Genomic DNA, 461,373 nt, shown 5'->3' with positions numbered 1-461,373 from the left:
TTAGGCAGTTTATTACAAAGGAGAGATAATATGAAAGTTGTAATATCAGGTTATTATGGATATAATAATGTAGGGGATGAAGCTATATTAAAATCTATTATAACAGCTCTAAGAAATGAAAATTCTAATATAGATATAGTTGTATTATCTAATGATGTAGATTATACAGAGAAAACATATAATGTAAAAGCTATCAACAGATGGAAAATGGTTGATATTTATAAGGAACTTAGAAAAAGTGATGGATTGATAAGCGGGGGTGGTAGCTTACTTCAAGACGTTACAAGTAATAGACCAGTTAAGTACTATACAGGGATAATTGCTCTTGCTAAATTAGCTAAAAAGCCTGTATTTATTTATGCTCAAGGTGTAGGCCCTATAAATAATTCTACTAATAAAAAAATAACTAAGTACTTTATGCAAAAGTCTAATTATATAGCACTTAGAGATGAAGACTCTAAAAATTTAGTAAAATCAATAGGTGTTACTAAACAAATAGAAATAGTTCCAGATCCTGTTATGGGATTTGAAATTGAAAATTTTGATTCAGATTTATGTAATGATTATGGAGATTCATTTGTAAGCATCAGTGTACGTGAGTGGACTAAAGCTACTACAGACTTTTTAGGTAAAGTGGCTAAAACTTGTGATGAATTAGTAGACAAGGGATATGAAGTAGTGTTTTTACCAATGCACGGAGAGCATGATGATAAAATATCTAAACAAGTTGTACAAATGATGAAAAACAATGCACATGTTTTTCCGTATGACACAAGTATAGAGGAAAAAATACTGTGTATAAAAAAATCTAAGCTAATGATAGGTATGAGATTACATGCGCTTATATTTGCTGCGTCTGTAAATACTCCTATGATAGGTATATCATATGATCCTAAAATAGATTCATTTTTAAAATTAGTTAATCAGCCATGTATAGGAAGTGTAGATAATAATTGGAGTAGTGAAGAGTTACTTAAAAAAACAATATCAATTATCAACAACTATGATAATGAAAAACAAAAGTTATCAGTTGAAAGTAAGTTGCTAAAAAAATCTGCACAAAAAACAGCTAAAATAGCAATAGAAATATTTAAAGATAAATAAAAAATATTAAAGGGGGAGCTTATTGCTACTCCTTTAATATTAAAAATAAGCTAGCATATAGGGAGGTCATAGTGTGAAGTTAAGAAAAGGAAGAATTATACTAATAATAGGTCTATTAATTGTTATATTAATAGGTGGATACTTTTTATTAACAAAAGGGAAAAAACACGAAGATAATTATATGAAAGATACTAATACAACAAAGCACGAAAAAACTAATATAGTTGTTTTAGGGAGTGAGCCAGAGGCTATAACAGCAGCTGTTACAGCTGCAAGACTAGGTTATAAAGTAGATCTTATAACACAAGATAAAAAATTAGGCGGTTTATTTACACAAGGGATGCTAACAGCACTTGACTTAAACTATATTACTGGTGAAAAAACAATTCTTCATGAAGGATTTTTCACAGAATTTTATGATCATGCAAGCAATGGATATAATTTAGATTTAGCAAAAACTCAAAAATTCTTTGATGAAGTAATTAAACATAAAAATATAAAAGTAGTTAAAGAAGCTAAGGATATAACACCAATAGTTGATAAAAATAATCCTAAAAAAGCAGTAGGGGTTTTATATAAAAAAGGAGAAGAGACAGTTAGTGTAGCAGCAGATTTTATATTTGATGATTCTTATGAAGCTGAATTTACTAGAAAAATGGGAGCTATGTATAGAACAGGTAGATCTGAATTTGGACAACCTGATGAATATGCAGCAGCAGGTATAATGTTTTCTCTAAAAGATGTAAACTGGGATGAATTAAAGGATAGTATAAAAAAAGATAAGGCTCATGACACTGGGGTAAATGGAAATGCTGCTTGGGGATTCAAACAAATGTATGATTATGTTCCACAAAATGATATTTTCAAAATGAGAGGATTAAATATATCTAGACAAGATGATGGAAGTATTGTTTTAAATGCTTTATTAGTTCTTGGAGTAAATCCATTAGATGAAAAGTCTTATAAACATGCTATTGAATTATCGAAAGATGAAATACCACATATAGTTAAATATATGAAAGAAACTCTTCCGGGATTTGAGAATGCATCATTAGATAAAATTGCAGAGGATTTATATATAAGAGAAGGTGTAAGAATCGTTGGCGACAAAACTTTAAATGGATATGATATAATTGCTCATACAAAATTTGATGATGTAGTTGGTTTTGGAAGCTATCCATCAGACCTTCAAACTACTCATAAAAAAGGATATGGAAATGCACAAAATGGAAATAGTATGTACGAAGTTCCTTTATCATCTATGTTGCCTAAGTTTATTGATAATGTAGTGGTTTTAGGTAGACATGCTAGTTTAGATATAGTTGCTCATGGAAGTGCTAGAACAGTTCCAGTTCTTATGTCTATGTCACAAGGAGCAGTACATGCAGTTGATTATGCTTTGACTAACAACCTAGATATAAGAGAAGTAAGAGATAATCATATGGATGAAGTTCATAAGGAAATGAAAGAAAATGGAAAAATGAAACTAGTAGAAATGCCAGGAAATCCATATGAGGGTCATTGGGCAGAAAAATATATAAAACATCTTAGAATAAGAGGTCTTTTAAGTTCTAAATATACAGGTGTTATAAATCTTGATGAACAAGCTAAATTAGATGATGCAAGAATGGTAATAAATTTAGCGATAGATCATTCAACTTTAACTTTTACATCTCAACAAATGGAATCACTTAAATATCTTAATCAAAATATGACAGAAACAGATTTAGTAAAATTTGTATCTATAATTTTAGATAAGCCACTAGCAGATTTAGATGCTGTTAAAAATGAAGGGGTAATAAGTGAAGAATTGTATAACAAAATAAAAAATTCTGAGATAATAACGAATGCAGATATGTATGGTTTATTAAACGAGTATATTAACTTTATGCAACCAAATTTTAAAGAGGATATAAGAGAAGATAAAGTAAATGTAGAGATATCTAATGTATAAATAAAAAAGAGAAGCCTTTATAGGGTTTCTCTTTTTGTTTTATAATATAAATATTTACAAAAATTAACTAAAAAAGTTAGTTTATGTTGAGTAAAGTAAGGATTTTATATATAATCAATAGTGAATTCAGTTATATAATTAAAAAGGGGGATAACGTATGCACAAGCGAATGAAAAAGAAAATATTACCTATGATGGTAACAATGAGTATGTTTATATCAGCTTCACCGATGATTGGATTTGCGGATGATGGTATAACTGATATAAAAATTTATCACACTAATGATACTCATTCAAGAGTAGAAGCTATTAAGGATAAGGAAGGAAATCTTACCAATATAGGTTTTGCTAAGTTTAAAGAGTATATAGATATTACTAGCAAAGGTGTAGATGGTAAATTAATACTTGATGCAGGTGATACTTTGCATGGACAATCTTTTGCAACATTAGAAGAGGGAAAAAGTGTAGCGAAAGTTTTAAAATCTGTAGGGTATGATGCAATATCACCAGGAAATCACGATTTTAACTATGGTCAAGATGTATTAAAAGAGTTAGGAAAAATATCTAATGCTAAATTATTAGCAGCTAATGTCAAAGATTCTAACGGAAACTTAAAGTATGATAGTACTTTAGTTAAAGATATAAATGGTGTGAAAGTTGGGGTGTTTGGATTAGCAACTAATGAAACAGCATTTAAAACAAATCCTAACAATGTTAAGGGATTAAATTTTGGAACAGATAAAGAAGTGATAAAAGATGCACAAGATATGGTTACAAGCTTAGAAAAACAAGGGTGTGATGTTATAGTTGGTGTAACTCACTTAGGTATAGATAATGATAGTAGTTTAAAATCAACAGATGTAGCTAAAGGGGTTAAAGGTATAGACTTAATAATAGATGGACATAGTCACTCAGAAAAAGATTCATATAAAAAAATTAATGATACTATGATAACTAGTACAGGCGAATATTTTGAAAATGCGGGTGTAGTAGATATTAAGTATGATGTGAAAAATGATAAGTTATTAGAAATAAAACCTCAAGAAGTGAAACCTAGTGAATTTAAAAATATAGAAGAAGACAAAGAAGTGTCAGAATTAATAAACTCTATAAAAAAAGGTCAAGAATCTATATTAAATCAAGTTATAGGTAAAACGCCAGTAACATTAGATGGTGAAAGAACTTCAGTTAGATATGGTCACACAAATTTAGGAAGACTATTGGGAAATGCTATGTTAACTGAAACAAATGCTAACTTAGCTATAACAAATGGTGGAGGAATAAGAGCATCTATAAATGAAGGTGATATAACAAAAGGAGAAATCTTAACTGTTTTACCATTTGGAAATTACATAGTGACTATAGAGGCAACGGGTCAAACTATAATAGATGCTTTAAATCATGGATTTGAAGTAGGGGCAGGTAAATTTCCTCATTTTACAGGTATGGATGTGAGTGTTAAAGAAGTGAAAGGCAAAGGAAGTACTAAGTATGAGGTTAGTTCAGTTAAAATAAATGGAAAAGAAATAGACAAAAAAGCTAAATATACAGTAGCTACAAATGATTTTATGGCAGTTGGTGGAGATGAGTACACAATGTTTAAAGACTGTAAAAAATTAAATGAATTTGCTGCTTTAGATGAAGCACTAATAAGACATATACAAAAAACAGGAGACAAGGGGATAAAAGAAGCTAATGAATCTAAGTATTTAACAATAGCTAAGTTTACTGATACAGTGAATCATTGGGCTGATAATCCAATAAATGAATTTTCAGACAAAGGTTATATAGGCGGATATGGTGATTCTACATTCAGACCAAATAACACTATAAGTAGAGCGGAATTTGTGAAAGTTGTAAACAAAGTCTTTGGATTAACAAAAACTACAGATGTTAAATTTAAAGATATAAATTCAAAAGAATGGTACTACAATGATATATCTATAGGTGTAGAAGCTGGATATATAGGTGGGTATGAAGACAATACATTTAGACCAAATGATAAGATAACTAGAGAAGAGGCTGCTAAAATAATAGCTACAATCACTAAAGTAAAAGGTGATGGAAAGCTGACTTTTAAAGATAATGATAAGATATCTAACTGGGCCAAAGAATATATAGATGCTTTGAGTGATAATAAAATAATAGGTGGATATGAAGATAATACATTTAGACCTAAAAATAATATGACTAGAGCGGAAGCTGTTTCAACTCTAAGTAGGATTGCTAATTAAGCAAAAATAAAGATATTTTAAGAGAGTAAAAAAGGCAAATAATTCATTTGCCTTTTTTATATTTTACATATAATAGCTTTCATATATAATAGCTTTCATATATAATAGTTAATGTAATAAATCTAACATATTGGGGGTCATGAAATGAAAAGTAAGAAAATTAAAATTACATTTATTTTCCTATGTGTATTTACTTTAGTATTTAGCATAGGTTTTAATAAAAAAATATCTCATGCAAGTAAGTTACAGACTATACCTGTGCTTATGTATCATCATTTTGCAGATGAAAGTGAAGGAAATGCTACAGTAACAAAATCAGAATTTAAAAAGCAAGTAAAGTATTTGAGAGACAACAATTACACAACAATAACTGTTAAAGACTTAATAGCTTTTAAGGAAGGGAAAAAAACACTACCTAAAAAATCGGTGCTTATAACAGCTGATGATGGATATTTAAGCAATTATGAGTTTATGTATCATATTTTAAAACAAAATAACATGAAAGCAACAATATCTGTTATTGGGAAAGAAATTGACAATGCTGAAAGAAATATAAAGTTAGGAATAGGTTTTTCAAAGTATTTTGATTGGAAGCAAGCAAAAGAAATGTATAATAGTGGTGTTATAGATATTCAAAGTCATACATATGACTCTCACTATAAAGCCGACACAACAAATGGAGTAAGAGGTGTATTTTCAAAGCCTTTAAAATATGAGTCGAGAGAAGCTTATATAAAAAGAATAGACCAAGATATAAAGAAAAGTATACAGTCTATACAAAAGAATTTAGGCTATAAGCCAGAAGCGTTTGTATATCCTTATGGAGAATTTTGTCAAACATCAGAACAAGTTTTAAAACAAAATGGAATAAAAGCTACTTTTGTAATCAACAACAGAGTAGTATCTAATAAAAATAAAAATACTTACTTGTTAGATAGAATAACAGTAGGTGGTAAAGATGATTTAAACACATTTATAAAAAAATTAAATTCACAAAAATAATATATCATTAAAAATCGTATAAACAGTTTGAATTTAACCTAGGGGGGGGAAAATGAAAAAAAAATTTATATTCATTTTAATATTTATATTTGGGGTAGTATTTAGTTTGGGATTTAGTAAAAAACTATCAGATGATAAAAATGCAAAGGGAATACCAGTACTTATGTATCATCACTTTGCAGATACAAGCGAGGTTAATGCAACAGTAACAAAATCAGAATTTAAAAAGCAAATCAAATATTTAAAAGAGAATAATTACACAACTATAACCGTTAGAGATTTAATAGATTTTAAGGAAGGGAAAAAAACACTACCTAAAAAATCAGTATTAATAACGGCGGATGATGGATATTTAAGTAATTATGAATTTATGTATCCTGTTTTGAAAGAAAATAAAATGAAAGCAACAATAAATGTTATAGGAGATAAAATAAATAACGCAGATGAAAATATTAAACTAGGTATAGGGGTACCTAAGTTTAATTGGAAGCAAGCAAAAGAAATGTATGATAGTGGAGTTATAGATATTCAAAGTCATACGTATGATTCTCACTATAAAGATGAAACAACTAATGGATTAAAATGTGTATTTTCGAAGCCATTAAATAAGGAATCAAGACAAACTTATATAAAAAGAATAGATGGAGATATAAAGAAAAGTATAGATTCAATACAAAAAAATCTAGGATATAAACCTATAGCCCTTTTCTATCCTTTTGGAGAATTTAGTGAAACATCAGAGAAAGTATTAAAACAAAATGGAATAAAAGCTACTTTTGTAATTAACAATGGACAAACAAAAATTAGCAAAAGTACTTATTTATTAAACCGAATAATAGTAGGTGGTAATGATAATTTAGATACATTTATAAAGAATTTAAATGCACAAAATCAGAAGTAGACATTAAAAATTAAAACAAAATATATGGGGGGATTTAATTGAGCAACTATGTAAAAAAAGCATTATCTATTTTAGTTTCATTAGCATTAGTAGTAGTTTTTTCTAATACAGGATATTCCTATGCATTAGAAAAATCTTCACCTAATGACTATAATATTTTAATAAATTGTAAAACTAATAAATTAGGATATTTTAAAGATGGAAAATTAGTAAAAGAATTTAGGGTAGCAACAGGTAAATCAAGTACACCAACACCAAAAGGTAAATTCAAGATAGTAAATAAGATAGTAAATAGGCCATATTATACGGGTGGAATACCAGGTGGTGCACCTAATAATCCGTTAGGAGACAGATGGTTAGGTCTACAAGTAGGGTCTGATTATGGAAATACCTATGCAATACATGGAAATAATAATGAAAGCTCGATAGGAAAGTATGTTAGCGGTGGATGTATAAGAATGCATAACAAAGAAGTTAGATGGTTGTTTGATCAAGTACCTAAAGGAACAACAGTTATTATTTATAACTCTAATGATAGTTATGTAGAGGCTGCTAAAAAGAATGGCATAACTTTAATCGATAAACAAGAGCTTACAGCAAATCAAAAAGATGTAAAAACTAAGTTTAAAGATTTTGTAATATATGGTCCTACTGATAATCCTATCATTGATTTAAACGATAAAAATAGTATGATAACTAATTTTAATCAAGCAGATGACATATTAAGAACATATTCAGCAGATGGAAAAGCTACAGATAGACAAATATTTTTAAATTCATGGAATAGATTAACAAATGAAGAAAAAAAACATGCAGAAATGAAAAAAATATGGAGTGACTATGAAAAGTCAATAGCTATAGTAGAAGCAGCACAAGCTAGCAATAAATTTTATGAAGATGTAAAAAATAATGCAAATAATTTAATATTTGATTATGATACTTCAAAAAAATTAAATAGTTTAAATAATTTAGACTTAGGTGCTAGAGGGAAAGCCAAAAAAGAGTATGATGAGGCAACTAAATATGGAGAAGTAAATATAAATTCTAATAGAATGAATGATATATATACAAAATATTTAAATGCTAGTAATTTCTTAGATACATCAAATTATTTATCAAATCGTGATTACGACAAGGCGTTAGAAAATGCAGGTAAGATAAATGATGAAAGCTTAAGAAATACTGTACTTGAAAGTTTAAAAAATTACTCAGATATAAGTGGTCATTGGGCACAAGATAATATAAGTATGGCTATGGAAAAAGGATGGGTTGGTAAGAATAATATTTTTAGACCAAATAAAAGTATTACAAGAGCTGAATTTGTTACAATAATAAATAATGCATTTGGATTTACTCAAAAAGGAGATGTTACATTTAAAGATGTAAAATCAACTGATTGGTTTTACGGTCAAGTTAGTGTAGCTTTAAAGGAAGGTTATATAGGTGGATACGAAGATAATACATTTAGACCTAATGAGCCAATAACAAGAGAAGAAGCTGCAGCTATCATGACTAGTATAAAGCAAAATAAAGATGATAATATAGATAAATTGATTAAATACAAAGACTTTAATGAAGTTAGTGAATGGGCGAAATCTTCTGTAGAAGGTTGTATAGAAGCTGGTTATATGGGCGCTGGTGGAGAAAAGTTTAATCCGAAATCTAATATAACGAGGGCTGAAACTATAGTAACAATTGAGAGAGTCTTAAAATAAGTTAATAAGTTATAATAAAAATAAGCATAAAGGTAGAGAATAATTATAAATATCTATCTATATGCTTATTTTATATTCTCAAATTTTATGAAATATATACATATAGTGACTATAATTTACAAATATATTTATATATGGTATATTTAAAATTGATACATAAAATCGGAGGTAATTTATGGACCAAAAGAATAAAAAAGATTCATTTTTAAAAGGAGCTTTAATATTAGGAATAGCGGGAGTTGCTGTAAAAATATTAGGGGCTTTCTTTAGAATACCGTTAGGTAATTTTATAGGATCAGAGGGAATGGGATATTATCAAGCGGCATATCCTATATATACTTTGTTTCTAACATTAGCAACAGCAGGCTTTCCTACAGCCTTAGCAAAATTAGTAGCTGAAAAAATAGCAATAGATGACCATCGTGGAGCGAATAAGATATTTAAAGTATCTTATACTATATTATTTATAACTGGTTTTGTGTCGTTTTGCATATTTCTATTTGGATCAAAGTTCATAGTAAATGATATAATGCATAATTCAAATGCATATTATGCAATGGTTGCAATAGCGCCATCATTACTATTTGTACCTGTAATGGCTGCTTATAGGGGCTACTTCCAAGGTCGAAGAGAAATGAAATATATTGCAGGATCTCAACTTTTAGAACAATTTTTTAGAGTAATTGTAGGATTAATATTAGCATATGTTTTAATGAAAAAATTAGGACCTAAGTTTGGAGCGGCAGGAGCTATTGCAGGTGCGACTATAGGTGCGCTTGTATCTATAGCATTCTTAGCAATACAATATTTAAAGAATAAAAAAAGATTATTAAATGAAAATAGTAAACAATATAGAGAAGAAAGTATAAAAGAAATCTTAAAAAAATTGTTAGTAGTTGCAATACCTATAACTATAGGTGCGTCGGTTATGCCTTTAGTTAATATGGTAGATAATGTTGTGGTAATAAGACAATTAGAGGTAGCAGGCTTTACAAATGCAGATGCTAATAAATTATTTGGACAACTTACAGGAATGGCGTTATCTATAGTAAACATGCCAACTATTATAACTTTATCTATGGAGATGAGTTTGGTGCCTGCCATATCTGAATTAAAAGCTTTAAATCAAATGGAGAAGGTAAAAACTGAAATTTTAACTGCAATTAAAGTAACTTTATATATACTGTTACCAGCAGCAGTAGGTTTGGCAGTTTTATCAACTCCTATAATGAATTTATTATATCCAGCAGAACCTGCATCTTTAGGTAAAATAATGTTAGCATTAACTCCTTGTGTGCTATTTTTAGGTTTAATGCAAACTCTAAATGGAACACTACAAGGTATAGGTAAGCCTATGGTTCCGGTTACAGCCCTTTTAATAGGCATGATTTTTAAAATTGGGTTAACGTATACATTAACGGCAATGCCAGAGATAAATATATATGGTGCAGCAATTGGTACTATGTGTGCTTATTTTGTAGCTGTAACATTTGAATTATGGTATATAAGAAAATATGTTGGAGTAAGATTCCCATTAAAAGAATTACTTTTAAAACCATTATCAATGGTAGTTATAATGGGAGTTGTAGTTAAAGTAAGTTATATGTTCTTAGTTGGTATAATTGGTGGTAAAATATCTACAATTGTATCTATCGGTATCGGTGCATTTGTTTATTTAATATCTGTATTTGCATTAGGTGGAATAACTAAAGAAGAAATTATTAAACTTCCTAAAGGTGAAAAGATATATAATTTATTAAATAAAATAAAAATAATGAAATAATCATCTTAAATAGAAAAGGAGAGTAAAATATGAATAAAATTAAAGTTATGACTATATTTGGGACTAGACCAGAAGCTATAAAGATGGCACCATTAGTGAAAGAGCTAGAGACAAGAGAAGAAATAGAAAGTATAGTATGTGTTACGGCGCAACATCGTCAAATGTTAGACCAAGTATTAGAAACATTTAAAATAACTCCAGATTACGATTTAAATATAATGAAACAAGGGCAAACTTTAGTTGATGTAACAACAAGGGCATTACAAAGTTTAAGTGAGACAATAGCTAAAGTGAAGCCTAATATTGTTTTAGTTCATGGAGATACAACAACTACGTTATCAGGTAGTCTAGCTGCATTTTATAATCAAGTTGCAGTAGGTCATGTAGAAGCTGGACTTAGAACATATGACAAATATTCACCATTTCCAGAAGAGGTAAATAGACAGGTTACAGGTGTTATAGCTGACATGCATTTTGCTCCAACTGAAATCTCTAAGCAAAATTTATTAAATGAAGGTAAAAAAGAAGATACTATATATGTTACTGGAAATACAGCTATAGATGCTCTTAATACAACTGTTACAAATGAGTACTGTCATAAAATATTTAATCAAATAGGAAATGATAAGATGATACTTTTAACAGCTCATAGGCGTGAAAATTTAGGCGAACCTATGAAAAATATGTTTAGAGCGATAAAAAGGATTGTAGAGGAATTTAATGATGTTCAAGTTATTTACCCTGTACATTTGAATCCATTAGTAAGGCAAGCTGCTGATGAGGTATTAGGAGATAACAAGAAGGTACATTTAATAGAACCGTTAGAAGTATTAGATTTTCATAATTTCTTAAATAAATCTTATATAATTATGACTGATAGTGGAGGTATACAAGAAGAAGCTCCATCTTTAGGAAAGCCAGTATTAGTATTAAGAGATACAACAGAAAGGCCAGAAGGTGTAGGTGCAGGTACTCTTAAGTTAGCAGGTACAGATGAAGACACTATATATAACTTAACTAAAAAATTGCTAACAGATGTTAGCGAATATGAAAAAATGAGCAAGGCATCAAATCCTTATGGCGATGGTAAAGCAAGTAAATATATTGTAGATGCCATTATAACAAAATTTAGACAATAACATTCAAAATAGTAAGAAAAACTACTAATAAATATATTTTGAGTATAAAAATATTATAAAATAACAAAATATGGAATAAAACTATTCCCAAAAGTTACAAATTTGTAATATAATATATAGTATGAAGGGGGAATTTACTTATGCAATTTAATAATAGATGTACAAATATGCTAATAGCATCAGCGGTTACGGCTACATCAATAATTTTAAGCCCACAAGTTGTAAATGCAGATGACAGTGTACCAACTGAACAAATGAGAACTAGTAATATAGGTGTTGTAAAATCGTGTGACTTTTTGAATGTTAGAACTATGCCGAATATAAAAGGAAATATTATTGAAAAGCTATATACAAACAGTACAGTATCTATAATAGAGACAAACAGTAATGGTTGGTTAAAAGTTCAAACTAACTCAGGTACTCAAGGATGGGTCAGTGGTAATTATATAGATGTTCAAAATAGTAATAACAATGATGATAATAACAACAATAATAACAATAATGATAATAATAATAATAATTCATCTAACGATGGATATGTTAATAGTGACAGAGATCAAAAAATAAACAATATAATATCAGCAGCTAATAGACAACTTGGAAAGCCGTATGTATGGGGAGCTGAAGGTCCAAACTCATTTGATTGCTCAGGGTTTACATCGTATGTATATAGAAATGGTGGTAATATAAGTATTCCTAGGACATCAAGACAACAGGCAACAGCTGGAATAAGGATAGAAAGACAAAATTTACAAGCGGGAGATTTAATATTCTTTAACACATCAGGTAGCGGTATAAGTCATGTGGGAATGTATATAGGTGATTCTAAGTTTATACATGCATCAACTAACGAAAGAAAGGTTAGAGTTGATAAACTTACATCATCATACTATAGTGGAAAGTATGTTACAGCAAGAAGAATAATTAATTAGTTAAGAATAGCAGAATACCTCTAAGTTGAATAATAATTAGAGGTATTTTTTTACATTAAATTAATATATAATAAGAATCTAGCTAGTGAATATAAATAAAAAAAGTAAATAATTTTATAGGATAATTAGGTTAATTAACAATAAAATTAAAATATATTTTAGAGGAGATAATAATGAGGAAAAAATCAACTTTGGCTATAGCCAGTTTAATAATCGGATTAAATACGCTGCCAGTATTAGCAAATGAAAATGTATCAATTGAAGAAAAAATGTATAGTTCAATATCAAAATCAGATATATTAACTACTGGAACTTGGGTAGATAAAGAGCCGAAAGTAAGAGTAGTAGGGGAAACAACACCAGGGGATGGAGCACCATTTTGTAAAAATACAAGATATACAATAAAAGCAGAAACAAAAGGTATACAATTTGATGTAAAACTTCCAGAAAAACCAAAATTTAATAATAATCAGGAAGAAACTTCATGGGATAATCACTGTATATATATAGGATATGAAGGTTTAGAAATAGGATTGTCTGTAACTCCTGCTAGAGATGGATCTAAAGGCTATACATGGTTTTATAACTATAGTTCATCAACACCTGGAGTAACATCAGATAATAAATATGGAAGAGGGGCTGAAAATCAAGAAGGTACATATTATCCATATGGGTCAACTGTAACAATGCAATTATATTTAGATCCACAAGGAAGATTACACTTTAATGTTGGACCAAAAGGAAATGTAGAAAAAGATGTTTGGGTAAGCCCAGAAGGAATAAAACATTCATGGTCAAACTACAAATATGTTGCAAAGGATAATATAATCCAACCAGGGACTAGAATAATAAACTCTATTGAGCAAAATGCAAGATATGATGTTTGGAATGTATCGCACGAAGCGTTAACAGTGAGTAATATAAAATTAAGTTTAGGTAATGGATGGGTAGCTCCAAAACCTGATGATGTAAAATGGGGAATGTATGAAATGACAGATAGATATGGCAAAAGATATGGAGGCACGGAATATACAATACCACATCCAGATTCATTCCCATCAAATTGGCCAAATTATAAGTTATTCTTTAAGGGTATTGAAGATTTAGGATCGTTACCAATTTTATCATATGGAGATGTATTAACAGATCATTTTACAGTTGCAACGCCTAAATAAATTAAAAAATGAGCTAGTCTTTCGATTAGCTCATTTTTATATAATAATTTAGTAGATTTTATTTTGTGATAATTTAATTTAAGTTAAATTAAATTTTTATTTTTTAAACATTATATCTTTAAATATAAAGTCATGTAATATATCTAAAGAATCAGGTGTAAACTCAAGTACCCAACCAGTTTGATGGCTTATAATATGACCAGTACTATGAATTTCATCATCTATAGGGAACTCCATTTGTTTTAATTCAAGATTTCCTAGACCTAATACTTTTCCACCTAATGCTAAAATTTCTGTAGGTTTCATATTAGTTCTTACATACGGTAATACAGTATCTATAAGTTTTGGATACTTAGTTATAGATAAATCTTTAACTCCGTTTATTAAACCTTGTATTACGTTTCTTTGTCTTCTATCTCTTTCAAAAGCAGAGTCATTTTTTCTTATACGAGAATAAGATAATAATTGATATCCATTAAGTTTTTGAACTCCAGAATCTTCTATAAGTTTCATAGGTCCTTTATTAGGATTGTTATTCCAATTATAAGTTTCTTTTTCTATAAATTTATTCATTTCAGCTATTTCACCTTGTTCGACATCAACATCTACTCCACCTATTGCATCAACTATATCCATAAATGAATAGAAATCAACTGTAGCGTAGTTTTGTATATCTAACTCAAAGTTTTTCTCAATAGTTTCAATCAATAAACTTTCTTGACCATATACATAAGCGTGAGTAAGCTTTTGCTTACCGTGGCCTGGTATATCAACATAAGTATCACGAGCTAGTGAAGTAAGCTTAAGACTTTTATTCTTGCCGTCTATAGTAAGTATCATCATAGCATCTGATCTTGAAGATTTTTCGCCAGGTCTTCCATCAGTACCAATTAGTAAAACATTAGTTATACCATTTTCAGATTTATAGTTATCTTTACCTAATATACCACTGTCTACACTAGAATCATGTATACTATTTAACTTCATATATACATAACCAAAAGCCGCCGCTGGGAAGGCTATAACAAGCACAGCTAGAACTATTACTAGCTTTTTCAACTTCGACAAAATAATCCCTTCTTTCTTTTATTTTTAGAATAATATACTTATTATATTAAAGTATTACAATATATTCAATACTAAACTTTTATAAAAGTAGAATAACTTAAAAGTAGTTAATATTTATAACAAATTGTATATAAGATACATATTAAATAATAGAGACAAATATGATAAGGGGGATCTATATGTTATCCATTGACAAAAATGTTATAGATGAAAGTACAAGTTTAGTAAAATGCAATTTATCTTATCCAATTATAAATGAAGAAAGTATATATAGCAATATAATAAATTTAATAAACAACGTTATATATGAAGATATAATAACATTTAAAGATGTAGTTAATGATGGCCTAAAGGTAGAGTTATTTAAATTAGATAAAAATATATTGCACGTAATAACAGAATATAGAGTAACTTTTAATAAAAGTAATATCATCAGTATACCTATAGAGTTCTCACAACTTACAGGATTATACGAGGTTACTTATGTTAATTGTTATAATTATGATTTATATAAATCTAAGAATTTAAAACTAAATGATTTGTTTAATACTGATACAGATTATATTAAATTAATAAATGATAAACTATATGAAAAATTTGAACATATAGTAAAACAATATAGTTATAAAACTACAGATAATAGGTTTGATGGAATATGTAATGAACAAAATTTTTATATAGAAAAAGATGGAATAGTACTTTGCTTTTCTAGTTATGAAATAAGTAAATATATTTCTCATGTAGTAGAATTTAAATTATTATTTTCTGAATATGAAGAAGTTTTGAGTGAATATACTATTAATAATATATGGATATAGGTAGTGTAAGGTTACTGTACAGGAGGGAGATAAGATGAAAAAATTAAATGAATATGACAGAGATAAAGCTGTTTATTATGCACGTAAATGGGCATTATCTTATAATCCAATGTATGCAAATTATGATAAGTATGGTGGTGATTGTACTAACTATATCTCTCAATGTTTAAAAGCAAGTAATATACCGTTTGATAATATAGGTGCAAATGTAATAAAAAAATGGTATTGGTATAGTGAGGAATTAAGAACACCTACATGGACAGCAGCAGAACCTTTTTATAAATATATAATAGGAAATAATATAGAAACTAGTGATAATTTTGGAATTTATTCAAAAATTGTAAATTATAATGAGCTTGAGCTAGGTGATATAGTTCAATTAGTATTTGAGGGGAAAGCATATCACACGATGATAATTACAGACATAATATTAGATGGAAAATACTTACTAGACTACCATATATGTCAGCATACTTATAATTTAAAAGATTATCCTTTAAGTTTGAAGGAAGGTGAAAAAAGATATATAAAAATAATTGGATATTACTATTAATAAATATAATAAATACGTCTATAAATTAATAATAGACGTATTTAATTTTTTTTTATTAAATTGTAAAGTTCACTAGAATTAAATGTTTGAATATTACTAATTAGTAAAGCTTCCTTAATATTAGTATTTTCAGAGAGATATTTTTTTACATCAATATGATAATATCTAGGATCTACAACATGTATTTTTTTGTAATTAGAAGTCAAAAAAGGAATAAAGCTATGAGCAAAAGAATCCTTAAAAACTAAAAGCTCTATGCTTTTACTAGGATTTCCGTCTATAACAGCAAAAGCAGGATCTCCATGTAAGAAATATTGATATTTATTTTTTCCTTTTAATCTGTCGTTATCGTAAAGTGTATTAAAATTTTTAGTCAAATCAATTGATACCTTAAAGTTATTAAATTGATTATATGCATATAAATCATCACTTTTTATATTTGGAAGCATAGCTTTAGAGTAATATGTTCCATAAAAATTATTAGAGACTTTACTATAACCATTATAAATTGAATTTGTAGTAACTTCATTATTGTATAGATACTCATAAGCTATTCTAGCTCCTAGCTGAGTCCAGTGATGATCTGTATTAAAATATATAGGTAAATCAGCATACTTTTTTAAGATAGTATAAGGCGAATAAAATTTGAAAAAATTGTCATATTCGTTATCTGAACTATTAGTAGAGAGTTTTTCTATCTTTAAATTTATATAATCAATAGTATGTTTTTGATTATCGCTTATAGCCCAAGAAGGAAGAGTATCTTTATAAAAAGCAATGGATGTAGGTATAATCATAAGTGTCGACTTTATCTTATAATTATCATAAAAATATTTAGATAAATTTGTTGCCTGGGAAATATTTTTGTCTATTACCTTGTTATTTGATACAAATTTCTCCATATATCTATTATCATTGTTTATATATATACATCTAAATTCTCTAGATCCTATAGTATAACTGAAAGAATTTTTATATTTTATAAAATTTTCTCTCCAAGGAAATTGGTCAGAGCTATATTTATTGAAATTATTCATAAAGCTCTTATCCTGTATATTTTTTAAGCTCAAATTCGGTAATGGTGTAAGTATTTTATTTTCAATTTCACTAATCTTCTTATTTGGCGTAAGTAAAGTGATAATAGGCACGGTAAAAATAAATCCAAAGAATAATATAATAGTTATGTATTTTAAAATATTGTTATTCATCTTTTCCTCCTATCAAAATCTAAAATATAAAAATGGGTTAAAAGATGAATCTACTAAAAATGCAGTTGATAATATCAGCCCGGATAGTAATGTAATAAATCTTAAGAGTTTAAATCTATCTAATATGTTTTTAATAAAAGGAGTAGATGCTATAATAGCAAAAACTAATAATAGTATATTCGGTATTAAGTAATAGTAGAAAGTTTTATCAATTAAAATATTACTAAAATTAAACATAGCTTTAAAGAAGTTAAACATATCAATTAAATTAGTAATATCAAAAATAACAAAACTTATTATAACTAAAAACATAACATAAATATGATTGATAACATTTGGAGTTTTATTTAGCAGGTTTAATATGAATAGCTTCTCTAAAATTAAAATAAATCCAAAATAAAGCCCCCATAGAATAAAATTGAAGCTAGCACCATGCCATAAACCGGTTAGGAACCATACAACGAATATATTGAAAAACCATCTTAACTTTGAACATTTGTTACCACCTAAAGGAATATAAATATAATCTCTAAACCAAATGCCTAAAGATATATGCCATCTTCTCCAAAATTCAGTGATAGATTTTGATATATAAGGAAAGTTGAAATTTTCTAAAAAATCAAATCCAAAAATCTTACCTAATCCAATAGCCATATCAGAGTAGCCAGAAAAATCGAAGTAAATTTGAAGTGTAAAACAAATAATACCAAGCCAAGCTGTAAATGTTGATAGAGACGATAAAGGTAGGTATTTTACATTAGTCCAAATTAATCCTAAGTTATTAGCTAAAATAACTTTTTTAGAAAGTCCTAAAATAAATCTAGATACCCCCTCGTATATTTTATCTATACTGTGATTTCTCTGATTTAACTGTAAAGCTATATCAGAATATCTTACAATTGGTCCAGCCACTAATTGAGGAAATAGTGTAACAAAGGTACCTAAAGAAATAATGTTTTTTTGAAGTGGAGCTTCATTTCTATAAACATCGATAGTATAAGACATAGTTTGAAATGTATAAAAGCTAATACCAATAGGCAATGTTATATTTAGTAAATTATAGTTAGTATGAAGCAAATCATTAAATATACATATAGTAAAGTCACTATATTTAAAGAAAGCTAATAGACTTATGTTAACGGAAATAGAGCAAATTAATGCTAATTTTGATTTTAAAGTACCTCTATATTTATCTATTAATATTGCATTTATATAGTCGACAATGCAAGAAAATAACATTACTAAAATATAAATAGGTTCACCCCATGCATAGAAAATTAAACTGAAAATTAATAAAATAAAATTTTTAAATTTATTTGGAGAGAAGAAGTAACAAAATAAAACTAAAGGTAGAAAATAGAATAAAAATGTAATACTGCTAAAAGTCAAAATATCACCAGCCTCTCAAAAATAAATTTATATATGTTAATTGATATCGTAAATTTAAATTTATCTTATAACACTCTATCTTAATTATATAAAATTTAATTACATGAAAAGATGTTTTAAAATAGTAACATATTTGCATTTTAAAACATCTTTAGAATCTACTCTATAACTTCTAAAATTTTAGACTCAATATCTTTAGCATTTTTAGTAGCTATAAAATAAACATAATTTCCTTTACTTTCTAAAATGGAGTTGTTTACAGCATCTACATTATCTTCTCCACCATACCCATCAGCAAACATTTTCAAAGAATTGTCTTTATATTCTTCAATTGATTTTTTTATAGAATCTACATCATCAGTTTTAACTACAAATACATCTTGTAATTTTACATTCATCATAGCTTGTATTACAAAACCTTCTTTAATTTTATCTTTTACTTTTTCAAATGCATAAAATTCTTTAGCATCAACATCTGCAACAGGCTGTATAGGTAAAAGTGACTCTGTATTTATTGCAGACTTAATGTCATTAATAGGAACATCTTTTACTTCGTTTTTTTGAGAACATCCTACCAAACCTAAAGTTAATATTAAGGAAAATAATGTTAATAAATTTTTCATAATAACCTCCTAGTAATTACCACATATACAAATCCATAAAATTATGATTACAGATATATAACTTGCATAAATGATATAAAAAATGTAAAATTTATAAAATTATGGAAACTATTAATTATTAGTCTACTATATTTTTTTTATTAAAGCAATGAATACAATAAACTATATTATTAATTATTATTTGAGAAATATAGAGTAATATTCCTAAAAAATGTAAATAATCACCAATATAGAGAGGTGAAAATATATGAGAATACCAAAACATGTAGGTATAATACCAGATGGAAATAGAAGATGGGCTCAAAATCAAGGAATGACAAAAGAAAAAGGATATGAAAGTGGATTAGATCCTGGGTTAGATGCATATAGACAGTGCAGAGATTTAGGAGTAGAAGAGGTAACTTTTTATGGATTTACTACTGACAATACCAAGAGACCATCTTATCAAACAGAAGCATTTACGAAAGCATGTGTAGATGCAGCTAATTTATTGATAAACGAAGGGGCAGCTCTTTTAGTAATGGGAAATACTAAGTCTCCAATGTTTCCAAAGGAATTATTACCATATACAAAAAGATGCGAACCGAAGAAAGGTCAAATAAAGGCAAATTTATTAGTGAATTATGGATGGCACTGGGATTTAAATACTTTAACTGATGCTCAACAAGTAAATAAAAATAATATACATGAAAATATACAATCATTTGATATCTCAAGATTAGATTTAATAATAAGATGGGGAGGAAGAAGACGTTTAAGTGGATTCTTACCAGTTCAATCTATTTATGCTGATTTTTATGTTATTGACGATTATTGGCCTTCATTTAATGAAAATCATATACCAGATGCTTTTAATTGGTATAATAAGCAAGATGTAACTTTAGGAGGCTAAATTTATAATTTCCATAAAAAGTTATAGATAATAATATATGACATATGTTGAAATATCCCATTTTAGGTGATAAAATACACTTATTGTAAATAATTTAGGGAAAGGTACAACAATGTCAACTAAAAAAAGAGTTAATAGTAAAACACAAGTAAAAAACACTTCACGGAAAAAAAATATAAAGAAGAAAAAAAAGGTTAATAAAAAAAAGTTAATACTATTGTTTAGCATAATAGGTATATTTATGTTTGGTATGGTTAAAGCGACTACAGGTATATCTACTGTGGTAAAAAATATGGAATCTAAAAAACAAGCTGAAGTAGAAAAGAAAAAAGCATTAGAGGCCAAAAAACAGTTTAATATAGAGGAAGAACAAACGGATGGACTTCAAAAAAAATATACTGTAGTTATTGACCCTGGACATGGAGGAAAAGATCCTGGAAATAAAGGATATAGTACTAGAAATAAACAGTCAGATAAAAAAGTATATGAAAAAGATTTAGCTCTTGAAATTAGTAAAAAAGTCGCAGGTATATTATCTAGACAAAATGATGTACAGGTTGTGCTTACTAGAACAGAAGATAAATTTGTAGAGCTGTCAGAAAGAGTAAAAACATCAGAAACTCAGAATGCAGATGTGTTAGTTTCTATACATATGAATGCAGAGGCTGGAGGAGATAGTGCGTACGGAATTGAAACTTATTATAGAGCCAATGCTCCTTCTAATGATAAATCTTCGCATCTAGCTGAAACTATACAACATACGATTGGATCGTATATAAAAATTAGAGATAGAGGTATTAAAGAAGATATATTTCAAGTTTTAAGGGATACAACTGCGCCGGCTGCATTAGTTGAATGCGGATTTATCAGCAACTATAAAGAAGAACAAAAACTTTTAGATGAAAAATATCAAAATCAATTATCAGAAGGTATAGCTCAAGGAATTTTAACATTTTTAGATGAAAATAGTAAATAAAAATAATGCATAGCATAAAAAATGCTATGCATTATTTTTATGTTAATTTTTAAATGTTAAATAATGGGAAATATAAAAAAATTATAAAAAAAAATTAAAATAATAGACGGTTGCAATTTTTAGCGAAATTATTGATTTAGCTAATTTAGTAACTTATAATACATTATATGTTTAAAATATCCAATAAATAACAAAAAATAAAATATCTTATAGGGGAAATATTATGGAAAAATTTAATAATATGTTGAAAAATAATACTTTGTGCATTACAACGTTCTTAGTTATGACTATAGTATTGTTAGGAAATTTATTTTTTTTAATACATACTAAAGGTATTATAAAAAATGCAAAGTATAAAGACTCTATAGATATAAAATCAATAAATGTAGAGTTAAATAAAAATATAGGAAAATTACCTAAAGAATCTAAAAAATATATAGGAATAATTAAAATGCAAAATGAAACTGAAAATATCTGTGATTTAAGCTTTATATTTTTAGATAAAGAAGATATAAATAGAGTTGTAATTTGTATAATAGTAATACTTATATCAATGATATTGTTAATATATTTAATTATAAAAAAAATAAAAAAATATAATTGCAAGCAAATTAAATCAGCCATATCAAAAGATGCATTAACTGAACTTATAAATTATGATAAATTTATTGTAGAGGCAAAATATTATTTACAAAATAGAAAATCTAGTAATTGTATAATGGTAAGTTTTGATATAGACAAATTTAAATTAATAAATGATGTGTATGGATATAAAACAGGAGATGAAATTTTAAAGTGTATATCAAAAAATTTAAAGTTATATTTTGGAGATAGAATAGTTTATGGAAGATTAACAGGAGATGTTTTTGGAATTCTAATGGAACTATATAATAAAGAAAAAAAAGTTCCATATATAGCGCAAGCTATAACCAATAAAATAGGAAATATTTCAAGTTCAGATTTAGATATAAATATAGATCTATCTATAGGAATTTATGATATACAGAAAGAATTCAATATAAAAAAAATAATAGATAACGCAGATATGGCTAGATTAAAATCAAAGGAGTATAGATATCAAAATTATGCTATATTTGATGAAAAGTTAAGCCAAGAGAAGAAAAAACTTATGCAGTTAGAACAAGATCTATTTTACTCTATAAAAAATAATGAATTAATATTACATTATCAACCAAAATTTAATATAAATGATGAAAAAATTGTTGGATCAGAAGCTTTGATAAGATGGCAACATCCAACTATAGGAATGATAAGCCCTATGACATTTATACCTATAGCTGAAAAAACAAGATTTATCAATAATATAGGGAAGTGGGTTTTTGAAGAAGTTTGTTCTAAAATAAAGGACTGGACAGAAGAAGGAATAAATGTTGTACCTGTCGCAATAAATCTATCGAGAGTTGAATTATATCAGCAGGATTTAGTAGAAAACTTAAAATTAATTCTTGCTAAGTATAAAGTAAATCCAAAGTTGATAGAAATAGAAATAACTGAAACAACAGCATTAAATGATATTGAATTTATAAATAAAAAATTAACTGAAATAAAGTCGTTAGGAATAAAAGTTGCAATGGATGACTTTGGAACTGGGAATTCGAATCTAAGTAATTTAAAGGATATACCTATAGATGTATTAAAATTAGATAGATCATTGCTATTAGATATAGAAAATAATGAAAAAACAGAGGTTATGGTTAAGTCAATCCTTAGTTTGTCAAAAAATTTAAGTCTAAGTACAGTATGTGAAGGTGTTGAAAATAGAAACCAAGTAGAAGTACTAAAGTCTACTGGATGTGAAGTTGTGCAAGGATATGTATTTTCAAAGCCAGTAGAAATACATGAATATAAAGAACTTTTAAAATAACTAAATATATGAAGTATATAAATAGGATGGAAACATCCTATTTTTTTATGCATAGATATACACTAAAGTTTATTTTTATTATGGAGGTAAAATAATGGAAAACTCTACTTTTAATATAGTTTCTTTTGATGGAGGAGGGCTGAGGGGTGCTCTAAGTATATGTATATTTGAGAATATACAAAAAAAAATGCCTGATATAATAAGAAAAACTAATATGTTAGGAGGAACATCAACGGGTAGCTTAATAGCATTAGGTTTAGCGTATGGATTAAGCTGTAGTGAAGTGAGACAGTTATATTCTAAAGAAAATGTTGATTATATATTTGATAAATCATATTCAGAGATGCTAAGACCTAAGTATAATAATACAAATTTAAAAGAGCTTCTACTTAGTGTTTTTCCTGAAAAGCTAAAGTTAAAAGATTTAGGAAAATTGGTAGTTATACCTAGTTTTTATATTGGGAGTGAAACAAGTGAATGGAAACCTGTATTTTACAATAATATACCGAATTCTGCGACAGAAAATGAAAGAGTTATAGACGTGGCAATGTCAAGTAGCGCTGCACCTGTATTTTTTCCAACATATCAAAACCATATAGATGGAGGAATAATAGCTACAGATCCAGGGGTATCATGTGTCATTCATTCAATTTCTAAAGAAATAGGTAAATATAAGGAAGATCTAAGATTATTATCATTTGGAACAGGTTATAACTTTAATAGTATAAAGCAAGACACAACATCTTGGGGAGCGCTAGACTGGATTATAAGCAAAAACCCAGATTTCCCAATTATATCTATGACATTAGAAGGAAATGCTCAGATGAGCCAAATATTTTCTAAAATGCTCTTAGAAGATAATTATGAGAGAATCAATCCTAGAATAGATAGAGATATAGGTATGGATGATTGTGAGTCTCTACAATACTTAATTGATTTAGGAACCAATTATGATATATCAAAGCACCTTAAATGGATACAAGAAAAATGGGTTAAATAATTGTGCTATAATTTATACAATAGAGAAAATTTAAATGAAGTTCTTAATAAACAAATGATAAGTTGCTTTACTTGGAGGGGAATATGGGGTTAGAGGTAGAGATTGCAAGAGATGATAATTTTAAGATGTCAAAAGCTTATGAAAATAATTTGAGCACTGATATTAAACAAAGTAAGGGCATATATTATACACCTAAATTTATTGTAAAATATATTTTAGAAAATACGTTAAAATATCATGACATATTAAAAAATCCATCTCCTAAAGTACTTGATATATCATGTGGATGTGGAAATTTTTTGTTAGAAGCATATGATATTTTATATGAAATTATTGAAAAAAACTTATTTGAGTTAAGTAATTTGTACGGGAGCGATTATTGGAACATCAATAATATTCATAATCATATAGTAACAAATTGTATCTATGGTGCTGATATAGACTCAAGTGCTATTGAAATATTAAAAATAAGCTTGAAAAATAAGCGAGGAGATTATAATATCCAAAAATTTAATTTATATTGTTGTGATAGTTTACGTTATGAATGGAATGAGAAATTTGATTATATAATAGGGAATCCACCCTATGTAGGTCAAAAAAAATTAAATAATGATTATAAAAAAGAAATAATGAAAAGTTATAGTGAGGTTTATAAGGATAAATCAGATATTTATTATTGCTTTTATAAAAAAATAATACAAATGTTAGATGAAGATGGTATTGGAAGTATAATAACACCTAGATATTTCCTAGAGAGTCCTTCGGGCAAATATTTAAGATCATATATAAGTAAAAATATCAATATAAAAGAAATAATAGATTTTTTAGGATGTTCTATATTTAAAAATATAGGAATTTGCAGTTGTATATCAACGTTCAAAAAAGAAAGTATAGATGAAAACATAGAATTTTTTAAGATTAAAAATGAAAATTTTGAATTAAATAATGATATGAATTTAAATAAATTAGTAAGAAGTGATTTATTTGAAAAAATTATAATAAACCAACAAGATTTAAATGAAGAATGGTTAATAGTTAATGAGCAAGATAAACAATTTTTAAAAAAAATACATAAAAAATGTAACTACAGGTTAGATGATATAGCCATTAGTTTTCAAGGTATTATATCTGGTTGTGATAAGGCATTTATAATTGATAATCAAAATGAATTGGTTGATAAAATAGATAAAAGCATTCTAAAATCTTGGATAAAAAATAAACATATATCAAAATACATAATTGAAGATAGCAATAAAAACTTAATATACTCTAATGATATTAAGGATGAGGAAGAATATATTTTTGAGATTACAGAAATAATTGGAAAATATAAAGATAAGCTAGCAAATAGAAGAGAGTGCAAAAAAAATATTAGAAAATGGTATGAGCTTCAATGGGGGAGGGAAAAATCATTATTTGAGCAAGTAAAAATAATGTATCCTTATAAATGCAAGGAAAATAGATTTGCTATAGACTATAATTATAATTATTGTAGTGCAGATATATATTCTTTTTATATTAAAGATGAATATAAAAATGATTTTTCTTATGAGTATTTGGTAGGAATACTTAACTCTTGTATATATGAAAAATATTTTAAATTAATTGGAAAAAAAATAAGTAAAAATATATATGATTATTATCCTAATAAAGTAATGAAAATAAAAATATTCAAAGATGAAAATTATGAAAAAATAGAATTTTTATCTAGAAAAATGATAAAAGTTTTGCAAGGAAATGAAAAAAATAATGAGGTAATAAATAGCTTACAATATGAAATTGATAAATTAGTAAAACTGTCATTGTCTATTTAATCACTAATGCCGCCTAATACTCATATAATTAAATTAATTAAAGAGTATTGTAGGGAGGATTAAAAATGATAAATATGAGAGTATCAAATACAGATAAGGCTGTTTATATTGATGTAAGTGGATATATAAGTAGCAATGATGCAAAAAAATTTATAAATGAGTATAAGCAGAATGTAAAAGGTATAAAATTTAATCAATATAAATTAATAGTAACACCTTCGATATTTGAATGTGAAAATATCGAAGATTTAAGAAGTGTATGTATGACATTTTTTAAAAATGGATATAAAAGAATGTACTTAATTGACCCAGAAAATTATATAATGGGAAATATGAATTTAGGTAAAATAGAACAAAAATTGTTTAATAAGGCGGTTAAGGTAGTTCCATCAATAAATCAAATCAAGTAATTAATTTATAAAACTATTATAAAAAAAATGAAAGGTATATACTTTTTTAGTAACTTTATGATAAAATATACTTAAATTTAATTATATAATTTTGGCATAAAATATCAAAATATTAAATTAAATTTGAATAAAACTTATATTTCGACTTGAAAAATCATAAAAGTTGTAATATATTTTAATTAAAGGAATTTGTATCCTAAAAGGTACTAAAAAATATCATAGATTATTCTAGATTGTTTTAAGCTTATCTTTAAAATTTATAGCTTAGGAAATCGAATGTCTAATGTTGAAAATGTATATATCTTTCTAAAACAAAACAGGTGATATGTATGAAAGGTTTAGTATTAGAAGGTGGAGGGACAAAAGGTGCTTACCAGATAGGTGCTTACAAAGCCTTAAGAGACCTAGGTATAGAGTTCCAAGGAGTAGCTGGAACGTCAATAGGAGCGCTAAATGGTGCTTATATAATACAAAATGATATAGAAGTTATGGAAGATATTTGGTTAACTTATGATTATACTCATTTTATGAATATTGATGAGGAAAGTTATGAAAAATATAAAAACATAGACTTTACAGCTAAAAACTTCAATGCAGTAATTGGGTTGATAAATAAAGCTAGAAAAAATGAAGGTATAGATATAACTCCTTTAAGACAGTTATTAGAAAAAACCTTAAATGAGGAATCTATAAGGAATTCTAACAAAGATTTTGGATTGGTGACTGTTCACTGGGATAAAAAAATTAATCCTCATCCTTTATATTTGGGAGAGATACCAAACGGTAGATTAATAGATTATCTCATAGCAAGTTCGAGTTTACCGATATTTAAATTGGATAGAATGGATGATAAGCTTTATTTAGACGGTATGTTTTTTGATAATATGCCAATAAGTCTACTTGAAAATAAAGGATATAATGATATTGTAGTTATAAGACTTATAGACGACTTTTTGGGAAAAATAAATTTAAATAAGCACCAAGATATTAATGTAAAAACTATAATTCCATCAGAATATTTAGGTGGATCTTTAAATAAAGATAAAGATAGTGTAGAAAAAAATATAAAACTAGGTTATTTCGATGCTATGAAATCATATAACAGATATGAAGGAGTTAATTATTACTTTAATGTTGATTATAAGTTTGATGAAGAATATTGTTTTGAAAAATTTAGAAGACTAGATAAACAAACAATAGAAGATATTTCTAACTTATTAGGTGTAAAAAAAGATACATCATTAAGAACTTTAATGGAAGTTATAATTCCTAAGGTAGGAGAGTTTTTAAATCTAGATAAGGATTTTTCATATAAAGATTTGTTTTACTGTATGTATGAGAAAAAGCTTGAAGAAAATAATATAAATAGAATAAAATTATATGATTTTAATAAAGTTATAGATACAGTAAATAAAAACATCAATACTAGTAAAAACTTAACGTTGAATACTGAAATTAGGACAATTATATCGTTGAAAAAGAACAAAATGTCAAAACTTTTGACAAATTACTTCTTGAAAGATTTCAAAAATCAAGGTTAGCTTAATTATTCCTAAAGTGGGACAAAAAATGCACCATTGGACAAAAATGGAACAACTCACCATAAAAGGAATTTTAAGGATATAGATAAAAGGTTAATAAAGTAAATAAATACTTTAAGAATAAATTTATTGGAGGTTTCACAAATGGAAAAATTAGTAGTTATAAAGAATGCAAGTGGATTACATGCTAGACCAGCAGGAATGTTCGTAAAGAAGGCTGCTGAGTTTAAATCTGTAGTAGAAGTTAAGGCTAAAGGAAAAACTGTAAATGCTAAATCAATAATGGGAATAATGAGCTTAGGATTAGCTCAAGGTGACGAATTAATAGTTGTTGCTAATGGAGAAGATCAAGAAGCTGCAGTAGCTGCATTAGTTGAATTAGTTGAAGGTGGATTCGGAGAATAGTCCATAATTATATATAAATAAACCTCGGTTTATCCCGGGGTTTTATTTGGTATAAACTTAACAATAAATTAACAAAAAATAAATCGACAATTTAGTAAAGAAACATTGAATATATATTTTAGACTAAAAAAAGTTAAACATTAGGAGGGAGTACCTATGTACAAAGGAACAGGAGCATCTCCGGGAATAGCTCTAGGAAAAGCATTAGTAGTTGAGCATAACGAATTAGTTATAGAAAGAAAAAATATCGAAAATGTTGAAGAAGAAGTAACTTTATTACAAAAGGCTGTTGAAGTCTCAAGACAAGAATTAACTAGAGTTAAGGAAAAAGCTTGCCAAGAATTAGGGGAACATGAAGCTGAGATATTTGAAGCTCACTTACTAGTTTTAGCAGACCCAGAACTAATAGATTCTACAATAACTAAAATTAGAGATGAAAAAGTAAATGCAGCTTTTGCATTAAATGAAATAAAAGAAATGTTTGTATCTATGTTTGAATCTATGGACAATGAGTACATGAGAGAAAGAGCCGCAGATATAAAAGATGTTACAAATAGAGTACTTAGACATATACTAGGTGTAAAAGTAGTTGATTTAGCAGGTCTTGATGAAGAAGTTGTGTTAATAGCACATGATTTAACTCCTTCTGATACTGCAACAATGAATAAAAAAATGGTATTAGGATTCTTAACTGATATAGGTGGAAGAACATCTCATACAGCTATAATGGCTAGAACATTAGAAATAGCTGCAGTAGTTGGTCTTACTGATATAACTTCTAAAGTTAAGGATGGCGATTTCATAGTATTTAACGGTGATACAGGTGAGGTTATAGTAAATCCAGATGAAGAAACTAAAGCTAAATACCAAGAACTTAAAACTAAATTTGAGGAAGAAAGAAAAGCCTTAGAATTATTAAAAGGAAAAGCTTCTATAACTTTAGATGGTAGACATGTTGAGCTTGCAGGTAATATCGGAAGTCCTAATGATGTAGAAGGATTAATAAAGAATGATGCAGAAGGTGTTGGTCTTTATAGAACAGAATTCTTATATATGGACAAAGAAGATAACTTCCCAAGTGAAGAAGAACAATATGAAGCTTATAAGGCTGTACTTGAAGGTATGAATGGAAAACCTATAGTTATAAGAACTCTAGATATAGGTGGAGATAAAGAACTTCCTTATTTCCAAATGGATCATGAAATGAACCCATTCTTAGGATATAGAGCTATAAGACTTTGTTTAGATAGAACAGATATATTCAAAACTCAATTAAGAGCTTTATATAGAGCAAGTGTACATGGAAAATTAAGAATTATGTTCCCGATGATATCATCTTTAGAAGAATTATTAGCTGCTAAAGAAGTTATAAAAGAAGTTTTAGCTGAAATGGATGCTGAAGGAATAGCATATGCTGACGATGTAGAAGTTGGTATGATGATAGAAATACCATCATCAGCTATAATAACAGATATATTAGCTAAGCATGTTGATTTCTTTTCAATAGGAACAAATGACCTAATTCAATATACTTGTGCAGTTGATAGAATGAATCAAAAAATAAGCCATCTTTATAACCAATTTAATCCAGCAGTGCTTAGACTTATAAAAATGACTATAGATAATGCTCATAAAGAAGGTAAATGGGTAGGGATGTGTGGAGAATCAGCAGGAGATAAGAGAATGATACCTATATTATTAGGATTTGGTCTTGATGAATTTTCTATGAGTCCTATATCTATCCTTCCAGCTAGAAAATTCATAACGTCTGTAAATTATCAAGATATGAAGACTTTTGCAAATGAAGTATTAGCTATGGGAACTGCGGAAGAAATAAAAAATCATGTAGATAAAACTTTCAATATGTAATATATATAGACTACCTCATAGAGGTAGTCTTTTTTGTGTTCAAGTGAATTAAAATTTACTCTAGATTAGAAGCGGATATATACTAATTAAAATAATAAAGTTAATATACATTGAAAATATTTTTTATAAAAAATTTAGGAAAAATAACAAAATAAATTTATAAAAAAGTAAGAAAAGTATTGTATTATCAAAATGATAATGGTAATATACTATTATCATTTTGATAATAACTAGGAGGGAATATCATGGATAGTACATTTTTATCGCAATTTATAATGATAACGGATATAAAAACCGTAATATTTTTAGTGACATTAGTAGGAGTATTCTTTTTAATAAATAAGTTAAAAGGAAAATTTAAATTCACTCAATTAATGATTGTTTCAATATTTTTAGGAGTAGGGCTTGGATTTTTAATTCAAGTAGTAGCTCAGTTTCCTAAAAATCCGTCTAAGCTTGTTTGGATTAATGAAGTAAGTAAATGGTATGGATTAGTAGGTTATGGATTTATGGATTTATTAAAAATGTTAATAGTACCATTAGTATTAGTATCAATTATAAAAGTTATAATGAATATGAGTCAAGGTGAAAATCTAGGTAAATTGACATCTAGGACAGTTATTACTTTATTATGTACAACAGCAGTAGCAACAGTAATAGGAATAATAGTAGGGAATTTATTTAAACTAGGTCTTGGAGACAATATAGTTAAATCTACTGAACAAATGAGAGAGATAACTTCTGTAGTAGACACATTAAGAGGTCTTTTACCTTCAAATCCTGCTCAATCGATGGCGGACGCTAATGTAGTAGCTATAGTTATATTTGCAACTTTTATAGGATTAGCAATACAAAGACTTAGAAAAAAACATCTAGAAACTGTAATGCCATTTATAAATTTAGTAGAAGCATTTTATAAAATAATAGTTAGTGTTTCTATAACTATTATAAAACTTATGCCTTATGCAGTAGTACCTTTAATGGCTAATACAATAGCCGAAAATGGATTAAACGCAATTGTAGGTGTAACTAAATTTATAGTAGCTTTATATGTTAGTGTATTTATAATGTTTTTAATTCACTTATTAATAATATCTTTAAATGGAATAAACCCAATAGCTTATTTAAATAAAGTATCAAAACCTTTAATGCTAGCTTTTACATCTAGATCAAGTTTAGGGACTCTTCCAGTTACTATAGAGGCACTAAATGATGAACTTAAAATAGAACTAGGAACAGCGAGTTTTGTAGCGAGTTTAGGTGCTAATATGGGTATGAATGGATGTGCAGGAATATATCCAGCATTAATGGCAGTTACTATAGCTAATATGGCTGGAATTGATATGAACTTTAGTTTTTATGTGATGTTGGTTGTAGTTGTAACAATAGGATCTTTAGGAATAGCAGGGCTTCCAGGAACAGCTACAATGGCAGTATCTGTAGTTATATCTGGTATGGGAATGGGCGCATATTTCCCACTAGCAGGTGGAATTTTAGCTATAGATCCGATATTAGATATGGGTCGTACAATGTTAAATGTTAATGGCGCTATGACATCAGCTGTTGTAGTTTCAAATTCATTAGGAAAAATTGACAAAAAAGGTTTAAATGAAAAAAATGCATAAATTTACAGCACAAAAATTAAATAGATTTAGATAAAAGAGAATAAGTAATTAAATAGTGTAAAAACTAATATAAACATAAATAGACATTTTAGGAGGCTGAAATTTTATGGTACAAATATTAATGGGTACAGGATTACTGCTAGTTGTTCTGGCTCTATTTACACTATTTAGTTACAAAGCTCCTCATGGTATGAAGGCTATGGGAGCTTTAGCAAGTGCAGCATGTGCAAGTTTCTTGGTTGAGGCTTTTCACTTTTCTTTCTTTGGAGAAGTGTTAGGAATTAAATTCTTAGAAAGTGTAGGATCAGCGAATGGTTCCTTAGGTGGCGTAGCTGCAGGTATATTAGTGCCATTAGCTTTAGGTGTTTCACCTGTTTATGCAGTCTTAGTTGGACTTTCTGTATCAGGATTTGGGATACTTCCAGGATTTATAGCTGGTTATATAACTTCATTCTTAGTTAGATTCTTTGAAGAGAAGGTTCCAGCAGGTCTTGACTTAATAGTAATAATAATAGTTGGAGCACCTGTAGCAAGAGCAATAGCAATGGGAATGGATCCTATAGTAAATAATACTTTACTTCAAATTGGGCAAGTTTTAATACAAGCAGCTGATGCTAGCCCAATAGTTATGGGTATAATACTTGGAGGACTTATAACAGTTGTAGCGACAGCACCACTTAGTTCAATGGCACTTACATCTATAATAGGACTGACAGGTTTACCCATGGCAATAGGAGCTTTATCTGTATTTGGTTCTTCGTTTATGAACTATGTATTTTTCTCAAAAATGAAGTTTGGTTCAAAAAAAGATACTATATCTGTTGCAATTGAACCATTAACACAATCAGATATTATATCAGCTAACCCAATACCTGTATATATTACCAACTTTATAGGCGGAGCAATGTCGGGTATTATAGTATCTCTTATGAGATTAGTTAATGATACACCGGGTACTGCAACACCGATAGCAGGTCTTGCAATAATGTTTGCATATAACCCGGCAGGTAAGGTTGCAATAGCAGCTCTTGGATGTATGGCAGTGAGTATATTAGCTGGATTTATAGGATATGCAATATTTAAAAACTATAAGATTGTAACTGCTGATCAAATAAGAGGTAATGTTATAAGAACTGATGACCATGATGAAGGAAATGTTGTATAATTAAAAAATATAAAAATTAAAATTAATAATGTAACGAATTATAAAGCAGTTCATATAAATAATTATTAAGATAGTAGTAAACTTAATATTTAAAAAAATAAAAAATTTTAGAAAATATAGTTAAATAATACTTTTATTTAAAAATAATAAAATAATAGTAGTTTTACTTAATTTAAATTAACTTAAATCAATAAAATAATAATTAAAAAAAATAAGTTTTATTTAAAAATATCAAAAATAATTTGACATATGAATTTAAGTAGATTATTATTATATAAAATCACAAAGAAGTTTTAAAGACTGTGAAAGGAAGAGTAGATATAGTAGTGTAGTCCCAGCGAGTTGGTGGTAGTGAGAGTCCAATACGAAGTCTATATTGAAGAACATCCTGGAGTTACTAACCGAAATTTATAAAAGTAGGCTTAGTCGGAACCAAACCGTTATCAAATTGGAATGCACTGAGAGTAAATCTTGCTGCATTAAGAGTGGAGCTTATTTTAAGCTAACCAGGGTGGTACCGCGGAAGTTAAACCTTTCGTCCCTATATATTTATATAGAGACGAAAGGTTTTTTTATTTATAAAAAAAGACTAAGGCCAAGTCTAAAATTAGTAAATGTATGACGTCATACTCAAATTATAAAAATATAAGGAGAGTATAAAATATGTGCTTAATAATACCAGAAAAATATAAATCAAGTTTAGGAGTTATACAAACTCAAGAAGCAATAAAGGACTTAAAAGATTTCTTTGAAAATAAATTAGGAGAGTCATTAAAATTAACAAGAATATCATCACCGTTATTTGTATTACCAGAGACGGGAACTAACGATGATTTAAATGGAATAGAGAAAGCTGTTAGCTTCGAAGTTCCAGATATGGGCAAAAAAGCTGAAATAGTACAATCTTTAGCTAAATGGAAAAGAATGGCGCTTAAAAAATATGGATTCCCAGTTGGTAAAGGTATATATACTGATATGAATGCTATAAGAAAAGATGAAGAATTAGACAATATACATTCTATATATGTAGATCAATGGGATTGGGAACTTATAATAAATAAAGACGAACGAAACATGCAGACTTTAAAGGAAGTTGTTGAAAATATTTATGATGTATTTAAAGCAACGGAAAACCATGTATGTAACATATATCCAGAAATAAAAAAGGTGTTGCCTGAAAAAATAACTTTTGTAACATCGCAAGAATTATTAGATATGTACCCAGGATTAACTCCAAAAGAAAGAGAAAATAAAATAGTAAAAGAAAAAGGTGCAGTATTCTTAATGCAAATAGGAAAAGTATTAACTACTGGAGAGAAGCATGATGGAAGAAGCCCTGATTATGATGATTGGGAATTAAATGGAGATATACTTTTCTATAACCCAGTTTTAGATAATGCATTAGAATTATCTTCTATGGGAATAAGAGTAGATGAAAAAAGTTTAGATAAGCAATTAAAGATATCGGGATGTGATGAAAGAAGAGAACTAGATTATCACAGAGCTTTATTAGAAGGTAAGCTTCCTTATACTATCGGTGGAGGTATAGGACAATCAAGAATATGTATGTACTTCTTAAATAAAGCTCATATTGGTGAAGTTCAAGTTGGAATTTGGCCTAGTGATATGGTTAAAGAATGTAAAGAAGCTGGAATACATTTATTATAATATATTTATTGAATGCCTCATATAGGTTATAATAAGGATTAAATCAAACTTTTATGAGGTGAAATATGAATAGGTTTATAAAAGTAATAGATATATTATTAGATCAATTAAAAAAAGTTTTAGTAAGGTTTAAAAAATCTAAATTCGGATTACTTTTTATCGTAAATATATTTAAAATACCTGACTTTATGACAGACAGAAGAGTTAGTATAATATCTAAATTTAAAGTTATATTTGCTTTTGGTGTGGCTCTTTTATATATGGTCTCAGGGGTAGATTTTATACCTGAAATGATAACAGGAGTATTTGGGTTAGTAGATGATTTATTTATATTTATATGGTGCTTAGGAATAATAAATGAGGAACTTGAAAAATATAAAAGAATAATAAAAGAAGAAAATGACCCTAATATCATAAAAGATGTTAAATTTAGTGTAAAAGATGAAAAAGAGCAGTGATAAAATAAAACTGCTCTTTTTCACCTTTAAAATAAATATAAAGTGAGGAAATATAACAAACTTAGATAAAAAAAATATAAAAAAATTCTGAATATTAAAATTGATTAAGATTATGTTAAAAAAAATTAATTAAAATGACAAAAAATTAACTTGGAATGAGGAAAATATAGGGAAAACGTTGACGGATAGCGAAAAATACTTTAATATAGATTATGAAAAACAAATAACAACATAGGGGGGAAGTTTCATGAAGAAAATAGGATTAGTTCCTAAATTAATTATGGGTATCATAGTCGGTATTTTAATTGGTAGTTATGCACCAGAAGCTATAACGAAAGTTCTGGTAACTGCAAGTACTTTATTCTCAGCCTTCTTAAAATTCGTTATACCATTTATAATAATAGGATTTGTTACAGCTGGTATAGCTGATTTAGCTACAGGGGCTGGAAAATTATTAGGAATAACAACAGGAATCGCTTATGGTTCAACAATCATAGCAGGTACTATGGCATTCTTAGTAGCATCAATAATATTCCCATCTTTTATAGATGCAGGGGTTGCAGCACAAATAGGGGATCCTGAAGCAGGAATGTTATCACCATACTTTACAATACCACTAGCACCAATGGTAGATGTAACAGCAGCAATAGTATTCGCGTTTACAATGGGTCTAGGAATATCTGCTCTTAGAAATAATGGAAAAGGGCAAACTTTACATAATATATTCCAAGAATTCCAAGAAATAGTTACAAAAGTATTAGCAACTGTAATTATACCATTATTACCATTATACATAGCAGGGACATTTGCAAATATTACGGCAGCTGGGCAAGTTTGGAATATATTAGGAGTATTCTGGAAAGTTTATTTAGTTGTAATACCATTACATTTAATCTATCTTGTAATACAATTTACAGCAGCTGGTGCTTTTACTGGAAAAAATCCTTTTGCAATGTTAAAAAATCAAGTACCTGGTTATTTAACAGCTGTAGGTACTCAATCTTCAGCAGCAACTATACCAGTTAACGTAGAGTGTGCTAAAAACAATGGAGTAAGCAAAGAAATAAGAGAATTCTGTGTACCTTTATGTGCAACTATTCACTTATCAGGAAGTATAATATCTGTTACATCATTTGCTGTTGCAGTACTTATGATGAACAATATGGATCATAGTTTTGGAGCAGTATTCCCATTCATACTAATGTTAGGGATCGCAATGGTTGCTGCGCCAGGAGCTCCAGGTGGAGCAATAATGAGTGCACTACCATTCTTACCAATGATAGGTATACCTTCAGATGGTGGTTTAGCAAGTTTAATGATAGCATTATACTTAACTCAAGATAGTTTTGGAACTGCTGCTAACGTATCAGGAGATAACGCTATAGCTGCAGTTGTAGATCATATAAACAATAAGATGAATAAGAAAGCTTCAAAAGCTGCTTAGCTAGTCGAGTTATATTGAAACCCAAAAGACTAATCTCTAAATTGAGATTAGTCTTTTTTGTGCATAAGCTAAAGAAAAATTGCTTTTTTACGTATATATAGATAGATGTACAGTATTTTAAAATTTAATTTATTAAGAAAATTTAAAAATCTAGTCTATTAGAATATAGGGGCTATTTATACAAAATTTATGTATAAGGGTGCATTTATATTATAAATTAAATTAACAGGAGGAGATATATGAAAAACTTAAAAATTGGAAGGAAGCTAAGGTTATCTTTTATATTAGTACTATTAGTTTCAATACTTACTATTTCTTATACTGTATCAAAATTGATACATTTAGGAAGTTTAACTGATGAAATATTTACTGGGCCTTATGAAGTAACAAGTGAAGCTATGGGAGTACGTAGAGAAGTAAACTCAATTGGTAGGTGTCTTGTAAGTGAGGTACTTTCAGAAGGGGGTATAGAATATAAAGATGAAGTTTTAGAAAATTTAGATAGCGCATATAAAAGACTTGATATAGTTCGTAAAAATTATTTAGGAGATAAAAGTCATGTAGATGCAATGGAGAATGCAGTAAATAAATTAAAGGATCAGGCAAATGTGACTTACTCATTTTTAGAGAGTGGAGACTTAGAAGGAGCTAAATCTAACCTAAATTCCCCATCTTATAAGGCTATTTTTGCTGAAAGTTCAAAAGCATCTATAACTCTTTATGATAACTCTAGAATGGATGGAGATAATTTTCATAAAGGTATAAAGGATACTGTAAGAAATGTCGTTTTTATAGCGATAATTTTAGGAATTATAACTGTATTAATTGGATTATTTATAGCAGTATATATAACTAAACTTTTAAAAAATCCAATTGAGGAAATAGAAGTAGCTGCTAATAAAATGGCAGATGGAGACTTTGATATTGAAGTAAGTTATGAATCGGAAGATGAATTAGGTGCATTATCAGACAGTATTCGTCAAATGAGTGATAGAATTAATTTAGTTATAAAAGATGCAGTTCGTGTTTTAGATGAGGTTTCAGCAGGAAACTTTAATGTAGAAACAGAAGTAGAGTATGTCGGTGTTTTTGAAAATATTAGAAATTCTATAGATAAGATAACTTCGGATTTAAGCGAAACTATGTCTCAAATAAATTCAGCATCAGAAGAAGTTGAAGCTGCATCTGAACAAGTAGCAAGCGGATCACAAATGTTATCTCAAGGAGCTACGGAACAAGCTAGTTCTGTAGAAGAGCTGTCTGCAACAATAGCTGATATATCTGAAAAAATAAAAAATACAGCAAGTAATGCTAGAGAAGCTAATGAGTTAACTTTAAGTTCAGGTCAAGAAGTCGAAGATGGAAATAATCAAATGAAACAGATGATTAGTGCTATGAATGAAATCGCATTTACATCAAATGAAATAGGTAGAATAATAAAAACTATAGATGATATCGCATTCCAAACGAATATATTAGCACTAAATGCTGCAGTAGAAGCAGCAAGAGCTGGTTCTGCTGGTAAGGGGTTCGCAGTTGTTGCTGATGAGGTAAGAAATTTAGCTGCTAAGTCAGCTGAAGCTGCAAAAAATACAGCAGTGCTTATTGAAAACTCAATAACAGCAGTAGATAATGGAACTGAAATAGTAGCGAATACAGCGAAATCATTAGGAAGAATAATTGAAAAAACAAATCAAACTATAACTTTAGTTGATAAAATAGCTACTGCTTCTGAAGAACAAGCTAATGCAATATCTCAAGTTACATTAGGTGTAGATCAAATATCAGCGGTAGTACAAACTAACTCTGCTACATCTGAAGAAAGTGCAGCTGCTAGTGAAGAATTAAGTGGACAAGCACAAATGTTAAAGTCACTTATAGATAGTTTTACATTGAAATAAATTAATTTAAATTTTTTTTATTTAAAAAATATAGCATACATGTCTTAGAAAAGATATGTATGCTGTTTATTTTATTATAATGGTCACATTTAATTTAAAATTTCCTTAAGTTTACTTAAAAGAAGTAAGTTATCTTTTGGATTTAGAACACATACTCTAAAGAAATACTCATCTAATCCATCAAAAGAAGCACAATCTCTAATTATTATTCTATTAGGTATTAATTTTTCCCTAAGTTTATTAGCTGTTATGTTTTTAGTTTTTATTTGGCATAAAATAAAATTGCCCTGGCTATCATAAACATTTAAATCATTAAATTTATTAAGTTCATTTATTAATAAATTTCTTTGATTAGTCATCACATCAATTGTATTATTTATAAAGTCTAAGTCCTTAAACATTACTTCTCCCATTAAAGAAGCAAAAATATTTACATTCCATAAGTCTAAATGAGCGTTAATTATATCTCTTACTTTAGAATTAGAGATAAGACCATAACCTAGTCTTATTCCTGGAGTAGAAAAGAACTTAGAAGTTCCTCTTATTACAAATAAGTTATTGAAAGTGTCAACTAAGCTAGTAGATGAAAATTCTTTAGTATTAGTAAATTCTATGTAAGTTTCATCAATCATTACAAATGAAGAAATGGATTTTAATAATAAGGCAATTTCATTGCGATTAAAAGCAAACCCTGTTGGGTTATTTGGATTACATATTATTACTAAATCGTATTTATTATTATTTATAGTTTTAATTAATTCATTGATATCTATTTTGAAATTGTTTTCATACTTAGAATAATATTTTTCTATTACACAACCAACCTTCTTTAACTCTTTTTCATATTCAGAATAAGCAGGTGAAAGTAGTAACGCTTTCTTTGGGTCTATAGTTTCTATAAATGAAGAAATTAGCTCAGTAGCACCGCTACCTAGAACTATATTTTCTGTAGAGCAATTACAATATCCTGAAATAGAATCTTTTAAATTTACGTAGCTAGGATCTGGATATATAGATACCTGGTTTATATTATTTATTATATTTTCCTTTGCAAGTTGGGATGCTCCAAAAGGATTTATATTAGAACTAAAATCTAAAAAATCATCTTTTGAAAATCCATATTTTTTAGATAAGTCATATAAATTAGCACCATGATTTACACTCATAAAATACCTCCTAATTAGTTTATACATCTCCATTATAATATAAATATAATATAATAGGGGCAGAATGATTAAACTTAGTCTAATAAACTTATAACTTTTAGATTAAATATAGTATCTATAACTTATAGCTTTGATGATGTTTTAAGCAATGGACGGAGTTGTTAGTGCCATGAAGTGTAGTACCCATGTAGTAGATTAAGCGAAGGGAATTTTTTATAGAAATTAGGATAAAATATAAGTGTATATATATAATTTAAATACATATTACGAATTATTATTAAAAATTAAATAAAAACATTCTAATGTTCATAGATATATGTTATACTAGGGGTATAATAATATACGTAAATTTAGGAGGAATAATATGTTCAAAGTTACAGAAGTAATGATATCTGAAGAACAATTAGCCGAGAAAGTAAGTGAATTAGCTAAGCAAATAGAGAATGACTTCAAGGGAGAAGAGCTTTTAGTAGTAGGAATATTAAAAGGAGCAAGTGTGTTTGTTTCTGATTTAATAAGAAAAATAAATTTAGATGTTAATATAGATTTTATGAGTGTTTCTAGTTATGGAAATTCAACTGAGAGTTCTGGAGTTGTAAAAATACTAAAGGATTTAGATGTTAATATAGAAGGTAAAAATGTATTAATAGTAGAAGATATAATAGATTCAGGATTAACATTAAGTAATTTAGTTGCAGCACTAGAAACAAGAAATCCAAAATCATTAAAATTATGTACTTTATTAGATAAATCGCAAAGAAGAAAAGCTGATATACCAGTTGATTATGTAGGATTTGTTATAGAAGACAAATTTATAGTAGGATATGGAATTGATTATGCTGAAAAATATAGAAACTTACCTTACATAGGTGTAGTTTCAGAAGTATAGATGAGAAGTCTCTAATTCATTATTTATGATTTAGAGACTTTTTTATGTATATTATTTGAAACTTATTGTATTATAAGGATAATTATAGAAAAATAGTAAAACATAATAATGATTGGAAAATTATATAGTTAAGTATATATAAATATGGAATAATTATGTATAATGACTAAAGGAATAACTAATCAGGAGGGTATTAAAATGGATATTCAATTAAGTATATTACAATTTTTTCAACAAATCAGGTCTCCACTATTAAATACAATATTTTTAATTTTTACAATAAGTACAGAGGTACCAGTAATTATAGCAATTACAGCTTATATGTATTGGTGTTTAAATAAAAAATACGGACAAAAAATGTTATTTTCATTAGTAGGTAATATTACTTTAAATACAGGAATTAAAGAATTTTTTAGAGCACCAAGACCGATAGGTATAAAAGGCCTTAATTCTATGAGGGTATCTACAGCGACAGGATACTCTTTTCCGAGTGGTCATACTCAAACAGCAACAACATTTTGGACTAGTTTGGCTGTAATATTTAGGAGTTCAGGATTAACTATACTAGCTATAATAATGATTTTAGGTGTTGGTATCTCTAGGTTATATTTAGCAGTTCATTGGCCTATAGATGTTATTTTTGGGTGGATATTAGGCGTAATATTTACAGTATTATTATGTAAGATATTTGATTATGTAGATAGTACTAAGAAATATTGGATACTAATATTAGTATTAATTCCATTTATAGTAAGTATGTTTATAGTAAATAGTAATGAATACATAAAGATATTTGGCCTTTTAACAGGGTATGTTTTAGGATATATAGTAGAAGATATGTTTATAAATTTTAAGACAGAGTATAGATTTAAAGGAAAAATACAATTTAGTAAAAATAGTAGATTGAATATAGATAAATCAGATAAAATAAAGAGAGATATGATTAGATTTTTAATAGGTTTAGTAACATTAGCAGCTGTATATTTCGGATTAAAGTACATTTTACCTAATAATGTAATATTTGACTATATAAGATATACAGTAGTAGTATTTTATGCAATAGCAGGAGTCCCATTTATATTCCAGTTATTAAATTTAGATTAATAAATATAAAAATAAAGAGGTGTAAGTTTGAAAAAGGTAGTTATAATAGGAGCTGGTGCAGCAGGCATGATGGCAGCATCTGTAGCAGCAGACAGAGGATTAGATGTAGTACTAATTGAAAAAAATCATAAAGTAGGACGAAAAATATTAATTACTGGAAAAGGTAGATGTAATATAACTAATGATTGTGAAATAGAAGAATTAATAGAAAATGTACCTAAAAATGGGAAATTTTTATATAGTGCTTTTTATACTTTCACAAATACCGATGTTATAGAAATGTTTAATAATTTGGGAGTTAAAACAAAAACTGAAAGAGGAAAAAGAGTATTTCCAGAAAGTGATAAAGCTCATGATATAGCAAATGCTCTAGAAAAGCAAATTAATAATAAAAAAGTAAAGCTACTTTTAAATACTAAAGTAGATAAAATAATATCTAAAGATAACAAGATTGAAAAAGTTATACTTAATAATAAAAAAGAAATAAAGTGTGATTCTGTAATAATAGCTACCGGAGGATTAAGCTATCCTCTTACGGGTTCAACAGGTGATGGATATAAGTTTGCTAAAACTTTAGGGCATACTATTACAGATATAAAACCTTCGTTAATAGGAATGGAAGTACAGGAAAATTACGTATCAGATTTAGAAAAATTAGCTCTTAGAAATATATCAATTTCGGTATATAATAGCAAAAATAAAAAGGTTTACGATGATTTTGGGGAGTTAGAATTTACAAAGTATGGATTAGATGGTCCAGTTATTAAATCTGCTAGTTGCAGAATGAAAGATACTACTAAGGAAAACTATAAGATAGTAATAGACTTGAAACCTGCGTTAGATGAGGAAAAGTTAGATAAAAGAATTCAAAAAGACTTTCAAAAGTATACTAATAAAAAATTTGAAAAGGCATTGGATGATTTGCTACCAAAAAAACTAATACCTATAATAATAAAACTAAGTGATATAGATCATGATACAGTAGTACATCAAATATCTAGAGAGCAAAGAAAGAATTTAGTTAAATTATTTAAAAACTTAACTTTTACATTAAAAAGATATAGACCTATAGAAGAGGCTATTATAACTTCTGGAGGGATAAAAGTAAGTGAAATAAATGCAAGTACAATGGAATCGAAGCTAGTTGAAGGATTATTTTTCGCGGGAGAAGTTATAGATGTGGATGCATACACAGGTGGATTTAATCTTCAAATTGCGTTTTCAACAGGATATTTAGCAGGATATTATTGTTAGTTGGTATTTAGTAAGTAAGGTAAAAGTTACCTCGGATTAAAAAATGATAAATTCATATAATACTATCAAGAAACAAAATAAATTAGAAAAGAGGTAATCAGCAATGTCAAACAACAACAATAATAATCAAAAAGCAGTACCACAAGCTAAACAAGCATTAAATCAAATGAAATTAGAAATAGCTAATGAATTAGGTATGTCTAACTACCAACAAATGGACAAAGGTAATTTAACAGCTAGAGAAAATGGATATGTTGGTGGATATATGACTAAAAAATTAGTTGAGATGGCTGAACAACAAATGGCTGGAAAACAACAATAATAAATAAAATACTTATATATTTGAATATAATAAAAGAAGCTAACTAATAGTTAGCTTCTTTTATTATATTTAAAAAGAGGTTAAATAGCAAAAATATTAACTTTAAAATCTAATTAATTGAATTAAAATATTTATCGTTGGATAAAATCTGTGTATATGGATAAAATAAATGAGAAATATATTACATAAGGAGTGGTACATATGTCTACTGTAAACTTTGAAGAAATAAAAACCAAATTTATAAATGCGGATTTAGATGAAAAAATTCATATTTATACAACTACAGAGGGATTAACTGTAAATCAGTTTAAAGAGCTACTAAGATATTATCCTATACAACATTTATCAAAATTAGAAAAAGCGTTAGGATAATAAATATATATAAAAAGGAGTATTTCTAAATATATTTTAAGAAATACTCTTTTTTATGCTTATTAAATTTTAATTTAATTAAGATAGAGTTAAATATGTTTAACTCCTAAGATATAATATGTTTAAATAATTCTTGAAACACTTTTATATTTTAGTTAAGTTTAGATTTATTTACATAGTTAAAAATTCTCTCATTTCCTAAGTCTATAAAACCTGTTCCTAAATACTTCATAATATTGTCAACATCAGCTTCAGTTAGGTATTCAAATGGAATTGATAAAGAATATCCAGTAGATTCTAATAATTTTTTTAGTTGAATTTTTTGAGTGATAGTTGGCTTATTAGGCATAGTTTTATTTTTTCTTTTTTTACTATTTGATAAATTTTCATTTTGTATGTGTATTAAGGTTTGAATATAATCTATGTAAGATGTTTTAAAGTCTTCTCCTGATAAAGTTCTCTCATCTAAAATATCGTTAATAGATCCGTTTGATAATATATTATCTGCAAACTTATCAGCTGTAAGTTTTCCTGTTATAATTCCTTTTTGATATTTTCTAAGAACTTTCTTTGTATAACTATAAATCTTACTACGTGTTTCAAGATCAAGTTGTTCAATCTGCATGTAAAACACTCCTTTTGTTTATGAACTTAAAATACTTAATATTTTTATTATTGACAAGTATAAAAAATATTATAATTGTAAAAATTACAAATATATGTAAAAGGAGTGATTTCTAATGATAAATGGTATAATTAAGCTATTTTATTCGGAAATAGTAAAAACAAAGATGAAAGGAATGCCATCTAATGACTATAGATTAAGAGATGAATGTAAAGAAATTAGAAATATAACATTAAAGATAGATAGTTTATTTTTTAAATGTATAAAATTAATGTTTGCAATTATATTACTTATTTTAGCATTTAATATTAATTTAGTATTTGGAATAGGAATGTGTTTTATTGAGATAGTGTATTTAATTTATAAGATAAAACTGGAAAGACAAATAAAAGAAAGTATAGAAAATGTGAAAAATAATATTGAATTACCCAAAATAAATATAGACAGTCAAAAAAGTAGAGCAGGCATAAATGTATTAATAACACTACTTTTAATTGGTTTAATAACAGGTTTTAATATAGCTATAATACTTAGTTTTATGGTAGTTTTTGTATTTACTATAAATGATATATATAGTAATATAAAATAGACTAATAAAACTAGGGGGTGTAGCTGATATGAGTAATTCTAATAATGATGTTAGCAAGATGAAAAATTTAGTAGATATATCCGCTATGGTAACTCAATCGACAGATTTTTTTAACATAAAAGATAGGATTGTAGAAAAGATGCTTGAAGTAGTACATCCAGCTAAGGCATGTGTTAACTTATTTTATAAAAATAATTACCAACATGCTTACTTAGTGTGTTCGGAAACTTTAGAATATATACCACAAGTATTCCCAATGAATAGCCCAAGAGGGGTTAAAATAAACTTTAATGAATATCCAAAATATGTTCATGAAGCTGTTAAGACAAAGAAGATAATTTATATAAAAAATATATTTGAAGATGACAGAGCGAAAGAAGAAAGAGAATTAGCTAAGGCAGAAGGATATGTAGGTCGTATTGTATTTCCTTTTATAATAAATGATGCAGTTGTAGGATTTATGACATGTTTTTTAACAATTACTGATTATATTACAGACCAAGATATAGACTTTATATCATCAGTAGCATCTTTAATAAGTTTATCTATAGAAATAACTACTAAGAATAACAATACTCAATTACTTGTACATAAACTTAGAGGTGCAATATCTTCTATAAATGAAGCAACTAGAAAATTATATTTAAATAAAAATATACATGGATTCTTAGAACATTTAAGTAAGCAGGCATGTAATATAACAAATAGTAAAGAAGCTATAATAATAATAAATGAACAAGAATATAGAAATAAGGTATTTAACTGTTATAATACGGAAGATAAAAATAAGATAAATGTATATCCTATAGTCGAAAGTATTTTAGAACAAGAAGCAATGGGAGCGTATAGCAATAACGTTGGAGTTAACTGTAAAGATGGTAGCAAGATAGAAAGTTACATTTATTATAAATTAAAAGATAAAAATGAAATAATTGGATGTATAGTATGTGCAAATAGCCAAAATTACACTAATGATGATTTAAATATATTAAGTATATTAGCGAAACAGGTTGCTGTTGGGATGAAGCTATATGAGTATAATGCCGAAGAAGTAAAACATAGGGTATTAGCTAATGAGCTTAACATATTAAACCAACAGCAAAAACTTATAATGGATAAAAGTCAACTAGATTGTAATGAACAAAAAGAATTAACTTATTACCATAGGCCAGCAAGAGTAGTTGGTGGGGACTTCTACTATGCTATGAGGGTTGATGAAGAAAATATATTTTATATAGTAGCGGATGTTATGGGACATGGTATGATATCAAACTATGTGGTTGCAATGATAAAAGGAGCTTTTAAAGTACTTTGTAATCAATACCAAACACCAGGAGAAATAATGACAAATTTAAATAGTATGCTTTACGATGAATTTGATAAAATGGGTGTATTTACAACTTGTTTAATAAGTAAGGTTAATACTGCTAAAAACATTATGAGTGTTTCTAATGCCGGTCATTATAGTCCTATAATAATAAAAGAAGATGGGACAGTATGTAGAGCTATTGAATGTAAAAAGGGAATTCCAATAGGTATAATGGATGATGCAGAGTATGACAATAACACTTTTGAAATAAATAAATATCCTATGATATGTATGTATACAGATGGGGTATTAGAAATAAAGAATGCAACAAAAGAGGAGTATGGAACATCTAGATTAGAATGTTTCTTGAAAGAAAACTTTAAGTTTAAACCGGATTATGTAATAGATAATTTGAAAGTTGAACTAAAAGAATTTGCGGGTAAAGATAGTTACGATGACGACATACTAGTAGTTATGCTAAAAGATAAATAAGGGGGGCACATATGCATCCAGAGATTTTAATAATAAATGCAAGTCCTAGAAAAAATAAAAACTGTTTTAAAATTACAAATGAGGTAAATAATGTACTAATAGAAAGTGATATAACAAGTCACATATTTAATATATATGATATGGATATAGATTATTGTACTGCTTGTGGATTTTGTGATAAAACAGGATACTGTAGAATAAAAGATGATATGACACCTATGTATGAAATGTTTGATAAAGCAAAAGGTGTTATAGTTATCAGTCCAGTACATTTTGATTGTATTTCTGCAAAATTAAAGACCGTAGTTGATAGAACACAAGCTATATATGCCAGTAAATATGTATTAAATAAATCATCTATAGATAGAAATAAAAGGCGTATAGGAATGTATATTGCCGTAGGAGGATCTCAAGATTATGAGACTCAATTTATGGGTGGACAAACAGTAATGGATTTCTTTTTTAAAAGTGTAAATAATAAGTTACTTTATAATCTGCATTTAAATAATACTGATAAAGTAGAATATGAAGAAAATATAGAATTTAGAAAAAAACTAAGACAAAACTTAAAACATTATATAAAAGATATAAATAGTACTGTTTCAGAATAGTTTTATATTTAATCAATTTTATTTAAGCTGAATATAATTTCTTCCTATTGTAATCCTAAACTGCTGTACATTTAATTATGGATAGCTAAAAACTTAGAATTAGTAGTATGGGGAAAGTTATAATTCAGCTTTTTTAAGCTTAAGGACATTGTAATACATAAAAAACTATGGATAAGCTATGAATTATAGCTATATAAATATTGTTGTAAAAGCAAAACATTACATTTTGAGTAATGAGCGAAGTAGCTAGCGACAGGAGTCAAGTGACTTTTTATATCATAAAATCAAAAAAGTAGGAGGTAATATGCTAAGATATCTGACTAGTGGAGAATCACATGGACAAAGTTTAATATCAATATTAGATGGGGTTCCAGCTAATATTGAACTTAATATAGATGAAATAAACAATGAGCTTAAAAAAAGACAAGGTGGATATGGCCGAGGGGCTAGAATGAAAATAGAACAAGATAAAATAAATATATTAGGAGGAGTAAGAGGAAAGAAAACATTAGGTGGTCCAATATCTATAGAAGTAAAAAATAAAGATTATGAAAATTGGTCTAAATATATGAATCCAATGGAAGATATAGATTTAGATAGCAAAAAAGTAAGCAATGTAAGACCGGGTCATGCAGACTTAGTTGGGTGCTTGAAGTACGATTTTGAAGATGCTAGAAATGTTTTAGAGCGATCTAGTGCAAGAGAGACAGCAAGTAGAGTAGCAGTTGGAGCTATTTGCAAACAAGTCCTTAAAAATTTTGATATAGAATTTATATCTCATGTTATACAAATAGGAAATGTAAGTGATAAAAATATATATGATTTTGAATATATAAAAAAACATGTAGATAGTAGTGAAGTTAGATGCGTAAATAAAAGTTTAGAAGAGAAAATTATAAAAGAAATTGATAATGTAAAAAAAGATGGAGATACTTTAGGTGGAATTATAGAAATAAGAGTAAAAAATGTTATTCCAGGTTTAGGATCATATACCCAATTTGATAAAAAAATTGATGGAGAATTAGCAATGCATCTTATGGGTACGCAGGCTATTAAGGGAGTAGAAATAGGTATTGGATTTGATGTATCTAAAAGTGTAGGATCAAAAGTTATGGATGAAATTTATTACAATGAAAATACGGGAATAAAAAGAGCTACAAATAGACTCGGTGGAATAGAAGGTGGAATGACAACTGGAGAGGAAATAGTAATTAGATGCGCTATGAAACCAATACCAACACTATATAAACCGTTAAATTCTATAAGTATAAATACATTGAAAGGTTATACTGCAAGTATAGAAAGATCTGATAATTGTGCGGTTCCAGCATGCAGTATTGTTTGTGAAAATGTAGTTGCATTTGTTATATGTAAGTACTTTTTAGATAAAATTGGGGGAGATAATTTAGTAGATTTAAAAGCTAATTATAACTCATATATAAAAAGGTTAGGTGAAAGAGGATGGAAAAAATAATAAATTCAGTTTGTAATATTGTGATAGATAATGACTTTGCATCTTTTAAAGAAGCAATTTGTTATTTTAACGAAGGTGTAAAATTAAATGACTTAGATATATGCAAAGTATATGATAAAGTGTTAATAATAACTGATTCAAATTTATATATTAAGCAAGCTGATAAACTTGTAAAATCTATAAACACAAAGTACATTCATGAATATGTTGTAAAACCAGGTGAAGAATCTAAATCTTTAAAAGTATATGAAGATATAATGAATTATTGTATAAAAATAGGCTTAACTAGAAAATCATTAATTATAGCTCTTGGTGGCGGGGTAGTTGGAGATTTAGCAGGATTTATTGCATCAACTTACATGAGAGGTATAGATGTTGTACAGGCTCCTACAAGTTTATTAGCGCAAGTTGATTCATCTATAGGTGGCAAAACAGGAATTAATTTAGGCAATGTAAAAAATATAATAGGATCATTTTATCAACCTAAGTTTACATATATAAATATATCTTCGCTAAAAACTTTACCACAGCCTGAATTTATAAGTGGAATGGCTGAAGTAATAAAATATGCTTTAATTTATGATTATGACTTTTTAGATTATTTAATTGATAATCATAAATTTATAATAAGTAGAGATGAAAGATGTTTATACAATATAGTAAAAAAATGTGCAAGAATAAAAGCTGAGGTAGTAGAAAAAGATGAAAAAGAAGGTGGCCTTAGAAGAATACTAAATTTCGGTCACACTTTCGGTCATGGAGTAGAAAAACTTTGCAAAATAAGTCATGGAGAAGCTGTCAATATTGGAATGAACATGGCATTTAAATTAGCTATTAATGATGGATTAATAAATGAAAACTATTATAAAAAATTCATAGAAGTATCAAAGATATATCACCTTCCGTTAGGGTTTATAGTACCTGAAAATGAAAGCTTTTTAGCAAAAGATGTACTAGAACTAATGAAGAGCGATAAAAAAAATAGTTTTGGAAAAATTAATTTAATACTTCCTACGGATTTAGGTAAAGTAGAAGTAGTTAATGATATAGATGAAGTTAAAATACTAAACGTAATAAGGGAGTGTCATAATGCTTAGAGGGAGTTTTGAACTGATAGGAGATAAATCTATATCTCATAGAGCTATAATGTTCTCATCAATTTCAAAAGGAAAAAATAAAATTAGTAATTTTTTAATGGGACAAGATTGTTTAAGTACTATAGATTGTTTTAGAAAAATGGGCGTAGAAATAGAAATAAACGATAAAGATGTATTTGTAAAAGGAAATGGTCTTTATGGATTAAAGAAGCCAAGCGATATATTAGATGTAGGAAATTCCGGGACTACTATAAGGTTAATAAGTGGAATATTAGCAGGTAATAATTTTGAAGCTACTTTAGTAGGAGATGAATCTATAGCTAAAAGACCTATGAAAAGAGTAACAGATCCACTTAGGCTCATGGGGTGTAATATTGAAGGAAATAATGATGCAAACTATACACCTATAACAATATATGGAGGGAATTTAAAAGCCATAGATTATAAAATGCAAGTAGCTTCAGCTCAAGTTAAATCAGCATTAATACTTGCAAGTCTTTATGCTGATGGTAAAAGTGTTATTCATGAAAAAGTAAAAAGTAGAAATCATACAGAAATAATGCTTAGGTCTTTTGGAGCTGATATATCAGTAGAAGATTTAAGTATAACTATAAATCCGGTTAGTGAATTATTTAGCCAAGATATAAATGTAGCAGGTGATATATCTTCAGCCGCATTTATAATAGTAGGGGCTTTAATAAGTGAAGGATCAGAGGTTATTATAAAAAATGTAGGGCTAAATAAAACAAGAACTGGGATACTCGACGTAGTAAAAAATATGAATGGAGATATAGAAATACTAAATGAGCGATTTGTTAGTGGAGAGCTAGTAGGAGATTTATTGATAAGATATAGTCCAAATTTAACCTCAACTACAATTGATAAAGATATAATTCCAAGACTTATTGATGAAATTCCAGTAATATCGATTTTAGCTACACAAGCTGAAGGAACTACAATTATTAAAGATGCTAAGGAATTAAAAGTTAAAGAAAGTAACAGAATAAAAGTAATGGTAGATAATTTGAAGCTAATGGGTGCAGATATAGAAGAACTAGAAGACGGAATGATTATAAAAGGAAAAACTAAATTAAAAGGAACGAATATAGAAACATTTAAAGATCATAGAATAGCTATGTCATTTTCTATTGCTGGATTAATCAGTGATGGATGTGTGAGCTTAGATGATGAAGAATGTATAAATGTATCATTCCCAGGATATTTTGATTTATTAAATAAATTATCAAAATAAAGATAAAGGTTAGCCATATTTTAATATTTAATTAAAGTATGGCTAAATTTTTAATTAAAATTACTGAATATATTGTTTATATAAAATATCAATAAAAATATTTATTTATTGATAAACAATAAAAAAATATTGCTAAACGAAAAAATAAATGATATTATATAGGTATAGAGTTAATATTATATTTAAAAAATGATATAAAATAATGTTAATTATTAAAAAAATTATAAATTTTATATTTAAAATTAGAAAAAGAGGTAGTTAAAATGAATAAAAAGTATGCTGAAAATATTTTAGACAAAATTGTTTTAATTGGAATTGCGCTAACTGTTATATTGCTTTTATTTACTCCATTAGGAATAACAGCTATATTTAAAAGTTCATTTGGGATAGTTGGGAGTAAAATGCCAATTAACATATCCATAGGTATATATATATGCGCTATACCATATCTAATAGCTTTAGTGTATTTAAAGAAGTTATGTAGTTTGATAGCTAAAAAAGATCCATTTTCAGCTAGTATACCTGTATATTTAAAAAGAATATCAATATGTGCTTTTAGTGAAGTTTTAATATTTAATATAGTTCAATTTGGATTATATTACTTATTTGATATGTATTTTTATGCATTAACTATAGCACCATCTGTTATAATATCTTTTGTAGCATTAGCTATAGGATTTTTAAGTATAGTTCTAAGCAAGTTATTTGAAATGGCAATAGAAATAAAAGATGAGAATGATAAAACAATATAAAGGAGAAAAAAATGGCTATTATAGTAAATTTAGATGTCATGATGGCAAAAAGAAAGATGAGCTCAACTGAATTATCTCAAAAACTAGGAATTACAATGGCAAATCTTTCTATATTAAAAAATAATAAAGCCAAAGCTATTAGATTTTCTACTTTAAATCAAATATGTAACATATTACAATGTCAACCTGGAGATATATTAGAATATGTAGATGATGAAAATGAGGATAATTAGCATACCTAAAAATACCTTTTATATAAAGAATAAATTTAAATGATAATTAACAAAATAGTATAAAAGGATTTTTAAATATTAAGTAGAAATATGATACAGGTGAGAAAAAGGTCATTAAATTAAATTTTTATCAAAATAATTTGATTTAATGAGGAATATTATGTATAATTGTATGTTGTATACAAAAAAAGAATTTAGGAGGGATTTTTTCCATGAAATTACCAATAGCATTATCAAATAAACACGTTCATTTAAGTCAAGCTGATATAGAAACATTATTCGGAGCTGGACATGAGTTAACTCATTTCAAGCCATTATCTCAACCAGGTCAATACGCTTGTGAAGAAAAAGTTGATTTAGTAGGGCCAAAAGGAACTATAAAAGGTGTTAGAGTTTTAGGACCAGCTAGACCAAGTACACAAGTAGAAATATCTTTAGCAGATGGATTTACTTTAGGTGTTAAAGCTCCAATAAAAGAATCTGGAGATATAGCGGGTACTCCTGGTGTTAAATTAGTAGGGCCAGCTGGAGAAGTTGAGTTATCAGAAGGTGTAATAGTTGCATCTAGACATATACATATGAGCCTTGATGATGCAGCTAAGTTCGGTGTAGCTGATAAGCAAATAGTAAAAGTGAGAACTTTCGGACCAAGAGCTGTAGTATTTGAAAATGTATTAGTTAGAGCTAATGCAAACTTTGCTTTAGAAATGCACGTTGACGTTGAAGAAGGAAACGCTGCAGGTGTTAGAAATGGTGAAGAAGTAGAATTAATAGCTGAATAATTTTATATATATAAAAAGCTATCTCGATAAGAGATAGCTTTTTTTATTTTAATAAAATATATTTTAATTGAATTAAGAAAAATAATATTAGTAAATAAAATAAAATTTTAATAAAAATATAAAATTAGTGAAACTTTTTATATCAAAATATACCCATATGTATAGGAAGGTGATGAAATGAAAAATGAATCGGTAGAAGATGTTTTCAATAAAATTTATGATGAAACTTATCATAAATGTGTAGTTTATGTGACCTGCAAATGCAAAAACACAGAAGACATCCCGGATATATTACAGGATATATATACAGAGTTATATAATATATTATTGAAAAAAGGAACTGATTATATAAAAAATATTCAAGCTTATGTATTAAAAATAGCTAGGTCTAAGGTCTATGATCATTATTCTTTATATGATAAATTTAAAGATATTATACCTTTGTTTAGTAAAAATAAAGAAGAAGAAGAGTATATAACTATAGATGTAAATATTGATACATTTAATAATAAATTAGAATCGAATACAATTTATAAAGATAGCTTAAATGAAATATGGAATTATCTCCAAACCAGATCACAAGGTGTTCAAAAGGCATTTTATTTATTTTATTATTCTGATATGAAAATTTGTGATATAGCAAAAGAGCTTGGAGAGAATGAATCAACTATAAAAAATAGAATTTATAGAACAACCAATGAAATTAGAGAAAAATTTGGAAAGGATGTGGATGTTACATGAATGAAAAAGAAACTCTTAAAAAGGTTATAGATGAAAATTTAATGAAAAAAGAAGCAATAAGACAAAGAGTTTTATACTCATGTCAAAATCAAAGTATTAAAGAAAATAAGAAAAGTAAATTTTTAAATATAAATAAAAAACTAATATTAATACCTGCATCATTATGCGTTTTATTTACTATTGCAGTTAATACTAATAGTGTTTTTGCTCAAGCTATGTTAGAAATACCTATAATCAAACAGTTTGCTAAAGTTGTAACGTTTTCTGAATATACAAGTAATAATGATTCTAATATTATACATGTTAAAGTACCTAATATAGAAGAAACCGGAAATACTAAGGTTGAAAATAGAATAAATACATTACTAAATGAGAGAATCGATAAATTAGCAGAGGAAGCTAAGGCAGATGCAGCAAACTTTATGAAAAATTATACAGGTGGAAAAATTGATAAAATAAAAATTGACTTTGATTATGAAGTGAAATCATCAAATAAAGATATATTATCATTTATTGTTAAGAAAAAAGTAGAAAATCCAACTTTAAAATACGAAGGTTCATCTGATGTAACTTTTTATAATTATAATATTGATATAAAAACAGGAGAAGAAATAACTTTAGAATCTATGTTAGGGCAAGATTATAAAAATATTATTAATAAACAGGTAAAAGGACAAATAGAAGAAAGATGTAAAACTGATGAAATTCTAGCATCATATTATGAAAAATTTTACAAATCTAAAAATAATATAGATTTTATATATGAAGGTCAGCCGTTTTATATAAATGAAAATGGAAATGTAGTTATGGTATTTTATGAATACTTTGTAGCCCCTTTTTCATATGGAATACAAGAATTTGAAATACAAGAATAAACTATACTAAGTATATTAAAGTAGATATTATAAATAAAATATAATATCTACTTTAATATTATAATTATAAACTAAAATAAATAAGTATGTTTTAAAATTAGATTAAATAAAACTATTTAGATTGTTTAAGTGATTCTCCATATTCGATACCAAAATTGTACATTTGTTCCAGTAAAGGGATCATTTTTTGACCCATCTCAGTTAAGCTGTATTCAACTTTTGGAGGTATTACAGGAAAAACTTCTCTATGAACTAATCCATCTTCCTCAAGACTTCTGAGTTGATTAGTCAACATTTTCTGAGTTACATCAGGTAACTTCCTTTTTATTTCGCTAAACCTAAGGCACCCACTACTTAAATACCAAAGGATTAAAATTTTCCACTTACCTGAAACTAATTTATGAAATAAAATCATTGGACAAGTATTGTATTTAGCACAACGATTATTCATATGACATTTATGATGATAAGTCAAAGCTTTTTCCATAATATGCACCTCTCTTAATAGATAACTACCTTTATAATTAATACTAAATTTATTAAAAATATAAATTATAAAGTAAAATTTATCGGAAAAATTCTAAAATATGTAAATTTAATTTTAATAATTATAACATAAAACTCATAATATATAAAATCCATTTTGAATCTTGATATACCTTATTAATTATATAAATATAGTTTAAATGATTGAAATAGCTGAAATGTAACAATAGATAAGTTAAACGTATATAAAAAAACATATAGTATACTTTTAGATACTATATATAAAAAAATATCCTACATATAAATAAAGTGCCTACTTGTTATAATGATATGCAAGGTCTATCATAAGAATATAAATATTACCCAAGTACAAAATCTAATAAAAAAATCATGAATGTGAAATGTTCTCTCGGAAAAAATAAGTTTATATAGCTTTCGTAATATGATAACATATTATGGAATAATATAAATTTTAGTGTAAAAAAAGGAGAATATACAAAATGAATAATAAAATAGCAAACATGATAGATCACACTATATTAAAAGCAACAGCTACTAAAGAAGAAGTTGTAAAAATATGTAGTGAAGCAAAAGAATATGGATTTTTCTCAGTATGTGTAAATCCTACTCAAATAGAACTTGTAAAAAAAGAATTACAAGGTAGTGAAGTTAAGGTTTGTACAGTAATAGGTTTCCCTTTAGGAGCAAATACTCCAGAAGTTAAAGCATTCGAAACGAAAGATGCTATAGCTAAAGGGGCAGACGAAGTAGATATGGTTATAAATATAGGAGCTTTAAAAGATAAAAACTACGAAGTTGTAGAAAGAGATATAAAAGCAGTAGTAGATGCTGCAAATAAAGCTGCTTTAGTAAAAGTTATAATAGAGACTTGTTATTTAACAGACGAAGAAAAGAAAATAGCATGTGAGTTAGCTGTTAAGGCAGGAACTGATTATGTTAAAACTTCAACTGGATTTGGTACAGGTGGATCTACTCCTGAAGATATAAAGTTAATGAGAGAAACCGTAGGAGAAAACATAGGAGTTAAGGCTTCTGGTGGAGTTAGATGTGAAAAGGATGCAATAGCTGTTATAGAAGCAGGAGCTAGTAGAATAGGAGCTAGTGCATCAATAGCAATAGTAAGTGGTCAAATAAGTAAAAGTGATTATTAAGAACAAATAATGACATATTTTTTAGCTTAGGTGATTAAACTTATTATTTGTTGGGTATATAACTAATGCAATAATAAAAAATTTATTTATAAAAAAAATAAAAAATTAAATATATTATTTATATAAACAAAAAAGAAGGATTATTTTAGTAATATATAGAATATTTTGTTTATTATGTAATATTTTATAATTATGTAATACTTGTGTATTGGGGGAATACAATGTATTTGTATGTACATTGAATTAACGATACACATTGCTTATGTTAAAACATTTGAGTACATAAGAGTAATAAATAAGGAGGATACACATTATGGCTAAATTTATGAAAACACTTGACGGAAATACAGCTGCAGCACATGTTGCTTATGCATTTACAGATGTAGCTGCTATATACCCAATAACACCATCTTCAAACATGGCTGAAGTGGTTGACGAATGGGCTGCTCAAGGGAGAAAAAATATATTCGGACAAAAGGTTAGCGTTGTAGAAATGCAATCAGAAGCAGGGGCTGCTGGAGCATTCCATGGTTCATTACAAGCTGGTGCTTTAACTACAACATTCACTGCATCACAAGGATTATTATTAATGATACCTAACATGTATAAGGTTGCAGGGGAGTTACTTCCAGGAGTATTCCACGTAAGTGCTCGTGCTCTTGCATCTCAAGCATTATCTATATTTGGTGACCATCAAGACGTTATGAGTGCTCGTCAAACTGGATGCGTATTATTAGCTTCTGGATCAGTTCAGGAAGTTGCTGATATAGCACCTGTTGCACACTTAGCTGCTATAGAAGGTAAATTACCATTTATACATTTCTTCGATGGATTTAGAACATCACATGAAATTCAAAAGGTTGAATTATTAGAGACAGAAGATTATGCAAAACTATTAAACATGGAAGCAGTTGAAGCATTTAGAAACAAAGCTTTATCGCCAAATCATCCTGTTACTCGTGGTACTGCTCAAAACCCAGATATATACTTCCAAACTAGAGAAGCTTCAAACAAGTACTACAATGATATAGTGGGAATAGTTGAAAAGTACATGGATCAAATGAGCGAATTAACTGGAAGAAAACATGGATTATTCGATTACTATGGACCAGAAAATGCAGAAAATATAGTTATAGCTATGGGATCTGTTACAGAAGCAATAGAAGAAACTATAGATTATGTAAATGCTAAAGGTGGAAACTTCGGTTTAGTTAAAGTTCATTTATTTAGACCATTCTCAACTAAGCATTTATTAGAAGCTATACCTTCTTCTGCGAAGAGAATATGTGTACTTGATAGAACTAAGGAACCTGGTTCAATAGGAGAGCCATTATACTTAGATGTTCGTGCTGCATATTATGAAATGGAAAATGCTCCTATGATAATAGGTGGAAGATATGGATTAGGATCAAAAGATGTTACTCCATCTGAAATAAAAACAGTATTTGACAACTTAGTTGCAGATAAGCCTAGAAATAACTTTACATTAGGTATAGTTGATGATGTAACAAATACTTCATTAGCTCCATCTGAAACAATAAAAGTTGTTACTCCAGGAACAATAAGATGTAAATTCTGGGGATTAGGTTCTGATGGTACTGTTGGGGCTAATAAGCAAGCTATAAAAATAATAGGAGACCACACTGACAAGTATGCTCAAGCTTACTTTGCATATGATTCTAAGAAGTCTGGTGGTATAACTATGTCTCACTTAAGATTTGGAGATGAACCAATAAGATCAACATATTTAATAGATGAGGCAGACTATATAGCTTGTCATAATCAATCATATGTTAATCAATATGATTTATTAAAAGGACTTAAAAAAGGTGGTACATTTGTACTTAACACTATATGGAGTCCTGAAGAGTTAGAAGCTAACTTACCAGCAAAAATGAAAAAATTCATAGCTGAAAAAGAAATCAACTTCTACACTGTGAATGCTACTAAGATAGCTCAAGAAATAGGGCTTGGAACAAGAATAAATATGATAATGCAATCTGCATTCTTCAAATTAGCTGAGATAATACCTATAGAGCAAGCTGTAGAACACTTAAAAGATTCTATAAACAAAGCTTACGGTAAAAAAGGTGAAAAAATTGTTAAAATGAACTTTGATGCTGTTGAAGCAGGTATGAATGCATTAGTTAAAATAGATGCTCCATCTAACTGGGCAAATGCTAAAGAGTTAGAAATGGCAGTAGATTCTGATGAGCCAGAATTTATCAAAAACATATTAAGACCAATGAACGCACAAGAAGGAGATTCTTTACCAGTAAGTGCATTCAATGGAATAGAAGATGGTACATTCCCATGTGGTACAGCTGCATACGAAAAGAGAGGTATAGCAGTAAATGTTCCTGAATGGGTAGTAGACAACTGTATACAATGTAACCAATGTGCTTATGTATGTCCACATGCATGTATAAGACCAGTATTAGTAAATGAAGAAGAGGCAAATAATGCTCCTGAAAACTTCAATACTAAGAAAGCAATAGGTAAAGGATTAGAAGGATTACAATATAGAATGCAAGTAAGTCCAATGGACTGTACAGGATGCGGAAACTGTGCAGATATCTGTCCAGCTAAGCAAAAAGCTTTAGTTATGAAACCTCTTGATACTCAAGAAGTTGAAGTAGAAAACTGGGCATTTGCAGTTGACACTGAAAAAGTATCTCCAAAGGTAGATGTAATGGCTCCAAATACAGTTAAAGGAAGTCAATTTAGACAGCCATTAATGGAATTCTCAGGAGCTTGTGCTGGATGTGGAGAAACTCCATACATTAAGTTAGTTACTCAATTATTTGGAGATAGAATGATGATAGCAAATGCTACTGGATGTTCTTCAATCTGGGGAGGATCTGCTCCATCAACTCCATACACTGTTAATCATGAAGGTAAAGGTCCATCTTGGGCAAACTCATTATTTGAAGATAATGCTGAATATGGATACGGAATGATGTTAGCAGTTAAGCAAATGAGAAATAAAATAGCTGATAACATGGAAACTTTATTAACTATGGATATATGTGATTGCGCAAGAGAAGCATTCACTGCATGGTTAGAAGGTAAAGATGATTCTGAAGCTTCAAAATTAGCAGCTGATAAAGTATTAAAAGTATTAGCTGATGATTGTGGATGTGCAAGTGAAGAAATAAAACCATTATTAAAAGAAATAGATGAAAGAAAAGATTATCTAGTTAAGAGATCTCAATGGATCCTTGGAGGAGATGGATGGGCTTATGACATCGGATACGGTGGATTAGATCATGTTCTTGCTTCAGGAGAAAATGTAAATGTACTTGTGTTTGATACAGAAATTTATTCAAATACAGGAGGTCAAGCTTCTAAGTCAACTCCAGTTGCTGCAATGGCTAAGTTCGCTGCTGCTGGTAAGAGATCTAAGAAAAAAGACTTAGGTATGATGGCAATGAGTTACGGAAACGTATATGTTGCACAAGTAGGTATGGGTGCAGATAAGAATCAATTAATGAAGGCAGTACTTGAAGCTGAGGCTTATGATGGCCCATCATTAATAATAGCTTATTCTCCATGTATATCTCATGGTATAAAAGAAGGTATGGGTAGAGCTCAAGCTAACATAGAAAAAGCTGTTAAGGCTGGATACTGGCACTTATACAGATACAACCCAACTCTAAAAGTTCAAGGTAAGAATCCATTTACATTAGATTCTAAAGAACCAACAGAAAGCTTCAGAGACTTCTTATTAGGTCAAGTAAGATATGCTGCAATAGCTAAGCAATTCCCAGAAATAGCTGACAAGTTATTTACATCAGCTGAGGAAAATGCTAATGAAAGATATAACAACTATAAGAGATTAGCTGAAAATTGCTAATAAAAATTATAATAAGTACAAAAAAGGATGAACTTTTAGTTCATCCTTTTTTATTTTTAGAAAGATATATTAATCAAATTAATTAATTTAAATGATTATACATTTAGAGTAAAGCGTGGTAGAATATTGTCGTATTTATAAAATAAAGGAATTTTAGTTTTTATGACTAATATACAATAGTATAAGCTCTAAATATATTTTTAAATAAAATAAAATTTATAAAGATATATTATGATGTGAAGGTTAATAACATCAAAAATCTAAAAGAAAGGTAGTTTAATATGAAAAATAAAAAAATAATATCTTTTGTAGTTATAGGAATTTTTTTATTAGGTTTTGCTGCAATTATAAATAATAAACAGAAAGAAGACACTAAAATAGAAAATAATATCTATAGTGAATCAAATTATAAAGATAAAGTTAACCCTCTTTCTAAGGAATATGCAATAAAAATTCTAGAAGCTGAATATGGTGATTACATATCTGTATCAAAAGAAGATATAAAGAAAGTTGGAGAAGAATATATAGTAGATGTAGTATTAAAAGATGAATCAGAAGACGTTGGAGAACATGACCATAGTTTAGGTGTTCATAAAATAAATATTTATACAGGAGAACTAATGCTTCCTAACTAAAAAATAAAAAGTGTACACTAAAAACTTGATTAGTGTACACTTTTTATTAATGTGATATAATATAATTGTAAGTTGGATAAGTTGGAGGTAAAAAATGAAAACTGTTGAGAATGAGTTAAAGTACTTGAAGTTGTTAGCTAAACAGTATCCTAGCATATCAAAAGCAAGTACAGAAATAATAAATTTAGAAGCAATACTTAATTTACCAAAGGGAACAGAGCATTTTATAACAGATATACATGGAGAATATGAACCTTTTGTACATGTATTAAAAAATGGATCAGGGGTTATAAAAAGAAAAATAGAAGAATTATTTTCTAGTACTATGAGAGACAGTGAAAAAAAGGCTCTAGCAACTCTAGTATATTATCCAGAGCAAAAACTAGATTTAATAATCAAGGAAGAAGAAAATATAGATGATTTTTATAGAATAAATATATATAGATTAATTGAACTATGTAAATATGCTTCAAGTAAGTATACCAGATCAAAGGTAAGAAAATTATTACCAGAAGATTTTAGATATATAATAGAAGAATTGTTGCATGAAAACATAGATAGTCATCATAAACAAAATTATTATAAAAGTATAGTAGAAAGTATAATAGAAACAGATAGATCAAAAGAGTTTATAATAGCAATATCTAAAGTAATACAAAAATTGGTAGTAGATAGACTTCATATATTAGGAGACATATATGATAGAGGTCCAAGACCTGACATAGTTATGGATACATTAATGGACTATCATTCAGTCGATATACAATGGGGAAATCATGATATATTATGGATGGGTGCAGCAGCAGGAGAAAAAACTTGTATAGCTAATGCTCTAAGGATATCAGCTAGATATGCAAATCTAGATATAATTGAAGATATTTATGGTATTAATTTGCTTCCATTAGCGACATTTGCTATGGATGTTTACAAGGATGATTCTTGTGACTCATTTATACCTAAGATAAGTGACCAGGAAGTATCAACTAAAGAAAAATCTTTAATTGCAAAAATGCATAAAGCTATAAGTATAATTCAGTTTAAACTTGAGGGTGAAATTATAAGTAGACGATCTGAGTTTGAGATGAAGCATAGATTATTATTAAATAAAATAAATTATGACGAAGGAACTATAAATATAAAAGGAAAGAGCTATAAGCTAAAAGATTCATACTTCCCAACGATAGATAAAGCTAATCCATATAAATTTACTAAAGAAGAAGAATCTGTAATAGATAAATTAGTATCTTCTTTTAAAAACAGTGAAAAATTACAAAAGCACGTTTCATTTTTATTTTCAAAGGGAAGCATTTATTTAACTGCAAATTCGAATTTACTAATTCATGGATGTGTACCTTTAAATGAAGACTCGAGTTTTATGAAGATGAAAATACAGGGTAGAGAATACAAAGGTAAAGAATTAATGGATAAAATGGAGTCAGTGGCTAGGGAGGGATATTTCTTTAAAGAAAATACTAGTCAAAAACAATATGGAATGGATATGATGTGGTATTTATGGACAGGAAAATGTTCTTCATTATTTGGGAAAGATGATATGACAACATTTGAAAGGTATTTTATTGTAGATAAAGAAGCTCATAAAGAAAACAAAAACCCTTATTTTAAATTAAGAGAAGACGAGAAAATGTGTGAAAAGATATTTGAAGAATTTAATTTAGATACTAAAGATGCACATATAATAAATGGTCATGTTCCAGTTGAAAGTAAAAATGGGGAGAGTCCAATAAAAGCAAATGGTAAAATTTTAGTTATTGATGGAGGATTTTCTAAAGCTTATCAAAAGAAAACAGGTATTGCAGGATATACATTAATATATAATTCATATAGCTTGCAGTTAGTCTCACATAATCCATTTACAAGTGCAGAAGAAGCCATAGTAAATGAAAGTGATATATTATCTACAACGGAAATCGTGGAACATAAAGATAAAAGAAAAACAGTAAGAGATACTGATGCAGGTAAAAAATTACAGGAAGAAGTTAATGATTTAAAAATGTTATTGTTAGCTTATAAGAAAGGCCTAATAAAAGAAATATAAAAGGAAAAAAGAGTAATGCATTAAGTTAAAAACTTAGGTAATCCTAATATTATATTTAATTATATTAGGAGGTCAAAATGAACTTATTAAAAGATAGCAAAACTAAAGTGAATTTAATGAGAGCTTTTGCAGGAGAAAGTCAAGCAAGAAATAGATATACTTTTGGTGCAGAGCAAGCTAAAACACAAAAATTATACGTAATTGAGAAGGCTTTTACATATACAGCAAATCAAGAGCTTGCTCATGCTAAAATATTTTATGACCATTTAAAAGAATTATCAGGTGAAACTATTCAAATTGATGGAGGATATCCTGTAGATGTATATGATAGCTTAGCTCAAACGTTAAAAGCATCTCAACATGGAGAATATGAAGAATACCAAGATGTATATAAAAATTTTGCTAATATAGCTAGAGAAGAAGGTTTTATGCCTGTAGCTAAAAGTTTTGAACAAATTTCAGAAATTGAAAAATCGCATGGTGATAGATTTGGATACTTTGGAGATAAATTAGAAAGTGGGACATTATTTAAAAGTGATAAAGAAGAAGAATGGTTATGTTTAAATTGTGGTCATATACATAAAGGTACTGAGGCTCCAAAATTATGCCCAGTATGTCAACATGAACAAGGGTATTTTATACTATATTCTAAGTCTCCATTTGTAAACTAAAATGCTTTTAAATTCAGAAAATATACAAACTAACAAATATTAAAAATATATAGGGAAACAGTTTTCAAAAAGCTTGACAGAATTATGCAATTATTATAAAATTGTTTTAGAAAGAAGGTAATACAAATATCTACTTTAAAATAAATTGATAAAATTGGATTGTTACTGATTGAGCAGGCAATACCTAAGTTAAGGCAAGTGTTATTTTGTATGCCTTAGTTTAGGTATTTTATAGTTTATAAGATAATTATTATAAAGTCAGAATATAAATAATTAGATTAAACTATTAAATCCTAGTAATAAATAATTTTAACTAAAGGGGTGAGTAAGTAGACGAATGATTATAGAAAAAATTTATAACAACAATGTAGTATTGGTTATAGATAAAGAAAGCAATAAAGAACTAGTACTCACTGGATGCGGAATTGGATTCCAAAAAAAGGTAGGTCAGACAGTAGATCAATCTAAAATAGAAAAAAAGTTTATTACTGAAGATGAAAGCCTTACTCAAAAGATAACTAAAGTAGTAACAGAGGTCCACGAAGAAGTATTTGAAGCTAGTTCTAAAATAATAGAATATGCAAAACAATATTTAAATTCAGAATTAGATGATTATATATATGCATCTTTAACAGACCATTTATCTTTTGCTTTTAAAAGGTATGAAGAAAAAATTCAAATCAAAAATGATTTATTATATGAAATCAAAAGAATTCACAAAAAGGAATTTGAGGTTGGAAAATGGGCAATTGAATATATAAATGATAGATTTAATGTTGAGTTTCCAATTGATGAAGCTGGATTCATAGCAATGCATATAGTAAATGCAAATTATAAAGAAAGTACTAATGAATCATTTTTAATGACTAAAATAGTTAAAGAAATTTTAAATATAATAAGATATTACTATTCTGTAGAGTTTGAGCAAGATGATTTTAATTATGACAGACTAGTTACTCATTTAAAATTCTTTGCAAAACGATTAATAAAAAAAGAGCAGGTTGAAGATAAAGATAATGAACTTATAAATATAATAAAGATACAATATGAAAAAGCGTATAACTGTGCGTGTAAAGTAAAACAATATATAGAAGATAGTCATGAATATATAGTAACAGAAGATGAACTTTTATATTTAACTTTACACATAAATAGGGTTATATCAGCTATAAAAAATTAATAGATATTATAAACTGTAAAAGGTTGTTACTGATAGAGCAGGCAAGACTTAAGTTTATAAAAATAGGGCTAAATTTTATTAGTGTAAAATTTATATAGTGCTTAATTTAAGTGATATATATAAATATTATTTACCAATAAGACAGAAACTATTTTTATAGGGTTAAGTCTTTTTTTATACAAATTTAAAAAATAAACACATATATAATAAAATTTATGATGAAAATAGTTATGTTGACAAGGAAAATGAATTCCTAAAATAAATTAAAAAACAATAAGGAGAGAGAATAATGAAAAAACTATTTGGTGTTTTACAAAAAGTAGGAAAAGCATTAATGTTACCAGTTGCATTACTTCCAGCAGCAGGTATACTTCTAGGTGTTAGTAACGCGCTTGCTAACCCAACATTAACAGCTAAAATACCTTTTCTTGCAAATGAAACTTTCCAATTTATTATTAAAATAATGGAAAATTCAGGTGGAATAATATTTGGTAATTTAGCATTATTATTTGCAGTAGGTGTAGCAGTAGGTTTAACTGAAGGCGAAGGTGTAGCAGGTTTAGCCGCAATAGTTGGATTCTTAGTAATGAACACATCTATGGGTATAATGGCTGGGGTAACTCCAGAGATGGCAGGTATGGTTCCAGGAATAAAAGGAAATCCAATGTATGCAGGAGTTATGGGTATACCAACTCTTCAAACAGGAGTGTTTGGTGGTATTATTATAGGTATAATCGCAGCAGGTCTTTATAAAAAGTACTACAAATTAGAATTACCTCAATATTTAGGATTCTTTGCAGGTAAAAGATTTGTTCCAATAGTAACAGCAGCTACTGCTATTGCTGTAGGTATAGCGATGTCAATTATATGGCCTCCTATACAAAATGGATTATTAAACTTCTCAAGTAGTGTAATAGATACAAATTTAACATTAGCAGCATTTATATTTGGAGTAGTCGAAAGAGCATTAATACCATTTGGATTACATCATGTGTTCTACAATCCATTCTGGTTCCAATTTGGTGAGTATGTAGATAAAGCTGGTAAACTAGTAACGGGTGACCAACTAATATTCTTTGCACAACTTAAAGATGGAGTTCCATTTACAGCAGGTACTTTTATGACTGGGAAATTCCCATTCATGATGTTTGGTCTTCCAGCAGCAGCACTTGCTATGGTTCATACATCTAAGCCAGAAAAGAGACAATATGTTGCGGGTATAATGGCGTCAGCAGCACTTACTTCATTCTTAACAGGTATAACTGAACCTATAGAATTTGCATTTTTATTTGTTGCTCCAGTATTATTTGCAGTACATTGTATATTTGCAGGGTTATCATTTATGTTAATGCATATACTTGGTGTTAAGATAGGTATGACATTCTCAGGTGGATTATTTGACTTCTTATTACTAGGGGTTTTACCAAATAGAACACCGTGGTATTTAGTATTAGTTGTAGGTGCAGTATTTGCAGTAGTTTACTACTTCGGATTTAAATTCTTAATAACTAAGTTTAATTTTAAGACTCCAGGTAGAGAAGATGAAACAGAAGGTATTTCAAATGTTACATTAAGCAACAGTGAATTAGCATTTGGAATATTAGAAGCTTTAGGAAATAAAGAAAACATAAAATCTTTAGATGCATGTATAACAAGACTTAGAATTGCAGTTGAAGATATAAATAAAGTAGACCAAGATAAACTTAAATCTCTTGGAGCGGCAGGAGTTATGGTAGTTGGTAATAACTTACAAGCTATATATGGACCTAAATCAGATACATTAAAATCTGAAATAAATGAAATAATAGCAGGTAAAGTAAAGGTAGCTAAGCCTAAGGCTGAAGAAGCACCTAAAAAGCAAGAAGTAAAAGAAGAAATAGCAGCAACAAAATCAGCAACAAATGAAGAAATAATATCATTAGTAAACGGAGAACTAATGGATATATCAGAAGTTCCAGATGAAGTTTTCTCAACAAAATTAATGGGAGATGGATTTGCAATAAAATCAAATGATGGAGATATATATTCTCCTGTAAGTGGTACAGTAGGAGTTATATTCCCTACAAAGCATGCCATAATAATAGAAACAGAAACTGGTAGAGAAGTCCTTATACATTTAGGTATAGAAACAGTTAAGTTAGAAGGTAAAGGCTTTGATGTATTTGTTGAAGTTGGGCAAAAAGTTAAAGCTGGAGATAAGTTAGTTAAAATGGATTTAGATTACATTGAAAAAAATGCTACATCAACAATAAGTCCAGTTGTATTTACTAACTTAGAAGGTAGTGAAAAAATCAGCATAAAAGCTGGACCTATAAAAGCAAAAGAAAAAAATAGAGTTAGTATAGTAAAATAATTAAGTTAAAAACTAGTTACGTGTATTTACACATGTAGCTAGTTTTTTTACATCTAAAGCCATTAATAAGAAGAATTTATATGTAATTATTTTAGCTTTATAAAAATTTTTATATTTAAGTAAATAAGACATCTGAAACGAAATGTCAGATATTATAAAAGGCTATCGAAATAAAGATTAGAGTTAATCTATTTAAAATATAATTTATTTAATATTAATATTATAAAACTGTTGAAATTTAGGCTATTTACTAACTTTAATTAAGTTAAAAAGTGAATATTTAAAAAAAACTAAAATCTTAACAAAAAACACTAAATATAATCATAATCGAATAAGTTAGAATTTTGACATAATAGGTTAAATACAGTATAATTAGTAGGTGAATTTAATCATAGATGATGATTTAAAAGAGGTGGAAAGCGTGGATAATATAGTAATACAACCTGTACTGGTTGGTGGAGATATAAACTGCTACTCAGTAGCAAGAGCATACCACGAAGCTTATGGAGTTAAGTCAATAGCTTTCGGTAGATATGCATTAGGAGCGACTAAAGATAGTAACATAATAGATTTTAGAATAGACCCAAGAATAACAGAAGAAAAAGAATTTATAGAAGTTCTGTTAAAAACTGCAGATGAACTATCAGCACCTAATAAGAAACTAATAATAATGGGATGTACTGATGAGTATGCAGAATTAATAATAGATCACAAAGATGTATTAAAAGAAAAGTATATAGTTCCATATATAGACAGTGAACTAAAGGACAAGTTAATAGAAAAAGAATTATTCTATGAAATGTGTGAAGAAAAAGGATTAGATTACCCTAAAACTTTTATATATTCAAAAGGTGATAAAATAGAAAATTTTGGATTTAATTATCCTGTTATAATTAAACCTTCAGATAGTGTATTATATTGGCAATTCCCATTCGAAGGAATGAAAAAAGCATATGTAGCACAAGATGAAAAGGAATTTATAAAAATAACTACTGAAATATACAATGGTAAGTATGATAAAAACTTAATAATACAAGATTTTATACCAGGTGATGACTCACATATGAGAGTTTTAACTTGTTATTCAGATCAACATGGAAAAGTTAAAATGATGTGTCTAGGACATGTGTTATTAGAAGAGCATACTCCAAAAGGTATAGGTAACCATGCTGCTATAATAACAGAGTATGATGAAGAACTTATGAAAAAGTTTAAGGCTTTCTTAGAGGATATAAATTACACTGGATTCTCAAACTTTGATATAAAGTATGATAGTAGAGATAATACGTATAAAGTATTTGAAATTAACTTAAGACAAGGAAGAAGTAACTACTACGTTACTAGTTCTGGAAATAATATAGCTAAATATGTTGTTGAAGATAGAGTATACAATAAAGAATTAGACTTAAAGGTACAAAAGGATCCTTTCTTCTGGCATGTTATACCGAATAATGTTGTTTATAAATACGTTAAAGATCAAGCTTTAGTAAATAAGGCAAAATCATTAGTTAGTCAAGGTAAGAGTGCGACATCATTTGGATACAATAAAGATTTACAAGGAAACTTCAAGAGAAGATGGTATATATTCTTATATAATATAAACCAAATGAGAAAGTTTAAAAAATACTGCAAATAGATGGGTGGTATGACTATGAAAAATAATAAGACAGTTGGAGTTATGGGTGGATTAGGCCCTATGGCTACAGTTTATTTCTTTGATATGGTTGTTAGATTGACTGATGCAACAATAGATCAAGATCATATTGATATGATAATAGCTAATAGAGCAACAACACCAGACAGAACTGGTTATATAATAGGTAATTCCTCAGAAAATCCAGTAGATATACTTATTAAAGACGCTAAAAAGTTAGAACAATATGGTACAGATTTTTTAGTTATAACGTGCAATACGGCACATTATTTCTATGAAAAAATATCAAATAGTGTAAATATACCGGTTATAAATATAGTGGAAGAAACTGTTAAATATTCAAAAAGAAAAGGGCATAAAAAATTAGGTATATTAGCGACAACTGGAAATGTACAAACAAAGTTATACCAAAATATGTGTGAAAAATATGATATGGACTATGAAGTTTTAGATGAATTAAAACAAAAAATAGTGATGGATATTATATATAAAGATATAAAAAGTGGTAAAAGTGCAGACATGAATAAATTTAATGTTGTTATAGATTATTTAAAAGAAAGCAACTGTGATGGAGCAATACTTGGATGCACAGAACTTTCTATATTAAAAAATGATAATAACTTAGACGATGAATTTTATATAGATTCATTAGAAGTGTTAGCTAGAAAAACTATTAGTGCATGTGAAAAGAAAAGTAAGAAAAAAGAAGCTATGTAATTATATAAAAAATGCACAAAGACATAATCAATAAAGACTAAGAACAGATCAATAGAGTAGTTGAAACTACTCTATTTTTCTAGAATTTATTAAAGTAGAGTAGAATTAGCAATAACATACATTTAAATTTTATGATTTATTGTGGTATACTACATACGATATAATTTATTAGGAGGGCTAAAAAATGAGATTATTAGATATAATGAATGAAGTTGAATTCAATTCAAACAAGCCTTGGGATGAAATACAAAATACAGAAATAAAAGATATAGCATATAATTCTTCAAAATGTGAAGATGGATATATATTTGTTGCAATAAAAGGGGAGACTGTTGATGGTCATAAGTATGCCAAAAATGCATATGAAAGAGGTACAAGAGTATTTATATTACAAGATGATTTAGAACTTAATGAAGATGCTATAAAATTATTTGTAAATGATAGTAGAATAGCACTATCTAAAATGTCTGCTAACTATTTTGGTAATCCATCGAAGGAATTAAAGGTAATAGGAGTAACGGGTACTAAGGGAAAAACTACTATAACTAATTATATAAGCTCAGTTTTAAATAAAGCAGGTTTAAATACAGGTGTTATAGGGACAAATGGAACTTTCTATAATGGGAAAAAAGAAAAGACATTAAACACAACACCTGAAAGTTATGAACTTCATAGAATATTTAGAAATATGATAGATAGTGGTGTTAAGTGTGTATCTATGGAAGTATCTTCTGGAGGAATAATGATGGAAAGAGTTAAAGATGTAGACTTTGATATAGCTATATTCTCTAATTTATCTCCAGATCATATAGGACCAAAAGAACATCCAACATTTGAGCACTATTTAGGATGTAAGGCTAAACTATTTACATTAGCTAAGCATGGAATAATTAACATAGATGATAAATATGCTCACCAAATAATAGAAAAAGCTACTTGTGATATAGAAACTTTTGGAATAGACAATAAGGCTGATTTAAATGCTCAAAATATAGAATATTCAAGAGCTATAGATTCATTAGGTGTAAGTTTTGATGTTAAAACAATAGATGAGACATTTAATGCATATATATGTGCACCAGGTACATTTAGTATATACAATGCATTAGCTGTTATGTCTGTTTGTAAGTATTTAAAGATAGAGAAAAATATAATGATAGAGGCATTAAAAAGTGCTAAAGTAAAAGGTAGAGTGGAGGTATTACCAGTTTTAGACTATGCAACTATAATAATAGATTATGCGCATAATGGCGTTAGCTTAGAAAGTATATTACAAACGCTAAAACAGTATGACCATAACAGATTAATATGTTTATTTGGTTCAGTTGGAGGAAGAACTGAGCTAAGAAGAAAAGAACTTGGTGATGTAGCATCAAGAGAGTGTGATTTATGTATACTAACAAGTGACAATCCTGATTTTGAGGATCCAATGAATGTAATAAAAGATATAGCAGATTCATTTAAAGGATCAGATTGTGAATATATAGTAGAACCAGATAGAAAAGTAGCTATAGAAAAAGCTATAGAATTAGCTCAAGAAGGTGATATGATAGTATTTGCGGGGAAAGGTCATGAAGAATCACAGCTTATAAAAGGTGAATGGATACCTTTCAGTGAAACTGAAATAGCAAAAGAAGCTGCTAGAAATATCATAGAAAAAAAGATGGAAAAACAATTATCATAAAATAGACTAATACAAATCACTGAAAAGGAGAAGTTTATAACTTCTCTTTTTTAGGTATTAATAAATAGTTATTTTGTTTTCGATTTTAATATAATTTAAAACTTATTCTAATTATGAGAAAAGAGGTGGAATAGTGGATAAAGGAGATATATTTTTAAATTTATTAGAAAAATCTAGTTTAATAATAGTACTATTTATAATCATAAGTAAGATTAAAGGATTTAAATACATATTTCAAAAAGAAATATATAGAAAGAGAGATTTAGTAGTTATATCAATAATATTTAGTTTATTAGCAATATTAGGGACTTATAATGGAATAAAAGTGAATGGATCATTAGCAAATACAAGGATAATTTCTGTAGTTTCTGGAGGTATATTATTTGGACCTGTAGTTGGGATAACATCAGGAATTGTATCTGGAACTCATAGGCTTTTAATAGATTTAAATGGAATAACTTCTATACCATGTTTTATATCTAGCATATTTGCAGGTATATTATCAGGGTATGCATCAAAAAGAGGGAAAGAAGAATATAAATGGTTAGTTGGTATTATATGTGGAATGGTATCTGAAAGTATAACTATGATATTAATATTTTTTATATCTAAACCTCATGATGTAGCTGTTTCTATAATAACTAAAATATATATACCTATGATAGTAGGTCAAATAGGTATAGGATTTTTAGTTACAATAGTACAAGCTATTAAAAAGGAAAAAGAGGAAATCGCGGCTTTGCAATCAAAGTTAGCACTAGATATTGCAAATAAGACTCTACCATATTTTAGATCTATAAATGAAGAGTCATTAAAAATTATATGCAATATAATTAAAGAAGAAATAAACTCAGATGCAGTTGCTATAACAGATTTAGATAAAGTATTAGCATATGTAGGAGTAGGTGAAGACATATACTCAGATTGCACAAAGGAATTAAGTTATACAACTAAAAAGGCTATGAATCAAAATAAAATCTTAAATATAAAAGTAAATAAAGATGAACATTCCTTAAGCAAAATAGTTAATTTAAAAACGGCTATGATAATTCCTTTAACAGATTCTAGCGGTGTAATAGGTACTTTAAAAATATACTATACAGAAAAATACGAAATGAGTCACTCTAAGCAATCGTTAGCTATAGGTTTATCACAAATAATTTCAACATTAATGGAAGTTTCCAAAATAGAAAAAATAAAAGAAGCTAAAAATAAAGCTGAAATAAAAGCATTGCAAACCCAAATAAATCCTCATTTTTTATTTAATGCATTAAATACAATTACATCATTTATTAGAATAAACCCAGATAAGGCAAGGCAACTTATAATAAATTTATCTACTTATATGAGATATAATTTAGAGGTAAGTGATAACCTAATCGATATAAGTAAAGAACTAGAACAAGTAAAAGCTTATATAGAAATTGAAAAGGCACGATTTGGAGATAAACTAAATGTAATTTATAAAATTGATGAAGATATAAAATTTCAAATGCCTAGTCTTATAATACAGCCATTAGTAGAAAATGCAATTATACATGGAATAAGAAAAAATGGTGGAAATGGAACTGTAGTAATCGGTATAAAAAAGAAGGATAAAAATGTAAAAATATGGGTAGAAAATGATGGTGTAACTATAGATGAAGAAATAATTGAAAAAGTTTATAAAGATAATATGCCAGAAAATAAAATAGGGTTATATAATGTTCATTTGAGGTTGAAATTACTTTATGATAAAGGCCTAAATATTTATAGATTAAATCCAGGAACTAAAATAGAATTCGAAATTTAAATTGGAGGACATTATGAAGTGTATAATCGTTGAAGATGAATTCCCAGCAAGAGAAGAGCTTAAATATTTTATAAATAATTTTAGTAATATAAAAATAATAAATGAATTTGATAATGGAGTGGATGTATTAAAATTCATACAAGAAAACATGATAGATGTAATATTTCTAGATATAAACATACCTATGTTAGACGGAATGTTATTGGCTAAGACAATAAAACAATTTAAAATTAGCCCTAAAATAGTTTTTATAACTGCCTATAAAGAACATGCGGTAGATGCATTTGAGCTTGAAGCATTTGATTATGTGTTAAAGCCATACTCAGAGGAAAGAATAGTTTCTATGTTAAAAAAGCTTGAGAGTAGTGAAAAATCAAAAACTATAGAAAAGAAAAAAAATGATAAGGGCTTATTAGATGAAAGCAGCTTAGATAAGGTTAGTCTTTGGAAAAATGATAAATTGATAGTAGTAAAAATAAATGATATATATTATTGTGAAGCAAATGAAAGAGAAACAATTGTATTCACAAAAGAGGATAAATATATTGTTAAAAGTTCTATAACTGAATTTGAAAAAAATCTACCGAGTTCTAAATTTTTTAAAACTCATAGATCTTATATAGTAAACACTTCTAAGATAAAAGAAATTATACCGTGGTTTAACAATACCTATAAGTTGAAATTAAAAGATATAAATTCAGAAGCACCGGTAAGTCGAAGTAAAATAAAAGAGTTTAGAAAAGTTATGCATATATAGACGTATTTAATGTATCAAATTATGCATTTCATGTAAATTTAAATCTCCTAAATTAAAAGAAACGTTATTCTAATATTGTAATAATAAATTTAACAAGAAATTAACATTTTTAACAAAGGAGAAAACGGTATGATAACATTTTTAGTATGCTTAACAATTCTTATCGGTGGATATTTTACTTATGGTAAGATAGTAGAAAGATCAGTAAAATTAAGTGATTCAACTCAAACACCAGCTGTAAGACTAGAGGATGGAATAGACTATATGCCAATGCCTTGGCACAAAGTTTTCTTAATACAATTTTTAAATATAGCAGGGACAGGCCCTATATTTGGAGCAATAATGGGTGCTTTATTTGGACCAGTTGCATTCTTATGGATAACATTTGGTACAATATTTGCAGGAGGAGTACATGACTTCTTCTCAGGGGTTATATCTATGAAACATGAAGGTACTTCAGTTTCTGAAATAGTAGGTATTTATTTAGGTGATGGTATGAAATCTGTTATGAGAGTGTTCTCTGTAATACTTCTTATATTAGTTGGGACAGTATTTGTAACATCTCCAGCAGGATTATTAACATCAATGACTGGGATAGATAAAACTGTATGGGTTGTTGTAATAATAATTTACTATATGGCTGCGACAGTTTTACCAGTTGATAAGGTAATAGGTAAAATATATCCTGTATTTGGAGCAGCACTATTATTTATGGCTATAGGATTATGTGGAGCTATGATAGTAGGACACGTTAATGGATCTATGGTAATGCCTGAGATGTCATTACAAAATTTACATCCAGATGGATTAAATTTATTCCCATTCTTATTTACAACAATAGCATGTGGTGCTATATCAGGTTTCCATGCTACTCAGTCACCTATGATGGCTAGATGTATACACCATGAATCTGAAAGTAAAAAAGTATTTTATGGAGCAATGGTTGTAGAAGGGATAGTTGCTTTAATATGGTGTGCTGTTACAATAGCATTCTTTGGAGATAGTTTATCTATACAAAATGCTCTAAACCAATTTGGAGGGCAATCAGGGGTTGTAAGTTTATTATCTAAAGAATTATTAGGACCAATGGGTGCAATACTTGCAGTGCTTGGAGTTGTTGCTTGTCCTATAACTAGTGGAGATACAGCATTTAGAAGTGCAAGACTTACTATAGCTGATGCATTTAACATAAAACAAGAAGGGTTTAAGAATAGATTTATGCTAGCAATACCATTATTCTTAGTATGTATATTCTTAACTACAATAGATTTTAATATAATATGGAGATATTTTGCTTGGTCTAATCAAACATTAGCAATGATAGTACTTTGGGCTTCAACAGTATACTTATTAAAGAACAAATCTGGATACTTTATGACTTTAATACCAGCAACATTTATGTCTGCTGTGTGTGTGGCTTATATATTACAAGCTCCAGAAGGATTTAAATTAAATCCTACATTCTCTAATGCAGTAGGTGTAGGAGCAGCTGTAATATTATTTGTAGCATTTATGATAAGCAAAGATAAATTAGTAAAAAATGTAGAAGATAAAAATATAGCTTAATATAAAAATGGCCTATCTCAAATAGAGATTAGGCCATTTTTATTTATATTTAGTTTGAATAAATAAGCATATTAACAAAAAAGCTTACAGTTAACTGTAAGCTTTTTTTATTAAACGTTAAATCTAAATAGTATAACGTCTCCATCTTTAACTATATATTCTTTTCCTTCAAGTCTAACAAGACCTTTTTCTTTAGCAGCACTCATAGTACCAACTTGAGCTAAATCCTCAAATGATATAGTTTCTGCTCTTATGAATCCTCTTTCTATATCAGAGTGTATCTTTCCTCCAGCAGCAGGAGCTTTAGTACCAACTTTTATAGTCCAAGCTCTAACCTCTTGAGGTCCAGCTGTTAGGTAAGAAACAAGTCCAAGTAAAGCATAAGATGATTTTATTAATTTATCTAATCCCGATTGCTCTAAGCCTAATGTTTCTAAGAATTCTTTCTTTTCTTCTTCTGTATCAAGTTCAGATATTTCTGCTTCTATTTGAGCACAAACAACAACAACTTCTGCAGCTTCTGTAGCAGCGAATTCTCTAACAGTATTAACGTATTGATTGTTTTCAGCTTCATCAGCTAAATCATCTTCACTTACATTAGTAGCATATATTACTGGCTTAGAAGTAAGTAAGTTTAATGAATCAACAAATGCTTTTTGATCATCATTAAAATCCATAGTTCTAACACATTTACCGTCTTCTAAAGTAACCATTATTTCTTTTAAGAATTCAAGCTCAGCAGCGATTGATTTGTCAGCTTTAGCAGCTTTAGTATTTTTTTGTATTCTTCTTTGTAATATTTCGATATCAGAGAATATTAATTCTAAGTTTATAGTTTCTATATCTCTTAATGGATCAACCGAACCATCAACGTGAACAACGTTAGGGTCTTCGAAACATCTAACAACATGTACTATAGCGTCAACTTCTCTTATATGAGATAAGAATTTATTTCCTAAACCTTCACCTTTAGAAGCTCCTCTAACAAGACCTGCTATATCACAGAATTCTATAGCAGTAGGAACAATTTTTTTAGAATCATATAATTCTTTTAATTTATCTAATCTTTCATCTGGAACAGAAACAACTCCAACGTTTGGTTCTATTGTACAGAAAGGGTAGTTTGCAGATTCAGCACCTGCTTGAGTTATTGCATTGAATAGGGTACTTTTACCTACGTTTGGTAAACCAACTATACCTAATTTCATAGTCATCGTCCTCTCTTTAGTCATATTTATATATAAATTTAAACAACCTATTATAGGCTTTAAATTAGCTCAATAGGTTAATTTGAACAAATTCAAAAAATCCCATTATAGACATACATACTGATTATACATCATATATATAATAGATGTAAACTATACATTTACATCAAAAAAATTATTGGGGTTGATTTTATGCTTATTTGGATAATTTTTTTTATATCTTTAGCTTTAAGTTTAATTTTGAATGGGTATATGGAAAATATATTTATAGTTTTAGCAACAGTAATGATTTATAAGCAAATAACTTCTAAGAAAGATTATAAATATATGGTTTATGCTCTAATTATTTCATTTATTGGGGTAAATTGCATGATACTATTTGGGTTTAGAAATTACATAAGTTTTAAAGACGTTCAGCCAGGGATAGAAAAAGAAGATACATTAGTTTTATTAGTATCAGAAGGAGAATCAAAAAAATACAATCTAAAAGAGCGTTCAACTCAAATTTATTATGAAAAGGGCTATAAATCTTTATTTACAGGAATTAAAGATTTATATACTTATAAAAATTATTATAACCAGCTAGGAGAAAGTGATTTTAAAGAAAAGGCTGAAGAAGTAACTAAAAAATTAAGTTATCAATTAGGCGATGGATACAAGGTAGTAAATTCTTACATGTACACTAAGCCTTATTTCGAAGATAGCTTGGAAGATATAGTATCTAAAGGATATAAAAAAATAATTATATGCCCTTTATTTATGACAGATGGAAAAGACTATGAAATTTTCAAACAAAGATATGAAAAATTAAACCTAGTTTCTTATAATTTAGCTGGAATAGAAATACTAGATCCTTTTTATAAATCTAATAATTTAGCTATGGTATATAAAAATGAAATTTTAAAAAATATTAGAGCTTTAGATAAAGATTCAGGGTTACTTTTAATTGGATTACATAATAAGAATAATTTAGAAGAGGACATATTATTTAGGGAAAAAATAAAAGAATATATAAATCATGAAGAAAAAAACTTAGACGTTCAAATAAAATTACCTCTTTTAGAAAATAATAAAAAAGATATAATAAAATCAGGTGAGGAATTGTTAGAATATGGAATTGATACTTTGTATGTTGTATTACCTACATGTACAATAGATACGATGTATACAAAACATTTAGTAGAAAGTATACTTGAAGATCTAGATATGGGAAATACTAAGTTTTACTACATAAATCCAGAAAAAAAGATGGATGCGATAGTAGATGAACTTTTTACAAGAATATCATTAATGAATCAAATAGGAGGATAAAATGAAAAAGGATATAAAAAAAATAAACTTAGGCAAAGATATTAATTTAACATTAATATCAGCTGAAAAGTTCAAGTCTAACCTTGTTAGTATATATATACAAAGAAATTTAGACAGAAAAGAAGCTACTAAGAATGCATTATTGCCTACAATAATTACTAGTGGATGCAGAAAATATCCAAGTTTAAGAGAAATATCAAATAAGTTAGATGACTTATATGGATCTTCGATGTATGGAGATGTATCAAAAAGAGGAGAAAAGCAGGTAATTACATTTAAAATAATAAGCACAAATGAACGATATTTAGATGAGAAAATATTTACAGATGTAATTGAATTTTTCAATGATGTATTAAATGATACTTTAGTAGTAGACGGAGGATTTAACAACGAGTATTTAGATATAGAAAAGACAAATTTAAAAGATAGAATACAAGCCAAGATAAATGATAAAAGCAGATATGCACTTGAAAGATCTTTTGAAGAGATGTGTAAAGGTGAGAGATTTAGCATAAGTGAAATAGGATATGAAGAAGATTTAGAAAAAATAGATGCTAAAGATTTATATAAACATTATAAAAATATAATAAAAACATCTCCTATAGATATAGTAATAGAAGGTGATTTTAATGAAGAAGAAGTTGTAAATGTAATAAGTAAAAATTTCTCATTTGAAAGGGATGAAATTATAGATATACCAAGGGAAACTTTTACAAAACGAATAAAAGATATTAATATAGTTGAAGAAAATATGGATATAACTCAAGGTAAGTTAGTTATGGGTTATAGAACTAATATTGATTATAAAGATGAATCATTATATTATCCATTAGTTGTAGGTAGTAATGTTTTGGGTGGAGGACCTCACTCTAAAATGTTTATAAATATAAGAGAAAAAGAGAGCTTATGTTATTATATATATTCTTCAGTTGAAAAATATAAAGCGATATTATATATATCATCAGGAATAGAAGCTCAAAACTATGAAAAAACAGTTGATTTAGTTAAGAAGCAAATAGAAGCAATAAAACAAGGCGAAATATCATCAGATGAGATCGAAAATAGCAAAAGTGCTTTAATAAATTCCATGAAATCATTGGCTGATAGCATAGGAGGAATGTCTGATTTCTACTTTGCTCAGACTATGGGTGGTACAAATACTACTATAGATAAGATGATAGAAAATATAAATAAAGTAGAAGTTAAAGATATAGTTAAATCTTTTGAAAAAATAGAATTAGACACTATTTACTTCTTAAGAAATTAAGTGAGGTGACGTAGAGATGAAAAAAATAGTTAATGAAATATTAAAAGAAGAAATTTTTTATGAAAAATTAGAAAATGGATTAGATGTGTATTTTATGCCAAAGCCTGGCTTTACTAAAAAGTATGCAATACTAGCTACTAACTATGGATCAAATGAATTAGAATTTATCCCGATAGGTGAAGATAAAAAAATAAGAGTCAATGAAGGTATAGCTCATTTCTTAGAACATAAAATGTTTGAGCAGCCTGATGGAGGAAATGCATTTGATAAATTCTCTAAATGGGGAGCAAGCGCCAATGCATTTACAAACTTTACAATGACAGCTTATTTATTTTCTGCTACAGAGAATTTTTATGAAAGCCTAGAACATTTAATAGATTATGTACAAACTCCTTATTTTACAGATGAAAATGTTGAAAAAGAAAAAGGTATAATAGAACAAGAAATTAAAATGTACAACGACGACCCAGATTGGAATGTATACTTTAATTGCTTAAAAGCATTGTATGTTAATTATCCAGTAAGAGTCGATATAGCAGGAACTGTAGAAAGTATCTACAAAATAACAAAAGAAGAATTATATAAATGCTATAATACATTCTATAACCCGGGAAATATGGCGTTATTTGTAGTAGGTGATTTAGATTCTGATAAGGTTCTAAATTCTGTTAAAAAAGTAAATAATGATGACGTTGAGAAACTATCTCATGAAATACAAAGATTTTACCCTAACGAGCCTAAAGAAGTAAACAAAAAAGAAATAGTAGCTCAATTTCCAATATCAATGCCTGCGTTTAATATAGCATTTAAAGATGATAATGTAGGAATAAAAGGTAAAGAACTTTTAAGAAAAGAAATAGTAACTGAAATATTAGTGGATATGATTTTTAAAAGAGGTAGCAAATTATTTGAGGACTTATATATGAAAGGCCTTATAAATGACAACTTTGGAGGAGGATTCTCATCTCAGGTAGATTATGCATTTACCATAATAGGAGGAGAATCTAGGAACCCACGAGAAGTTAAAAAAATTATATTAGATTATATAGAAACATATAAAGAAGAAGGATTAAATAAGGATGATTTTGAACGAGTTAAAAAGAAAAAGATTGGAAATTTCTTAAAGTACTTTGATTCTGTTAATTTTATAGCTAATAATTTCTTATCATATAATTTTAAAGATATAAATTTATTAGATTATTTAGATGAACTTAAATCAATAAAGTTTGAAGAGGTTGATGCAAGATTAAAATCACACTTAAAAGAAGAATATTGTGTTATATCTATAGTAGAGCCAACAACAAAATAAATAAAAAAACACCTTTTTAAATATTTAAAAAGGTGTTTTTTTATTTATTAATTTAAACATTTCAAAAATAAAATTTAATAAATAAAATCTTTGCAATATCAATATGTTCAGTAATACTAGTTATAAAAATGGCAATGCAGATTAGTTGACATAAGTAACAACTTATACATATAATTAAGTTGTATCAAGTAAAAACTTAAATTAAAAAATAAGTTGTTAGTTTGAAATAGAAAGGGGAATTAAGATATGAATAATACACAAAAAATTAATCCCGTGTTTATAATATCAATAGTATTGACTAGTTTAGTGGTAGTAACAGGTGTTGCTTTTCCGAATATATTTGAGAATGTATCTCATAAAATGTTTGATATAATAATCAAAAACTTTAGTTGGGTATATATAGTAGGTATGCTTATCCTTGTGGGATTTGCTTTGTTTTTAGTTTTTAGTAAATACGGAAGTATAAGATTAGGTAAAGATACTGATAGACCTGAATTTAGTAATCTTTCATGGTTTTCTATGTTATTTGGAGCTGGTATGGGAATAGGATTAGTTTTCTTTGGATCTGTAGAGCCAATGAAACATTTTATAAGTCCAATTGGAGCTCAACCTGGATCTAGTGAAGCGGTAACTTTCGCAATGCAACAATCATTCATACATTGGGGAATACATCCTTGGGCTGCATACTCTGTCATGGGATTGGCACTTGCATATTTTCAATTTAGAAAAGATGCACCAGGTCTTATAAGTAGTGTTTTTTTACCGATACTAGGAGAAGATGGGGTTAGAGGTCCTATTGGAAAGTCTATAGACATACTAGCTGTATTTACAACAGTAACGGGTGTTGCAACATCTCTAGGTATGGGAACGATGCAAATTGCTGGAGGACTAGAGTATGTATTTAATATAAAAAACACCTTTACAGTGCAACTTATAATAATAGCTATTACATCTGTATTGTATATGTATAGTGCAACAAGTGGGTTGGATAAAGGAATAAAAAATCTTTCTAATGCAAATTTAATTTTAGCTACAGCATTATTATTAGGAGGAATATTAATAGGTCCTAAAGTGAGCATGATGAATAACTTTTTTTCAGGAGGAACTGCTTATTTAAGCGAATTTATATCTCAGAGTTTATATATGGATGCTACTAAAGAATGGGTTAGCCAATGGAGGGTATTTTACTGGGCTTTATGGATAGCATGGATACCTTTCGTAGGAATATTTATAGCAAGAATATCTAAAGGGAGAACAATAAGAGAATTTATAATAGGAGTAACAATAGTTCCAGCTATAGTGTGTATAATATGGTTTGTTGTATTTGGAACGTTAGGAATAAATTTAGGTATCGAATTTTCAACAACAGCTGCATCGGTTACAGAAACAGCATTATTTAAAGTATTTTCAAATTATCAATTTGGAAAGATATTATCAGTTATAGCTATGATATTATTATGTACATTTTTTATTTCGTCGGCAGATTCAGCAACATACGTATTAGGAATGTTTACATCTAATGGAGATTTAAATCCAAGTAATCCTAAAAAGATACTTTGGGGAGTTATTCAAGCTTGTTTAGCTATTGCCCTTTTACTATCAGGAGGGCTTGACACTTTGCAAACTGTATCAATCGTATCTGCATTTCCATTTACCATAATAGTAATTGTAAGTATAATATCAATTATTAAGGCTCTTAGAGAAGAAGTGAAAATATCACAAGATCAATATGAAAAACTTTATACTAAAAAAGATAGTAAAGTTATAAATAAGGCAAACATAAATCTGGATTAAATAAATATATAAATAAAAAAGAATGACTATGTAGTCATTCTTTTTTATTTATGACTTAAATTTACTATATTAATCTTGGTGTGTATCTAAATTTTTATATAAAAATACAGGAACAGAATGGTGAATACTGCTGTCTCCAACGACTAAAAGAATATCATTTTCTTTGAATTCTATGTAAGGTCCTGGAGATACTATTAAATTACCATCACGTTTAACTCCAACGATAGTAGCAGAAGTATGTTGCCAAAATTTTATCTCACCAGCAGTTTTACCTATAAATTTACATTCATTTGTTATCTTAAATTCAAATGGAACGAGAGGATTTATATTAGATAATCTACTTGAATAATCTATTATTTTATTTATATTATCAACAATTTCATTCTCTAGTTTAGCCTTTGACGCTAGCAATTGTTGTAAATTTGATCTATATGAAGATATATTAGTCATATTTTGATTTTTATTTAAAAATGACAATGCTTTTTCAGATGATAAAACTAATATACCTTTTCCTTTAACACTACAGACAACTTCTAAATCTTCTAGCACCTTCATAGCTCTACGTATTGTTTCTGGCGAAACATTATATGTTCCAGCTAAAGAAGACCTTCCACGAAGCAAGCTGCCCTCCTGAATATCGCCTATATGTATTTTATTAGCAATATCTAAAGCAATCTTATGATATATAGGCAATGAGCTATTTCTTTCCATATTTCCTCCTAAAGTATATATTTTAATCATATATTATTCTATACCTCATACATGAGTATGTCTATAAAATAAAATATAAGTAGAATATATTAAATATTAGTAAAATTTTAGATATCTAATTATTTATAATATATGTTATTATTAACTTTAAACTGTTATAATATTACAATAAACTCTATATCTATTTATGATGCGCATAAGTATTATATATAGGTATAAAATAAATTTGATTTTAAAATATGAAATAAGAGGTGAGATTATGGATAGAGTGGCATTTAGTGTATTTGGAATAGACGTAATGTGGTATGGAATTTTAATGGCTACAGGTATGATAGTTGGTACTTTATTAGCTTTAAAAGAAGCTAAAAGAGTGGGTATAAAAGAAGATGAGGTACTAGATTTAGCAATAATTGCCATACCTATAGGATTATTAAGTGCTAGACTGTATTATGTAATATTTAATTGGGAATATTATTCTCAAAACATATCTCAGATTTTAAACTTTAGGGGCGGAGGAATGGCTATACATGGAGCTCTTATTGGTGGAATATTAACAGGATATATTTTTACTAAGATAAAAAAGATAGATTTTCTAAAAATGGCAGATGCAGTTATGATAGGTATGCCTTTAGCGCAAGCTATTGGGCGATGGGGTAATTTTATAAATGGAGAAGCTCATGGCGGTCCAACTGATTTACCATGGGGTATAATGGTAGATGGATTAAAGGTTCATCCAACATTCTTATATGAATCTATATGGGATTTTGGAATATTTATATTTTTATGGTTATTTAGAAAGAAAAAACAATATGAAGGACAATTGATAGTATTTTATATTACATTGTATTCATTAGGTAGATTCTTTATAGAAGGACTACGAACTGATAGTCTTATGATAGGTCCTCTTAGAATGGCTCAAGTGATAAGTTTGGCAGGAGTAGTAGGCGGTATTATAGCTCATATATATTTGTCAAAAAAAAGTAAACAAAGTACAATAGAATAAAAATAGTAAGTAATTAAGGAGAATAGTCAAAATGGAATTTCATCACGTATCAGTACTCTTAAATGAGTGTATAGATAATTTAAATATAAAGCCAGATGGTGTATATGTAGACTGTACAATGGGTGGAGCTGGTCACTCAAAAGAAATAGTAAAGAGATTATCAGATAAAGGATTATTTATCGGATTTGATCAAGATAAAAATGCAATCGCAACAGCTAAAGAAAGATTAAGTGAATACAGTGATAGAGTAAAATTTGTTCATAGTAATTTTGAAAATATAAAAGAAGAACTAGCTAAAATAGGTGTAAATAAAATAGATGGTGTACTTGCTGATTTAGGTGTGTCATCTCATCAATTGGATGAGGCTGATAGAGGTTTTTCTTATATGCAAGATGCACCTCTTGATATGAGAATGGATGTTAGATGTGATTTTTCGGCATATGATGTAGTAAATACCTATAGTGAAGATGAACTTGCAAAAATAATAAAAGATTATGGAGAAGATAACTGGGCAAAGCGAATAGCTAAATTTATAGTAGAAGAAAGAAAAGAAAAGCCTATAGAGACAACTGGGGAGCTTGTAGACGTGATTAAGAAAGCTATACCTAAGAAAGCTAGAATAGATGGACCACATCCAGCTAAAAGAACGTTCCAAGCGATTAGAATAGAAGTTAATAATGAATTAGGTGTAATAACTAATATGATAGATGATGCTGTATCTATAATGAATGAAGGTGGAAGGGTTTGTATAATTACATTCCATTCTTTAGAAGATAGAATAGTAAAAAATGAATTTAGAGATTTAGCTCTTGATTGTGTATGCCCATCGCATTTACCTATATGTCAATGTGATAAAGAATCTCTTGTAAAAGTAATAACAAGAAAGCCAATACTTCCTACTAATGAAGAAGTAGAAGTAAATCCAAGGAGTAGAAGTGCTAAATTAAGGGTTGCAGAAAGAATATAAATAAAATTAAAGCTATAACTTAAGTAATTACTTAAGTTATAGCTTTTTTGTTTGAAAATTTAAGTTTTGATATATTGTATCTGAAATTTTAATAAAAAAGTTCTAAATAAAGTTAATTTAATATTTTATGAATTAATATACTTAAATTTGTGTTTTTATGTATTAATTTTACGAGAAAAGTTTAAAGGAAGCTTGTTTCCAAGCAACAAATATAATATAGATGGTTAATTTAAGTATGAGTTTAGATTAAATAATATAGAGATTCAATTTAAACTATGAGGGTGGTATGTATGAAAAAAAATAATAAAATTAAGGACATGAATGAATATAAAAAAGAAAAAAAGAATAAACATAAAAATAAAAGAAAGAAAAAATTAAAAAAAAGAGTGTCTGTAGTTTTTATATCGGTGATTACTTTAGGTGTTGTAATAGGTAATATTTGTGGATATACAGTTGTTTCAGATTTGAAATATGATATTCACTACTTAAAAAAAGATTTAAGACAAGAAGAGATAAGGTTAGAAGAACTAAAAGCCAAAGTTGATACAAGTACATCTATACAAGAGATTGAAAATAAAGCTAAAGAAGAGCTAAATATGGACTATCCTAATAAAAATCAAATAAGATACGTTGATGTTGAAAAGTAAGGGGGAAAGCACTTGAGTAAAAAGATAAAAAGAGTAAGTAAAAAAAGACTAGTACTTGTTCTTATATTGGCATGTGCTCTATTTTTGGGTTTAACTATGAGGACTGGGTATCTACAATTAGTAAAAGGTGAATGGCTAAGTACAAAAGCAACAGATCAACAGACCAGAGAAATTCCAATAGAACCAAAAAGAGGTACAATATATGATAAAAATATGAAAGAATTAGCTGTAAGTGTAACTAAATATACCGTATGGTGTAAGCCTGTAGAAGTTAAGGATAAAAAAGAAGCTGCTAAAACAGTATCTACAATTTTAGGCAAGGAATATGAAGATGTTTTTAAACTTGTAAGTAAAAAAAATATGGCTTTAGTTAAAATCGAAAGATGGATAGATGATGACAAGGCAACAAAAATAAGAGAAGCGAAAATACCAGGTATATGGGTCGCAGAAGATAATCAAAGATATTATCCATATGGAAACTTTGCTCCTTATGTATTAGGTCATACATCGTCAGATTCACAAGGTATAGCTGGTATAGAAATGAATTATGATAAACATTTAAAAGGAAAGTCAGGAAAATTAATTGTTAGTACAGATGCTTCTGGTAGGGAGATACCAAGAGGTATGGAAAAATACTATGAACCTACTCAGGGTGATGGATTAGTTCTTACTATAGATGAGGTAATTCAGCATTATTCAGAAAAAGCAGCTCAAAAAGCATATGAATTAAATAATGCAAAAAGAGTGACTGTTGTAGCTATGGATCCAAGAACTGGTGATATACTATCTCTTGCATCTAAACCAGATTATAACCCTAACGATCCAAGAACACCAATATATCCTTATTATGAAGAAGAGTTAGATAAATATGATGATAAAAATAAGATTAAAGGATACTATCAAATGTGGAGAAATCCAGTTGTAAGTGATACATACGAACCGGGATCTACATTTAAAATAATTACATCTTCTGCAGGGTTAGAAGAAAATGTAATCAAAGATGGGGAAAAATTCACTTGTACAGGTGGTGTAACAATTGCAGGTCAGAGACTTAAATGCTGGAGACATTATAGACCTCATGGGGAACAAACATTTGAACAAGGTGTTCAAAACTCATGTAACCCTGTATTTATGGAAGTTGGAAAAAGATTAGGTGTCAAAAAGATGTATGATTATATAGAAGCTTTTGGTTTTATGGATAAAACAGGAATAGATTTACCTGGAGAAGGTAAAGGTATATTACATAATGAAAAAAATGTAGGACCAGTAGAATTGGCTACTATATCTTTTGGTCAAGCCAATTCATTAACACCTATACAGTTAATAACAGCGATATCATCTGTTGCTAATGATGGAAATCTAATGAAGCCAAGAGTTGTAAAAGGTTATACTGATAATAAAGGCAATATGACAGAAGAGATACCTCCAAAGGTAGTTAGACAGGTTATATCTAAACAAACATCTGAAAAGATGATGTCAATATTAGAGTCAGTTGTAAGTGTAGGTTCAGGAAATAAAGCTTATATACCAGGATATAGAATAGGTGGTAAAACTGGTACGGCTCAAAAAGTTATAGATGGAAGATATGCTTCTGGAAAATATATATGTTCATTTATAGGAATAGCTCCTACTGATAATCCTCAAATTGTAGTTCTAGCAATTGTTGATGAGCCAACAGGAGTAATGGCATTTGGTAGTAGTACAGCAGGTCCAATAGTAAAAGAAGTTATGAATGATTCTTTAAAATATTTAGGTGTAGAACCGAAATATAGTGAAAAAGAAAAGAAAGAGTTTGAAAAAACACAGGTAGAAGTTCCTGATGTAAGAAATTTACCAATAGAAGATGCAGTAAAAGAATTAGAAGAAGTAAAATTAAATCCTAATTTAGATACAGATATAAATATAGAAAAAGGCACAAAAGTTGTTGATATGTTCCCAAAACCTGGTGTAAAAGTGGCTGAAGGTTCTGGTATAATGTTATACTTTAAATAATTAAAAGTAAAAGATTCTTAACATATAGTTAGAAATACCTTCAAAAAAATAAAAATATAGTATATAATTATTAAGTTAAGATTAGTTTGGGGCAATGTATATTTGGGTATACATTGCCCTTTATTAGGAAATTTAGCTAACAATAGCCTAAAAGACTTAAAGGAGGATTAAAAATGAAAAGTCTAACAATAAAAGAGTTAGTACTTGCAACGAAAGGTAACTTAGTAATTGGTAATGAAAATGACCTTGTAAATGACGTTGTTATAGATAGTAGACTTGCAAATAAAGATAATGTATTTGTAGCTATAGTAGGAGAAAACTTAGATGGACATCAATTTATAAAGTCTGCTTATGAAAATGGATGCAAAACTTTTATAAAAAATGAAAGTAGTGGCATAAATTTAGATAGTTCGGACATAAATTTAATAGAAGTCAAAGATAGCGAGATTGCTGTTGGAGATATAGGTAAATATTACAAATCTAAATTTGATATACCATATATAGGGATAACAGGAAGTGTAGGAAAAACTACGACAAGAGATATGGTTTTTGCAACTGTAAGTTCTAAACTTAATACTTTAAAAAATGAAGGAAATTTAAATAATCAATTAGGTGTTCCTTTAACATTATTTAACTTAAATGAATATCATGAGTGTGCAGTAATAGAAATGGGCATGTCAGGATTTAATGAAATTGAATATTTAGCAAATATAGTTAATCCTAAAATTGGTGTAATATCAAATATAGGTTTATCTCATATTGAAAATTTAGGTTCTCAAGAAGGAATTTTAAAAGCCAAAATGGAGATAACAACTAATTTTGATTCTTCAAGTACACTAGTAGTAAATGGGGATGATAAATTTCTATCGACATTAAAAGATCAAAATCATTTATTTAAATTACAAACATTTGGATTTAGTAAAGAAAATGATATATATTGTGATAGATATGAAATGACAGAAGATAGCATTACATTTATATGTATAATGGATGGTAAAGAAGAAGAAATATTTATACCAACAGTAGGAGAACACAATGTATATAATGCTATGGCTGCTATATTAGTTGGAAGAAGTCTTGGACTTTCTCTTGATGAAATAAAATCAGGTTTAAGAAACTTCAAAGCTACAAAAATGAGACTAGATATACTTAAAACTGATAAGTTTACAATAATAAATGATGCATACAATGCTAGCCCTGACTCGATGAAGGCAGCGTTAAAAATTCTTGGAAGATACAAAAGCAGAAGAGTTGCTGTACTTGGAGATATGTTTGAAATGGGTGAGCATGCAGAGTATGGTCATAGATTAGTAGGAGAATCGATTATAAATAATACAGATGTATTGTTAACTATAGGTAATGATTCTAATTTTATAGGAAAAGAATCAGAAAAATTAGGATTTAATAAAGAAAACATACATCATTTTAGTACAAAAGAAGATGCTATTAATGAAATTGATAATTTACTAAAAGATGAAGATGTAATATTAGTAAAGGCATCTAGAGGTATGAAATTAGAAAAAATAGTAGAATATCTAAATAAGTAATAAAACGAAAGAAATAGCCAACAAGGGAGAGGAGATATATTATGTTAGGAATAACAGAACTTACTTATACATCAATGATTTCATTTCTAATAGTAGTTATATTAGGCCCAATATTTATACCTATGTTAACTAAATTTAAATTCGGTCAAACCGTTAGAGACGATGGACCCAAAACACATTTAGCTAAAAATGGAACACCTACTATGGGTGGAATATTAATGATAGTAGCTATATTAGTTACAGGACTTACTAGAAGCAAAGTTGGTCCAGATATGATGGTAGGATTAATATCAATTGTAGGATTTGGTTTAGTAGGGTTTATAGATGACTTTATAATAATAAAGAAAAGAAGATCATTGGGATTAAAGCCATGGCAAAAAATAGTGCTTCAATTTGCTTTAGCTTTATATATATCATATTATCAATATACATCGTCACCAAGTGCATCACAACTTGTGATACCATTTACTGACGCTGTTATAAATTTAGGAACATTATATGTTCCAATAATGACATTCATAATAGTGGGAATAGTTAATGCAGTAAACTTAACAGATGGATTAGATGGTTTAGCATCAGGAGTAACATTAATAGTATCAACATTCTTTATGCTACTTGCATCATCTGTAACAGTAAATCCGGATGTTGCAGTATTAGCAGCAGCTACTGTAGGAGCTTGTCTAGGATTTTTAGGATTTAATTCTTATCCAGCTAAGATATTTATGGGTGATACGGGTTCTATGGCACTAGGTGGTGCTGTTGTTGCATTCTCTGTATTAACGAACTCAATATTATTAATACCTTTAGTTGGAGGTATATATTTTGCAGAAGCTATCTCAGTAATACTTCAAGTAGGTTCTTTCAAATTAAGAAAGAAAAGAATATTTAAAATGGCACCAATACATCACCATTTTGAACAATGTGGATGGCCAGAAACAAGAGTTGTTTTCATATTCTGGATAACTACTGTAATATTAGCATGGATAGGTATAATAGCAATATTCTAAAGTTGGGGGTATAAAAATGAACCTAAAAAATAAGAAAGTCTTATTAGTAGGACTTGCAAAAACAGGTATATCTACAATCAAGCATTTAGATAAATTAGGTGCAAATATAATAGTTAATGATATAAAAGATAAAGAGAAACTAAGTGAAATACTTAAAGAACTAGAACATTTAAGTAGTGTAGAATATATTTTAGGATATCATCCAGAAAATGTTGATGATATAGATTTAGTAGTAGTATCACCAGGAGTTCCTCTAGATTTACATTTTATATTAAAATTAAAAGATAATAATATAAAAATAATTGGTGAAGTTGAATTAGCATATACACTTTCGAATAATCCTACATTTATAGGTATAACAGGTACAAATGGAAAAACAACAACAACTAGCTTAGTGGGTGAGATATTTAAAAAATCACAGACTGATACATATATTGTTGGAAATATTGGTAATCCAGTTATAGATACAGTGGGAGTTGCTGACGAAAAATCTGTTTTAGTAACAGAATTAAGCAGTTTTCAATTAGAGAGTATAGATACTTTCAAACCAAAAGTTAGTGCAATATTAAACTTTACAGAAGATCATTTAAATAGACATCACACTATGGAAAATTATATAGAAGCTAAGGCTAGAATATTTATGAATCAGAATAGTGATGATTTTTGTATATTAAATTATGACGATGAAAAAGTTAGATTGTTATCTGAAAAAGTTAAAGCTAAAAAAATATTCTTCTCAAGAAAAAAACAATTAGAAGAAGGAATATATTTAGATAAAGACAATAATATAGTTATAGACATAGATGAAAAAATAGTTCTTTTAAACAAAGAAGAGCTAAGCTTACCAGGTAATCATAACCTAGAAAACTGCATGGCTGCTATAGGCATAACTTATGCATGTAATGTTAATATAGAGGTTATAAAGGATGTATTAAAGACATTTGCTGCAGTAGAGCATAGACAAGAGTTTGTAAAAAGTTTAAATGGAGTTATGTTTGTTAATGACTCAAAAGGAACAAATCCTGATTCAACTATTAAAGCCATACAGTCTTATAAAAATAATATAATACTAATAGCTGGAGGAATGGATAAGCAAAGTAGCTTTGATGAATTACTAGAAGTTGCTGAAAATAATGTAAGAGCACTTGTTTTGTTAGGAGAAACAGCGCCCAAGATAGAAAAGTGTGCAAAAGAAAAAGGATTTAAAGAAATATATATAGTAAAAGATATGAAAGAAGCAGTAAATACTTCTTATAAACTTGCAAATAAAAATGAAGTAGTACTTCTTTCGCCAGCTTGTGCAAGTTGGGATATGTATAAAAGTTTTGAAGTAAGGGGTAATGACTTCAAAGAGAATGTACACAATTTAAAATAACCTCTTGCCTCGGGAATGGAGGTAAGTCTGTCAAAATGCCTAAGGAAGCTCTTAAAAAACGAATTGACAAGGGAATTAAAACTGAATTTGATAGTGTAATATTTTATACAACAATGCTTTTAGTATTTATAGGAATCATCATGGTGTTTAGCGCAAGTTTTGTTCAATCTTCGTTTAAGCACCATGATGCTTATTTTTTTCTAAAAAGAAACACTATCTATGCAATACTAGGTTTTATTAGTATGATAATAATGTCTAATATTGATTATAGATTTTGGGAGAAGAATGCCAAAACTATAGGTATTGTAGCTATAGTATTACTGTTATTAGTATTAACTCCGTTAGGAATAAAGGCTAACGGTGCAAGAAGATGGTTAGGAGTAGGTGCATTTACAATTCAGCCTGCAGAGATTGCCAAATTTGCTACAATAATAATAACTGCAAAATTAATAGAAAAAAGATATGATAAAATTAAATCATTGACAAAAGGTGTTTTACCACTAATATTAATACCATGCTTATTTTTTGGATTAATAATGCTACAACCTAATATGTCAACTGCAGGAACAATAATACTAGTAACATTTGTTATGATATTTGTTGCTGGAATGGACATGAAATTTGTAGGTGCCATGTTTGGGTGTGGGGTTGCATTATTCTTAGCACTTGGATTGACATCAGAGTACAGACTAAAGCGTATATTATCATTCTTAGATCCATTTCAAGATCCATTAGGTAATGGATATCAAGTCATACAAGGTCTTTATGCTCTTGGATCAGGTGGACTATTTGGAATGGGACTAGGAAAGAGTCAACAGAAATGGTTCTATATACCAGAACCACAAAATGATTTTATATTTGCTATAATAGGTGAGGAGTTAGGACTTATAGGATGTGCAATAGTTATAATGCTATTTGTAATATTAGTATATAGATGTGTAAGAATTGCTTTAAAATGCTCTAATGTATTTGCATGTATGGTTGTTATGGGTATAGGTGCTCAAATAGGAATACAAGCAGCGCTAAATATAGCTGTAGCAACTTCATCAATGCCTGTTACAGGAGTTGCCCTGCCATTTGTAAGTTATGGAGGTACATCCCTTGTAATATTTATGAGCGCTATAGGTATAGTGTTAAACATCTCAAAAAATGTCAAAATTAACTAACAGGAGATGATTAAATGAAAGTTTTATTATCAGGTGGAGGTACTGGGGGTCATGTTTATCCAGCTATAGCCATCGCAAATAGAATAAAAGAAGAACATCCTGAAGCTGAAATAGTGTTTGTAGGAACTGCTAAAGGAATTGAGTCAGAAATAGTTCCTAAGTATGGATATGAACTAAAGACGGTTACAGTTCAAGGATTTAAAAGAAAAATAGACTTTGATAATGTAAAAAGAGTTTTTAAATTATTTAAAGGATTAGAACAATCAAGAAAAGTTGTTAAAAAATTTAAGCCGGATTTAGTTATAGGTACAGGTGGATATGTAAGTGGTCCTGTACTATTTAATGCATCTATGAACAAAGTTCCAACTGTTATACATGAACAAAATTCTTTTCCTGGTGTCACAAATAAAATACTTGCTAAAATGGTAACTAAAGTTTTAACAAGTTTTGAAGATTCACATCAAAGATTCCCTGAAGGAACAAGGGATAAATTAGTTCTTACAGGAAATCCAGTAAGAAAAGAGATATTAATGGCAAGAAAGAATTCTGCAAGAAGAAATTTAGGAATAACAGAAGATAAAAAGATGGTACTTTGCTATGGTGGTAGTGGAGGATCAGAAGATATAAACAATGCAATGAGATTAGTTATTGAAAATATGGTTAAAGATGATATTGCGTTTATATTTGCAACCGGAAAATATTATTATGAAGAGTTTTCAAATAGTATTTCAGATATACAGTTGAAGCCATACCAAAGAGTAGTACCATATTTAGAAGATATGGCTAATGCTTTAGCTGCAAGTGATTTAGTTATAGGTAGTGCAGGAGCTATATCTTTAGCAGAAATAACAGCACTTGGAAAACCATCAATAATAATACCAAAGGCATATACAGCAGAGAACCATCAAGAGTATAATGCTAAAAGTATAGAAAAACAAGGTGCTGGGATAGCTATATTAGAAAAAGATTTAACACCTCAAAATTTAAATGAAACTGTATTTAAACTTTTAGGTGATAAAGAAAAGTTAATTGACATGGCTAATGCTAGTATGGAAATAGGAAAGCCAGAAGCTATAGATCTTATATATAATGAAATAATGAATATATATAAAGCTAATAATAAGCAAAAAGTTTCAAATAAAAAAGAAAATAAAAAAGAACCAATTGAAGCATCTAAAGATTCAGAAACTGATGAGAGTCAACCTAAGGTAATAGGAATAAAGAAAAAGTAACATATAACCCCTCTAGTTCATAATATTTAAATTATAGGCATTATGATTTAATATACAACGCTAGGGGGGTTAACTTTGTCTAAGTATACAATTAGGGGTGGAAACAAAATAGAAGGAAGGTTGGCAATAAGGGGAGCTAAAAACTCTATATTACCAATTATAGCAGCAACTATACTTAATGAAAGTGTAAGCACAATTCATAATGTGCCTGATATATCTGATGTATATGTTATGATAAAAATTTTAGAAAGTATTGGTTGTAAAGTTAAATATGAATCTGGAACATTAGTAGTAGATAGCTCTAATATAAGTTCTATGGAAATAGATGAACATTATGTTAGAAAAATGAGATCATCTATAATAGTGATGGGAGCTATGATAGGAAGATTAGACTATACTAAAATAAGCCATCCAGGGGGCTGTGCTATTGGTTCTAGACCTATTGACTTGCACCTAAAGGCATTAAAGGAATTAGGTGTTAGAATAGAAGAAGATGATGGATTTATAAAATGCTTCAAGGATAAATTAGTTGGAAGCACAATAAATTTTGAATTTCCAAGTGTAGGAGCAACAGAAAATACAATGTTGGCAGCTGTAAAAGCAAAAGGTACTACTAAAATATATAATGCGGCTAGGGAGCCTGAAATCGAAGACTTGCAAGAATTTTTGAATTCTATGGGAGCAAAAGTAAGAGGCGCAGGAACTAATTATATAGAAATCGAAGGCGTTGAAACTTTGCATGAAGTTGAACATACTGTAATACCCGATAGAATAGCTATTGGAACCTATATGGTGGCCTCAGCGATGACAGGAGGATGTTTAGAAGTTGATAGGGTTATAATACCTCATATGGAACCGATAAGTGATAAATTAAGAGCAGCAGGTTGTAATATAGAATATAAAGAGAATGGATTGGTGATGACACCCCCTAAAATTATACAAGCGATAGACTTAGTAAGGACTTCTCCACATCCTGGATTTCCTACAGATATGCAAGCTCAATTAATGTCATTAATGGCACTATCAAATGGCACTAGCGTATTCCATGAAACAATTTTTGAAAATAGATTTATGCATTGCGCAGAGCTAACTAGATTAGGAGCTAATATAAAATATATAACAGAAAATATCTGTATGATAAAAGGAGTAGCCAATCTTCACAATGCAAAAGTTAAATCTCCAGATCTTAGAGGTGGAGCTGCATTAATATTAGCAGCACTTACTATAAATGGAGAAACTGAGGTTTCTAATATTTATCATGTTGAAAGAGGTTATGAAAATATAGAACAAACTTTAAGAAGCTTGGGAGCTGACATTTTAAAAATAGAAAATCTAGAAAAAGTAAAAGGCTGTTAAGCCTTTTACTTTTTTTGAAGGAAAAGAATAGATTTAGTTGTATTTATTATTTATACATAAAAGGAGGCGTATTATGAAAAGGAAAAGATTAAATACATCTAAATTAATAACTTTATTAAGCCTTGTATTAATGATAATAATATTTGCTTATATACTACTAAATAGTAGTATATTTAGTAGTAGTAATGTAAAAATAGAGGGAAATAATAGAGTATCTAAAGAAGCAATAATTAAAAACTTAGACATAAGAGATGATAAAAACATATTTAAATATAATAAGAAGCAGATGGAAGAAAAATTAAAAGAAAATAATTATATAGAAAGTGGACAAGTTAAAATAGGAATGCCAAATAAATTACATATAATAATTATAGAAAAGGAAATTGCAGCAATATTAGATAATGATTTTCGTTATACCTATATAGATAAAGACGGCAAATTTATACAAAGTATTGATAAATCTGATAAGGTAGAAAAGGGCGTTATAGTAAAAATTAATTATGAATTACAAGATGATAAAAGTATTAAATTTGATAATGAAGAACATAAAAAAGTATTATTGAACTTATTAGAATGCTTGAAAAAAGAAAATCTTAATAAAAAGATAAAAACAATAATTTTTAAGAATGAAACAATAGAGATGACAACAAAAGAAAATATAAAAATAATTTTACTTAAAGATAGTAAATTAGATTATAACATATCTATGCTAGGATCAATTTTATCCGATCTTCAAGGTAAATATATAAAAAATGGAAGCGTGGATTTTACTTTAGGAAATAATCCAATTTATAAGCCTTAATTGATTAAAAAATAAGGAGTGATATCATTGCGGAAGATTATAAAATATAAAAGCATAATAATTTGCAGTATAATACTTGGTTTCTTGATAAGTTTACAATTGAAAACAATAAGTTTAGAGAATAATGGGTTATCAACTACAAAAAGAGGAGAACAGCTAATTGTTGAACTAAAGAACCTTAAAATGGAAGAAAAAAATTTAAATATAGAAATTGAGAATATAAAATCTAAAATAAATGAATATAGAAAAAATCAAGAGGATACAGATTTGAAATCTGAAATTAAAAAATATGAAACTCTTTCAGGATATACGGATATAGAAGGAAGTGGAATAGAAATTAAAATAAATGAAAATAAACCTGAATCGAGTGAGAGTATAATTTACAATTATGATCTATTATTATCAATGATAAATAAGTTAAATTCAGCGCAAGCAAATGCAATATCTATAAATGGTGAAAGAGTTATTTTTAAAACCTACTTTAATTTAAAAGGAAATGAGTTGTATATAAATGAAACCAAAATAAATGAACCAATAACAATTAACGCAATTGGCAATCCTGATACATTAGCATCTACTTTACAAATAAAATATGGAATAGTTTGGGAAATTGAAGAATATTATAATGCTAATGTTGAAATTAAAAAAAAGGATACTTTAAAAATTAAAGGATATGATAAAGCATTAAACATAGAAGATTATTAGATGAATAAGAGGTAATATATGTATAAAAATATAAAATTAAAGATGGTTGTATTAGGATCATTTATATTAGGAATTTTGATATCTGTTTATATAAAATCATTGAATACTACAAATACATATGTGACACTTAATGAAAAAAAGAAAATTGAAAGTAAAATACAAAAAACAAAAGATGAAATAATAAAATTAAACGAAGTTAAAGTAGAGTATAAAAGTAAGCTTGATTATTATAATAAAGTTATCAATGACAGATATAAATCTATAACAGATTTAATAACTATAGAATTAAATAATCTAAAAAGAGAAAGTGGATTATCAGTGGAAAATGGGGAGGGTATAAAAATAATTATAAAGGATAGTGAAAAAGAACTAAAGAGTGAGCAAAATCCAAATGATTTGATGGTTCATGATATAGATATATTAAGAATAGTAAATGATTTGAAAAAAGCTGGGGCTATATCAATAGCAATAAATGGAGAAAGATTGTTACCTTTAAGTAAAATAAAATGTTCTGGAGCTACCATAACTATAAATGACACAACATACGGACAACCATTTAAAATAGAAGCTATAGGGAATGAAGAAACACTTGCGGCATCAGTAATTTCACCAGAGTCATATGCTAATTTATTAAAGGAAGGATATGGTATTTACATAAAAGTTGAAGTAAAAGACTATATGACAATAAATTCCTATAAAAAATCTTAATAAAAAACATTAAAAAACTTGAAAAAGGTATAGGTTTCAAAGTAAAATAAAGAAGGTGAGCATTTATGATATGGATATTAGCGGGGTTAGCACTTGGGGTAGTTGTTGGATACTACCTTCCATTCACATATCCTATAGATTACTCATTATATATGTCTGTGGCAATACTTGCAACAATGGATTCTATATTTGGAGCAATTAAGTCAGGATTTGAAGGTAAATACGATAATATAATATTTTTGACTGGTTTTATAGGTAATGCTGTGCTGGCTATAATATTGACATATATAGGAGATAGATTAGGTCTACCACTTTATTATGTCGCTATATTAGTCTTTGGGTCGAGATTGTTTGATAATTTATCAATAATTAGGAGACATGTTGTTATAAATATGAGGAATAAAAAAAAAGGAAAATAAATATTTTTGTGGAATAACTTAGTTAAATATTAACAAAATTTAAAGATTAAATGATATAATTAATACATACATTTACTTACAATCATAAAATGAGGAGGTTTATAGATGCTAAACTTTGACGTAGAAACAGATGGTCTTGCGCAAATCAAGGTAATCGGCGCAGGTGGCGGAGGAAACAATGCTGTAAATAGAATGGTTGAAGCACAACTTCAAGGTGTTGAGTTTATAGCCGTTAACACAGATAAGCAAGCTTTACTTACATCAAAAGCTGAATATAAGATTCAAATAGGAGAAAAATTAACAAGAGGACTTGGAGCAGGGGCTAATCCAGAAGTTGGAAAAAGAGCTGCTGAAGAAAGTAAGGACGAAATAATAAAAGTACTTCAAGGTGCTGATATGGTGTTTGTTACTGCAGGTATGGGAGGTGGAACTGGAACAGGTGCAGCTCCAGTAATAGCTCAACTTGCAAAAGAAATGGGTATGCTTACTGTAGGGGTAGTTACTAAGCCTTTCTTATTCGAAGGTAAAGTAAGAATGAAAAATGCAGAGAGTGGTATATCTGAATTAAAATCAAAGGTTGATACTTTAATAACAATACCTAATGATAGACTTTTACAATTAGTTCAAAAGAACACATCTATGTTAGATGCATTTTCTATGGCTGACGATGTATTAAAACAAGGTATACAGTCTATATCAGACTTAATAGCAGTTCCAGGTCTTATAAACTTAGACTTTGCTGACGTTACTTCTGTTATGAAAGAACAAGGACTAGCTCATATGGGTATAGGTAGTGCTAGTGGAGAGAATAGAGCGCTTGAGGCAGCTAGACAAGCTATCCAATCTCCATTGTTAGAAACTTCAATAAGAGGAGCTAGAGGAGTATTACTTAATATAACAGGTGGAAATGATTTAGGGTTATTAGAAATAAATGAAGCATCAACATTAGTTAATGAATCATGTGACCCAGAAGCAAATATAATATTCGGAGCTTCTATAAGAGAAGACCTAGGAGATGAAATAAAAATAACTGTAATAGCTACAGGTTTTGATGATAATAAGGACATGGGTTTTGATATAATTGAAAAGCCAAAGGTTACTCCAAGACCTACTTTAAATCCACAACCGGTACAAAAACCAGTTGCTCCAATTGAGCCAAAAGAGGAAATAGTAGTTCCTAAAGAAGAGCCTAAAAAAGTGAATGTAATGGAAGATGACGATATGGAAATCCCTACATTCTTAAGAAGAAGAAGATAATTTAAAGAAGTCTATACGGCTTCTTTTTTATTTTTAAAATTATTATAACTAAATATTGTGTACTGTAAATAAAAAATGATTTTTAGAAAATGAATAAAAGCTAATAAATATGAATATAAATAGCTTAAAAATATTTCTAAATTCTTACTTCTAAATAAATTATTCTACAAATTAGTTCAAATAAAAATAAATAAAAAATAAGCATAAAACTTTAAAAAATGGAATAAATATTAATAAGAAACAAAGTAAATCTAACGGGTTTAAGAAAAAAAAATAAAATAAGTTATAAATTAATAAATAAAAAGAAAGCAGAATGCTTTCTTTTTTTGTGATTTTTTATAGTAAAATAAATTCGTTTCGACCGTTAAAAATGACATAAAATTGAGATATAGCTAACTTATAATATATTACAAAGGCAAAGGGGGACTATTTAATGTATATTGAGTACTACATTATAGAAAACCTATTAATAAATTATATTATTATAAGTTGTACTTCTATTCTAACAAAAACAATCAATAGCAAAAAAAATAAATGGACAGGAGCATCCTTTGGAGCTATGTATTCAGTAGCATATTTATATCCTCAATTTGATATATTGTTTACATTACCATTTAAAATAGTGATTATGACTTTTATAACCCTTATCTCTTTTACATATAAAAATAAAAAAGAATATTTTCGCATAATGATTGCTTTTTACGCAGTAAATATTTTTATATCAGGGGTTACTTTTTTTATAATTTATTTTACAGGTATAAGTCACATGAAGATATCTTTTTTAATAGTATGCGCTTATATAAGCGCTGAATTGCTTAAGTACATATACAATGATATAAAGACATTAAAACAACTAAATGACTTAACTAAGACAATAAACATTAGCTTATTGAACAATAATTGTACATGTAAGGCTTTGTTAGATAGTGGAAATTTGTTAAAAGACCCTATAAGTAAAAATGACGTTGTTATAGTTAAATCAAATGCATTAAAAGAAATATTACCTGACTCATTTTTTAAGTATAAATATGACAATATAGATGTTATTAAAGCAGAAGAAATAATAAATTTTTTAGATGATGATATTTCATCTAGAGTAAGATTAATACCGTATAAACATGCAGGTAGTAGTTCAGGAAACATAATATTAGGACTGAAAGCAGACTATATAGAAATAGATGATAATAAAATAGGAAATATAATAATAGGCATATCAGATTTTGATGATTCAGATTATAATGCAATATTAAATCCTAGTATATTGCCGTATGTTTAAATATAAAAAATAAAGGGGGAGATAAAATGAAAGCTTTAATATCAAAATTATTCAACAAGTTTTTAGGTGTATTAATTAAATTAGGAATTATAAAACCAAAAGGTATTTATTATATGGGGGGAGTTAACATATTACCACCTCCACTTAATGCAGAAGAAGAAAATGAATTATTACAAAATTTAGAAAATGATGAAAGTGTTAAAACTGTTTTAATAGAAAGAAATTTAAGACTAGTAGTTTACATATCAAGAAAATTTGAAAATACAGGAATAGATGTAGAAGACTTAATATCTATAGGAACAATAGGTTTAATTAAAGCTGTTAATACATTTAAACTTAACAAAAATATAAAATTGGCAACATATGCATCAAGATGTATAGAAAATGAAATATTAATGTATTTAAGAAAAAATAATAAAAAGAAAATAGAAGTATCATTTGACGAACCTTTAAATGTAGATTTAGATGGGAATGAATTATTATTATCAGATGTATTAGGAACAGAAAATGATGAAATTTATAAAATTATTGAAGAGGAAATTGATAAAGACTTGTTAGTTATGGCCTTAGATAGATTATCAGATAGGGAAAAGCAAATTATGGAATTAAGATTTGGTTTAACTAATAGAGGTAGAGAGAGGACTCAAAAGGAAGTAGCTAATATCCTTGGAATATCTCAATCATACATTTCTAGGTTAGAAAAAAAAATAATTTCAAGATTAAAAAAAGAAATGAAAAAATTTGTATAAATAAATAATTCCCTCTTAAAAGTATAAAAATATATGATGTGTAAATAATTTCATATAGATAAAACTTTTAAGAGAGGACTGAAATGTATGCAAATTAATAAAGTTGAAATCTGTGGTGTAAATACATCTGAGCTTCCAGTTCTTAAAAACAACCAAATGATGGAGCTTCTTCTAAAGATAAAAGGTGGCGATGAAGAAGCAAGACAACAATTCGTAAGAGGGAACTTAAGGCTAGTATTAAGTGTAATACAAAAATTTAATAACAGAGGGGAAAACATCGACGATTTATTTCAAATAGGATGTATAGGACTAATAAAAGCAATAGACAATTTTGACTTAAGCCAAAATGTAAGATTCTCAACTTATGCAGTTCCTATGATTATAGGTGAAATAAGACGTTACTTGAGAGACAATAACCCTATAAGAGTTAGTAGATCGTTAAAGGACATAGCATATAAGGCATTACAAGTTAGAGAGCGATTAGTAAGATCAAATGCAAAAGAGCCGACAGTATCTGAAATTGCAAAAGAATTAGAACTTCCAGTAGAAGATGTTGTTATGGCATTAGATGCAATCCAAGATCCTATATCTTTATTTGACCCGGTATATCAAGATAATGGTGATGCGATATTTGTCATGGACCAAGTTCAAGACAAAAAAGACACTGATGAAAATTGGTTGCAAGAAATAGCCTTAAAAGAAGCCATAAAAAAACTAAACAATAGGGAAAAGTTAGTATTAAATTTAAGATTTTACAAAGGAAGAACACAAATTGAAGTGGCTGATGAGATAGGTATATCTCAGGCACAAGTATCAAGAATTGAAAAAAATGCTTTGAAAAATATGAAAAAATATATATAACAAATAAAATAATAAAAAACATCGGTTCCAATAACCGATGTTTTTTATTATTTTTCGTTATTTAATTTGAAAAGAATGGAATAAAATGTTATAATTACTTTGCAACAGAGATATATAAGAGGTGAAATATGTTAAGATTACCACTGAGTTATATCTTAATAAGAACATTTCCAGAAAGTATTGTTATAATACTTGCAGGAATGATTTTATTAGGAATTAAGATAGATATAAAAGATTTAATTAAAAAAGGTATATTTCTAGGAGCAGTGATAACTGCTATAAGAATGTTACCAATTAATTTTGGTGTTCATACAATATTAGCTATGATAGCAGTAGCATTTATTTTATATAAAAGTTGTGGAAAGCAACTAGTGAAATCGATAGTAGCTACATGTTGTATATGGATATCATTAGCTTTGAGTGAAGGAATATATATTCTTATAGCAACTAAAATTTTAAATATACCTTTTAAGTATTTAACTAATACTCGAGCATACGGTGCAATAATAACATTGCCGTCATTACTAATTTTGGTAGGGGTAGCTATTTTAATTAAGTTAGTAATGAACAAGTTAAATATTTTATTGGCGAGGGATTAAAGATATGGGGATAGAAAAAATTTCGAAAATTATTTCATCTAAGATGGGAGAAAGATTAAATAAAAATGAAGAAGAAGTAGCTGTATTAAATTATGGATTATTTATACTTATTCATACGAGTATTGCTATAATGTTAACTTTTATTATAGGTGTATTAACAAATACACTTATTGAAATTATGATTATATCTGTAGTGGCAGCTTTATTGAAAAGGTATTCAGGAGGAGTTCACTCTAGTTCGCCTTTAAGATGTTTAATTACAGGTGTAATATTTTCATTATTTTTAGCTATGATGTGTAAATTTGGATTTTCTAAAATAAGTAACACGATTTTAGGACTAGTTCTAGTACTAAGTATTGTCGTATCTTATTTTATTTTATATAAAAAGTGTCCTGTACCATGTGCAAATAAACTACTAAAAAAAGAAAGTACAAGAAAAAAATTAAGAAAAAATGCATTTAAATTAATCAATATATATACAAGTATTATGATTATTTTTTATTTATTAAATATATATACAGGAATTGTTTTGTTTAAGATAGTTACAATATCAATTTTACTAGGTATTTTATTACAAATATTTTCATTAACTAAAGTAGCAGAATTAACTATAGATAGTTTTGAGTTACTTTATAATATTTTAAAAATTTAGCCATAAAATAATAAATTATTTACTAATAATCTATTATTTTAAATAAATTAATGTTTTTACAAGGGGGTAAAAAAATGGATTTTTTATTTAACTCATTTTCAGAATTATTAACAAAGGTAAGTGACGGGGCGTCTACTTTCTGTGCGTTTGTATTTTATGAGCCAGAAGTACCAAAATCATTAAGAGAAGAGTAAGTATAACTCAAAGGACCAAAAGAGAGATTATCTCTTTTGGTTTTTAATTATTATTAAAAATAAATTTAGGTGGAATAAATGAGCAATTTTGATCAGGTCAGAAATAAAAAAGTATTTGAAATAATAGTTGTATTAAAGGTTATTTATATAATTTTAAGCTTAATAGCCATACTTAGCTATTTAAGCCCTAAAATGGATGAAAAAAATATAATTATAATATCTTTAGTTGGAAGTTCTGTTTTAATTTTTATGATGTTATATTTTGTATTAATGACCAAGCGATATGATGATAAAAAATCCATTAATTCTGGTGTTAGCGAGCCTCATGGGGTTAAGCCTGAAGCTATAGACTATATAGAGACTATTGTAATGTTATTAATCTTTTATGGAGTTTTAGTTATTACAGGGGTTGAAGAAAGTGATTATAAATTAATAGGTATTTTTATAGTTTTAATAAGCGCAATACAGTTTGGTAAAAATTATAGCATTGCTGTATCAGTTTTATGTTTTATTTTTATAATGATTATAGATTTTTCGAATACAACATTAATGCCAGAAGATATAAGTACTTATTTTGAAAAAGACTTAATACTATCAACGGCAATATTTATAGTTGCATTTATAACTGGTATGTATGTAGATATAGAAAGAGAACATTGTGAAGAACTTAAAAATCTAGCAAATAAAGATGAACTTACAGGACTGTATAATCATAGATTTTTCCAAGAATATCTTGAAAATGCGATAACTAATGCACAAAATAATGGGAAAGAAGTTTCTTTACTGTTTATGGACATAGATTATTTTAAAAATTATAATGATATAAATGGGCATCAAGCAGGAGACTTATTATTAAAACAAATAGGTAAAATTTTAAAAAATAGTGTAAGAAAAAATGATATAGTAGCGAGATATGGTGGAGAAGAATTTGCAGCTGTGCTTCCTAACACCAATGAAGAAGATGCAATAAAAATAGGTGAAAGAATAAGAACAGCGATACAAAATACTACATTTAGAGGTCAAGAAAATCAGCCAGATAAAAATATAACTATATCTATAGGTGTATCTTCTTATCCTACAAGGGCAATAAGTAAGTCGCAACTTATAAATACTGCAGATGATGCATTATATAGAGCAAAATCATTTAATAAAAATAGAGTGGAATCATATCATAGCATATTAGATGACCTATGTAAGCAAATGAATATACAAGAAGATACAATAAAGTCATTAAAGACTTTTATAAGTATGATAAACTTAAAAGACAGATATACTTATGGACATACAGAAAGAGTTGTAATTTATGTGAAATGGTTCGCTCAAATACTAAATCTAAAAGAAGAAGAGCAAATACAAATACAAATAGCTGCATATTTACATGATATAGGTAAATTAGAAATACCAGAAAATGTGTTAAATAAAAGAGGTAAATTGACAGATGAAGAATTTCAAATGTTTAGAAATCATCCTCAAGTAGGGGTAGATTTAATAAATCATATAAACCCATTTAAGGCGTTTGTACCAATAATAAAGCATCATCATGAAAGATATGATGGATACGGATATCCTGATAGGCTTAAAGGTGATAAAATACCATATTTAGCTAGAATGATTACTATAGCAGATAGTTTTGATGCCATGACATCAAATAGACCTTATAATATAAGAAAAACACATGAAGAAGGTATAGAAGAATTAAGAAAAAATGCAGGAATGCAATTTGATCCAGATTTAGTAGAAAAATTTATAGAAATGTTAGAAAAATATAAAGATAATTTTTAAAGCATAAAATGGCCTATAAAGGTCATTTTTTTTTGTCCAAGCACATATTAATTTTTAAAGGGAGGGGATTATAATGATAAGAGTATCTGATATAATGGAAAAGGAAATAATAAATGTAAAAAATGGAAAGAGAATGGGATTTATAACTGATATAGATATGGACACAAATGAAGGTAAAATAATGTCGTTTACTATAACAGGTGATTTAGGTAGAGGTATATTTTCTAGAAATGGTGAAGGACAAGTTATATTCTGGAATGATATAATAAAAATAGGATGTGATACGATAATAGTAAATATAGGTTCAGAACTTAATATAGACGAATTTAATATATAGCGAACTAAGGAGGAATAAAAAGTGCAATGCCCTTATTGTAAGTACAAAGAATCAAAAGTAATAGATTCAAGACATACAGATAGTAAATCTATTAGAAGAAGAAGAGAGTGTGAATCTTGCAAAAAAAGATTTACTACTTATGAGAAAATAGAAACAACGCCGGTAATGGTTATAAAAAAAGATAATAGCAGAGAATATTTTGATGGACAAAAGATACAAAATGGAATATTAAAATCTTGTGAAAAAAGACCTGTTTCTTTAGATCAGATAGAGGGTATTGTTTCATATATTGAAAATGAAATAAATAAATGCTACATATCTGAGATTGAAGCACAAAAAATAGGTGAAATGGTTATGGATAGGTTAAAAGATGTAGATGAAGTTGCTTATGTAAGATTTGCATCTGTATATAGACAGTTTAAAGATATAAATACATTTGTAACAGAATTAAAGAACATATTAATGGAAAAAGGAGACTAACAATGGATAAATTTATAAATGTTAAAGACGTAAAAGATAATATAGACTTTGTTAACTTGGCCATAACACTTAAATGTGTCAATGCTAAATCAAAAGACGATATGTTAAAAATATGCGATGAAGGTAAGTTTACTTTTGAAAATTTAACAAGTAATATACAAATTCACTCAGATATAGTTAACTCTATAGATGAAAATAATATAGGGCAAAAGCTAGAAGGTGATGCTTTAATAACTAATATTAAAAATGTACCATTATTGATATTTACAGCAGATTGTGTACCTATAGCATTTATAGATAAAAAAAATAAAGCTATTGGTTTAGCGCATGCCGGTTGGAGAGGTACATATGATGAAATTGGAAGAAAAACAATAAATAATATGATTTCTAAATATGAATCTAATGTAGAGGATATTATATGTGTTATAGGCCCATCAATAGGTCCTTGTTGCTATGAAGTTTCAAAGGAATTAATTGAAAAATTTAACACAATTCTTACAAACAAAGATGAAAATTTCTATATAATAAAAGAAAGTAAATATTATTTAGACTTGTGGAAAATTAATGAGATTATTTTAAAGGATGCTGGAGTAAAAAGTGAAAATATAATTAATCTAAATATATGCACTAGTTGTAAATGTGACAGCTTCCATTCTTATAGAAAACATGATAAAACAAATGAAAGAGTAGGGATGATACTAGAGATAAAATAGAGAGGAGATTAACTAAATATGAAAGTTAAAGTACTTGTAATAGATGATGAAATACATATAGTAGAGCTTTTAAAATTTAACTTAGAAATGTCTAACTATGAAGTAGAGTATGCGTATGATGGAGTAGATGGATATATAAAAGCCAAAGAAATAAAACCAGATTTAATTCTTTTAGATTGGATGTTACCAAATATAAGTGGTATTGATGTATTGAAAAAAATTAGAGCTGATAAAGATTTAAATCAAACACCAGTAATAATGTTAACAGCTAAAAATATGGAGAATGACAAAGTAGAAGGTCTAGAAATAGGAGCCGATGATTATATAACTAAGCCATTTAGTATAAAAGAATTATTTGCAAGAATAAATACAATATTAAGAAGATGTAATACTAAAACTCAGCCCGGAGATATTATACTTACAACAGGTAGTTTAAAAGTTGATCTGTATAAACATGAAGTATATAAAGGTAATCAAAAAATAGACTTAACACTTAAAGAATTTGAATTATTAAAGCTACTTTTAGAAAATAAAGGTAAAGTTCTTTCTAGAAATCATTTATTAGATAAAATTTGGGGATATGAATATTATGGAGAAACTAGAACTGTAGATGTGCATATTAGATATCTTAGAAAAAAAATAGAAGATGACAGTGCATCTGAAAAATATATTCAAACAATACGTGGAGTTGGATATAAAATTGATTAGAATAAATATATTTAGGAGAACTATTTTATGGAAGAATTAATGACTATAATCTTCTTTATTATATTAGTTTCGGTGATAGTTGCAATATTATCTATTAGATATACATTGAGATTGAGAAGGTATCTAGAAGAGTTTATTTATGTTTCTAAAAAAATTAGTAATAAAGAATTTCACTCAAGATTAAATATTTCTGCAAAAGGAGAATTAGGCGAATTAGCTAAAAACTTTAATGAAATGATAGAAATAATGGACAGTACAATTAGTGAGGTTGAATATAGTCATCTTCAAATGACATCAATATTAAAAAGTATATCTCATGGTATATTAGCGATAGATATTGATGGCAATATAATGTTAATAAATGAAGAGGCTAAAAGAATGTTAAAGTGTAACTCTGAAAAACAGATAGAAGGTCTTAATGTTAATGTACTAATAAATGAAGAAAAGCTACTTAAAGAAATAGTTTCTTTTAAAGGTTCTAAGCAAAATAAAAGTAAAGAACTAAAGATAAATGATGATTTAGTATATAAAATTAGTTTGGATCCAATATACCTTCAAGATGTTAAAAACATAATTATAGGTTCTATAATTAATATAGAAGATATAACAGAAAAAGTTAGACTAGAAAATATGAGAAGTGATTTTGTAGCTAATGTAAGTCATGAACTTAAGACTCCTTTAACATCGATTAGTGGATTTGTAGAAACCTTGAAGTTAAACGAAGATATTGATCCACAAACTAGAAATAGATTTTTAGGCATTATAGAAAGTGAGTCAAATAGATTGAAAAGACTTATAGAAGATATACTATTACTATCCTTTATAGAAAATCAGGAAAACTCATTGGTAGACAGTGTTAATATATATGAAGTTTTTATAGAAATTTATGATATGACTAGCTATATAGCTAAATCAAAAAATATAAAATTAACATATGAATTTAGTGATAAATCTATAAAAGTCTGCTCTAATAGAGATTATATAAAACAGGTATTTTTGAATTTAATAGACAATGCGATAAAATATACTCCCGAAAATAAAGAAGTTCACGTAAATGTTAGTGCATCAAAAGGTAATATATGTATTAGCATAAAAGATACAGGTGTAGGAATACCAGAAGAAGATATAGAAAGAATATTTGAAAGATTTTATCGAGTTGATAAAGCTAGAAGCAGAGATGTAGGTGGAACGGGTCTAGGATTAGCTATAATAAAACATATAGTTAAATCTCTAGGTGGAAATATAAGTGTAAAAAGTGAATTAGGTAAAGGTAGTGAATTTATTGTTATAATACCTCAAAAAAATTTCCTTTAATAAAGGAAATTTTTTTTTGTTTTTGCACAAACTAATCTAAGTTAAATATAAAATTTCTAAGAGAGATAAGTTTATTAAAAGGAGTGATAAGATGAAGGAGAGTTTTCTAAATGAAGAATTGTTTAGGAGATCATTTATAGTAGCTATAGTAATAGGAATATTATGTAGAGGATTAGTTTTGAGAGTTACTGATAAACAGTATCCATCAAGACCTCAAGATTATTTAGAACAAATAATAATCTCAGCGCTATCAGCATCTCTAGGAGCTATTGCACTACCAGCTCTTATGGACAAAGAGTTCTCTGCATTAACATTCTTTGCAGTAGCCATACAACAATTCCAAGGGCTAGCACAGCAGGAAAGAATAACATTAGAAAATATAGACAAGTCAGAAATGGTTCCTAAAGGATCATCATACGTAGAGGAAATAGCATCTACATATGAAGCAAGAAGCTATATAAGTTTGTTTTCATCGTTAGCAGCATCGCTAATATTTATATTTATGTCTAAAAAATACAACTTTAAATTTTTTGCATGTACAATAGGCGCTATTATAGGAGGAGCGATAGTAGGATTAATATTCAAAAGATATTTAAGACGTGATAGCATAGGAGACGTAGCTAAAATAATACCGGCTAAAATAAATTTTGATGGTCCAATATTAAAAGTTAATAATGTAGTGATAACTAATATTGGATTAGAAGATACTAGAAAAAAATATATTGAAGAAGGCCTAGCAGTAGAAATAATACCAAATAATCTTGGAGACTTTGGTATTGTAAATGATGAAGGTCAAAGGGAAGCTATATTACATAATATATTTTTACATCTAGGTATAAATAAAGATGTTGATGAAAAAGATATATTAGCTATCTCAAGAACAGATTTAGATAAAAATACAGTCGTATTACCTTTTATACCTATATTAAAAGATATGAATTCTATGATAGAAGTAATTAAAAGTACACCTATTATAGAAACAGCAAAAGGTCATCAGAGTGATTACAAGATAAAAATCAATAAATAATAAACAATAAAGAGGTGATTAAATGGATACAGTGTTCTTTGTAGGATTAGTTATTGGTATTTCATCTAGAGTGATAATGTTAAACTTAGATAAGAGACAATATCCTACTCAACCTAATATCTTAATGACACAAATTGTTTTAGCAGCAGTTGCATCAGCATTAGGTGCACTATTAGTACCAGCATTAAAAGACCGTTCGTATACATCAATAACATTTTTATCATTAGCAGCAGAACAATTTAGACAAGTTAGAGAAAACAGAAGAAATACATTACAAAATTTAGAAGATGTTCAATTAGTTCAAAGAGGAGAAGCATTTATAGAGGAAATAGCTAGAACATATGAAGTAAGAAATTATATGTGTATAATAACATCTTTTTCAACTGTAGGACTACACTATCTTATAATATCTGAATTAAAGTTAAGTTATAACGTAGCTTTAACTATAAGTGCGGTGGCTGGTATTATGCTAGCTTTAATTCTTAAAAAGATGCTTCAAAGAGAAAGTATAGGAGACGTAGCAGACGTAGTTCCAGTAGAAATAACTTTTGTAGATGGATTTATAATGAAGGTTGGAGATGTAAAAGGAATAACTAATGTAGGTTTAAAATCAGATAGAGAAAGATATCTTTCTAAAGGATTGGGTATAGAAATAATACCTAAAGATAAAAGTTATAGTAATGCAGGAATATTAATGGATCCAGGTCAAAGACAAGCTATATTGTATAATATTTACTCTAGAATGGGAATACTTAGAGAGCACAATGAACCAGCATTTTATCCATTACCAAGAAGAAATGCTCAACATGAAAGTTTAGTTTTAGCATATATGCCTGTGGAAAAGGACATGGACAAACTTATAGAGGCAGTTAAATCATGCCCAATACTTTCAAGTGCAAAAGGTAAAAACTTATCATTAAAAAATACTCCGATAGGTAAGAAAGGAAGTGCATAAAAATGGCAATGAATGTAGGTTTGAATGAATATGCATTAGCTATAATTACAATGGATAAAAATCTTAAAAGTGGTGGAGGTTGTCCAATATTTTATGCAGAGGATAATGATGACTTACAGCATAAAGCTATGTTGATGGCGAAAAGTGTAGGTGGTATGGTTCATGATATGACAAATGGAACTTTGATTATAGTCAAACATTAAAAGGTACCTTTAGGTACCTTTTGAATTATAGGGAATATTGACTATATTTATCAAAACATGGTATTATAATATGATGTATTTACTAAAGAAAAGTGGTGATAATATATGGAAGTAAATGTTAAAAATATAAATAATGTAATTAGTAAAGTATATAAAAATAGTATTGCTGATGAATTAGGCATTGAAGTTGGAGATTTACTTATGTCTATAAATGGGCAAACTATAAATGATATAATAGAGTATAGATTTTTACTGAGTGATGAGTATTTAGAAGTTGAAATAAAAAAAATCAACGGAGAAATATATATATATGAAATAGAAAAGGATTATGATGATGATTTAGGAATTGAATTTACAAATCCTATAATAGACCAAGCAAAAAGTTGTAGAAATAAATGTGTATTTTGTTTTATAGATCAACTTCCTAAAGGGATGAGAGAAACTCTTTATTTTAAAGATGATGATTCAAGACTATCATTTTTACAAGGAAACTTTGTAACACTTACTAATATGAGTGAAGAAGATATAGATAATATAATTAAGTATAGAATAAGCCCTATAAATATATCTGTACATACGACTAATCCTGAGTTAAGACAGAAAATGATAAATAATAGATTTGCAGGGAAATTATATAGTATAATGCAAAGACTTGCAGATGCACAGATTCAAATGAATTGTCAAATTGTATTATGTCCCGGATATAATGACAAAGAAGAATTAACAAGAACTATAAGTGATTTAGAAAAATTATATCCATATGTAAATAGTGCGGCAATTGTTCCGGTTGGAATTACTAAACACAGAAGCCATTTACCTAATTTAGATATATTTAATGAAAAGACAGCAAATGAAACTATCGACCAAATACAAAATATTCAAAAGATATATCTAGATAAAATAGGTACAAGATTTGCCTTTTTATCAGATGAATTTTATATTATAGCTAATAGAAAATTATTAGAATATGATAAATATGAAGGATTTATACAATTTGAAAATGGTGTAGGTATGATAAGTAAGCTTGAAAGAGAAATACAAGAACATTTAATAACAATTTCTCAAGCACAGAGAATGAGAAAAAAGAAAATATCTATAGCAACAGGTCATTCAGCATTTGAATTTATAAAACAAATGGCAGATGAAATTATGAATACATGTAAAGATGTAGAAATCAATGTGTTTAAAATTGTGAATGATTTTTTTGGAGAGACAATAACAGTTTCAGGACTAATAACAGCTACAGATATTATAGAACAATTGAAAGATAAAGACTTAGGCGAAACTTTATATATACCAAGAAGTATGCTTAAAGCAGACGAGGAAATATTCCTAGATAATATAACTTTAGATGAGTTACAAAAGACAATGAACATAGAAGTTGTACCATGCTTAAATGAAGGGTGTGACTTTATAGATAAAATATTAAAATAAATTTTTAAAGGTGAAAGGAGAATATTATGAGCGATAACAGACCGATTGTTGCAGTAGTAGGAAGACCGAATGTTGGAAAATCAACATTATTTAATAAATTAGCAGGAAAAAGAATATCTATAGTAGAAGATACTCCTGGCGTTACTAGAGATAGAATATTTACAGAGGTGGAATGGTTAAACAGATATTTCACATTAATAGATACTGGAGGTATTGAGCCAGAAAATGGAGATATAATATTATCTCATATGAGAAATCAAGCTATGCTTGCTATGGATATGGCTCACATCGTACTTTTTGTAGTTGACGGAAAGTCAGGATTAACACCAGCAGATAGAGAAGTAGCACAAATACTTAGAAAGACTAACAAACCTGTAATATTAGTAGTTAATAAAATAGATAGCCAAAGTCAATTCGATAATGTTTATGATTTCTATGAGTTAGGACTTGGAGTGCCATATGCAATATCAAGTGCAAATAGTATGGGACTTGGAGATTTACTAGATGAAGTTATTCAGAATTTTCCAGAAGGATTAAACACTGAGTATGACGAAGATATAATAAGAGTTGCTATAACTGGAAAGCCTAATGCAGGAAAAAGTTCAATACTTAATAATATATTAGGAGAAGAAAGAGTTATAGTAAGTCCTATAGCGGGTACAACAAGAGATGCAGTAGATACTTATGTAGAAAAGAATGGACAAAAATTCCTTCTTATAGATACTGCTGGATTAAGAAGAAAAAGCAAAATATACGAATCTGTAGAGAAATACAGTGTAATAAGATCTATGGCAGCTGTTGACAGAGCAGACGTTGTTTTAATAGTAATAGATGCTGCAGAAGGAATTACAGAACAAGATACAAAAGTTGCAGGTATAGCACACGATGAAGGTAAGGCTTGTGTATTCGTAGTAAATAAGTGGGACTTAATAGAAAAAGATAATAAAACTTTAGGTAATTATACTAAGGATATAAAAGAAAAGTTCCCATTCATGATGTATGCACCAGTGGTATTTGTATCAGCTAAAACTAATCAAAGAATGAGTAAAGTATTAGAAGTAGCAGAATATGTAGCAAGTGAACATGCTAAAAGAGTATCTACTTCAGCATTAAATGATGTAATTGGTGAAGCTGTAATGTTAAATCAACCACCATCAGATAAAGGAAAGAGATTAAAGATTTATTATGGATCTCAAACTGGAGTTAAGCCACCTAAATTTACATTATTTATAAACGATAAAAAGTTAACTCACTTCTCATATCAAAGATATCTTGAAAATAAGATAAGAGAAAACTTTGGATTTGAAGGTACACCAGTACAATTTGAGTACAGAGAAAAAAATAGAGGTTAATAAAACTACCTAAGGGGGATTAATATGCTTAGCTATATATTAATTATTATAATTGCCTATCTTTTAGGAAATATATCAACGTCTTATTTAGTAGCTAAAAAAATGATTGGTGTTGATATAAGAACTCAAGGTTCTGGTAATGCAGGATCAACAAATGTGCTAAGAACTCTTGGTAAAAAGGCAGGAGCAATTACATTTTTAGGAGATTTATTGAAGGGTATGATTGCTGTATTTATAGCACAAATTGTAGCAAGATTTACAGGAATTGATGTGGTTACATCTGGATATATAGCTGTTATAGGTGTTGTATGTGGTCATAATTGGCCTGCATTCTTAGGTTTTAGAGGGGGCAAAGGCGTGGCTACATCTTTAGGAGCTATGATTGCTGTAAATCCTATAATAGCATTAACTTGCTTTGGTATATTCTTAATAATTGTAGCTGTAACTAAATATGTATCGTTAGGTTCAGTATTAGGTATATCAATGTCTCCTATATTTATGATGTTTTTAAATAATAAAAAAGGTCTATTGGTTACATTATTTTTAACTATATCAGTTATATATACTCACAGAGAAAATATAAAAAGATTATTAAAAGGAACTGAGAGAAAGATAGGTCAAAAAAAAGAATAATTTAGCATGGTTAGGTGGTGTTTTAAATGGAAAAATTATGTATACTAGGAGCTGGAAGCTGGGGAAGTGCATTAGGACTTGTACTAGCTAAAAAAGGCTATCAAGTAAATATGTGGACTTTAAGTGAAGAACAAGCTGAAAAGATAAATAGAACAAGAGAAAATATAGACTATTTGCCTGGAGTATTGTTTCCAAATAACATAACATTAACTACAGACATAGAAGAGGCAATAAAAGATAGTAAGATAATAGTATTAGCAGTGCCATCACAAGCAATAAGAAGTGTTTGTAAACAAATAAAAACATTTGTTAAAGATGACCAGATAATTGTTGATGTTGCAAAAGGACTTGAAAAAGGAACTGGGCTTAGACTATCGGAAGTATGTGAGCAAGAGTTACCAAATAATCCATATGTAACATTATCTGGTCCATCACATGCAGAGGAAGTAGCTAAGGATATACCTACAACAGTTGTAGTAGCATCTAAGGATTTAGAAATAGCTCAAAGTGTTCAGGACATATTTATGAGCCCTAAGTTTAGAGTATATACAAATCCTGATATAGTAGGTGTTGAATTAGGTGGAGCTTTAAAGAATATAATAGCCTTTGGAGCTGGTATATGTGATGGATTAGGATATGGTGATAATGCTAAGGCAGCTTTGATGACTAGAGGAATTAGAGAAATCGGAAGGCTAGGTCAAGCAATGGGTGCTAATTCATCTACTTTTGCAGGACTTTCAGGTATAGGTGATCTAATAGTTACTTGTACGAGTATGCACAGTAGAAATAGAAGAGCCGGTATACTAATAGGTCAAGGTAAAACTTTAGATGAAACATTAAAAGAAGTAAAAATGGTAGTCGAGGGAATTACAGCTACAGAGGTAGCACATGAAGTGGCTAAAGATTTTAAAATAGATATGCCGATAACTAATGCAATATATTCAGTATTACATAATGGGTTAAATCCAAATGAAGTAGTGATAGAATTGATGATGCGAAACAAAACTCATGAAATGGAAGAAGTAGTTGAAGATAAGCTAGGATTTTAATCCTAGCTTTTTTTCATATGATTAAAGTAAATTTTTTATAAATAAAATAATTAAGTTTTTTATGTAATAATCTATTTTAAATTTTATATAATTAAATTTTCTTTATAAAATTAAGATAAAATTTACTTTAATATTTAAAATAAAATAAAATTATTAGTAATAATAGTCCTAAATCCTAAATATAATTTATTAAGAAACTATATGCAGGAGGGGAATTTAATGAACAACATATATGAAGACATAGCAAAAAGAACACAGGGAGATATATATATTGGTGTAGTAGGACCTGTGAGAACAGGAAAATCTACATTTATAAGAAAGTTTATGGAAAAATTAGTATTACCAAACATAGAGAATGATTTCAAAAGAGAAAGAACTCAGGATGAAATACCACAAAGTGGATCAGGGAAAACTATTATGACAGTTGAGCCAAAATTTGTTCCAGCAGATGGAGTGGAAATAAAAATAAGAGACACAGTATCTTTAAAAGTTAGAATGGTTGATTGTGTAGGATACATAGTAGATGGGGCTTTAGGCCATGAAGAAGATGGAAAACAAAGATTAGTTTCGACACCATGGTCACAAGAAGCTATGACATTTGAACAAGCAGCAGAAATAGGAACTAAAAAAGTTATAAGAGATCATTCTACTTTAGGTATAGTAGTACTTACAGATGGATCAGTAACTGGAATAGATAGAGGCAATTATCTTTCAGCTGAAGAGAGAGTTATATCTGAATTAAAATCACTTAACAAGCCATTTGCAATTGTATTAAATACATTAGACCCTGATAGTGAAGAAACTGAACTATTGAGAGCAGAATTAGAAGAAAAGTATGATGCACCTATAGTTCCATTAAATGTTTTAGCTATGGACGAAGAAGATATAGAAAATGTTATGGAAACAGTACTTTATGATTTTCCATTAAATGAAATAAGAATAAACTTACCAGAATGGATAGAAGGCCTAGAAACAAACCATTGGGTAAAAAATAATATAATATTCGCATTAAAAGAAAGTATAGCAGAGATAGGCAAAATAAGAGATATAAATGCGATTGTGGAAGGATTTTCTGAGTTGGAGTTTTTAGAGGATACTTCGGTAGACAATGTTGAGCTTGGTGAAGGTGTAATAACTATAGATTTAGCAGCTAAACAAGGATTATTCTATAATGTTTTAGAAGAAAAAAGTGGATTTAAGATAGAAGGAGATCATCAATTATTAAGTCTTGTAACTAAATTATCAAGAGTTAAAAATGAGTATGATAAAATAGAGTCTGCTTTAATAGATGCTAAGACTAAGGGATATGGTGTTGTAGCACCATCATTAGAAGAACTTAGCTTAGAAGAACCAGAAATAATAAAACAAGGAAAACAATATGGTGTTAAATTAAGAGCTAATGCTCCTTCTCTTCATATTATAAAAGCAGACATATCAACTGAAATATCTCCTATAGTTGGAAGCCAAAATCAAGGAGAAGAGATGGTTAAGTACTTACAAGATGAGTTTGAGCAAAATCCAAGTGAAATATGGTCATCAAATATGTTTGGAAAATCATTACATGATTTAGTTAAAGAACAACTACAAAGTAAGTTATATACTATGCCAGAAGAAATAAGAATAAAAATACAAAAAACATTACAAAAAATCATAAATGAAGGTAGTATGAATATAATAACTATTTTGTTATAGTAAGGAAAAAAGGTTAATTTTTTATAATATAAAATTAACCTTTTTTTATTACCTAATACAATATTGATTTAATAGATAATCATTAGATATATAAATAAATTTTTTATTATAATGGAGCTTAAATTTGTATAATATTATAGTATATTAATATATATTTTATTTATATACTTTGATATAATTTTAATTTTCAGAATATATTTACGATTTTAAAATTCAGAAAATTGAAAAAATAAAAAGGTGTAATTAAATTTTTATTGAATTATTATTTTGAAGAGATTAAGTTTTAAACGTACTTATAAAGAAATATATATTTAATCTCAATTTTATTATTTTATCTAGGAGGGTATCTTATGGAAGGAATTGTTAATGCTATCAATAATGTCATTTGGAGTAATTGGCTTGTATATTTATGTTTAGGTGCAGGAATTTATTTTTCTTTTAGAACCAGATTTTCACAAGTTAGAAACATTAAAGAAATGGTAACATTGTTATTTAAAGGAGAAAAATCAGCAGAGGGAATATCTTCATTTCAAGCACTATGTACTGCTTTAGCAGGGCGTATAGGAACAGGTAATATAGCCGGAGTTGCAACGGCTATAGCAATGGGAGGTCCAGGAGCATTATTTTGGATGTGGGCAATAGCATTTTTAGGAGCAGGGTCAGCATTTGCAGAATCTGCATTAGCTCAAATATATAAAGAAGAACATGATGGACAATATAGAGGAGGGCCAGCATATTATATTGAAAAAGGATTTGGAAATACAACTTTTTCTAAGTGGTATGGCATATTATTTGCAATAGCAACAGTATTAGCAACAGGACTATTTTTACCAGGAGTTCAATCTAATTCAATAGCTGTAGCAGTAAAAAATGCATTTAATATAAATCCTCAAATAATAGCTATAGTTTTAGTAATTTTATTAGCACTTATAATATTTGGTGGAATAAAAAGAATTGGATCTGCTGCAGAATTAATAGTACCTTTTATGGGTGGGTTATATATATTAATGTCTTTGGTGATAATAGCTGTTAATATAGGACAATTGCCAGATGTAATAGCATTAATATTTAAATCTGCATTTGGAGCAGAACAAGCATTTGCAGGAATAATAGGATCAACAATAGCATGGGGAGTAAAACGTGGAGTTTACTCAAATGAGGCTGGTCAAGGAACAGGACCTCAAGCGGCAGCAGCAGCTGAAGTAACACATCCAGCTAAGCAAGGTTTAGTTCAAGCATTTTCAGTATATGTAGATACATTATTTGTATGTTCAGCAACAGGATTTATGATATTAATGACAGGAAGCTACAATGTAATAGGTGAAGGTGGAGCTATGATAGTAGAAAATCTTCCGGGAGCAGAGATAGGACCTATATATACTCAAACTGCTGTAAGTAGCTTGATTCCAGGATTTGGGGAAGCTTTTGTAGCAATAGCATTATTCTTCTTTGCATTTACAACGTTAATGGCATATTATTATATAGCTGAAGTTAACGTAACATATATATGTAAGAAAATAACAGGCGGAAGTAGCAGTAAATTAGGAATAAATTTATTAAGAATTGTGTTACTAGGAGCAGTAGCATTTGGTTGTGTAAAAACAGCAGCACTAGCATGGACATTAGGGGATATAGGAGTTGGAAGTATGGCATGGCTTAATATAGTAGCTATACTTGGCTTATCAAATATAGCTATGAAGTGCTTTAAAGATTATGAAAGTCAATTAAAATCTGGAGTACCTAGAGAGGAGATATATTTTGATCCTAAGAAATTAGGAATAGAAAATGCTGATTTCTGGGTGGAAAGAAATAAACAAAGAGTAAAAAATATTAAATAAATCAAAAGGGCTTTTTAGTGTATTTTTATACTAAAGGGCCTTTTGATATTTATGTATAATATGTTTTTATAAATTTTACAGGCAATTAATATACTTAACGAAAAAATAAATAAAAGATTAAGGTTTATTTAAATATATGATGCTAATTAATGAAATATTAACATATTTAACCATTGCTTAACACACTAAAAATATAGGAGATGAGTATAATTTATTAAGGAAATTAAATCCAGGAATCATAAAAATTATTTTGAGTTGGGATGAATTCCTAAAAATTATATAGGGGGATAGTTTATGGAATCTGTGATTAATGCGATTAATAGTGTGATTTGGAGTAATTGGTTGATAGGGCTTTGTTTAGGGGCAGGAGTTTATTTTTCTCTTAGAACTAGATTTTTACAAGTTAGACACATTAAAGAAATGGTAATCTTACTTGTGAAAGGCGAAAAATCAGCAGAAGGAATATCTTCATTTCAAGCTTTATGTACAGCATTAGCAGGTCGTATAGGAACTGGAAATATAGCTGGAGTTGCAACGGCTATAGCGATGGGAGGACCTGGAGCACTATTTTGGATGTGGGCAATAGCATTTTTGGGAGCAGGCTCAGCATTTGTTGAATCTACTCTGGCACAAATTTATAAAGAAGTAGACGATGGGCAATATAGAGGTGGTCCAGCTTATTATATAGAAAAATGTATGGGATTAAAATGGTACTCTATACTATTTGCAGTAGCGACAGTATTAGCAACAGGATTTTTCTTACCGGGTGTTCAAGCAAATTCAATAGTAGTAGGAGTGCAAAATGCTTTTGGAATGCAAACTTGGATAGCTGGAATATTTGTGGTAGCATTATTGGCACTTATAATATTTGGTGGTATAAAAAGAATTAGTTCAGCAGCAGAGTTAATAGTACCATTTATGGGAGCTGCATATATACTAATGGCTTTAGTAATAATATTTGTAAATATAGAGAAATTACCAGATGTATTATCATTAATATTTAAATCTGCGTTTGGATCAGAACAAGCATTTGCAGGAATAATAGGGTCAACAATAGCATGGGGAGTAAAACGTGGAGTTTATTCAAATGAGGCAGGTCAAGGAACAGGACCTCAAGCAGCTGCAGCTGCAGAAGTTAGTCATCCAGCTAAGCAAGGTTTTGTTCAAGCATTTTCAGTATATGTAGATACATTATTTGTATGTTCAGCAACAGGATTTATGATATTAATGACAGGAAGTTATAATGTATTGAATGCTAAAGGTCAAATGATAGTAGAAAATTTACCAGGAGTAGATTTTGGCCCTGCATTTACACAGATAGCAGTAGATAAATTAATACCAGGATTTGGAGCAGCTTTCGTAGCAATAGCATTATTCTTCTTTGCATTTACAACATTAATGGCTTATTACTATATAGCAGAGGTTAATTTAGCTTATTTATATAAAAAGATATTTAAAGGCAATGACAACTCGAAAAAATATGTAATGGTAGGTTTAAAAATAGTGTTATTATGTGCAACTTATTATGGATGCATAAAAACAGCAACATTGGCTTGGGCAATGGGGGATATAGGTGTAGGTATGATGGCATGGTTAAATATAATAGCTATATTGATAATAGCCAAACCTGCATTAGTAGCTCTCAAAGATTATGAAGAGCAAAAGAAAGCTAATATACCTAGAGAAAATATAAACTTTGATCCTATCAAACTAGGAATTGAAAATGCAGATTTTTGGGTAGAAAAATTAAAAAATAAATAATTGAAATTATAAAATAGGCTAATTTATTAAATTAGTCTATTTTCATGTTGAAAGCATTTACTTACATAATTAAAATTAGCTACTTATGTTACACATTAGCGTTAAATATGTATTTTAGTAGAAATTATAAAAAGTATGTAATCCTTTTGTAAATTACAATAAGAGGATATATGGTGGTTATTGGAGAAATAATTAAGTAAATTATTTGCATTGAAAGGAGAAAAATATTGAGAAAAATAAGACGCTCTAAGGTTTTAATACTAGGAGTATTTATATATTTAATATTTCAAATATCACTAGTATTTTTAAGTAAAAATACAAAAACACTAGCATTAGAAGTAGAGGAGTTTAAAGCCACTATGAAAACTAAGGGTATAATAGTTAGAGAAGAGTATTTAATAACTTCACAGGATAATGGGATTTTAGATTTAAAATTTAAAGATGGAGATAAAGTAAGGAAAAATGAAACAATAGCATATATAAAGAAAGATAAAAAAGTCGATAAAATAGATAAAAAAATAAATAAAGCTAATGAAGACATTAAAAATATTACAAAATCAGTAAGTGAGTCAAGTAATGAAATAGCTAAAGAAATAGAAGAAAATAAATTAAAAAATAAAAAAGAGGAGAAAAAAATTCTTCAAAGTGAAAAAGAAAAAAGTACATCTTATGTTAGTACAGAAGTGTCAGGAGTTATATCATATAAGTTTGATAATATGGAAAATAAATATACACTGGATGAATTGAAAAAAATAACTAGTAACGATATAGAAAAAGAAGAAAATAACTATACACAAGTAAAAGATAATTCGACAATAAAAAAAGGAGAACCTATAGCTAGAATTATAAATAATTATGAATCTTATATAGTAACATGCATATCAAAAGATGAATCAAAAAATTTTGTAAAAGGTGAAACTTTAAAAATAGTATTAAATAAAGAAGAAATAGATGCGAAAGTAGATCAAATAGAAAAAAATGGATCAAATGTTACTATTATATTTAAAATAACTAATCAAAATGTAGGAATTTACGATACAAGAGTAGAAGAATTTGATATAATATATAAACAAATAGAAGGTTTAAAAATACCTAAAAGTTCTGTAAAAGTTGTCAATGGAAAAAAAGGCGTATATGTAGTAAATGAACAAACTCAAGATATTGAATTTATAGAATTAGAAGGAATAGAACATGAAGATAAGGAGTTTGTATATCTAGATTATTATAAAAACAATATAGATGGATCCAAGACGGTTAATTTATACGATGAGATTATTTTAAGGCCAAATGCTATAAATAAAAATATTAAAATGAAGTAGGTGAAAAAATGAGTGACATAAAGGAAAACTTAAATTACATAAGAAATAATATAAAAAAATCAACAGAAAAATCGAATAGAAAAGAAAATGATGTTATGTTGTTAGCTGTGACTAAAACCGTAGATGTAGATGATGTACAAGAAGCCATAAACAATGGAGTAACAGATGTAGGTGAAAATAAACCACAAGAGCTTGCTAGGAAGTATGAAGTATTAGGTGATAAGGTTAATTGGCATTTAATAGGAAGTTTACAAACTAATAAAGTAAAGTATATAATAGACAAGGTCTACATGATACATTCATTAGATAGAGAAGTTTTATGTGAAGAAATTCAAAAAAGAGCCGAAAAAATAAATAGAACAATAAATTGTTTAGTTCAAGTAAATATATCAAAAGAAGAAAGTAAGCATGGATTAGAAGAAGGCAATGTTTTAGAATTTATTGAAAATGTATCTAACAAATACAAAAATATAAGAATAAGAGGTCTTATGACTATGGCACCTTTTACTGAAGATGAAGAAGCTGTAAGAAAAGTATTTAAGGGGCTTAAAGATTTATCTATAAGTATTGAACAAAAAAATATTCCGAATGTATCTATGGAATACTTATCTATGGGTATGAGTAATGATTATGAAATAGCCATAGAAGAAGGATCAACGATTGTAAGAGTAGGGACGTCAATATTTGGAGCAAGAAACTATAATAAATAGCAAACTAATGAATAAATATTAAGGAGGAAGTTAACAATGGGAGATGGATTATTTTCGAAATTCAAAAACTGGGTGGTTGATGAAGATGATGATTATGAGTACATGGAAGAAGAAGAAGAGATAGTTGTAGAAGAAGAAGAAATAGGTGAAGGAATTGGTAATGCAATAAAAAGTACAAATAATATTGTTAAATTACATACTACTACACAAATGAAAGTAGTAATAGTAGAGCCTAAAAAGTATGATGAAGTAACTACTATAGCGGATCATTTAAAAAGTAAGAGAGCTGTTATAGTTAACTTAGAAAACTTAAATGATGCTACAGCTAGAAAATCTATATTTGATTTTATGAATGGAGCAGTATATGTATTAGATGGAACAATACAAAAGGTATCTAAAGCAATATTTATATTAGCACCTAATAATGTAGACATAGATGCTAGTATAAAAAAAGAGCTTGAAAATAGTAAAACATTATTCCCTTGGCAAAATACAAAATAATAAAAAAATAAATAAAAAGTAGAGGGGTTTTTAGATGAGTACAAGTTTAATAGGGTATGCACTATATAAGCTATTTGATATATTGATATGGATCATAGTTATTAGAAGTTTTATGACTTGGATACCTAATTTAATGAATAGTGATATAGGAAGTAGTATATATAATTTTTTAAACAGTGTTACATATCCAATAGAAGCACCTATAAGAAATGTAATGTATAAATACAGTAGTGGACCAGTAGATTTTTCTCCTATGATAGCTATATTAGTTTTAATGCTATTAAAGAGGGTTGCGCTATTAATATTCTAGTAAGGCGATATAATGGAAAAATTAAAATTAACTAACCATATTAAAGATATAGATTTAAAAAATAAAATGTTTAAAATTATAGATAAAGCTAACAGCTGTCTAAAAAATTATGATGTGAAACAAACAGATTTTTTTAATCCTTATGAAATAAAAAATGCTATTTCCATACTTAATTCAAATAGCGACTTAAAATATGCAGTTGATGGTGGATATGATAATGCAGAAAGATGCGCTATATTTATATATCCATTTTATATGGAATATGAAGATATAAATCAAGGTTTAAGATTCCTACAAATAGAAGGTAATTTTAAATTTAGAAATGTATCTCATAAAGACTATTTAGGTGCTATATTAAGCTTAGGTATAAAAAGAGAAAAGGTTGGAGATATTATTATACATGATAATTTTTGTCAATTAATAGTTAGCGAAGATATTTGTGATTTTATATTAATTAATTTGAATAAAGTAGCTAGAAACAATGTAAAAGTTTTTGAAATAAATAAAAGCGACATAATCGAGAGTAGACCAAGCTATAAAGAATTATCTTTTACTGTATCTTCTCAGCGTATAGATTGTATAATTAGCGGTCTATACAATATATCTAGACAGGAAAGTATTAAATGTATAAATAGTGAAAGAGTTCAAGTTGATTATGAAAAAATAACAACTCCATCTAAAGAAATAAAAGATGAATCACTAATTTCTGTTAGAGGTAAAGGAAGATCTAAAATAGTAAAAATTGGTGAAATCACTAAAAAAGGAAGAATAAAAATTGAAGCTAAGTTAATAATATAGGAGGAAATATATGCTAACTCCAATAGAGATAGAAAACAAAGAGTTTAAAAAGGCAATAAGAGGATTCAAAGAAGAGGAAGTAGATGAATTTCTAGATATAGTTAAAGAAGACTTTGAAGTTTTATATAGAGAAAATGTAGAGCTTAAAGAAAAAGTAAGACTATATCAAGATCAAATAAATAAATATGAAAATATAGAGGAAACTTTAAAGGCGACTCTTATAAGAGCAGAAAGTGTTGCTGAAGATACTTGTAGTGCAGCTAATAAAAAAGCTAAAATAATGATTGAAGAAGCTGACTTAAAATCTAGACAAATAATAGAACAAGCAAATAACAGGGTCGTAGATATAAGAAAAGAATATGATGAAATGGTAAAAGAATTTAAAATATTTAGAAATAAATTCAAGTCATTATTAGAAGATGAAATAAGAAGTATAGACGAAATATTTTATAATGTAGATGATAATAATGGACGTGGTTTTGAAACAACAACACTGTTTGATTTAGAAAAAGGAACAGAAGTTGCTGTAACAATGGAACAACCTTAATTAAAAAAATATTGACTATTACAAAAACTTGTTATAAAATTTCATATTATATAACAAAATATAATTATATAAAAGCTATGATGGAGACAGTAAGCTTTAAATAATTTCACAGAGAGTTGGGTAAGCTGAGAACCAATAAATTTATAAAGTCGAAGATCACTCCTAAGCTGCAGGCTGAACGATTATAATCAATTAAGCTGAGCCGGTTAGTGCCGTTAAACTATACTATAGAGTGCTATAAAATATTTTATTAATAATATTTTATAGAATTAGGGTGGTAACGCGATTAATACTCGTCCCTTTTATTAGGGGGCGGGTTTTTTTATGTAAAAATAAACTCCACTATATTAACACCTGGGTATATACAAGGTTATAAATAAAATAAATTTAAAGAAAGGGTGATATTATGGCAAACTTTAAGCCATTAGTAGACAGTTCTGTAAAACAAGCAGAAGCAGAGGTTTCAAAATATTGGAATGATATCAATATGCTTGAAAAAACTTTAGAAAAAGGTAAAAATGATCCAAGTTTTGTATTCTATGAAGGACCACCAACAGCAAATGGAAATCCTGGAATACATCACGTTATAGCTAGAACATTAAAAGATTCAGTTTGTAGATACAAGACTATGAACGGATATCAAGTAAAGAGAAAAGCTGGATGGGATACTCATGGATTACCTGTAGAAATACAAGTAGAAAAAGAATTAGGATTATCTGATAAGCAACAAATAGAAGCTTATGGACTAGATAAATTTAATGCTAAATGTAGAGACTCTGTATTTTCTTTTGAAAAACAATGGAGAGAAATGACAGAAAGAATGGCATATGAAATAGACCTAGATAATCCATATATAACATTAGATAATAACTATATAGAATCTGTATGGTGGATATTAGATAAATTTAATAAAGAAGGGTATGTATATGAAGGGCATAAGATACTTCCATATTGCCCAAGATGTGGGACAGGACTTGCATCACATGAAGTTGCTCAAGGGTACAAAGAAGTTAAAAATAACACAGTAATAGCTAAGTTTAAAAGAGCTGATGCTAATGAATATTTCTTAGCTTGGACAACTACTCCATGGACATTACCTTCAAATGTTGCTTTAACAGTAGGACCAGAGGTTGACTATATAAAAGTTAAACAAAATGATGAAGTATATTATGTTGCAAAAGCTTTAGCTAATAAAGTATTAGGTGAAGATTATGAAGTATTAGAAGAAATGAAAGGTAAAGATTTAGAGCATATACAATATGAACAATTAATGCCTTTTGTTGAAACTGATGAAAAAGCATTCTTCGTAACTTGTGGTGATTATGTAACAACTGAAGATGGTACAGGTATAGTACATACTGCTCCAGCATTTGGTGAAGATGACTACAATTTAGGTAGAAAATACGGTTTACCAGTATTACAACCAGTAGATGAAAGCGGTAAGTTTACAACTACTCCATGGGAAGGAAAATTTGTCATGGAAGAAGGAGTAGACGTTGAAATAATAAAATGGTTACACGGAGAAAATAAATTATTCAGCAAAGAAAAGGTAGCTCATAACTATCCTCACTGTTGGAGATGCCAAACTCCACTTGTATACTATGCTAAGCCAAGCTGGTATATAGAAATGACAAAATTAAAAGATAAATTAATCGAAAATAATAATACAGTTGAATGGTATCCATCTTTCGTAGGAGAAGGAAGATTCGGTAACTGGTTAGAAAACTTAAATGACTGGGCAATATCTAGAAGTAGATATTGGGGAACTCCTTTAAATATATGGAAGTGTGAATGTGGACATAAAGACTCAGTTGGTTCAAGAGAAGAATTAGCTAAAAAGGCTATAGAGGATGTAAATCCAGAAACAGTAGAGTTACACAGACCATATGTTGATGATATACATTTAAAATGTGAGTGCTGTGGAAAGCCAATGACAAGAGTAACAGAAGTTATAGACTGTTGGTTTGACAGTGGATCAATGCCATTTGCACAACATCATTATCCATTTGAAAACAAGGAAAACTTTGAAGAATTATTCCCTGCTGACTTTATATGTGAAGGGATAGATCAAACAAGAGGATGGTTCTATTCGTTACTTGCAATATCTACATTTGTTATGGGGAAAGCTCCATACAAGAGAGTTTTAGTTAATGATCTTGTACTTGACAAAGAAGGTAAAAAGATGAGTAAGTCTAGAGGAAATACTGTAAATCCATTTGAATTATTTGATCAACACGGAGCAGATGCTTTAAGATGGTACTTATTATACGTATCTCCACCATGGACTCCAACAAGATTTGATGTTGATGGTTTAAAAGAAGTTCAAAGTAAGTTCTTAGGAACTATGAAAAATGTATATAACTTCTTCACATTATATGCAAATATGGATGAAGTAAATCCAACTGAATTCTTTGTAGAATACAAAGATAGACCAGAATTAGATAGATGGATATTATCTAAGTTTAACAACTTAAAGAAAGAAGTAGAAGAAAACTTAGCTATATTTGAATTAAATAAAACAGTAAGAATGATACAAGATTTCATAAATGAAGATTTATCTAACTGGTATATAAGACGTTCAAGAAGAAGATTCTGGGCAACTGAATTAACAGAAGATAAAAAATCAGTGTATAACACAACTTATGAGATATTAACAGAGCTTTGTGGTTTAATAGCTCCATTTGCTCCATATATATCTGAAGAAATATATAGAAACTTAACTAATGAAGTTTCAGTTCACTTAAGTTCATATCCAAAAGCTAATTTAGAGTTAATAAACAATGAATTAGAAATTAAAATGGACTTAGTTAAGAATCTAGTTACTTTAGGTAGAGCATCAAGAGAAGCTACAAGAATAAAAGTACGTCAACCAATACAAAAAGTATTAGTAGATGGAAAATATGAAGAAACTATAAGTGATGTAGTAGAATTAATAAAAGAAGAGCTTAATGTAAAGGAAGTTGTATTTGCTAAAGACCTAGGCGAATATATGAACTTTACATTAAAGCCAAACTTTAAAGTATTAGGACCTGTATTAGGTGCAAAAATGAAATTCTTTGCTGGAGCTTTAAATAAGTTAAATCCTAGTGAAGTAGTACCTAAATTAGAAAATGGAGAAAGTTTAACTGTAGATATAGATGGAGAAAACTTTGAATTTAACAAAGAGCATGTATTAGTTAATATATCTGCTAAAGAAGGATTTAATGTATCTATGGAAAATAACTTATTCGTTATATTAGATACTACATTAACTACAGAGTTAATAGAAGAAGGATATGCAAGAGAATTTATATCTAAAATACAACAATTAAGAAAAGCAAGTAATTTTGATGTATTAGACAACATAGATATAGAATTCTGTTCTGATGATGAGATAGCAAATGCAGTTGAAAATTACAAAGATTATATAAAATCAGAAACTTTAGCTTTAGAAATAACTAGAGTAAGTGATGAAAGCTTAGAAAAACATAACTTAAATGACCATATGACAGGTATAAAAGTTACAAGAAAATAATATGAAAAACTCCTCATAGTAGTAATTCTACGAGGAGTTTTTTTGTAAAATATGGAAATTATAATAGATAAAAAAATAACCTTATAAAACTTAATTAAAATAAAAAGTCAGAAGTATTAATTTTAAGGATATAAAATTAAAAATAAAATATAATGTTAAAAAAATATCAATAAGATTAGAATTAAAATTAAAAAAATAAGTCTAAAACTAAAAAAAGATAAAAAAATAAAGTATAAATATTTAAAGGTTTTGAAAATTTAAAAATTTTCAAATGGAAAATAATTTAAAAAAACTTTAAAAAAGTATATAAAAAAACAATATAAAATATAAAAATACCTTTTAAAAATGTTTTTATAAGCTGAAAAACTTAATAAAATAAAGTTAAAACTAAAAAAATACACTTAAAATAAAAAGAAAGTGATGAATTTTATAAAAAAATTAGAAATTGCATGAAAACAATGAAAACGGTGTCGAAATGTGATAGAATTAACTTGGGTATTATATAAAAAGTTAGAAAATTGAGGGAGGAAAAAAATTTAATGGATGTAAGTGCAAAAACACAAGAAAAGAAAAAGATGGGGTTTATGGACAAGATAGAAAAGCTTGGAAATAAATTACCTCATCCAGTTCTGATGTTTATATACATTGGAATGTTTGTATTAGTTCTTTCAGCAGTACTAGGAAGTCTAGGAGTGGTAGCTCATACAGAGCTAGGAGATTTCCCAATAAACAACTTGTTAGGTCAAAAGCCTATAGAAGTATTAAAAGTAGGTCCTACAGGGACACAAGTCGCAGAGGTATACTCTAATGGTTTATCATATGTAGTTGGAACTGCAATAGCTAACTTTATGAATATGTATGCAATAGGTACTATATTAATAATAATGTTAGCAATAGGTCTTATGGAACAAAGTGGATATTTATCAATGGCAATGAAAAGTATAGTTCAAGCTACTCCAATGAAGCTTGTTACTCCAGTTGTTATATTCTTAGGGGTTATGTCTAATATGGCTTCAGATGCAGGTTATGTTGTATTAATACCTTTAGCAGCATTAATGTATTATACATTAGGTAGACACCCTTTAGCAGGTCTTGCAGCAGGTTTCGCTGGTGTTTCGGGAGGATTCAGCGCAAACTTATTCGTAAGTTCTACAGATGCATTATTATTACCATTTACTCAAGCAGCAGCTGAGACTGGTGATGCAATGGCTAAAACTCAATTAGCAGGAACTTTATCAGTTACAAGTAACTGGTTCTTTATGATAGCATCAACATTTGTAATAATAATACTTGGTACTATAGTTGTAGACAAGTTTGTTGAGCCAAGATTAGGTTCATACAATAAAAAAGATGCAGAAATAGAAGTAGATCATGAAATAACTCAACAAGAAAAAAATGCATATAAATTTACAAATAAAATAATGTTAATAGTAGTAGCTTTAATAGTATTAGCTGCTTTACCAATAGATAAAAATAATGTTATACCAGTAGTTGGCGATTTATCAACAACTGTACCATTAGTTAGTTTAGTTGATGGAGCTATGGTTTCAAGTGCAGCAGATGGTTTCCTAAACTCTATATTCTTTAAGGGTGACATGGTTATAATGTTAATGTTTGTTATATTTGCAGCATCAGGATTACTTTATGGATTTAAATCAGGTAAATTCAAAAAGGCAGCAGATATAGTTCCAGCAATGTGCAAAGCAATGGCAGATATGGCTCCAATAATAGTTATACTATTCTTCGTTGCTCAATTTATAAACTACTTCAATGATTCACACTTAGGAGTATTAGTTGCATCATTAGGAGCTAGTTTAGTTAAATTAATACCAGAAGGAAGTATGTTTATGTCTATGGTATTAATGGTTGCATTTATATTCTTAACAGCATTTGTTAACTTATTTATGGGTGGAGCTTCTTCTAAATGGGGATTACTTGCACCAATATTTGTACCAATGTTAATGGTTGCAGGATTCTCTCCAGCAGGTGTACAATTAATGTATCGTATAGGAGATTCAGCTACTAATGTAATATCACCATTAATGAATTATCTTGGTGTTATAGTAGTGTTTGGGCAAAAATATAAAAAAGACTTCGGTGTTGGAAACTTAATGAGTATGATGATGCCAATATCTATAGCATTCCTAATAGGATGGACAATAATCGCGGTATTATGGGCTTTAGCTGGAATACCAATAGGACCATCAACATCATTCTTTATATAATATAAAAGTATATGTTAACTTCATAAGTTAGCATATACTTTTTTTATAAATTAATTTTAAAGTAGTAAAAATGTAGAAAAATTGATAAGACTAAATTTTCTGTAAAATTAAGAAAACATTTACATAAATTTTGTAAAGGTATATAATCAAAGAGTAAAAAGGGGATAAGATTTATATATAAAAGAGATTTTTAGATATTAGGTTATAGTCCACACAAATATATATAGTGGATTCGGGGGAATATTTGATACGGAAATTTTGAATTTGTATACTAATGATTATTAGTGTATTTTTATAAGATAAAAAGGCTGGTTATAATAAAGTCTTTTTATTTTTTTATGTATAGATATTATAGTTTTATTGTTAATTAAATTAAAGTATTTTTAATTGAAAAAAGTTTATAATAATTATATAAAAGTAAGGTTGACAAATTTTAATGTAAAGCATATTATATTTTTATAAAATAATATATAAATCCAGTGAAAAGGATTAGTAACTAAAATAATTTTAGTACAGAGAGTTAAAGTAGGTGAGAGTTTAACGTAGAGATTTTAGTGAATGGACCTTTGAGGAATTAGGTGAAATGCAATTATAGCAAAATAGCCTTAATCGTGTATGCACGTTATAGCAGAATAAAGAGGTATGTATTAATTTATATACAATTTAGGTGGTACCGCGGAAAAATTTATCCGTCCTATGTTTTAGTAGGACGGATTTTTTAATATCAAAATATATAGGAGGTAATTATGAACAGAATAGGTATAATAGGAGCAATGGATGAAGAGGTAGATATATTAGTAGAGCTAATGAATATCGAAGAAACTATAGAAAAGGCAAGTTTAAAATTTTATAAAGGTACATTAGAAGGTAAAGAAATAGTACTGGTAAGATGCGGTATAGGTAAAGTAAATTCAGCTTTATGTGCTCAAATATTAATAAGTGAATTTGATGTAGATGCAGTAGTAAATACAGGTGTTGCAGGAGCTCTACATTCAGATTTAGGTGTATATGATATAGTAATATCTACAGATGCTATACAACACGACTTTGATGCTACAGTATTTGGGTATAAAAAAGGTATAGTTCCTAGAATGGAAAATTCAACATTTGTAGCTGATGAAAGATTAGTAGATGCTGCATATAAATCATCAGTGGAAGAAACAAAAACTCATAAGGTTGTTAAAGGAAGAGTTGTTTCAGGTGATATATTTATAAGTTCTAAAGAGTTAAAAGATGAATTAGTAAAAGAATTTGATGCTTATTGTGGAGAAATGGAAGGGGCTGCTATTGCACATGTTTGTTCTTTAAATAATACTCCTTTTGTAATAATAAGAGCAATGTCAGATAAAGCTGATGGAACAGCTGATGTAGTATACGAAGAGTTTGTACAAGATGCAGCTCATAACTCTAAAGACATAGTAGTTAATATGTTAAAATCATTATAGGAGCGTGAAGATAATGAGTGAAAAGAAAATTATATTTAGTGGAGCGCAACCTTCAGGAAAAATGACATTAGGTAATTATTTAGGAGCTATTCAAAACTGGACTAAGCTTCAAGATGAGTACGATTGTTTTTATAGTGTAGTTGATTTACATGCTATAACAGTTCCACAAGAAGCTAAGGATTTAAGAGCTAATACAATGCAATTACTTGCGCAATATTTAGCCTGTGGTTTAGATCCAGAAAAAAATACTATATTTATACAGTCTCATGTAAGTGCTCATACTGAACTTATGTGGATATTAAACACAATGACTTATATGGGTGAGTTAAGTAGAATGACTCAATTTAAAGATAAATCACAAAAAAGTGAAGCTAATTTAAATGCAGGTTTATTTACTTATCCAGTACTTATGGCTGCTGATATACTTTTATATCAAACAGATTTAGTACCAGTAGGAGAAGACCAAAAGCAACATTTAGAATTAGCTCGTGATTTAGCAAGTAGATTTAATAATAGATACTCACCTACATTTAAAGTTCCAGAGCCATTCATACCAAAAGAAGTTGGTAGAGTAATGAGTTTACAAGAACCTACTAAAAAAATGAGTAAATCAGATGAAAATGAAAATGCATTTATTTTATTAGCAGATGATGCGGATGCTATAAGAAGAAAAATAAAAAGAAGTGTAACAGATTCATTAGGGATTATAAATTATACTGATGAGCAACCTGGTATAAAAAATTTATTAGAAATATATTCTCAACTTGGAAATAAAAGCATAGAAGAATTAGTTTCTATGTATGAAGGTAAAGGATATGGTGTATTTAAAGAAGATGTTGCAGAAGTTATAGTAGAATCGCTAAGACCAATAAGAGAAAAATATAATGATTTATTAAATAATAAGGATTATTTAGAGCAAGTATATGCAATTGGCGCAGATAAAGCTGAAAGGCAAGCAAGAAAGACTTTAAGAAAAGTATATAAAAAAGTTGGATTAATAGAAAGAAAATATTTACCTAGATAGTAAACGTACAGGTTGAATTTAAATAAAAAAGTTAATATTTATAATTAAAAGGATTATACCAAAATTAAGGTTTTTAATTTAGGTATAATCCTTTTGTATTTTTATAAGTAAAACTTCACATAATATTTATATGAAAAGTGCCTTATAAAAGGATGTGATACATATTAAGCATAGAGAGGACAATAATCTAGATCAACAAAATCCAATAAGCATGAAAGATCTTGATAAAGCTATGAATGAATTTAATCTATGTGATAGAACTGCAGAAGATTTGGGGTTGATAAGGCGTTATTTAGAAAGATTAATGCTTATTATAGAAAGAAGCCGTATTAGAGAATATATGATGTTAACTGATAGTAAGAGAAGGCTCTTTTTAATAAATTTTGTAGCTGGATTGGGAAAAGGATTTGGGCAAGCAATAGGTTTTTCTTTTTTAGCAGGTGTAGTGTTTTATTTATTAGGTAGTTGGATTGATTTACCTGTAATAGGAGAATATATAGCAAAATTACTAAATATTGTAGATCAATATAGAAAATAATGAGGAGGAAATATATATGAATATAAATAAATATAAAAATGAATTATTAAATGAGAAGAAAAAGTTAACTAGCTTAATAGAGGAAATGCAAGATAATACTTTATTTGGAGATACAACACAACATACTAGTGAAAAATATACTACTTCTGAACTATCAAGTTATGACAATCATTTAGCTGATATGGGAACTGAAACTTTTATGCAAGATATGCAAAATAGTTTGACGATACACGAGCAGGGAAAATTAAATGATATAGAAAATGCTTTATACAAAATAGAAAATGGAACTTATGGAATATGTGAAGAGTGCCATAAAAATATAGATGAAGATAGGCTAGATATACTTCCAGAAACTAATCTATGCAGTTGCTGCGCGAAAAACCAACCAGATAGACACCTTACAAGTAGAAATGAAAATCAAAATCTTATAAATAGAGGTTCTAGTTTCTATGATGATGTTTTATTAGAGTTAAATGAAATGAATAAAATACCTAATGATGAATCTGATAGAGACTGATAAATAAGGGAAGAGGTAGTTTTAGATGAAAAAAATATTATATGTAGTATCGGTGTTATCGCTATTGGTAATAGGTCTATACTCGTATAGCAAAGAAGATAACCAAGTTAAAGAGGCTTTAAATTTAAAAGAAGATATAGTAAATGATTATGAGGATATTATTATAAAAAAGGGTAACGATGATGAGAAAGTAATAGCTTTAACTTTTGATGATGGACCAGATGAAGATTTTACCCCTCAAATATTAGATATATTAAAGAAATATGATGTAAAAGCTACTTTTTTTGTTGTAGGAGAAAAGGTAGGCTGGAATCCTGAAATTTTAAAAAGAGAATATGAAGAAGGTCATGAAATAGGCAATCATACTTTTACACATATTAATGTTTCAAAAAGAGGTTATGCAGAAATTGACAAAGAAATAAATGATACACAAAAATCTATTAAAAATGTTATAGGAAAAGAACCAAAGCTATTTAGACCACCATATAGGGCTATTAGCAAAGACATGTGCAGTATTGTAAAAGCAAAAGACATGAATATTATTCTATGGTCTAATTTAGACCCAAGAGATTGGTCAAATCCTGGTGTTTATTATATCGTTAATACTATAACTTCTAAAGTTGAAAATGGTAATATAGTTTTATTACATGATTATAATAACTTAAGAAATTCTAAATCACAAACTATACAAGCGTTAGATGTTGTGATACCTAAACTAAAAGAAATGGGATATAAGTTTGTAACTGTATCACAATTAATTGATCATATGGATAAAGATCATCCTGCACAAAATAAGAAATAACAGCTTCCAATTAGGAAGCTTTTTTTTGTATAATAGTAATATATAAATAGTTGGGAGGAAAATATATTGTTATATGAGTTAATAATAATTTTACTAATAGGAATAGATCAGTTATCCAAAGTGTGGGCATTAAAATCTTTAAAAGAGATTGAAAGCATACCCGTAGTACAAAATGTATTTCATCTTACATATGTAGAAAATAGAGGTGCTGCATTTGGTATGTTGCAAAATAATCAAACTATATTTATAATAGTTGCATTAGCTGCATCAATTTTTGGTTTGTATTACTTACATACTAAGAAGGTTAATATATTAGGAAAAACAGGTATTATACTTATAATATCGGGTGCTATAGGTAACTTGATAGATAGAGTTAGACTAGGTTTTGTAGTAGATTATTTTGATTTTAGATTTATATGGGAGTATGTATTTAATATAGCTGATGTTTTTGTAGTGGTAGGAACTATAATGCTATGTATATATATAATATTTTTTGATGAAGAAAAGCAGGTGAAGTAATGGACGAAATAAGAGAATTTTTAGTTCTTGAGGATGAAGAGGGAGATAGATTAGATGTTTATCTGTCATCACAACTTGGAGATATGTCAAGAAGTTATATTCAAAAAATCATTAAAGACAAAAAAGTAAAAGTTAATGGAAAAGAAGAAAAAGCAAAATATTTGGTAAAAGAAGATGATAAGGTGATAATAGAAATACCAGCACCAAAGTTATTAGAAGTTTTACCACAAGATATACCTATAGATATAGTCTATGAAGATAATGATGTATTAATTATAAATAAGCCTCAGGATATGGTGGTACATCCTGCGCCTGGGAACTATGAAAATACCTTAGTAAATGCAATTATATACCATTGTAAAGATAAATTATCTTCTATAAATGGTGTTATTAGGCCGGGCATAGTTCATAGGATTGATAAAGATACATCAGGTTTACTTATGATAGCGAAAAATAATAATTCTCATAATAGCTTGGCAGAACAATTAAAAGACCATTCTATAACAAGAGAATATGAATTTATATGTCATGGTGTAGTTAAAGAGGATAAAATAACAGTAAATAAGCCTATAGGAAGAAATCCTAAAGATAGATTAAAAATGGCAGTAGTACCTGGAGGCAAAAATGCAGTAACTCATTTTGAAGTAGTTCAAAGGTTTGAAAATTTTACTCATATGAGAGCTAGACTAGAAACAGGTAGAACACATCAAATAAGAGTTCATGCACTATCTATAAACCATCCTTTATTAGGAGACCCAGTGTATGGACCTAAAAATAATAAATTTAAAACAAACGGGCAAACATTACATGCTAAGAAATTAGGATTTATACATCCATCTACAAATGAATATGTAGAATTTGATTCGGAATTACCTAATTATTTTAAGCATATTATCAATAAGTTAAAATAAGTATTGCAAAAAATAAAATATAAATATATAATATAAACAATATAAAATAATAGTACCTTTAATTGATACAGAGATATCATAAGGCAAAAGCATTAGGAAAGCTAAAACATAAACTAATTTGTTTAAGGCTGCCCTAAATAAAGTAAGTATATTATAGCTTCTTGTCTTATGATAAGAAGCTTTTCATATTACCATGTAAAAATTAAAATAATTTTAAATACACTAGGAGGTCAAGCATGAGAGAAAAGGCCCAATTAATGGATGAAAAAGCAATAGCGAGAGCTATAACAAGGGTAAGTCATGAAATAATAGAAAAAAACAAAGGTATAGAAGATATAGTACTAGTAGGAATAAAGACTAGAGGAGTTCCTATAGCCAATAGAATATCTAATAAAATAGAACAAATAGAAGGTAGCAATGTAAATACAGGCGAAGTTGATATAACTTTATATAGAGATGATTTAAAACAAATAAATATAGATCCAGTATTAAATGGATCAAACATTGATTTTGATATAAATGATAAAATAGTAATACTAGTAGATGATGTTTTATACACAGGAAGAACTGTAAGAGGAGCACTAGATGCTATAATGGATATAGGAAGACCAAAGGCCATACAACTTGCAGTATTAGTTGATAGAGGTCATAGAGAATTACCTATAAGAGCAGATTACGTAGGTAAAAATGTTCCAACATCTAAACATGAGATAATATCAGTTAAGTTATCAGAAACTGATGAAGAAGATTCAGTAACAATAAACGAATAAACACATATACTATAAAGAATTTATAGTACCTTTTAATTCAGTACAGAGAGACTGAAAAAGGGAGAATTATTTCTCCCTAAATAAAAATTTGGGAGGTTTTTTATGAAAAAAACAGTAATGTCTTTACAACACTTATTAGCTATGTTTGGAGCTACAGTTTTAGTTCCGATATTAACAGGATTTAACCCATCAGTAGCAATATTTTGCGCTGGGTTAGGAACACTAATATTCCACTTCTGTACAGAAGGAAAAGTCCCAGTATTCTTAGGATCAAGTTTCGCATTTATTCCAGTAATATTAGCAGCCAAAGAAGCTTTTAATGGAGATTTAGCATATGCACAAGGTGGCATAATGGTAGCAGGTATTTTATATGTACTTATGTCATTTATTGTAAAAATAGTAGGTGTAGATAAAATTAAAAAATATTTCCCAGCTCAGGTAACAGGAGCAATGATAGGCGTTATAGGATTAAACCTATTACCAACTGCATTTGATATGGCATCTGGAAATATAGTGGTTGCTTTAATAACATTATCGATAGCACTTTGCATAAACAAATTTGGTAGAGGATTTATAAAGCAAATAGGAATTTTAGTAGCAGTAATAGTAGGGTATTTAATATCATTATCGTTAGGATTGGTCGATATAAATACAATAGCTCAAGCAAGTTTATTTGAAATTCCGAAATTTACATTACCAAAGTTTAATTTACAAGCAATCGTAATAGTAGCACCAGTAGTTATAGCTGTATTTATGGAACATATAGGTGATATGACTACAAATGGAGCTGTCGTAGGTAAAAATTTCATAGAAAACCCAGGATTAAATAGAACATTATTAGGCGATGGATTAGCAACAATAGTAGCTGGTTTCTTAGGTGGTCCAGCGAATACTACGTATGGAGAAAATACAGCAGTACTTGCTATAACTAAAAATTATGATCCATCACTACTTAGACGCACAGCAGTGCTTGCAATATGTCTTGCATGTATAGGTAAATTTGGAGGTTTCTTACAAAGTATACCAGGAGCAGTTATGGGTGGAATAAGTATATTATTATTCTCTATGATAACTTTTGTAGGGTTTAAAACAGTCAAAGATAGTAATTGTATTGAACATAAAAATAATATAATTATAATAGCTATAATAATGATAATAGGGTTAGGAACGACGTATTTAAGTAATAAAGGAATTGTTATAGGTATACCTATAACAAAAACAGTTACTATAACAGGATTAAGCCTAGCTGCTATAGTTGGGATTGTATTAAATAGAGTACTTAATAATCAAGATTTCAAAGAAGAGGAAAAATCTAATCAAGCTATAAAAGCTCAAACAAGAACAGTATAAAAAAGACTTATATTTATAAGTCTTTTTTTATTCAATAAATCAATTAATTCCTATTATGGTATATTTTTTAATTTATATAAAGTATAAATTAAAAAATATTAATAAATTTAACTAGAATAGAAACTTAGCTGAAAAAAATATAGTAAAATTTTTCTAGAGTATTTTCGAATAAATATTGAATATAAGGGGAAAATTTAATAAGATAAATTTTTAAATAAAAAACTGTAGACATATTTAAAAATTTCTTGTAAAATAAGAATTTGTCACGAACGAAAAAAAATAAACTGAAATTAAAGTTCATAAATGACATAATAGGAGGAAAATTATGAAGTTTAAAAAATTAATGGCAGTAACTGCATCAGTAGTATTATCGGCATCATTATTAACAGGATGCTCATCAAAAAAAGAAGAAAGTGCAGATAAGCTTTCTGTAGGTATTGTACTAGGTGAGGGTAGTATAAATGACCAGTCTTTCAATCAATCTACATGGGAAGGATTAAAAAAAGCTGAGAAAGATTTTGGAATACATGTAAAGTATTTAGAATCTAAACAAGAATCAGATTACATACAAAATATAGAAACATTAGTAGATGAAGATATGGATTTAATAATAGGTGTTGGATATCAATTAAAAGATTCTATAAAGGATGCTGCTGGAAGTTATCCAGACCAAAAATTTGCCTTAATGGATGAAACATACGATAAAATACCAGAAAATGTAGTACCAGTAACTTTTAAAGAGCAAGAAGCTGCATATTTAGCAGGTATAATAGCAGCAAATATGACTCAAACTAAAAATGTTGGATTCATAGGCGGATTACCAGCTCCAGGTGTTGTTAAATATCAATATGGATTTAAATACGGAGTAGAATCTGCAAATAAAGATGTAAAAGTAAGTGAGCAATACGCTAACTCATTTAGTGATCAAGCTAAAGGTAAATCAATTGCTAAGCAAATGTATGCAGGAAATGTGGACCTAATATTATCTGCTGCTGGAGATGCTGGAACAGGAGCTATAGAAGCAGCAAAAGAAAATAATAAATTAGCGATAGGTGCTGATAGAGACCAAAGTGATTTAGCACCAGAGAATGTAATAACATCAGCTATAAAAAAATTAAATGTAGCATCTTATGATTTAGCTAAAGAGTTAGTTGAAGGTAAATATAAAGGTGGGGTTGAAAAAGTATATGGATTAAAAGAAGGTGCAGTTGGAATGGCTGATAATTCAGATAAACATATACCAGAAAATGTAATGAAAATCGTAGAAAAAGAATCTGAAAAAATAAAAAATGGAGAAATAAAAGTTCCAAAAAATGAAGTTGAATATAAAAAATTAACTAAATAGATGATAAAAAACTCTTAATTAATTTAATTAAGAGTTTTTTTATGGGTTTAGTTTATCTTCATCTTTAATTTAGCAACTAACTCCTCTGTAGGTGTTACATAAATAGTATTATTAGTTTCATATATTACCATGCCTGGTTTTGCACCATTAGGCTTTTTAATATTTTTTTTCTTTGTATAATCAACAGGCACTTGAGCTGACATTTTTGATTTGCTGAAATAAGCAGCAAGCATAGCTCCTTCAAATAAAGTTTCATCAGATACTTCTTTTCCTTCACACTTTATTATAACGTGAGATCCAGGTATATTTTTTGTATGAAGCCATATATCGTTGTTGTCAGCTACTTTTAATGTTAAGTGATCATTTTGCTTATTGTTTTTACCAACAAATATTTTAAAGCCATCAGAGCTTATAAATTCATGAGGCTTAGTAGTAAGTTTAGTTTCTTTTTTTGACTTATTTTGAGATTTTAAATATCCAACTTTACCTAATTCCTCTCTAATATCTAGCAATTCAGCTAAATTTTCACAGTTTTCGATACTTAAAAGAATATTTTCTAAGTAATGAATTTCTTCTTCGCTAATTTTTATTTGATTATTTATTTCTACTTTTGCAGTTTTCATTTTAGTATATTTTTTGAAATATTTTTGAGCGTTTTCAGAAGGAGTAAGATTTTTATTTAATTTAATTTTTACACTCTTGTACTCAGGGTCATAAAAATTATCAACTTCTATACTTTCCATTTCTTTTTCTATCATGTATATATAAGATGTAATAAGCTCGCCATAAACTTTATATGAGTCAGCATTTTCAGATTCAAGTAATTCTTCATTTTGTTTTTTTAATTTATTATAAAGTCTATCTAGCTTAATAGAAATACTTTTTCTTAAATCAGAAGAGCGTTGGTGAATTCTATCCTTAATATCTTTTGTTTTATAATAATCTTCTAATATTTTAGACATGCTATCATCTTTCACAGATGATAATGCGCTAAAAAGATTTATATTAACACAGCTAAAGTCAATTACTCTATCAATGCTTTCATCGATAAACATACAAGGTGTATAATTATTTGATTTAACATCTTTGAATAAATTTAAAAATTCCCTATATATTAAACTAAATATTTCATCAGAACAATTTATAGTATCAGTTTTTTCATCGACTTTAGCTCTAAAACAAATTTCCTTGGCAATAATTGGGCTAATTCCTAAAAATTTAGAATAAATCGACTTAAAAATATTTCCTTGAAAATCTTTTAACGTATTTGTAAAGTCTTGTAAAGAAATATCATTAAGGGGGCTTAATTTGTTTTGCTCTGGAGGTAAAGTATAGGTTAAACCTGGCAATAATTGACGAACTCTACTTATACTAGGTGGAATTCTTTTAGCTGAATCTATGATTTTATTGTCTAAAGAATGCGTAAGTATAATATTACTATGTCGTCCCATAATTTCTACTATAATATCCTTTGTAGTTTTTTCCTTTAGCTCATCAAAAGATTCTACACTTATTTTTATAATTCTTTCAAAACCTACTTGAGATATATTTACTATATTTCCGCCTTGAATATGTTTTCTAAATAACATACAAAACATAGGTGCATTAATTGGATTTTCTTTCTTATAATCATTAGCTATATAAACTCTAGGGTTAGAGGCACTAGCACTTAGTACTAATTTAAAATTTTGTTTATTATTTCTTATATGTAAAACTACTTCATCATTTTCAGGCTGATAAACTTTATCTATTTTACCACCTAATAATTTTGAATGTAGTTCATTTACAATAGAATGTATAACTAAACCATCTAAAGCCATAATAATCGCTCCTTTCTTAGATGAAATCATTTTAAGTTAATTATTACACATAATATCTGTGTTGTGAATAGGATTAAGTACTAATACATATATAAAAATATTTTAAATTATATATTATATGATTTCCTTTTCTAAGTAATATATTGTATAATATTAAGTTAGAGATTTAAAATTTAAAAGGGGCGATATTATGAAGTTTTGGAAGTTACATGGAATAGGTAATGATTTTATTGCAATTGACCAAAGATTTAATAATAATGACTTAAAATATTATTCTGACCTAGCAAGAAAGGTATGTCATAGAAGATTTTCAGTCGGAGCAGATGGCCTTTTAATAGTAAAAAAATCAGACAAAGCAGATATAAAAATGTTATATTATAATTCTGATGGGTCTATAGCATCAATGTGTGGAAATGGTTTAAGATGTTTTGTTAAATTTGTTTATGACAATAATATAGTTAGTAAAGATAATTTTGATGTAGAAACACTAGATGGAATTAAAAATATTAAAATTAATTTGAAAAATAACGAAATTGAAACAATAAGAGTAAACATGGGAAATGGAAGTTTTTCATGTAAGGACATTCCTGTAATTTCAGATAAACCAATATTTATAAAACAAATATTAAAATTTAATGAAAAAAATTTCGAAATAAGTTCAATGTTAATGGGAGTACCACATACGGTAGTTTTTGTAGATGATATAAATTTATGCGAAGTAAATAAATACGGTAGATTAATAGAAAATCATGAAATTTTTCCTGAAGGAACAAATGTGAATTTTGTAAAAATAAAAGATAAAAATAATATATTTGTTGATACTTGGGAGAGAGGTTGTGGATATACTTTAGGATGTGGTACGGGTATGACAGCTTCAGCTATAATATCTAACTATCTAGGAAAAACTAATAAAAACGTAAACGTAACATCACAAGGTGGATGTGTGAAAATAGATATAGAAGATGAATTTGTCTATATGACAGGGCCTTCTATAAAAATATGCGAAGGACTTTTGGAGGTATAATAAATATGGCTATAAGTATGACTGGCTTTGGTAGAGGCGAATATAAAAATGATAATTATAATTTTTTAGTTGAGTGTAAAACTATAAATCATAAGTATGCAGATATAAATATTCGTTTACCTAGAAAGATATCTTTTTTAGAAGATAAAGCAAGAAACTTAATAAAAGACTATGTAAAAAGAGGAAGAGTAGACTTATACATAAAGTTAGAAGTATTAGGAAATGAAGATGCAAACCTAAAGCTTGATGAAGTATTAGCTAGTCAATATGTAGGAATACTAAAACAAATAAAAGATAAATTTGATTTAGTAGATGATATAAGTGTAATGAATGTTGCAAAGTTCCCTGATGTAGTAAGAAGTGAGGAAAAAGAAGAAGATGAAGACCTTTTATGGTCTATGCTAAAGAGTGCTTTAGAAGAAGCTTTAATAAAATTAAAAGAAATGAGAAGCGAAGAAGGTAAAAAATTAGCAGAAGATGTTATAATGAGATGTGATCTTCTTAAAAATTATATTGAAGAAATTGAAAAATACTCATATAATGTTGTTATTGACTATAAAGAAAAATTAAATGTAAGAATAAGCGAAATACTAGAAAATCCAAGTTTAGTAGATGAAAATAGATTAGCACAAGAAGTTGCTATATATGCAGATAAGAGTAGTATAACAGAGGAAATAGTAAGGTTTAAGAGTCATATAGAACAACTTAAAAATACTGTAGTTAAAAATGAATCAATAGGTAGAAAAATAGATTTTTTAATTCAAGAAATGAATAGAGAAACAAATACAATCGGTTCAAAATCATCGGATTTAAATATAACGAATTTAGTAGTTGAAGTTAAGTCTGAACTAGAAAAAATAAGAGAACAAATCCAAAACATAGAATAATATGGAATATCAAAAACTATATAAATAGATTTCATTGATAAACACTTGTATATTGAGAAAGGAAGATAGTAATGCTTAAAAGAAAAGGGCTATTATTAGTTGTATCAGGACCGTCAGGAGCTGGGAAAGGTACAATATGTAAAGAACTATTAAAACAAAATGATCAAATAAAATTATCTGTATCGGCAACTACTAGAAAACCAAGAAATGGTGAAGTTGATGGAGTTAATTATTTCTTCTTAGAAAAAGAAAAATTCCAAAGTATGATAAAAAATGGAGAATTCTTAGAGTATGCACAAATATATGATAACTTTTATGGAACTCCAAAAGCTGCTATAATAGAATGCCTAGAAAATGGGCAAGATGTAATATTAGAGATAGAAATGCAAGGAGCTAGACAAATAAAAGAAGTTTACCCAGAGGGTGTATTTATATTTGTATTGCCGCCATCTTTAAATGAATTAAAAAACAGGATCGTTGGAAGAGGAACAGAAACAGAAGAAGAAATAACTAAAAGATTTAGTTGTGCATTTGAAGAAATAAATCAAATTGTTAACTATGATTATTTTATAGTAAATGAGGATGTAGCTAAATCAGCTAAAGAAGTTGAGAGTATAATACTATCTGAAAAAAACAAAGTTAGCAGATATAAAAATAATATAATAGCAAAATTCAAGGAGGAATTATAATATGTTAAAACCATCAATCAATGAAGTATTAGACAGAATAGACAACAGATACTATTTAGTTGGGACTGTTGCAAAGAGAGCAAGAGAAATAATAGACGGTTCAGAACTTTATATCTACAATAAAAAGCAAGAGACTAAGCCAGTTAGTTTAGCTACTCAAGAAGTTGCTGATGGAAAAATAACTTATAGACTATTAACTCAAGAAGAAATAGATGTAGAGGAAGCTAGACATCACGAAGAACAACAAAAAACTATAGAACAGGAGTAATTCTCATGTTTAAGGATAAAACTGTTGTAATAGGTGTAAGTGGTGGAATAGCTGTATACAAATGTTTAGATGTAATAAGTAGATTAAGAAAACTAGGTGTAAATGTTAATGTGATAATGACAAAGTCTGCAACAGAATTTGTAGCACCTTTATCATTTCAATCATTAAGTCAAAACTATGTAGTTTGTGATATGTTTGAAGATTCTAAAACTTGGGATGTAGAACATATATCTTTAGCTAAAAAGGCAGATGTATTCTTAATTGCACCAGCAACTGCAAATGTAATAGGAAAAATAGCTAATGGTATAGCCGATGATATGCTTACAACAACAGTTATGGCTACTAAAGGAAAGGTATTGATAGCTCCTGCTATGAATACTAACATGTATGAAAATCCTATTCTTCAAAGAAATATAAGTACATTAAAAGAATTAGGATATAATTTTGTTGATCCTGAAAGTGGAAGACTAGCTTGTGGAGATACTGGAAAAGGAAAGTTAGCAACTCCAGAAACTATAGTTAATGAAGTTGTAAATTTACTAACTCAAAATCAGGATTTAAAAGGTAAAAATATAATAATAACAGCAGGACCAACTATGGAAAGCATAGATCCAATGAGATTTATAAGTAATAGATCAACTGGAAAAATGGGCTATTCAATAGCAGCTCAAGCTATAAAAAGAGGAGCTGAAGTTACTTTAATATCAGGACCTACGAACTTAACACCACCACAAAATCTAAAAAAACTTATCAGAATTGAAAGTGCTCAAGATATGTATAATGCAGTGCTTAATAATATGGATGAAAATCAAGTCATAATAAAAAGTGCAGCTGTAGCAGATTATAAGCCTAAAAATTATTCTGATAAAAAAATAAAAAAGACAGATGATGATTTATCTATTGAATTAGACAGAAATAAAGATATTGCATATGAAATAGGTAAGATAAAAAAAGATAAGATATTAGTTGGATTTGCAGCTGAGACTAATGACCTTATAGAAAATGCTAAAGGTAAAGTCAAAAGGAAAAATTTAGATTTTATAGTAGCAAATGATTTAACTAAAGAAGGTGCAGGATTTGGAGTAGACACTAATATAGTTAAAATTATAGATAAAGAAGGTCATATAACAGAATATCCAAAAATGACTAAAGATGAAGTAGCAAATGTAATTTTAGATAAAGTCAATGAACTAATTAAAAAGTAAGCATCTATTAAAATAGATGCTTACTTTTTATTAAATCAAATAGTTAAAATCTTAATCAAATTTATTTTAGAGTAATTCATAGTCAAATAGGAAATACTTCAAAATAAAGAATAAATCAGCTTTAAAAATCGAGGTTACAATAATGGATAGATATGCAAAAGTAATAGTTAGAAGCAATACAGTGCATACAGATAACTTATTTACATATAAAGTTCCTGAATTTTTAATTGAAGAATTAAAAGAAGGACATAGAGTTTTAGTTCCATTTGGAAGAGGAAATAAGCCAGTTGAAGCATTTGTATTTGAAATAATAAATTATTTAGAAGAGGACATAAAAACAAAAGAAATTGTTGATGTATTAGATGAGGAACCTATTTTTAGGAATGAAGAGCTAGATTTAGTAAAGTGGATGAAAAATAGATATTTGTGTACCTATATAGATTGTATAAACTTAATATATCCCAAAGGATATAAATTAAATAATTATAAAGTAGCAACAATAAGTGATAATTTAAAAAAATTAAATAATAGTCAATTAAATGAATTTATTATTAATTTAGATGAAAAGTATCAACAAGTTATTGAACTTATTGAAAAAAATAAAGGCAAAGTAAAAGTTGAAAAACTTAAGTTTATTCCTAATATAAACAACATACTAGATAGAATGAATAAGAATAATATAATAAGCTTACATTGGGAGTATAAAGATCACAAAAATGAAAAAAAAGTTTGTTACTTGGCCTTAACTATGGAAGATGAAGAGGTTGATGAATACGTAAAATCAAATAAAATAAATCTAGGTAGCAAGCAAAAAGAAATTGTTAATTTTTTAAAATATAATAAAGATGTAGAAATAAATGATGCAATGGAAATTTTAAATGTATCTAAAAAAAGTATAACATCACTTCATGATAAAAAACTTGTCACATTAAGGCTAGAAGATTATTATAGGAATCCTGAAAGTATATATACATCAAACTATAAAGAAATAAATTTAAATGAAGAACAACGATATGCTATAAATAAAATAACTTCTGAAATGTTTGATGAAAACAAAAAACCATATATGATACATGGTGTGACAGGTAGTGGAAAAACAGAAGTTTATATGGAAGTTATAGATTATGCATTAAATCAAGGTCTAGATAGTATTGTTCTAGTTCCAGAGATAGCACTTACACCTCAAACTATAGATAGATTTAAAAGTAGGTTTGGTGATGTTGTTGGAGTATTTCATAGTCAGCTTTCAGAAGGCCAAAAGCATGATGTTTATAAAGCTATAAAGGTCGGAAAAGTAAGGATTTTAATAGGGGCTAGATCAGCCTTATTTGCACCATTTAATAGTTTGGGTGTAATTATAATAGATGAGTTTCATGAAACGTCATATAAGTCAGAAAAAAATCCTAAATTTAGTGCGATAGAAGTTGCAAAATATATGGCTTTAAAAAATGATGTTTCATTAGTTTTAGGTTCTGCAACACCATCTATAGACGAATATTATAAAGCGAAACAAGATGAATATAAATTAATTGAAATTAAATCAAGAGCAAATAAAAAACCACTTCCAAAAATTGAAGTTATAGATATGAAAAATGAACTAAATGTTGGAAATAAAAGTATATTTAGTTTTAGATTACAGCAGGAGATAAAAGAAGCGATTAAAAATAAAAATCAGGTAATACTATTTTTAAATAGAAGAGGATATGCGAGTTTCGTCTCTTGTAGAAAGTGTGGATATGTATTCCAGTGTGATAATTGCGATATTTCATTAACTTATCACAAACGAAATAATGTAGGTAGATGTCACTATTGCGGATCTGAAAAAGAAATACCTAAGGAATGCCCTGATTGTGGTAGTACCTATGTTAAGCCTTTTGGGGTAGGTACTCAAAAAATAGAAGAAGAGCTAAAATATATTTTTGAAGATATAAAAGTACTTAGGATGGATAAGGATACAACATCTAAAAAAGGTAGTCTAGAAGAAATTTTAAATAAGTTTAAAAACCAAGAAGCTCAAGTATTAATAGGAACACAGATGCTGAGTAAGGGATTGGACTTTGAAAATGTAACTTTAGTAGGTATATTATCTGCAGATATGATATTAAATTTTCCTGATTTTAAAAGCTTTGAAACCACATTCCAATTAGTAACTCAAGTATCAGGAAGAGCTGGAAGGTCTGATAAAGAAGGAATTGTAATATTACAGACATATGATACGGATCATTATGCTATAAGAAGAGCTATTAATTATGACTATGAAGGCTTTTTTGATGATGAAATAAAGATAAGAAAGGTATTTGGATATGCTCCTTTTAATAACATGATAAGTGTAGTTATAAGTGGAATAAATGAAAATTTAGTAAAACAAAATGCTCAAAATATGTATGATTCAATTATTTATCTTTTACAAAATAGGGGGATAAATAACTTTGAATTTATATTAGGACCAAATCCTTGTTCTATATCAAAAATTAATCAAAATTATAGATGGCAGATATTATTTAAAGATGATAATATTGAAATAAATTTATTAAAAGGTATAATAAAGTATATATGTATAACAAAAAGAGATGTTGTATTTAATAAGGATGTTAATGTATCAATAGATATTAACCCGAATAATGTATTATAAAATGTAGGAGGAGAACAAAATGGCATTAAGAGAAATAGTTCAAATAGGAGAACCAGTATTAAGAAAGAAATCTAAAGTAGTAGAAAAAATAGATGATAAGTTAATACAATTATTAGATGATATGGCAGAAACAATGTATCAAGCAGATGGTGTAGGTCTTGCTGCACCTCAAGTTGGAGTTTTAAAAAGGGTTGTAGTTATAGATATAGGAGATGGGATAATAGAACTTATAAACCCTGAAATAATAGAAACATCAGGAGAACAAATAGGAGATGAAGGATGTCTAAGTGTTTTAGGTGAATCTGGAGAAGTAAGAAGACCATATGTAGTTAAGGTTAGAGCTTTTAACAGAAAAGGACAATTATTTGAGATAGAGGGAGAAGAATTATTAGCTAGAGCTTTCTGTCATGAAATAGATCACTTAGAAGGTGTATTATTCGTAGATAAAATAGAAAAGTAATAGGAGCTGATTAAATGAAAATAGTATTCATGGGAACACCTGAAATAGCAACAGGGTGTTTACAAAAAATAATAGATGAAAAACATGAAATTTTAGGTGTTGTAACTCAGCCTGATAAACCACAAAACAGAGGTAAAAAATTAGGAATGCCTCCTGTAAAAGAGTTAGCATTAAAATATGATATACCAGTGTATCAACCTGTTAAGGCTAGAGACGAAAGTTTTGTGAATATATTAAAAGAGATAAATCCAGATGTTATAGTAGTTGTAGCTTTTGGACAAATACTTCCTAAAGAAATACTGGAGATACCTAAACTTGGATGTATAAATGTTCATGTTTCATTATTACCTAAATACAGAGGTGCAGCTCCTATAAATTGGGTAATAATAAATGGAGAAACAAAAACAGGTGTAACAACTATGTACATGGATGAAGGTTTAGATACTGGAGATATGATATTAAAAACAGAATTTGAACTTAATGATGAAATTACAGCTGGAGAGTTACATGACAAAATGATGGTAATAGGAGCTCAAACTCTAAAAGAAACATTAGATTTAATAGAAAAAGGATGTGCTCCTAGAGAAAAGCAAAATCATGATGAATTTTCTTATGCACCTATGATGAGTAAGTCACTGGGTAACATTGATTGGAGCAAAAATGCTAGTGAAATACATAATTTGGTAAGAGGTGTAAATCCATGGCCAAGTGCTTACACAATATATGATGATAAGACTATGAAGGTATGGAAAACTAAGGTATTAAAAGAAATAACTGATAAATTACCAGGAACTATACTTAATGTAGATAAAGATGGTATAAGAGTAAGTACAAGCGATGGTATAATATTAATAGAAGAAATACAAATGCCAGGTAAAAAAAGAGTAGCAGTATCAGAATATATAAAAGGAAATAATATAGAAGCTAATATAGTTTTAGGTTAGGTGAAAATATGATAGATTCAAAAAAGTATATGACAGCTATAAGTATACTTTTAGGGATACTTATAATTGGTGGTGCAGCTATTAATCTTTTCATATCTAATTTAACGCATTTATTTGCAGTGATTATTGACATTATAATAATTTTTATAGCTTTAGCTATAATATTTTCAATAATAGTTACAAATAAAGTAATTAAGGATAAAAAAGTGAGTTCATGGGCAATGAAAATTAATTTTAACATAGTAAATGTTTTATTCCCAGTGATAACTTTAGTAGCTAACTTAATAGGAATATCTAAGAATGAAATTAGAAAGGTATATGTTAAGTTAAATAACCAATATATTTATAGTAATAAATATAATATAAAACCTGAAGATATACTTATACTTATTCCTCATTGCGTACAAAAAAACAGCTGTAAATTAAAGGTTACAAATGATATTAATAATTGTGCCAAATGTGGACTATGTAATATTGGAGAATTAGTTCAACTACAACATAAAACAAATATAAAAGTTTTTGTTGCAACAGGTGGAACTTTAGCTAGAAAGATTATAATAGATAATAGACCTAAAGCTGTTATAGCAGTAGCCTGTGAAAGAGATTTAACTGCAGGTGTACAGGATGTAAAAAAAATACCTGTTTTAGGTGTATTTAATAAAAGACCAAATGGACCTTGTGTAGATACAAGTATAGATATAAAAGAAGTAGAAGAAGCAATAAATTTTTTTGTAGGAAATAAGAATAATTAATATTGCTTTATATTATATATAACTATATTAATAATACAAAAATTATATTATAATAAACTTTATATTATAATATAAAGTTTATTTGGATAGGAGGGTGTTTATGTATTCACCATACTATGGATTTGGATTTGATCCAACACTTATAATATTATTACCTGCTATATTATTTACAATGTATGCTCAATTTAAGGTTACATCTACTACTAGTAGATACTTCAGAGTGAATTCAAGTAGAGGACATACAGGTGAGCAAGTAGCTAGAAAAATACTAGATTCAAATGGATTATATAAAGTTTCAATAGAGATGGTAAGAGGTAGATTAAGTGACCATTATAATCCTAGAAGTAATGTAGTAAGATTATCTCAAGATGTGTATTACGGAACTTCAATAACTTCTATAGCTGTTGCAGCTCATGAATGTGGTCATGCTATTCAACATGCAAAAGGATATGCACCTCTTAATTTTAGAAGTGCACTAGTACCTGTTGTAAATTTTGCATCTAACATGTCTTGGTTTTTAATTTTTTTAGGATTTATGTTTAGAGGGCCACTTTTACAGATTGGTATATTATTATTTGCTGTATCAGTATTATTCCAATTAGTAACATTACCAGTTGAATTTAATGCGTCAAACAGAGCAATAGTTCAAATGACTAATTTAGGTATTGTAGAGGGGAAAGAAGCTGGTCAAAGTAGACAAGTGCTTACAGCAGCAGCATTAACATATGTGGCAGCGGCACTTACTTCAGTGCTTCAATTACTAAGATTATTAGCTATAGCTAATAGAGATAATGATTAGAGGAGATTGTCCTAGGGGTTTCTAGGACTTTTTCTGTGTAAAAAGATAAGGAGAAAAAGAATGAAAGCAAGAGAAATAGCATTTAAGGTATTATGTGATATAGAAGATAATAACAACTATTCTAACATAGCAATCAATAAACATTTTAAAAATTTAGATATAGCTAATCAAGATAGAGGTCTTGCTACAGAATTAATATATGGAGTAATAGAAAATCAGTATTATTTAGATTATATTATAAATAAACTTTCAAAGATAAAGACGCAAAAATTATCAACTTATGTTAAAATATTGCTGAGGATGGGAATTTACCAAATTGCATTTTTAGATAGTATATCAGAATATGCAGCAGTTAATGAAACTGTAAATTTAGTGAAAAAATATGATAAAAGATCATCAGGATTCGTTAACGCGATTCTAAGAAACGTAATTAGAAATAAAGGCGAAGTGCTAGATATAGATACAGGAAATGAAATAATGGATATAGCGACGAAGTATTCTTATAGCCCTTGGATGATAAAAGATTGGACTAAAAATTTTGGTGAAGACTTTACACAAGATTTACTTGAAGCAAATAGCGAAAAGCCAAATCTTTATTTAAGAGTTAATACAATTAAAATAAGTAGAGATGAACTTATAAATAAACTTCAAGAACAAGGAATAAAAGCGTCAAAGGTAAATATAATAGAAGAAGCCATAAAGGTTGAAAATCTTAAAAATATAGAAAATAATGAATTATTTAGACAAGGTTTATTTACTATTCAAGATATAAGCTCTATGATAGTTGGAAAAGTGATGAACCCAAAAGAAAATTCTATGGTTCTAGATGTTTGTAGTGCTCCAGGAGGAAAAACTACTCACATGGCATCTTTAATGAATAATACTGGAAAAGTTGTAGCTAGAGATGTATTTGAACATAAGTTAAAACTTATAAATGATACAGTGAACAGACTTGGATTAACTAATGTTGAGGTTGAAAATTTTGATGCCTCTCAGATTGATGTAGATAGTTTAGATAAATTTGACTATGTACTTACAGATGTTCCATGTTCTGGTTTAGGTATTATAAGAAGAAAACCAGAGATAAAGTACAAATCAAAAGTTGACTTAAAAGATTTACCTAAAATACAATATACTATATTAGAAAATGCTTCAAAATATGTTAAAATAGGTGGGACACTAATTTATAGTACATGCACAATTCAAGATAAAGAAAATATAGAAGTGATAGAAAAGTTTATAAGTGAATATGACAATTTTGAATTAGTACCAATAAATGAAATAAATATTGATTTAGATAATCAAGATAAAGGTTATTTAAAGATTTATCCTAATATCCATGGTATGGATGGATTCTTTATATCAAAATTAAGAAGAGTAAGGTAGTGATAAGATGAATCAAAACAAGGTAGCATTAAAAAACTTTACAGAAGCACAACTTAAAGAATTTATGAAGACTATTGGTGAAAAATCATTTAGAGGTAGTCAAGTTTATTCATGGATTTATAGAGGTGCTAAAACTTTTGATGATATGAATAATATACCGAAAAATTTAAGACAAAAGTTGGATGAAGTATCTTATATTGGGAACATAGAAATAGAATTAAAACTAGAATCAAAAGTAGATAAAACTAAAAAATATTTATTTTTATTAAATGATGGTAATATAATAGAAACAGTAATGATGGATTATGAAGATAGAGTTACAGTTTGTATATCTAATCAAGTTGGATGTAGAATGGGATGTAAGTTTTGTGCATCAACATTAGATGGTTTAATAAGAAACTTAGAGCCATGGGAAATTTTAGATCAAATATTAAAAATACAAGAAGATACAGGTAAAAGAGTATCAAACCTTGTTTTGATGGGAAGTGGAGAGCCTTTAGATAACTTTGAAAATACTAAGCAATTTTTAGAGATTGTTAATGATAAAAATGGACTAAATATTGGATATAGACATATAACTTTATCTACATGTGGAATAGCAACTAAAATGAGAGAGCTAGCTGACTTAGAAATACCAATAAACTTAGCATTATCTCTGCATTCACCATATGATGATAAAAGAAAAGAAATTATGCCTATAGCTAATGCATATCCAATAGAAGATATACTAGATGCATGTAAGTATTATATTAGAAAAACTAACAGAAGAGTAACATTTGAATATTCTTTAATAAGAGGAGTTAATGATTCAGAGAAAGAAGCTATGAGACTAGTAAGTTTATTAAAAGGAATGCTATGTCACGTAAATTTAATTCCTATAAATAATGTAGAAGAAAGAGATTTTGAAAGACCAGATAAATCTCATATTTACAAGTTTAGAGATGTACTAGAAAAAAATAATATACCAGCTACAGTTAGAATATCCATGGGATCTGATATAGGTGGAGCTTGTGGACAGCTAAGAAGAAAACATAAGTAGCTTAGGGGGGAAGTCGTATGATTTATAGTTGTGCCTCCGATATAGGAAAAGTTAGAAAAAATAACGAAGACTACTGTAAAGGGGAAATTGTACAAACTGATTTTGGTTCTATCGGAATATTTGCTCTAGCTGATGGAATGGGTGGTCATAAAAAAGGTGAAGTAGCAAGTAATCTAGCCGTAGAAAATATAATATGTTTTTTAAAAGAGAATTTATTGCAACATAATAACATAAAAATAGATTATGTAGATGATATAATAAAACAAGCTTACAACAATGTTAATTCTATTATTTATGAAAAATCTAAAAGTAGTGAAGAATTTGAAGGAATGGGAACTACTTTAACAACTGCGATATTATATAAAAATAATTTATATGTAGCGAATGTGGGAGATAGTAGATGCTATTTATTAAGCAGATATGAGTTTTCTAAAGTGACAATAGACCATTCTGTAGTAGAAGAACTTGTACGAGCTCATATTATAACTGAAGAAGAAGCAAAGAACCATCCAAGGAGAAATCATATAACGAGAGCTATGGGAACAGATGAGATGGTAATTGTTGATATATTTAAGTATAAAATAGATAAAGGTGATAAAATTCTTTTAGCTAGTGATGGATTAACAGGATTCGTAGATGATAAGACTATAAAAGAAATAGTGGAGAAAAGAGAATCTATAGAATTATTAGCTCAAGAATTAATAGATCATGCAAATGATATAGCAGGAAAAGATAATATTTCGGTTATTTTAGTAGAAGATAAGTAGGATGGTGATAAAGTGGGAGAGACTGTTTTAGGAAATAGATATGAAATCATCAGAAAAATTGGTGATGGAGGTATGGCTTTTGTATATGAAGCTAAGGATAGGTTATTAAACAGAACTGTAGCAGTTAAAGTTTTAAGGCCTGAATTTGTAGATGACGAAGAATTTTTAAGCAAATTTAAAAGGGAAGCAGAAGCTGTTGCCAGCCTCTCGCACCCTAATATTGTTAATGTATATGATGTGGGTGAAGATGGAAGAGTACATTATATTGTCATGGAATTTATAGATGGACAAAATCTAAAAGAAATAATACAAAATGAAGGAACTTTAGATGAGTATACTGCTTTAGATATAACAAAACAAATAGCTATGGCTCTTAGTGCAGCTCATAAGAAAGGAATTGTTCATAGAGATATAAAGCCTCATAATATTCTTATATCAAATGAAGGAAGAATAGTTAAGGTTGCAGACTTTGGTATAGCAAAAGCTGTCTCAAATTCTACTATGACTAATATAGGAAGTATAATAGGCTCAGTACATTATTTTTCTCCTGAACAAGCAAAAGGAAAGTATGTAACTAGCAATGCAGACCTTTATTCTTTAGGTATCGTGTTATATGAAATGTTAATTGGGAAAGTACCGTTTAGAGGTGATAGTCCTATATCAATAGCACTTCAGCATATAAATGATGAAATTGAATTTACTCAGGATGAAAAAATAAATATACCACAAAGTGTAAGAACTATAATTAAAAAATTAACTGAGAAGTCTACAGTTAACAGATATCAAAGTGCGGAAGAGTTAATAGAAGATATTGAGTATATTGAAAAAAATATAGATTTAGATTTTATAAAAGAATATGATAATTATGCTACTCAAAAAATAGATGAAAAAGATTTAAATAAATCTATGAAAATAATTCCTCCAGCACAAGAATTTGATGAAGAGGAGTACTATAATGATGAATATGAAGATGATGAATATTTTGAAGAAGTAGAAGAAAGACCTAAATTAAAAAGAGATAAAAAGAAAAGTAAGAAAAGAAAGCAAGGTAAAGAAGACAGCCCTTTAGCTAAAAAACTTCTTATAGTAGCTGCAGTTGTTTTAGCACTTATATTAGGAACACAAGTTTATTTAGCAACTAAATTTGCTGGACAATATTTATTTGGTTCTAGTTCTGATGAACCTAAAAAAATAACAGTACCAGATGTTTCAGGTGAGTCTATGGATAGTGCTCAGGAAAAATTATCTAACTTAAATCTGAAAGTTGAAATAAAAGAAGAATATAATGCAGATGTGAAAGAAAATTGCGTAATCTATCAAACTCCTAAAGCAGGTACAGAGTTACAAGAAGGAGATACTGTAACTATATACCTGAGTAAAGGTGCAAAAGAAGGTGTAATACCAAATATAGTGGGGATGATTCTTGGAGAAGCTGAAAATATTCTTAAAGAAAATAAGCTAAAGCTTGGTAACATAAAACAAGAGTATAGTGATACTTTTAAACAGGGTGTAGTTATAAGCCAAAGTCCGAAATCAGGTTCTGGAAGTGTTGAAGAAGGTGATAAGATCGATGTAGTTATAAGTAAAGGTCCAAAGCCAGTTGAAACTCCAAAACAAGAAGAAGATAAGAAAGAAGAGGAAACTCCTACTCCAGAGACTCCAACAACACCTGTAAATCCAGGTGGAAATGATAATGGATCAAACAATAATGGTTCAGGAAGTAACAATGGAGGATCACATAATAATGGAGGATCAGGAAGTAACAATGGTGGATCACATAATAATGGAGGATCAGGAAATAATAATGGATCAAGTAATGGAGGTTCTTCAGGTGGAAGTACTGAAGATGGTGGAAGTGAAAATACAGGTGGCGGAAGTACAGTAACTCCTCATCCGCCTGCAACTGATGGTTCAGAAACAGATTAAATAAAATTAAACATAAAAAAGCCTAGCTATTTAGTTAGGCTTTTTTATGTTTAATAATAAATTTATTATAATTATAATTAATTACAAACTTATTATGATATTATAGTAAAATAGGATACAATAGATATATGAGTAAAAAATAGAGGAGGCAATAAATGTTAAATGGACAAATAATAAAAGGAATAGGGGGATTTTATTACGTAGATACACACGTTGGACTTTATGAATGCAGAGCGAGAGGTATATTTAGGAAACAAAAAGTAACACCTTTAGTTGGAGATAGAGTAGCTATAAGTGTAGTTGACGAAGAAAATAAAAAAGGGGTTATTGAAGAGATAAACAAAAGGGATACAGAGCTTGTAAGGCCGCCTATAGCAAATGTTGATAAAGCTTTAATAGTATTTGCTATAAAAAATCCTAAGCCGAATTTATCCCTATTAGATAGATTTATAGTATTAGCCGAAAAAGAAGGATTAGAAATTGTTATAATACTTACTAAGGCTGATTTAGATTATGAGAATATGTTAGATGAAGTAAAATCAACATATGAGCTTAGTGGATATAAAGTTATACCTGTAAGTAATAAGACTAAATTAAATATAGATAAGGTTAAAGAAGAATTAGTTGGCAATGTAGTTGTATTTGCTGGACCATCAGGAGTAGGTAAATCAAGTTTGTTAAATGAGATAGATAAAAATTTTAAGCTACAAACTGGAGAAGTTAGTGATAAAATAAAAAGAGGGAAACATACAACTAGACACGCAGAACTTTTAAAGTTAGAATGTGGGGGTATGGTAGCAGATACACCAGGATTTAGTTCATTGACACTTGATGATATTTCGGAAACTGAGCTTAAAGAATTCTTTATAGAGTTTGATGAGTTTGATGATTGTAGATTTGGGTCGAGATGTATACATGAAAAAGAACCTAGTTGTGCTGTAAAAGAAGCTGTAGAAGTAGGAAAAATATCTAAAAAAAGATATGATAGTTATATACAGCTACTAAATGAAATTAGACAAGGGAAAAGGAGATATTAAAATGATTAAGTTAGCACCATCGATATTATCAGCTGATTTTGCGAGATTGTTAGAAGATGTAAAGAAAGTAGAACATGCAGGATGTGAATATTTGCATATAGATGTAATGGATGGACACTTTGTGCCAAATATAACATTAGGTCCTTCATTAGTTAAATCTTTAAGAAAAGATGTTAATATGGTATTTGATGCGCATCTTATGATAGAAAATCCAGATAAATATATTAAAGACTTTGTAGATGCGGGATGTGACTTAATAGTAGTCCATCAGGAAGCTTGTAGACATTTACATAGAACAATACAAAATATAAAATCATATGGAATAAAAGCAGGAGTTGCACTAAATCCAGCTACACCTATTGAAACTATAAAACATGTACTAAATGATGTAGATATGGTACTTATAATGACTGTTAACCCAGGGTTTGGTGGTCAATCATTTATAGAGGGAATGATACCTAAAATACAAGAACTAAAGAGCATTATAGATTCTCAAAATTTAAATATAGATATACAAGTTGATGGTGGTATAAAGCCTGAAAATGTAAATAAGGTAGTTGAAGCTGGCGCAAATATTATAGTTGCAGGATCAGCGATCTTTAATAGCAATAATATAAATGAAACTGTACAGTTATTTAGAAAAAATGCAAATATATAGGTATAATTATGAAAGTATGTATTGTATTAAATGGAGAAATAAATAATTACAATAAATTAAAAGATCATTTTTTTAAAGAAAATTATGATTATATAATATGTGCTGATGGTGGGGCAAATCATACTTATAATATGAAAATAAAACCTAATTTTATAATAGGAGATTTGGACTCTGTTAAAGAAGAGGTTAGGATTTATTACAAAAATTCAGATGTTAAGTTTGTAAAATTCCCTGCCAAAAAAAATGAAACAGATACAGAATTATGTATATATTTAGCCCAAAATTTAAATGCAACTAACATAGATTTCTTAGGGGCATTAGGTGGAAGAACTGATCATATGATTGCTAATATAAATTTATTATATTATGTAAAAATTCAAGGTATAATACCTAGAATTATTTCTGATAATGAAGAAATTCACATAGTTGATAATGAAGAAATATCGATTATTGGTAAAAAGGGTGATATTATCTCAGTAATACCTATTAATGGAGATGCAAAGTCTGTTACCCTTAGTAATTTAGAGTATCCGCTTGATAATTACAACATGAAGTTTTATTTACCACTGGGTATTTCAAATGTAATGCTAGATAATGAATGTAAAATAAAAGTAGATAAAGGTAGTTTACTTGTAATAAAGAATAAATAAAAGATAGCGTAAGCTATCTTTTATTTATTTTAAAATATGATAAATAATAAAGGAGAAATAAATGAAAAAAAGTATATGTATTATTATAGATATATAAAATATATATATAATGAACAATAAAGGGGGATATTATGAAAAATAAAATTGCGGTAATTTATAAGTCTAAATATGGAAGTTCCAAACGATATGCAGGATGGATAGCGTTGAAATTAGGTGCAGATTTGTATGAAATAAATGATATTAGAGGGAAAGATTTAGAAAAATATAATACTATAATATATGGTGGTGGAATATATGTTGGGAAAATTAATGGTATAAAATTTATAAATAAAAATTATGAACGTATAAAGGATAAAAAACTTATAGTATTTACAGTAGGGTTAGATTCAAAAGAAAATAATTTAAAAAAAGTAATAGAAAATAATTTTGATAAAGAACAATTAGAAAATATTAAGACATTTAATTTTAAAGGTGCATTTGATTATTCAAAATTAAACCTAATCGATAAATTTCTTATGAAAGGTTTAAAATCTAGTATTGATAAAAAGAGTATTAGAGATTTAACTGATGATGATAAAATAGTATTGAATGGATTTGAAAGAGAAGTAGATTTATGTGATAAAAAGTCAATTATATCGTTAATAGAAAACATATAAAAGGTGCAGTTAATGCATCTTTTTTTATGCTTAAGGAAAATATAATACTTGAAAAAATATGGATAACTGATGTAAGTTAGTTATATCAATAAATTGATTTTGAGCATAAAAAATATTTTGAGCAACAGACAGAGTCGTTGGCGACTTAGCCAAGCGAACTTTTTATATATTAAAAAGTTATATTAGATTAATAGATACGTGACTTAAGAATTGAAATTATAAATTTTTATTAAAAAAAAGTAGGACAGGTCTAAATATATACTATTTTGCATAAATTTAAAATATAGAATTTAAACAATAGATTAATAAAAGCACACTAGGAGGTGTTTTTAATGAGGAATAATTCTAAAGGCCTATTAGGTATTTTATGTTTAGCAACTGGTAGTGCAGTTATTTTGTCTATGATATTGCCTAATTGGATATGGACAGCACTTACTGCTTTTGTTCTTATTGGATGTGGGGTATTATTTTTCTTATATTAAGTCATAATTATAAATTTATAAAATAGTAATAATTTTTTTATATCTAGAAAAATATACTTTGTAAGTAGAGTTAAAATAAAAATAATCATGGGGGGATAATTTATGAAAATGGTAACAATAAAATTACCTAAGTGGATATCAAATATAGTATTACGTTTTATGAGACCTAATAAAAAATAAATAAAGAATTAAACAAAAATAAAAGCCTACTTTCTAAGTAGGCTTTAAAAAAGCAATTAAGCTCTTTCTATTTTACCAGAACGTAAACATCTAGTACAAACTTTAACTCTCTTAGGAGCACCATCTATTATTGCTCTAACACTTCTTAAGTTTGCTGACCACGTTCTTCTGCTGTGTCTATTTGAGTGTGATACTTGGTTTCCAGAAACCTTTCCCTTACCACATACGCTACATACCTTTGCCATTTAGTACACCTCCTTAAAATGATAACTATTTAAAGACTAAAAACATATTTATATTAACATAAATATTGAAAACGTGCAATAGAAATATATATTTGCTTTACACATATTGAGAAATATCTTGTTATCATATAGAATTATATATATAATTTTGTATAAAGTAAATATTAAAAAAAGAAATACTAATAATTTCTTTTTCTAATAACCCAAAATACAATAATATTTGTTAAAACAATTTTGGGTAGGTTTAAATTATATCATATTTATAGTATTATAGTATATATAAATTTCTATAATATAAAAAAAGTAATATGAAAATTTTTATTTTCATACTATAGAAAATTTTGGATAATATATTTAAAATTATATACAATTATATTATAAATACTTATATAATATCTTATATATCATAAAAAATAGAAAGTTTTAAGCTTTTCTGAGCAAAATAAAAATAATAAAAAAGAACTTAAGGGGGTCAACCATGAGTGCAAAAATAAACAATCAATATGGAAGTATAGAAATAGATAAACAAGTTATATCTCAAATAGCATATAGAGCGGCTATGGAAAGTTATGGATTAGTAGGTTTAGCATACAAATCTAAGGGTATAGTAGAATTATTAAAAGGTGAGAATGGCTTTAAAGGAGTTTTAGTAGAAGAACTAGAAGATAACACTATAGCAATAGAATTATATGTAATATTACAGTACGGAACAAATATATCAACAGTTGCAAATAATATCATTGATAGGGTAAAATATACAGTTGAGAATATGACGGCTATAAAAGTTAGTAAAATAGATATCAATGTGCAAGGAATTAGAGTTAAGTAATTAGGAGGAAAAAAATGATTCAGTATATAGACGGAAAACAGTTAAGGGATATGTTTGTGTCAGGTGCAAACAATCTTCAAAATAATAAGGATTTAGTGGATAAGTTGAATGTATTCCCAGTACCAGATGGAGATACGGGAACAAATATGTCTCTTACTATATCTTATGCTATGAAAGAATTGTCTAAAGTAGAGGGAGACGATATAACAAATATAGGTAAAGCACTTTCTAAAGGATCTTTAATGGGTGCAAGAGGAAACTCCGGTGTTATATTATCACAAATAATTAGAGGATTTGCAAAAGCAATAGAAGGTAAAGAAAATTTATCAACAGAAGAATTAGCTAAAGCGTTAAAAAATGGTTCGGATACTGCATATAAAGCAGTTATAAAACCGATAGAAGGAACTATATTAACCGTTGTAAGAGAAAGTGGAGAATATGCAGTACAAGCTTGTAAAAAAGAAAAAGATTTAATAAAATTCTTAGAGCTTGTTATAAAAGAAGCAAATGAATCTTTAAATAGAACACCAAATCTTCTAAAGGCATTAAAAGAAGCTGGAGTTGTAGATTCAGGAGGAAAAGGTCTAGTTTTAATATATGAAGGAATGTTAAGTTCGTTAAAAGGAAATTCTATACAAATACAAGATTTATCATCAACAAATGTATCTACAATAGAAATATCAAATAACAAAATAAATTCAGAAGATATTAAATTTGGATACTGTACAGAGTTCATACTAGAGAGTAACTCTATAAGTGATACTGAAATAAGAGATATGATGATGAAATATGGAGATAGTTTAGCTGTAGTTGGAGATGAAGGTGTAATAAAAGTACATGTACATACTAATGATCCAGGATTAGTGTTACAAGATGCACTAAAACATGGTCAATTAGTAACTATAAAGATAGAAAATATGAGAGTTCAACATGAAAACTTAGTTCTTGAAGCTCAAGATGAAACAGCATCTTCAGTAGAGGAAAAAGAATTTGGATTTATAGCTACATCTATGGGTGAAGGTCTTGCTAAAATATTTAAAGACTTTGGAGTTGACCATATAATAGAAGGTGGACAAACAATGAACCCAAGTACAGAAGATTTTATGAAAGCTATAGAACATATTCACGCTAAAAATATATTTATATTCCCTAACAACAGCAATATAATAATGGCTGCTAATCAAGCTAAAGAATTAAGTGAAAAGAATATAATAGTTATACCTACAAAAAATACACCTCAAGGATTTACAGCTTTAGTAAACTTTAATGGTGATGCCACAGTACAAGAAAATGAAGAAGCAATGATGGAATCATTAGGATTAGTAAAATCAGGTCAAGTAACATATGCTGTTAGAGATACAGTTATGAATGATATAGAAGTTAAAGAAGGAAATATAATAGGAATAGCAGAAGGTAATTTATTAGGAGCAGGAGACTCAGTAGATAAAGTAACTTCACAACTTATTGAAAAATTAGTTGATGAAGATAGTGCTATAATAACTTTATTCTATGGAGAAGATGTAAGTGAAGAAGAAGCAAACAATCTTCGTGATGAGTTAGAAGAGAAATTTGAAGATATAGATGTAGAGTTATACTATGGAGGTCAACCTCTTTATTATTACTTAATATCAGTAGAATAATATCAATAAAATTTATACAACTGTTTGTTATATAATATAACTTAAAGGTCCTGTATAATCGCACTATTTTTAGGGGGTTATACAGGATTTTTATGTAATAGGTGATAAAAATGTTCGATTTAAATAAAGATATACAATATGTAAAAGGAATAGGTCCTAAAAGAGCTGAGAAGCTTAATAAATTAAATATATTTACATTAAAAGATTTATTGTATTATTTTCCTAGACAGTTTGAAGATAGAAATAACTTAAAAAAAATAATGCAATTAGAAAATGAAGAAAAAGCTACAATAAAAGTTGTTATAGTTGGAGTAAGTACATCAAGTCCAAGAAAAGGATTAAGTATAACTAAAGTTGATGTTAGAGATGAAACTGGATATGTAAAATTAGTATTTTTTAATCAGCAATATGTAAAAAATGCATTTAAACCAGGTGATACTATTTTAGTTTTTGGAAAAGTTAAAAAAGAATTTAAGAAGATAGAGATAAGTTCTTGTGAGGTAGAGTATTTAACGAATAGTCCTAAAAACACTTGTAAAATAATGCCCATATATCCTTTGACATATGGCGTAAGCAATAAAGATATTATAGGTATAATAAAAAATGTTTTAAGTGATGAAAATTTAGTAATTAAAGAATATATGCCTAAACATATAATTGATAAATATAAATTGTGTAGTATAGATTATGCAATAAGAAACTTGCATAATCCGATTAGCAAGGAATCTCTAAAAATAGCTTTATATAGAATAGTATTTGAAGAATTTCTAATACTTCAATTAGGGTTATTTTTATTTAAAAATGGAGTTGAGGAGTCAGATGGTATAAAGTTTGAAGAAAATAAAAAACTAGATGATGTATTAACTTCATTACCATTTAAATTGACAAAAGCTCAAAATAGAGCCTTAGATGAGATAATTGAAGACATGCAGTGTAATAAAGCTATGAATAGATTAGTACAGGGTGATGTTGGTTCAGGAAAGACAGTAGTAGCATTACTATCCTTAGCGTATTGTGTGTTTAATGGCTTCCAAGGTGCTTTAATGGCACCAACTGAAATATTAGCAGAGCAACATTATATATCATTGACGGAAACATTAAAGCCTTTTGGAATGAACATTGAGTTATTGGTAGGTAGCTTAACTAAAAAACAAAAGGAAGCTGTATTAGAAAAGACTAAAAATAAAGAAGTTGATATTTTAATAGGAACACATGCTTTGATAGAAGATAAAGTTGAATTTAATAATTTGGGATTAGTAATTACTGATGAACAACATAGATTTGGAGTTAGACAAAGAAGTAAATTATCTGAAAAGGGAGAAAATCCAGATATACTAGTAATGACAGCAACACCAATACCAAGAACGCTAGCTCTTATATTATATGGAGACTTAGATATATCTATAATTGATGAACTACCTCCAGGCAGACAGCCTATAGAAACAATTGCTGTCGATAAGTCAAAAAGAGATAGAGCATACAGTTCTTTAGTAAGAAAAGAAGTAGAAAAAGGAAGACAAGTGTATATAGTATGTCCATTAGTAGAAGAAAGTGAAGCAATAGAAGCTAAAGCTGCGGTAGATTTAGTAGAGGAATTGAAGTTAGAATATTTTAGTGACTTAAAAGTAGGTTTACTTCATGGAAAAATGAAGCCAAGTGAAAAAGATTTAATTATGAAGAGTTTTAAAAATAGAGAAATAGATATACTAGTATCAACAACAGTAATAGAAGTTGGAGTAAATGTTCCTAATGCTACTCTTATGATAATTGAAAATGCAGAAAGATTTGGACTGGCTCAATTACATCAATTAAGAGGTCGTGTAGGTAGAGGTAGTCACAAATCATATTGTATACTGATATATGCTTCAAAATCCGAAGTCTGCAAGCAAAGAATGTCAATTATGGAAGAAACTAATGATGGTTTTAAAATATCTGAAAAAGACTTAGAAATAAGAGGTCCAGGCGAGTTTTTTGGAACAAGACAACATGGATTGCCAGAACTTAAGGTAGCTAATATATTTAAACACATGAAAATATTAAAATTAGCTCAACAAGAAGCCAGATATATAGTAAGTGAAGACAGGAAATTACAAAATTATGAGAATCAATTAATTAAAAAAGAAATAATGAATAAATTTGAACATTCTATAAAAGAAATTTCGTTAAATTAATTTAAAATTATGTTAAAATATACAATGAGGTGAAATAACATTGAGAGTAATATCAGGAAAAGTTAGAGGATTAAAATTAAATACTCCTAAAAATGATGATGTAAGGCCTACAACTGATAGAGTTAAGGAGTCTTTATTTAATGTAATAAATCAGTACATAATGGAAAGCACTGTATTAGATCTTTTTGCAGGAACAGGATCTTTAGGGATAGAATGTTTATCAAGAGGAGCTAAAAAATGCGTTTTTGTAGATGTAAGCAAAGAAAGCATAGCATTAGTAAAATCAAATATAAAAAAGGCTAGAGTGGAAAATGAAAGTGTAGTTTTAAACTTAGACTTCAAAGATGCTATCAGTAGATTAGATACTCAAAATAGTAAGTTTGATGTTATATTCATGGATCCTCCATATTATAAAGATATGTTTATCAACGCATTAGAAAAAATAGATAATGCAGATTTATTAGATGAAGATGGGATAATAGTAATCGAGCATGATAGTAAAGATGATTTTCCAGAAAATATAGGAAGATTGGAAAAATCTAAGTCTAAAAAATATGGAAATACAACTCTTACATTTTATAAACTATAAATTGGAGGCTTAAGCTGTAGTATGGAAAAAAAGATAAGAAAAGCTATATTTGCAGGTAGCTTTGACCCAATAACAAATGGTCACTTAGACATAATTTGCAGATCAGCACGTATATTTGATGAGTTGCAAATAGGAGTACTTTACAACCCGAATAAAAAAGGGATGTTTACATTTGAGGAAAGAGTAGATTTAATAAAAAAGTGCACAAGTCACTTAGATAATATTAAAGTGGTTAGTTTTAATGGACTTTTAGTAAATTACTGTCAAGAAAATGGAATAGATACACTAGTTAGAGGTATTAGAAGTGGAGCAGATATAGAGTATGAACTACAGATGGCTCATATGAATAAAGAGTTAAATCCTAATATAGAAACAATAATATTGCCTACGGCAACAAAATATTCATTTATAAGTTCGTCATTAATTAAAGAAGTTTTAAATTTTGATGCAGATATAAAAAATTTAGTGCCAAAAGTGGTTTTAGATGAGTTAAAAAGAAAAGCAAATAGGGGGAAATAAGCAATGTATGCAAACTTAGAAATGATAGAGTTATTTGAAGAGTTAGAAAGTATTATAAATAATGCTTCTTCAATACCTTTTTCTCATAAGTCTGGGATTGATAAAAATGAAGTTTTAGGAATAATAAGTGAAATAAAGGCTTTAATACCAGAAGAGGTAAAGCAAGCTACTTGGATAAATAAAGAAAGACATAAAATTATAAGTGATGCAAAACAAGAGGCAGCAGAAATAATAGCACAAGCTAATAAAGAGTCTGAGAAAGTAAGAGAAGAATATAATAGTAATATAGAAGAGTTAAAAAAGAATTCTGAAGAAGTTGTGAAAGCTTATGTAGAAGCAAGTGAACCTGTAGCAAAAGCAGAAGAACAAGCTAGTGCAATAATTTCAAGGGCAGAAAGAGTTGCAAATGAAATTAGATTAGGATCAATAGATTATGCTGATAATGTATTGGTTAACTTAGAATATAACTTAAAGAATATGTTAGAAGATATATCTAGAGATAGAAAAGAATTACAACCAGATAGATAGCAACTTATAAAAAATAACCTCTAAAATAATTTAGAGGTTATTTTTATACTGTTTAAGAAGCATTTTTTATTTTATTACTTGTTTTTTCTAGTATGATTAGAGAAGCTAATATGTAAATTATTATAAAAATTGGAAGTATTAACTTATAGTTACTTAGATAAAAATTCCAAATAGAGTTATTATAAAATACATTATATACAGTATTAAAATTAGACACAATAGAAGTTGATTTAAATACTGGATATAATAAGAAAGTAAATAATCCAGCTAATGTACCATGCAATAGTTTACTAAAGATATATAACTTTATATCTATATCAGTTTTTGCTAAAAAATTACAACACTGAGCCAGTATAGATAAACCACTAAAACCTATTAAAAAACTAGCTAAAACAGCTCTTAAAACCTCTGGTGTTGAAATTACAGCAGCTACTTTGTTACATCCTATAGTCATTTCAAATAAGCCACTTATAAAAGCAAAACAGAGCTCTTTTGTAACTCCAAAGAAAGATAAAGGTATATAAATTATATATGAAATTAGAGAAACTATATTAAATAAAGATAAAATTCTAAATACTACAGAAAAAACAATAACAAATCCACCTACCATCAGTAATGTATTAACTCCATTAAATACTGCATTGCCAAATAAAACAAAAAAACCTTGACCATTTGAATATCTAGTATTTATTACGTTTTGAATATTAGATCTTAATGAATGAGGTGACTTAGGTATTTTTTCATTTCCATAATTTCTAAAAAATAACCCAACTGATATTGCTCCTAGATAATGACATGAAATCATTAAATAACCCAAATCAGAATTTTGAAACATACCAGTAGCAACTGCACCTATTATAAACAAAGGCCCAGAGGTAGAACAAAATGATACTAATCTTTGAGCTTCTGATCTTGAAATTTGGGAGTTAGTCCTTAATTCGGACGCAAGTTTAGCACCTACAGGGTATCCTGATACAGTAGAAATTACAAATACTAAAGCGCTTTTACCAGATACATTAAAAATAAGTTTAGTAATAGGGTTTATTATAAAACCTATTATATCGACTATTTTTAGATCAACTATTAAATTAGCTCCTATAACGAATGGAAGTAAAGACGGTATTAAAACTGTAGTCCAAATAGATAATCCTTCTTTAGCTGATTGTATAGACTCATTTGGAAAAATTATAATTCCTAATATTAAAACAATAACAATCAATACTGGCATAAAAAACATAAATAGTGTACTTTTTTTCATATTTACCACCTAACAAAAATAGATTATAGAATAATTATATTAAGTTTTTAAAATAGATATGAATAAAAGCATTTAAGATATATAATATAGATAGACAACAATGTATGATTTAAGGGGGGATGTTTTTATGTTTAATAGTATTTCTAGTAAAAAAGTATATGAACAAGTTATAGAACAGATACAAGAAAGTATCTTAAGTGGTGAACTTAAAAAAGGAGACAAGTTGCCATCAGAGAGAGAACTATCTGATCGTATGAGGGTAAGTAGAACATCTATAAGAGAAGCATTAAGGGTATTAGAAACTATGGGAGTTGTAGAAAGCAGACAGGGCGAAGGTAATTTTATATGTACAAATATAGAAAAGTCTTTAATAGAGCCTCTTTCTATGATATTTAAATTAAATGATGGGACATGGCAAAATGTATTAGAGCTTAGAGAGATGTTAGAACTTCAGACAGTCAAAATTGCAGCGATAAGATCTACAAAAGAGGATTGTATAGAGCTTAAAGCTATTGTTGATGGTATGAAAAAAGAAACACAACAAAGCAGCAACAAAAAAGAAATTGTAAGATTAGATCAAAAATTTCACAAAAAATTAGTATCAATGAGTAAAAATTATTTAATTGAAAGTTTATTTGTTACATCATCAAAACTATTTGAAGGATTTATAAAAGATGCAAGAGAAAAAATAATAGCAACTTCTTGGACTAAAGAAGTATTAGTTGATAAGCATGATGCAATATATGAAGCGATAAGTAGTAAAAATCCAGATGAAGCGTATAATAAAATGAAAGAGCATATGGACATAATAAGAAAGAGTTATGAGGAAATGAACAATACAGAAAATTGTTAATTTTCAAACAATAGTTGAAAAAATAACACATATTAACTACTATTAAGATATAAGTGGTAATACCACATACCATCATTCAAGTTACCATAATAAAAATTAAAAAGGGGATGAAACTTGATGAATGAATATATCTTATTTTTTATAGCCATAGTACCTATAATATGGTTAATTGTATCTTTAGGAGCTTTAAAGTTACCAGCTCATAAGACTTGTTTTTTTACAGCTATTTTAACGTTCTTTATAGCTATTGTATTTTGGAGAATGCCTTTTATGGATGCTATAACAGCATCTATTGAAGGTGTAGCAATTGCTATTTGGCCAATACTTTTAGTAATAGTAGCTGCACTATTTACTTATAATCTAGCTGTTGAAACAAAAAGTATGGACACTATGAAAAATATGCTTTCAAGTATAACTACAGATGAAAGAATACAAGTATTGATATTAGCATGGGGATTTGGAGGATTTTTAGAAGCTGTAGCAGGATATGGAACAGCAGTAGCAATCCCTGCTAGTATATTAGCATCAATAGGATTTAATCCTGTATTTGCAGCTATAATTTGTCTTATAGCAAATACAGTTCCGACAGCTTTTGGAGCGATTGGAATACCAGTAACCACATTAGCAACAGTGACGGGATTAGATGTTATGAATTTAAGTTATCTCATATCAATTCAATTAGCACCATTCATAATCATAATACCATTTGCATTAGTAATATTAACTAAAAAGAGTTTTAAAGCTATAAAAGGAGTATTTTGGATAACATTAGCGTCAGGAGTTGCATTTGCAATACCTCAGATATTTATAGCTAAATATTTAGGAGCTGAACTACCAGCACTAGTAGGTAGTTTATGTAGCATGTTGACAACAATATTAATAGCTAAACTTATGAACAAGAAAAATAAAAGTGAAAGTATCCAACATGACTCAGATGGTGAAGTAATTGCTCAATCAAAAATTTCACTTAAACAAGGTGTACTAGCTTGGCTTCCATACATATTATTATGTGTGTTAATTTTAATTGCAAGTCCTTTATTTCCGTTTGTTAATGAGTTTTTGGCTAAGTTTAGTAGCAATATTCAAATATACAGTGGAGAAGGCGCAAAACCAATACATTTTGCTTGGATAAATACTCCAGGTATGATGATAATTATAGCCACATTTATAGCTGGATTAGTTCAAAAAATTAAAATATCAACTATGGTAGATGTATTCATAAAAACATTAAAACAATTAACTAAATCATTTGTAACTATAACATCAATAGTTGCAATATCAAAAATAATGTCATATAGCACTATGACAAGCTCAATATCTTTTGGGTTATGTGCCATAACAGGAACTTTATATCCTATAATAGCGCCACTTTTAGGAGCTATTGGAACTTTTGTGACAGGAAGTGATACTTCAGCAAATATACTATTTGGAGGGTTACAATCAGAAGCAGCAAAATCACTGGGAATAAATCCGTATTGGATAGCAGCGGCTAATACAGCTGGTGCAACTGCAGGAAAAATGATTTCTCCTCAAAGTATAGCAATAGCAACATCTGCTACAGGTTTAATAGGTAAAGAAGGTAAAATATTTAGCTCTACAATTAAGTTTTGTTTAGTGTATGTAATCATACTAGGGATAGTAGTATATCTAGGTGGAAATTTTATAGGAATATAATTAAAATAATGGGGGTGACAAAATGCCTAAATTTAAAGTTCCTTATTCTAAAAATGGTATGAATATTGATATACCGGATAAGAATTTTTTAGACATATTACAATCAAAAGCACATCAATATAAGGCAAGTTTAGATCAAAATACAATAGTAGAAAAATCAATGGATAATCCTATAGGTTCAAAAAAACTAGAAGAACTAGCAAAAGATAAAAATAATGTTGTAATAATAACTAGTGACCATACAAGACCTGTGCCTAGTAGAGTAACATTACCGATAATATTAAGAAGATTAAGAGACGCAAATCCAAATATAAAAATAAAGATATTAATAGCAACAGGTTTCCACAGACCAAGTACAAGAGAAGAATTAATTTACAAAATGGGTGAAGATATAGTAGAAAATGAAGAAATAATAATGCATATATCTACAGATGATAGTCAAATGATAAAAGCAGGCGTATTACCGTCTGGGGGAGATTTTTATTTAAATAAACTTGCTTATGATGCAGACTTGTTAATTGCTGAAGGTTTTATAGAACCTCATTTCTTTGCTGGTTTTTCAGGAGGAAGAAAAAGTATATTACCTGGAATCGCCTCAGCTAAAACAATAATGTACAATCACTGCAGTGATTTTATAGATAGTAAAAATGCAAGAACTGGATTATTAAACAAAAACCCTATTCATGAAGATATGGTTTATGCAGCTAAAACTGCTAAATTAGCATTTATAGTAAATGTAGTAATAGATCAAGATAAAAATATTATAGAATGTTTTTCTGGAGATGTTGAAAAAGCTCATAGTAAAGGTTGTGAATTTGTAACAAGCTTATCCAAGATAGATTCTAATAAAGCAGATATTGTTGTAAGTACAAATGGAGGTTATCCATTAGATCAAAATGTATATCAATCAGTTAAAGGAATGACAGCAGCAGAAGCTACATGTAAAGATAATGGAGTAATAATAATGATTGCTGCATGTAATGATGGACATGGAGGCCAATCATTTTACGACAACATAGCAAATTCTAAATCTCCTAAAGATGTATTAGATAAGGTAAGAAAGGTTCCAAGAAGTGAAACGGTACCAGATCAATGGGAATTTCAGATATTAGCTAGAATATTAGCAAAACATACTGTAATAATGGTTACAGATCAAGGTGATCCTAATATGATAAAGAACATGCATATGAAGCATGCATACAATTTTAAAGAAGCTTTAGATATGGCATTTAAGATAAAAGGTGAAGAAGCAAAAGTAGTAGTTATTCCAGATGGAGTGTCTGTAATCGTAAAGTAGATAAGGGGGAAATGTAATGGAGATTTTAACATGTATAAAGCAAGTTCCAGGAACTAGCGAAGTAGAAGTGGATGAAGTAACAGGAGTTCTAAAAAGAGATGGTATAGATTCTAAAATGAATCCATATGATTTGTATGCACTAGAAACTGCTCTTAGAATAAAACAAGAAAAAGGGGCAACTTTAAAAGTTATAACTATGGGTCCTCCACAAGCAAAACAAATTATAGAAGAAAGTTTTATGATGGGTGTTGATGAAGGAGCTATATTAAGTGATAGAAAATTTGCAGGCGCAGATGTTTTAGCTACATCATATACAATATCTCAAGGGATAAAAAAGACTGGGAATCCAGATTTAATAATTTGTGGAAAACAAACAACTGATGGAGATACTGCTCAAGTTGGTCCTGAAATAGCTGAATTTTTAAATATTCCACATGTTACAAATGTAACTAAAATAGTAGAGGTAAAAGAAAAAAGTATAGTAGTAGAAGTGGATATGCCAAATACACTAGAAGTTTGTGAAATCGAGTTTCCATGTTTAATGACTGTAGAAAAAGGAATATTCCAACCTAGACTTCCTTCGTTTAAACTAGGATTAAAAACTAAAAATAAAGAAATACCAATGTATAGTTTAAATGATTTTGAAGATAAAGATGAAAAAAATTATGGATTAAATGGGTCACCAACTCAAGTTTTAAGAATCTTCCCTCCTACATCAAACAATGAAAAAGAGGTTTTAAAAGGTAGCGCAGAAGAGGTTGCAGATATTTTAGTTGAAAAAATGAAAGAATTAAAGTTAATTTAAGGGGGGATAAATATGGCTAAAATAGTTATAAATCATGAAAAAGTAAAAAATATTGAAGAAATAGTAAAAATATGTCCGTTTAATGCTTTAGAAATAGTTGATAATAAACTAGAAATAAATTCTGGATGTAAGATGTGTAAGTTGTGTGTAAAGAAAGGCCCAGAAGGGGTATTTGAATTTGAAGAAGATCAAAGGATAGAAATAAACAAAGATGAATGGAGAGGTATAACTGTTTATGTAGACCATCATGAGGGAGACATACATCCTGTAACTTATGAACTAATAGGTAAAGCACGTGAAATGGCAGCTAAAATAAATCATCCTGTATACTGTGTATTTATAGGAAGTAATATAAAAGATAAATGTGATAAATTATTATCTTATGGAGTTGATGAGGTATTTGTTTATGACAGTGAAGAATTTAAAAACTTTAGAATTGAGCCATATACTAAAGCGGTAGAAAACTTTATAAATAATATAAAACCAACAATAATGTTAGTTGGAGGAACAACTCTAGGAAGATCTTTAGCTCCTAGACTTGCTGCTAGATTTAAAACAGGACTTACAGCAGATTGTACTATATTAGATATACAAGAAAATACTGATCTAGATCAAATAAGACCGGCATTTGGCGGGAATATAATGGCTCATATACATACACCAAACAATAGACCTCAATTTGCAACAGTAAGATATAAAATATTCTCAGCACCTCAAGAAGTTGAAAATCCAAAAGGTAAAATTACTTTATGCAATGTTGATAAAAAAGAGCTAATATCAAATATAAATGTTTTAAGTACTAAACCTAAGACACGAGAAGTAGGGCTTGAAGATGCAGAAGTTATAATAGTAGCTAGTAGAGCAATAAAAAAACAAGAAGATATGGATATGATATACAAACTAGCGGATGTTTTAAATGCTCAAGTGGCAGGAACAAGACCATTAATAGAGTCTGGATGGATAGATGCCAAAAAACAAATAGGTCTTAGTGGAAGAACAGTAAAACCTAAATTAATTATAACTTGTGGTGTATCTGGTGCAGTTCAGTTTGTAGCTGGTATGCAAGGGTCTGATTATATAGTAGCAATAAACCAAGATGAAAAAGCTCCTATATTTGATGTTGCGCATGTATCTTTAGTAGGTGATGTTTATGAAATAGTTCCAAAAATTATTGAAAAAATAGAACAAAATCAATTAGAGATGGCATTTACAGTAGAAGAATAGGGGGAGAATATATATGTATAAAAAAATTGATAAAAATGATATAGATTTTTTAATAAAAGTTTGTGGAAAAGAGGAAGTTATCGTTGGGGAAGATATAAGTGAAGATTTTTCTCATGATGAATTAGGAGGAGTAGAAAAATATCCTGAAGTTTTAGTTTATGCAAATAGTACAGAACAAGTATCTGAGATAATGAAATATTCATATGAAAAAAATATACCAGTAACACCAAGAGGACAAGGGACTGGATTAGTTGGAGCTGCTGTAGCTATTAATGGCGGTATAATGCTTAATTTAAGCAAAATGAATAAAATATTAGAATTAGATGAAGAAAACTTAACTCTTACAGTTGAGCCGGGTGTATTGTTAATGACTATAGGTCAATATGTACAAGAAAAAGATTTATTTTATCCACCAGATCCAGGTGAAAAAAGTGCTACAATAGCTGGAAATATAAATACAAATGCTGGTGGTATGAGAGCTGTAAAATATGGAGTTACAAGAGACTATGTAAGAGGTTTAGAGGTAGTACTTCCTACCGGTGAAATAATAAATGTAGGTGGAAAAGTAGTTAAAAATAGTTCTGGATATAGCATAAAAGATTTAATAGTAGGATCAGAGGGAACATTAGGAATAGTTACAAAAGCAATACTTAAATTACTACCTTTACCTAAAAAAGATATTAGTTTATTAGTTCCATTTCCTGATTTAACACAAGCTATAGAAACTGTACCTAAAATAATAAAATCAAAATCAATACCAACAGCTATAGAGTTTATGGAAAGAGATGTAATACTTGCATCAGAAGAATTTTTAGGTAAAAAATTCCCTGATAATACATCAGATGCATATCTTTTATTAAAATTTGATGGAAACAGTAAAGAAGAAATAGAAAAAGAGTATGAAAATGTAGCACATCTTTGTTTAGATAATGGTGCATATGACGTATTTATATCAGATACACAAGAAAGAAATGAATCTATATGGTCAGCTAGGGGAGCATTCTTAGAGGCTATAAAAGCATCAACAACAGAGATAGATGAGTGTGATGTTGTAGTTCCTAGAGATAAAGTAGCAGAATTTATAAGATATACTCATGACCTTCAAAAAGAACTAAACGTTAGAATAAAAAGTTTTGGCCATGCAGGCGATGGAAATCTTCATGTTTATACACTAAGAGATGAAATGGATGCTGAAACTTGGGAATTAAAATTAAAACAGAGTTTTGATTGTATGTATAAAAAATCTAGAGAACTTAGAGGTCAAGTTTCAGGTGAACATGGAATCGGATATGCAAAGAAAGAATATTTACATGAATCTCAAAATGAACCATATATGAATTTAATAAAAAATATAAAAGTGGCATTTGACCCTAAAAATATATTAAATCCAGGAAAAATATATTAATATAAATTAAAAAATAGAGTGCAATTAAATCATGCACTCTATTTTGGAGTTCTTATATAAGTTGGCGATTTATAATAGTCCATAGGACCTTTTAATAACTCTTTGTTATTTTTATAATATATTAAATTATACATATTACTTGCTTTAATATCATAATCAATTAAGGTTTTAAATACTGTATCATCCATTGAAAATGATGTTTTAGAAAATTTATTAATAATATTTATATCAGAATTGTTTTTTATAGTTTTTATTATTTCTCTTCCTTTATCATTAAAAGCTAATATTCTTACATAAGGCATTTGAGATATGTTTTTTACTGAACTCATATCATTTTTTGTTATCCCTAGTAAGATATTGTTAAAAGTCCTTTTAATTTTAGTAAGAGTATATCTTTTTGATTTTACAGAACTGTGTAAATCATTAAGGCACGATGATGTAAAAACATTTTGATAAATTTTGTTTTCGATACCTTCGTTTACATCAAAATAAGTATTTAAAATATTACTATCTCTAAGTATTATAGATTTTAAAATTTCAAAATACTTATCATCAAACATAGGTGAAAAATTATTATCTAATTTACTATTTAAAGTCTCGTAGGTATTATAAGGAACCACATTTTTTAAAAGTGATAAATTATTATTTTCTTTTAGTGATTTTCTAATAGCAGTAGCAGAGCATATATCATTTTTTATTTCTTCAGAATTATATGAAGCTGAAACTCTAGATATAGTAAAAGGTTTTATATTACTTTTTAATTTAAGTAGACATTTTATATACTCTAGTCCTAAAATATTATTAGAGGAATTTAAAATTGACAAAAGTTTTTCTTTTGAAATATTTAATGAGTTATAGTTATTAATATAGTCAAATAATGCTAAACTACGAGCTGTAGGGAAAAGCATACCCTCATCTAAGTGAATTTTTAAAATTTCTTTAAAAGCATCTGGTTCATTTACTAGTATTTTAGAAATAGAGTAAAGTATTTCGACATCGCCTTCTTCACTACCAAAGCATATAGAATTTATACAATTTAATGAGTTAAGAGTAGTTATAGCACCCTGAGCAAAAAGTTCTGCACTTTGACATGCAAACATAGTTGGGAGTTCTACAACTAAGTCAACACCATTTTTTACAGCCATCTCAGCTCGTGTGTACTTGTCGAATAAAGCAGGTTCACCCCTTTGTAAAAAATTACCGCTCATTATAGCTATGGTATGAGTTGCACCTGTTATTTCTTTAGACTTAGTTAAATGATATAGATGACCATTATGAAAAGGATTATATTCAACTATTAAGCCAAGTATATTCATAAATTTTCTCCTTTAGTTTTATTTAAAATAGAGGGTTTCTTAAAAATAAATAGAAATCTAATTGTAAGTAAAAATACGTTCTATTATTATTTTAAGAAAATATAAATATAAATTTAAATAATTATATTATAATATTATAACAAAAAGATAAAAATAATCTATGTTAAGCAAAATATATTGTATTTAAGTAAGTATTTTTCTCTAATTGAATATAATTGAACAATAAATTCAAATAAATGTATTAAATACTGTACTTTTGGAGAAAAAAGTGGTATATTATTTTATGTCGAAAGATGTTTACTGTATACAATATAAAAATAATATACATTGTAAAGATTAGCCATTTAGGCTTTTTACATATTATTCATAAAATTTTAAGGAGGTATACTAATGAAAATATTAGTATTAAACTGTGGTAGTTCTTCATTAAAATATCAATTAATAGATATGTCAAATGAAGAAGTTTTATGTATAGGATTAGTTGAAAGAATAGGTATAGAAGGTTCTATACTTAAGCAAGAAAAAGATGGTGTTGAAGGTAAATTAGTTGTAGAACAACCAATGAAAAACCATCAAGATGCTATAAAGTTAGTATTAGACGCTGTTGTTGATGCTAAGTTTGGTGGAGTTAAAGAAATAAGTGAAGTTGAAGCTGTAGGACACAGAGTAGTTCACGGTGGAGAAAAGTTCGCAGGTTCAGTTTTAATAACTGATGAAGTTAAAGCTGCATTACAAGAATGTGTTGAATTAGCACCACTTCATAACCCAGCTAATATAATGGGAATAGAAGCTTGTGAAGCTATACTTCCAGGTGTACCAATGGTAGGAGTATTCGATACTGCTTTCCATCAAACAATGCCTAAGAAATCATACTTATATGGTTTACCTCATGAATTATACACTAAATACGGTGTAAGAAGATACGGATTCCACGGAACTTCTCATAAGTATGTATCTCAAAGAGCTGCTGCTATGTTAGGAAAGAATGTAGAAGACGTTAAGGTTGTAACTTGTCACTTAGGAAACGGAGCTTCTATAGCTGCAGTTGATGGTGGTAAGTGTGTAGATACATCTATGGGATTCACTCCATTAGAAGGATTAATAATGGGTACTAGATGTGGAGATATAGATGCTGCTATATTACCATTCTTAATGGAAAAAGAAGGATTAGATGCTAAAGCATTATCTGACTTAATGAACAAGAAGTCTGGTGTATACGGAATGACTGGAATATCAAGTGACTTCAGAGATATAGAAGGAGCTGCTGAAAAAGGTGACGAGAAAGCTCAAGTTGCTTTAGATGCATACGTTCAAAAGGTTAAGAAATATATAGGATCTTATATAGCAGAAATGAATGGAGCAGATGCGATAGTATTTACTGCTGGTGTTGGTGAAAATGGTATAGAAATAAGAGAAGCTATATGTGAAAACATGAACTTCTTAGGAATGACTATGGACAAAGAAGCTAATAAAGTTAGAGGAAAAGAAAGAGTAATATCTACTGAAAATTCTAAAGTTAAGATATTATTAATACCAACTAATGAAGAATTAATGATAGCTAGAGATACTTTATCTTTAGTAAAATAATTATAAATGGTTATAATAGATTTAAGGTAGGGTAAAACCTACCTTAAACTTTGTTTAAATTTTATATAAATAATTGATTTTATGCCAAAAATATCTATCAAGTAAAAATACTTGACAAACAGTAGCCAAATTTGTATAATAAATTGGTAATGTATTGAGGTGAATTTAATGAAAATCAGTTTAGATAAGTTAATTAGAAGAGAAACTGACAAAATAGACTTGAATTTTTGTCAAAAAGTTGATACTATTAATTATTGTGATACAAGTTATGAATTAGCTTCTCCAATAAGTATAAACGGTAAAATCTCAACTACTAAAAGTGGTTTCTACTTAGACGCAGATGTAGAATTTACAGTTCTTGATAATTGTTCAAGATGCTTAGAAGAGGTAGAAGTACCAATAGAATACTCGATACAAGGTTTTTTAGTTAAAGAAGACTTTGACGAAGACAGTTTCGAAGATGATGATGCATTTATATATGATGGACAAGATATAGATCTTATTCAAATAATAGAGCAAACATTAGACTTCAAATTACCAGCAAGAGCACTTTGTGATGAAGATTGTAAAGGTCTTTGTCCAGGATGTGGAGCAAACTTAAATAAGGAAGCTTGTTCTTGCAATGAAATCGCGAACGACGAGGAGATTATAGATCCCCGTTTTGCTAAATTAAAAGATATATTTAAAAACGACTAAGGAGGTGGCGTAAATGGCAGTACCAAAGCGTAAAACATCTAAATCAAAAACTAAAATGAGAAGAGCAGCTAACTCAAAGATGGTAGCAACTGGATTCGTAAGTTGCCCACAATGTCATGAGCCAAAATTACCACATAGAGTATGTCCAGATTGTGGATATTATAAAGGTAAAGAAGTTGCTTCTAACTAGTAACTTCTAAAAACATGTAGATTACTCTACATGTTTTTTTTGTTTAAAATAAAATATAATGGTTAATTAAAATAAATATAATAAATTATTAAAATATGCGTAAGTAAATGCTAAGTTACTATTATAGTTAGTATTATTTAAAAAGGTACTGAATACAGTGTTGAAAATATATAAGCGTAGATTATTTAGGGATTAATTAGGTAAAGCTAAGTTTAGTTAAATCTAAGGTATAGTTTTAGAAAACGTTGCAATACTAATATATTTAAAAAAATTAGTACCTGGTAATAAAAAATAATCATAAAAGTATTGCTAAATTTATTAGGATATTATATACTACTATTAGTAGCTGGTACTAACTACAGCTATAAAAACTTGGAGGTAATATGAAAAAGAAAAGTAAAGCCCAAAGACAAAAAGAATTAGTAGAGATGCTACAGGCTGATCCTTTCTATACAGATGAAGAACTAGCTAGTTTATTTGAAGTAAGTATTCAAACAATTAGACTAGATAGAATGAGTTTAAATATACCTGAATTAAGAGAAAGAGTTAAGTCAATAGCAGAAACAGAAAGTTCTAAAGTTAAAACATTAGGAATTAAGGAAATTACAGGAGAAATAATTGACTTATCGGTGGGGCAGTTAGGAATATCTATGTTAGAAATTACAGAGGATATGCTTTACTCTAAGACTAATACTTTAAAGGATACTTATATATTTTCTCTAGCAGACTCATTAGCTATGGCGATAATAGATGCACCAAAGGTAATTATGAGATTTGCAAATGTAAAATGCTTGAAATTAATAGAACAAAGAGATAGGCTTATAGCGAAGGCTGAAATTTATAAAAAAGCTGATAAAAAGCACTATGTAAAAGTTGTAGTTAATAATAAAGCACAAGAACAAATTTTTAGAGGAAAATTTATCTTTGAAGAATTAGATTAGGAGGAAAAGTTATGAAGATAGTAATTGATGGTATGGGTGGCGATAATGCACCAAAGTCTAATGTAGAGGGTGCAGTAAAAGCAATAAAAGAATATAATGTTGATTTAATAATCACAGGAGATAAAGATATATTAGAAAAAGAATTTGCAAATTATGAGTTTGATAAAAGCAAATTAGAAATAGTTCATACTACCGAAATTATAGAAAATGAAGACAAACCGGTAAAAGCTATTAGATCTAAAAAAGATTCATCTATGGTAGTTGCATTAAGACTTGTTAAAGAAGGCAAGGCAGATGCTGTTATATCAGCAGGAAATACAGGTGCATTGTTAGCTGGAGGATTATTTGTAGTAGGAAGAATAAAGGGAATAGATAGACCTTGCTTATGTCCTGTAATACCAAATGCTAAAAAAGGAATGACGCTTATAGCTGATGGAGGAGCAAATGCAGATTGCAAACCTAAAAATCTAGTAGAATTTGCTGGTATGAGTAATATATATGCAAAAAAAGTTTTAGGACTAAATAGTCCAAAGATAGCTTTAGCTAATGTTGGAATAGAAGAAGGTAAAGGTAACGACTTGGTAAAAAAATCTTATGAAGAATTAAAAAATATCGATGTAAACTTTATAGGAAATGTAGAAGCAAGAGATGTTATAAATGCATATACAGACATTATTGTATGTGATGGCTTTACTGGAAATATATTATTAAAGTCAGCTGAAGGTGTAGCTATGTCTGTTATGGGTCTATTAAAAGAAACTTTCTTATCAAGCACTAAAGGCAAGATAGGAGCAATGCTTTTAAAAGATGATTTAAAAAAATTAAAAAGCTTTATGGATTATGCTGAATATGGAGGAGCACCACTTTTAGGAGTTAATGGTGGGGTTATAAAAGCTCATGGAAGCTCTGATTCAAGAGCTATAAAAAATGCTATAAATCAAGGTATTAAATTTGCACAAGGAAATGTTGTAGAAGATATAAAAGAATTTATAAAGACTATGGAAAGTAGTGAAGAGAAAGAGTAGGAAAGACTCATTTTGGAGGTTTAAAATACATGAACAATAAAGCTGGTATATTAGGGGTAGGAAGTTTTGTACCCGAGCAAGTTATAGATAATTTTTACTTTGAAAAAATAATGGACACAAGCGACGAGTGGATAAAAACTAGAACCGGAATAAGTGAAAGAAGAATGGTTAATAAAGATGAAACAACATCTGACTTATCTACAAAAGCAGCATTGAATGCTATTAAGTGTGCAAATTTAAAACCTCAAGACATAGATTTAATAATTGTAGCAACAGCAACTCCAGATATGGTATTTCCATCAACAGCATGTTTAGTACAAGAAAATATAGGTGCAATAAATGCAGCAGCATTTGATATATCTGTAGCATGTTCAGGGTTTATATATGCTATGACTATAGCTAAGCAATTTGTTGAGAATAAAACGTATAAAAAAGTATTAGTAATAGGTGCTGAAACACTTTCTAAGGTTTTAGACTATGAAGATAGAACTACTGCTATATTATTTGGAGATGGAGCGGGAGCAGTTGTAATAGGTGAGGTTTTAGAAGGTGGAATTTTATCTACATACTTAGGTTCAGATGGTAAGGGTAAAGACTTTCTAAATATACCAGCTGGAGGTTCTAAACTTCCAGCTAGTAAAGAGACTGTTGAAAATAGATTACACACTATAAAAATGGCTGGAAATGATGTATATAAATTTGCAGTTAGAATAATGAGTGAAGCATCATTAAAGGCATTAGAAATGGCTGATTTAAACACAGACTCTATAGATTACCTAATCCCACATCAAGCTAACATAAGAATAATAGAAGCTTCAGCTAAAAGATTAAAATTGAGCATGGATAAAGTATATGTAAATCTTGATAAATATGGGAACATGTCAGCAGCATCTATTCCAGTAGCACTTGATGAAGCTTTTAGAAAAGGAAAGATACACAAAGGAGACAATGTAGTATTAGTAGGTTTTGGTGGTGGATTAACTTGGGGATCTTCAGTAATAAATTGGAGTATACAAGGAGGTAACAATGAATAAAGTTTGTGAAATATTAAATATAAAGTATCCTATAATCCAAGGTGGAATGGCATGGGTAGCAGACGCCAATCTTGCTAGTTCAGTATCAAATGCAGGTGGATTAGGGTTAATTGCAGGTGGAAATGCACCAAAAGAAATTATAAAAGAAGAAATACGAAAATGTAGAACTCTTACAGATAAACCTTTTGGTGTAAATGTAATGTTATTATCTCCATTCGTAGACGATATAATAGATTTAATAATAGAAGAAAGAATACCGGTAATAACAACTGGAGCCGGAAATCCAGCTAAATATATGGATAGATTAAAAGAAGTTAACACAAAAGTTATACCTGTAGTCCCAAGCATTGCTCTAGCTCAGAGGATGGAAAAATTGGGAGCAGATGCAGTTATAGTTGAAGGTACAGAAGCAGGTGGTCATATAGGAGAGTTAACTACTATGGTTCTTACTCCACAAGTTGCAGATAACGTAGATATACCTGTAATAGCTGCAGGAGGTATAGCTGATGGCAGAGGGATTGTAGCAGCTTTTGCATTAGGAGCAAATGGAGTTCAAATAGGTACTAGATTTATATGCAGTAATGAATGCAATGTACATGAAAATTATAAAAATATGGTATTAAAATCAAAAGATAGAGATGCTATAGTTACAGGAAGAACTACTGGTCACCCTGTTAGAGCTTTAAAAAATAAATTAGCTAAAGATATATTAAGCATGGAAAAAGAAGGTGCAGATCCAGCTGAAATAGATAAAAAAGGAATTGGATCTTTAAGGCTAGCAACAAAAGAAGGCGACCTTAAAAATGGATCTTTTATGGCAGGGCAAATAGCTTCAATAATAAAAGATGTAAAGCCATGCAAGGAAATTATAGAAGATATGGTTAAACAAGCTAAAGATATAATGCCAAACATTGAGCTATAAAGTAGGAGGTAAAAAATGGGAAAGGTAGCATTAGTATTTCCGGGTCAAGGATCACAATATGTAGGTATGGCTAAAGATGTATACGAAAATAATCAAATAGCAAAAAAAATTATAGATAATGCATGTGATGCTTTAGATATGGATTTAAAAAACATAATGTTTGAAGGTAGTGATGAAGAACTATCAAAAACAGAAAATACTCAACCTGCCATAGTTACTCATAGTATAGCGTTATTTGAAGCTTTAAATGATGCACTAGATTTAAAATATGATGCCTGTTTGGGATTATCTTTGGGTGAATATAGTGCATTAGTAGCAGCGGATGCGATAGAGTTTAATGATGCTGTATCACTTGTTAAAAAAAGAGGCAAATTTATGCAAGATACAGTACCTCAAGGAAAAGGAGCAATGGCTGCTATACTTGGATTAAATAGAGATAAGGTAGAAAATATTATAAAGAGTATTGATAGTGGGATTGTTGAAGTTGCAAATTATAACTCTCCAGGACAAATAGTTATATCAGGGGAAAATAAACATATAGATGAAGCGATGATAAAGCTAAAAGAAAATGGAGCAAAAAGAGCTGTGAAGTTAAATGTAAGTGGACCTTTTCATTCATCTATGTTAAAAGATGCTGGAATTAAATTATCAAAAGAACTAGATAAGGTTAATTTGAGAACACCAAAAATATCGGTAGTATCAAATGTAAATGCTAGTTATTATGAAGATGAAGGTAAAGACTTACTTATACAACAGGTTAGTTCTTCTGTATTATGGGAAGATTCAATAGAAAAATTATTAGATGAAGGCTATGATACTTTTATAGAGATAGGACCAGGAAAGACATTAAAAGGATTTATTAAAAAAATATCATCAAACAGAAAAATGGATGTAAATATTTATAATATAGAAGATATGAATTCATTAGAAAAATTTGTTGAAATTTACAGAAATGGAGAGATAGTATGATGAATTTAAGTTCAAAAGTAGCTATAGTTACAGGTGGATCTAGAGGTATAGGTAAAGAAGTAGCCAAAAAATTAGCGTTACTAGGATCTAATTTAGTTATTAACTATACATCAAAAGAGGAAGAAGCCTTAAAAACTAAAGAAGAGATTGAAGCTTTAGGTGTAAAATGTATAACATTAAAATGTGATGTATCAAAATCAGAAGAAGTAAATGAAATGGTTAATAAAACATTAGAAGAATTTGGAAAGGTTGATATACTTGTAAATAATGCTGGTATAACTAAAGATGGATTGTTGATGAGAATGAAAGAAGAAGATTTTGATAAAGTTATAGAAATAAACCTAAAGGGTGTATTTAATTGCACAAAAGCTGTTACAAAACCTATGATGAAAAATAAATATGGAAAAATAATAAATATGGCTTCTGTAGTTGGAGTTATAGGCAATGCTGGTCAAGCGAATTACTGTGCATCAAAAGCTGGTGTTATAGGATTCACGAAATCAACTGCGAGAGAATTAGCTTCAAGAAATATAAATATAAATGCAGTTGCTCCAGGATTTATAGATACAGATATGACAAGAGTTTTAAGTGAAGATATTAAGCAAAATATGCTAAATAACATACCTAAAACTACATTTGGTAAACCTGAAGATGTAGCAAATGTAGTTGCATTTTTAGCAAGTGACATGTCAAGTTATGTTACAGGTCAAGTTATAAATGTAGATGGTGGTATGGTAATGCAATAAATTTAATTCAAGTTAAGTACTAATAAGTTGATTTATATTTCCTAGTAAGAAATATAAATTATTGTGACTGAAAATTTTGAATAATATAAAATAATTAGGAGGAAACAAAAATGTTTGAAAAAGTTGTAGAAATAGTAAGAGATCAATTAAGTGTAGAGGATAAAGAAATAACAATGGAGACTTCTTTAATGAAAGATTTAGAAGCAGATTCATTAGATGCAGTAGAAATAATAATGGCTTTAGAAGATGAATGCGGAGTTGAAATACCAGATACTGAAGCAGAAAACTTTAAATCTATAGGAGATATAGTAAGATTTATAGAAGCTAATAAATAGTGGAGGTATTCTCTATGAAAAAGAGAGTTGTAGTAACAGGGCTTGGATGTGTAACACCTGTTGGAAATGGAAAAGAAGAATTTTGGAAAAATATTAAAGCTGGTGTGTGTGGCATAGATAAAGTAACTAAATTTGATGCAAGTACTTTTCAAACACAAGTAGCTGGAGAACTAAAAGAATTTAATCCTGAAGAATATATAAATAAAAAAGAAATAAAAAGATTAGATAAATTTACTCAGTATGCAATAGTTTCATCTAAAATGGCAGTAAAAGATGCAAATATAGATATAGACTCTGTAAATAGAGATCGTATGGGTGTAATAATAGGATCTGGAATAGGTGGAGTTGAAACAATAGAAGAACAGCATAAAATTTTATTAGACAAAGGAAATAAAAGAGTAAGCCCATTTTTCGTGCCTATGATGATAGGAAATATGGCTGCTGGTCAAGTTTCTATAGCTTTAAGTGCGAAGGGTCCAAATACTAATGTTTGTACAGCTTGTGCATCTGGGACTCATTCTATAGGAGATGCTTTTAAGATAATACAAAGAGGAGATGCAGATATAATGGTGGCAGGAGGTAGTGAAGCCCCAGTGACAGCTCTTGCATTTGCTGGATTCTGTAATATGAAGGCTATGTCTACTAGAAATGATGATCCTAAGACTGCATCAAGACCATTTGATAAAGATAGAGATGGATTTGTAATGGGAGAAGGTGCAGGAATTCTTATATTAGAAGAATTAGAGCATGCCTTAAATCGTAATGCTAAAATATATGCAGAAGTTGTTGGTTATGGACTAACTGCGGATGCATATCATATGACTACTCCAGCAGAAGGTGGAGAAGGAGCTACTCGTTCTATGGAAATGGCACTTCAAGATGGGAATGTTCCTTTAGATGAAGTGGATTATATAAATGCCCATGGAACATCTACTTTATACAATGATAGATTGGAAACACAAGCTATTAAAAATGTATTTAAAGAAAAAGCATATGATTTATGTGTTTCATCTACAAAATCAATGACAGGACATTTGTTAGGAGCAGCAGGAGCAGTAGAAGCTGTTATATGTGCAATGAGTATAGACGATAGCTTTGTGCCTCCGACAATAAATGTAAATGAAGTTGATGAAGATTTAGATTTAGACTATGTATTAGATAATGGTAGAGAAAAAGAAATAAGATATGCCATGTCTAATTCATTAGGATTTGGTGGACATAATGCTACTTTAGTATTAAAAAAGTATGATAAATAAATGTAAAAATATCCCCTGGTTAATTTTAATTTAACCAGGGGATATTTTTATATAAATTATAAGCCTAAATAAAAAAAGAAGTTAATTGACTTCTTTTTTTTGTAATATTTTTTAGTTTATATTAATAGAATGTTTATATAAACAAAGGAGGAGGACAAGGCATGAATAAACTTAGTGATGAAATAATTAACTCATTATCAGTTAATTTAAGAGAAAAAATAAAAAGTATCTCTAGAAACAATATTAATATTGAAGAAATTAGACTTCGTTCTCAAAAGCCGCTTATTTTAAATGCAAATAATAAAGATTATTTTTATAATCAGAATCTAAATAAGTTAGATACAAAAATGGACAACCCATATATTGTGACCAAGGAAGATATAGAGCAAACTTTTCAAATTATTTGTAAATATTCTATACACTCATTTATGGATGACATAAAAAAGGGTTTTATAACGCTTAGGGGTGGTCATAGAGTAGGGCTAGTTGGAAAAGCAATTGTTGAAGATGGTCAGGTAAAAAATATGAAGCATATATCATCTTTAAATATAAGGGTATCTAGAGAAATTATAGGATGCTCTAATAATATACTTTCTCATATTATTAGAGGAGATAACCAGGTTAATAACACTTTGATAATATCACCACCTCAATGTGGTAAAACAACTTTAATAAGAGATATAGTAAGGAACTTAAGCAATGGAAATAAAGACTATGGATTTAAAGGGATAAAAGTAGCGTTAATAGATGAACGTAATGAAATATCAGGATCTTATTTGGGGGTGCCTCAGATGGATATTGGTATAAGAACAGATATAATTGAAACATGTCCAAAAGATTTAGGGATAATGATGCTTTTAAGATCTATGTCACCAAATTTAATAGTAACAGATGAAATTGGTAATATAGAAGAAATTAAAGCTTTATATACAGCTCTAAATGGCGGCGTAAGCTTAATTACAACTGTTCATGGAGACTCAATAGATGATATTAAAAATAGAAAAGAATTAAGCAATTTATTAGATAAAGACTTATTTAAAAAAGTAATAATATTATCAGCTAAAAAAGGGCCGGGAACAGTTGAGAAAATATATGATTTAGAAGAAAAGAGATGGTATTTTGCAAATTAAAATAATTATAATTGGTATTTTAGTTGCTTGTAGTTATTTAATAGGAGAGTACATTTATAAAGCTTATACAAATAGGCATAAACAAGTAAATGATCTCATAAGAATATTAGAGATAATAAGGATGGATTTATCCTTTGGGATGTATACATTAGAAGAAATTTTTAAAAGGGTAGGGGATAAGACAGAGTATTGTACATCTTTATTTTTTAAAAAAATGGAGAATGATTTAAAAACTAATCAAAGTAAAATGTTAGATGAAATTTTAAATGATAATATACAAATATTATCTAAAGAAACGTATTTACAGGAAAAGGAGGTTGATGAATTAAAAAAACTTTTATTAACATTAGGTAGAAGTGATATAGATTCGCAAGCTAGAATGATAGATTTGTCAATTGAGAATTTAAAAAAAATTACAAATGAAACAAAAGAAGATATAGAAAAGAAAGGTATTGTATACAGAAAATTATCTACAGTTATAGGAATAGCTATAGGAATTATTTTGATATAGGGGGATGAATATGGATATATCTTTAATAATAAAGGTTGCAGGTATAGGACTTTTAATATCGATTCTTAACATGCTTTTAGAAAAATCAGACAGAAAAGATTGGGCAAGCTTAACTACGTTAGCTGGTGTGATAATTGTTTTAGGAATGGTATTAACAGAAATAGGAGATTTGTTTAATGCTGTAAGAACGATGTTTCAACTTTACTAAAAGGGAGGAGATAGCTTGGAAGTAATGCAATTAGTAGGGATTGCAATAATATCAACAACTCTCTGTTTAGTGATAAAAAAAGATAGACCTGAAATGGCGATGTTTATAGCAATACTTACAGGAATAACAATATTATTATCAGTAATATTTAAATTAAATTTTATAGTAGAAAGTATTGAAAACTTAGCTCAAAAAGCTAATATACCTTCTATGTATATAACGCTCATAATAAAATTAATTGGGATAGCTTACCTTATGGAATTTGCTATACAGCTTTGTAAAGATTGTGGGGAAGGAAATATAGCAGCTAAATTGGAATTTGGCGGAAAAATAATAGTTATGACAATGTCATTCCCTATACTTTTATCGATTGTAGAAATGATAATAAATATTATCCCATAGGAGAATGATTACTTATGAAAAAAAGAATTTTAGGAACCTTGTTAACTTTATTACTAGTGCTAAGCTCATTTTTTATAGGGTTTGCAAATGATAATAAAAAAGGTGAAAGCTACGAAGACACTAAAAAAAGTATAGACAAGTATATTGATGGTCAGTTAGAAAAAATAGATATAGACGAAATAGAAGGCTTTATAAAAGAATCATCAGCTCTTCAAGATGTAAATTTAAAAACGTTTGTAAAGGACTTGATAAGTGGTGATAAAACTTTATTAGATTTATTTAATAAAGAAGGTATAAAAGTTATATTATTTGAGGAATTAAAATCTAGCCTAAAAATAGCTGCGATAATACTAGTACTTGCACTATTATCATCAGTATTGAAAAGTTTAGACAATTCATTTTCATCAGGAGCTGTAAGTCAAATTACTACATATATAATATTTATAACTATGGTTACACTGGTTTTGGTTGGATTTAAAGATGTATTGGATATATGTAATTCAACCATTGATTCCACCGTAGGACTCATGCAAGTAATAATGCCAGTATTAATAACATTGTTAGTACTAATTGGTTTTCCAATTACATCAACCGTTTTAAATCCTATATTTATAGGAGGCGTTACTTTTATAAATGTAATATTTAAGAAATTTTTATTTGTATCTATAGCAGTAGCATTTGCAATTTTAGTTATAAATAACTTATCAAAAAATGTTAGATTGAAAAAGTTATCATCATTTATAAAACAAATTAATTTAGTATCTTTAGGCGCTATGTTTACAATATATTTAGGCCTTGTATCGATGCAAGGTCTATATGTAAAAAATATAGATAATTTTACAGTAAAGACAGCTAAATTTGCAATCGGAAACTTTATTCCTGTTGTAGGTGGATTTGTATCGGACTCTGTAGATATACTACTTTCATCATCTCAATTAATAAAAGGGGTATTTGGGGGAATAGGGTTAGTATTATTAGTTGCAATTTGCCTAGTACCAGTTATAAAAATATTATCTATTATATTTGTTTATAAAATGTCTGCTATAGTGGTAGAACCTGTAGGAGAAGAAGGAATCTCAAGCTTTTTAAATGAAGTGGCCAATTTAATGGTAATTATGTTAGCGTGTATAATAGCGATTACAATAATGTTTTTTGTAACAGTTGCTATTATAACATCAATAAGTGTAGTGGCTCAGGGATAAGAGGTGGAGTATGTTAGATAATATAAAAATTTGGATTGTGACTATATTAATAGGAGCTTTTATAGTTAATATTGTTGATATGATTTTACCATCATCTAAATTAAAACCATACATAAATTTAGTTGTGAATTTTATTTTTGTATTTATAGTTTTAACTCCAATAATAGGATTATTTTCAAAAAATATTAGTTTAGAAGATACAATTTTAAAATCTATAGGTAAATACAATAAAGAATATGTAGATAGTATAAATGAATTAGCGGATAAAACAGGACATGATAGTTTATCAAAAGGATATGAAGATGGATTAAAGGAAGTTTTAGAATTAAAACTTGGAGAATATGGATATGAACTTAAAGATGTAGAGTTTAATGGAGCAGATATAGAAAATATTAAAATTAAAGAAAAAAATAGTAATAAAAGTGAAAAAGAGGACATACAATCTAATGAAAAGGAAAACTTAAAACAAGCATTTAAAGATAAAGATCAAAAAGAAGTAAAAGAAGAACATGAACTAAATTTAGACAGTGATAAACTGAAAAAAGACTTAGTAAAAATACTAGATATATCAATTGAAGATATAGAAATTGATTAATAGGAGTTGGGTGAATGTTTAAAAACTTAAATGAAAAAGATAAGAAAAAAATTTACACACTTTTATCTTTAGGAGTTGTTTGTGCAATAGCTCTTATAGTAATTCCTAGCTTTACAGATGATAAGAAAGAGCTGGATAAAAATTTAGATGAAAAAAATAACGCTCAAGTAAATCAAGAAAGTGAACAAGCATCTCAAGTATCATTAGAGCAAAAACTTAAAAAAATATTAGCTCAAATTGATGGAGCTGGTGAATTAGATGTAATGATTACATTTGAATCTAGTGAAGCGATAGAGCCAGCTTTTAATTCTAATTCAACAATGGAAAAAACAGAAGAAAAAGATACTAAAGGTGGAGAAAGAACCATTACAACATCAAGTGAGAATAAGACTATGATAACTTCTAACTCAAATGAACCGATAGTAATAAAAACTACTGAACCCAAAATTAAAGGGGTTATAGTTGTAGCCAGCGGAGCTAGTGATCCAAAAGTAAAAGAAACACTATATAGTGCTGTACAAACGGCGCTTCAAATATCAGGACATCAAGTAGAAATATATAGCAAATAGTTTTAAAAATTGATTATATTAAACTTGGGGGGATAAAAATGAAATTTAATTATAAGGGAAGAGGACTTGTAGTATTAGCGTTATCATCATTATTAGTAGTAACAGGAATAGTGAACTATAAATTAAGTGAAAAATCAGCTATAGAAACAGGAAAAGAATTAAAAGCATATGAACAAGCTCAAATGGATAAAAATTCAGATAAGTCAGATAAAAAAGATTCAAAAAAACAAGGTGATATAGAAATAGTTGATAGTAAGGCTGGAGAAGCTAATATAGAAGAAAAAGTTACAGAAACTAGTAAAGAAATAAAAAATCAGCTAGCTTCAGAACAAAATATGAAAAAAGCTACATATATATTAGATATGAAAATGACAAGAGAAAAGCAAAGAAATGAATTAACACAAGATTTAAACGAAATGATAAATAATCCATCAACTTCAGATGAGTCAAGAAAAGAAGCATCATCAATGAAATTAAAATTAGTAAAAGATCAAGAAACTGAACTTAAAATAGAAAATCTTTTAAGTACAAAAGGATTTGAAGATGCTCTAGTATACATAAGTAATGGAAGTGTAAATGTAGTTGTTAATGAAGAGAAATTTGAAAAAGAAGATGCAGCTAAAGTATTTGACTTAGTAGCAGAACAAGCGAATGTTAAATATGAGGCTATAAAGTTAATGAATAATAATAAATAAATTGTTTAAAATTTAAAATATATTAGTTTAAATAAACCTCGGTAAGTGCTGAGGTTATTTTCTTGCAAAGTTGGCTAGTATTTGGTATTATTATATTTATAAAATAGTTCCTTAAATAAGGGGGTACAATTTATCATGGAAAATAATAATTTTGGACAAGTGAAAATATCTAATGATGTAATTGCTACTATAGCAGGACTTGCAGCATTAGAGGTTGAAGGTGTAGAAACTAATACAACATTCACAGATAAAATACTTAAAAACAACGGCGTTAAAATACAAATAGAAGAAGAGGAAGTTAACTTAGACGTAATGGTTATGATAGAGTACGGTGTATCTATACCAGATATAGCTTTTAAAATTCAAGAAAATGTAAAAAATACTGTTGAGACAATGACAGGTTTAAACGTTTCTCAAGTGAATATACATGTTCAAGGAATCAGCTTTAAAAAAGAGAAAGCTGAAAAAGAAGAAGCTAAGCAAGCAAAGAAAAGTTAATAGATGCCCTCTGTAAAAGTCAGAGGGTTTTTTCTTGTGTAATGTGTGCATAATAGGAATTGAAGGAGGATTACAGCCAATGAAGAACGATAAAGCAAAAAAAGTAACTAGTAGAGAGTACATGATGAAATTGATATACCAATCGGATGTAACTAAAGAAGAAATGGAAAGTATGTTAGACGGATTTTTAAATAATAACTTAGAATATATAGTTAATAGATACGAAGAACTTAGATTACAATATTCTAATAATCCAGAATTAGAATTAGGAAATTTAGATATAGAAGATGTTATTGATAAAACATATATGATAAAAAGTTGTAACTTATTAAAGGAAAATAACGATAAGATAAATGAATTAATAAATAAGTATGCTAAAAACTGGACAATAGAAAGAATGCCAAAAGTAGATTTAGCAATATTAAGATTAGCAATATGCGAAATACTTTTCATAGAAGAAATACCTAATAAGGTTTCTATAAATGAAGCTGTAGAAATTGCAAAAGTTTATTGTGATGATAAAACTCCTAAATTTATAAACGGAATATTAGGAAGCGTAGTTAATGAGCTTTCAGGAAAATAATATAATAATCGGAATAGATACTAGCTGCTATACAACTTCTATAGCAGCTATATCTTTAGGTAAAAAAGTAATATTTAATAAAAAAATTATGTTGGAAGTAAAAAATAACAGCAAAGGATTAAGACAAAGTGAAGCTGTATTTCAACATGTTAAAAATTTAGGAGAGTTAGATAAAGAATTAAAATGTATTTTAAAAAATTATAATATAAAAGCAATATGTGTATCTTCAAAACCTAGACCAATAGAAGGCTCATATATGCCTGTATTTACTGTGGGTCTAAATTTTGCTAAGCTTTTGTCTTCGATGATAAACTGTGAAATATATGAGACTACTCACCAAGAAAATCATATAGAAGCTAGTTTATTAACTAATAATATAAGAGATAAGCAGAGATTTTTATCTGTACATATGTCTGGAGGAACAACAGAAATACTTTTATGTAGATTTAATAGAGAAAAAAATGGATATGATATAGACATAGTTGGAGGGACAAAAGACATAAGCTTCGGACAGCTTATTGATAGAATTGGTGTTGAAATGGGATATAATTTTCCTGCTGGTAAGTATATAGATGAGAATGCAACAAGTTGTAATCAAAAAATAGAACAAGGATTAAAAACATCTGTAAAAGATGGATATATGAATTTATCTGGTCTAGAAAACCAAATAAAAAAGATAATGTTTGAAAAAGATAAAGAATATACAAGCAAATTATTGCTAGATGCTGTTGTTAGAAATATGCTAAAGTCAATAATACATTTAGCTAAAGCTTACAATATAAATGAAGTTGTATTTGCAGGAGGCGTATCAGCTAGTAAATATATATCAAAAGAATTGGTAACAAGGTTAAAGAAATATAGAATAAATGCTTATTTTACTAAAACAGAATATTCAACTGATAATGCAGTTGGATGTGCTGCAATAGGAGTGAAAAAAATTGAAACTAAGGGCTATGAGTATAAGTGAAGCTAATTCATATATTAAAAGAATTTTAAGCAATGATCCTATATTATATAACTTAAAAGTTAAAGGCGAAATATCTAATTTTAAAGTTCACAGTAGTGGAAATGTCTACTTATCATTAAAAGATGAAAATTCTAAGCTAAATAGCGTAATATTTAAAAGTAACTATGATAAAAATTTAAGTCTTGATAATGGATCCAAGATAATAGCTAATGGGTATATTTCTGTTTATGAAAGGGATGGATCGTATCAATTATATATAGACTATATAGAATTAGATGGTATAGGAAACTTGTATATAGAATTTAATAAATTAAAAGAAAAATTAAAACAAGAAGGATTGTTTGATTATAAATATAAAAAGGAGATACCTAAAATTCCTAAAAAGATAGGGATAATTACATCTCAAACAGGAGCAGTTATAAGAGATATAATAAATGTTGTAAAAAGAAGATATCCAAAGATTGAGATAAAACTATATTCTGTAACAGTTCAAGGCAAGAGCTCAAAATTTGAAATATGTGAAGGAATAAAATTTTTTAATGAAAGATGCAATGTTGATACCATAATTTTAGGTAGAGGAGGGGGCTCATTAGAAGAACTTTGGTCATTTAATGAAGAAATAGTAGCAAGAGCTGTATTTGAATCTAATATACCTATAATATCTGCTGTAGGTCATGAAACAGATTTTACTATTTGTGATTTTGTTGCAGATATGAGAGCTCCAACTCCATCTGCAGCAGCTGAACTAGCAACCCCATCTATAGATGAAATTAATTATAAGTTAGAAAATATATTAAATAGGATGAATAGATCACTTATCAACATATCTCAAGTTAATGAATATAAACTAAAACATACATTTGAAAAAATACAGAAACAACTAGAAGCATACATAATAAAAGATAAAATTATACAATTAGATCAAATATATGATAAAATAAATTTTGAAGTAGAAAATAATATAATCCTAGAAAAAGAAAAACTTTCAAAAATTGGAACAATACTTCATAACTTAAGTCCACTAGCTACCATAGATAGAGGCTATAGTATAATTCAAAAAGACAAAGAAGTAATAAATAGTATAAATGATATTGAGTTTAACGATTATTTAGATATAACATTAAAAGATGGAAGTATAGAATGTATTGTAGAAAAAATAAAAAATAAAGAGGTATAAATATGAATTTAACATATGAAGAAGCCTACAATAAACTAGAGATTATTTTAGAAAAACTAGAATCTAAAAGTTCTAGTTTAGATGATTCGTTGAGTTTATATGAAGAAGGAATAAGCCTTTATAAACATTGCAATAAACTTTTGGAGAATGCCCAACTAAAAATAACTAAATTTAATCAGTTAGGTATAGAAGAAGAAATGAACCTAAGGGAGGAATAAAATTGGAATTTAAAGCAGTCCTTAAAGAAAGAGCAATCTATGTAGAACAACTGTTAAATAAATATATGCCAAAAGAAGAAGGATATCAACAAACTATAATGGAAGCGATGAATTATAGTTTAAGCGCAGGGGGAAAGAGATTAAGACCTATATTGACTTTAGAAGCCTGTAAAATAGTAGGTGGAAATGAGGAAGACGCAATTCCTTTTGCAGTAGCAATAGAGATGATACATACGTATTCATTAATACATGATGATTTACCAGCTCTTGATAACGATGATTTAAGGAGAGGAAGAAAAACAAATCATATAGTTTTTGGGGAGGATATGGCAATATTAGCAGGAGATGCACTTTTAAATTATGCATTTGAAGTAATGTTATCATCTTCAGTTGGTAAAAAAAATCCTGAAAAATATTTAAGAGCAATAAATGAGATAGCAAAAAGTTCAGGTATATATGGAATGATAGGTGGACAGGTTGTAGATGTTCAAAGTGAGAATCAGCAAATACCAAAAGAAAAATTAGATTATATTCATAATAATAAAACGGCAGCAATTATTATAGGGTGCATGAGAGCAGGGGCTATAATAGGTGGTGCTGATGAAGAACAAACAGATGAAATAACACAATATGCTAAAAATATAGGATTATCATTCCAAATAGTAGATGATATTTTAGATATAGTTGGAGACGAAACAAAATTAGGTAAAAAAGTAGGTAGTGATATAGATAATAATAAATCAACTTATCCATCGTTACTAGGACTTGAAAAATCAAAAGATATTGCAAATGAGCTAATCAATGAAGCTAAAATAAGCATACAAAAACTTTCGGAAAATGTTGAGTTCTTAAATGGACTAGCTGATTATATAATAGCTAGAGAATACTAAGGAGGAACAGAAAACATGTTTGTAGAGGTTTTTAACAACAAAGTTTTAGGCATAAGCATATTTGCGTGTTTTTTAGCTCAATTTATAAAAATATTTACAGGTAAAGAGAAAAGAATAGATTTGGCTAGAATATTTACATCAGGAGGTATGCCAAGTTCTCATAGTTCATTTGTAACTAGTTTGGGAACATTGGTAGGCATAGAAAGAGGTTTTGCATCAACAGATTTCGCTATAGTGTGTGTTTTTGCACTGATAATAATGTATGATGCTACAGGTGTTAGACGTTCAGTGGGAAAACAAGCAGCTATATTAAATCAAATTGTTGATGATATACATCATAAAAAACAAATAGAAAATAAAAAATTAAAAGAATTAGTAGGGCATACACCTATAGAAGTTTTATTTGGAGCTATTTTAGGAATAGCGACAGCACTAATTTTGGTGTGAATTGAAAAACATTGCAGCATGTGATATAATTTTTATTTATCAAAGTATTGCAAAGTTAGTAATCATTAATAACTTCTAAATTTATAAACAGAATAAGCTAAAGATTTATTTTAACCAATAGAAGAGTTAAGATATAAGCAAATGTTTTAATGTAGTTATAAAATGAATATAACTTAGTCAATACTAAGGTATATTCATTTTTTAGATACAAGAAATTGAAAGTATTAAAATTGAAAGTTTATATTTAAAAATAAAACATATAAATATGGTTATAAATCAAGTAAAGAAATTTACGAAGCAAAAGGTGAGGAAAATATGTATAAATATTTAGATAAAGTAAATTCTCCAAGTGATGTTAAAAGTATGAACGCTGAAGAAATGGATATGCTAGCAAAGGATATAAGAAAGTTCTTAGTTAGATCTGTTTCTCAAACAGGAGGTCACTTAGCATCTAACCTAGGTGTAGTAGAACTTACATTAGCTCTACATAAAGTTTTTGATAGTCCAAAGGATAAGATAGTTTGGGACGTAGGACATCAATCTTATGTACATAAGATAATAACAGGAAGAAAAGATAATTTTGTATCTTTAAGGCAATTTAATGGACTAAGTGGATTCCCTAAGGAGAATGAAAGTCCTCATGATATATTTGATACAGGACATAGTAGCACATCTATATCAGTAGCTCAAGGTATTGCTTGTGCAAGAGATATAAAAAATGAAGATGGAAGTGTCATAGCTGTTATAGGTGATGGATCTATAACGGGAGGTATGGCTTTAGAAGCATTAAATCATCTAGGCTATACTAACACGGATATGATAGTTATATTAAATGATAATGAGATGTCCATAGATAAAAATGTTGGTGGTATGTCGAGGCATTTATCGAGTATAATAAGAAATTCAACAGCAAATAAAGTGAAGGACGAAGTAGAAAAAATATTAAATGTAGCTCCTGGAGGAAAATTAATATCTAAAACTGCTAATAAAGTCAAAGATAGCATCATTAGCAAGTTTGTACCACAAGATTGTGCATTTTTTGATTCTATAGGAATTAGATATTATGGTCCGATTGATGGCCATAATACTAAGGAATTAATAGATATACTAACTAAAGCTAAAAATAAAAAAGGACCTATATTACTTCATGTTATAACTAAAAAGGGTAAGGGATATAGGTATGCTGAAAATGAACCTCATAAATATCATGGAGTTTCGAAGTTTGATATAAAAGAAGGTGTTAAAAGCGGATCAAGTAAATCTATATCAGCTTTAGTAGGAGAAAAATTAGTTTCTATGGCACAAGAGGATAACAGAGTAGTTGCTATAACAGCAGCTATGCCATCAGGAACTGGATTAAATCTATTTGAAAATAAATATCCAAATAGATATTATGATGTAGGTATAGCAGAGCAACATGCGACTACATTTTCAGCAGGATTGGCTAGAAATGGATTAAAGCCTTACTTTGCAGTCTATTCATCATTTTTACAAAGGGGATATGATCAAATAATACATGATGTTTGTATAACCAAAAAACCAGTTACATTTTTAATAGATAGAGCAGGTATTGTTGGAAACGATGGAGAAACTCATCACGGTATGTTTGATTTAACCTATCTAAACTCAATACCAAATATGACAGTAATGGCTCCTAAGGATAGTAAAGAATTAGAATTAATGATGGATTTATCTTTAAATATGGATACACCGGTAGCTATAAGATATCCTAGAGGAAACAGCTATTACTTAAATACTGGAGAGTATACTCCAATAAAACTTGGAAGTTATGAAGTTTTATCTCAGGGGAAAGACATAGTAATATTAGCAATTGGATCGATGGTAAAACATGCAATAAAAGCTAAAGAGATATTATTGCATGATAATATAAATCCAACGATAGTTAATGCTAGATTTTTAAAACCAGTAGACGAAGATATCTTAAAGGACATGTTTTCAAAACATAAAACGGTTGTAACTATAGAAGATAATGTAATAACTGGTGGATTTGGAAGTAGAATAAATAAATTTATAATTGACAATAAATTAAATTTAAATATAGAAAATATGGGACTTCCAGAAGAATATGTTCCTCATGGAAGTGCAGATGAAATATATGATAGTATAGGTTTATCACCAAATAAAATAGCAGAAAAAATAAAAAACTTATAAATAAGAAAGGTAATTTTATGAAAAAAAGAATAGATATATTATTAGTAGAACAAGGCCATTTTGAAAGTAGAGAAAGAGCTAAAAAAGCAATAATGGCAGGACTTGTTTTTGTTAATAATCAAAGATGCGATAAAGCAGGCGTAGATGTAGATGAAGAGGCAAAAATCGAAGTTAAAGGAAATCCTATACCATATGTAAGTAGAGGTGGGCTTAAACTTGAAAAAGCGATGAATAACTTTGATCTAACATTACAAGATAAAGTAGGTATGGATATAGGTTCTTCTACAGGTGGATTTACGGACTGTATGTTACAAAACGGAGCTAAAAAAGTATTTTCTATAGATGTTGGATATGGTCAACTTGCTTGGAAATTAAGACAAGATGAAAGAGTTGTATGTATGGAAAGAACTAATATAAGACATGTAACTATAGAAGATATCAAAGAGTTTGCAGACTTTGCATCAATCGACGTATCTTTTATATCTTTGAAATTAGTTCTCCCTAAATGTAAAGAATTAATCTGTCCAAATGGTCAAATTGTAGCGCTAATAAAACCTCAATTTGAAGCAGGAAAAGGAAAAGTAGGGAAAAAAGGTGTAGTAAGAGAAAAGTCAACTCATATAGAAGTTATAGAAATGATATCTAATTTTGCAGTAGAAAATGGATTTGAAATTTTAGGATTGGATTATTCTCCAATTAAAGGGCCTGAAGGCAATATAGAATACTTAATTCATTTAAGAAATGGAAATGATGGATATACATTTAATAATGAAGAAAATAGCAATAAAATAATAGATGTAGTTGAAGCATCTCATAATATGAGCAAATAAAAATTTAATATATTAAAAATATAAAAGAGTAATACTAATAAATAATTTTTATATAAAAGAGGGGGATTTAAATTGATCCTTGAGTTGTATATGAAAAACTGTGCCTTAGTAGAAGAATTAAGGTTAAATATTGATGAAAATCTAAATATACTAACAGGGGAAACTGGTTCGGGTAAATCAATAATAATTGATGCTTTAGGTTTATGTCTGGGTGAAAAGTATGACAGATCATTTTTGAGAAAAGGAACTGATAAAGGTCTAGTTGAAGTCGTGTTTTATTCACAAAATTCAAACCTAAAAAAAGTATTACAAGAAAATGATTTAGAATTAGATGAAGATAAGTTGTTAGTAATAACTAGGATTATATACGCTGACGGAAAAAGTGTTGCAAGAGTAAATGGAAGAACTGTTAAAATGGGTGTACTTAAGCAAATAGCATCTACATTAATAGATGTTCATGGTCAACATCAAACTCAGGCCTTATTTAATAAAGAAACTCATATAGAGTTTTTAGATTTATTTGGAGAGTTTGAATTAGAAGAGTTTAAACATGATTATAAAGAGATATATGTACAATATAGTGAGGTAAAAAGAGCATTAAATATATTAACTGAGAATAAAGACGATATGCAGATTCAAAGAGAAATTGATTTATTAAAATTTCAAATTAATGAAATTGAATCTGCAAATCTAAGTAAAGATGAATATGAGGATCTATTAAAGCAAAGAGATGTTTATAGAAATAGTGAAAAAATTTATAGTAATTTAAATTTAAGTTATCAAAGTTTATATGATGGCTCAGTAAATGCAGTAGACTTGATAGGAAATGCTGTAAGAGAACTATCTGCTATATCAGAGTATGACAAATCATTAAGTGATTACAATAATGATATAGAAAGAATAATGTATGAGCTACAAGATATCTCTAGGGAAATAAGAAATTATAAGGAGAATATAAATTTTGAACCATATGAATTAGAACAAATTGAGCTTAGAGTAGATGAAATAAATAATCTACGAAGAAAATATGGAGATACTATAGACGAAATATTTGAATATTATAATAATATAAAAGCAAGACTAGATGAGATATTAAATAGAGATGAAAAGGTTGAAGAACTAAAAGCTGAAATTCTAAAGTTAGAAAAAGCGCTAAGTGTCAAAGCTCAAGCACTAACTAATGCTAGAAAAAATGTAGCCATTAAGTTAGAAGAAGCTTTACTTTTAGAATTAAAAAGTCTAAATATGAAAAATGTAATATTTAAAGTTAACTTTGAGGAATCTATATTTACATCAAATGGTAAAGATGATATTGAATTTATGATATCTTTTAACTTAGGTGAGGATATAAAGCCTATTTATAAAGTAGCTTCCGGTGGAGAAATGTCTAGATTTATGTTAGCATTCAAAACTATATTATCGGATATAGATCAAATAGATACCTTAGTATTTGATGAAATAGATACTGGGATAAGTGGAATTGCAGCTCAAATCGTAGGTGAAAAGCTTGGTAATATAGGAAAGAAAAAACAAGTTATTTGTATAACACATCTACCACAAATAGCTGCTAATGCAGATACACATTATTGTATAGAAAAAAGTACATCAAATGAAAGGACTTTTACAACAATAAGAAAGTTAAATTATGAACAAAAGAAAGATGAAATAGCAAGACTTATCGCAGGTAGCAATATAACAGAAAAGACTATGGAACATGCTACAGAAATAATTGAATTAGCAAAAAAATAAAAGAAGCCTCTGGCTTCTTTTATTTTTGTTACAAAATTTTACTAAATGAGTGAATAAATATATACTTATAAGGAATTATAAGTATATATTTACTAGAGATAGGGAGACGAAATGTTATGAACGATTTTTTTAGCATAAAAAAAATAGTTATTTTAGTATCTATATTAGCGTTATTTATTCTTTGCTTTACAAATTTTAATTATAATGATTTAAATCAAGCAATACCTGCTATGAAAAATAAAAAAGAAGAAGTTAAATATGTGTATCCATTTGGAATGATTATTGGTGTGAAAGCAAATACAGATGGAGTACTAGTTATTGGTTATGAAGAAGATGATGTTGAATATATTGGAGGTATAAAAAAAGGTGATAATATTATTGAAATTAATGACCAAAAAGTATCAAGCAGTCATGATGTATCTAGTATATTAAAAAATATTAAAAGTAATAAAGTCAAAATAAAATTTGAAAGAGACAATAAATATAAGACTGAATATATAAAAATAAAAAATGAAAATGGAACTGCAAAATTAGGATTGTGGGTAAGAGAAAAAATTTCAGGAATAGGAACTATAACTTACTATGATCCAAGTAATTTGAAATTTAAAGCAGTTGGACATGCTATAACAGATGCAGATACAAATGAGTTTTTAAAAATAAGTCAAGGCGATATATATGAACTATCTAATATTAAAATTAATAAAGGATCTAAAAGTAACGTTGGTCAAATAAAAGGTGATATAATAACTTCTACTCCGATTGGGGAATTTAGAAACAATTCAAATTATGGAATAAGTGGAAATATGACAGGGAAAATAAACACAGATGTACAATTGATTGAAGTAGGAAAGAAACAAGACATAAAACTGGGTAATGCGCATATACTTTTTGAAGATAAGGATAGAAATATAACAAGCTATGATGTAAAGATTAAAAGTTTCGTTAATGACAAAAAAAATGATAGAAATATGATAATAGAGATTATAGATGTAGATCTTATAAATTATACAGGTGGTATAGTACAAGGAATGAGTGGAGCGCCAATTATACAAAATAATAAAATAATTGGGGCATTAACACATGTTTTTAAGAACAATCCTAAAAAAGGATATGGTATTTTTATAGATGAGATGATAGAATTAGATAAGAGATATTAAAAATTTAATCTTATTTCAAAATTTTTTTTAATTTATTAAAATAAATTGAAGGAATATAATTTTGGTATGTCGAATATGCTTAATATGAAAAACTTTTGATATTAATTATATAAAAAAGAAGATGGTTTATTAATGGGGGGAATTTTAGTGAACGAAAAAATTAAAATAGTTTTAGCAGATGATAATAAGGATTTTTGTCAAGTACTTAAAGAGTATTTATCTAATGAAAGCGACATAGAGATATTAGGAATAGCAAAAGATGGAATTGAAGCGTTAGATTTAGTTAAGAAAACGCAACCAGATCTATTAGTGTTAGATGTTATTATGCCGCATTTAGACGGATTAGGTGTTATAGAAAAATTAAATTCAATGGATATACCTAAAATGCCAAAAATAATAGTATTATCAGCTGTAGGTCAAGATAAAATAACACAAAGTGCTATAAATTTAGGAGCAGATTACTATATAGTAAAACCTTTTGACTTTGTTATATTTATAAATAGAATAAGAGAGTTAGTTTCTAATAAGACTAACCACCATGTAGAAATAAAACCAAGAACACATTCAGATATACAGATGACAAGAAGTGATTTTGTAAAAAATGTTGGAAATATAGAAACAGAGATAACGAATATAATACATGAGATAGGGGTACCTGCGCATATAAAAGGATACTTATACTTAAGAGAAGCTATAAAAATGGTTATAGATAATGTTGAATTATTAGGAGCTGTAACAAAAGAATTATACCCAAGTATAGCTAAAAAATTCAATACAACTCCAAGTAGAGTTGAAAGAGCTATAAGACATGCTATAGAAGTTGCATGGAGTAGAGGAAAGGTTGATACAATAAATCAACTATTTGGATATACAGTACACAATACTAAAGGAAAACCAACAAACTCTGAGTTTATAGCTATGATTGCTGATAAATTAAGATTAGAACACAGCATGGTTAAATAGCCTTTAGTATCTGTAGAAAGTCAGTAAAATGAATGCTTTGACAAGTAATTTAAAAAAGTAGAGACTATATTAAATATAGCAACAAACTACTTTTTATATCAATAAATTAATATTGAATGAAGGCAGAAGACACCTTCTATTAGTTGAGAAAAATCTCTTGACTGATAGGAGGTGTTTTTTTTATGGCTAAATTACTTAAATCTAAAAAAGATTTTAATTTCTATGTAGGAGATTTTATAGAATATTGCCATATAAAAGGTTTATCTAAAAAGACTATGAAATCATATGAGGCTAGTTTGCTATTATTCTCTAAGTTTGTAGAGGAGGAATACCAAATAAACAGATTAGAGGACATTAAAGCAAAACATACTACTGATTATGTCAAGTTTACTAAGGAGAGAGGAAAATATTCCTATGTATCAGATGATAAGACAATATCTATTAATAATCCTACTGCCAGAAAAGATTTTAATAAGACAGTATCTGCATCTACTATAAATAACTACATCAGAAATCTAAAGGTATTCTTTAACTGGGCATTAGATAAAAAGCTAATAAAATCTAGTCCAATGAATGCAGTTAAATCTATTAAGGCTAAAAGAAAACCTAAAGAGGATATTACAGACTCTGATTTTAAGGCTCTTATAAAGGCTATAGATGTTACTAAATACCATGAGTATAGAGATTATGTAATAATCCAGTTAATAATGGATACAGGCATGAGGTTAGGGGAGACATTGGCTCTAACTATAGAGGATGTAGATATAGATAGGAGAGCAATATTAATACCATCAGAAATAACTAAAGGTAAAAAAGAAAGATATGTTTTCTTTAGTAATACTATGAGCAGTACTCTGAGGAGATGGCTCCAGTATAAAGATAGGTATATAGAGAATGATTTATTGTTATTTCCTACTAATAGAGGGACTGATTTAAAGGTTACTAACTTTGAGAGAAATTTTAGAGTATATAAAGAGAGGTCTGGAATAGAGAAAAATATATCTCCTCATGGATTAAGGAATAATTTTGCTAAAAGATTTTTAATGTCTGGAGGGGATATATTTACATTATCTAAGATATTAGGTCATTCATCTGTAACAGTAACAGAAAAAGCCTACTTAGATTTAACAGTAACAGATATAAGAAAGAATTATCAGAGATTTAGTCCTTTGGAGAACATGAGGAATAGATAGAGTAGAACTAATTGTAATAAAAAAGAGAGGTCTGCAAACCTCTCCTATAGGAAATACCAACAAAATAAACCCACTACAATTTAATATTGTTTAACTATTCCCTTTTATGATTATAGACAAAAAAATTGTAATATTCAAGGGTCTAGTTTCTTATTGCCTTTTTTGAGATATAGAGAGGCAGTAGGTCAGTTATCTATGCACTAGAGTAACTATAAATAAATCTAGTAGGTTAGTTAAGCCAATGCAGAAAATTAACAGTCTAGGTAGGCATATTTTCCCTATTACACCATTGACCCTAGATGCTAGGAGATGACATCCAGAGAAAAGGTCAGGAGGCAACCATATAATCTATAGAATACATAATATAGATTAGGTCATATAGTTACTAGAGTAGTTTAAAAGGCTCTAGTTGTTGGGTATGGATACAATAATAATAAAACTATATTCCTTTTAGGTTAGTTTAATAGGGGATATACTAAAGGCTCTAGAACTGAAAAAGAGACTATTATATAAACTAAGACTCTATATCCCAGATGCAGAATATTAAATTATTTTGTGTCTGAGATATAGGGTCTTTTTATGCCACAGGATAGACATCCCCTAAGACTATTATGTAAGAGCTATAGAGTCAATAGATAAGTGGTTAAATATTAACAACTCTGGGGCATAAAGATAAACATTAAAAAAGACTAAAGCAGTAACATCTATATAGTAATAATGTATCTCCATATGTAAGAGTTACTAAAAAGACTCTTATAGAACTAATAACTAAGATAAAAGGAGATTTAAGATTATGACATTTAAAAAGCAATTAAACAAAGCATTATTAAAAGAAGGTATAAGCCATTTAGATATACCAGTTGGACTACTATTAGATTATGAAGGATTAACAGATACTAATTTAATACCTAAGATAGTAGAGAATATAAAAGAAGGTATAGTAGAACTGGAGCAGACACCAAAAATAGAGCCTTATAAAGAGTATAAGGTTATATAGGAGGGGACATCATGGCAAAGGCATTATATAAAAACATTGTAGTATATAACAGTACTGGGGAGGCTCTTATAATATCCCCTAATACTGGAGCATTAAAGGATCATTTAAAAGATATGGGATTAACTCCCTCAGAGAATGGGATTTTAAAAGCAGTTAGAAGAGCAGTACAAGAGGGAGAGCCTGTCCCTTACAAAGATATATATTTATATGTTATAGGGGACACAGAAGGGCAGAGCCTCACTCCTCCAGATGTAACTTTAAATAAATGGATAAAGGCAGATAAAAAAGATATTAAAGAGGAGTTAGAGGATAATATAAACTCTGTAGATGTTCCAGAGGAGTATTTATTAAATGACAAGTACACACAGGAGGGAGACTCAGAGGAATATTCTTTTAAAAATAAAGACTCAAAGAGAAAAAATAATCCAATTAATTACTCATCTAATACACTTTGTAAATGGTTACAAGATGGAAAATTATATATTGCCTTTAATAATATTAAAAATATGACATCTATTGATTATATAGCCTCTGTATCTGGTATAGATTTTAGGACATTAAATAAATATGATACTGGGTACTATGAGTATCTAGATAAAGAAGATACAGAGAGGTTGTTAAATACAATTAACACAATGATGTTACCTACAAAGCTACACAGGGGACTAGATGCATACCCAGAAATAATATATAGAGACTATGAGCCACAGAATGCAGAGAGACAAGCAGAGAAAAGGGCATATAGTAATAAAATATCAGAACAATTAAAAGTTATGAGGGAGGCAGTAAATGGATAATATAGAGAAAATCAACAATATGCCTATAATGTTTAATGGAATTGATATAAAGCCTATAATTACTGAGGATACAGAGTATTATATATTATGTAATGTGATGTCCTTAGAGATATTACAGGATGACAAGGGGAGAGAGTATCTACATCCAATACAAATATATAAGAGTAAAGGCAAAGTACTAAAAAATATACAGTTACTAACTGGGGAGGATGTCTCCTTCCATCACATTAAACAAGCCTTTAAGAAAAACAAGGTCATAGATTTATATGATAGATATTATATATTGATACCCTCAGATATAAGAAATATTAATAGTATAAATACTTTTATGGAATTAAAGGAAAAAGGATATATTTAGAAACTAATAATAAAAGACCAGAAGAGCAGATTTAAAATCTGCTCTTTTTTTGTATTAGAATAAGTAACAAGTATTTTATATTTATGTATCTATGTATGTAATACAGATTAATAAGACATCTAGAGAATAAACAAGAGAGTTGTACATCTGTGTTAACTAAAATAAAGGATAAAGAGGAGAGTTTTAATATGGCTAATAAGAATAATAAAGTAAGAAAAGAAGTAGAGATATGGTTTACTACACCTAGAGGGATATCAGAGTTTATAACTTTTAAAAGTTTTACATCTGCTAAAAGGTATTATGATGAGTTTTTTAAAAAAGAGTGCTATCTATATGAGGAATGTGAGGACTGGGGACAAGTTTCTATCTGCTATGGATTAACTCATACAGATAATAGAGGGATAACTGGGGACTTATATGAAGAAGGATGTATCTGGGATGTTAAAGACTATTTTAAAAGGTCTAATGATATTATAGATTTTAAAGACTGGGCAAGAAAAAATAGACCTAGTTGGTTAGATATAGGGGGAGGCATAGATGTATACTAAAAATGAGTTATTACAACTAGACCTTAATACTTTGCTAGAGTATGTTATCAAGTTACAGGAGGAGAACAGGGAAAAAGAGGATGATTCTGACTCATCTATATTCTCTCCTACAGGTTTAATAGAGATAGATGCATCTGGAGGAGAACAGTACAAAATACCTCTACCATCTGGAGATAATTTATTAAATAGGAAAATAGATTATAGACTTATTTCTATAATAGCCTGTCTATGTGATGTAGATATTAAAGAGTCTCCAGATAGGATAGATGATAAAACTGGAGAGCCAGAAAAAATATATACATGGACAGTAAGTAAGGAGGTTATCAAAGGAGATGTTAGGCACATTTTTAATATGTCTAATGATACTTTTAATAAAAAGTTGAGGGAGTTAAAAAAGGCATCTATATTAACTGAGGATACCTCTGGTAGCTTTATTTATAACTATACAGACTCTTATAAGGGTAAAGATGTATTTGTAAACTGCTCCTACATGAAACTGTTAAAGTTGATCAACTTAGGAACTAAAGTAAATGAGATTACATTTAGGATGCTAGTATATTTCTTAATACATTGTAACTACAAATCATTAAAGGGAATAAAAAATAAATATCTAGTTGAGGGAGTTGGTTACTCTGACATTAATAATAATAATGTTAGAGACTATATTAAACCTTTAATAGATGAGGGATTATTAGCATATAAACAGAATACTATTTTAGGGGATGTATCCATAATTACAGTTAATAAATACAGAAATATATATCAGTAATTAGAGTAGATAGGGGACTTTAATTAGTCCTCTTTTTTATGTATTTTAGGCAATTTGTTTTAAATATTGGTACAGGTTTTTATATGTTACAGAAACTAAAACACAGATAAATTACAATAATTAAAAACTGTGTAAAAACATGCTAAAAATGTGTTAAAAGCATCTAAAAAAGGGGCATGAGAGTAATCCTTATTATACTATTATACTATTATACTATTATACAGTTATACTGCAAATCAATAAATTGATTTACAACTATACATAAATTAAAACATAGATATAACAATATAGATAACAAACTATATATAAAGATAGATAAGTTAATATAGTTAGATAAGTTAGGGCAGTAATAACAGTCATATAATCCTCTAGTCTGTATGTATCTCTGTATGTATAAAGTTATTTACAGTATATATTATATGGGGAGTGGTCAACTCTGGTAGAAGGTAGGCTCTGAGGTCTATATCATTTTGTTATGTACCTGTGTTATAACTATCCCCTAGACCCTACATTTTGTAAGGCTTAAAGTAAATAATGTTTACCTATGTATGGCTCTGTATGAGAATAGATATATATAAAGTATAAATTATTAAGGATATTTTACAGGTTCTTAAACAGGCTCCCACAGGCTCACAGATGTACAGATAAAGACAGATAATCCAAAAAATACACTCTAGAGGCAACCCCAGAAAAGTTTTACAGGGTCTGAGCCTCTGGAATGTCTAGAAAGTTAATTAAACATGTTGCAACAACTAAATACAACAAAAAAGAGAGGTATATAATTAAGCCTCTCTACTATGTTCTCTCTTTAATCTTTGTAATGTACTTTTAGATATTCCTGTTTTCTTCTCTACCTTAGAATAACTCTCCCCAGATAATAATAATTGTAGAGCCATCTCTCTCTGCTCTTTAGAATGTTTTTTAGGTCTACCATCTTTAAAGTTAGGGTCTAGCTTTGCTTGTTCCTTACCAGACTGAGTTCTCTCTATAATAGTGGCTCTCTCCATCTCTGCTACTGCTAATAGTGTAGTTAAGAAGAATTTACCCATAGGAGTATCCTCTAAAAGTCCTACATTTAATATATGTACTGATATACCCCTTTTAAACAGTCCCTCTACTGTTTGTATACCTTCTACTGTATTTCTAGCTAATCTATCTAACTTTGATACTACTAAGGTATCCCCAGACTCTAGAGAGTCCATTAGAGCATTGAATACTGGTCTATCTGATGTAGTTCCTGTGTACTGCTCCTCATATATCTCTACATCTGGATACTTAGATAATATCTCTGTCTTTTGAGCATCTAATCCATATCCTTCTAATTGTTTTCTGCTACTAACTCTACAATATCCTTTTATCATCTGTAATATCTCCTATATTCCTAATTTAATATATTATATTTGCATTTACTTTTGACTATATCTTTTGACTACCTTGTATGTATTGATTATACTACATGTAATAAGTGTAGTCAATACTGTTAACTTTTGAATACAGTTAGGCATATGACTATAGTAAATATGTCTGTAAAGGAGGTAACAGAAATATCCTATAATATCTGTCTGTAAATAGTCCTGTAACCTAGATAAATGATATATGTTATCTATATCTGTAAAGGAGTAGTATTATGGAAATTTTAAATACCCCCCCATCTATCTTTTAAGATGCCACAGTTTTAAGGACTCCCCCATTAATTTTAAATACCCCCCTCTTTTTAGGGTCTCCATTTTAAAGCCCTATATGTTTAATAAGCCCCTCACATAATACCTCTGTGATGCTCTAGGAGATAATATAAGAAGTTTTAAGTGTTAACTAGAGTAATTGCATCATTACTATTACCACTCCTATTATATAGGCTCTGAGAGGTTTATATATAGATACTATAATAATATATGATAATATAAGGCTCTGAGAGACAATATAAGAGATAGTAATTATAACAGGTATAAACTGCTAGGGATAGGACAGAGAGGTACTAGGGTAGCTATGAGATGCTCAGAATAGCATAACAAAACAGTTAAATAATAAAAAAATATAAAATAAAGCATTTAAGATATAAAGAATTGAGCAGAGAAAAAGTAAGAGAATGAGAGACTAGGGGGACAGGGTGGGGAGGCTACCCCTCTGGGTCTGGAGACAAGTCTATTAAACAAATATGTATCATTTTTAACTATTGATAATATAAGTAAGTCATTGTAATTATCCTGTGTACATCCTGTATATATAAAGACAATAAATCTGTAAAATGACTGTAAAATAATGCATACCCCCACATCTAGGAAATTCATAAATTAATAAATGAAAACCCTATAAAAATTTTCTCACAATTTTTTTAAATTTTTGGGATTACAAGTTGACATTTGGGCTAATTAAATGCCTTTATGTATGAGAAAAAAGTAACATCTACAAATAATCTTTGTATCTATTAATGTACAGGGGAGCAATCTATCAACTCCTCCTACACTATCATTATTCATCACAATTTATTTATGACTTATTTGTTAGGTAGTTGCCATTTAATTAGGTAGCTACCTATATTAATAGGAACATATAGGAGCATTTTATTAATGCCCTGTAAAACTAATTTATTTTCTAAATTAAAACTCTGGTTTTATTTATTTTGTTTAATGTCAAATTTATTTTCTTTTTGTTTAATAATCTGGGGGATATTATTTTTATAATAATGTCCTTCTAATTTATTTTTACTATTTATGATAAAGAAAATGAATCAGAGCATTAAGGCATAGGGTCAGAGAATGAGAGGGGGAGCAGTTATCAAAGAGTTAAATAAATATTTAAAACAGGATAGAGAGCAGTTAAGAGATACAGTTAGTCTGGGAGATGTTAAAAAGAGCATCCAGATAGTGGAGAGACTGGGAGTATCTAAAAATAAAATATGTTTACTGTCTGGAGTATATGCCTCTAATTATAACAGTTATGAGAAGGGACATAGACCTTTACCAGACCATAATAAAACTAAAATATTAAAAACTATAACAGATATATTCTTGTAGTGTATCTGTATTAATTATATTAAATAAAAGGAGATAATAAAATTATGAGTAAAGAAGTTTACAAGCAAACAGACAAGCAAATAGAAATACAGGAACAAAGGGAGCAAAGAAAAGAAACTTTAAGCACTATGGCAGATGTATATAGAACAAGTAAGACTATAGAAAATAAAATAAATAGTGATATTAAAATAAATGAGGACTTAAAAGGTTCTATGAGTTATTTACTGTCAAAGGGATATGAGGCAGTTACTAAAGAGGTTATAAGACCACAAAACAACTAATTATAAAATAAATTAAACTAAAGGAGATAATAAAATTATGAGTAAAACATTTAAATCTAAAAAGGTAGTATTAAAGTTAGCAGAGGAGCATCAAAATAAATTATATGAGGCTCTAGATAATTATGACATTGATGTTATAGAGGCTATGTCTAAAGAGTTGGAGACATTAAATGCAGAGTATGAGGAGTTAAAATTAACTGCAAATAAGATAACATCTTTTAATAGAGATGAGTACTTTAAAAATCAAGCTAGATTAAAAGAGTTACCACAGTTAATACTACAATTAGAGAGAGACAAAGTAAAAGCACATGCAGACAAAGAGGGATTTAAAGACTCTATATGTAGGAATATAAAGGATACTATAGGAACAGAGATTCAAGAGGAGTACAACAATAATCTAAATGTTTTATTAACTGCCTTTGATAAAACACTGATTGAGTTAATTTCTATATATAAAGATATGGAGCAACTAACAAGTAGCTATAATACTAGTATGTATGAGGTATTACACACAAAAGGTATATATATGAGTATGTCTCATATAAGTGGTGTAAATGAAATCAAAGACTCTCATAACATGGGTGGAGGTAGACTTTATTTAAATTATGCAGAGTAATAAATATTACAGAGTAGATGTCTAATAAATAGATGTCTGCTCCTTTTTTTATGTCTATTTTTACAGGATATAATATAAAGGAACTATATTTAAAAAGGCTTAAAATAGCTCTGAGGAGGTCAATATTTTAAGATATATAATTATCTACATTATAAATATATAGATCAGATTATTAAAGGTTAATAAATTATGTTATAGATTTAGTAACAACTCTATAACCTCCATGTATTTCTGTATGTAAAATAAGTAAAACATAAGTGAGGGAGATTAAAGAAGGACAGAGAGCCTCTATCCCCTCCAGTTTTAACTAATATAAAATAACTGGAGGATAAGAATATGAGTAACTATTTAAGTAATTTAACAGTAGGGCAGTTAGAGAAATTTATAGAGGATGCAAAAGGTATATTAAGAGAGCAGAGAGAAAATAGACCAGATTTAAAATTAATATTAGATACTGAGAAAACTTATACTAAAAGGATTATTAATTTAGTTATGGATGGATTAGAGTACAGGATATTTATAACTAATAATAATGTAACATCTATCTGGATAGAATGTAAGCATGTAGATGAGTATGGAATACAAAGGGGTTATAAAAAAATGAATACTACATCTATTAAAAAAGTGTTTGGCATGAGTAAAGCAGATTTTTTTGATTATATAGAGAATGAGGCAGAGTATATAGAGGAGGAGATATAGCTATGAGTAATAATATCCAAGTATTAGGAATAAAAAATATATTAGGTGTAGATGTTCCAGTTATAGAAGGTGGATTTGGTAAAGGTCAAAAGGGTGTACTAGCTAAGGATATAGCAGATATACATGGCAATAGACTGGATAAAATAAATGATTTGATAAAAAACAATATAGGTAGATTTGATATGAATGATTTAATAGATTTAAAAAGTAAACCTTGTGAGGGTTTACAATTAGCCAATTTAGGTTTTACTAATATGCAAATATCAAAGACAAATAATATCTACCTACTATCAGAAAGAGGATATACTAAATTAGTGTCTATGATGGATAACTCTAATGATAAAAAGTGGGAGATAATGGACAGGTTAATAGATGAATATTTTACTATTAGAGCAGTTATTAACTCAGAGGAGCAGATAAAGGCTAATCTGTTATTATCTATATACAATGGAGGTCAAGATGGTATAGTAGCTAGTAAGCAGTTATCAGAGATAGAGATTAAAGAGGCTACATTACCATTATTAGAACAAATACAGGCAGATGCTCCTAAAGTAGAGGCTTATGAGGAGTTTATAGATACAGATAATACTTATACTTTAACTACCTGTGCTAAGATGTTAGGAATTAAACCACAAAAGGAGTTAATACCTTATTTAAAGAATGTAGGACTACTAACTAATCATAATATGGCTACCAGTACTGCAGTAAAAAAAGGAGTTATGGTTATTGTTCCTAATGAATGGAAAACACAAACTAGAGTTACTTCATATGGTATAGATTATATAAGGAAGAACTATAAAAAGGATAAAGATAAATATAGTTAATGTAAACAAAACAAAAGACTACCAAACTTTAGGAGTCACTCTAATAATTTAAATAGAATAGTGAACAGAGCAGATTAATAGTCTGCTCTATTTTTTATGTAATTATGTATCTACAGGACTACCTATAGGAGCATCCAGAGTTTAGTATAGAGGAGATAGAGAGTATAATAGATGTAGAATTATTAGGGGTAGTTTAAAACTAGATCCTTTTGTTTTATAATAGTAAGTACAGTATAAGGGAGGAGAAGGGATTATATGAGTAAAAAAATAGATAGAGTTTTATTAATAACTGCTATTGTTCTAACATCAGTAAGTATCATAATAAAGTTAATAGATTTATTTTAACTAAAGAAAGGTAGTTATTATATATCTTGTTATGTAAGTAAGATATATCAGTAAAATAGAAGGAGAGGAAAATATGGGTGACATGGAATTAATACTGATAAGCATAGGTTTGCTAGTTGCTATAATGGGGGGAGTAGGCATTTTATATTGGACTCAAAAGCAAGATAATAGTTTATATAATAAAGTAACAAAATTAATAACTAATGGTAATGTAAAAAAGATGGTTGATATATTGACTGTATTAACATTGGTAATGCTAGCTATATTATTGATTGCTTTAGAATTGAGCATATTTCTTCCTAGTGTTGAATGGGGATGGTTAGATAGAAATACACTTATAACAACATTTGCAACTATTATAGGGGGATTCTTTGGATTTATAGGAGCATCAATAGGTATTATAGGTACATATGGAGCATTTTATTTAGGTGTTAATAAAGAAAAGGAAAAAGAAGAAAAACATAAGAGAACAATGCTGTTTAATTTATTGGAGTGTACTGTTAATAAAACTTCAGGCATAGTAAAAGTTCTAAGTGATATGAGTAATAATTATGGGACATTAGTATATATGGATGAAGAAGAAGTAGTATGTGAAAAGGTAAGAGAAGTTATGGCAAAGGTTTCAAATGATGAATATGATGATATGTTTGAGTTTGCAATAAAAGCTATTATATTTGGAGGACAAAGTATAAGTCTACTTCCTAAAAACAGATATGGAAGCAGATTAGAAATAGAGTTTAATGAATTGATTGAACAGAGATCCTTAAATCTTAATATCATTATATATGATGAAAATTGGGTGTCTTACTTAGATTGTTTGAATGATTCTAAAAGCATACAGAATGTAATAAATTGGATTAATTTATTAAGAAATGATGCTTTAGGATATGATGTAGTAGATTTTTTAGTATTTAGAAATAAAATAATAAAAATAATTGATGATAATGAGCCTAGTGTGAAAGATGGAAGTATAAGAGGATTAAGAGAGAGAAATAGAAAATTGATTGATAAGATAATTAGAGAAAAAGGAAAAGAAGATATTTAGATATGATAAATTTAGACTTATTAAGCTATGATGAGGTAAAAAATAGATATACAACTTAGGGAGTGTTTAGATAAGCATGAGGAGAGATAAATAATTATATGGAAGGCAATGGAATAATACAACTTATAAATTATATGTTAGAAAATAAAGAGATAATTAATCCTTTAAATATAAGTGGGATGATATCAATAGCAGATGAACCAGGACATAGGACAATAGCAACAGAGGTAATTGCAAATGGTGTTATGACATTTATAGTAACTCTTATTGCAACATATATAGGCTCAAAAAAAGGAAGTAAAGATACTGTTAAATTATATAAAGAAGAGGAAAAGTTTAAGGTAAAAGAAACCTTAAGAAGAGAGTTTTACTTTGAGTATGAGAAATTATATATTAATATGTATAATGATTTGAAATCAGTTATATCACAAATTAAATGCAGTAGAATAGAAGTACTTCTTATGACATCATTTAAAGATATTGACTTTAATGATATTAATATAGAAGTAGATGTATGTAAAATATATCCAAATAAAGAGTTAAGTTTAGATATTATTAGAGAAAATATGAAGAATATACAAATTGATAATCTTAGAGACTCTATTGAAAAACTTAAATTTAATTTACACAAACTAAAAGAATTTATGGAATTAAAAGGATATGTTACTAGATATAAAGAGTTTAAATATGATAGTTTAGAGTCTGAACTATCATATATTAGCTCATTATTTAATATGGTAGGAATAATAGAAGATAGCTTTAATGATGACTTTATATCAGACAGTGATGTAGATAATTGTCTAAAAGATATAGATATTATTTTAAATAAAAGTATAAAAAAAATAGTAAACCAAAAACAGAAAGTTAAAGAGATACATAAAAACATAAGTTATGAGTTTATGGAAAGTTATTTTAAAGATTAAATTAGAGAATGTGGTGTTAATTTTTATTACCTATAAAAATGCACTATAGTACTGTGTATTACAATGTTTTGATATGTTATATATATTTTTTTCTTCTATTTATATGTAAATATATAAATGATAGGTAGAGTATAGGATATAGATATCTAGTAGATATCACTAATAATAACTTGATATTTAGCATGTAAAATGCTATATTATAAGTATATTAAATATAGCAACAAATAAGTAGAGAGAAAACCAACTAAGAAAGTCTGTAAAATGACTTTATTTGATAGTGATTTATAGATGAAATTACAGGCTAGAAAGCAATCAAACTAGCATTATAACTGACATACAATAGATTAATCATACTGTTAAGGAAAACTAGTCTTTATCAACAAACTCTGAGTTTATAGCTATGATTGCTGATAAATTAAGATTAGAACATAGTATGGTTAAATAATTATATAATTATCAAAATAAGCCTTCTCAGAATAAGAAGGCTTATTTTTTTGTATTATATAATTAGAAAAATGGTTAATTTATATATATAAGATTAATCATATATACGATAGAAAAGGAAACCTAAAGATGAGGATAAATCTACCAAAAACAGTTGAATTTATAATAGATACAATATATGAAAATGGATATGAAGCATTTATAGTGGGTGGATGTGTAAGAGATTTTATTTTAGGAATATCTCCTAATGATTATGATATAACTACAAGCGCAAATCCAGAAAAAATACTTGATATATTTAATAATTTTAAAACTACAACAAATGGAATCAAACATGGTACAGTAGGAATTGTTATAGATAATAACATTTATGAAATAACTACCTATAGAATTGAAAGTGAATATGAAGATAATAGAAGGCCTAAAGAAGTAAAATTTACAAAAAATATTATCGAAGATTTAAAAAGAAGAGATTTTACAATAAATGCTATGGCATACAACTATAAAGTAGGGTTAATAGATGAATTTGAAGGAATAAAAGATATTAATCAAAAGTTAATAAGAACAGTTGGCAATCCTGACGAAAGATTCAATGAAGATGGATTAAGAATAATACGAGCTATAAGATTTAGTAGCAAATTAGGATTTGAGATAGAAGAAAATACATTAATGAGTATATATAAAAACTCTAAATTAATCAAAAATATAAGTAAAGAAAGAATTACAGATGAATTAAATAAAATTATACTTAGTAATCATCCTGAAAAAATAGATTTATTATATAAAAGTAACATATTTAAATATTTGAATATATATGATGAGTTTAATAAAAATGAATATGATTATTTAAGTAAAAATTTACCTATAATAACAAAGTGTAATTATAAAATAGAAGAGAGATTATTGTTATTAGAATATTTGACCGCTAATGGAGGAATAAATAACATAAATAAGCAACATGAACAGTTCAAAAAATATAAAAATAAAATAAAAATAAATAGTATTGTAAATAGATTAAAATATTCAAATAAGATTATTGATTATTGCAACCAGTTAATTGAATACATGTTTATACAAGAAGAAACTATGAATAAAGTAAAAATTAAAAAAATTTTAAATAAAATAGGTATGGAAAATTGTATAACTATACTTATATTGAAAAAAATATATTATAAGAATATGTTGGATATATCAAATGAGTTAATATATTTTAATAAATGTATTTTAATAGATGAATGTATAAATAAAATAAATAATGTAGAAAAAAATAAAGAATGTTATACTATAAGAGGTTTAGAAATAGATGGTAGAGAATTAATTAAGTTAGGATACTCAGGATCAGAAATAGGAATAAAGTTAAATGATTTACTGCAACAAGTTATAAAAAATCCTAATTTAAATAATAAAAAAGACCTAATAAATATGGTGAAAGAATTATAATTATTATAAAAATAAAATCAGGCATAAAGTGTTAAGTTTTATCTAAATAGTTAAAACAACTTTAAAACATTTCTTTTATTGTTAAATAATGCTATAATGTAATGTGATTTTAAAAATGATATCGGAGGTTTAAGATATGAGAGTCGAAGCACCTATTAAGGTAGACCGAAAAACAAAAAGGCTTGCGAAGAGACTTACAGGTGGAGAGATAGCAGTAATAAATCATATAGATATTGATGAAGTAGCTGCAAACTCTTTAGTAGAAGGTAAAGTTAAATTAGTTATAAATGCGGCACCTTCTATAAGTGGAAGATATCCAAATAAAGGTCCGGGAATTTTAACTGAAAAAAATGTCCTTATAATTGATAATGTAGGAGAAGAATTATTTCATAAATTATCAGAAGGTCAAATTATAGAAGTTATAGATGGAAAAATATATAGAGACGGAGAACTTTTAGGAGAAGGTGAAGTCTTAGGAAGAGAAGAAGTAAGTATTAAGTTAAAAAAAGCATATGAAAATTTAGCTGTAGAATTAGATAGATTCATAGATAATACTATTGAATATGCTAAAAAAGAAAAGGGATTTATATTAGGCGAAATTGAAATACCAAAGGTAAGTACAAATTATGCTAATAGACATGTATTAATTGTTGTAAGAGGACAAGACTATAAGCAAGATTTAAGTACTATATTAGCTTATATTGAAGAAATGAAACCAATTTTAGTTGGAGTAGATGGAGGAGCGGATGCTTTACTTGAATTTGGTTATACTCCAGATGTAATTGTTGGAGATATGGATAGTGTAAGCGATGAAGCCTTGAAAAAAGCAGGAGAAATAATAGTCCATGCATATACAGATGGAAGAGCACCAGGACTTAAAAGAGTACAAGACTTAGGTTTAGAGGCTATAGTTTTCCCTGCACCAGGTACGAGCGAAGATATAGCTATGTTAATAGCTTATGAATATAAAGCAGAGTTAATAGTAGCTCTAGGGACTCACTCTAATATGATTGATTTCTTAGAAAAAGGACGAAAAGGAATGGCAAGTACATTCTTAGTTAGATTAAAAATAGGAGCAAAATTAATTGATGCTAAAGGCGTAAACTTATTATACAGAAGTAAATTAAAAATGAAATATATATGGGCTTTAATAGTTACAGCTTTATTCCCAATATTAATTTTAGCATCATTTTTACCAAGTGTTAGACAATTTGTACATTTAATGGACTTGAAAATTAGATTATTATTACAGATGTAAATTTAGGAGGAAAAAAATGCATATAAATATGAAATATTATATTGTTAGCATTGGTGCTATATTTATAGCATTAGGAATTGGTATGCTAGTTGGGTTTAACTTAAATTATGATCAAGAACTTAGCAAGCAGCAAGCTAACATTATAAGTGATTTAGATAACAAATTTGAGGATTTAAAAACAACAAATGATAATTTAGAAAAAAGTTTATCAACTTTAACTGCTGATTATGATAAAGCTGTAGAATTAATAAATAAAAATAAAGACAAGATAATAGCAGATACTTTATCAGAAAAAAATATAGGAATAATATCAACTAATGAAAATAATGACTATTCAACTGAAATAAGCGATATCATAACTAAAGCAAATGGCTCAGTAGCTTTTAATATAGTACTAAATAACAATGTTGAAAATAAAGAAAAATTACAAGAAGTTTCAACTAAATTAAACTTAGAATTAAAAAGTAGCAAAGATTTAGTGAAGTATATATCTGAATGTTTAGCGTCTCAAGAAGGGTTAAGCAAATTACAAGAACTTCAAAGTTTAGAGGTTATAAAAGTTAATTCTATTTCAGATGAATTTTCAAATTGTGAATCAGTTATTTTAGCTGGAGGAAATGAATCTAAAGTAGATGATAAAAAGTTTAAAGAAGTAGATGGAATATTAATAGCAAGCTTAAAAGAACAGAACAAAAGCTTAGTTGGAGTTCAGCAAACTAATGCTAAGTTTTCTTATGTAGATATGTATTCTAAAAATAAAGTAGCTAATATAGATAACGTAGACGAAGGAATAGGACAAGTGTCATTAGTAATATTATTAAATGACAAGGGAATAACAGGAAACTTTGGCAGATTAGAAACAGCAAGTACATTATTCCCAGAAAAGAAATAATAGAGAAGGAGAAATAACATGAATCCTTATATAAGTATAATAATACCAGCATACAATGAAGCTGGTAAAATAAAAGATACTCTAGAAAATGTTATGAGCATAAAAGAAATAAATGAAGTCTTAGTAGTAGATGATGGTTCAAGTGATGACACTGCTAAAATAGCTTCAAGTGTAAAAAGTGATAAAGTAAAAGTATTTAAATTAGAAAAAAATAGAGGTAAAGGGTATGCATTAAACTATGGCTTAAAAATAGCAATGAAAAATGCAGATATAATAGGATTTTTAGATGGAGACTTAGGTAGTTCATCTAATGAAGTTAAAAAGCTAATAGAGCCAATTTTAAATAATGAAGCTGATGTAATAATAGCAAAGTTTCCGCCAGCTAAGAAAAAAGGCGGCTTAGGATTTGTAAAAGGACTAGCTAAGCAATCAGTTTTAGATATGACAGGTGTAGAGTTAGATGCAACTTTATCAGGACAGAGAATATTTAAAAAAGAAGTTTTAGCAAAGTTTGATGAAATTCCTTTTGGCTATGGTGTAGAAGTTGGGATGACTATAGATATACTAAAAAAAGGATATACTATAAAAGAAGTACTAGTTAATATGACTCACAGTGAAACGGGTAGAGACTTAAAAGGATTTATTCATAGAGGTAAACAATATTATCATATAAAGAAAGTACTAAAAGAGAAGCAGAAAGAATGGAGGTAGTATCTAAGTGGAAAGTTATATATTAGATATTATTTTATTATTAACGGGGCTTCTTGGAACATATGCTATAATACCTCTATTTAAAAACTTATTAATAGAGAGTAATGTTCTAAGGCCTAACTATAAAAAAGATATGATACCTGTCAGTATGGGAATAGTATTTTTACCTATGATAATTATAAATGGAATCATATTAGCATTTTTTACAGAACAAGATAAAAATTTACTATACTTGTTTATGTTTATATTCGGTTTGATATCAATGTTTTTTGCGGGAGTATTAGACGATATAATCGGGAACAGAGATGTAAGTGGATTAAAAGGACATTTTAAAAGTTTATTAAAAGGAAGTCTTACTACAGGTGGATTCAAAGCTTTGTTTGGTGGATTTGTAGGTATAATTATTTCAATTGCAGTTTCTAAAAACATAGGCGATATAATTATAAATACATTAATAATAGCTTTATCAACTAATTTAATGAACTTATTAGATTTAAGACCAGGAAGAGCTATAAAAGTGTATTTAAGCATATCAACTATTTTATTTTTAACTTTAACAGGTTATGTTAAATCATTGATATTACTTATAGTTCCGAATGTTTTGGCATACTTTAATTATGATTTAAAAGCTAGAGCTATGATGGGTGATACAGGTTCTAATGTATTAGGTATATCTATAGGTATGCTTGTGATAATGGGATATTCAATGAAAATTAGAATAGGATGGTTAGTATTTTTAATCCTTATTCATATATTAACAGAAAAGTATTCGTTAACAAAAATAATAGAAAAGAATAAATTCTTGAATTTTATAGATAAGTTAGGAAGGTAAGCCTATGATAAGTAAAAGAGTAGGAACTGTAGAATCAATAGTAGACCAAAGTAATGGTTTAGATGATATAAGAGTTAGTTTAAATGGAGAAATACAAAGAGCTTACAATTATACAAAAATGACTGGAAAAATAAATGTGGGAGATGAGGTAGTTTTAAATACAACTGCTGTTGAGTTAAGTCTAGGAACAGGAGGCTATCACTTTGTAATAGCTAACTTAAATAATCTTGAATCAAACTTAACTGAAGGTGGTCATATAATGAAACTAAGGTATACTCCTTTTCAGGTTAAGGTAGATTCAGTTGAAGAGCAAGAAAGTGTGTATCATGAACAAATAGATGGATTTGAAAGTTTAGAAAATATGCCTGTAGTTGTTGGTACGCTTCACAGTATGTTAACGCCATTTGTAGCTTCTTATAAAAAAAATAATCCAAATAAAAAACTTGTATATATAATGACTGATGGGGCTGCTTTGCCAATTTATTTAAGTAAAAATGTAGATACCTTAAAATCAAAAGGATTAATAGATAGTACAATAACAATTGGAAATGCCTTTGGAGGCGATTATGAGTGCATAAATATATATACAGCATTAATAACTGCTAAAGAAATTTTAGATGCTGATTGTGTATTTGTTAGTATGGGGCCTGGAATTGCAGGAACAGGTACTAAATATGGATTTACAGGCATAGAACAAGGTCCAATCTTAGATGCCATAAAAAAACTTAAGGGGAATCCAATAGCAATACCTAGGATTAGTTTTTCTGATAAAAGGGACAGACATGTAGGTATATCACACCACAGTATAACTGTATTTAAGGATATTGTTAATGTAGATGTAAATATTCCAATAACTAATTATGAATATGAAAAATTAAATTTAATAAAAGCTCAAATAGATAATAATAATTTAGAAAAAAATCATAGTATAACATTCATAAACAATGACAGTACTAAAGAAGACTTAGATTATTTTGGATTAAAAGTTAGAAGTATGGGAAGAAACTATGACCAAGATAAAGAGTTCTTTGATGCAGCAAGTAGTGCAGCATATTATGTAACGGAGGTTTGTGATGGTAGTAGAAGAGAAGACTATTAGTAGTGATCGAATATACACTGGAAAGGTAATAAGTGTAAAAGTAGATACTGTTGAAGTTGAAAACAAAGGTTATCAAAAAAGAGAAATTGTAGAACATTGTGGTGCAGTAGGAATAGTTGCAATAAATGAGGAGAATGAGGTTATATTAATCAAGCAGTTTAGGAAACCAATAGAAAAAGTTATTTGGGAAATTCCAGCAGGAAAACTTGAGCCTGGGGAAAATCCTAAAGAATGTGCAATCAGAGAGCTAAAAGAAGAAACAGGATATGAAGCTCAAAATCTAAGATTAATACATAAGTTTTATACTTCTGCAGGATTCTCAAATCAAAAGATTTATATATACTTGGCAACAGGTCTTAAGCCTGGAGAAAATAAACTTGATGATGATGAAAGTTTAGAAATGTATAGTATAGACTTAGAGGAAGTACAGAGCATGATTGCAAGAAATGAAATAGAAGATGCTAAAACTGCGATAGGAATTTTATTAGCAAAAGAATTAATATAAATGGAATAACCTCCTCTTTTCTTACATAATAATTTGTAAGGTACAAGAGGAGGTTATAAATTTGAGAAAAACATATAGAAAAAATAATTTTAAAGAACTAAACAAACAGATAATAATTATTGGAGTTATATTTATAGCATTTATAATACTTGGGACATATTTAAATAAAATGTGGCCAAGTTCTCAAACTAGTATAATAGAAAATGTTAATCCAGCTGTCGAGTATTATAGTACTAAAGGTGGATTAAAAGAAGCTGTAATATCAAACTTAAAATCGGATACAATGTTTATGGCATCTATTGGTATATGTACATTATTAGTAATAACTTTTCCGATAGTATTAATAATATTTATGCTAAAAGGTCTATCAATAGGATATACTATAAATAGTACTATATTAGCATTAAAAGTTAAGTCTATAAAAATGATACTCATAATATTATTCAAAAATTTAATAATCATACCAGGTGCAATTATACTAACTTTAATTTCATTAAATTATTTTAAAGAAATTATTTATGAGTTGAAAAAAGGAAAAAGAGAGAATATACTATTTTTATGTCAAAGATATGCATTAAATGCAGTAATTGTACTAGCTATAACTGTTGGCTTACAATCAATATTAAATATGCTAAGTATAGGTGTTATTAAGTTCCTAGTCAGATAAAGGAGTTTACTATGGAAGTTGTAAAGGAATATATAAGTTATTTAAAGGATAAAAAGAAGTTATCACAAAATACTGTTTCATCATATTTTATAGATATAAAAAAATACACCGAGTATTTATTTTTAAAAAATATAAATATAGATGACGTGGTCGAAAATGATATTATTAGTTACTTGATAAAGCTTGAAAAAGATAATATATCAGTAGCTACAATATCTAGAATGATATCTTCTATTAAATCTTTTCATGATTACTTATTTTTAAACCATATGAGCAATAATAATCCAGCTAAAGAAATAAAAAAGCCAAAAATAGAAAAAAATGATTTAGATATATTAACAGAGGAAGAAGTGGAGGCTTTATTAAAATTTCCTAAATTAAATACACCTAAGCAAATTAGAGATAAAGCTATATTTGAAATCTTATATGGTACAGGAATCAAAGTTTCAGAGCTTGTAGAAATGAATTTAGATAATGTAGACTTAGAGTTAGACTATATATATTGTAGTAGCAACAAAAATCAAAGAATTATTCCTCTTTCTGATATTACACGATTATACTTAGAAAAATATATAAAAGAGTCAAGAACTGAGTTAGCTGTTGAAGGTGAAAATGCACTTTTTGTAAGCTCTCTAGGGCAAAGGTTTACTAGACAAGGCTTATGGAAGCTAATAAAAAAACATGCTAGCTTAGCTAACATAGATAAAAACATAAACCCAAGTATGCTTAGACACTCATTTGCTATTCATCTATTAAATGAAGGGGCAAATATAGCTGTAGTTAGTAAAATATTAGGTAATGCAAACTTAGCTAGTTTACAGTCATACTTAAATCATATAAATAAAAATATGAGAAGAGAAATAAAAGAAAAGCATCCTAGAAAGTAGACAAATAATAAGGAGGACAAACTATGAGAAGAGTCATATGGATTGTAATTGATAGTGTTGGAATCGGGGCTTTACCTGATTCAGAAAAATTTGGAGATACTAATGTAAATACTCTAGGAAATATAGTAAAAACTTATCCTGACATAAAAATACCTAATTTAGTTAATTTAGGTATTGGAAACATAGAAGGAGCAGACTTTATAGAAGGAACTAAAGCTCCAATAGGTACTTTTGGAAAATGTAGTGAATTATCGCAAGGTAAAGACACAACTACTGGACATTGGGAAATGACTGGTGTATTAGTTGAAACACCATTTAAAACATTTGAAAATGGATTCCCGAAAGAAATAATAGATGAATTTGAATCTAAGACAGGTAGAAAAGTTGTAGGAAATAAACCTGCATCAGGTACAGCTATATTAGATGAGTATGGAGAACATCAAATGAAAACTGGTGATGTTATAGTTTATACATCAGCAGATAGTGTATTCCAAATAGCTGCACATGAAGAGATAATACCTTTAGAGGAATTATATAAAATGTGTGAAATAGCTAGAGAAATAATGATGGGAGATAATGCTGTTGCTAGAATAATAGCAAGACCTTATATAGGTGAGAAGGTAGGCTCTTTTAGCAGAACTTCTAATAGAAGAGATTATTCTTTAGACCCATTTGAACCAACAGTATTAAACAATATAAAAGAATCAAACTTAGATGTTATAGGTGTAGGTAAGATAGAAGACATATTTAATGGACAAGGAATTACAGAAGCAATACATACTCATGATAATATGGATGGTGTAGACCAAACTATAAATTATATGAAACAAGATAATAAAGGATTAATATTTGCTAACTTAGTAGATTTTGACTCAAAATATGGTCATAGAAGAGATACGCTAGGTTATAAAAAAGCTTTAGAAGAGTTTGATTTAAGAATACCTGAAATAATTGAGAACATGAGAGATGAAGATATACTTATAATAAATGCAGATCATGGTAACGATCCAACATATAAGGGAACAGATCATACTAGAGAGTACATACCTGTTATTGTATATGGAAAAGATGTAAAAGAAGGTCTAAATTTAGGAATAAGAGATAGCTTTGCTGATATAGGGGCAACTGTTGCTGATATATTAAATGTAAAAATGCCTAAACATGGAAAAAGTTTTAAGACAGAAATAGTTAAATAGCATAGGAGGAAAAACTAATGAAAAATATGTTTGATAAAGTAAAAGAAAGTGCAGAATTTATAAAAGGTAAAAGTAATATAGAACCTAAAATAGGGTTAATATTAGGATCAGGATTAGGTGTATTAGGGGATGAAATACAAAATCCTGTTAAAATAAAATATAATGACATACCAAACTTCCCAGTATCAACAGTAGAAGGACATGCAGGACAACTAGTAATAGGAACTTTACAAGGTAAAGAAGTTGTAGCTATGCAAGGTAGATTCCACTATTACGAAGGATATTCTCAACAAGAAATAACATTCCCAGTAAGAGTTATGAAAGCTTTAGGTGTTGATACAATAGTTGTAACAAATGCAGCAGGTGGTGCAAATAAAGAATTTAAACCAGGAGATTTAATGGTTATAAAAGACCATATAAATTTAAGTGGAAATAATCCGTTAATGGGATCTAATGATGAAAGATTTGGGCCAAGATTCCCAGATATGTCAACTGCATATAAGCAAAAATATGTTGATTTAGTAAAAGATTGTGCAGAAAAATTAAATATGACTATACAAGAAGGTGTATATGCATTCTTTAGTGGTCCTACATATGAGACTCCAGCAGAAGTTAGAATGGCTCAAATTTTAGGTGCTGATGCAGTTGGTATGTCAACAGCTCCAGAAGTTATAGTAGCATCTCACTCAGGTATGAATGTTGTAGGTATATCTTGTATAACAAACATGGCAGCTGGTATATTAGATCAACCACTTGATCATGAAGAAGTTATAGAAACTACTCAAAAAGTTAAAAGTGAATTTTTAAGTTTAGTAAAAAGTGTAGTTGAAAACATATAATTACATTGAAATACAGATATAATAAATATAATTGATAGAAATAACTTTAATAAGGCTTAATATTAATAGATAAATTAGTATTAAGCTTATTAAAGTTAAAAAATTATAAAAATACTAAGGAGTAAAGTCATGAGAATTTACGATATAATAAAGAAAAAAAGAGATAGTCAAGAATTAACTAAAGCTGAAATTGATTTTTTTGTTGAAAAATATTCAAAGGGAGAAATACCTGATTATCAAGCCTCTGCGTTGTTAATGGCTATATATTTAAATAAGATGAATAAGCAAGAAACAGTATACCTTACAGAGGCTATGATGAAGTCTGGTGATGTAATAGATTTATCAGATATAGAAGGAATAAAAGTAGACAAGCATAGTACTGGAGGAGTGGGAGATAAGACAACTATTGCATTAGCGCCTCTTGTAGCTGCCTGTGGAGCTCCTGTAGCAAAGATGTCTGGTAGAGGATTAGGGCATACTGGTGGAACATTAGATAAATTAGAAGCAATTCCAGGTTTTTCTATAGAAATGGAAGCGAAAAAGTTTATAGATTCTGTAAATGAACATAAAATTGCTGTATGTGGTCAAACAGCATCAATAGCTGTAGCTGATAAAAAAATGTATGCATTAAGAGATGTAACAGCAACTGTTGATAATATATCTCTTATAGCAGCAAGTATAATGTGTAAAAAATTAGCATCAGGGGCTAATGCTATATTACTAGATGTTAAAACTGGTGATGGTGCATTTATGAAAACTTTAGATGATTCATTTGAATTAGCTAAAGCAATGGTTGATATAGGTTGTGGAATGAACAGAGAAACTATAGGTATGATAACTGATATGGATGAACCGTTAGGATTTGCAGTAGGAAATTCATTAGAAGTAATAGAAGCAATAGAGACATTAAAAGGAAATGGTCCAAAAGATTTTGTTATGTTATGTGAAACATTAGGAGCATATATGTTAGTTTTAGCTAAAGTGGCAAAGGATTTTGATGAGGGTATAGAAAAAATTAGAGAAGCTATAAGTTCAGGAAAGGCATTAGAAAAATTAAAAGTATTTATAGAAAATCAAGGTGGAGACAAGAATATAGTTGATGATTACTCTTTATTACCGACTGCATCTAAAATAGTGGAAATAAAATCACCAAAGAGTGGTTATATAAGTAAGATAGAAGCTGAAGAAGTGGGAGTATCAGCGATGATATTAGGAGCAGGTAGAGAAACTAAAGAAGATATATTAGATTTATCAGCTGGTATAATACTTACTAAAAAAGTTGGAGATTATGTAAATGAAGGTGACATATTAGCATATATGCATTTAAATAAAGAAGAAAAATTACAGCAAGCTAAAGAAAGATTTATAGCCGCATATAAGATTGTTAACGAGAAAGTAGAACCTAAAAAATTAGTTTATGGGGTTGTAACTAAGGATGAAATAAAAAAATTCTAAAAAAATGATTATAAAAAGTCTAACGTGTAAAAAATAACGTTAGACTTTTTTATTTTAAAATATTTATAATAGTTAAATTTACTTAAATCAACTATTGTAGATTAAAAAATTATAAAAGTTCAAAAATAAAATAATATTTATATCAAAATAAATAATTATAGATCTAAATAATTTATAGTACATAATAAATTTATTCGACAATTTTATTGAAAATTTTTATGCTTAGATTTATAATATAAAGGATATAAATATGTACAAGGAGTAGATAATCCTATGGATTTTAATCAAAACAAGTGGAAATTTACAATAATATCCTCTGCTATAATATTAATTTTAATAGGTGTGTTCATATTTATACAAATAGGTCCGTATGATAAAAATAATAAAAAAGATATAGTAATCGATATACCACAGGGTTCGAGTACAAGTACAATTGCACAAATATTATATGAAAATCAATTAATAAAGAATAAAACTTTATTTAAAATTGTAGCTAAAGTAAGCAATAGTTCACCAAAAATGAAAGCAGGTAAGTATTTAATAAATCAGTCTTATTCAAATAACGATATTATTAACTTACTTATATCTGGTAAAATATATCAAGATGGAATAAAAGTAACTATTCCTGAAGGATCTACGTCTAAAGAAATTATAACTATGTTGGTTAATAAAAAACTTGGAAATAAAATAACTTATGAAAGTTTAATAATAAAACCACAAGAATTTTATGATGACTTTAAATATTTAGAACAAAATGATATTGTTTCATTAGAAGGTTTTTTATATCCAGGAACCTATTACTTTACAGAAAAACTTTCTGAAAAAGAAATACTAATAGAAATGTTATCTGCGTTTGATAATGTATATAATGATAAATTAAAGAAAAGACAAAAAGAGTTAAATATGACACTGCAAAAAGTAGTAAATTTGGCATCTATAGTTGAAAAGGAAGCTGTATTAGATGAAGATAGACCTATAATAGCTAGTGTATTTTATAATAGGGTTGAAATAGGCATGCCATTACAGTCTGATGCGACTATACAATACATATTTCCTCAACGAAAAAAAATAGTAACATACGATGATTTGAAAATAGATTCTCCATATAATAGCTATAAAAATAAAGGTTTGCCACCTACACCTATTTCTAATCCAGGAATAAAGTCAATAGAGGCAACATTGTATCCAGAGGATACTGAATATTTATATTTTGTAGCCAAAATAAATGGTGGGAACAATTATAGCGTAGATTATGAAGAACATCTTAAATTTGTAAAAGAATATAAAGATGAAAGAGACAAGTTAAATCAACAGAAAAACAATAAAATAAATGAATAAGTAAAAAAAGATTAATTTTATAAATTAGCATTAATTTTTTTTGCCTCTTAAGGAGTGAATTAAATGAGTAATATAGTAAATGAGTTGGTAGAAGGATATATAAGAAATACATTAACAGATAAAGAAGGTTTACTGAGAGATTTAGAAATATACGCATTAGAAAATAATGTACCTATAGTTCACAAAGAAGTTTCTGAATTATTAAAGGTATTATTAAAAGTACAAAAGCCTAAGAGAATATTAGAGGTAGGATGTGCTATAGGATATTCCTCAATATTATTTGCATCTACTTTAGGAGATGGTGTTGAAATAATTACAGTTGAAAGAAATGAAAAAATGATAGAAAAAGCTAAAGAAAATATAAAATTAGCTGGACTTGAAAACAATATAACTATTTTAGAAGGCGATGCGGAAGAAAAGCTTAAAGAAGTTGCTGGAGAATTTGATATGATATTTTTAGATGCAGCCAAAGGACAATATAAATTATTCTATGATATGGTTATAGGTAAATTAAAGGTTGATGGACTATTAATATCAGATAATATATTATACAAAGGTATGGTAGCACATGATGATTTTGTAATAAGAAGAAAAAAGACTATTGTTAAAAGAATGAGAAATTACTTAGATTATATATGTACATGTAACTATTTAGATACATCACTTATACCAATAGGTGATGGAGTAGCACTTAGCTATAAGAAAGCTGAAAGAGGTGAAATAAATGCATAATGTAGAATTATTAGCACCTGCTAGAGATTTATCAGAGCTAAAAGCTAATATTGAAAGCGGAGCCAACGCTGTATATATAGGTGGAGAAGTATTTGGAATGGTTTCTATAAATAATCTTTTCTCAAGAGAAGAATTAATAGAAGGTATTGAATTTGCACACAAAAATAATAGGAAGGTTTATGTAGTAGTTAACATACTACCTCATGATGATGATTTTAATCAAATTGAAGAATACTTAAAAAGCTTAGAGTTCTTAGGTGTAGATGCTATAGTAATTTCTGATCCAGGAATGCTTTCTATAGTTAAAAATACTATACCTAATATGGAAATACATTTAAGTGATCAAGCTAACACTACAAACTATATATCTGCTAAGTTTTGGTTTGAACAAGGCATAAAGAGAGTTGTTGTCTCAAGAGAATTATCTTGTGATGAAATTGCTCAAATTAGAGCTAAAACTCCACTTGAATTAGATATAGAAGTTTTTGTGCATGGTGTTATGACTATATCTTACTCTGGAAGACCTTTATTAAGTAATTTTATTAAAGGTAAAAATGCACAAAAAGAAATAAGTAAAAAATCCTATAGACTGATGGAAGAAAAAAGACCAGGAGAATACTTCCCTGTTTATGAAGATGAAAAAGGAACATTCTTATTTAACTCAAGTGACTTATGTATGGTAGAATATATACCAGAACTTATAAAATCAGGCATAACTAGCTTAAAGATTGAAGGAAGAATGAAAGATGCTGAATATATAAAGAGGGTAACTAAAGCTTATAGAGTAGCGATAGATAAATTTTATGAAAATCCTCAAGATTGGAAATTTAATTCTGTGTGGTTAGATGAATTAAATGAAATCAGTAATAGACAATTTACATCAGGATTCTATTTAGAAAATCCAAATGATGAAATATAAAGCAATAATCTAACTTAGTAAGGAGAGTACTACAAGATGAAAAATAAAAAAAGACCATTAATAATAGGAATCACTGGAGGAACTGGATCTGGTAAAAGTACAGTATGTAAAGCTATAATGGAGAACATTCCAGAAGAAAACATAGCAACAATAGAGCAAGATGCGTACTATAAAGATCAAACGCACTTAACTTTTGAAGAAAGACTAAAAACTAATTATGATCATCCGCTTTCTTTTGATAATAAATTACTTATAAAGCATATAGATGATTTATGTGAAGGTAAGAGTATAGAAAAACCAATATATGATTATGAACTTCATACAAGAAAGAATGATGAAACAGTAACTATAGTTGCTAAAGACATAATAATAGTTGAAGGTATAATGATATTAGAAGATGAAGAGTTAAGAGATAAGTTAGATATAAAAATATATGTTGATACAGAAGATGATATAAGAATACTTAGAAGAATACAAAGAGATATAAAAGAAAGAGGAAGAACTGTAGATTCAGTTATAGAGCAATACTTAGCTACAGTTAAGCCTGCTCATGATCAATTTATAGAGCCATATAAAAAATATGCTGATATAATAATGCCAGAAGGTGGTCAAAATGAAGTTGCAATAGACATAGTTATCAGTAAAATAAGAACACAATTAAATTAATAATAAGCTAAATATGAAGAATTTATGAATTTAGTATTAACCCCTTAGAAATTGTCAAAAATGACAAGTATCTAAGGGGTGATTTTATGTCAAGAAACGAAAGTAATATACCTAAACAAATTGTAAGGCGTGCATGGGTCATGGTATCATGTGCTATCATAATATATTCATTTTTAATATATAGACTAACAACAATACAATATTTAGAAGCTGATAAGTATAAAGAAAAATCAGAACAGCAAAGCATACAAAAAGTAGAATTAAATACTGGAAGAGGGATAATTTATGATAGAAATGAAAAGCCTCTTACTGACACTGTAAAAAAAGATGTTATGATAGTAGAACAAAATAAGTTTTTGAATGATATTAATACAAGAAATATAGTTCAAGATAGTAGTAATATGAAAATATCTGAAATATATAAGCATATAGAAAAACAGCTCAAATCACAAGTATTTCAGATTGAAGTAAATAATATTGATGATAAGACAAAGAGTAAATTATTAGACGATGATATTATTGTTGAAGAAAAAACATTAAGATATGCATCAGATGGGTTATTATCTCATACTTTAGGACATATAAGTTCTAAAGATAAAGTTGGTCAATCAGGAATCGAAAAATCTATGGATGATATACTAAAAGACTCTAATGAAAAATATGTATCAGCATTTAAAGCAGGTGCATCTGGAAATACAAAAGATTTAAGTATTTTAAAAGGAAGCATAAAAACTGTAAATGATAATGAAGATGCAAAACATATAAAGTTAACAATAGATAAAGATATACAAAAAAAATTAGAAAAAATAGCAGATAAAGAAGAAAACCCGACAGCAGTAGTAATATCAGATATAAACACAGGTGAAATTTTAGCATTAAGTTCAAGACCAAATTTTGATCAAAATAATATAGCTCAGTATTTTGAAAGTGAAAAAGGAGAGCTTGTAAATAGAACAATGCAAAGTATATATCCTCCAGGATCTGTATTTAAATTAGTTGTACTTTATGCGGCTTTAGATGCAGGTGTAATAGATGAAAATTATACATACAATTGTATTGGAAAAGTGGAAGTAAGCAGTAAAACTAAGCAAATTTTAAATTGCCATAAAAGAGATGGGCATGGCATACAGACATTACAACAAGCATTTGCAAATTCATGTAATACAGCATTCTTTGATATAGCTAAAAAAGTTGGTGAAGAAAAAATTATAGAATGTGCAAAAAGGCTACATCTAAATGAACCTGTAGATATTGGATTAGAAGAAGAAAATAATAGAAAAATACCAGATAGTATACCTATAAATAACCTTGCGATAGGCCAAGGAAGTTTAGGATTTACACCGTTACAAATAAATCAGATGACTCAAATAATAGCTAATAATGGTACATATAAACAATTATATATTTATGATAGCATATTAGATAAAAATAAGAACATGATTAAAACATTTAAAACTTCAAAGCCAGAAGAAATTATATCACCATATACTCTTACTTTAGTTAAAGAGATGATGAAAGGTGTATCAAAAGAAGGTACAGGTAAAGATTTAAAAGATTTAAATGGTGGATGTGGAGTTAAAACGGGGACAGCTCAAAGTACATTAAACAAAAAAGAAGTTAATCATGGATGGATAACAGGATTTTATCCAGAGAAGGTACCGAAGTATGCAATCACTGTGTTAGTAGAAGGAACGGAAGAAAAAAGCAAGTCAGCAGTACCAATGTTTAAAGAAATATGCACACAATTGAGTAAATAAATAAAAATAAATATAAAAAAACAAGCAATTTAAACAGGCCACTTTCATATAATTTAAAATGAAACACCATAAGAAGGGGGTGGCCTGTTGACTATTCTTAAATCATTTGAAAAACCATTAACCCCTGAAGAAGAAGTAACATATCTAACAAAATTTAAAGAAGACAAAGATGAAAATGCAAAAGAAATCTTAATTGAAAGAAACATGAGACTAGTAGCACATATTGCTAAGAAGTATAACAATTCTAGTGAGGATCAAGATGATCTTATATCCATTGGTACGATAGGATTAATAAAAGCTATAGAAACTTATAACGTAGATAAAGGTACAAGATTAGCAACTTATGCATCTAAGTGCATAGAAAATGAGATATTAATGAATATAAGAACAAATAAAAAAAATAAAGTTCAAGTATCTCTTCAAGACCCTATTGGAATGGATAAAGAGGGGAATGAAATTAGTTTAATTGATGTATTAGGTACCGATATTGATTATATTTTAGATCAAGTTGAGCTAAAAGTTCAGATTGGTAAACTATATGAGCAATTGGACAAAATCTTAACTAAGAGAGAAAAAGAAATAGTACTTCTACGATATGGATTAACTACTTGTGGATATAAAACCCAGCGTGAAATAGCACAAAAACTTGATATCTCTAGATCTTATGTATCTAGAATTGAAAAAAGAGCTCTTAAGAAATTAAGAAAAGAGCTTAAATCAGAAAAAAGCCTTACATAGGCTTTTTTTTGTTATATAAAAACAAAAAAATAGAAATAAACTTAGAAAGTTCAACAAAAATCATTATTTTATAGCAAATAATTTTAATAAAAAGTGCTCAAAAACTGACAAAAAAAAATAAAACAATGTGCTACTATTATTTATATAGCAAAAAAAGGAAATAAAGTACAATTATATATAAAAGTCAATAAGGAAAGTAGAAGTAAAAAGTAAATATATATCGCAAAATAATAAAATTGAGTGGATGGTGATGAGAATGGAGGAACTAACTATGAATGTTGATACATTAGAACTTTTTAATTTAACGATAATTATATCTATTATGTTTATATCAGCTATTTTGTTTAAAACTTACAATAAAAAAGCTTTTATATATTTAGCATTTGTTTTTTTCATTCATGCTATTATATTAATTTTAAATTTAAAAGCTTATTTATTAACAATTTCGATAGCTATGATATTAATAGTTATTAAGAGTTTTAAAAATCAGTTTAAATTAAAAAATATCTCATTCATAGTTATAGGACTTCTAAGTATTTTAAATATTTTAAGTATATCAATGAAAATTCAGGATGGATTAATTATACAGATTATACTAAATTTATTTGTATCAAAACTTATAATTATAAATTGTATAAAAAATAAAGAAAATGAGATAAAAAAAGAAAAAATGAAATTAAGCTCTAATAAAAAACAAATCTCAGAAATTACTAATAAAATCTTATTATCATGTGATTTACAAAACCAATATAAAAATGAAATATTAGAGTTAAATAAAGATATAAAAAATTCAATTATGGATTCAAAAAATTCTATTTTCGTTCTAAACAAGGATAAAGAATGTATTTATATAAATAAGGCATTTAAGATAATGATGAATATAGATTCAGATAAAAATGAAATTGATATTTTTAATTGTATAAATTCAAAATTCTTAAATTCAATAGATATTTTGGATGGAATTCAAAACTTAAATATAGAAAAAAATCTAAAGTGTTATGATGGGAAGATATATAAGTTTGAATGCGTTAAAGAAGTATTGAATGAAAATAGAGTTATTATTTGCGTTTTAAGTGATATAACAGAAAGTACATTAATTAAAAATAAGCTAAAGGAAAGTGAAGAAAGATATAAAAAATTAATGGATGTTTTAAATGATGGTGTGATAATTCATAATATGAATAGTATAAAATACATAAATAATAAAGCTGTTAGTCTATTTAATTTAAATAAAGATCAAAAAAATTTATCTATTGAAGATCTAATTTTATCAACAGATGAAATATTTAAAGCTAAATTTATAAATAATATTAACTTAGTATGCATGGGAAAAACTGAAAAAATATCTACAAAGATAGAAACTAAAGATGGAAAAACTATTGAGTTTATAACAACAACAATTTTATTAAATAATATAAAAATGTTACTTACAATAGCTATCGATATAACTAAAATGGAAGATGCTATTACTGATATAGAACAAAGTGAAAAAACATATAAGTTATTACTTCAAACACTTCCAGAAGGTGTTGTTATAATAGATAAAAACACTAATAATCATATATATAGAAATAAAGCGATGATGAAAATATTAAAAAATATTGGAGTTGAAAACTTAAATAGCATAATAAAAAATTATTTGAATGAATGTAATTATGGTAAGTTTAAAAAGTTTTATACTAACACAAATAAAATTAAAGAAATAGATATGGCAATAATTGATAGATATGAAGATAATGCTTTTTTAGTAGTAGTTAGAACATTAGATGATAAATACAAAACTCAGCAAATGAAAGAAATGCTAGATGAAATAAGCAATAAATGTAGGTTCAAAGCTGAATTTTTAGCTAATGTGGCAAATGATATAAAAAGGCCGATTAATACTATATTTGAAACCAACAAAATACTTTATCTGAATAAAGAAAAGTATGAATCTGACTATATTGATAATTACACGAGATTAGTTAAGCAAAATTGTTATAGGCTAATGAGGCTATTAGATAATATTCAACAAATTGGTCATTTGGAAAATGGGACATACAAGATGGATATAAAAAAATATGATTTAATAAATTTAACTACTGACATTGTTGAAAAGACAAAAAGATATACTGATGAAAAAGGACTATCTATTTATTTTAAATCAGATACAAATAAAAAAATAATGGCGATAGATAAAGAAAAAATAGAAAAAATTTTATTAAATCTACTTTCAAATTCTATAAAGTTTACACCAAAGGGTGGAAATATAAATATAATAATCACTTGTAAAAAGGATGAAGTATATATCACCGTGGCGGATACAGGTGAAGGTATCCCAGAAGATAAATTAGATATAATATTTGAAAATTTTGAACAAGTAGATAGAACACTATCAAGAGGTGCTGAAGGCAGTGGTATCGGTTTATCTTTAGTAAAAAAACTAGCAGATGTACATAATGCTGAAATAGCAGTTAACAGTAAAATTAATAAAGGAAGTGAATTTATATTAATATTAAAAGAAAGTGCTGAAGCAGATAAATTATTAGAAAAAATAGATAGTGGATACGATTTTAGTGATAATGAAAAAATAGACATAGAATTCTCAGACATATATTTTAATTATAGTTATTAAATATAACTTTTAAAAAAGGGAGTATTAGTATGTATATAAATATAATTAGTATATCTTTATTTATGATGAGTTTATATGTATTATATTCACGCTTTAGTGTAAATAAAACAGATAAAAATTTTATATTGTTACAAAATATTATAATTATTTTATTACTAAAAGTAGTTTATATAATACATAATGAAAGTTTGATTAGTTTTAATTATGTATATCTAAGTATTGCTATTTTATCAATACTACAAATTAGCATAAAAGATAATAAAAGTAAAATAAATAAAACTGGCTTTTATATAAATTTAATTTTAGGTTATGTATTATTAGCTTTACACAATTTGATACAATTAAAGTCATATATGATTTTTTTAGCTATATTAGTAGTTATGAATACATTATGTATAAGCATAATTAATTTTATAAGATATAAAATTAATTTATTAAATTTTTTTACTATAACTTTAATGATATTTGGACTATGTTTGTATATGTTAAATCCAACAAATTCAATCATTAAGACTGTTAATTGTGTACTAGAAATTATATGTTCCATTTACATTTTCAACAAGACATTTAATATAAATCTAAAAGATAGATACAATCTGAAAGTAGAAATTAATGAAAAGCTACAAAAAAGTAATATTAAATTAAAAGAAGTAAAAGAAAACTTAAAACTAAATGGAAATATAACAAATACAATAAATGAAAGCATAAAAAGAAAACAAGATTTACTTAAAGTAATAATAGGTGAAAATCAAACTTGTACATTTATAATAGATAAAAATGGTTATATATTAAATGAGGATAAAAGTTTTACAAATATGTGGCAGTGTTATTCTGAATATAGCTATAAAATAGAGCTTAGTATGTTTTTAAATGATAATATTAAAGATAAAAATAAATTTTTAAAATGTATAGAGAAAACAATGCAAGGTAAAGATGTAGAGTCTGAAATAAGAGGAAAAGAAGGTAGGGTATTTAAATGCATATACGCACCTTTTTTAGTGGGTAATCAGAATATAGGTACTATTTGTGCAATGACAGATATAACTTACAAAAAGACTAGTGAGATAAAGATAAAAGAAAATAACATAAAATATAGTAAAATAGTAGATACAATTCCTTACACAATACTTATAGCAGATGAAAATCAAATTTTATACAATAATAATAAAAATAAAAATGTAGATTTTTACAGATCTGATATGAAAAAAATATTACTAAAAAAATTGATAACTGGAGAAATATGTTATAAAGATGAATCAAATGAACAGTATTATTTAAATATTGATAGAGCTAGGTTTAATGATGATGAAAGTGAGAAAAGTTTAATAGTTGTAAGAGATATAACGAAATATAAAAAACTTTTAGGAACGGTTGAATATAGTAAGGAAAAATATGAATCATTAGTAAATGTGATACCAGAAGGTATATATATATCTGATATTGATAATAAAAATATCAACTATTCTAATAAAGTTCTATCAGAATTGCTACAATTTAATGACTTTAATATTATAAATTTAGAAAATGAATTAAAACTAGAAAAATTAAATAAAAATGCTGAAAGTATAAACTTTAAAAGAAAATTAATAAAAGATAAATATGGACAAGATACTTATATTGAATGTGGAGAAATGGTAATTGAAATTAATAAAAAAATGAATAAAGTTGGTATTGTAAGAGATATAACCGAACAAGTTAAAGCTGAAACTATCGAAAGAGAGATTGAAATAAAGAAAAAAGAACACAAAATAAAATCAGATTTCTTTGTTAACATATCTCATGAACTTAAAACACCTTTAAACGTAATAACATCGTCTAATCAATTACTAGAAATTATGAATAAAGAATATATATCTAAGAATCCTAATAGTGAAATATCTAAAGCTATTGAAATAGTAAAAAAACATACGTATATGTTAATGGGATTAATTGATAATATAATGGATTTGGCAAAATTAGAATCTCAATTTCATGAGTGCAATAAAGATTATTATAATATAGTTAGTATAGTTGAAGATGTTTGTGATGAATTTAATAAATACGTAAGTGTTAATGGGATAGAAATTTTATTTGATACAGATGAGGAAGAAAGGATAGCTGAGGTAGACCCAGATGATGTAGAAAAAATAATACTAACTTTATTAGCTATGATTATTCGATATTCATATTCCAGTAGTATGATTAATGTAGATTTAAGTAGTACAAGGGGTAAAATGAATATATGTATTAAAAATAAAGGTGGATATGATTATGACAGATATATAAACGATCAAGAAAGACGCAGTTTAGATATAGGTACAACAGTGGTAAAATCTATAATTGAGTTATACAATGGAAAAATAGATATAAAAGTAGGATCTAAAAAAGATATAGAAATAAATATAGATATAGAAATAAATGATAATATACAAGAATATAAAAGACGAGTAAAATTAAATGGAGATGATTTTATTTATACAGAGTATCTTAGAATGTGTAATTTTTAATGATAATAGTATAAATAGATAGATATATGATAATAAAAGAGGTAGGAGTAAATATGAACATAAATTCAATGACTAAAATAATAGGTCTTTTAGGACATCCTGTAAAACATAGTTTTTCACCACAAATTCATAATTATTTATGTGAAAAATATAATCAAAATAATATATATTGTTGTTTTGATGTAGAAAAACAAAAACTAAAATCAGCAGTAGAGGGTATAAAAACATTTGGTATGATAGGATGCAATGTAACTATTCCGCATAAAGTAGATATTATTAAATACATAGATCAAATAGATAAAAATGCTGACATAATTGGGGCAGTAAATACAATAAAAAATATAGATGGAAAATTAATTGGTTTTAATACTGATGGAGTAGGATTTGTAAAATCTATTTTAGAAAAAGGATATGCATTAAAAAATAAAAGAGTTTTAATAATAGGGGCTGGAGGAGCATGTAGAAGTATATGTGTAGAATTAGCATCGCAAGGAGTTTCATATTTAGAGATAAGAAATAGAAGTTTAGATAAAGCTAATCAAATATCAAAAACGATTAAAAATAATTTTAGTTTAGATGTAATTTGTGATACTAAATCTATAGATGAAAATGACTTAAATAATATAGATATATTAATAAATACAACTCCAATTGGTATGGAAAGTAAACTATGCCCTATAGATGAAAATTTGACCCCAAAAGGTAATATTTTAGTGTGTGATATAGTTTATAAACCTCATAATACAGCCCTATTAAATTGGGCTAAGAAAAATAATTTGAATGTGGTACATGGTATAGACATGCTTATAAATCAAGGCCTACATGCATTTTATATATGGACTGGAATAAAGGCGACTAAAGAGGATGAGGAATATATAAAAGACTTATATAATAAAATGTAAATCAGCATATTTAAAACTCCACATATGTCTTTGTATATGTTATAAAAATAAGGAGAGTGTGTTGGATATAAAGAAAGACGGATTTGCAACGATTGAGTGTATATTTAGCATTACAATAGTTTGTTTAGGAATCTATATTGTATCAAATGTTCTTTATAATAGTTACGAGTTTACTTTATTTAATAAGGATAGATTTGATATGCTAGATATAGCTAAAAGTAAAATTGAAGAAACCAAATATATTATAAAAAATAACTCAGAATCTAAGATTAATGATCTTAATAAAAAGGATAAAATAAATAAATTTGAAGTTGAAACTATAATAGAAAAAAATAAAGAAAATTATCAATGCTATAAAATTTATGTATCTGTATATAATGAAAAAAATAATTTAAAGTTAGAAAGTTATGTATTTAAACAATAAAGGATCAATACTCCTTACAACTTTGATAATTTTCTCTATTATAGTTACGATAACTATGACTTGTATAGGTTTAAACTATTCTAATTCAAATATATTTACATTAGAATTAAAAGAAGCACAAATAAAACAATTAGGATATGGGTATATAGACATATTAAATAGTAAACTTTTTAAAGAAGTTGAAAATGCATTGAAAAATACAACAAATGAAGATGAATTTTATAAGTATTTCTTAGAAAATACAGTTAAAGATAATATATGTAATTCTTATGAGCAATCATCTAAAAGCATATCAGTAAAAATACCTAATAATATAAAAATAGATAAAAACAATAAAAGTATCAAATTTGACATAAATGTAAAAGTAAAAGAAAAAGAAAAAGCATACAATAAGACGTTTAAAGTAAGTGTTGAAGTTATTAATCCATATAATTCTGATTTAGGAAGTTTAACGCAAATAGATATAAATAAAATTTTAAAACTTTATAATTATGAGGAGATATACATATGAAAAGAGAAGGAATGTGACATTAATAGAAGTAGTTATATGCATGAGTATAATTATAATAATTTCAACATTATGTTTTTTTAATGGAGACAATAAAAATTATCTTTTAAATTCTTTTACAAAGCAATTATGCTCAGATATAAGGTATGTAAGAAAATGTAATATGATGGGAGATCTTAAAACGTATATATATTATAAAGAAGAAAGTAATCATATAAGCTATATACTAAGATCAAATTTAAAAGATGTTAAAGAAGTTTCATTACCAAAAGGAGCTAATTTAGCAGGATTAAGCAAAATATCTTTTAAGCAAGATGGGACTCCTATAAGACAAGGAAGTACTATTAAGATATATAATGGTATAATAAAAAAAGAAATAACAATAGTGCCTGTAAGTGGAAGAGTTCTACTGAAAGAAGGAAAGTATGAATCGTAAAAAAGATGGATATTTACTATTAGAAAATGTTATTTCAATTACTATAATATCAATAATATTATTGATATTATATTATAGTTTATTTTTCACATATAATTTAAAAAATAAACTTGAGTCTAAAGTTGAGCTACAACAACAATCAAATGAAATAATGAAGTATATAGAGAATGTAATAGAAAACTCAAATGGAATTATAAGTATAAATTCAAAAGATTTTAAAGATAACGAAGTTATAAGTGCTAATTCTATAAAATGTAGATATAATGATACGAATCTAAATAAAAAAGATAAAGAAATTAGTTTTAAAGAGAATTTAAATAAAATATTTATTAACTCACTTAATAATTCTGGGAATAGTGAACCAGGAGGATACGAAATAGGCGATTACGTCGAAAAAATATATACAAAAACTAGTAGAGATAAACATTTTGTTAATATAAAATTAGTTTTATATAAAGATGGAGAAACAATAGAGAAGGAATCTAACATAAATATAAGAAATTTTAAGGGAGATTAATTATGAAACTTATATTAATTGGTTTTATGGGGACTGGAAAAACAGTAATAGGAAAAAAGATTTCAAATAAGTCTAATATAAAATTTGTAGATATGGATAATGAAATTGAGAAAAGAGAAAATATGACTATAACTAAAATATTTGAAATAAATGGAGAACAATATTTTAGAATATTAGAAACAAAAGTATTAAAAGATTTATTAAAAGAAAATAATATAATAATTTCTACAGGTGGCGGCATTGTAACTACGGATGAAAATTTAGATATATTAAAGAAAGAAAAAAATGTTGTATTTCTAGATGGAAATGTAGAAACTATAAAAAGAAATGTATCTAGAGAATTAGATAAAAGACCATTGCTAAAAAATAGTTCAAATATATATGACACTATTGAAAAACTACTAAATCAAAGATATGACAAATATAATAGTACTTGTGACATAAAAATAGACATAAATGATAAAAATATACAAGAAGTAGTTAGTGAAATACTTGTTTCTATTAGATAATTTGTGATATTATTAATAGTGGTAAAAGTTTGTAATCGAAGAGTCGGGGGTATTTATGAAAATCATAGTGATTAATGGGCCAAACCTAAATATGTTAGGCCAAAGAGAACAAAGCATATATGGAAAAAATACTTTAAAAGATTTAGAAGATTATGTATTAAATAAATTTAAAAAAGTAAATGATGAAATTACCATAGAATTTTTCCAAAGCAATCATGAAGGTTATATAATAGATAAAATTCATGAATCTATGGATATATATGATGGAATAGTTTTAAACCCAGGTGCCTTTACTCATTATAGCTATGCTATTCATGATGCTATTAAATCAATAGATATTAATGTAGTAGAAGTTCATATATCTAATATACATACAAGAGAAAAATTCAGACAAAAAAGTGTAACAGCAAGTGCTTGTATAGGACAAATATCTGGATTTGGATTTGATAGTTATGTACTTGGTATAACAGCATTAATAAATGCTAATAATGTTTTTGAATAAGTTATTTTACATAAAATTATATTAATATAACTTGACAAGATTACAATAGGATATATAATTGAAAAAGGTATGGTGATTATATATACATATAAGCTAAATACATAGTTATAATACAAGTATTTTCTAAAGTGAAAATTAAAAAATTTATTATAATATGTACTATATATGATTTTAGCATCAGCATCACCAAAGCATAATAAAATTATTTTTATATGGAGGGACAAAAATGGTATCAGCAAGTGATTTTAGAAAAGGTGTAACATTTGAAAAAGATGGACAACCATGTTTAATAGTTGATTTCCAACACGTTAAACCAGGAAAAGGTGCAGCGTTTGTAAGAACTAAATACAGAAACTTAAGATCTGGAGCAATAAGAGAAGAAGCTTTCAACCCAAGTGATAAATTCCCAAAAGCTCATATAGATACAAGACAAATGCAATACTTATACAATGATGGAGAGTTATACTACTTCATGGATGAGGAAACATTTGATCAAGTGCCTTTAAACTATGAACAAGTTGAAGACGCTATAAAGTTCTTAAAAGAAAATGAAGTTGCTACAATAAGATTCTACCAAGGACAAGCATTCCAAGTTGAAGCTCCAAACTTTGCAGAATTAGAAGTTGTAGAAACTGAGCCAGGAATAAAAGGAGATACTGCAAGTAATGTAACTAAAGCAGCTACAGTAGAAACTGGTGCAGTTGTTCAAGTTCCTTTATTTATAAATCAAGGAGATAAGATAAAAATAGACACTAGAACTGGTGACTATTTATCAAGAGTTTAATAAATTATGTATAAAAAGCTTGTATATCTTAATAATAAAGATGTACGGGCTTTTAATTTATATATATAATGAAAGAGAGGGGTATCTATGAAATACTTATATGAAGAAGTTGCATACCTAAAAGGATTAGCTGAAGGACTAGAAATAGAACAGCAAAGCAAAGAAGGAAAAATAATACATAAAATAATAGACGTATTAGAAAGTTTTGCAGATGCAATAGTAGAGCTAGATGAAGAACAAGCTGATTTAGCAGAATATGTGGAATCTATAGATGAAGATTTATCAGATGTAGAAGATGACATATACGAAGACGGCGAAGAAGATGAAGATGACGAGCTTAGTTTTATAGAAATGGAATGCCCAAATTGTGGAGATTTCGTAGAAGTAGATGAAGAACTTTTATATGATGAAGAAGTAGATGTAGTTTGCCCTAACTGTCAAGCGATAATATTATCATCAGATGACGATGATTGTATGTGCATAGATTGTTGCGATGATCTAGATGATGAAAATTAAATGAATTATAGACACCTATGGGAAGTATTTCTCATAGGTTTTTCTATATACTTAAAATTAAAAATTCGGTAAATAATAATTATATTAAAAACAAAAATATATATTTAAATATACAAAATACAATAAATTTTACATAAAATATACAATATGAATTTTATTTTGCAATACTTACAGAAAAATAGTACACTATAATCTAGAGATAATAAACTCGGAGGTAGTATAATGAAAATAAACAAAAAAATATCGGATACTATAGAACAATTTGAAAATATAATAGAATACAGATTTAATAACAAAAATTACATATTAGAAGCATTAACTCATAGTTCATATTCAAATGAAAATAAAGATTATGAATTTAATGAAAGATTAGAGTTTTTAGGTGACTCGGTCTTAAGTATTATAGTAAGTGAATATTTATTTAAAGAAGAAACAAGTCTTCCAGAAGGAGAATTAACTAAATTAAGAGCTAATATAGTGTGTGAAGAATCTTTAAGTGATGCAGCATATGAAATTAAACTTGGAGAACATATGCTTTTAGGTAAGGGAGAAGAAGCTACTGGAGGAAGAGAAAGAATATCAATACTTGCAGATGCATTTGAAGCCGTAATAGCAGCTATATATTTAGATGGTGGATTGGAAAGTGCTAGGAACTTTGTACTTAAATATATGGAAAATATAATTCTTGATTCAAGAAAAGGTAAAATATTTAGGGATTATAAAACACACCTTCAAGAAATTTTACAAGGCAAAGGTGAAAATAATATATGGTATAAACTTGTAGAGGAAAAAGGTCCTGATCATAATAAGAGATTTGTTATGGAAGTTGGAACAAATGAAACAGTTCTAGGTACAGGCGAAGGAAAAAGTAAAAAAGAGGCAGAACAATTAGCTGCAAGAGTTGCGTTAAAAGAGCTTATATAAAATGGAAAAATCAAAAGGATGATGCTAAATGAAAAAGAGAATAATTCCTATATTTGTACCACATAGAGGTTGCCCTCATGATTGTATTTTTTGTAATCAAAAGAAAATAACGGGTGTAAGTACAGATATAACAAGTGAAGATGTTAGAAATATTGTAGAAGAATATCTTACCACTATAGATAGTGATGCAAGTGTTGAAATTGCATTTTTTGGAGGAAGTTTCACAGCAATAGACATAGAAATACAAAGAAGTTTACTTTCTGTAGCTAAAGAATATATTGATAAAGGACTTGTACATGATATTAGAATGTCAACAAGACCTGATTGCATAGATCAAAACATACTTTCAATGTTAAAAGAATATAAAGTAAGCATAATAGAACTTGGAGTACAATCTTTAGATGAAGATGTATTAAGAGATAGCATAAGAGGACATCATACCGAAGAGGTATTTAATAGTTCAAAATTAATAAAAGAAAATAATATACAATTGGGACTTCAAATGATGGTAGGGTTACCATCAGATACTGAAGAAAAATGTATAAACACAGCTAAAAAATTTATAGATTTAAATCCTGATTGTGTGAGAATATATCCAACATTAGTAGTTAAGGAAACTGGATTAGAAGATTTATTAAGTAGAAATAAATATAATCCATTTTCTTTAGAAGAAAGTATACAAATAGTGAAGAAGCTTTTAGCTTTATTTTATGTTAATAATATCAATGTAATAAGAGTTGGATTACAAGCAACTGATGATATTCAATTAGGAAAAGCTGTAGTAGATGGACCGTATCATCCAGCATTTAGAGAATTAGTTGAAGGTGAAATGATAAAAGATTATATAAACTATATTGTTAAAGAAAATAAAGTTACAAGTAGCGTAGTTATAAAAACAAATAAAAAAAATGTATCAAAGATAATAGGAAATAAGAAATGTAATAGTATTTATATGAAAAATAGCTATAATATTGATTTAAAAACACAAGAAGCAGATTTGAATATAAATAAATTAGAATTTATATTAGATGGACAAAAAGCCATTAATGTTGATTTTAAAGAAATCTATATAAATTTACATGAAATTTACAACCTTTAGTTTTGGCATTGAAGGGAGAAGAACAAATTGTACTTAAAAAGATTAGAACTTAAAGGATTTAAATCCTTCCCAACAAAAACAGATATATTATTTAATGAAGGTATTACTGCAATAGTAGGGCCTAATGGAAGTGGAAAAAGTAATATATCAGATGCTGTTAGATGGGTATTAGGAGAGCAAAGTATTAAGAGTCTTAGGGGCGAAAAATTAGAAGATGTAATATTTGCAGGAACAGATAGCAAAAAGGCAATGAATTATTGTGAAGTTGCTCTTACTATAGATAATAGCGATAATAAATTAGATTTAGATTTTAATGAAATAACAATAAAAAGAAGAGCATATAGAAACGGAGATAGCTCGTTTTTTTTAAATAATAAAAGTTGTAGGCTTAAAGATATAAAAGAGATACTTTTAGATACTGGAATTGGAAAAGATGGTTACTCTATAATTGAACAGGGTAAAGTAGATGAAATTTTAAGTAATAATCCAGCTAATAGAAGAAAAGTATTTGATGAAGCTTGTGGTATATCTAAGTTTAGATATAAAAAACAAGAGGCTGAAAAAAACTTAAGAAATACTAAAGAGAACTTAGAAAGAATAAATGATATTTATATAGAAATAGATAATCAATTAAAACCTCTTTTTATACAACAAGAAAAGGCTAATAAATACTTAGAGATAAGTGAAAAATTAAAAACAATAGAGGTAAATAGTTACATAAGAGAAATAGAAGAGCTTGAAAGAGAGCTAAATGAGATAAATAAACATAGTCAGTTATTAGAAAATCAACTAATAGAAACTGAAAAACAAAAAGAACTAGCTGAAAATGGATTTAATGATACAAATAAAGAAATAGAAGATATAAATGAGTCTATTAGCAAAGCTCAAGATTATATAAATAGTATAAATTCAGTTATATCTAAAAAAGATTCTCAAATAAACATTATAAATGAGAGAATAAAAAATTATAAGCATGAAATTGAAAGATGTTTTAAAGAATGTGAAGAAATTAAAGAAAAGATTAAATTTAATGATGTTAATTTAAAAGAATTACAAGATAACAAGATAAATAATGAAGATAAAATTAATTCTTTAAACAAAGATATAGAATCATTAAATAAACTTAATTTAAATAAAAAAGAAGAAATTGACTCTATAAATACTGAACTTGAGAATTTAAAAGATGACATTATAAATATTTTAAATAAAAAACAAGAAGCTTCTAGTAAGTTATCAACTTTAACTGCTAATATGGATAATATAAATTCTAGAACAGAAACAATAGATTTAGATATAAATGAAATAAATAAAGAATTAAACCAAAAGAGTGAACATTTAAAAGAATGTAACCAAAATTTTGATTCTAAAAATATAGATTTAAGAAAAATAAAAAATATATATGAAGAAAATATAGAAAAACTTAAAGAGTTCAATGAGTTAAGTGAAAATTTAGATAAAAATATTCAAGATAATAAGTATAGCTTAAATAATTATAATTCTAAGCTTACTGTATATATTGAAATGGAAAATCATAATGAAGGATTCAATAAAGGTGTAAAAGAAGTTTTAAAGAATAAATCATTAAGAGGAATACATGGTGCTTTAGGACAAGTTATAAGTGTAAGTCGAGAATACGAAAAAGCAATTGAATCTGCATTAGGTGCTTATATGCAAAATATTATAACTGATGATGAAAATAGTGCTAAAATGGCTATAAATTATTTAAAGCAAAATAATTTAGGAAGAGTGACTTTTTTACCTTTAAGTATAATAAAACCAAATAAAATCAATTTAAATAATATTAAAAGTAACACTGGGTGTATAGGTGTTGCTAGTGATCTTTTATCTTATGATGAGAAGTATAAAAGCATATTAGAGAATATTTTAGGTAGAACAATAGTAATTGACACCATAGATAATGGTATAAAGTTTGCTAAAGAAACAGGACATAAGTATAAGGTTGTAACATTAGAAGGTGAAATATTAAATCCAGGTGGGTCGTTAACAGGTGGAAGTTTTAGAACTAACGTGAATATTTTATCTAGAAAAAGGCTTATAAGTGAGTATAGTGAAAAAATTAAAATTAAAGAAAATGAAATTAAAACTCTTTTAAGTAAAAAGGAAGAGTACAATCAAAAAATTTCTTCATTAAAAAATAATATAATTGACTTAGAACTAGATATCAAAGAAATAGATAAAGATATAATTATTCAAGGTTCTAAAATAAACAGGATAGAAGACGAAATAAAAGTACTTAAACAAAATTTAAATAAGTTACAAAATGAAAAAGATGGGCTAAAATTAAATCAAAATATTACTATTGAAAGAACTAATTCGGTAAAAGAAGAGATAGATTCACTTGAAAATAATCATAAAAATAATAAAGATAGAATTTTAAAATTGACAACACAAGTTAAAGAGTCAAGTGGAACCTATGAAAATGATAAAGTAAAACATGGTAGCTTAAATTTAGAACTAGCAAAATATAATCAAGTTTATGAAAATATTTTATTAGAAATAAATAGGATTAATAATGAAAATATAGAATTAGAATTAAAATTTAATAACACAGATGAACTATTAAAACAACAACAAATAGAAACATCTAAATTAGAAGAAAATATTATCATAGAGCAAACAGAAAAAGTAAGTTTAAACAAACAACTGGGTGATAATATTAGAAATTTAGAAAATAAAAAAGTTGTTAAAGAAAGTTTAAAACAAAAATTAGAAGATACTAATAAAGATGTAAAAACAATAAATAGACAACATATGGATTTAAAGGAAAGTTTGTTTAAAGTACAAGGCAAACTAGATAGGCTAAAAGCAACTATTGAGACATATACAAATAAGTTGTTTGAAAATTACGAAATGACAATAGAAGAAGCTTTAATTATAAAAGATGATTCAATTGAGATAGATAAAAAGCTTCTTGAAAGTTTAAAAAGAGAAATAAGAAGTCTTGGACATGTAAATATAGATTCTATAAAAGAGTATGAAGAAGTTAAAGAGAGATACGATTTTTACAGTGAACAAAAGCAAGACTTAGAACAGTCTATAGAAGCTATAGAAAAACTTATATCAGACCTAGAAAAAAATATGAAATCTGAATTTAAAGTTAAATTTAAAGAAATAAATGAGAACTTTAAATATGTTTATAAAAGATTATTTGGTGGGGGATATGGAGAGCTTACTATACTAGATGAACAAAACATATTAGAAAGTGATATAGAAATAACAGCACAACCACCAGGTAAAAAAATGAAAAATTTAAACTTGTTATCTGGAGGAGAAAAGGCTCTTACAGCAATTAGTATACTGTTCTCTATATTAATAGCCAAACCAACACCGTTTTGTATTTTAGACGAAATAGAAGCTCCTTTAGATGATGCCAACATATTTAGATTTGGTGAATTTTTAAAAGAGCTATCTAAAGATACTCAATTTATATCAGTAACTCATAGAAGAGGAACTATGGAGGCATCTGACTACATTTATGGAGTAACAATGCAGGAAAAAGCAATTTCAAAAGTATTAAGTTTAAAACTAAATGAAGCAGAGGAAATAACTGACGTAATTTAACTTGATTAGTGATCAAATATTTATTAGAAAAGATAAGGGTTATTTGATCACTAATTTTGTAATAACTTAGATTATAATAAACTAAATTGAGTTTGAGTTTATAGTAACAATTAGGAGGTAATAAAGTGTTTAAGAAGTTGTTTAAATTTGGTAAGAAAAAAGAGGAAAATCAAGAAGTACAAGATCAGTCTGTTGAAACAAATGAATCAATAGAAGATATAAAAGACCAAGAGCAAGTAAGTGAGGAAGCTAAAGAAAATAAAACAATAGATGAAGTTGAAAATAAACAAAATGAAAGTTATATTGAAGAAAATGAAGATGCAGAAGAAGTTGTTAGTGAGGAAGATATAAAAGATGAAATAGTAGAAGAAAATATTATTAAAGAAAATGAAGTAAATAATATAGAAAATGATAATGAAAAATTAATAGATGATGGCGAGGTTATAGATGAATCTAAAATAGATGTTAATGACGCTGGAATAAAAGTTAAAGAAGAAATTATAGAAGACATTGAGGAAGAACAAGAAGGTCTTATTGAAGACATTGAAGAAGCAAAAGAAGAGCCTATAGAAGACATTAAAGATAAAAAAGTTAATTTATTTGATAGATTAAAACAAGGTTTAACAAAAGCTAAACAAGGAATAACAGATAGAATAGATGATGTTTTAAAATCATATACGAAAGTAGACGAGGAACTATTAGAAGAATTAGAAGAAATATTAATAACTGCAGATGTTGGAGTAAATACTACTATGGATATAGTAGAGCAACTTAGAGATAAAATAAAAGAAAAGAAAATAACAGACCCTATGGATGTAAGAGTTGAATTAAAAACTATAGTAGAAAATATATTAACAAATGATAACTCTACATTAGATGTCGAACATTCTCCTACTATAATACTTATGGTTGGTGTGAATGGAGTTGGAAAAACAACTACAATTGGTAAATTAGCAAACAGATACAGACAAGAAGGTAAAAAAGTTTTATTAGCTGCTGGAGATACATTTAGAGCTGCAGCTATAGAACAATTAGAAGTGTGGGCATCTAGAAGTAATGTTGATATAATAAAACATCAAGAAGGTGCAGACCCAGGTGCAGTAGTATTTGATGCTGTTAAGGCTGCTAAAGCTAGAAATGTTGATTTACTAATATGTGATACTGCAGGAAGACTTCATAATAAAGCTAATCTTATGAATGAGCTTGGAAAAGTATTTAAAATAGTAGATAGAGAGTTTCCAGAGGCTAAAAAAGAAGTATTATTAGTGGTAGATGCAACAACAGGGCAAAATGCAGTAGTTCAAGCTAAAACATTTAAAGAAGTTGCAGATATAACGGGTATAGTTTTAACAAAACTTGATGGAACTGCTAAAGGTGGAGTTGTACTTGCCGTTAAGAGTGAAGTTGATGTTCCAGTTAAGCTTATAGGTGTAGGTGAAAAAGTAGAAGACTTACAAGATTTTGATGCAAAATCATTCTCTGATGCTTTATTTGGGAATTAAATAGTAGTTACTCTAAAATGTTAACAATATTTATAAAATAGGTACACAACAGAATTAAAAAAATATTGACAATACATCCTGTATGATATAAAATACAATGTGTAAAGTAAATAACCTTTACAGTAAAACACTGGGAAGTGCAAGAGATGAATATAGAAAAAATGGTTGAGATTGGATTGTTATTTGAACAATACAAAAACTTACTTACTGATAAACAAAGAGAAATAGTATCTTTATATTATGAAGAAGATTACTCTTTAGGTGAAATTAGTGAAAATTTAAATGTATCAAGACAGGGTGTATATGATACGTTAAAACGTTCAGAAAAAATACTAAAAGATTATGAAGAAAAACTTAACTTAGTAGCTAAACTTCAAGAACAGGAAAAAAACGTCAGAAATATACAAGATAAAATTGTTGACATTAAGCAAAATTTATTGCAAAATAGAGTTTGTGCTAATTTAATCCCTAAGCTAGAAAATATAGAAGATATATGTAGGGAGATGTTAAAATGATATTTGAAGGATTATCTGATAAACTACAAGGAGCACTTGGTAAGTTAAAATCTAAAGGAAAGCTTACTGAAAAAGATGTTAAAGATGCTATGAGAGAAGTTAAACTTGCTTTATTAGAAGCAGATGTTAACTTTAAGGTAGTTAAAGATTTTATAAAAAAGGTTCAAGAGAGATGTGTTGGACAAGAAGTTATGGAAAGTTTAACTCCTGCTCAACATGTAATAAAAATAGTAAATGAAGAACTTACAAGTTTAATGGGAGATGTATCTAGTAAAGTAATGATATCGCCAAAACCACCAACAGTAATAATGATGGTTGGTCTTCAAGGGGCTGGTAAAACTACTACATCTGGAAAACTTGGAGGATATTTTAAAAAGCAAGGTAAAAGGCCTTTACTTGTTGCCTGTGACGTTTATAGACCAGCGGCTATAAAGCAGTTACAAGTAGTTGGAGAAAAATTAGATATACCAGTATTCAACATGGGTGACAAAGAAAGTCCAGTTAATATAGCTAAAGCAGGTTTAAGTCATGCTTTAAAAAATAATAATGACTTAGTAATAATAGATACAGCAGGTAGACTTCATATAGATGAAACTTTAATGGATGAATTAAAAAATATTAAAAGTGAAGTTAAGCCTCATGAGATACTTTTAGTTGTAGACTCTATGACAGGTCAAGATGCAGTTAATGTTGCAGAAAGCTTTAATGAAGCACTTGGAGTTGATGGAGTTGTTTTAACTAAACTAGATGGTGATACTAGAGGTGGGGCAGCACTTTCAATAAGAGCTGTTACTCAAAAACCTATAAAGTTCATAGGTATGGGTGAAAAGTTAGATGACTTAGAACCTTTCCACCCAGATAGAATGGCATCTAGAATCTTAGGTATGGGTGACATACTAAGTTTAATAGAAAAAGCTCAGGAAACTTTAGATTTGGAAAAAGCTAAGGAGTTAGAACAAAAAATTAAGAAACAAGAGCTTGATTTTGAAGATTTTCTAGAACAAATGGAACAAATACAAAACATGGGACCACTTGATAAAATAATAGGAATGATTCCAGGTATGGGAAATGTTAAAGACCAACTTGGAGATGTTGATTTAAATGGCAAGGAAATGAAAAGAACAAAAGCCATAGTACAATCAATGACAGTAGAAGAAAGAAGAAATCCTAGTATTTTAAATGCTTCTAGAAAGAAAAGAATAGCAAAAGGAAGCGGAACAAGTGTCCAAGATGTAAACAGGCTGATAAAACAATTCAATGAGATGAAGAAAATGATGAAGATGTTTACAGGCTCGCAAAAAAGTATGAAGAAAAGGGGCGGTTTTGCCGGACTTCCTTTCTTTAAATAAATAAACAATAGACAAAAATTTTTCGGAGGTGACTGTAATGGCAGTTAAAATAAGATTAAAGAGAATGGGATCAAACAAAAAGCCTTTCTACAGAATAGTAGTAGCTGATTCAAGATCTCCAAGAGATGGAAAATTCATAGAAGAAATAGGATACTACAATCCAGTTTCTCAACCAAAGCAAGTTAAAATAAACGATGAAAAAGCTGTAAAGTGGTTATCAAATGGTGCTCAACCAACTGATACTGTAAAAACTTTATTAGTTAACAACGGAGTAATGGAAAAATTCGAAGCTTCTAAAAAATAATTTTTTTAATTAGGAGATGAGTATATGAGAGAGCTAGTCTTAGACATAGCTAAAGCTCTAGTAGATGATCCTGAAAGTGTAGTAGTTGAGGAAAGTGAAGTAAATGACGAAATAGTCTTAAAACTTACAGTTTCTCAAGATGACATGGGAAAGGTTATCGGTAAGCAGGGCAGAATAGCTAAGGCTATAAGAACTGTCGTAAAATCTGCTGCAAATAGAGAAAATGTTAAAGTTTCTCTTGAGATAGTATAAAAGGATTAGGTATATACCTAATCCTTTTTGTATATAATCACAATTGATAATATATAAAATTAGTTTAATTTTAATAGATATACTAACGGTATACATTAAGTTATAATAATTTATATAAATAATATATGTTATAAAATTTAAAATAATATATAAAATAAGAGTAATTAAAGTTATAAGGAGAATGTTCATGGAGAAATTAACACACTTTAAAATAGGACAAATAGTTAATACTCAAGGATTAAAGGGGGAAGTAAGAGTATATAGCTATACTGATGATATAGATAGATTTGATGAACTAGAAACTTTCTACTTAGGTAAAGACCGTGAAAACCTATTAGAAGTAGAACGAGTTAGATTAAAAGGAAACATGGTAATAATGAAAATTAAAGGTGTAGATACTGTAGAAGCTGCTGAAAAGTTAAGAAATAAGTTCATGTATGTATCTAGAGAAGATAGTAGAGATCTAGATGAAGGAGAATATTTCATAGCTGATATGATAGGTATGGATGTAGAAACTATAGCTGGAGAGCATGTTGGTGTATTAACTGAAGTACTACAATACGCAGCTAATGATGTTTATGTTATAAAGGGAGAAGATAACAAAGAAATTATGATACCTGCAGTAATGAAATTTGTACCTACAATAGATATGAACGAAAGAAAAATGATAATAGATCCTATAAAAGGTATGTTAGACTAGGAGAAGATATGAGATTTCATATAATGACGCTTTTTCCAGAGATATTTAACTCTTATATGAGTGAGAGTATAATGAAGAGAGCTGTGGAAAAAGAAAAAATAGAAGTATATGTATATAATATTAGAGATTTTTCTACTAATAAACATAAGAAAGTGGATGATTATCCATTTGGAGGAGGAGCAGGTATGGTAATGACCCCTCAACCTATATATGATACATATAAGCACATAATAGACACTCATAATATAAAAGAACCTAGAGTTATATATTTAACACCTAAGGGTAAAGTACATAATCAAACCATAGCCCAAGAATTTTCTAAAGTAGATGATGTAATACTACTTTGTGGACACTATGAAGGTGTGGACCAAAGAATTATAGACTTAATTGTAACAGATGAAATTTCGATAGGGGATTATGTATTAACAGGAGGAGAGCTTCCAGCTCTTATATTGATAGATTCAATATCTAGACTTATACCAGGTGTACTTAATCAAAATGAGTCTTTTGAGGAGGAATCTTTTAAAGATAACTTGCTAGAATATCCACATTATACAAGACCTAGAGAGTTTAACAATCTAGAAGTTCCAAATGTTTTGTTGTCTGGTAACCATAAAAATATAGAAAAGTGGAGACATGACGAATCGGTTAGAATTACCAAAGAAAGAAGACCCGATTTGTACAAAAAAGCTTGTAAATAACAGTAATATATAGTATAATCTTATTTGTTGAAAAAATAAACGGGCATTCCTCTGTTACACTGGTCAGTAATTAAGAATGTCTATGATACTAGGAGGACGAAAATGAACGAATTATTAAGATCATTAGAACAAGAACAATTAAAGAACGAAGTTCCTAACTTTGGACCTGGGGACACAGTTAAAGTACACGTTAAAATAGTTGAAGGAAAAAGAGAAAGAATACAGTTATTTGAAGGTGTAGTATTAAAGAGACAAGGTGGAGGAATAAAAGAAACTTTCACTGTTAGAAAAATATCTTACAATGTTGGAGTAGAAAGAACTTTCCCAGTTCATTCTCCAAGAATAGAAAAGATAGAAGTAACTAGAAAAGGTAAAGTAAGAAGAGCTAAATTAACTTACTTAAGAGGTAGAGTTGGTAAAGCAGCTAAGATAAAAGAAGCTAGAAACGCTAGATAATTAAACTTTACTATAAATTAAAGGACTGATTACATAATCAGTCCTTTTTATGTGTAAAAATACTAAATTGACATATCATATTTTAGAAAATATTTGGATAATAAAAATATATAAATAAAATTATAAAATAAGGGGGATAATTATGGAGGATTTAAAAATTTTAGACATAACGAAATATACATGCTTATCTGAAATAATAAGTTGTGATAAGAATGAAATTATATTTGTTAATGAACATCATAAAGAAGACGTACAATATACTATAAATAGTTATGACATTAAAAGTAATAAGATCGAAGAAATTTATAATTATACAACTGAAAAATCAGATGAAGTTACACAATTTTATAGATATTATAATAATGAAATTATAATTATAGATATGAGTAACGAAGATATTTTGCAAGTTAAAATTATAGAAAAAAACTCTAATAAATTAAAAGATACACATAAATTGAATGTAAACAAATTATCTAAGGCTATACCAAGTACTATTAATAATCGTTATTTTTTGTTTTTTACAGAAACAGATGATATTTTTAGATGTACAATGAATTTATGTGATTTAGAGAAAAATAAGATATATGAAATAAAAGATACAAAATTTTCTGAGGGGCTAAGGTATAATAATAATTATCTGGATGTTTATAATTATAATAATGAAGAATATTTAATTTTTAATGAAGTTTATATGGAAGATTACGAATATGAAATGGATGTATATGAATATTTTAAAAATAAAAAAGACATTGAAGATAATATTGAATGTGAAGCATTATATGTCATAAAATTAAATGATTTTATAAAGGGAATTAAAAATAATATTGAAGATTTGAATTTTATAGAAATTAAAAAAAGATGTATAGATGGTTGGGTTAGGTACTTATGTATGGATAAAGAGTTTATTTACTTTAGAGAAAAAAAATTTAAAACTCAAATAGAAGATATATACAAAGTTCATAAAAGTAATTTAGAAATAACAAAAATAAAACGAATAGAACATAAAAAATATAACGGAGAAATATATTATTGTGAAGAGATTGGTTATGAATATGATTACGAAGATTATATAAAAATAGAATCTATTTATCCTTATGAATACAATATAACAATAAAAAAAGAAAAAAATACTTTTTTTGCTGACTATTTAAATAATAGATATATAATAAGCTTTCACTGGTATGAAGATGAATATGAAAAATATTTTCAATTTATGCGTATAGTAGATAATAAAAATAATGTATGTTATAAGTATAATGGAGCATTTTATATATATGATAATTATATAATTGTATATAATAATGATTAATTAACTATAAAATAAAACTGACAAATTAAAAAAATAAGTCAGTTTTATTTAAGAAGATTATATGTGAGAAATAATCATTTCTAAATCACCATGCAAATTGAAATTATCAATTGTCGCAGGTATTATAAAATTACATCCTTTATTTAGTTGATACTCTTTAGCATTACATATTAAAGAACCTTTACCATCTAAAACGCTGCATAAAGAAAATGGTTTATCGTGTTTAAATGAACATTTTCCGAAAGTATTTAATTTATGCACACTAAAAAAATTATTATCAACAAAAGTAGTTAATTCAAAAGATTTATCTGAAATTTTACTGCAAACGTTATTAGGAACCTTATGAGGAGTTGTAGTTACATCTATTGATTTATTAATATGAAGTTCTCTCTTGTTGCCGTTATTATCTCTTCTATCATAGTCATATACCCTATAAGTTGTATCTGAATTTTGTTGAGTTTCTAAAACTAAAGTACCTTTACATAATGCATGTATTGTTCCGCTAGGAACATAGAAAAAATCTCCCTTTTTTATTTTTACTTTTTTTAGCAAATCATCCCATTTATTATCACTTATCATTTGAACTAATTCTTGTTTTGATTTAGCATTATGACCAAATATCATCTCCGCATCATCGTCACAATCTATTATATACCAACACTCTGTTTTTCCAAGTTCTCCACTTTCATTTATATTTGCATATTCATCATCTGGATGAACTTGTACAGATAAATTATCATTTGCATCTAATATTTTAGTTAATAATGGGAATTTATCACTATTAACATTACCGAATAGATGCTTTTCATTGTTCCATAAATGAGATAATGTCATACCTTTGAACTCACCATTTGATATTGTACAGTCTCCATTTTCATGAGAGCTAATAGCCCAACATTCGCCTGTATTTTTAGATGGAATGTTATAATTGAATTTATCCTTTAAAGCAGTACCTCCCCAAATCCTATCCATAAATAATGGATTTAAAAATAATGGCTCCATAAGATTAGTCCCCCCTAGTTTATATAAGATTTTGTATATAAGAAAAGTATATTTGATAAATGAATTTGCCATCAAGTTAACAAATCTTAGTTATGATATAAAAATATAAGAAATCTTTATAAATAAAAGAAAGTGTTTAAAATAATGGCATTATAGTAATAATATGAGTATGTTTATACTTGCTTTTATACAAGCAAAAAAAACAATCTTATGGTATAATAGAAAAGTTAAAAATAAAATGAACGAATTTGATTTACATAAAGGAGTGATAATTATGGCAAGAGGCGATAAGATGAGGGTTGACTACGATGATTATCTAAGAGATGATAATTTACATATAAACTGGTATCCAGGTCATATGAAGAAAACTAGAGATTTAGTTAGAGAAAACTTAAAGCTAGTTGATGTTGTAGTAGAATTGTTAGATGCAAGAATACCATTTAGTAGTAAAAACCCTGATATAGATAAATTAGCAGGAAACAAACCAAGAGTTGTTATATTAAATAAAAGTGATTTAGCAGATAGAGCTAAGTTAGATAAATGGATAAAATATTATAAAGATCAAGGAATAAAAGCTATACCGATAGATACAATGAAAGGTATTGGACTAAATAAATTAATAGATGAATGTAGAAATGTTACTAAGGATAAAATGGATGCATTAAAAGAAAAGGGAAGAAAAGAAAGACCAATAAGAATAATGATAGTTGGAGTTCCTAATGTTGGTAAGTCATCTATAATAAACAAATTAACAGGAAGAAAAAGTGCGGTAACAGGAGATAGACCAGGTGTAACTAAAGGTAAGCAGTGGGTAAGATTAAAAGGAAACTTAGAACTATTAGATACTCCGGGTATACTTTGGCCTAAGTTTGAAGACCAAGAAATTGCTCTTAATCTTGCATTCTGCAGAGCTATAAAGGATGAAATTTTAGATGTTGACACTTTAGCATTAAGACTTATAGCTAAGCTTATGGAAATTGAGCCGGAAAAATTAAAAACTAGATATAAGTTAGAAAACTTAGGTGAAAGTGATATAGAAACTATGGATATGATAGGTTATAAAAGAGGATTTGTTATAGGAAAGAAAGAACTTGATTATACTCGTATAGCTACTACTGTATTAAATGAATTTAGAGATGGTAAGCTAGGAAAAATAAGCTTAGAGATTCCAGATGATATAAAAAACTAATATAAGATATATTAAAGATACTCCTTAATTTGTACAAAGAGAGAGTATCTTTTTTTAGGATTAGCACTATAAATTAAAAAAATCATATAATGTTATTAAAATATATCCATGCCAAATAAGGTGTGGATTTTTTAATAGATTGGAGATTTTTATGTATAGAATAGATAACATAAGTACAGGTATGAAGGGATTTGATAAAGCAATTGATATGCTAAAGCTAGGAGATAATGTTGTATGGCAAATTAATCATATACAAGAATATAAAAAGGTAGTTAAATATTATGTGAATCAATTAAAATTAAACAATAGAAAAATAGTATATATTAATTTTGGGAATGAAAATTTAGTGATTGATGAATTAAATAAAATAAAACTTTATGATTTAAATCCAATTATAGGATTTGAAAAATTTACAACGACTATTCATAATATAATATCAGAAGAAGGAACAGAAACATTTTATGTATTTGGAAATTTAACAGAATTACAAAAATCTTGGTATTCGGAACTTATGACAATGAATTTTTTTAAAGTGATATTTCCATACCTGAATAAGCTTAGATGTGTTGCATACTTTGCGATAGAGAGAAATGAACATACATATGATACTATATCAGAATTAAGGAAAACGACTCAGCTATTGTTAGATATATATGAAGTAGATAATACATTATATATATATCCTAGGAAAGTATTAAATAGATATAGCCAAACTATGTTTTTTCCACATGAAATTATAGAAGACAATGCTACACCTATAACATCTAGTTTGGATACCACAGAACTAGTATCAAAGTTTAAGTGGAATAGTAGAAGATTAGCTTATTGGAGGAGAACATTAAATAAAGCTAAAGATTCACTTAGAAAAGAAAGTAATAATCAAGAAGAGATGAAAGAATTATTAATTAATATATTGGTAGGTAAAGATTCTAAGATAAATGAAATGTGTATGAAATATTTTAATTTATCTGATTTAATTGAGATTGCTTATAGAGAAATTGGAACTGGTTTTATAGGTGGTAAAAGTATAGGTATGTTGTTAGCTACATCGATACTTAGAAAAAGTGAAGAATATAAAGAACAGTTTAATGAATTATTAGAGTCTCATGATTCATTTTTTATAGGTGCTGATATATTTTATTCATATATAGTTGAAAATGGTATGTGGAATTTAAGAATAAAGCAAAAAACTGAAGAGGGATATTTTAAATATTCAAGTGAACTCAAATATAAATTAGAATCTGGACGATTTTCTGATATGATAAAAGAACAATTTATGCATATGTTAGAATACTATGGTCAGTCTCCTATAGTAGTAAGATCTAGTTCGCTTCTTGAAGATAGTTTTGGAAATGCATTTGCTGGAAAATACGAAAGTGTATTTTGTGTTAATCAAGGTACTCCGGAAGAAAGATTAGAAGATTTTGAAAATGCGGTTAGGACTGTATATGCGAGCACTATGAACCAAGATGCTTTAAATTACAGAAAAAATAGAGATTTAGATAAAAAAGATGAGCAGATGGCTATTTTAGTTCAAAGAGTTTCGGGTGATTACTATGGACAATATTTTTTTCCACATATAGCTGGAGTTGGTAATTCATCTAACTTATATGTATGGAATAAAAAAATAGATATGAACGCAGGAATGCTTAGATTAGTTTTTGGTCTTGGAACTAGAGCAGTAGACAGAGTTCATAGTGACTATGCAAGAATAATTACACTTGATGATCCTATGAGATTACCTTTAATAAATTTCGAAGATGAACAAAAATTTTCACAACATGACGTAGATGTGTTGGATTTTGAAAATAACAAATTAACGACAGTATCTATAAATGAAGCAATAAAAAATGATATAAAAACAGATGTAAATATATTTGGAAGAAAAGATTATAAAACACAACAAATATTAAGAGAAATGAGGAAAGATCCTTCAACAGCTCCGTTCTTGCTTAATTTTCAACAATTATTAAAGTGCAGTAAATTTCCTGAAGTTATGAAAAAAGTATTACAAGTTTTATCTAAAGAGTATAAATATCCAGTAGATATAGAATTTACAGCTAATTTTAATAAATCAAATGAATTTACATTTAATATAGTACAATGTAGACCTCTTCAAACAAGAGGTTTAGGGAAAACTGTAAAAGTACCTAAGTTACTAGATAAAAATTCATGTGTATTTTCATCGGTAGGAAATTTTATGGGAGGAAATATTAGATTACCTATAGATTATATAGTTTTTGTGGATTCTAAAGAATATATAAATTTAAGTCATGAAGGTAAATATAACATAGCTAGACAAATAGGCATTATAAATCAAAAGTTGAAAAATAAAAATGTAATGCTCATGGGTCCTGGTAGATGGGGAACTAGTACACCAGCGCTTGGAGTTCCTGTTCATTTTACAGAGCTATGCAATATGTCTGTAATGTGTGAAATTGCATATAGTAATGAAGGATTAATGCCTGAACTTTCTTATGGAAGTCACTTTTTCCAAGATCTAGTTGAAGCGGGTATATTCTATGTAGCTTTATTTGACAATAACAAAGATATAGTATTTAATGAAGAAAAATTAAAATCATATAAAAATATAGTTAAAGAAATTATAAAAGAAACAAATATAAATATAGATGTTATAAAGATATATAAGACTAAAGGGCTAGAGATATATTCAGATATTACAACACAAATTGTAACTTGTGCTTATGATACATCACTTTAGCACTTAAATATATACTAAGACATGTTATAATTATTATAAAGTAGAAAAACTTTTATGGGGGTATAAAATGGGGAAATGTAAAAATGAAATGGAAAAATTGATAAATGGTGAGGTAGAAGAAGTTTATATATCATCTGAGTTTGAAAGCATGGAGACTTTATCTAAATCAGTTCAAGTATGGAGATATGATAAAGATAAAGATGTAATATCGTATAGTACATTAACAAAAACAAATATTAATAGACCATATTTCATAAAAATTAAAAATGGTAAAAATTTTGTGTCTAAGAAATATATAGGTGAAAATTTAACTGATGATACAAAATTAAAACTAGTTAGTAAACAGGAAGCTATTATTATTTTGGGTTTGAAAAAATGTAATAATATATAGCATTAACTAAATTATAATGTAAACTTATCCATTTTTTAACATATTATAAATTAAAAAGTTAAAGGGTGATAAGTATGAATAAAGTAACAAATATATTTGTAGTAGTTACTATTATATTAGTAGTACTTTTAACCATAATGGGGATTAAATATGTATCTGCAAATAATGAAATAGAAAGTTTAAACGGACAGTTAAGTAATAGCAATAATAGAGTAGATGAATTAAAGTACAAAAATGAAGATTTAGAAAATGAACTAAAGATAAAAGATACATTACTAAAGGAAAAGAATAGTAAAATAAGACAGCTAGACACCCTTATACAATCAAAAGAAAATGATATAAATCAATTAGATACTATAATAAATGAAAAAAGACAGAAAATAAATGAATTAGATAAGAGTATAAAAGATCAAGAAGATAAAATTTTAAAATTGAATATAAAAATGGATGAAAAAGATAAAAATATAATATATTTAAATAATTCAATAAAAAATAAAGATAATATAATAATAGATTTTAAAAATATAGCAAATATTAAACAACAAACAATTGAAAATTTAAATAAACTTTTATATGATAAGGACGAGAAAATACTAGAACTTAATAAACTAATAAAAGAAAAATCGGATGAGATAGAACAATTAAAACAAGATGATAATAATTTGAAAAATATAATACAAGATTTAAAAAATCAATTGAATTCTATTGATGAAAAAAATCAACAACTTATATATGAGAAACAGTTAGAAATTAATAATTTAATTAATCAAAAACAAGAACTAGAAAATAAAATAATTAATTTAGAAAAACAAATAAAAGACTTAATTAAAAATTAATTATCCAATGTTAAGCAAAAGTATATAAAAAAGATTAACTATATTTTAAAATGTTAATCTTTTTTATTGTATATAAATAATGATGAATTTTGAATACAAAAAACTTTATTATTTAGTTAAATAAAATAATTTAATATAAAAATTATATTGTAAATAAAATTTAACAAATATATAGTGAATATCTAATAAAATATTAAAAAATACAAAACAAATAATAAAATTTAACAAAAACATAAAATAAAAATAATAAAGTTGCAATAACAACTAAAATGAAGTATAATGAATAATTGTGTATACAAAAAGCTATGTTTAATATAGGCGGTGAAATAACAATGCAAGATAATTGCAAATACATTGGAAAATATGTATCTCAGATATATAGAAAAGGTAGTTCTTTTATATCTAAAGGCTTAAATGAATTAGGAATCGGTTCGGGTCAAGTTATGTTTTTATTAGAACTTTATAGACAGGATGGTAGAAGCCAAGAAGAACTTTGTGATGTTCTTAATATAGACAAGGGAACAACAGCTAGAGCGATAAAGAAGCTAGAGGAAGAAAATTTTTTGACTAGAGTAAAAGATGAAACAGACAAAAGAGCGTATAAAGTTTATTTGACTCAGAAAAGTAAAGATTTAAAATTTGATGTAATATCAGTTATGATGCAGTGGGAAGAAAACATAACTTCAAAGTTAACACGAGAAGAAGCAGATAATATGATTATGATGTTAAAAAAAATATGTACGTAAAAGAAGGATGAATTTATGAAAAATGAACAAATATTGGGGACAGAACCAATAGGAAAATTACTTTTTAAGTATTCAGTACCAGCGATAATCGGAATGATGGTTAATGCGCTTTATAATGTAGTAGATAGAATGTTTATAGGCAAGATACCTGATGTAGGACCGTTAGCTATAACAGGTGTAGGTGTTACAATGCCAATAATGACTATAATACTTGCATTCGCTATGCTAGTTGGTGTAGGAGCGACAACTAATATATCAATAAAACTAGGACAAGGAAATAAAGACGATGCTGAAAAAATTATAGGAAATGGAATAACTTTATCAATTATTATTAGTTTAATTATAAGTGTTATAGGAATCGTATTTGGAGAAAATATACTTAAATTGTTTGGAGCAAGTGAGGCAACTCTTTATTATGCTGAATCATATATATATATAATTTTAGCAGGAACAGTATTTAATGTATTAGCATTTACTTTAAATAATACAATCAGGGGAGATGGAAATCCTAAACTTGCAGCTACAATAATGGTTGTAGGTTGTTTAACTAATATAGTATTAGATGCTATATTAATTTTTATATTTAATTTAGGAATAAAAGGAGCAGCTATAGCAACAGTAACATCACAAATTGTTACTGCAATATGGGCTTTAATGTACTATTTAAAAGGAAAATCAAACTTAAAGTTTAAAAAAGAAAGCTTAAAATTAGATAAATCATTAGTATCAGCAATTTTTGCAATAGGCTCAGCACCTTTTGCAATGCAGATGGCAACAAGTTTAGTTCAAGCTATATCAAATAATGCTTTAAAGTTATACGGAGGGGACTTAGCTATAGGTGCTATGGCTACAATATCATCTATATCAATGGTATTTTTAATGCCTATATTTGGCCTAAATCAAGGGGCACAACCAATAATTGGATTTAATTATGGAGCAAAACAGTATGATAGATCTAATAAAGCATTTAAAGCATCTGCATTAGCATCAATAGTTATACTTACTACAGGATGGTTGATGGTACAAACTATACCAGAGTTTATAGTAGGAATGTTTAACAAAGATCCTAAGTTAATGGATATATCAGTTAATGGAGTTAAAATATACTTACTTATGTTACCTATAATAGGAATATCGATAACTGGATCAAATTATATCCAGTCAGTAGGTAAGGCTAAAGTAGCTATGTTCTTAAGTTTATTAAGACAAGTTATACTTTTAATACCTATGATAGTAGTATTACCTAAATTCTTTGGATTAAATGGCGTTTGGGTATCACAGCCAGTATCGGACCTTTTAGCTACAGCAATAACAGCTATTGTTTTAGTAAAAGAACTTAGAAGTTATAAAGTTAACAGCAAAGAAATTATAGAGAAAAAAGTAGCATAACTAATTTGAAATTTATAAAATTATAAAATATAAATCAAATAGTATATAAAATTTTTGTTAAAAAAAAATTATATACTATTTTTTTTGATACTTTTTTACAAATCAATGGTATAATTTAAAAATAAAAATTTAAAAAATTATATCAAATTCAAAAAATTAAAATAAAAAATCAATTAGAAATAAAAAAAATATGAAAAAAATCAATTTAAAATTTAAATTAAATAAATAAAAATATTTAAATAAATAAACTTTTAACTTGGAAACACTGAAAATAAAGTCGTAAAACATAGAAAAACGAGAGGAAAACGTTAAAGTAAAAATATTCTTAATATTTAATAAATTTTAAATATTGTTGACGTTTAGAAAATATCGATTTATAATTAATTCAAAATATTAAATTAAAATTCAATTTGATATTTAAAAAATAATTTATTTAAATTCTAATGAATTTAAGGGGGCGTTAATATGAACAAAACGAATAAAGATATAGTGATAGTTGGGTTTGCACTATTTGCTATGTTCTTTGGAGCTGGAAACTTAATATTTCCACCTTTCTTAGGAGTTATATCCGGTCAAAGTTGGCTGACGGGATTTGGAGGATTTCTTTTAGCTGACGTAGGTTTAGCATTACTTGCAGTAGCTGCTGCAGCAAAATGTAATGGAGAAGTAAGTAAAGTCCTTGGAAGAGCAGGTAAAAATTTAGCTATTGTGCTAGGGTCTGCAATAATGATATGTCTAGGTCCACTTTTAGCAATACCTAGAACAGCGGCAACAACTTTTGAAATGGGAATATCACCATTAGCTAGTGGATTTAACCCAGTATTATTCTCGGTATTATTCTTTGCAATAACTTTTATATTAACAATAAAGCCATCTAAGGTTGTAGATATTATAGGACAATTTTTAACACCAGCACTATTAGTTGCTTTAGGTGTATTAATAATAAAAGGGATAATGACTCCTTTAGGAGATATAAATCCAACACCTATGATAAATGATATATTTGCAGAAGGTGTAAAACAAGGTTATCAAACAATGGATGCATTAGGAGCTGTTGCTTTATCAACAGTTATAATTACATCACTTGCTAATAAAGGTTACAATGATGAAAGTCAAAAAGTAAAATTAACAATGAAAGCAGGAATAGTTGCAGCAGTAGGGTTATGCTTAGTATATGGAGGATTAACATATTTAGGTGCAACTGTATCTCAAGTATATGGAAAAGATGTTGTTCAAACAAAATTAATTGTTGAAATTACAGCATCACTTCTTGGACATCCAGGGAAAGTAATATTAGCATTAATCGTAGGACTAGCGTGTTTAACAACAGCAATAGGTCTTACATCAGCAACAGCACAATTCTTCTCTAAGATAACAAATGGAAAATTAAAATATGAAGTTATCGTTACAGTAGTTTGTATATTTAGTGCAATAGTATCAAACTTTGGAGTAAGTACGATAATAAAATTCTCAGCTCCAATATTAGATATGATTTACCCAGCAACAGTTGTACTAGTTATAATGACTTTATTTGGAAGTAAAATTAAAAATGATAATGCATTTAAAGGTGCAGCATATATGGCACTATTTATAAGTGTACTAACAGTTGCTAATAACTTAGGAATATCTATACCAATGGTAACAAAATTACCATTTACACAATTAGGTTTTAACTGGATTGTTCCAGTATTGATAGGTGGGGTTGTAGGAAACTTTATACCGTCATCTAGTAGACAAGGTAAAATTGATATTAATAGAGTTGGATAATATATATTAAAAAGTCGTTGATATGGGTATCAGCGACTTTTTTTGTCGCAATATTCATGAAATACAAAAAATTGTTTTATTTTTTAATATAGCAATAATTATATTATATAGTTATAATCTTGAAATTGAAGAAAAATATTTTATAATGTATACTAAAACATATTAAAAATAAAAAGAGTATATACATTACTTAAGTTTGAAAACACTATAAATATAAAAAAGCTATTACAAGGAGACTAAAATGAAAGATAAAAGTGTAAAAGAGATAAAAGAGATTATAGATAGTTTGAGTATGGATAAATATTTAGAGTACATAGATATATTAAGAAATGATGAAAGAAAATCAGTTCAAAGTATTGCAGTAAGGATGGCCAAAAAGTTAGATTCAATTAGAAGAGAAAATGAAAGATTAGAAACTATAAATGAATTTGAGAATGAAGGATATGATAAGGGATATGTATATATAGGAGGAATTGATGAAGCAGGTAGAGGTCCTTTAGCAGGACCAGTAGTAGCAGCAGTTGTTGTATTTAAACCTAATACTAAAATAGAAGGAATAAATGACTCTAAAAAGCTGAGCGAATCTAAAAGGGATGAACTTTTTGATATAATAAAAGATCAAGCTTTAGATTATGGAATAGGTATAGTTAATAATGAAGAAATAGATGAATTTAACATATTAAACGCAACTTATATGGCTATGAAAAAGTCTATAAATTGTTTAGAAAAAACACCAGATTATTTATTAGTAGATGCTGCTACGATACCAGGAATTGATTCAGATCAAAAAGCAATTATAAAAGGAGATTCAAAGTCTATATCAATAGCAGCCGCAAGTATATTAGCTAAAGTTACAAGAGATAGTATAATGTATCAATATGAGGAAATGTACCCAGGATATGGATTTAAATCACACAAAGGATATGGAACAAAAGAGCATTATGATGCTATAGAAAAGTTAGGAATAACTCCTATACATAGAAAAAGCTTCTTAAAAAATGTGCTATAATTAATATATAGAAATTATAAAAATTTAAATATTAAAGACTATATAATTTATAAAAATATATAGTCTTTAATATTTTATAGATTAATAGATATAAATCTATAAATTTATACAACTTAAAATAATAGGGGGAATAAAAATGGATTTTAAAGAGTTAGAAAAACAAGCTAGAAATAATTTAAATGGAAGTTGCAAGGTATGCAAAATATGCAATGGAGTAGCATGTGCAGGTGAAGTTCCGGGAATGGGTGGTAAAGGTACAGGTTCTGCTTTTATTGAAAATAATAAAAGCTTGGAAAAAGTAAAGATAAATATGAGAGTAATACACAATGTATCTAATCCTGATACGTCGATTGAGTTATTTGGAGAAAAAATGGATGCACCAATATTTGCAGCTCCGATAACAGGAACTACTTTAAATATGGGAGGTAAAATCTCAGAGAGAGATTATATAGCACCTGTAGTAAAAGGGTGTATAAAATCAGGTATATACGCAATGGTGGGAGATACTGCTGTAGATGAATTTTTAATTGAAAATTTAAAGGTCTTAAAAGAAAATGAAGGCAAGGGTATAGTATTTATAAAACCATGGGAAAATGAAGATATAATAAGAAAGATAAAATTAGCAGAAGAGTCTGGAGCAATTGCAGTTGGTGTAGATATAGATGCATGTGGATTAGTTACATTATCTATGCATGGAAAAACTGTTATTCCTAAGGATGTTAAATCACTTAGAGAATTAAAAAAAGCAACTAAATTACCATTTATAGTAAAAGGTATAATGACTGTGCAAGATGCACTTATGGCAGTAGATGCAGGGGCTGATGCTATAGTTATATCTAATCATGGTGGTAGAGTTTTAGATTGCACACCTGGAGTTGCAGAAGTTTTACCGAGTATATCTAAGGCCGTAAAAGGTAAAATAACTATACTTGCTGATGGTGGAGTTAGAACCGGGGTAGATGTTTTAAAAATGATAGGATTAGGTGCTGATGCCGTTTTAATAGGTAGACCTTTTGTAACTGCATCTTTTGGTGGTGCTATTGATGGAGTAGAAACATATGTAAATAAAGTAAAGGATGAATTAATTTCATCTATGATATTAACGGGATGTCAAACTGTGAAAGATATAAATAATAAAGTTATATATAAAAGCATGGCAGATAGTAAAGGTGTATATATAATATAGAAATAAAAGGAGTGATTAAAATCACTTCTTTTATTTTTATGTTACTTAACAACCAAATAAATTCATTAGTAAAATGAAATATATGGAAAATTTATTATATTTGATTGCTTAATTTGAGATTTAGTATTATTATATGATTGCTTAATTGAGCTAATTGGTAAATTAGGTATATGTTTTAATTGAGTCTTATTTTCTATAGGTATAATCTCATAAAACATTTTACCTAAATCTTGATATTTGTTAACCCAAGTAGGAATACACTCAGCCTTAGAGACAAAAGTTCTATTTTTTTGAGTATCCTTTGTTATCTCAATATTTACAATAAGACCATCCTCAGTATATGAAGACCCCATAAGTTCTTTTCTTTGATTTGAGATAAAATTACCCAGGGAATATATAACTAATGTATTAGTATCATTATTATAAGAGTTAATTAGTTCCATAGGTTGAACTACGTGAGGGTGAGATCCAATAATAATATCTACTCCATAATTGCAAAGCATTTGAGCTAAGGTTACTTGGAATTTATTAGGAGTTCGTTGGTATTCACTACCCCAGTGTAAAACTACTATCTGCAAATCGGTATTTTTGATGTTATCTAATTGTTTTTTTATAGTATTAAATGCACTATTTACATTAACCATATCAAATACATTCATTTTATCTTTTGATTTATTTGATACTTCAATTCCATTAACAGCTTTCGAATTATTACTAACATTGCCATAAGAGAAAGCTGTTATTCCTACATTTATTCCAGAAACATCTTTTATTATATAGTTTTTATCAGATATATTCTCAACAGTTCCTACTGTTTCTAATCCTTTTTCTTTACAAATTTTTAAAGTTCTTTCTAAACCTAAATCACCTTTATCAAAAGAATGATTATTTATAGTTGACACAATATCAATTCCGGCATTTTTAACGGCATCAACTAAAGTATCTGGTGAGTTAAATGTAGGGTATGAAGTATAAGGCATAGATGGGCCAGCCAAAGTAGTTTCTAAATTAGCAATAGCTAAGTCAGCATCATTTATGTAAGGTGCAACATATTTGAAGTTATTATTAAAATCATATGTATTTGTATTTACATCATATTGAGCTTCTAATTGGGGATTATGAGCCATAATATCTCCCATTACGCTTAAATTTATTTTTATAGGATCTTGAGAGCGTGAATTACTGCTTATTACTTTATTTTTTCTATCATTTTCATTAAAATTAGAAGTTTTAGTATCTATTTTAGAGATGTTTACTATTAAAAATATAAGAAATAAAAGTAATATAACTAGTAATGATATTAAAAGAATAAATAATCCTTTTGCTAGAGACTTGGACTTTTTTTTCTTACGCTTTGTGATTCTACTCATATATTTTCACCCCTTTCACTCTATATAAATATTAATATCAAAGTATAAAAATATCAATTATAAAAATAAATATTGTATATATCAATATACAGGGGTCAATACTCCAAAAAAAGTTAAAAATAGGTGATATATATGAATAATAAGGAAAAAGGTGATTTTGGCGAGGTAATTGCAAGGAAGTATTTAGAAGATAAAGGTATTCATATAATTGCATTAAACTATAGAATAAAAACTGGTGAAATAGATATTATAAGTAGTTTAGATGACGAAATTATATTTGTAGAAGTTAAGTCCAGAAATAATGTTAGATATGGATATCCAGCTGAAGCTGTTAATTATAAAAAAATAAAAAAGATACTAAATACAGCAAATTATTATATTTCACAAAATAATCTACATGACAAAAAAGTTAGATTTGATGTTATAGAAGTTTACTTAAATGAAAAAAAGATAAATCATGTAGAGAATGCTTTTTAGGGAGGAAGATATGCTAAGTGTTATTAACTCAAGTAATTTAATAGGGATAGAAAGTCATTTGATAAAAGTGGAAGTAGATATTGCAAATGGACTTCCTTGCTTTAATATAGTTGGTTTAGCTAGTACAGAAGTTAAAGAGTCTAGAGACAGGGTTAAGTCTGCCATAATAAATAGTGGATACAAATTCCCTAACTCTAGAATCATAGTAAATTTATCTCCAGCAGATATGAAAAAAGAAGGTTCTTTTTTTGATTTACCTATAGCGATAGGGATTTTAAGGGGATTAATAAAGAGAAATCAAAAATATTTAGATGAAAGTTTATTTGTAGGAGAATTATCTTTAGATGGTAATGTTAGAAAAGTAAAGGGAATTTTACCTATAGTAATTTCAGCTAAAAAGGATGGTTTAAAAAGAATATTTTTACCAATGGATAATATATTAGAAAGTTCATTTGTAGATGATATAGAATTAATACCTATAAAATCCTTAAAGGACTGTATTGATATATTAAACGAAAGTAAAGTAATTAAGTTAGATGAAATATTAAATAATAAAAAACACGATGATTATAATAAAGATTCAAAAAATAAAATATATGATGAAGACTTTGAAGATGTGAAAGGAAATTATTTTGTTAAAAGAGGTGCAGAAATTGCTGCAGCAGGAAATCATAACTTACTTATGATTGGTCCTCCAGGATCCGGAAAAACTATGATAGCTAAAAGAATTAGAACAATACTTCCACAGTTAGATAAAGAAGAAATGATAGAAGTTAGTAAAATATATAGTGCATCAGGACTTATATGTGAAAATGAAGGAATTATATATAAAAGGCCATTCAGATCTCCACATCATACATCTACTAGACAATCTTTAATAGGAGGTGGAGTAAATGCATCTCCGGGAGAAGTAGTTTTATCACATAATGGAGTTTTATTTTTAGATGAAATTGCAGAATTTGATAGACGTATTTTAGAAACTCTAAGACAGCCAATAGAAGATAAATATATAAATATATCTAGAGTAAGACAAAATATAAAATATCCGTGCAACATATTATTGATAGGTGCTATGAACCCATGTCCATGTGGATATTATATGTCTGAAAATGAATGTAATTGCAGAAGCTATGATATAGATAGATATAGAAATAAAATCTCAGGACCCCTTTTAGATAGATTTGACATATTTATAGAAGTGAACTCTGTATCGTATGATGAGCTAAATAATAAAAATAAATCAGAAAGTTCTAATTCTATCAGAGACAGAGTTCAAAAAGCTAGAGACATTCAAAATAATAGATTTAGAAATGAATCAATAAAGACTAATGATGAAATGAAATCATCTAAACTTTTAGATTATTGTAATTTAAATGAAGAAGCGTTAAATACTATAAAAATAATTTTAAATAAATATAAACTTAGTAATAGAAGTTATACAAAATTATTAAAGGTAGCAAGAACTATAGCAGACTTAGAAAATGAAGTCAGTATAGGCTCTAATCATATTATGGAAGCATTTTCGTTTAGAAAGGCTTATTATACTTATTTTAAATAAGGAGTTGAAAAATGAATAAAAGAGATGCATACTTATGGTTGAACTCAATAGAAGGAATTACTAATAAAAATATACAAATAATAAAAGAAAATATAAATAATATAGAAGATTTAATTGATTTAAGTAACAAAAAAATTTATGATTTAAAAAATATAAACTTGAAAATCAAACAAAATATAGTAAAATATAAAAGTCTAACTTTTTTAGATGAAATAAAAAATAATCTTAAAAAAGAAAATATAGAATATATATGTATTGAAGAAAAAGGTTATCCTAAAAATCTAAAATATATACATAATGCTCCGAGTATACTATTTTATAAAGGAGATATAAGTATAGTAAATAAAAATTTTAACTTAGCTATGGTAGGTTCGAGAAAAGCAACAACCTATGGAATAAATTGTGCAAAATCAATTGGAAAATCTCTTTCAAATTTAGGTATAAATATAATTAGTGGATTAGCTATAGGAATAGATTCTTATTCTCATATGAGCTGTATAGGAAGTCATGGCAAAACTATAGCAGTTTTAGGCTCACCTGTTAATAATATATTACCGAAAAAAAATATTTATTTAGCTAATAAAATCTTAGAAGACGGAGGACTTATATTATCTGATTACAATATGAATTCTAAAATATTTCCAAGTAATTATGCTAATAGAAATCGTATAATAAGTGGTATAAGTGATGGAGTAATTGTAGTTGAAGCTGCAAAAAAAAGTGGAGCTTTAATCACCGTTGATTTTGCATTGGAACAAGGTAAAAATGTGTTTGCAATACCAGGAAATATAAACTCTTTTATGAGTGAAGGATGCAACAAGATTATAAAAGAAGGTGCAATACTTATAAATAATATAGAGGATATTTTAAATGAATACGAAATATTTAATATAAAACAGGAAGAAAATTTAAAAAATTATGAAAATACTGGTTTAAATAAGGAAAGTATTCAAATAATAGATACTATAAAAAAACAAGGTGTCTTGCATATAGATGAAATTTGTGATAATACTAGAATGGAAATAAAATCTGTAAATGCAATATTAAGCGAATTAGTCTTAAAAGATGTATTAATAGAAATGAATAATAAAACGTACAGTTTAAATGTATAAATAACATAAGTAGTGGGGGTGTGTGGTTTATGGCCAAAACATTAGTCATCGTGGAATCGCCTGCGAAAGCTAAAACCATAGAAAAATTTTTAGGAAAAAGTCACTATACTGTAAAGGCTTCAGTAGGACATATTAGAGATTTACCTAAAAGTAAGTTAGGTGTAGATATAGAAAATAATTTCGAACCTCAATATATTAATATACGAGGAAAAGGCGATGTAATAAAAGAGTTAAAGAAAGAAGCTAAAAAGTCAAAAAAAGTTTATCTAGCAACTGACCCCGATAGAGAAGGGGAGGCTATTTCATGGCATTTAGCTCATATATTAAGTTTAGATGAAAGTGAAGACTGTAGGATAGAATTTAATGAGATAACAAAAGATGCTATTAAAAAGGCTATAAAAAGTCCTAGAAATATAGATATAAGCTTAGTAGATGCACAACAAGCTAGGAGAGTATTAGATAGATTATTAGGATATCAAATAAGTCCAATATTATGGCAAAAAGTAAGAAAAGGGCTTAGTGCAGGTAGAGTTCAGTCTGTAACTACAAAGCTAATATGTGATAGAGAGAAAGAAATAAAAGCATTCATTCCTAAGGAATATTGGACTATAGATTTAGAAGCAAAAACTAAGTCTGATGAAGATATAAGCTTAAAGTTTTACGGCAAAGGTAATGAAAAAATAGAAATAGAGAATGAGGAAACAGTAAATAAAATATTAAAGGATATAGATGATAAGAGTTTAGATGTAGTATCTATAGAATCTAAATCAAGAAGAAAGTCGGCTCCTAAACCATTTACAACAAGTATGTTGCAACAAGAAGCTGCAAATAAATTATCTTTTACAACTAAGAAAACTATGAGTGTAGCTCAAGAATTATATGAAGGTATTGATATAGATAAAGAAACAGTAGGTCTTATATCTTATATAAGAACTGACTCAAAAAGAATATCTGAAGAGGCTAAGGAAAAGGCTAAAGGATATATTTTAGATGAGATAGGAGAAAATTACTATAAAAATACCAACGATAAAAAAGAAAAAAAGGAAACTAAGAAAGTTCAAGATGCACATGAGGCTATTAGACCTACATATGTAGATAAAACACCTGATAGTATAAAGAGCTATTTAACCAGAGATCAGTATAAACTATATAATTTAATATGGAGAAGATTTGTTGCAAGTCAAATGGAGGATTCTGTATTTGATATTTTAAATCTTGAATGTAAAATAGGTGAGTATATATTTAAAGCTACAGGATCAAAGATGAAATTTGATGGATATACAAAAATATATAACTTTACGGATAGAGAAGACAGAATACTTCCTGCTATAAGTGAAGGAGATATTTTAGATATAAAGGATATACTACCGAATCAACACTTTACACAGCCGCCTGCAAGATTTACAGAGGCAAGTTTAGTTAAAACATTAGAAGAATTAGGTATAGGTAGGCCAAGTACTTATGCTCCAACTATTGCAACTATATTAAATAGAGAATATGTTGAAAAGCAAGGGACTAGTTTATGTCCTACAGAACTAGGAATAATAGTAACTGAAATCTTAGAGAATAACTTCCAAAAATTCATAGATGTTGATTTTACCGCTCAAATGGAAAACAAGTTAGATGAAATTGAAGAAGGAAGTATAGAATGGAAAGAAGTTGTCTCAGAAGCATATGAACCATTAAAAGAAGCAATAGAGATAGCTAAGGAAAGTATAGAAAAAATAAATATGGATGAAGAAACTGATGAAATCTGTGAAAACTGTGGAGAAAACATGGTTATTAAATATGGTAGATTTGGAAAATTCATGGCTTGTAAAAATTATCCAGAATGTAAAACTACTAAACCATTAGTTAACAAAATAGGTGTAAAATGCCCTAAGTGTCATGATGGAGATATAATACTTAGAAAGTCTAAAAGAGGTAAAGCCTTTTATGGATGCTCTAATTACCCAGAATGTGACTTTGTAGCATGGAATAAGCCTACAGGAGATACTTGTAAATATTGTGGATCATATATGATAGAAAAGGTAACAAAGAGTGACACAAAGATAATTTGCTCAGATAAAGAATGCCACAAACAGCATGGAAAAGATGATGAATTAGAGGCTAAAGATGAATCAGTGAAAGAAAATATCGAAAATTAGAAAAATAACAGATATTGTATTGAAAAAGGGGTAAAATTGTGATAAGATTGCAATTGCACAATTAGTACAATGTAGGGAAAATATTTAAATAGATAGATGTGAATATATAAGCTTAGAAGGCTAATTTACATGAGGAGATGAATTATAAATGGCAAGTGAAGTATTACAAAAAACGAGAAAGATAAATAAAACACTACAAACAAGTGGCGGAAGTAATGTATCTTTTGATTTATTAGCTGGATCATTAGGTGAAGTTTTAAATGCTAATACATACATATTAAGTTCTAAAGGGAAAGTATTAGGATTATATCTTCATGATGAAATGGACAGCTCAGTTGTTGTTGAGGAAAGTACAAAACAAAAGAAGTTTCCAGAAGAATATACTAAAAATATGTTGAAAATATCTGAAACTAAAGAAAATTTAACTGGAGATGATTTATTAAATTTATTCCCAGATGAGAAAGATAGAACTCATAAAAACACTACTATAGTACCTATATTAGGTAGTGGTCAAAGACTAGGAACTTTAGTTTTATCAAGATATGATGAACTTTTCACAGACGATGATTTAGTTATAGCTGAGTATAGTGCAACGGTAGTAGGTCTTGAAATATTAAGAGCAATAGGTGAAGAGTTAGAAGAAGAAATGAGAAGAAAAGCTGTAGTTCAAATGGCTATAGGAACTTTATCTTATTCTGAACTTGAGGCTGTAGAGCATATATTTGAAGAATTAGATGGAAAAGAAGGATTACTTGTTGCTAGTAAGATAGCTGATAGAGTTGGTATAACTAGATCTGTTATAGTAAATGCATTAAGGAAATTTGAAAGTGCTGGAGTTATAGAATCGAGATCTTTAGGCATGAAGGGTACACATATAAAGATACTTAACGATAAACTTATAGACGAATTAAATAAAATAAAAAACAATCATTAATAAAAGTTAATTTTTATAAAAAAGGTATCTATATCAATATAGATACCTTTTATTTCATTATTATGATTTTTTAGAATTTTTATAAGGAGTGATAAAATGCCTTTAGCTGATAAAATAAGACCAACAAATATAGATGAGGTAGTTGGACAAAGTCATATTATTGGGAATGATAAAATTTTAAATAGAATAATTAAATCATCTTTTTTACCTAATATGATATTTTTTGGACCTCCAGGTGTTGGAAAAACAACTATAGCAGAAATAATAGCTAAGGAGAGTAATAAAAGTTTTTATAAAATAAATGCAACAAATTCATCTTTAGATGATATTAAAAAAGTTATATCACAACTAGATACTATAAATAATATAGATGGGATATTATTGTATATAGATGAAATACAAAGCTTTAATAAAAAACAGCAGCAATCTATATTGGAGTTTATGGAAAATGGAAAAATAACCTTAATTGCAAGTACTACAGAGAACCCATATCACTATGTATATAAAGCTCTTTTAAGTAGATCAAGTGTATTTGAGTTTAAACCGATAAGTGATATAGAAATAACAAGGGGATTAAAACGAGCAGTAGAAATTTTAAAAGAAGATAGTTATATGGATATAAGTTATACAGAAGAAGGACTGATAGATATAGCTAGGATAAGCGATGGGGATATGAGAAAAGCTTTGAATACACTAGAAATGGTAGTTTATTCAACAAGACCTAATGTGAATAATATTGTAGATATTACATCGGAAAATGTAAAAAAAAATACATTTAATAAAATACTAAATTATGATAGAAAGGGAGATAGTCACTACGATATATTAAGTGCATTTCAAAAATCTATTAGGGGTAGCGATCCACAAGCTGCAATACATTATTTAGCAAGGCTTATAAAAGGAGAAGATTTAATAAGTATTTGTAGAAGACTTTTAGTCATAGCAAGTGAAGATATAGGACTAGCTTACCCAAATGCTATAGTTATTGTAAAAGCGTGTGTGGATAGCGCAATGCAAATTGGATTTCCTGAAGCTAAAATACCTTTAGCACAAGCAACTCTTCTTTTAGCAACATCACCAAAGTCTAACTCAGTGTATTTAGCGATATCAGATGCTTTAGATGAATTAGATAATGAATTTATTATGGATATACCTAACCATATAAAAGATGCACATTATAAAGGTGCTAAAGAGTTGGGTAGAGGTGTAGAGTATAAATATCCTCATGATTTTAAAAATAATTATATTAAACAACAATACCTACCAGATGGAATAAAAAATAGTGAGTACTATAAACCTCAGAATAATAAAACAGAACAAAATATAAAAAAATATTTGCAATATTTAAATGAAAGCAATTAAAATAATAAAAAAGATAATAAAAAAATATTCATAAATGACAGTAGATTATTAATAAAATATTATAAAACTTAAAATACACAATTTAAATTAGAATAATTGGCGTAGCGTTTAAATTTTGAATTTTATATCAGGGGGAAGTTTTATGATTGTAAAGCTAGATAGTAGCCATCACAATGATCTTATGAAGTATTTAAACAAAGAACCAGAATTTAATTTACTTATAATAGGTGATATAGAAAGGTATGGTTATGATAATTACTTTTTTAATATATGGGGGAATGTAAACAAAGATGGTAATATAGAAGGCGTATTGGTAAAATATTTTGAATTTCTAACATTTTATTCTTATGATACATTTGATGTAAGTAAATTTGCAAAATTTATAAATAGATTAAATTATAGTGAAATAAGTGGGAAAACATGGTGTATTGATGAGTTAGAGGGAAAACTTAATTTAAGCAAAAAGAGAACCGTTAATTTTTGCAAACTTGAGAACATGAATAATTTAGATGAGAATAGAAGTGAAATTAAAATAAAAAAAATAAGATTTGGAAATATAAATAAAGTGGCAAAGTTATATGAATCTATAGAAGAGTTTGATGTAACTAGTGTAGAAAATATCAAAAGTGGCTTGAAATCAGGAAGAGGATATTGTGTAGAAATTAACAGGAAAGTAGTGGCTATGGCCAAAAGTACATCTGAAAATCATACTCATGCAATGATTGTAGGTGTAGGGACTCATCCTAATTATAGAAATAATGGCTATGCTACTAAGTGCATAGTTAAAATATGTAAAGAATTGCTGAGTGAAAATAAAATACCTTGTTTATTTTACGATAATCAACAAGCTGGTAAGATATATAAAAAAATAGGATTTAAAGAGTTAGGAAAATGGACTATTTGCTATAGATGATTGCTAAATTCAACTAAAAAGAAATCACAAACTTAGGTTTGAGTCCTTTAATTTTTGTTTAAAACTTAGTGAAAAAAATATCTATATAAGGTATAATTTTATATGTTGTAGAAAACATTTTTTTAAAACAACATATCGATAAATAATTAGGGAAACTTTAGGAGGAGATTATGTACAAAATAGGAATAGATGTAGGTGGAATGAGTATAAAATCGGGAATCGTAAAAGATGGCGAAATAATTAGCAAACTGAGTAAAGAAACAAATTGTAAAGGTGGAGTTGAAGAATTATCTCAAGATATAGCTGATTTAGTTCAAGATATTTTATCTCAAAATAATATAGATATAAAATCTGTAAGTAACATAGGTATAGGCGTACCTGGTGTAGTTACAAATGATGGAGCTGTAACTTGTGTAAATTTAGGCTTAAAAAACTCTTTAATAGCCCCAATACTAGAAGAAAAGTTTAAAGGGACTAAAGTTTCGATAGGTAATGATGCTAATGTAGCAGCACTTGCTGAATTTTCGTATGGAAGTATGAGAGGTTATAAAAGTGGCGTTATGATAACACTAGGAACTGGAATAGGTGGAGGTATTGTTATAAATGGTAAACTTATAACGGGTGCTAATGGTATAGGTGCTGAAATCGGTCATATGATGTTATCTACAAATTATTTTGATTGCAATTGTGGTAATAATGGATGCTTCGAAACGTTTTGTTCAGCAACTGCCATAATAAAATATGCTCAAAAACTAGTTAAAGAAGGTAAAACAACAAAAATAATGGAATATGCAAAATACAATTCAAATAATATAACAGCTAAAATGGTATTTGACGCATATAGGGAAAAAGATAGTGTTGCAATTGAAGTTGTAGAGAGATTTAAAAAATACTTAGCTATGGGACTTGCTAATATAGTTAATTTCATAGATCCAGAGGTTATATCAATAGGTGGAGGTGTTTCTAATGCTAGTGATATAATGATAGATGGATTAACTGATAAAGTTAAAAAACATCTTCCATTTAAAGAAGGGAACATTGGAGAGATAGTAATTGCAAAATTTAAAAATGATGCAGGGATTTTAGGTGCATCGGCTCTTTAAGAAATAACTCTTTCTATTATCTAATAGAAAGAGTTATTTTTTACGCTTAAGGGCATTATAATACATCAAAAACTATGGATAAGTTATGAAGTATAGTAATATTAACACCTTTGTGAAAGTAAAAAATGACATTTTTGAGCAACGGACGAAGTCGTTGGGGACATGAGCGAAGCGAATATTTTATGTTTAAGAGTCGTCTAAATTGGTATAAATAAAATAAAATTAAGTATAATAAGTCTGTGAAAAATAAGTAAAATATCTATGAATTTAAAACCTAGTAAAATAGTATGGATTTAATGTTGACAAAATTAGTAGGATATCATAAAATGATATTGAAGATAATTCCTACTAATTTAGTAAGGATTAGATTTCAAAGTAAAGGGTGATAAAATATGAAACTATCGACTAAAGGTAGGTATGGACTTAAAGCTATGTTTGAATTGTCATTAAATCAAGAAAATGGTCCTGTACCCTTAAAATATATTGCTAAAAAGCAAAGTATCTCTGACCAATATTTAGAACAAATATTTTCGTCTTTGAAAAAATCTGGACTAGTTAAAAGTGTAAGAGGTGCTCAAGGAGGGTATCTATTAGCTAAAGAACCTAAAGATATTACTGTAGGTGATATACTAGTAGTTTTAGAAGGTCCAGTGTCTTTATCAGATTGTGTATTAGATGAAGATATATGTGAAAATTCAGACGTATGTGTAACGAAAGTAGTTTGGGAAAGAATGAAAAAGGGAATAGAGGATGTAATACACTCTATTACTCTTCAAGATATGATAAATGACTACAATAAAAACAAACTAGAAAATGATATAACAAATTTAATTATAAAGTAGATAGGGAGACGATAGAAATGGAAAAAAGAAGATTATATATGGATTATTCTGCGACAACTCCTGTTAAAAAAGAAGTATTAGATGCAATGATGCCATATTTAACAGATTATTTTGGAAATGCATCTAGTTTTCATACATTCGGAAGAGAAGCAAAAAATGCTTTAGATAAAGCTAGAGAACAAGTAGCAAATCTTGTAAATGCTAAACCAAGTGAAATATATTTCACAGCAGGTGGAACAGAAAGTGATAACTGGGCGTTAGAAGGAGTTGCTTTTGCGCATAGAGAAAAAGGAAATCATATAATAACATCAAAAATAGAACATCATGGTATACTTCATACATGTGAATATTTAGAAAAGCACCATGGATTTGAAGTAACTTATTTAGATGTTGATAGTGAAGGTAAAGTTAGTTTAGAACAACTAGAAAGTGCTATAAAAGATAATACAATATTGATAAGTATAATGTTTGCAAATAATGAAATAGGTACGGTACAACCTATAGCAGAAATAGCTAAAATAGCTAAAAAGCATAAGGTATTATTCCATACTGATGCAGTTCAAGCTGCTGGAAATATTCCTATAGATGTTAAAGAATTAGATGTAGATTTAATGAGTATGTCTTCTCATAAAATATATGGACCTAAAGGAATAGGGGCTTTATATATAAAAACAGGAACAAAATTACACACATTTGTACATGGTGGGGCTCAAGAAAGAAGAAGAAGAGCAGGAACTGAAAATATACCATCAATAGTAGGATATGGAAAAGCTGCTGAAATAGCAAAATCGAATATGGAAAATCATGTTAAGAACCTTACTGAGTTAAGAGCAAAATTAATAAATCAAATATTAGAAAAAATACCTTATACAAGAGTGAATGGTAGCTTAGATGATAGATTACCAGGTAATGTTAACTTCTCATTTGAATTTATAGAAGGAGAAGGAATATTATTAATGCTAGATATGCTAGGTATAGCTGCATCTAGTGGTTCTGCCTGTACATCAGGATCTTTAGATCCATCTCATGTTTTAATGGCTATAGGCTTACCACATGAGATAGCTCACGGATCTCTTAGACTTACAATAGGCGATTTCACAACTGAAGATGATATAGATTATATAATAGAACATTTACCAGGGGTTATAGAAAGACTAAGAAGTATGTCTCCATTATATGACCAAGCTATGAAAAATAAATAAAAAAATGATTAAGGTATATACAATTTAGGTATATATTAATCAAGAAGTAAATTGAAATTAATACACGTTTAATATAGATTAAATAGCAAGAATATTTAAGGAGGATTAGGTTATGCAATACAGTGATAAAGTTATGGAACATTTCATGAATCCAAGAAATGTTGGGGAAATAGATAATGCTAGTGGAATTGGAGAAGTAGGAAATGCTAAATGTGGAGATATAATGAGAATATATCTTGATATAGAAAATGAAATAATAAAAGATGTTAAATTCAAAACATTTGGATGTGGATCAGCTATAGCAAGTTCTTCAATGGCTACAGAAATGGTTAAAGGAAAAACTATACATGAAGCATTAGAAGTAACTAATAAAGCAGTTGCAGAAGCTTTAGATGGATTACCACCAGTTAAAATGCACTGTTCAGTTCTAGCTGAGCAAGCAATAAAAGCAGCATTAATAGATTATGCTAAAAAGAACAATATTCATATACCAGAATTAGATGGTGTAGTTATAGATGATGATCATGATCATCACCATGATATAGAGGAAGAAGAAGCTTAAGAATGATTAAGTGGTTAGAATATCCCTTTTGAGTATATACTCAAAAGGGATATTCTGTTATTATAAAGCTAAAAATAATATAAAAATAATTACTAATTTTAAAATGATTTTAAGTTTATACTTTTAAAAATAATGTAAAATATATATAATATTAGAATATAAAGAACGAGGTGATGACATGAAAAAAAGAGTAATGATCGGTATGAGTGGTGGAGTAGATAGTTCTGTTGCAGCATATTTACTAAAAGAACAAGGATATGATGTAATAGGTGTCACTATGAAGCTTTGGCAAGATGATGATGATGAGTTAATAGAGAACGAAGGTGGATGTTGCTCATTAGCAGCTGTAGAAGACGCAAGAAAAGTTGCAGATAGAATAGGCATACCTTTTTATGTACTAAATTTCAGCGAAGTATTTAAAGAAAAGGTAATAGAACCTTTTATAGATGAATATTTAAATGGAAGGACTCCAAACCCATGTATAGCTTGTAATAAACATATAAAGTTTAATGATTTCTTCAATAAAGCACGTCAAATAGGATGTGACTATGTGGCAACAGGGCACTACGCTAAGATAGAAAAGGATGAAGAAACAGGAAGATATTTATTAAAAAAATCAGTTACAGATAAAAAAGATCAAACTTATGCACTGTATAATTTAATTCAAGATCAATTAGAGCATACACTACTTCCAATAGGTGACTATGAAAAAGAAAGAGTAAGAGAGATTGCTAAAGAAATAGGAATAGATGTACACAATAAACCAGATAGTCAAGAGATATGTTTCGTAAAAGACAATGATTATGCTGGATATGTAAAAAAACACTCTAAAAAGAGAATTGAAGAAGGTTATTTTGTAGATACTAAAGGCAATGTATTAGGAAAGCATAAAGGTATAGTAAATTACACAATAGGTCAAAGAAAAGGCCTAGGAATAGCATTTGGGAAACCTATGTTTGTAGTTGATATAAATGCTAAGAAAAATACTGTTGTTTTAGGTGATAATGAAAATTTATTTAATAAAGTAGTTATAGCTAAAGATGTTAACTTTATTCCATTTGATGAAATAAACGGACCAATAAAAGTACAAGCTAAAATAAGATATTCAGCTAAGCCATCTCCAGCTATTGTATATAAAATTGATGAAAATAAAATAAAGATAGTATTTGATGAACCTCAAAGAGCTATAACAAAAGGTCAGTCTGTTGTTATGTATGATGGAGACATCGTAGTAGGTGGAGGAATAATTTGCTAATTAAATAAAAATCATAATTTTAAAATACAAATAAACTATATTTTACCTTTAAATTTAAAACAAAGTTTAAAATCTATGTAATTATGGTATTGATTAATTATATAAAATTTAGTAATATAACATATATAACTTAAGTAAAAATAAAATTAACTTTAAATACAATGATAAGAAGTAGTAAATTATTTGATGTCTTACAGAGAGAGGGAACAGGTGGAAGCCCTTAGAATAAAATAGTTGAAGCAGTCTTTGAGTATCAATTTTGAAATAATAGTATGGATTGACGGTAGTTACGTTATAGCTAAGGTTTTCCGAAGATATCATGTTTTTCATGATAATTAGGGTGGTACCGCGAATATAATCCTCGCCCCTATAAGTTTTTTATAGGCGCGGGGTTTTTTAATATAATTTTATTAAAAAATAAAAGAATTGAACATTTAGGAGGAATTTAAAAATGCAACAAATGGGATTAAACGAAATAAGAAGTAAATTTCTGAAGTTTTTTGAATCTAAAGAACATTACGTAAAAGAAAGTGCTTCTTTAGTACCACACAATGACAAAAGTTTATTACTTATAAACTCAGGAATGGCACCACTTAAAAATTATTTTGCAGGTGTTGAAGTACCACCAAGTAAAAGAATGACTACATGCCAAAAATGTATAAGAACTGGAGATATTGAAAATGTAGGAAAGACAGCTAGACATGGTACTTTCTTTGAAATGTTAGGGAACTTCTCATTTGGAGATTACTTTAAAAGAGAATCTATAAGATGGGGATGGGAATTTATTACAGAACATTTAAACATACCACAAGATAAAATATGGGTAACAGTATATGAAGAAGATGACGATTCATATGATTTATGGGCAAAAGAAATGGGATTCCCAGAAGAAAGATTAGTTAGACTAGGTAAAGATGATAACTTCTGGGAAATAGGAATAGGACCTTGTGGACCATGTTCTGAAATACATTTTGATAGAGGTCCTGAATACGGATGTGATAATCCAGACTGTAAGCCAGGATGCGATTGTGATAGATACTTAGAATTCTGGAACCATGTATTTACTCAGTTTAATAGAGACGAAGAGGGTAACTATGGTCAATTAGAACATAAGAATATAGATACAGGTATGGGACTTGAAAGAATAGCTTGTATAATGCAGGGTGTAGATACTATATTCGATGTAGATACTATAAGACATATATTAAGCACTGTTGAAAAAATGGCAGGCGTTGAATATGGAAAAGACAGCAAAACGGATGTATCAATAAGAATAATAACAGACCACATAAGAGCTGTAAGTTTCTTAGTAGCAGATGGAGTACTTCCATCAAATGAAGGTAGAGGATATGTTCTTAGAAGATTATTAAGAAGAGCTGCAAGACATGGAAAATTATTAGGAATAAAAGAAAACTTCTTATATAAATTAGTTGATGAAGTTATAAAAGTAAGTGGAGAAGCTTACCCAGAATTAGTTGAAAAAGAAAGTTATATCAAAAAAGTTATAAGAATAGAAGAAGAAAAGTTTAATGAAACAATAGAGCAAGGTATGGATATACTTGCAGGATATATAAAAGAGTTGAAATTAAATGGAGAAACTACTTTAAGTGGAGAAAATGCATTTAAATTATACGATACTTATGGATTCCCTATAGATTTAACTAAGGAAATTTTAGAAGAAGAAAACTTATCTTTAAATGAAGAATCTTTCAATGAAGAAATGGATAAGCAAAGAGAAAGAGCTAGAAGTGCCAGAGGAAATATGGATGGTGAAAGTTGGAAAGAAGATCCACTATCAAAGCTAGATGAATCAGTAGCTAGTGAATTTGATGGATATAAAGAGTTAAATGCATCTGGAATAGTAAAAGCTATTGTTAAAGATAATGAAATAGTTGAATCTGCAGAGGCAGGAGAAAAAGTTGTTCTAGTTTTAGATAAAACAACGTTCTATCCAGAAGGAGGAGGTCAAGCAGGAGATTGCGGACTTCTTACAAATGAAGCAGAAGATATAGAAATAGAAGTAATAGATACTAAAAAAGGTGCAAATAATACTATAAAACACATAGGTGTTATAAAGAGTGGAAAAGTTAACACTGGAGAAAAATTAAATACTTCAGTTAATAAAGAGGTAAGAATGGCATCAGCTAGAAATCATAGTGCAACTCATATACTTCATAGAGTATTAAAAGATGTATTAGGAGATCATGTTAATCAAGCAGGCTCTCTTGTTACTCCAGAAAGATTAAGATTTGACGTTACACACTTTGAAGCTATAACAAAAGATGAATTAAAGCTTATAGAAGAAAAAGTAAATGACGCAATACTTGCATCTTTAGAAATAAACTCTGAAAATATGAATATAAATGATGCTAGAGAAAAAGGAGCTATGGCTCTATTTGGCGAAAAGTATGGTAATGAAGTAAGAGTTGTCTCTATGGGAGACTTCTCTATAGAACTTTGTGGTGGAACTCACTTAACTAATACCTCTCAAATAGGTATGTTTAAAATATTATCTGAAGGTGGAGTAGCAGCTGGAGTAAGAAGAATAGAAGCAATAACAGGAAAAGCTGTATATAACTACTTAAATGAAAGAGAAGCTTTAATATCTAATGTATCTTTAAGTTTAAAAACAAAAGAAGACAGTTTAGTTCAAAGAGTAGTATCTTTATTAGAAGAAAATAAAAACTTAGGTAAGGAACTACACGAATTAAAAACACAAATGAGTTTACAATCAATAGAATCTGTTTTAGACTCTAAGGAAGATGTAAATGGAGTTAATGTTGTTTGTGCTAAATTTGAAGGCATGGATATGAATACATTAAAAGAAGTAGCAGATAAGTTAAGAGATAAATTAGCTTCAGGAGTAGTAGTTTTAGGTAATGTAGCTGATGATAAATTAAACTTTGTAGTTACAGCTTCGCAAGATGTTTTAGCTAAAGGAATACACTCAGGTAATATAGTTAAGGAAGTTGCAATGATAGCTGGTGGAAAAGGTGGAGGAAGACCTAATATGGCTCAAGCTGGAGCACCAGAAGTATCAAAAATTAATGATGCATTAAATCATGCAAAAGAGGTTGTTAAATCACAAGTAAAATAATTAATTACTTAAGGGGGTTTTAACATGGATAAAGATTTAGATTATACAATGAAATTTGAAGGCGCTTTAGCTGATAAAATGAGCGTTTCAGAAAGCATTGATTTCGTATATGAGGCATTACTTGAAAAAGGATATAACCCAATAAATCAAATTATTGGGTACCTTCTTTCAGGAGATTCTAGTTATATAACTGGATACAAAAACGCTAGAAATGTAATAAAGAAATTTGAAAGAGATGAAATACTAGAAGAAGTAATAACACATTATTTAAAAAGAAAGTAGGTCAATCTTATGAAAAAGAAGATTGTATCATTATTATTAGTACTAATGGTAGTCCTAGTTTCTGTTCCTAAATATAGCTTTGCCGATGAAAAAGGCAAAGTTATATTTATTAATATGAATAGAACTAATTTAGTAAGTATGTTGCATATACAAGATCTTGATAAAGAAGTTCAAGAACGTGGATATGTAGGTCTTATGAATATAAGAGGAGACAAAGGTACTGATGATAGAAGGTCATATGCTAGTATGGGTGCAGGTGGAAGAGCAAATGTTTCAACTGAGCAAAATATAAACTTTCAGGCTGCTGATAAAGATAGCGCAAAATTATTTGAAGCTGCAACTGGAAAAAAAGCTAAAGCAATAAATGATCTAACAGTAAATAAATCAATAAATGAAAATATTGAAAAAGGCCAATATGGTTCAATATTAGGATCTCTAGGACAAACTTTATCTGAAAATGGATTTAAAACTGCAGTTTTAGGAAATAGTGACATTGTAGAAAATGGAGAACTTGTAAAAAATAGAAATATAGGATTAGTTGCAATGGACCATAATGGTAGAATTGATGCTGGAAATGTTGATGATATAAACATAAAAGACTTTACTATGCCATATGGGATAAGAACTGACTATGATAAATTAATAAATGAAACTAAAAAATACTATAAAGAAAATGATGTTTTATTTGTAGATTTAGGAGATACATATAGGTTAGACAATTATAGACTAAATCTTAATGAAAAAACTTATTCTAAAATGAAACATTCAATAGGTAAAAATATAGATAAATACTTAAAAGAAGTATTTGATATGGTAGGAGAAAAGGATACTGTTTATATAAGCAGTGCATTTCCTAGTGATTTAGACTATAAAAACAAAAGAAGACTTTCTCCAATAATTAAATTTAGTGGAGAAGGTAAAGGTATATTAAGTTCAGCTACAACAAGAAGAGAAGGCATAGTTGCAAATTTAGATGTTGGAGTTGATATACTAAACGAATTTGGATTAAAAAATGAAACTATGGTAGGTAGAACATATAATCTTGTAGAAAAAGAAGATAATGTTAAATACGTACTAGATGAATTTGAAAAAATAGTTTCAATATCAAATATAAGAGCGACTGTAGTCAATGGTTTTGTGGGTGTAATTTCAGCATCATGGGTAATAGCTATGATTTTAATATTACTTAGAAACTATTTACCTCACAAAGAAAAAGTATTTATAATTTTAAAAGAATTTATAAAGCTTGGCATTATAATGCCACTATCGTTTTTACTAGCTCCTTTATTTAACTTTAAGCAACCTATGACTATAACAGCAGGTATATTATTTACAACCTTAGTTCTCTATATATTAGGTCGAGCACTATTTAAAGATGATGATATAAAACAAATGGGATTCTTTGCTTTTATAACTATAGGAGTTATAACTATAGATTCTGCATTTGGGACATTTTTAATGCAAAATAATATAATGAGTTATGATGCTATAATAGGTGCAAGGTATTATGGTGTAGGAAATGAGTATGAAGGTGTCACTATAGCTTGTGCTGTATTTGCTTTAGCCGTTTTACTAAATTATAAGAAGATACCAAAATGGTTAGTAGTAGTTTTATCTATAGTAATATTAATAACAAGTGCATACCCTTCTATGGGGGCAAATGTTGGAGGTGCTATATCTGAATGTGTAGCATATTTATTATTTATATTACTTATATATGATATGAAACTTGATTTTAAAAAGGTAATATTATTAGGTTTTGCAGCCGTAGCTGTTGTAGCTATATTTGCATTTTTAGATATAGTATCAGGTAGTGAATCTCATTTAGGTATGTTTGTTCAACAAATATTATTAAATGGGCCTATGACTGTAATTCAAACATTTACAAGAAAAATACAAATGAATATAAAATTAGCACAAACTAGTGTATGGGTTAATATATTACTTGCAGGTATAGCTATAATTGCAGTATTTATATTTAGGCCGTCAAAGCACTTCAGGGATATAGCTAAAAAATATCCAGCATTATTCAAAGGGTTTGTAGCATCTATGGTAGGTTGCATAGTAACATTACTAGTAAATGATTCTGGTATAGTAGCTGCATCAACTGCATCGATATACATACTTATACCAGTAATAATAATAAGTATAAATATGATAATATTTGGAGACATAAATCAAGAAAAATTAAAATAAAAATAAAAAATTGGTCAGGAGAATATCCTGACTAATTTAGTTAATTATAATATAAAAAATATATTAACACATTATTTAAAAAGAAAGTAGGCCAATCTTATGAAAAGAAAGATTGTATCATTATTATTAGCATTAATGATAGTTCTAATTTCGATTCCAAGATATAGTTTTGCTGATAAAAATGGTAAAGTTATATTTATTAATATGAACAGAACTAACTTAGCAAGTATGTTGCATATAAAATCTCTAGAAAAAGAAGTTCAAAATAGAGGTTATGTGGGTCTTATGAATATAAGAGGTGACAAAGGCACAGATGATAGAAGATCCTATGCAAGTATGGGTGCAGGTAGAAGGGCTAATGTATCAACAGAACAAAATATAAACTTTCAATCTGTAGACAATGATAGCGCAAAGTTATTTGAAACTGCAACAGGTCAAAAATCTAAGTCAATAAATGACTTAACAATAAACAAGTCGATAAATGAAAATATTGAAAACGGACAATATGGATCAACATTAGGTTCACTAGGACAAACCTTATCTGAAAATGGACTTAAGACAGCTGTTTTAGGCAATAGCGATATTGTAGAAAATGGAGAGCTTATAAAAAATAGAAATATCGGATTAGTCGCAATGGATCAATATGGTAGAATTGATTCTGGAAATATTGAAAATATAAATGTAAAAGATAATACTATGCCATATGGTATAAGAACAGACTATAATAAGTTAATAAAAGAAACTAAAAAATATTATGAAGAAAATGATGCTTTATTTGTGGATTTAGGAGATACATATAGATTAGACAATTATAGATTAAATCTTAATGAAAAAACTTACTCTAATATGAAGTCTAAAATAGGTAACAATATAGATAAATACTTAAAAGAAGTATTTAATATGATAGATGAAAATGATACTGTTTATATAAGTAGTGCATTTCCTAGTGATTTAGATTATAAAAATAAAAGAAGGCTTTCTCCAATAATCAAGTTTAATGGTGATGGTAAAGGTGTATTAAGTTCAGCAACAACAAGAAGAGAAGGTATAGTTGCAAACTTAGATGTAGGTGCTGATATATTAAATACATTTGGTTTTGAAAATGATGAGATGGTTGGAAAAGAATACAATTTAATAAAAAAAGATGGTAATATTAAATTTGTATTGGATGAATATGAAAAAATAGTATCCGTGTCTAAGATTAGACCCAATGTAGTAAATACTTTTGTAAGTATTGTATCAGCTTCCTGGGTAATAGCTATGGTTATACTTTTATTTAAAGATCGTGTAAAGTATAAAGAAAAAGTATTTAAAGTATTAAAAGAGTTTATAAAATTAGGTTTTATACTTCCCATATCATTTTTTATAGCACCTATTTTCAATTTTAAAACGCCAGAGACTATAGTTTTTGGAATAGTATTAACTACTTTAATACTATATATTATTGGGATAAAGCTATTTAAGAATGACTTAAAGCATATGGGATATTTTGCTGTTATTAGTGTATTAGCTATAGTAATAGACTCAATTTTAGGTTCATATTTAATGAAAAATAGCATAATGAGTTATGATGCTATAATAGGTGCAAGATATTATGGAATGGGAAATGAGTATCAAGGTATTGTTATAGGAAGTTCTATATTTGGAATAGCAGTATTACTTCACTATAATAAAATTTCTAAGTGGTTAGCAGCTATTTCATGTTTCGTTATATTGATAACTACGGCATCTCCTACAATGGGAGCTAATGTTGGAGCTGCAATCTCAGAGTGCATGGCATTTTTATTATTAGTATTACTAGTTTTTGATGTTAAATTAGATTTCAAGAAAATAATACTCATAGGCTTAGCAGGTGTTGGAATAGTATTTGCATTTGCAGTAATAGATATAATATCAGGTAGTGAGTCTCATTTATCAGGCTTTGTAAATCAGATATTATTAGATGGACCAAGTGCTATAATTCAAACATTTAGCAGAAAAATACAAATGAATATAAAACTAGCTCAAAGTAGCGCTTGGGTTAATATATTGCTTGCAGGAATAGCTATAATTGCAATATTTATATTCAAGCCATCAAAGCACTTTAGAAATATAGCTAATAAATATCCATTTATATTTAAAGGCTTTATAGCTTGTATAGTAGGGTGCTTTATTACATTACTAGTAAATGATTCTGGTATAGTTGCAGCAGCTACTACTTCAATATATATTCTTATACCACTTTTAATAATAAGTATAAATATGATAATATTTAACGAAAAATAATAATAAAATAAAAAATTTAATTAGAAGAATATACTAGATAATTTAGTTAATTATAATATATAAGATGTGGCAACACATTATTAAGGAGAAAATCATGTTAGATGGAAGAATAATGGGACTTGATGTTGGAGATAAAACTATAGGAGTTGCAGTTAGTGACTTAATGGGTCTTACAGCTCAAGGAATAACAACTGTAAAAAGAGTAGGCAAGAAAAAAGATATAGAAGCACTAAAAGAAATAATAAAAGAAAGACAAGTAAACAAAATAGTTTCAGGATTGCCAAAAAATATGAATGGAACATTAGGGCCTCAAGGAGAAAAGGTCATAAAGTTCTGTGAATTATTAGAACAAGAAACTGGAATAAAAATTGAATATTGGGATGAAAGATTATCAACAGTTGCAGCTGAAAGAACTTTGATTCAAGGCAATGTGAGAAGAGAAAATAGAAAAAGTGTTATAGATATGGTTGCAGCAGTTATAATTTTACAAGGTTATTTAGATAGACAAAGAAATTTTTAAAAAAACTATAAAATTATTAATTTATGATATATAATATATATAAATAAAAAAATAGAGGTGACGCACATGCAAGAAAATATAATCAACTTAATAGACGAAAATGGTGTGGAAAGCGCATTTGAAATAATATTAACACTAGAAGCAGAAGGAAAAGAATATGCTATATTAGTTCCAGTAGAGGAAGAGGAAGAAGAAGCAGAAGAGGCTTTAATATTCAGAATAGACCAAGATGAAGAAGGAGAAATATTAGTTCCTTTAGAAGATGATGAAGAATATCAAATAGTTGTAGATGTATACAATACATTAATGGAAGAAGAAGGATTAAACTTCGACGAAGACGAACAATAAGAAAAAAACTACCTATTTATAGGTAGTTTTTTTATATACTTAATAGAGAATATCAACTTTGTGGAGGCAAAATGGAGCTTATAAATAAATTTTTAAATGAAGGAATGGCCTGGATAGCTGTTATCTTAGGAATAGTACTATCTTCTAAATACATAGTTAGGAAAAGTATAAAAATATACCCAAAATATAAAAAATTACTTAGCGTAGTTAATAAGCATATGAAGAAGACTCATATTTTAATGGGAGTATTACTCATAGTAGTTGGAATGATTCATGGGATATTTTCCTCAACAGGCTTATCTAGTATAAATATAGGAATAGTATGTTGGACAGTAGCAATATTGTTAGGTATAAATTGGATGTTAAGAAAATACTTTAACAAACCATCTATGTGGATTAAGTACCATAGAATATTAACTATATTGTTTCTGTTAACCATGATTTTTCATATTGTAGATGTTAAAAAACAGGATATATTAGAATTTAAAAATGAAATATTTTCAATTTTGTACAGAGATAATAAAAAAATAAAACATGATGAAGAGAGTACAACGCCAATAAAGATAAATGATAATTATAATTTAAATGATGGAACATATCAAGGAAAAGCAAATGGGCTTGGTCCTAATTTAGTTTTAAATGTAACCGTCAAAGATAATAAGATTAAAGATACAGAAATAACAAGCCATAATGAAAGAAATGAATCATACTATGGATGGCCTATAAAAGAAATATCTAAATCGATAATAGAAAGTCAAACTTTAGATATAGATGCTATATCTGGAGCGACCTATACTTCAAATGGAATTGTAGATGCTGTAAAAGATGCATTAGATAAAGCAAAAAAATAAAATTGTAAATATATCTAAATTATTAAATATTAGGTATAGTATATAATGTGTATTTATTAATGATACAGGGGAAAATATGTACTAAATAAATACAAAGGTTGTGATAAAATGAAAAAAATAATTACTACATTTTTATCTCTAGTAATATCATTAACAATGATAACTAATATATATGCTTTAGATGATGAAACGTTTATAGAAACATCAAAAGAAAAATTCGTGGATAATATACTTTTAATTGGAAAAGATGGAGGACAATCAAAAGGTGCATCTAGATCTGATACTATGGTAATACTTACAATAGATAATTTAAATAAGTCACTAAAATTAACATCGCTAGCAAGAGATACATTAATCAACATTCCAGGAAAAGGATATGAAAAATTAAACCATGCTTATGCATATGGAAACGAAGATTTACTTTTGCAAACAATAAATGATAATTTTAAGCTAAATATAAAAGATTATGCTGTAGTTGACTTTAATTCATTTATTGAGGTTATTGATATACTTGGCGGAGTAGAAGTTGATGTGAAAGAAAAAGAAGTTGAATCATTAAATAAAACTATAGAAAACTGCTATGGTTTGAAAGATGAAAATAAGGGTAAAATAAAATATATAGATAGTGAAGGAATTCAAAAATTAAATGGATATCAAGCTTTAGCATATGCTAGAATTAGAAAGTTAGACACAATATATAAAAGAGATGAAAGACAAAGAAAAATTTTAATAAGTTTAGCAAAGAAATTATCAAATACTTCGGTTACAAATTATCCTAAGATAATGAAAAATGTATTAAGACATGTAGATGTTAATATTTCTCTAGATAAACTTATGAACTTAGCTTTTTCTGCTCATGAGTTAGCAAGTTATGATATAAAACAAATGCAATTCCCATTAGAGCAGTATCGAGAAGAAGGACAAATTAATGAAGATGGAATGTATGTTGTAAAATGGAAGGAAGAAGAAAATTTAAAAATTTTACATCAATTTATATATGGTAAATAATAAATAAGATTGCTAAAGGATTGACAAAACGTTTATTATCAATTAGAATAATTAATAAAGATTATCAATTGAAAAAATAAGGGTGATATTAGATGAATACGATGGAAATATTAAAAGAAAAGTTGAAAGAAACAGGATTTAAAATTACTCCTCAAAGAAGAGCAATAGTAGATATACTTTTAAAAAATAGTACAGAACATTTAAGTAGCGAAGAAATATATGATTTAGTTAGAGTTGAATGCCCTGAAATAGGACTTGCGACTGTTTATAGAACAATGCAATTATTAGACGAAGTAGGGGTAATATCGAAGCTTAATTTAGATGATGGTTGTATAAGATATGAAATATGCTTAGATAAAGATGACAGTCATAACCATCATCATCTTATTTGTAAAAACTGTTCAAAAATAATGGAAGTAAAAGAAGATTTACTAGATAGCATAGAAAAGGAAATCCAAGAATTATATAAATTCAAGATACTTGATCATGATGTTAAATTTTATGGATTATGCGAAGATTGTTCTAAATAATAAAGGAGTTGTCTCAAAATAATTTTGAGATACTCCTTTTTCATTTTATCAAGTATATGATTATTGAAGATAATAGTAAAATAATGAATAAAATTTCTAAAATATTGCTCATGAAACTTCCTACTTTAAAGAATCCAAGTGAAAATTTTTTATCACTTATAGGGTAAAAAAGAGGTATTCCTGATTTTGTAAATAAATCACCTAAAAATATATGACTTGCATAACTAATAGTTCCCAAAAATGCTAAATTGTATATATTAGTTATTAGTTCTATTTGTTTTAATAAAAAATAAATTATTACCGTAGCGAAGATGCTGTGTGAAAAGCTTCTATGTTTGAGCCAAGGAAATGTAGACAGCATCAAACAAAAAATAGAAAAATAAATTTTTACTTTTACTAAATAGAGACAAACAGCCAGAAGTATAAATATTAATGATAAAAATACTTTTCTTAAGAAAGTATGAGTAAGTTTGGATTCAATAATTATTATTGCAATAAATGTAATTATTGAGCTTATATAAAAATTGTTATTTAACTTTAATGAAACAAAAAATATCAATATGTTAATTATGTATATAATTGCTTTCAATAAAAATTTAGAAACATTTTTTTTTAACAACATATCAGAGATTATAGAATGTGATTCATCTAAATCAGGAAGTATTGCAAAGAAAGCAGACATTATAAGATTAAATATTGTAATAGGAATATTAAATATTAAAGAAGCTTGAATTACACTTAAAACACCTATGGTACAATGGGTTTTTCCACGCATAGAACCTCCTTATAAGCTTGTTATATTCAGAGAATAACAGAATTAGATTAGTTTGTCAAAATAATACAATAAATGTATTATAAATATTACTTAAATTATAGTAGAAATTATGGTACAATGATAATAACTGGTAAAGAGTGCGTGATTTGATATTATTTAAACTATAGAACGTGTTTTAGATTTTAATATTTTTTAGGAAAAACTTAATAGACAGAAGGAGATGATGCAATTGTTCAAGAAAAACGCCAATAAAATAAAGATAATGGCACTGGGTGGACTGAATGAAGTCGGTAAAAACATGACAGTTGTTGAGTACAAGGATGAAATCATTGTAATAGACGCTGGGCTAAGTTTTCCAGATGATGATATGTTAGGGGTAGACATAGTTATACCGGATGTAACTTATTTAATAAAGAATAAGGATAAAATAAAAGGTATATTTATTACACACGGACATGAAGATCATATAGGAGCGCTTCCATATATACTTAAGAAGATAAATGTACCTGTATACGGAACGAAACTTAGTATAGGACTTATACAAGTTAAGTTAAAAGAACATAAGATGAATAATGTTAAACTAAACGTTGTTAGCCCAAGACAAATCATAAAAATGGGGAATATGGATGTAGAGTTTATAAAAAATAATCATAGTATACCGGATGCTTGCTCTATAGCGGTACACACAGATCAAGGTATAATATTCCATACAGGAGACTTTAAAATAGATTTAACTCCGATAGACGGTGAAGTTATGGATATGCATAGAATCTGTGAGCTAAGCAAAAAAGGTGTACTACTTATGTTAGCAGATAGTACTAATGCTGAAAGACCAGGTTCAACGTTATCAGAAAAGACGGTAGGAGCAGGATTAGACGATTTATTTAGAAAAGCTATGAACAATAGAATTATAGTTGCTACATTTGCATCTAATATACACAGACTACAACAAATAATAAATACAGCGGAAAAATTCAATAGAAAAGTAGCTGTGTCAGGAAGATCAATGATAAATGTAGTGAATGTAGCTAGTGAATTAGGATATTTAGATATACCAGAAAACATGTTGATAGATTTAAATGAATTAGGAAGATATGAAGACAACGAAGTAGTATTAATAACAACAGGATCACAAGGTGAACCTATGTCTGCACTTGCAAGAATGGCAAGTTCAGAGCATAAAAAAGTGGAAATAAAAAATGGAGATTTAATAATCATATCAGCTCATCCAATACCAGGGAATGAGAAATTAATATCAAAAGTTGTAAATTGTTTATTTGAAAAAGGTGCAGAAGTAGTTTATGATGATAGTGATATACACGTATCAGGACATGCAAAGCAAGAAGAGTTAAAATTACTTCATAGATTAGTTAGACCTAAGTTCTTTATGCCAGCTCATGGTGAATATAGAATGTTAAAGAAACATGCAGAATTAGCAGAAGAATTAGGAATGCCTAGCCAAAATATATTTGTAAATAAAACAGGAGACGTTTTAGAAATAGATAGAAATTCAGCTAAGGTAGTAGGAACTGTACCTACAGGGAATGTATTAGTTGATGGATTAGGTGTTGGAGATGTAGGAAATATTGTATTAAGAGATAGAAAGCATCTATCTGAAGATGGATTAATGATAGTTGTTGTAACTATATCTAAAGAAGATGGAAAAGTATTAGCAGGTCCAGATATAATATCTAGAGGATTCGTATATGTTAGAGAGTCTGAGGATTTAATGGATGGAGCTAAAAATGTAATTAAAGATGTTTTAAAAGAATGTGAAGATAGAAATATAAAAGAGTGGGCATATTTAAAGAATAACATTAAAGAAAACTTAAAAGAATATTTATATCAAAGAACTAAGAGAAATCCTATGATACTTCCTATAATAATGGAGGTATAATTTAAAAAGATTGAATATAATTTATTATATTCAATCTTTTTTATTGCAAAAATATAAAACATTTTATATTGCAATATTATAAATAGGAGGTATTTATGGGAGTAAATGATACTGCTACAAAGCTAGCTAATGAAATAAAAAATAGTAAAGAGTATAAGCACTTTAAAAAAAATATGATAGAAATAAAAAATGATAAAGAATGTGAAAAATTACTAACAGATTATAGAAAAGCTCAAATTCAAATACAAAGTTTCGCAATTAGAAATCAACAATTAGATAAAAGAACCATGGCAAAAATAGATACAATTCAAAAAAAGGTATGTAGTAACAAAAAGTTATGTGACTACCTAAATAGTGAACAAAAATTTACAGCAATGATGGATAATATAAATAAGATACTTGCTCAAGCTGTAGAGAAAGATTATAAATAAACTTAAAATAGATATAATAAGTATTGTAGCAAATATAATTTATATAAAGGAGCATTTATATTGAAAATATTTATACTAAAGATTAAACTTAGAGCAAATTGGGTTCATTCACTTAAGGAAAAAAGAATGATAGTAAAAAGTATAGTTAAAAAATTGCAAAATACATTTAATATATCTGTATCAGAAGTGGAAAATCAAGATATTCATCAAATGATAACTATAGGAATATCTGGAATTACTTTAAGTTCATCTCAATCTGATAGCATTAAAGAAAAAATAATAAATTTTATTGAGGACAATTCAGAAGCAATTATTATAGAAATTGAAGAAGATATAATCAATTATTAAGCTTAGACTAAAATCTAAGCTTTTTCAATGTAATAAATTTTAAAAATAAGGCTAGGAAAACGATAAGTAAAAATGTATAATAAATAAAAAGTATACATTTTTCAAAAAAGTATATACATATTAAATGGGAGATGATTTTATGACAAAATTAGTAATAAATGCAGATGATTTTGGTTATACAGAGGGGGTAAACTTGGGAATAATATCAGCTTATAAAAATGGAATAGTGAGCTCATGCACAATAATGGCTAATATGCCTGGTTTTGACCAAGCTGTAGAATTATTAGAAGACAACCCTGGATTAAGATGTGGTGTTCATATGACATTAACATGCTATAAGCCAATTATAAAATCTCATAAAACAATAGTAGATAATAAGGGTGATTTTTATAGAAGAGCAACTAAAGAAATATTACAAGGAATTGATTTAAATGAAGTATATGAAGAATTTTGTGCTCAAATAGATAAGGTTATAAATAGTGGAATAAAAATAACTCATTTAGATAGTCATCATCATGTACACGGATTAAAAGAATTACAACCAGTAATTGATAATATAGTTAATAAATACAAACTTCCAATAAGGGGAGGTTTTGAATATAAAACTGAAATAAAAAACATAATACCAGTGATAGATAGTTTTTATGCAGATAACGTAGCTTATGACTATTTTGAAAAAAATATAGATGAAATAAAAAATCATAAAATATGTGACTTAATGTGTCATCCATCTTTTGTAGATGAGTTTTTATTAAATTCAACATCATATGCATTACAAAGAACCAAAGAACATAGTATTTTGACTTATAAAAATATTAGAGAATTTTTAGAATCGAATGATATAGAGATAGTTACGTATGAAGATTTTAAATGTGTATAAAAATTAATATACAAATAAAAATGAATGTATAGACAATTAAAAGGATATAGTGTATTATAAAAATATAAACGTTAATAACGTTTTCAAGGGTGTAAAAAAATGAAATTTTATATATAAATATTAGGAGGAAATGGTTATGATAAGAATAATGTTAGCTTGTTCAGCAGGTATGTCAACATCTTTACTAGTAACTAAAATGGAAAAGGCTGCACAAGAAAAGGGAATAGAGGCAAAAATATGGGCTATAAGTGAAGCTAATATAGATAAAGAATTAGGTAACTTTGATGTTTTATTATTAGGACCACAAGTTAGATTTATGTTAGAAAAAGCTAAAAAAATAGTTGATGGAAAAGCTCCAGTTGAAGTTATAAATATGGCTCATTACGGTATGTGTAATGGAGAAGCAGTATTACAAAGAGCTATGGAATTAGCAGGGAAATAATATTTTAATTGATATAAAGGGATATCTCGCAAGAGGTATCCTTTTTATTTGATAAGATAGCAATTTAGAATATTGGAAAAAATAATAACAAAATACAAAAAATAACAATTATAAATGCCTAATATTAGTAAAAAATAAATATATATATAAAATTACTAATAGGAGGTATCGTTATGAGCGATATAAATGCAAAGATGGCTTTAAAACAAATGAGAATGGAGATTGCTGCTGATTATGGAATGGATTATGAATATGCATTTGACATAATCGAAAATGCACATAGTAATGGAGCTTTAGCTCACCATTTTAAAAAGTTAGAAGCAAAAAGAAATGCTTTTTCAAGTAAAACTAGTCAATCAGAATAAAAAAAGTATTTGGTGACAAAATAAGTTTAAAATAATGTTAAGAGGTGACAACTATGAAAAGATTGGCTAGTATAGTGGTAGCTATGTTACTTGCTATAATGCCTATGAGTAAGGCATATGGTAATGATAAAGACAAAAATGCGCCAATGAATATCTCTTCAAAATCAGCAATACTAATGGATGTTAGTAGTGGGCAAATATTATATGAAAAAAATGCACATGACAAGCTTCCTCCAGCCAGTGTAACTAAGGTAATGACAATGCTATTATGTATGGAGGCATTAGATGCTGGGAAGATAAAGTTAAATGATAACGTTCAAATAAGTGATACGGCAGCTAGTATGGGAGGCAGCCAAATATTTTTAGAACCTGGAGAAACACAAGATGTTAATACATTATTAAAAGGTATAGCAGTAGCATCAGCTAATGACGCATGTGTAGCAATGGCAGAGCATGTTGCAGGAAGCGTAGAATCTTTCGTGGATATGATGAATAAAAAAGCTCAAGAATTATGTATGAAAGATACTCATTTTTCTAATACAAATGGTTTACCTATTGCAGATCATTATACATCAGCTCATGATATAGCTTTAATGTCTAGAGAACTATTAAAACATGAAGCTATAAATAAGTATTTAACAACTTGGATGGACAAAGTTGTTGTTGGGAAAAAACAAGTAACTGTAGGTCTTGCAAATACTAATAAAATGATTAAACACTATCAAGGAGCAACAGGAGTTAAGACAGGATTTACTCAAGAAGCAAAATATTGCTTAGCTGCATCTGCCAAAAGAGGAGAAACTCATTTAATAGCAGCAACACTTGGAGCAGAAACATCTCCAGAAAGATTTAAAGATGCATCGAACTTATTAAATTATGGATTTGCAAATTATGAAAGTTTAAAACTATGTTCTAAAGATGATAATATGTCAACTTTAACTTTAGATAAAGCCGAAGATAACAAAGTAAACTTAGTTGCTAAGGAAGATTTAGCAGTTTTAATAAAAAAAGGTGGAAATAGAGATTTTACTAAAAAGGTAAAAGTAAATGAAAATCCTACAATACCTATTAAAAAAGGAACAGTTCTTGGACAAGTTGAAGTATATCAAGGCGATAAGCTAGTTGGAAAAGTTGATTTGGTAAATACTAAAGATATAAATAAAGCTAGCTACTTACAAATGTTACAAAGAGTAATCGATAACATGATATAATAAAAAAGAAGTCATATGACTTCTTTTTTTATTGAAAATATTTGGAATTTAAATAATCAAAATACTATATAAATACTTTGATTATAATTTTATATATTGGTATAATAGTATTAAAATTGTAATTTAGGAGAGAGAAAAGAAATATGAATTTTGCAACGATTTTAAGCGATATATTAATAAGAATAGTAGCTATAGCTGTTGCTATATCAGTACATGAATTTGGACATGCATATTCAGCACACTTGTTAGGTGATGACACCGCAAAAATGTATGGTCGAATGACCTTAGATCCAGCTAAGCATATAGATCCTATTGGGATTTTAATGATGCTTATATTTAGAATAGGTTGGGCTAAGCCAGTTCCTGTAAATTCAAGCAACTTTAAAAATTATAAAGTTGGAAATGTTATAGTATCGTTAGCAGGGGCTATTGGAAATATACTTGCAGCTATAGTTTGTGTAATAATAATGAAGCATGTTAATATGGAAGCTATTAGAGATATAGCATCAGTTACAATGATGTATAATATATCATTTGCTGCATTTAATTTACTTCCTATACCACCACTAGATGGATGGGGTGTTATATCACCATTTATACCATATAAATATAATGAGTTTATCTATAAGTTTGAGAGTATGAGTTATCCGATATTATTACTTTTAATATTTACAAATTTATACTCTATAATAATATCTCCAATATTTAACTTTATATGGGGAATAGTACAAATGTTTTATAAAATAATGTAGTTAAGAGGTAGAAGATGAAATATAATATACAATTACAAGTATACGAAGGTCCTCTAGACTTACTATATGACTTGATTTCTAAGCATAAAATAGATATTAAAGATATATCTATAATAGATATAACTAAACAATATTTAAATTATTTAGAGATGTTAGAAAAAATGGATTTAGAAATAACAAGTGAGTTTATAATAATGGCATCTAAGCTTTTAGAAATAAAGTCAAAATACTTATTATACAAACAAAAAGAAGATGAAGAAGAAGATCCAAGATTAGAACTTATGGAACAGTTAGAGGAATATAAGAGATTTAAGGTAGCGGCTGAAAATCTAAAAGATAATGTAAACTATATAAATGAATTATATTATAGGACTAAAGAAGAAATAGTAATAGATGAAAAATTAGATTTAGAGTCAATATCAATAGAAGCTATAAAAAATATACTTCCTCGTATATTAAAAGTAAGAAAGCAAGAAGAGGAAATAAGTGATGATAAATTAAAAACAATTGTTAGAACAAAAATTATTTCTGTAGAAGAAAAAATAAATTATATAAGAAATATAATCAACAAAGAAGATGAAGTTAGATTTACAAAAATAATAAAAACAAGTGATAAAAATGAAGTTATAGCTACTTTTTTATCAATTTTAGAATTAATAAAAGGTAAAGAAATAGTAGTAGAGCAAGACATATTCTTTGATGATATATTAATAAAGAAAAATGCTGAGAGGTAAGTATGAGACGTGAAGATATAAAAAATATTATAGAAGCTGTTATGTTTGCATACTCAGAACCTATAACAATAGAAGAATTAAATAATATTATAAATGAAGAACTTTCACGAAAAGAAATAGAAATAATGTTAAATTCATTAATTGATGAGTATAAGGAAAATAACAGAGGAATACAAATAATACGATTAGAAAATAAGTATCAAATGACTACTAATAAGGATTATTCTGAGTTTATAAAAAAGGTACTAGAACCTAAGAAAAAGAAGAGTCTAAGTCAAGCAACATTAGAAACACTTACAATTATAGCTTATAAACAACCAATAACTAAAGTTGAGATAGAAGAAATAAGAGGGGTCAAGTGTGATAGAGCTGTCCAAGTACTTTTAGAGAATGAACTTATAAAAGAAGCTGGAAGACTTGAAAAGATAGGAAAGCCTATAATATATAAGACTACAGATGAATTTTTAAAATTACTTAGTATAGAAACACTGGAAGATCTACCTCCATTAGAGGAAAATCAAGAGCCTAAAACTAAAGATAAATAAGATAAATGTGCTTAATTATAAAATTAAATTTTATAATTAAGCACATTTTTTATTTATCTAAAACTACAAATATTGATTTGTATAAATATATGACTATTTATTAATTCCTAAAAAGGAAAAAATTTTAATAGCAAGTATATATAATTATTTTTTAGAAGATAATATTACTATGAGATATAATGGGATATTTTTAATTACTGTTTTAATTTTAATTATTTTTACAGCTGTATTGATGTTTAAATTCATAAAATCATCAATAGATATAATTATTACTAGCGAGGTAAATAATAATGACATAAATGTAAATTTGAATATTAAGTATATATTTAATTTAATAAATATAAAAATACCTATTTACCCCTTAAATAAAGGTAAAGTAAAAAAAGATAAAAAGAAAGGTAAAAATAAGATAAAAAATAAAAATAGTAAGATAAACAAAAAATCTATAGAATTATATGATATAAGAAATATACTTAATTTAATATTTAAAGTAAAAATAGAAGAGATATATAGTTATATTAGCTTTGGAAATGAAAATATTATTTTTACAAGTTTCATATATGTATTTATAAATACTATATATGGAAATATTATAAATATATTTACTCCTAATAAAATTTACTTAAATATTACACCTGACTTTACAAAAAATTATATAAAAGGAAATTTCAAAATACATATAAAACCAACTATTAAGGATATTATAAATATATCTATAGTGATGATTAAAATTTATAAGAAAGCTAAAATAAATAAAAGAATAAAAAAGGATGGTGGAATAAGTGAGATCAACAGGGTCAATACAAAGTCTTATGGAAAAAACATTTGAAACTATAAAAGGTTCAATTGATGCGAATACAATAATAGGAGATCCTATAAGAACGGAAACAACAGTAGTAGTTCCTATATCTAAAGTTACTATAGGATTTGGTATAGGTGGAGGAGAGTATTCTAAAGGGTATGATGATACTAAAAAAAATATAGACGAAAAAGTAGATACAAATTTTGCAGGTGGTAGTGCGGGTGCTATTTCAATACAACCTGTAGCATTTGTAGTAGTTGAAAATGGAGAAACTAGGCTTATGAGTTTAGATAATAGCATGAATATGGTAGATAATATATTGGCGGTAACACCAAAGGTAATTGAGAAAATTCAAAATTTATCAAAGGCAGATGAAAAAGAAAAAAGGAAGAAGTAATACATATCTACAGGCTATAGTTCATGGCCTGTAGATAGTTTTTTTTGAAAAATGAAATTATAAATTTACTTCCTGCTGGATAATATGTATAATATACTTAAAAACTTACGTATTTAGCTTTTTAGTATTTAACTTTTAGAATGAAACTATTTTAATAGATAATAGTATGTATATGTAGTATAATATAAAATAACATTAAAATAGATAGCGAATTAATACAAAAGTATAAGACTTAGATTTTGAGGTGATGTTATGGATAACAGAAAAATTTCTGCTATAATGATGGAAAATATGACTTATTTTACACATTTAATAAAAATAGTAAATGATGAAAGAAATACAATAGAAAAGGTTCTAACAGAAAGACAGTTTTATGCTTTAGTTAGTATAAGAAAACATAAAAAGATAGAACTTAAAAACTTAAGTAAAGATTTATATGTTTCAACATCAAGTTTATGTATCCTGTTAAATAAATTAGTAGATCAAGGTTATGTATACAGAGAGGAAGATTCAAAGGATAGAAGAAATACTTTCTATTGCATAACAGAAAAAGGGAATGAAATTGTACAAGAAGAAATAGAAAAGTTTTTAGCTATTGTAAGCAGTAAAGTAGACAAATTAACTGAAGATCAAAAAGAAATTTTATTTAATTGCATGATAGAAGCTAAGCCAATAATAAAAGCATTATTTTAACTAAAAAAGCTACACATTATATGAAAACATATAATGTGTAGCTTTTTTAGGTTAAATTTATAATATTTATTTAAGTAAAAATAAAATTTTACAATTTATTAAATTGTGCTATAATTTAAAGTAGCCTAAGATTTTTATTTTCTTCTTACACTAAATGAAAATAGAAATTTTTATGCTCGCTAGTAATAGCGAGCTTTTTTTATATTTAATAAATTTATTACAAAATTTACAATTTAAAAACTTTATTGATTAAATGTCATCTTTTAAACTTAAAATTAAAGTTATCCCTATCAAATACGAAGACTGGGATATAAATGAAAGTAGTAAGAAATATAAAACTTATTATACTAAAATAATTAATATTTGAAAAACTGTAGCAATAGTTAGCATTTGTGAATTTATTCAATATAAATATAGATGTAAAGTAAATAAAACATATTATTAAGTTGTCTTTTATAGCGCTTTTGCTTATTTTAAATTTTCTTACTTCAACCATATATACGTTTGCATAAAGTAATATAGCTTTAGAAAATATGAATAAAAAATGAAGTATATTAGGAAATCTATATGGTATGTTTTGGAAAAAAACAATCTCGCCAATAGAACAAACTAAACTCCAAGAAAAAAATACATTAAATAATTGATATTGTTTAAAAAATAAGATAGCAATACATATGTACGCACAAAATCTACTTGCACTTATAGGAAGTGACGTTAGTACATCATATCCACCCATAGATATAATTGAAACTTGTTCAAACACTATTTCTAGTATTATTAATCCACATATTATTTTTTCAACAATATAGCTATACGGAAGTAAATTATTAGTAAGCTTAGGACAAATATACATAAAAATAGAAAAAACTAAAAGTATAATTAGATGTTCTTTAGAAAAAATAAATGCATTTTCCATAATATTCTCCCCTAAAAATTAAAAAATTTTTGTATGTAATATTTTATATGTATAAATATAGCACAAAATTAAAAAGTAACCTTTTTATATATTATAGTATATTTGAATCAAAGAAAAATAGAATAAGTAAAAATATATAAAGTAAAAAAGCTAGTGTAACAAAATAGAGTTTAAATAATAAATTAATAATATATGCTTTAAGACATTTGAAAAAATCATTTTAAGGAAGTGGATAAATTGAAAAAAGCTAATAATCAATTATGTGCTGATGCAGGGAGCAAGTATTGTCCATGTCATCTTGCATACTCAGGGAACTGTATAAAATGTCCAATTACACGAGGTGAAAAAGTTTGTGATTGCTTATGGCAAGGAGTGTGTATTTACAATGAATTACAACATAATAAAAATATTCCTGTGTGTGAAAGAAAAGAGACTCTTTGTAAAATCAATGAAGTAAAGGAGTTAAGTAATGAAACTTTTTTGATAAAAATAAGTGTACCAAAATCTATGTTAATAGATTTATGTAGTCCAGGTGCATTTGTATTAATAAAGAGTAAGGATAGAAGTAGTGATATATTTAATACTCCAATATCGGTTATGGATGTAGATTTTGAAAACTCAATTTTAGAAGTTGTAATCAAGTCTAGAGGAATTAAGACAAAAAATATAATAGACTTTGAAGACGTTTGGGTAAAAGGTCCATACTTTAACGGTATATTTGGAATAAAACAAATTAAGAGTGCGTACCAAAAAAACACACTTGTAATATTAAATGGATTATCACAAGTGAATTCTATTAATGTAGTTAAAAGATTATTAGAAAATAAAAATAATGTAGTGGTATTTATTAATAATCAGGCTATAATACTAGAAGTCATAATTGAAAAACTAAAAGAGTTAGGTGTAAATATCCAAAGTACTGATTTAAATGAAGACAGAGATTTTTTAATAGACTATATAAGAAGAAATAATGTAGAGTTTGTATATAGTGGAGGTGCAGATTTATTCAACAAATATATAATGGATATTGTAGACTCAGTTGATCAAAATATAGATTTAGCTATTTCAAATAGTAACCTAATATGTTGTGGAGAAGGTATTTGTGGAGCATGTACAATAGAAGTAAATGGCAAGAAAATTAAATCATGTAAAGCACAAGTTGATAGTAGAGCTTTTTTAAATTCTAAGAATTTATAGGGGGAATAGATATGCCAAAAGTTGTTGTAATTGGCGGTGGATGGGCAGGATGTGCATCTGCCATATCTGCTAAAAAAGCAGGTGCTGATGTTGTTATACTTGAAAAGACAGACTTGTTATTAGGACTAGGGAACGTTGGGGGAATAATGAGAAACAATGGTAGATTTACAGCTTGTGAAGAAGCAATAGCATTAGGTGCTAGTGAATTATTTGAATTAACAGATAAATATTGCACTCATGAAAATATAGATTTTCCTGGGCATGAACATGCAACAATTTATAATGTAACAAAAATAGAAAAACCTGTTAGAGACAAAATTATAGAAATGGGAATAGAAATTAAATTTTTCAGTAGGGTTGTAGACGTTGATATGCAAGATAACAAAATAAATGCCGTTATACTTGAAAATGGAGAAATTATAGAAGGGGATTCTTTTGTAGAAACAACAGGATCGACAGGTCCTATGGGTAACTGTGCTAAATATGGAAATGGATGCGCTATGTGTGTTTTAAGATGTCCTTCCTTTGGAGGTAGGGTAAGTATAAGTTCTAGATGTGGTATTGAAGATATGCTAGGAAGAAGAGGAAATGGGGATCCTGGAGCATTCAGTGGTTCTATGAAGCTATTAAAAGAATCATTAAGTGAAGCTATTCAAAAAGAATTAAATGAAACTGGTCGTGCTGTTATACCTTTACCTGAAGAATTTATAAACGAAGAAAAGCTAGATATTAAAGTCTGTCAACAATATGCATTACCGGCTTTTGCTAATAACTTAGTTTTAATTGATACAGGTCATGCAAAATTAATGAGTCCATTTTATAATTTAGAAAAATTAAGAATGATACCAGGATTTGAAAAAGCGATAATTGTAGATCCTTATGCAGGTGGTAAAGGTAATTCAATAAGATATTTATCTGTAGCTCCTAGGGACAATTATATGAGAGTTAAGGGACTTAGTAATCTATTTGTTGCTGGTGAGAAATCAGGATTCTATGTAGGGCATACAGAAGCTATCTGTACAGGAAGTCTAGCTGGACACAATGCAGCTAGAAATAGCATAGGTATGTACTTATTACAACTACCTACAAATCTTTTAATAGGAGATTTTATAGCTCATTCTAATAGTGAAATGCATAAACCAGAAGGTGATACTTTAAGATTCACTTTTGCAGGAAGTATATATTTTAATAGAATGAAAGAATTAGGTTTTTATACTATAGATAAAAAAATTATATCAGATAGGGTTAAAAAAGCTAGCTTAGAAGGTATCTATAATAAACAAATAATTAAATAATTAAAAAGGTTAGGCATTAGCCTAACCTTTTTATGTTACAAAACGATATTTCAAATTGACCTTGTCAACATATTATGCTATTATGAATATCTGTAAAATATTAACAATATTAGTTTTGGAGGGGACAGAAGATGGCATATCAATGGTCTAGTGATTTAGAAACAGGTAACATGCAAATTGATACAGAGCATAAGGCACTTATAAAAGCAATAAATGATTTATTAGATGCTTGCAATGGTGGAAAAGGAAGAGCAGAAGTAGAAAAAACAGTAAACTTTTTATCATCTTATACAAAAACTCATTTTGCTCATGAAGAAGTATTACAACAAAAATATAAGTATCCTGATTATAATAATCACAAAAAATTCCATGAAGGGTTTATAGCAACTGTTGAAAGTATACGTGAGAAACTTTTAGCAAATGGACCAAGCATTGCTTTAGTTGGGGAAGTAAACCTTAAAGTAGGGGATTGGTTGATTAGACATATAAAAAGAGAAGATGTTAAAGTTGCATCTCATATAAAAAATAATACTAAATAATAAATAAGAGTACATTATATTTGCTAGATTGATTTTACTTATATGTAAAGTATTTACATAAACAATTTAATAAAATAATAGATAAAGTAAGCCACTATAAAATAAATTTATGAATTTTATAGTGGTTTTTTTTATATTATCTTAGTGAAGTTAAAATTTAAAAGTTTATCAATTGTACTAATGGCAAAAATAGTTATTATGTAAATTTAAAAATGAAAATAAATACTAGTCATATTAAAGAGGAAAACGTTAAATTGAGTCGAATATAAAAATAAAAATTAAAAAGGAGTGTATATATATGAGCATTAATGAAGCAAACTATAGAATGTTTGAAATATATGCTAGGGAATATAAAAAAAATATAAAAGAAAATAATGAAGACCAAATTTTAAATATAGAATATAAAATGAATGAAATAAGTGAAGAACTTACGAATTATACAAAGGAGTTTTGTAAATTAGATATAGAGTTTTATAAAAATAGCAAGGAACTACCAGATCCCATAAAGTACTTTATGGAAAATGGAGAAATACTAGAACCATATGAATATATAAATAATACTTGTTGGGAAGGGTTTTGGAAAAAATGTAGTGGAAAAGATTTAGAATATTTTATGTCTTATCTAGAATATCCAATAATATATCCTAAGCATGAAAACTATTTAGATAATGATAAAAATTTAATTAAAGTGTTTAAAAAAGAAACTGGTTTTTCAAAGATTCCATATGGAATAAAATGTGCACAGGTTATTAATGAAAAATATTTTAAATAGAAAGATACTGTAAAGTTTTTCCTAATCTTACCGTAATATGTTAATTATAATGTTTATTTATATAATAGCATTTTAATAAGTATATAAATAGTTGGATAGTTTTTATAAGATAAAATATTAATTAAATATTTATGCGGATAAGAGGGGGAGTAAGATGAATAAAAAAATAGCCCTAGCGACATTAGCTATGATACCTATGGCAGTAAATAACGTGCATGCATCAGGTCAAACAGGAATAGTTACAACAAATTCATTGAATGTTAGAAGTGGACCAGGGACTAACAATTCAGTATTATTTAATGTTAAAAAAAATGAAAAAGTGTATATAAATGAAACATCTAATGGATGGCATAAAATAAAAAATAATTCAGGAAAACAAGGATGGGTATCATCTACATATATAAAGATACAAAATGAAAGTAGTTCTAATAACTCAAATCAATCAAGTAATAGCACTTCATCAAAACAAATGAAGGTAAATACGGATAACTTAAATATGAGAAGTGGAGCTGGTACTAGTTATAGGATAATAATGAAGTTAAAAAAAGGAACAGTAGTGGATTTATTATCTCAAAGTAATGGGTGGGCAAAAATAAAATATGATGGAAGGTTGGGGTATGTTTCTATACAATACTTAAATGAGTATCAGTCTCAAAGTTCGAATAATATTAATACAACAACTAAACAAGTTAATACAGATAGTTTAAATGTTAGAAGTGGACCTAATACAAGTTACTCTGTAGTTGGAAAACTAAAAAAAGGTGAAAAAGTAAAAGTTCTATCAGAAAGTAATGATTGGTCAAAAATAGATTATAAAGGAAAAATATCATATACATCAAGTAGATATTTAAGTAATGTATCTTCGCAACCTACAAACCCAACACCAAAGCCAGATGAAAAACCAGAAGGCATAAAAGTAAATAAGATTGTAAATATAAGTTCACTAAATGTTAGAAGTGGACCAGGTACAAATTATTCTAAGGTTGGAACTTTATCAAAAGGTGAAAAAGTAGGTATAATGTCAGAAAGTAATGGTTGGTCAAAAATAGATTTTAAAGGTAAAGTGGCTTATACATCAAGTCAATATCTAAGTAGTGAAAATACGCAAGTGCCACCAACACAGCCAGACACAAATCCTGGAACAAATCCAGGAGGGGATTCATCTACGAATGTGAATGGTGCAACAATAAATAATAAATCTTTAAATTATACTTTAGAAGATCATGTAGTGGCTCAATTAGAGAGATCAAGTGTTGGAGCAAATGTTATAGATTCATCTAAGCCGAGAAGTAGTCAAGTAATGACTACGTTTATGATGAGAGAAGCAAGAGGATTTATTCCAGCAGAGAGAAGTGATTTAGAATATTTCTTAAATCCAGATAATTTTAAAAATAGTTCTAAAGGTATGATGCAATTTTTAAGATTAGATACTTATAAAGGTGGAATATCTGCTAGCGAATTAAATTCATATTTAAATTCACTATCTCCAGCTTCATCTGGTACCAATGTATTTTATAACCAAGGACAAGCATTTATAAATGCAGCACAAAGATATAATATAGATCTTGTATATCTTGTTTCACATGCAATGTGGGAGACTGGTTATGGAAAATCAACTCTTTCACAAGGGCAAACCATAACATCTTATAAAGGTCAGTCATTATCTAAATCTGTTACAGTTTACAATTTCTTTGGAATAGGGGCAATAGATAAAAGTGCAAATGTATCAGGTGCAGAAGCAGCATACTCTAATGGATGGACTAGCATAGAAGCTACTATAGATGGTTCTGCGGCATGGATAGCTCAAAATTATATAAGAAGTTCTAAGTACAATCAAAATACTATATATAAAATGAAATTTAACTATGATTATACATGGCATCAGTATGCAACCGATGTAAACTGGCCAAATGGAATATCAGGAATAATGGTTAAATTAATGGACATGTATGACACAAGTAGTAATCTAATATACGAGATTCCAAATTATAAAAAATAATAAAAAAAGCTAACATATCTAATGTTAGCTTTTTTATTTAATTATAGTAAATATTTTAAAGTATTATTAGTGATAAATAGAGTATTTAATTTATTAAATTAAGGTAAAAATGAAATATTATGTAACTAATAAAATGTATAGAAATAATTGATACATACAACTTATTTTATAGAATATAACTATTTGAATATTTATACTTAATACTGTAAAATATGCTCTGAATTGAGACGTTCTATAAAAAAAGGGGAGAAATGTATGAAATATATAATAAATAAAGATGAAATGACTCCAAAAGAAAGAATGAAAGCTTTTGGAGAAGGAAAAGCAATTGATAGAATACCATGTTCACCTTTTCTTGGGGAAAGCGTTGCGCCTACATTTGGTCATACAATATATGATTATAATCATTCTATAGATGTGCTTGTAGATGTAGCTGTAAAAAGTTTTGAAACATTTAGGCCAGATAGTATAGGCTTTGGACCGGGGCTTCAAGGAATACCAGAGGCCATGGGAAGTGAAGTTATGTTTCCTTTAAATAACACACCTTATATTAACAGACCAGCAATAAATGATTATAGTGAAATAGGAAAATTAAGCCCTATAGATCCTTATAAAGACGGCAGAATACATTATTTTTTAGAAGCGCTTAAAATAACTAAAGATAAGTTAGATAATGAAGTCGGTGTAGGAACATCAGTAGGAGGGCCTTTCACAGTAGCTTCATTTTTAAGAGGAACAGATAAGTTTTTAAGAGATTTAACTAAAAATAAAGAAATGGCCCATCAACTTTTAGAAATTTCAACTCAAAGTGTTTTAAATTACATAGATGCAGCTTGCGATATAGGTTTAACTCCAGGAATTGCAGAACCAAATGCATCTTGTACAATGATAAGTTCAAGAAATTTTGAAGAATTTGCTAAACCGTATTTAAAAAGATGTATGGATAGGATTATAGAAAGAACAGGCGGAGGGTCAACTCTTCATATATGTGGAAAAACAAAAAAAGTATGGGGGCATATGGTAGATATAGGTATATCTAATTTAAGCTTAGATAATGTTGATGATATAGGCGAGTTAAAAGAAGCATATGGAGATAAAGTATGCGTAATCGGAAATGTAGACCCTGTTGAAACAATGTTAAGAGGTAGTATAGAAGATGTATATAAAGAAGCAAGAGAATGTATAGTTAAGGCACACGATAGCCAAAGAGGATTTGTACTAAGTACAGGTTGTGATGTTCCAATAGGAACAGATCCCAAAAATATAATAGCTCTTATGGATGCAGCAAGAATATTTGGATCAAGTAAAGTAAATATAAATGAATTGTAAGGGGAGATATAAATGTCAAATTTAAAAGAAGAACTATTAAAGAAACTAGCAAGTTGTGTTGTAGAAATGGAAGACGAAGAAGTAATAGATATAGCAAACGAATATGTAGAAAATGAATTTGAAGCATATGAAGGTATATCAAAAGGATTAGCAGCAGGTATGGAAGAAGCAGGTAAGTTATATGAAGAAGAAGAGTATTATATACCAGAGCTTCTATTATGTTCAGATGCTATGTATGAAGGCATTAATATACTAAAGCCACATCTAAAAAAAGATTCAACAAAAGATTCATATAAAGCAGTAGTTGGAGTTGTAGAAGGAGATACTCATGATATAGGAAAAAACTTATTTAAGATAATGTTAGAGACCTCTGGATTTGAAGTATATGATTTAGGTAGAGATGTTCCTTGTGAGGAATTTATAAATAAAGCAAAAGAGTTAAATGCTGATTTAATTGGATTATCAACACTTATGACAACAACTATGGATAATATGCAAAAAATAATAAATATGCTAAAAGAAGAAGATATAAGAGATGAATTTGTAGTTATGGTAGGTGGAGGACCTATATCTCAAAGTTTTGCAAATAAAATAGGTGCGGATGGATATGCACATGAGGCATCTAAGGCTTCTAAACTTGCGAAAGAATTAATAAATAAGAAAAAAGCCACTATAAAAGAGGTGGTATAATGACTGAAAAAGAAAGACTATATAAAGTTTTAAAGGGTGAAAAGGTAGATAGAAAACCATGTATATGTCCTGGTGGGATGATGAATATGATAGTAGAAGACATTATGGACATTGAAAATGTATTTTGGCCAATGGCCCATAGTGATTCAGAAATGATGGCAAATTTAACGCTAGGAATGTACAAAAATGGTGGATTTGAAAATTTTGGAGTTCCATTTTGCATGACTGTAGAAGCAGAATGTATGGGGGCTGATGTATATATGGGGACTAAAGTCACGGAGCCTAGAGTTGTAAAATACCCAATAGAATCTGTTTCGAATTGGATAGAATTAAAACAAATTGATGTAAATACGGCAAGAGCAAAAACAGTAATAGATGCTATAAAAATTCTAAAAGAAAAAAATAATGATATTCCAATTGTAGCCAACTTAACAGGACCAGTAAGTTTAGCATCTTCTCTTATGGAACCTATGACATACTACAAAGAGCTAAGAAAGAAAAAAAATGAAGCACATGAATTTATGGACTTTGTTACAGAAAATCTTATAGAATTTGGTAAAGCACAATTACAAGCTGGAGCCGATGTTTTAACAATATCAGATCCAAGTGGTACAGGAGAGATATTAGGAGCTAAAACATTTAATGAATTTGCAACTCCATATTTAAATAAAATAATAGATAACTTAAAGCCTTATGCACAAGGTGGAACTATTATACATATATGCGGAAAATTGAAAAGTATATATAATGAATTAAATGATTTACATAGTGATGCAATAAGCTTTGACTCTATAACAAATGCAAAACAAGTTGTTGAAAATGTACATGGAAAAATTATTATGGGTAATGTGAGCACATTTGCAATTGAAAATGGAACTGAAGAAAGTTTAAAAAATATTTCTAATCAATGCTTAAATAGTGGAGTAGATATATTATCTCCAGCTTGTGGAATAGGGGTAAGAAGTAAGCTAAATAATATAAAGGTTTTAGTAGAATGTGCAAAACAATATAGTAATTAAAAAGAGGTACATATGAATTATTTACATATAAACAATAAACAATATAAATTTACACAAGGAAAAAGTCTTTTAAGTATAATACAAGAAAATAATTTAGGAATGGAAAGCCCCTGCGGAGGAAAAGGAACTTGTGGCAAATGTAAAATAAAAATAATAGATGGAAATATAAATGATTTGGCACAAGAAGAATTAAAATTTTTAAATGAAGAAGAGATAAGAAATAATATAAGATTAGGGTGTTTAGTATATCCAAAAGGAGATTTAAAAGTAGAATTTATAAACAATGAAATAGAAAAACATAAAATATTAACAGAAGGGTATATGCCTGATTTTAAAAAATCGCCAGTTCTTACAAAAAAGGTATATAAATTAAATAAACCCACGTTAGAAAATAATTTATCATTAGAAAATATTTTAAATGCTCAAGGGATAAAAATAAATAACAATTACCAAGTTTTAAAAAATTTACCAAATATTTTTGAAAATGATGAATGTAGCGTTATATATTTAGATGATAAATTAATCGGAATAGAATGTAGAGATACTAGTGAGCATTTATACTCAGTGGCTTTAGATATAGGAACAACAACAGTAGTTGCATCTCTTATAGACTTAAATAAACAATGCGAAATTGATTGTGAAAGTGATATAAATCCTCAAAAAGAATATGGATTAGATGTTTTATCAAGAATAAACTTTTGTAAAATTAATGAAAATGGGCTTGATATATTAAATAAAGTATTAATAGATTGTATAAATGATTTAATAAATAAGCTATGTGAAAAAAATAATATAAAGAAAGAAAATATATATGAATTAGCTGTAGCAGCAAACACAACAATGATGCACACACTTATTAAAATTAATCCAGAATCAATAGGAAGAGCACCATATTCACCTGTATTTTTAAGCGGCAAAAGTATAAATGCAAATGATTTAGGAATAAGTATATCTTCATTTGGCAAAGTTTATTTATTACCTGGTGTATCAAGTTACATTGGTGCTGATATTGTAGCGGGAGTTTGTGTCTGCAATTTGCAAAAAACGGATAAAAATATTTTATTTATAGATATAGGTACAAATGGAGAGATAGTTTTATCTAAAAAATCAAACCTAACGTCATGTTCATGTGCGGCAGGGCCAGCATTAGAAGGAATGAATATAAGTTGTGGAATGAGAGCGGGAGATGGAGCTATTGAAAATATAAAAATTGGTGATTTAATAGAAAAGAAAGTAATAGGAAACAAACAAGCTAAAGGTATATGTGGTAGTGGAATAATAGATGCTATAAGTGAAATGGCTAGACTAAAAATTATAGGCAAAACAGGGCGAATACAAAAAAGAGAATCTATTGAAAATGATGATACCTTAAAACACCTAAGTGAAAATATAGTAGATGAAAATAAAAAGAGAAAATTTATGTTAGATATTAACAATCCAATATTGGCAATAACTCAGGAAGATATAAGACAAGTACAATTAGCTAAGGGTGCTATATTATCTGGATTTTATGCTTTATTGAAAACTATGGATATAGATATAAAAAGTTTAGATGAAGTTATTATTGCAGGTCAATTTGGTAAGCATCTTAGTGTTGATAGCTTAGTTGGAGTAGGTATTATACCTAAGGAGCTTAAAGATAAAATTAAGTACATAGGAAACTCTTCAAAAACAGGAGCTATAATGACATTGCTTTCTAGGGATGTAAGATATGAGATGGAGAAAATTGCAATGGATATAAGTTATTGTGAATTATCAACAGAAGAAGGATATGAAAGACTTTTTACAGATTGTTTAAAGTTCTAAAGGTGAAATAAATGATAGATTTAGATATAGTTTCAGGTTTTTTAGGATCGGGAAAGACAACATTAATTAAAAAATATTTAGAAGCTTATAAAAATGAAAAAATAGTTGTTATAGAAAATGAATTTGGGAAAATCGGTATAGATAAGGATATTATAAAAAAAGATGGACTCGAAATAATAGAACTTCAAAATGGTTGCATATGCTGTAGCATGAAACTAAATTTTAAAGATACTATTTTAAAGGTAATTAATGACTTTAATCCTGAAAGGATAATTATAGAGCCAACAGGAGTGGCGATGTTAAATGAAATAGTATCTATGGTTAGTAGTGAAGAAATTAAAGCAAATTGTAAAATAAGTTCTTTGATAACTGTATTAGATGCTATAAATTATTTTGATTACATAGATAGCTTTGGAGAATTTTTTGAGGACCAAATTTTAAATGCTAATTTAATATTACTTAGTAAAACGAAAAATTTAAAACAAAATGAAATAAATAATATTACAAACTCTTTAAAACAATTAGATAAAAACTTAAACATATTAATTGAAGATTGGGATAAAATTTCGATAAAAAACCTTAAAAATGAATGCAATCTAAATAGCTTAAAATATAAAAATAAAGAAAATAAATATGAAAGTATTGATTTAAGTATGAATGAAATAAGTACTATATCTTTTTCAGATTTTAAAATTAAAGACGTAGAAAAACTGAAAGAGCTATTTGATAATTTTAAAAATAAAGAATATGGTGAAATAATAAGAGCAAAAGGTTTTTTTAAAACTTTATCAGGAAATGTTTTGGAATTTAATTATGTAAATGGAATTCTGGATATTTGTAATAGCGATGTAGATACTAATTCAAAAATGTGTATTATAGGAAAAAAACTAGAAAAAGAAAAACTCATAAAAATTTTAAATAAGGTACGAATTCGTGGGCGCTATAAAGCATAGAGCTAATGTAGTGGCTTAAGCAAATCAAATTTTTATTAGGAGAAAGCTATGAAAAATATATTTAAATGCAATCAAAATGATAATGAAAATATACCTATAGATATTATAGATAATACTGATTTGAAATTTCCACAAATACATACAAACTCAAAAGACATAGCTTATATATCACAAAAATTAAAATTATATAAAAATGATAGTTTATGTAAAGTTCCATTTTGTACTACTGTTGAAGCTGAAGCAATGGGCGCTAATATAAAGTTGGGTGATGAAGAAAACTGCCCTAGAATAAGCAATTATGCATATAAAGATATAAATGAATTATTAAACATAGAAAATATAAACTTAGAAAGAGGAAGAATTAAAGAAGTTTTAAATTCTATTTCTATTTTAAAAAGCAAAGGAGAAACAGTGGTATTAAATATATGTGGTCCTTTTACAATTTTAGCTTTATTAATAGATTCTAAATATATTTATAAAGCTTTGAGAAAAGATAAATCTACCATAGAAAATATTCTCGATAAAATAGAAAATAATATAGTTGAATATGCAAAAAAAGCAATAGAGAATGATGCAGATATAATTTCTTATAGTGATCCAATGTCATCAATTGAAATAGTAGGACCTAAAGTATATAAAGAAATAGTAGGAAATACAACAATAAGGACTCTAGAGAAACTAAATAACTCTATAAATAGTAGTGTAATACACCTTTGTGGAAAGGTCTCTACAAGTTTGCAAAGCTATGAAAAATTGGAAGTTGAGGAGATTAAATATGATTCAGATTTAAAATATGGAGAGGCTATATATATTTTATTAGAAAATAAAAATGAAGAGAATCTTTTTATAGGACATAATTGTATGAAAAAAACTCCTCATATATTAGATAAGCCTTTAATTTATAAAATTAAAATTAATTAAAAAAAGTGTCTCTCAATGATTTTAATCATTAATTGAGACACTTTTTTTAGATGATTTAAGCTGAGTACTGTCTACGCTTAAAGAAAATATCAAGATGGTGCTCTTTAACAATATTTTTAAGATTTCCAAAATTATAAGTAGCTAATGCATATTCTTTCATCTTATTAAACAAAAACTCTTCCTTAGGGTTTTCAAAATTAACTATAGTTTTAGCAATATCCCAGGCTTTAGATTCTCTATTTATTAAATTTTTTTTTAGATCAATCACGCAAGATTCTAGTTCGATAGGTATATTTCCTTTATGAAAGTCATTTGTATCTATATCAATATTATATTCAACTAGTTTATCAATAAGATTTGATAAAATTAAAGTATATTCTTCTTTTGACTTATAGATATCTGGATCAAGTATATGACCAACTTCGTGTGAAATAACAAATTTAGCTATAGATGATATAGAAGAAGGACTTATAATTATACAATTTTCATTAGAGTTTACAAATGTAAAAAAATTATAGCAAAATGATAAAAAACCAGATCTAGAAGATAAAACAAATTTTATCCTAGGTAATGCGCATATTGGCACGTTGCTATATTTAGAGTAATAAAGAAAAACTCTTTTATCTATATTAAGATTAGATACAGATCTTTTCAAAAGTTTTTTTTCTCCTAAATCTTTATAATAAAATGCTATTTTTCTATATCTATTTGAATCAAAAGAAGTCATGCTAACACCGCCTTACATTATAGTCTTTTAATATATTATTAAAAAAAACGTAATTTGTAGCTAATCCAATTAAAAATACATTAAAATAAATATAGAAGGGCATTGAAAATATATTACTTTCATTTGAATACTAAAAATATTATTGGTAAAAAAATAATATATAGGTTAAAATTAAATTTTATTAATTAGGCTATATATGTATGATATAATATTTATCATTCTTATTATTTAAAAATATCTATGGAATAAAAAATAGAAATATTAAATTAATAAGAAATTTTTTATGCTTACGGAATTTATGATACTTTAAAACATGTGGATAAGTCATGAAGTTTAGTAATGTCAACACCTTTGTGAAAGTAAAAAATGACATTTTTAAGCAACGGACGAAGTCGTTGGCGACAGGAGCGAAGCGACTTTTTTACGTGTAATAATTTAAAAAATTTAATATAGAACAATAAAAAATAAAAAATTATGTAGATTTTAAATGATATATTTAGTGTATAAAATCCAAGGAAGGAGGAATTTATGGAAAGTATAAAAGAATATCTTGATAAACTAGAAATAAATAATAACGTACTTTCAAAACAGTTAAAGGAAGTATATATAAGTAAAGTAACTTATTTTAAGGAAGATAAAATCGTATATTTTTATTTAATATCAAAAAGTATAGTATCGTACGAATTGTTAGATATATTTAGATATGAGTTAAAAGAAAGATTAGATTACTTTAGAGATATAAAGATAAAAATAAGATACACTGGCTTAGATAGGAAAAAAAATAAAGATATATTAAAAGTATATTGGACAAATGTTATATATATACTTAAACAGTTATGTCCGTCTATTGCAGGATGGTATAAACAAGTTGAATATTTATGCATAGATGATTTATTAAAAATAAAACTTCCAAAAGGACTATTTTATGAAAGACTTATGAAACAAAATTTAATACATGTTTTAAAAACAGTGTTAAGTGAAGAATTAGGTATGGATATAAATATTGAAATAGAAAGAGCTGTAGATGAAGAAGTTAATATAGAGAAAATAATTAGAAAGTCGGAAAAAATAGTAGAAGATAGAATTAAAGAACTAGAAATAAGTTCGAAACAAGAAGATACAGAGGATGAAGAAGCAGCGTACGTTATAAAAGATGAAGAGGAAGAAGAAGAATTAATATACGGTGAAAATGTAAATGCAATGCTTGAAAAAATAAATTCATTGAGCACTACATCAGGAACTGTTTGTATAATGGGAGAAGTATTTGACATTGAAGCTAAAGAACTTAGAAACGGTAAAATATTAATGATAGCTTCTGTAACGGATTATACGAGTTCAATAAGTTGTAAGCTTTTCTTAAATGACATGAATAAAGATAGTGTTCTTGATCATGTTAAAAAAGGATCATATTTAAAAATTAAAGGTGATGTAATATATGATACTTATCAAAGAGAACTTACAATGACTATAAGTGGTATAAGAGAAGAAGTTAAAGTAGAAAGACAAGATACATCAGATGAAAAAAGAGTAGAGCTTCATGCTCATACTCAAATGTCTTCAATGGATGCCATATGCCCTACAAAAAAATTAGTAGAAAGAGCGGCTAAATGGGGACATAAAGCAATTGCAATAACTGACCATGGTGTAGTTCAAGCATTCCCAGAGGCTATGGGAGCAGGAAAAGCAAATAATATAAAAGTATTATATGGGGTTGAAGGCTACTTAGTAGAGGATTCTGCTGAAATTATAGAGGATGCAAATGAAAAGCCACTTTCACAAAGTTTTATAGTATTTGATATAGAAACAACTGGTTTTTCAAATACAAATGATAAAATAACAGAAATCGGAGCTGTTAAAATAGAAGACTTTAAAGTTGTTGATAAATTTAGCGAACTTATAAATCCTCAAAGAGACATATCATATAAGATTCAAGAATTAACAGGTATAACTAATGACATGGTAAAGGACAAGCCAACTATAGAAGAAGTTTTACCTCAATTTTTAGAGTTTATAGGAGATAGTGTACTAGTTGCCCATAATGCAGACTTTGATATGAGTTTTATAAAAGAGAAATGCAAACAACAAAACTTAGAATTTACAAACAAAAGTGTAGATACATTAACCCTAGCAAGAGTACTACTTCCTGATTTAAAAAGACACAGATTAAATGTTGTAGCAAAAGCTTTAGGTGTTCCACTTTTAAATCACCATAGAGCTGTAGATGATGCTCAAGCTACTGCACTTATATTTATAAAATTTTTAGATATGTTGGTTAAAAAAGGAGCTAATACATTAGAAGAGGTAAATGAAGTTTTAGGTAAAATTGATTATACTAAGCTTGGAACAAATCATATAACATTAATTGCTCAAAATTATACTGGTCTTAAAAATCTATATAAGATAGTATCAGATGCTCATGTTAATCATTTTTATAGAGCACCTAGAATCCTTAGAAGCTTTTTAGAAGAGCATAGAGAAGGAATACTAATAGGTTCAGCTTGTGAAGCAGGGCAAGTGTTTAGAGCAGTTAAAAAGAATGTAAGTGATGAAGAAATGGCTAAAATAATAGATTTATATGATTATATAGAAGTAATGCCAATAGATAATAATAGATTTATGCTTGATAAAGGTGAAGTTGAGGATGAAGACGAACTAAGAGAGCTAAATCGTAAAATGGTAGAAGTGGCCAAGAAGTTTAAAAAGATACCAGTAGCAACAGGAGATGTTCATTTTTTAGATAAGCATGAAGCAGTACTTAGAAAAATACTTAAATATTCACAAGGATTTAAAGTTGATGATGAAGAAACTTATCTTCATTTTAGAACGACAAATGAAATGATGGATGAATTTATGTATTTAGGAGCTGAAACAGCTTATGAAATAGTAATATCAAATACTAATAAAATTGCTGACATGGTAGAAGACATAAAGCCTATACCTGATGGAACATTTCCACCAGAAATAGAAGGGTCAGATGTTGAGCTTAGAGAAATGTGTTATGCAAAGGCAAAAAGAATATATGGAGATCCTATTCCTGAAGTTGTTGAAAAAAGGCTAGAAAGAGAATTAAATTCAATCATAGGTAACGGATATGCCGTAATGTATATTATATCTCAAAAACTAGTTACGAAGTCTTTAAGAGATGGATACTTAGTTGGTTCTAGAGGTTCAGTTGGTTCATCATTTGCAGCAACGATGAGTGATATAACAGAAGTTAATCCACTTCCAGCTCATTATATTTGTGAGGATGAAAACTGTAAATACTCATATTTCTTTGAGATAGGTGAGTATGGTTCTGGAGTAGATTTACCAGATAAGGACTGTCCTAAATGTGGGAAACCTCTAAAAAAAGATGGACATGATATACCATTTGAAGTTTTCCTAGGATTTGAAGGAGATAAAGAACCCGATATAGACCTTAACTTCTCTGGTGATTACCAACCAGTAATACACAAATACACAGAAGATTTATTCGGGGAAGGATATGTTTATAGAGCTGGAACAATAGGTACAGTTGCTGAAAAAACAGCATTTGGATATGCAAGAAAATATGTAGAAGAAAATAATATACACGTTCCAAGTGCAGAGGTACTTAGACTTTCAAATGGATGTACGGGAGTTAAAAGAACATCAGGACAGCATCCAGGAGGAGTTATGGTTGTTCCTCATTATAAAGATGTATATGACTTTACACCAATACAGTATCCTGCAAATGATACTAGTTGTGGAGTTATAACAACACACTTTGATTACCACTCAATAAGTGGACGTATACTAAAACTTGATATACTAGGGCACGATGCTCCGACCATGATAAGGATGTTAGAGGATTTAACCGGAATAATAGCAACAGATATTCCATTAGATGACCCAGAAACAATGTCGCTGTTTACATCAACAGATGCATTAGGTGTAACACCAGAAGATATAAATTGCCCGATAGGATCACTTGCTATACCAGAGTTTGGAACTAAATTCGTTAGACAAATGTTACTTGATACAAAACCTACAACATTTGCAGCTTTAGTTAGAATATCTGGACTATCTCATGGTACCGATGTTTGGTTAAATAATGCCCAAGATTTAGTTGTTGCTGAAGTAGTTGGAATAGATGATGTTATATCAACACGTGATGATATAATGAACTACCTTATATTCAAAGGACTAAAGCCTAAAAATGCCTTCACTATAATGGAAAATGTAAGAAAAGGTAGAGGTTTAAAACCAGAACATATAGAAGAAATGCATGAAAATGATGTTCCAGAATGGTATATAGGTTCATGTCAAAAGATAAAGTACATGTTCCCTAAAGCCCATGCCGTAGCTTATGTTATGATGTCGTTTAGACTAGCATACTGTAAAGTTCATTATCCAGAAGCATTTTACGCAACATACTTTACAACTAAAGCGGAGGATTTTGATGCTGATTTAATAGTAAAAGGTCTACCTGCTATAAAATCTAAAATACAAGAAATAGAAGCACTTGGAAATGATGCAACGGCTAAAGAAAAAAATATGTTAACAGTACTTGAAGTAGCTTTAGAGATGTATGCAAGAAATATAAAAATACTTCCAGTTGATATATACAAATCAGATGCTACAAAATTCCAAGTTGCAGGAGAAAAACTACTTTTACCTCCAATGATAGCACTACAAGGGGTAGGAGAAAATGCTGCAATCAATATCCAAAAAGAAAGAGAAAATGGAGAGTTTATTTCTAAAGAAGAATTAAGAAAGAGAACTAAGATATCTAAAACAGTTGTAGAAACTCTAACGATTCATGGATCACTTGAGAATATGAGTGATGAAAATCAACTATCATTACTTTAATTAATAAATATAAAAGGTCACGATAAAGTGAAAAATAATTCACTTTATCGTGACCTTTTTATCAATAAAAATGTATTTATCACATGTAGCATAGCTTTATACATAGTAGCTTAAGTAAACTAAATTTTAAAACCTTTTAGTTCTATAGAATCTATAAAGAAAATCTTTTTCTAATGACTTACTAAGTGTAGCACTTTCTTGAAAATTAATAAATTTAATCTCTAAAGACGATTTGCTAATAGGAATAACTTTATGTATAAGCTTTAAATTTACAATATAGCTTTTATGACTTCCGAAAAAATTAGGTGGAAGTCTTTTTTCCAGGTCTTCAAAGTTTTCATAAAATTTAATAACATCATGATCTCTGGTGTACAAATTAACAGCTCTAGAATTTTTTTCAAACATAACTATATCATCAAAATTAATCATATGAACTTGTTTTCTAACTTTATAAATAACGTATCTTCAATAAAATTTTTTTTAGCTAATTTATGAGAATTAATATGATCAATAGCAATATTTAAAGAATCTAAAATTTTCTCTTTAGTAAAAGGCTTAACAATAAAATCTACAGGATGAACTTTAAAGCTTTCCAAACTATAATCTGCAAATCCAGTTACAAAAATAATATGGACATCCTTATCAATACAACTAATTTCTTTAGCGCATTCAATTCCATTTTTATATGGCATGTCAATATCTATAATCAATAAATCGATTTTATCATTTTTAATAAATTCAATAGCTTCTAAACCATTATTAACTTTTTTTACATAGTCAACAAAGCCACAATCTTTAATAGTTTTTTCTATATCATCTCTTACGGCTTTATCATCATCACAAATTAAAACTTTTATCATAAATATTTTCTCCCCATAAAATTATATTACCCCACGTCGGATTTATTTACCTGGGATAGTTTATTAACAATACTTAGGTATTAAAATCGTAAACTCAGTTATAAACTCATCACTACTTGCAAATATATGATATCCATATTTATCTAATATATTTTTAACTAGATAAAGACCGTAACCCCTATTTTCACCGTCTTTAGTAGAAAAACCTTCATTAAATATATCTTCAGTATTATATATCTTAGGTCCATTATTTTTTATAGATATAACGTATTGAAATTCATCTTCATAAACAAATAGCTTTATATACTTATTATCTTTATTAAGAGTAGATAATGAATCAATAGCATTATCTATTATATTTAATAATACAGAACTCATTTCGTTAGGCTCAATAATTAAGTTATCTATGAAATCTTGTATATAAACATCAAAAGCAATATTTTTTAGAAGACATTCTTCATACTTTAAAGATGCAATTGCATCTAAGTAAGAAACTTTACCATATCTAGAATTTTTAGATCTAAAGCTATTTGATATATTAGTTATATAGCTTTTAGCATCATCATTAAATCCATTGTTAAGTAAAGAATACACAACTTGTAAATGTTTTAAATAGTCATGTTTTTGACTTCTAAGCTTACCTATTATATTATCCTTATGTTCAATTTTACTGTTTTGATTTTTAATTTTAGTTTTATTACAATCATTATTATCTATTAACCTAATAAACTTATATCCTATATAAAAACAAATAAATCCAAATAAAAAAGATAAAAATATTTTAAATAGCCCAATAAATAATAAATTAGAATTAAGTTTAATTAGGCAAAAAACTAAAAAACTTCTTATAAGTAATGCTAATCCAATAGATAAAAATATTGTTATGAGACCTTTTTTTGAAAGTGATAGTTTCTTGTAAAACATAAATTTATCAAGATAAAAATTAAGTCCTATAAATATAATCAGAATATATATAGGAAATACAATAATACTTTCCATAATTCACCCCTAACTGATTTTATACACCGATTATAACATTTATAAAAAAATATGTAAAAAGTGGAAATTTGCAAATAAGCTATAAAAATGTGAAATTTAAGTTATAAATTTATGCAAATAAGCATTAAAAACTTGAAAAAGTGCAATTTGATACATTTTTTAAATGAATATATAATTAAGTTATTCAAAGGAAGGAAGTGGGAATATGAAAAATGACTTAAGTATTGTATTGAAATATATAAAAAGTTATAAAGCAAGGTCATTAGCAATAATACTGAGTATAGTACTGGGCACAGCTCTTATAGTAGGAGTAGGGACACTATCTAGAAGTGCTCAACAGGCAGATGTATACAGAATGAAAAGAGAATTGGGAACACATCATGTTAAATTTAAAGATATAGATAAAGAGCAACTAGAAATTGTAAAACAAGGAAAGGATATAAAAGATATTAGTATTACATCATATTATGCATCTACAGAAATTGGTCAGAAGTTACCAATAAATATACAATATGCAAGTGAAAATTATTTGAATAATGACTCAGAGCTTAAAAAAGGAAGATTTCCAAAAGGGAATAATGAAGTTGTAGTTGAAGAATGGGTTTTAAATAGTATGGGGTTAGAACTTAATTTAAACCAAGAATTAACATTTAAGCTATACCAAAAAGAAAAGCCTGAAACATTTAAAGTTGTTGGTATACTCGAAGATAGATATAAAGAAAAACAAATTGGAGTATGTGAGATGTTTTTGGCACTAGATGAAAATAATATTAATAAGTTTAGTACATATGTAGAGTTCTGTGAAAATAGTGATATAAATAAAAATATAAATAATATAACAAAAAAGGCTAAATTAAATAAAGAAAAGCAAGTAAATATAAATAAAATGCTTGTAGAGTCTATACAAAAAAATGGGTCAGTGGATGAGGCAAGCAAAAAAATGGCAATTGTATTGAGCTTATTTGCGGGTCTTGTAATATACAGTATTTATTCAGTATCTGTATATCAAAGAATAAGAGAATATGGAGTATTAAGAGCACTTGGCTCTACTAGTATAAAAATATTTCAGTTAATGTTTAGTGAACTTTTAATATTAAGTGTAATAGCTATGCCTATTGGTATATTTATAGGTATGGGTGGAGCACAGATATTTAATACATTAGTAGGAAATATACAATTTGAAGGAAAAATAAGCCAAACCCCATTTGTTGTACCTAGTTCTATAATTTTATTATCAATAGCATGTACTTTGTTAGTAATATTATTAATAAGTATATTAACTTATATTAAAATAAAAAAAATAGCACCTATAGAAGCTATAAGAAAGAATTTTGGATTAGAAAAAAAATCAAAAAATAATAATTTAGTATTGTCAAAATTAAGCAAGAATATATCAATTACTAAAGCAATATCTTTTAGAAATATATTTAGAGATAAAAAATCATTTATACTTATTATTTTATCTATGAGCTTAGGTGGAATTATGATTATAAAAACTAATTATGCATTTTCAAGAAGTACACAAATGAATGCATCAATAAACAAAGAAACGTTTATGAATGGTGACTTTATATTAAATGTTAGTGGTGCAATGGATGAACAAAATGGTTTGGTTGATAAACAAATAAATGAAATAAAAAATATAGATGGCATCAGTGAAGTTAAAACTGCTAAGATCTTAAACACTAGAATGCAAATAGATAAAGAAAAAATTTTAGATAAACAATTTTTTGATTGTCTAAAAAAAGGTGGTTATTATGGCGATGTTTTAAACGGTTTACTTATAGATGATAAAAGCACAGGAGATTATTTAATAAAGCAAAAGTTAAAGGGTTACAATGATGAAATGCTAAAATCATTAAATAAATATACAGTAAGTGGAGAGCTAGATATAGAAAAAATAAAAAAAGAAAACTTAGCAGTAGTATATATACCACATACATATGAAGTATTTGAAGGATATAAAGACGTTGGAGATCATACTTATGGGAAACCAATAGTTGATATAAAAGTAGGAGATACTGTAAAAGTTAAATATCCAAAAGGAAAAATAGACACTGACGAATATTGGAAGGGTAGAGGTAACTATGAATATGAAGAATATGAGTTTAAAGTAGGGGCCATTGTTGATTATCCTTTTGCTGATAACAATGTATATTCAGGTGATAGTGGAGTTGATGTGATTATAAATGATTCAGACTTTAAGAAGATAACAAATATTAATAATTATGATTTAGTTTATGCAAATATGGAAAATGGTGAAAATCATAATGTTATAAATAAAAAACTAGGTAAGATAGGTAGCCAAGTGCCAGGAACCACTACTACAGATTTAGTAAAAGAAAAGCAGGATAATGAAAAGATGACCCAAAAAGAATTAATTTATGAGTATGGAAAAATAAGTATAATATTTATGATAAGTATATTTAATATAATAAACAATGTGAGTTACAACTTAACATCTAGAACCAGTGAATTTGGTATGTTAAGGGCTGTAGGGATAAGTGAAGATAAATTTAAGTTTATGATAGTGTTTGAAGGTTTATTATATGGTGTATTTTCAAGTATAGTAGTTATAGTTGGGGGTATTTTATTACAACTTAGAATGTATAAAACATATGGATTTGAAACATATGGAATAGAATTTGCTATAGCATACAAAGATTACATATTAATAGTGGTAACAAACATACTAATAGGACTATTTGCAACATACATACCAGCAAGAAAAATAAAAGAAAGTAATATAGTAGAATCTATAAATATAGTGGAATAGGGTGAATATTATGGTAATACTTGAAACAATAAATTTAGGGAAAATATATGGAAAAAAAGAAACAGCAGTACATGCATTAAAAGATGCAAACTTAAAAATAAATAAAGGTGAATTTGTAGCAATTGTAGGTCCAAGTGGAAGTGGTAAAAGTACATTCCTGCATTTAGTAGGTGGTCTAGAGCGCCCAAGTAATGGAACGATAAAAGTAGATGGAAAAGACATTTGTTGTTTAAGTGATAAAGAACTAGCAAGATATAGAAGACAAAAAGTAGGTTTTGTATTTCAACAATATAATTTAATACCTGTACTTAATGTCAAAGAAAATGTTGAGTTACCATTAAAATTAGATAATCAAAAAGTAGATGAAGATTATATAGATGATCTTATGAATTTGTTGGGAATAGGGGATAGAAAAACACATTTACCAAGTCAATTATCAGGAGGACAACAACAAAGGGTAGCTATAGCTCGCGCATTATCAGCAAAGCCAAGTATAATACTTGCTGATGAACCAACAGGTAACCTAGATACAAAAACAACAGAAGAAGTAATGAACTTACTTAAAGCTTCTATAAAAAAATATAATCAAACATTAATTATGATTACACACAATCAAAGCATAGCTCAAAAAGCAGACAGAGTGATATCTATAATAGATGGAAAATTAGACTGTTTAGAAAATACAAATGTATAATATTAAAATTTATTAATTAATATAAAAAAAATATAACATACGAAGATTAGATAATTGTATGTTATATTTTTTTATTTACCATAAAAAGGATTATACCATTTTTGTAAAATATAAAACTTTTTAAAAAAATAGACCGTCTATAAATATAGAAGAATAAATAATAAGGAGAGGTTTATGAAATTAAAAGGATATATACTAACTTTAATATGTACAACAGCACTATTAACGGGATGCTCAAATAAAACAGATGAGGTAATAATAAAGGATTCAGAAAAGAAACAAATCGAATCTATGCAATCAAATTATAGCAAAGATTATAATTTAATATACTCTAATTTAATAGATGAAAAAACTAAAGATGAATTTATAAATAAATTATATAAATCGGGTATAAATAATAAATACATTGAACAATTTGAAAGTCAATTAGACTTTTATAATAAAGTTATGGAAGGTATGGATGGATTAGAGGGAGAGTTTAAATCAATAGATAAGCCACAAGCTGAATATGATGAAGTATATGCAATACATGAATGGGAAAAGAAAGAATACTTGTATCAAGATTTTAACTGTAGATTAACAGCATTTGAATTATATAGAGATTACATAAATTCAAATGGAAAACATACAGATGAGCCGATAAATTTAATGTTTGATTTAGATAGCATAAAAAATAATCCTCTAGCTCAATTTAGTGAAGAAGATACTAATAAATTTATAAATTTATATGATGCTATAAAAACTAAAGATACGACAGATCAAAGTGTACATATCGATGAAATAAAAAAAGAATGGAAAAAAAGAAATATAACATTTAAAGATAATAAAAATGTATCAATGATTAATGCTTATCTTCATGACTATGATGAAAAAGAATTATTTATAGGTCATTCTGGAATATTGATAGATGATAATGGAGAATTACTATTTTTAGAAAAGTATTCATTTTTAGTGCCATATCAAGTATCTAAATTTAAAAATAAAAAAGAGTTGTACTCTTATTTGATGGATAGATTAGATGTAGATAAAACAGGAAATGTATCAAAGCCTATAATAATGGAAAATGGAAATACTTTAAAATTTGAATAATAATTAAATATCAATATAAATTAATAAAAAGCTTCCTAATGTAAATATGTAGAGGAAGCTTTTTTATACTTTTATAAACTTAAATCACTTAAAAGTTTTACTGGGATTTGAACTTGAGTAACATACTCATCTTCTACAGCTGTCTCATAAACATCTATTTTATATATCTCAATAGGATCTCCTAGAATAGTATATTTATTAATTTCAATAAATTTATAAAGCATATCAAATACTTTAGAATATTGCTTATAATCTCCTTTATAGGTATATGTAACATAATATCCTTCATCTAAAATAAAGTTATAGTTAGGTGAATTATCATCAAGTAAACAAAATGTATGCTTATAGCTATTGTATATATCTTTAGAAATACTATTAGAGTCAAATACAGCACCAAAGTTACTGTTGCCCAATATATAAAACTTGTTATCAAATTTTTCGCTTAACCTTTGAATTAAATAATCAACATTTTCATCAAAAGAAACATTAGACTCTACTGTAAGTGCTCTTCTCTCATTCATATATAAAAGTTCGATTCTATTAAAAGTAGTATGCTTTACACAACTATTTATTGAATATAATCTTTTGTGTAAAGATTTTTTGTGAGAATTTAAATCATCAACTTTTTTTTCGATAAGCTCAATTTCTTCTTTAAGCATATTTCTAGTACTCTCAATATTTCTATTTTGTAAGTATTCTTTTATTCTTTGCATTGAAAATCCCAATGTTCTAAGTTCTCGTATGAGATTTAAATTACAGATATCTTTAATAGTATACATTCTATAAGAATTTGTATCTCTAGTAGGGTTTAAAAGCCCCAACTTCTCATAATATTTTATAGAATCTCTACCTATTTTATAGATTTTAGAAAGTTCTCCTGTTTTATAATATTTTCTTTTCAAATAATCACCTCAAAGATTAAAAAAAATTTATTGACTTGTGTATTATACCACAGTTTATAGTCTTTTAGAATGAAAGGAGAGATATACATGGAAAATATAAAAGATTTAAAAACTCAATTTAAGAAATATGTAATACCTTCTGTTACGGCTATGTGGGTATTTTCATTATATTCTATGGTAGATGGAATATTTGTAAGCAAAGGGGTAGGTAGTGACGCCTTAGCAGCAGTAAATATATCAACACCATACATAAATACAATTTTTGCACTTTCAATTTTATTCTCTACGGGAGCTACTACTATAGTATCTATGACTCTAGGAAATGGAGATAATAAAAAAGCTAATGAGTATTTTACATTAAACACAGTAACAGTAACTATTTTATCAGCAATTATAATAATATTTAGTTTATTTAATTTAGATAAGCTAGCTGTGTTTTTAGGAGCTACAAATTCAACAATAGATTATGTAAAGGAATACTTAGGAACAATAATATTATTTGTTGGATTTTATATAGTCTCATATTCCTTAGAGGTTTTGATAAAGAGCGATGGATATCCTCATCTTGCAACTATAGGTGTTTTAATTTCGGCAATAACAAATATAGTATTAGATTATATATTTGTTATTCAATTAAATTATGGTGTTCAAGGGGCTGCATTTGCAACTGGAATTGCTAGAGTACTATCATTTTCATTTTTCTTTATACATTTCTTAAGGAAAAAAGGAAGATTGCAATTTGTTAAGTTTAAATTTGATTTTAATATATTAAAGAGAATTGTATCAATAGGAATACCTGATTTTACAACAGAGGTAAGTCTAGCTATAGTAGTTTTAATATTTAATCAAAGTATATTAAGAGTTATAGGTGAGGGTGCTTTAGTAAGTTATAGTGTCATTTGTTATATTAATATATTAGTGTTAACAACTATGATGGGTATATCACAAGGTATTCAGCCTATATGTAGTTATTATTATGGTAAAAAAGATAAAAAAGCAGTTTTATCAATACTTAATATGGGGTTAAAGTCAGCAAAAATATCTTCTATAGTAGCATTTTTAATAGTGGTTATTTTTACAAAGCCAATAGTTTTAATGTTTATAAGTAATTCGGACAAAGAATTATTTACATATACTGTAAATAGTTTAAGAATATTCTCATTTGCATTTTTAGTAATGGGATACAATGTAGTAACCGCAGGATTTTGTGTATCAATAAACAAACCTATTTATGCAGGGGCAGTATCATTAGGAAGAGGTATGGTTGTTATAATAGCAACACTAGGACTTATGGTGATTTTATTTGGTGGAATAGGCATATGGATATCTACGTTTATATCAGAAGTTATAGTTATGATATATGCAAGAAAAATATTATCAAAATGTAAAAATGATGTGGAAAATAAAAAAGAAGATGTAGAATTAGTTGCAAATTAATATATTTTAGCTATTATAGTATAAAAATGAGGTAGATAATACCTCATTTTTGTGTTTGAAAAAAATAAGGACACACCAAAACTTATTGGAATCTTATAGCGTTAAATCAGACTAATAACTAAGCAAGAGTAAAAAAAGTCTCATAAAAAGTAACATAAAGTAATATAAAGTTGAAAAAAGTATAAAAAAATAATAAAATGTAAAATGGTAAAAAATAGATAAAACAATGAATAATATAAAGAAAGTGGGGATAGATATCAAGAAATTTAAAATAATATTTTTGTTAATAATATTTACCCTAATTTTGTGCTGTTTAAATAAAAGTGCAAAAAATTATAATGCAGTAAATGATATAGAGAAAATATATAAAAATAATGAGAGTTTAGATGAGGAATCAAAGAATAAAATAAAGATGGAATTAAAAAATAATGTTTTAGATGATTCTGAGAAATACTTTATTCTAGGATATTTGCAAAAAGAAAAAAATGAAGATGAAGAGGCTAAAGCATCCTTTGAATTATCAAAAAACAGTATAAATCAAAAAACGAATGATTTTGTTAAAATATATTCAAATAAGCTTTTAGCTGATTATATGATAAAAAATAATGATTTTGAAAAAGCTATAGATTATTCAGTAGAGGCATTTAATAATGTAAATCCAGTAGATTATAATCAAAGTTATGAAATTATATGGGACATATTTGAAACATTAGATGATAAAGAAAAGGGAAGAAATATAGCTATAGAAAATATAAAAAATGTCATACATACGAAACTTTTATATGTAGATGCTCAAATATATTTATATAGATCTTTATATAATTTATATATGCTAAATAGAGATTATACTGAGGGTATCAAAACTAGTTTAAAAATTATAAAATTAAGTAAAAAAACAAATAACACTTATTATATGTTAAAGTCGGCAGTTGATTTATCATATATAGCTAGAGAATTAGGTGGATATGATACAGCAATTGATATATTAAACTCTATTGAATCAGATTTGATAAGTGATAGAGATTTAAGAATAGATCTAGAGGTATATAGATTATTAAATTTAGCTCAATGTGAAAATATAATAATGAAGTATGATAGTGCTCAAAAACATTTGAATAAGATATCTGAGTACCAGAAGTTTATAACTACATCTAAAAGCAAATCAATAGAATGTTTAAAAAATATAACTATAGCAGATTCATATTCTAGTCAAGGTAAAACTGAACTAGCTCAAAAACATATAGATATAGCAAAGAAAACATTAGATGAGGCAAGTAATACATATTATGGATTATATGCATATTATTATTTGGTGATGGGTCAAATGGAATTATCTAATAAGAGCTATAAAAAAAGTATAGATTATTTTAACATGTCAAAGCAGCATCTAGAAACACATCCAGATACTGAAATGTATACAAGAGTTTCTTATTGTTTAGTGAAAACATATAAAGAAATGGGCGATACTGAAAATGTAGAAAAACAACTTATGAATTTATTAAAGCTACAAGAGGAAAAGAATGAGTTAATATCACAAAAATATTATAAATATGTAGGATATAAAGAAGATTATGAACAAGTACAAAAAGACAAAAAAATTATAAAAGTAGTAATTTTCTTAGCTTGTATAATGATATCTGGAATGCTGTATTTTATATTAAAGCTAATAGTTATACCTAATATATTAACAGAAAGAATAAAGCGAAAAATAAAGTTATATTTTAAAAATGATAATTACAAATTAAACTATCAACCTATTGTAAATCCGAATACTAATGATATTGTAGGATTTGAAGCATTAATTAGGCTTAATGTAGGTGGCAAGATAATAATGCCAAATATAATTATAAGTGAACTAGAACAGTGCAATATGATGGGGGACTTATCTATATGGATATTAAATAAAATAATAACAGACTATTATAATATGAAAACTATAAATTATTTAGAAGATGATTTTTATGTATCTATGAACATATCATTAAAAGAGATAGAAGATGAAGCTATATGTGAAAAGTTTAAAAATATATTAAGGGAATCTAATATAGAAAAAGATAGAATATGCTTAGAAGTAACAGAAAATGTATGTGGTGAAGATTATGAAAAAGTTGCTAAAAACATTAAGGAGCTTATAGACAGTGGATTTAAAATTGCAATAGATGATTTTGGTGTAGACTATTCTAATTTATCATTTTTAGAAAAATTTGATTTTAATGTAATAAAGTTAGATAAATACTTTATAGATAATATTGAAAACTCAATAATAGTTCAACGTTTAATTGATGCTATATATCATTTATCTACAAAAAAAAATATAACTGTAGTAATGGAAGGTATAGAAGATTTAAAGCAGGTAGAACTTATAAAAAAAATGTCAAACCAAAAATTTTTTATACAGGGATATTATTATAGTAAACCAGTAGAAATAGATAAATTAAAAGATATAAAGGTAACTCATTAGGAATCTAATGAGTTTTTTTATTTGAAAAATTTAAATGTATTTGTGACTTTATCACAGAAATTTAACAAAAAAACTTATACAATAAATAATAAAAAGCAGGAGGGATTAAATGTTAAAGAAAAAAGCAATAGTAGATAAAAAATATTGTGTAGCTTGTGGTGCATGCGCAAAAGTTTGTCCATTAGGTATTATAAATATAGAACAAGGTGTATTTGCAAAAGTTAATCTAGATAAATGTGTAGGGTGTGGTAAGTGTGCGAAAACTTGTCCAGCATCGGTTATAGAAATACAAAAGATCGAGGTGAACTAAAATGAAAAAGAAAAAAACTTGGAAAGACTATATGTGGATTGCTAGTGCACTGTATCTAACATTAGGAATATTTAATATATTATTTGCTTGGTTAGGATTACTATGTTTTTCAATACCATTATTAATATCTATATTTGGAGGAGGAAAAACATATTGTAATGTATATTGTGGTAGAGGTCAGATGCTAGACTTAATGGGTAACAAATTAAAGCTGTCAAGGCAAAAAAGCATACCACATTTTTTGAAAACGAAAGCTTTTAGATATGGATTTTTAATATTCTTTATGGTTATGTTTGGAAATATGATTTTCAGTACTTATTTAGTATTTGAAGGAACTAAAAATATGAAAGAAGTTGTAACTATTTTATGGACGTTTAAAATGCCTTGGAATTGGGTAAATACATCAATAGTTCAACCATGGATAGCTCAATTTGCCTTTGGATTTTATAGTGTAATGCTTACATCTACAATACTAGGTGTAATAACAATGATATTATACAAACCAAAATCATGGTGTGTATATTGTCCTATGGGAACAATGACTCAAATGATTTCTAAGGCAAAATATAAACCAGAATAATGTATATATCAAGTTTAAAAAATATAATAAAACTAAGTAATAATCAAAAAATTTGCAACTGAAAGTAATATATGGTATTATAGTATATAAAATAGTATATTTTGCAGAAACTAAGAGTGAGACATGAACGTGCTCACTCTTTTGTTTTAAATTAAACTGACAATTGAATAAGGAGGGAAACCAATGAAAAAGAGTATAGAAGCTACAATTGAAGAAATGGTAGCTAAGATAACAGATCCTCGTGGATTTGAGATAGTTGACGTTGAATATGTTAAAGAAGCTGGAGAATATTACTTAAGAATATTCTTAGACAAAGAAGGTGGAATATCTCTAAATGATTGTGAAGCCGTAAGTAGAGAATTAAGTGAAGTTCTTGATGTTAAAGATCCTATAAAAGACAATTACTTCTTAGAAGTATCTTCACCAGGGCTTGATAGACCACTTAAGAAAGATAAAGATTTTGTAAGATATCAAGGTAGAGATGTTGAAATAAAATTATATAAACCAATGAACGGATCTAAGCAATTTGAGGGTGAGTTAGTTGGATTGACAGAAGAAAACAATATAAAAGTTATAATAGATGGAAATGAAGTTGAGTTTAGCAAAAAAGAAGTAGCACTTGTTAGACTAGCAATAAAGTTCTAGTTGAAAGAACATTAGGGAGGAAAAATAAAATGAACCACGAATTTATGGAAGCTTTAGACGAACTTGAAAAAGACAGAGGAATAGATAAAGAAACTCTTATAGATACTATAGAACAAGCGCTTTTAACTGCATATAAGAAAAACTTTGGTGCAGCTCAAAATGTTAGAGTTGAATTTGACAAAGATGGAGGAGACATAAAAGTATTCTCTCAAAGAGTAGTAGTTGATGAGTCTGACTTATATGATACTTTCCTAGAAATAGAGCTTAAAGATGCTTTAGAAATAAGCCCTAACTATGAATTAGGAGATATAATAGAACATGAAGTAACTCCTAAAGACTTCGGAAGAATAGCAGCTCAAACTGCAAAGCAAGTTGTAGTTCAAAGAATAAGAGAAGCTGAAAGAGAAATAGTATACAGTGAATTTATGGACAAAGAAAATGAAATAGTTACAGGAGAAGTAGCTAGAGTAAATAAAAATGTTGTTCACGTAAATCTTGGAAGAATAGAAGCTGTTATGACTCAAGTTGAGCAAATACCAGGAGAGCATTACAAAGCAGGACAAAAAATAAAGGTTTATATACTAGAAGTGAAGAAAACTAATAAGGGACCTCAAATAGTAGTATCAAGAAGTCATCCAGGATTAGTTAAGAGATTATTTGAATTTGAAGTACCTGAAATATTTGAAGGAATAGTTCAAATAAAATCTATAGCAAGAGAAGCAGGATCAAGAACTAAGATGGCTGTTAAGTCTATAGATGAAAAGATTGATCCAATCGGAGCTTGTGTAGGTCCAAAAGGATCTAGAGTTAAAAACATAGTTGATGAACTAGGTGACGAAAAAATAGATATAATAAAATATAGTGATGATCCAGCTGAATTTATATGTGCAGCTTTAAGCCCATCAAAGGTTGTTAAAGTTGATGTAAACGAAGAAGAAAAATCAGCTTTAGTAGTAGTTCCTGACTACCAATTATCACTAGCAATAGGTAAAGAAGGTCAAAATGCTAGACTTGCAGCTAAACTTACTAACTGGAAGATAGATATAAAAAGTGAATCTCAAGCTGGGATTGAAACTTCATCAAATGAAGATGATCAAATAGATGCATAAATGATAAGGAGGGGTGTTCTTTGCAAAAACAAAAAAAGATTCCTCAAAGAAAATGTATAGCTTGTCAAGAGAGAGACTCTAAAAAAGGCTTAATTAGAATAGTCAAAAATAAGGAGGGTCAAATATTTTTAGACCCTGCTGGAAAAGCAAATGGTAGAGGCGCATATATATGCAAGGATTCTGAATGTTTAAAAAAAGCTATAAAGACAAAAGCTTTAAATAAGGCATTTAAATTAGAAGTACCTAATGAGGTATATGAAAATCTACTTGAGGAGCTAAAGGCATATGAAGACTAATGAAAATAAGATATACTCTCTTTTAGGGCTTGCAACTAGAGCGGGTAAAGTAGTGTCAGGTGATGATTCAACACTACTTGAACTAAAAAGAGGAAAAGTAAAATTAGTTATAGTAGCTGATGACGCATCAGATAATACTAAAAAATTATTTAAAGATAAATCATCGTATAGAAGTATACCTTATGTATATTTCTCAACTAAGTTACAATTAGGCTTGGCAATAGGAAAGGCTCCAAGAGCAGCACTAGGAGTAAAAGATGAAAATTTTGCCAAAACGTTAATAGAATTAATGGAAACACCAAAAATATAATAGGGGGTGATCTTGTGTCAAAAACAAGAGTATACCAAATAGCGAAAGAATTAGGAATGTCCAATGAGGATGTACTAGTTAAATTAAAAGAATTAGAGATAAACGTAGTTGATGAAAATTCTGAAATAGAAGAATATGAATTAGAATTAGCTATGGATATATTAAAAGATGAAGTAGCAGCAACTAATGGACCAACTATAAAAATAGATGGAAAATTAACTGTTCAAGAATTAGCTAATAAATTAGATAAATCTGCATCTGAAATAATAATGAAGCTTATGAAAATGGGAACAATGGCATCAATAAACCAAGAAATAAGCTTAGAAATAGGATCACTTGTAGCTAGTGAATATGGATTTGAATTAGTTCAAGGTGGATCTGATGAAGAAGAGTTAGAAGCAATAGAAGAATTACTTGAAATAGAAGAAGATAGAGAAGAAGATTTAGTAAAAAGACCACCAGTTGTTACTGTTATGGGACATGTTGACCATGGTAAAACATCTCTACTTGATGCTATAAGATCAACAAATGTAACTTCAAGTGAAGCTGGAGGAATAACTCAACATATAGGTGCTTCTGAAGTTATGGTAAATGGAGAAAAAGTAGTATTCTTAGATACTCCAGGACATGAAGCTTTCACATCTATGAGAGCTAGAGGTGCGCAAGTTACAGATATGGCAATATTAGTTGTTGCTGCTGATGATGGTATAATGCCTCAAACAGTAGAAGCAATAAACCATGCTAAAGCTGCAAATGTACCTTTAATAGTAGCTATAAACAAAATAGATAAGCCAGGAGCAAACCCTGATAGAGTTAAGCAAGAATTATCAGAGCAAGGATTATTAGTTGAAGACTGGGGTGGAGATGTTATATGTGTTCCAGTATCAGCTTTAAAAAGAGAAGGTATAGATACATTACTTGAAATGGTACTTTTAGTTGCTGAAGTGGAAGAGTTAAAAGCTAATCCAAAGAAAAGAGCTGTTGGTACTGTAATAGAAGCTGAGCTTGACAAAGGTAGAGGTCCAGTTGCTACTATACTTGTTCAAGGTGGAACATTAAATGTTGGAGATCCAATAGTTTGTGGTCTTGCAAGTGGTAAAGTAAGAGCTATGATAAACTCTAAAGGTAAAAGAGTAAAGGCTGCTACTCCATCTACTGCGGTAGAAATATTAGGTTTATCAGAAGTTCCACAAGGTGGAGATCAGTTTGTTGCTGTTGCAACTGACAAAATAGCTAGAAATGTAGCTGAAAAGAGACAACAAATGGCTAGAGAAGAAATGCTAAAATCTAACCAAAGAATGAGCTTAGATGACTTCTTCTCTCAAATGGGAGATGCAGAAGTTAAGGAACTTAACATAGTTATAAAAGCTGATGTTCAAGGTTCTGTTCAAGCAGTTAAGCAATCTCTTGAAAAATTATCAAATGAAGAAGTTGCTGTTAGAGTAATACATGGTGGAGTTGGAGCAGTAACAGAATCAGATGTTATGCTTGCTGCTGCGTCTAATGCTATAATAATAGGATTTAGCGTAAGACCAGTTCCAGGTGCTGAAATGTTAGCTCAAAAAGAATCAGTAGATGTAAGAACATACACTATAATATACAAGGCTATAGAAGATGTTCAAGCTGCTATGACAGGTATGTTAGATCCTGAATATAGAGATGAAGATACAGGTAAAGCAGAAGTTAGAGAAACATTTAAATTATCTGGTGTTGGAACAATAGCAGGATGTTATGTAACTAATGGTAAGATATTCAGAGGATCAAAAGTAAGAGTAGTTAGAGATGGAATAATAATCCATGAAGGCGAATTAGCAGCTCTTAAGAGATTCAAAGATGATGTTAAAGAAGTTAACTATGGATATGAATGTGGTATGAGTTTCGTTAATTATAACGACATAAAAGAAGGCGATATAATAGAAGCTTATATAACTAAAGAAGTAGAAAGAAAATTAAAATAGATATAAAAGAGGTCGATACTAATGGCATCATATAGTAGAACTAAAAGAATTGCAGAAGAGATAAGAAAAGTTATAAGTACAATGCTTATAAGTGGAATAAAAGACCCTAGAATAAACTCTATGGTTAGTGTAACTGATGTTGAAGTTACAAGTGATTTAAGTTATGCATATGTATATGTAAGTATACTAGGTGGAGATGAAGAATCTACATTACAAGGACTAAGAAGTGCAGTAAGCTATATAAGAAGAGAAGTAAGCAAAAACGTAAAGTTAAGACATACTCCTCAAATTATATTTAAGGTTGATGATTCTATAAAAAATGGAATGTATATGGATGATTTAATCAGAAAAGTAAACAATGGAGCTACTGCATCTACAATAGATGAAGAAGAGTTTGATGAAGAATAATATTGATAATATTATAGAATTTTTACATGGAAGTAACGACTTTGTCGTTACTTCTCATGTTAGTCCTGATGGAGATAATATAGGTTCTACCCTTGGTATGTATTATAGCTTAAAAAAGTTAGGGAAAAACGTTTACTACGTTTTAGATGATAGCGCTCCTTTAAACTTGACTTTCTTAGTTGAGGGAGTTGAAATATTAAAATCTAATGAATTTGATAAAAAAGATTATAGTATAATAGCTCTTGATTGCGGAGATAAAAATAGAATATGTTTATCTGATGACATTAGAGATAATGCAAAAACAATAATTTGTATAGATCATCATGCAAGTAATGATTCATATGGAGATTTAAATTATATAGACGCAAATGCATCATCAACATGCGAATTAGTATATAATCTTCTTGTTGAATTTAAAAATATTAAAGGTTTAGATTTAATAGATGAAAGTATATCTACAGCACTTTATACTGGTTTAGTAACTGATACGGGTAATTTTGCTTATTCAAGTACTCATCCAAGTAGTTTTGAAATGGCAAAAGAACTATTATTAAAAGGCGCTAAAAGAGATATGATAATACAACAAGTATTTCAAAGTAATCCTTATAATTATTATAAGTTATTAGGTGAGGCTTTAAATACTTTAGACATTGTAGAGGGTAAAGTTGCTAGTATAATGATAACAAAAGAAATGTTAAGAAATAATACCATAAGCTTCAACGATGTTGATGGAATAACATCATACACTAGAGATATACAAGGTGTAGAAGTAGGCATTTTACTTAAAGAGAAGAAAGAAAATGAAGTCAAGGTAAGTTTAAGATCGAAAAATTATGTGGATGTAAGCCAAATAGCACAAAGTTTTAATGGTGGAGGACATATAAGAGCAGCAGGATGTACTATCTATGATAGTGTAGAAAATGCAAAGAAAAAGGTCTTAGAAGCTGTATTAAAGACAATCTAAGGTGGATAATATGAACAAAATTGTAAACATAATAAAATCTACAGGTATGACATCTCATGATGTTGTAAGTGCTGTAAGAAGAATATTAAATACTAAAAAGGTTGGACATACAGGTACCCTTGACCCAGATGCGTCAGGGGTACTACCTATATGTATAGGAAAAGCGACCAAAGTAAGTGAACTTATACTTAATAAAGATAAAGGCTATATTTGTGAATTAACTCTTGGTATTACAACAGATACTTATGATTCTTCTGGTGAAATAATAGAAAGAGTTGATAATGTAGATTTTACTAATGATGAAATAGAAAAAGCATTTGAGACTCAAAGAGGACATATAGATCAACTTCCTCCGATTTATTCGGCACTTAAAGTAAATGGAAAAAGAATGTGTGATTTAGTAAGAAGTGGAAGAGCAGATGAGATAAGTTTAAAAACTAGACCTGTTCACATAAAAGAACTTGATATATTAAGTATACAAGGAAATAAAATAATGTTTTATGTTAAGTGCTCAAAAGGAACTTATGTAAGAAGTATTTGTTTTGATATAGGTAAAGAGTTAGGGTGTGGAGGACATATGTCATTTTTACTTAGAACATCATCAGGTAAATTTGACCTAAATAATGGAATAACAATAGAAGAATTAGAAGAATATAAAAACAATAACACATTAGACAAGTATCTATACGATATTGACTATGTATTATCTAATTTTAAACATATTGTAATTCATCCTAATGCTGAAAAGTATTATATCAATGGTGGGATTATAGATGAAAGAAGATTCTTAGAAAAAACATTTGACAACAATGATGAATTTGTAAGAGTGTATAATGACAAAAAAGAATTTATAGGTGTAGGAAAACTATCTAAAAAAGACAACACGATAAGTGTTAAAAGTGATAAACTATTTATAGTATAAGAATTTTAATATTTTCTATTTGTTTAGATATTTGTGTTATGTAAAAATATAAAGTGATCAATAAACAAATGAATTTTAATTTAAATGGGGATATCATTATGAATACTATAAAATCTATAAATGAAATAAATAATAAAAATAAAAGTGTTATAACTATAGGGAATTTTGATGGTCTTCATAAAGGGCATCGAGTTCTTATAAAAGAGACTGTAGACTATGCTAAGAAAAATAATATTCAAAGTGTAGTATTTACATTTGAAAATCATCCAGCTAATTATTTTGTACCAAATTCTATAAAAAATATTATAAGCGAAAAGCAAAAATTATCTATACTTAAAGATATGGGTGTAGATATGGTTATAAGTATACCTTTTGATGACTATATGACTCAAATTACACCTAATGAATTTGTAAGAAATATTTTAGTTGATAAACTTAATATAGACAAACTTGTAATAGGCCATGATTTTACATTTGCAAGAAATAAAGAAGGAAATACTGAATCATTGCAGTTATTATCACGCGAATATAAATTTAAACTACAAATAGTAAGTCCTATAAGAATAAATGGAATAAGAGTTAGTAGCACAAAAATTCGAAGCTTAATATCGGAAGGAAGTTTGGATAAAGTGAGACAATATTTAGGATATAATTATCAATTAGAGGGTAGAGTAATTCACTCCAAAAAACTAGGTAGAACAATCGGATTTCCAACTGCAAACTTAGAAAATGATAATAATATGGTCATTCCTAAAAATGGTATATATGCAACCAAAGTATATATTGAAGATAAAGTTTACTTTGGAGCAACCAATGTAGGATATAACCCTACTGTAAATGGGAAAAGTTTATCAATAGAAACTAATATTTTAGAGTTCGATGAAGATATATATGGCAAAAATATAAAGGTTGAATTTTTAGAAAGAATAAGAGATGAAAAGAAGTTTTCGTCACTAGAAGAATTAAAAAATCAGTTAGGAAAAGATACTAATTATGTTTTTGAAAAGTATATTTGCAAAACTGAAAAATGTATGATAAAATAATTCAAGTAACCATTACTCGGCATTTAATTACTCCAATTAGTGCTTAGTAATAGGCGATTTTAAATTTATGGAGGTAAATCACAATGATGATGAACAAAGAACAAATAATAAAAGAATACGGAAGAAAAGAAGGAGATACAGGTTCTCCAGAAGTACAAATAGCTTTATTAACAGCTAGAATAAACGAGTTAAACGATCACTTAAAAACTCATAAAAAAGACCACCACTCAAGAAGAGGATTATTAAAAATGGTTGGTAGAAGAAGAAACTTATTAGCTTACTTAAAGGATAGAGACTTAGAAGGATACAGAGCGTTAATAGCTAAGTTAGGATTAAGAAAATAATAATTTACTTTATGATATAAAAGAGAAGGTATATACCTTCTCTTTTTTGTAAAAATATATCTATATAAATAATAAAAAAGAGCTGATTTTTAATTGGCTCTTTTTTACGTACAAGGAAACTATGATTACATTATAATTGAGGATAAATAGTTTTAACCGGGAGATATCAATAAACTTAAGGTGAGTAAATAATAGCATCAACACAGTAGATTAAGCGAAGTGAATTCTTTATTAAAATAGATATAAATAGTTAAGGGTAAAAATGTATTGGTACAATTTAAGAATTTGTTTAAATTGTACCATAATATAGAAAAATAATATACAATATTTATGAAAAGGTATGCAAGGGGGTAAAAGAAATGAATAATAAGATAGTTTATACACCAGGACCAACCGATGTAAGAGAAAATGTAAGACTAGCTAGGGCCACTAAAACTACAAATCCTGATATAGATAAGGATTTTGTAAATTTCTATAAAAATACGTGTGATAAAATAGGGAAAATAATAAATACAAAAAATGATATTTATATATTGAGCGGAGAAGGAATATTAGGTCTTGAAGCAGCGTGTGCATCTTTAACCGAACAGGGAGATAGAGTATTAGTTATAGATAATGGAATATTTGGAGAAGGTTTTAAAGATTTTATTAGTATGTATGGAGGAGAGCCTGTACTTTTTAGTCAAGATTATAAAAAAGACATTGATATAAAAAGTTTAGAAAAATTCTTAGAAAAGGATAATAACTTTAAATATGCTACTGTAGTACATTGTGATACTCCTACAGGCGTACTTAATGATATAAGTAAAATATGTCCACTATTAAAAAAATACGGGATTTTAACCGTTGTAGATTCAGTTGCAGCAATGATTGGACAAGAACTTAAAGTAGATGAGTGGATGATAGACATGGTTTTAGGAGGATCTCAAAAAGCTATATCTGCTCCAGCAGGATTAACTATAGTAAGTATGAGTGAAAATGCTAAGGATATTATAAAAAATAGAAAATCTAAAGTGGTTGGATTTTATTGTAACCTAAGTATATGGGAAAATTATTATAATAAAAAAAGTTTTCCTTATACAATGCCAATAAGCGATATTATTGGTTTAGATAAAGCTATAGATAATATTTTAGAAGAAGGTAGTCAAAAGATATTAGATAGACATGAAAAAATAGCATATGCAACAAGAAATGCAATAAAAGACTATGGATTAGAATTATTCTTAGAGAAAGGTTACTCAAATACTGTAACTGCAGTAAAAATACCTGAAAATATACGTGCATTAAATTTATCAAATTATATGCTAGAAAATTATAACACTTTAGTTGCAACATCATTGGGACGATATAAAAATGAGATACTTAGAATTGGTCATATGGGGGAAAATGCAAGAGTAGAAAAAATATTAAATATTTTAAATACAATAGATATAAGCTTAAAAAACATGGGATTTGAAAGTAAGTACAAGTTAGTTGATATGTTCAATAAGTATTATAAATAAAAAATAGGGGGGATTTTTATGGAGGTAATGAGCAAAAGTAATCAAAAAAATACAACTAGGGATTTAGTTGAAACAGCATTACTTATTGCATTAGTATTTATAGCAACTAGGTTTATAAATATCAGATTACCGATCGCATCAAGTGGTGGACTTGTTCACTTAGGAAATACGATGCTTTTTATAGCAGCAATAGTTTTTGGTAAAAAGAAAGGTGCTATTGCTGGTGCTTTTGGTATGGGTTTGTTTGATTTATTATCAGAATGGGCAATATGGGCTCCATTTACATTTGTAGTAAGGGGTATTATGGGATATATAATAGGTCAAGTAGCATGGTCTAATGGAAAAAATGGGAACAATGTTGTAACTAATATAATAGCAATAATATTGTCTGGTGTATGGATGATATTTGGATATTATATTACAGAAATAATATTATATGGAAATCATATTAAAGCATTAGCATCTATACCGGGAAATGTAACTCAAATAATTATAGGTATAATTATAGGTATTCCTGTAGCTCAAATTTTAAAAAAGCATATAAAAAAATAAATATTAAATAAAATTTTTAGATAAGCATGTTTGTAAATTATTTTTAGATACATGCTTTTTTTTATTTTAATAAAATAATCATTTAAAATATTATAATAAGTTTTTAATCTAAAAAATAATGTGGTAAATTTTGCATCAAATTTAAATTTGATATAAAATATACTCTATAGAGGGTTAAATCTAAATTAAATTTATCATAGTATTTCTTATATAAAAATAATATAAGATAAATGTAAGTTGTGATTATATTTTAGCAATTAAGATAATAATTCAAAATATAAAAGGTGATTTTGGTATATATAGAGAAATTAAAAGGGTGGAAAATCTGAAATATAAATAAAGCAAAATACTAGGAGGAATATGCAATGAATATAAAATTAGTTTGTGACAGCTTATGTGATGTACCAGAGGAATTAATAGATAAACATAATATAGAAATCATACCATTAACTATAATAATAAATGAAAATGAATATAAAGATGGTGTTAACATAAGCAATGAAGAGTTTTATAAAATGATGAAAGATGGAAAAGATGTACCAAAAACATCGCAAGCAACATATATGCAGTTTAAAGAAGTTTTTGATAAATATGCAAAAGATTATGAAATAGTTTGTATAACAGGTTCGTCAAAATCATCAGGTACATATCAAAGTGCAGTTATGGCTAAAAATGACACTGAAGGAAAAATAGAGGTATTTGATACATTAACTTTATCGTTAGGAAGTGCTCAGTATATAATAAAAGCGTGTGAATTATTAGATACTGGAATAGATAGTAAAGAAATGATAAATGAATTAGAGAATATTAGAGAAAGTGTAAACTTATTTTTTGTAGTTAACACTTTAGAGTATTTAAAAAGAAGTGGTAGAGTTTCAGTAACAACGGCTACTATAGGTAATATGTTAAATTTAAAACCGATATTTGGAGTTAAAGATGGAAATATATCTCTATTAGATAAAGTAAGAGGAAAAAAACATGCTGTCCATACTATAATAGATTTGATAAAAGAGAAATATCAAACATTAGAAGATAAAAATATAATAATTGGATATGGGTCAAATGAGAAAGATTTTAATGAATTAAAGAAAGAAGTAGAGGAAAATATAAAAGCAAAATCGATATATATTACAAGAGGAGGAGCTTGTATTTGTTCTCACACAGGACCAGAAATTTTAGCAATTAGTTGTTCAAACTAGACATGACTAATTTTGAAGTAATAAGTAAATAATAAATTAAATAGAAAAAGTATTATTATCCTATAGTATTTAAGAATAATCAATCAAAGCCAGTGTATTACTTTTATGTTGTTAATTTATACTATTTTTGATAATATAGTACATAGGATGATAAAAGCGGTTTTAAAAAGAGGAGGCAAGCATTAATGTTTGAACATAAAATATTTAAAATGGATTTAGCAGGAAGAGAACTTTCTGTTGAAATAGGAAAAATAGCAGAACTTGCTAGCGGTAGTGCAATACTTAGATATGGCGATACTATGGTAATGGTAAACACATCTAAATCAGCAAAGCCAAGAGATGGAATAGACTTCTTCCCTCTAAGTGTTGATTATGAAGAAAAATTATACTCAGTTGGTAAGATTCCAGGTGGGTTCTTAAAAAGAGAAGGGAAACCTTCAGAAAAGGCGGTCCTTACTTCTAGACTTATAGATAGACCAATAAGACCTCTATTCCCAAAAGGGTTTAGAAATGATGTACAAGTAGTGGCTACAGTTTTATCAGTAGATCAAGATTGTACTCCTGATATAGTTGCTATGATAGGTTCATCAATAGCTTTATCAATATCTGAAATACCATTTAATGGTCCAACTGGATCAGTTTTAATAGGTTTAGTGGACGGAGCTTTTGTAGTAAACCCTACTGCTGAAGAAAGAGAAAAGAGTACTATGCATCTTGTAGTATCAGGAACTAAAGATGCAATAATGATGGTTGAAGCTGGTGGAGAAGAAATACCAGATAACTTAATGCTTGAAGCTATATTATTTGCACATGAGCAAATCAAAAAAGTAGTAGCTTTCATAGAAGAAATAGTAATTGCAGTTGGAAAAGAAAAAATGGAATTCGAACTACATAAAATTGATGAAGAAGTAGAAAAAGCAGTTCGTGAGTTTGCTACTGCAGATATGAAAGAAGCTGTAAAAACAGTAGAAAAACTTGAAAGAATGGAAAAAATGGATGCAGTAAAAGAAGCTACTTTTACTCATTTTGAAGATATATTAGAAGAGTTCGGGATAGATGTAGAAGAAACTTTACATGCAATAATAAAAGAAGAAGTTAGAAAACTTATAGTTCATGAAAATGTAAGACCAGATAATAGAGGTTTAGAAGAAATAAGACCAATATGGTGTGATCATGGATTTATACCTAGAACGCATGGTTCTGGATTATTTACGAGAGGTCAAACTCAAGTTATGTCAATAACAACTCTTGGAGCACTAGGAGAAGCTCAAATATTAGATGGGCTAGATGAAGAAGAAACAAAAAGATATATGCATAACTACAACTTCCCAGCGTATAGTGTTGGTGAAGCTAGACCATCAAGAGGACCAGGAAGAAGAGAAATAGGACATGGAGCACTTGCTGAAAGAGCTTTAATACCAGTACTTCCATCAAAAGATGAATTCCCTTATGCAATAAGAGTGGTTTCTGAAGTATTAAGTTCAAATGGTTCTACATCTCAAGGTAGTGTATGTGGATCAACATTATCTTTATTAGATGCTGGTGTACCTATAAAAGATATGGTTGCAGGTATAGCAATGGGTCTTATAAAGCATGATGATAAGGTAGCAGTACTTTCAGATATACAAGGAATGGAAGATCATTTGGGAGATATGGACTTTAAAGTTGCAGGAACTGAAAATGGTATAACAGCTATTCAAATGGATATTAAGATAGCTGGTATAGATGAAGAAGTTCTAAGAAATGCTTTAACTCAAGCTAAAGTTGGTAGAATACACATACTTAATGAAATGAGAAAAACAATAGCTAAGCCAAATCCAGAATTATCTAGATATGCACCTAAGATAATAACTATGAACATCAACCCAGATAAAATCAGAGATGTAATAGGACCTGGTGGAAAAGTTATAACTAAAATAATAGATGAAACAGGCGTTAAAATAGATATAGAACAAACAGGAGAAGTATTCATAGGTGGAGTTGATCCAGATATGATAAAACTTGCTCAAAAGATGATAAATGATATAGTTGCAGAAGCTGAAGTAGGACATACTTATACTGGTAAAGTAACTAGAATAATGAACTTTGGAGCATTTGTTGAAGTACTTCCAGGAAAAGAAGGATTACTTCATATATCTCATATAGCTCACGAAAGAGTAGCTAAAGTTGAAGATGTTTTAAACATAGGAGATGAAGTAGAAGTTAAAGTAACAGAAATAGATGAAAAAGGAAGAGTAAACTTATCTAGAAAAGTTCTTTTACCAAAGCCAGAAAAAGCAGAGAAAAAAGAAGAAAAATAATAAGAAGCTAAATAAAAAAGAAGCCTATTATAGGCTTCTTTTTTATTTAGCAAAAACGTATGTTAATTGTTAAATGTGTAATATGTTAAGGTTATCTAAGTTTTTAAATGTCATAAATACATAAACAAGCTAATAGTATATATAGAGAATGAAATTGTACAGGTTACATAAATGTATAAATAGTTTTAGGAGGAATTCATAATGATAATGATGGTAGTTAATAAAAAAAAACTTAAAAAAATAATTATATCACTAGCAATATTATTGCTTGTAGTATTAGGAATTGTATTTATGATTAAAAAAGGTAATAGCACTACGACATTTAACAGATTTGATTCTACTGAGGCTCCATATTACCAAGGAACAAAGGTAGAAAGTGGGTACGTTGCACTAACTTGCAACGTAGACCTTGGGTGGGAAAGTGAATATGTAGAAAAAATATTAGAAGTTTTACAAAAAGAGGATGTTAAAATAACTTTTAATGTGACAGGAAGATGGGCAGAAAAAAATCAAGATTTACTTCTTAAAATTAAAGGACAAGGTCATGAAATTGGAAATCATGGACATAGACATTTAGATTATGCAAAATTATCATACGAAGAAAATTTGGAACAAATAAAGACATCAAAAAAAATAATAGAAGATGTTATAAAAGAAGAAACGAAATTTTTCCAAGCACCATCGGGTTCTTTTGGAGAAGGTACAATGAAGGCTGCAAAAGAACTAGGATACACTTGTATAAAATGGGACGTAGATACTATAGATTGGAAATATAGAGAAGAGCCAGACGTTATTGTAGAAAGAGTTAAGAAAAAGGATATTCAAGATAATAGTATAGTACTTATGCATCCTACAAAGGCAACAACAGAATGTATAGATGATATTATTCAAATAGTAAGAGATAAAGGATTAAAACCAGGCAAGTTAAGTGATATATTTTAAATTGAAATAGTAGTAGTTGAATAAATAAAGTGTGTAACTTATAATTTAATACATGTAGGTGATATATTTACATAATTAAATTGTGAACTATATAGAAATTAAATATAATTTACTAAAAAAATAGTAAATTATACAGATTGAAAATAGATGTAAATAGAGCATATATTAAAGAAAGACAAAAAGATGGAGGATGTTATGTATAAAACACATGTATTAAAAAATGGACTTACAATAATAGGGGAAGAAATACCGTATTTAAAATCTATATCATTAGGTGTATGGGTAAATGCTGGTTCTAGAATAGAAAAAGAAAGAGTGAGTGGGGTATCTCATTTTATAGAGCATATGTTATTTAAAGGAACTAAAAATAGAACGTCTAAACAAATAGCTAGTGAAATAGATAATTTAGGTGGACAAATAAATGCATTCACAAGTAAGGAGTGCACATGTTATTATGTTAAGTTATTGGATTCTCATATTGATATAGGAATAGATGTATTAAGTGATATGATTTTAAATCCGTTATTTGATAAAGAAGATATAGATAAAGAAAGACTAGTAATATTAGAAGAGCTAAAAATGTATGAAGATTCACCAGAAGATTTAGCTTATGATTTATTAACTGAGAATATATATGCTGGTGATGGTCTTGGAATGAATATAATAGGTACTAAAAAATCATTATATGATATAAATCAAAAAGAAATATTAGATTATTTTGGAAAATACTATATACCAAATAATTCGGTTATAGCTATATCAGGGAATTTTAAATTTGAAGAAATGGTAAAAAAAATAGAAGATAAATTTAGTTTATGGGAAGGTAAAGAAGTAAGTGTACATGTAAATAAAGCTGAGTTTAAAAACTGTTTTATAACTAAAAATAAAGATACAGAACAAGTAAATCTAGCTATGAGTTTAGAAGCGATTCCTGTAGAAAATACTAAAGAAGTATATGCATTAGCTATAATAAATACTGTATTTGGAGGAAGCGTAAGCTCTAGATTGTTTCAAAAAATAAGAGAAGAAGAAAGCTTAGTATACTCAATATATTCATCTCAAAGCTTATATAGAAAATGTGGAGAGTTAGGTATATTTGCTAGTATGAGTAACGAAAATCTAGAGGATGTATATAATTTAGTTATAGAGGAAATTAAACATATGAGAGAAAACTACCTTACTGAAAAGGAAATACAAGAAACAAAAGAACAATTAAAAGGTAGCTATATATTAGGTTTAGAAAGTACCAGCAGCAGGATGATGTCTATCGGAAAATCTATGCTCTTAAATAAAAAAGTAAAAGATGCCGACGAGATATTAAAGCTTATTGATGATGTTGATCAAGAAACAATAAAAACAGTTATTGATAAAATATTTAATATAAACAAACTGGGGGTTTGCATAGTAGGAAAAGATGTAGAAAATATAAAATTATAAGAGATAAACTATTGGGGGGATAAAAATGAATTTATCTGAAATCGCAGGTAAAGAAATAGTTAACTTAGTTACAGGAGAAAGATTAGGTGTAATTGGAGAATGTGACCTTATATTAGATGAAACTACAGGAGATATACTAGCGTTATTAATACCTAAAGAAAAGGGGTTCTTTGGGTTAAGAAAAGATAAGTCTGTTTTAGAAGTGCCATGGAGAAACGTAAGAAAAATAGGTAATGACATGATAATAATAGAATATGACGGAATTTATTAGGGGGTTAGTATGGAAATCTTAGTTCAAAAATTTGGTGGGACATCAGTTGAATCATATGAGAAAATGAATGAGGTTTGTAAGATAATTAAAAGCTATAAAGAATCAAATGAAAGTTTAGGTTTAGTTGTAGTAGTATCTGCTATGGGAAGACAAGGAGCCCCATATGCAACAGACACGTTAATAAGCTTATGCGATAAAATAAATAATGAACCTTCAAAAAGAGAACTAGATATGATAATGAGCTGTGGAGAAATGATATCAGGAACTATATTAGTAAATATGCTTAAAGCTAGAAAAATTGATTCAATATTTTTAACAGGCAATCAAGCTGGTATAATGACAACTGATAATTTCTCCAATGCTAAAATAATAGATATAAATCCTCAAAGGATATTTAAAGAGTTAGAAACAAATAAAGTGGTTGTAATAGCAGGGTTCCAAGGTGCTACTGAATATGGAGAAATAACAACTCTAGGTAGAGGAGGAAGTGATACATCTGCAGTTGCAATAGGAAAGGCTTTAGGTTGTGATGTAGTTGAAATTTATACTGATGTAGATGGAATAATGACAGCTGATCCAAGGGTTGAACCAGACGCCAAAGTTTTAAAATGTATAGATTATGAAGAAGTTTTTCAAATGGCAGATAAAGGCGCAAAAGTAATACATCCAAGAGCAGTTCAATTAGCTAAAAGTGCAAATATAACATTAGCTATAAAAAATACATTAAATCCAAGCTGCGAAGGAACTAAAATTTGTTTAGATTGTATATCAGAGGTTGTAGAATATGAAAAAGAAAACAGTTTAATGACTGCTGTTGCACATAGAGATAAAGTAGCTCAAGTAAAAGTTAAATCAGATGAAGAAACTTTTAGTAAGATATTAAATCAAATAGAGAATAAAAATATAAGTATAGATATGATAAACTTTTTCATAGAGGAAAAATCATTTGTTGTGGAAGAGGATTCGATAGAAGAGTTAGAAGAGATATTAAAAAAATACAGTATAGAGTATAAAATAAATAAAGATTGTGCTAAAGTGACATTAATAGGTGCCAAAATAAGTGGAACACCTGGTGTTATGGCAAAAGTAGTAAGAGCACTATCAAAATCGAAAATACAATTACTTCAAACATCAGATTCTAGCATGACAATATCATGTCTAGTTAAAAAGGAAGACATGTCAAAAGCTATACACGCAATTCACAACGAATTTTATCTAAAATAAATAAAATTCTAAATAACTTATAATCTCAGTAATACTTTTACACTTTCAATATTAATAATTAAGAAAATTAAATTATTTTACCTAAATTTTGGATAAATGAATTTTTTAAGCTGATTTGGTAAAAATAAATTGAAAGTAAATTTTGAGAGGAGTATTACATATGAGATATTACGATAACAATATTAATTATAATAATCACATAGAATTTGAAGGCAAAGAAAAGAAACAAACTTTAATAAAAAGTGAGACTGATGAATCATCTAAAAATGAAACTCCAGAAATTCAAGATGTAAAGCAAATGGGAGTTCCAGAAATGCCTCAGAAATCGTCTAAAGAAATACAATGTATAACTATTATTGGTGAAATAGAGGGACATTTTATTGGAAATCCTCAAAAAAAAGCTACTAAATATGAGCATATAATACCAATGCTTTATTCAATAGAAGAAAATCCAGAAATAAAAGGAGTACTAATAGTACTAAATACAGTGGGTGGAGATGTAGAAGCAGGTCTTGCTATGGCAGAATTAATAAATAGTACATCTAAAAAAGTAGTTACACTTGTCTTAGGTGGAAGTCATAGTATAGGTGTACCTCTTGCAACAGCTGGAGATTATTCGTTTATAGCTCCAACAGCGACAATGATAGTTCATCCTATTAGAACAAATGGTTTAGTTATAGGTGTAAATGAAACTTTTGAGTATTTCAAAAAAATGCAAGAAAGAATTGTTCAATTTATAATAAGAACATCAGATATTGAAAGAGGAGAATTAGAAAAAATCATGCACTCAAAAGATGAATTAGTAAGTGATGTTGGTAGTGTTCTAATAGGTAAAGAGGCTGTAGATTGTGGATTAATAAATGAAGTTGGTGGTTTAAAAGAAGCTCTTGCTAAATTAAAAGAATTAATAAAAGAATCGGATGAAAATAGTCAGAACCTTAAAGATAACAAATAAGATTTGTTTAAATAATATATTCTATGATATAATTAAAAAATACAGTAAAAAGTGTTAGTGTTAAGGCATTAACACTTTTTGCTGTGATTGGGTTAACTAAATAAAAAAGTAAGAGGTGAGATGGGTGGCGAAAAAGAAAAAAAGTAAGAAAAAAGGTAAAAAATCTAGCTTTAATGCAGAATATCATAACTTAGTAACCATATTTATAGGTATATTTTTATTATATAGTTTAAATTCAAGTTCTATGGGATTTATAGGTAATATGATGCAATCACTATTTAAAGGCTTATTTGGAGCACTTTCTATAGTTATCCCATTTATAGTTATAATAACAGGTATACTTGGATTTTTTGAAGGTAATGAATATATATATAGATTAAAAAATACTAAGGTTTATTATGTAGGAATTTTATTTATATTTATATTCTATGGATTATTAAATGCTAGAAGTTTACCAGTAGATAGCCCGTTAAGTGGTGAAATGCTAAAGCCAGTAATGGAAATGGGTGTAAATGGTGAAGGTCCTGGACTAATATCTACAACAATAACTTATTATATAAGCAAAATGTTTGGTATAACTGGGGGCTGGATGATAAGTATATTTGCTCTTATTATAGTAGCTATGTTTATATTTAATATATCAGTTAAAGATTTAATACTAAATATAAAAGCTAAAACAACAGGAGTTAAAAATGGAAATATAAGTTTAAAAGATGCTGTTTCTAATGTTAAAAAATCAGCGTTAGATATGATGACAGATGAGGTTGATGAAGATACTATGATGCAAAAAGAAGGTTTCTTCAAGTCAATGAAAAAGAAAAAAGGAAAAGAAGAACCTGCTATTGATATGGAAGACTCAGTAGATGATAAAACTATAAAAATAGTTGGATTTAATAAAGCAGAAGATGAATATCTGGAAATACTAGAAGGAACTCAAAGTATGCCAGAACTTGAAGTTATAAAAGAACTTCAAGGTTTCAACAATGCACCTTGTGAAGATGTAAAAGAGCAACCAATAAAAACATCTAAAACATATGACCCAGATAAAACTCAAATGATAGACATAAAACCAGAAGCTAACTATGAAAATTATAAAATGCCAACAGCTGATCTATTGAATAAAGTAGAGAAAAAAACTGATGAAAATGGTAAGAAAAAAGTATTAAAAAATGCATCTTTACTAGAAAAGACATTATCAGACTTTGGAGTAGAGGCTAAAGTTAATCAAGTTACAGTAGGGCCTACTATAACTAGATATGAAATACAACCAAGCCCTGGTGTTAAAGTTAGTAAAATAGTTAACTTAACTGATGATATAGCGTTAAGTTTAGCCGCAAAAAGTATAAGAATGGAAGCTCCAATACCTGGAAAAAGCGCAATAGGAATAGAAGTTCCAAATGAACACGCTCAAATGGTATCTGTGAGAGAAGTATTAGAAAGTGAAGAGTTTAAAAAGTTTGATTCTCCACTTGCAATGGCGCTGGGTAAAGACATAAGTGGTAAAGTTGTAATTGGGGATATTTCAAAAATGCCTCATATGCTTATCGCAGGATCAACAGGTTCAGGAAAAAGTGTTTGCGTAAATACATTAATAAGTTCTATACTATATAAAGCTAAACCGGATGAAGTAAAATTATTATTAATAGATCCTAAAGTAGTTGAACTTGCTAATTATAATGGAATACCTCATTTATTAATACCTGTAGTTACTGATCCTAAAAAAGCAGCAAGTGCGCTTAACTGGGCAGTTGTAGAAATGAATAGAAGATATAAATTATTTGCAGATACACAAGTAAAAGACATAACAAGTTATAATGAAAAATCAGAAGAAAAGTTACCTAAGATAGTAATAATAATAGATGAGCTTGCAGATTTAATGATGGCAAGTGCAAATGATGTTGAAGATTACATTTGTAGGCTGGCACAAATGGCAAGAGCTGCTGGAATGCATTTAATTGTAGCAACTCAAAGACCGTCTGTTGATGTTATAACAGGTGTTATAAAAGCGAATATACCATCAAGAATAGCATTTGCAGTTTCATCTCAAACAGATTCTAGGACTATACTTGATATGGGTGGAGCTGAAAAGTTACTTGGTAAGGGCGATATGTTATTCTACCCATTAGGGGCAGCAAAACCAGTAAGACTTCAAGGTGCATTTATCTCAGAGGGTGAATCAGAAAGAGTCATAGACTTTGTAAAGAGTCAAGTCAAAGAAGAAATAAAATATGAAGAAGAAATAATGGAAACTATTTCTAAGGCTACAATAGCTAAATCTAGTGATGAAGATGAATTACTAAGTGAAGCTATAGAATTTGTAGTTGAAAGTGGACAAGGGTCAGCGTCAATGCTGCAAAGAAAATTCAAAATAGGATTTAATAGGGCGGCAAGATTAATAGATTCTATGGAAGAACGAGGAATAGTTGGTCAAAGTGAAGGAAGTAAACCGAGAAAAGTTTTAATTAGCAAACAAGACTTACAAAATTTAGAAGGTGAATAAAAATTGAAGACAATTAAAGTTGAAGAGGCACTTAAGCTTGAAAATGTAATATTTATAGATGTAAGAACAGAATCAGAATACGAAGAGGACAATATACTAAATTCTTTTAGTATGCCTCTATTTAAAGACAATGAGCATAATGAAGTTGGAACAATATATAAAATGCAAGGAAAGCATGAAGCTATAGAAATTGGATTTGATTATGTGTCATATAAGTTAAAAGACATATATCGTGAAACTAATCGACTAGCAAAGGAATATGATAATATAGTTGTATATTGTGCTAGAGGTGGAATGAGAAGTGGTTCGGTAGTTAATTTACTAGACTCATTAGGTGTTAATGTATATAAGCTTGAAGGCGGATATAAGGCTTATAGAAATTTTGTGTTAGACTACTTAAAGAATATAATGGATTCTAAACAGTTTATAGTGGTTCATGGATTAACAGGAGCTGGAAAAACAGACTTATTGAAGATGTTAGAGCAAGGTAAAATAGATATAATAGATTTAGAAGGAATTGCTAAAAATAGTGGGTCTACTTTTGGATTTATAACATTTGATCAAAAACCACCATCTCAGAAGAGTTTTGAAAGTCAAATATTTGAAAATCTGTATTTCTCTAAGACTGATTATATATTTATAGAAAGTGAAAGTAAAAGAGTTGGACATGTTTGTGTACCAAATGAAATTTATGAAGGAATAATAAGAGATGGATATCATTTACTATTAGAATGTAGTTTGGAAAATAGAGTAAAAAGACTTTGTAGAGATTATATATACGGAAAAGATGAAGAAAACATACAAGTTTTAAAAGATTGTATAAGCAAGTTTAGGAAGAGACTAGGAAATAAAACAGTTGATGAGTATATAAATTTATTAGATGAAGGAAAATATGAGGAGTTAGTCGAAAAGTATTTAGTAGAGTACTATGATCCTTTATATATGCATTCGGTAGAAAAATATACTTACAATAAAGTTATAAATTTTGACAATATGGATAAAGCTTTAGATGAAGTAATCAATTTCCATAAGGCAGCAGCGGAAGGAGCAATAAAATGTTAAAGATAGCACTAGAATCACTAGGGTGTTCAAAAAACTTAGTAGATGCAGAAATAATGATGGGTATATTAAATAGAAAAGGTTATAAGTTAGTTGGAGATTTTTCAGATGCTGATATAATAATAGTAAATACATGTGGATTCATTGAATCAGCAAAACAAGAATCAATAGATACTATACTTGATTTAGCACAATATAAAACAACTGGAAATCTTAAAATTCTTATAGTAACAGGTTGTCTAGCTCAAAGATATGCTGAAGAATTAAAAAATGAAATACCAGAAATAGATGCTATAGTAGGAACAGGAAGTTATCAAAATATAGATGATATAATAAATGGTCTAAAAGAAGAAAAGCAAATAGTAAGTTTAAATGATATAGAATTTGCTTTTAATGAAGAACTTCCAAGATATATATCTACTCCAAGCCATATGGCCTATTTAAAAATAGGAGAAGGATGTGACAATCACTGTACCTACTGTATAATACCTAAATTAAGAGGAAAATACAGAAGTAGAAAGATGGAAGATATAGTTAAAGAAGCTAAAGAATTAGCATCTAGAGGTGTTAAAGAAGTTGTAGTTATAGCTCAAGATACAACTAAGTACGGTTGTGATATATATGGGAAAGAGATGTTACCAGAACTTTTAGAAGAGCTTGCAAAAATAGACGGATTTAAATGGATAAGAATAATGTATTCATATCCAGAGTCAATAACAGAGGAATTAGTTAAGGTTATAAAAAAATATGATAACATTTGTAATTACTTTGATATGCCTATACAACATGCAAGTAATAAAATATTAAAATTAATGAACAGAAGAACAACTAAAGAGGATATATTATCTAAAATTGAAATGATAAGAACACATATACCAAATGCAACAATTAGAACTACTATAATAGTTGGATTCCCTGGAGAAACGGAAGAGGACTTTAAAGAAGTTATAGACTTTGCCAAAAAAGTAAAGTTTGACAGATTAGGAGCATTTGCATACTCAAGGGAAGAAGATACAGCTGCTGATAAACTACCGAATCATTTAGACGAAGATATTAAGGTTGAAAGAAGAGATGCTTTAATGCTAGTTCAGCAAGAAATATCTCAAGAACTAAATTCAGCTAAGGTTGGAAATATATATGAGGTTTTAATAGAAGAACAAGTAGAGGATAAAGTATATATAGGAAGAACACAAGGGGATGCAGAGGAAATTGACAGTATAGTTTATGCAAAGTCTGAAAAGCAATTTAATGCAGGTGACTTTGTAAAGGTAAAAATCAACAATGCATTAGAGTATGATTTGATGGGAGATGTAATTGATGAACTTGCCTAATAAATTAACTTTATTTAGGATATTTTTAATACCAGTATTCATAATAACTATGCTACTTAATATACCAAACAAGTTTTTAATAGCATGCATAATATTTATTGTGGCATCAATAACTGATGCTATGGATGGTCATATAGCTAGAAAATATAATTTAGTAACTGATTTTGGAAAGTTTATGGATCCTTTAGCAGATAAGTTACTAGTTATATCTGCATTAACATGTATGATAGAAATGGGGCTTGTAGCTAGTTGGATGGTAATAATAATAGTAGCAAGAGAATTAACTGTAAGTATTCTAAGAGCAATTGCTGCAGCTGATGGAAAAGTAATTGCAGCAAGTGGTGGTGGAAAGTTAAAAACAATAACTCAAATGATTGCTATAATAGTACTATTATTAGGAGCTAACTTTAATAATCAATTGTTAGCAACTATAGGTGATATATCAATATTAATAGCGACTCTTTTAACTTTATACTCAGGATGGGAATATTTATATAAAAATAAAGAATTATTTATGAATAGTAAATAGCAAAAAGTAAAAAACAGCGATGCACGTTAGTGTTATCGCTGTTTTTATTTATTATGAGATACTATATGAAATTAAATATTAATAAAATCATTTAAATAGTATTAAGTTAAAATAATAAGGGTAAATATATTAATAAAATGTATAAAAGTATCTATAAAGGTTTATAAATAAAATGGGTGTGGTAATTTTATTATTATAAAATTTTTAAGAATTGACGTAGGTTTAAATTTGATATATAATCAATATAGAAAGTTAGAGAACAAATGTTTGAATTTTATATAGATGAAGGGATGGATAAATATGAGTATAGACCAAGATAAATTAAAAGCACTTAATCAGGCTCTAGGTAATATAGAAAAAGAATTTGGTAAAGGTTCAGTAATGAAATTAGGAGAAGCTACATCTATGGCAATAGATGTTATACCAACAGGTTCAATAGGTTTAGATATAGCAGTTGGTATAGGTGGGTTGCCTAAAGGAAGAATAATAGAAGTTTATGGACCTGAATCTTCAGGTAAAACAACGGTTGCTTTACACACTGTTGCAGAATCTCAAAAACAAGGTGGAATAGCTGCATTCATAGATGCAGAACATGCGCTTGATCCAGTATATGCAAAGGCTCTAGGCGTAGATATAGATAACTTAATAATATCTCAACCAGATACAGGGGAACAAGCTCTTGAAATAGCAGAAGCACTTATAAGAAGTGGAGCAATAGATATAATAGTAGTTGACTCAGTTGCAGCACTTGTTCCAAGAGCTGAAATAGAAGGAGATATGGGAGATTCTCATGTTGGTTTACAAGCAAGACTTATGTCACAAGCCTTAAGAAAACTAACTGGTTCTATAAAAAAATCAAATTGTGTTGCGATATTTATAAACCAATTAAGAGAAAAAGTAGGTATTATGTTCGGTAATCCAGAAACAACTACTGGTGGTCGTGCACTTAAGTTCTATTCATCAGTTAGACTTGATGTTAGAAGAATTGATTCTATTAAGCAAGGTGATAAAGTTATTGGTAATAGAACTAGAGTAAAGGTAGTAAAAAATAAGGTAGCCCCACCATTTAAACAAGCAGAGTTTGACATAATGTATGGAGAAGGTATATCTAAAGTTGGGGATTTATTAGATATAGCAGCAGATGCAGACATAGTCAAAAAATCTGGAGCATGGTATAGCTATAATGATACTAAACTTGGACAAGGTAGAGAAAATGTTAAAAAGTTCTTAACAGATAATCCAGATTTAATAACTGAAATTGATGAAAGAGTAAGAACATATTACAAATTAGACGAAAATAAAGATAATGCGACAGAAGAAGAAGATACATTAGAAAATTTAGAATAATAAAAGTAATACACACCTCCTATTAACTTGACATGAGTTAGAAAAAATTATAAAATTAAGTAAAGATAAAATATCTAAATTTGATTTTATAGCAAAGTATTTTTAGAAATAGAAAAATAAAAGTATTTTGTTGATATTGCAAGATATATTATGCATATTTAATGAAATTACATATCATATATGTACTTGTAATTATAAAAATGATAAAAAGGTTTAGAAATGACATTTTGGGATTATTAACAAAGGAGGTGGATGTCATAGAGATCATAATGACTTTAATAGGTGCAGCCGTAGGTATTATAGCTGGATATTTTGTAAGAAAGAACATATCTGAAGCGAAAATTGGCCAAGCTGAGAACTTAGCCAAAGAAATAATAGATAAGGCACATAGAGACTCAGAAACTGTTCAAAAAGAAAAGTTATTAGAAGCTAAAGAAGAAATCCATAAATGGAGAACAGAAGCTGAAAGAGAAAACAAAGAAAGACGAAATGACTTACAAAAATTTGAAAAAAGAATAATACAAAAAGAAGAAGTGTTAGACAGAAAGCTACAAAACTTAGAGTCAAAAGAAATGAGTTTAGGTGATAAATTAAAAAATGTAGCTAAAAAAGAAGATGAAGTAGAAGAAATAAAGGTTAGACAATTAGAAAAGCTAGAAAATATTTCAGGAATAACTTCAGACAAAGCAAAGGAAATCATTTTAACTAATGCAGAAAGAGAAGTAAGACGTGAGATGTCTATAATGATAAAAGAAATAGAGTCTCAAGCTAAAGAAGAATCAGAAAAAAGATCAAGAGAAATTATAGGGTACGCTATTCAAAAATGTGCAGCAGACCATGTTGCAGAAACTACTGTTACAGTGGTAAATTTACCTAATGATGAAATGAAGGGTAGAATTATAGGTAGAGAAGGTAGAAATATAAGAACCTTAGAAACATTAACAGGAATAGATCTTATAATAGATGATACTCCAGAAGCAGTAATTTTATCAGGATTTGATCCTATAAGGAGAGAAGTAGCAAGAATAGCTCTTGAAAAATTAATAGCAGATGGAAGAATACATCCAGCTAGAATAGAAGAAATGGTTGAAAAGGCTAAAAAAGAAGTAGATAATATAATAAAAGAATTTGGGGAACAAGCTGCATTTGAAACAGGTGTTCATGGATTACATCCTGAGTTAATTAGATTATTAGGTAGACTAAACTACAGAACAAGTTATGGTCAAAATGTTCTTAAACATTCTATAGAAGTTGCTCACATCGCAGGTATAATGGCTGCAGAAATAGGAGCAGATGTTAAATTAGCTAAAAGAGCTGGTTTATTACATGACATAGGTAAATCAGTAGACCATGAAATGGAAGGTACTCATGTTGAAATAGGTATGGATTTATTAAAGAGATATAAAGAATCTAAAGAAATAATACATGCTATGAGTACACATCATGGAGACTATGAACCGCAAACAATAGAAGCTGTTTTAGTAACTGCGGCAGATGCTATATCAGCAGCAAGACCAGGTGCTAGACGTGAGACTCTAGAGGCATATATAAGAAGATTAGAGAAATTAGAAGAAATAGCTAATTCATATGAGGGAGTAGAAAAATCGTTTGCTATACAAGCAGGTAGAGAAGTTAGAATAATGGTAAAACCTGAAAATGTAAGCGATGAAGATATACATTTATTAGCTCGTGATATGACTAAGAAGATAGAAGACGAATTAGAATATCCAGGTCAAATAAAAGTAAGTATAATAAGAGAAACTAGAGCAATTGAATATGCTAAATAAAAAGAGAGGTTTTGAACCTCTCTTTTTTATTTTATATATATTTTTATGTTTAGGTAGTATAATATATATTTTTTTAGGAAAAAATTGAATACTAAAAATAAATTAATATGAAAAAATATATAAAATTATATATAAATGAAAAAGTTCATTTTTTATCTTTGATTGTAGTTATAAAAACTTATGCGCTAGGATTTAACGATGATGAACTCATTGAGCAAATTTTTTTTAACCATATCCTCAAAACCTAGTTAATATAATTGATTCAAGTAAATGACGAGAATTATAAAATAATTAGAAATATAAGACGATAAAATGGCAATAATAAAAGTAAAATCATAAAAGAGGTGAAAAAATGTTAAATCAACTTGCTAAAAATCAATATGTTAAAATAGTTAAAGATGATGAAAACAATAAAGAAATCGAATATGGAGTAGTTCTTAATGAACATAACAATCAATATGAGATAATGAGTATTGGTTTTGAAAATAAAAATGGTCATTTTTTAGAATATCCAATAGAAGTTCCTGATTTAGTTCAAACATATGCTATAAATGATGCTATGTTTGATGAAGTGAAAGAAAACGAAGTAAGAAGAAAAATGAATATATGGATGGAAAAAAATTATAAAAAATAATATTTTTGATGGGGGAGTGCTATACTCTCCCTTTTGGATTATAAAAATTGATAAGTTAGGTCAAAATAAATAAAATTAGAGATATAAAACAACCAAATATAGTAAATTTAAGGCTAAAATGATATAATTAATATTAAAAGAGGGGGAATGTCAGGTGAATCAATATATAAAGATTAACTCAGAATTAGATGCCTTAAAGATAAAAGAAATTGAAAAAATCTTTTGTAGTGAAATAGAAAATGAAGTTAATTTAATACCAAAAGTTACTCCTTTTAAAGGGATAAATACAGATTTAGTATATATAAAGAATAATAAATTACTATTTGTAAAGTTTATGGATACCACAGAAGATTTATTCTTTATACTAGATGAGGAATTATTAGAAGTAATGAATGAGGAAAATGATTTACTAAAGCTTAAGATGAAACAATTAGATAAAAATATAAATTATAATTATATATTTGTGATGCCTTATGTTGAAATAGATAATTGTTATGAATTTGAAAATTTTGTAAATAATCATATTGTAGATAAAAATAAATTAAAAAAAATTATTGAAGATAAAGAACTAATAAATGATTATTTAAATGAAGCTAATAATGAAATTGATTTAAACTTATTTTTATTAGATATATGTCCGGAATATTATTTATTAAATGATAAATCGCATTTTAATAAAAATTTTAAAAAAATTTCTTTTTATAACGATGAATATAAGTATAGTGCTACTATGTTAGATAGCAATCAAATAGTAGATAGCATTTCTGTAAAATATGGAAATACTTTGTTTAAGGGTGGTTCAGGAACAGGAAAAACAACATTGATGCTTTCTCGAGCTATTAAACTTGCAAGGGTATATCCCCATCATAAATTTTTAATATTAACAGACTCTAAACAAATATGTAATGAATTGAAAGAAAAGGTAGCATTACTTTATAAAAATAATGCCAATTTAGAAATATATACTTATAGTTCATTTATATTTAAATTAGCTAAAAAATATAATCTTATAATTGATTATGGTATGCTTAAAAAGGATTATGATAAAGCATTTAATAATATAGTTAGGCAAGCCAAAAATATAATAAAGAATAAGCATATGTTTAAAGGAATATTTATCGATGAAGTAGAAAGCTTTAAAAAGGAAGACATTGAATTTATAAAGGAATTTTTATACAAAACAAAATATATTTTCAATGTTTTTTCTTGTGAATCTCTAAATATTAATAGCGATTTAAATATATTTAAAAATAATCTAGAAAATATAGAATTTGATGATATTGTGTATTTAGATAAAAATTATAAGCAAAGTAAAGGGCTTGTTAAATTTACTAATAATTTTGCAAAAAATGCCAACTCATATGTAAATTCATTAAGAAAAAATAAAATAAACAATGAATTTTATACTACAAAACCTTTAAGAGAAGAGAGTACAGATGTTAATATTATTAAAGTAAGTGATTTAGAAGAACAAATTAGTTCTATTATTTGGGAAATAGAATACCTAGTAAATAAAAAGGGATTAACTTATTCTGAAATAGGAATAATTTATCCTTATAACAAAAAACGTTTAAAAAGTGGAAAGACAATATATTTCCAATATATGTTGAAAAAAGCGTTAGAAGATGCAGAAATACCTTTTATATATGCAGAAGAAAACTTAACTAATATAAGCAAAAAAATAGGAATTACATTATCAAATATATATACTATAAAAAATCTTGAATATAAAGCTTTAATATTCTGTGAGTTAGAAATGTTATATAATCATACTATCAATGATAAAGAACAAGATTATCAAATAAATGATTTTGTAGGCGATTTAAATAAAGTTTATTTGGCAATAACTAGAGCATGTGATTATCTAAGTATTATCACCACGTTCAATGAAAAATCTAGTGATATAATAAGATTGCTTATAGAATCTAAGTAAATGTTTTAAAAATATTTCCCTTATATAAAGCAGATGAAAATACAAAAAAGGGAGTGTTATCTATAATTATAAAAATTAGTAGAAACACTCCTTTTTGCATCTATTTATTTAGTACTTAAAGTAAGTCAGTTATTTTAAAAGGTAAAAGTAAGATAAAACTATTATACCTAATATTATTCTATAATACCCAAATACTTTAAAGTCATGTTTCTTAATGTAATCCATTAAGAATTTTATAACGAATACTGAAACTATAAAAGCAACAACTGAGCCAGTAGCTAAGACAGCCCATTCTTGACCAGTAAATGCAAAGCCTGACTTGTAAAGTTTTAGTCCGCTAGCTCCAAGCATAGTTGGTATAGCTAAAAAGAATGAAAACTCTGCAGCTACATATCGAGATGCTCCAAGTAATAATGCGCCTATTATAGTTGAACCAGATCTAGAAGTACCAGGAATTAATGCTAAACACTGGAATAAACCTATTCCTATAGCTAATTTATATGTAACTTGAGAAAAATCATTAATTTTAGGTCTTTTATTTCTGTTTTCTATAGCTATCATTATTATACCGTAAACAATAAGAGCGATGGCTACAGTAGTAGGATTAAAGAATGCTGCTTCAATAGCATCATCATATAAGAAACCAAGTATAGCAGATGGTATTACAGCAACTACAACTTTCATCCATAAATCTATAGTTTCTATTCTCTGAACTCCAGTTTTAGATCCATCAAATGGATTTAATTTTTTAAAGAATATTGTAAGAACAGCAAGTATAGAACCAAACTGAATTACAACTAAGAAAGTACTAACAAACTGAGCACTTAAGTTTAGTTTTAAAAATTCATCAACTAATATCATATGGCCAGTACTACTTACAGGTAACCATTCAGTTATACCTTGAACGATACCTAGAATAATGGCTTTAAAAATTTCGATCAAAATAATTACCTCCAATACAAATCATAATAAACGTAATAAACGTCAACTTAGAGTATATCAAGAATCTTATTTAGATGTCAACTAAGACTAAGTTAAATGTTAATTAATATTATTAAATCTAATAAAAATATAAATAATAAAAGAAAGGAATCAATATGAATAAAATAATAGGATTAGATGAATATGAATATGAAGTTTTTAAGGATTTTTCAAAAAAGCTTAATCCAGCAACAAAACATGACTATTTATCAAAAGTTATTGCGTTCAAAGAATTTATAGATGACAAAGATCTATTATATGCCGATAAAGAAGACTGTACTAAGTTTATGGAACATATAAAAGATAATTATGCAAAATCTACATCAGAAAAAATTTATAGTTATTTACATAGCTTTTATAATTATTTAAAAAAAGAAGAGTACATAGAAATTAATCCATTTAGATATGTAGAAAAACCAGAAGTAACAAGAATAAAGACTAAAGATGATGTACTTAGTATTCAAGAAATAAATCAACTTATAGAGTCTTTATATAAATTAAATATAAGAGATAGATCAATTATAGTTTTTTTAGTAACAACGGGATGTTTATTAAATGAACTTGTTAATTTGAAATGGAAAGACCTTATGGTAGATGACAAAAATAATTATTATTGTAAATTGGGTAAAAATAGAAAAGAAAGAATAGTAAAATTACATCCATATTGTTTTAAGTTATTAGAAGATTATAGAAATTACTCTGGATTGCCAGAAATTATAATACCTACAGAAGATTTTGTTTTTACTACTCAAAAAAGTAATTCAATAACTGATAGAAATGTAAGGCTTATAGTAAAAAAGGCGTTAGATATTGCTGGATTATCTCAATACTCAGCTAAAGACTTTAGGCATTCTTTTGCAGCTATTTCTTTAAGATTAGGTGCTGATGAAACTGATATAAAAAAGCAACTAGGGTGGAGTGATAAATACTATGCAATTAGATATAAATATGTTTTAAATTTTGTTGATAGCGAAAGTATAGATTATATGATTAATAAAGATAATATTAGTATAAATAAAAAGTAAATTATGAACGTAACTTAAAAAAAACTTGTTATAGTTCGTAAAATTTTATATAATTATCATATAACAAGACACAAGGAAGGTGCAAACAATTATGGATAACAAATATACTACATACACAAATCCTTTAACGGATAGATATTGCAGCAAAGATATGAGTTATATATTCTCTCCTCAATTTAAATTCTCAACATGGAGAAAATTATGGGTAGCTTTAGCTGAAGGTGAAAAAGAATTAGGTATAAATATAAGTGATGAACAAATAGAAGAATTAAGAGCTAATATAGAAAATATAAACTTCGATGAAGCTAGAAAAATAGAAAAAGAAGTAAGACATGATGTAATGAGTCATGTAAAAGCTTATGGTCTACAATGTGATAAAGCAAAGGGAATAATACATTTAGGTGCAACATCAGCTTATGTTGGTGACAACACAGATGTAATACAAATGAATGAAGCGTTAAAACTTATAAGAATAAAATTAGTTAATTTAATAAATAATTTAAAAGAGTTTGCGTTAAAGTATAAAGACATGCCTACACTTGGATTTACACATTTCCAAGCTGCTCAGCTCACTACAGTAGGAAAAAGAGCAACTTTATGGGCTCAAGACCTAATACTTGACTTAGAAGATATAAATTATAGAATAGATACTATGAAGTTAAGGGGTGTTAAAGGTACGACTGGAACTCAAGCTAGTTTCTTAAGCTTATTTGAAGGAAATCATGAAAAAGTAAAAGAATTAGATAAGTTAGTTTGTGCAAAAATGGGATATAAATCTTCTTATGCAGTAAGTGGACAAACATATACTAGAAAATTAGATGCTCAAGTAATAAGTGTATTATCAGGAATAGCACAAAGTATGCATAAAATGACTAATGATATAAGACTTTTACAAAGTTTAAAAGAAATAGAAGAGCCATTTGAAAAAAATCAAATAGGTTCATCAGCTATGGCTTATAAAAGAAATCCAATGAGAAGTGAAAGAATATCTTCATTATCAAAATATATAATATCTGAATCATTAAGTCCAGCGTTAGTTCAAGCTACTCAATGGTTAGAAAGAAGCTTAGATGACTCTGCTAATAAGAGATTGTCTATACCTCAGGCGTTTATGGCAGCTGATGCTATAATAGAAATAGGATTAAATGTAACTGATGGATTAGTTGTATATGAAAATATGATAAATAAACATATAAATGAAGAACTTCCTTTCATGGCTACAGAAACTATACTTATGGAAGCTGTAAAAAGAGGTGGAGATAGACAAGATTTACATGAGATAATAAGAGAATACTCTATGAAAGCAGCTTATAGAGTTAAGCATGAAGGAAAAGATAATAATCTAATAGAACTTATAATAAATGATGACTCATTTAAAATGAGTAAAGAAGAAATATTATCTATAATGGATCCTAAAAACTTCGTAGGTAGAGCTCCTGAACAAGTTGTAGAATTTGTTGAAGAAACTTTAGAGCCAGCTATAAGTGAGTTTAAAGAACATATAGGATTAAAAATAGATTTACATGTATAAAAACGTATAATAAAAAAGCATCTCATTAATTAAATCGAGATGCTTTTTTATTTTTTAGTTAAGATAAGGATAAAGTTTTTACATATAAGGAATTTATAACCATGGTTAAATTCCTTCTTATTGCAAAAAGTAATAATATATTTGACTAAGGAGGAATTATCATGGCAGGAAACACAAATACAGCCAAAAAATTAACACTAGTACCATTAATACTGATGATATTCACTTCAGTATTTGGATTTGCTAATATGCCAAGAGGATTTTATTTAATGGGATATGCAGCAATTCCTTGGTATATATTAAGTGCACTTATATTTTTTATTCCATATGCATTTATGATGGCTGAATATGGAGCAGCATATAGACATGAAACAGGTGGTATGTATTCATGGATGGAAAAATCTGTTGGAGGTAAATTTGCCTTTGTAGGAACTTTCATGTGGTATGCATCTTATATAATATGGATGGTAAATGTTGCGTCATCTATATGGATACCTCTTTCTAACTTTATATTTGGAGAAGATCGAACAGCAACATGGTCCTTATTAGGGCTAGGATCAACTCAAACATTAGGAATATTAGGAGCTTTATGGATATTATTGGTTACATTTGTAGCTAGTAAAGGTGTAGAAAAAATAACTAAAATAACATCAGTTGGTGGTACAGCAATATTAGCACTAAATTTTGTATTACTTATAGGTGGTATATTCGTACTTATATCAAATGGAGGACAATTTGCTGAACCAATTGTAGATGTTGCTAAATCATTCACTAAATCACCTAATCCATCATATCAGACATCATTAACAGTACTTTCATTCCTAGTATTTGCTATATTTGCGTTTGGTGGATTGGAAGTTTTAGGAGGTTTAGTTGACCAAACTGAAAATGCAGAAACAACATTCCCAAAAGGTCTTACTATAGCAGCTATAGTAATATCAGTCGGATATGCAGTAGGTATATTTGCATGTGGTATGTTTACAAATTGGAATCAAGTATTATCTTCAGAGAATGTACACATGGGTAATGTTGCTTATGTTGTTATACAGAATTTAGGATATCAAATAGGGCAATCTTTAAATTTATCTCAAGCTGTATCTATAACAATGGGCGCTTGGTTTGCTAGATTTGTTGGATTATCAATGTTCCTAGCTTTAACTGGAGCATTCTTCACATTAGCATACTCTCCATTGAAAACATTAATACAAGGTTCTCCTAAAGAAGTTTGGCCAGGCAAGCTTGGTGAGATAAAACATGGAATGCCACTATTTGCAATGAAAGTGCAAGCAATAATAGTTATTGCTATGATACTTGCGATTTCATTTGGTGGAGGAGCTGCAGCAGAATTTTTTAGCATATTAGTACTTATGACTAATGTTGCAATGACTTTACCATACATGTTTTTATCTTCTGCATTCCCTTTATTTAAGAAAAAACAGCTAGAAGGAAAAGTAGATAAACCATTTATGGTATACAAATCATATGGAGCAGCTTTAACGGCAGCTATAGTTGTTACAGTATTTGTAGGATTTGCAAATGTATTTACAATAATAGAACCAGCTATGGAGGGATCAATTTTTAAAACCGTGATGATGATATTAGGCCCTTTAGTATTTGGTGTAATTGCATTTATATTATATACAATATATGAAAATAAATATAATAAAAATAAAAGATAACTAAAATGGATCAAATAAGATTCAAAAATAATCACTATTTTTGAATCTTATTTTTTGCAGTTTATTAAATTAAAGTTAAAAGATATTTTTAATATAATAAAAAAGAAAAAATCAGGTAAAAATTTACTTTAAATGTAGATAAAAAATAATCGAATTTAAAGTTTTATTATTAAAAGTATTGTACTAATAATCGTTTTAATGTAAACTAATAATAAATAAAAATAAACATCTGGGGTGATAAAATGAAGTGTATAGTGTCTGATACGATAGGATTTTTATCTAAGACATTTCCGAAAATATATTCAAGTCTATATCTAGAATATTTAAAGCAATATGCAGCTACTTATGATGTTAATAAAACTCAATTAAGAGCATTAATGTTTATAAGAAATTATGGTGCGATAAGTATGACTGATTTATGTGCGAAGTTAAACATAGAAAAGGGTAGTTTAACAAGCATGGTGGATGATCTTACTAAAAAGGGATACGTTATTAGAACAAAAGATTTATCGGATAGAAGAAAGTACTTAATAAGTATAACTGAAAAAGGAACAATCCTTGCCTCTGACTTTATGGATAAACTTAGCGATAGATTAGAGGAAAAGCTTTTTAAATTAAATGAAGATGACCAAAAAAGGTACATGGAAGCAATAAGTACATTACAGTATATATTAAATAAAGACGAATTTAATTAAAAAGCAACCTTATTTAAGGTTGCTTTTTTATATTTAGATATAAATTTAAGCTTCAACTGTAGACTCTTGAACATTTTTATTTAGTTCAACATATTGTTCAAGACCTTCCTTTAATATTGTAGCTGCTTTATGTAAGTCTGATTCATTTAGGATATAAGCAAGCCTAACTTCATCACGTCCAAGACCTTGTGTAGCATAGAAACCTTCAGCAGGACAGACCATAACTGTTTCACCATCTTTATTGAATTCTTTTAGCATCCAAATTACAAAATCTTCTGCATTATCTACAGGTAATTTAGCAACTATATAAAATGCACCAGTTGGCTTTTCACAAACAACTCCATCAACTTTCATTAATTCATTATATAAAACATCTCTTCTATGTTTATATTCTTCATTAACTTCTTTAAAATAAGATGCAGGAGTTTTGTATAATTCAACAGAACCTAATTGTTCTAATGTTGCAACACAAAGTCTTCCTTGACATAATTTAAGAATTTCTGCTATAAGTTCTTTATTTTTTGATGCAATTGAACCTATTCTAGCTCCACATGCACTATATCTTTTAGATACACTATCTATTATAACTACTCTATCTTCAACCTCTTTAACATTACCAAAACTTGTATAATCTAATCCATCATATACAAACTCTCTATAAACTTCATCTGCTATTATCCATAGATTATTTTCTATAGCTACTTCAGATATCATATTTATTTCGTCCTTTGTATAAACTGCACCTGTTGGGTTACCTGGGTTAGATAATAAGATCCCTTTTGTCTTAGAGTTGATTTTAGAACAAATTATTTCTTTAGATGGTAAATGAAATCCATCTTCTGCCTTAGTTGTTATTGGATTTACACTTACATTTACACATTGACCGAAACCATTGTAGTTAGTATAGAATGGTTCAGGAACTAGTAAGTTGTCACCAGGATCACAAGTTGCCATCATAGTAAACAATAGAGCTTCGCTACCACCATTAGTTACAAGAAGTTCATCTTTCTCGTAATGCATATCATATGTAGCATAATAATCTTGAAGTGCTGATATTAGTTCTGGAATACCATTGGATACAGCATATTCTAAAACATTACTGTCAAAGTCTTTAACTGCGTCGAAGAATCCTTTAGGAGTTTTAATATCTGGCTGACCTATATTTAAATGATAAACTTTAATTCCTCTAGATTTAGCTTCAAGAGCATAAGGAACTAACTTTCTTATTGGAGAAGCCTGCATAGCAGTTACTCTCTTTGAATATTTCATTTAAATTACCCCCTATTTTAAATAATAATCAGACTATATAATTTTTTTAGAAACTATAAGTTTTTAAAATATAATATTTATCAATAATACTTTTATTACAATGTTAAAAAAATTTTGAAAATTAAAAAGTTTATTGTATGTCTAAATATTTTTTATATTCAAGATTATATTAACATAAGTATTCTCAAAAATCATTACAAACTAATCGGATATTAAGATAATAAAAACTACTAAATTAGACAAAAAATAATAAGACTCGTTAATAAATATAAAAAAAATACAATAATATATATATTTGATAAAAATTACATTATAATAAACAAAAGAGTAAAATATATTAATATAAAGATAATATGTAATTAAAAGATATAAACAAGAGGTGTTAACTATGCAAGAATTAAGAATAGATGAAATAAACAATGATCTAGTCATAGTTGCAAACAATAGATCAAAAAGGCCTATGGATAAAATTAAAAGCCAATTAGAAGAAGAAATACAAGTTGAGTATGATTCATACTGCCCTTTTTGTAGAGGTAATGAAAGCCATGCAACTATAGAACGATATAAAATCGAAGATAGCAGCGGATGGATAACTAGATCTGTAGATAATAAGTTTCCTATAGTAGATGAACTATCAGACGAGATATATGGAGTTCATGAGGTTATAATAGATACATATAGACATAATGGAACATTTTATAATATGAGTGAATTGGAATTTCAAAATTTATTTAAAACATATAAAAATAGATATCAAAATCTTATTGAAAATAAAAATGTTCAATATGTAAATATATTTAAAAATTTTTTGAGAAAATCTGGAGCATCACTAGCGCATCCACATTCTCAAATTATATCATTATCTATAGTACCTCCAGAGATAAATAAAGAAGAAGAGGTAGCTAGTCAATATTTTATAGAAAATAAAACGTATTTATATGATGATATTATAAAAAGAGAGATAAAATATAAAAAGAGGGTCATTAATGATAATAAATATTTTTTAACGATAGTTCCTTATGCTAGTAAATATAGTGGAGAGGTAAGAGTTATTTTTAAAGAGAATATAAAATTTGAACAAATGAGTGATAATTATATAAAAATATTATCAAAGGTGTTTAAAAAATTATTTGAAAATTTATATAAAATAAATGGATATAACCCTTTTAATTTATGCATCCATACGCACTCTAAAGAATTAGAAAATAGCGAGGAATTTAATGTCCACATGCATATAATTCCTAGAAAATATAGCTTTGGAGGATTTGAATTAGGCACAGGTATGTATGTTTCATCAACTAACCCAGAAGAATTAGCAAATAAATTAAGATTTGAATTAAATTAGTACAAGTAGAAAATATAAATGATAGTAACAATATATGTTTGGGTAATATAAAAAATATAGATTTAAGAAATAGAATTAGTAGGAGGAACAAATGAAATTTATATCTTGGAATGTCAATGGAATAAGAGCGTGTGTTACAAAGGGATTTTTAGACTACTTCAAAGAAGTAGATGCAGATATATTTTGTTTACAAGAAATAAAGCTTCAAGAGGGTCAGATAGATTTAGAATTAGAAGGATATTATCAGTATTGGAATTATGCACAAAAAAAAGGATATTCAGGAACTGCTATTTTCACAAAGAAAAAGCCTTTAAGCGTATCATATGGAATAAATATTGAAGAACATGATACAGAAGGTAGAGTAATAACATTAGAATTTGAAGATTTTTACTTTATAACTGTTTATACTCCAAACTCTCAAAGTGAGCTGAAGAGACTAGATTATAGAATGAAATGGGAAGATGATTTTAAATCATATCTAAAAGATTTAGAGAAAAATAAATCAGTAGTAGTATGCGGAGATTTAAACGTTGCTCATCAAGAAATAGATTTAAAAAATCCAAAAACAAATAGAAAAAATGCTGGTTTTACAGATAAAGAAAGAAATAAATTTACACAACTTATGAATGAAGGATTTATAGATACTTATAGATATTTTAATCCAGATAAAGAAGGTGTATATTCTTGGTGGTCATATAGGTTTAATGCAAGAAAAAATAACTCTGGATGGAGAATTGATTATTTTATAGTATCTGAAAGTATGAAAGATAGACTAGTAAGTGCAGATATACATTGTAATATATTAGGATCTGATCATTGTCCAGTAGAACTTGTTATAAAATAAATAAAAAAATAATAATAATTTTGTAGACTCCTTAATATAATTTAGTATACATGAATATAGAAAGTTGAATTTTCATGTTAAAAATTAAGTATTAAATCATAAGAAAAATACTTTAGAATAAGGGGGATATATATGAAAATATTAACTTTAAAACAAAAACTAGAAAAAGGAAAGTCTTTAGGTGGAGAAGTTATATATATAAAGGAAGATAGTGCTTTATATGGTATAAATTGTGTTTATGAAGATCAAGAAGCTAAAAGTGTAACATTATTAAGATCTAAAGAGGAATCTATAAAAGTTAATGACTTTTTACAAGTACTAGAAAAGCTATATGCTAGTATAGGTGATACAGAAATATTTGTTGGAAATAATGAATATGTTAGAGATGAGCAAAGAGAAATAAAAAGTGTAGAATTTGCGCAATATGAATTATTAAAAATGTTATTTATAAATATTGAATAATAAAAAGATAGGTTTTAACCTATCTTTTTTTATATTTTGCGGGGGTAACTAAAAATTGATTAGTTTTTCCCATCTTATATGCAAGATCAATAATTTTTTCCTCTTCTTTGCTTAAATCTCTATTTAAGATTTTTCTAAATTCTTGAAATAATTTATCATAATTAATTACTTTTTTAGAACTTCTTTCAACAGTTGAGGGCTTTACCGTTGTATAAATATAAACATCTGGTACAATACTTGGATTTTGGATTCTCATAAATACCTGAGCAGTATAATATGCATCATTTAAGGCATCATGATATGATTTATCTTGATTTAGACCTAATATTTGGATCGCATTTTGAAGACCAATACTTTTACCTGCTGGATTTTCAAAGTAATTAGATGCATAATGTTGTATATTTATATATGATTTAGGCAGAGATTTTGAGGGTAATTCATAATAAGTTATATTTCTATATAATTCCTTTAAGTCTCCAGTACCCCATACGCACAATATAGGATTTTTACCAGATATAAATTTTTTGAAATCTTTATAAACTTTAGCGAAAGAAGGAGCATCTACAACGTTTTTTAAGGTGATACCTGTCATTTTACCAACAAAAGGATGTATATTTTTATATATTTCTGGTCTTACATAACTATTAAAGGTATCAATTATATTAAAATTACTATCTAATTTTATTGCTCCTATTTGAATTATTTCAAAAGGACATCTCTCATTAGACACTGTTTTATTAAGAGTTTTATCGAATCCTTGGTTGAATTCTAAATCGAAAACTATATATTCCATAATATTTATCTCCTAAATTATCTTATATCATAAACACTTTAAAAAGTATTAAATTTACTATTTTATAAAATACTTCTTATTTTAGTATACCCTATATTTAAAAAAATGTTAAACGATTGTGAGTAAGTAAAAAAAAATAAAAAATATTGCGAACTTTTAAACTCTCGGATATAATAAGTATAAATAAAATCACGAACAAAAAAATAATATTTATATATAATATAAATATGATGAATGACAAGTTCTTTTTTTTAGAAAATGTTAATATTATATAAAATTATAGAAGCCGAAAGGGGGAAATATTGTATGGAAAGTTTATTATATACAATTGAAAAAGAAAATCATAATGAAAAAGATATTAAATCGATTTTAACTGAAAATGAAAATATTAAATTTGTATCTTTAATGGGTGTAGACTTAGGTGGTAATGCAACTGATGAAAAAATTCCGGTAGAACTATTTTTAGATGATATAAGTGGTTTTTTAGAATCAGCTATTCAAACAGACGGATCGAGTGTTGAATTATACAATATAGCCACATTAAATAATGCAAAGGTAGACTTAATGCCAGATGTAAATTGTAAATGGTATATAGATTATAATTTTGAGCATATCGATGAAAAAACAAATCTTCCGATTGGAACATTAAGAATACCTGCTTTCTTGATTCATGAAAATAAAAAAGTATGTTCAAGAGGAATATTAAGAAAATCAGAGAAATTTTTCAAAAAATCAATATTACAAATTTTTGAAGAATATCCACATATGATACAAAATATAGGAATAGAAAATGTATCTGATATAGAAGACATAATATTAACAGCTGCTACAGAATTAGAATTTTGGGTAAATACACCTGAAGATAAAGCAGACTTAGAAAAATTATATGTATCTCAAAGTTTAAAAGAACAATATTGGAAAAGAACACATGGAATAATAAGAACTTGCCTAGAGAAAACACTGATAAAATTACAACAATTAGGTATAGAGCCTGAAATGGCACATAAAGAAGTCGGGGGAATAAATAGTTCTATAAGTATAGATGGAAAAACAAATCATGCTATGGAACAATTAGAGATATCATGGAAGTTTTCTAATCCACTTCAAGCAGCAGATAATGAGCTGATGGTAAGAGAAGTGATAGAGGATGTATTTACATCTAATGGATTAGAAGTAACATTTAAAGCGAAACCAATATATGGAGTTGCAGGAAGTGGAGAACACACACATGTAGGTGTGAGTGCTAAATTAAAAAATGGAAAAATAATAAATTTATTTTCGCCAAGAGATATGAAAGAGGATTATGTAAGTGAAATAGGATACGGTGCTCTTATGGGAATGCTTAATAATTATGAAATATTAAATCCTATAGTAACAGCAACAAATGATGGATTTAATAGACTTGTTCCTGGGTTTGAAGCCCCTGTTTGTATTGTAACATCATTAGGTCATAGTTATGAAATTCCTTCACGAAACAGATCAGTACTTGTAGGATTAGTAAGAGATATAAAAAATCCTAAAACTGTAAGATTTGAGTTAAGATCTCCTAACCCATTATCTAATACATATTTAGTTATTGCAGGGTGTTATCAAACTATGTTAGATGGTATAAAAGCAGCAGCAAAAAGCAAGTTATCAACAAAAGAACTTGAAAAAGAAATATGTAAAGATGTTGGCCAAGAAAGTTTTTATTTAGAAAAAAATAGAGCATATAGAGATGAAAATGATGTATTTGAACATTATACTTTAGAAGAAAGAAATCAAAGATTCTCAGTTCCTCCTGCAACGGTATATGAAAATATGAGAAATTTAGAAATATATGAATCAAAATTAAATTGCCTAAAAGAAGGAAATGTATTTTCAAATGCAATAATTGAATCTTTTAAAATAGGAGCTTTAGATAAGTGGACGAAAGAATTAAAAGATAGAATAATTCAAACACATATAGATACGATAAGAAGCTGTGTTAAACTTCATAATAAAGAAAATATGGATGCATTAGATGAAGTAGCTTGGAATGCTATTTCAGATATAAAGTTTAATGTTATGAAAGATACATTAGCTAGAAAGTCACTGTTCACAAATATAAAAGAGGCTATTGAAAATAAAGACTACGAAACAGTATCAAATCTTCAATTACAATTAAAGCGAGAAATGGAAAAAATACAAAATTTATATGTTCAATACAGAAAGAATATATATTAAAAATAATGTAAATAAAAAGAAGAGCTACTTAGCTCTTCTTTTTATTTACATTATAAAATGTACAATTAAACTTCCTACTAAAAGATAAGAAAAAATATTAAAGTAATAATTTGAGTTATTTGATTTTGAAGGAAAAAATGTAAATTTTGCAATTAATAATAATATAAATAGTACAACATATCCTGAGTTTAATAGGTTGTTTAAACTAAAGAAACAGCAAACATGTATTATAGAAAATATTATTATAACTATTAAAAATGTTAAATTATATTTCGAGAATAATGGCAATATCTTATTTATATATTTCTTTAATGAATTATTATTTGATGATGAATAAAAATCCCTCAGAATATACATAAGAGCATAAAGAAAAATAAATAGTGAGGATATGAAACCTGATAAAATACCTATGTTTTTAATCATTTTAAATCCTCCTTTTATATAATTAAAAATAGTTAATAATATATAATATTTTAGATGTGCTAATTATGTGAATAATTTTAAAAACAAAAAAAATAAATAACAACATAAAATAAGAATTAAAAAACAAAAAATAATGTAATTAAATAAAATGATTTTAAAATATAATGAATGTCGGAAAAACATGATATATGTGAAAAATAGAAAAATAGAAAATATTGAAAATTTACAGAAAATATTTTACAATTAGGAGTGAAAATGTTTTCTTAAAGAGGGTATATATCAAGAAAGCTAGAATAAGGGGGATTATCATGAATAAAAGAAGAATTTTAGCATTATCTATGGCAGCAATGATGCTGTTTTCAGCAGTAGGATGTAGCTCATCAGGAGGGGATGGATCAAATGAAGGAGGAACAGGTGATCTTCCTAAAATAGGAGCAACAATATACAAATATGATGACAATTTTATGTCAGCAGTTCGTAGAGAGTTGGAAGGAAATGCTAAAGATAAAGCAGATTTAATAATAAATGACTCTCAAAATGATCAAGCTAAGCAATTAGAACAAATAGATACAATGATAGCTAAAGGTGTGAAAGTCTTAGCTATTAACCTAGTAGATCCAAAAGCAGCTACAACAGTTATAGAAAAGGCAAAAGCTGCAGAGCTACCAGTAATATTCTTTAATAAAGAGCCTGATCAAGCTGCTATGGATAGTTATGATAAAGCATGGTATGTAGGTACAGTTTCAAAAGAATCCGGAGTTATACAAGGAGAAGTTATAGCTAAAGAATGGGAAGTAAATAAAGAAAAATGGGATAAAAATGGAGATGGAAAAATCCAATATGTAATGTTAAAAGGTGAACCAGGACACCCAGATGCAGAAGCAAGAAGTGAATATTCTATAAAAACATTGAATGAAAAAGGTATAGAAACTGAAGAGTTAGCTATAGATACTGCAATGTGGGATGCAGCTAAAGCTACTGAAAAAATGGATGCATGGTTAGCTAAATTTGGCGATAAAATAGAGTTTGTAATTTGTAATAATGATGGTATGGCATCAGGTGCTGTTGCTTCCTTAGAAAAGGAAGGATATTTCTCAGGAGATAAGTTTATGCCAGTAGTAGGGGTTGATGCAATACCAGAAATAGTAACACTTATAGAAAGTGGAAAAGTTGTAGGGACTGTATTGAATGATGCAGTAGGACAAGGTAAGGCAGTTATAGATTTATCTGTAAATGCATCAGAAGGGAAAAATGTTTTAGAGGGAACTGAATGGAAGCTAGATGGAAAGGCAGTACGTGTTCCTTATGTAGGTATAACTAAAGAGAATATAGATGATGCAAAGTAATTAGAATTATAGAATTTAATAGTTAAAGTTTTAAATGTATACTGGATTAACATAATATTTTGTTAATCCAGTATACTTGTAACATATTTAGTAAGTTAAATAAGTCAAAAGGGGGAGCAACTTTTGGAAAATATAAAAAATAAATTTGTATTAGAGATGATAGATATATCAAAAGAATTTCCAGGAGTAAAAGCTTTATCAGAGGTAAACTTAAAGGTAAAACCAGGAACAGTTCATGCATTAATGGGGGAAAATGGAGCTGGAAAATCAACTCTGATGAAATGTTTATTTGGAATTTATCAAAAAAACTCAGGTGAAATATTTTTAGACGGTAAAGAAGTTAATTTTCAAAATACAAGACAAGCTTTAGACAATGGAGTATCGATGGTTCATCAAGAACTTAATCAAGTTAGGCAAAGAAATATATTAGATAATATATGGTTAGGAAGGTATCCAAAGAAAGGTTTATTTATAGATGAACAAAAAATGTATGAAGATACAGTTAAGATATTTAAAGATTTAGACATAAATATAGATCCTAGACAAAAGGTAGGGTCTTTATCTGTATCACAAATGCAAATGGTGGAAATTGCTAAAGCAGTGTCTTATGATTCAAAAGTTATAGTTATGGATGAACCAACTTCATCTCTTACAGAAAAAGAAGTTGAACATTTATTTAGAATTATTGACAAATTAAGGAAAAATAATGTTGCTATAATTTATATATCTCATAAAATGGAAGAAATATTAAAAATATCAGACTATGTAACCGTTATGAGAGATGGACAATTAATAGATACAAAAAAATCTAGTGAAATAACAATCGATCATATCATAAGTATGATGGTAGGAAGAGATATGTCAAATAGATTCCCTCCAAAACAAAATCATCCAAGTGAAATAATATTAGAAGTAGAAGGATTAACTGAAAATACAAAGTTTGGATTAAAAGATATAAGCTTTAGCTTGAGAAAGGGAGAAATATTAGGTGTAGCAGGACTTGTTGGATCTAAAAGAACAGAAATTGTAGAAGCTTTATTTGGAATGAGAAAAACAGATGCTGGAAAAATTAAGTTGCATAATAAAGAAATTATTAATAAAAATCCAAGAAGTGCTATGGAAAATGGATTTGCTTTAGTTACAGAGGAAAGAAGAAGTACAGGAATATTTCCACAACTAAGCATTGAATTTAACTCTACAATATCAAATATGAATTCATACAGATCGAATTTATTATTTTTATCAAATAAAAAAATGGGAAATGATACTAAATGGGTAATAGAGTCTATGAAAGTAAAAACTCCATCAACAAAAACTCCTATAGGTAGCTTATCAGGAGGCAATCAGCAGAAGGTAATTATAGGAAGATGGCTTTTAACAAATCCAGAAGTACTTATGCTAGATGAGCCTACAAGGGGAATAGATGTAGGTGCAAAATATGAAATTTATCAACTAATAAATGAATTAGCAAGTAAAGAAAAAGGGATAATAATGATATCATCAGAAATGCCGGAATTAATAGGGGTAACAGATAGAATTTTAGTAATGAGCAACGGAAGGGTTGCAGGAATAGTTGATTCTAAAAATACTACACAAGAAGAGATAATGAAATTATCAGCAAAGTTTTTAGAGGGGGATAGTTATGAAATCACAAGCTAAGGAAAGTTTAAATGATAAAACTTCTATGAAGGAGTTTTTTACTAACAATGCAATGCAATTAGTTTTAGTTGCACTACTAGTAGTTATAATTTTTATAGAACCGCAGTTCCTTTCTATAAATAATCTTAGGAATATATTAGCGCAGTCGTCTATACGTATAATAATAGCACTAGGTGTAGGCGGTATAATAGTAACGCAAGGTACAGATCTTTCTGCAGGAAGAATAATTGGTTTAGCAGCGGTAATATCAGCATCGTTATTACAAGCAACTGATTATGCATATCGAATGTATCCTGATCTTCAAAGATTACCTATAGTAGTACCTATTTTGTTAACTATGGCACTTTGCGGACTTATGGGGGTTATGAATGGATGGGCTGTAGCAAAGCTTAAGACACCACCGTTTATAGCAACAATGGGTACTATGCTTATTGCATATGGTTTAACATCATTATACTTTGATAGGCCACCATATGGGGCACAGCCTATAGCAGGTTTAGATCCTGCATTTACAAAGTTAGCCCAAGGAAATATAGGAACTGGTAATTTTAGAATTCCATATCTTATAATTTATGCAGTTATAATTTCTATAATAATGTGGTTTGTATGGAATAAAACAAAGCTTGGTAAAAATATGTTTGCAATAGGTGGAAATCCTGAAGCAGCGGAAGTATCAGGAGTAAATGTAGCTAGAAATATTATTATAATATATTTAATAGCAGGGGCGTTGTATGGATTAGCAGGATCATTAGAAGCAGCAAGGGTTGGTAGTGCAACAAATAATACAGGGTTTATGTATGAAATGGATGCTATAGCTGCATGTGTTGTTGGAGGAGTATCTTTTGCAGGAGGGGTAGGAAGTATAGGTGGAATCATAACTGGGGTATTAATATTCCAGGTCATAAATTATGGCTTAGCATTTATAGGTGTTAGTACATATTTACAATTTATAGTAAAAGGTATAATAATAATAGCAGCAGTTGCATTAGACACAAGAAAATACACTAAAAAATCATAATATATATTAAAAGAATCCTAAATCCATTAGGATTCTTTTTGTGTTGATAGGTATAAAAAAATCAAATATAGTAATAAATTATACAAAATAAGTCAATATTAATAGATGGTGACAAAAGGAGTGATAAAAACATGAAACATAGTATAAAAATAGTGATAGCATTTATGATATTATCACTAAGTTTTATTATTAATGAAGAAAAGACATATGCTTATATGGAAAATACAGATGTAGATTCGCTAATTCAACATAAAGAATATCAAAAAAGTTTAAAAAATAAAATTAGTAATCTTGAAAATCAAATTAATGAAAAAAGGAAGTATATAGAAGAAGAGGATCAATCACTGAATTCAGGAGATACAGAAGTTGTAAGCATAAGTTTTGTAGATCAAGCAATTTTAGAAAATGAGGAAAAGATTGAAAATGAAATTGAGTTTATAGAACAAGAAAAATCTAGTTTAGAGAAACAACTTGAAGACAGTATAATTGAAGAAGCTCGTTTGGAAAAAACAATCGAAGAAAATAAAAAATTATATTTAACTGAAAATAATTTGGATTTTATATCAGGTATATGGCCAGTTCCATCCCATACTGATATAAGTTCTCCTTTTGGAGAAAGAATACATCCAATAACAGGAGAAAAAAATTTTCATAGAGGTATTGATATACCAGCTCCACAAAACACAGATATAATAGCAACTGATGATGGAGTTGTAATTTTTTCAGGTATACAAAATGGATATGGGAATGTAGTTAAAATAAAACATTTTGATGGAAAAAAAAGTGTTTATGCACATAACACATCCAATTTAGTTAAAGAAGGTGACATAGTAAAACAAGGTCAAGTAATAGCTAAGGTTGGTACAACAGGGAATTCAACTGGAAATCACTTACACTTTGAAACAATAGTAGATGATGAAAATATTAATCCAATAAATGCAGTAGAAAGACAAATATGAATATTGAAAAAATTTACATTCTTATTAAAAAAGAAGGGTCATATACCCTTCTTTTTAGCATAAAATTAATTATAAAAAAGGATTAATATAAACAATAGAGAATTTATAAATTATAATGTTTGAATATTTAGAAAATTTAAAAGGGAGGTTTTTATGAGAAATAAAGTTATTGCAGACATATTTGTATACGTTGTTTCTCCAGTAATTGTATGTAATATAGTAAATAATCAAAAATATGATTATATAATAGTAGCGTTATTATTTGCTATGTTTTTTTATAGCTTTGTGACTAAAAAAAGAGAATACCGAATAAATGTAACTGGATTAGTTTTTTCATTTGTATATATAGGATTATATTTGTTAAAGCAAGATATATATATTGCATTTGATAAATATATATATGACACATATTTTTATTTAATAGCGTCTATAACGTTAATTGGACTTAGATTTTTAAATATTAATATGGTTAGTCAACTATATAATGATATATTAAGAGCTAAGGGAAAAACTAAAGTATATATATGGAATAAGCTTAAGAAAAGTACGGTAGCCCAAGAGTTGGAAAAAACATTACAAATTATAATAATACATTTTATGTCAGTTGCATTTATAAAAGTTTACTCTATAGCTAATTATGGTATTAATGGATATAAAACAACATTAGATTTGGAATTTTTAGCAACTTTACTTTTTATAATTGCTGAAGTTTATATGGCTTCTAGAATCATGAATATAGATTCAGATTTAAAAAGAAAGAAAAAAAATAATAAATCTAGTATAATAACGATAAAGCAAATTAAAACGAGTAGTGACGATAAAATAATTTATTTAAATAAATATAAAAAAACTAATAAATAGCAAGAGTTAGCTCTTGCTATTTATCAGTTTTAGTATATAATCTGAAGCTTTATCATATTCAATAGCGTTTTTGAAATTAATCATATTTTCTTTCATGAAGGTTAAAATAGAATTAAAATCTCCAGAAGAGATTTTTAAAAATACATTTTTTAAATCATTCTCATCTGTGTATATAAATCCTATACCCTTATCTATTATGAATTTGGCATTTTCTATTTCTTGACCTACCTTAGGAACTTTTACAATAACTGGAGTTAATGAGTGAATTGCTTCAAATAATGTTGCACCTCCAGGTTTAGTTATCATAAGGTCATATTCTTTAACTAAGTTATGCATATCGTTGACATAGCCTAAAACTTTTATATTGGATAAAGGTTTTTTTTCTGTAAGATAATTATATAATTTTTTATTTTTACCAGTAACTATTGTAACGTTTACTGTGTCTTTATATGAATTTAAATATTCATCAATCCAGTACATAAAATCTTCATCAACATCAAATAAGCCTCTTCCTCCACCAAGCATTAATATATTATATTTATCAGGCGCATTTAACTTTTTATCTGTATAGAACTTTTTATTTATAGGTACTCCTGTTGCTTTTATACAGTTAGGAGAAATACCTTTTTGAACAAATCTATTTTTTATTTCACAAGATGGAACAAAATACATATCTGTTTGTGGATATATCCATTCAAGGCTATCTACAACGTCTGTAATTACAGTTAGTGTAGGTATATTAATATCGGGATATTTAACCTTGAAATTATATACACAAGCTGCAGCTAATGGGAATGTAGATACAATCAAACTAGGTTTAGTTTCTAAAATATACTCTGCTAGTTTAGGTGTATATAGTTTATGTGCTATGTCGTGTTTAGAATCAAATGATTTTTTTAAATAGTAATAATAATTATATAAACCAGGTGTGTATTTAGTATTATTTTCATACAACTTAATCATAGGCTTATTTAATCTAGGAAGACTAGCACTTATGAAATTTTGAATTATAACATTTAAACTAGAATCCTTATCTAGAAGATAATCCTTAATAGCATTTGCAGCGCTTATATGTCCAGCACCAAATTGAGCTGTAAGTATTAAAATCGTCTTGGGTTTATCTGTATCCATTAATTATTCACCTCTATTAAATTAACTTTATAATTATAGTATTATACAGTTATAACAAAATTTAATCAACAACAATAAAAGTTAAGTGATATAAGAAGGAAATAACTGATATAAAGGTGAAAATATTATATGAGGTGGAGGTATGGAAAGTGTAAATAAAAACTGTGATGATGGAAAGGTATTAATTGAATTTGCAAATATTCTAAAACTTATAATATATTCTATAATAGGTATAGCTGTATTTTTTATTCCTATTAAAATAAATGGTCATTATTGGACTATAATATATCATATTTCATATAAATTACAAACGCAAGCAAATAGTTTTTTAGAAATATGCATAATTTTTTATGTGAGTTTATCGTGTATAAAGTCAATATTTATAAGTAAAAAAAATGGAACTAATGAAATATTAAACTATATACGCTTATTTAGTTTAATAATAATTCTAAGTATATTTTGTGGAAAAAATGAAATTATATTTTTAGATGATAATGTATCTTTGTTAATTTATGAGTTAGTTATGAATATATCTACGGTATTTCCAATAAGTGCAATATTTATAACCTTTTTACTCGACTATGGATTGTTAGATGTTGTAGAGTCATATTGCCATGTATTTATGAAAAAAAACTTTAATCTAAGTGGAAAAACAATAATAAATATTTTATTGTATATTTCAACAGATTGTTTTTGTGGAATGTTTATGACCAGTAAACTTTACAATGAAGGAAAGATAAGATTAAATGAGGCATGTAATATTGTATTAAATTTCTCTATACTTTCAATTCCTATGATTTTGTATGTTTCAAAAGAGTTGGATATAAAGAGTAAAGAATTATCTATTATAGTTATATTATTATTATTAATATTAAATATTTTAATGAGCAGAATATATCCAATTAAAAGAAAGAAAAAGTCATATTTCACAAAGACAAATTATAAAGAGACAATACACAAAAATGATAAATTAGAAAAAGCAATTAAAAAATATTTGAAAAATAGGTCTAAAACAAATATATTCAAATCAATGTTAAATAATTTAGAGGAATCAATATTTATACTTATGAAATTAATACCAAATTTAGTATTAATATTGTATTTAGGTCAAATTATAATAAATAGTAATTTAATATCAGAAATAGTACAAATCATATTTAATCCAATTCTAGAACTACTAAAAATACAAAATAAACCAGATTTGAGTATTTTTATTGTAAATGTATTTTATAATAATATCATAGCAATAGACGATATTAACTTACATATACAATACTCAACGAGACTTTTAATGGCTATAATAGCAGTACTAAATTGTACTTGTCTAAGCAGTAATTATATCTATATAAATAATACAAATATAAAAATAAGCAAAAAAGAATTTTTAATATCCTATATACAAAGAATAGTTTTGATAATACTTATTTATTCATTAATGTACTATTTTTATAGAGGATACATAATGTAAGTATATGTGATTAATAAAGAATAAAAAAGGAGAGATTAAAATGCATAATAGAAATTTAATAAAAAAGTATTTAGATGAATTGCTAAATATTCCAAGTCCTACGGGATATACAGGAAATATTAGCAAGTATATAAAAAATGAACTTGAAGATCTTAAAGTAGATTATAAAATATCTAATAAAGGAATAATTGTAGCTACTATAGATGGTATAAATAAAAATGAAGAAATAACCTTTTCTGCTCATATAGACACATTAGGTGCTATGGTAAAAGAAATTAAACCAAATGGAAGGCTAGCAGTAACTCAAATTGGAGGATATATGATGAATACCATAGAAGGTGAAAATTGTATAATCCATACTAGAGATGAAAAATGCTATGATGGAACACTTCAAACAATAAGACCTTCAATTCATATACATGGAAATGATGCTAGAGAGTTACCAAGAGATTGTAAAAATTATGAAGTTATAATTGATGAAGAAATTTTATCAAAGGAAGATGTCTTAAAATTAGGTATAGATGTAGGAGATATAATATCTTTTGATACTAGAACAAAAATAACTAAATCTGACTTCATAAAATCAAGATATTTAGATGATAAAGCATCTGTAGCCGCTATATTATATGCAATTAAATACATAAAATTAAATAATATAAAGCCTAAAAATACTATAAATTTCTTATTTAGTAATTATGAAGAAGTTGGTCATGGATCTTCTGCTTTTATACCTTCAAAAACAACAGAATTTATTGCCGTAGATATGGGATGCCCAGGAGAAGGTCAAAATTCTACAGAATATGATGTATGTATATGCACTAAAGACTCTAATGGACCTTATGATTATGACTTGGTAAATAAACTTATTAATGCTTGTAAGTCTAAATCAATTAATTATAAATTAGATATATATCCAAACTACGGATCTGATGCTACTGCAGCATTAAAATCGGGTATGGATGCAAGGTTTGCTCTTATAGGTCCTGGTGTGTTTTCTTCACATGGATATGAAAGAACTCACATGAAATCTATTATAGAAACTATAAATCTTATAATAGCGTATATTTCTTAAATTTTATAAAGCACCTTAAATTATAAAAAAATTAAGGTGCTTTATATTTATTTTAAAGTGTAAGATATACAAATAATAAATATTATAAACAAAAATAAAAAATACTATTGTGCGAAACAAAGTACTGTGTTAAGATTTCTGTATAAGAATATATAACATAGTACTGTGCAAAACAAAGTACTATGTTGAAAAGAAAGGAGGAGTAATGTGAATACTCAATTTAGAAAAGGTGTTTTAGAAATTTGTGTACTGGCGCTTATATCTAAAAAAGATATGTATGGATATGAAATAGTTCAAAATATATCTAAAGTTATAGATGTTAATGAAGGTACAATTTACCCAATACTTAGAAGATTAACAAAAGAAGAGTATTTTGAAACATACATTTTAGAATCTAGTGAAGGTCCAGCAAGAAAGTATTATAAATTGACTGAATTAGGAAAAGAAAATTTAAAAAAATTAATGATAGAGTGGAAAGAGTTTGTAAAAGCAGTAAATATATTAATTGATAATGAAGAAGGAGGTAATAATTTTGAATAAAATAGAATTCTTAGAGATTTTAAAAGACTATCTTAAAAAAGACTTTTCGGAAGATGAGATAAATGACATATTAAGAGATTATGAAGAATACTTTGTAGATGGATTAATAGAAGGCAAAAATGATATGGAAATAATAGAAGCACTAGGATCTCCTAAAGCTATAGCAAATGAATTAATATCACAGATTAAAAAAGATGATAAACGTCAATCTAATTCTAGTGATAGATTAAATGATAAGTTTAACCTATTAAAATTAAGAACGAGAGAGACGTACAAACATACAAAGGACTATATTAGTGAGAAATTAACACCTAATATAAATAATAAAAATCATGAAAAAAATAGAAAGTGGATACAAGTTATTTTAACTATACTATCAATTATTTTAATTATACCATCAATAGCTATAGTAATAACCTTAGCAGGTATAGGCATAGGACTCGTTGGATTTTTAATAATTTATATTGCAACTATACCGTTAGCTATAAACTTAGTAAAAGGAACTACTGAAACTATTTTACTTTATACATTTATGTCAATGGCATTTATAGGTGGTCAAATTCTTGCATGGCAAATATATATATTTTTAGTGTCTTTATGTATTAAAATAACAAAAAAATATAGACACTGGATAAAGACAAGAAATATATATATAAATGCTAGTAAAAAAAAGGAAGAGTATGATAAAAAAGAGTTAGAAGAGGATTACTATAAAAATTTAGATAAAGATAATGTTAAGGAGGAAGGTGATGAAAGATATGAATAAAAAAATCACTATAGTTGCTATTGTATTAATAGTAATAGGTATTATAGGATCTATCAGCTTTGGAATTGCATCTGTTCCTTATTTTATAAACATGGCATCACAGATAGAGCAAGAATTAAATAAAGAAACTGTAATATTTAATAAAGAAATAAATATTACTAAATTAAATATAAACACTAATGGAGCTAATATAAAAATAAAAAAGCATGATAAAGAAGAAATCATAATCACTAAAAAAGGTTCGAGTAAAAATGAGTCATATGATATAAGTAACAGTGAGAACGAGCTTTTGATTACTCAAAATAAAAACAATAATAATTATGTTGAGTTTAAGGATATAAATGATGTTGTTGATTTAATGGTAGGAGAACTTTACTTATATAACGCAAATACAATTACTATATATGTTTCAAAAAATATTGATATAAATGCGACAACAGGAAATGGAACATTGATGGTGGAAGAGGATATTTTATTAGATACATTAAATTTCAAAACAATAACAGGTAATATATCGTTACCTAAAAAAGTGAAAAGTTTGAATGACTTAAATATTACATCTAAAAATTATATACAAATGTCTGTATCAGAATTATTAGGAATAAAGAATATAAATATTATAGCAAATTCAGTAAATATATACTCAGATGAACAGGATATATTCATTGATAATATAGAAGAGTATTTACCTGAAAATATGGATATAATTCAAACAAATAATGAATATGGGGACATTACTATAAATGTAGATATACCTGTAGCTAAAAACTTAGTTGTTAATGCAAAACAATCAAGTACAGAATTAGATTTACCAATAGAAAAATATAATATAAATTTAGACCTAAAATCTATAGAAAATATAGATTTTAGCGAGTTAATAGAAAGAAATAAAATTGATAATAAAGAGATAAGCAAATTACAAAATACGAGAGAGTTAAATTTTAATTTAAATGAAAATTTAAAAAATAATGAAAAAAAATATAAAATGCAAGTTAAATCTAATTTTATAAGTGTAAGATAATAAAAAAATATTAGAAACTTAAAAATAAAGTAGAAAAATCATGAAATAACTGAAAATATATAGTATACTATGATATAATATTAAATAATAATAAAAAGAAGAGGTATACTTATGAAAAAAATAGCAATGACTTTATTTTTAATTGCTACTACTTTATTAGCTACATCGTGCACAAATGATAAACAAAGTTCTAATATAATAGATGAGAAGCCATCTTCAATAATAGTTAATAGTGATGAAAAATCATTAAATATAAGTGAAAATACAGTTAAAGGCAATGAATTAATAAGAAAAGATAATTTTATTGAAATGCCTATAAGTGTTATGGTAAATGATGTAACTACTACTAAATATATAAAAGTAGATTCGAAGAGTTCTTTAGAAGAAAAATTAAATGTTATAATAAATGGTATTTCACAAGAATGTTTTAATGGATTGCCTATGAATGTAACAGTTTTTGGTAAAAATACAGCTAAAATCAACTTAGTAGAATATAAAGATTCTCAAAAAAATAGAGTGACTTGGAAAGATGACTATCTAAACGATTCAACTAAAGAATACACTATAAATACTATAATTAAGAATGTAATTCAAGATAGCTATAATGGAGATTGGATAGAGAAAGTTCAATTATATTATAACGATGAATTAATACAAATAGACTAAAACAGCATTAGATACTAATAGTATCTAATGCTGTTTTTGTTGTTTTGCATTTGGTTTTTAATTTGCATCGTGTAAATCAGGAGAATTGCTAGTTATATAAGTTGCTATAGATAATACACCGATACCAGCTAAAAATTTAAATTGTTGTTTTGCTAAAAATTTACACGTTGGAATAGTAATTTTTCTTACTGTAGGGCTAATAATAGTTGCAGCTGCTAAAGTAGATCCTACTAATAAACCTTTTGTCAATAAAGGGTTAGATTGCGCAAATGTCTTTAAGCTGTCTCCTAAGTTGCAACAATCATCTTCGAAGTAATAAATTTCCTCTTCATTAGTATTATTAAATTCATTAAAAGTCATAAAATCACTCCTATCGAGAAATTGCCACATTTAAATTTGCAATTCTTGTAAATATCATGTGCAAATAGAATAAAAAATATTATAAAAAAGGTAAAATATATTTTTATTACAAATCAAAAAATACTTTAAGGTCTTTAATAAAACACTCATGATTTATATCAAAAAGCTTCAGCTGTAAAGAATTAGTAACCACATTGAAAGACAATCATATAATTATATTAGACAACATAAGTTTTTCTTATGGGGGTAAATTTACAGCAAAGGGGTTTGACGTTTTATGAGAAAAAGAAAAAAACAACCATGTTCTACAGTAAACTATGAAGAATGCAATGTATGCAATACATGTAATTCATGCAGTGAACCAGTTAATACATGTAAACCATGTAAACCATGTAAAAAACCAATTAAACAATATGTAGAGTGTCCTTGTGAGGATTATGAAATAACTTGCGTGGATAAATGTGTTAAATTAGCTAAACAAGCAGAAGATTTATTCGAAAGAGCCTTAGAATGCGAATGCAAAGCTCAAGAAGCATATGAGCAAGCTAAAGAATGTGAAAGATCATCTAAAGTTTTATGTGCTAAAGCTCAAAATTTAATACAAAATGCTAATTGTGATGAAAAAGAAGCAAAAGCAGCTGAATGTAAAGCTAAAGAATTAATGGAAAAAGCTGAAAAACTTTGCGAAAGATCTAAATGCTTATATAAAGAAGCTGAAAAAGTAGAAAAAGAAGCTGAGTGTAACTGTGAAAAAGCTAAATGTTTATATGAAAAAGCTCAAGAGCATAATGAAAAAGCTAAATGTTTATATAATCAAGCTTTAAAATGTGATGAGAAAGCATTAGAATGCTATAAATCAGCAGGTGAAAAAATAAAAGAATATGAACATAAATCTAAAAAATGTGAAGATATGATAAAAAAATGTAGCGATAAACTAGACTTATGTGAAACTAAACCTAAATGCGAAATGGAAATAGAAATAGATTGTGAATGTAACATAGAGAAATGTGAATGCCAAGCTCCAAAGAAAAAAGAATGGGGATGTAAAATAGAAAAATGCGAATGTCAGGCTCCGAAGAAAAAAGAATGCGGATGCAAAGTTAAAAAGAACCATTATTGTAACCCATGCTATGAAAACGAAGAAATAATATATGTAGAAGATGAAGATATATGTATGAATAATGGGTGTGCAACATATGTAAGTCCTATGTATGATATGTGTAATATGCAATATGTAGGTGGATTTTCTCAAGAATATCCAAATTTAGATATGCCTTATATGAATGCATATGTAAATCAATATCAGGATATGAATGATATGTGGATGAATTACTATATGATGATGCAAAATATGATGCAAAACATGATAGTTCAACCTAGAGATTTTGATTAATTATATAGTATATAAATAAAAAAGAGTGCCTATTTAGGCATTCTTTTTTATTGGTATAAACTATTTTAAAAGCTCTTTTTCTATAGATTTATAAAGCTTCTCCATCATATTATTAAAATCTCTTGTAGCCTGCATATAATTAGCAACTATAGGAAGATTAAAAAAATTATGGTAGTCTCGATTTAACTGGCTTATTTTTTTTGAAGCATCTTCCATTCTATAATTTGAATAAATAGTATTTTTTTTATTAACATAAGTATCTAATTGTTTTTTTAGATTTCTATTTCTCTCTAATTCTAATTTACATTTATTCATATTTTTAAATTCATCAGTAGCTTTAACATATTGAGCAAATTCTTTTGATTTTTGATTTATATCCATATAAATTCTCCCTCCTTTTATTAAATCTATATATTATATTCTATAAATTAAATTTTAATTATAGACTAAATAAAGATAATTAGAATTTATAATAATAAAAAATATTAAATTAGTAACAAATAACATAAAAATTTAATAGTATATAAGGTATGATATTTGACATATAAGAAATTGACAACGTGGAATAGGGATACCTTTTTAGGTATCCCTTTTTAAAATTAAAGGCTTGTTAGCATATTTAAGAACTGTTCAAATATTACACCATCATTTCGATCTGTATCAAATTGAGATGTGTAATTAACCACTTCAGATATAAACATAGTAGCCTCTTTAGTAGCCTCCTCTAGAGAGTAATCTCTCATTAAAAGCCCTGAGACAATAGATGTAAATATATCGCCGGTTCCGCTATAAGATTTATTATTATACTTTATAGATGTTACAAAATATTTATCTAAATCTTTATCATATGCTAAATTTATAATATTATCATTTGAAATTATACCTGTTATGATAACTTTTCTAGGACCTAATTTACATATGTCTTTAGCTATATTTATAATCTCTAATTCTGAAAAAGTATCTTTTTTATATTCGTTATCAGTTAAAAGGCATGCTTCTGTTAAGTTTGGAGTCACTAAGTCTGCATGCTTAACTAAATTTTTGATTTTTTTACACATATCAATATCAAAGACTGGATAAAGTTTTCCTTCGTCACCCATAACTGGATCTACAATAACAAATGAATCTTTGTTTTCACAAATAAATTTACATACAATATCTATTTGTTCTTTTGATCCTAAGAAACCGCTATAAATACAATCAAAGTTTATATTTAGATTTTTCCAAACAGAATAATAATTACTCATATTATTAGTAAAATCTAAAAATGTATATTCTGGGTATCCTGTTTGACTAGACAGTATAGCAGTAGGAAATGGACAACATTGTACTTTTAATGCTGAAATTATAGGAAGTGCAACAGTTAAAGAACACCTTCCAATACCAGATAAATCATTAATTGCAGCTATTTTTTTCAAAATAAATTACACCTCCGTATTTATAATATATATAAATTAAAACAATAAACTACATAATTATATTACTACTAAAATATTAAAAAACCTAGTAAATAAAATAAAAATCAAAATGTATGATAACAATTTTAACTTAAATTAAATAAATAAAATTATTTACTTATGATTTGGACATAATAATAAAAAATAATTTAAAAATAATGACAGATGTACTCTTTGCTAGGAGGTGTAACTTTGAAAAAAATCATAATAAGAAATAAGTACATCAAAGGTTTGATTATTTCGTTTAGCCTTACCTTATCAATAGGCTTGTATGTATATATTAATCAAAATAAATATAATATACCAGAAAAATTGATACAAACAAGTAATATAAATGATGAGGAAGTTAATAATCAGTATAAGTTACTTCTTGAAAATTTATTTGATTATAGAAATAAAGCTTTATTAGAAAAAGATGAAAATATACTCAAAAACCTTTATCAAACAGATAAAAAATTTGGTTTATGGGCGTATGAACATGAAGCTAAAAAGATGAAATATCTTGAAAATTGGTCAAGTAAACAAGGAGTCAAGTTTAATGACATTAAAACTAAGGTTAAAGTAAAAAAAGTAAAAGAAAAAGAAGATGATTTATATGGGATTATCTGTACAGTATCTACTGAATATAAATATTCATATGAGAACCAAAAAGACATAATAAATATGTTTAGGATAGGAACATATCATTACTTAAATGTTAAAATAAAAGATAATCAATGTATTATAACTAAAGAATGGTATACAGATCCTTTTGCAGATTCGTTAAATCTTGAAAATATAAAATCTGAAGATATAAGAAACTATATTTTAAGCCAAGACCCTAAAAAATTAGACTTAAGTCAAGAGCAATTAAAAGGAATTGAATACGCACATAAGTACTGTGGGGCTGCAGCTGATGAAGAATATGGTTTAAAATTTAATTCTAATTATAGAGATTATAACCCAGAAGGAGGAGATTGTGCTAATTTTGCATCTCAGATAATGTTTGAAAGTGGAAGATTTAAGAAAAATGATACTTGGAACTATTCAGAAAATGCGGGGACTAAAGCTTGGGTAAATGCTCAGGCATTTAAGAACTACATATTGTATAGTGGAAGAGGTAGCTTAATATCTAAAGGATCTTATCAAGATGTATATAAAAGTGCATATAATTTAAAACCCGGAGACTTTGTAGCCTATGAAAAAGGTGGACGTATAACACATGTATCAACTGTAACCGGTATAGACTCAAAAGGTTACCCATTAGTAACTTGTCATAATACTGATAGATTACTAGTACCATGGGATTTAGGTTGGAGTGATAAAGAAATAAGATTTCATATAATACAAGTACATTATTAAGTAAAACTAAAATAAACTTAACTATAGCATGCATGTTTTTAGAAAAAATAACATATAAGTGTGTATAAATTTAATAATAATTGACAATCATACTTATATGTGATAAAGTAGTAATAAGATTACATTAAATTGTAATTAAATAATTTTGTGTTTTTTTTAGGAGGATTTATTAATGAAAACTGGTGTAGTTAAGTGGTTTAACAACGAAAAAGGATTTGGATTTATATCTGTAGAAGGTGAAGGAGATGTTTTCGTACATTTCTCAGCTATAACTGGTGAAGGATACAAGTCTTTAGAAGAAGGACAAAGCGTTCAATTTGAAGTAGTTGAAGGAGCTAAAGGTCCTCAAGCTGCGAATGTAGCTAAAATATAATCTAAAGTTCATATATATTAGTAATTCTAGTAATATGTGAAACACAGCCGCTTTCGAAGCGGCTTTTTTAATGTAATTTTATGAAATATTTTTAATATCAATGTATATAAGGTGAGACGTAAATTCTCAACCTTTGATTAGTCCAATTCCTTCTTTAAGTTTAAATCTTTTTTCTTTTACTAAAAAGTTAAGCAATTCATTTGAATCATATTTAAAGAAGTTATTGATGCAGTACTCAAGATCATCTTCTAATTTATCAAATTCATTATACATGTGGAAAGTAGCACTAAACTTACTCATTTCATCTCTTAGCTTATTTAGGTCAACTAAGCTTTGGGCATATGAAATATCTAAAGTAGCATCTAATAGCATATTTTTTACGGTTAAAACTAAATCATCAAAGCTATTAAATGGTATTATAATTTTAGAATTTTCATTATATTTATTTATATCTTTTTTTAATTTAGGCTTAAGTATTTCTAATTGATTTTCAACAAATGAGGAAAAATCATTTTGATTAAACATTATTTCAAGGTCTTCTAATAAAAAATTGTTCATATGAGATTCCCAAAGTTGTATGGCGAATTTATTACTGTTTGAGTTTTTTAATGGATTTCCTAAATAATCATAAACTTTTGGGAATGAATAATTATGATTATTTGCAATTTCGCATCTAAATAAATATCCATCTTTATCTTTAGGAAGTAGGTTTAATATAAAATCGTAAAGCTCACTTCCAAAGTATATTTTAGTATTTTGAATTATTTCCTTATAATCACAAATACTACCTATATTGTTATTCAAATCTTTATTTTTAGATATAATTTCAAATAATTTGTATTCGTACACATTGTTTAATATATTTTTTAATTCTAACTTATAATTAAATTTCATAGTAATACCTCCGTAGATAAAGTTAAAAATGTATTATTATTTTTATACCCATAAAATATATTTTGAAATAAAAAAATATGAGATAAACGGATATTTGAATTTAAAATAATAACTAATTATGTTAAAATTATAAAGGAGATAAAAAACTAAAAAATATACTATATGTTATATTTTTTTACAAAAGAGTATTTGGAGGTGTAGTAAAGTGAACATATTATTTTTTCTGACACCTAAGAGTGAGGTTGCATATATATATGAAGACTACACTATGAGGCAAGCTTTAGAAAAGATGGAATATCATAGATATTCAGCTATTCCTATAATTGACAATGAAGGAAAATATGTAGGAACTATAACAGAAGGAGATTTATTGTGGACATTAAAAAATGATTTTTCATTAGATTTAAGAGCTGTGGAAGAAGTTCCTATAATGAATATAAAAAGACGAATGGATAATGCTCCAGTATCAGTTAATGCAAATATAGAAGACTTGATTTCAAAGTCAATGAATCAAAACTTTGTTCCGGTTATTGATGATCAGAAAACGTTTATAGGAATAATAAAAAGAAGAGATATAATTGAATATTGCTACAATAAACTAAAAGCCTAGTAAAATACTAGGCTTTTATATATTAGTCATTATATTTAACGTTAGTTCCATACTTAGACTTTAAGTCGTTTAATTTATTTGAATAAACTTCACTTTGTTTTTGGTACATTAAAGTTCTTTCTATTTCATTTTGAACTTCTTCATATTTAGACTCTCCACCTGCTTGAATATCTTCTAATTTGATTAAGTGATATCCAAATTGAGTTTGAACTGGTCCTCTTACTTCGCCTTTTTGCATATTAAATACTGCTTCTTCGAATTCAGGTACCATTTGTCCTCTAGGGAATGAACCTAAGTTTCCACCAGCATCTTTAGATGGGCAAGTAGAATGTTCAGCAGCTGCATCTTCGAAAGAAACTTCTCCAGCATTTATTTTATTAAGTAATTCATTAGCTTTATCTTCAGTTTCTACTAATATATGCTTAGCAGAAGCTGTTTCTGATTTGTTGAATTTACTTTTATTAGCTTCAAAGAAAGCTGTTTTTTCTTCTTCCGTTAATGTTATGCTAGATAAAACTTTATTTATAGCATATTGCTTTAACATATTTTCTTCAACTTTTTTCATTTCATTTTTGAAATCTTCGTTGTTATGTAAATTATTTTCCTTAGCTTCTACATAGAATAATTCTTGGTTTACTAAATCTTCTAATAATTGTTTCTTTCCTTCTTCAGTATTAAAATGCATAGCTTGGTATGGATCTAAACTTTGTAATGCACTTTCAACATCGTAGTTAGTTATTTCTTTTTCGCCAATAGTAGCTAAAACTTTTCTTTCCATAATACTTAACTCCTTTATAATTAAATTTAATTACTAATATTATCCTCAAAATAAATAATATCAGAAAAAAAGCTATATGTCTAATATTTCCAACAATAAGACCAAATATGTATTAATAAGAAAAAGTTATAGTAATTAATAATATAGCTGATAAAATTCCAACTACCCCTTCATTCATTTTATATTTAAAGTTTTTTAGACATGAAATATAAAAATAAATAGTTATAAAGATAAGCTTTAAGGATAATAGCACTATGCTTTTAGAAAAAATTAGGTAACTACATAAAAAGAAAATAAATGCAATTAAAGTACTTATTCTATATAAGACAGTTATTTTTTCAAAAATTCTAAAGTTATAAATAATTAGAGCTATATAAATTAGGGATAATATAGAAAATAGCCCAAACATAAATATAACTGTTTCAAATTTAGGAATAGATACTACATTGTACCAGACTATAGGCCAAAATAGTAGAACTAAAAATTTAAAAAATTTATCAATAAAAGTTTCTGTAGTCATATTAGATGCATCCTTTCTATTTAATAAAATGTATTTATAAGTAAATTAAAACATATAAATATTACAAATACTATAATTATTAACTATATATTATAAAAATATATGAAAGATTATAAAAAAAATTAATTTAAGGGGGAATTATTCATGTATAGATATTATACCAAAGGAGTCTGTTCAAAATCTATAATAATGGACATAGATGAAAATATACTAAAAGATGTTGTATTCGAAGGTGGTTGTAGTGGTAATACGATAGGAATAAAATATTTAGTTGAAGGAAAGGATATAGATGAAATAATACAACTACTAGAAGATATACCGTGTAAAAATAGAGGAACATCTTGTCCTGATCAATTAGCCAAGGCATTAAGAATATATAAGGAATATGCTTATAATAAGTAAACATTTAAATTTATAATAAAAAATGCTACCTCCTTATAAAGAGATAGCATTTTTTTATTACTTAGTAGCAACTAATATAGCTATTTTTGCATCAGGGTTGTAACTTATTTGAACCATTTGATTTTTCTTAATGTTCATAAGATCTTCACCACCATGATGTATTTCTAATTTAATAGGCATTTTACCTTGTTTTATGATAGCAATATATTCATTTTTACCTTTTTTCTCTAAGCTAATTAAATTACCAACATAAGGTTTAAAGTTTTGATATTTATCTCCTGCTTTTTTAACATAGAAATAAGTACCTACAGCGATTAATAAGTTAATACCAAGTATAGCCCATGAATTTAATCCAGCTGCTATACCACCTATTAATACAATAACCATTAAAACAATAGGAAGAACCGCTTTCTTCATAAGAAGTTTCCCCATTATTTCATTAGCCTTTTTTTCAGGGCCAGTCATTGTTTTTGATCTAGCAAAAGATTCTGCGAATTTGTCTTTTAAGCCCATATTAATCCTCCTAGTTTTAATAAATATTTAGTTATAATAACGATGTCATGCTTGAAACTAAAAATTTACCTATTTATATTATGTACAAGTTTGCTATTAAAATTTATATTCAAGCAAAGCAAAATATATTCATTATTTTATCATAAAATTATGAAAAAGAAAATAAATGTACTGATAAAAAGTTAATTATTATTATAATAGGTTAAATTGACAAAATTCGACCGAGTTGATAAAATGATTAGATATTAAAATAATAATTACAAGGTCTATTATATAGGGGAAAAAATGAAAAAAATTAAGTTTTTTAATAGTATAAGATTTAGGCTTATTGTAGTATTATTTATTATGCTTATCATACCAATAAGTGTATTTTCAAAGGTATGTATATATAAAGAAAAAAGTAAGTATATAAGTGTAACAGAAAAAAATATAAGTAATCATATTGCTACATTAGATAATATATTAATGGATTATATATCTAATGTAGAAGATAACTTGGACTACTTACTAGATAAAATAATATAAAAGCAAATACTAGAAGATATTAATAATATGACACCTGAGGGTATAGACATAAATATAAATAAAATAGAGAAGATATTAAAAAATATAGAAAAAATTTGAACATGCAAGATACCATAATTATAGATAATCAAAATAATAATAAAGCTGATAATTTAAATGGGGTTATGATATCAGATAGAAAATATCTTGTTGAATACAAGGACTCTGCATTAGAAGAATGAAAAATAGCGGGATTAGTTTTGTATTAGAGGATTTTGGAACAGGATATTCTTCATTAAGTTATATATTAAATATGCCAATTGATATTATAAAAGTAGATAAAAGCTTTATAATCAATATAGAAAATGATAATAAAAGTAAAAATATACTTGATCTTATTGTACAGATGAGTAATAAGCTTAATTTAGATATAAATAAATTTTTAAAAGAAAATATTTAGAGCGATAAGATAAAAGTAGTGTTTTAATATAAAATGCTGCTTTTGTTTTATTTTAATATATTTATGATAAAATAAGTGTATATTAATTAAGTTTTAAATAAGGAGAACTTTTATGGAAAAAAAATATATAATAGCTTTGGACCAAGGAACTACAAGTTCTAGAGCTATATTATTTGATAAACAAGGTAAAATTATAAAAACAGCACAAAAGGAATTCACTCAAATTTATCCTAAAGCTGGTTGGGTAGAACATAATCCTATGGAAATATGGGGATCTCAAAGTGGAGTAATGAGAGAGGTCATAGAAACTACAGGAATAACACCAGAAGAGATTGCTTCAATTGGTATAACTAATCAAAGGGAAACTACAGTAGTATGGGACAAATTAACTGGCAAGCCGATATACAATGCAATAGTATGGCAATGCAGAAGAACATCTGAAATATGTGATGAGTTAAAGAATAAAGGTCTAGAAAATATAATAAAGAAAAAGACTGGATTATTAATAGATGCTTATTTTTCTGCTACTAAAATAAAATGGATACTAGATAATGTAAATGGTGCTAGAGAAAAAGCTGAAAAGGGAGAACTTTTATTTGGAACTATAGATACATGGCTTATATGGAACTTAACTAGAGGAAAAATACATGCTACGGACTACTCAAATGCATCTAGAACAATGATGTATAATATAAAGGAATTAAAATGGGATGAGGAAATACTAAAAGAATTAGATATTCCAATGAATATGTTACCTAATGTATATCCGTCAAGTTATATATATGGTCACACGGATGAAATGATGTTAGCTGGAGCAAAAATACCTATATCAGGGTGTGCTGGTGATCAACAAGCAGCATTATTTGGTCAAACTTGTTTTGAAGAAGGAACTGCAAAAAATACTTATGGAACAGGTTGCTTTTTACTTATGAATACAGGTGAAAATATAGTTGAATCAAAGCAAGGGTTACTTACAACTATAGCATGGGGAGTAGACGATAAAGTAGAATATGCATTAGAGGGAAGCATATTTATGGCTGGAGCTTCTATACAATGGCTAAGGGATGAACTTAGAATGATAAAGCATGCTAAAGATAGTGAGACCTATGCTAATAAAGTAGAAGATACAAATGGTGTATATGTTGTTCCTGCATTTACAGGATTAGGTGCACCATATTGGGATATGTATGCAAGGGGGACTATTCTAGGTCTTACTAGAGGCGCTCAAAAAGAACATATTATAAGGGCTACATTAGAATCTATAGCGTATCAAACAAAAGATGTATTAGAAGCAATGCAGCAAGATTCACAAATGACTCTTAAATTTTTAAAAGTAGATGGAGGAGCTAGTAGCAATAATTTTTTAATGCAATTTCAGTCTGACATGCTAAATGTAAATATAGATAGACCAAAAGTTGTTGAAACTACAGCGTTAGGTGCAGCTTATTTAGCAGGTTTAGCAGTAGGATTTTTTAAAGACAAAGAAGAAATTAAATCTAAGTGGGCTGTAGACAAAGAATTCAATCCTAGAATTGATGAAGAAAAAAGAATAAAATTATATAAAGGTTGGAAAAAATCTGTAAGTAGGGCTCTTATGTGGGCAAAAGAAGATGATATTTAAAAGCATATAATTGAAAAATAGAGATGTAATTATTTAACATCTCTATTTTTATTATAATCACAAAGTTATTCCTTTATAGCAGCAACAACACTCATTTCAACAAGTAAGCATTCTCTAGCCATTTTAGCTTCTACGCAAGCTCTAGCAGGCGCAAATCCTTTTTCAACCCATGAATCCCATATAGAATTCATATCAGCAAAATCCTTCATATCCTTTATATATATTGTTACAGATAAAATATGATTTTTATCAGAATCATATTTATTTAATAAATCGTCTATTTTAGCTAGTACACCAGCAGTTTGTTCTTTTATATCTCCCTCAGCATGAACTTGACCACATAAATAAAGCGTATTATTATGTACAACTGCTCTACTCATTCTTTCATTTGTTTCAAATCTTTTTATTTCCATAATAAAAACCTCCTATAAATTTCGACAATATAAATTATAATATATATGACTTAAAGAATCTATAGAGATTTAAAAATGTAAAGAAGTGTATTTTACTATTTTGAAATTATTAACATCTTTTATACATAAAAAAAAGAGTAATTTATTATATATTAAAATAGGTAAACAAATTTTTACATGGAGGGAGCTATGGATATTTTAAGACCTACATGGGTTGAGATTAATATAGATAATTTAATTTATAATATAAAATGCATCAAAAGATTTTTAGGAAAAAATGTGAAATTAGGAGCAGTAATAAAAGCAAATGCATATGGGCATGGTAGTGTTGAAATTGCTAAATATATAGATGGCTTAGATATTGATTATTTCTGTGTAGCGTCATTGCAGGAAGCTTTGGAGTTAAGAAAAAATAATATAAAAAAATCAATATTAGTTATGGGATATATTCCTATTAATTATATAGAAAATGCTATTAAAAATGATATAACAGTTACTGTATTTGATTATAATTATTTTAAACAATTAAAAGAAGTTTTAAATAAATTAGAGAAAAAATGTAAAGTACATATAAAAATAGATACAGGATTTAATAGATTAGGATTTAAGATAATTGAAAATATACAAACAGATACAATTGTATTTAATCAATTATTAGAAATAATAAAGTGCAAAGAAGTTGATGTTAAAGGTATATTTTCACATTTATCTTTGACTAATGAATCATTAGACCAAATGCAGTTTGATAGATTTTTATACACATTAAAAAATATACCGAGCACAGATATAATAGCTCATATTTGTGATAGCATAGGAATGTGTAAATATAAAAATTTTCATATGAATATGGTAAGAGTAGGATCTTGTTTATATGGATATAATTCAAGGTCAGATGAATTAAAGTTAAAAAAAGTCATGACATTTAAATCAAAAATAATACAAGTTAAAGAAATAAAAAGGGGAGAAAGCATAAGCTATGATAGTACATTTGTAGCTAAAAAGGATATGAAAATAGGCGTTGTAGCATGTGGATATGCTGATGGGATCCCAAGAGAACTGTCAAACAAAGGCTATGTTATGATTGGTAATAAAAAATGTAATATAATTGGAATGATGTGTATGGATCAGACGATTATAGATTTAGATAATATAGAAAAATCTATGTATAAAGAAGATGTTATTTTTTATGGAGAAAGAGGACCGAATTTATCTGAAATTTGTTGTACTGCAAAAACTAATAAAAATGAAATTCTAACAAGAGTATCAAAGAGAGTAATAAAAGTATATATAAATAAAGAGGGTACAGTTAAGATTGTAGATGAATTAAATTAATAATAATACAGTCAGTATTAAGGGGGAGGAAAATGAATATACCTAAGCCTTTAAAAGTAGGAGATACAATAGGCCTAATTGCACCATCAGGACCTCTTAGAAAAGGAAATATAGAACAAATAAAAAGTGCTATTCAATCGTATGGATATGATGTGAAAATAGGTGAGAGTTGTTATTTACAACATAAAGGATATTTGGCAGGTGATGACGAAACACGAGCTAAGGATGTTGAAAAAATGTTTTTAGATGATAGTATAGATGCAATAATGTGCTTGAGAGGTGGATACGGAATTAGTAGAATACTTGATAAGATAGATTATAAGGTAGTATATCAAAATCCTAAAGTATTTATAGGATTTTCAGATATTACAGGTCTTCATATTGTGTTTAATCAAATATGCAATTTATCAACGTATCATGGAATAATGGCGTATACCGCGCCTAAATGGGATGACTTTACTTATGCATCATTTATAAATGCTATTAATTTTGATGAGGAATTAACAATACACAATCCAACAAAAGAAAAAATATATACTATATTAGATGGTAACGCAGAGGGAAAATTAATTGGAGGAAATTTATCGCTTATAACATCAACCCTGGGAACAAAATACGAGATAAATACAAAAAATAAAATTTTATTTATAGAAGAAATAGGAGAATATATATATAGAATTGATAGAATGTTAATGCATTTATATCATGCAGGTAAATTAAATGATTGTAGTGGTATAATATATGGTGATTTTAATGATTGTAGGAAATTTAATGAAGAAGATAATGAAATTATTGATTTACTTAGAGAAATCTCAGAAAAAGTAAATAAGCCCGCTATATACAACTTACAAGCAGGTCATTGTATGCCTATGTTAACATTGCCATTAGGCGCTAATTGCTATATGGATGCAACTACACAAAGTATTAAATTTATGAGATAACTTAATATATATATATGTTATAATCATATACAAGAATAACTTTTAGTAGGAGGAATAAACATGTCTGATGATAGAGTAATCGATTTTAATGATTTAAAAAATAAAGTTAAAGATTCTGATGTAGATAAATTTGAACAGTATATATATAACTTATATTTCTCGGTTATGGATGGTAGTCTAACTATGGCTGATTTTTCAAAGAAGATATTTGAATACATGAATGAAAATAATATATCACAAGAAAAATTTATGAACATACAAAAAAAGTTCATGGAAAGATATGGAATGGATTCTGAAGAAGTAGAAAGACAATTAAAAAACTTTGGAATAGATCCATCTACATCGGGATTTGGAGCTATGGATTTTAATAATATGACAAATGAAAATTTGGAATCTATAAGAAAAAGTGCTGGATTTTACGAAAAATATGGTCATAAAATTCAACCTAAAAGTTGTATAACAACTTATCTTAAAAATGATGTTAATGATATTGATATAATAATAGATCAAGAAAAAGTTATGCTTTACAGCAATAAAAAAATAAATCTAATGGATGCTGAACTAAATGAGCTTTTATTAGGATATAAAAATATGTTTAATAAAAAAATTAGAGTTGTATTATGTGAAAATTATACTGAATATGATTATTAATAAATATAAAAAGCTTTTAGTTATTTATAACTAAAAGCTTTTTATATTTTTATACATTAATATATTAAATTTTTTACAACTTTTATTCCATTTTGTATTAAGCTATTAAAAAATACAATATTTAAAAGCTCAGCCGAGTGTATATTAGGAATATCATATGTATCTACTAAATTTATAGGAATTATTATATTCTTATCCATATTATTTTGATTAAAGTAAGACTTCAAAGTTATAGCAAACTGATATATACATATATCGGTACAATCACCGACAATAATTATATTTTCAGTATTATCAAATTTAACATCGTCTAAAACAAAAAAACCATTTGTAGAGTTTTTCGATAATATTTTAATATTTTTTATCTCTTTTAATTCATCTACAATATCACTTTCAAAATCATTTTTTAGACAATGAGATGGATAGCTTGAAAGTTCTAATGAATTTTCATCGTGGCAGTCTGTAAAGGCAATTATACTTTTAACTTTTTTGTAAATAGATTTAGTAAAGTCTACTATAGGGTTAATAAGGGCCTCAACTCTAGGAGAGTACAATGCTCCAGATTTAGCAAAACCATTATTAATATCAACTATAAATAGTTCTGTTTTTGATAAATCAATATTATCTAGATTCTCTACAGGAAGATTATCTAAATTACCTTTTAATACCTTTAATTCATTTAATAAATGTTTCATGGCACACCCCCGTTTATAATATAGCTAAATTTTACAAATTAAATATTGTAAAGTCAAGGTATTAAAATGTCTTTATATATAAAAATACTACTCTTAATATTAAGAGTAGTATTTTTGAGAGGAATAAAGTTATCCGCATAGGTCGAACACTTTCCTCTTATTAATATAGTATGCGTTTTAATATAAAATGATACAAAATATTTGGAATATTTATGATAATAATATCTTAGCAATAATAGTTATTATAGGTAATGCAATTAAAGTACGCATTAAAAATATTATAAATAAATCTTTTAAATTTAATGGTATATCAGATTTTAATATAACTGCACCTGTTTCAGTTAAATATATTAATTGAGTTATAGATAAAACTCCTATTATAAACTGTGTAACTTGGCTTATTCCTTCTCCAGATATCATTATAGAAGGTAAAAACATATCAGTGAATCCAACTAATACAGCAGGTGCTGCAGCTTGTGCATCTGGTATTTTTAAGAACTCAAGTACATAAACTATAGGTAATGAAATAATATTAAAGAAAGGAGTAAACTCTGCTACTATAAGAGCTAAAGTTCCCCATGCCATAACTAGAGGTAGTAATCCTAAATACATATCTATTACAGTTTTACATCCATTTGTTAAAATTGTTGTGAATGATGGAGCGATTTCAGCTCTATCTAAAGCCTTAGTAAATCCAAACTTAATTGCGCTTTCACCCTCAGGTACTAATTCTTCTTTTAAATGTTCAACATTGTTAAACGTAGTGTTTTTAAATCCTTTAAGTGGGAATATGCGAGGCATAATTAGAGCACACGCTAATGATGCTAAACAAACAGTACCATAAAATGGAACAAATAAAGGCATAAATCCTAATTGGTCTGCTATAACAGTAGAAAATGGTAAAGATACTAAAGAGAAACAAACTGATATAATAGCAGCTTCTTTTGCAGTATAAAATCCTTGTTGATATTGAGTATTAGTAATCATTATTCCTAAAGTACCATCACCCAACCATGATGAAATTGCATCAACAGCAGAACGACCAGGAACTTTAAATAATTTATACATGGACTTAGAAATCATGGTACCGAATAAATCCATAAGTCCAAAGTCTACAACTAATGGTAATAGGAATCCTGATACTAAGAATATTGCAAGTAAACTAGGTAGAAGCCCTAGCATTGTCTGGCCTGTTATTTCAGATTTTATAACTTCAGGTCCAAATCCAAATACTGCCATAGATATAAATATTGCACCAAGTATTCTACAAATTAGCCAAAATGGAGAAACATTTAGAACACTATTTAAAAAATCATTTTTAATATTTATAAATTTACTTAAAACAGATAATATAGCAGAAGCAACTATAACAACTAATGCAATATTAACCATATTGTCACCGATCAATATTTTTATAAGTTCAGCTAAAAAACCAATACCTATATTTATAGGCGATAACCCTTCTAATGGTACCATCGCACCATACGGCAGGGGAACTATAAATAATAATAATCCGAAAAATGATGGTATTAAGAATTTAAATAATCTAGAACTACCGGACTGAGTAGCAGTTGAAATATTTTTTTCCATAATTGTAATCCTCCAAATAATAAATTTTTTTAGATTGATAGTGATTAATTGTTTACCGGTAAATTTAATAGCTTTATCAATGTGGTTAAATATAAACATAACTGAAATTAAAAAAGTCCCTTGGCTAAAAAGCCAAGAGACGAAATTTCCGCGTTACCACTCTCGTTGATAAGATTGATTATATCTTTTATCTTATCCCCTCAAACCTCTTAAGGCGAGGAACCTATTACCATACTTAATTTCAGGTAATATTCTCAAAAGCTCTTTTCAGATAAATTTCAATATCAAGCTTCCACCATCCTTGACTCTCTATAAAATTCATTTAACTTACTCTCTTTATCGCTGAATTTAAAATGTTAACTTTTATATAATGGTAAGATAAATAAATTAAAAAGTCAATAAAATTGTTAAAAAAATTTTACAAAATTATTAAAATTATGAAAAATTAACTTAGTTATGCATATTAAATTACTATAGAGAATTAAAGGAACATTAACTGCAATAAAAAATAAAATAGAGTAAGACATAAAAATATTTACTTGTGAGGGGGGAGTCTTACTATGGCTATAAATGAGATATTTAGGGAAATGTTTGATAATCAAAAAAGAGAAAAAGAACTAGAACATCAAAAGGAAATAATAAAAAAGACATTAGAAAGCCAGGGAAGTATGTTGAATGATTTTGAAGTAGGTATGGATTTATTAGAGGATGAAAATTATGAAGAAGCATTTATTTTATTAGATAGATGTGCACAAAAAAACAATTCACAAGCACAATATGAAGTTGGACGATTATTAAAAGAAGGTTTAGGAGTAGATAAAGACGTAGAAAAATCCAAAAAATATTTACTAGAATCTTATAAACATGGGTTTAAAAAATCTGGGTTATTGTTAAGAGAAATGCGATATCAAGAACAAGGACAGTTAGATAAAAAAATAAATACAGACTTTAATACAAAATACAGTGAGCTTGGATTTAAAATAGATATGCCTATAGATTGGATAGAATTAGATTCAAAAAATAAGGCCTGTTTTGATGCAATAGCAATTGATAACTTTAATGGGGATGTAATTTTTAATATAAAGATGCAAGTTTTTTTAATAGAAATACCAGACAATATGACAGGTTGCGTGTCACTTGATAGAGTAGCAAACAATATGGGATGTATAGAGTCAGTTGATTTTAATAATGGAAGTTGTGATGGGAAGCTAATATGTGGAGAGGGCATAGATGGAACTTGTAATTATATATTTATATCTAAGGGGAAAAGAGGTGTATACGATGTAAGGGTTATAGTAGATAAGTATCTTGAACCTATATATGAAGATATAATAGACCATATTATATATAGTTTTGATATAATAGAAAAATTATAGAGATAAAATATAAAATTGTATTACTATAATATTATATTTGCTAAGTTGGGAAAAGGTTTAAAAAAACAAATTGTATGATTACAATTATTATTGAGTATTGTTATTCATTTATTTATAATTAGTGATAGATAGAAGTATTATAAGTGAGGTAATTAAAATGAATAATAAAACGAAAAAAATTGTATTAAATGGACTAATGATAGCCTTAGTTTGTATTGCAACAATGACTATTCAAATACCTACTCCTGGCACGAATGGATATGTTAATATAGGAGATGGTGTTATATTTATTTCATCAATTTTGTTTGGACCTATTTCAGGTATGGTAGCAGGGGGTGTAGGCTCAGCGATGGCAGATATTTTAAGTGGATATTCACACTGGGCTTTATTTACACTTATTATAAAAGGACTTGAAGGTTATATTGTTGGAATAATTATAAAAAATAGCAGTAATATGTTTAGAACTATTTTTGCAACTGTAGTTGGGACTTTTATAATGGTAGTAGGATATTTTTTAGCAGGGATAATACTTAAGGGTAGTGTTATAATTTCAGCAGGTTCTATACCATCAAATTTAGTTCAAGGAATAATGAGTATGATATTAGCTATTCCGCTTTCATATTCTCTGAATAAAGTAAAATATGTAAAAACTCTTAAATTAAATTTTTAAAATTTAATTTATTAAAAAAAGCAACTATAAAAAATTTTTATAGTTGCTTTTTTATAAAGTTTTAGAATAATTTAGTTTTTAGAGTTAGCTATTTCTTCAGCTAGGTTATTTAAATATTCCCATCTTTCATATTTATACTCAAGTTCAGCCTCAGCTTTAGCTTTACTATCAAGGATTTCTTGAAGTTTAGTAAAATCAGTAGCATATTTAGAAGTACTAGAATCTAGTTCTTCTATTTTATTTTCAAGCTTTTCAATGTCACTATCTATAGATTCAAATTCTCTTTGCTCGTTGTAAGTAAATTTAAGTTTTTTATCATTTTTAGGTTTTTCTTTTTTAGGAGTAGGAGCTGATAATTTTTCTTTTTTATCTTCCTCAAACTCTATTCCTTGTATTTCTCTATATATTTGATAATCACTGTAATTACCAGTATAAATATTTATATTTCCAACACCTTCGTAAGCAAAAATTTTATTACAAATTCTATCTAAGAAATATCTATCATGAGAAACAGTTATAACAACCCCTCTAAACTCATCTAAATAGTCTTCTAATCTATTAAGTGTTTCTATATCTAAATCATTTGTAGGTTCATCTAGTAAAAGAACATTAGGAGCAGTCATAAGAGTTCTAAGTAAATGAAGTCTACGTCTCTCACCACCTGATAATTTACCTATATGAGTATATTGCATAGTGGAATTAAATAAAAATCTTTCACACATTTGAGATGCTGATATTTTAGTTCCATCAGCAGTTTCAATGTAATCACTTGCTTCTTTCACATAATCTATAGCTCTCATTTCAGGATGCATATGTGAATCATCTTGATTAAAGCATCCAATTTTAACAGTTTCACCAGTTTCAATATGACCACTATCTGGTGAAATTGAACCATTTAATATATTTATAAGAGTAGATTTACCCATACCATTTTTACCAATGATTCCTATTCTATCAGTACGAGCTAAAGTATAATCTAAATCTTTTATAAGAATTTTATCACCAAAGGATTTAGATATATTATGCATTTCTATAATTTTATTACCTAATCTGGTAGAACCGACAGATATATCCATTTTTTCATCAGGAGCAAAAGTTTCTTGACTAGTTAGCTCATCGAAACGTTGTAGTCTGGCTTTTTGTTTTGTTGTACGTGCTTTAGCGCCTCTTCTTACCCATGCAAGTTCTGTTCTCATAAGATTTTGGCGTTTTTCTTCCATACTTGCCTCAAGAGCTAATCTTTCCATTTTCTTTTCTAAAAATATTGAATAATTACCATCATAGCTAAATAATCTACCTTTATCTAATTCAATTATCCTATTAGAAACTCTATCTAAGAAATATCTATCATGAGTTATCATAATTAGAGAACCACGTCTATTATTAAGATATTCTTCTAGGTAATCTATAGTATCATTGTCTAAATGGTTAGTAGGTTCATCTAAAATTAATAATTCACAAGGTGTTATAAGAGCAGAAGCAAGAGAAACTCTTTTTCTTTGTCCTCCAGATAGTTCTTTTATTTTTTGATTAAAGTTAGTTAAACCAAGTTTTGTTAAAACCATTTTAGCTTCACTTTCTAAATCCCAAAGATTAAGTGCATCAATTTTTTCTTGAAGTGAAATAAGTTTATTATTTAAATCATCATTAAAATTTTTAGCTAAAGAATCTAAGGTTTCTTGATATTCAAGTAGTAGTTTCATTTCAGGAGAAGTACCTTTAAAAACTTGCTGTAAGATTGTAAAATCTTCATTATAATCAGGATTTTGAGGTAAGTACTCAACTCTAACTCTATTAGCCTTAATTATATTTCCACTGTCGCATGTTTCAGCACCAGCTATAATCTTAAGTAAAGTAGATTTACCTGTACCATTAACTCCTATGATACCTATTTTTTCACCTTCGTTAATACCAAGTGAAATATTTTCTAGAAGTGTTTTTTCAGAGTAACTTTTGCATATATTTTCTAACGTCATTAAATTCATAATATCACCTATATTTAGTCTAAATTTTTTTCAAAGTGTTGGTAATCTGTTTTTTTTCAGTGACCTCCCCAACTCCAACCTCTTTTAACGAAGGCATTGTATAAGTCATCACCTTCTACTATCATACCCTTTTGAATAATAGATCTATCTGCAAAGGATCTACCTTCTTTTGGGTTAACTGTTTCTCCAATTACATGGGGATTTTGAAGAGGATTTATATCGATAGCTAGTCCTTTACCATGATTGGATATTTTATTTGTATTTGCAATAGTTCTATAGCAAAAAGAAGAACTATTATTATTAGACATTGATAAAGTATCAACAGCTTTATATTCATCAATAAGTTTTATTTTATCAATTGGATATTTTTTTTCAAATACTTCTTTAAATATATCAATAACTTCAGCTGCAATTCTTTTGTCTACAATCATTTCACCTATTTGGATATTTCCATAAAAGTCATAGTAACTAAGTTTTAAATAACTAAGTTTTTCAAAGCTTATTGGTTCATTTTTGGGCATTGAATATCCTATCATACTTTTTTTTATTTCATCAGGAATAGGTGAAAATAAAAAAATAGGTTCAATATCTTTATTTAAATTAGTTTCTTTGCTATCATATTTAGCTTTTTCGTACGAATTATCTTTAACTATATTGCAAGACTGATTTATAACATCAAAATCTTTTATATTTTTAAAAAAGAACAATCCAAGAAAAATAAAAACTATTATTGTGAAGTAAAAAATTTTTTTTATAATAATCACTCCCTTTAAAGTGGGTTTGAAAAATATATATTGATATAATAATCCTTAAATTATGAAATACTTATAAATAAAAACTATATATATTATAACTCATAAAAATAAGAAATAGCTAAATTTATTTAGCTATTTCTTTAATTATACGACCGATTACTTTTATTCCAGATTCTATTTCTTCAAATGTTAGTCTAGAAAATCCTAATCTAATGGTATCATTATGACTATTATTTACATAAAATATATCTCCGGGCATGAATATTACACCATTTTCATGACATTTTAAAAGCAAACTTCTAGAGTCTATATTTTTTAATTTTATAAAGATATGAAGACCGCCATCTCCTAAAACATATTCATTAGGAATATATTTATTTACACATTCATAAGCGAAAGTAAATTTATCACCATAAAATTTTCTGATTTTTTTTACATACTTTTCAAATCCACCATTACTTAAATAATCATATAATATACCTTGATCTAAAAATGAGACATGTATATTTTTGCAACGTTTTACACTTTCAAGTTTAGATATAACTTGCTTATCACATAAAATCCAACCAATTCTTAAACCTGGGAAAAGTATCTTTGAAAAACTTCCTATGTAGATAACCCCATTACTCCCGTTATCTAAAGATGCTATAGGGAAGATGTGAGAACTTGAATATAGCAATTCCTCATTAAAACCATCCTCGATTATAGCTATATTATGTTTTTTCATTATGTTATAAAATTTATATCTATTTTCAGGGCTCATAACAATTCCTGTAGGATTATGATAAGAAGGCGTTATATAAGCAAATTTTATTTTTTTATCTTTTAGATTATTTAAATTTTTTTCAAGCATATCAAAATTAAGACCATTATTATTTATATCTATACCTATAATGTTAAGTCCTAAAGATTTAAATATTTTGATAGCAGTATTATGTGTTGGATTTTCACAAATTATATAATCACCTTTTTTTATGAAGGATGATAATAATAAATCCAATCCTTCAGTGAAACCATTAGTTATTAAAATATCTTTATTAACTGTATCTACACCTTTTGCATTCATATACTTTAATAAATAATTAATTAATGGTTTATACCCCTGAGCATATCCGTAGTTAAGTATTTTATGACCTTCAATAGATAGTCTATTTAAAAATGATTTTTTCAATTCTTCAATGTCAAATAATTCCCCATTTGGAGAGATACTTTTAAAAGATATAAGATCTTTTCTCCAAGGAATTTCATTTTTTACAATATCCATTTTATTTGCAGTTTTAGAATAATCATTTTCTAAACAATCCCAGTTTATATTCCAAGTACTATCTGGTAGGGTTTTATTTGACTTAGCAAATGTACCTTTGCCAGATATTGAATATATAATTCCTTCTGATTTTAGTTCTTCATAAGCTAAAACAACTGAATTTCTACTTACATTTAAAAGCTGGCTAAGCTCCCTTGTAGAAGGGAGCTTGCTATTATTAGGTATAAGTCCTTTATCAATCATGGAACTTATATGGTCTTTTATTTGTATATAAATCGCTTCATTATCATTTAATTTTAAATTTGAGAATAACAACTCATCACCTCTAAAAAAATTTAATTTAGAGAGTATTCAATTATTTTATCTAACAACTCACTAAATTCTATTCCCTTAGCTTTAGCACTTTGTGGAATTAAACTTGTTTGTGTCATTCCAGGAAGTGTATTAAGTTCAAGCACATAAGGAACACCATTACTTATTATAATATCAACTCTAACATATGCTTTGCAATTAAAAACATCCCAACAAGTTTTTGAAATAGCATTTATTTTATTTTGTAAAGATTCTTCAAGATAAACAACTTCTTCAATTGCACCGTTTGCACTATACTTAGATTCGTAGTCAAAGAATTCTGAGTTTGACTTTATAGATAAAGTAGGGAATACCTCACCATTTAGCACAAATGATGTATACTCTCCTCCAGGAATATATTTTTCAATCATAACAGCAGTATCTACTTCAAGGCCACATTTAACAGCATTTAAAACTTCATCCTTAGAATGAATAAAAAATGTTGCAACACTAGAACCACCACAATTAGGTTTTATAAATACAGGATAACCAATTTCATCTATTTTATCATAATTTATTTCTTCTACAGATTTGACAACTAGCCAAGGTGCTGTAGGAAGATTAGAGTCTCTAAGTATCTTTTTAGTCATATTTTTATCCATGCATAGAGCACTAGTAAGAGGTCCACATCCTGAATACGGTATATCCATAGTGTCTAAAATTGATTGAATGCACCCATCTTCTCCAAATTTTCCATGAAGAGCTAAAAATGCGAAATCTATATCACTAGATAGCTTAGTAAATATATCCATTTTATCATCTAAAATTATTTTTACTACCTCGTACTTATTTTTATCAAGATTATTATAAACGCTAAGTCCTGAGTTTAATGAAATTTCTCTTTCAGAAGATATTCCACCCATTATAACAGCTATTTTCATTTATTTCACTCCTAAGTATTTAAAATTTATATTAAAATTATATGATTTATTTGCAATAGTTGAAAGTACCACTATCAACTAAGTTTTAGATATTAGTGGTCTTAATAAATTAAAATGATAAAAATTAGAAATTTATTACATTAAATTAAGATAAATAGTTTAAAATTATATACAGAAGGGGTGATTAACATGAAAGCTGAAATAATAAGTGTAGGAACAGAAATACTTTTAGGAGATATAGTAAATACAAATGCTCAATATTTGGCAGAAGAATTAGCTAACATAGGTATAGATGTATATTATCAAATAACAGTAGGAGATAATGAAGAGAGGTTATATAATACATTTAAAGAAGGTTTAACTAGAAGTGATATAGTAATAGCTACTGGAGGATTAGGCCCAACTGATGATGATATAACTAAAGAAGTTGCATGTAAATGCTTTGGACAAGAATTAAAATTACATCAACCATCATTAAATAAAATTGAAGATTATTTTAAAAAAATTAATATGAGTTTAAGTGAAAACAATAAAAAACAAGCATATTTTCCAAAAGAATCTATCATACTTGAAAATAATTATGGAACAGCACCTGGAGCTATACTAAAAAAAGATAATAAGATAATTATAGTACTTCCTGGACCGCCAAGAGAAATGAAGCCAATGTTTGAAGAAAAGGTTAAGCCATATCTTAAAAACAATAGTAATAGTGTATTAGTATCAAAAGTTCTTAGAACTTTTGGAATCGGTGAATCCCTATTGGAAGAAAGTATAATAGACATAATAAAAGAACAAAACAATCCAACTATAGCACCTTATGCAAAAGACTCAGAAGCTATACTTAGGATAACAGCTAAGGCATTTACGGAAAAAGAAGCTGAAGAATTAATCAGTCCAGTAGTTGAAAAAATAAGAAGTAGAGTGGGAAGTTATATATATGGAGAAGATGATACATCGTTAGAAGAAGAAGTTGCTAAAATTTTAGTTGAAAAGAACTTAACAATATCAGTTGCAGAGTCTTGTACAGGTGGATTATTAAGTTCATCTTTAATAAATTATCCAGGAATTTCTTCTGTATTTATGGAAGGTTGCGTAACATATTCTAATGAAGCTAAAATGAAAAGACTTGGTGTTAAAAAAGAAACATTAGATAAATACGGAGCAGTTAGTGAGCAAACCGCAAAAGAAATGGCTGAGGGTATTGCTAAACAATTCAATACTAATATAGGCTTATCAACAACAGGTATAGCAGGACCTGAAGGTGGAAGTGTAGAAAAGCCAGTAGGTCTTGTCTATATTGGAATTTATATAAATGGAAAAACTTTTGTAAAAAGATTTATATTTAATGGAAATAGACAAATGGTAAGATTAAGAGCTACTAAAAATATACTTAATGAATTGAGAATTAAATTGTTATAGATTAACTACAGAATGATACTTTTAAGCAACGGATAAATCCGTTGATGACATGAGGTGTAGCGCCTATGTAGTAGCTTAAACTAATCGAGATTTTTATAGGAGGTAAATTAAATGATAAAGCATATATTTTGTGATTTAGATGGAACTCTATATCATAATGGAATAAATAAAACAGATGCAGATGCAATAAATAGTATAGAAAAAAAAGGTGTAATATTTAATGTTGCAACAGGTAGGATTTTTAAGCAAGCAGTAAAGATGACAGAAGAGTGTTTAAAGTTAAATGGATATTATATATGTGAAAATGGTTCATTTATACATAATAGCAACTATGATATGATCTATAAAGGAACTATAGATGATGAGCTCGTAAAAAAAGTTATAGCTCGCTTTGAATCAAGTAATGCATATCTTTACTTTAAGCATGATGGGAAAATAGTTTTATTAGAAAATTTGGAAACTGTAAAATCATATACTAGTGATTATGTTATAGATAAAGATTTTATAAATAGAGATAAATTTGATAACTTAGTAGGAAATATAGGTGTTATATCTCAAGATATTGAAGAACTAAATAGAATAGAATTATATTTAAAAAGTGAGTTTGAAGAAGTTTTAGACATATATTTCTCTGGTGAAAATACATTAAATATAGTCCCTAAAGGTGTATCAAAGAGAAATTCAATAAAGCATGTATGCAATATATTAGGTATAGGTGAAGATGAAATAGCTACAATCGGAGATTCACCAAATGATATAAATATGTTAGAAGGTATTAAGTATAGTTTTGCAATGGAAAATGCAAGAGATAGTGTAAAAGAAAAAGCCAACTACACTGTAGAAAGTGTAGCAAAAGCAATCGAAGTAATACAAAAAATAAACGGTGTTGAGTAAACTCAACACCTAAATACAAATACTTAACTTGCTTGATTCTAAAGAATTTTTTATGATATTTTCTAATATATAATTTACAACACTATTACATACAACAGATGAAAATAATAAATCATTTTTCTGGTCAAGTTCATTAACGTATTGATTATATAAATCAAAAAAGAAATCCTCAACAGAGCTATGTGTTATTATATCTCCTTTAAATCTTGATAAATTAGTTTCTTTAGCTACTAATGTAAGTTCTTTTTCATAAGCCATATGTTTTTTCATACTATGCTTAAATTCCCAACGTTGGCTATGAGGAACACAAAAAAAGTCGCACAGAAAGTGGCAAATGACACCTAGCTCTTGATTAAATTTGCTTAAAGAAAACTTTTTAGAAAGTGAATCTATACTTAATTTGCATAAATATTTTATTTTTTTTATTATCATATCAAATGATTCGGCATGATAATGCTTCATAAATAAATATTTAGATGAAATATCAGGTTTTATATTTCCATAAATAAAATTCTTTTCATTAATAAGAAAAGACTTGTTTTTATCTATATTTTCAAGTATTGAGTTTGAAATTAAATAATGAGAACTCATTAACATATTTTACACCTCGTAGGATAAATTTAAAAATTAAATATATGAATAAAAGAATACGTTATCTTAAATTAAAGCTATTTAAATATTAGCAAGAAAATAGTATATTTACAATATGTAAATAATGTTAAAATATAAATAGAAAGAATATTGGAGGTAATAAATATGAAAAAAGTATTAGTAATGTTAGCAGATGGATTTGAAGAAATAGAGGCTATAGCTGTTGTAGATATATTAAGAAGAGCTAATGTAGTTTGTGATATGTGCTCTATAAATAAAGAATATGTAAAAGGTACACATAATATATTGATAAAATCAGATTGTTGTATAGATGATATAAATGCAAGTGAATATGATGCAATAGTACTACCTGGTGGATTACCTGGAGCAACTAATTTAAATGATGAAAGAGTAAAAGAATTTGTTAATGAACTGGATAATGAAGGAAAGATAGTAGGGGCTATATGTGCAGCGCCAGAAACGCTAGAAGCATTTGGTATATTAAAAGGTAAAAAGTGTACTTCATATCCTGGGTTTATAAAAAATAGAAATGATATAATTTATATAGAAGATATTGTTGTCAAAGATGAGAATATAATAACTAGTAGAGGTCCAGCTACATCAATGATATTTGGATTAGAAATATTAAAAACTTTAGGTTATGAAAATGAAGCTGAAGAATTAAAAGAAGGCATGATGATTAACTTTTACAATAAAATAGTAAAATAATAAAAAGCTGTTTTAAAATAAATTTATTTTAAAACAGCTTTTTTACGTACATTTAAGGTAATAAAAGAATACATTTTATTAATAAATTAAATAATATAAGACGATAATATAAGAGTAACTATAATTGTAATAAGGAGGATAAAATGTATTATAAACAAAAATATATAGAATCAATACAAAACCTAAATTCAGATTTAAAAGGATTAAGTACAGAAGAGGTTAAAAAGAGATTAGAACAGAACGGATATAATGAATTAAAGGAAACAAAAAAAGTTCCTACATGGAAACTTTTTTTAGAAAGTTTTAAGGACCCTTTAATTATAATTCTTTTGATTGCAGCGATAGTTCAAATATTTTTAGGCGAAGTTGTAGAATCAATAATAATACTTATAGTAATAATATTAAACTCAGTACTTGGAGTAACACAAACTAAAAAAGCAGAAGGATCATTAGAAAGCCTTAAAAAGCTATCCGCCCCACAAGCTAAAGTAATTAGAAATAATCATAAATTAAGTATACCAGCAAGGGAATTAGTAGTAGGTGATATAGTACTTTTAGAAGCAGGAGACTATATACCTGCAGACGGAAGAATTATAGAAGCACAAACACTAAAGATTGTAGAAGGGATGCTAACAGGGGAGTCAGAACCAGTTTTAAAACACAATGAAAAGATTGATGAAGATGTAGGTATTGGTGACCAAAGAAATATGGTTTTTAGTGGATCTTTAGTTGTATATGGTAGAGGAAGCTTTATAGTTACATCTACAGGTATGAATACAGAGATGGGTAAAGTTGCAGGTTTACTAGAAACGGCAGAAAATAAGCAAACACCATTACAAGAAAAATTAGATGAGTTTGGGAAAAAATTAGGAATTGCAATTGTAGGTATTGCAGTACTTATATTTATAATACAGGTAGTAAGAGGATTTATAGGTGGAGCAGCAGTAGATAGAAGTAAAGTTATAATAGATTCGTTTATGTTTGCTATAGCTGTAGCTGTAGCCGCTATTCCAGAAGCTTTATCATCTATAGTTACGATTGTTTTATCAGTAGGAACAAATGCAATGGCAAAAAAACAAGCTATAGTTAGAAAACTTCCAGCAGTAGAAACTTTAGGTTCAACAAGTGTTATTTGTACTGACAAAACAGGAACTTTAACTCAAAATAAAATGACGGTTGTTGATTTTTATATGTATGAAACATCTAAAGATGATATGGATCCTAATAATATAAATTATTCTTATCATTCAAAAACGCTTACAATAGCTTCTGCAATATGTAATGACTCTAATATAAATAATGAAGGAAAAGAAATAGGAGATCCTACTGAAGTTGCATTAATAAAATTTGCAAATAAACAAAATTTAGATTATAAAAAACTTAGAGAAAAATATGATAGATTAAGCGAAATTCCGTTTGATAGTGATAGAAAACTTATGTCTACTGTAAATGTAATACATGGTGACTCATACATGTTTACAAAAGGAGCTCCAGATGTTGTTTTTGGTAGATGTAAATATGCACTAGTAGATGGAGATACAGTTGAGGTAAATGATACTATATTAAATGCATATAAATCTATGAATGAAGAGTTTTCAAATAGAGCTTTGAGAGTATTAGCTTTTGCTATAAAAGATGTTGAAGATGAGAATTTTGTACCAGCATTAGAAGATGAAGTTGATATGACTTTAGTTGGCCTTATGGCGATGATAGATCCTCCAAGAGAAGAAGTATTTGATGCAGTTAAAGAAGCTAAAAGTGCAGGGATAAAAACAGTAATGATAACAGGTGACCATAAAACTACAGCAGCTGCAATAGCTAAAGATATTGGCATAATGGAAACAGATGATATTGCTTTAACAGGTCAAGAATTAGATGCCCTAACTGAAAAAGAGTTAGATGAAAAACTTGAACATATATCAGTATATGCAAGAGTATCTCCTGAGAATAAGATACGTATAGTAAAGGCATGGCAAAATAAAGGCAAAATAACAGCTATGACAGGTGATGGTGTTAATGATGCACCAGCCTTAAAGCAAGCTAATATAGGTATAGGTATGGGAAGTGGGACAGATGTAGCAAAAGATGCTTCAGCTATGATATTAGTTGATGATAATTTTGCAACTATAGTAAATGCAGTTGAAGTTGGTAGAACAGTTTATAAAAATATAAAAAAATCTATAACTTATTTATTTGCAGGTAACTTTGCAGGTATACTAGCTATACTATTTGCAGTTTTTGCAAATTGGGCTAATCCTTTTACAACACTACAGTTGTTATTTATAAACTTAATAACAGATTCATTACCAGCAATTGCTTTAGGATTTGAAAATCCTGAAAAAAATATAATGTCTAAAGAACCTAGAGATCCAAATGAAAGTATATTAGCTGGTGGCACAATACAGGCTGTAGCTTTTAGAGGTGTGACTATAGCAATACTTGTAATATTAGCTCAATATATAGGAATGAAGATATCTCCAGAAGTAGGAACAGCAATGGCATTTTCAACTATTACTTTAGCTAGAATTTTACAGACATTACCTGCTAGATCAAATGAATATACATTAATTGAATTAGGTGCATTTTCTAATATGTATGTAATATATGCAGTATTAACTTGTCTTTTAATTTTTAGTTTAACATTGCTTCCATTTTTAAGAGATATATTCTCTATACCGTATAATTTTGGAGCAACTCAATTAGGAATATGCTTTGGATTAGCAATAGTATCTACAGTAATAATGGAAATAGTAAAGATAAGACATAAAAGTAATAAATAAATTTCTTGGGAAATGAGCAAAAAAGCTGATTCGAAGAAAATAAATTTTCTTTGAATCAGCTTTTTATAATACTAATAAACTATAAAGAATTTATTTATAGATAATATGTTTATTATTTGTTAAACTTACAACCTTGATATGAATCACGTTGTTTTAACTCATCATCTATAGCATTTAAAACTTCCCATTTTTTCAAGCTCCATAAAGGTCCAACAAGCTCATCTCTTTTTCCATCTCCAGTCAGTCTATGAACTATCATAGTTTCTGGTAAAATCTCAAGCTGATCACAAACTAGTTTTATATATTCATCTTGTTCCATTAAAGTCATCATATTATTATTTAACATTTTTTCCATTGGAGTATCTTTAATGACATGTAGAAGATGAATCTTTATTCCATCTACACCCATATTAGCGACAGCCTTAGCTGTCTCCATCATCATATTATAATCTTCTCCAGGAAGTCCATTTATGATATGAACGACAACTTTTATGTTTTTAGCCTTTAATTTTTCTACGCCTTCAACAAAAGATTTATAATCATGTCCTCTATTTATAAGTTTTGAAGTTTTATCATGAATAGTTTGAAGACCTAGCTCTACCCATAAATTGGTTTTTTCATTAAGCTCACCTAAATACTCAACTACGTCATCAGGTAAACAGTCAGGTCTTGTTGATATTGAAAGACCTATTACATTATCAAGACCTAGTATTGTCTCGTACTTTTCCTTCAATATATTTAAAGGTGCATAAGTATTAGTATAGGCTTGGAAATATCCTATATATTTGGCATTTTGCCATTTTTTATGCATCATTTGAGTTATATCATCAAACTGCTTAATTAAATTGTCATTAGGGTTTCCAGCAAAGTCACCTGACCCTTCTTTGCTACAGTAAGTACATCCTCCAAAGCTAACCTTTCCATCTATATTAGGGCATGTAAAACCAGCATTTATAGAAACCTTAAATACTTTTTCGCCGAACGTATTTCTAAGATAGTAATTCCATGTATGATACCTTTTATTATCAAAAGCATATTTGAATTTTGTCAATTATATCACCTTTTTCCGTTAGTATTGTACATATTAATTTATATTACCATAAAAAAAATATATATACAAACTATATATATTCATAAGAATAATACCCCAATTTGAATAAAATAAGCTTTAAATAAATAGTTTTTTTTTACAATATTGTTACTTATTTTACTGAATAAATTACCAAAGTTACTAATAAGATATATAAATTAAAGTTATTCAAGGGGGGATTATTATGGATAATGAAAAAGATGATATGAAAAAAACAGATGAAGATAAAGATAAGGAAGCTCATGAAGATATAAATACAAAACTCGAACTTGAATTAGAAAAAACAGAAAATAATATAGTAGATGAAGAAAGTGTAGAAAACCAAACTGAGGATGAAAATAAAAAAGAAGAAACTAATTTAAATAAAAATACTAAGGAAAATTTATTAAAGAAAATAAATGAAAAAAGAAAGCTATGCATAGGTATTTTAATTTTATTAGTTATAATTTTTTCTGTAATTATAAAAGCCACTGTATCTAAATACGATAATGTGGTATATCCTGGTGCCTATATATATAAAGTAGAAATTTCGAATTTAAATAAAGATCAACTTTTAAAAAAGCTAGTTGAAATTAAGTCTGAAATAGGAGATAGAGAGATACAGATAATGGCTAAAGATAAAACATATAAATTAAAAATAAATATGATAATTAAAGACTACAATGAAAATGAGTTAGCACAAAAAATTTTAAATGAATACAATGACAAAAATATAATACAAAAATTTATTGCGATAATATCTAAAAAAGAAAAACTATATGCATTTAATATAGATATAAATGATAAATTTTTAAGTGAAGAAGTTAATACTATATCTACAAAAACCAATCTAAAAAGTGAAGAACCTAAAATTATAATAGATGGTGAAAATATAACAATTAAAGAAGGTAAAAAAGGATTAAAATTAGATGAAAGAGCATTGACAAAAGATATAATAATGAGTTTAAGTAGCAATGGTGTATATAAAAATAATATATCTATAGAAGGAAAGTATATTGATGATAACCCAACAATAGATACAAAAGAATTATCACAAGTTAATCATAAAATTTCTACTTATACAACAACATATTCTCCAGGGGGAGGAAGAGGTAGTAATGTAGCTACAGCAGCCCAAAAAATAGATGATATACTTTTAATGCCTGGGGATGAATTTTCATATGAAGATGTAGTTGGTCCTGTAACACAAGGCAATGGATATACATATGCACCTGTAATTAGCAATGGAGAATTGATACAAGGAATAGGTGGAGGTGTATGCCAGGTTTCATCCACATTATATAATACTCAGTTAAAAGCAGGTATACTTCCTACAGAAAGAAGAAATCATTCAAAGCCAGTAAGTTATGTACCAAGAGGTTTAGATGCAACTTTGGCGACTGGAAGTATTGACTATAAATTTAAAAATACTCATAAATATCCTATAGTAATAAATACGTATACAGGAGGAGGTAGACTTACAATAGAATTTTGGTCAAATGAAAAAGCTTTAGAAGGTGTAGATTACAAACCTGTAGGTTACGTAAGTGGAAATGTAGCTAATACATATCTTTATGGATATGACAAAGATGGCAAAAAAATTTATGAAAAGCATATAGACACAAGTGTTTATAGATAAAATAAAAAATGTGTTGATATTAATATCAACACATTTTTTATTTTATTTTGTTACCTATTGCCAATAAATTACCACCAATAAGGATTATAATCAACGATAATATTGATACTATAAAATTAGATAAGAAAAATGGAGAAAACACTAATGTAAGTCCAAATACTAAAACCATTACATTCCACATTGTAAATCTATAATACGGATTATTTTTTCCTCTAAGTAGTTTAATTAATTGAGAATACACAATATATAAACCTAAAACTAAAGAAATAAACCCTTGGATCCTATTTGGGAAAATTATTAATAAAACAGAGCCTACTAATAAGAAAAACTGAATTCGATTATATGGTGAAATTTCCTCTTTAGATGCATATCTCTTTAATTCATTTAAATTTTTTAAGTTTAAATATGCTAAAAATAACAATGTAATAGCCAAAGTCCATGAAACTATTTTAATTCCAAATCCTTTATATAAAAAAGATCCTATCCCTAAAACAAGAAGTAATATCCCAATTATTCTAAATTTAGGAGCATTTTCTTTTCTATAAAAATTATCAAAATTAAGATTAAAAATTTGAAACATCTTTTCACCTCATATTACTAAATAAATTTAAAGTAATTATAGCAAAAAAATCAAACTGATTAAATACTTTAAATTTAAAATCATCTAATTATGATTAAATAAGTTTGTACCTAAAGGTTATTAATATGGATTTAAAATCATAATATTAATTATAACTTATAGAAAGGAGGACAAATTTATGAACAATTTAGGAGCTGTTTTATTTGCGATATTAGCAGGTAGTTCTACAGCATTAGAGGCATTTATAAATGGAGAGTTAGGTAAAAATACTACAGCACTAATTGCTACCTTTATTAGTTTAGTAGTAGGGGCTGTGTTCTTTTTAATAAGCATTCTAGCAACAGGCGATTTAAAAACATTAGTAAATATAAATGAAATAAATCCTAAACTGCTTTTAGGAGGCATTTTAGGTGGTCTTGTAATTTACTTTACTGTTAGAGCTATACCTAATTTAGGAGTTTCAAATACATTAACTTTAATAGTTGTATCTCAAATGTTATTAAGCTTTTTTATAGATAGCTTTGTTTTAGGACAAGGAACGATGCATTTATATAAGTATATAGGGGCAGCACTTTTGGTTATAGGAACATTTTTTATATTAAATTAAGTACATATATTAAATAAAAATGAGGCTTAAGTTTAAGCCTCATTTTTATTATTTACTTATTTTTTCCCAGGCTATAACTACAAAATCTTTACCAGTCTCATTTTTTAATTCATTCTCAGCTTTTTTTATAGCGCTTTCTTCCTTTTCAGTTAAATGAGCAATCTCAAAATCTGATTGTAATTTCATAAAATCCTCCTTAAAAATAAGTTTATTATATTTTGTGCAAACAAATAAAATATATTATGCTAATAAAATTACATTAATGGAAATAAAAATAGTGTACATTGGTATAATACTAAGGTATATAATTATAATAAGAGTATTTATATAAATTTAGCTAGGAGTGATATTTTGCGGTCAAAAAAACAAATCTTAAAAAGTATAGTATTGATAATTTTAGGATCTACTATACTATCATTTGGGAGTTATAATTTTAACTATCAAAACAGTGTTACAGAAGGTGGAGTTTTAGGATTAATACTTTTAATAAAAAATGTATTTGATATATCTCCATCAATAACGAGCTTAATGATAGACTTATCATTATTTGCATTAGGATCTAAATTCTTTGGAAAGAAATTTTTACTTTATTCAATGCTTTCAACAGCTAGCTTTTCGACAACGTATAAAATTTGGGAAAATATAGGGTTTTTAGTTCCAAGTTTTCAAAATAACATGTTAATAGCAAGTATATTAGCAGGAATTGGAGTAGGGATTGGAGTAGGCTTAGTAGTTAGAGGAGGAGGAGCTGCAGGCGGAGATGATGTAATCGCACTTTTAGGCAATAAGTTTACAAAGTTTAAAGTAAACCATATATACCTATTTACAGATGCAGTAGTTTTAATAATGTCTCTAGTTTATCTAGATATTAAACAAGTGTTTTTCTCTATTATAGCAGTTAGTATTAGTGGTAAATTAATAAGCATGCTTTATAATGAAAATGATGAAAGTGAAAATAATGATAAAGATGATGAATATACAGAAGAATCATTAATGATATAAATATTAATAGGGCTATGAGATAAACTTTAACATTCTCATAGCTTTTATACATATGCCTAAGAGGAGAGTAAAATATGAAAGATTATTATAAGATAGGTGAAATTTCTAAAATTTATGCAATAGGAAGAGATTCATTAATGTATTACGAAGAAATAGGAATTTTAAAACCATTTAGAGATAACAATGGATATAGGATGTATAAAATATCAGATATATGGAGATTGAACTTAATAAAAGAATTGAGAAGTTTAAATTTTCCAATGAAAAAAATTAAGGAATATTTAGATGATAGAAGTATAGAAAGTACAAATAAGATACTAAATGAAGAAATAAATTTAATTGAAGACAAGATAAAAGAGTTAGTTAACCATAAACAAAATATAACTAAAAGGATTAACTCAATTCATGATGTTAGAAATAATTCTAATTTTAATAAGATAGAATTAACATATATAGATGAAAGGAAGGCAATAAAGCTAAATGCAGATATAAAAAAAGATGAAGAAGTTGATTTCTTAATTCAAAAGCTACAAAAAGAATATGAAACTAGATTTAATATTCTAGGAAATAATAATATAGGCGCAATATTTTCTTTAGAAAAAATAAATAAAGGAATATATAATGAATTTAAGTCAGTATTTTGCCTATTAGAAAATCAAGAAGAAGTTTTTAATATAATAGTAGAAGAAGGCTACTATGTTACTTTGACATATAGAGGAGCTTATAAAAATAATCAAAAATATCTAAGTGATATGTTTAAGTATATAAAGGATAATAATTATAAAATTTTAGGAGATCCTATTGAAATTTATAAAATAGATATACATGAAACTGGGATTGTAGATGAATTTATAACTGAGATACAGATACCTGTAAAAATATAAAATATGTCGAAAAAAACAAAAAATGGTAACAAAAATAATTAATTTATCATAATAATCAATATAGGTATTAATAGTTTGATATCTATATTGATTATTATGTGTCTAGGCTTAAACTTTATTGTTCGGGAATAAAAATAGCTATCTAGTCTTAGATAGCTATTTTGTTTATTCAATCCATATAGGTGCAGTAACTGATATTTTATTGTATTTTTGAAGTACCTTTATATAGTAATATTTATTTGGTACAGCTTTTATATTGAAATCTAATTTAGCTAGGTTTGAATTAAAACATTTTTCTTTAATAATCTCACCTTTATTACTAACAATTTGTATTTTTTCAATACTATCCTTTATATCAGTGTCTATAGCGCTTATACAAAATCTAAGTTTTGAAGACTTGTTTATTGTAGATCCCATAGGTAAATCATTTATAGTATAATCTATTTTTAGATTTTTATCTTGTGTAGCATAAACCCTCATATTTTTTAGTGCATCATATAGTGAATCTTTAGTTAAATCAGTTGCTAGGATAACTGTTCTAAATTCATTAGAAATACCAAAATCGACTCTATGATTATCTTGATTACATGTTGGTGCTAAATGCCATCCATTATCTAGAGCTAGTTGATACATATCCAATGAAATTATATTTTTAATCATATCTTTATTATAGCCATTTCCAACCTCAATCAAAGAAATAACAGAATCACCATAAGGTGAGTATTTTAAATTATTAAATGTACCAAATTTTTTACAAGGATGATTAAATTGTCCTATCAAATCATCTTGATTATAGATTAATTTATAAAAATTTTCTAATGTCATGTCAGGACTTTCTGCACATGTAAATCCATTAGAGTTAAAAATATTAATATGACCTATAGGATTTTCTACATTATGAGGATAAGTCATTTCAAATCCGTTTAAAGCTACAAAATTTCCATTAGAATTAAACTTTTCTCTAAATTGTAAGAGTTCATTCCATTTTTTAGATTTAGATCCATCATTAATATCGCATGCTAAGTTATTATCTAATAAATTTGAATGTTCAGTTATAGCGAAAAAATTTAAATTAGCTTTATCACGAGCTAAATAGTAGGCATCACTATAACTACCATGACCATCACTTGCACTAGTATGAGAATGAAGTAATCCTCTATAATGGCTATAAACAGGAGTACCAACAACAAAATACCATTCAAAGCAGCTTTTATTTTTATTAACTGATGAATCAGATAGTTCAAGCTTAATTATTTGAGTGCCTCTTCTAAACTTTGTATTGGGAGTATATGAAATTTCATTTTCGGTTATATTAGACTCTTTAGTAACATCTTCATAATTAACAAATAATTTAATCGAAGATAAATCTATATTACTTTTATCAAAGTACCCAATTTTTATAGTAGGTTTAGAAATAATATACTCCTGACACTTTGATGGAAAAGTATACTCTATAGACGGAGAATCAACATCTTCTGATATAGACTCTATAGATTTTTCTTTAATGTTTTTAATGCTTGCATAGTTAAAGAAAAAATTATACACAACAATTCCTATCATTAAGGTGCTTAAAATAGTAAAAAATCTTCTAAATGACATTTTAATCAGTCCTTTTACTAAAATATAATATTTAGCTTATGTATTTTTTTAATATACATACATGAAAATAGAGTCTAGATTAATATAATTTACTAAAGGGGAAATCTCGTCATAGGAGGTAACAATGAAAATAGAGGCTATAGAAGTAAGTAAGAATAAAAAAGACGCTTTAAGATATATTTTAGGTAAGATACCATTAATGAGTAGAGTAGCCCAATTTAATACTGTAGTTACAGATTTACATTTAGAATATATAGAAATAAAAGTTTTATGCTATGAAATTATAAGTAGAGAAAAGACTAATAAGATGTTTAGACATGAAACTAAAACGAATTATATTACAATGCTAGTGAATACATACAATGGTTACTCGGAATCAGTAGAAAAAATACCAATGACAACAAGAAGATATGTAACTAAATCTAATATAAAAAAATCCAAAATTGGAGAAGACTATTTAGTTGAAGGTGTAAAAAATGAAATCTTAAACTTTTTGGGGCAAAACAACAACTCATTGGATAAAGTAAGTTTACAAAATATAAATATAAAAGAAATTAAAAGTATATATAAACCATATTGGGTAGCTAATTTTAGGGGAAGGAGTATTTTAGTTGATGCATGAGAGATGAAAAAAAATAAGGGATATTAAAATATCCCTTATTTTTTATTTTTTTGTAGTATTATCTTTTTTAACTAAATAATCTAGTGTTTTTAATTTGTACCCTTCTTGTTCCCAGTGAGTTAATACTTCATCTAGAATTTCTGTGTTTGTTTTTGAGTTTGGATGAAGTAAAACTATTGCACCTGGATGAGTTCTTGAGTATATTTTTTCTTTAGCATATTCATGGGTAGGCTGTTTATCATTATACCAATCTACATATGCAAAGCTCCAAAAAACCGAACTATATCCTAAATCTTGAGTATATTTTAGAGATTTTTCACTAAATTTGCCCATAGGAGGTCTAAAATATTTAGGCATTTCTTTACCTGTGACCTCTTTATAAGCTTCTTCGACACTTACTATTTCAGATTTGAATTTTTCAAAGTCAGTTATTTGAGCCATAGAAGGATGATTTTTAGAATGATTGCATACAAGATGACCTTCTTTTTCCATTCTCTTTATTAAATCTGGATTATTTCTTATATAGCTTTCGACAACGAAAAATTGTGCTTTTGCATTATGTTTTTTTAGCGTATTAAGAATACTTTCTGTAGTACCATTTTCATAACCAGCATCAAATGATAAGTATATTACTTTTTCATTTGGATCTCCTACATAATATGAATTATACTTTTTAAAAAAGCTAGCTTCTTTTATAGGATCTGGTTGCTTTCCATCATTTCTAGGGTTGAAGTACCAGCTATATTCCTGTGTACTTAAATCGTCGTTTAATATTTGCGTTTTTGACTTATTAATCATATGAAAATTAGTTCCAACTAAAATACCAACTGCAAGAACAAAAAATCCTATAATTAAATAAGTTTTTGAATTTTTGCTATTCATAACATCACCTCAAATAATTTGTATAAGTTAAAATAAATAATACTAACATACCTATATTTTCTATAAATAAGATTAAAATATACTATATAAATTTATTTATACAATTTAATTAAGTTTTTACTTTTAGGGTAAAATTATCATATAATAGTGTAGGTATAAAATGAATATAAATGGATAATACATACTCGTAGAAAGGGTAAAAATATGAAAACTTTAATAAATTTAATACATAAAACATTTAAACGGAGTTTAAATGATGTAGTGTATTTAGATATAGAAACTACTGGAAATAACTATAAGATAAATGAGATTATAGAAATAGGTGCTATAAAACTATCAAATGGACACATAAGTACATTTAATAGTTTTATAAAAAATAAATATGAAATTCCTATAGAAATGTATTCTTTGAGCCAAGGCTGTATATTTGAAGATTTAAAAGTTGCTCCTGATATACAAACGGTAGAGGTACAGTTAAAAGAATTTATAAAAGATTATCCTATAATTATTCATGATAATAAAAATCAAAAAAAATTTATAAAACACTATTTAAAATCTATAGATAATGAGATTCTTAACTCTGTAGAACTAGCGGCAATGTTAGAGCCATATCATAATGAGTTTAGTATAGACTATTTGAAAAAACAAATAACTACGGACATAAATAGTAAAAATAATAGAGCTTTATATGGTTCATGGGATATTGCAAAATTAGTAAATTCATTGATTCTTAGGTTAAAAAAAGAAGAAGAAACAACATTAGAACCACTAACATTTAGAGTGAATTCATATTTACATAAATTTGGAATGAAAGCTTGGAATTGGAGCAAATTTATAGACAATTTTAATTATGAATTTGAAAATTTTAAATATGATGTGATTTTAAGTAAAGATAAAAATTGTGAAACTACCAACAATAGAAAAGAACAAAAAATAATAAGTAAAATATTTGAGCATAATAGATGTTATGAAGAATTATTGAAAGAACAGGGTATATGGGCTAGTAAAGAAGGATTTATATATGAGTATAGACAGGGTCAGTATGAATTAACTAAAACTATAAGAGAAACAATTAAAGGAAATTCAGGAAGTGCTAAAGTTGCTTGCATAGAGGCCCCTACAGGGATAGGAAAAAGTGTTGGTTACTTAGTACCTGCAATGATAGAAGCTAGAATAAATAAAAAGAGAATCATAATATCAACTGATACAAAGGAATTACAAATACAGCTAATAAATAAAGATATACCAAATGTTTTAAATTCATTAGGGCTAAACAATAAGATAAAATATGGATACATAAAGGGAAAGAATAATTATATTTGTGTAGAAAAGTTAGAACATTATAAAAATGATTATGCAAGCTCAAATCCAGAATATGATGAAATCATATCTATATTAATACTAGAACAATTAATTAAAGATGGAATACACGGCGATATAGAGGAAATAAATACTTGGATAACTACTAATTTTCCTTATATTAACAATCATTTAAAACATGTTAGTTGTGATCCTAATTTATGTAGGCCTAAAAAATGTTACAAAGAATGTTTATATAAAAAAAGAATAGAAGAGCTAAAAGAAGAAGATATAACAGTTATTAATCATTCATTATTAGCAAAATGGCCATATAAAGAAGAAAAACCACTAGAAAATATCATAGTAGATGAGGGACATAATCTAGTAGAAAAAGGATATGATTTCTTTTCAAGCACAGTTGAATACAAATCACTTATGTATTTTTTAAGAGAAATTTATCCATATGAAAATATGGCTAATAGTAAATTCATATATGTTAATAACAATAAAAATAGGAAAATAAAACCATTTGATAAATTTTATCATCATGTACATTTTGATAGAAATATAAAAGATAAAATAAGTAGAAACATTAACCTTATAGTAGATGAGATAAATTCTATATTAAGCTTTGGATTGAACTCGGAATATAATAATATAAGTAGTTATAATTTAAATTGGGAACTTAACTTGCAAGAGAATGAAGTAGCTGGAAAAAATAGAATGGATGATCAAATTGTTCAGATAACATACAGTGATTATAGTAAAAAAATTAAAATAAGTTGCGAGACTATAATAAGGAATTTAGTAGCTATTATTCTAATAATTGATAAAAATTTAGATGATGATAGTATAGATAAAGAGTCTGATGTATATATTTTTGGAAAAGCTAAAGTTAAAGAATTAGAAGATATAAAAAATACTTTTGAGATATTTATGGAATATAGCGAAGATGATGATTATGCTAGAATTGTGGAAGTTTCAAAGGAATTTACAAATTTTGAAATAAGAGTAGTGCCATTAAAATTAGCTCAACTATTTGAAGAAAACATACTAAGTCAAGTTGATAGTGCTGTATTTTTATCTGCAACATTAACGGTTGAAAAAAATATGGATTATTTTAAAAATACATTAGGAATAAACAGAGTAAATAATATTGAAAAAATTATAAATCCCTTGTATAACTATAGAAATCGAGTTTTAACAATAGGTGTTAGCGATTTAAGTCTTTACAATAATATAAACTTTCCTAGTGAAATAAGTGATGTATTAGGTGGTATTTGTAAAGTTACTAAAGGACATACATTATCATTATTTAACAGCAAAGATAGGTTAGAAAAGACCTATGATAATCTTAAATACAAGTTGAACAACAATAATGTTGAAATTTATATGAATAAAAAAGACATAAAAAATCTAAAAGATATGAATCGGAATTGTGTAGTGTTAGGGTCAAAGGGATGTTTTGAAGGAGTAGATATACCGGGTGATGGGCTAACATGTGTTACTATTGATAAAATCCCAAATTTAAATCCTAAAGATCCTTTATATTCAACTATAATGAAAAAATATAAATTACCTTATCATAATATCAATTATCCTCAAATGACAATAAAGATAAAACAGGCTATGGGTAGGCTATTAAGAAGTAAATATGATTATGGATGTTTTATAATATTTAATACAGGCAATAATATGCATACATTGAAAAAATTAGAAAAAGATCTTCATGAATCAAAAATTAATATTATTAAAAAAAGTGACATTAATAGATATATATATAATCATTTTCAAGTTTGTAGACAAAATGTAATAAATGATGCATTAAATGATATTATTAATTTATTTAAATTAAATAAAAATAATAATCAACATGCTATAGATTTTATAAACTCTCAAATGAAAAATCGATGTTTGGATGCATATGCAAGTAATTTGGATAATAATAATTTAAAATTAAAATATTTTAATAAAGCATATCTTATTCCAAAAGATAGATTGAATGATAATTGAATAAAATAAAGGTTGAATTTCAAAATATAAAAAATTAAATTTCATACTTAAATATAAAATTTATAAACTTAGCTTTAATTACAGATAAAGCTAAGTTTTTTATTTGTTAAACGCATGAAACTTTATAATATAAAATGATTATAAAAAAAATATAAAAAACGAAAATGAATGTTTTATATTAAATTATTTATTTTTTTTAATTTATAGAAAATTTAATTAATTTATATTGACATATATTTATATACATATATAATTAAAATATGTTAAAAAAAATTTACATAACTATTAAATCAAAGGGGGAGCAAAATGGAACAAAGGAAGAACTATAAAGAAAAACAAAAAAGTAAGAACTTATTTGCTAAATGCCTAGATGGTATAGAAACAATAGGTAATAAATTACCTCATCCAGTAACACTATTTGGATTATTTTGTATAGGAATTATGATAATATCTGCTGCAGCTCAGGCTATGGGATTGCAATCAACAGGAGAACTAATAAATAGAGCGACAAATGAATTAGAAGTTCAAACGATAAAAGCTGTAAGCTTATTATCTAGAGAGGGTATAGTTTATATGTTAGAAAATGCTGTATCTAACTTTGTAAACTTTGCTCCATTGGGTATGGTTTTAGTTGGAATGCTGGGTATAGGAGTAGCAGAAGGTAGTGGATATATATCTGCATTGCTTAAAAAAACGGTTGCTATAACTCCTGCTAAGCTGGTTACACCTATGGTAGTATTTTTAGGAGTTATGTCAAATATAGCTAGTGATGCAGGGTATGTTGTATTAGTTCCACTAGGAGCCCTTATATTCATGTCTTTTGGAAGACATCCACTTGCAGGATTAGCAGCAGGATTTGCAGGGGTTTCAGGTGGATTTAGTGCGAATTTAATAATGGGGACAATAGACCCGATGTTAGGAGGAATATCAACAGAAGCTGCTAGAATGATAGATCCAACTTATACAGTTCAACCAACAGCTAATATATTCTTTATGATGGCATCTACATTCCTTATAATGTTTTTAGGATGGTTTATAACAGATAAAATAGTTGAGCCAAGATTAGGTGCTTATGACAATAATGCTAAGATGTCTAAAGAAGATGATAACTTAAGAAACTTAACTGACAAAGAAAAGAAAGCTTTAAAAATGGCTAATGCTACATTAATAGGATTAATATTATTGATTGCAATATGCGTAATACCTGAAAATGGAATACTTAGAAATGTAGAAACTAAGAGCATAATAGATCATTCTCCATTAATGAATGGATTTGTACCTTTAATGGCAATTTGCTTCTTTGTACCAGCAGTTGTTTATGGAAAAGTTGCAGGAATATTTAAAAATGAAAAAGATGTTTGTGCTCAGCTTGGAAGTGCAATGAGTTCAATGGGAGGATATATAGCGTTATCTTTTGTAGCAGCTCAGTTTATAAGTTATTTCTCATATACAAATTTAGGCACGATTTTAGCAATAGAAGGTGCTAATTTATTACAATCTATAGGATTAAATACTATAACACTTATGATTGCATTTGTACTATTCACAGGGTTCATAAATTTATTTATGGGATCAGCTTCAGCTAAGTGGGCTATAATGGCTCCGGTATTTTTACCGATGTTTATGAAATTAGGAATATCACCTGAACTAACTCAGGTTGCGTATAGAATAGGAGATTCAACTACAAATATAATATCTCCTCTAATGAGCTATTTTGCAATGATAGTAGTATTTGCTCAAAGACATGATAAAAAGGCTGGTATAGGTACGATAATATCAACAATGATACCTTATACAGTATTCTTCTTAATAGGCTGGATAATATTATTAGGTATATGGATGGTTTTAGGTTTACCATTAGGACCTGATGCATTTATGCATTATCCGATGTAATAAAAAGGTGATTTTCGTTAATGAAAATCACCTTTTTATTATTAAATTATTTAGTAAAAGTTTTATCCATAAGCTCAAGTATAAAATTATTATCAACTATTTCTATAGATTGTATTTTATCGTCTTTAGTATAAACAATTACTGCAGAGTTGTAATCTTCATTAATATTTTTGTTATCAGTTTTATTTGTAGTACTAATATTATTATTTACAGGATTTACTGTGTCTAATTTAACATCATTATTAGAAGCGTACTTTGGATGTTTATGTTCTTTAGAAGGATAAACCTCATGAGGCACTAGAGGATAAAAATATAACTTATCTGTACCATTTGTTGTAGAAGCTATAAAATTAGCAGATTTAACATAGTAAGCATTTTCAAAATCTTTTATAGTTTTCCCTATTAAATTATCTTTAGCATAATTTAAAGAAAAATCTGTTTCACATATTATGCCTTTTCCTTTATAAAAATCTACTTTATACTCAGCATTGTTAAATTTATCTTTGTTAAATTTTTCAGAGTTTTTTAAGTTATATTCTCCAGTTAAGGCGTCTTTTACAACACCATTTTCATAATAAACATGTATATAGTCATCAGACTTTTTATTGTTTTTGTATGTTGATAATATAGTAACACTATCACGAAGATCATCCATAGTTAAACTTTCTATATTTTTCCCTTTTAAATCCTCGGTATTAATATAAAATGTAGATGAATAAGGTGATCCGAATGATTTCTCAACATCTTTGAATTTAGAATTAATTAACTTATCCATATTGTTAGAAGGTTGCTCTATTGATTTATCTGCAGTATTAGTTTCAGATTGTTTATTATTCATTGAACATCCTACAGACAATATAGATATTAATGTAAATGCAAGTAAAATTGATTTTTTCATAAAAGTACTCCTTTCATATGTAATGTTTTTATTAGTATTAAAAATGTTATTAAAAATTATTCATACCCTACATTATATATATTTTGAATAAGATAGAATATTTTACAAAATATATATAATATATTTAATTAAATAAGGATATACAGAAAGGATGTTTTTATGAGTTATATATTACTTATAGTAGGTTTTTTATTGCTGATAAAAGGTGCGGATACTTTTGTAGTAGGATCATCATCTATAGCTAAAATATTTAATGTACCTACGTTGATAATAGGATTAACTATAGTAGCTTTTGGAACTAGTGCTCCTGAAGCAGCAGTTAGCGTTACAGCAGCATTAAAAGGTAATAACGATATGGCCATAGCCAATGTAGTTGGATCTAATATATTTAATATATTAGCAGTTGTTGGTATTGCAGCATTTATAAATCCTATAAAAGTTCAGAAAAGTACTATAATAAAAGAGTTTCCTTTTGCAATTTTAGCTTCTGTAGTTTTACTGATATTGTCTTATGATACTAAATTTCAAGGATACAATGAAAACTTATTAACTAGAGCAGATGGTCTAATGCTATTAGCACTATTTGGAATATTTATGTATTACTTAATAGAAATGGCATTAACATCAAAAGAAGACATGAATGTAGAGCAGGCTAAGCAAAATATATCGATGGGAAAAAGTATTTTAATGAGTGTTTTAGGTATAATAGGGATATTAATAGGAGGGCAATTAGTAGTAAATAGTGCTAGTAATATAGCTATTGCCTGGGGAATGAGTGAAAATCTAGTTGGACTTACAATAGTTGCGGTTGGGACATCATTACCAGAGTTTGTTACTAGTATAATAGCAGCTAGAAAAGGTGAAAGTGATATAGCTATAGGAAATGTAGTGGGATCTAATCTATTTAATATTTTATTCGTTTTAGGCTTATCATCTACAATAAGTAACGTGTCTGTTCATCCTATTGTATTTATAGATATGATTATAATGATAATTGTAACTATATTAGCATATGCATTGTCAGCAACAAAGAAAAGTATTAATAAACTTGAAGGATCTATTTTGGCGATACTTTATATTGTATATATAGTATTTGTAATAATAAGGCAATAATTAAAATATTAAATAAAAAATGGCTATCTAAATTAGATAACCATTTTTTTTAAGCTGTTTTTTGTTCAAGTAAAGATTCTTTTTCATCATCAGAAAGTTTTGCTATTGTTATACCTGTTGCACCATAGAATAAAGAAATTAAAGGACAAATTAGATTGAAAAATGCAAATGGTAAAAATGCAAATGATCCAACTCCTAAAGTGGCTGACATATAAGCTCCACATGTATTCCAAGGAATAAGTGGTGAAGTTATTGTAGCACTATCTTCCAATGCTCTAGATAAATTTTTAGGATTAAGCCCTTGTTTTATAAATGCATCTTTATACATACTTCCTGGTATAACTATTGCTAGATATTGATCAGCAACTGCTAAGTTAGTTCCTATACAAGTAAATATTGTTGCAGCAATTAATCCGAAAGTTCCTCTAGCAACTTTTAATATAGCTCTAGCTAATGCCTCTAGCATACCAGTTTTCTCTAATATACCACCTACAGTTAAAGCACAAAGCATTAACGAAACAGTTCCAAGCATACTATCTAATCCACCTCGAGTAAGAAGTTGATCAACGAAATCCATACCAGTTGATGATACATAACCACCCTTAGCTACTACAAATACATCAGCTATAGATGCACCTTGGAAAACTACAGAAACTATAGCTCCTAATAAAACACCTGCAATAAGGCCAGGTATAGCTGGAACTTTGAATATAACCATTACTATAACTGCAACTGGTACTAAAAGTAATAATGGTGATAATGTATTATAATTACTTATTAAAGCATTTTGAATCTGAGCTATTTGAGTAGTATCAATTTGACTACCTGCATATTTAAAACCGATTATTCCGTAAAGTATAAGTGATATTAAAAGCGCTGGAATTGTTGTATATAACATATGATTAATATGTTCAAATAATGTAGTTCCTGCCATAGCTGGAGCTAGATTAGTTGTATCTGATAAAGGTGACATTTTGTCTCCAAAATATGCACCTGATATAATAGCACCTGCTATTATAGTATTTGGTATACCTAATGCACTTCCTATACCTAAAAGGGCTATACCTATTGTTCCTGCTGTAGTCCATGAAGAACCAGTAGAAATTGAAACTATAGCACATATTAATGTTGTTGCGACTAAAAATATAGAAGGTGATAGTATATTAAGTCCCCAATATATCATAGCAGGAACAACACCTCCCAGTATCCAAGTTCCAATTAGCATACCTACAACTAAAAGGATTAAAATAGCTTGCATAGTAGTATTTATAGTTGATAAAATTCCATCTTCTAATTCTTTCCAAGTAAATCCTAGTTTAAATACAGCTATAGTTGCTGCAAAGATAGCTCCAGCTACTAATGGAACATGAGCAGAAATTTCATATTTTTTTAAAAATACCAAACATGTAACTAAAACGGTTACTAAAAAACCTACACATAAAATTGCGTCAAATAATGTTGCTTGCTTTTTACTTCTTGATGTCATAATAAATCCTCCAATAATTTATGACGAATATAACATAAAGGAGAAATTTTGAGATTAAAAAAAGCCTAGGATGAAGTTATCCTAGACTTAAGAATTCAATCAAAAAATTGAATAAAAACTTAATCTAAAGATAGTACTCCACATATTCATGTGACAGTGTCATATATATTTTACATGACCCCAACATATAAGATTAAAGCATTACTTATACATTTCGGCACAGTTACCTTTTATCTTGCTTCTACGTGCTTATCTCCACAAAACTACTAATTAACAATGCGACCTCTACCATTAGGTTATATCCGATTATTTTATTTGTTTTAAAAATTATATCATGAAAACTTAAAATAATAAAGTAGGAAATAATATACAACAAAGAAAATATAAAAAATTTAGATAATTCCAATATAAATAAAACTTGTTAAAATCAATGCTTTTAGGATAAAATAAGGGTTATAAAAAATGTAAAAATATGAGGAAGTGAGAATTTGGCAAAGAAAAAATACTATGCAGTTAGAAAAGGTAAAAAAAATGGTATATATAATACTTGGGATGAATGTAAAGAGCAAGTAAATGGATTTTCAGGAGCTGAGTATAAAAGTTTTGTGTCTTTAGAAGAAGCTAATATATATATGGGAAATATTATATTAAATGATAAACAAGAAGATGGTGAATTCTTGGAAGCTTATGTAGATGGAAGTTATGAGCATTGTTTAAGAGCTTATGGCTCTGGTGTAGTTTTAATTAAGGATGATATAGTTGTAAAGACTTATAGTAAAAAAGGAGATATTAAATCTCTTGTTGAAATGAGAAATGTTGCTGGTGAAATTGAAGCGGCAAAAATAGCTATGGAATACTGTATATATAATGATATAAAAAGATTAAAACTGTACTTTGATTATGAAGGCATCGAAAAATGGTGTAGTGGTGCATGGAAAGCTAATAAAGAAGGAACTCAAAGTTATAAAAAATTCTATGATACTATAAAAGAGAATTTAAAAGTTGAATTTATAAAGGTTAAAGCTCATAGTGGTGATAAATATAATGAAGAAGCTGATAAACTAGCAAAAAAAGCCTTAGGTATTTAAATAAACTAATAGTAGAAGTTATATAACTTCTACTATTAGTTATTTTATTAAATATTAAAATGGTCCAAACATTTTTTCTAATTCTTCCTTAAATAAAACTGGATTGTTTATACTATCATACATAGCTTTAGCTAAGATATTGGCCTGATCATAAGTCGATGTCCATGCAAACAATCCTCCTAAGCAATTTTTTAAAACATATTGGCCTTTTAAATATATTGATAGTTCATTATCATAAGCCATAGCGAATAATCCATCCTTAGTTAAATAAGGAACTTGAGCTTGATTATCAAAGTTATATATAAAACCATTTTTATTTATATAATTTTCTCTTAAATCATCAAAAGATCGTGTGATTTTAGCGCCTAATCTACCGTAAAATGGAAGTCCTAATAAAATTTTAGACTTAGGCATTCCTGCATTTTCTAAATTTTTCACCCATTTATCTACACTATATCCAGGCAATGAAAGGTCAGAGTCGTAAAGATTTGACTGATGTCTTTGACCCATTTCTCCAGTCTCACCTGCTGTAAAATCATAGCTCATAAGATTGAAATAATTTATTATTGGTGCTATCTTATTAACTTCAATACCTCTATTTAAAATAGAATTATCTCCTACAGAAGCTACACTCAACCATTTATTATCACCAATTACATCTCTTATAGCTGTAAGTAATAAAGTAAAGTTTTCTTTATCTTCAGGTCTAGCTTTTATGCCAGCAGCTTTATTTCCAGGATACTCCCAATCTATATCAATTCCATCTAGCTTATATTGGTTGATAAGACTATTTACCTGTCTAGCAAAATTATATCTAGATGCTGGTGTTAAAGCAGCATCGGAAAAACCATCAGCTCCCCAACCGCCTATTGCAGCTATAACTTGTAAATCTGGATTTTCTTTTCTTAAGTTAACTAATTGGTTCAAATACTTAGGAGTTGGTACACGTAATGTACCATCTGGATTTATTTCAACAAAAGCATAGATAACAGCATCTAGTAAATTTGCATCAACATTTTTCGGATTTCCTAGAACATATTCCATTACAATTGGAGTTACATCAGGACAATAAGTTACATCAACTGGTTGATTTTTCAAATCAGTTATTTGAGGTCTAGAAGATTTTTTTGTTGTTTTTGTTTTTTTAGGAACACAAGGTATATAGTTAGGGAAGTTATTATCTGGTAATTCTGCATTCTTATCAGGAACAAAGCATAAGTACCAGTCCATACATGTACAATTTTTATCACAACTTTTTATTCTTTTTTTCAATTCTTTATATGTTGTTGGATATGGTAATATAACTGGCATTCCTGGAAACCAATTAGCAGGAGTAACTACATTATCTTTATCTGTAGTTTGTAAAGCTTCTATAATTCTTAAAATTTCAGGAATATTTCTTCCTGTTGTCAATGGATAATAAAGTATAGCCCTAAGTATTTGTTTGTCATCTATTATAAAGACAGATCTTATAGTAGATGTATTACTCATAGGTTCGGAAATCATACCGTATAAATTAGAAATTTTCATGTCTCGATCTTCTATTATTGGAAATGGAATTTCAACACCTGTTAAAGTAAAAATATTATAAACCCACGCTAAGTGAGAACTGTTGCTATCAATACTAAGTCCAATTAAATCTGTATTTCTTTTTTGAAATTCAGGATAGTATTTTGCAAAACACAAAAATTCAGTTGTACAAACTGGTGTGAAATCACCAGGATGAGAAAATAATACAACCCATTTACCCGTATAATCCGATAATTGAATAGGTCCAAATGTTGTGTGAGCCTTAAAATCAGGAGCTTTTGATCCTAAACTTGGCAGACATGGCATATATATCACCCCTTAATTTAAAATAAAGTATAACCTATTTTTATTGTATTAAATAAACTAAATTATTGTGACGTATAAAGGAATAACATTTTGCTTCAAAATATATCAAAAAATATTAATATTAATTGCTATTTTTTGATATATTTGTTATAGTTAAATATAAGATTAAATGTAAAGATTTGCTATTATATGGGGTGATAAAGTTGAAAAAGATATTTAGAAGATTAAATAATGTCTTAAGAATGTTAATTATGTCGAGCTTTATGAGCTGTTTATTGATATTTACACTGATAGTAATAAACGCAGTAATGGGGATATTTATAGGTTTAGATATTTATTTTATGGTATTTGTTGGAGTTACAGTGGGGCTGACTTTAGGATTAGTTCTATTTAATTATAAAAAGATATTTTACAGTAAAAGAAAAATTCAAAATACGAAGTCTGTTAGTACAACTAAGGTTACTAGAAATAGACAAAAAGAAGTTGTTAGAAGTAGAAGAAAAATTTCATAATCAAAATATATCAAAAAGTACAGCTTAAGCTGTGCTTTTTTTGTTATAAAACTCTTAATTTAATAATAGAACATAAGTATAGATAAATTCCAATATAAAGAGGTGCGAATATGGACTATAAAGTATTAAAAGGAAGTGCAATTGGATACAAAAATGTTATAAAAAATAAAAATTCTCAGGATAGCTTAAAGTATAAGTCATCTAAAGATTATATAATTTGTAGTGTAGCAGATGGACATAGCAGCGATTTTTTTGAGTATAGCCATATAGGATCTAAATTAGCCTGTGATATTTCTATTGATGTAATTGAAAATGAGGTAGATAAAAATAAAGATGATTTGTTAATGATGTTAAACAATGAAATTATTCAAAAAAAAATATATGATAAATGGATGTTTGAAGTAAAAGAGGATTATTATAAAACACACCCTAAAGCATATAAAATAGAATATTTAAAGTACTCTACAACTTTAGTTACGGTGGCTATGACTAAAAGATATATATTATATTTGAAAATAGGAGATGGAGAAATAATCGTTAATAATGATAAAAATTTTTTAAAAGTAGTGCCAACCAAAAACAATAATATAGTTGACTCTCTAGGCAGAGAAGATGCATTTAAAAATATATTATTTCATGTAGAAGATATAAATGATAGTGCAATAGATAATATTATTTTATTTACAGATGGATATGGAAACAGTTTTGAAAATGAAATAAATCTTTATAAAAGCTTAATTAAAACAATAAATAAATATAATAGTAATATATTTTCTAGATTAAAACTGTTAAAGGAATATAATTTGTATTTAACAAAGCTAAGTGAATCAAATAGTAAGGATGATATAAGTATAATCTTCCTCATTAGATAAATAATATGTACAATGTACTATTATAGTAACATGTGGTTAATAATATATATATATGGTATAATATACAATATTATATCAGGAATAAATTACTAAAATTTAAGGAAGGTAAAAAACATGGGTTTTAAAAAAACTTTTGATAAATGTATAGATTGTATAGATTTACATAGGAAAAAAATTGTTATAGGCTCATTATGTGTATTAGGATTAATTTTATTAGGTATTATATTTGTAGTAAGTAGTGACGAATTAAGTGTTGAAAAAGAATCTAATATATTATTGAAAAATATAGAAAGTCGTCAATACACAGTAGCTGTTGATTATTATTCTGATTGTAAAAAAAAGTTTTCGGAATCTAAAATGCAAAGGTTTAACAAGTCAATTACAAAAAAAATAAATAAACTATTATTAGAAAGTGGAGACAATTATATAAAAGGGGAAATGCCAAAAGAGCAGTATATTGGTCTCATAAATACTATAAATACACTAGAAAATATTCAGATTGATTTAGAGCGAATTATAGATCAATCAAAGCGTGTAAGTGAAATGTATAAAGATGAAAATATAACTTATGATATTGCATTATCATATATGAATACAATTTCTATGTTAAATGGAATAGTAAATGAGTTAGATGTATATAAAAACAGCATTAAAGAACTATATCAATCAAGACAAGTGTATGAAGAAGCGAAAAAAAATCAAGATAATCATATGTACTATGAGGCTATACAAGGTTACGATAAAGTTTTAGAAAAAGATGATAAATATTATGAATTAGCGCAAAAACAAAAAAAGCAATGTATAGAGACTATGTATGATTATTATAGACAAAAAATAGATGAATGTGATTCTAATGGAAATTACGAACAAGCATTAAAATATGTGCAATATATAAAAAGCTACTATGAAGATGATGAAAATATATTAAGTTTAGAAAAAGAATATAGTAAGAAACTATCTTTATATACATTATCTTCTGATGATATTATTAATTTAATATCTAAAAAAAGTGGAAAGAAAAAAGATAACTTATCAATAAATTCATTTTATCAAATGATAGATGGAAGTAAATATTATTATGTAGAAGTTTTTGAATACGAAGTTTTAGTTAATGAAGTTTTAATAAATGCAAAAACAAAAGAAATATATTCTTATAGAGATAACGATAAATCTTATGAAAATAATTATTCAGATGGATATTTTAGAGCTAATTCAGATGGTAAAATTCAATTTACTATTAGTTCAGAAAAAGCTCAATTTATTTTAGAAAATAAACTTCAAGAAAAAGGAGAAAAATATAAAGAAATAACTCAGATAGATAAAGACAAAGCTAATAGATATATAGAAGATACGCAAAAATTCGATCAAATAGTAAATTCAAATGACAATTTATACTATTATGAATTAGTAAATAAAGGTTTCTTTAAACCTAAGGATATTTATATGATAAATATGTATACTGAACAAATATATATCATTTCTACTGAAAAGATAGAAGAATTTTAAAGCGTGTTTATAACACGCTTTAAAATTATTAATAATAAAGTTTAAATAATGTTATAATTTATGATAATGATGTTTTTATGTTGAAGGATGAAGAATAATACACTTTACTAAAACTTTCTATCAAATAAAAGGAAAAAAAGAATTTATATCTAAGTTATAATAGTATATGAAGAAACTAAAGTTAAGGAGATACAAAATATGAATGATACACAGAAAAAGATAGTTATAGGTTTTGGTATTGTATCAGCTCTATTAATAATATTTGTAATAACTATGAATATGCAAATAAAAAGCGATAAGATATTAAAGAACACTTATATTAATGATATTAACATTGGTTCATTAACTCAAAAGAAAGCTATTGAAAAATTAAAACAAAAATATACCACAAAGAATGTAGATGTAACATACACTGATAAAAAATGGTCAATAAAAGGTGAAAGTTTTGATTTTGATTATGATATAGAAAATACTGTAAAAAAAGCATATGATTTAAATAAAAAATCAACATTTTTTAAAAATATAGAAAATACTGCAAAAGCGAATTTAGGATCAAAAAATCAGATTAAAATTGATATGAAATATGATGAAAAAAAATTAGAAAAAGAAATTAAAAATATTGCAAAAGATATAAATGTAGACGTAAAAAATGCATCAATTGGTATAGATAATTCTCAGGTTAGAGTAAATGATGGAGAAAGTGGTTTAAGTGTAAATTTAAAAGAAAGTAGAAAAAATATAATAAGAACATTAGAAAAAGGTAAAAATTCAGAGGAATTAGTTGTAACTAAAGTAGAACCTTCTATCAAAAAAGAACAATTACAAGATGTTGATACATTATTAGGATCATACTCAACTAAATTTGATTCTTCTGTTTCTGGTAGAAGTACAAATATAAAAATAGCTACTAGTAGGACTAGTGATGTTTTGCTTATGCCTGGAGATACATTCTCTTATAATGAACATACAGGAATGAGAACTTTAGCGAATGGATATAAAAATGCACCTGTAATAGTTCAAGGTGTAGTACAAGAAGGTGTAGGAGGAGGAGTGTGTCAAGTATCTTCTACATTATACAACTCTGTATTATATTCTGGATTAGAATTAGTAGATATAAAAAATCATTCAATACCGTCAACATATGTTCCAAAAGGTAGAGATGCTACTGTAACTGATGGAGGAATAGATTTTGTTTTCAAAAATAACTTAAAATATCCTGTATATATAAAAAATTATGTATCTGGAAATATTATAATGTGTCAAATATATGGTAGTTCTAAGGATAAGCAAAATATAGACATTTCAACTAATATAGATGGTGTTTCAGTAGCACCTATTAAAAAAGTTGATGATGCCACTTTAGAAAAAGGGAAAGAAAAGGAATTAGAGTCGGGTAGAAATGGATATACAGTTTCTACATATAGAATATATACAGATAAAAGTGGGAAGGTAATAAAAAAGGAAAAGGTGGCGACATCTTATTATCCGAAAAAGCAAGGTGTAATAGCTGTTGGAACTATGGAAGCTGAAAAGCCAAAGCCAGAGGTTACACCGCCAACACAACCAGAAGTACCGCCAACACAGCCAGAGACTCCAGAAGTTGTTCCACCAACACAGCCGGAAAATCCATCAACACCGCCAACAGAGCCTTCTGTTCCACCACAGGAAAATCAGCCAGTAGAAAATAGTGCAATAGCTCAATAAATTTTATGAGTAAAGTTAGGAGGGGCTAATTTGAATTTAAATGATATAACAAATTATATTCAAGGAATATGTGAAAATATATCAAGTATATTAGAGGTAGATGTAACATTAGTTAGTAAAGATTTAGTAAGGATTGCTGGAACGGGAATTTTTAGAGAAAAGGTTGGGGAGAGTATATCTGATAAAACTGTTTATTGTACAGTTTTGTCAGAAGGAAATCCCTATGTTATAAATAAAGAAAATGAAGAAAGTTGCTTAAATTGTTGTAATAGACTAAAATGCAAAGAATTAGCTGATATATGTACTCCCGTTAAATTTGAGAATAATGTTGTTGGAGTTTTAGGAATAGCAGCATTTGATGAAGATCAAAAAAATAAAATTTTATCAAAAGATAAAGAGTTGATTGACTTTATTAATAGTATGTCCGACTTAATATCTTTTAAATTAAATGAGCTATACAAAGAGGAAATAAAAACTATAGAGGAATTAGAAAAATTAGCTATAGAGCAAGCTATAAAAAAATATGGAAGTAATACTGAAGGAATGAAAAAAGTAGCGGATGCATTAGATATTGGTATTGCAACCTTATACAGAAAAATAAAAAAATTTGATATTAAATATTAAATATTAACTATTAAAAAAAGTACTGTTTCAAATATATTATATAAATTTTGAAACAGTATTTTTAATTTAAAAAAAGTATTATATAATAAGTAAAAATAGTAAATAATGTATACTTTTGACTAAAAATAGTAAATATGTTATCTTAGATATATAATAAAAATAGGAGGCGATTATCATTTTAGGTAAAAACATAAAACAAGATATACATAAAATGCCTAGAAAGGTTTTAGATATCTCTTTAATAGAAGAAAATAAAAGTGATTTAACATTTTTTAATATAGATGAAGAAGAAAGTAATGAAACATTAAAAGCGTTAAAACAAAGTTATGTTACAACAAACTATAAAGAGGAAACAATATTAAATTTACAAAATACGTTAAATAGTAGTTCTGATGACACTTCAAAAGAACTTAAAATAGAATCATATAAAAGATATAATAATTCATTAGATTTAGCATATAAAAACTATATAACTAGTGCTTGTGAACATATAGAAACAGCCCTAGAGATAAATCCTAAAGATGTAGATATATTAAATCTAAAAGGATTGCTAACGCTATTGAAATGTGATTTTTCGAAAGCATTTGAAAGTTTTTATACAGCTATGTGTTATGGAAATAATGAGATGTCAAGAAAGTATGTAGATATGCTTTCTTCTGATGAATTTAAGGTGTTTTTAGCTAGATATAATCATTCAATTAGATTTATAAATGAAGAGTTAAATGACGAGTGTATACATATATTAGAAAATATTATAGACGAAGATCCGGAGTTAATAGAACCATATGTACTACTTTCACTTTTATATGACAAAATAGGAGATATTAAAAGAAAAGAAAGTTATTTAAAACATCTGAGAGAAGTGGATAAAGATAATCTATTATTTGAAGAAGAAATTAAAACGATTGAAAGCGAAATACAAGAAAAAGATGAAAAGACAGAAGATATAAACAAAGCAAAACATAAACATAAAATGCCTTATATTTTAATTGTTGTATTACTTTTAGGTGTAGGTTCTTATTATATTTATAATAAAAATCAAATAGAAAATTTAAATTCAAAATTAAGTCAAAAGGAAGAGACTCTTGATGCAGTAGGAAAGCAATTAGATAAAAAAGATGAAAAGTTAAAGGAAAAAGAGCAAGAATTAGATAAAGTTAAAAATGAGGAAAAAGAAAAAGAGACAAAAGTAGAATTTTTAGTATCTGATGAAGAAACACTATACAATGAAGCTATAAAAATGAAAAAAGAAGAAGATTATAAAGGTGCAATAGAAAGATTTAAGTATGTAATAAATTCTGGTAAGACCCAAAAATATATATCTGAATCTATATATGAGGTAGCACTTTTAAATCAAAAGACAGGCAATAATGAAGATGCTATAAAATACTATAATAAGTATATAAATACGTATACATCAAAAGATCAGTACTATGATGATGCATTTTATCAGCTAGGTATGTTGTATTATAATACTGGGGAATTAAAACAGGCTCAAAAAACATTCTATGGTTTAAGAAGTGAAGTTCCAGATAGTATGTATAATAATTCTAAGGTTGAAGAAATCCTTAAAGAAAGATAAAAAGTATAAAAAAGCTATTGTTAGAATATAACAATAGCTTTTTGTGATGCTAAAATTTTAATAAATTAATTTTAAAATTATAAAATAACACTACTAAAACAATAAGCATAGTATGAATAATAAGATAATAAAATATAATAATGATATTATGAGTTTATTATTTAGTAGGGGGGCTAAGTATGATAAAGAAAGACTTATTTCTTCCAGTACTTAGGGATGGAAAGTATGGATTTATAGATAAAAATAAAAATATAGTTGTAAAACCTAAATTTAAATATGTTTCAGAAAGGTTTAGGGATGGGTACTGTGTAGTTACCTATATAAAAAAAATAAGAAATTCTATTAGATGGGTTTTTGGTTATATAGATATTTGCGCAAATGTACAGATGTTTATTCATCTAGATAGTGCATCAGAATTTAATGATGGATTAGCCAGAATAAAAGTAAATGATCATTATGGGTATATAGATACTAATTTAATTGAGGCTATACCGACTAAATTTGATTCCGCAGCAAATTTTAAAGAGGGATTAGCAGGAGTTAAAATAAATAAAAGATGGGGATTTATTGATAAATTAGGGGAATTAGTTATAGAACCTACATACACATATGTAAATCAGTTTTTTGAAGATAGAGCACTAGTTGAGCTGAAGAATAAATATGGTTATATAAACAAAATAGGAGATTTAATTGTCACTCCACAATATGATATTGCAACAGACTATTGTGAGGGAATGGCTGCCGTTAGAATAGATGATAAGTGGGGATATATCGATAAGGATGGAAATTTAAAGATAGATTTTATATTTGATAGAGCTAAGCAGTTTTCAGAGGGCCTAGCTGCAGTTTGTATAAATGATAAATGGGGATATATAAATCAACAGGGGGAAATAGTTATTGATCCAATTTTCGATTATGCATGTAATTTTAAAGAAAATTTAGCTAGATTTAATATTGGATCAAACTCACTTACTAGAGGCATTAGCAATCCGAAAGGCGGTATGTGGGGGTTTCTAAATAAAAATGGAAAAATAGAAATAATACCAGTTTTTGATTCTATCTCAGACTTTGAAGATGGATATGCTCAAGTTATACAAGGAAATAATAATAACTATATTGATAAAGATGGAAAATTAATACTATAAATTAAATTTGAAAAATAACCAAGGAAGTAGTAATATAATGAAGGGAGAAGTTCTCCCTTTTATTTTTTTAGTTTTAAAAAAATAAATATTTTACAATTTAGGAGGGCAACATGAAAATATTTAATCAACTAGCTTTAATATTAGGTGTATGGGCTATAGGGGAGTATATTAGTTCCTTCATACAAAATATAGTGGTCATACCAGGTAGCATAATAGGTATGGTATTACTGTTTATACTTTTGCAATTTAAGGTTATTAAATTGGAAAGTATAAATGAAATTAGTGATTTCTTTTTAGATAATATGGCTATATTTTTTATACCAGCGGGTGTATCGTTAATAAACTCTTTAAACCTAATAATTGATAATATATTTGTACTTATAGTTAGTATTGTAATAAGTACAGCTATCGTAATGTATATAACTGGAACAGTAGTAGAAAAAATGATTCAAAAAAAAATAAAGGAGAATTAAAATGTATAATATTTTAGAAACACAAGTCTTTGGGATTATAATAACCATATTATTTTTTAATTTGGGTATATTTTTACAGAAAAAAACAAAGAGTCCTTTGATGAATCCTTTGTTAATAGCGATAATTGGAATAATATTATTTTTAAATATAACTAAAATACCGTATGAAAACTTTAAAACAGGAGCAGATAGTATTAATTTCTTTTTAGGACCAGTAACAGTAGTATTAGCAGTTCCACTTTATAAACAGTTCGATTTATTTAAAAAACACCTACTAGAAATAGTTATAGGAATTGGCTGTGGGGTATTTTCTTCATTTTTATCTATAAAACTTATAGGAATGCTAACTAATGCAAATATAAGTATAATAAATTCTTTGATACCAAAATCGATAACAACACCAATGGGAATTTCTCTAACAAATACTATAAATGGAGTAGAAGCGGTAACCGTTGTTGCTATAATTTTTACAGGAATACTAGGAGCTATAATTGCACCATTAGTATTTAAAATAGGTAAAATTAATCATCCAGTTGCTAAAGGTATAGCATTAGGAACCTCAGCTCATGCATTAGGAACGACTAAAGCACTAGAAATGGGTGAAGTTGAAGGCGCTATGAGTGGATTGTCGATAGGAATATCTGGAATATTAACAGTCGTATTAATACCTATTATACTGAATTTAGTATAATGAATACAAAAAAATAAATAAAAAATTAAATAAAAAAATTGAATGTAATAAATGAAAATATTCATATTATGAAAAAAATGAATTAATTATTGCATTTTTATAATATACTTCAATCTAAATATTCCGAAAATAAAAGTAGTCTTATTAGAATTTTAATAATACTACTTTTATTTTTGGAATTTAAAATAAAAAATATTGCAAGAATATATTATAAATTTTCTTTAGTTGATAGTAATAAAAAATAATTATCCAAAAAAATGAATATATGGATAAATATATATAGTATATGAAAAAAAAGTAACTAGACATATTAAAAAAAGATAATATAATATATTGTAGATTAAAAATAAATAATAATAGCTACACAAATTAAGTGTAGAAAAATTTGAAGGGAGAAAAAAATGAGTAAAGTTAACACCGCCCTAGAAGACAATATTTTATTAAGGTATGCTGTTATAATTGCAGGTATGACAATAGCATGTATAGGGATTAACGGTTTTTTAAGACCAGCACATTTATTAAGTGGAGGTGTGCCTGGTGCATCAGCAGCAATAAATTATTTAACAGATATAAATATAGGTTTTTTAACATTTTTAATTAACGTACCTATATTTGTACTTGGATTTATCTATTTAGAAAAAGATTTTTGTGTGACTAGTTTAATTAATATGTTATTATTTTCTACATTATTAGGTCTAACGCAAGATATTGGCCATTTTATACCTACTAAAGACATACTGCTTCAAAGTATATATGGAGGGATTTTATCAGGAATAGGAACGGGGCTTGTTTTTAGAACTAAGTCATCTCAAGGTGGAACAGACATAATTGCAGCTATATTAAAGTTCAAAAAAAATATTCCCATGAAAGATACAACTTTTGGAATTAATATAATGATAGTATCGATAGGTGGAATATTATTTGGTTTAGATTTAGCACTATATACATTAATAGGAATGTTTATAAGTGCATCTGCAATGAACTTTGTAAAAGATGCAATGAACTATCAAAAATCTGTTATGGTTATATCTAAGGAAAGTGACTGCATAGCAAGAGATATAATGAATATACTTCATAGAGGAGTTACATTTTTAGATGCTGAAGGTGCTTATACTCATGATAGAAAAAAACTTATTTATTGTATAGTATCATCAAATGAGATACCTAAAATAAAAGAAATAGCATTGAAATACGATAAAAAGTCTTTTATTTCTGTAAATGATGTATCAGAAGTAAAGGGTAGAGGATTCAAAGAGAAATTTTTATAATATTTTAAAAAATCAGTATAAAAAAATTTTATTTAAATATAATAGTTAAAGAGGAGCTAAATGCTCCTCTCTAACTCTAGAGTAAAAATAAAAACCATCGGACCCCATTATACGAAGGCGTATTGGGATACTTGTAAAAAAATATAAATAGACCTAATCGGGTAGCGGAAGATATTTAAGCGAAATCGGGACAATGTAACAAAAAAAGATATACTATCGAAGTATATCTTTTTTTTGTTACAATTTTCTATTTACAATGCTAAAATTTTATATAAATATAGAAAAAAACAATAGAATTAAGATATAATAAATTTAGAATATACTCGACAAACATTGATAGGAGAAATGCAATATGAATTTATCTAAAGAATATATGAGCTTATATAATGAATATTTAAGAGCCATAAATGATATAAAAAAAGAAGTTAAATTAATAAGAACTATACAAAAGATAACTATAAAGAGAAAAGAGAGAGCAACTCAAGAAGAAATATTAGAATTAGAGGAAGAAAATTATACAATCGATGAGACATCTAAGGTAAAAAAGGGCGGAAATAAAATTTATAATTTTTCAAATGGAGATGTATATATAGGAAAAATTATAGATAATAAGATGAATGGAAAAGGTATATACACATTTTTAGAGGGAATAGAGTATATAGGGGAATTTAAAGATAATATGAAAGATGGAAGTGGTATATGCAAGTTTAGTAATGACAATGAATACATAGGAGAATTTAAAGAAGATACTATGTCTGGAGTTGGACAGATGATATATGCTAGTGGGAATGAGTATATAGGCAATTGGTTAGGTGGAAAAAGAAACAGAAAAGGGATATATAAATGGCATGATGGTAGTATCTATGTTGGTGAATTTAAAAATAATAAGATGGATGGATATGGAGAATGCTTTGACTGTAATGGAAATCTAATATACAAAGGGCAATGGAAAAATAATTTAGCTAATGGGGAAGGTAAATACATATGGGAAGATGGTAAGTGGTATGAAGGTGAATTTTTACATGGAAAAAGACATGGTAAAGGTACTTTTTATCTAAATAATGAATTAGTATATGAAGGTACTTGGAAATTTGACAAACCATCGATATTTAATAGAACATTAGATGAAATTTTTTCATTTATAATATAACTCTATCTTTAAAGATAGGGTTATTTTGTCTTGATAAAGTAATATATTACTAAAAAAATATATTAATTTTAAATTATTAAATAATACAAGTATGAATATCTTATAAGTGTAAACTATTTTAAATAGTAAAAGTTTAATGGAGAGTGATAACTTGAGAAAAATAGTACTTATAGGATTTATTTTTATAGCTGTTTTATTTTATAATATTGGGTTAAATAGCAAAACTTATAACAAAGAAGAATCTAAAAATATTGAGATATTTAATTCAAAAGAACAAGTAGAAAAAAATATAAAAAACTTTGAAAGTATAAAAATAGGTGACTCGAAAAAAAATGTTTTAGAATTGATAGGAGAACCTGGCAGGATTGATAAAAGCGAATATGATTTTTTTTGGTATGTTTACAATCAATATAAAGAAAATTTTGCTATGGTAGGAATAAAAAATGATTCAGTAGTAGCATTATATAGTAATTCATTAAATACATCTGAGATTAAGAATATAAAAATAAATGATAATAAAGATGCAGTTAACAGTGAATTTGAATCATTAGAATTTAAAAGAAAAGGAAATACTAGATATATGATAAACTCAGAAAATCAATATGATATAGTTAAATTTGATAACAAATATATTACTTTTTTTTATGATGTATATGAAAATAATAGAGTTTGTTCATATCAAGTAATAGATGAAAATACAGAAATGAGTTTAGAAGGGATTTATCCTAAGGAAAGTGAAGAGATTAAAAAGAGTTTTGAACTTCAAATCATAGATTTAACTAACAGTGTTAGATATAAAAAAAATTTAAATGGCTTAAAATATAGTGAAAGTGCAACCAATAGCTCAGTAAAACATAGTACTGATATGGCATGTAGCAACTTTTTTGATCATAAAAATAAAAGAGAAGAATCTCCTTTTGACCGAATGAAAAAAGAAGGTATATCATATGTAGCAGCAGGTGAAAATATAGCAGCAGGACAAACAAGTGCAATATATGCACATGAGGCTTGGATGAATTCGGAAGGACATAGAAAAAATATTTTAGGAGATTATAATAATATAGGAGTTGGAGTGGCGTTTGGTGGACATTATAAAATATACTATACTCAAAACTTCTATAAATAATAAAAAATGCTGAAAGGAAGACAGAAATTATGAGACACAATAAGTTTAAATTAGCATTTATAGCATTAGGAATTATAATAGCATTAGGTGGATACCAATTTTCATATGCAGATGAAGAAGAGGTATTTGTAAAAAATGGATCTAGAGACAAAAAAATAATAGCTTTAACTTTTGATGACGGACCACATCCAAAAGAAACAGATCAAGTATTAGACGTATTAAAAAAATATGATGTTAAAGCAACTTTTTTTATAGCAGGAAAACATGCGAATTGGTATTCAAAACCATTAATTAGAGCAAGTAAAGAAGGCCATGAAATAGGTAATCATACATTTAACCATCCAGATATAAGTAATTTAAGTAGAGCTCAATTAGAAGAAGAAATAGTAAAATGTGAAGATATTTTAATAAAGTTAACAGGTAAAAAACCAACTTTATTTAGACCTCCTTATGGTAGTTATAAAAGAGAAACATTAGAGGATATAGCTAAAAAGTATAATTACAAAATAATATTATGGACTACTGTAGATGCGAGAGATTGGCAAAATCCTGGAGCTAATAAAATTGCAGATACAATTATAAATAATGCTAAAAATGGAGATATAATATTACTTCATGATTATGCTACAAATAATACAGTAGAAGCTCTAGATAGATTGATTCCTAAAATGATGGAAAATGGATATAAGTTTGTTACAGTTTCTGAACTAATAGAAAACAAATAAACCTTTTTTAATAAAGAAGCTTTATTTTATTATATAGAGTAAAGTTTTACACAAAATAAATGAATATATTTGATATATAATGAATATATTCATTTTCTAACTACAATATATTTATAAAATTTATAAAAAATTAAAAAAAATATAAAACATTTGGAGAGTTGTTTAATATATATATAGTAAGACTATCTTGAGAAGGATTGATTAGTATATGTATAATAAAATCTATGAAAAAAAAGAATTTATAATATTTCAAGTGAAGGAAGGCTATGTGGTCTACAACACTAAAAAAAGTTTTCAAGAAGGTCATACTCATCTGAAGCACTTTGAGGCCGCAAAAACAGCAGTAGATTTAGTAATAAACAAAAAAATACCTAAAAGTACTGATGGATATTATCTATCAAGTCTTATAAGGCTTTCTGATGACGATAAATATATAAGTAAAATCAATGATTTAATAGAAACGAGAGAGCAAAAAGGGAAAAAGTCAAAATACTATAATCCAGGATATAAATTATCAAAGAGGAGTGTATAACACTCCTTTTTGTTGTACAAAAAATAGTTAATAAAATTTTATAGGTTTGTTTTATTAAGTAAATCAAATTCTAAATTTCTATAATTAGAAACTATATAGCTAGAAATTCCGTCCTTGCCATATTGTCTAAGTTTTTTTATAGCTTCTTGTTTTGACATAGGAGGTGATATAGATTTAGTATCTGATCGTATAATAATGTACCTATTCATGTTAATACCTCCAATTAATTATTTGTATATATTTTTTGCTAACAAAGGGTAAATATACTAAGAATTTAAACAATAAATAATACTTAAAGATGACCATATTGACACTTATTTCTATAAAAATATATAATTATTAATGAAAACAAAAAAAATACTAAAATCTACTTAATATATAAATAAAAAGTAGGCACTTAGCGGGGGGGAAATAGAAATGATCCTTATGATTGACAATTATGATTCATTTGTTTACAACTTAGTTCAGTATATTGGCGAACTAGGAGAAGAAGTAGTAGTAAAAAGAAATAATGAGATAACACTAGAAGAAATAGAAAGCTTTGACCCGGAAATAATAGTTTTATCACCAGGTCCATGTTCTCCAAATGAGGCGGGCATATGTATAGATATAGTAAATAAATTTAAAGGTAAAAAACCTATTTTAGGAATTTGCTTGGGTCATCAAACAATAGGACATGTATTTGGAGGAAAAGTTGTAAAAGCGACAAAGCCAGTACATGGAAAAGTACATAGCATAAAACATTTTAATAAAGGTGTATTTGAGGGCTTAAATAATCCATTAAATGTAACTAGATATCACTCTTTAGTTGTGGATTTAGAAAGTTTACCACAAGATTTAGAAGTAACAGCTTTTACTAATGAAAATGAAATAATGGGTATAAGACATAAAAAATATATGATAGAAGGTGTGCAATTTCATCCAGAGGCCATTTTATCAGAACAAGGTCATGAAATACTTAGAAATTTCATAAATCAAGCTAGAGAGGGGATAAACAAATAATGATAAGAGAGATAGATACTAAATTAAATTCATTTGAAATTTTTACAATATTTAAAGATGAAGAGAACAGCTTTATATTAGATAGTGCAATGGATCCTAAAAAATTAGGTAGATACTCTTTTATAAGTAGTAGACCTTTTAAAGTTTTAAAATATAAAAATACACAAAATAATCCACTTGATGATCTAAAAAAAGAATTAAGTAATTATAATGTAGAAAATAAAAGTTTTCTTCCTTTTATAGGTGGAGCAGTTGGTTACTTATCTTATGACTTAGGAAATTATATGGAAGAGCTTCCAAGAACAGCAGTAGATGATACAAATGTATATGATTTATATTTTGGTTTATATAATTGGGTCATAGTAGTTGACCATTTACAAAATAAAACATATATAGCTACTCCAGACTTAGACGAAGGTAATGAAGAAATACTAATTAATGAAATAGAAAAAAGAATCCAAGATGCTAAGCTAAATGGAATAGATAATATTTGCTATGAAGAGAAAGAAGTAGAACCTATAAAACTACAATCTAACTTTACAAAATCGCAATTTGAAGATGCTGTTAGGAAGGTACAAAGTTATATAAGACAGGGTGACATATATCAAGCTAACTTAACTCAAAGATTTAGTGGGGAAACACCTTTAACAAGTTATGAGCTTTATAGAGACTTGAGAAGGTTTAGTCCTGCACCATTTGGCGCATTTTTAAACTTTGAAGATAGTAAAATACTTTCAAATTCACCAGAAAGGTTTATAAAGTGTGTTGATAGAAAGATCGAGACTAGGCCAATAAAAGGTACTAGACCAAGAGGTAAAACTATAGAAGAAGATTTAAAACTTCAAGAAGAGTTACGAAATAGCGAAAAAGATAGAGCTGAGTTACTTATGATAGTAGATTTAGAGAGAAATGATATAGGTAGAATATCAAAAATTGGAAGTGTTAAAGTTCCAGAATTATTTGTTATAGAGCCTTATGCAAATGTAAATCATTTAGTAGCGACTGTTGTTGGAGAGTTAGATGATAAAAATGATAGTATAGATGCGATAAAAGCTACATTCCCTGGTGGATCTATAACTGGAGCTCCTAAGATTAGATCTATGGAAATTATAGATGAATTAGAACCGACTCAAAGAAATGTATACACAGGATCTATAGGTTATATAGGATTTAATGGAGATATGGATTTAAATATAGCTATAAGAACTATAATTAAGCAAAATGAAAATGTATACTTCCAAGTTGGAGGAGGAATGACTTGGGATTCAAATCCTGAGGATGAATATCAAGAAACTCTAGATAAGGCAAAATCTATAATGAAAGCATTAAGAGGATACTATGAAGAATAACATATCTTTTGAAAGTAGTTTAGCCAAATTTGGAATAGGATTATTTGAAACTATCAAAGTTATTGATAGACCTATAGATATAAACTTTCACTTAGAACGGATATTTAAATCTATTGAGAAGTTAGAGCTTAGCTCAAACTTCTCTAAAGATTTTTTAAAAAATGAAATTTTAAATTATATAGATGAAAATAAAATAAGCAATAAAGCGTTAAGATTAACAATATTTGATGAAGGTTTTAATATTTCAATAAGAGATATACCTTATACACAAAAGCATTATGAAGAAGGGTTTAGATTAAATATATCTCCTATAAAAAGAGGTAATAGTGAAATCAATAGACATAAAACAACCAATTATTATGAAAGTATTTATACAAAACGAAATGCAGTTAAGAGTGGATATGATGACGGGATATTTTTAGATTTAAATGAAACTGTATTAGAGTGTTCCATGAGTAATATATTTTTTGTTAAGGATAACGAAATATTTACACCATGTTCCAAATTACCTATATTAAATGGCACTAAAAAAAGAAGGATTATAGAGATTTGTGACGAATTAAATATACAAGTAAAGGAAACAGAAATAAAGTTAGAAGATATAAAAAACTTTGACTTTGTTTTTGTTAGTAATAGTCTTATGGGGGTAATTAAGGTTGTACAAATAGAGTCAATAAAATATAAAAAACAAAATAGTATTTATACAAAAATATCTAAACTTATAAATACTTAAAGTTAATATCCTATTTTTGTATGGATTTTAAATTGAAAATAATGGAGAGATTAAATGGAAAATAGGATTTATACAATTTATAAAAAAGAAATAGAAAATATAAAATTTAATGAAAATGTGAAAGCAATATTTTTAGTTGGATCATCAAAAAATGTTAACCTAAATGATAAAGATGCTAAAGTAAATGACATTGATATATTTGTTATAGAAACATCAAAATTATTACAAGTTAGAGAAGTTAAAAATATAGAGGGTATAGAGTTTGATATTAATTATTTTTCGGAAATAGGGGTTGCGAAATTTATAAAAGATAGAGAATACTTTTTTCTAAAGGAAATGTCAAATCCAAAAATCATTTATAGTAATTTAGAAAATGTTGATATTATTATAAAAAAATGTAAAAATGCCTTTGATGAAGGTCCTATAGAATTATCTGAAAGTGAAAAAAAAATTATAAAAAATGAAATTAAATCAAAAATAGATAGATTGAAAAATTATGAAAAATTAGAAAAATATGAATATGTGTTTTTGACGAATTTATATTTAAAAGATATAATAGTTGGGTATTTTAGTATAAATAGAAAATGGGTACCTAAAGATAAAAAAATAATGAAAACCTTAAAAATAGAAGACTCTAAATTATTTGATTTAGTTCAAAATGTACAAAAATATTATAAGTATGAAGATTTACTAACAGTTTATGAATATATATTTAAAAATATAGACGTAAGCAAAAACATAAAAATAACTTACTAATCAAGGGGGCAAACCAATGAGCAAGGTAGATAAAGACAAAATAAAAAATGCAGTAAGAGATATATTAGAAGCGATAGGAGAAGATCCAGATAGAGAAGGATTAATAGGAACTCCAGATAGAGTAGCTAGAATGTATGAAGAGATATTTGCAGGCCTTCATCAAGACCCAAGTGAACATTTAAAAGTTATATTCCAAGATGAAAGTCATGAAGAGCTAGTTTTAGTAAGGGATATTCCTTTTTATTCATGCTGTGAACATCATATAGTTCCATTTTTTGGAAAAGCTCATATAGCATATATACCTAAAGATGGGAAGTTAACTGGCCTTTCGAAATTAGCTAGAGTAGTAGAAACTTTTGCAAAAAGACCTCAGTTACAAGAAAGAATAACAAAAGGTGTTGCAGATATAATAATGAAAGAACTTGAACCTTATGGTGTTATAGTTGTTGTTGAGGCTGAACATATGTGTATGACAATGAGAGGCGTTAAAAAACCAGGATCAAAGACTACAACATCAGCAGTTAGAGGTATATTTGAAAAAGACATAGCTGCAAGAGCAGAGGCTATGAGCTTAATAACTATGAGATAAATAGGAGACTAAATAGATGTTTGAATATGGAAAAAAGACTTATATAATGGGAATATTAAATGTTACACCAGATAGTTTTTCTGATGGTGGAGATTTTAGTGAGGTAGAAAAAGCTTTAAAACATGCTAAAGAGATGATAAATGATGGTGCAGATATAATAGACTTAGGAGGCGAATCTACCAGACCAGGCCATAAATATGTGGATGCAAATGAAGAATTAAAAAGAGTAATACCTGTTATAAAGAAACTTAAAAAAGAAATTAATGTTCCTATATCTGTTGATACATACAAATCTGAAGTTGCTGAAGCATCCTTAGCATTAGGTGTAGAAATGATAAATGATGTATGGGGACTTAGAAGAGATAAAAATATGGCTAGTATAATAGCTAAACATGATGGTTATGTTTGTATAATGCATAATCAAGATACAACAGAATATGATAAAGATATAATGGAAAGTATAAAAGAATTTTTATTAGAAAGTATTAATATAGGCTTAGAAGCTGGTATCAAAAAAGA

Annotated in this window: 437 protein-coding genes, 1 riboswitch and 5 other annotated features (2 of these 443 only partly in view); of the genes, 386 read left to right on the top strand and 51 right to left on the bottom strand. The window is 27.6% G+C overall.

The features are described 5' to 3' along the window. The 11 genes from NWE74_RS08945 to NWE74_RS08890 form a co-directional block, all read left to right on the top strand. Positions 1–29: the 3' end of a DUF5693 family protein gene (locus NWE74_RS08945; protein WP_258242858.1), read on the top strand. Its footprint begins 1,963 nt before the window's first position; only the last 29 of its 1,992 coding nucleotides appear in the window; the start codon falls outside the window, past its left edge; the stop codon is at positions 27–29. 1 nt (position 30) lies between these two features. Next, entirely contained in the window at positions 31–1,104 is a 1,074-nt protein-coding gene (gene csaB / locus NWE74_RS08940) for a polysaccharide pyruvyl transferase CsaB (RefSeq protein WP_258242857.1), read from the top strand. Between the two features lie 73 nt (positions 1,105–1,177). Beyond that, entirely contained in the window at positions 1,178–3,058 is a 1,881-nt protein-coding gene (locus NWE74_RS08935) for an FAD-dependent oxidoreductase (RefSeq protein WP_258242856.1), read from the top strand. 157 nt (positions 3,059–3,215) lie between these two features. Further along, positions 3,216–5,291 (top strand): S-layer homology domain-containing protein, encoded by a 2,076-nt coding sequence (locus NWE74_RS08930; RefSeq protein WP_258242855.1) that lies wholly within the window; start codon positions 3,216–3,218, stop codon positions 5,289–5,291. A 144-nt stretch (positions 5,292–5,435) separates the two neighbouring features. Continuing rightward, positions 5,436–6,293: a polysaccharide deacetylase family protein gene (locus NWE74_RS08925; RefSeq protein ID WP_258242854.1), complete on the top strand. Its 858-nt coding sequence runs from the start codon at positions 5,436–5,438 to the stop codon at positions 6,291–6,293. A 52-nt stretch (positions 6,294–6,345) separates the two neighbouring features. Then, positions 6,346–7,194 (top strand): polysaccharide deacetylase family protein, encoded by an 849-nt coding sequence (locus NWE74_RS08920; protein WP_258242853.1) that lies wholly within the window; start codon positions 6,346–6,348, stop codon positions 7,192–7,194. A gap of 38 nt (positions 7,195–7,232) precedes the next feature. Next, positions 7,233–8,909 carry an S-layer homology domain-containing protein gene (locus tag NWE74_RS19115; protein ID WP_309137279.1) on the top strand — a complete coding sequence of 559 codons (1,677 nt, stop codon included), beginning with the start codon at positions 7,233–7,235 and terminating at the stop codon, positions 8,907–8,909. 175 nt (positions 8,910–9,084) lie between these two features. Further along, positions 9,085–10,692, top strand: coding sequence for a putative polysaccharide biosynthesis protein (locus tag NWE74_RS08905; protein ID WP_258242852.1), 1,608 nt, complete (start codon positions 9,085–9,087; stop codon positions 10,690–10,692). A 29-nt stretch (positions 10,693–10,721) separates the two neighbouring features. Next, a complete protein-coding gene (gene wecB, locus NWE74_RS08900) occupies positions 10,722–11,831 on the top strand; it encodes a non-hydrolyzing UDP-N-acetylglucosamine 2-epimerase (RefSeq protein WP_258242851.1) in 1,110 nt (369 codons plus the stop codon). A gap of 140 nt (positions 11,832–11,971) precedes the next feature. Beyond that, a complete protein-coding gene (locus NWE74_RS08895) occupies positions 11,972–12,763 on the top strand; it encodes a C40 family peptidase (protein WP_258242850.1) in 792 nt (263 codons plus the stop codon). 173 nt (positions 12,764–12,936) lie between these two features. After that, positions 12,937–13,938, top strand: a complete 1,002-nt coding sequence (locus tag NWE74_RS08890; RefSeq protein ID WP_258242849.1) for a hypothetical protein — start codon at positions 12,937–12,939, stop codon at positions 13,936–13,938. A gap of 96 nt (positions 13,939–14,034) precedes the next feature. Here NWE74_RS08890 and NWE74_RS08885 read toward each other — a convergent pair whose 3' ends face one another. Beyond that, complete coding sequence (locus NWE74_RS08885; protein WP_258242848.1) at positions 14,035–15,006, bottom strand: LCP family protein; 972 nt, start codon at positions 15,004–15,006, stop codon at positions 14,035–14,037. 179 nt (positions 15,007–15,185) lie between these two features. Here NWE74_RS08885 and NWE74_RS08880 point away from each other — a divergent pair, with 179 nt between their 5' ends. Beyond that, the gene (locus NWE74_RS08880; RefSeq protein ID WP_258242847.1) at positions 15,186–15,824 is read left to right on the top strand and encodes an RsiV family protein; all 639 of its coding nucleotides are present in this window, start codon (positions 15,186–15,188) and stop codon (positions 15,822–15,824) included. A 34-nt stretch (positions 15,825–15,858) separates the two neighbouring features. After that, positions 15,859–16,377 carry an amidase domain-containing protein gene (locus tag NWE74_RS08875; RefSeq protein ID WP_258242846.1) on the top strand — a complete coding sequence of 173 codons (519 nt, stop codon included), beginning with the start codon at positions 15,859–15,861 and terminating at the stop codon, positions 16,375–16,377. Positions 16,378–16,418: 41 nt separating this feature from the next. Here NWE74_RS08875 and NWE74_RS08870 read toward each other — a convergent pair whose 3' ends face one another. The 3 genes from NWE74_RS08870 to NWE74_RS08860 form a co-directional block, all read right to left on the bottom strand. Next, positions 16,419–17,585 (bottom strand): DHHW family protein, encoded by a 1,167-nt coding sequence (locus NWE74_RS08870; RefSeq protein WP_258242845.1) that lies wholly within the window; start codon positions 17,583–17,585, stop codon positions 16,419–16,421. A gap of 12 nt (positions 17,586–17,597) precedes the next feature. Further along, positions 17,598–18,974, bottom strand: coding sequence for an MBOAT family O-acyltransferase (locus NWE74_RS08865; RefSeq protein WP_258242844.1), 1,377 nt, complete (start codon positions 18,972–18,974; stop codon positions 17,598–17,600). Between the two features lie 158 nt (positions 18,975–19,132). Further along, positions 19,133–19,597 (bottom strand): DUF4358 domain-containing protein, encoded by a 465-nt coding sequence (locus NWE74_RS08860; protein WP_258242843.1) that lies wholly within the window; start codon positions 19,595–19,597, stop codon positions 19,133–19,135. 247 nt (positions 19,598–19,844) lie between these two features. On the opposite strand from NWE74_RS08860, the gene uppS reads away from it, so the two are divergent. The 15 genes from uppS to NWE74_RS08785 all read left to right on the top strand — a co-directional run bounded on the left by uppS (position 19,845) and on the right by NWE74_RS08785 (position 38,650). Further along, positions 19,845–20,489 carry a polyprenyl diphosphate synthase gene (gene uppS, locus NWE74_RS08855; protein WP_258242842.1) on the top strand — a complete coding sequence of 215 codons (645 nt, stop codon included), beginning with the start codon at positions 19,845–19,847 and terminating at the stop codon, positions 20,487–20,489. A gap of 112 nt (positions 20,490–20,601) precedes the next feature. Further along, entirely contained in the window at positions 20,602–21,465 is an 864-nt protein-coding gene (locus NWE74_RS08850) for an N-acetylmuramoyl-L-alanine amidase family protein (protein ID WP_258242841.1), read from the top strand. 223 nt (positions 21,466–21,688) lie between these two features. Beyond that, positions 21,689–23,350, top strand: a complete 1,662-nt coding sequence (locus tag NWE74_RS08845; protein ID WP_258242840.1) for a putative bifunctional diguanylate cyclase/phosphodiesterase — start codon at positions 21,689–21,691, stop codon at positions 23,348–23,350. Between the two features lie 94 nt (positions 23,351–23,444). Then, positions 23,445–24,350 carry a patatin-like phospholipase family protein gene (locus NWE74_RS08840; RefSeq protein WP_258242839.1) on the top strand — a complete coding sequence of 302 codons (906 nt, stop codon included), beginning with the start codon at positions 23,445–23,447 and terminating at the stop codon, positions 24,348–24,350. 83 nt (positions 24,351–24,433) lie between these two features. Continuing rightward, positions 24,434–26,164: an Eco57I restriction-modification methylase domain-containing protein gene (locus NWE74_RS08835; protein WP_258242838.1), complete on the top strand. Its 1,731-nt coding sequence runs from the start codon at positions 24,434–24,436 to the stop codon at positions 26,162–26,164. Between the two features lie 65 nt (positions 26,165–26,229). Next, positions 26,230–26,574, top strand: a complete 345-nt coding sequence (locus tag NWE74_RS08830) for a hypothetical protein (RefSeq protein WP_258242837.1) — start codon at positions 26,230–26,232, stop codon at positions 26,572–26,574. Positions 26,575–26,903: 329 nt separating this feature from the next. Next, positions 26,904–28,115, top strand: a complete 1,212-nt coding sequence (locus tag NWE74_RS08825) for a patatin-like phospholipase family protein (RefSeq protein WP_258242836.1) — start codon at positions 26,904–26,906, stop codon at positions 28,113–28,115. Between the two features lie 144 nt (positions 28,116–28,259). Beyond that, positions 28,260–28,520, top strand: coding sequence for an HPr family phosphocarrier protein (locus NWE74_RS08820; protein WP_258242835.1), 261 nt, complete (start codon positions 28,260–28,262; stop codon positions 28,518–28,520). Positions 28,521–28,676: 156 nt separating this feature from the next. Further along, complete coding sequence (gene ptsP, locus NWE74_RS08815; protein WP_258242834.1) at positions 28,677–30,389, top strand: phosphoenolpyruvate--protein phosphotransferase; 1,713 nt, start codon at positions 28,677–28,679, stop codon at positions 30,387–30,389. Positions 30,390–30,634: 245 nt separating this feature from the next. Further along, positions 30,635–32,014, top strand: coding sequence for a cation:dicarboxylate symporter family transporter (locus NWE74_RS08810; RefSeq protein ID WP_258242833.1), 1,380 nt, complete (start codon positions 30,635–30,637; stop codon positions 32,012–32,014). Positions 32,015–32,120: 106 nt separating this feature from the next. Continuing rightward, on the top strand, positions 32,121–33,179 hold the full coding sequence (locus tag NWE74_RS08805; RefSeq protein ID WP_258242832.1) for a PTS sugar transporter subunit IIC: 1,059 nt from the start codon (positions 32,121–32,123) through the stop codon (positions 33,177–33,179). Between the two features lie 293 nt (positions 33,180–33,472). Further along, positions 33,473–33,725, top strand: a binding site (T-box leader). 117 nt (positions 33,726–33,842) lie between these two features. Then, positions 33,843–34,847: an aspartate--ammonia ligase gene (gene asnA, locus NWE74_RS08800; RefSeq protein ID WP_258242831.1), complete on the top strand. Its 1,005-nt coding sequence runs from the start codon at positions 33,843–33,845 to the stop codon at positions 34,845–34,847. Between the two features lie 65 nt (positions 34,848–34,912). Next, positions 34,913–35,305, top strand: a complete 393-nt coding sequence (locus NWE74_RS08795) for a YkvA family protein (RefSeq protein WP_258242830.1) — start codon at positions 34,913–34,915, stop codon at positions 35,303–35,305. Between the two features lie 247 nt (positions 35,306–35,552). After that, positions 35,553–36,749 carry a dicarboxylate/amino acid:cation symporter gene (locus tag NWE74_RS08790; RefSeq protein ID WP_258242829.1) on the top strand — a complete coding sequence of 399 codons (1,197 nt, stop codon included), beginning with the start codon at positions 35,553–35,555 and terminating at the stop codon, positions 36,747–36,749. A gap of 239 nt (positions 36,750–36,988) precedes the next feature. Then, positions 36,989–38,650 carry a methyl-accepting chemotaxis protein gene (locus tag NWE74_RS08785; protein WP_258242828.1) on the top strand — a complete coding sequence of 554 codons (1,662 nt, stop codon included), beginning with the start codon at positions 36,989–36,991 and terminating at the stop codon, positions 38,648–38,650. 89 nt (positions 38,651–38,739) lie between these two features. Here NWE74_RS08785 and NWE74_RS08780 read toward each other — a convergent pair whose 3' ends face one another. After that, on the bottom strand, positions 38,740–39,816 hold the full coding sequence (locus tag NWE74_RS08780; RefSeq protein ID WP_258242827.1) for a pyridoxal phosphate-dependent aminotransferase: 1,077 nt from the start codon (positions 39,814–39,816) through the stop codon (positions 38,740–38,742). 364 nt (positions 39,817–40,180) lie between these two features. Here NWE74_RS08780 and hpt point away from each other — a divergent pair, with 364 nt between their 5' ends. From hpt to NWE74_RS08755, 5 genes are all read left to right on the top strand, one after another. Continuing rightward, positions 40,181–40,705 (top strand): hypoxanthine phosphoribosyltransferase, encoded by a 525-nt coding sequence (gene hpt / locus NWE74_RS08775; RefSeq protein ID WP_258242826.1) that lies wholly within the window; start codon positions 40,181–40,183, stop codon positions 40,703–40,705. Between the two features lie 198 nt (positions 40,706–40,903). After that, positions 40,904–41,809, top strand: coding sequence for a phosphatase PAP2 family protein (locus NWE74_RS08770; protein ID WP_258242825.1), 906 nt, complete (start codon positions 40,904–40,906; stop codon positions 41,807–41,809). 27 nt (positions 41,810–41,836) lie between these two features. Next, the gene (locus NWE74_RS08765) at positions 41,837–43,063 is read left to right on the top strand and encodes an NAD(P)/FAD-dependent oxidoreductase (protein WP_258242824.1); all 1,227 of its coding nucleotides are present in this window, start codon (positions 41,837–41,839) and stop codon (positions 43,061–43,063) included. A 103-nt stretch (positions 43,064–43,166) separates the two neighbouring features. Then, a complete protein-coding gene (locus NWE74_RS08760; protein WP_258242823.1) occupies positions 43,167–43,385 on the top strand; it encodes an alpha/beta-type small acid-soluble spore protein in 219 nt (72 codons plus the stop codon). 201 nt (positions 43,386–43,586) lie between these two features. Next, complete coding sequence (locus NWE74_RS08755; protein WP_258242822.1) at positions 43,587–43,757, top strand: hypothetical protein; 171 nt, start codon at positions 43,587–43,589, stop codon at positions 43,755–43,757. Between the two features lie 151 nt (positions 43,758–43,908). On the opposite strand, the gene NWE74_RS08750 is transcribed toward NWE74_RS08755, so the two are convergent. Continuing rightward, entirely contained in the window at positions 43,909–44,382 is a 474-nt protein-coding gene (locus tag NWE74_RS08750; protein WP_258242821.1) for a hypothetical protein, read from the bottom strand. Between the two features lie 115 nt (positions 44,383–44,497). Here NWE74_RS08750 and NWE74_RS08745 point away from each other — a divergent pair, with 115 nt between their 5' ends. The 11 genes from NWE74_RS08745 to NWE74_RS08695 all read left to right on the top strand — a co-directional run bounded on the left by NWE74_RS08745 (position 44,498) and on the right by NWE74_RS08695 (position 54,589). Beyond that, a complete protein-coding gene (locus tag NWE74_RS08745) occupies positions 44,498–44,971 on the top strand; it encodes a hypothetical protein (RefSeq protein ID WP_258242820.1) in 474 nt (157 codons plus the stop codon). A gap of 28 nt (positions 44,972–44,999) precedes the next feature. Next, positions 45,000–46,772 (top strand): GAF domain-containing SpoIIE family protein phosphatase, encoded by a 1,773-nt coding sequence (locus tag NWE74_RS08740; RefSeq protein ID WP_258242819.1) that lies wholly within the window; start codon positions 45,000–45,002, stop codon positions 46,770–46,772. An 11-nt stretch (positions 46,773–46,783) separates the two neighbouring features. Continuing rightward, complete coding sequence (locus NWE74_RS08735; protein ID WP_258242818.1) at positions 46,784–47,383, top strand: flavodoxin family protein; 600 nt, start codon at positions 46,784–46,786, stop codon at positions 47,381–47,383. A gap of 304 nt (positions 47,384–47,687) precedes the next feature. Further along, positions 47,688–48,857 carry a chorismate synthase gene (gene aroC / locus NWE74_RS08730; protein ID WP_258242817.1) on the top strand — a complete coding sequence of 390 codons (1,170 nt, stop codon included), beginning with the start codon at positions 47,688–47,690 and terminating at the stop codon, positions 48,855–48,857. Then, positions 48,845–49,954, top strand: coding sequence for a 3-dehydroquinate synthase (gene aroB / locus NWE74_RS08725; RefSeq protein ID WP_258242816.1), 1,110 nt, complete (start codon positions 48,845–48,847; stop codon positions 49,952–49,954). Before aroC ends, aroB begins: the two co-directional genes overlap by 13 nt. Further along, positions 49,947–51,206 carry a 3-phosphoshikimate 1-carboxyvinyltransferase gene (aroA, locus tag NWE74_RS08720; RefSeq protein WP_258242815.1) on the top strand — a complete coding sequence of 420 codons (1,260 nt, stop codon included), beginning with the start codon at positions 49,947–49,949 and terminating at the stop codon, positions 51,204–51,206. Before aroB ends, aroA begins: the two co-directional genes overlap by 8 nt. Before the next feature lie 263 nt (positions 51,207–51,469). Next, positions 51,470–51,958, top strand: a complete 489-nt coding sequence (locus tag NWE74_RS08715; protein WP_258242814.1) for a DUF2975 domain-containing protein — start codon at positions 51,470–51,472, stop codon at positions 51,956–51,958. An 11-nt stretch (positions 51,959–51,969) separates the two neighbouring features. Next, positions 51,970–52,191, top strand: a complete 222-nt coding sequence (locus NWE74_RS08710) for a helix-turn-helix domain-containing protein (protein ID WP_092726273.1) — start codon at positions 51,970–51,972, stop codon at positions 52,189–52,191. Positions 52,192–52,403: 212 nt separating this feature from the next. Next, a complete protein-coding gene (gene pduL / locus NWE74_RS08705) occupies positions 52,404–52,973 on the top strand; it encodes a phosphate propanoyltransferase (RefSeq protein ID WP_258242813.1) in 570 nt (189 codons plus the stop codon). A 177-nt stretch (positions 52,974–53,150) separates the two neighbouring features. Beyond that, on the top strand, positions 53,151–53,714 hold the full coding sequence (locus NWE74_RS08700) for a sigma-70 family RNA polymerase sigma factor (RefSeq protein WP_258242812.1): 564 nt from the start codon (positions 53,151–53,153) through the stop codon (positions 53,712–53,714). Further along, the gene (locus NWE74_RS08695) at positions 53,711–54,589 is read left to right on the top strand and encodes a DUF3298 and DUF4163 domain-containing protein (protein ID WP_258242811.1); all 879 of its coding nucleotides are present in this window, start codon (positions 53,711–53,713) and stop codon (positions 54,587–54,589) included. Before NWE74_RS08700 ends, NWE74_RS08695 begins: the two co-directional genes overlap by 4 nt. Positions 54,590–54,701: 112 nt before the next feature. On the opposite strand, the gene NWE74_RS08690 is transcribed toward NWE74_RS08695, so the two are convergent. Then, entirely contained in the window at positions 54,702–55,076 is a 375-nt protein-coding gene (locus NWE74_RS08690; protein ID WP_330666343.1) for a helix-turn-helix domain-containing protein, read from the bottom strand. A 499-nt stretch (positions 55,077–55,575) separates the two neighbouring features. Between NWE74_RS08690 and deoC the strand changes: the two genes are divergently transcribed. From deoC to NWE74_RS08625, 13 genes are all read left to right on the top strand, one after another. Next, a complete protein-coding gene (gene deoC / locus NWE74_RS08685) occupies positions 55,576–56,247 on the top strand; it encodes a deoxyribose-phosphate aldolase (RefSeq protein ID WP_258242810.1) in 672 nt (223 codons plus the stop codon). 313 nt (positions 56,248–56,560) lie between these two features. Beyond that, positions 56,561–60,103, top strand: a complete 3,543-nt coding sequence (gene nifJ / locus NWE74_RS08680) for a pyruvate:ferredoxin (flavodoxin) oxidoreductase (RefSeq protein WP_258242809.1) — start codon at positions 56,561–56,563, stop codon at positions 60,101–60,103. Positions 60,104–60,384: 281 nt separating this feature from the next. After that, positions 60,385–60,738, top strand: a complete 354-nt coding sequence (locus NWE74_RS08675) for a hypothetical protein (RefSeq protein ID WP_258242808.1) — start codon at positions 60,385–60,387, stop codon at positions 60,736–60,738. 94 nt (positions 60,739–60,832) lie between these two features. Further along, positions 60,833–62,794, top strand: a complete 1,962-nt coding sequence (locus NWE74_RS08670) for a fructose-1,6-bisphosphatase (protein ID WP_258242807.1) — start codon at positions 60,833–60,835, stop codon at positions 62,792–62,794. 77 nt (positions 62,795–62,871) lie between these two features. Further along, the gene (gene rbr, locus NWE74_RS08665) at positions 62,872–63,465 is read left to right on the top strand and encodes a rubrerythrin (protein WP_258242806.1); all 594 of its coding nucleotides are present in this window, start codon (positions 62,872–62,874) and stop codon (positions 63,463–63,465) included. 337 nt (positions 63,466–63,802) lie between these two features. Next, positions 63,803–64,645, top strand: a complete 843-nt coding sequence (gene licT / locus NWE74_RS08660; RefSeq protein WP_258242805.1) for a BglG family transcription antiterminator LicT — start codon at positions 63,803–63,805, stop codon at positions 64,643–64,645. A gap of 289 nt (positions 64,646–64,934) precedes the next feature. After that, complete coding sequence (gene ptsG / locus NWE74_RS08655) at positions 64,935–66,998, top strand: glucose-specific PTS transporter subunit IIBC (RefSeq protein ID WP_309137278.1); 2,064 nt, start codon at positions 64,935–64,937, stop codon at positions 66,996–66,998. Between the two features lie 421 nt (positions 66,999–67,419). Beyond that, positions 67,420–68,634 (top strand): carboxylate--amine ligase, encoded by a 1,215-nt coding sequence (locus NWE74_RS08650; RefSeq protein WP_258242804.1) that lies wholly within the window; start codon positions 67,420–67,422, stop codon positions 68,632–68,634. Positions 68,635–68,649: 15 nt separating this feature from the next. Further along, entirely contained in the window at positions 68,650–69,369 is a 720-nt protein-coding gene (locus tag NWE74_RS08645; RefSeq protein WP_258242803.1) for an aspartate/glutamate racemase family protein, read from the top strand. Between the two features lie 184 nt (positions 69,370–69,553). Next, a complete protein-coding gene (locus tag NWE74_RS08640; protein WP_258242802.1) occupies positions 69,554–71,053 on the top strand; it encodes a UDP-N-acetylmuramoyl-L-alanyl-D-glutamate--2,6-diaminopimelate ligase in 1,500 nt (499 codons plus the stop codon). 133 nt (positions 71,054–71,186) lie between these two features. Further along, a complete protein-coding gene (locus NWE74_RS08635) occupies positions 71,187–72,845 on the top strand; it encodes a sensor histidine kinase (protein WP_309137277.1) in 1,659 nt (552 codons plus the stop codon). 13 nt (positions 72,846–72,858) lie between these two features. Continuing rightward, the gene (locus NWE74_RS08630; RefSeq protein WP_258242801.1) at positions 72,859–73,602 is read left to right on the top strand and encodes a LytR/AlgR family response regulator transcription factor; all 744 of its coding nucleotides are present in this window, start codon (positions 72,859–72,861) and stop codon (positions 73,600–73,602) included. A 129-nt stretch (positions 73,603–73,731) separates the two neighbouring features. Next, entirely contained in the window at positions 73,732–75,168 is a 1,437-nt protein-coding gene (locus NWE74_RS08625; RefSeq protein ID WP_258242800.1) for a carbon starvation protein A, read from the top strand. 110 nt (positions 75,169–75,278) lie between these two features. Here NWE74_RS08625 and ychF read toward each other — a convergent pair whose 3' ends face one another. Next, positions 75,279–76,376 carry a redox-regulated ATPase YchF gene (gene ychF / locus NWE74_RS08620; protein ID WP_258242799.1) on the bottom strand — a complete coding sequence of 366 codons (1,098 nt, stop codon included), beginning with the start codon at positions 76,374–76,376 and terminating at the stop codon, positions 75,279–75,281. Positions 76,377–76,568: 192 nt separating this feature from the next. Between ychF and NWE74_RS08615 the strand changes: the two genes are divergently transcribed. The 4 genes from NWE74_RS08615 to NWE74_RS08600 all read left to right on the top strand — a co-directional run bounded on the left by NWE74_RS08615 (position 76,569) and on the right by NWE74_RS08600 (position 82,057). Continuing rightward, positions 76,569–77,687 carry a hypothetical protein gene (locus NWE74_RS08615; RefSeq protein WP_258242798.1) on the top strand — a complete coding sequence of 373 codons (1,119 nt, stop codon included), beginning with the start codon at positions 76,569–76,571 and terminating at the stop codon, positions 77,685–77,687. Position 77,688: 1 nt separating this feature from the next. Beyond that, positions 77,689–78,954, top strand: a complete 1,266-nt coding sequence (gene yfmF / locus NWE74_RS08610) for an EF-P 5-aminopentanol modification-associated protein YfmF (protein WP_258242797.1) — start codon at positions 77,689–77,691, stop codon at positions 78,952–78,954. A gap of 16 nt (positions 78,955–78,970) precedes the next feature. After that, positions 78,971–80,263, top strand: coding sequence for an EF-P 5-aminopentanol modification-associated protein YfmH (gene yfmH / locus NWE74_RS08605; RefSeq protein WP_258242796.1), 1,293 nt, complete (start codon positions 78,971–78,973; stop codon positions 80,261–80,263). Positions 80,264–80,509: 246 nt separating this feature from the next. Next, positions 80,510–82,057 (top strand): BCCT family transporter, encoded by a 1,548-nt coding sequence (locus NWE74_RS08600; RefSeq protein ID WP_258242795.1) that lies wholly within the window; start codon positions 80,510–80,512, stop codon positions 82,055–82,057. A gap of 69 nt (positions 82,058–82,126) precedes the next feature. Here the strand turns inward: NWE74_RS08600 and NWE74_RS08595 are convergent, their stop codons facing one another. Further along, the gene (locus tag NWE74_RS08595; protein WP_258242794.1) at positions 82,127–82,768 is read right to left on the bottom strand and encodes a TrkA C-terminal domain-containing protein; all 642 of its coding nucleotides are present in this window, start codon (positions 82,766–82,768) and stop codon (positions 82,127–82,129) included. Positions 82,769–83,027: 259 nt separating this feature from the next. Here NWE74_RS08595 and lgt point away from each other — a divergent pair, with 259 nt between their 5' ends. The 55 genes from lgt to NWE74_RS08320 all read left to right on the top strand — a co-directional run bounded on the left by lgt (position 83,028) and on the right by NWE74_RS08320 (position 139,705). Next, positions 83,028–83,771 (top strand): prolipoprotein diacylglyceryl transferase, encoded by a 744-nt coding sequence (lgt, locus tag NWE74_RS08590; RefSeq protein WP_258242793.1) that lies wholly within the window; start codon positions 83,028–83,030, stop codon positions 83,769–83,771. Positions 83,772–83,802: 31 nt separating this feature from the next. Next, on the top strand, positions 83,803–84,738 hold the full coding sequence (gene rsmH / locus NWE74_RS08585) for a 16S rRNA (cytosine(1402)-N(4))-methyltransferase RsmH (protein ID WP_258242792.1): 936 nt from the start codon (positions 83,803–83,805) through the stop codon (positions 84,736–84,738). A 290-nt stretch (positions 84,739–85,028) separates the two neighbouring features. Then, the gene (locus NWE74_RS08580; protein WP_258242791.1) at positions 85,029–85,385 is read left to right on the top strand and encodes a hypothetical protein; all 357 of its coding nucleotides are present in this window, start codon (positions 85,029–85,031) and stop codon (positions 85,383–85,385) included. A gap of 12 nt (positions 85,386–85,397) precedes the next feature. Next, positions 85,398–87,377 (top strand): stage V sporulation protein D, encoded by a 1,980-nt coding sequence (locus NWE74_RS08575; RefSeq protein ID WP_258242790.1) that lies wholly within the window; start codon positions 85,398–85,400, stop codon positions 87,375–87,377. A gap of 173 nt (positions 87,378–87,550) precedes the next feature. Then, entirely contained in the window at positions 87,551–88,924 is a 1,374-nt protein-coding gene (locus NWE74_RS08570) for a UDP-N-acetylmuramoyl-tripeptide--D-alanyl-D-alanine ligase (RefSeq protein WP_258242789.1), read from the top strand. Between the two features lie 38 nt (positions 88,925–88,962). Continuing rightward, complete coding sequence (gene mraY / locus NWE74_RS08565) at positions 88,963–89,931, top strand: phospho-N-acetylmuramoyl-pentapeptide-transferase (RefSeq protein WP_258244440.1); 969 nt, start codon at positions 88,963–88,965, stop codon at positions 89,929–89,931. 16 nt (positions 89,932–89,947) lie between these two features. Beyond that, positions 89,948–91,306, top strand: a complete 1,359-nt coding sequence (gene murD / locus NWE74_RS08560; RefSeq protein WP_258242788.1) for a UDP-N-acetylmuramoyl-L-alanine--D-glutamate ligase — start codon at positions 89,948–89,950, stop codon at positions 91,304–91,306. Positions 91,307–91,341: 35 nt separating this feature from the next. Continuing rightward, a complete protein-coding gene (spoVE, locus tag NWE74_RS08555) occupies positions 91,342–92,472 on the top strand; it encodes a stage V sporulation protein E (protein ID WP_092726221.1) in 1,131 nt (376 codons plus the stop codon). 14 nt (positions 92,473–92,486) lie between these two features. Continuing rightward, complete coding sequence (gene murG / locus NWE74_RS08550) at positions 92,487–93,704, top strand: undecaprenyldiphospho-muramoylpentapeptide beta-N-acetylglucosaminyltransferase (protein WP_258242787.1); 1,218 nt, start codon at positions 92,487–92,489, stop codon at positions 93,702–93,704. A gap of 75 nt (positions 93,705–93,779) precedes the next feature. Then, positions 93,780–95,060: a UDP-N-acetylglucosamine 1-carboxyvinyltransferase gene (murA, locus tag NWE74_RS08545; protein ID WP_258242786.1), complete on the top strand. Its 1,281-nt coding sequence runs from the start codon at positions 93,780–93,782 to the stop codon at positions 95,058–95,060. A gap of 73 nt (positions 95,061–95,133) precedes the next feature. Beyond that, on the top strand, positions 95,134–95,862 hold the full coding sequence (locus NWE74_RS08540; protein WP_258242785.1) for a cell division protein FtsQ/DivIB: 729 nt from the start codon (positions 95,134–95,136) through the stop codon (positions 95,860–95,862). 27 nt (positions 95,863–95,889) lie between these two features. Next, positions 95,890–96,567 carry a DUF881 domain-containing protein gene (locus tag NWE74_RS08535; protein ID WP_258242784.1) on the top strand — a complete coding sequence of 226 codons (678 nt, stop codon included), beginning with the start codon at positions 95,890–95,892 and terminating at the stop codon, positions 96,565–96,567. An 18-nt stretch (positions 96,568–96,585) separates the two neighbouring features. After that, positions 96,586–97,275, top strand: coding sequence for a DUF881 domain-containing protein (locus NWE74_RS08530; RefSeq protein WP_258242783.1), 690 nt, complete (start codon positions 96,586–96,588; stop codon positions 97,273–97,275). 65 nt (positions 97,276–97,340) lie between these two features. Further along, entirely contained in the window at positions 97,341–97,694 is a 354-nt protein-coding gene (locus NWE74_RS08525; protein WP_258242782.1) for a small basic family protein, read from the top strand. Positions 97,695–97,799: 105 nt separating this feature from the next. Next, positions 97,800–98,951, top strand: coding sequence for a cell division protein FtsZ (ftsZ, locus tag NWE74_RS08520; RefSeq protein ID WP_258242781.1), 1,152 nt, complete (start codon positions 97,800–97,802; stop codon positions 98,949–98,951). A gap of 433 nt (positions 98,952–99,384) precedes the next feature. Then, on the top strand, positions 99,385–100,227 hold the full coding sequence (locus NWE74_RS08515) for a sigma-E processing peptidase SpoIIGA (protein ID WP_258242780.1): 843 nt from the start codon (positions 99,385–99,387) through the stop codon (positions 100,225–100,227). A gap of 26 nt (positions 100,228–100,253) precedes the next feature. Further along, the gene (gene sigE / locus NWE74_RS08510; RefSeq protein ID WP_092726209.1) at positions 100,254–100,976 is read left to right on the top strand and encodes an RNA polymerase sporulation sigma factor SigE; all 723 of its coding nucleotides are present in this window, start codon (positions 100,254–100,256) and stop codon (positions 100,974–100,976) included. 87 nt (positions 100,977–101,063) lie between these two features. Beyond that, positions 101,064–101,837: an RNA polymerase sporulation sigma factor SigG gene (gene sigG / locus NWE74_RS08505; RefSeq protein WP_258242779.1), complete on the top strand. Its 774-nt coding sequence runs from the start codon at positions 101,064–101,066 to the stop codon at positions 101,835–101,837. Positions 101,838–101,965: 128 nt separating this feature from the next. Next, complete coding sequence (locus tag NWE74_RS08500; protein WP_258242778.1) at positions 101,966–102,436, top strand: hypothetical protein; 471 nt, start codon at positions 101,966–101,968, stop codon at positions 102,434–102,436. Between the two features lie 4 nt (positions 102,437–102,440). Further along, positions 102,441–103,088 carry an accessory gene regulator ArgB-like protein gene (locus tag NWE74_RS08495; protein WP_258242777.1) on the top strand — a complete coding sequence of 216 codons (648 nt, stop codon included), beginning with the start codon at positions 102,441–102,443 and terminating at the stop codon, positions 103,086–103,088. Between the two features lie 74 nt (positions 103,089–103,162). Then, entirely contained in the window at positions 103,163–103,282 is a 120-nt protein-coding gene (locus tag NWE74_RS08490; RefSeq protein ID WP_170139179.1) for a cyclic lactone autoinducer peptide, read from the top strand. A gap of 78 nt (positions 103,283–103,360) precedes the next feature. Beyond that, entirely contained in the window at positions 103,361–105,064 is a 1,704-nt protein-coding gene (locus NWE74_RS08485; protein WP_258242776.1) for a diguanylate cyclase, read from the top strand. A gap of 73 nt (positions 105,065–105,137) precedes the next feature. Then, positions 105,138–105,401: a YlmC/YmxH family sporulation protein gene (locus NWE74_RS08480; protein WP_092726198.1), complete on the top strand. Its 264-nt coding sequence runs from the start codon at positions 105,138–105,140 to the stop codon at positions 105,399–105,401. A gap of 21 nt (positions 105,402–105,422) precedes the next feature. After that, a complete protein-coding gene (nrdR, locus tag NWE74_RS08475; RefSeq protein WP_258242775.1) occupies positions 105,423–105,881 on the top strand; it encodes a transcriptional regulator NrdR in 459 nt (152 codons plus the stop codon). Between the two features lie 2 nt (positions 105,882–105,883). Continuing rightward, a complete protein-coding gene (pgeF, locus tag NWE74_RS08470) occupies positions 105,884–106,594 on the top strand; it encodes a peptidoglycan editing factor PgeF (protein ID WP_258242774.1) in 711 nt (236 codons plus the stop codon). An 18-nt stretch (positions 106,595–106,612) separates the two neighbouring features. Next, positions 106,613–107,302, top strand: coding sequence for a response regulator transcription factor (locus tag NWE74_RS08465; protein ID WP_258242773.1), 690 nt, complete (start codon positions 106,613–106,615; stop codon positions 107,300–107,302). A 27-nt stretch (positions 107,303–107,329) separates the two neighbouring features. Continuing rightward, positions 107,330–108,616 carry a HAMP domain-containing sensor histidine kinase gene (locus NWE74_RS08460; protein WP_258242772.1) on the top strand — a complete coding sequence of 429 codons (1,287 nt, stop codon included), beginning with the start codon at positions 107,330–107,332 and terminating at the stop codon, positions 108,614–108,616. Between the two features lie 91 nt (positions 108,617–108,707). Further along, positions 108,708–109,643 (top strand): YIEGIA family protein, encoded by a 936-nt coding sequence (locus NWE74_RS08455; protein WP_258242771.1) that lies wholly within the window; start codon positions 108,708–108,710, stop codon positions 109,641–109,643. A 22-nt stretch (positions 109,644–109,665) separates the two neighbouring features. Beyond that, positions 109,666–110,598: a YIEGIA family protein gene (locus NWE74_RS08450; RefSeq protein ID WP_258242770.1), complete on the top strand. Its 933-nt coding sequence runs from the start codon at positions 109,666–109,668 to the stop codon at positions 110,596–110,598. 2 nt (positions 110,599–110,600) lie between these two features. Then, positions 110,601–110,801, top strand: coding sequence for a capping complex subunit for YIEGIA (locus tag NWE74_RS08445; protein WP_258242769.1), 201 nt, complete (start codon positions 110,601–110,603; stop codon positions 110,799–110,801). Positions 110,802–110,906: 105 nt separating this feature from the next. Next, positions 110,907–112,235: a DUF512 domain-containing protein gene (locus tag NWE74_RS08440; RefSeq protein ID WP_258242768.1), complete on the top strand. Its 1,329-nt coding sequence runs from the start codon at positions 110,907–110,909 to the stop codon at positions 112,233–112,235. Positions 112,236–112,261: 26 nt separating this feature from the next. After that, positions 112,262–113,587 carry a ribosome biogenesis GTPase Der gene (gene der / locus NWE74_RS08435; RefSeq protein ID WP_092726182.1) on the top strand — a complete coding sequence of 442 codons (1,326 nt, stop codon included), beginning with the start codon at positions 112,262–112,264 and terminating at the stop codon, positions 113,585–113,587. An 18-nt stretch (positions 113,588–113,605) separates the two neighbouring features. Further along, a complete protein-coding gene (plsY, locus tag NWE74_RS08430; protein WP_258244439.1) occupies positions 113,606–114,220 on the top strand; it encodes a glycerol-3-phosphate 1-O-acyltransferase PlsY in 615 nt (204 codons plus the stop codon). A 26-nt stretch (positions 114,221–114,246) separates the two neighbouring features. Further along, positions 114,247–115,269, top strand: a complete 1,023-nt coding sequence (locus NWE74_RS08425) for an NAD(P)H-dependent glycerol-3-phosphate dehydrogenase (protein WP_258242767.1) — start codon at positions 114,247–114,249, stop codon at positions 115,267–115,269. A gap of 219 nt (positions 115,270–115,488) precedes the next feature. After that, complete coding sequence (gene spoIVA, locus NWE74_RS08420) at positions 115,489–116,961, top strand: stage IV sporulation protein A (RefSeq protein ID WP_258242766.1); 1,473 nt, start codon at positions 115,489–115,491, stop codon at positions 116,959–116,961. Between the two features lie 350 nt (positions 116,962–117,311). After that, on the top strand, positions 117,312–118,799 hold the full coding sequence (locus tag NWE74_RS08415) for an alanine/glycine:cation symporter family protein (RefSeq protein ID WP_258242765.1): 1,488 nt from the start codon (positions 117,312–117,314) through the stop codon (positions 118,797–118,799). Positions 118,800–119,093: 294 nt separating this feature from the next. Further along, on the top strand, positions 119,094–120,560 hold the full coding sequence (locus NWE74_RS08410) for an alanine/glycine:cation symporter family protein (RefSeq protein WP_258242764.1): 1,467 nt from the start codon (positions 119,094–119,096) through the stop codon (positions 120,558–120,560). 200 nt (positions 120,561–120,760) lie between these two features. Beyond that, on the top strand, positions 120,761–121,879 hold the full coding sequence (locus NWE74_RS08405; protein WP_309137307.1) for an HlyD family efflux transporter periplasmic adaptor subunit: 1,119 nt from the start codon (positions 120,761–120,763) through the stop codon (positions 121,877–121,879). Positions 121,880–121,887: 8 nt separating this feature from the next. After that, on the top strand, positions 121,888–122,589 hold the full coding sequence (locus tag NWE74_RS08400; protein WP_258242763.1) for a YggS family pyridoxal phosphate-dependent enzyme: 702 nt from the start codon (positions 121,888–121,890) through the stop codon (positions 122,587–122,589). Between the two features lie 36 nt (positions 122,590–122,625). After that, positions 122,626–123,090, top strand: a complete 465-nt coding sequence (locus NWE74_RS08395; RefSeq protein ID WP_258242762.1) for a cell division protein SepF — start codon at positions 122,626–122,628, stop codon at positions 123,088–123,090. 34 nt (positions 123,091–123,124) lie between these two features. Continuing rightward, the gene (locus NWE74_RS08390; RefSeq protein WP_258242761.1) at positions 123,125–123,400 is read left to right on the top strand and encodes a YggT family protein; all 276 of its coding nucleotides are present in this window, start codon (positions 123,125–123,127) and stop codon (positions 123,398–123,400) included. Between the two features lie 12 nt (positions 123,401–123,412). Then, entirely contained in the window at positions 123,413–124,198 is a 786-nt protein-coding gene (locus NWE74_RS08385; protein ID WP_258242760.1) for an RNA-binding protein, read from the top strand. A gap of 10 nt (positions 124,199–124,208) precedes the next feature. Beyond that, a complete protein-coding gene (locus NWE74_RS08380) occupies positions 124,209–124,745 on the top strand; it encodes a DivIVA domain-containing protein (protein WP_258242759.1) in 537 nt (178 codons plus the stop codon). 68 nt (positions 124,746–124,813) lie between these two features. Beyond that, positions 124,814–125,049, top strand: a binding site (T-box leader). A gap of 102 nt (positions 125,050–125,151) precedes the next feature. Beyond that, a complete protein-coding gene (gene ileS / locus NWE74_RS08375) occupies positions 125,152–128,259 on the top strand; it encodes an isoleucine--tRNA ligase (protein WP_258242758.1) in 3,108 nt (1,035 codons plus the stop codon). Between the two features lie 539 nt (positions 128,260–128,798). Continuing rightward, positions 128,799–130,484 (top strand): AbgT family transporter, encoded by a 1,686-nt coding sequence (locus tag NWE74_RS08370; protein WP_258242757.1) that lies wholly within the window; start codon positions 128,799–128,801, stop codon positions 130,482–130,484. 470 nt (positions 130,485–130,954) lie between these two features. Further along, positions 130,955–131,184 (top strand) — a binding site (T-box leader). Between the two features lie 46 nt (positions 131,185–131,230). Beyond that, entirely contained in the window at positions 131,231–131,929 is a 699-nt protein-coding gene (locus NWE74_RS08365; RefSeq protein WP_258242756.1) for a 5'-methylthioadenosine/adenosylhomocysteine nucleosidase, read from the top strand. A 13-nt stretch (positions 131,930–131,942) separates the two neighbouring features. After that, on the top strand, positions 131,943–132,953 hold the full coding sequence (gene trpS / locus NWE74_RS08360; protein ID WP_258242755.1) for a tryptophan--tRNA ligase: 1,011 nt from the start codon (positions 131,943–131,945) through the stop codon (positions 132,951–132,953). Positions 132,954–133,107: 154 nt separating this feature from the next. Further along, positions 133,108–133,491, top strand: coding sequence for a DUF5665 domain-containing protein (locus NWE74_RS08355; RefSeq protein ID WP_258242754.1), 384 nt, complete (start codon positions 133,108–133,110; stop codon positions 133,489–133,491). Positions 133,492–133,507: 16 nt separating this feature from the next. Continuing rightward, a complete protein-coding gene (locus tag NWE74_RS08350) occupies positions 133,508–134,008 on the top strand; it encodes a TraR/DksA C4-type zinc finger protein (RefSeq protein ID WP_258242753.1) in 501 nt (166 codons plus the stop codon). Between the two features lie 25 nt (positions 134,009–134,033). Further along, entirely contained in the window at positions 134,034–134,810 is a 777-nt protein-coding gene (locus NWE74_RS08345) for a polysaccharide deacetylase family protein (protein WP_258242752.1), read from the top strand. A gap of 66 nt (positions 134,811–134,876) precedes the next feature. Then, positions 134,877–135,329, top strand: a complete 453-nt coding sequence (lspA, locus tag NWE74_RS08340; RefSeq protein ID WP_258242751.1) for a signal peptidase II — start codon at positions 134,877–134,879, stop codon at positions 135,327–135,329. Next, positions 135,329–136,240, top strand: coding sequence for an RluA family pseudouridine synthase (locus tag NWE74_RS08335; protein WP_258242750.1), 912 nt, complete (start codon positions 135,329–135,331; stop codon positions 136,238–136,240). The genes lspA and NWE74_RS08335 overlap by 1 nt, the downstream gene beginning before the upstream one ends. A 236-nt stretch (positions 136,241–136,476) precedes the next feature. Then, positions 136,477–137,010 carry a bifunctional pyr operon transcriptional regulator/uracil phosphoribosyltransferase PyrR gene (gene pyrR, locus NWE74_RS08330; protein WP_258242749.1) on the top strand — a complete coding sequence of 178 codons (534 nt, stop codon included), beginning with the start codon at positions 136,477–136,479 and terminating at the stop codon, positions 137,008–137,010. Between the two features lie 102 nt (positions 137,011–137,112). Then, on the top strand, positions 137,113–138,360 hold the full coding sequence (locus NWE74_RS08325; protein ID WP_258242748.1) for a uracil-xanthine permease family protein: 1,248 nt from the start codon (positions 137,113–137,115) through the stop codon (positions 138,358–138,360). Between the two features lie 325 nt (positions 138,361–138,685). After that, the gene (locus NWE74_RS08320; RefSeq protein WP_258242747.1) at positions 138,686–139,705 is read left to right on the top strand and encodes a BMP family lipoprotein; all 1,020 of its coding nucleotides are present in this window, start codon (positions 138,686–138,688) and stop codon (positions 139,703–139,705) included. Between the two features lie 47 nt (positions 139,706–139,752). On the opposite strand, the gene NWE74_RS08315 is transcribed toward NWE74_RS08320, so the two are convergent. Next, positions 139,753–141,525, bottom strand: a complete 1,773-nt coding sequence (locus NWE74_RS08315; RefSeq protein ID WP_258242746.1) for an Rqc2 family fibronectin-binding protein — start codon at positions 141,523–141,525, stop codon at positions 139,753–139,755. Positions 141,526–141,715: 190 nt separating this feature from the next. Between NWE74_RS08315 and dapF the strand changes: the two genes are divergently transcribed. The 19 genes from dapF (at position 141,716) to NWE74_RS08220 (ending at position 159,786) form a co-directional block, all read left to right on the top strand. Then, positions 141,716–142,549 carry a diaminopimelate epimerase gene (gene dapF, locus NWE74_RS08310; RefSeq protein WP_258242745.1) on the top strand — a complete coding sequence of 278 codons (834 nt, stop codon included), beginning with the start codon at positions 141,716–141,718 and terminating at the stop codon, positions 142,547–142,549. 5 nt (positions 142,550–142,554) lie between these two features. Then, a complete protein-coding gene (locus NWE74_RS08305) occupies positions 142,555–143,436 on the top strand; it encodes a YicC/YloC family endoribonuclease (RefSeq protein WP_258242744.1) in 882 nt (293 codons plus the stop codon). A 71-nt stretch (positions 143,437–143,507) separates the two neighbouring features. Then, positions 143,508–144,125: a guanylate kinase gene (gene gmk / locus NWE74_RS08300; protein WP_258242743.1), complete on the top strand. Its 618-nt coding sequence runs from the start codon at positions 143,508–143,510 to the stop codon at positions 144,123–144,125. 1 nt (position 144,126) lies between these two features. Continuing rightward, a complete protein-coding gene (gene rpoZ / locus NWE74_RS08295; RefSeq protein ID WP_092726142.1) occupies positions 144,127–144,393 on the top strand; it encodes a DNA-directed RNA polymerase subunit omega in 267 nt (88 codons plus the stop codon). A gap of 5 nt (positions 144,394–144,398) precedes the next feature. After that, a complete protein-coding gene (gene coaBC, locus NWE74_RS08290) occupies positions 144,399–145,598 on the top strand; it encodes a bifunctional phosphopantothenoylcysteine decarboxylase/phosphopantothenate--cysteine ligase CoaBC (protein WP_258242742.1) in 1,200 nt (399 codons plus the stop codon). Between the two features lie 142 nt (positions 145,599–145,740). Then, positions 145,741–148,230, top strand: a complete 2,490-nt coding sequence (gene priA / locus NWE74_RS08285; RefSeq protein ID WP_258242741.1) for a primosomal protein N' — start codon at positions 145,741–145,743, stop codon at positions 148,228–148,230. A 19-nt stretch (positions 148,231–148,249) separates the two neighbouring features. Then, entirely contained in the window at positions 148,250–148,690 is a 441-nt protein-coding gene (def, locus tag NWE74_RS08280; protein WP_092726138.1) for a peptide deformylase, read from the top strand. Positions 148,691–148,704: 14 nt separating this feature from the next. Beyond that, complete coding sequence (gene fmt / locus NWE74_RS08275) at positions 148,705–149,634, top strand: methionyl-tRNA formyltransferase (protein ID WP_258242740.1); 930 nt, start codon at positions 148,705–148,707, stop codon at positions 149,632–149,634. Positions 149,635–149,642: 8 nt separating this feature from the next. Continuing rightward, a complete protein-coding gene (locus tag NWE74_RS08270) occupies positions 149,643–150,386 on the top strand; it encodes a DUF116 domain-containing protein (protein WP_258242739.1) in 744 nt (247 codons plus the stop codon). Between the two features lie 100 nt (positions 150,387–150,486). Continuing rightward, positions 150,487–151,185 carry a zinc metallopeptidase gene (locus NWE74_RS08265; RefSeq protein WP_258242738.1) on the top strand — a complete coding sequence of 233 codons (699 nt, stop codon included), beginning with the start codon at positions 150,487–150,489 and terminating at the stop codon, positions 151,183–151,185. A gap of 60 nt (positions 151,186–151,245) precedes the next feature. Beyond that, positions 151,246–152,571, top strand: a complete 1,326-nt coding sequence (gene rsmB / locus NWE74_RS08260; RefSeq protein ID WP_258242737.1) for a 16S rRNA (cytosine(967)-C(5))-methyltransferase RsmB — start codon at positions 151,246–151,248, stop codon at positions 152,569–152,571. 7 nt (positions 152,572–152,578) lie between these two features. Next, positions 152,579–153,610: a 23S rRNA (adenine(2503)-C(2))-methyltransferase RlmN gene (rlmN, locus tag NWE74_RS08255; protein WP_258242736.1), complete on the top strand. Its 1,032-nt coding sequence runs from the start codon at positions 152,579–152,581 to the stop codon at positions 153,608–153,610. Positions 153,611–153,627: 17 nt separating this feature from the next. Next, the gene (locus NWE74_RS08250) at positions 153,628–154,377 is read left to right on the top strand and encodes a Stp1/IreP family PP2C-type Ser/Thr phosphatase (RefSeq protein ID WP_258242735.1); all 750 of its coding nucleotides are present in this window, start codon (positions 153,628–153,630) and stop codon (positions 154,375–154,377) included. Positions 154,378–154,389: 12 nt separating this feature from the next. Beyond that, entirely contained in the window at positions 154,390–156,303 is a 1,914-nt protein-coding gene (gene pknB / locus NWE74_RS08245; protein ID WP_258242734.1) for a Stk1 family PASTA domain-containing Ser/Thr kinase, read from the top strand. A 155-nt stretch (positions 156,304–156,458) separates the two neighbouring features. Next, positions 156,459–157,340: a ribosome small subunit-dependent GTPase A gene (rsgA, locus tag NWE74_RS08240; protein ID WP_258242733.1), complete on the top strand. Its 882-nt coding sequence runs from the start codon at positions 156,459–156,461 to the stop codon at positions 157,338–157,340. A gap of 1 nt (position 157,341) precedes the next feature. After that, positions 157,342–157,998, top strand: a complete 657-nt coding sequence (gene rpe, locus NWE74_RS08235; RefSeq protein ID WP_258242732.1) for a ribulose-phosphate 3-epimerase — start codon at positions 157,342–157,344, stop codon at positions 157,996–157,998. An 8-nt stretch (positions 157,999–158,006) separates the two neighbouring features. Next, on the top strand, positions 158,007–158,648 hold the full coding sequence (locus NWE74_RS08230) for a thiamine diphosphokinase (protein ID WP_258242731.1): 642 nt from the start codon (positions 158,007–158,009) through the stop codon (positions 158,646–158,648). A gap of 131 nt (positions 158,649–158,779) precedes the next feature. After that, on the top strand, positions 158,780–159,304 hold the full coding sequence (locus tag NWE74_RS08225; protein ID WP_258242730.1) for a flavodoxin domain-containing protein: 525 nt from the start codon (positions 158,780–158,782) through the stop codon (positions 159,302–159,304). Positions 159,305–159,636: 332 nt separating this feature from the next. Further along, positions 159,637–159,786: a 2-oxoglutarate translocator gene (locus tag NWE74_RS08220; protein WP_258242729.1), complete on the top strand. Its 150-nt coding sequence runs from the start codon at positions 159,637–159,639 to the stop codon at positions 159,784–159,786. Positions 159,787–160,022: 236 nt separating this feature from the next. On the opposite strand, the gene rpmB is transcribed toward NWE74_RS08220, so the two are convergent. Continuing rightward, positions 160,023–160,211: a 50S ribosomal protein L28 gene (gene rpmB / locus NWE74_RS08215; protein ID WP_092726118.1), complete on the bottom strand. Its 189-nt coding sequence runs from the start codon at positions 160,209–160,211 to the stop codon at positions 160,023–160,025. Positions 160,212–160,689: 478 nt separating this feature from the next. On the opposite strand from rpmB, the gene NWE74_RS08210 reads away from it, so the two are divergent. From NWE74_RS08210 to NWE74_RS08185, 6 genes are all read left to right on the top strand, one after another. Continuing rightward, complete coding sequence (locus NWE74_RS08210) at positions 160,690–161,040, top strand: Asp23/Gls24 family envelope stress response protein (RefSeq protein ID WP_258242728.1); 351 nt, start codon at positions 160,690–160,692, stop codon at positions 161,038–161,040. A 14-nt stretch (positions 161,041–161,054) separates the two neighbouring features. Further along, complete coding sequence (locus NWE74_RS08205; RefSeq protein ID WP_258242727.1) at positions 161,055–162,680, top strand: DAK2 domain-containing protein; 1,626 nt, start codon at positions 161,055–161,057, stop codon at positions 162,678–162,680. A gap of 110 nt (positions 162,681–162,790) precedes the next feature. Then, positions 162,791–164,851 (top strand): ATP-dependent DNA helicase RecG, encoded by a 2,061-nt coding sequence (gene recG / locus NWE74_RS08200; protein WP_258242726.1) that lies wholly within the window; start codon positions 162,791–162,793, stop codon positions 164,849–164,851. 40 nt (positions 164,852–164,891) lie between these two features. Next, positions 164,892–165,440, top strand: a complete 549-nt coding sequence (gene rsmD / locus NWE74_RS08195) for a 16S rRNA (guanine(966)-N(2))-methyltransferase RsmD (protein WP_258242725.1) — start codon at positions 164,892–164,894, stop codon at positions 165,438–165,440. A gap of 21 nt (positions 165,441–165,461) precedes the next feature. Beyond that, a complete protein-coding gene (coaD, locus tag NWE74_RS08190; protein WP_258242724.1) occupies positions 165,462–165,959 on the top strand; it encodes a pantetheine-phosphate adenylyltransferase in 498 nt (165 codons plus the stop codon). Between the two features lie 3 nt (positions 165,960–165,962). After that, positions 165,963–166,487 (top strand): hypothetical protein, encoded by a 525-nt coding sequence (locus NWE74_RS08185; RefSeq protein WP_258242723.1) that lies wholly within the window; start codon positions 165,963–165,965, stop codon positions 166,485–166,487. Between the two features lie 52 nt (positions 166,488–166,539). Here NWE74_RS08185 and NWE74_RS08180 read toward each other — a convergent pair whose 3' ends face one another. After that, the gene (locus NWE74_RS08180; RefSeq protein WP_258242722.1) at positions 166,540–167,745 is read right to left on the bottom strand and encodes a nucleoside recognition domain-containing protein; all 1,206 of its coding nucleotides are present in this window, start codon (positions 167,743–167,745) and stop codon (positions 166,540–166,542) included. A gap of 127 nt (positions 167,746–167,872) precedes the next feature. Between NWE74_RS08180 and NWE74_RS08175 the strand changes: the two genes are divergently transcribed. The 6 genes from NWE74_RS08175 to NWE74_RS08150 all read left to right on the top strand — a co-directional run bounded on the left by NWE74_RS08175 (position 167,873) and on the right by NWE74_RS08150 (position 175,003). Further along, on the top strand, positions 167,873–168,598 hold the full coding sequence (locus NWE74_RS08175; protein WP_258242721.1) for a FadR/GntR family transcriptional regulator: 726 nt from the start codon (positions 167,873–167,875) through the stop codon (positions 168,596–168,598). 117 nt (positions 168,599–168,715) lie between these two features. Continuing rightward, positions 168,716–170,272: an L-lactate permease gene (locus tag NWE74_RS08170; protein ID WP_258242720.1), complete on the top strand. Its 1,557-nt coding sequence runs from the start codon at positions 168,716–168,718 to the stop codon at positions 170,270–170,272. A 22-nt stretch (positions 170,273–170,294) separates the two neighbouring features. Continuing rightward, positions 170,295–171,569, top strand: coding sequence for a nickel-dependent lactate racemase (gene larA, locus NWE74_RS08165; protein ID WP_258242719.1), 1,275 nt, complete (start codon positions 170,295–170,297; stop codon positions 171,567–171,569). A gap of 16 nt (positions 171,570–171,585) precedes the next feature. Then, on the top strand, positions 171,586–172,374 hold the full coding sequence (locus tag NWE74_RS08160; protein ID WP_258242718.1) for an electron transfer flavoprotein subunit beta/FixA family protein: 789 nt from the start codon (positions 171,586–171,588) through the stop codon (positions 172,372–172,374). Between the two features lie 12 nt (positions 172,375–172,386). Further along, positions 172,387–173,598 (top strand): electron transfer flavoprotein subunit alpha, encoded by a 1,212-nt coding sequence (locus NWE74_RS08155; protein ID WP_258242717.1) that lies wholly within the window; start codon positions 172,387–172,389, stop codon positions 173,596–173,598. 13 nt (positions 173,599–173,611) lie between these two features. Continuing rightward, the gene (locus NWE74_RS08150) at positions 173,612–175,003 is read left to right on the top strand and encodes an FAD-binding oxidoreductase (RefSeq protein WP_258242716.1); all 1,392 of its coding nucleotides are present in this window, start codon (positions 173,612–173,614) and stop codon (positions 175,001–175,003) included. 38 nt (positions 175,004–175,041) lie between these two features. Here the strand turns inward: NWE74_RS08150 and NWE74_RS08145 are convergent, their stop codons facing one another. Further along, positions 175,042–176,319 (bottom strand): nucleotidyltransferase, encoded by a 1,278-nt coding sequence (locus NWE74_RS08145; protein WP_258242715.1) that lies wholly within the window; start codon positions 176,317–176,319, stop codon positions 175,042–175,044. A gap of 390 nt (positions 176,320–176,709) precedes the next feature. Between NWE74_RS08145 and NWE74_RS08140 the strand changes: the two genes are divergently transcribed. The 37 genes from NWE74_RS08140 to NWE74_RS07960 all read left to right on the top strand — a co-directional run bounded on the left by NWE74_RS08140 (position 176,710) and on the right by NWE74_RS07960 (position 207,645). Continuing rightward, positions 176,710–177,906 (top strand): acetate/propionate family kinase, encoded by a 1,197-nt coding sequence (locus tag NWE74_RS08140; RefSeq protein ID WP_258242714.1) that lies wholly within the window; start codon positions 176,710–176,712, stop codon positions 177,904–177,906. 168 nt (positions 177,907–178,074) lie between these two features. Next, a complete protein-coding gene (locus NWE74_RS08135) occupies positions 178,075–178,602 on the top strand; it encodes a YceD family protein (RefSeq protein ID WP_258242713.1) in 528 nt (175 codons plus the stop codon). Positions 178,603–178,615: 13 nt separating this feature from the next. Then, a complete protein-coding gene (gene rpmF / locus NWE74_RS08130) occupies positions 178,616–178,792 on the top strand; it encodes a 50S ribosomal protein L32 (protein WP_092726095.1) in 177 nt (58 codons plus the stop codon). Positions 178,793–179,175: 383 nt separating this feature from the next. Then, positions 179,176–179,733: a transcription factor FapR gene (fapR, locus tag NWE74_RS08125; RefSeq protein ID WP_092726093.1), complete on the top strand. Its 558-nt coding sequence runs from the start codon at positions 179,176–179,178 to the stop codon at positions 179,731–179,733. An 11-nt stretch (positions 179,734–179,744) separates the two neighbouring features. Continuing rightward, positions 179,745–180,758, top strand: a complete 1,014-nt coding sequence (plsX, locus tag NWE74_RS08120; protein WP_258242712.1) for a phosphate acyltransferase PlsX — start codon at positions 179,745–179,747, stop codon at positions 180,756–180,758. Positions 180,759–180,787: 29 nt separating this feature from the next. Continuing rightward, positions 180,788–181,792, top strand: coding sequence for a beta-ketoacyl-ACP synthase III (locus NWE74_RS08115; protein ID WP_258242711.1), 1,005 nt, complete (start codon positions 180,788–180,790; stop codon positions 181,790–181,792). After that, positions 181,785–182,714 carry an enoyl-[acyl-carrier-protein] reductase FabK gene (fabK, locus tag NWE74_RS08110; RefSeq protein ID WP_258242710.1) on the top strand — a complete coding sequence of 310 codons (930 nt, stop codon included), beginning with the start codon at positions 181,785–181,787 and terminating at the stop codon, positions 182,712–182,714. Before NWE74_RS08115 ends, fabK begins: the two co-directional genes overlap by 8 nt. A gap of 15 nt (positions 182,715–182,729) precedes the next feature. Further along, positions 182,730–183,683: an ACP S-malonyltransferase gene (fabD, locus tag NWE74_RS08105; RefSeq protein ID WP_258242709.1), complete on the top strand. Its 954-nt coding sequence runs from the start codon at positions 182,730–182,732 to the stop codon at positions 183,681–183,683. Beyond that, the gene (gene fabG / locus NWE74_RS08100; RefSeq protein ID WP_258242708.1) at positions 183,680–184,429 is read left to right on the top strand and encodes a 3-oxoacyl-[acyl-carrier-protein] reductase; all 750 of its coding nucleotides are present in this window, start codon (positions 183,680–183,682) and stop codon (positions 184,427–184,429) included. Before fabD ends, fabG begins: the two co-directional genes overlap by 4 nt. Before the next feature lie 110 nt (positions 184,430–184,539). Then, positions 184,540–184,764, top strand: coding sequence for an acyl carrier protein (gene acpP, locus NWE74_RS08095; RefSeq protein WP_092726081.1), 225 nt, complete (start codon positions 184,540–184,542; stop codon positions 184,762–184,764). 14 nt (positions 184,765–184,778) lie between these two features. Next, the gene (gene fabF, locus NWE74_RS08090) at positions 184,779–186,020 is read left to right on the top strand and encodes a beta-ketoacyl-ACP synthase II (protein WP_258242707.1); all 1,242 of its coding nucleotides are present in this window, start codon (positions 184,779–184,781) and stop codon (positions 186,018–186,020) included. Between the two features lie 161 nt (positions 186,021–186,181). Next, positions 186,182–187,150: a stage III sporulation protein AA gene (gene spoIIIAA, locus NWE74_RS08085; RefSeq protein WP_258242706.1), complete on the top strand. Its 969-nt coding sequence runs from the start codon at positions 186,182–186,184 to the stop codon at positions 187,148–187,150. Next, on the top strand, positions 187,140–187,661 hold the full coding sequence (locus NWE74_RS08080) for a stage III sporulation protein AB (RefSeq protein ID WP_258242705.1): 522 nt from the start codon (positions 187,140–187,142) through the stop codon (positions 187,659–187,661). The genes spoIIIAA and NWE74_RS08080 overlap by 11 nt, the downstream gene beginning before the upstream one ends. Before the next feature lie 10 nt (positions 187,662–187,671). After that, on the top strand, positions 187,672–187,869 hold the full coding sequence (spoIIIAC, locus tag NWE74_RS08075; RefSeq protein ID WP_092726075.1) for a stage III sporulation protein AC: 198 nt from the start codon (positions 187,672–187,674) through the stop codon (positions 187,867–187,869). Positions 187,870–187,893: 24 nt separating this feature from the next. Further along, positions 187,894–188,271, top strand: a complete 378-nt coding sequence (spoIIIAD, locus tag NWE74_RS08070) for a stage III sporulation protein AD (protein ID WP_242872427.1) — start codon at positions 187,894–187,896, stop codon at positions 188,269–188,271. A 14-nt stretch (positions 188,272–188,285) separates the two neighbouring features. Further along, positions 188,286–189,473 (top strand): stage III sporulation protein AE, encoded by a 1,188-nt coding sequence (spoIIIAE, locus tag NWE74_RS08065; RefSeq protein WP_258242704.1) that lies wholly within the window; start codon positions 188,286–188,288, stop codon positions 189,471–189,473. 10 nt (positions 189,474–189,483) lie between these two features. Then, entirely contained in the window at positions 189,484–190,068 is a 585-nt protein-coding gene (locus NWE74_RS08060; RefSeq protein WP_258242703.1) for a stage III sporulation protein AF, read from the top strand. Positions 190,069–190,082: 14 nt separating this feature from the next. Next, entirely contained in the window at positions 190,083–190,637 is a 555-nt protein-coding gene (locus NWE74_RS08055; RefSeq protein ID WP_258242702.1) for a stage III sporulation protein AG, read from the top strand. Positions 190,638–190,675: 38 nt separating this feature from the next. Next, on the top strand, positions 190,676–191,332 hold the full coding sequence (locus NWE74_RS08050) for a SpoIIIAH-like family protein (protein ID WP_258242701.1): 657 nt from the start codon (positions 190,676–190,678) through the stop codon (positions 191,330–191,332). A gap of 135 nt (positions 191,333–191,467) precedes the next feature. Continuing rightward, positions 191,468–191,830, top strand: a complete 363-nt coding sequence (locus NWE74_RS08045; RefSeq protein WP_258242700.1) for an Asp23/Gls24 family envelope stress response protein — start codon at positions 191,468–191,470, stop codon at positions 191,828–191,830. 79 nt (positions 191,831–191,909) lie between these two features. Continuing rightward, positions 191,910–192,413 (top strand): transcription antitermination factor NusB, encoded by a 504-nt coding sequence (nusB, locus tag NWE74_RS08040; protein WP_258242699.1) that lies wholly within the window; start codon positions 191,910–191,912, stop codon positions 192,411–192,413. Next, complete coding sequence (locus NWE74_RS08035; RefSeq protein ID WP_258242698.1) at positions 192,394–193,380, top strand: O-sialoglycoprotein endopeptidase; 987 nt, start codon at positions 192,394–192,396, stop codon at positions 193,378–193,380. Before nusB ends, NWE74_RS08035 begins: the two co-directional genes overlap by 20 nt. Further along, positions 193,352–194,557: an exodeoxyribonuclease VII large subunit gene (gene xseA / locus NWE74_RS08030; RefSeq protein ID WP_258242697.1), complete on the top strand. Its 1,206-nt coding sequence runs from the start codon at positions 193,352–193,354 to the stop codon at positions 194,555–194,557. Before NWE74_RS08035 ends, xseA begins: the two co-directional genes overlap by 29 nt. 2 nt (positions 194,558–194,559) lie before the next feature. Next, positions 194,560–194,775: an exodeoxyribonuclease VII small subunit gene (gene xseB / locus NWE74_RS08025; RefSeq protein WP_258242696.1), complete on the top strand. Its 216-nt coding sequence runs from the start codon at positions 194,560–194,562 to the stop codon at positions 194,773–194,775. A 2-nt stretch (positions 194,776–194,777) separates the two neighbouring features. After that, the gene (locus NWE74_RS08020) at positions 194,778–195,665 is read left to right on the top strand and encodes a polyprenyl synthetase family protein (protein ID WP_258242695.1); all 888 of its coding nucleotides are present in this window, start codon (positions 194,778–194,780) and stop codon (positions 195,663–195,665) included. Between the two features lie 15 nt (positions 195,666–195,680). Beyond that, positions 195,681–196,112 (top strand): divergent PAP2 family protein, encoded by a 432-nt coding sequence (locus NWE74_RS08015; RefSeq protein WP_258242694.1) that lies wholly within the window; start codon positions 195,681–195,683, stop codon positions 196,110–196,112. Between the two features lie 315 nt (positions 196,113–196,427). Beyond that, complete coding sequence (gene dxs / locus NWE74_RS08010) at positions 196,428–198,284, top strand: 1-deoxy-D-xylulose-5-phosphate synthase (protein WP_258242693.1); 1,857 nt, start codon at positions 196,428–196,430, stop codon at positions 198,282–198,284. Positions 198,285–198,301: 17 nt separating this feature from the next. Further along, positions 198,302–199,114, top strand: a complete 813-nt coding sequence (locus NWE74_RS08005; protein WP_258242692.1) for a TlyA family RNA methyltransferase — start codon at positions 198,302–198,304, stop codon at positions 199,112–199,114. Positions 199,115–199,186: 72 nt separating this feature from the next. Beyond that, positions 199,187–200,863, top strand: a complete 1,677-nt coding sequence (recN, locus tag NWE74_RS08000) for a DNA repair protein RecN (RefSeq protein ID WP_258242691.1) — start codon at positions 199,187–199,189, stop codon at positions 200,861–200,863. A gap of 116 nt (positions 200,864–200,979) precedes the next feature. Beyond that, complete coding sequence (locus tag NWE74_RS07995) at positions 200,980–202,020, top strand: SpoIVB peptidase S55 domain-containing protein (protein WP_258242690.1); 1,041 nt, start codon at positions 200,980–200,982, stop codon at positions 202,018–202,020. A gap of 132 nt (positions 202,021–202,152) precedes the next feature. Next, a complete protein-coding gene (gene spo0A, locus NWE74_RS07990) occupies positions 202,153–202,983 on the top strand; it encodes a sporulation transcription factor Spo0A (RefSeq protein ID WP_258242689.1) in 831 nt (276 codons plus the stop codon). A gap of 182 nt (positions 202,984–203,165) precedes the next feature. After that, positions 203,166–204,176, top strand: coding sequence for a tyrosine-type recombinase/integrase (locus NWE74_RS07985; protein WP_258242688.1), 1,011 nt, complete (start codon positions 203,166–203,168; stop codon positions 204,174–204,176). Positions 204,177–204,969: 793 nt separating this feature from the next. Beyond that, positions 204,970–205,173 (top strand): hypothetical protein, encoded by a 204-nt coding sequence (locus NWE74_RS07980; protein WP_258242687.1) that lies wholly within the window; start codon positions 204,970–204,972, stop codon positions 205,171–205,173. An 11-nt stretch (positions 205,174–205,184) separates the two neighbouring features. Continuing rightward, a complete protein-coding gene (locus NWE74_RS07975; RefSeq protein ID WP_258242686.1) occupies positions 205,185–205,970 on the top strand; it encodes a hypothetical protein in 786 nt (261 codons plus the stop codon). Further along, entirely contained in the window at positions 205,963–206,328 is a 366-nt protein-coding gene (locus tag NWE74_RS07970; protein WP_258242685.1) for a hypothetical protein, read from the top strand. The genes NWE74_RS07975 and NWE74_RS07970 overlap by 8 nt, the downstream gene beginning before the upstream one ends. 188 nt (positions 206,329–206,516) lie before the next feature. After that, entirely contained in the window at positions 206,517–206,876 is a 360-nt protein-coding gene (locus NWE74_RS07965; protein WP_258242684.1) for a hypothetical protein, read from the top strand. Further along, entirely contained in the window at positions 206,866–207,645 is a 780-nt protein-coding gene (locus NWE74_RS07960) for a hypothetical protein (RefSeq protein WP_258242683.1), read from the top strand. Before NWE74_RS07965 ends, NWE74_RS07960 begins: the two co-directional genes overlap by 11 nt. A 782-nt stretch (positions 207,646–208,427) precedes the next feature. On the opposite strand, the gene NWE74_RS07955 is transcribed toward NWE74_RS07960, so the two are convergent. Further along, entirely contained in the window at positions 208,428–209,006 is a 579-nt protein-coding gene (locus tag NWE74_RS07955; RefSeq protein ID WP_258242682.1) for a recombinase family protein, read from the bottom strand. A gap of 1,395 nt (positions 209,007–210,401) precedes the next feature. Between NWE74_RS07955 and NWE74_RS07950 the strand changes: the two genes are divergently transcribed. The 48 genes from NWE74_RS07950 to NWE74_RS07715 all read left to right on the top strand — a co-directional run bounded on the left by NWE74_RS07950 (position 210,402) and on the right by NWE74_RS07715 (position 256,658). Continuing rightward, on the top strand, positions 210,402–210,659 hold the full coding sequence (locus NWE74_RS07950; RefSeq protein WP_258242681.1) for a hypothetical protein: 258 nt from the start codon (positions 210,402–210,404) through the stop codon (positions 210,657–210,659). 44 nt (positions 210,660–210,703) lie between these two features. Continuing rightward, positions 210,704–210,940, top strand: a complete 237-nt coding sequence (locus tag NWE74_RS07945) for a hypothetical protein (protein WP_258242680.1) — start codon at positions 210,704–210,706, stop codon at positions 210,938–210,940. A 37-nt stretch (positions 210,941–210,977) separates the two neighbouring features. Beyond that, positions 210,978–211,556 (top strand): hypothetical protein, encoded by a 579-nt coding sequence (locus tag NWE74_RS07940; RefSeq protein WP_258242679.1) that lies wholly within the window; start codon positions 210,978–210,980, stop codon positions 211,554–211,556. Between the two features lie 336 nt (positions 211,557–211,892). Continuing rightward, a complete protein-coding gene (locus NWE74_RS07935) occupies positions 211,893–212,255 on the top strand; it encodes a hypothetical protein (protein ID WP_258242678.1) in 363 nt (120 codons plus the stop codon). 2 nt (positions 212,256–212,257) lie between these two features. Next, positions 212,258–213,079 carry a phage antirepressor KilAC domain-containing protein gene (locus NWE74_RS07930; RefSeq protein WP_258242677.1) on the top strand — a complete coding sequence of 274 codons (822 nt, stop codon included), beginning with the start codon at positions 212,258–212,260 and terminating at the stop codon, positions 213,077–213,079. A gap of 418 nt (positions 213,080–213,497) precedes the next feature. Then, complete coding sequence (locus NWE74_RS07925) at positions 213,498–214,469, top strand: hypothetical protein (protein WP_258242676.1); 972 nt, start codon at positions 213,498–213,500, stop codon at positions 214,467–214,469. A 98-nt stretch (positions 214,470–214,567) separates the two neighbouring features. Beyond that, positions 214,568–215,392 (top strand): hypothetical protein, encoded by an 825-nt coding sequence (locus tag NWE74_RS07920; protein WP_258242675.1) that lies wholly within the window; start codon positions 214,568–214,570, stop codon positions 215,390–215,392. A 573-nt stretch (positions 215,393–215,965) separates the two neighbouring features. Then, positions 215,966–217,276, top strand: coding sequence for a CCA tRNA nucleotidyltransferase (locus tag NWE74_RS07915; RefSeq protein ID WP_258242674.1), 1,311 nt, complete (start codon positions 215,966–215,968; stop codon positions 217,274–217,276). 136 nt (positions 217,277–217,412) lie between these two features. Beyond that, positions 217,413–218,534 carry a putative cytokinetic ring protein SteA gene (gene steA, locus NWE74_RS07910; RefSeq protein WP_258242673.1) on the top strand — a complete coding sequence of 374 codons (1,122 nt, stop codon included), beginning with the start codon at positions 217,413–217,415 and terminating at the stop codon, positions 218,532–218,534. A 16-nt stretch (positions 218,535–218,550) separates the two neighbouring features. Further along, positions 218,551–219,426, top strand: a complete 876-nt coding sequence (locus NWE74_RS07905; protein ID WP_258242672.1) for a copper transporter — start codon at positions 218,551–218,553, stop codon at positions 219,424–219,426. Between the two features lie 18 nt (positions 219,427–219,444). Beyond that, the gene (locus NWE74_RS07900) at positions 219,445–220,137 is read left to right on the top strand and encodes a glycosyltransferase family 2 protein (RefSeq protein WP_258242671.1); all 693 of its coding nucleotides are present in this window, start codon (positions 219,445–219,447) and stop codon (positions 220,135–220,137) included. 7 nt (positions 220,138–220,144) lie between these two features. Further along, positions 220,145–220,969: a glycosyl transferase gene (locus NWE74_RS07895; protein ID WP_258242670.1), complete on the top strand. Its 825-nt coding sequence runs from the start codon at positions 220,145–220,147 to the stop codon at positions 220,967–220,969. 4 nt (positions 220,970–220,973) lie between these two features. Then, positions 220,974–222,068: a DUF3866 family protein gene (locus NWE74_RS07890; RefSeq protein ID WP_258242669.1), complete on the top strand. Its 1,095-nt coding sequence runs from the start codon at positions 220,974–220,976 to the stop codon at positions 222,066–222,068. Beyond that, on the top strand, positions 222,043–222,573 hold the full coding sequence (locus tag NWE74_RS07885) for an NUDIX hydrolase (RefSeq protein ID WP_258242668.1): 531 nt from the start codon (positions 222,043–222,045) through the stop codon (positions 222,571–222,573). Before NWE74_RS07890 ends, NWE74_RS07885 begins: the two co-directional genes overlap by 26 nt. 61 nt (positions 222,574–222,634) lie before the next feature. Further along, positions 222,635–223,240: a stage II sporulation protein M gene (locus NWE74_RS07880; RefSeq protein WP_258242667.1), complete on the top strand. Its 606-nt coding sequence runs from the start codon at positions 222,635–222,637 to the stop codon at positions 223,238–223,240. Positions 223,241–223,251: 11 nt separating this feature from the next. Further along, positions 223,252–224,127 carry a tyrosine-type recombinase/integrase gene (locus NWE74_RS07875; protein WP_258242666.1) on the top strand — a complete coding sequence of 292 codons (876 nt, stop codon included), beginning with the start codon at positions 223,252–223,254 and terminating at the stop codon, positions 224,125–224,127. Between the two features lie 23 nt (positions 224,128–224,150). Next, a complete protein-coding gene (locus NWE74_RS07870) occupies positions 224,151–225,323 on the top strand; it encodes a phosphopentomutase (RefSeq protein ID WP_258242665.1) in 1,173 nt (390 codons plus the stop codon). A gap of 17 nt (positions 225,324–225,340) precedes the next feature. Beyond that, positions 225,341–226,162 (top strand): purine-nucleoside phosphorylase, encoded by an 822-nt coding sequence (locus tag NWE74_RS07865; RefSeq protein ID WP_330666337.1) that lies wholly within the window; start codon positions 225,341–225,343, stop codon positions 226,160–226,162. A 129-nt stretch (positions 226,163–226,291) separates the two neighbouring features. Next, the gene (locus tag NWE74_RS07860; RefSeq protein WP_258242664.1) at positions 226,292–227,617 is read left to right on the top strand and encodes a pyrimidine-nucleoside phosphorylase; all 1,326 of its coding nucleotides are present in this window, start codon (positions 226,292–226,294) and stop codon (positions 227,615–227,617) included. A gap of 273 nt (positions 227,618–227,890) precedes the next feature. Then, on the top strand, positions 227,891–228,955 hold the full coding sequence (gene mltG / locus NWE74_RS07855; protein WP_258242663.1) for an endolytic transglycosylase MltG: 1,065 nt from the start codon (positions 227,891–227,893) through the stop codon (positions 228,953–228,955). Between the two features lie 63 nt (positions 228,956–229,018). After that, entirely contained in the window at positions 229,019–229,687 is a 669-nt protein-coding gene (locus NWE74_RS07850; protein WP_258242662.1) for an O-methyltransferase, read from the top strand. Beyond that, complete coding sequence (locus tag NWE74_RS07845; RefSeq protein WP_258242661.1) at positions 229,680–230,606, top strand: peptidase U32 family protein; 927 nt, start codon at positions 229,680–229,682, stop codon at positions 230,604–230,606. The genes NWE74_RS07850 and NWE74_RS07845 overlap by 8 nt, the downstream gene beginning before the upstream one ends. 36 nt (positions 230,607–230,642) lie before the next feature. Continuing rightward, positions 230,643–231,272, top strand: coding sequence for a uridine kinase (udk, locus tag NWE74_RS07840; protein WP_258242660.1), 630 nt, complete (start codon positions 230,643–230,645; stop codon positions 231,270–231,272). A gap of 86 nt (positions 231,273–231,358) precedes the next feature. Next, positions 231,359–233,029, top strand: coding sequence for a peptidoglycan D,D-transpeptidase FtsI family protein (locus tag NWE74_RS07835; RefSeq protein WP_258242659.1), 1,671 nt, complete (start codon positions 231,359–231,361; stop codon positions 233,027–233,029). Between the two features lie 87 nt (positions 233,030–233,116). After that, positions 233,117–233,767 carry an RNA polymerase sporulation sigma factor SigK gene (gene sigK / locus NWE74_RS07830; protein ID WP_258242658.1) on the top strand — a complete coding sequence of 217 codons (651 nt, stop codon included), beginning with the start codon at positions 233,117–233,119 and terminating at the stop codon, positions 233,765–233,767. 271 nt (positions 233,768–234,038) lie between these two features. Next, on the top strand, positions 234,039–236,381 hold the full coding sequence (locus NWE74_RS07825) for a PAS domain-containing sensor histidine kinase (RefSeq protein ID WP_258242657.1): 2,343 nt from the start codon (positions 234,039–234,041) through the stop codon (positions 236,379–236,381). A gap of 29 nt (positions 236,382–236,410) precedes the next feature. Then, positions 236,411–238,867, top strand: a complete 2,457-nt coding sequence (locus tag NWE74_RS07820; RefSeq protein WP_258242656.1) for a PAS domain-containing sensor histidine kinase — start codon at positions 236,411–236,413, stop codon at positions 238,865–238,867. Between the two features lie 53 nt (positions 238,868–238,920). Then, the gene (aroE, locus tag NWE74_RS07815) at positions 238,921–239,769 is read left to right on the top strand and encodes a shikimate dehydrogenase (RefSeq protein ID WP_258242655.1); all 849 of its coding nucleotides are present in this window, start codon (positions 238,921–238,923) and stop codon (positions 239,767–239,769) included. 61 nt (positions 239,770–239,830) lie between these two features. Beyond that, positions 239,831–240,193: a hypothetical protein gene (locus NWE74_RS07810; protein ID WP_258242654.1), complete on the top strand. Its 363-nt coding sequence runs from the start codon at positions 239,831–239,833 to the stop codon at positions 240,191–240,193. Continuing rightward, positions 240,177–240,704, top strand: a complete 528-nt coding sequence (locus NWE74_RS07805) for a hypothetical protein (RefSeq protein ID WP_258242653.1) — start codon at positions 240,177–240,179, stop codon at positions 240,702–240,704. The genes NWE74_RS07810 and NWE74_RS07805 overlap by 17 nt, the downstream gene beginning before the upstream one ends. A gap of 13 nt (positions 240,705–240,717) precedes the next feature. Then, positions 240,718–241,137 (top strand): hypothetical protein, encoded by a 420-nt coding sequence (locus NWE74_RS07800; RefSeq protein WP_258242652.1) that lies wholly within the window; start codon positions 240,718–240,720, stop codon positions 241,135–241,137. Further along, complete coding sequence (locus NWE74_RS07795; RefSeq protein WP_258242651.1) at positions 241,127–241,654, top strand: hypothetical protein; 528 nt, start codon at positions 241,127–241,129, stop codon at positions 241,652–241,654. The genes NWE74_RS07800 and NWE74_RS07795 overlap by 11 nt, the downstream gene beginning before the upstream one ends. Before the next feature lie 2 nt (positions 241,655–241,656). Then, positions 241,657–242,163, top strand: a complete 507-nt coding sequence (locus NWE74_RS07790) for a shikimate kinase (protein WP_258242650.1) — start codon at positions 241,657–241,659, stop codon at positions 242,161–242,163. Between the two features lie 55 nt (positions 242,164–242,218). Beyond that, positions 242,219–242,665 (top strand): type II 3-dehydroquinate dehydratase, encoded by a 447-nt coding sequence (gene aroQ, locus NWE74_RS07785; protein ID WP_258242649.1) that lies wholly within the window; start codon positions 242,219–242,221, stop codon positions 242,663–242,665. 226 nt (positions 242,666–242,891) lie between these two features. Continuing rightward, entirely contained in the window at positions 242,892–243,449 is a 558-nt protein-coding gene (gene efp / locus NWE74_RS07780; RefSeq protein ID WP_092726006.1) for an elongation factor P, read from the top strand. A gap of 87 nt (positions 243,450–243,536) precedes the next feature. Next, positions 243,537–243,965: a CD1247 N-terminal domain-containing protein gene (locus tag NWE74_RS07775; RefSeq protein WP_258242648.1), complete on the top strand. Its 429-nt coding sequence runs from the start codon at positions 243,537–243,539 to the stop codon at positions 243,963–243,965. A gap of 222 nt (positions 243,966–244,187) precedes the next feature. Next, the gene (gene rnc / locus NWE74_RS07770; RefSeq protein ID WP_258242647.1) at positions 244,188–244,889 is read left to right on the top strand and encodes a ribonuclease III; all 702 of its coding nucleotides are present in this window, start codon (positions 244,188–244,190) and stop codon (positions 244,887–244,889) included. Positions 244,890–244,917: 28 nt separating this feature from the next. Further along, the gene (locus NWE74_RS07765; protein ID WP_258242646.1) at positions 244,918–245,988 is read left to right on the top strand and encodes an elongator complex protein 3; all 1,071 of its coding nucleotides are present in this window, start codon (positions 244,918–244,920) and stop codon (positions 245,986–245,988) included. A gap of 27 nt (positions 245,989–246,015) precedes the next feature. Next, on the top strand, positions 246,016–249,570 hold the full coding sequence (gene smc / locus NWE74_RS07760; protein WP_258242645.1) for a chromosome segregation protein SMC: 3,555 nt from the start codon (positions 246,016–246,018) through the stop codon (positions 249,568–249,570). Between the two features lie 125 nt (positions 249,571–249,695). Further along, positions 249,696–251,072 (top strand): signal recognition particle-docking protein FtsY, encoded by a 1,377-nt coding sequence (gene ftsY / locus NWE74_RS07755; RefSeq protein WP_258242644.1) that lies wholly within the window; start codon positions 249,696–249,698, stop codon positions 251,070–251,072. A gap of 146 nt (positions 251,073–251,218) precedes the next feature. Further along, on the top strand, positions 251,219–251,587 hold the full coding sequence (gene ylxM, locus NWE74_RS07750; RefSeq protein ID WP_258242643.1) for a YlxM family DNA-binding protein: 369 nt from the start codon (positions 251,219–251,221) through the stop codon (positions 251,585–251,587). Further along, positions 251,584–252,936, top strand: a complete 1,353-nt coding sequence (gene ffh / locus NWE74_RS07745) for a signal recognition particle protein (protein ID WP_258242642.1) — start codon at positions 251,584–251,586, stop codon at positions 252,934–252,936. The genes ylxM and ffh overlap by 4 nt, the downstream gene beginning before the upstream one ends. Before the next feature lie 37 nt (positions 252,937–252,973). After that, complete coding sequence (rpsP, locus tag NWE74_RS07740) at positions 252,974–253,240, top strand: 30S ribosomal protein S16 (RefSeq protein ID WP_071119726.1); 267 nt, start codon at positions 252,974–252,976, stop codon at positions 253,238–253,240. Between the two features lie 24 nt (positions 253,241–253,264). Then, a complete protein-coding gene (locus NWE74_RS07735; RefSeq protein WP_258242640.1) occupies positions 253,265–253,492 on the top strand; it encodes a KH domain-containing protein in 228 nt (75 codons plus the stop codon). A 187-nt stretch (positions 253,493–253,679) separates the two neighbouring features. Further along, positions 253,680–254,192, top strand: coding sequence for a ribosome maturation factor RimM (gene rimM, locus NWE74_RS07730; RefSeq protein ID WP_258242639.1), 513 nt, complete (start codon positions 253,680–253,682; stop codon positions 254,190–254,192). Between the two features lie 8 nt (positions 254,193–254,200). Continuing rightward, entirely contained in the window at positions 254,201–254,893 is a 693-nt protein-coding gene (gene trmD / locus NWE74_RS07725) for a tRNA (guanosine(37)-N1)-methyltransferase TrmD (RefSeq protein WP_258242638.1), read from the top strand. Positions 254,894–254,995: 102 nt separating this feature from the next. Continuing rightward, positions 254,996–255,349, top strand: a complete 354-nt coding sequence (gene rplS / locus NWE74_RS07720; protein WP_092725986.1) for a 50S ribosomal protein L19 — start codon at positions 254,996–254,998, stop codon at positions 255,347–255,349. A 142-nt stretch (positions 255,350–255,491) separates the two neighbouring features. Then, the gene (locus NWE74_RS07715; protein ID WP_258242637.1) at positions 255,492–256,658 is read left to right on the top strand and encodes a hypothetical protein; all 1,167 of its coding nucleotides are present in this window, start codon (positions 255,492–255,494) and stop codon (positions 256,656–256,658) included. A 57-nt stretch (positions 256,659–256,715) separates the two neighbouring features. On the opposite strand, the gene manA is transcribed toward NWE74_RS07715, so the two are convergent. After that, entirely contained in the window at positions 256,716–257,660 is a 945-nt protein-coding gene (manA, locus tag NWE74_RS07710) for a mannose-6-phosphate isomerase, class I (protein WP_258242636.1), read from the bottom strand. A gap of 274 nt (positions 257,661–257,934) precedes the next feature. On the opposite strand from manA, the gene ylqF reads away from it, so the two are divergent. From ylqF to NWE74_RS07665, 9 genes are all read left to right on the top strand, one after another. Beyond that, positions 257,935–258,849: a ribosome biogenesis GTPase YlqF gene (ylqF, locus tag NWE74_RS07705; protein ID WP_330666335.1), complete on the top strand. Its 915-nt coding sequence runs from the start codon at positions 257,935–257,937 to the stop codon at positions 258,847–258,849. A gap of 151 nt (positions 258,850–259,000) precedes the next feature. Next, positions 259,001–261,571: a PEP/pyruvate-binding domain-containing protein gene (locus tag NWE74_RS07700; protein WP_258242635.1), complete on the top strand. Its 2,571-nt coding sequence runs from the start codon at positions 259,001–259,003 to the stop codon at positions 261,569–261,571. Positions 261,572–261,638: 67 nt separating this feature from the next. Continuing rightward, positions 261,639–261,962 carry a hypothetical protein gene (locus NWE74_RS07695; RefSeq protein ID WP_258242634.1) on the top strand — a complete coding sequence of 108 codons (324 nt, stop codon included), beginning with the start codon at positions 261,639–261,641 and terminating at the stop codon, positions 261,960–261,962. A 74-nt stretch (positions 261,963–262,036) separates the two neighbouring features. Continuing rightward, on the top strand, positions 262,037–262,798 hold the full coding sequence (locus NWE74_RS07690) for a hypothetical protein (protein WP_258242633.1): 762 nt from the start codon (positions 262,037–262,039) through the stop codon (positions 262,796–262,798). Between the two features lie 332 nt (positions 262,799–263,130). Then, the gene (locus NWE74_RS07685; protein ID WP_258242632.1) at positions 263,131–263,544 is read left to right on the top strand and encodes a MarR family winged helix-turn-helix transcriptional regulator; all 414 of its coding nucleotides are present in this window, start codon (positions 263,131–263,133) and stop codon (positions 263,542–263,544) included. 15 nt (positions 263,545–263,559) lie between these two features. Further along, positions 263,560–264,933 (top strand): MATE family efflux transporter, encoded by a 1,374-nt coding sequence (locus NWE74_RS07680; RefSeq protein ID WP_258242631.1) that lies wholly within the window; start codon positions 263,560–263,562, stop codon positions 264,931–264,933. 465 nt (positions 264,934–265,398) lie between these two features. After that, a complete protein-coding gene (brnQ, locus tag NWE74_RS07675) occupies positions 265,399–266,700 on the top strand; it encodes a branched-chain amino acid transport system II carrier protein (protein ID WP_258242630.1) in 1,302 nt (433 codons plus the stop codon). A gap of 241 nt (positions 266,701–266,941) precedes the next feature. Beyond that, the gene (locus tag NWE74_RS07670) at positions 266,942–267,709 is read left to right on the top strand and encodes a ribonuclease HII (RefSeq protein WP_258242629.1); all 768 of its coding nucleotides are present in this window, start codon (positions 266,942–266,944) and stop codon (positions 267,707–267,709) included. Between the two features lie 136 nt (positions 267,710–267,845). Next, positions 267,846–268,895 carry an alpha-hydroxy-acid oxidizing protein gene (locus NWE74_RS07665; RefSeq protein WP_258242628.1) on the top strand — a complete coding sequence of 350 codons (1,050 nt, stop codon included), beginning with the start codon at positions 267,846–267,848 and terminating at the stop codon, positions 268,893–268,895. A gap of 65 nt (positions 268,896–268,960) precedes the next feature. Here the strand turns inward: NWE74_RS07665 and NWE74_RS07660 are convergent, their stop codons facing one another. Continuing rightward, positions 268,961–270,265, bottom strand: coding sequence for a CapA family protein (locus NWE74_RS07660; RefSeq protein WP_258242627.1), 1,305 nt, complete (start codon positions 270,263–270,265; stop codon positions 268,961–268,963). 132 nt (positions 270,266–270,397) lie between these two features. Here NWE74_RS07660 and NWE74_RS07655 point away from each other — a divergent pair, with 132 nt between their 5' ends. The 21 genes from NWE74_RS07655 to NWE74_RS07555 all read left to right on the top strand — a co-directional run bounded on the left by NWE74_RS07655 (position 270,398) and on the right by NWE74_RS07555 (position 294,829). Further along, positions 270,398–270,742 carry a YraN family protein gene (locus NWE74_RS07655; protein WP_258242626.1) on the top strand — a complete coding sequence of 115 codons (345 nt, stop codon included), beginning with the start codon at positions 270,398–270,400 and terminating at the stop codon, positions 270,740–270,742. Between the two features lie 10 nt (positions 270,743–270,752). Then, complete coding sequence (locus NWE74_RS07650) at positions 270,753–272,300, top strand: YifB family Mg chelatase-like AAA ATPase (RefSeq protein ID WP_258242625.1); 1,548 nt, start codon at positions 270,753–270,755, stop codon at positions 272,298–272,300. Between the two features lie 11 nt (positions 272,301–272,311). Continuing rightward, entirely contained in the window at positions 272,312–273,412 is a 1,101-nt protein-coding gene (gene dprA / locus NWE74_RS07645; protein WP_258242624.1) for a DNA-processing protein DprA, read from the top strand. A gap of 29 nt (positions 273,413–273,441) precedes the next feature. Beyond that, positions 273,442–275,559, top strand: coding sequence for a type I DNA topoisomerase (gene topA, locus NWE74_RS07640; protein ID WP_258242623.1), 2,118 nt, complete (start codon positions 273,442–273,444; stop codon positions 275,557–275,559). Positions 275,560–275,707: 148 nt separating this feature from the next. Next, positions 275,708–276,493: a GTP-sensing pleiotropic transcriptional regulator CodY gene (codY, locus tag NWE74_RS07635; protein WP_258242622.1), complete on the top strand. Its 786-nt coding sequence runs from the start codon at positions 275,708–275,710 to the stop codon at positions 276,491–276,493. Positions 276,494–276,589: 96 nt separating this feature from the next. Then, positions 276,590–277,855: a replication-associated recombination protein A gene (locus NWE74_RS07630; protein WP_258242621.1), complete on the top strand. Its 1,266-nt coding sequence runs from the start codon at positions 276,590–276,592 to the stop codon at positions 277,853–277,855. A gap of 142 nt (positions 277,856–277,997) precedes the next feature. Next, a complete protein-coding gene (locus NWE74_RS07625) occupies positions 277,998–278,768 on the top strand; it encodes a GNAT family N-acetyltransferase (RefSeq protein ID WP_258242620.1) in 771 nt (256 codons plus the stop codon). A gap of 170 nt (positions 278,769–278,938) precedes the next feature. After that, positions 278,939–279,871 carry an ROK family protein gene (locus tag NWE74_RS07620; protein ID WP_258242619.1) on the top strand — a complete coding sequence of 311 codons (933 nt, stop codon included), beginning with the start codon at positions 278,939–278,941 and terminating at the stop codon, positions 279,869–279,871. Positions 279,872–280,263: 392 nt separating this feature from the next. Continuing rightward, positions 280,264–280,713: an RrF2 family transcriptional regulator gene (locus NWE74_RS07615; protein WP_258242618.1), complete on the top strand. Its 450-nt coding sequence runs from the start codon at positions 280,264–280,266 to the stop codon at positions 280,711–280,713. 17 nt (positions 280,714–280,730) lie between these two features. After that, entirely contained in the window at positions 280,731–281,915 is a 1,185-nt protein-coding gene (gene nifS, locus NWE74_RS07610) for a cysteine desulfurase NifS (RefSeq protein WP_258242617.1), read from the top strand. A gap of 112 nt (positions 281,916–282,027) precedes the next feature. Further along, the gene (nifU, locus tag NWE74_RS07605; protein ID WP_092725954.1) at positions 282,028–282,477 is read left to right on the top strand and encodes a Fe-S cluster assembly scaffold protein NifU; all 450 of its coding nucleotides are present in this window, start codon (positions 282,028–282,030) and stop codon (positions 282,475–282,477) included. Positions 282,478–282,655: 178 nt separating this feature from the next. Continuing rightward, a complete protein-coding gene (gene mnmA / locus NWE74_RS07600) occupies positions 282,656–283,732 on the top strand; it encodes a tRNA 2-thiouridine(34) synthase MnmA (protein ID WP_258242616.1) in 1,077 nt (358 codons plus the stop codon). 152 nt (positions 283,733–283,884) lie between these two features. Further along, positions 283,885–284,104 (top strand) — a binding site (T-box leader). A gap of 79 nt (positions 284,105–284,183) precedes the next feature. Further along, the gene (alaS, locus tag NWE74_RS07595) at positions 284,184–286,829 is read left to right on the top strand and encodes an alanine--tRNA ligase (RefSeq protein WP_258242615.1); all 2,646 of its coding nucleotides are present in this window, start codon (positions 284,184–284,186) and stop codon (positions 286,827–286,829) included. 24 nt (positions 286,830–286,853) lie between these two features. Beyond that, a complete protein-coding gene (locus tag NWE74_RS07590) occupies positions 286,854–287,111 on the top strand; it encodes an IreB family regulatory phosphoprotein (protein WP_092725949.1) in 258 nt (85 codons plus the stop codon). Positions 287,112–287,120: 9 nt separating this feature from the next. Next, a complete protein-coding gene (locus NWE74_RS07585) occupies positions 287,121–289,307 on the top strand; it encodes a hypothetical protein (RefSeq protein ID WP_258242614.1) in 2,187 nt (728 codons plus the stop codon). Between the two features lie 99 nt (positions 289,308–289,406). Then, a complete protein-coding gene (locus tag NWE74_RS07580) occupies positions 289,407–291,572 on the top strand; it encodes a hypothetical protein (protein WP_258242613.1) in 2,166 nt (721 codons plus the stop codon). Between the two features lie 94 nt (positions 291,573–291,666). After that, a complete protein-coding gene (ruvX, locus tag NWE74_RS07575; RefSeq protein ID WP_092725944.1) occupies positions 291,667–292,092 on the top strand; it encodes a Holliday junction resolvase RuvX in 426 nt (141 codons plus the stop codon). Between the two features lie 66 nt (positions 292,093–292,158). Then, positions 292,159–292,440 carry a DUF1292 domain-containing protein gene (locus tag NWE74_RS07570; RefSeq protein WP_258242612.1) on the top strand — a complete coding sequence of 94 codons (282 nt, stop codon included), beginning with the start codon at positions 292,159–292,161 and terminating at the stop codon, positions 292,438–292,440. Positions 292,441–292,511: 71 nt separating this feature from the next. After that, entirely contained in the window at positions 292,512–293,291 is a 780-nt protein-coding gene (locus NWE74_RS07565; RefSeq protein WP_258242611.1) for an FMN-binding protein, read from the top strand. Between the two features lie 108 nt (positions 293,292–293,399). Continuing rightward, on the top strand, positions 293,400–294,299 hold the full coding sequence (locus NWE74_RS07560; protein ID WP_258242610.1) for an LCP family protein: 900 nt from the start codon (positions 293,400–293,402) through the stop codon (positions 294,297–294,299). Between the two features lie 92 nt (positions 294,300–294,391). Next, positions 294,392–294,829 carry a Fur family transcriptional regulator gene (locus NWE74_RS07555; protein ID WP_092725937.1) on the top strand — a complete coding sequence of 146 codons (438 nt, stop codon included), beginning with the start codon at positions 294,392–294,394 and terminating at the stop codon, positions 294,827–294,829. A 40-nt stretch (positions 294,830–294,869) separates the two neighbouring features. On the opposite strand, the gene NWE74_RS07550 is transcribed toward NWE74_RS07555, so the two are convergent. Next, entirely contained in the window at positions 294,870–295,604 is a 735-nt protein-coding gene (locus NWE74_RS07550; protein ID WP_258242609.1) for a metal-dependent hydrolase, read from the bottom strand. A gap of 223 nt (positions 295,605–295,827) precedes the next feature. Between NWE74_RS07550 and NWE74_RS07545 the strand changes: the two genes are divergently transcribed. The 13 genes from NWE74_RS07545 (at position 295,828) to NWE74_RS07485 (ending at position 305,101) form a co-directional block, all read left to right on the top strand. Continuing rightward, positions 295,828–297,501 (top strand): ribonuclease J, encoded by a 1,674-nt coding sequence (locus NWE74_RS07545; RefSeq protein ID WP_258242608.1) that lies wholly within the window; start codon positions 295,828–295,830, stop codon positions 297,499–297,501. Between the two features lie 95 nt (positions 297,502–297,596). After that, entirely contained in the window at positions 297,597–297,932 is a 336-nt protein-coding gene (locus NWE74_RS07540) for a YlbF family regulator (protein ID WP_258242607.1), read from the top strand. A gap of 60 nt (positions 297,933–297,992) precedes the next feature. Beyond that, a complete protein-coding gene (locus NWE74_RS07535) occupies positions 297,993–298,280 on the top strand; it encodes a DUF503 domain-containing protein (protein ID WP_258242606.1) in 288 nt (95 codons plus the stop codon). 139 nt (positions 298,281–298,419) lie between these two features. Beyond that, positions 298,420–299,160, top strand: coding sequence for a chitin disaccharide deacetylase (gene chbG, locus NWE74_RS07530; RefSeq protein WP_258242605.1), 741 nt, complete (start codon positions 298,420–298,422; stop codon positions 299,158–299,160). Between the two features lie 139 nt (positions 299,161–299,299). Then, positions 299,300–299,602, top strand: coding sequence for a PTS sugar transporter subunit IIB (locus tag NWE74_RS07525; protein ID WP_258244435.1), 303 nt, complete (start codon positions 299,300–299,302; stop codon positions 299,600–299,602). Positions 299,603–299,775: 173 nt separating this feature from the next. After that, positions 299,776–299,967, top strand: coding sequence for a CD1290 family small acid-soluble spore protein (locus tag NWE74_RS07520; protein WP_092724695.1), 192 nt, complete (start codon positions 299,776–299,778; stop codon positions 299,965–299,967). Between the two features lie 53 nt (positions 299,968–300,020). Then, a complete protein-coding gene (locus NWE74_RS07515) occupies positions 300,021–301,178 on the top strand; it encodes a D-alanyl-D-alanine carboxypeptidase family protein (protein ID WP_258242604.1) in 1,158 nt (385 codons plus the stop codon). Between the two features lie 143 nt (positions 301,179–301,321). Further along, positions 301,322–301,930, top strand: coding sequence for a site-2 protease family protein (locus tag NWE74_RS07510; protein WP_258242603.1), 609 nt, complete (start codon positions 301,322–301,324; stop codon positions 301,928–301,930). A gap of 14 nt (positions 301,931–301,944) precedes the next feature. Continuing rightward, complete coding sequence (locus NWE74_RS07505; RefSeq protein ID WP_258242602.1) at positions 301,945–302,664, top strand: segregation and condensation protein A; 720 nt, start codon at positions 301,945–301,947, stop codon at positions 302,662–302,664. 2 nt (positions 302,665–302,666) lie between these two features. Further along, positions 302,667–303,209 carry an SMC-Scp complex subunit ScpB gene (scpB, locus tag NWE74_RS07500; protein WP_258242601.1) on the top strand — a complete coding sequence of 181 codons (543 nt, stop codon included), beginning with the start codon at positions 302,667–302,669 and terminating at the stop codon, positions 303,207–303,209. A gap of 169 nt (positions 303,210–303,378) precedes the next feature. Continuing rightward, positions 303,379–304,038: a DUF2953 domain-containing protein gene (locus tag NWE74_RS07495; protein WP_258242600.1), complete on the top strand. Its 660-nt coding sequence runs from the start codon at positions 303,379–303,381 to the stop codon at positions 304,036–304,038. Beyond that, positions 303,992–304,408: a GerW family sporulation protein gene (locus NWE74_RS07490; RefSeq protein WP_258242599.1), complete on the top strand. Its 417-nt coding sequence runs from the start codon at positions 303,992–303,994 to the stop codon at positions 304,406–304,408. Before NWE74_RS07495 ends, NWE74_RS07490 begins: the two co-directional genes overlap by 47 nt. 252 nt (positions 304,409–304,660) lie before the next feature. Beyond that, positions 304,661–305,101 carry a MarR family winged helix-turn-helix transcriptional regulator gene (locus NWE74_RS07485; protein WP_258242598.1) on the top strand — a complete coding sequence of 147 codons (441 nt, stop codon included), beginning with the start codon at positions 304,661–304,663 and terminating at the stop codon, positions 305,099–305,101. 256 nt (positions 305,102–305,357) lie between these two features. Here NWE74_RS07485 and NWE74_RS07480 read toward each other — a convergent pair whose 3' ends face one another. Next, positions 305,358–306,017 (bottom strand): YwaF family protein, encoded by a 660-nt coding sequence (locus NWE74_RS07480; RefSeq protein ID WP_258242597.1) that lies wholly within the window; start codon positions 306,015–306,017, stop codon positions 305,358–305,360. Positions 306,018–306,245: 228 nt separating this feature from the next. Here NWE74_RS07480 and NWE74_RS07475 point away from each other — a divergent pair, with 228 nt between their 5' ends. The 11 genes from NWE74_RS07475 (at position 306,246) to NWE74_RS07425 (ending at position 318,537) form a co-directional block, all read left to right on the top strand. After that, on the top strand, positions 306,246–307,214 hold the full coding sequence (locus NWE74_RS07475) for a 2Fe-2S iron-sulfur cluster-binding protein (protein WP_258242596.1): 969 nt from the start codon (positions 306,246–306,248) through the stop codon (positions 307,212–307,214). A gap of 11 nt (positions 307,215–307,225) precedes the next feature. Beyond that, entirely contained in the window at positions 307,226–308,509 is a 1,284-nt protein-coding gene (locus NWE74_RS07470) for an FAD-dependent oxidoreductase (RefSeq protein WP_258242595.1), read from the top strand. Between the two features lie 131 nt (positions 308,510–308,640). After that, entirely contained in the window at positions 308,641–309,048 is a 408-nt protein-coding gene (locus tag NWE74_RS07465) for a bacteriohemerythrin (protein WP_258242594.1), read from the top strand. A 298-nt stretch (positions 309,049–309,346) separates the two neighbouring features. Continuing rightward, complete coding sequence (locus tag NWE74_RS07460; protein ID WP_258242593.1) at positions 309,347–309,820, top strand: hypothetical protein; 474 nt, start codon at positions 309,347–309,349, stop codon at positions 309,818–309,820. A gap of 154 nt (positions 309,821–309,974) precedes the next feature. Beyond that, positions 309,975–311,819: an SH3 domain-containing protein gene (locus NWE74_RS07455; RefSeq protein WP_258242592.1), complete on the top strand. Its 1,845-nt coding sequence runs from the start codon at positions 309,975–309,977 to the stop codon at positions 311,817–311,819. Positions 311,820–312,074: 255 nt separating this feature from the next. Next, positions 312,075–313,148 carry a uroporphyrinogen decarboxylase family protein gene (locus tag NWE74_RS07450; RefSeq protein WP_258242591.1) on the top strand — a complete coding sequence of 358 codons (1,074 nt, stop codon included), beginning with the start codon at positions 312,075–312,077 and terminating at the stop codon, positions 313,146–313,148. A 12-nt stretch (positions 313,149–313,160) separates the two neighbouring features. Beyond that, on the top strand, positions 313,161–313,838 hold the full coding sequence (locus NWE74_RS07445) for a corrinoid protein (protein WP_258242590.1): 678 nt from the start codon (positions 313,161–313,163) through the stop codon (positions 313,836–313,838). Next, positions 313,838–314,857, top strand: coding sequence for a methylcobamide:CoM methyltransferase MtbA (locus NWE74_RS07440; RefSeq protein ID WP_330666331.1), 1,020 nt, complete (start codon positions 313,838–313,840; stop codon positions 314,855–314,857). Before NWE74_RS07445 ends, NWE74_RS07440 begins: the two co-directional genes overlap by 1 nt. A gap of 12 nt (positions 314,858–314,869) precedes the next feature. Next, positions 314,870–316,663: an ASKHA domain-containing protein gene (locus NWE74_RS07435; protein WP_258242589.1), complete on the top strand. Its 1,794-nt coding sequence runs from the start codon at positions 314,870–314,872 to the stop codon at positions 316,661–316,663. A gap of 11 nt (positions 316,664–316,674) precedes the next feature. Then, entirely contained in the window at positions 316,675–317,616 is a 942-nt protein-coding gene (locus tag NWE74_RS07430) for a GTP-binding protein (RefSeq protein ID WP_258242588.1), read from the top strand. Positions 317,617–317,664: 48 nt separating this feature from the next. Beyond that, positions 317,665–318,537 carry a uroporphyrinogen decarboxylase family protein gene (locus tag NWE74_RS07425; RefSeq protein ID WP_258242587.1) on the top strand — a complete coding sequence of 291 codons (873 nt, stop codon included), beginning with the start codon at positions 317,665–317,667 and terminating at the stop codon, positions 318,535–318,537. Positions 318,538–318,592: 55 nt separating this feature from the next. On the opposite strand, the gene NWE74_RS07420 is transcribed toward NWE74_RS07425, so the two are convergent. Continuing rightward, positions 318,593–319,264, bottom strand: coding sequence for a hypothetical protein (locus tag NWE74_RS07420; RefSeq protein ID WP_258242586.1), 672 nt, complete (start codon positions 319,262–319,264; stop codon positions 318,593–318,595). A gap of 528 nt (positions 319,265–319,792) precedes the next feature. On the opposite strand from NWE74_RS07420, the gene NWE74_RS07415 reads away from it, so the two are divergent. Then, entirely contained in the window at positions 319,793–324,094 is a 4,302-nt protein-coding gene (locus tag NWE74_RS07415) for a PolC-type DNA polymerase III (protein WP_258242585.1), read from the top strand. Positions 324,095–324,220: 126 nt separating this feature from the next. Here the strand turns inward: NWE74_RS07415 and NWE74_RS07410 are convergent, their stop codons facing one another. The 3 genes from NWE74_RS07410 to NWE74_RS07400 form a co-directional block, all read right to left on the bottom strand. Then, positions 324,221–324,523, bottom strand: coding sequence for a LytTR family DNA-binding domain-containing protein (locus NWE74_RS07410; protein WP_258242584.1), 303 nt, complete (start codon positions 324,521–324,523; stop codon positions 324,221–324,223). After that, positions 324,520–324,954 carry a LytR/AlgR family response regulator transcription factor gene (locus tag NWE74_RS07405; protein ID WP_258242583.1) on the bottom strand — a complete coding sequence of 145 codons (435 nt, stop codon included), beginning with the start codon at positions 324,952–324,954 and terminating at the stop codon, positions 324,520–324,522. The genes NWE74_RS07410 and NWE74_RS07405 overlap by 4 nt, the downstream gene beginning before the upstream one ends. A gap of 63 nt (positions 324,955–325,017) precedes the next feature. After that, positions 325,018–325,953 carry a sensor histidine kinase gene (locus tag NWE74_RS07400; RefSeq protein WP_258242582.1) on the bottom strand — a complete coding sequence of 312 codons (936 nt, stop codon included), beginning with the start codon at positions 325,951–325,953 and terminating at the stop codon, positions 325,018–325,020. Between the two features lie 205 nt (positions 325,954–326,158). Between NWE74_RS07400 and NWE74_RS07395 the strand changes: the two genes are divergently transcribed. The 3 genes from NWE74_RS07395 to NWE74_RS07385 all read left to right on the top strand — a co-directional run bounded on the left by NWE74_RS07395 (position 326,159) and on the right by NWE74_RS07385 (position 330,512). Further along, positions 326,159–328,729 (top strand): ABC transporter permease, encoded by a 2,571-nt coding sequence (locus tag NWE74_RS07395; protein WP_258242581.1) that lies wholly within the window; start codon positions 326,159–326,161, stop codon positions 328,727–328,729. 10 nt (positions 328,730–328,739) lie between these two features. After that, positions 328,740–329,423: an ABC transporter ATP-binding protein gene (locus tag NWE74_RS07390; protein WP_258242580.1), complete on the top strand. Its 684-nt coding sequence runs from the start codon at positions 328,740–328,742 to the stop codon at positions 329,421–329,423. Between the two features lie 174 nt (positions 329,424–329,597). Then, complete coding sequence (locus tag NWE74_RS07385; RefSeq protein WP_258242579.1) at positions 329,598–330,512, top strand: DUF4300 family protein; 915 nt, start codon at positions 329,598–329,600, stop codon at positions 330,510–330,512. A 71-nt stretch (positions 330,513–330,583) separates the two neighbouring features. On the opposite strand, the gene NWE74_RS07380 is transcribed toward NWE74_RS07385, so the two are convergent. Next, complete coding sequence (locus NWE74_RS07380; RefSeq protein ID WP_258242578.1) at positions 330,584–331,414, bottom strand: MerR family transcriptional regulator; 831 nt, start codon at positions 331,412–331,414, stop codon at positions 330,584–330,586. Positions 331,415–331,501: 87 nt separating this feature from the next. Here NWE74_RS07380 and NWE74_RS07375 point away from each other — a divergent pair, with 87 nt between their 5' ends. The 31 genes from NWE74_RS07375 (at position 331,502) to NWE74_RS07225 (ending at position 365,703) form a co-directional block, all read left to right on the top strand. Then, entirely contained in the window at positions 331,502–332,851 is a 1,350-nt protein-coding gene (locus tag NWE74_RS07375) for an MATE family efflux transporter (protein WP_258242577.1), read from the top strand. Between the two features lie 226 nt (positions 332,852–333,077). Further along, positions 333,078–335,312: an EAL domain-containing protein gene (locus NWE74_RS07370; protein WP_258242576.1), complete on the top strand. Its 2,235-nt coding sequence runs from the start codon at positions 333,078–333,080 to the stop codon at positions 335,310–335,312. A 109-nt stretch (positions 335,313–335,421) separates the two neighbouring features. Beyond that, positions 335,422–335,622, top strand: coding sequence for a 4Fe-4S dicluster domain-containing protein (locus NWE74_RS07365; protein ID WP_258242575.1), 201 nt, complete (start codon positions 335,422–335,424; stop codon positions 335,620–335,622). 1 nt (position 335,623) lies between these two features. Then, positions 335,624–336,202, top strand: coding sequence for a trafficking protein particle complex II-specific subunit 120 (locus tag NWE74_RS07360; protein WP_258242574.1), 579 nt, complete (start codon positions 335,624–335,626; stop codon positions 336,200–336,202). 183 nt (positions 336,203–336,385) lie between these two features. After that, a complete protein-coding gene (rimP, locus tag NWE74_RS07355; protein ID WP_258242573.1) occupies positions 336,386–336,847 on the top strand; it encodes a ribosome maturation factor RimP in 462 nt (153 codons plus the stop codon). 29 nt (positions 336,848–336,876) lie between these two features. After that, the gene (gene nusA, locus NWE74_RS07350) at positions 336,877–337,956 is read left to right on the top strand and encodes a transcription termination factor NusA (protein ID WP_258242572.1); all 1,080 of its coding nucleotides are present in this window, start codon (positions 336,877–336,879) and stop codon (positions 337,954–337,956) included. Between the two features lie 20 nt (positions 337,957–337,976). Next, positions 337,977–338,252 carry an RNase P modulator RnpM gene (rnpM, locus tag NWE74_RS07345; RefSeq protein ID WP_258242571.1) on the top strand — a complete coding sequence of 92 codons (276 nt, stop codon included), beginning with the start codon at positions 337,977–337,979 and terminating at the stop codon, positions 338,250–338,252. After that, positions 338,242–338,562, top strand: coding sequence for a L7Ae/L30e/S12e/Gadd45 family ribosomal protein (locus tag NWE74_RS07340; RefSeq protein WP_258242570.1), 321 nt, complete (start codon positions 338,242–338,244; stop codon positions 338,560–338,562). Before rnpM ends, NWE74_RS07340 begins: the two co-directional genes overlap by 11 nt. 14 nt (positions 338,563–338,576) lie before the next feature. Further along, a complete protein-coding gene (gene infB, locus NWE74_RS07335; RefSeq protein ID WP_258242569.1) occupies positions 338,577–340,520 on the top strand; it encodes a translation initiation factor IF-2 in 1,944 nt (647 codons plus the stop codon). 21 nt (positions 340,521–340,541) lie between these two features. Next, positions 340,542–340,928, top strand: coding sequence for a 30S ribosome-binding factor RbfA (gene rbfA / locus NWE74_RS07330; RefSeq protein WP_258242568.1), 387 nt, complete (start codon positions 340,542–340,544; stop codon positions 340,926–340,928). After that, positions 340,918–341,892: a DHH family phosphoesterase gene (locus NWE74_RS07325; RefSeq protein WP_258242567.1), complete on the top strand. Its 975-nt coding sequence runs from the start codon at positions 340,918–340,920 to the stop codon at positions 341,890–341,892. Before rbfA ends, NWE74_RS07325 begins: the two co-directional genes overlap by 11 nt. A 10-nt stretch (positions 341,893–341,902) precedes the next feature. After that, entirely contained in the window at positions 341,903–342,814 is a 912-nt protein-coding gene (gene truB, locus NWE74_RS07320; RefSeq protein WP_258242566.1) for a tRNA pseudouridine(55) synthase TruB, read from the top strand. A 98-nt stretch (positions 342,815–342,912) separates the two neighbouring features. After that, the gene (locus NWE74_RS07315) at positions 342,913–343,857 is read left to right on the top strand and encodes a bifunctional riboflavin kinase/FAD synthetase (RefSeq protein WP_258242565.1); all 945 of its coding nucleotides are present in this window, start codon (positions 342,913–342,915) and stop codon (positions 343,855–343,857) included. Between the two features lie 86 nt (positions 343,858–343,943). Next, a complete protein-coding gene (gene rpsO / locus NWE74_RS07310; RefSeq protein ID WP_092724717.1) occupies positions 343,944–344,201 on the top strand; it encodes a 30S ribosomal protein S15 in 258 nt (85 codons plus the stop codon). Positions 344,202–344,560: 359 nt separating this feature from the next. Beyond that, the gene (locus NWE74_RS07305) at positions 344,561–345,703 is read left to right on the top strand and encodes a pyridoxal-phosphate-dependent aminotransferase family protein (RefSeq protein ID WP_258242564.1); all 1,143 of its coding nucleotides are present in this window, start codon (positions 344,561–344,563) and stop codon (positions 345,701–345,703) included. Between the two features lie 18 nt (positions 345,704–345,721). Beyond that, positions 345,722–346,255: an ECF transporter S component gene (locus NWE74_RS07300; protein WP_258242563.1), complete on the top strand. Its 534-nt coding sequence runs from the start codon at positions 345,722–345,724 to the stop codon at positions 346,253–346,255. 365 nt (positions 346,256–346,620) lie between these two features. After that, the gene (locus NWE74_RS07295; RefSeq protein ID WP_258242562.1) at positions 346,621–347,454 is read left to right on the top strand and encodes a DegV family protein; all 834 of its coding nucleotides are present in this window, start codon (positions 346,621–346,623) and stop codon (positions 347,452–347,454) included. Between the two features lie 185 nt (positions 347,455–347,639). Further along, entirely contained in the window at positions 347,640–349,754 is a 2,115-nt protein-coding gene (locus NWE74_RS07290; RefSeq protein WP_258242561.1) for a polyribonucleotide nucleotidyltransferase, read from the top strand. Positions 349,755–349,955: 201 nt separating this feature from the next. Then, entirely contained in the window at positions 349,956–350,696 is a 741-nt protein-coding gene (locus tag NWE74_RS07285) for a polysaccharide deacetylase family protein (protein WP_258242560.1), read from the top strand. A gap of 195 nt (positions 350,697–350,891) precedes the next feature. Next, complete coding sequence (locus NWE74_RS07280) at positions 350,892–352,133, top strand: M16 family metallopeptidase (protein ID WP_258242559.1); 1,242 nt, start codon at positions 350,892–350,894, stop codon at positions 352,131–352,133. 25 nt (positions 352,134–352,158) lie between these two features. Further along, positions 352,159–352,404 (top strand): YlmC/YmxH family sporulation protein, encoded by a 246-nt coding sequence (locus NWE74_RS07275; RefSeq protein ID WP_258242558.1) that lies wholly within the window; start codon positions 352,159–352,161, stop codon positions 352,402–352,404. 9 nt (positions 352,405–352,413) lie between these two features. Beyond that, complete coding sequence (gene dapG, locus NWE74_RS07270) at positions 352,414–353,628, top strand: aspartate kinase (protein WP_258242557.1); 1,215 nt, start codon at positions 352,414–352,416, stop codon at positions 353,626–353,628. A gap of 160 nt (positions 353,629–353,788) precedes the next feature. Then, the gene (locus tag NWE74_RS07265; RefSeq protein ID WP_330666328.1) at positions 353,789–354,583 is read left to right on the top strand and encodes a ClpP family protease; all 795 of its coding nucleotides are present in this window, start codon (positions 353,789–353,791) and stop codon (positions 354,581–354,583) included. A 124-nt stretch (positions 354,584–354,707) separates the two neighbouring features. Further along, positions 354,708–357,083 (top strand): DNA translocase FtsK, encoded by a 2,376-nt coding sequence (locus NWE74_RS07260; protein WP_258242556.1) that lies wholly within the window; start codon positions 354,708–354,710, stop codon positions 357,081–357,083. 3 nt (positions 357,084–357,086) lie between these two features. Beyond that, entirely contained in the window at positions 357,087–358,145 is a 1,059-nt protein-coding gene (gene mnmH, locus NWE74_RS07255) for a tRNA 2-selenouridine(34) synthase MnmH (RefSeq protein WP_258242555.1), read from the top strand. Then, complete coding sequence (gene rimO / locus NWE74_RS07250; RefSeq protein ID WP_258242554.1) at positions 358,139–359,473, top strand: 30S ribosomal protein S12 methylthiotransferase RimO; 1,335 nt, start codon at positions 358,139–358,141, stop codon at positions 359,471–359,473. The genes mnmH and rimO overlap by 7 nt, the downstream gene beginning before the upstream one ends. Continuing rightward, positions 359,460–360,002, top strand: coding sequence for a CDP-diacylglycerol--glycerol-3-phosphate 3-phosphatidyltransferase (gene pgsA, locus NWE74_RS07245; RefSeq protein WP_258242553.1), 543 nt, complete (start codon positions 359,460–359,462; stop codon positions 360,000–360,002). The genes rimO and pgsA overlap by 14 nt, the downstream gene beginning before the upstream one ends. Positions 360,003–360,302: 300 nt before the next feature. Then, positions 360,303–361,349, top strand: coding sequence for a recombinase RecA (gene recA / locus NWE74_RS07240; RefSeq protein ID WP_258242552.1), 1,047 nt, complete (start codon positions 360,303–360,305; stop codon positions 361,347–361,349). 269 nt (positions 361,350–361,618) lie between these two features. Further along, complete coding sequence (rny, locus tag NWE74_RS07235) at positions 361,619–363,136, top strand: ribonuclease Y (protein ID WP_330666327.1); 1,518 nt, start codon at positions 361,619–361,621, stop codon at positions 363,134–363,136. Positions 363,137–363,488: 352 nt separating this feature from the next. Further along, positions 363,489–363,770, top strand: coding sequence for a hypothetical protein (locus tag NWE74_RS07230; protein WP_258242551.1), 282 nt, complete (start codon positions 363,489–363,491; stop codon positions 363,768–363,770). Positions 363,771–363,924: 154 nt separating this feature from the next. Then, entirely contained in the window at positions 363,925–365,703 is a 1,779-nt protein-coding gene (locus NWE74_RS07225) for a DEAD/DEAH box helicase family protein (RefSeq protein ID WP_258242550.1), read from the top strand. 129 nt (positions 365,704–365,832) lie between these two features. Here NWE74_RS07225 and NWE74_RS07220 read toward each other — a convergent pair whose 3' ends face one another. Beyond that, positions 365,833–366,645 carry an undecaprenyl-diphosphate phosphatase gene (locus tag NWE74_RS07220; RefSeq protein ID WP_420330182.1) on the bottom strand — a complete coding sequence of 271 codons (813 nt, stop codon included), beginning with the start codon at positions 366,643–366,645 and terminating at the stop codon, positions 365,833–365,835. 155 nt (positions 366,646–366,800) lie between these two features. Between NWE74_RS07220 and NWE74_RS07215 the strand changes: the two genes are divergently transcribed. The 4 genes from NWE74_RS07215 (at position 366,801) to NWE74_RS07200 (ending at position 371,614) form a co-directional block, all read left to right on the top strand. Continuing rightward, a complete protein-coding gene (locus tag NWE74_RS07215; protein ID WP_258242549.1) occupies positions 366,801–367,709 on the top strand; it encodes a tyrosine-type recombinase/integrase in 909 nt (302 codons plus the stop codon). Positions 367,710–367,800: 91 nt separating this feature from the next. Further along, positions 367,801–369,240, top strand: coding sequence for an adenylosuccinate lyase (purB, locus tag NWE74_RS07210; RefSeq protein WP_258242548.1), 1,440 nt, complete (start codon positions 367,801–367,803; stop codon positions 369,238–369,240). 161 nt (positions 369,241–369,401) lie between these two features. Further along, on the top strand, positions 369,402–370,919 hold the full coding sequence (gene yjeM, locus NWE74_RS07205; protein WP_258242547.1) for a glutamate/gamma-aminobutyrate family transporter YjeM: 1,518 nt from the start codon (positions 369,402–369,404) through the stop codon (positions 370,917–370,919). A 242-nt stretch (positions 370,920–371,161) separates the two neighbouring features. Beyond that, positions 371,162–371,614 carry a MarR family winged helix-turn-helix transcriptional regulator gene (locus NWE74_RS07200; RefSeq protein ID WP_258242546.1) on the top strand — a complete coding sequence of 151 codons (453 nt, stop codon included), beginning with the start codon at positions 371,162–371,164 and terminating at the stop codon, positions 371,612–371,614. 45 nt (positions 371,615–371,659) lie between these two features. Here NWE74_RS07200 and NWE74_RS07195 read toward each other — a convergent pair whose 3' ends face one another. Beyond that, positions 371,660–372,883, bottom strand: coding sequence for a pyridoxal phosphate-dependent aminotransferase (locus NWE74_RS07195; protein ID WP_258242545.1), 1,224 nt, complete (start codon positions 372,881–372,883; stop codon positions 371,660–371,662). Between the two features lie 388 nt (positions 372,884–373,271). Between NWE74_RS07195 and galT the strand changes: the two genes are divergently transcribed. The 3 genes from galT to NWE74_RS07180 all read left to right on the top strand — a co-directional run bounded on the left by galT (position 373,272) and on the right by NWE74_RS07180 (position 375,534). Continuing rightward, positions 373,272–374,228 carry a galactose-1-phosphate uridylyltransferase gene (gene galT / locus NWE74_RS07190; RefSeq protein WP_258242544.1) on the top strand — a complete coding sequence of 319 codons (957 nt, stop codon included), beginning with the start codon at positions 373,272–373,274 and terminating at the stop codon, positions 374,226–374,228. 91 nt (positions 374,229–374,319) lie between these two features. Beyond that, on the top strand, positions 374,320–375,072 hold the full coding sequence (locus tag NWE74_RS07185; RefSeq protein WP_258242543.1) for an exodeoxyribonuclease III: 753 nt from the start codon (positions 374,320–374,322) through the stop codon (positions 375,070–375,072). Between the two features lie 132 nt (positions 375,073–375,204). After that, entirely contained in the window at positions 375,205–375,534 is a 330-nt protein-coding gene (locus NWE74_RS07180; protein WP_258242542.1) for a hypothetical protein, read from the top strand. 19 nt (positions 375,535–375,553) lie between these two features. Here the strand turns inward: NWE74_RS07180 and NWE74_RS07175 are convergent, their stop codons facing one another. Next, on the bottom strand, positions 375,554–376,327 hold the full coding sequence (locus NWE74_RS07175) for an exonuclease domain-containing protein (RefSeq protein ID WP_258242541.1): 774 nt from the start codon (positions 376,325–376,327) through the stop codon (positions 375,554–375,556). Between the two features lie 306 nt (positions 376,328–376,633). On the opposite strand from NWE74_RS07175, the gene NWE74_RS07170 reads away from it, so the two are divergent. Next, positions 376,634–378,532 carry a glutamine synthetase gene (locus NWE74_RS07170; RefSeq protein ID WP_258242540.1) on the top strand — a complete coding sequence of 633 codons (1,899 nt, stop codon included), beginning with the start codon at positions 376,634–376,636 and terminating at the stop codon, positions 378,530–378,532. A 45-nt stretch (positions 378,533–378,577) separates the two neighbouring features. On the opposite strand, the gene NWE74_RS07165 is transcribed toward NWE74_RS07170, so the two are convergent. Beyond that, entirely contained in the window at positions 378,578–378,955 is a 378-nt protein-coding gene (locus tag NWE74_RS07165) for a hypothetical protein (protein ID WP_258242539.1), read from the bottom strand. Between the two features lie 308 nt (positions 378,956–379,263). On the opposite strand from NWE74_RS07165, the gene mglB reads away from it, so the two are divergent. From mglB to NWE74_RS07140, 5 genes are all read left to right on the top strand, one after another. Beyond that, positions 379,264–380,301: a galactose/glucose ABC transporter substrate-binding protein MglB gene (gene mglB / locus NWE74_RS07160; RefSeq protein WP_258242538.1), complete on the top strand. Its 1,038-nt coding sequence runs from the start codon at positions 379,264–379,266 to the stop codon at positions 380,299–380,301. 123 nt (positions 380,302–380,424) lie between these two features. Next, a complete protein-coding gene (mglA, locus tag NWE74_RS07155) occupies positions 380,425–381,960 on the top strand; it encodes a galactose/methyl galactoside ABC transporter ATP-binding protein MglA (RefSeq protein WP_258242537.1) in 1,536 nt (511 codons plus the stop codon). Further along, the gene (mglC, locus tag NWE74_RS07150) at positions 381,944–382,978 is read left to right on the top strand and encodes a galactose/methyl galactoside ABC transporter permease MglC (protein WP_258242536.1); all 1,035 of its coding nucleotides are present in this window, start codon (positions 381,944–381,946) and stop codon (positions 382,976–382,978) included. Before mglA ends, mglC begins: the two co-directional genes overlap by 17 nt. Positions 382,979–383,109: 131 nt before the next feature. Then, positions 383,110–383,937, top strand: a complete 828-nt coding sequence (locus tag NWE74_RS07145; protein WP_258242535.1) for a M23 family metallopeptidase — start codon at positions 383,110–383,112, stop codon at positions 383,935–383,937. Positions 383,938–384,090: 153 nt separating this feature from the next. After that, positions 384,091–384,798 (top strand): hypothetical protein, encoded by a 708-nt coding sequence (locus NWE74_RS07140; RefSeq protein WP_258242534.1) that lies wholly within the window; start codon positions 384,091–384,093, stop codon positions 384,796–384,798. Between the two features lie 6 nt (positions 384,799–384,804). Here the strand turns inward: NWE74_RS07140 and NWE74_RS07135 are convergent, their stop codons facing one another. Next, on the bottom strand, positions 384,805–385,929 hold the full coding sequence (locus NWE74_RS07135) for an MGDG synthase family glycosyltransferase (protein WP_258242533.1): 1,125 nt from the start codon (positions 385,927–385,929) through the stop codon (positions 384,805–384,807). Between the two features lie 142 nt (positions 385,930–386,071). On the opposite strand from NWE74_RS07135, the gene NWE74_RS07130 reads away from it, so the two are divergent. From NWE74_RS07130 to NWE74_RS07105, 6 genes are all read left to right on the top strand, one after another. Further along, positions 386,072–387,397 carry a hypothetical protein gene (locus NWE74_RS07130; RefSeq protein ID WP_258242532.1) on the top strand — a complete coding sequence of 442 codons (1,326 nt, stop codon included), beginning with the start codon at positions 386,072–386,074 and terminating at the stop codon, positions 387,395–387,397. Positions 387,398–387,437: 40 nt separating this feature from the next. After that, a complete protein-coding gene (locus NWE74_RS07125) occupies positions 387,438–388,469 on the top strand; it encodes a M42 family metallopeptidase (RefSeq protein WP_258242531.1) in 1,032 nt (343 codons plus the stop codon). A 207-nt stretch (positions 388,470–388,676) separates the two neighbouring features. After that, positions 388,677–389,009: a PadR family transcriptional regulator gene (locus NWE74_RS07120; RefSeq protein ID WP_258242530.1), complete on the top strand. Its 333-nt coding sequence runs from the start codon at positions 388,677–388,679 to the stop codon at positions 389,007–389,009. Further along, entirely contained in the window at positions 389,002–389,775 is a 774-nt protein-coding gene (locus tag NWE74_RS07115) for a DUF1700 domain-containing protein (RefSeq protein WP_258242529.1), read from the top strand. Before NWE74_RS07120 ends, NWE74_RS07115 begins: the two co-directional genes overlap by 8 nt. Further along, positions 389,759–390,796, top strand: coding sequence for a DUF4097 domain-containing protein (locus NWE74_RS07110; RefSeq protein WP_258242528.1), 1,038 nt, complete (start codon positions 389,759–389,761; stop codon positions 390,794–390,796). Before NWE74_RS07115 ends, NWE74_RS07110 begins: the two co-directional genes overlap by 17 nt. 111 nt (positions 390,797–390,907) lie before the next feature. Further along, positions 390,908–391,462 (top strand): hypothetical protein, encoded by a 555-nt coding sequence (locus NWE74_RS07105; protein WP_258242527.1) that lies wholly within the window; start codon positions 390,908–390,910, stop codon positions 391,460–391,462. A 57-nt stretch (positions 391,463–391,519) separates the two neighbouring features. Here the strand turns inward: NWE74_RS07105 and NWE74_RS07100 are convergent, their stop codons facing one another. Then, positions 391,520–391,822, bottom strand: coding sequence for a hypothetical protein (locus NWE74_RS07100; protein WP_258242526.1), 303 nt, complete (start codon positions 391,820–391,822; stop codon positions 391,520–391,522). A 277-nt stretch (positions 391,823–392,099) separates the two neighbouring features. Here NWE74_RS07100 and NWE74_RS07095 point away from each other — a divergent pair, with 277 nt between their 5' ends. Continuing rightward, positions 392,100–393,215, top strand: a complete 1,116-nt coding sequence (locus NWE74_RS07095) for a hypothetical protein (protein WP_258242525.1) — start codon at positions 392,100–392,102, stop codon at positions 393,213–393,215. 60 nt (positions 393,216–393,275) lie between these two features. On the opposite strand, the gene NWE74_RS07090 is transcribed toward NWE74_RS07095, so the two are convergent. Both NWE74_RS07090 and NWE74_RS07085 read right to left on the bottom strand, forming a co-directional pair. Further along, the gene (locus NWE74_RS07090) at positions 393,276–393,596 is read right to left on the bottom strand and encodes a YlbF family regulator (RefSeq protein ID WP_258242524.1); all 321 of its coding nucleotides are present in this window, start codon (positions 393,594–393,596) and stop codon (positions 393,276–393,278) included. Positions 393,597–393,814: 218 nt separating this feature from the next. Then, on the bottom strand, positions 393,815–394,633 hold the full coding sequence (locus NWE74_RS07085; RefSeq protein WP_330666325.1) for a pyridoxamine kinase: 819 nt from the start codon (positions 394,631–394,633) through the stop codon (positions 393,815–393,817). A gap of 231 nt (positions 394,634–394,864) precedes the next feature. Between NWE74_RS07085 and NWE74_RS07080 the strand changes: the two genes are divergently transcribed. After that, complete coding sequence (locus tag NWE74_RS07080; protein ID WP_330666324.1) at positions 394,865–396,013, top strand: amidase domain-containing protein; 1,149 nt, start codon at positions 394,865–394,867, stop codon at positions 396,011–396,013. Between the two features lie 172 nt (positions 396,014–396,185). After that, entirely contained in the window at positions 396,186–396,386 is a 201-nt protein-coding gene (locus NWE74_RS07075) for a cold-shock protein (RefSeq protein ID WP_258242522.1), read from the top strand. 126 nt (positions 396,387–396,512) lie between these two features. On the opposite strand, the gene NWE74_RS07070 is transcribed toward NWE74_RS07075, so the two are convergent. After that, complete coding sequence (locus tag NWE74_RS07070; RefSeq protein ID WP_258242521.1) at positions 396,513–397,280, bottom strand: hypothetical protein; 768 nt, start codon at positions 397,278–397,280, stop codon at positions 396,513–396,515. A gap of 205 nt (positions 397,281–397,485) precedes the next feature. On the opposite strand from NWE74_RS07070, the gene NWE74_RS07065 reads away from it, so the two are divergent. Continuing rightward, positions 397,486–397,890 (top strand): CBS domain-containing protein, encoded by a 405-nt coding sequence (locus tag NWE74_RS07065; protein WP_092724565.1) that lies wholly within the window; start codon positions 397,486–397,488, stop codon positions 397,888–397,890. A 22-nt stretch (positions 397,891–397,912) separates the two neighbouring features. Here NWE74_RS07065 and NWE74_RS07060 read toward each other — a convergent pair whose 3' ends face one another. Beyond that, positions 397,913–398,668 carry a peptidylprolyl isomerase gene (locus NWE74_RS07060; RefSeq protein ID WP_258242520.1) on the bottom strand — a complete coding sequence of 252 codons (756 nt, stop codon included), beginning with the start codon at positions 398,666–398,668 and terminating at the stop codon, positions 397,913–397,915. 664 nt (positions 398,669–399,332) lie between these two features. Between NWE74_RS07060 and NWE74_RS07055 the strand changes: the two genes are divergently transcribed. Further along, a complete protein-coding gene (locus tag NWE74_RS07055; protein ID WP_258242519.1) occupies positions 399,333–399,590 on the top strand; it encodes a TIGR03905 family TSCPD domain-containing protein in 258 nt (85 codons plus the stop codon). A 57-nt stretch (positions 399,591–399,647) separates the two neighbouring features. On the opposite strand, the gene NWE74_RS07050 is transcribed toward NWE74_RS07055, so the two are convergent. Further along, the gene (locus tag NWE74_RS07050) at positions 399,648–400,103 is read right to left on the bottom strand and encodes a hypothetical protein (protein WP_258242518.1); all 456 of its coding nucleotides are present in this window, start codon (positions 400,101–400,103) and stop codon (positions 399,648–399,650) included. A 285-nt stretch (positions 400,104–400,388) separates the two neighbouring features. On the opposite strand from NWE74_RS07050, the gene NWE74_RS07045 reads away from it, so the two are divergent. From NWE74_RS07045 to glpK, 3 genes are all read left to right on the top strand, one after another. Further along, positions 400,389–400,628, top strand: a complete 240-nt coding sequence (locus NWE74_RS07045) for a hypothetical protein (RefSeq protein WP_258242517.1) — start codon at positions 400,389–400,391, stop codon at positions 400,626–400,628. Positions 400,629–400,845: 217 nt separating this feature from the next. Further along, complete coding sequence (locus NWE74_RS07040; protein WP_258242516.1) at positions 400,846–401,067, top strand: EAL domain-containing protein; 222 nt, start codon at positions 400,846–400,848, stop codon at positions 401,065–401,067. A gap of 112 nt (positions 401,068–401,179) precedes the next feature. Further along, entirely contained in the window at positions 401,180–402,688 is a 1,509-nt protein-coding gene (gene glpK / locus NWE74_RS07035; RefSeq protein ID WP_258242515.1) for a glycerol kinase GlpK, read from the top strand. A gap of 65 nt (positions 402,689–402,753) precedes the next feature. Here the strand turns inward: glpK and NWE74_RS07030 are convergent, their stop codons facing one another. Then, positions 402,754–403,101, bottom strand: coding sequence for a RidA family protein (locus NWE74_RS07030; protein ID WP_258242514.1), 348 nt, complete (start codon positions 403,099–403,101; stop codon positions 402,754–402,756). Positions 403,102–403,290: 189 nt separating this feature from the next. On the opposite strand from NWE74_RS07030, the gene alr reads away from it, so the two are divergent. The 3 genes from alr to NWE74_RS07015 are packed head-to-tail and all read left to right on the top strand — an operon-like array spanning position 403,291 to position 406,025. Then, on the top strand, positions 403,291–404,433 hold the full coding sequence (alr, locus tag NWE74_RS07025; protein WP_258242513.1) for an alanine racemase: 1,143 nt from the start codon (positions 403,291–403,293) through the stop codon (positions 404,431–404,433). A 32-nt stretch (positions 404,434–404,465) separates the two neighbouring features. Further along, the gene (locus NWE74_RS07020) at positions 404,466–405,374 is read left to right on the top strand and encodes a S66 peptidase family protein (protein ID WP_258242512.1); all 909 of its coding nucleotides are present in this window, start codon (positions 404,466–404,468) and stop codon (positions 405,372–405,374) included. A gap of 60 nt (positions 405,375–405,434) precedes the next feature. Continuing rightward, complete coding sequence (locus tag NWE74_RS07015; protein WP_258242511.1) at positions 405,435–406,025, top strand: DUF3867 domain-containing protein; 591 nt, start codon at positions 405,435–405,437, stop codon at positions 406,023–406,025. Between the two features lie 56 nt (positions 406,026–406,081). On the opposite strand, the gene NWE74_RS07010 is transcribed toward NWE74_RS07015, so the two are convergent. Further along, positions 406,082–406,720, bottom strand: a complete 639-nt coding sequence (locus NWE74_RS07010) for an isochorismatase family cysteine hydrolase (protein WP_258242510.1) — start codon at positions 406,718–406,720, stop codon at positions 406,082–406,084. Positions 406,721–406,930: 210 nt separating this feature from the next. Next, positions 406,931–408,310: a YjiH family protein gene (locus NWE74_RS07005; protein ID WP_258242509.1), complete on the bottom strand. Its 1,380-nt coding sequence runs from the start codon at positions 408,308–408,310 to the stop codon at positions 406,931–406,933. Between the two features lie 132 nt (positions 408,311–408,442). After that, positions 408,443–408,662: a binding site (T-box leader), on the bottom strand. Between the two features lie 208 nt (positions 408,663–408,870). Here NWE74_RS07005 and NWE74_RS07000 point away from each other — a divergent pair. Both NWE74_RS07000 and NWE74_RS06995 read left to right on the top strand, forming a co-directional pair. Next, a complete protein-coding gene (locus tag NWE74_RS07000; protein ID WP_258242508.1) occupies positions 408,871–409,686 on the top strand; it encodes a tetratricopeptide repeat protein in 816 nt (271 codons plus the stop codon). Between the two features lie 157 nt (positions 409,687–409,843). Continuing rightward, positions 409,844–410,356: an ECF transporter S component gene (locus tag NWE74_RS06995; RefSeq protein WP_258242507.1), complete on the top strand. Its 513-nt coding sequence runs from the start codon at positions 409,844–409,846 to the stop codon at positions 410,354–410,356. Between the two features lie 71 nt (positions 410,357–410,427). Here the strand turns inward: NWE74_RS06995 and NWE74_RS06990 are convergent, their stop codons facing one another. From NWE74_RS06990 to NWE74_RS06975, 4 genes are all read right to left on the bottom strand, one after another. Then, a complete protein-coding gene (locus tag NWE74_RS06990) occupies positions 410,428–412,341 on the bottom strand; it encodes an ABC-F family ATP-binding cassette domain-containing protein (protein ID WP_258242506.1) in 1,914 nt (637 codons plus the stop codon). Between the two features lie 56 nt (positions 412,342–412,397). Further along, on the bottom strand, positions 412,398–413,105 hold the full coding sequence (locus tag NWE74_RS06985; RefSeq protein ID WP_258242505.1) for a M15 family metallopeptidase: 708 nt from the start codon (positions 413,103–413,105) through the stop codon (positions 412,398–412,400). A gap of 115 nt (positions 413,106–413,220) precedes the next feature. Next, a complete protein-coding gene (locus tag NWE74_RS06980) occupies positions 413,221–414,675 on the bottom strand; it encodes a PLP-dependent aminotransferase family protein (protein WP_258242504.1) in 1,455 nt (484 codons plus the stop codon). Positions 414,676–414,695: 20 nt separating this feature from the next. Next, entirely contained in the window at positions 414,696–415,592 is an 897-nt protein-coding gene (locus NWE74_RS06975) for a D-alanine--D-alanine ligase (RefSeq protein WP_258242503.1), read from the bottom strand. Between the two features lie 189 nt (positions 415,593–415,781). Here NWE74_RS06975 and NWE74_RS06970 point away from each other — a divergent pair, with 189 nt between their 5' ends. Together NWE74_RS06970 and NWE74_RS06965 are read left to right on the top strand one after the other, a co-directional pair. Next, the gene (locus NWE74_RS06970) at positions 415,782–417,011 is read left to right on the top strand and encodes a competence/damage-inducible protein A (protein ID WP_258242502.1); all 1,230 of its coding nucleotides are present in this window, start codon (positions 415,782–415,784) and stop codon (positions 417,009–417,011) included. A 111-nt stretch (positions 417,012–417,122) separates the two neighbouring features. Then, a complete protein-coding gene (locus NWE74_RS06965) occupies positions 417,123–417,905 on the top strand; it encodes an HAD family hydrolase (protein ID WP_258242501.1) in 783 nt (260 codons plus the stop codon). Positions 417,906–417,914: 9 nt separating this feature from the next. Here NWE74_RS06965 and NWE74_RS06960 read toward each other — a convergent pair whose 3' ends face one another. After that, positions 417,915–418,502 (bottom strand): zinc dependent phospholipase C family protein, encoded by a 588-nt coding sequence (locus NWE74_RS06960; protein WP_258242500.1) that lies wholly within the window; start codon positions 418,500–418,502, stop codon positions 417,915–417,917. Positions 418,503–418,661: 159 nt separating this feature from the next. On the opposite strand from NWE74_RS06960, the gene NWE74_RS06955 reads away from it, so the two are divergent. Both NWE74_RS06955 and NWE74_RS06950 read left to right on the top strand, forming a co-directional pair. After that, positions 418,662–419,225, top strand: a complete 564-nt coding sequence (locus NWE74_RS06955; RefSeq protein WP_258242499.1) for a DJ-1 family glyoxalase III — start codon at positions 418,662–418,664, stop codon at positions 419,223–419,225. Between the two features lie 143 nt (positions 419,226–419,368). Next, entirely contained in the window at positions 419,369–422,005 is a 2,637-nt protein-coding gene (locus NWE74_RS06950; protein ID WP_258242498.1) for a calcium-translocating P-type ATPase, PMCA-type, read from the top strand. 112 nt (positions 422,006–422,117) lie between these two features. Here NWE74_RS06950 and NWE74_RS06945 read toward each other — a convergent pair whose 3' ends face one another. Further along, positions 422,118–423,056, bottom strand: coding sequence for a TIGR01212 family radical SAM protein (locus NWE74_RS06945; RefSeq protein WP_258242497.1), 939 nt, complete (start codon positions 423,054–423,056; stop codon positions 422,118–422,120). Positions 423,057–423,279: 223 nt separating this feature from the next. Here NWE74_RS06945 and NWE74_RS06940 point away from each other — a divergent pair, with 223 nt between their 5' ends. After that, complete coding sequence (locus NWE74_RS06940) at positions 423,280–424,713, top strand: VanW family protein (RefSeq protein WP_258242496.1); 1,434 nt, start codon at positions 423,280–423,282, stop codon at positions 424,711–424,713. Between the two features lie 37 nt (positions 424,714–424,750). On the opposite strand, the gene NWE74_RS06935 is transcribed toward NWE74_RS06940, so the two are convergent. Next, positions 424,751–425,293 (bottom strand): hypothetical protein, encoded by a 543-nt coding sequence (locus NWE74_RS06935; RefSeq protein WP_258242495.1) that lies wholly within the window; start codon positions 425,291–425,293, stop codon positions 424,751–424,753. A 178-nt stretch (positions 425,294–425,471) separates the two neighbouring features. Between NWE74_RS06935 and NWE74_RS06930 the strand changes: the two genes are divergently transcribed. Then, positions 425,472–425,900, top strand: coding sequence for a DMT family transporter (locus NWE74_RS06930; protein ID WP_258242494.1), 429 nt, complete (start codon positions 425,472–425,474; stop codon positions 425,898–425,900). A 48-nt stretch (positions 425,901–425,948) separates the two neighbouring features. On the opposite strand, the gene NWE74_RS06925 is transcribed toward NWE74_RS06930, so the two are convergent. Further along, positions 425,949–426,086, bottom strand: a complete 138-nt coding sequence (locus NWE74_RS06925) for a hypothetical protein (protein WP_258242493.1) — start codon at positions 426,084–426,086, stop codon at positions 425,949–425,951. Between the two features lie 165 nt (positions 426,087–426,251). Between NWE74_RS06925 and NWE74_RS06920 the strand changes: the two genes are divergently transcribed. Both NWE74_RS06920 and NWE74_RS06915 read left to right on the top strand, forming a co-directional pair. Next, a complete protein-coding gene (locus NWE74_RS06920; RefSeq protein WP_258242492.1) occupies positions 426,252–426,902 on the top strand; it encodes a YitT family protein in 651 nt (216 codons plus the stop codon). A gap of 74 nt (positions 426,903–426,976) precedes the next feature. Continuing rightward, a complete protein-coding gene (locus tag NWE74_RS06915) occupies positions 426,977–427,786 on the top strand; it encodes a MerR family transcriptional regulator (protein ID WP_258242491.1) in 810 nt (269 codons plus the stop codon). 165 nt (positions 427,787–427,951) lie between these two features. On the opposite strand, the gene NWE74_RS06910 is transcribed toward NWE74_RS06915, so the two are convergent. After that, positions 427,952–429,385, bottom strand: coding sequence for a CehA/McbA family metallohydrolase (locus NWE74_RS06910; RefSeq protein WP_258242490.1), 1,434 nt, complete (start codon positions 429,383–429,385; stop codon positions 427,952–427,954). Between the two features lie 124 nt (positions 429,386–429,509). Between NWE74_RS06910 and NWE74_RS06905 the strand changes: the two genes are divergently transcribed. Then, a complete protein-coding gene (locus NWE74_RS06905; RefSeq protein ID WP_258242489.1) occupies positions 429,510–430,007 on the top strand; it encodes a hypothetical protein in 498 nt (165 codons plus the stop codon). Positions 430,008–430,049: 42 nt separating this feature from the next. Here NWE74_RS06905 and pdaA read toward each other — a convergent pair whose 3' ends face one another. Continuing rightward, positions 430,050–430,889: a delta-lactam-biosynthetic de-N-acetylase gene (gene pdaA / locus NWE74_RS06900; protein ID WP_258242488.1), complete on the bottom strand. Its 840-nt coding sequence runs from the start codon at positions 430,887–430,889 to the stop codon at positions 430,050–430,052. A 204-nt stretch (positions 430,890–431,093) separates the two neighbouring features. Between pdaA and NWE74_RS06895 the strand changes: the two genes are divergently transcribed. Then, a complete protein-coding gene (locus NWE74_RS06895) occupies positions 431,094–434,201 on the top strand; it encodes a helicase C-terminal domain-containing protein (RefSeq protein WP_258242487.1) in 3,108 nt (1,035 codons plus the stop codon). A gap of 306 nt (positions 434,202–434,507) precedes the next feature. Further along, entirely contained in the window at positions 434,508–436,094 is a 1,587-nt protein-coding gene (locus tag NWE74_RS06890) for an AbgT family transporter (RefSeq protein WP_258242486.1), read from the top strand. A 46-nt stretch (positions 436,095–436,140) separates the two neighbouring features. Here the strand turns inward: NWE74_RS06890 and NWE74_RS06885 are convergent, their stop codons facing one another. After that, positions 436,141–436,992, bottom strand: coding sequence for a hypothetical protein (locus tag NWE74_RS06885; protein WP_258242485.1), 852 nt, complete (start codon positions 436,990–436,992; stop codon positions 436,141–436,143). A gap of 159 nt (positions 436,993–437,151) precedes the next feature. Here NWE74_RS06885 and NWE74_RS06880 point away from each other — a divergent pair, with 159 nt between their 5' ends. Then, a complete protein-coding gene (locus NWE74_RS06880) occupies positions 437,152–438,105 on the top strand; it encodes a calcium/sodium antiporter (protein WP_258242484.1) in 954 nt (317 codons plus the stop codon). 49 nt (positions 438,106–438,154) lie between these two features. On the opposite strand, the gene nhaC is transcribed toward NWE74_RS06880, so the two are convergent. Beyond that, a complete protein-coding gene (gene nhaC / locus NWE74_RS06875; RefSeq protein WP_258242483.1) occupies positions 438,155–439,591 on the bottom strand; it encodes a Na+/H+ antiporter NhaC in 1,437 nt (478 codons plus the stop codon). A gap of 123 nt (positions 439,592–439,714) precedes the next feature. Further along, a riboswitch (Lysine riboswitch) is annotated at positions 439,715–439,887 on the bottom strand. 192 nt (positions 439,888–440,079) lie between these two features. On the opposite strand from nhaC, the gene NWE74_RS06870 reads away from it, so the two are divergent. Next, on the top strand, positions 440,080–440,679 hold the full coding sequence (locus NWE74_RS06870) for a ribonuclease H family protein (RefSeq protein WP_258242482.1): 600 nt from the start codon (positions 440,080–440,082) through the stop codon (positions 440,677–440,679). A 54-nt stretch (positions 440,680–440,733) separates the two neighbouring features. Here NWE74_RS06870 and NWE74_RS19205 read toward each other — a convergent pair whose 3' ends face one another. Beyond that, positions 440,734–442,515: a peroxiredoxin gene (locus tag NWE74_RS19205; RefSeq protein ID WP_258242481.1), complete on the bottom strand. Its 1,782-nt coding sequence runs from the start codon at positions 442,513–442,515 to the stop codon at positions 440,734–440,736. Positions 442,516–442,718: 203 nt separating this feature from the next. Between NWE74_RS19205 and NWE74_RS06860 the strand changes: the two genes are divergently transcribed. From NWE74_RS06860 to NWE74_RS06795, 14 genes are all read left to right on the top strand, one after another. Beyond that, positions 442,719–443,027, top strand: coding sequence for a hypothetical protein (locus tag NWE74_RS06860; protein ID WP_258242480.1), 309 nt, complete (start codon positions 442,719–442,721; stop codon positions 443,025–443,027). Positions 443,028–443,137: 110 nt separating this feature from the next. Further along, entirely contained in the window at positions 443,138–443,899 is a 762-nt protein-coding gene (locus NWE74_RS06855; protein WP_258242479.1) for a protein phosphatase 2C domain-containing protein, read from the top strand. A 114-nt stretch (positions 443,900–444,013) separates the two neighbouring features. After that, positions 444,014–445,405 (top strand): UbiD family decarboxylase, encoded by a 1,392-nt coding sequence (locus NWE74_RS06850; protein ID WP_258242478.1) that lies wholly within the window; start codon positions 444,014–444,016, stop codon positions 445,403–445,405. Between the two features lie 198 nt (positions 445,406–445,603). Beyond that, entirely contained in the window at positions 445,604–447,109 is a 1,506-nt protein-coding gene (locus NWE74_RS06845) for a VanW family protein (RefSeq protein WP_258242477.1), read from the top strand. Between the two features lie 30 nt (positions 447,110–447,139). Then, positions 447,140–447,733 carry a GAF domain-containing protein gene (locus NWE74_RS06840; RefSeq protein ID WP_258242476.1) on the top strand — a complete coding sequence of 198 codons (594 nt, stop codon included), beginning with the start codon at positions 447,140–447,142 and terminating at the stop codon, positions 447,731–447,733. A 211-nt stretch (positions 447,734–447,944) separates the two neighbouring features. After that, entirely contained in the window at positions 447,945–449,315 is a 1,371-nt protein-coding gene (locus NWE74_RS06835; protein WP_258242475.1) for a tetratricopeptide repeat protein, read from the top strand. A gap of 179 nt (positions 449,316–449,494) precedes the next feature. Beyond that, a complete protein-coding gene (locus NWE74_RS06830) occupies positions 449,495–450,460 on the top strand; it encodes a WG repeat-containing protein (protein WP_258242474.1) in 966 nt (321 codons plus the stop codon). Positions 450,461–450,570: 110 nt separating this feature from the next. Next, a complete protein-coding gene (locus NWE74_RS06825; RefSeq protein WP_258242473.1) occupies positions 450,571–450,933 on the top strand; it encodes a CidA/LrgA family protein in 363 nt (120 codons plus the stop codon). A gap of 1 nt (position 450,934) precedes the next feature. Then, positions 450,935–451,624 (top strand): LrgB family protein, encoded by a 690-nt coding sequence (locus NWE74_RS06820; RefSeq protein WP_258242472.1) that lies wholly within the window; start codon positions 450,935–450,937, stop codon positions 451,622–451,624. A gap of 401 nt (positions 451,625–452,025) precedes the next feature. Then, positions 452,026–452,892 (top strand): YitT family protein, encoded by an 867-nt coding sequence (locus NWE74_RS06815; RefSeq protein WP_258242471.1) that lies wholly within the window; start codon positions 452,026–452,028, stop codon positions 452,890–452,892. A gap of 352 nt (positions 452,893–453,244) precedes the next feature. Beyond that, positions 453,245–454,042 carry an MORN repeat-containing protein gene (locus NWE74_RS06810; RefSeq protein ID WP_258242470.1) on the top strand — a complete coding sequence of 266 codons (798 nt, stop codon included), beginning with the start codon at positions 453,245–453,247 and terminating at the stop codon, positions 454,040–454,042. Positions 454,043–454,193: 151 nt separating this feature from the next. Beyond that, complete coding sequence (locus NWE74_RS06805; RefSeq protein ID WP_258242469.1) at positions 454,194–455,168, top strand: CAP domain-containing protein; 975 nt, start codon at positions 454,194–454,196, stop codon at positions 455,166–455,168. Between the two features lie 29 nt (positions 455,169–455,197). Further along, a complete protein-coding gene (locus NWE74_RS06800) occupies positions 455,198–455,893 on the top strand; it encodes a polysaccharide deacetylase family protein (protein ID WP_258242468.1) in 696 nt (231 codons plus the stop codon). Between the two features lie 208 nt (positions 455,894–456,101). Beyond that, positions 456,102–456,425: a hypothetical protein gene (locus NWE74_RS06795; RefSeq protein ID WP_258242467.1), complete on the top strand. Its 324-nt coding sequence runs from the start codon at positions 456,102–456,104 to the stop codon at positions 456,423–456,425. 38 nt (positions 456,426–456,463) lie between these two features. On the opposite strand, the gene NWE74_RS06790 is transcribed toward NWE74_RS06795, so the two are convergent. Next, entirely contained in the window at positions 456,464–456,634 is a 171-nt protein-coding gene (locus tag NWE74_RS06790; protein WP_258242466.1) for a hypothetical protein, read from the bottom strand. 208 nt (positions 456,635–456,842) lie between these two features. On the opposite strand from NWE74_RS06790, the gene NWE74_RS06785 reads away from it, so the two are divergent. The 6 genes in view from NWE74_RS06785 to folP are tightly spaced (at most 54 nt apart) and all read left to right on the top strand, a layout consistent with a single transcriptional unit that may run on beyond the window. After that, positions 456,843–457,427, top strand: coding sequence for an anthranilate synthase component II (locus tag NWE74_RS06785; RefSeq protein WP_258242465.1), 585 nt, complete (start codon positions 456,843–456,845; stop codon positions 457,425–457,427). Beyond that, positions 457,427–458,776 (top strand): aminodeoxychorismate synthase component I, encoded by a 1,350-nt coding sequence (pabB, locus tag NWE74_RS06780; protein WP_258242464.1) that lies wholly within the window; start codon positions 457,427–457,429, stop codon positions 458,774–458,776. The genes NWE74_RS06785 and pabB overlap by 1 nt, the downstream gene beginning before the upstream one ends. Continuing rightward, positions 458,766–459,509, top strand: coding sequence for an aminotransferase class IV (locus NWE74_RS06775; protein WP_258242463.1), 744 nt, complete (start codon positions 458,766–458,768; stop codon positions 459,507–459,509). Before pabB ends, NWE74_RS06775 begins: the two co-directional genes overlap by 11 nt. A 54-nt stretch (positions 459,510–459,563) precedes the next feature. Further along, the gene (locus tag NWE74_RS06770; RefSeq protein ID WP_258242462.1) at positions 459,564–460,265 is read left to right on the top strand and encodes a hypothetical protein; all 702 of its coding nucleotides are present in this window, start codon (positions 459,564–459,566) and stop codon (positions 460,263–460,265) included. 16 nt (positions 460,266–460,281) lie between these two features. Further along, positions 460,282–460,854 carry a GTP cyclohydrolase I FolE gene (gene folE, locus NWE74_RS06765; protein ID WP_092724455.1) on the top strand — a complete coding sequence of 191 codons (573 nt, stop codon included), beginning with the start codon at positions 460,282–460,284 and terminating at the stop codon, positions 460,852–460,854. Positions 460,855–460,870: 16 nt separating this feature from the next. Beyond that, a protein-coding gene (folP, locus tag NWE74_RS06760; protein WP_258242461.1) for a dihydropteroate synthase crosses the window boundary here: on the top strand, positions 460,871–461,373 show its 5' portion. Its footprint extends 289 nt past the window's final position; only the first 503 of its 792 coding nucleotides appear in the window; the start codon lies at positions 460,871–460,873; its stop codon lies off the right edge, out of view.

It is taken from the genome of Romboutsia lituseburensis (assembly GCF_024723825.1).
Lineage (GTDB): Bacteria > Bacillota > Clostridia > Peptostreptococcales > Peptostreptococcaceae > Romboutsia_F > Romboutsia_F lituseburensis_A.
Note: the sequence above shows the minus strand (reverse complement) of the source record. Positions and strands in the feature narration are given on the sequence as shown.

Bases quoted from the DNA above. Each gene is read 5' to 3' on its own strand.
- csaB (WP_258242857.1), top strand. From the start codon at position 31: ATGAAAGTTGTAATATCAGGTTATTATGGATATAATAATGTAGGGGAT.
- NWE74_RS08930 (WP_258242855.1), top strand. From the start codon at position 3,216: ATGCACAAGCGAATGAAAAAGAAAATATTACCTATGATGGTAACAATG.
- NWE74_RS08925 (WP_258242854.1), top strand. From the start codon at position 5,436: ATGAAAAGTAAGAAAATTAAAATTACATTTATTTTCCTATGTGTATTT.
- NWE74_RS08920 (WP_258242853.1), top strand. From the start codon at position 6,346: ATGAAAAAAAAATTTATATTCATTTTAATATTTATATTTGGGGTAGTA.
- NWE74_RS08905 (WP_258242852.1), top strand. From the start codon at position 9,085: ATGGACCAAAAGAATAAAAAAGATTCATTTTTAAAAGGAGCTTTAATA.
- wecB (WP_258242851.1), top strand. From the start codon at position 10,722: ATGAATAAAATTAAAGTTATGACTATATTTGGGACTAGACCAGAAGCT.
- NWE74_RS08895 (WP_258242850.1), top strand. From the start codon at position 11,972: ATGCAATTTAATAATAGATGTACAAATATGCTAATAGCATCAGCGGTT.
- NWE74_RS08890 (WP_258242849.1), top strand. From the start codon at position 12,937: ATGAGGAAAAAATCAACTTTGGCTATAGCCAGTTTAATAATCGGATTA.
- NWE74_RS08880 (WP_258242847.1), top strand. From the start codon at position 15,186: ATGTTATCCATTGACAAAAATGTTATAGATGAAAGTACAAGTTTAGTA.
- NWE74_RS08875 (WP_258242846.1), top strand. From the start codon at position 15,859: ATGAAAAAATTAAATGAATATGACAGAGATAAAGCTGTTTATTATGCA.
- NWE74_RS08870 (WP_258242845.1), bottom strand. From the start codon at position 17,585: ATGAATAACAATATTTTAAAATACATAACTATTATATTATTCTTTGGA.
- NWE74_RS08860 (WP_258242843.1), bottom strand. From the start codon at position 19,597: ATGAAAAATTTATTAACATTATTTTCCTTAATATTAACTTTAGGTTTG.
- uppS (WP_258242842.1), top strand. From the start codon at position 19,845: ATGAGAATACCAAAACATGTAGGTATAATACCAGATGGAAATAGAAGA.
- NWE74_RS08850 (WP_258242841.1), top strand. From the start codon at position 20,602: ATGTCAACTAAAAAAAGAGTTAATAGTAAAACACAAGTAAAAAACACT.
- NWE74_RS08845 (WP_258242840.1), top strand. From the start codon at position 21,689: ATGGAAAAATTTAATAATATGTTGAAAAATAATACTTTGTGCATTACA.
- NWE74_RS08840 (WP_258242839.1), top strand. From the start codon at position 23,445: ATGGAAAACTCTACTTTTAATATAGTTTCTTTTGATGGAGGAGGGCTG.
- NWE74_RS08835 (WP_258242838.1), top strand. From the start codon at position 24,434: ATGGGGTTAGAGGTAGAGATTGCAAGAGATGATAATTTTAAGATGTCA.
- NWE74_RS08830 (WP_258242837.1), top strand. From the start codon at position 26,230: ATGATAAATATGAGAGTATCAAATACAGATAAGGCTGTTTATATTGAT.
- NWE74_RS08825 (WP_258242836.1), top strand. From the start codon at position 26,904: ATGAAAGGTTTAGTATTAGAAGGTGGAGGGACAAAAGGTGCTTACCAG.
- NWE74_RS08820 (WP_258242835.1), top strand. From the start codon at position 28,260: ATGGAAAAATTAGTAGTTATAAAGAATGCAAGTGGATTACATGCTAGA.
- ptsP (WP_258242834.1), top strand. From the start codon at position 28,677: ATGTACAAAGGAACAGGAGCATCTCCGGGAATAGCTCTAGGAAAAGCA.
- NWE74_RS08810 (WP_258242833.1), top strand. From the start codon at position 30,635: ATGGATAGTACATTTTTATCGCAATTTATAATGATAACGGATATAAAA.
- NWE74_RS08805 (WP_258242832.1), top strand. From the start codon at position 32,121: ATGGTACAAATATTAATGGGTACAGGATTACTGCTAGTTGTTCTGGCT.
- asnA (WP_258242831.1), top strand. From the start codon at position 33,843: ATGTGCTTAATAATACCAGAAAAATATAAATCAAGTTTAGGAGTTATA.
- NWE74_RS08795 (WP_258242830.1), top strand. From the start codon at position 34,913: ATGAATAGGTTTATAAAAGTAATAGATATATTATTAGATCAATTAAAA.
- NWE74_RS08790 (WP_258242829.1), top strand. From the start codon at position 35,553: ATGAAGAAAATAGGATTAGTTCCTAAATTAATTATGGGTATCATAGTC.
- NWE74_RS08785 (WP_258242828.1), top strand. From the start codon at position 36,989: ATGAAAAACTTAAAAATTGGAAGGAAGCTAAGGTTATCTTTTATATTA.
- NWE74_RS08780 (WP_258242827.1), bottom strand. From the start codon at position 39,816: ATGAGTGTAAATCATGGTGCTAATTTATATGACTTATCTAAAAAATAT.
- hpt (WP_258242826.1), top strand. From the start codon at position 40,181: ATGTTCAAAGTTACAGAAGTAATGATATCTGAAGAACAATTAGCCGAG.
- NWE74_RS08770 (WP_258242825.1), top strand. From the start codon at position 40,904: ATGGATATTCAATTAAGTATATTACAATTTTTTCAACAAATCAGGTCT.
- NWE74_RS08760 (WP_258242823.1), top strand. From the start codon at position 43,167: ATGTCAAACAACAACAATAATAATCAAAAAGCAGTACCACAAGCTAAA.
- NWE74_RS08755 (WP_258242822.1), top strand. From the start codon at position 43,587: ATGTCTACTGTAAACTTTGAAGAAATAAAAACCAAATTTATAAATGCG.
- NWE74_RS08750 (WP_258242821.1), bottom strand. From the start codon at position 44,382: ATGCAGATTGAACAACTTGATCTTGAAACACGTAGTAAGATTTATAGT.
- NWE74_RS08745 (WP_258242820.1), top strand. From the start codon at position 44,498: ATGATAAATGGTATAATTAAGCTATTTTATTCGGAAATAGTAAAAACA.
- NWE74_RS08740 (WP_258242819.1), top strand. From the start codon at position 45,000: ATGAGTAATTCTAATAATGATGTTAGCAAGATGAAAAATTTAGTAGAT.
- NWE74_RS08735 (WP_258242818.1), top strand. From the start codon at position 46,784: ATGCATCCAGAGATTTTAATAATAAATGCAAGTCCTAGAAAAAATAAA.
- aroC (WP_258242817.1), top strand. From the start codon at position 47,688: ATGCTAAGATATCTGACTAGTGGAGAATCACATGGACAAAGTTTAATA.
- aroB (WP_258242816.1), top strand. From the start codon at position 48,845: ATGGAAAAAATAATAAATTCAGTTTGTAATATTGTGATAGATAATGAC.
- aroA (WP_258242815.1), top strand. From the start codon at position 49,947: ATGCTTAGAGGGAGTTTTGAACTGATAGGAGATAAATCTATATCTCAT.
- NWE74_RS08715 (WP_258242814.1), top strand. From the start codon at position 51,470: ATGAATAAAAAGTATGCTGAAAATATTTTAGACAAAATTGTTTTAATT.
- NWE74_RS08710 (WP_092726273.1), top strand. From the start codon at position 51,970: ATGGCTATTATAGTAAATTTAGATGTCATGATGGCAAAAAGAAAGATG.
- pduL (WP_258242813.1), top strand. From the start codon at position 52,404: ATGAAATTACCAATAGCATTATCAAATAAACACGTTCATTTAAGTCAA.
- NWE74_RS08700 (WP_258242812.1), top strand. From the start codon at position 53,151: ATGAAAAATGAATCGGTAGAAGATGTTTTCAATAAAATTTATGATGAA.
- NWE74_RS08695 (WP_258242811.1), top strand. From the start codon at position 53,711: ATGAATGAAAAAGAAACTCTTAAAAAGGTTATAGATGAAAATTTAATG.
- NWE74_RS08690 (WP_330666343.1), bottom strand. From the start codon at position 55,076: ATGGAAAAAGCTTTGACTTATCATCATAAATGTCATATGAATAATCGT.
- deoC (WP_258242810.1), top strand. From the start codon at position 55,576: ATGAATAATAAAATAGCAAACATGATAGATCACACTATATTAAAAGCA.
- nifJ (WP_258242809.1), top strand. From the start codon at position 56,561: ATGGCTAAATTTATGAAAACACTTGACGGAAATACAGCTGCAGCACAT.
- NWE74_RS08675 (WP_258242808.1), top strand. From the start codon at position 60,385: ATGAAAAATAAAAAAATAATATCTTTTGTAGTTATAGGAATTTTTTTA.
- NWE74_RS08670 (WP_258242807.1), top strand. From the start codon at position 60,833: ATGAAAACTGTTGAGAATGAGTTAAAGTACTTGAAGTTGTTAGCTAAA.
- rbr (WP_258242806.1), top strand. From the start codon at position 62,872: ATGAACTTATTAAAAGATAGCAAAACTAAAGTGAATTTAATGAGAGCT.
- licT (WP_258242805.1), top strand. From the start codon at position 63,803: ATGATTATAGAAAAAATTTATAACAACAATGTAGTATTGGTTATAGAT.
- ptsG (WP_309137278.1), top strand. From the start codon at position 64,935: ATGAAAAAACTATTTGGTGTTTTACAAAAAGTAGGAAAAGCATTAATG.
- NWE74_RS08645 (WP_258242803.1), top strand. From the start codon at position 68,650: ATGAAAAATAATAAGACAGTTGGAGTTATGGGTGGATTAGGCCCTATG.
- NWE74_RS08640 (WP_258242802.1), top strand. From the start codon at position 69,554: ATGAGATTATTAGATATAATGAATGAAGTTGAATTCAATTCAAACAAG.
- NWE74_RS08630 (WP_258242801.1), top strand. From the start codon at position 72,859: ATGAAGTGTATAATCGTTGAAGATGAATTCCCAGCAAGAGAAGAGCTT.
- NWE74_RS08625 (WP_258242800.1), top strand. From the start codon at position 73,732: ATGATAACATTTTTAGTATGCTTAACAATTCTTATCGGTGGATATTTT.
- ychF (WP_258242799.1), bottom strand. From the start codon at position 76,376: ATGAAATTAGGTATAGTTGGTTTACCAAACGTAGGTAAAAGTACCCTA.
- NWE74_RS08615 (WP_258242798.1), top strand. From the start codon at position 76,569: ATGCTTATTTGGATAATTTTTTTTATATCTTTAGCTTTAAGTTTAATT.
- yfmF (WP_258242797.1), top strand. From the start codon at position 77,689: ATGAAAAAGGATATAAAAAAAATAAACTTAGGCAAAGATATTAATTTA.
- yfmH (WP_258242796.1), top strand. From the start codon at position 78,971: ATGAAAAAAATAGTTAATGAAATATTAAAAGAAGAAATTTTTTATGAA.
- NWE74_RS08600 (WP_258242795.1), top strand. From the start codon at position 80,510: ATGAATAATACACAAAAAATTAATCCCGTGTTTATAATATCAATAGTA.
- NWE74_RS08595 (WP_258242794.1), bottom strand. From the start codon at position 82,768: ATGGAAAGAAATAGCTCATTGCCTATATATCATAAGATTGCTTTAGAT.
- lgt (WP_258242793.1), top strand. From the start codon at position 83,028: ATGGATAGAGTGGCATTTAGTGTATTTGGAATAGACGTAATGTGGTAT.
- rsmH (WP_258242792.1), top strand. From the start codon at position 83,803: ATGGAATTTCATCACGTATCAGTACTCTTAAATGAGTGTATAGATAAT.
- NWE74_RS08580 (WP_258242791.1), top strand. From the start codon at position 85,029: ATGAAAAAAAATAATAAAATTAAGGACATGAATGAATATAAAAAAGAA.
- NWE74_RS08570 (WP_258242789.1), top strand. From the start codon at position 87,551: ATGAAAAGTCTAACAATAAAAGAGTTAGTACTTGCAACGAAAGGTAAC.
- murD (WP_258242788.1), top strand. From the start codon at position 89,948: ATGAACCTAAAAAATAAGAAAGTCTTATTAGTAGGACTTGCAAAAACA.
- spoVE (WP_092726221.1), top strand. From the start codon at position 91,342: ATGCCTAAGGAAGCTCTTAAAAAACGAATTGACAAGGGAATTAAAACT.
- murG (WP_258242787.1), top strand. From the start codon at position 92,487: ATGAAAGTTTTATTATCAGGTGGAGGTACTGGGGGTCATGTTTATCCA.
- NWE74_RS08540 (WP_258242785.1), top strand. From the start codon at position 95,134: ATGAAAAGGAAAAGATTAAATACATCTAAATTAATAACTTTATTAAGC.
- NWE74_RS08530 (WP_258242783.1), top strand. From the start codon at position 96,586: ATGTATAAAAATATAAAATTAAAGATGGTTGTATTAGGATCATTTATA.
- NWE74_RS08525 (WP_258242782.1), top strand. From the start codon at position 97,341: ATGATATGGATATTAGCGGGGTTAGCACTTGGGGTAGTTGTTGGATAC.
- ftsZ (WP_258242781.1), top strand. From the start codon at position 97,800: ATGCTAAACTTTGACGTAGAAACAGATGGTCTTGCGCAAATCAAGGTA.
- NWE74_RS08515 (WP_258242780.1), top strand. From the start codon at position 99,385: ATGTATATTGAGTACTACATTATAGAAAACCTATTAATAAATTATATT.
- sigE (WP_092726209.1), top strand. From the start codon at position 100,254: ATGAAAGCTTTAATATCAAAATTATTCAACAAGTTTTTAGGTGTATTA.
- sigG (WP_258242779.1), top strand. From the start codon at position 101,064: ATGCAAATTAATAAAGTTGAAATCTGTGGTGTAAATACATCTGAGCTT.
- NWE74_RS08500 (WP_258242778.1), top strand. From the start codon at position 101,966: ATGTTAAGATTACCACTGAGTTATATCTTAATAAGAACATTTCCAGAA.
- NWE74_RS08495 (WP_258242777.1), top strand. From the start codon at position 102,441: ATGGGGATAGAAAAAATTTCGAAAATTATTTCATCTAAGATGGGAGAA.
- NWE74_RS08490 (WP_170139179.1), top strand. From the start codon at position 103,163: ATGGATTTTTTATTTAACTCATTTTCAGAATTATTAACAAAGGTAAGT.
- NWE74_RS08485 (WP_258242776.1), top strand. From the start codon at position 103,361: ATGAGCAATTTTGATCAGGTCAGAAATAAAAAAGTATTTGAAATAATA.
- NWE74_RS08480 (WP_092726198.1), top strand. From the start codon at position 105,138: ATGATAAGAGTATCTGATATAATGGAAAAGGAAATAATAAATGTAAAA.
- pgeF (WP_258242774.1), top strand. From the start codon at position 105,884: ATGGATAAATTTATAAATGTTAAAGACGTAAAAGATAATATAGACTTT.
- NWE74_RS08465 (WP_258242773.1), top strand. From the start codon at position 106,613: ATGAAAGTTAAAGTACTTGTAATAGATGATGAAATACATATAGTAGAG.
- NWE74_RS08460 (WP_258242772.1), top strand. From the start codon at position 107,330: ATGGAAGAATTAATGACTATAATCTTCTTTATTATATTAGTTTCGGTG.
- NWE74_RS08455 (WP_258242771.1), top strand. From the start codon at position 108,708: ATGAAGGAGAGTTTTCTAAATGAAGAATTGTTTAGGAGATCATTTATA.
- NWE74_RS08450 (WP_258242770.1), top strand. From the start codon at position 109,666: ATGGATACAGTGTTCTTTGTAGGATTAGTTATTGGTATTTCATCTAGA.
- NWE74_RS08445 (WP_258242769.1), top strand. From the start codon at position 110,601: ATGGCAATGAATGTAGGTTTGAATGAATATGCATTAGCTATAATTACA.
- NWE74_RS08440 (WP_258242768.1), top strand. From the start codon at position 110,907: ATGGAAGTAAATGTTAAAAATATAAATAATGTAATTAGTAAAGTATAT.
- der (WP_092726182.1), top strand. From the start codon at position 112,262: ATGAGCGATAACAGACCGATTGTTGCAGTAGTAGGAAGACCGAATGTT.
- NWE74_RS08425 (WP_258242767.1), top strand. From the start codon at position 114,247: ATGGAAAAATTATGTATACTAGGAGCTGGAAGCTGGGGAAGTGCATTA.
- spoIVA (WP_258242766.1), top strand. From the start codon at position 115,489: ATGAACAACATATATGAAGACATAGCAAAAAGAACACAGGGAGATATA.
- NWE74_RS08415 (WP_258242765.1), top strand. From the start codon at position 117,312: ATGGAAGGAATTGTTAATGCTATCAATAATGTCATTTGGAGTAATTGG.
- NWE74_RS08410 (WP_258242764.1), top strand. From the start codon at position 119,094: ATGGAATCTGTGATTAATGCGATTAATAGTGTGATTTGGAGTAATTGG.
- NWE74_RS08400 (WP_258242763.1), top strand. From the start codon at position 121,888: ATGAGTGACATAAAGGAAAACTTAAATTACATAAGAAATAATATAAAA.
- NWE74_RS08395 (WP_258242762.1), top strand. From the start codon at position 122,626: ATGGGAGATGGATTATTTTCGAAATTCAAAAACTGGGTGGTTGATGAA.
- NWE74_RS08390 (WP_258242761.1), top strand. From the start codon at position 123,125: ATGAGTACAAGTTTAATAGGGTATGCACTATATAAGCTATTTGATATA.
- NWE74_RS08385 (WP_258242760.1), top strand. From the start codon at position 123,413: ATGGAAAAATTAAAATTAACTAACCATATTAAAGATATAGATTTAAAA.
- NWE74_RS08380 (WP_258242759.1), top strand. From the start codon at position 124,209: ATGCTAACTCCAATAGAGATAGAAAACAAAGAGTTTAAAAAGGCAATA.
- ileS (WP_258242758.1), top strand. From the start codon at position 125,152: ATGGCAAACTTTAAGCCATTAGTAGACAGTTCTGTAAAACAAGCAGAA.
- NWE74_RS08370 (WP_258242757.1), top strand. From the start codon at position 128,799: ATGGATGTAAGTGCAAAAACACAAGAAAAGAAAAAGATGGGGTTTATG.
- NWE74_RS08365 (WP_258242756.1), top strand. From the start codon at position 131,231: ATGAACAGAATAGGTATAATAGGAGCAATGGATGAAGAGGTAGATATA.
- trpS (WP_258242755.1), top strand. From the start codon at position 131,943: ATGAGTGAAAAGAAAATTATATTTAGTGGAGCGCAACCTTCAGGAAAA.
- NWE74_RS08350 (WP_258242753.1), top strand. From the start codon at position 133,508: ATGAATATAAATAAATATAAAAATGAATTATTAAATGAGAAGAAAAAG.
- NWE74_RS08345 (WP_258242752.1), top strand. From the start codon at position 134,034: ATGAAAAAAATATTATATGTAGTATCGGTGTTATCGCTATTGGTAATA.
- NWE74_RS08335 (WP_258242750.1), top strand. From the start codon at position 135,329: ATGGACGAAATAAGAGAATTTTTAGTTCTTGAGGATGAAGAGGGAGAT.
- pyrR (WP_258242749.1), top strand. From the start codon at position 136,477: ATGAGAGAAAAGGCCCAATTAATGGATGAAAAAGCAATAGCGAGAGCT.
- NWE74_RS08325 (WP_258242748.1), top strand. From the start codon at position 137,113: ATGAAAAAAACAGTAATGTCTTTACAACACTTATTAGCTATGTTTGGA.
- NWE74_RS08320 (WP_258242747.1), top strand. From the start codon at position 138,686: ATGAAGTTTAAAAAATTAATGGCAGTAACTGCATCAGTAGTATTATCG.
- NWE74_RS08315 (WP_258242746.1), bottom strand. From the start codon at position 141,525: ATGGCTTTAGATGGTTTAGTTATACATTCTATTGTAAATGAACTACAT.
- dapF (WP_258242745.1), top strand. From the start codon at position 141,716: ATGAAGTTTTGGAAGTTACATGGAATAGGTAATGATTTTATTGCAATT.
- NWE74_RS08305 (WP_258242744.1), top strand. From the start codon at position 142,555: ATGGCTATAAGTATGACTGGCTTTGGTAGAGGCGAATATAAAAATGAT.
- gmk (WP_258242743.1), top strand. From the start codon at position 143,508: ATGCTTAAAAGAAAAGGGCTATTATTAGTTGTATCAGGACCGTCAGGA.
- rpoZ (WP_092726142.1), top strand. From the start codon at position 144,127: ATGTTAAAACCATCAATCAATGAAGTATTAGACAGAATAGACAACAGA.
- coaBC (WP_258242742.1), top strand. From the start codon at position 144,399: ATGTTTAAGGATAAAACTGTTGTAATAGGTGTAAGTGGTGGAATAGCT.
- priA (WP_258242741.1), top strand. From the start codon at position 145,741: ATGGATAGATATGCAAAAGTAATAGTTAGAAGCAATACAGTGCATACA.
- def (WP_092726138.1), top strand. From the start codon at position 148,250: ATGGCATTAAGAGAAATAGTTCAAATAGGAGAACCAGTATTAAGAAAG.
- fmt (WP_258242740.1), top strand. From the start codon at position 148,705: ATGAAAATAGTATTCATGGGAACACCTGAAATAGCAACAGGGTGTTTA.
- NWE74_RS08270 (WP_258242739.1), top strand. From the start codon at position 149,643: ATGATAGATTCAAAAAAGTATATGACAGCTATAAGTATACTTTTAGGG.
- NWE74_RS08265 (WP_258242738.1), top strand. From the start codon at position 150,487: ATGTATTCACCATACTATGGATTTGGATTTGATCCAACACTTATAATA.
- rsmB (WP_258242737.1), top strand. From the start codon at position 151,246: ATGAAAGCAAGAGAAATAGCATTTAAGGTATTATGTGATATAGAAGAT.
- rlmN (WP_258242736.1), top strand. From the start codon at position 152,579: ATGAATCAAAACAAGGTAGCATTAAAAAACTTTACAGAAGCACAACTT.
- NWE74_RS08250 (WP_258242735.1), top strand. From the start codon at position 153,628: ATGATTTATAGTTGTGCCTCCGATATAGGAAAAGTTAGAAAAAATAAC.
- rsgA (WP_258242733.1), top strand. From the start codon at position 156,459: ATGTTAAATGGACAAATAATAAAAGGAATAGGGGGATTTTATTACGTA.
- rpe (WP_258242732.1), top strand. From the start codon at position 157,342: ATGATTAAGTTAGCACCATCGATATTATCAGCTGATTTTGCGAGATTG.
- NWE74_RS08230 (WP_258242731.1), top strand. From the start codon at position 158,007: ATGAAAGTATGTATTGTATTAAATGGAGAAATAAATAATTACAATAAA.
- NWE74_RS08225 (WP_258242730.1), top strand. From the start codon at position 158,780: ATGAAAAATAAAATTGCGGTAATTTATAAGTCTAAATATGGAAGTTCC.
- NWE74_RS08220 (WP_258242729.1), top strand. From the start codon at position 159,637: ATGAGGAATAATTCTAAAGGCCTATTAGGTATTTTATGTTTAGCAACT.
- rpmB (WP_092726118.1), bottom strand. From the start codon at position 160,211: ATGGCAAAGGTATGTAGCGTATGTGGTAAGGGAAAGGTTTCTGGAAAC.
- NWE74_RS08210 (WP_258242728.1), top strand. From the start codon at position 160,690: ATGAGTGCAAAAATAAACAATCAATATGGAAGTATAGAAATAGATAAA.
- NWE74_RS08205 (WP_258242727.1), top strand. From the start codon at position 161,055: ATGATTCAGTATATAGACGGAAAACAGTTAAGGGATATGTTTGTGTCA.
- recG (WP_258242726.1), top strand. From the start codon at position 162,791: ATGTTCGATTTAAATAAAGATATACAATATGTAAAAGGAATAGGTCCT.
- coaD (WP_258242724.1), top strand. From the start codon at position 165,462: ATGGAAAAAAAGATAAGAAAAGCTATATTTGCAGGTAGCTTTGACCCA.
- NWE74_RS08185 (WP_258242723.1), top strand. From the start codon at position 165,963: ATGTATGCAAACTTAGAAATGATAGAGTTATTTGAAGAGTTAGAAAGT.
- NWE74_RS08180 (WP_258242722.1), bottom strand. From the start codon at position 167,745: ATGAAAAAAAGTACACTATTTATGTTTTTTATGCCAGTATTGATTGTT.
- NWE74_RS08175 (WP_258242721.1), top strand. From the start codon at position 167,873: ATGTTTAATAGTATTTCTAGTAAAAAAGTATATGAACAAGTTATAGAA.
- NWE74_RS08170 (WP_258242720.1), top strand. From the start codon at position 168,716: ATGAATGAATATATCTTATTTTTTATAGCCATAGTACCTATAATATGG.
- larA (WP_258242719.1), top strand. From the start codon at position 170,295: ATGCCTAAATTTAAAGTTCCTTATTCTAAAAATGGTATGAATATTGAT.
- NWE74_RS08160 (WP_258242718.1), top strand. From the start codon at position 171,586: ATGGAGATTTTAACATGTATAAAGCAAGTTCCAGGAACTAGCGAAGTA.
- NWE74_RS08155 (WP_258242717.1), top strand. From the start codon at position 172,387: ATGGCTAAAATAGTTATAAATCATGAAAAAGTAAAAAATATTGAAGAA.
- NWE74_RS08150 (WP_258242716.1), top strand. From the start codon at position 173,612: ATGTATAAAAAAATTGATAAAAATGATATAGATTTTTTAATAAAAGTT.
- NWE74_RS08145 (WP_258242715.1), bottom strand. From the start codon at position 176,319: ATGAATATACTTGGCTTAATAGTTGAATATAATCCTTTTCATAATGGT.
- NWE74_RS08140 (WP_258242714.1), top strand. From the start codon at position 176,710: ATGAAAATATTAGTATTAAACTGTGGTAGTTCTTCATTAAAATATCAA.
- NWE74_RS08135 (WP_258242713.1), top strand. From the start codon at position 178,075: ATGAAAATCAGTTTAGATAAGTTAATTAGAAGAGAAACTGACAAAATA.
- rpmF (WP_092726095.1), top strand. From the start codon at position 178,616: ATGGCAGTACCAAAGCGTAAAACATCTAAATCAAAAACTAAAATGAGA.
- fapR (WP_092726093.1), top strand. From the start codon at position 179,176: ATGAAAAAGAAAAGTAAAGCCCAAAGACAAAAAGAATTAGTAGAGATG.
- plsX (WP_258242712.1), top strand. From the start codon at position 179,745: ATGAAGATAGTAATTGATGGTATGGGTGGCGATAATGCACCAAAGTCT.
- NWE74_RS08115 (WP_258242711.1), top strand. From the start codon at position 180,788: ATGAACAATAAAGCTGGTATATTAGGGGTAGGAAGTTTTGTACCCGAG.
- fabK (WP_258242710.1), top strand. From the start codon at position 181,785: ATGAATAAAGTTTGTGAAATATTAAATATAAAGTATCCTATAATCCAA.
- fabD (WP_258242709.1), top strand. From the start codon at position 182,730: ATGGGAAAGGTAGCATTAGTATTTCCGGGTCAAGGATCACAATATGTA.
- fabG (WP_258242708.1), top strand. From the start codon at position 183,680: ATGATGAATTTAAGTTCAAAAGTAGCTATAGTTACAGGTGGATCTAGA.
- acpP (WP_092726081.1), top strand. From the start codon at position 184,540: ATGTTTGAAAAAGTTGTAGAAATAGTAAGAGATCAATTAAGTGTAGAG.
- fabF (WP_258242707.1), top strand. From the start codon at position 184,779: ATGAAAAAGAGAGTTGTAGTAACAGGGCTTGGATGTGTAACACCTGTT.
- spoIIIAA (WP_258242706.1), top strand. From the start codon at position 186,182: ATGAATAAACTTAGTGATGAAATAATTAACTCATTATCAGTTAATTTA.
- spoIIIAC (WP_092726075.1), top strand. From the start codon at position 187,672: ATGGATATATCTTTAATAATAAAGGTTGCAGGTATAGGACTTTTAATA.
- spoIIIAD (WP_242872427.1), top strand. From the start codon at position 187,894: ATGCAATTAGTAGGGATTGCAATAATATCAACAACTCTCTGTTTAGTG.
- spoIIIAE (WP_258242704.1), top strand. From the start codon at position 188,286: ATGAAAAAAAGAATTTTAGGAACCTTGTTAACTTTATTACTAGTGCTA.
- NWE74_RS08060 (WP_258242703.1), top strand. From the start codon at position 189,484: ATGTTAGATAATATAAAAATTTGGATTGTGACTATATTAATAGGAGCT.
- NWE74_RS08055 (WP_258242702.1), top strand. From the start codon at position 190,083: ATGTTTAAAAACTTAAATGAAAAAGATAAGAAAAAAATTTACACACTT.
- NWE74_RS08050 (WP_258242701.1), top strand. From the start codon at position 190,676: ATGAAATTTAATTATAAGGGAAGAGGACTTGTAGTATTAGCGTTATCA.
- NWE74_RS08045 (WP_258242700.1), top strand. From the start codon at position 191,468: ATGGAAAATAATAATTTTGGACAAGTGAAAATATCTAATGATGTAATT.
- nusB (WP_258242699.1), top strand. From the start codon at position 191,910: ATGAAGAACGATAAAGCAAAAAAAGTAACTAGTAGAGAGTACATGATG.
- NWE74_RS08035 (WP_258242698.1), top strand. From the start codon at position 192,394: ATGAGCTTTCAGGAAAATAATATAATAATCGGAATAGATACTAGCTGC.
- xseB (WP_258242696.1), top strand. From the start codon at position 194,560: ATGAATTTAACATATGAAGAAGCCTACAATAAACTAGAGATTATTTTA.
- NWE74_RS08015 (WP_258242694.1), top strand. From the start codon at position 195,681: ATGTTTGTAGAGGTTTTTAACAACAAAGTTTTAGGCATAAGCATATTT.
- dxs (WP_258242693.1), top strand. From the start codon at position 196,428: ATGTATAAATATTTAGATAAAGTAAATTCTCCAAGTGATGTTAAAAGT.
- NWE74_RS08005 (WP_258242692.1), top strand. From the start codon at position 198,302: ATGAAAAAAAGAATAGATATATTATTAGTAGAACAAGGCCATTTTGAA.
- NWE74_RS07995 (WP_258242690.1), top strand. From the start codon at position 200,980: ATGAACGATTTTTTTAGCATAAAAAAAATAGTTATTTTAGTATCTATA.
- spo0A (WP_258242689.1), top strand. From the start codon at position 202,153: ATGGGGGGAATTTTAGTGAACGAAAAAATTAAAATAGTTTTAGCAGAT.
- NWE74_RS07985 (WP_258242688.1), top strand. From the start codon at position 203,166: ATGGCTAAATTACTTAAATCTAAAAAAGATTTTAATTTCTATGTAGGA.
- NWE74_RS07980 (WP_258242687.1), top strand. From the start codon at position 204,970: ATGACATTTAAAAAGCAATTAAACAAAGCATTATTAAAAGAAGGTATA.
- NWE74_RS07975 (WP_258242686.1), top strand. From the start codon at position 205,185: ATGGCAAAGGCATTATATAAAAACATTGTAGTATATAACAGTACTGGG.
- NWE74_RS07970 (WP_258242685.1), top strand. From the start codon at position 205,963: ATGGATAATATAGAGAAAATCAACAATATGCCTATAATGTTTAATGGA.
- NWE74_RS07965 (WP_258242684.1), top strand. From the start codon at position 206,517: ATGGCTAATAAGAATAATAAAGTAAGAAAAGAAGTAGAGATATGGTTT.
- NWE74_RS07960 (WP_258242683.1), top strand. From the start codon at position 206,866: ATGTATACTAAAAATGAGTTATTACAACTAGACCTTAATACTTTGCTA.
- NWE74_RS07955 (WP_258242682.1), bottom strand. From the start codon at position 209,006: ATGATAAAAGGATATTGTAGAGTTAGTAGCAGAAAACAATTAGAAGGA.
- NWE74_RS07950 (WP_258242681.1), top strand. From the start codon at position 210,402: ATGAGAGGGGGAGCAGTTATCAAAGAGTTAAATAAATATTTAAAACAG.
- NWE74_RS07945 (WP_258242680.1), top strand. From the start codon at position 210,704: ATGAGTAAAGAAGTTTACAAGCAAACAGACAAGCAAATAGAAATACAG.
- NWE74_RS07940 (WP_258242679.1), top strand. From the start codon at position 210,978: ATGAGTAAAACATTTAAATCTAAAAAGGTAGTATTAAAGTTAGCAGAG.
- NWE74_RS07935 (WP_258242678.1), top strand. From the start codon at position 211,893: ATGAGTAACTATTTAAGTAATTTAACAGTAGGGCAGTTAGAGAAATTT.
- NWE74_RS07930 (WP_258242677.1), top strand. From the start codon at position 212,258: ATGAGTAATAATATCCAAGTATTAGGAATAAAAAATATATTAGGTGTA.
- NWE74_RS07925 (WP_258242676.1), top strand. From the start codon at position 213,498: ATGGGTGACATGGAATTAATACTGATAAGCATAGGTTTGCTAGTTGCT.
- NWE74_RS07920 (WP_258242675.1), top strand. From the start codon at position 214,568: ATGGAAGGCAATGGAATAATACAACTTATAAATTATATGTTAGAAAAT.
- NWE74_RS07915 (WP_258242674.1), top strand. From the start codon at position 215,966: ATGAGGATAAATCTACCAAAAACAGTTGAATTTATAATAGATACAATA.
- steA (WP_258242673.1), top strand. From the start codon at position 217,413: ATGAGAGTCGAAGCACCTATTAAGGTAGACCGAAAAACAAAAAGGCTT.
- NWE74_RS07905 (WP_258242672.1), top strand. From the start codon at position 218,551: ATGCATATAAATATGAAATATTATATTGTTAGCATTGGTGCTATATTT.
- NWE74_RS07900 (WP_258242671.1), top strand. From the start codon at position 219,445: ATGAATCCTTATATAAGTATAATAATACCAGCATACAATGAAGCTGGT.
- NWE74_RS07890 (WP_258242669.1), top strand. From the start codon at position 220,974: ATGATAAGTAAAAGAGTAGGAACTGTAGAATCAATAGTAGACCAAAGT.
- NWE74_RS07885 (WP_258242668.1), top strand. From the start codon at position 222,043: ATGGTAGTAGAAGAGAAGACTATTAGTAGTGATCGAATATACACTGGA.
- NWE74_RS07875 (WP_258242666.1), top strand. From the start codon at position 223,252: ATGGAAGTTGTAAAGGAATATATAAGTTATTTAAAGGATAAAAAGAAG.
- NWE74_RS07870 (WP_258242665.1), top strand. From the start codon at position 224,151: ATGAGAAGAGTCATATGGATTGTAATTGATAGTGTTGGAATCGGGGCT.
- NWE74_RS07865 (WP_330666337.1), top strand. From the start codon at position 225,341: ATGAAAAATATGTTTGATAAAGTAAAAGAAAGTGCAGAATTTATAAAA.
- NWE74_RS07860 (WP_258242664.1), top strand. From the start codon at position 226,292: ATGAGAATTTACGATATAATAAAGAAAAAAAGAGATAGTCAAGAATTA.
- mltG (WP_258242663.1), top strand. From the start codon at position 227,891: ATGGATTTTAATCAAAACAAGTGGAAATTTACAATAATATCCTCTGCT.
- NWE74_RS07850 (WP_258242662.1), top strand. From the start codon at position 229,019: ATGAGTAATATAGTAAATGAGTTGGTAGAAGGATATATAAGAAATACA.
- NWE74_RS07845 (WP_258242661.1), top strand. From the start codon at position 229,680: ATGCATAATGTAGAATTATTAGCACCTGCTAGAGATTTATCAGAGCTA.
- udk (WP_258242660.1), top strand. From the start codon at position 230,643: ATGAAAAATAAAAAAAGACCATTAATAATAGGAATCACTGGAGGAACT.
- NWE74_RS07835 (WP_258242659.1), top strand. From the start codon at position 231,359: ATGTCAAGAAACGAAAGTAATATACCTAAACAAATTGTAAGGCGTGCA.
- NWE74_RS07825 (WP_258242657.1), top strand. From the start codon at position 234,039: ATGAATGTTGATACATTAGAACTTTTTAATTTAACGATAATTATATCT.
- NWE74_RS07820 (WP_258242656.1), top strand. From the start codon at position 236,411: ATGTATATAAATATAATTAGTATATCTTTATTTATGATGAGTTTATAT.
- aroE (WP_258242655.1), top strand. From the start codon at position 238,921: ATGAACATAAATTCAATGACTAAAATAATAGGTCTTTTAGGACATCCT.
- NWE74_RS07805 (WP_258242653.1), top strand. From the start codon at position 240,177: ATGTATTTAAACAATAAAGGATCAATACTCCTTACAACTTTGATAATT.
- NWE74_RS07795 (WP_258242651.1), top strand. From the start codon at position 241,127: ATGAATCGTAAAAAAGATGGATATTTACTATTAGAAAATGTTATTTCA.
- NWE74_RS07790 (WP_258242650.1), top strand. From the start codon at position 241,657: ATGAAACTTATATTAATTGGTTTTATGGGGACTGGAAAAACAGTAATA.
- aroQ (WP_258242649.1), top strand. From the start codon at position 242,219: ATGAAAATCATAGTGATTAATGGGCCAAACCTAAATATGTTAGGCCAA.
- efp (WP_092726006.1), top strand. From the start codon at position 242,892: ATGGTATCAGCAAGTGATTTTAGAAAAGGTGTAACATTTGAAAAAGAT.
- NWE74_RS07775 (WP_258242648.1), top strand. From the start codon at position 243,537: ATGAAATACTTATATGAAGAAGTTGCATACCTAAAAGGATTAGCTGAA.
- rnc (WP_258242647.1), top strand. From the start codon at position 244,188: ATGAAAATAAACAAAAAAATATCGGATACTATAGAACAATTTGAAAAT.
- NWE74_RS07765 (WP_258242646.1), top strand. From the start codon at position 244,918: ATGAAAAAGAGAATAATTCCTATATTTGTACCACATAGAGGTTGCCCT.
- ylxM (WP_258242643.1), top strand. From the start codon at position 251,219: ATGAATATAGAAAAAATGGTTGAGATTGGATTGTTATTTGAACAATAC.
- ffh (WP_258242642.1), top strand. From the start codon at position 251,584: ATGATATTTGAAGGATTATCTGATAAACTACAAGGAGCACTTGGTAAG.
- rpsP (WP_071119726.1), top strand. From the start codon at position 252,974: ATGGCAGTTAAAATAAGATTAAAGAGAATGGGATCAAACAAAAAGCCT.
- NWE74_RS07735 (WP_258242640.1), top strand. From the start codon at position 253,265: ATGAGAGAGCTAGTCTTAGACATAGCTAAAGCTCTAGTAGATGATCCT.
- rimM (WP_258242639.1), top strand. From the start codon at position 253,680: ATGGAGAAATTAACACACTTTAAAATAGGACAAATAGTTAATACTCAA.
- trmD (WP_258242638.1), top strand. From the start codon at position 254,201: ATGAGATTTCATATAATGACGCTTTTTCCAGAGATATTTAACTCTTAT.
- rplS (WP_092725986.1), top strand. From the start codon at position 254,996: ATGAACGAATTATTAAGATCATTAGAACAAGAACAATTAAAGAACGAA.
- NWE74_RS07715 (WP_258242637.1), top strand. From the start codon at position 255,492: ATGGAGGATTTAAAAATTTTAGACATAACGAAATATACATGCTTATCT.
- manA (WP_258242636.1), bottom strand. From the start codon at position 257,660: ATGGAGCCATTATTTTTAAATCCATTATTTATGGATAGGATTTGGGGA.
- ylqF (WP_330666335.1), top strand. From the start codon at position 257,935: ATGGCAAGAGGCGATAAGATGAGGGTTGACTACGATGATTATCTAAGA.
- NWE74_RS07700 (WP_258242635.1), top strand. From the start codon at position 259,001: ATGTATAGAATAGATAACATAAGTACAGGTATGAAGGGATTTGATAAA.
- NWE74_RS07695 (WP_258242634.1), top strand. From the start codon at position 261,639: ATGGGGAAATGTAAAAATGAAATGGAAAAATTGATAAATGGTGAGGTA.
- NWE74_RS07690 (WP_258242633.1), top strand. From the start codon at position 262,037: ATGAATAAAGTAACAAATATATTTGTAGTAGTTACTATTATATTAGTA.
- NWE74_RS07685 (WP_258242632.1), top strand. From the start codon at position 263,131: ATGCAAGATAATTGCAAATACATTGGAAAATATGTATCTCAGATATAT.
- NWE74_RS07680 (WP_258242631.1), top strand. From the start codon at position 263,560: ATGAAAAATGAACAAATATTGGGGACAGAACCAATAGGAAAATTACTT.
- brnQ (WP_258242630.1), top strand. From the start codon at position 265,399: ATGAACAAAACGAATAAAGATATAGTGATAGTTGGGTTTGCACTATTT.
- NWE74_RS07670 (WP_258242629.1), top strand. From the start codon at position 266,942: ATGAAAGATAAAAGTGTAAAAGAGATAAAAGAGATTATAGATAGTTTG.
- NWE74_RS07665 (WP_258242628.1), top strand. From the start codon at position 267,846: ATGGATTTTAAAGAGTTAGAAAAACAAGCTAGAAATAATTTAAATGGA.
- NWE74_RS07660 (WP_258242627.1), bottom strand. From the start codon at position 270,265: ATGAGTAGAATCACAAAGCGTAAGAAAAAAAAGTCCAAGTCTCTAGCA.
- NWE74_RS07655 (WP_258242626.1), top strand. From the start codon at position 270,398: ATGAATAATAAGGAAAAAGGTGATTTTGGCGAGGTAATTGCAAGGAAG.
- NWE74_RS07650 (WP_258242625.1), top strand. From the start codon at position 270,753: ATGCTAAGTGTTATTAACTCAAGTAATTTAATAGGGATAGAAAGTCAT.
- dprA (WP_258242624.1), top strand. From the start codon at position 272,312: ATGAATAAAAGAGATGCATACTTATGGTTGAACTCAATAGAAGGAATT.
- topA (WP_258242623.1), top strand. From the start codon at position 273,442: ATGGCCAAAACATTAGTCATCGTGGAATCGCCTGCGAAAGCTAAAACC.
- codY (WP_258242622.1), top strand. From the start codon at position 275,708: ATGGCAAGTGAAGTATTACAAAAAACGAGAAAGATAAATAAAACACTA.
- NWE74_RS07630 (WP_258242621.1), top strand. From the start codon at position 276,590: ATGCCTTTAGCTGATAAAATAAGACCAACAAATATAGATGAGGTAGTT.
- NWE74_RS07625 (WP_258242620.1), top strand. From the start codon at position 277,998: ATGATTGTAAAGCTAGATAGTAGCCATCACAATGATCTTATGAAGTAT.
- NWE74_RS07620 (WP_258242619.1), top strand. From the start codon at position 278,939: ATGTACAAAATAGGAATAGATGTAGGTGGAATGAGTATAAAATCGGGA.
- NWE74_RS07615 (WP_258242618.1), top strand. From the start codon at position 280,264: ATGAAACTATCGACTAAAGGTAGGTATGGACTTAAAGCTATGTTTGAA.
- nifS (WP_258242617.1), top strand. From the start codon at position 280,731: ATGGAAAAAAGAAGATTATATATGGATTATTCTGCGACAACTCCTGTT.
- nifU (WP_092725954.1), top strand. From the start codon at position 282,028: ATGCAATACAGTGATAAAGTTATGGAACATTTCATGAATCCAAGAAAT.
- mnmA (WP_258242616.1), top strand. From the start codon at position 282,656: ATGAAAAAAAGAGTAATGATCGGTATGAGTGGTGGAGTAGATAGTTCT.
- alaS (WP_258242615.1), top strand. From the start codon at position 284,184: ATGCAACAAATGGGATTAAACGAAATAAGAAGTAAATTTCTGAAGTTT.
- NWE74_RS07590 (WP_092725949.1), top strand. From the start codon at position 286,854: ATGGATAAAGATTTAGATTATACAATGAAATTTGAAGGCGCTTTAGCT.
- NWE74_RS07585 (WP_258242614.1), top strand. From the start codon at position 287,121: ATGAAAAAGAAGATTGTATCATTATTATTAGTACTAATGGTAGTCCTA.
- NWE74_RS07580 (WP_258242613.1), top strand. From the start codon at position 289,407: ATGAAAAGAAAGATTGTATCATTATTATTAGCATTAATGATAGTTCTA.
- ruvX (WP_092725944.1), top strand. From the start codon at position 291,667: ATGTTAGATGGAAGAATAATGGGACTTGATGTTGGAGATAAAACTATA.
- NWE74_RS07570 (WP_258242612.1), top strand. From the start codon at position 292,159: ATGCAAGAAAATATAATCAACTTAATAGACGAAAATGGTGTGGAAAGC.
- NWE74_RS07565 (WP_258242611.1), top strand. From the start codon at position 292,512: ATGGAGCTTATAAATAAATTTTTAAATGAAGGAATGGCCTGGATAGCT.
- NWE74_RS07560 (WP_258242610.1), top strand. From the start codon at position 293,400: ATGAAAAAAATAATTACTACATTTTTATCTCTAGTAATATCATTAACA.
- NWE74_RS07555 (WP_092725937.1), top strand. From the start codon at position 294,392: ATGAATACGATGGAAATATTAAAAGAAAAGTTGAAAGAAACAGGATTT.
- NWE74_RS07550 (WP_258242609.1), bottom strand. From the start codon at position 295,604: ATGCGTGGAAAAACCCATTGTACCATAGGTGTTTTAAGTGTAATTCAA.
- NWE74_RS07545 (WP_258242608.1), top strand. From the start codon at position 295,828: ATGCAATTGTTCAAGAAAAACGCCAATAAAATAAAGATAATGGCACTG.
- NWE74_RS07540 (WP_258242607.1), top strand. From the start codon at position 297,597: ATGGGAGTAAATGATACTGCTACAAAGCTAGCTAATGAAATAAAAAAT.
- chbG (WP_258242605.1), top strand. From the start codon at position 298,420: ATGACAAAATTAGTAATAAATGCAGATGATTTTGGTTATACAGAGGGG.
- NWE74_RS07520 (WP_092724695.1), top strand. From the start codon at position 299,776: ATGAGCGATATAAATGCAAAGATGGCTTTAAAACAAATGAGAATGGAG.
- NWE74_RS07515 (WP_258242604.1), top strand. From the start codon at position 300,021: ATGAAAAGATTGGCTAGTATAGTGGTAGCTATGTTACTTGCTATAATG.
- NWE74_RS07510 (WP_258242603.1), top strand. From the start codon at position 301,322: ATGAATTTTGCAACGATTTTAAGCGATATATTAATAAGAATAGTAGCT.
- NWE74_RS07505 (WP_258242602.1), top strand. From the start codon at position 301,945: ATGAAATATAATATACAATTACAAGTATACGAAGGTCCTCTAGACTTA.
- scpB (WP_258242601.1), top strand. From the start codon at position 302,667: ATGAGACGTGAAGATATAAAAAATATTATAGAAGCTGTTATGTTTGCA.
- NWE74_RS07495 (WP_258242600.1), top strand. From the start codon at position 303,379: ATGAGATATAATGGGATATTTTTAATTACTGTTTTAATTTTAATTATT.
- NWE74_RS07485 (WP_258242598.1), top strand. From the start codon at position 304,661: ATGGATAACAGAAAAATTTCTGCTATAATGATGGAAAATATGACTTAT.
- NWE74_RS07480 (WP_258242597.1), bottom strand. From the start codon at position 306,017: ATGGAAAATGCATTTATTTTTTCTAAAGAACATCTAATTATACTTTTA.
- NWE74_RS07470 (WP_258242595.1), top strand. From the start codon at position 307,226: ATGCCAAAAGTTGTTGTAATTGGCGGTGGATGGGCAGGATGTGCATCT.
- NWE74_RS07465 (WP_258242594.1), top strand. From the start codon at position 308,641: ATGGCATATCAATGGTCTAGTGATTTAGAAACAGGTAACATGCAAATT.
- NWE74_RS07460 (WP_258242593.1), top strand. From the start codon at position 309,347: ATGAGCATTAATGAAGCAAACTATAGAATGTTTGAAATATATGCTAGG.
- NWE74_RS07455 (WP_258242592.1), top strand. From the start codon at position 309,975: ATGAATAAAAAAATAGCCCTAGCGACATTAGCTATGATACCTATGGCA.
- NWE74_RS07450 (WP_258242591.1), top strand. From the start codon at position 312,075: ATGAAATATATAATAAATAAAGATGAAATGACTCCAAAAGAAAGAATG.
- NWE74_RS07445 (WP_258242590.1), top strand. From the start codon at position 313,161: ATGTCAAATTTAAAAGAAGAACTATTAAAGAAACTAGCAAGTTGTGTT.
- NWE74_RS07440 (WP_330666331.1), top strand. From the start codon at position 313,838: ATGACTGAAAAAGAAAGACTATATAAAGTTTTAAAGGGTGAAAAGGTA.
- NWE74_RS07435 (WP_258242589.1), top strand. From the start codon at position 314,870: ATGAATTATTTACATATAAACAATAAACAATATAAATTTACACAAGGA.
- NWE74_RS07430 (WP_258242588.1), top strand. From the start codon at position 316,675: ATGATAGATTTAGATATAGTTTCAGGTTTTTTAGGATCGGGAAAGACA.
- NWE74_RS07425 (WP_258242587.1), top strand. From the start codon at position 317,665: ATGAAAAATATATTTAAATGCAATCAAAATGATAATGAAAATATACCT.
- NWE74_RS07420 (WP_258242586.1), bottom strand. From the start codon at position 319,264: ATGACTTCTTTTGATTCAAATAGATATAGAAAAATAGCATTTTATTAT.
- NWE74_RS07415 (WP_258242585.1), top strand. From the start codon at position 319,793: ATGGAAAGTATAAAAGAATATCTTGATAAACTAGAAATAAATAATAAC.
- NWE74_RS07410 (WP_258242584.1), bottom strand. From the start codon at position 324,523: ATGATTAATTTTGATGATATAGTTATGTTTGAAAAAAATTCTAGAGCT.
- NWE74_RS07405 (WP_258242583.1), bottom strand. From the start codon at position 324,954: ATGATAAAAGTTTTAATTTGTGATGATGATAAAGCCGTAAGAGATGAT.
- NWE74_RS07400 (WP_258242582.1), bottom strand. From the start codon at position 325,953: ATGGAAAGTATTATTGTATTTCCTATATATATTCTGATTATATTTATA.
- NWE74_RS07395 (WP_258242581.1), top strand. From the start codon at position 326,159: ATGAAAAATGACTTAAGTATTGTATTGAAATATATAAAAAGTTATAAA.
- NWE74_RS07390 (WP_258242580.1), top strand. From the start codon at position 328,740: ATGGTAATACTTGAAACAATAAATTTAGGGAAAATATATGGAAAAAAA.
- NWE74_RS07385 (WP_258242579.1), top strand. From the start codon at position 329,598: ATGAAATTAAAAGGATATATACTAACTTTAATATGTACAACAGCACTA.
- NWE74_RS07375 (WP_258242577.1), top strand. From the start codon at position 331,502: ATGGAAAATATAAAAGATTTAAAAACTCAATTTAAGAAATATGTAATA.
- NWE74_RS07370 (WP_258242576.1), top strand. From the start codon at position 333,078: ATGAATAATATAAAGAAAGTGGGGATAGATATCAAGAAATTTAAAATA.
- NWE74_RS07365 (WP_258242575.1), top strand. From the start codon at position 335,422: ATGTTAAAGAAAAAAGCAATAGTAGATAAAAAATATTGTGTAGCTTGT.
- NWE74_RS07360 (WP_258242574.1), top strand. From the start codon at position 335,624: ATGAAAAAGAAAAAAACTTGGAAAGACTATATGTGGATTGCTAGTGCA.
- rimP (WP_258242573.1), top strand. From the start codon at position 336,386: ATGAAAAAGAGTATAGAAGCTACAATTGAAGAAATGGTAGCTAAGATA.
- nusA (WP_258242572.1), top strand. From the start codon at position 336,877: ATGAACCACGAATTTATGGAAGCTTTAGACGAACTTGAAAAAGACAGA.
- NWE74_RS07340 (WP_258242570.1), top strand. From the start codon at position 338,242: ATGAAGACTAATGAAAATAAGATATACTCTCTTTTAGGGCTTGCAACT.
- rbfA (WP_258242568.1), top strand. From the start codon at position 340,542: ATGGCATCATATAGTAGAACTAAAAGAATTGCAGAAGAGATAAGAAAA.
- NWE74_RS07325 (WP_258242567.1), top strand. From the start codon at position 340,918: ATGAAGAATAATATTGATAATATTATAGAATTTTTACATGGAAGTAAC.
- truB (WP_258242566.1), top strand. From the start codon at position 341,903: ATGAACAAAATTGTAAACATAATAAAATCTACAGGTATGACATCTCAT.
- NWE74_RS07315 (WP_258242565.1), top strand. From the start codon at position 342,913: ATGAATACTATAAAATCTATAAATGAAATAAATAATAAAAATAAAAGT.
- rpsO (WP_092724717.1), top strand. From the start codon at position 343,944: ATGATGAACAAAGAACAAATAATAAAAGAATACGGAAGAAAAGAAGGA.
- NWE74_RS07305 (WP_258242564.1), top strand. From the start codon at position 344,561: ATGAATAATAAGATAGTTTATACACCAGGACCAACCGATGTAAGAGAA.
- NWE74_RS07300 (WP_258242563.1), top strand. From the start codon at position 345,722: ATGGAGGTAATGAGCAAAAGTAATCAAAAAAATACAACTAGGGATTTA.
- NWE74_RS07295 (WP_258242562.1), top strand. From the start codon at position 346,621: ATGAATATAAAATTAGTTTGTGACAGCTTATGTGATGTACCAGAGGAA.
- NWE74_RS07290 (WP_258242561.1), top strand. From the start codon at position 347,640: ATGTTTGAACATAAAATATTTAAAATGGATTTAGCAGGAAGAGAACTT.
- NWE74_RS07285 (WP_258242560.1), top strand. From the start codon at position 349,956: ATGATAATGATGGTAGTTAATAAAAAAAAACTTAAAAAAATAATTATA.
- NWE74_RS07280 (WP_258242559.1), top strand. From the start codon at position 350,892: ATGTATAAAACACATGTATTAAAAAATGGACTTACAATAATAGGGGAA.
- NWE74_RS07275 (WP_258242558.1), top strand. From the start codon at position 352,159: ATGAATTTATCTGAAATCGCAGGTAAAGAAATAGTTAACTTAGTTACA.
- dapG (WP_258242557.1), top strand. From the start codon at position 352,414: ATGGAAATCTTAGTTCAAAAATTTGGTGGGACATCAGTTGAATCATAT.
- NWE74_RS07265 (WP_330666328.1), top strand. From the start codon at position 353,789: ATGAGATATTACGATAACAATATTAATTATAATAATCACATAGAATTT.
- rimO (WP_258242554.1), top strand. From the start codon at position 358,139: ATGTTAAAGATAGCACTAGAATCACTAGGGTGTTCAAAAAACTTAGTA.
- pgsA (WP_258242553.1), top strand. From the start codon at position 359,460: ATGAACTTGCCTAATAAATTAACTTTATTTAGGATATTTTTAATACCA.
- recA (WP_258242552.1), top strand. From the start codon at position 360,303: ATGAGTATAGACCAAGATAAATTAAAAGCACTTAATCAGGCTCTAGGT.
- rny (WP_330666327.1), top strand. From the start codon at position 361,619: ATGACTTTAATAGGTGCAGCCGTAGGTATTATAGCTGGATATTTTGTA.
- NWE74_RS07230 (WP_258242551.1), top strand. From the start codon at position 363,489: ATGTTAAATCAACTTGCTAAAAATCAATATGTTAAAATAGTTAAAGAT.
- NWE74_RS07215 (WP_258242549.1), top strand. From the start codon at position 366,801: ATGAATAAAATAATAGGATTAGATGAATATGAATATGAAGTTTTTAAG.
- purB (WP_258242548.1), top strand. From the start codon at position 367,801: ATGGATAACAAATATACTACATACACAAATCCTTTAACGGATAGATAT.
- yjeM (WP_258242547.1), top strand. From the start codon at position 369,402: ATGGCAGGAAACACAAATACAGCCAAAAAATTAACACTAGTACCATTA.
- NWE74_RS07200 (WP_258242546.1), top strand. From the start codon at position 371,162: ATGAAGTGTATAGTGTCTGATACGATAGGATTTTTATCTAAGACATTT.
- NWE74_RS07195 (WP_258242545.1), bottom strand. From the start codon at position 372,883: ATGAAATATTCAAAGAGAGTAACTGCTATGCAGGCTTCTCCAATAAGA.
- galT (WP_258242544.1), top strand. From the start codon at position 373,272: ATGCAAGAATTAAGAATAGATGAAATAAACAATGATCTAGTCATAGTT.
- NWE74_RS07185 (WP_258242543.1), top strand. From the start codon at position 374,320: ATGAAATTTATATCTTGGAATGTCAATGGAATAAGAGCGTGTGTTACA.
- NWE74_RS07180 (WP_258242542.1), top strand. From the start codon at position 375,205: ATGAAAATATTAACTTTAAAACAAAAACTAGAAAAAGGAAAGTCTTTA.
- NWE74_RS07175 (WP_258242541.1), bottom strand. From the start codon at position 376,327: ATGGAATATATAGTTTTCGATTTAGAATTCAACCAAGGATTCGATAAA.
- NWE74_RS07170 (WP_258242540.1), top strand. From the start codon at position 376,634: ATGGAAAGTTTATTATATACAATTGAAAAAGAAAATCATAATGAAAAA.
- NWE74_RS07165 (WP_258242539.1), bottom strand. From the start codon at position 378,955: ATGATTAAAAACATAGGTATTTTATCAGGTTTCATATCCTCACTATTT.
- mglB (WP_258242538.1), top strand. From the start codon at position 379,264: ATGAATAAAAGAAGAATTTTAGCATTATCTATGGCAGCAATGATGCTG.
- mglC (WP_258242536.1), top strand. From the start codon at position 381,944: ATGAAATCACAAGCTAAGGAAAGTTTAAATGATAAAACTTCTATGAAG.
- NWE74_RS07145 (WP_258242535.1), top strand. From the start codon at position 383,110: ATGAAACATAGTATAAAAATAGTGATAGCATTTATGATATTATCACTA.
- NWE74_RS07140 (WP_258242534.1), top strand. From the start codon at position 384,091: ATGAGAAATAAAGTTATTGCAGACATATTTGTATACGTTGTTTCTCCA.
- NWE74_RS07135 (WP_258242533.1), bottom strand. From the start codon at position 385,929: ATGGATACAGATAAACCCAAGACGATTTTAATACTTACAGCTCAATTT.
- NWE74_RS07130 (WP_258242532.1), top strand. From the start codon at position 386,072: ATGGAAAGTGTAAATAAAAACTGTGATGATGGAAAGGTATTAATTGAA.
- NWE74_RS07125 (WP_258242531.1), top strand. From the start codon at position 387,438: ATGCATAATAGAAATTTAATAAAAAAGTATTTAGATGAATTGCTAAAT.
- NWE74_RS07110 (WP_258242528.1), top strand. From the start codon at position 389,759: ATGAAAGATATGAATAAAAAAATCACTATAGTTGCTATTGTATTAATA.
- NWE74_RS07105 (WP_258242527.1), top strand. From the start codon at position 390,908: ATGAAAAAAATAGCAATGACTTTATTTTTAATTGCTACTACTTTATTA.
- NWE74_RS07100 (WP_258242526.1), bottom strand. From the start codon at position 391,822: ATGACTTTTAATGAATTTAATAATACTAATGAAGAGGAAATTTATTAC.
- NWE74_RS07095 (WP_258242525.1), top strand. From the start codon at position 392,100: ATGAGAAAAAGAAAAAAACAACCATGTTCTACAGTAAACTATGAAGAA.
- NWE74_RS07090 (WP_258242524.1), bottom strand. From the start codon at position 393,596: ATGGATATAAATCAAAAATCAAAAGAATTTGCTCAATATGTTAAAGCT.
- NWE74_RS07075 (WP_258242522.1), top strand. From the start codon at position 396,186: ATGAAAACTGGTGTAGTTAAGTGGTTTAACAACGAAAAAGGATTTGGA.
- NWE74_RS07070 (WP_258242521.1), bottom strand. From the start codon at position 397,280: ATGAAATTTAATTATAAGTTAGAATTAAAAAATATATTAAACAATGTG.
- NWE74_RS07060 (WP_258242520.1), bottom strand. From the start codon at position 398,668: ATGGAAAGAAAAGTTTTAGCTACTATTGGCGAAAAAGAAATAACTAAC.
- NWE74_RS07055 (WP_258242519.1), top strand. From the start codon at position 399,333: ATGTATAGATATTATACCAAAGGAGTCTGTTCAAAATCTATAATAATG.
- NWE74_RS07050 (WP_258242518.1), bottom strand. From the start codon at position 400,103: ATGGGCTTAAAAGACAAATTCGCAGAATCTTTTGCTAGATCAAAAACA.
- NWE74_RS07045 (WP_258242517.1), top strand. From the start codon at position 400,389: ATGAAAAAAATTAAGTTTTTTAATAGTATAAGATTTAGGCTTATTGTA.
- NWE74_RS07040 (WP_258242516.1), top strand. From the start codon at position 400,846: ATGAAAAATAGCGGGATTAGTTTTGTATTAGAGGATTTTGGAACAGGA.
- glpK (WP_258242515.1), top strand. From the start codon at position 401,180: ATGGAAAAAAAATATATAATAGCTTTGGACCAAGGAACTACAAGTTCT.
- NWE74_RS07030 (WP_258242514.1), bottom strand. From the start codon at position 403,101: ATGGAAATAAAAAGATTTGAAACAAATGAAAGAATGAGTAGAGCAGTT.
- alr (WP_258242513.1), top strand. From the start codon at position 403,291: ATGGATATTTTAAGACCTACATGGGTTGAGATTAATATAGATAATTTA.
- NWE74_RS07020 (WP_258242512.1), top strand. From the start codon at position 404,466: ATGAATATACCTAAGCCTTTAAAAGTAGGAGATACAATAGGCCTAATT.
- NWE74_RS07015 (WP_258242511.1), top strand. From the start codon at position 405,435: ATGTCTGATGATAGAGTAATCGATTTTAATGATTTAAAAAATAAAGTT.
- NWE74_RS07010 (WP_258242510.1), bottom strand. From the start codon at position 406,720: ATGAAACATTTATTAAATGAATTAAAGGTATTAAAAGGTAATTTAGAT.
- NWE74_RS07005 (WP_258242509.1), bottom strand. From the start codon at position 408,310: ATGGAAAAAAATATTTCAACTGCTACTCAGTCCGGTAGTTCTAGATTA.
- NWE74_RS07000 (WP_258242508.1), top strand. From the start codon at position 408,871: ATGGCTATAAATGAGATATTTAGGGAAATGTTTGATAATCAAAAAAGA.
- NWE74_RS06995 (WP_258242507.1), top strand. From the start codon at position 409,844: ATGAATAATAAAACGAAAAAAATTGTATTAAATGGACTAATGATAGCC.
- NWE74_RS06990 (WP_258242506.1), bottom strand. From the start codon at position 412,341: ATGAATTTAATGACGTTAGAAAATATATGCAAAAGTTACTCTGAAAAA.
- NWE74_RS06975 (WP_258242503.1), bottom strand. From the start codon at position 415,592: ATGAAAATAGCTGTTATAATGGGTGGAATATCTTCTGAAAGAGAAATT.
- NWE74_RS06970 (WP_258242502.1), top strand. From the start codon at position 415,782: ATGAAAGCTGAAATAATAAGTGTAGGAACAGAAATACTTTTAGGAGAT.
- NWE74_RS06965 (WP_258242501.1), top strand. From the start codon at position 417,123: ATGATAAAGCATATATTTTGTGATTTAGATGGAACTCTATATCATAAT.
- NWE74_RS06960 (WP_258242500.1), bottom strand. From the start codon at position 418,502: ATGTTAATGAGTTCTCATTATTTAATTTCAAACTCAATACTTGAAAAT.
- NWE74_RS06955 (WP_258242499.1), top strand. From the start codon at position 418,662: ATGAAAAAAGTATTAGTAATGTTAGCAGATGGATTTGAAGAAATAGAG.
- NWE74_RS06950 (WP_258242498.1), top strand. From the start codon at position 419,369: ATGTATTATAAACAAAAATATATAGAATCAATACAAAACCTAAATTCA.
- NWE74_RS06940 (WP_258242496.1), top strand. From the start codon at position 423,280: ATGGATAATGAAAAAGATGATATGAAAAAAACAGATGAAGATAAAGAT.
- NWE74_RS06935 (WP_258242495.1), bottom strand. From the start codon at position 425,293: ATGTTTCAAATTTTTAATCTTAATTTTGATAATTTTTATAGAAAAGAA.
- NWE74_RS06930 (WP_258242494.1), top strand. From the start codon at position 425,472: ATGAACAATTTAGGAGCTGTTTTATTTGCGATATTAGCAGGTAGTTCT.
- NWE74_RS06925 (WP_258242493.1), bottom strand. From the start codon at position 426,086: ATGAAATTACAATCAGATTTTGAGATTGCTCATTTAACTGAAAAGGAA.
- NWE74_RS06915 (WP_258242491.1), top strand. From the start codon at position 426,977: ATGAAAGATTATTATAAGATAGGTGAAATTTCTAAAATTTATGCAATA.
- NWE74_RS06910 (WP_258242490.1), bottom strand. From the start codon at position 429,385: ATGTCATTTAGAAGATTTTTTACTATTTTAAGCACCTTAATGATAGGA.
- NWE74_RS06905 (WP_258242489.1), top strand. From the start codon at position 429,510: ATGAAAATAGAGGCTATAGAAGTAAGTAAGAATAAAAAAGACGCTTTA.
- pdaA (WP_258242488.1), bottom strand. From the start codon at position 430,889: ATGAATAGCAAAAATTCAAAAACTTATTTAATTATAGGATTTTTTGTT.
- NWE74_RS06895 (WP_258242487.1), top strand. From the start codon at position 431,094: ATGAAAACTTTAATAAATTTAATACATAAAACATTTAAACGGAGTTTA.
- NWE74_RS06890 (WP_258242486.1), top strand. From the start codon at position 434,508: ATGGAACAAAGGAAGAACTATAAAGAAAAACAAAAAAGTAAGAACTTA.
- NWE74_RS06885 (WP_258242485.1), bottom strand. From the start codon at position 436,992: ATGAAAAAATCAATTTTACTTGCATTTACATTAATATCTATATTGTCT.
- NWE74_RS06880 (WP_258242484.1), top strand. From the start codon at position 437,152: ATGAGTTATATATTACTTATAGTAGGTTTTTTATTGCTGATAAAAGGT.
- nhaC (WP_258242483.1), bottom strand. From the start codon at position 439,591: ATGACATCAAGAAGTAAAAAGCAAGCAACATTATTTGACGCAATTTTA.
- NWE74_RS19205 (WP_258242481.1), bottom strand. From the start codon at position 442,515: ATGCCATGTCTGCCAAGTTTAGGATCAAAAGCTCCTGATTTTAAGGCT.
- NWE74_RS06855 (WP_258242479.1), top strand. From the start codon at position 443,138: ATGGACTATAAAGTATTAAAAGGAAGTGCAATTGGATACAAAAATGTT.
- NWE74_RS06850 (WP_258242478.1), top strand. From the start codon at position 444,014: ATGGGTTTTAAAAAAACTTTTGATAAATGTATAGATTGTATAGATTTA.
- NWE74_RS06845 (WP_258242477.1), top strand. From the start codon at position 445,604: ATGAATGATACACAGAAAAAGATAGTTATAGGTTTTGGTATTGTATCA.
- NWE74_RS06835 (WP_258242475.1), top strand. From the start codon at position 447,945: ATGCCTAGAAAGGTTTTAGATATCTCTTTAATAGAAGAAAATAAAAGT.
- NWE74_RS06830 (WP_258242474.1), top strand. From the start codon at position 449,495: ATGATAAAGAAAGACTTATTTCTTCCAGTACTTAGGGATGGAAAGTAT.
- NWE74_RS06825 (WP_258242473.1), top strand. From the start codon at position 450,571: ATGAAAATATTTAATCAACTAGCTTTAATATTAGGTGTATGGGCTATA.
- NWE74_RS06820 (WP_258242472.1), top strand. From the start codon at position 450,935: ATGTATAATATTTTAGAAACACAAGTCTTTGGGATTATAATAACCATA.
- NWE74_RS06815 (WP_258242471.1), top strand. From the start codon at position 452,026: ATGAGTAAAGTTAACACCGCCCTAGAAGACAATATTTTATTAAGGTAT.
- NWE74_RS06810 (WP_258242470.1), top strand. From the start codon at position 453,245: ATGAATTTATCTAAAGAATATATGAGCTTATATAATGAATATTTAAGA.
- NWE74_RS06800 (WP_258242468.1), top strand. From the start codon at position 455,198: ATGAGACACAATAAGTTTAAATTAGCATTTATAGCATTAGGAATTATA.
- NWE74_RS06795 (WP_258242467.1), top strand. From the start codon at position 456,102: ATGTATAATAAAATCTATGAAAAAAAAGAATTTATAATATTTCAAGTG.
- NWE74_RS06790 (WP_258242466.1), bottom strand. From the start codon at position 456,634: ATGAATAGGTACATTATTATACGATCAGATACTAAATCTATATCACCT.
- NWE74_RS06785 (WP_258242465.1), top strand. From the start codon at position 456,843: ATGATCCTTATGATTGACAATTATGATTCATTTGTTTACAACTTAGTT.
- pabB (WP_258242464.1), top strand. From the start codon at position 457,427: ATGATAAGAGAGATAGATACTAAATTAAATTCATTTGAAATTTTTACA.
- NWE74_RS06775 (WP_258242463.1), top strand. From the start codon at position 458,766: ATGAAGAATAACATATCTTTTGAAAGTAGTTTAGCCAAATTTGGAATA.
- NWE74_RS06770 (WP_258242462.1), top strand. From the start codon at position 459,564: ATGGAAAATAGGATTTATACAATTTATAAAAAAGAAATAGAAAATATA.
- folE (WP_092724455.1), top strand. From the start codon at position 460,282: ATGAGCAAGGTAGATAAAGACAAAATAAAAAATGCAGTAAGAGATATA.